The organism is Mycobacterium gallinarum (genome assembly GCF_010726765.1).
In the GTDB taxonomy this organism is placed as follows: domain Bacteria; phylum Actinomycetota; class Actinomycetes; order Mycobacteriales; family Mycobacteriaceae; genus Mycobacterium; species Mycobacterium gallinarum.
In genome coordinates this window covers 686,840-1,134,667 of sequence record NZ_AP022601.1, presented here as the reverse complement: position 1 = coordinate 1,134,667, position 447,828 = coordinate 686,840, and the positions used below count along the sequence as shown (strand labels likewise).

General features: G+C 65.8%; 470 protein-coding genes, 4 tRNA genes and 6 pseudogenes (2 of these 480 only partly in view). 199 read left to right on the top strand and 281 right to left on the bottom strand.

Annotated elements, in window-relative coordinates; all coding sequences use genetic code 11:
* The 5 genes in view from G6N42_RS05715 to pcaH are tightly spaced (each overlapping or abutting the next) and all read right to left on the bottom strand, a layout consistent with a single transcriptional unit that may run on beyond the window.
* A protein-coding gene (locus G6N42_RS05715) for a 3-oxoacid CoA-transferase subunit A (protein WP_163727251.1) crosses the window boundary here: on the bottom strand, positions 1 to 333 show its start. Its footprint begins 363 nt before the window's first position; 333 of the gene's 696 nt are visible here — the first part of the coding sequence; it begins with the start codon at positions 331 to 333; its stop codon lies beyond the left edge, outside the window.
* Positions 330 to 1,514 carry a bifunctional 3-oxoadipate enol-lactonase/4-carboxymuconolactone decarboxylase PcaDC gene (gene pcaDC / locus G6N42_RS05710; protein ID WP_163727248.1) on the bottom strand — a complete coding sequence of 395 codons (1,185 nt, stop codon included), beginning with the start codon at positions 1,512 to 1,514 and terminating at the stop codon, positions 330 to 332. Before pcaDC ends, G6N42_RS05715 begins: the two co-directional genes overlap by 4 nt.
* Positions 1,511 to 2,713 (bottom strand): lyase family protein, encoded by a 1,203-nt coding sequence (locus tag G6N42_RS05705; protein ID WP_163727244.1) that lies wholly within the window; start codon positions 2,711 to 2,713, stop codon positions 1,511 to 1,513. The genes pcaDC and G6N42_RS05705 overlap by 4 nt, the downstream gene beginning before the upstream one ends.
* On the bottom strand, positions 2,710 to 3,273 hold the full coding sequence (gene pcaG, locus G6N42_RS05700; RefSeq protein ID WP_163727240.1) for a protocatechuate 3,4-dioxygenase subunit alpha: 564 nt from the start codon (positions 3,271 to 3,273) through the stop codon (positions 2,710 to 2,712). The genes G6N42_RS05705 and pcaG overlap by 4 nt, the downstream gene beginning before the upstream one ends.
* On the bottom strand, positions 3,273 to 4,061 hold the full coding sequence (pcaH, locus tag G6N42_RS05695; protein ID WP_163727236.1) for a protocatechuate 3,4-dioxygenase subunit beta: 789 nt from the start codon (positions 4,059 to 4,061) through the stop codon (positions 3,273 to 3,275). Before pcaH ends, pcaG begins: the two co-directional genes overlap by 1 nt.
* A 70-nt stretch (positions 4,062 to 4,131) precedes the next feature.
* On the opposite strand from pcaH, the gene G6N42_RS05690 reads away from it, so the two are divergent.
* Entirely contained in the window at positions 4,132 to 4,881 is a 750-nt protein-coding gene (locus G6N42_RS05690; RefSeq protein WP_163727233.1) for an IclR family transcriptional regulator, read from the top strand.
* Positions 4,882 to 4,936: 55 nt separating this feature from the next.
* Here G6N42_RS05690 and G6N42_RS05685 read toward each other — a convergent pair whose 3' ends face one another.
* The 3 genes from G6N42_RS05685 to G6N42_RS05675 all read right to left on the bottom strand — a co-directional run bounded on the left by G6N42_RS05685 (position 4,937) and on the right by G6N42_RS05675 (position 7,938).
* Positions 4,937 to 6,295, bottom strand: coding sequence for an MFS transporter (locus tag G6N42_RS05685; protein ID WP_163727231.1), 1,359 nt, complete (start codon positions 6,293 to 6,295; stop codon positions 4,937 to 4,939).
* 9 nt (positions 6,296 to 6,304) lie between these two features.
* Complete coding sequence (locus tag G6N42_RS05680; protein ID WP_163727228.1) at positions 6,305 to 7,198, bottom strand: shikimate dehydrogenase; 894 nt, start codon at positions 7,196 to 7,198, stop codon at positions 6,305 to 6,307.
* A 98-nt stretch (positions 7,199 to 7,296) separates the two neighbouring features.
* Positions 7,297 to 7,938 (bottom strand): TetR/AcrR family transcriptional regulator, encoded by a 642-nt coding sequence (locus tag G6N42_RS05675; RefSeq protein WP_163727225.1) that lies wholly within the window; start codon positions 7,936 to 7,938, stop codon positions 7,297 to 7,299.
* Positions 7,939 to 8,030: 92 nt separating this feature from the next.
* On the opposite strand from G6N42_RS05675, the gene G6N42_RS05670 reads away from it, so the two are divergent.
* Positions 8,031 to 9,857, top strand: coding sequence for a bifunctional sugar phosphate isomerase/epimerase/4-hydroxyphenylpyruvate dioxygenase family protein (locus G6N42_RS05670; protein ID WP_163727222.1), 1,827 nt, complete (start codon positions 8,031 to 8,033; stop codon positions 9,855 to 9,857).
* 6 nt (positions 9,858 to 9,863) lie between these two features.
* Here G6N42_RS05670 and aroQ read toward each other — a convergent pair whose 3' ends face one another.
* From aroQ to aroC, 4 genes and pseudogenes are all read right to left on the bottom strand, one after another.
* Positions 9,864 to 10,325 (bottom strand): type II 3-dehydroquinate dehydratase, encoded by a 462-nt coding sequence (gene aroQ / locus G6N42_RS05665; RefSeq protein ID WP_163727220.1) that lies wholly within the window; start codon positions 10,323 to 10,325, stop codon positions 9,864 to 9,866.
* Positions 10,322 to 11,410 (bottom strand): 3-dehydroquinate synthase, encoded by a 1,089-nt coding sequence (gene aroB / locus G6N42_RS05660; protein WP_163727217.1) that lies wholly within the window; start codon positions 11,408 to 11,410, stop codon positions 10,322 to 10,324. Before aroB ends, aroQ begins: the two co-directional genes overlap by 4 nt.
* Before the next feature lie 139 nt (positions 11,411 to 11,549).
* A pseudogene (locus G6N42_RS05655) lies at positions 11,550 to 12,050 on the bottom strand (shikimate kinase); the annotation flags it as partial.
* Positions 12,050 to 13,285 (bottom strand): chorismate synthase, encoded by a 1,236-nt coding sequence (aroC, locus tag G6N42_RS05650; RefSeq protein ID WP_163727213.1) that lies wholly within the window; start codon positions 13,283 to 13,285, stop codon positions 12,050 to 12,052. The gene aroC and the pseudogene G6N42_RS05655, both read right to left, overlap by 1 nt.
* 129 nt (positions 13,286 to 13,414) lie before the next feature.
* Between aroC and G6N42_RS05645 the strand changes: the two genes are divergently transcribed.
* From G6N42_RS05645 to G6N42_RS05630, 4 genes are read left to right on the top strand one after another with little or no spacing between them, the layout of a single operon-like run.
* Entirely contained in the window at positions 13,415 to 13,927 is a 513-nt protein-coding gene (locus G6N42_RS05645; protein ID WP_163727210.1) for a DUF1097 domain-containing protein, read from the top strand.
* Positions 13,924 to 14,661: a nitrile hydratase subunit beta gene (gene nthB, locus G6N42_RS05640; RefSeq protein ID WP_163727207.1), complete on the top strand. Its 738-nt coding sequence runs from the start codon at positions 13,924 to 13,926 to the stop codon at positions 14,659 to 14,661. Before G6N42_RS05645 ends, nthB begins: the two co-directional genes overlap by 4 nt.
* Positions 14,658 to 15,278: a nitrile hydratase subunit alpha gene (gene nthA, locus G6N42_RS05635; RefSeq protein ID WP_163727205.1), complete on the top strand. Its 621-nt coding sequence runs from the start codon at positions 14,658 to 14,660 to the stop codon at positions 15,276 to 15,278. Before nthB ends, nthA begins: the two co-directional genes overlap by 4 nt.
* Complete coding sequence (locus tag G6N42_RS05630; RefSeq protein ID WP_163727202.1) at positions 15,275 to 15,562, top strand: nitrile hydratase accessory protein; 288 nt, start codon at positions 15,275 to 15,277, stop codon at positions 15,560 to 15,562. Before nthA ends, G6N42_RS05630 begins: the two co-directional genes overlap by 4 nt.
* Positions 15,563 to 15,575: 13 nt before the next feature.
* On the opposite strand, the gene G6N42_RS05625 is transcribed toward G6N42_RS05630, so the two are convergent.
* The 9 genes from G6N42_RS05625 to G6N42_RS05585 all read right to left on the bottom strand — a co-directional run bounded on the left by G6N42_RS05625 (position 15,576) and on the right by G6N42_RS05585 (position 23,454).
* Positions 15,576 to 16,190 carry a TetR/AcrR family transcriptional regulator gene (locus G6N42_RS05625; protein WP_232076086.1) on the bottom strand — a complete coding sequence of 205 codons (615 nt, stop codon included), beginning with the start codon at positions 16,188 to 16,190 and terminating at the stop codon, positions 15,576 to 15,578.
* A gap of 30 nt (positions 16,191 to 16,220) precedes the next feature.
* Positions 16,221 to 16,712: a DUF3237 domain-containing protein gene (locus G6N42_RS05620; RefSeq protein WP_163727197.1), complete on the bottom strand. Its 492-nt coding sequence runs from the start codon at positions 16,710 to 16,712 to the stop codon at positions 16,221 to 16,223.
* Positions 16,709 to 17,095, bottom strand: coding sequence for a nuclear transport factor 2 family protein (locus G6N42_RS05615; RefSeq protein ID WP_174262023.1), 387 nt, complete (start codon positions 17,093 to 17,095; stop codon positions 16,709 to 16,711). Before G6N42_RS05615 ends, G6N42_RS05620 begins: the two co-directional genes overlap by 4 nt.
* Before the next feature lie 46 nt (positions 17,096 to 17,141).
* Positions 17,142 to 17,573 carry a prepilin peptidase gene (locus G6N42_RS05610; RefSeq protein WP_163727194.1) on the bottom strand — a complete coding sequence of 144 codons (432 nt, stop codon included), beginning with the start codon at positions 17,571 to 17,573 and terminating at the stop codon, positions 17,142 to 17,144.
* Positions 17,574 to 17,589: 16 nt separating this feature from the next.
* Complete coding sequence (locus tag G6N42_RS05605; protein WP_163727191.1) at positions 17,590 to 18,399, bottom strand: shikimate dehydrogenase; 810 nt, start codon at positions 18,397 to 18,399, stop codon at positions 17,590 to 17,592.
* A gap of 6 nt (positions 18,400 to 18,405) precedes the next feature.
* Complete coding sequence (locus tag G6N42_RS05600) at positions 18,406 to 19,677, bottom strand: endolytic transglycosylase MltG (protein WP_163727188.1); 1,272 nt, start codon at positions 19,675 to 19,677, stop codon at positions 18,406 to 18,408.
* Positions 19,670 to 20,209, bottom strand: coding sequence for a Holliday junction resolvase RuvX (ruvX, locus tag G6N42_RS05595; RefSeq protein WP_163727185.1), 540 nt, complete (start codon positions 20,207 to 20,209; stop codon positions 19,670 to 19,672). The genes G6N42_RS05600 and ruvX overlap by 8 nt, the downstream gene beginning before the upstream one ends.
* Before the next feature lie 4 nt (positions 20,210 to 20,213).
* Positions 20,214 to 22,913, bottom strand: coding sequence for an alanine--tRNA ligase (gene alaS / locus G6N42_RS05590; protein ID WP_163727178.1), 2,700 nt, complete (start codon positions 22,911 to 22,913; stop codon positions 20,214 to 20,216).
* 139 nt (positions 22,914 to 23,052) lie between these two features.
* Positions 23,053 to 23,454: a secondary thiamine-phosphate synthase enzyme YjbQ gene (locus G6N42_RS05585; RefSeq protein ID WP_163727175.1), complete on the bottom strand. Its 402-nt coding sequence runs from the start codon at positions 23,452 to 23,454 to the stop codon at positions 23,053 to 23,055.
* Between the two features lie 122 nt (positions 23,455 to 23,576).
* Between G6N42_RS05585 and G6N42_RS05580 the strand changes: the two genes are divergently transcribed.
* A complete protein-coding gene (locus G6N42_RS05580) occupies positions 23,577 to 23,885 on the top strand; it encodes a GlsB/YeaQ/YmgE family stress response membrane protein (RefSeq protein WP_163727172.1) in 309 nt (102 codons plus the stop codon).
* 63 nt (positions 23,886 to 23,948) lie between these two features.
* On the opposite strand, the gene G6N42_RS05575 is transcribed toward G6N42_RS05580, so the two are convergent.
* From G6N42_RS05575 to G6N42_RS05560, 4 genes are all read right to left on the bottom strand, one after another.
* The gene (locus G6N42_RS05575) at positions 23,949 to 24,422 is read right to left on the bottom strand and encodes an SRPBCC family protein (RefSeq protein ID WP_163727169.1); all 474 of its coding nucleotides are present in this window, start codon (positions 24,420 to 24,422) and stop codon (positions 23,949 to 23,951) included.
* Entirely contained in the window at positions 24,419 to 24,781 is a 363-nt protein-coding gene (locus G6N42_RS05570) for an ArsR/SmtB family transcription factor (protein WP_163727166.1), read from the bottom strand. The genes G6N42_RS05575 and G6N42_RS05570 overlap by 4 nt, the downstream gene beginning before the upstream one ends.
* A gap of 165 nt (positions 24,782 to 24,946) precedes the next feature.
* Positions 24,947 to 26,272, bottom strand: coding sequence for a replication-associated recombination protein A (locus G6N42_RS05565; RefSeq protein WP_163727163.1), 1,326 nt, complete (start codon positions 26,270 to 26,272; stop codon positions 24,947 to 24,949).
* Positions 26,273 to 26,308: 36 nt separating this feature from the next.
* Entirely contained in the window at positions 26,309 to 27,148 is an 840-nt protein-coding gene (locus G6N42_RS05560; RefSeq protein ID WP_163727160.1) for a DUF3097 domain-containing protein, read from the bottom strand.
* A 23-nt stretch (positions 27,149 to 27,171) separates the two neighbouring features.
* On the opposite strand from G6N42_RS05560, the gene G6N42_RS05555 reads away from it, so the two are divergent.
* The 4 genes from G6N42_RS05555 to G6N42_RS05540 are packed head-to-tail and all read left to right on the top strand — an operon-like array spanning position 27,172 to position 29,817.
* Positions 27,172 to 27,747 (top strand): hypothetical protein, encoded by a 576-nt coding sequence (locus G6N42_RS05555; RefSeq protein ID WP_163727158.1) that lies wholly within the window; start codon positions 27,172 to 27,174, stop codon positions 27,745 to 27,747.
* Positions 27,748 to 27,760: 13 nt separating this feature from the next.
* Complete coding sequence (locus tag G6N42_RS05550) at positions 27,761 to 28,549, top strand: SDR family NAD(P)-dependent oxidoreductase (RefSeq protein WP_434059566.1); 789 nt, start codon at positions 27,761 to 27,763, stop codon at positions 28,547 to 28,549.
* A gap of 15 nt (positions 28,550 to 28,564) precedes the next feature.
* Positions 28,565 to 29,044 (top strand): nuclear transport factor 2 family protein, encoded by a 480-nt coding sequence (locus tag G6N42_RS05545; protein ID WP_163727150.1) that lies wholly within the window; start codon positions 28,565 to 28,567, stop codon positions 29,042 to 29,044.
* Positions 29,041 to 29,817 carry an SDR family NAD(P)-dependent oxidoreductase gene (locus G6N42_RS05540; RefSeq protein ID WP_163727147.1) on the top strand — a complete coding sequence of 259 codons (777 nt, stop codon included), beginning with the start codon at positions 29,041 to 29,043 and terminating at the stop codon, positions 29,815 to 29,817. Before G6N42_RS05545 ends, G6N42_RS05540 begins: the two co-directional genes overlap by 4 nt.
* Here the strand turns inward: G6N42_RS05540 and G6N42_RS05535 are convergent.
* The 5 genes from G6N42_RS05535 to G6N42_RS05515 are packed head-to-tail and all read right to left on the bottom strand — an operon-like array spanning position 29,814 to position 38,780.
* Positions 29,814 to 30,899, bottom strand: a complete 1,086-nt coding sequence (locus G6N42_RS05535; RefSeq protein ID WP_163727144.1) for a zinc-binding metallopeptidase family protein — start codon at positions 30,897 to 30,899, stop codon at positions 29,814 to 29,816. The two genes, G6N42_RS05540 and G6N42_RS05535, sit on opposite strands and share 4 nt — an antisense overlap.
* Complete coding sequence (locus G6N42_RS05530) at positions 30,892 to 31,830, bottom strand: transglutaminase family protein (RefSeq protein ID WP_163727141.1); 939 nt, start codon at positions 31,828 to 31,830, stop codon at positions 30,892 to 30,894. Before G6N42_RS05530 ends, G6N42_RS05535 begins: the two co-directional genes overlap by 8 nt.
* Positions 31,827 to 34,490, bottom strand: a complete 2,664-nt coding sequence (locus G6N42_RS05525) for a circularly permuted type 2 ATP-grasp protein (RefSeq protein WP_163737027.1) — start codon at positions 34,488 to 34,490, stop codon at positions 31,827 to 31,829. The genes G6N42_RS05530 and G6N42_RS05525 overlap by 4 nt, the downstream gene beginning before the upstream one ends.
* Positions 34,490 to 37,807: a transglutaminase family protein gene (locus G6N42_RS05520; RefSeq protein WP_163727138.1), complete on the bottom strand. Its 3,318-nt coding sequence runs from the start codon at positions 37,805 to 37,807 to the stop codon at positions 34,490 to 34,492. The genes G6N42_RS05525 and G6N42_RS05520 overlap by 1 nt, the downstream gene beginning before the upstream one ends.
* 43 nt (positions 37,808 to 37,850) lie before the next feature.
* Entirely contained in the window at positions 37,851 to 38,780 is a 930-nt protein-coding gene (locus G6N42_RS05515; RefSeq protein WP_163727135.1) for a DUF389 domain-containing protein, read from the bottom strand.
* A 31-nt stretch (positions 38,781 to 38,811) separates the two neighbouring features.
* On the opposite strand from G6N42_RS05515, the pseudogene G6N42_RS05510 reads away from it, so the two are divergent.
* Positions 38,812 to 39,047: pseudogene (locus G6N42_RS05510) on the top strand (hypothetical protein).
* Here G6N42_RS05510 and G6N42_RS05505 read toward each other — a convergent pair.
* Entirely contained in the window at positions 39,044 to 39,514 is a 471-nt protein-coding gene (locus G6N42_RS05505; protein ID WP_163727132.1) for a winged helix-turn-helix transcriptional regulator, read from the bottom strand. The pseudogene G6N42_RS05510 and the gene G6N42_RS05505 sit on opposite strands and share 4 nt — an antisense overlap.
* A gap of 94 nt (positions 39,515 to 39,608) precedes the next feature.
* Here G6N42_RS05505 and G6N42_RS05500 point away from each other — a divergent pair, with 94 nt between their 5' ends.
* A complete protein-coding gene (locus G6N42_RS05500) occupies positions 39,609 to 40,790 on the top strand; it encodes a thiolase family protein (protein WP_163727130.1) in 1,182 nt (393 codons plus the stop codon).
* Between the two features lie 54 nt (positions 40,791 to 40,844).
* Here G6N42_RS05500 and G6N42_RS05495 read toward each other — a convergent pair whose 3' ends face one another.
* Entirely contained in the window at positions 40,845 to 41,267 is a 423-nt protein-coding gene (locus G6N42_RS05495) for a nitroreductase family deazaflavin-dependent oxidoreductase (protein ID WP_163727127.1), read from the bottom strand.
* Positions 41,268 to 41,322: 55 nt separating this feature from the next.
* On the opposite strand from G6N42_RS05495, the gene G6N42_RS05490 reads away from it, so the two are divergent.
* A complete protein-coding gene (locus tag G6N42_RS05490) occupies positions 41,323 to 42,114 on the top strand; it encodes an SDR family NAD(P)-dependent oxidoreductase (protein ID WP_163727124.1) in 792 nt (263 codons plus the stop codon).
* On the opposite strand, the gene aspS is transcribed toward G6N42_RS05490, so the two are convergent.
* Complete coding sequence (gene aspS / locus G6N42_RS05485; RefSeq protein ID WP_163727120.1) at positions 42,111 to 43,889, bottom strand: aspartate--tRNA ligase; 1,779 nt, start codon at positions 43,887 to 43,889, stop codon at positions 42,111 to 42,113. The genes G6N42_RS05490 and aspS overlap by 4 nt on opposite strands.
* A 73-nt stretch (positions 43,890 to 43,962) precedes the next feature.
* On the opposite strand from aspS, the gene G6N42_RS05480 reads away from it, so the two are divergent.
* Genes G6N42_RS05480 through G6N42_RS05470 form a run of 3 tightly spaced genes read left to right on the top strand, consistent with a single transcriptional unit; the run spans position 43,963 to position 45,839 of the window.
* Positions 43,963 to 44,844, top strand: a complete 882-nt coding sequence (locus tag G6N42_RS05480) for an oxidoreductase (RefSeq protein WP_174262022.1) — start codon at positions 43,963 to 43,965, stop codon at positions 44,842 to 44,844.
* On the top strand, positions 44,730 to 45,302 hold the full coding sequence (locus tag G6N42_RS05475; RefSeq protein ID WP_163727118.1) for an SRPBCC family protein: 573 nt from the start codon (positions 44,730 to 44,732) through the stop codon (positions 45,300 to 45,302). Before G6N42_RS05480 ends, G6N42_RS05475 begins: the two co-directional genes overlap by 115 nt.
* A 36-nt stretch (positions 45,303 to 45,338) precedes the next feature.
* Positions 45,339 to 45,839, top strand: a complete 501-nt coding sequence (locus G6N42_RS05470; RefSeq protein ID WP_434059565.1) for an SRPBCC family protein — start codon at positions 45,339 to 45,341, stop codon at positions 45,837 to 45,839.
* A 3-nt stretch (positions 45,840 to 45,842) separates the two neighbouring features.
* On the opposite strand, the gene G6N42_RS05465 is transcribed toward G6N42_RS05470, so the two are convergent.
* Both G6N42_RS05465 and G6N42_RS05460 read right to left on the bottom strand, forming a co-directional pair.
* Positions 45,843 to 46,088 (bottom strand): hypothetical protein, encoded by a 246-nt coding sequence (locus G6N42_RS05465; RefSeq protein ID WP_163727114.1) that lies wholly within the window; start codon positions 46,086 to 46,088, stop codon positions 45,843 to 45,845.
* A gap of 249 nt (positions 46,089 to 46,337) precedes the next feature.
* A complete protein-coding gene (locus tag G6N42_RS05460; protein WP_163727112.1) occupies positions 46,338 to 47,852 on the bottom strand; it encodes a carboxylesterase/lipase family protein in 1,515 nt (504 codons plus the stop codon).
* Positions 47,853 to 47,927: 75 nt separating this feature from the next.
* Here G6N42_RS05460 and ypfJ point away from each other — a divergent pair, with 75 nt between their 5' ends.
* Genes ypfJ through G6N42_RS05440 form a run of 4 tightly spaced genes read left to right on the top strand, consistent with a single transcriptional unit; the run spans position 47,928 to position 50,901 of the window.
* The gene (gene ypfJ, locus G6N42_RS05455; RefSeq protein ID WP_163727110.1) at positions 47,928 to 48,815 is read left to right on the top strand and encodes a KPN_02809 family neutral zinc metallopeptidase; all 888 of its coding nucleotides are present in this window, start codon (positions 47,928 to 47,930) and stop codon (positions 48,813 to 48,815) included.
* A 58-nt stretch (positions 48,816 to 48,873) separates the two neighbouring features.
* Positions 48,874 to 49,551 carry an MBL fold metallo-hydrolase gene (locus G6N42_RS05450; RefSeq protein WP_163727108.1) on the top strand — a complete coding sequence of 226 codons (678 nt, stop codon included), beginning with the start codon at positions 48,874 to 48,876 and terminating at the stop codon, positions 49,549 to 49,551.
* Entirely contained in the window at positions 49,551 to 50,084 is a 534-nt protein-coding gene (locus G6N42_RS05445; RefSeq protein ID WP_174262021.1) for a DinB family protein, read from the top strand. Before G6N42_RS05450 ends, G6N42_RS05445 begins: the two co-directional genes overlap by 1 nt.
* Positions 50,068 to 50,901 (top strand): mycofactocin-coupled SDR family oxidoreductase, encoded by an 834-nt coding sequence (locus tag G6N42_RS05440; RefSeq protein ID WP_163727101.1) that lies wholly within the window; start codon positions 50,068 to 50,070, stop codon positions 50,899 to 50,901. The genes G6N42_RS05445 and G6N42_RS05440 overlap by 17 nt, the downstream gene beginning before the upstream one ends.
* Here the strand turns inward: G6N42_RS05440 and G6N42_RS05435 are convergent.
* Positions 50,898 to 51,782 (bottom strand): acyl-CoA thioesterase, encoded by an 885-nt coding sequence (locus G6N42_RS05435; protein ID WP_163727098.1) that lies wholly within the window; start codon positions 51,780 to 51,782, stop codon positions 50,898 to 50,900. The genes G6N42_RS05440 and G6N42_RS05435 overlap by 4 nt on opposite strands.
* 78 nt (positions 51,783 to 51,860) lie before the next feature.
* Here G6N42_RS05435 and G6N42_RS05430 point away from each other — a divergent pair, with 78 nt between their 5' ends.
* The 4 genes from G6N42_RS05430 to G6N42_RS05415 all read left to right on the top strand — a co-directional run bounded on the left by G6N42_RS05430 (position 51,861) and on the right by G6N42_RS05415 (position 56,327).
* A complete protein-coding gene (locus G6N42_RS05430) occupies positions 51,861 to 52,526 on the top strand; it encodes a TetR/AcrR family transcriptional regulator (RefSeq protein WP_174262020.1) in 666 nt (221 codons plus the stop codon).
* Between the two features lie 111 nt (positions 52,527 to 52,637).
* Positions 52,638 to 53,858 (top strand): amidohydrolase family protein, encoded by a 1,221-nt coding sequence (locus G6N42_RS05425; RefSeq protein WP_163727096.1) that lies wholly within the window; start codon positions 52,638 to 52,640, stop codon positions 53,856 to 53,858.
* A gap of 79 nt (positions 53,859 to 53,937) precedes the next feature.
* Positions 53,938 to 55,074: an acyl-CoA dehydrogenase family protein gene (locus tag G6N42_RS05420; RefSeq protein ID WP_163727093.1), complete on the top strand. Its 1,137-nt coding sequence runs from the start codon at positions 53,938 to 53,940 to the stop codon at positions 55,072 to 55,074.
* On the top strand, positions 55,071 to 56,327 hold the full coding sequence (locus G6N42_RS05415; RefSeq protein ID WP_163727090.1) for an acyl-CoA dehydrogenase family protein: 1,257 nt from the start codon (positions 55,071 to 55,073) through the stop codon (positions 56,325 to 56,327). Before G6N42_RS05420 ends, G6N42_RS05415 begins: the two co-directional genes overlap by 4 nt.
* Positions 56,328 to 56,420: 93 nt before the next feature.
* On the opposite strand, the gene G6N42_RS05410 is transcribed toward G6N42_RS05415, so the two are convergent.
* Both G6N42_RS05410 and G6N42_RS05405 read right to left on the bottom strand, forming a co-directional pair.
* Positions 56,421 to 57,467 (bottom strand): Rv2578c family radical SAM protein, encoded by a 1,047-nt coding sequence (locus tag G6N42_RS05410; protein ID WP_163727089.1) that lies wholly within the window; start codon positions 57,465 to 57,467, stop codon positions 56,421 to 56,423.
* Between the two features lie 51 nt (positions 57,468 to 57,518).
* Entirely contained in the window at positions 57,519 to 57,935 is a 417-nt protein-coding gene (locus G6N42_RS05405) for an Rv2576c family protein (protein WP_163737018.1), read from the bottom strand.
* A 244-nt stretch (positions 57,936 to 58,179) separates the two neighbouring features.
* On the opposite strand from G6N42_RS05405, the gene urtA reads away from it, so the two are divergent.
* The 7 genes from urtA to G6N42_RS05370 all read left to right on the top strand — a co-directional run bounded on the left by urtA (position 58,180) and on the right by G6N42_RS05370 (position 65,480).
* Complete coding sequence (gene urtA, locus G6N42_RS05400; RefSeq protein ID WP_163727086.1) at positions 58,180 to 59,445, top strand: urea ABC transporter substrate-binding protein; 1,266 nt, start codon at positions 58,180 to 58,182, stop codon at positions 59,443 to 59,445.
* 37 nt (positions 59,446 to 59,482) lie between these two features.
* Positions 59,483 to 60,367, top strand: a complete 885-nt coding sequence (gene urtB / locus G6N42_RS05395; RefSeq protein WP_163727084.1) for an urea ABC transporter permease subunit UrtB — start codon at positions 59,483 to 59,485, stop codon at positions 60,365 to 60,367.
* The gene (gene urtC / locus G6N42_RS05390) at positions 60,364 to 61,476 is read left to right on the top strand and encodes an urea ABC transporter permease subunit UrtC (RefSeq protein WP_163727080.1); all 1,113 of its coding nucleotides are present in this window, start codon (positions 60,364 to 60,366) and stop codon (positions 61,474 to 61,476) included. The genes urtB and urtC overlap by 4 nt, the downstream gene beginning before the upstream one ends.
* The gene (gene urtD / locus G6N42_RS05385) at positions 61,473 to 62,306 is read left to right on the top strand and encodes an urea ABC transporter ATP-binding protein UrtD (RefSeq protein WP_163727077.1); all 834 of its coding nucleotides are present in this window, start codon (positions 61,473 to 61,475) and stop codon (positions 62,304 to 62,306) included. Before urtC ends, urtD begins: the two co-directional genes overlap by 4 nt.
* A complete protein-coding gene (urtE, locus tag G6N42_RS05380) occupies positions 62,306 to 62,998 on the top strand; it encodes an urea ABC transporter ATP-binding subunit UrtE (protein WP_163727074.1) in 693 nt (230 codons plus the stop codon). The genes urtD and urtE overlap by 1 nt, the downstream gene beginning before the upstream one ends.
* Positions 62,999 to 63,331: 333 nt before the next feature.
* Entirely contained in the window at positions 63,332 to 64,006 is a 675-nt protein-coding gene (locus G6N42_RS05375; protein ID WP_163737015.1) for a hypothetical protein, read from the top strand.
* A gap of 58 nt (positions 64,007 to 64,064) precedes the next feature.
* A complete protein-coding gene (locus G6N42_RS05370) occupies positions 64,065 to 65,480 on the top strand; it encodes a DUF2254 domain-containing protein (protein WP_163727072.1) in 1,416 nt (471 codons plus the stop codon).
* A 112-nt stretch (positions 65,481 to 65,592) separates the two neighbouring features.
* Here G6N42_RS05370 and G6N42_RS05365 read toward each other — a convergent pair whose 3' ends face one another.
* Positions 65,593 to 66,117: a DUF421 domain-containing protein gene (locus G6N42_RS05365; protein WP_163727068.1), complete on the bottom strand. Its 525-nt coding sequence runs from the start codon at positions 66,115 to 66,117 to the stop codon at positions 65,593 to 65,595.
* A gap of 1 nt (position 66,118) precedes the next feature.
* The gene (locus G6N42_RS05360; RefSeq protein ID WP_163727066.1) at positions 66,119 to 66,991 is read right to left on the bottom strand and encodes a SigB/SigF/SigG family RNA polymerase sigma factor; all 873 of its coding nucleotides are present in this window, start codon (positions 66,989 to 66,991) and stop codon (positions 66,119 to 66,121) included.
* A gap of 361 nt (positions 66,992 to 67,352) precedes the next feature.
* Here G6N42_RS05360 and G6N42_RS05355 point away from each other — a divergent pair, with 361 nt between their 5' ends.
* Positions 67,353 to 67,850 (top strand): copper chaperone PCu(A)C domain-containing protein, encoded by a 498-nt coding sequence (locus G6N42_RS05355; RefSeq protein ID WP_232076084.1) that lies wholly within the window; start codon positions 67,353 to 67,355, stop codon positions 67,848 to 67,850.
* A gap of 56 nt (positions 67,851 to 67,906) precedes the next feature.
* Here G6N42_RS05355 and G6N42_RS31125 read toward each other — a convergent pair whose 3' ends face one another.
* Positions 67,907 to 68,176, bottom strand: coding sequence for a lipoprotein LpqH (locus G6N42_RS31125; protein ID WP_232076083.1), 270 nt, complete (start codon positions 68,174 to 68,176; stop codon positions 67,907 to 67,909).
* Positions 68,177 to 68,495: 319 nt separating this feature from the next.
* Between G6N42_RS31125 and G6N42_RS05345 the strand changes: the two genes are divergently transcribed.
* The 3 genes from G6N42_RS05345 (at position 68,496) to G6N42_RS05335 (ending at position 70,541) form a co-directional block, all read left to right on the top strand.
* Entirely contained in the window at positions 68,496 to 68,834 is a 339-nt protein-coding gene (locus G6N42_RS05345) for a hypothetical protein (RefSeq protein ID WP_232076082.1), read from the top strand.
* A gap of 100 nt (positions 68,835 to 68,934) precedes the next feature.
* Positions 68,935 to 69,462, top strand: coding sequence for a hypothetical protein (locus G6N42_RS30900; RefSeq protein ID WP_174262018.1), 528 nt, complete (start codon positions 68,935 to 68,937; stop codon positions 69,460 to 69,462).
* Positions 69,463 to 69,464: 2 nt separating this feature from the next.
* Positions 69,465 to 70,541 carry an MBL fold metallo-hydrolase gene (locus tag G6N42_RS05335; RefSeq protein ID WP_163727064.1) on the top strand — a complete coding sequence of 359 codons (1,077 nt, stop codon included), beginning with the start codon at positions 69,465 to 69,467 and terminating at the stop codon, positions 70,539 to 70,541.
* A gap of 7 nt (positions 70,542 to 70,548) precedes the next feature.
* On the opposite strand, the gene G6N42_RS05330 is transcribed toward G6N42_RS05335, so the two are convergent.
* Positions 70,549 to 71,538: an amidohydrolase family protein gene (locus G6N42_RS05330; protein ID WP_163727061.1), complete on the bottom strand. Its 990-nt coding sequence runs from the start codon at positions 71,536 to 71,538 to the stop codon at positions 70,549 to 70,551.
* Between the two features lie 59 nt (positions 71,539 to 71,597).
* Here G6N42_RS05330 and G6N42_RS05325 point away from each other — a divergent pair, with 59 nt between their 5' ends.
* Positions 71,598 to 72,140: a hypothetical protein gene (locus G6N42_RS05325; RefSeq protein WP_163727057.1), complete on the top strand. Its 543-nt coding sequence runs from the start codon at positions 71,598 to 71,600 to the stop codon at positions 72,138 to 72,140.
* Between the two features lie 38 nt (positions 72,141 to 72,178).
* Here G6N42_RS05325 and hisS read toward each other — a convergent pair whose 3' ends face one another.
* Both hisS and G6N42_RS05315 read right to left on the bottom strand, forming a co-directional pair.
* Positions 72,179 to 73,444 (bottom strand): histidine--tRNA ligase, encoded by a 1,266-nt coding sequence (gene hisS, locus G6N42_RS05320; protein ID WP_163727056.1) that lies wholly within the window; start codon positions 73,442 to 73,444, stop codon positions 72,179 to 72,181.
* The gene (locus G6N42_RS05315; protein ID WP_163727053.1) at positions 73,444 to 74,106 is read right to left on the bottom strand and encodes an MBL fold metallo-hydrolase; all 663 of its coding nucleotides are present in this window, start codon (positions 74,104 to 74,106) and stop codon (positions 73,444 to 73,446) included. Before G6N42_RS05315 ends, hisS begins: the two co-directional genes overlap by 1 nt.
* Positions 74,107 to 74,208: 102 nt before the next feature.
* Here G6N42_RS05315 and G6N42_RS05310 point away from each other — a divergent pair, with 102 nt between their 5' ends.
* Positions 74,209 to 75,087, top strand: coding sequence for a peptidylprolyl isomerase (locus G6N42_RS05310; RefSeq protein ID WP_174262017.1), 879 nt, complete (start codon positions 74,209 to 74,211; stop codon positions 75,085 to 75,087).
* Positions 75,084 to 76,115 carry a peptidylprolyl isomerase gene (locus tag G6N42_RS05305; protein WP_163727050.1) on the top strand — a complete coding sequence of 344 codons (1,032 nt, stop codon included), beginning with the start codon at positions 75,084 to 75,086 and terminating at the stop codon, positions 76,113 to 76,115. The genes G6N42_RS05310 and G6N42_RS05305 overlap by 4 nt, the downstream gene beginning before the upstream one ends.
* Before the next feature lie 12 nt (positions 76,116 to 76,127).
* Here the strand turns inward: G6N42_RS05305 and G6N42_RS05300 are convergent, their stop codons facing one another.
* The 7 genes from G6N42_RS05300 to yajC form a co-directional block, all read right to left on the bottom strand.
* Positions 76,128 to 76,421, bottom strand: a complete 294-nt coding sequence (locus G6N42_RS05300) for a DUF4333 domain-containing protein (RefSeq protein WP_163727048.1) — start codon at positions 76,419 to 76,421, stop codon at positions 76,128 to 76,130.
* Between the two features lie 51 nt (positions 76,422 to 76,472).
* Entirely contained in the window at positions 76,473 to 78,785 is a 2,313-nt protein-coding gene (locus G6N42_RS05295; RefSeq protein ID WP_232076483.1) for a RelA/SpoT family protein, read from the bottom strand.
* Between the two features lie 135 nt (positions 78,786 to 78,920).
* Complete coding sequence (locus tag G6N42_RS05290; RefSeq protein ID WP_434059564.1) at positions 78,921 to 79,481, bottom strand: adenine phosphoribosyltransferase; 561 nt, start codon at positions 79,479 to 79,481, stop codon at positions 78,921 to 78,923.
* Entirely contained in the window at positions 79,448 to 81,100 is a 1,653-nt protein-coding gene (locus tag G6N42_RS05285; protein WP_163727039.1) for an ABC transporter substrate-binding protein, read from the bottom strand. The genes G6N42_RS05290 and G6N42_RS05285 overlap by 34 nt, the downstream gene beginning before the upstream one ends.
* Before the next feature lie 5 nt (positions 81,101 to 81,105).
* Positions 81,106 to 82,383 carry a protein translocase subunit SecF gene (secF, locus tag G6N42_RS05280; protein WP_163727036.1) on the bottom strand — a complete coding sequence of 426 codons (1,278 nt, stop codon included), beginning with the start codon at positions 82,381 to 82,383 and terminating at the stop codon, positions 81,106 to 81,108.
* A 4-nt stretch (positions 82,384 to 82,387) separates the two neighbouring features.
* Entirely contained in the window at positions 82,388 to 84,208 is a 1,821-nt protein-coding gene (gene secD / locus G6N42_RS05275; protein WP_163727032.1) for a protein translocase subunit SecD, read from the bottom strand.
* 72 nt (positions 84,209 to 84,280) lie between these two features.
* Positions 84,281 to 84,613: a preprotein translocase subunit YajC gene (gene yajC / locus G6N42_RS05270; RefSeq protein WP_163727029.1), complete on the bottom strand. Its 333-nt coding sequence runs from the start codon at positions 84,611 to 84,613 to the stop codon at positions 84,281 to 84,283.
* Positions 84,614 to 84,752: 139 nt separating this feature from the next.
* Here yajC and G6N42_RS05265 point away from each other — a divergent pair, with 139 nt between their 5' ends.
* The 3 genes from G6N42_RS05265 (at position 84,753) to G6N42_RS05255 (ending at position 88,105) form a co-directional block, all read left to right on the top strand.
* The gene (locus G6N42_RS05265) at positions 84,753 to 85,166 is read left to right on the top strand and encodes a VOC family protein (RefSeq protein ID WP_163727026.1); all 414 of its coding nucleotides are present in this window, start codon (positions 84,753 to 84,755) and stop codon (positions 85,164 to 85,166) included.
* Positions 85,167 to 85,311: 145 nt separating this feature from the next.
* Positions 85,312 to 86,652 (top strand): 4-aminobutyrate--2-oxoglutarate transaminase, encoded by a 1,341-nt coding sequence (gene gabT / locus G6N42_RS05260; RefSeq protein WP_163727023.1) that lies wholly within the window; start codon positions 85,312 to 85,314, stop codon positions 86,650 to 86,652.
* A 19-nt stretch (positions 86,653 to 86,671) separates the two neighbouring features.
* Entirely contained in the window at positions 86,672 to 88,105 is a 1,434-nt protein-coding gene (locus tag G6N42_RS05255; RefSeq protein ID WP_163727021.1) for a gamma-aminobutyraldehyde dehydrogenase, read from the top strand.
* A 108-nt stretch (positions 88,106 to 88,213) separates the two neighbouring features.
* Here G6N42_RS05255 and G6N42_RS05250 read toward each other — a convergent pair whose 3' ends face one another.
* Positions 88,214 to 89,041 (bottom strand): alpha/beta fold hydrolase, encoded by an 828-nt coding sequence (locus G6N42_RS05250; RefSeq protein ID WP_163727018.1) that lies wholly within the window; start codon positions 89,039 to 89,041, stop codon positions 88,214 to 88,216.
* Positions 89,042 to 89,101: 60 nt separating this feature from the next.
* On the opposite strand from G6N42_RS05250, the gene G6N42_RS05245 reads away from it, so the two are divergent.
* Complete coding sequence (locus G6N42_RS05245; protein ID WP_163727015.1) at positions 89,102 to 89,566, top strand: MarR family winged helix-turn-helix transcriptional regulator; 465 nt, start codon at positions 89,102 to 89,104, stop codon at positions 89,564 to 89,566.
* Here G6N42_RS05245 and G6N42_RS05240 read toward each other — a convergent pair.
* The gene (locus G6N42_RS05240) at positions 89,563 to 89,847 is read right to left on the bottom strand and encodes a cytochrome P450 family protein (protein WP_163727013.1); all 285 of its coding nucleotides are present in this window, start codon (positions 89,845 to 89,847) and stop codon (positions 89,563 to 89,565) included. The genes G6N42_RS05245 and G6N42_RS05240 overlap by 4 nt on opposite strands.
* Positions 89,848 to 90,078: 231 nt before the next feature.
* On the opposite strand from G6N42_RS05240, the gene G6N42_RS05235 reads away from it, so the two are divergent.
* A complete protein-coding gene (locus G6N42_RS05235) occupies positions 90,079 to 93,357 on the top strand; it encodes a helix-turn-helix transcriptional regulator (protein WP_163727008.1) in 3,279 nt (1,092 codons plus the stop codon).
* Between the two features lie 99 nt (positions 93,358 to 93,456).
* Here the strand turns inward: G6N42_RS05235 and G6N42_RS05230 are convergent, their stop codons facing one another.
* On the bottom strand, positions 93,457 to 94,092 hold the full coding sequence (locus tag G6N42_RS05230; RefSeq protein WP_163727005.1) for a hypothetical protein: 636 nt from the start codon (positions 94,090 to 94,092) through the stop codon (positions 93,457 to 93,459).
* 241 nt (positions 94,093 to 94,333) lie between these two features.
* Between G6N42_RS05230 and car the strand changes: the two genes are divergently transcribed.
* On the top strand, positions 94,334 to 97,828 hold the full coding sequence (gene car / locus G6N42_RS05225; RefSeq protein ID WP_163727002.1) for a carboxylic acid reductase: 3,495 nt from the start codon (positions 94,334 to 94,336) through the stop codon (positions 97,826 to 97,828).
* Here car and G6N42_RS05220 read toward each other — a convergent pair.
* From G6N42_RS05220 to G6N42_RS05200, 5 genes are all read right to left on the bottom strand, one after another.
* The gene (locus tag G6N42_RS05220) at positions 97,823 to 98,209 is read right to left on the bottom strand and encodes a DUF1304 domain-containing protein (protein WP_163726999.1); all 387 of its coding nucleotides are present in this window, start codon (positions 98,207 to 98,209) and stop codon (positions 97,823 to 97,825) included. The two genes, car and G6N42_RS05220, sit on opposite strands and share 6 nt — an antisense overlap.
* A gap of 11 nt (positions 98,210 to 98,220) precedes the next feature.
* A complete protein-coding gene (gene ruvB / locus G6N42_RS05215; protein ID WP_163726996.1) occupies positions 98,221 to 99,291 on the bottom strand; it encodes a Holliday junction branch migration DNA helicase RuvB in 1,071 nt (356 codons plus the stop codon).
* On the bottom strand, positions 99,288 to 99,875 hold the full coding sequence (ruvA, locus tag G6N42_RS05210; RefSeq protein WP_163726993.1) for a Holliday junction branch migration protein RuvA: 588 nt from the start codon (positions 99,873 to 99,875) through the stop codon (positions 99,288 to 99,290). The genes ruvB and ruvA overlap by 4 nt, the downstream gene beginning before the upstream one ends.
* Entirely contained in the window at positions 99,872 to 100,438 is a 567-nt protein-coding gene (gene ruvC, locus G6N42_RS05205; protein ID WP_163726990.1) for a crossover junction endodeoxyribonuclease RuvC, read from the bottom strand. Before ruvC ends, ruvA begins: the two co-directional genes overlap by 4 nt.
* Before the next feature lie 131 nt (positions 100,439 to 100,569).
* Positions 100,570 to 100,878: a hypothetical protein gene (locus G6N42_RS05200; RefSeq protein ID WP_163726988.1), complete on the bottom strand. Its 309-nt coding sequence runs from the start codon at positions 100,876 to 100,878 to the stop codon at positions 100,570 to 100,572.
* Positions 100,879 to 101,018: 140 nt separating this feature from the next.
* Between G6N42_RS05200 and G6N42_RS05195 the strand changes: the two genes are divergently transcribed.
* The gene (locus G6N42_RS05195) at positions 101,019 to 102,242 is read left to right on the top strand and encodes a mechanosensitive ion channel family protein (RefSeq protein ID WP_163726985.1); all 1,224 of its coding nucleotides are present in this window, start codon (positions 101,019 to 101,021) and stop codon (positions 102,240 to 102,242) included.
* Here G6N42_RS05195 and G6N42_RS05190 read toward each other — a convergent pair.
* Positions 102,200 to 102,823 (bottom strand): TetR/AcrR family transcriptional regulator, encoded by a 624-nt coding sequence (locus tag G6N42_RS05190; RefSeq protein WP_163726983.1) that lies wholly within the window; start codon positions 102,821 to 102,823, stop codon positions 102,200 to 102,202. The two genes, G6N42_RS05195 and G6N42_RS05190, sit on opposite strands and share 43 nt — an antisense overlap.
* A gap of 66 nt (positions 102,824 to 102,889) precedes the next feature.
* Between G6N42_RS05190 and G6N42_RS05185 the strand changes: the two genes are divergently transcribed.
* Positions 102,890 to 103,717, top strand: a complete 828-nt coding sequence (locus G6N42_RS05185; RefSeq protein ID WP_163726980.1) for an alpha/beta fold hydrolase — start codon at positions 102,890 to 102,892, stop codon at positions 103,715 to 103,717.
* 5 nt (positions 103,718 to 103,722) lie between these two features.
* Here the strand turns inward: G6N42_RS05185 and G6N42_RS05180 are convergent, their stop codons facing one another.
* The 3 genes from G6N42_RS05180 to G6N42_RS05170 form a co-directional block, all read right to left on the bottom strand.
* Positions 103,723 to 104,481 (bottom strand): YebC/PmpR family DNA-binding transcriptional regulator, encoded by a 759-nt coding sequence (locus tag G6N42_RS05180; RefSeq protein WP_163685809.1) that lies wholly within the window; start codon positions 104,479 to 104,481, stop codon positions 103,723 to 103,725.
* 70 nt (positions 104,482 to 104,551) lie between these two features.
* A complete protein-coding gene (locus G6N42_RS05175; RefSeq protein WP_232076481.1) occupies positions 104,552 to 104,983 on the bottom strand; it encodes a hypothetical protein in 432 nt (143 codons plus the stop codon).
* 2 nt (positions 104,984 to 104,985) lie between these two features.
* Positions 104,986 to 105,582, bottom strand: a complete 597-nt coding sequence (locus G6N42_RS05170; RefSeq protein ID WP_232076081.1) for a TetR/AcrR family transcriptional regulator — start codon at positions 105,580 to 105,582, stop codon at positions 104,986 to 104,988.
* A gap of 62 nt (positions 105,583 to 105,644) precedes the next feature.
* Here G6N42_RS05170 and G6N42_RS05165 point away from each other — a divergent pair, with 62 nt between their 5' ends.
* Together G6N42_RS05165 and G6N42_RS05160 are read left to right on the top strand one after the other, a co-directional pair.
* Complete coding sequence (locus G6N42_RS05165; protein WP_163726975.1) at positions 105,645 to 107,363, top strand: CocE/NonD family hydrolase; 1,719 nt, start codon at positions 105,645 to 105,647, stop codon at positions 107,361 to 107,363.
* A gap of 59 nt (positions 107,364 to 107,422) precedes the next feature.
* Positions 107,423 to 108,634, top strand: coding sequence for an acyl-CoA dehydrogenase family protein (locus tag G6N42_RS05160; RefSeq protein WP_163726972.1), 1,212 nt, complete (start codon positions 107,423 to 107,425; stop codon positions 108,632 to 108,634).
* Positions 108,635 to 108,685: 51 nt separating this feature from the next.
* Here the strand turns inward: G6N42_RS05160 and pdxT are convergent, their stop codons facing one another.
* From pdxT to G6N42_RS05100, 12 genes are all read right to left on the bottom strand, one after another.
* Positions 108,686 to 109,270: a pyridoxal 5'-phosphate synthase glutaminase subunit PdxT gene (pdxT, locus tag G6N42_RS05155; protein ID WP_163726969.1), complete on the bottom strand. Its 585-nt coding sequence runs from the start codon at positions 109,268 to 109,270 to the stop codon at positions 108,686 to 108,688.
* Complete coding sequence (tesB, locus tag G6N42_RS05150) at positions 109,267 to 110,103, bottom strand: acyl-CoA thioesterase II (protein ID WP_163685815.1); 837 nt, start codon at positions 110,101 to 110,103, stop codon at positions 109,267 to 109,269. Before tesB ends, pdxT begins: the two co-directional genes overlap by 4 nt.
* 44 nt (positions 110,104 to 110,147) lie before the next feature.
* The gene (gene pdxS, locus G6N42_RS05145; RefSeq protein ID WP_163726966.1) at positions 110,148 to 111,056 is read right to left on the bottom strand and encodes a pyridoxal 5'-phosphate synthase lyase subunit PdxS; all 909 of its coding nucleotides are present in this window, start codon (positions 111,054 to 111,056) and stop codon (positions 110,148 to 110,150) included.
* 67 nt (positions 111,057 to 111,123) lie between these two features.
* Positions 111,124 to 112,155, bottom strand: coding sequence for an NUDIX hydrolase (locus G6N42_RS05140; protein ID WP_163726962.1), 1,032 nt, complete (start codon positions 112,153 to 112,155; stop codon positions 111,124 to 111,126).
* The gene (locus G6N42_RS05135) at positions 112,152 to 113,345 is read right to left on the bottom strand and encodes a glycosyltransferase family 4 protein (protein WP_163726959.1); all 1,194 of its coding nucleotides are present in this window, start codon (positions 113,343 to 113,345) and stop codon (positions 112,152 to 112,154) included. The genes G6N42_RS05140 and G6N42_RS05135 overlap by 4 nt, the downstream gene beginning before the upstream one ends.
* Entirely contained in the window at positions 113,345 to 114,277 is a 933-nt protein-coding gene (locus G6N42_RS05130; RefSeq protein WP_163726956.1) for a phosphatidylinositol mannoside acyltransferase, read from the bottom strand. The genes G6N42_RS05135 and G6N42_RS05130 overlap by 1 nt, the downstream gene beginning before the upstream one ends.
* Positions 114,274 to 114,975, bottom strand: coding sequence for a phosphatidylinositol phosphate synthase (gene pgsA, locus G6N42_RS05125; RefSeq protein WP_163726954.1), 702 nt, complete (start codon positions 114,973 to 114,975; stop codon positions 114,274 to 114,276). Before pgsA (G6N42_RS05125) ends, G6N42_RS05130 begins: the two co-directional genes overlap by 4 nt.
* Positions 114,975 to 115,553 carry an ATP adenylyltransferase gene (locus G6N42_RS05120; RefSeq protein ID WP_163726951.1) on the bottom strand — a complete coding sequence of 193 codons (579 nt, stop codon included), beginning with the start codon at positions 115,551 to 115,553 and terminating at the stop codon, positions 114,975 to 114,977. The genes pgsA (G6N42_RS05125) and G6N42_RS05120 overlap by 1 nt, the downstream gene beginning before the upstream one ends.
* Positions 115,550 to 117,604 (bottom strand): threonine--tRNA ligase, encoded by a 2,055-nt coding sequence (gene thrS / locus G6N42_RS05115; RefSeq protein ID WP_163726948.1) that lies wholly within the window; start codon positions 117,602 to 117,604, stop codon positions 115,550 to 115,552. The genes G6N42_RS05120 and thrS overlap by 4 nt, the downstream gene beginning before the upstream one ends.
* Positions 117,605 to 117,665: 61 nt before the next feature.
* Entirely contained in the window at positions 117,666 to 118,100 is a 435-nt protein-coding gene (locus G6N42_RS05110) for a TIGR02611 family protein (protein WP_163726945.1), read from the bottom strand.
* Positions 118,097 to 118,726, bottom strand: coding sequence for a PaaI family thioesterase (locus G6N42_RS05105; RefSeq protein ID WP_163726942.1), 630 nt, complete (start codon positions 118,724 to 118,726; stop codon positions 118,097 to 118,099). Before G6N42_RS05105 ends, G6N42_RS05110 begins: the two co-directional genes overlap by 4 nt.
* Before the next feature lie 47 nt (positions 118,727 to 118,773).
* The gene (locus tag G6N42_RS05100; protein WP_163726938.1) at positions 118,774 to 119,622 is read right to left on the bottom strand and encodes an aldo/keto reductase; all 849 of its coding nucleotides are present in this window, start codon (positions 119,620 to 119,622) and stop codon (positions 118,774 to 118,776) included.
* Between the two features lie 76 nt (positions 119,623 to 119,698).
* On the opposite strand from G6N42_RS05100, the gene G6N42_RS05095 reads away from it, so the two are divergent.
* The 3 genes from G6N42_RS05095 (at position 119,699) to G6N42_RS05085 (ending at position 122,064) form a co-directional block, all read left to right on the top strand.
* The gene (locus G6N42_RS05095) at positions 119,699 to 120,196 is read left to right on the top strand and encodes a DUF1990 domain-containing protein (RefSeq protein WP_163726934.1); all 498 of its coding nucleotides are present in this window, start codon (positions 119,699 to 119,701) and stop codon (positions 120,194 to 120,196) included.
* Positions 120,197 to 120,279: 83 nt separating this feature from the next.
* Complete coding sequence (locus G6N42_RS05090) at positions 120,280 to 120,984, top strand: GAF and ANTAR domain-containing protein (protein ID WP_163726933.1); 705 nt, start codon at positions 120,280 to 120,282, stop codon at positions 120,982 to 120,984.
* A 246-nt stretch (positions 120,985 to 121,230) separates the two neighbouring features.
* On the top strand, positions 121,231 to 122,064 hold the full coding sequence (locus tag G6N42_RS05085; protein WP_163726930.1) for a L,D-transpeptidase: 834 nt from the start codon (positions 121,231 to 121,233) through the stop codon (positions 122,062 to 122,064).
* A 316-nt stretch (positions 122,065 to 122,380) separates the two neighbouring features.
* Here the strand turns inward: G6N42_RS05085 and G6N42_RS05080 are convergent, their stop codons facing one another.
* The gene (locus tag G6N42_RS05080) at positions 122,381 to 122,860 is read right to left on the bottom strand and encodes a hypothetical protein (RefSeq protein ID WP_163726928.1); all 480 of its coding nucleotides are present in this window, start codon (positions 122,858 to 122,860) and stop codon (positions 122,381 to 122,383) included.
* A 358-nt stretch (positions 122,861 to 123,218) separates the two neighbouring features.
* Between G6N42_RS05080 and G6N42_RS05075 the strand changes: the two genes are divergently transcribed.
* Positions 123,219 to 123,629 carry a phage holin family protein gene (locus tag G6N42_RS05075; RefSeq protein ID WP_163726925.1) on the top strand — a complete coding sequence of 137 codons (411 nt, stop codon included), beginning with the start codon at positions 123,219 to 123,221 and terminating at the stop codon, positions 123,627 to 123,629.
* Positions 123,616 to 123,918, top strand: coding sequence for a DUF3618 domain-containing protein (locus G6N42_RS05070; protein ID WP_163726923.1), 303 nt, complete (start codon positions 123,616 to 123,618; stop codon positions 123,916 to 123,918). The genes G6N42_RS05075 and G6N42_RS05070 overlap by 14 nt, the downstream gene beginning before the upstream one ends.
* Positions 123,919 to 123,934: 16 nt before the next feature.
* On the opposite strand, the gene G6N42_RS05065 is transcribed toward G6N42_RS05070, so the two are convergent.
* Together G6N42_RS05065 and G6N42_RS05060 are read right to left on the bottom strand one after the other, a co-directional pair.
* On the bottom strand, positions 123,935 to 124,243 hold the full coding sequence (locus G6N42_RS05065; protein WP_163726920.1) for a hypothetical protein: 309 nt from the start codon (positions 124,241 to 124,243) through the stop codon (positions 123,935 to 123,937).
* A gap of 67 nt (positions 124,244 to 124,310) precedes the next feature.
* Positions 124,311 to 124,385: transfer RNA gene (locus tag G6N42_RS05060), tRNA-Val, on the bottom strand.
* A gap of 250 nt (positions 124,386 to 124,635) precedes the next feature.
* Between G6N42_RS05060 and G6N42_RS05055 the strand changes: the two genes are divergently transcribed.
* The 6 genes from G6N42_RS05055 (at position 124,636) to G6N42_RS05030 (ending at position 126,261) form a co-directional block, all read left to right on the top strand.
* Entirely contained in the window at positions 124,636 to 125,052 is a 417-nt protein-coding gene (locus G6N42_RS05055) for a DUF6636 domain-containing protein (protein ID WP_232076080.1), read from the top strand.
* 223 nt (positions 125,053 to 125,275) lie between these two features.
* A tRNA-Gly gene (locus G6N42_RS05050) sits at positions 125,276 to 125,348 on the top strand.
* Between the two features lie 28 nt (positions 125,349 to 125,376).
* Positions 125,377 to 125,447: transfer RNA gene (locus tag G6N42_RS05045), tRNA-Cys, on the top strand.
* Between the two features lie 16 nt (positions 125,448 to 125,463).
* Positions 125,464 to 125,538: transfer RNA gene (locus G6N42_RS05040), tRNA-Val, on the top strand.
* 103 nt (positions 125,539 to 125,641) lie between these two features.
* The gene (locus tag G6N42_RS05035) at positions 125,642 to 125,956 is read left to right on the top strand and encodes a hypothetical protein (RefSeq protein ID WP_163726917.1); all 315 of its coding nucleotides are present in this window, start codon (positions 125,642 to 125,644) and stop codon (positions 125,954 to 125,956) included.
* Positions 125,953 to 126,261: a hypothetical protein gene (locus G6N42_RS05030; RefSeq protein WP_232076079.1), complete on the top strand. Its 309-nt coding sequence runs from the start codon at positions 125,953 to 125,955 to the stop codon at positions 126,259 to 126,261. Before G6N42_RS05035 ends, G6N42_RS05030 begins: the two co-directional genes overlap by 4 nt.
* A 60-nt stretch (positions 126,262 to 126,321) precedes the next feature.
* On the opposite strand, the gene G6N42_RS31685 is transcribed toward G6N42_RS05030, so the two are convergent.
* The 5 genes from G6N42_RS31685 to G6N42_RS31555 form a co-directional block, all read right to left on the bottom strand.
* Positions 126,322 to 126,744 (bottom strand): helix-turn-helix domain-containing protein, encoded by a 423-nt coding sequence (locus tag G6N42_RS31685; protein WP_434059563.1) that lies wholly within the window; start codon positions 126,742 to 126,744, stop codon positions 126,322 to 126,324.
* Positions 126,737 to 127,072, bottom strand: a complete 336-nt coding sequence (locus G6N42_RS05020; protein ID WP_232076078.1) for a type II toxin-antitoxin system RelE/ParE family toxin — start codon at positions 127,070 to 127,072, stop codon at positions 126,737 to 126,739. Before G6N42_RS05020 ends, G6N42_RS31685 begins: the two co-directional genes overlap by 8 nt.
* 170 nt (positions 127,073 to 127,242) lie before the next feature.
* Positions 127,243 to 127,527 carry a hypothetical protein gene (locus G6N42_RS05015; protein ID WP_163726906.1) on the bottom strand — a complete coding sequence of 95 codons (285 nt, stop codon included), beginning with the start codon at positions 127,525 to 127,527 and terminating at the stop codon, positions 127,243 to 127,245.
* Between the two features lie 49 nt (positions 127,528 to 127,576).
* A complete protein-coding gene (locus G6N42_RS05010; RefSeq protein ID WP_232076077.1) occupies positions 127,577 to 127,921 on the bottom strand; it encodes a hypothetical protein in 345 nt (114 codons plus the stop codon).
* A gap of 139 nt (positions 127,922 to 128,060) precedes the next feature.
* The gene (locus G6N42_RS31555) at positions 128,061 to 128,156 is read right to left on the bottom strand and encodes an HNH endonuclease (protein WP_163726903.1); all 96 of its coding nucleotides are present in this window, start codon (positions 128,154 to 128,156) and stop codon (positions 128,061 to 128,063) included.
* 10 nt (positions 128,157 to 128,166) lie between these two features.
* Between G6N42_RS31555 and G6N42_RS05000 the strand changes: the two genes are divergently transcribed.
* Positions 128,167 to 128,367: a hypothetical protein gene (locus G6N42_RS05000; RefSeq protein ID WP_163726899.1), complete on the top strand. Its 201-nt coding sequence runs from the start codon at positions 128,167 to 128,169 to the stop codon at positions 128,365 to 128,367.
* Here the strand turns inward: G6N42_RS05000 and G6N42_RS31770 are convergent.
* The 12 genes and pseudogenes from G6N42_RS31770 to G6N42_RS04950 all read right to left on the bottom strand — a co-directional run.
* Positions 128,367 to 128,417, bottom strand: a pseudogene (locus G6N42_RS31770) (hypothetical protein); the annotation flags it as partial. The gene G6N42_RS05000 and the pseudogene G6N42_RS31770 overlap by 1 nt on opposite strands.
* Positions 128,417 to 129,061, bottom strand: coding sequence for a hypothetical protein (locus G6N42_RS04995; protein WP_163726896.1), 645 nt, complete (start codon positions 129,059 to 129,061; stop codon positions 128,417 to 128,419). The gene G6N42_RS04995 and the pseudogene G6N42_RS31770, both read right to left, overlap by 1 nt.
* A gap of 102 nt (positions 129,062 to 129,163) precedes the next feature.
* On the bottom strand, positions 129,164 to 130,012 hold the full coding sequence (locus G6N42_RS04990; RefSeq protein ID WP_163726893.1) for a phage major capsid protein: 849 nt from the start codon (positions 130,010 to 130,012) through the stop codon (positions 129,164 to 129,166).
* Positions 130,013 to 130,158: 146 nt separating this feature from the next.
* Complete coding sequence (locus tag G6N42_RS04985; protein WP_163726890.1) at positions 130,159 to 130,665, bottom strand: hypothetical protein; 507 nt, start codon at positions 130,663 to 130,665, stop codon at positions 130,159 to 130,161.
* A complete protein-coding gene (locus G6N42_RS04980; protein WP_163726887.1) occupies positions 130,658 to 130,918 on the bottom strand; it encodes a hypothetical protein in 261 nt (86 codons plus the stop codon). The genes G6N42_RS04985 and G6N42_RS04980 overlap by 8 nt, the downstream gene beginning before the upstream one ends.
* Complete coding sequence (locus G6N42_RS04975) at positions 130,908 to 131,192, bottom strand: hypothetical protein (RefSeq protein ID WP_163726883.1); 285 nt, start codon at positions 131,190 to 131,192, stop codon at positions 130,908 to 130,910. The genes G6N42_RS04980 and G6N42_RS04975 overlap by 11 nt, the downstream gene beginning before the upstream one ends.
* 220 nt (positions 131,193 to 131,412) lie before the next feature.
* Complete coding sequence (locus G6N42_RS04970; RefSeq protein WP_163726880.1) at positions 131,413 to 131,703, bottom strand: WhiB family transcriptional regulator; 291 nt, start codon at positions 131,701 to 131,703, stop codon at positions 131,413 to 131,415.
* Positions 131,700 to 133,160: a DUF3631 domain-containing protein gene (locus G6N42_RS04965; protein WP_232076076.1), complete on the bottom strand. Its 1,461-nt coding sequence runs from the start codon at positions 133,158 to 133,160 to the stop codon at positions 131,700 to 131,702. Before G6N42_RS04965 ends, G6N42_RS04970 begins: the two co-directional genes overlap by 4 nt.
* On the bottom strand, positions 133,157 to 133,507 hold the full coding sequence (locus G6N42_RS04960) for a DUF2742 domain-containing protein (protein WP_163726877.1): 351 nt from the start codon (positions 133,505 to 133,507) through the stop codon (positions 133,157 to 133,159). The genes G6N42_RS04965 and G6N42_RS04960 overlap by 4 nt, the downstream gene beginning before the upstream one ends.
* Positions 133,480 to 133,608: a DUF6011 domain-containing protein gene (locus tag G6N42_RS31550; protein WP_350310117.1), complete on the bottom strand. Its 129-nt coding sequence runs from the start codon at positions 133,606 to 133,608 to the stop codon at positions 133,480 to 133,482. Before G6N42_RS31550 ends, G6N42_RS04960 begins: the two co-directional genes overlap by 28 nt.
* Before the next feature lie 137 nt (positions 133,609 to 133,745).
* Positions 133,746 to 133,943: a helix-turn-helix domain-containing protein gene (locus G6N42_RS04955; RefSeq protein ID WP_163726873.1), complete on the bottom strand. Its 198-nt coding sequence runs from the start codon at positions 133,941 to 133,943 to the stop codon at positions 133,746 to 133,748.
* 281 nt (positions 133,944 to 134,224) lie between these two features.
* Positions 134,225 to 135,373 (bottom strand): tyrosine-type recombinase/integrase, encoded by a 1,149-nt coding sequence (locus G6N42_RS04950; RefSeq protein WP_163726869.1) that lies wholly within the window; start codon positions 135,371 to 135,373, stop codon positions 134,225 to 134,227.
* 294 nt (positions 135,374 to 135,667) lie between these two features.
* Here G6N42_RS04950 and G6N42_RS04945 point away from each other — a divergent pair, with 294 nt between their 5' ends.
* The gene (locus tag G6N42_RS04945) at positions 135,668 to 136,396 is read left to right on the top strand and encodes a hypothetical protein (protein WP_163726867.1); all 729 of its coding nucleotides are present in this window, start codon (positions 135,668 to 135,670) and stop codon (positions 136,394 to 136,396) included.
* A 14-nt stretch (positions 136,397 to 136,410) separates the two neighbouring features.
* On the opposite strand, the gene G6N42_RS04940 is transcribed toward G6N42_RS04945, so the two are convergent.
* Entirely contained in the window at positions 136,411 to 136,677 is a 267-nt protein-coding gene (locus G6N42_RS04940; protein ID WP_163726864.1) for a hypothetical protein, read from the bottom strand.
* Between the two features lie 87 nt (positions 136,678 to 136,764).
* Between G6N42_RS04940 and G6N42_RS04935 the strand changes: the two genes are divergently transcribed.
* A complete protein-coding gene (locus G6N42_RS04935; RefSeq protein ID WP_163726861.1) occupies positions 136,765 to 137,424 on the top strand; it encodes a hypothetical protein in 660 nt (219 codons plus the stop codon).
* Here the strand turns inward: G6N42_RS04935 and G6N42_RS04930 are convergent.
* Positions 137,418 to 137,702 (bottom strand): hypothetical protein, encoded by a 285-nt coding sequence (locus G6N42_RS04930; RefSeq protein WP_163726858.1) that lies wholly within the window; start codon positions 137,700 to 137,702, stop codon positions 137,418 to 137,420. The two genes, G6N42_RS04935 and G6N42_RS04930, sit on opposite strands and share 7 nt — an antisense overlap.
* Positions 137,703 to 138,009: 307 nt before the next feature.
* A complete protein-coding gene (locus tag G6N42_RS04925; RefSeq protein WP_163726855.1) occupies positions 138,010 to 138,696 on the bottom strand; it encodes a hypothetical protein in 687 nt (228 codons plus the stop codon).
* An 85-nt stretch (positions 138,697 to 138,781) separates the two neighbouring features.
* Here G6N42_RS04925 and G6N42_RS04920 point away from each other — a divergent pair, with 85 nt between their 5' ends.
* The 3 genes from G6N42_RS04920 (at position 138,782) to G6N42_RS04910 (ending at position 146,246) form a co-directional block, all read left to right on the top strand.
* Positions 138,782 to 140,065, top strand: a complete 1,284-nt coding sequence (locus tag G6N42_RS04920) for a hypothetical protein (RefSeq protein ID WP_163726852.1) — start codon at positions 138,782 to 138,784, stop codon at positions 140,063 to 140,065.
* A 159-nt stretch (positions 140,066 to 140,224) separates the two neighbouring features.
* The gene (locus G6N42_RS04915) at positions 140,225 to 145,132 is read left to right on the top strand and encodes a DEAD/DEAH box helicase (protein ID WP_163726848.1); all 4,908 of its coding nucleotides are present in this window, start codon (positions 140,225 to 140,227) and stop codon (positions 145,130 to 145,132) included.
* A gap of 22 nt (positions 145,133 to 145,154) precedes the next feature.
* On the top strand, positions 145,155 to 146,246 hold the full coding sequence (locus G6N42_RS04910; RefSeq protein WP_163726845.1) for an endonuclease NucS domain-containing protein: 1,092 nt from the start codon (positions 145,155 to 145,157) through the stop codon (positions 146,244 to 146,246).
* Here G6N42_RS04910 and G6N42_RS04905 read toward each other — a convergent pair.
* From G6N42_RS04905 to G6N42_RS04880, 6 genes are all read right to left on the bottom strand, one after another.
* The gene (locus tag G6N42_RS04905; protein WP_197905523.1) at positions 146,243 to 147,358 is read right to left on the bottom strand and encodes a phage major capsid protein; all 1,116 of its coding nucleotides are present in this window, start codon (positions 147,356 to 147,358) and stop codon (positions 146,243 to 146,245) included. The two genes, G6N42_RS04910 and G6N42_RS04905, sit on opposite strands and share 4 nt — an antisense overlap.
* A 263-nt stretch (positions 147,359 to 147,621) precedes the next feature.
* Positions 147,622 to 148,335, bottom strand: a complete 714-nt coding sequence (locus G6N42_RS04900; RefSeq protein ID WP_163726842.1) for a zinc finger domain-containing protein — start codon at positions 148,333 to 148,335, stop codon at positions 147,622 to 147,624.
* Complete coding sequence (locus G6N42_RS04895; protein WP_163726840.1) at positions 148,332 to 148,763, bottom strand: hypothetical protein; 432 nt, start codon at positions 148,761 to 148,763, stop codon at positions 148,332 to 148,334. The genes G6N42_RS04900 and G6N42_RS04895 overlap by 4 nt, the downstream gene beginning before the upstream one ends.
* 565 nt (positions 148,764 to 149,328) lie before the next feature.
* Positions 149,329 to 149,709, bottom strand: coding sequence for a hypothetical protein (locus G6N42_RS04890; RefSeq protein ID WP_197905522.1), 381 nt, complete (start codon positions 149,707 to 149,709; stop codon positions 149,329 to 149,331).
* A 160-nt stretch (positions 149,710 to 149,869) separates the two neighbouring features.
* Positions 149,870 to 150,175, bottom strand: coding sequence for a helix-turn-helix domain-containing protein (locus G6N42_RS04885; protein WP_163726833.1), 306 nt, complete (start codon positions 150,173 to 150,175; stop codon positions 149,870 to 149,872).
* Between the two features lie 231 nt (positions 150,176 to 150,406).
* Positions 150,407 to 151,570 (bottom strand): tyrosine-type recombinase/integrase, encoded by a 1,164-nt coding sequence (locus G6N42_RS04880; protein WP_163726831.1) that lies wholly within the window; start codon positions 151,568 to 151,570, stop codon positions 150,407 to 150,409.
* Between the two features lie 301 nt (positions 151,571 to 151,871).
* Between G6N42_RS04880 and G6N42_RS04875 the strand changes: the two genes are divergently transcribed.
* The gene (locus G6N42_RS04875; RefSeq protein WP_163726828.1) at positions 151,872 to 152,276 is read left to right on the top strand and encodes a hypothetical protein; all 405 of its coding nucleotides are present in this window, start codon (positions 151,872 to 151,874) and stop codon (positions 152,274 to 152,276) included.
* Between the two features lie 29 nt (positions 152,277 to 152,305).
* The gene (locus G6N42_RS04870; RefSeq protein WP_350310116.1) at positions 152,306 to 152,875 is read left to right on the top strand and encodes an SRPBCC family protein; all 570 of its coding nucleotides are present in this window, start codon (positions 152,306 to 152,308) and stop codon (positions 152,873 to 152,875) included.
* 146 nt (positions 152,876 to 153,021) lie between these two features.
* Here the strand turns inward: G6N42_RS04870 and G6N42_RS04865 are convergent, their stop codons facing one another.
* The 10 genes from G6N42_RS04865 to G6N42_RS04820 form a co-directional block, all read right to left on the bottom strand.
* On the bottom strand, positions 153,022 to 153,798 hold the full coding sequence (locus tag G6N42_RS04865; RefSeq protein ID WP_163726822.1) for an aldehyde dehydrogenase: 777 nt from the start codon (positions 153,796 to 153,798) through the stop codon (positions 153,022 to 153,024).
* 33 nt (positions 153,799 to 153,831) lie between these two features.
* The gene (locus G6N42_RS04860) at positions 153,832 to 154,152 is read right to left on the bottom strand and encodes an RNA polymerase subunit sigma (RefSeq protein WP_232076075.1); all 321 of its coding nucleotides are present in this window, start codon (positions 154,150 to 154,152) and stop codon (positions 153,832 to 153,834) included.
* Positions 154,153 to 154,172: 20 nt separating this feature from the next.
* A complete protein-coding gene (locus tag G6N42_RS04855; RefSeq protein WP_163726817.1) occupies positions 154,173 to 154,562 on the bottom strand; it encodes a hypothetical protein in 390 nt (129 codons plus the stop codon).
* On the bottom strand, positions 154,559 to 154,861 hold the full coding sequence (locus G6N42_RS04850; protein WP_163726813.1) for a hypothetical protein: 303 nt from the start codon (positions 154,859 to 154,861) through the stop codon (positions 154,559 to 154,561). The genes G6N42_RS04855 and G6N42_RS04850 overlap by 4 nt, the downstream gene beginning before the upstream one ends.
* 6 nt (positions 154,862 to 154,867) lie before the next feature.
* Positions 154,868 to 155,110 (bottom strand): zinc finger domain-containing protein, encoded by a 243-nt coding sequence (locus tag G6N42_RS04845; protein WP_163726810.1) that lies wholly within the window; start codon positions 155,108 to 155,110, stop codon positions 154,868 to 154,870.
* Positions 155,111 to 155,432: 322 nt separating this feature from the next.
* Complete coding sequence (locus G6N42_RS04840; RefSeq protein WP_163726807.1) at positions 155,433 to 155,858, bottom strand: hypothetical protein; 426 nt, start codon at positions 155,856 to 155,858, stop codon at positions 155,433 to 155,435.
* Positions 155,859 to 155,994: 136 nt separating this feature from the next.
* Positions 155,995 to 156,180, bottom strand: coding sequence for a hypothetical protein (locus G6N42_RS04835; RefSeq protein ID WP_163726804.1), 186 nt, complete (start codon positions 156,178 to 156,180; stop codon positions 155,995 to 155,997).
* A complete protein-coding gene (locus G6N42_RS04830; RefSeq protein ID WP_163726801.1) occupies positions 156,177 to 156,386 on the bottom strand; it encodes a hypothetical protein in 210 nt (69 codons plus the stop codon). The genes G6N42_RS04835 and G6N42_RS04830 overlap by 4 nt, the downstream gene beginning before the upstream one ends.
* Positions 156,386 to 156,583 (bottom strand): helix-turn-helix domain-containing protein, encoded by a 198-nt coding sequence (locus G6N42_RS04825; protein WP_064893541.1) that lies wholly within the window; start codon positions 156,581 to 156,583, stop codon positions 156,386 to 156,388. Before G6N42_RS04825 ends, G6N42_RS04830 begins: the two co-directional genes overlap by 1 nt.
* 314 nt (positions 156,584 to 156,897) lie before the next feature.
* Positions 156,898 to 158,022 (bottom strand): tyrosine-type recombinase/integrase, encoded by a 1,125-nt coding sequence (locus G6N42_RS04820; RefSeq protein ID WP_163726798.1) that lies wholly within the window; start codon positions 158,020 to 158,022, stop codon positions 156,898 to 156,900.
* 324 nt (positions 158,023 to 158,346) lie between these two features.
* On the opposite strand from G6N42_RS04820, the gene G6N42_RS04815 reads away from it, so the two are divergent.
* From G6N42_RS04815 to G6N42_RS04805, 3 genes are all read left to right on the top strand, one after another.
* Positions 158,347 to 158,643 carry a hypothetical protein gene (locus G6N42_RS04815; protein WP_163726795.1) on the top strand — a complete coding sequence of 99 codons (297 nt, stop codon included), beginning with the start codon at positions 158,347 to 158,349 and terminating at the stop codon, positions 158,641 to 158,643.
* Positions 158,644 to 158,775: 132 nt separating this feature from the next.
* A complete protein-coding gene (locus tag G6N42_RS04810; protein WP_163726793.1) occupies positions 158,776 to 158,955 on the top strand; it encodes a hypothetical protein in 180 nt (59 codons plus the stop codon).
* A 557-nt stretch (positions 158,956 to 159,512) separates the two neighbouring features.
* On the top strand, positions 159,513 to 159,932 hold the full coding sequence (locus G6N42_RS04805) for a hypothetical protein (protein ID WP_163726789.1): 420 nt from the start codon (positions 159,513 to 159,515) through the stop codon (positions 159,930 to 159,932).
* A gap of 11 nt (positions 159,933 to 159,943) precedes the next feature.
* Here G6N42_RS04805 and G6N42_RS04800 read toward each other — a convergent pair whose 3' ends face one another.
* Positions 159,944 to 160,300, bottom strand: a complete 357-nt coding sequence (locus G6N42_RS04800; RefSeq protein ID WP_163726786.1) for a helix-turn-helix domain-containing protein — start codon at positions 160,298 to 160,300, stop codon at positions 159,944 to 159,946.
* A 74-nt stretch (positions 160,301 to 160,374) separates the two neighbouring features.
* On the opposite strand from G6N42_RS04800, the gene G6N42_RS04795 reads away from it, so the two are divergent.
* From G6N42_RS04795 to G6N42_RS04765, 7 genes are read left to right on the top strand one after another with little or no spacing between them, the layout of a single operon-like run.
* Positions 160,375 to 160,863: an SRPBCC family protein gene (locus tag G6N42_RS04795; protein WP_163726783.1), complete on the top strand. Its 489-nt coding sequence runs from the start codon at positions 160,375 to 160,377 to the stop codon at positions 160,861 to 160,863.
* Between the two features lie 32 nt (positions 160,864 to 160,895).
* On the top strand, positions 160,896 to 161,621 hold the full coding sequence (locus G6N42_RS04790) for a Clp protease N-terminal domain-containing protein (protein WP_163726780.1): 726 nt from the start codon (positions 160,896 to 160,898) through the stop codon (positions 161,619 to 161,621).
* 35 nt (positions 161,622 to 161,656) lie between these two features.
* On the top strand, positions 161,657 to 162,139 hold the full coding sequence (locus G6N42_RS04785) for an RNA polymerase sigma factor (RefSeq protein WP_174262016.1): 483 nt from the start codon (positions 161,657 to 161,659) through the stop codon (positions 162,137 to 162,139).
* The gene (locus tag G6N42_RS04780; RefSeq protein ID WP_163726776.1) at positions 162,136 to 162,729 is read left to right on the top strand and encodes a methylated-DNA--[protein]-cysteine S-methyltransferase; all 594 of its coding nucleotides are present in this window, start codon (positions 162,136 to 162,138) and stop codon (positions 162,727 to 162,729) included. Before G6N42_RS04785 ends, G6N42_RS04780 begins: the two co-directional genes overlap by 4 nt.
* A 36-nt stretch (positions 162,730 to 162,765) precedes the next feature.
* Positions 162,766 to 163,188 (top strand): PPOX class F420-dependent oxidoreductase, encoded by a 423-nt coding sequence (locus G6N42_RS04775; RefSeq protein WP_163726774.1) that lies wholly within the window; start codon positions 162,766 to 162,768, stop codon positions 163,186 to 163,188.
* Positions 163,189 to 163,228: 40 nt separating this feature from the next.
* On the top strand, positions 163,229 to 163,744 hold the full coding sequence (locus tag G6N42_RS04770) for a hypothetical protein (protein WP_163726772.1): 516 nt from the start codon (positions 163,229 to 163,231) through the stop codon (positions 163,742 to 163,744).
* 3 nt (positions 163,745 to 163,747) lie between these two features.
* Positions 163,748 to 164,239, top strand: a complete 492-nt coding sequence (locus G6N42_RS04765; RefSeq protein WP_232076074.1) for a GNAT family N-acetyltransferase — start codon at positions 163,748 to 163,750, stop codon at positions 164,237 to 164,239.
* Here the strand turns inward: G6N42_RS04765 and zapE are convergent.
* Positions 164,215 to 165,252 (bottom strand): cell division protein ZapE, encoded by a 1,038-nt coding sequence (zapE, locus tag G6N42_RS04760; RefSeq protein WP_163726770.1) that lies wholly within the window; start codon positions 165,250 to 165,252, stop codon positions 164,215 to 164,217. The genes G6N42_RS04765 and zapE overlap by 25 nt on opposite strands.
* Positions 165,253 to 165,277: 25 nt before the next feature.
* On the opposite strand from zapE, the gene G6N42_RS04755 reads away from it, so the two are divergent.
* The 7 genes from G6N42_RS04755 to msrB (G6N42_RS04725) all read left to right on the top strand — a co-directional run bounded on the left by G6N42_RS04755 (position 165,278) and on the right by msrB (G6N42_RS04725) (position 180,862).
* A complete protein-coding gene (locus G6N42_RS04755) occupies positions 165,278 to 166,069 on the top strand; it encodes a pyrimidine reductase family protein (RefSeq protein ID WP_163726768.1) in 792 nt (263 codons plus the stop codon).
* 58 nt (positions 166,070 to 166,127) lie between these two features.
* Positions 166,128 to 167,693: an alpha/beta hydrolase gene (locus G6N42_RS04750; protein WP_163726766.1), complete on the top strand. Its 1,566-nt coding sequence runs from the start codon at positions 166,128 to 166,130 to the stop codon at positions 167,691 to 167,693.
* A 35-nt stretch (positions 167,694 to 167,728) separates the two neighbouring features.
* Positions 167,729 to 169,000, top strand: a complete 1,272-nt coding sequence (aftC, locus tag G6N42_RS04745; RefSeq protein WP_174262014.1) for an arabinofuranan 3-O-arabinosyltransferase — start codon at positions 167,729 to 167,731, stop codon at positions 168,998 to 169,000.
* An 81-nt stretch (positions 169,001 to 169,081) separates the two neighbouring features.
* Positions 169,082 to 170,149 carry a protein kinase family protein gene (locus G6N42_RS04740; protein ID WP_163726763.1) on the top strand — a complete coding sequence of 356 codons (1,068 nt, stop codon included), beginning with the start codon at positions 169,082 to 169,084 and terminating at the stop codon, positions 170,147 to 170,149.
* Positions 170,150 to 170,151: 2 nt separating this feature from the next.
* On the top strand, positions 170,152 to 179,148 hold the full coding sequence (locus tag G6N42_RS04735) for a nuclear transport factor 2 family protein (RefSeq protein WP_163726761.1): 8,997 nt from the start codon (positions 170,152 to 170,154) through the stop codon (positions 179,146 to 179,148).
* Positions 179,149 to 179,366: 218 nt separating this feature from the next.
* Positions 179,367 to 180,434: an IS110 family RNA-guided transposase gene (locus tag G6N42_RS04730; RefSeq protein ID WP_197905521.1), complete on the top strand. Its 1,068-nt coding sequence runs from the start codon at positions 179,367 to 179,369 to the stop codon at positions 180,432 to 180,434.
* 14 nt (positions 180,435 to 180,448) lie between these two features.
* Positions 180,449 to 180,862, top strand: a complete 414-nt coding sequence (msrB, locus tag G6N42_RS04725; protein WP_163726755.1) for a peptide-methionine (R)-S-oxide reductase MsrB — start codon at positions 180,449 to 180,451, stop codon at positions 180,860 to 180,862.
* A gap of 4 nt (positions 180,863 to 180,866) precedes the next feature.
* Here msrB (G6N42_RS04725) and G6N42_RS04720 read toward each other — a convergent pair whose 3' ends face one another.
* From G6N42_RS04720 to hemE, 5 genes are read right to left on the bottom strand one after another with little or no spacing between them, the layout of a single operon-like run.
* Positions 180,867 to 181,178 carry a hypothetical protein gene (locus G6N42_RS04720; RefSeq protein WP_174262013.1) on the bottom strand — a complete coding sequence of 104 codons (312 nt, stop codon included), beginning with the start codon at positions 181,176 to 181,178 and terminating at the stop codon, positions 180,867 to 180,869.
* Positions 181,179 to 181,202: 24 nt separating this feature from the next.
* Positions 181,203 to 182,852 (bottom strand): NAD-dependent malic enzyme, encoded by a 1,650-nt coding sequence (locus G6N42_RS04715; RefSeq protein ID WP_163726751.1) that lies wholly within the window; start codon positions 182,850 to 182,852, stop codon positions 181,203 to 181,205.
* Between the two features lie 23 nt (positions 182,853 to 182,875).
* Complete coding sequence (hemQ, locus tag G6N42_RS04710; RefSeq protein WP_163685864.1) at positions 182,876 to 183,571, bottom strand: hydrogen peroxide-dependent heme synthase; 696 nt, start codon at positions 183,569 to 183,571, stop codon at positions 182,876 to 182,878.
* Positions 183,572 to 183,596: 25 nt separating this feature from the next.
* Positions 183,597 to 184,973, bottom strand: coding sequence for a protoporphyrinogen oxidase (locus G6N42_RS04705; RefSeq protein ID WP_163726748.1), 1,377 nt, complete (start codon positions 184,971 to 184,973; stop codon positions 183,597 to 183,599).
* Positions 184,970 to 186,019 (bottom strand): uroporphyrinogen decarboxylase, encoded by a 1,050-nt coding sequence (hemE, locus tag G6N42_RS04700; protein WP_163726744.1) that lies wholly within the window; start codon positions 186,017 to 186,019, stop codon positions 184,970 to 184,972. Before hemE ends, G6N42_RS04705 begins: the two co-directional genes overlap by 4 nt.
* 189 nt (positions 186,020 to 186,208) lie before the next feature.
* On the opposite strand from hemE, the gene G6N42_RS04695 reads away from it, so the two are divergent.
* Positions 186,209 to 186,793 (top strand): DUF3000 domain-containing protein, encoded by a 585-nt coding sequence (locus G6N42_RS04695; RefSeq protein ID WP_163726742.1) that lies wholly within the window; start codon positions 186,209 to 186,211, stop codon positions 186,791 to 186,793.
* 3 nt (positions 186,794 to 186,796) lie between these two features.
* Positions 186,797 to 188,092, top strand: coding sequence for an HRDC domain-containing protein (locus tag G6N42_RS04690; RefSeq protein WP_163726738.1), 1,296 nt, complete (start codon positions 186,797 to 186,799; stop codon positions 188,090 to 188,092).
* On the opposite strand, the gene G6N42_RS04685 is transcribed toward G6N42_RS04690, so the two are convergent.
* Entirely contained in the window at positions 188,085 to 188,993 is a 909-nt protein-coding gene (locus tag G6N42_RS04685; RefSeq protein WP_163726735.1) for an alpha/beta fold hydrolase, read from the bottom strand. The genes G6N42_RS04690 and G6N42_RS04685 overlap by 8 nt on opposite strands.
* 69 nt (positions 188,994 to 189,062) lie before the next feature.
* Here G6N42_RS04685 and G6N42_RS04680 point away from each other — a divergent pair, with 69 nt between their 5' ends.
* A complete protein-coding gene (locus G6N42_RS04680; RefSeq protein ID WP_163726732.1) occupies positions 189,063 to 190,712 on the top strand; it encodes an alkaline phosphatase D family protein in 1,650 nt (549 codons plus the stop codon).
* On the opposite strand, the gene dxs is transcribed toward G6N42_RS04680, so the two are convergent.
* Together dxs and nhaA are read right to left on the bottom strand one after the other, a co-directional pair.
* Positions 190,693 to 192,606 (bottom strand): 1-deoxy-D-xylulose-5-phosphate synthase, encoded by a 1,914-nt coding sequence (gene dxs / locus G6N42_RS04675; RefSeq protein WP_163726729.1) that lies wholly within the window; start codon positions 192,604 to 192,606, stop codon positions 190,693 to 190,695. The two genes, G6N42_RS04680 and dxs, sit on opposite strands and share 20 nt — an antisense overlap.
* Positions 192,607 to 192,615: 9 nt before the next feature.
* The gene (gene nhaA, locus G6N42_RS04670; RefSeq protein WP_163726725.1) at positions 192,616 to 193,962 is read right to left on the bottom strand and encodes a Na+/H+ antiporter NhaA; all 1,347 of its coding nucleotides are present in this window, start codon (positions 193,960 to 193,962) and stop codon (positions 192,616 to 192,618) included.
* Positions 193,963 to 194,166: 204 nt separating this feature from the next.
* On the opposite strand from nhaA, the gene G6N42_RS04665 reads away from it, so the two are divergent.
* Both G6N42_RS04665 and G6N42_RS04660 read left to right on the top strand, forming a co-directional pair.
* On the top strand, positions 194,167 to 195,087 hold the full coding sequence (locus tag G6N42_RS04665; protein ID WP_163726722.1) for an ABC transporter ATP-binding protein: 921 nt from the start codon (positions 194,167 to 194,169) through the stop codon (positions 195,085 to 195,087).
* Positions 195,087 to 196,715, top strand: coding sequence for an ABC transporter permease (locus G6N42_RS04660; RefSeq protein WP_163726720.1), 1,629 nt, complete (start codon positions 195,087 to 195,089; stop codon positions 196,713 to 196,715). The genes G6N42_RS04665 and G6N42_RS04660 overlap by 1 nt, the downstream gene beginning before the upstream one ends.
* 21 nt (positions 196,716 to 196,736) lie before the next feature.
* On the opposite strand, the gene G6N42_RS04655 is transcribed toward G6N42_RS04660, so the two are convergent.
* From G6N42_RS04655 to G6N42_RS04645, 3 genes are read right to left on the bottom strand one after another with little or no spacing between them, the layout of a single operon-like run.
* On the bottom strand, positions 196,737 to 197,489 hold the full coding sequence (locus G6N42_RS04655; protein ID WP_163726717.1) for an Rv2686c family ABC transporter permease subunit: 753 nt from the start codon (positions 197,487 to 197,489) through the stop codon (positions 196,737 to 196,739).
* Positions 197,489 to 198,202, bottom strand: a complete 714-nt coding sequence (locus G6N42_RS04650; RefSeq protein ID WP_163726713.1) for a fluoroquinolone export ABC transporter permease subunit — start codon at positions 198,200 to 198,202, stop codon at positions 197,489 to 197,491. The genes G6N42_RS04655 and G6N42_RS04650 overlap by 1 nt, the downstream gene beginning before the upstream one ends.
* Positions 198,199 to 199,104 (bottom strand): ABC transporter ATP-binding protein, encoded by a 906-nt coding sequence (locus G6N42_RS04645; RefSeq protein ID WP_163726711.1) that lies wholly within the window; start codon positions 199,102 to 199,104, stop codon positions 198,199 to 198,201. The genes G6N42_RS04650 and G6N42_RS04645 overlap by 4 nt, the downstream gene beginning before the upstream one ends.
* Before the next feature lie 112 nt (positions 199,105 to 199,216).
* On the opposite strand from G6N42_RS04645, the gene G6N42_RS04640 reads away from it, so the two are divergent.
* The gene (locus tag G6N42_RS04640) at positions 199,217 to 199,663 is read left to right on the top strand and encodes a GbsR/MarR family transcriptional regulator (RefSeq protein ID WP_163726708.1); all 447 of its coding nucleotides are present in this window, start codon (positions 199,217 to 199,219) and stop codon (positions 199,661 to 199,663) included.
* Positions 199,664 to 199,702: 39 nt separating this feature from the next.
* The gene (locus G6N42_RS04635) at positions 199,703 to 200,164 is read left to right on the top strand and encodes an Rv1443c family protein (protein ID WP_163726705.1); all 462 of its coding nucleotides are present in this window, start codon (positions 199,703 to 199,705) and stop codon (positions 200,162 to 200,164) included.
* 51 nt (positions 200,165 to 200,215) lie between these two features.
* Here G6N42_RS04635 and G6N42_RS04630 read toward each other — a convergent pair whose 3' ends face one another.
* Both G6N42_RS04630 and G6N42_RS04625 read right to left on the bottom strand, forming a co-directional pair.
* Positions 200,216 to 201,457: a class I SAM-dependent RNA methyltransferase gene (locus tag G6N42_RS04630; protein WP_232076073.1), complete on the bottom strand. Its 1,242-nt coding sequence runs from the start codon at positions 201,455 to 201,457 to the stop codon at positions 200,216 to 200,218.
* A complete protein-coding gene (locus G6N42_RS04625) occupies positions 201,454 to 203,451 on the bottom strand; it encodes an APC family permease (RefSeq protein WP_163726701.1) in 1,998 nt (665 codons plus the stop codon). The genes G6N42_RS04630 and G6N42_RS04625 overlap by 4 nt, the downstream gene beginning before the upstream one ends.
* Before the next feature lie 76 nt (positions 203,452 to 203,527).
* Here G6N42_RS04625 and G6N42_RS04620 point away from each other — a divergent pair, with 76 nt between their 5' ends.
* Positions 203,528 to 204,202: a potassium channel family protein gene (locus tag G6N42_RS04620; protein ID WP_163726698.1), complete on the top strand. Its 675-nt coding sequence runs from the start codon at positions 203,528 to 203,530 to the stop codon at positions 204,200 to 204,202.
* Positions 204,199 to 204,864: a potassium channel family protein gene (locus G6N42_RS04615; RefSeq protein ID WP_163726695.1), complete on the top strand. Its 666-nt coding sequence runs from the start codon at positions 204,199 to 204,201 to the stop codon at positions 204,862 to 204,864. Before G6N42_RS04620 ends, G6N42_RS04615 begins: the two co-directional genes overlap by 4 nt.
* Here G6N42_RS04615 and G6N42_RS04610 read toward each other — a convergent pair.
* From G6N42_RS04610 to G6N42_RS04600, 3 genes are read right to left on the bottom strand one after another with little or no spacing between them, the layout of a single operon-like run.
* The gene (locus G6N42_RS04610) at positions 204,845 to 206,332 is read right to left on the bottom strand and encodes an MFS transporter (RefSeq protein ID WP_163726692.1); all 1,488 of its coding nucleotides are present in this window, start codon (positions 206,330 to 206,332) and stop codon (positions 204,845 to 204,847) included. The two genes, G6N42_RS04615 and G6N42_RS04610, sit on opposite strands and share 20 nt — an antisense overlap.
* Positions 206,316 to 207,029, bottom strand: coding sequence for a DUF3159 domain-containing protein (locus G6N42_RS04605; protein ID WP_174262012.1), 714 nt, complete (start codon positions 207,027 to 207,029; stop codon positions 206,316 to 206,318). Before G6N42_RS04605 ends, G6N42_RS04610 begins: the two co-directional genes overlap by 17 nt.
* The gene (locus G6N42_RS04600; RefSeq protein WP_163726689.1) at positions 207,026 to 207,397 is read right to left on the bottom strand and encodes an OB-fold nucleic acid binding domain-containing protein; all 372 of its coding nucleotides are present in this window, start codon (positions 207,395 to 207,397) and stop codon (positions 207,026 to 207,028) included. The genes G6N42_RS04605 and G6N42_RS04600 overlap by 4 nt, the downstream gene beginning before the upstream one ends.
* Before the next feature lie 136 nt (positions 207,398 to 207,533).
* Here G6N42_RS04600 and G6N42_RS04595 point away from each other — a divergent pair, with 136 nt between their 5' ends.
* Positions 207,534 to 208,232 carry an alpha/beta hydrolase gene (locus G6N42_RS04595; protein WP_163726686.1) on the top strand — a complete coding sequence of 233 codons (699 nt, stop codon included), beginning with the start codon at positions 207,534 to 207,536 and terminating at the stop codon, positions 208,230 to 208,232.
* A gap of 58 nt (positions 208,233 to 208,290) precedes the next feature.
* Here G6N42_RS04595 and G6N42_RS04590 read toward each other — a convergent pair whose 3' ends face one another.
* Together G6N42_RS04590 and dut are read right to left on the bottom strand one after the other, a co-directional pair.
* The gene (locus G6N42_RS04590) at positions 208,291 to 209,037 is read right to left on the bottom strand and encodes a DUF3710 domain-containing protein (RefSeq protein ID WP_163726683.1); all 747 of its coding nucleotides are present in this window, start codon (positions 209,035 to 209,037) and stop codon (positions 208,291 to 208,293) included.
* A 1-nt stretch (position 209,038) separates the two neighbouring features.
* The gene (gene dut / locus G6N42_RS04585) at positions 209,039 to 209,503 is read right to left on the bottom strand and encodes a dUTP diphosphatase (protein WP_163726680.1); all 465 of its coding nucleotides are present in this window, start codon (positions 209,501 to 209,503) and stop codon (positions 209,039 to 209,041) included.
* Positions 209,504 to 209,528: 25 nt separating this feature from the next.
* Between dut and G6N42_RS04580 the strand changes: the two genes are divergently transcribed.
* Complete coding sequence (locus tag G6N42_RS04580) at positions 209,529 to 210,008, top strand: DUF3093 domain-containing protein (protein ID WP_163726677.1); 480 nt, start codon at positions 209,529 to 209,531, stop codon at positions 210,006 to 210,008.
* Positions 210,009 to 210,013: 5 nt separating this feature from the next.
* Here G6N42_RS04580 and G6N42_RS04575 read toward each other — a convergent pair whose 3' ends face one another.
* Complete coding sequence (locus G6N42_RS04575) at positions 210,014 to 210,316, bottom strand: DUF4193 domain-containing protein (protein ID WP_024445904.1); 303 nt, start codon at positions 210,314 to 210,316, stop codon at positions 210,014 to 210,016.
* A gap of 164 nt (positions 210,317 to 210,480) precedes the next feature.
* On the opposite strand from G6N42_RS04575, the gene cei reads away from it, so the two are divergent.
* Positions 210,481 to 211,137: an envelope integrity protein Cei gene (cei, locus tag G6N42_RS04570; RefSeq protein ID WP_163726674.1), complete on the top strand. Its 657-nt coding sequence runs from the start codon at positions 210,481 to 210,483 to the stop codon at positions 211,135 to 211,137.
* A gap of 32 nt (positions 211,138 to 211,169) precedes the next feature.
* On the opposite strand, the gene G6N42_RS04565 is transcribed toward cei, so the two are convergent.
* Positions 211,170 to 212,018: an inositol monophosphatase family protein gene (locus G6N42_RS04565; RefSeq protein WP_163736976.1), complete on the bottom strand. Its 849-nt coding sequence runs from the start codon at positions 212,016 to 212,018 to the stop codon at positions 211,170 to 211,172.
* 158 nt (positions 212,019 to 212,176) lie between these two features.
* Between G6N42_RS04565 and ppgK the strand changes: the two genes are divergently transcribed.
* The gene (ppgK, locus tag G6N42_RS04560; protein ID WP_163726671.1) at positions 212,177 to 212,983 is read left to right on the top strand and encodes a polyphosphate--glucose phosphotransferase; all 807 of its coding nucleotides are present in this window, start codon (positions 212,177 to 212,179) and stop codon (positions 212,981 to 212,983) included.
* A 201-nt stretch (positions 212,984 to 213,184) separates the two neighbouring features.
* Positions 213,185 to 214,723 (top strand): RNA polymerase sigma factor, encoded by a 1,539-nt coding sequence (locus G6N42_RS04555; RefSeq protein ID WP_163726667.1) that lies wholly within the window; start codon positions 213,185 to 213,187, stop codon positions 214,721 to 214,723.
* Positions 214,724 to 214,738: 15 nt separating this feature from the next.
* On the opposite strand, the gene modA is transcribed toward G6N42_RS04555, so the two are convergent.
* Both modA and G6N42_RS04545 read right to left on the bottom strand, forming a co-directional pair.
* Positions 214,739 to 215,497 (bottom strand): molybdate ABC transporter substrate-binding protein, encoded by a 759-nt coding sequence (gene modA, locus G6N42_RS04550; protein WP_163726665.1) that lies wholly within the window; start codon positions 215,495 to 215,497, stop codon positions 214,739 to 214,741.
* Positions 215,497 to 215,901, bottom strand: coding sequence for a TOBE domain-containing protein (locus G6N42_RS04545; RefSeq protein ID WP_163726663.1), 405 nt, complete (start codon positions 215,899 to 215,901; stop codon positions 215,497 to 215,499). The genes modA and G6N42_RS04545 overlap by 1 nt, the downstream gene beginning before the upstream one ends.
* Before the next feature lie 84 nt (positions 215,902 to 215,985).
* Here G6N42_RS04545 and G6N42_RS04540 point away from each other — a divergent pair, with 84 nt between their 5' ends.
* Entirely contained in the window at positions 215,986 to 217,119 is a 1,134-nt protein-coding gene (locus tag G6N42_RS04540) for a methyltransferase (protein WP_163736973.1), read from the top strand.
* Between the two features lie 6 nt (positions 217,120 to 217,125).
* Here the strand turns inward: G6N42_RS04540 and G6N42_RS04535 are convergent, their stop codons facing one another.
* Complete coding sequence (locus G6N42_RS04535) at positions 217,126 to 217,908, bottom strand: hypothetical protein (protein ID WP_163726661.1); 783 nt, start codon at positions 217,906 to 217,908, stop codon at positions 217,126 to 217,128.
* Between the two features lie 81 nt (positions 217,909 to 217,989).
* On the opposite strand from G6N42_RS04535, the gene G6N42_RS04530 reads away from it, so the two are divergent.
* The gene (locus G6N42_RS04530; protein WP_163726659.1) at positions 217,990 to 218,355 is read left to right on the top strand and encodes a RidA family protein; all 366 of its coding nucleotides are present in this window, start codon (positions 217,990 to 217,992) and stop codon (positions 218,353 to 218,355) included.
* 24 nt (positions 218,356 to 218,379) lie between these two features.
* Here the strand turns inward: G6N42_RS04530 and G6N42_RS04525 are convergent, their stop codons facing one another.
* Entirely contained in the window at positions 218,380 to 218,739 is a 360-nt protein-coding gene (locus G6N42_RS04525; RefSeq protein WP_163726657.1) for a DUF952 domain-containing protein, read from the bottom strand.
* Positions 218,740 to 218,869: 130 nt separating this feature from the next.
* On the opposite strand from G6N42_RS04525, the gene G6N42_RS04520 reads away from it, so the two are divergent.
* Together G6N42_RS04520 and G6N42_RS04515 are read left to right on the top strand one after the other, a co-directional pair.
* The gene (locus G6N42_RS04520; protein ID WP_083123673.1) at positions 218,870 to 219,061 is read left to right on the top strand and encodes a DUF7455 domain-containing protein; all 192 of its coding nucleotides are present in this window, start codon (positions 218,870 to 218,872) and stop codon (positions 219,059 to 219,061) included.
* Positions 219,062 to 219,125: 64 nt separating this feature from the next.
* On the top strand, positions 219,126 to 220,127 hold the full coding sequence (locus G6N42_RS04515) for a YihY/virulence factor BrkB family protein (protein WP_232076072.1): 1,002 nt from the start codon (positions 219,126 to 219,128) through the stop codon (positions 220,125 to 220,127).
* Here the strand turns inward: G6N42_RS04515 and G6N42_RS04510 are convergent.
* A complete protein-coding gene (locus tag G6N42_RS04510) occupies positions 220,117 to 220,353 on the bottom strand; it encodes a DUF3039 domain-containing protein (RefSeq protein WP_197905520.1) in 237 nt (78 codons plus the stop codon). The two genes, G6N42_RS04515 and G6N42_RS04510, sit on opposite strands and share 11 nt — an antisense overlap.
* A gap of 66 nt (positions 220,354 to 220,419) precedes the next feature.
* Between G6N42_RS04510 and G6N42_RS04505 the strand changes: the two genes are divergently transcribed.
* The 3 genes from G6N42_RS04505 (at position 220,420) to G6N42_RS04495 (ending at position 222,748) form a co-directional block, all read left to right on the top strand.
* The gene (locus G6N42_RS04505) at positions 220,420 to 220,821 is read left to right on the top strand and encodes a DUF3099 domain-containing protein (RefSeq protein ID WP_174262011.1); all 402 of its coding nucleotides are present in this window, start codon (positions 220,420 to 220,422) and stop codon (positions 220,819 to 220,821) included.
* A 147-nt stretch (positions 220,822 to 220,968) separates the two neighbouring features.
* A complete protein-coding gene (locus tag G6N42_RS04500; RefSeq protein WP_163685927.1) occupies positions 220,969 to 221,928 on the top strand; it encodes a sigma-70 family RNA polymerase sigma factor in 960 nt (319 codons plus the stop codon).
* Between the two features lie 124 nt (positions 221,929 to 222,052).
* Entirely contained in the window at positions 222,053 to 222,748 is a 696-nt protein-coding gene (locus G6N42_RS04495; protein ID WP_163726649.1) for an iron-dependent transcriptional repressor DtxR, read from the top strand.
* Here G6N42_RS04495 and G6N42_RS04490 read toward each other — a convergent pair.
* The gene (locus tag G6N42_RS04490; RefSeq protein ID WP_163726646.1) at positions 222,745 to 223,782 is read right to left on the bottom strand and encodes a DUF4192 domain-containing protein; all 1,038 of its coding nucleotides are present in this window, start codon (positions 223,780 to 223,782) and stop codon (positions 222,745 to 222,747) included. The genes G6N42_RS04495 and G6N42_RS04490 overlap by 4 nt on opposite strands.
* Before the next feature lie 97 nt (positions 223,783 to 223,879).
* Positions 223,880 to 224,560: a DUF5642 family protein gene (locus tag G6N42_RS04485; protein ID WP_232076071.1), complete on the bottom strand. Its 681-nt coding sequence runs from the start codon at positions 224,558 to 224,560 to the stop codon at positions 223,880 to 223,882.
* Between the two features lie 151 nt (positions 224,561 to 224,711).
* Between G6N42_RS04485 and sthA the strand changes: the two genes are divergently transcribed.
* The 4 genes from sthA (at position 224,712) to G6N42_RS04465 (ending at position 228,986) form a co-directional block, all read left to right on the top strand.
* A complete protein-coding gene (gene sthA, locus G6N42_RS04480) occupies positions 224,712 to 226,118 on the top strand; it encodes a Si-specific NAD(P)(+) transhydrogenase (protein ID WP_163736966.1) in 1,407 nt (468 codons plus the stop codon).
* Between the two features lie 126 nt (positions 226,119 to 226,244).
* On the top strand, positions 226,245 to 227,213 hold the full coding sequence (locus G6N42_RS04475) for a proteasome assembly chaperone family protein (RefSeq protein ID WP_163726643.1): 969 nt from the start codon (positions 226,245 to 226,247) through the stop codon (positions 227,211 to 227,213).
* Positions 227,214 to 227,245: 32 nt separating this feature from the next.
* Complete coding sequence (locus G6N42_RS04470; protein WP_163726640.1) at positions 227,246 to 228,268, top strand: alpha/beta fold hydrolase; 1,023 nt, start codon at positions 227,246 to 227,248, stop codon at positions 228,266 to 228,268.
* 31 nt (positions 228,269 to 228,299) lie between these two features.
* Positions 228,300 to 228,986: a PhzF family phenazine biosynthesis protein gene (locus G6N42_RS04465; RefSeq protein ID WP_163726637.1), complete on the top strand. Its 687-nt coding sequence runs from the start codon at positions 228,300 to 228,302 to the stop codon at positions 228,984 to 228,986.
* Positions 228,987 to 228,995: 9 nt separating this feature from the next.
* Here G6N42_RS04465 and nrdR read toward each other — a convergent pair whose 3' ends face one another.
* Both nrdR and G6N42_RS04455 read right to left on the bottom strand, forming a co-directional pair.
* A complete protein-coding gene (gene nrdR, locus G6N42_RS04460) occupies positions 228,996 to 229,466 on the bottom strand; it encodes a transcriptional regulator NrdR (protein ID WP_083123767.1) in 471 nt (156 codons plus the stop codon).
* A 162-nt stretch (positions 229,467 to 229,628) separates the two neighbouring features.
* Positions 229,629 to 230,078, bottom strand: a complete 450-nt coding sequence (locus tag G6N42_RS04455; RefSeq protein WP_163726633.1) for a LysM peptidoglycan-binding domain-containing protein — start codon at positions 230,076 to 230,078, stop codon at positions 229,629 to 229,631.
* 208 nt (positions 230,079 to 230,286) lie between these two features.
* On the opposite strand from G6N42_RS04455, the gene lexA reads away from it, so the two are divergent.
* Positions 230,287 to 230,988: a transcriptional repressor LexA gene (gene lexA, locus G6N42_RS04450; protein ID WP_163726630.1), complete on the top strand. Its 702-nt coding sequence runs from the start codon at positions 230,287 to 230,289 to the stop codon at positions 230,986 to 230,988.
* On the opposite strand, the gene G6N42_RS04445 is transcribed toward lexA, so the two are convergent.
* Complete coding sequence (locus G6N42_RS04445; RefSeq protein ID WP_163726627.1) at positions 230,985 to 233,012, bottom strand: LGFP repeat-containing protein; 2,028 nt, start codon at positions 233,010 to 233,012, stop codon at positions 230,985 to 230,987. The genes lexA and G6N42_RS04445 overlap by 4 nt on opposite strands.
* 420 nt (positions 233,013 to 233,432) lie before the next feature.
* Here G6N42_RS04445 and mbp1 point away from each other — a divergent pair, with 420 nt between their 5' ends.
* Complete coding sequence (gene mbp1, locus G6N42_RS04440; RefSeq protein WP_163726624.1) at positions 233,433 to 233,672, top strand: microaggregate-binding protein 1; 240 nt, start codon at positions 233,433 to 233,435, stop codon at positions 233,670 to 233,672.
* A 145-nt stretch (positions 233,673 to 233,817) separates the two neighbouring features.
* Here mbp1 and G6N42_RS04435 read toward each other — a convergent pair whose 3' ends face one another.
* Genes G6N42_RS04435 through G6N42_RS04410 form a run of 6 tightly spaced genes read right to left on the bottom strand, consistent with a single transcriptional unit; the run spans position 233,818 to position 238,901 of the window.
* Positions 233,818 to 234,066 (bottom strand): hypothetical protein, encoded by a 249-nt coding sequence (locus tag G6N42_RS04435; protein ID WP_163726621.1) that lies wholly within the window; start codon positions 234,064 to 234,066, stop codon positions 233,818 to 233,820.
* Between the two features lie 26 nt (positions 234,067 to 234,092).
* A complete protein-coding gene (gene hflX, locus G6N42_RS04430; RefSeq protein ID WP_163726618.1) occupies positions 234,093 to 235,508 on the bottom strand; it encodes a GTPase HflX in 1,416 nt (471 codons plus the stop codon).
* A gap of 45 nt (positions 235,509 to 235,553) precedes the next feature.
* Positions 235,554 to 236,423, bottom strand: a complete 870-nt coding sequence (dapF, locus tag G6N42_RS04425; protein ID WP_163726615.1) for a diaminopimelate epimerase — start codon at positions 236,421 to 236,423, stop codon at positions 235,554 to 235,556.
* A gap of 4 nt (positions 236,424 to 236,427) precedes the next feature.
* Positions 236,428 to 237,336 carry a tRNA (adenosine(37)-N6)-dimethylallyltransferase MiaA gene (gene miaA / locus G6N42_RS04420; RefSeq protein ID WP_163726613.1) on the bottom strand — a complete coding sequence of 303 codons (909 nt, stop codon included), beginning with the start codon at positions 237,334 to 237,336 and terminating at the stop codon, positions 236,428 to 236,430.
* Positions 237,333 to 238,016 (bottom strand): class III extradiol ring-cleavage dioxygenase family protein, encoded by a 684-nt coding sequence (locus G6N42_RS04415; RefSeq protein ID WP_163726610.1) that lies wholly within the window; start codon positions 238,014 to 238,016, stop codon positions 237,333 to 237,335. Before G6N42_RS04415 ends, miaA begins: the two co-directional genes overlap by 4 nt.
* A 9-nt stretch (positions 238,017 to 238,025) precedes the next feature.
* Positions 238,026 to 238,901 (bottom strand): DMT family transporter, encoded by an 876-nt coding sequence (locus tag G6N42_RS04410; RefSeq protein WP_163726607.1) that lies wholly within the window; start codon positions 238,899 to 238,901, stop codon positions 238,026 to 238,028.
* Positions 238,902 to 239,068: 167 nt separating this feature from the next.
* On the opposite strand from G6N42_RS04410, the gene G6N42_RS04405 reads away from it, so the two are divergent.
* Positions 239,069 to 240,445, top strand: coding sequence for a DUF349 domain-containing protein (locus tag G6N42_RS04405; RefSeq protein ID WP_163726603.1), 1,377 nt, complete (start codon positions 239,069 to 239,071; stop codon positions 240,443 to 240,445).
* Here G6N42_RS04405 and G6N42_RS04400 read toward each other — a convergent pair.
* Entirely contained in the window at positions 240,442 to 241,206 is a 765-nt protein-coding gene (locus G6N42_RS04400; protein ID WP_163726600.1) for a hypothetical protein, read from the bottom strand. The genes G6N42_RS04405 and G6N42_RS04400 overlap by 4 nt on opposite strands.
* A gap of 73 nt (positions 241,207 to 241,279) precedes the next feature.
* Here G6N42_RS04400 and G6N42_RS04395 point away from each other — a divergent pair, with 73 nt between their 5' ends.
* Entirely contained in the window at positions 241,280 to 241,906 is a 627-nt protein-coding gene (locus G6N42_RS04395) for a TetR/AcrR family transcriptional regulator (RefSeq protein ID WP_232076070.1), read from the top strand.
* A gap of 35 nt (positions 241,907 to 241,941) precedes the next feature.
* On the opposite strand, the gene G6N42_RS04390 is transcribed toward G6N42_RS04395, so the two are convergent.
* On the bottom strand, positions 241,942 to 242,529 hold the full coding sequence (locus G6N42_RS04390; protein WP_083127614.1) for an Rv2732c family membrane protein: 588 nt from the start codon (positions 242,527 to 242,529) through the stop codon (positions 241,942 to 241,944).
* Complete coding sequence (miaB, locus tag G6N42_RS04385) at positions 242,517 to 244,079, bottom strand: tRNA (N6-isopentenyl adenosine(37)-C2)-methylthiotransferase MiaB (protein WP_434059562.1); 1,563 nt, start codon at positions 244,077 to 244,079, stop codon at positions 242,517 to 242,519. Before miaB ends, G6N42_RS04390 begins: the two co-directional genes overlap by 13 nt.
* Positions 244,080 to 244,228: 149 nt before the next feature.
* Here miaB and G6N42_RS04380 point away from each other — a divergent pair, with 149 nt between their 5' ends.
* From G6N42_RS04380 to G6N42_RS04365, 4 genes are read left to right on the top strand one after another with little or no spacing between them, the layout of a single operon-like run.
* Positions 244,229 to 244,957, top strand: coding sequence for an amino acid ABC transporter ATP-binding protein (locus G6N42_RS04380; protein WP_163736960.1), 729 nt, complete (start codon positions 244,229 to 244,231; stop codon positions 244,955 to 244,957).
* Positions 244,958 to 244,974: 17 nt separating this feature from the next.
* Complete coding sequence (locus G6N42_RS04375) at positions 244,975 to 245,811, top strand: glutamate ABC transporter substrate-binding protein (protein ID WP_163726594.1); 837 nt, start codon at positions 244,975 to 244,977, stop codon at positions 245,809 to 245,811.
* A gap of 25 nt (positions 245,812 to 245,836) precedes the next feature.
* A complete protein-coding gene (locus tag G6N42_RS04370; protein ID WP_163726591.1) occupies positions 245,837 to 246,511 on the top strand; it encodes an amino acid ABC transporter permease in 675 nt (224 codons plus the stop codon).
* Positions 246,512 to 246,542: 31 nt separating this feature from the next.
* Entirely contained in the window at positions 246,543 to 247,445 is a 903-nt protein-coding gene (locus tag G6N42_RS04365; RefSeq protein WP_163726588.1) for an amino acid ABC transporter permease, read from the top strand.
* Here the strand turns inward: G6N42_RS04365 and G6N42_RS04360 are convergent.
* The 3 genes from G6N42_RS04360 to recA are packed head-to-tail and all read right to left on the bottom strand — an operon-like array spanning position 247,442 to position 249,857.
* Positions 247,442 to 248,266, bottom strand: a complete 825-nt coding sequence (locus G6N42_RS04360) for an LLM class F420-dependent oxidoreductase (protein WP_163726585.1) — start codon at positions 248,264 to 248,266, stop codon at positions 247,442 to 247,444. The two genes, G6N42_RS04365 and G6N42_RS04360, sit on opposite strands and share 4 nt — an antisense overlap.
* Before the next feature lie 39 nt (positions 248,267 to 248,305).
* A complete protein-coding gene (recX, locus tag G6N42_RS04355; RefSeq protein WP_163726583.1) occupies positions 248,306 to 248,827 on the bottom strand; it encodes a recombination regulator RecX in 522 nt (173 codons plus the stop codon).
* The gene (gene recA / locus G6N42_RS04350) at positions 248,796 to 249,857 is read right to left on the bottom strand and encodes a recombinase RecA (protein ID WP_163690533.1); all 1,062 of its coding nucleotides are present in this window, start codon (positions 249,855 to 249,857) and stop codon (positions 248,796 to 248,798) included. The genes recX and recA overlap by 32 nt, the downstream gene beginning before the upstream one ends.
* 245 nt (positions 249,858 to 250,102) lie before the next feature.
* Between recA and G6N42_RS04345 the strand changes: the two genes are divergently transcribed.
* The 16 genes from G6N42_RS04345 to G6N42_RS04275 all read left to right on the top strand — a co-directional run bounded on the left by G6N42_RS04345 (position 250,103) and on the right by G6N42_RS04275 (position 264,335).
* The gene (locus G6N42_RS04345; RefSeq protein ID WP_163726580.1) at positions 250,103 to 250,432 is read left to right on the top strand and encodes a hydrogenase maturation nickel metallochaperone HypA/HybF; all 330 of its coding nucleotides are present in this window, start codon (positions 250,103 to 250,105) and stop codon (positions 250,430 to 250,432) included.
* Between the two features lie 2 nt (positions 250,433 to 250,434).
* The gene (gene hypB, locus G6N42_RS04340) at positions 250,435 to 251,202 is read left to right on the top strand and encodes a hydrogenase nickel incorporation protein HypB (RefSeq protein WP_163726577.1); all 768 of its coding nucleotides are present in this window, start codon (positions 250,435 to 250,437) and stop codon (positions 251,200 to 251,202) included.
* Positions 251,203 to 251,317: 115 nt separating this feature from the next.
* Positions 251,318 to 252,373, top strand: a complete 1,056-nt coding sequence (locus G6N42_RS04335; protein WP_163726574.1) for an NADH-quinone oxidoreductase subunit B family protein — start codon at positions 251,318 to 251,320, stop codon at positions 252,371 to 252,373.
* A 30-nt stretch (positions 252,374 to 252,403) separates the two neighbouring features.
* Positions 252,404 to 254,200, top strand: a complete 1,797-nt coding sequence (locus G6N42_RS04330; protein WP_163726570.1) for a nickel-dependent hydrogenase large subunit — start codon at positions 252,404 to 252,406, stop codon at positions 254,198 to 254,200.
* A gap of 3 nt (positions 254,201 to 254,203) precedes the next feature.
* Complete coding sequence (locus G6N42_RS04325; protein ID WP_163726568.1) at positions 254,204 to 255,199, top strand: NifU family protein; 996 nt, start codon at positions 254,204 to 254,206, stop codon at positions 255,197 to 255,199.
* Positions 255,199 to 255,855 (top strand): DUF5947 family protein, encoded by a 657-nt coding sequence (locus tag G6N42_RS04320; RefSeq protein ID WP_163726566.1) that lies wholly within the window; start codon positions 255,199 to 255,201, stop codon positions 255,853 to 255,855. Before G6N42_RS04325 ends, G6N42_RS04320 begins: the two co-directional genes overlap by 1 nt.
* A complete protein-coding gene (locus G6N42_RS04315) occupies positions 255,852 to 256,532 on the top strand; it encodes a DUF6084 family protein (RefSeq protein WP_163726563.1) in 681 nt (226 codons plus the stop codon). Before G6N42_RS04320 ends, G6N42_RS04315 begins: the two co-directional genes overlap by 4 nt.
* A complete protein-coding gene (locus G6N42_RS04310) occupies positions 256,529 to 257,932 on the top strand; it encodes a hypothetical protein (RefSeq protein WP_163726558.1) in 1,404 nt (467 codons plus the stop codon). The genes G6N42_RS04315 and G6N42_RS04310 overlap by 4 nt, the downstream gene beginning before the upstream one ends.
* Entirely contained in the window at positions 257,929 to 258,051 is a 123-nt protein-coding gene (locus tag G6N42_RS31680) for a DUF6893 family small protein (RefSeq protein WP_410506750.1), read from the top strand. The genes G6N42_RS04310 and G6N42_RS31680 overlap by 4 nt, the downstream gene beginning before the upstream one ends.
* Positions 258,052 to 258,070: 19 nt before the next feature.
* A complete protein-coding gene (locus G6N42_RS04305) occupies positions 258,071 to 258,562 on the top strand; it encodes a hydrogenase maturation protease (protein WP_163726555.1) in 492 nt (163 codons plus the stop codon).
* 4 nt (positions 258,563 to 258,566) lie between these two features.
* Positions 258,567 to 258,845, top strand: coding sequence for a HypC/HybG/HupF family hydrogenase formation chaperone (locus G6N42_RS04300; RefSeq protein ID WP_163726552.1), 279 nt, complete (start codon positions 258,567 to 258,569; stop codon positions 258,843 to 258,845).
* Positions 258,842 to 261,130: a carbamoyltransferase HypF gene (gene hypF, locus G6N42_RS04295; protein WP_163726549.1), complete on the top strand. Its 2,289-nt coding sequence runs from the start codon at positions 258,842 to 258,844 to the stop codon at positions 261,128 to 261,130. Before G6N42_RS04300 ends, hypF begins: the two co-directional genes overlap by 4 nt.
* A 16-nt stretch (positions 261,131 to 261,146) precedes the next feature.
* A complete protein-coding gene (locus tag G6N42_RS04290; protein ID WP_163726546.1) occupies positions 261,147 to 261,470 on the top strand; it encodes a HypC/HybG/HupF family hydrogenase formation chaperone in 324 nt (107 codons plus the stop codon).
* Positions 261,467 to 262,567, top strand: coding sequence for a hydrogenase formation protein HypD (gene hypD / locus G6N42_RS04285; protein ID WP_163726543.1), 1,101 nt, complete (start codon positions 261,467 to 261,469; stop codon positions 262,565 to 262,567). Before G6N42_RS04290 ends, hypD begins: the two co-directional genes overlap by 4 nt.
* Before the next feature lie 31 nt (positions 262,568 to 262,598).
* Positions 262,599 to 263,639: a hydrogenase expression/formation protein HypE gene (gene hypE / locus G6N42_RS04280; RefSeq protein WP_163736957.1), complete on the top strand. Its 1,041-nt coding sequence runs from the start codon at positions 262,599 to 262,601 to the stop codon at positions 263,637 to 263,639.
* Positions 263,640 to 264,335, top strand: coding sequence for a DUF6390 family protein (locus G6N42_RS04275; RefSeq protein ID WP_163726540.1), 696 nt, complete (start codon positions 263,640 to 263,642; stop codon positions 264,333 to 264,335).
* A gap of 3 nt (positions 264,336 to 264,338) precedes the next feature.
* Here the strand turns inward: G6N42_RS04275 and G6N42_RS04270 are convergent, their stop codons facing one another.
* Together G6N42_RS04270 and G6N42_RS04265 are read right to left on the bottom strand one after the other, a co-directional pair.
* Positions 264,339 to 264,533, bottom strand: a complete 195-nt coding sequence (locus G6N42_RS04270; protein WP_083127638.1) for a DUF3046 domain-containing protein — start codon at positions 264,531 to 264,533, stop codon at positions 264,339 to 264,341.
* 10 nt (positions 264,534 to 264,543) lie between these two features.
* Positions 264,544 to 265,716 carry a glycosyltransferase gene (locus tag G6N42_RS04265; protein WP_163726538.1) on the bottom strand — a complete coding sequence of 391 codons (1,173 nt, stop codon included), beginning with the start codon at positions 265,714 to 265,716 and terminating at the stop codon, positions 264,544 to 264,546.
* A 41-nt stretch (positions 265,717 to 265,757) separates the two neighbouring features.
* Between G6N42_RS04265 and G6N42_RS04260 the strand changes: the two genes are divergently transcribed.
* Positions 265,758 to 266,198, top strand: a complete 441-nt coding sequence (locus G6N42_RS04260; protein WP_163726535.1) for a limonene-1,2-epoxide hydrolase family protein — start codon at positions 265,758 to 265,760, stop codon at positions 266,196 to 266,198.
* Positions 266,199 to 266,228: 30 nt separating this feature from the next.
* Positions 266,229 to 266,645, top strand: coding sequence for a DUF5313 domain-containing protein (locus G6N42_RS04255; protein WP_163726532.1), 417 nt, complete (start codon positions 266,229 to 266,231; stop codon positions 266,643 to 266,645).
* Here the strand turns inward: G6N42_RS04255 and pspM are convergent.
* The 4 genes from pspM to pgsA (G6N42_RS04235) form a co-directional block, all read right to left on the bottom strand.
* Positions 266,642 to 267,460: a phage shock envelope stress response protein PspM gene (pspM, locus tag G6N42_RS04250; RefSeq protein WP_163726530.1), complete on the bottom strand. Its 819-nt coding sequence runs from the start codon at positions 267,458 to 267,460 to the stop codon at positions 266,642 to 266,644. The genes G6N42_RS04255 and pspM overlap by 4 nt on opposite strands.
* Positions 267,461 to 267,478: 18 nt before the next feature.
* Positions 267,479 to 268,291 (bottom strand): phage shock protein PspA, encoded by an 813-nt coding sequence (gene pspA / locus G6N42_RS04245; protein ID WP_163726527.1) that lies wholly within the window; start codon positions 268,289 to 268,291, stop codon positions 267,479 to 267,481.
* Between the two features lie 115 nt (positions 268,292 to 268,406).
* Positions 268,407 to 268,739, bottom strand: a complete 333-nt coding sequence (gene clgR, locus G6N42_RS04240; protein WP_163726523.1) for a transcriptional regulator ClgR — start codon at positions 268,737 to 268,739, stop codon at positions 268,407 to 268,409.
* Between the two features lie 160 nt (positions 268,740 to 268,899).
* A complete protein-coding gene (gene pgsA / locus G6N42_RS04235) occupies positions 268,900 to 269,496 on the bottom strand; it encodes a CDP-diacylglycerol--glycerol-3-phosphate 3-phosphatidyltransferase (protein WP_163726521.1) in 597 nt (198 codons plus the stop codon).
* A gap of 41 nt (positions 269,497 to 269,537) precedes the next feature.
* Here pgsA (G6N42_RS04235) and G6N42_RS04230 point away from each other — a divergent pair, with 41 nt between their 5' ends.
* On the top strand, positions 269,538 to 270,047 hold the full coding sequence (locus tag G6N42_RS04230) for an amino-acid N-acetyltransferase (protein ID WP_174262010.1): 510 nt from the start codon (positions 269,538 to 269,540) through the stop codon (positions 270,045 to 270,047).
* A gap of 53 nt (positions 270,048 to 270,100) precedes the next feature.
* Here the strand turns inward: G6N42_RS04230 and G6N42_RS04225 are convergent, their stop codons facing one another.
* Positions 270,101 to 272,593 (bottom strand): FtsK/SpoIIIE family DNA translocase, encoded by a 2,493-nt coding sequence (locus G6N42_RS04225; protein WP_174262009.1) that lies wholly within the window; start codon positions 272,591 to 272,593, stop codon positions 270,101 to 270,103.
* Positions 272,594 to 272,811: 218 nt separating this feature from the next.
* On the opposite strand from G6N42_RS04225, the gene G6N42_RS04220 reads away from it, so the two are divergent.
* The 3 genes from G6N42_RS04220 to G6N42_RS04210 are packed head-to-tail and all read left to right on the top strand — an operon-like array spanning position 272,812 to position 274,810.
* On the top strand, positions 272,812 to 273,126 hold the full coding sequence (locus G6N42_RS04220) for a putative quinol monooxygenase (RefSeq protein ID WP_163726515.1): 315 nt from the start codon (positions 272,812 to 272,814) through the stop codon (positions 273,124 to 273,126).
* Entirely contained in the window at positions 273,126 to 273,938 is an 813-nt protein-coding gene (locus tag G6N42_RS04215; protein ID WP_163726492.1) for a mycofactocin-coupled SDR family oxidoreductase, read from the top strand. The genes G6N42_RS04220 and G6N42_RS04215 overlap by 1 nt, the downstream gene beginning before the upstream one ends.
* A complete protein-coding gene (locus G6N42_RS04210) occupies positions 273,938 to 274,810 on the top strand; it encodes an SAM-dependent methyltransferase (protein WP_163726489.1) in 873 nt (290 codons plus the stop codon). The genes G6N42_RS04215 and G6N42_RS04210 overlap by 1 nt, the downstream gene beginning before the upstream one ends.
* A 6-nt stretch (positions 274,811 to 274,816) precedes the next feature.
* Here the strand turns inward: G6N42_RS04210 and G6N42_RS04205 are convergent, their stop codons facing one another.
* Genes G6N42_RS04205 through thyX form a run of 3 tightly spaced genes read right to left on the bottom strand, consistent with a single transcriptional unit; the run spans position 274,817 to position 278,176 of the window.
* Positions 274,817 to 276,496 carry a ribonuclease J gene (locus G6N42_RS04205; protein WP_163726487.1) on the bottom strand — a complete coding sequence of 560 codons (1,680 nt, stop codon included), beginning with the start codon at positions 276,494 to 276,496 and terminating at the stop codon, positions 274,817 to 274,819.
* Positions 276,496 to 277,398, bottom strand: a complete 903-nt coding sequence (dapA, locus tag G6N42_RS04200; protein ID WP_163726482.1) for a 4-hydroxy-tetrahydrodipicolinate synthase — start codon at positions 277,396 to 277,398, stop codon at positions 276,496 to 276,498. Before dapA ends, G6N42_RS04205 begins: the two co-directional genes overlap by 1 nt.
* A 25-nt stretch (positions 277,399 to 277,423) precedes the next feature.
* Positions 277,424 to 278,176, bottom strand: a complete 753-nt coding sequence (gene thyX, locus G6N42_RS04195; RefSeq protein ID WP_163726479.1) for an FAD-dependent thymidylate synthase — start codon at positions 278,174 to 278,176, stop codon at positions 277,424 to 277,426.
* Positions 278,177 to 278,306: 130 nt separating this feature from the next.
* On the opposite strand from thyX, the gene G6N42_RS04190 reads away from it, so the two are divergent.
* Complete coding sequence (locus G6N42_RS04190; protein WP_083127576.1) at positions 278,307 to 278,606, top strand: DUF4193 domain-containing protein; 300 nt, start codon at positions 278,307 to 278,309, stop codon at positions 278,604 to 278,606.
* Between the two features lie 35 nt (positions 278,607 to 278,641).
* Complete coding sequence (locus tag G6N42_RS04185) at positions 278,642 to 279,229, top strand: nucleoside deaminase (RefSeq protein ID WP_163726477.1); 588 nt, start codon at positions 278,642 to 278,644, stop codon at positions 279,227 to 279,229.
* On the opposite strand, the gene G6N42_RS04180 is transcribed toward G6N42_RS04185, so the two are convergent.
* From G6N42_RS04180 to G6N42_RS04165, 4 genes are read right to left on the bottom strand one after another with little or no spacing between them, the layout of a single operon-like run.
* The gene (locus tag G6N42_RS04180; RefSeq protein WP_163726475.1) at positions 279,222 to 279,971 is read right to left on the bottom strand and encodes an alpha/beta hydrolase; all 750 of its coding nucleotides are present in this window, start codon (positions 279,969 to 279,971) and stop codon (positions 279,222 to 279,224) included. The two genes, G6N42_RS04185 and G6N42_RS04180, sit on opposite strands and share 8 nt — an antisense overlap.
* 54 nt (positions 279,972 to 280,025) lie before the next feature.
* A complete protein-coding gene (locus tag G6N42_RS04175) occupies positions 280,026 to 281,240 on the bottom strand; it encodes a winged helix-turn-helix domain-containing protein (protein WP_163726472.1) in 1,215 nt (404 codons plus the stop codon).
* The gene (locus G6N42_RS04170) at positions 281,237 to 281,722 is read right to left on the bottom strand and encodes a dihydrofolate reductase (RefSeq protein WP_163726470.1); all 486 of its coding nucleotides are present in this window, start codon (positions 281,720 to 281,722) and stop codon (positions 281,237 to 281,239) included. The genes G6N42_RS04175 and G6N42_RS04170 overlap by 4 nt, the downstream gene beginning before the upstream one ends.
* Before the next feature lie 31 nt (positions 281,723 to 281,753).
* Entirely contained in the window at positions 281,754 to 282,548 is a 795-nt protein-coding gene (locus G6N42_RS04165; protein ID WP_174262212.1) for a thymidylate synthase, read from the bottom strand.
* A 60-nt stretch (positions 282,549 to 282,608) separates the two neighbouring features.
* Here G6N42_RS04165 and G6N42_RS04160 point away from each other — a divergent pair, with 60 nt between their 5' ends.
* Genes G6N42_RS04160 through G6N42_RS04150 form a run of 3 tightly spaced genes read left to right on the top strand, consistent with a single transcriptional unit; the run spans position 282,609 to position 285,656 of the window.
* Positions 282,609 to 283,346, top strand: a complete 738-nt coding sequence (locus tag G6N42_RS04160; RefSeq protein ID WP_163726466.1) for a dienelactone hydrolase family protein — start codon at positions 282,609 to 282,611, stop codon at positions 283,344 to 283,346.
* 42 nt (positions 283,347 to 283,388) lie between these two features.
* A complete protein-coding gene (locus G6N42_RS04155; RefSeq protein ID WP_163726464.1) occupies positions 283,389 to 284,306 on the top strand; it encodes an HpcH/HpaI aldolase/citrate lyase family protein in 918 nt (305 codons plus the stop codon).
* Between the two features lie 57 nt (positions 284,307 to 284,363).
* A complete protein-coding gene (locus G6N42_RS04150) occupies positions 284,364 to 285,656 on the top strand; it encodes an HNH endonuclease signature motif containing protein (RefSeq protein WP_163726462.1) in 1,293 nt (430 codons plus the stop codon).
* 64 nt (positions 285,657 to 285,720) lie between these two features.
* Here the strand turns inward: G6N42_RS04150 and G6N42_RS04145 are convergent, their stop codons facing one another.
* From G6N42_RS04145 to aldR, 7 genes are all read right to left on the bottom strand, one after another.
* Positions 285,721 to 286,191, bottom strand: a complete 471-nt coding sequence (locus G6N42_RS04145; protein ID WP_163736954.1) for a hypothetical protein — start codon at positions 286,189 to 286,191, stop codon at positions 285,721 to 285,723.
* Positions 286,192 to 286,296: 105 nt separating this feature from the next.
* The gene (locus tag G6N42_RS04140) at positions 286,297 to 286,779 is read right to left on the bottom strand and encodes a nitroreductase/quinone reductase family protein (protein WP_163726459.1); all 483 of its coding nucleotides are present in this window, start codon (positions 286,777 to 286,779) and stop codon (positions 286,297 to 286,299) included.
* A 108-nt stretch (positions 286,780 to 286,887) separates the two neighbouring features.
* On the bottom strand, positions 286,888 to 287,661 hold the full coding sequence (locus G6N42_RS04135; RefSeq protein ID WP_163726456.1) for an SDR family NAD(P)-dependent oxidoreductase: 774 nt from the start codon (positions 287,659 to 287,661) through the stop codon (positions 286,888 to 286,890).
* A gap of 39 nt (positions 287,662 to 287,700) precedes the next feature.
* Complete coding sequence (locus tag G6N42_RS04130) at positions 287,701 to 288,102, bottom strand: NAD(P)H-dependent oxidoreductase (protein ID WP_163736950.1); 402 nt, start codon at positions 288,100 to 288,102, stop codon at positions 287,701 to 287,703.
* Between the two features lie 62 nt (positions 288,103 to 288,164).
* Positions 288,165 to 288,629, bottom strand: coding sequence for a tetratricopeptide repeat protein (locus tag G6N42_RS04125; protein WP_163726453.1), 465 nt, complete (start codon positions 288,627 to 288,629; stop codon positions 288,165 to 288,167).
* Complete coding sequence (dapB, locus tag G6N42_RS04120) at positions 288,629 to 289,363, bottom strand: 4-hydroxy-tetrahydrodipicolinate reductase (protein WP_163726450.1); 735 nt, start codon at positions 289,361 to 289,363, stop codon at positions 288,629 to 288,631. Before dapB ends, G6N42_RS04125 begins: the two co-directional genes overlap by 1 nt.
* A 21-nt stretch (positions 289,364 to 289,384) precedes the next feature.
* Positions 289,385 to 289,900 carry an HTH-type transcriptional regulator AldR gene (gene aldR, locus G6N42_RS04115; protein WP_163726447.1) on the bottom strand — a complete coding sequence of 172 codons (516 nt, stop codon included), beginning with the start codon at positions 289,898 to 289,900 and terminating at the stop codon, positions 289,385 to 289,387.
* A 92-nt stretch (positions 289,901 to 289,992) separates the two neighbouring features.
* Here aldR and ald point away from each other — a divergent pair, with 92 nt between their 5' ends.
* A complete protein-coding gene (gene ald / locus G6N42_RS04110; protein WP_163726444.1) occupies positions 289,993 to 291,108 on the top strand; it encodes an alanine dehydrogenase in 1,116 nt (371 codons plus the stop codon).
* Here the strand turns inward: ald and G6N42_RS04105 are convergent, their stop codons facing one another.
* From G6N42_RS04105 to G6N42_RS04075, 7 genes are all read right to left on the bottom strand, one after another.
* Entirely contained in the window at positions 291,109 to 291,534 is a 426-nt protein-coding gene (locus tag G6N42_RS04105) for a YchJ family protein (RefSeq protein ID WP_163726441.1), read from the bottom strand.
* Between the two features lie 198 nt (positions 291,535 to 291,732).
* Positions 291,733 to 292,620, bottom strand: coding sequence for a class A beta-lactamase (gene bla / locus G6N42_RS04100; protein WP_163736947.1), 888 nt, complete (start codon positions 292,618 to 292,620; stop codon positions 291,733 to 291,735).
* Positions 292,621 to 292,669: 49 nt separating this feature from the next.
* Entirely contained in the window at positions 292,670 to 294,037 is a 1,368-nt protein-coding gene (locus G6N42_RS04095) for a M16 family metallopeptidase (protein ID WP_434059561.1), read from the bottom strand.
* Entirely contained in the window at positions 294,000 to 296,255 is a 2,256-nt protein-coding gene (locus tag G6N42_RS04090; RefSeq protein ID WP_163726437.1) for a polyribonucleotide nucleotidyltransferase, read from the bottom strand. The genes G6N42_RS04095 and G6N42_RS04090 overlap by 38 nt, the downstream gene beginning before the upstream one ends.
* Positions 296,256 to 296,562: 307 nt before the next feature.
* Entirely contained in the window at positions 296,563 to 297,054 is a 492-nt protein-coding gene (gene lppU, locus G6N42_RS04085; RefSeq protein ID WP_163726434.1) for an LppU family putative lipoprotein, read from the bottom strand.
* A 10-nt stretch (positions 297,055 to 297,064) separates the two neighbouring features.
* Positions 297,065 to 297,334 (bottom strand): 30S ribosomal protein S15, encoded by a 270-nt coding sequence (gene rpsO / locus G6N42_RS04080; protein ID WP_083127559.1) that lies wholly within the window; start codon positions 297,332 to 297,334, stop codon positions 297,065 to 297,067.
* Between the two features lie 162 nt (positions 297,335 to 297,496).
* The gene (locus G6N42_RS04075; protein ID WP_163726431.1) at positions 297,497 to 298,489 is read right to left on the bottom strand and encodes a bifunctional riboflavin kinase/FAD synthetase; all 993 of its coding nucleotides are present in this window, start codon (positions 298,487 to 298,489) and stop codon (positions 297,497 to 297,499) included.
* Positions 298,490 to 298,596: 107 nt separating this feature from the next.
* Between G6N42_RS04075 and mntR the strand changes: the two genes are divergently transcribed.
* Positions 298,597 to 299,268: a manganese-binding transcriptional regulator MntR gene (mntR, locus tag G6N42_RS04070; protein ID WP_163736941.1), complete on the top strand. Its 672-nt coding sequence runs from the start codon at positions 298,597 to 298,599 to the stop codon at positions 299,266 to 299,268.
* Between the two features lie 35 nt (positions 299,269 to 299,303).
* Here the strand turns inward: mntR and truB are convergent, their stop codons facing one another.
* The 3 genes from truB to pptH are packed head-to-tail and all read right to left on the bottom strand — an operon-like array spanning position 299,304 to position 301,839.
* A complete protein-coding gene (truB, locus tag G6N42_RS04065) occupies positions 299,304 to 300,185 on the bottom strand; it encodes a tRNA pseudouridine(55) synthase TruB (protein ID WP_163726429.1) in 882 nt (293 codons plus the stop codon).
* The gene (pptT, locus tag G6N42_RS04060) at positions 300,182 to 300,862 is read right to left on the bottom strand and encodes a 4'-phosphopantetheinyl transferase PptT (RefSeq protein ID WP_163726426.1); all 681 of its coding nucleotides are present in this window, start codon (positions 300,860 to 300,862) and stop codon (positions 300,182 to 300,184) included. Before pptT ends, truB begins: the two co-directional genes overlap by 4 nt.
* Positions 300,859 to 301,839 carry an ACP phosphodiesterase PptH gene (gene pptH, locus G6N42_RS04055; RefSeq protein ID WP_163726423.1) on the bottom strand — a complete coding sequence of 327 codons (981 nt, stop codon included), beginning with the start codon at positions 301,837 to 301,839 and terminating at the stop codon, positions 300,859 to 300,861. Before pptH ends, pptT begins: the two co-directional genes overlap by 4 nt.
* Before the next feature lie 156 nt (positions 301,840 to 301,995).
* On the opposite strand from pptH, the gene G6N42_RS04050 reads away from it, so the two are divergent.
* Entirely contained in the window at positions 301,996 to 302,583 is a 588-nt protein-coding gene (locus tag G6N42_RS04050) for a DUF3558 domain-containing protein (RefSeq protein WP_163726420.1), read from the top strand.
* Here the strand turns inward: G6N42_RS04050 and G6N42_RS04045 are convergent.
* Entirely contained in the window at positions 302,573 to 303,634 is a 1,062-nt protein-coding gene (locus G6N42_RS04045; protein ID WP_163726418.1) for a DUF7064 domain-containing protein, read from the bottom strand. The two genes, G6N42_RS04050 and G6N42_RS04045, sit on opposite strands and share 11 nt — an antisense overlap.
* A complete protein-coding gene (locus G6N42_RS04040; RefSeq protein WP_163726414.1) occupies positions 303,624 to 304,757 on the bottom strand; it encodes a sulfotransferase family protein in 1,134 nt (377 codons plus the stop codon). Before G6N42_RS04040 ends, G6N42_RS04045 begins: the two co-directional genes overlap by 11 nt.
* A 55-nt stretch (positions 304,758 to 304,812) precedes the next feature.
* On the opposite strand from G6N42_RS04040, the gene G6N42_RS04035 reads away from it, so the two are divergent.
* Complete coding sequence (locus tag G6N42_RS04035) at positions 304,813 to 305,427, top strand: TetR/AcrR family transcriptional regulator (protein ID WP_163726410.1); 615 nt, start codon at positions 304,813 to 304,815, stop codon at positions 305,425 to 305,427.
* Between the two features lie 10 nt (positions 305,428 to 305,437).
* Entirely contained in the window at positions 305,438 to 307,129 is a 1,692-nt protein-coding gene (locus G6N42_RS04030; RefSeq protein WP_163726407.1) for a CocE/NonD family hydrolase, read from the top strand.
* Positions 307,130 to 307,624: 495 nt separating this feature from the next.
* On the opposite strand, the gene G6N42_RS04025 is transcribed toward G6N42_RS04030, so the two are convergent.
* Together G6N42_RS04025 and G6N42_RS04020 are read right to left on the bottom strand one after the other, a co-directional pair.
* The gene (locus G6N42_RS04025) at positions 307,625 to 308,188 is read right to left on the bottom strand and encodes a DUF1802 family protein (protein ID WP_163726404.1); all 564 of its coding nucleotides are present in this window, start codon (positions 308,186 to 308,188) and stop codon (positions 307,625 to 307,627) included.
* Positions 308,185 to 308,466, bottom strand: coding sequence for a DUF2277 family protein (locus tag G6N42_RS04020; RefSeq protein WP_163726401.1), 282 nt, complete (start codon positions 308,464 to 308,466; stop codon positions 308,185 to 308,187). Before G6N42_RS04020 ends, G6N42_RS04025 begins: the two co-directional genes overlap by 4 nt.
* Before the next feature lie 22 nt (positions 308,467 to 308,488).
* Between G6N42_RS04020 and G6N42_RS04015 the strand changes: the two genes are divergently transcribed.
* Both G6N42_RS04015 and G6N42_RS04010 read left to right on the top strand, forming a co-directional pair.
* Positions 308,489 to 309,256, top strand: a complete 768-nt coding sequence (locus tag G6N42_RS04015) for an enoyl-CoA hydratase (protein WP_163726398.1) — start codon at positions 308,489 to 308,491, stop codon at positions 309,254 to 309,256.
* Positions 309,253 to 309,819 (top strand): class I SAM-dependent methyltransferase, encoded by a 567-nt coding sequence (locus G6N42_RS04010; RefSeq protein WP_163726395.1) that lies wholly within the window; start codon positions 309,253 to 309,255, stop codon positions 309,817 to 309,819. The genes G6N42_RS04015 and G6N42_RS04010 overlap by 4 nt, the downstream gene beginning before the upstream one ends.
* On the opposite strand, the gene G6N42_RS04005 is transcribed toward G6N42_RS04010, so the two are convergent.
* From G6N42_RS04005 to rimP, 8 genes are all read right to left on the bottom strand, one after another.
* On the bottom strand, positions 309,816 to 310,268 hold the full coding sequence (locus G6N42_RS04005; RefSeq protein WP_163726392.1) for a hypothetical protein: 453 nt from the start codon (positions 310,266 to 310,268) through the stop codon (positions 309,816 to 309,818). The two genes, G6N42_RS04010 and G6N42_RS04005, sit on opposite strands and share 4 nt — an antisense overlap.
* A gap of 10 nt (positions 310,269 to 310,278) precedes the next feature.
* Complete coding sequence (locus G6N42_RS04000) at positions 310,279 to 311,643, bottom strand: MATE family efflux transporter (RefSeq protein WP_232076069.1); 1,365 nt, start codon at positions 311,641 to 311,643, stop codon at positions 310,279 to 310,281.
* 33 nt (positions 311,644 to 311,676) lie between these two features.
* Positions 311,677 to 312,675, bottom strand: coding sequence for a DHH family phosphoesterase (locus G6N42_RS03995; RefSeq protein ID WP_163726388.1), 999 nt, complete (start codon positions 312,673 to 312,675; stop codon positions 311,677 to 311,679).
* Positions 312,650 to 313,156 (bottom strand): 30S ribosome-binding factor RbfA, encoded by a 507-nt coding sequence (gene rbfA / locus G6N42_RS03990; RefSeq protein ID WP_163726385.1) that lies wholly within the window; start codon positions 313,154 to 313,156, stop codon positions 312,650 to 312,652. The genes G6N42_RS03995 and rbfA overlap by 26 nt, the downstream gene beginning before the upstream one ends.
* Before the next feature lie 34 nt (positions 313,157 to 313,190).
* Positions 313,191 to 315,935, bottom strand: a complete 2,745-nt coding sequence (infB, locus tag G6N42_RS03985; RefSeq protein ID WP_163726381.1) for a translation initiation factor IF-2 — start codon at positions 315,933 to 315,935, stop codon at positions 313,191 to 313,193.
* A gap of 67 nt (positions 315,936 to 316,002) precedes the next feature.
* Complete coding sequence (locus G6N42_RS03980) at positions 316,003 to 316,275, bottom strand: YlxR family protein (protein WP_434059560.1); 273 nt, start codon at positions 316,273 to 316,275, stop codon at positions 316,003 to 316,005.
* Positions 316,276 to 316,458: 183 nt separating this feature from the next.
* A complete protein-coding gene (gene nusA / locus G6N42_RS03975; protein WP_163726375.1) occupies positions 316,459 to 317,460 on the bottom strand; it encodes a transcription termination factor NusA in 1,002 nt (333 codons plus the stop codon).
* Positions 317,457 to 317,996, bottom strand: a complete 540-nt coding sequence (gene rimP / locus G6N42_RS03970) for a ribosome maturation factor RimP (protein ID WP_163726372.1) — start codon at positions 317,994 to 317,996, stop codon at positions 317,457 to 317,459. The genes nusA and rimP overlap by 4 nt, the downstream gene beginning before the upstream one ends.
* Positions 317,997 to 318,143: 147 nt before the next feature.
* Between rimP and G6N42_RS03965 the strand changes: the two genes are divergently transcribed.
* Positions 318,144 to 318,653: a hypothetical protein gene (locus G6N42_RS03965; RefSeq protein ID WP_174262008.1), complete on the top strand. Its 510-nt coding sequence runs from the start codon at positions 318,144 to 318,146 to the stop codon at positions 318,651 to 318,653.
* Complete coding sequence (locus tag G6N42_RS03960) at positions 318,650 to 319,159, top strand: ferritin-like domain-containing protein (RefSeq protein WP_163726366.1); 510 nt, start codon at positions 318,650 to 318,652, stop codon at positions 319,157 to 319,159. Before G6N42_RS03965 ends, G6N42_RS03960 begins: the two co-directional genes overlap by 4 nt.
* Before the next feature lie 25 nt (positions 319,160 to 319,184).
* Here G6N42_RS03960 and G6N42_RS03955 read toward each other — a convergent pair whose 3' ends face one another.
* The 3 genes from G6N42_RS03955 to G6N42_RS03945 are packed head-to-tail and all read right to left on the bottom strand — an operon-like array spanning position 319,185 to position 322,672.
* Entirely contained in the window at positions 319,185 to 320,927 is a 1,743-nt protein-coding gene (locus tag G6N42_RS03955) for a proline--tRNA ligase (protein ID WP_163726363.1), read from the bottom strand.
* 48 nt (positions 320,928 to 320,975) lie between these two features.
* Positions 320,976 to 322,094, bottom strand: a complete 1,119-nt coding sequence (locus G6N42_RS03950; protein WP_163726360.1) for a PGRS repeat-containing protein — start codon at positions 322,092 to 322,094, stop codon at positions 320,976 to 320,978.
* On the bottom strand, positions 322,091 to 322,672 hold the full coding sequence (locus tag G6N42_RS03945) for a hypothetical protein (RefSeq protein ID WP_163726356.1): 582 nt from the start codon (positions 322,670 to 322,672) through the stop codon (positions 322,091 to 322,093). The genes G6N42_RS03950 and G6N42_RS03945 overlap by 4 nt, the downstream gene beginning before the upstream one ends.
* Before the next feature lie 138 nt (positions 322,673 to 322,810).
* Here G6N42_RS03945 and G6N42_RS03940 point away from each other — a divergent pair, with 138 nt between their 5' ends.
* On the top strand, positions 322,811 to 325,420 hold the full coding sequence (locus G6N42_RS03940) for a LuxR C-terminal-related transcriptional regulator (RefSeq protein ID WP_163726353.1): 2,610 nt from the start codon (positions 322,811 to 322,813) through the stop codon (positions 325,418 to 325,420).
* A 26-nt stretch (positions 325,421 to 325,446) separates the two neighbouring features.
* Here the strand turns inward: G6N42_RS03940 and G6N42_RS03935 are convergent, their stop codons facing one another.
* The 7 genes from G6N42_RS03935 to G6N42_RS03905 all read right to left on the bottom strand — a co-directional run bounded on the left by G6N42_RS03935 (position 325,447) and on the right by G6N42_RS03905 (position 334,148).
* Positions 325,447 to 326,964 carry an MFS transporter gene (locus tag G6N42_RS03935; RefSeq protein WP_163726350.1) on the bottom strand — a complete coding sequence of 506 codons (1,518 nt, stop codon included), beginning with the start codon at positions 326,962 to 326,964 and terminating at the stop codon, positions 325,447 to 325,449.
* A gap of 70 nt (positions 326,965 to 327,034) precedes the next feature.
* On the bottom strand, positions 327,035 to 328,540 hold the full coding sequence (locus G6N42_RS03930; RefSeq protein WP_232076469.1) for an MFS transporter: 1,506 nt from the start codon (positions 328,538 to 328,540) through the stop codon (positions 327,035 to 327,037).
* 107 nt (positions 328,541 to 328,647) lie between these two features.
* Positions 328,648 to 329,844, bottom strand: a complete 1,197-nt coding sequence (gene cobA / locus G6N42_RS03925; protein ID WP_163726344.1) for a uroporphyrinogen-III C-methyltransferase — start codon at positions 329,842 to 329,844, stop codon at positions 328,648 to 328,650.
* Positions 329,845 to 329,853: 9 nt separating this feature from the next.
* Positions 329,854 to 331,236 carry a cobyrinic acid a,c-diamide synthase CobB gene (locus G6N42_RS03920; protein ID WP_434059559.1) on the bottom strand — a complete coding sequence of 461 codons (1,383 nt, stop codon included), beginning with the start codon at positions 331,234 to 331,236 and terminating at the stop codon, positions 329,854 to 329,856.
* Complete coding sequence (cobO, locus tag G6N42_RS03915; RefSeq protein ID WP_163726341.1) at positions 331,230 to 331,844, bottom strand: cob(I)yrinic acid a,c-diamide adenosyltransferase; 615 nt, start codon at positions 331,842 to 331,844, stop codon at positions 331,230 to 331,232. The genes G6N42_RS03920 and cobO overlap by 7 nt, the downstream gene beginning before the upstream one ends.
* Before the next feature lie 37 nt (positions 331,845 to 331,881).
* Positions 331,882 to 333,705 (bottom strand): magnesium chelatase subunit D family protein, encoded by a 1,824-nt coding sequence (locus tag G6N42_RS03910; RefSeq protein ID WP_163726338.1) that lies wholly within the window; start codon positions 333,703 to 333,705, stop codon positions 331,882 to 331,884.
* Positions 333,702 to 334,148, bottom strand: a complete 447-nt coding sequence (locus G6N42_RS03905) for a GNAT family N-acetyltransferase (RefSeq protein WP_163726336.1) — start codon at positions 334,146 to 334,148, stop codon at positions 333,702 to 333,704. Before G6N42_RS03905 ends, G6N42_RS03910 begins: the two co-directional genes overlap by 4 nt.
* Positions 334,149 to 334,328: 180 nt before the next feature.
* Between G6N42_RS03905 and G6N42_RS03900 the strand changes: the two genes are divergently transcribed.
* From G6N42_RS03900 to G6N42_RS03890, 3 genes are read left to right on the top strand one after another with little or no spacing between them, the layout of a single operon-like run.
* Complete coding sequence (locus G6N42_RS03900) at positions 334,329 to 335,342, top strand: alpha/beta hydrolase (protein WP_163726333.1); 1,014 nt, start codon at positions 334,329 to 334,331, stop codon at positions 335,340 to 335,342.
* Complete coding sequence (gene mtr / locus G6N42_RS03895; RefSeq protein ID WP_163726330.1) at positions 335,339 to 336,754, top strand: mycothione reductase; 1,416 nt, start codon at positions 335,339 to 335,341, stop codon at positions 336,752 to 336,754. The genes G6N42_RS03900 and mtr overlap by 4 nt, the downstream gene beginning before the upstream one ends.
* Positions 336,751 to 337,599 carry a siderophore-interacting protein gene (locus G6N42_RS03890; protein ID WP_232076068.1) on the top strand — a complete coding sequence of 283 codons (849 nt, stop codon included), beginning with the start codon at positions 336,751 to 336,753 and terminating at the stop codon, positions 337,597 to 337,599. The genes mtr and G6N42_RS03890 overlap by 4 nt, the downstream gene beginning before the upstream one ends.
* Before the next feature lie 33 nt (positions 337,600 to 337,632).
* Here G6N42_RS03890 and G6N42_RS03885 read toward each other — a convergent pair whose 3' ends face one another.
* The 15 genes from G6N42_RS03885 to G6N42_RS03815 all read right to left on the bottom strand — a co-directional run bounded on the left by G6N42_RS03885 (position 337,633) and on the right by G6N42_RS03815 (position 353,337).
* Positions 337,633 to 338,367, bottom strand: coding sequence for an energy-coupling factor ABC transporter ATP-binding protein (locus tag G6N42_RS03885; protein WP_174262007.1), 735 nt, complete (start codon positions 338,365 to 338,367; stop codon positions 337,633 to 337,635).
* Positions 338,364 to 339,137, bottom strand: a complete 774-nt coding sequence (gene cbiQ / locus G6N42_RS03880) for a cobalt ECF transporter T component CbiQ (protein WP_163726324.1) — start codon at positions 339,135 to 339,137, stop codon at positions 338,364 to 338,366. The genes G6N42_RS03885 and cbiQ overlap by 4 nt, the downstream gene beginning before the upstream one ends.
* Before the next feature lie 3 nt (positions 339,138 to 339,140).
* Complete coding sequence (locus G6N42_RS03875) at positions 339,141 to 339,518, bottom strand: PDGLE domain-containing protein (protein WP_163726320.1); 378 nt, start codon at positions 339,516 to 339,518, stop codon at positions 339,141 to 339,143.
* The gene (locus G6N42_RS03870; protein ID WP_174262211.1) at positions 339,515 to 340,195 is read right to left on the bottom strand and encodes an energy-coupling factor ABC transporter permease; all 681 of its coding nucleotides are present in this window, start codon (positions 340,193 to 340,195) and stop codon (positions 339,515 to 339,517) included. Before G6N42_RS03870 ends, G6N42_RS03875 begins: the two co-directional genes overlap by 4 nt.
* Positions 340,196 to 340,287: 92 nt before the next feature.
* Positions 340,288 to 341,124: a class I SAM-dependent methyltransferase gene (locus G6N42_RS03865; RefSeq protein WP_163726313.1), complete on the bottom strand. Its 837-nt coding sequence runs from the start codon at positions 341,122 to 341,124 to the stop codon at positions 340,288 to 340,290.
* Between the two features lie 95 nt (positions 341,125 to 341,219).
* Positions 341,220 to 341,489, bottom strand: coding sequence for a hypothetical protein (locus G6N42_RS03860; RefSeq protein ID WP_163726310.1), 270 nt, complete (start codon positions 341,487 to 341,489; stop codon positions 341,220 to 341,222).
* Between the two features lie 120 nt (positions 341,490 to 341,609).
* Complete coding sequence (locus tag G6N42_RS03855) at positions 341,610 to 344,486, bottom strand: AfsR/SARP family transcriptional regulator (RefSeq protein WP_163726307.1); 2,877 nt, start codon at positions 344,484 to 344,486, stop codon at positions 341,610 to 341,612.
* A gap of 29 nt (positions 344,487 to 344,515) precedes the next feature.
* Complete coding sequence (locus G6N42_RS03850; protein WP_163726303.1) at positions 344,516 to 346,969, bottom strand: GcvT family protein; 2,454 nt, start codon at positions 346,967 to 346,969, stop codon at positions 344,516 to 344,518.
* Complete coding sequence (locus G6N42_RS03845; RefSeq protein ID WP_163726300.1) at positions 346,969 to 347,892, bottom strand: phosphotransferase; 924 nt, start codon at positions 347,890 to 347,892, stop codon at positions 346,969 to 346,971. Before G6N42_RS03845 ends, G6N42_RS03850 begins: the two co-directional genes overlap by 1 nt.
* 10 nt (positions 347,893 to 347,902) lie before the next feature.
* On the bottom strand, positions 347,903 to 348,244 hold the full coding sequence (locus tag G6N42_RS03840) for an ArsR/SmtB family transcription factor (RefSeq protein ID WP_083127520.1): 342 nt from the start codon (positions 348,242 to 348,244) through the stop codon (positions 347,903 to 347,905).
* Positions 348,245 to 348,312: 68 nt separating this feature from the next.
* The gene (locus tag G6N42_RS03835; RefSeq protein WP_163726298.1) at positions 348,313 to 349,035 is read right to left on the bottom strand and encodes a FadR/GntR family transcriptional regulator; all 723 of its coding nucleotides are present in this window, start codon (positions 349,033 to 349,035) and stop codon (positions 348,313 to 348,315) included.
* 16 nt (positions 349,036 to 349,051) lie between these two features.
* A complete protein-coding gene (locus tag G6N42_RS03830; RefSeq protein ID WP_174262006.1) occupies positions 349,052 to 349,828 on the bottom strand; it encodes a 3-oxoacyl-ACP reductase in 777 nt (258 codons plus the stop codon).
* Entirely contained in the window at positions 349,825 to 351,189 is a 1,365-nt protein-coding gene (locus G6N42_RS03825) for an aldehyde dehydrogenase family protein (RefSeq protein WP_163726295.1), read from the bottom strand. The genes G6N42_RS03830 and G6N42_RS03825 overlap by 4 nt, the downstream gene beginning before the upstream one ends.
* On the bottom strand, positions 351,186 to 351,983 hold the full coding sequence (locus tag G6N42_RS03820) for a gamma-glutamyl-gamma-aminobutyrate hydrolase family protein (RefSeq protein WP_163726291.1): 798 nt from the start codon (positions 351,981 to 351,983) through the stop codon (positions 351,186 to 351,188). Before G6N42_RS03820 ends, G6N42_RS03825 begins: the two co-directional genes overlap by 4 nt.
* On the bottom strand, positions 351,970 to 353,337 hold the full coding sequence (locus tag G6N42_RS03815) for a glutamine synthetase family protein (protein ID WP_163726286.1): 1,368 nt from the start codon (positions 353,335 to 353,337) through the stop codon (positions 351,970 to 351,972). Before G6N42_RS03815 ends, G6N42_RS03820 begins: the two co-directional genes overlap by 14 nt.
* A gap of 210 nt (positions 353,338 to 353,547) precedes the next feature.
* Between G6N42_RS03815 and G6N42_RS03810 the strand changes: the two genes are divergently transcribed.
* From G6N42_RS03810 to ngg, 3 genes are all read left to right on the top strand, one after another.
* The gene (locus G6N42_RS03810; RefSeq protein ID WP_163726284.1) at positions 353,548 to 355,119 is read left to right on the top strand and encodes an amino acid permease; all 1,572 of its coding nucleotides are present in this window, start codon (positions 353,548 to 353,550) and stop codon (positions 355,117 to 355,119) included.
* A gap of 62 nt (positions 355,120 to 355,181) precedes the next feature.
* Complete coding sequence (locus tag G6N42_RS03805) at positions 355,182 to 356,984, top strand: N-acetylglutaminylglutamine amidotransferase (protein ID WP_163726281.1); 1,803 nt, start codon at positions 355,182 to 355,184, stop codon at positions 356,982 to 356,984.
* 95 nt (positions 356,985 to 357,079) lie between these two features.
* Positions 357,080 to 358,837, top strand: a complete 1,758-nt coding sequence (gene ngg, locus G6N42_RS03800) for an N-acetylglutaminylglutamine synthetase (RefSeq protein WP_163726278.1) — start codon at positions 357,080 to 357,082, stop codon at positions 358,835 to 358,837.
* A 2-nt stretch (positions 358,838 to 358,839) separates the two neighbouring features.
* On the opposite strand, the gene G6N42_RS03795 is transcribed toward ngg, so the two are convergent.
* The 4 genes from G6N42_RS03795 to map all read right to left on the bottom strand — a co-directional run bounded on the left by G6N42_RS03795 (position 358,840) and on the right by map (position 362,543).
* On the bottom strand, positions 358,840 to 359,403 hold the full coding sequence (locus tag G6N42_RS03795) for an alpha/beta fold hydrolase (protein ID WP_163726276.1): 564 nt from the start codon (positions 359,401 to 359,403) through the stop codon (positions 358,840 to 358,842).
* A 62-nt stretch (positions 359,404 to 359,465) separates the two neighbouring features.
* Positions 359,466 to 360,128 (bottom strand): hypothetical protein, encoded by a 663-nt coding sequence (locus tag G6N42_RS03790; RefSeq protein WP_163726273.1) that lies wholly within the window; start codon positions 360,126 to 360,128, stop codon positions 359,466 to 359,468.
* Positions 360,125 to 361,612, bottom strand: coding sequence for a cobyric acid synthase (locus G6N42_RS03785; protein WP_163726270.1), 1,488 nt, complete (start codon positions 361,610 to 361,612; stop codon positions 360,125 to 360,127). Before G6N42_RS03785 ends, G6N42_RS03790 begins: the two co-directional genes overlap by 4 nt.
* A gap of 73 nt (positions 361,613 to 361,685) precedes the next feature.
* Entirely contained in the window at positions 361,686 to 362,543 is an 858-nt protein-coding gene (gene map, locus G6N42_RS03780; protein WP_163726268.1) for a type I methionyl aminopeptidase, read from the bottom strand.
* A 41-nt stretch (positions 362,544 to 362,584) separates the two neighbouring features.
* On the opposite strand from map, the gene G6N42_RS03775 reads away from it, so the two are divergent.
* Positions 362,585 to 363,031 carry a nuclear transport factor 2 family protein gene (locus G6N42_RS03775; RefSeq protein WP_163726265.1) on the top strand — a complete coding sequence of 149 codons (447 nt, stop codon included), beginning with the start codon at positions 362,585 to 362,587 and terminating at the stop codon, positions 363,029 to 363,031.
* Here G6N42_RS03775 and G6N42_RS03770 read toward each other — a convergent pair.
* Both G6N42_RS03770 and G6N42_RS03765 read right to left on the bottom strand, forming a co-directional pair.
* Positions 363,028 to 363,858, bottom strand: a complete 831-nt coding sequence (locus G6N42_RS03770; protein ID WP_163726261.1) for a maleylpyruvate isomerase N-terminal domain-containing protein — start codon at positions 363,856 to 363,858, stop codon at positions 363,028 to 363,030. The genes G6N42_RS03775 and G6N42_RS03770 overlap by 4 nt on opposite strands.
* Before the next feature lie 40 nt (positions 363,859 to 363,898).
* Positions 363,899 to 364,501, bottom strand: coding sequence for a TetR family transcriptional regulator (locus tag G6N42_RS03765; RefSeq protein ID WP_163726257.1), 603 nt, complete (start codon positions 364,499 to 364,501; stop codon positions 363,899 to 363,901).
* An 82-nt stretch (positions 364,502 to 364,583) separates the two neighbouring features.
* Between G6N42_RS03765 and G6N42_RS03760 the strand changes: the two genes are divergently transcribed.
* Positions 364,584 to 365,615, top strand: a complete 1,032-nt coding sequence (locus tag G6N42_RS03760; protein ID WP_232076467.1) for a DUF1214 domain-containing protein — start codon at positions 364,584 to 364,586, stop codon at positions 365,613 to 365,615.
* 47 nt (positions 365,616 to 365,662) lie between these two features.
* Positions 365,663 to 366,793 carry a sulfotransferase family protein gene (locus G6N42_RS03755; protein WP_232076465.1) on the top strand — a complete coding sequence of 377 codons (1,131 nt, stop codon included), beginning with the start codon at positions 365,663 to 365,665 and terminating at the stop codon, positions 366,791 to 366,793.
* Here the strand turns inward: G6N42_RS03755 and G6N42_RS03750 are convergent.
* The 7 genes from G6N42_RS03750 to dxr form a co-directional block, all read right to left on the bottom strand.
* Positions 366,786 to 367,394 (bottom strand): DUF1707 SHOCT-like domain-containing protein, encoded by a 609-nt coding sequence (locus G6N42_RS03750; RefSeq protein WP_163726249.1) that lies wholly within the window; start codon positions 367,392 to 367,394, stop codon positions 366,786 to 366,788. The genes G6N42_RS03755 and G6N42_RS03750 overlap by 8 nt on opposite strands.
* Before the next feature lie 50 nt (positions 367,395 to 367,444).
* Positions 367,445 to 369,253, bottom strand: coding sequence for a penicillin-binding transpeptidase domain-containing protein (locus G6N42_RS03745; protein ID WP_163726246.1), 1,809 nt, complete (start codon positions 369,251 to 369,253; stop codon positions 367,445 to 367,447).
* Positions 369,254 to 369,366: 113 nt separating this feature from the next.
* Positions 369,367 to 370,026 (bottom strand): GNAT family N-acetyltransferase, encoded by a 660-nt coding sequence (locus tag G6N42_RS03740; RefSeq protein ID WP_163726241.1) that lies wholly within the window; start codon positions 370,024 to 370,026, stop codon positions 369,367 to 369,369.
* A gap of 26 nt (positions 370,027 to 370,052) precedes the next feature.
* Positions 370,053 to 370,907, bottom strand: a complete 855-nt coding sequence (locus tag G6N42_RS03735) for a GNAT family N-acetyltransferase (protein WP_163726238.1) — start codon at positions 370,905 to 370,907, stop codon at positions 370,053 to 370,055.
* An 86-nt stretch (positions 370,908 to 370,993) separates the two neighbouring features.
* Positions 370,994 to 372,166: a flavodoxin-dependent (E)-4-hydroxy-3-methylbut-2-enyl-diphosphate synthase gene (ispG, locus tag G6N42_RS03730; protein WP_163686077.1), complete on the bottom strand. Its 1,173-nt coding sequence runs from the start codon at positions 372,164 to 372,166 to the stop codon at positions 370,994 to 370,996.
* Positions 372,167 to 372,176: 10 nt separating this feature from the next.
* Complete coding sequence (locus G6N42_RS03725) at positions 372,177 to 373,391, bottom strand: M50 family metallopeptidase (RefSeq protein ID WP_163726235.1); 1,215 nt, start codon at positions 373,389 to 373,391, stop codon at positions 372,177 to 372,179.
* Positions 373,388 to 374,560 (bottom strand): 1-deoxy-D-xylulose-5-phosphate reductoisomerase, encoded by a 1,173-nt coding sequence (gene dxr, locus G6N42_RS03720; RefSeq protein WP_163726233.1) that lies wholly within the window; start codon positions 374,558 to 374,560, stop codon positions 373,388 to 373,390. The genes G6N42_RS03725 and dxr overlap by 4 nt, the downstream gene beginning before the upstream one ends.
* A gap of 187 nt (positions 374,561 to 374,747) precedes the next feature.
* Between dxr and G6N42_RS03715 the strand changes: the two genes are divergently transcribed.
* The 3 genes from G6N42_RS03715 (at position 374,748) to G6N42_RS03705 (ending at position 377,923) form a co-directional block, all read left to right on the top strand.
* Positions 374,748 to 375,437: a fasciclin domain-containing protein gene (locus G6N42_RS03715; protein ID WP_163726230.1), complete on the top strand. Its 690-nt coding sequence runs from the start codon at positions 374,748 to 374,750 to the stop codon at positions 375,435 to 375,437.
* 79 nt (positions 375,438 to 375,516) lie between these two features.
* Positions 375,517 to 377,256, top strand: a complete 1,740-nt coding sequence (locus G6N42_RS03710) for a cytochrome c biogenesis protein CcdA (protein ID WP_163726228.1) — start codon at positions 375,517 to 375,519, stop codon at positions 377,254 to 377,256.
* 91 nt (positions 377,257 to 377,347) lie between these two features.
* Positions 377,348 to 377,923, top strand: a complete 576-nt coding sequence (locus G6N42_RS03705; RefSeq protein WP_163726226.1) for a fasciclin domain-containing protein — start codon at positions 377,348 to 377,350, stop codon at positions 377,921 to 377,923.
* Positions 377,924 to 377,989: 66 nt separating this feature from the next.
* Here G6N42_RS03705 and G6N42_RS03700 read toward each other — a convergent pair.
* Positions 377,990 to 378,328, bottom strand: a pseudogene (locus G6N42_RS03700) (RNA polymerase sigma factor SigI); the annotation flags it as partial.
* Between G6N42_RS03700 and G6N42_RS31115 the strand changes: the two are divergent.
* Positions 378,328 to 378,420, top strand: a pseudogene (locus G6N42_RS31115) (deazaflavin-dependent nitroreductase); the annotation flags it as partial. The pseudogenes G6N42_RS03700 and G6N42_RS31115 overlap by 1 nt on opposite strands.
* Positions 378,421 to 378,431: 11 nt before the next feature.
* Here G6N42_RS31115 and msrB (G6N42_RS03695) read toward each other — a convergent pair.
* From msrB (G6N42_RS03695) to G6N42_RS03685, 3 genes are all read right to left on the bottom strand, one after another.
* Complete coding sequence (gene msrB, locus G6N42_RS03695) at positions 378,432 to 378,926, bottom strand: peptide-methionine (R)-S-oxide reductase MsrB (protein ID WP_163726224.1); 495 nt, start codon at positions 378,924 to 378,926, stop codon at positions 378,432 to 378,434.
* Between the two features lie 125 nt (positions 378,927 to 379,051).
* Entirely contained in the window at positions 379,052 to 379,462 is a 411-nt protein-coding gene (locus tag G6N42_RS03690) for an ester cyclase (protein ID WP_163726222.1), read from the bottom strand.
* Positions 379,463 to 379,499: 37 nt separating this feature from the next.
* Positions 379,500 to 380,369 carry a TIGR03619 family F420-dependent LLM class oxidoreductase gene (locus tag G6N42_RS03685; protein WP_163726220.1) on the bottom strand — a complete coding sequence of 290 codons (870 nt, stop codon included), beginning with the start codon at positions 380,367 to 380,369 and terminating at the stop codon, positions 379,500 to 379,502.
* A gap of 39 nt (positions 380,370 to 380,408) precedes the next feature.
* Between G6N42_RS03685 and G6N42_RS03680 the strand changes: the two genes are divergently transcribed.
* Entirely contained in the window at positions 380,409 to 381,701 is a 1,293-nt protein-coding gene (locus tag G6N42_RS03680; protein WP_163726217.1) for a cryptochrome/photolyase family protein, read from the top strand.
* On the opposite strand, the gene G6N42_RS03675 is transcribed toward G6N42_RS03680, so the two are convergent.
* A complete protein-coding gene (locus G6N42_RS03675) occupies positions 381,694 to 382,527 on the bottom strand; it encodes a mycofactocin-coupled SDR family oxidoreductase (protein WP_163726214.1) in 834 nt (277 codons plus the stop codon). The genes G6N42_RS03680 and G6N42_RS03675 overlap by 8 nt on opposite strands.
* An 89-nt stretch (positions 382,528 to 382,616) precedes the next feature.
* Here G6N42_RS03675 and G6N42_RS03670 point away from each other — a divergent pair, with 89 nt between their 5' ends.
* Positions 382,617 to 382,877: a DUF2631 domain-containing protein gene (locus G6N42_RS03670; protein WP_163726211.1), complete on the top strand. Its 261-nt coding sequence runs from the start codon at positions 382,617 to 382,619 to the stop codon at positions 382,875 to 382,877.
* Positions 382,878 to 382,882: 5 nt separating this feature from the next.
* Here G6N42_RS03670 and G6N42_RS03665 read toward each other — a convergent pair whose 3' ends face one another.
* Complete coding sequence (locus tag G6N42_RS03665) at positions 382,883 to 383,416, bottom strand: hypothetical protein (RefSeq protein WP_163726208.1); 534 nt, start codon at positions 383,414 to 383,416, stop codon at positions 382,883 to 382,885.
* Positions 383,417 to 383,530: 114 nt separating this feature from the next.
* Positions 383,531 to 384,961 (bottom strand): WS/DGAT/MGAT family O-acyltransferase, encoded by a 1,431-nt coding sequence (locus tag G6N42_RS03660; RefSeq protein WP_163726205.1) that lies wholly within the window; start codon positions 384,959 to 384,961, stop codon positions 383,531 to 383,533.
* A 124-nt stretch (positions 384,962 to 385,085) separates the two neighbouring features.
* Here G6N42_RS03660 and G6N42_RS03655 point away from each other — a divergent pair, with 124 nt between their 5' ends.
* Positions 385,086 to 385,763 (top strand): DUF427 domain-containing protein, encoded by a 678-nt coding sequence (locus G6N42_RS03655; RefSeq protein ID WP_163726202.1) that lies wholly within the window; start codon positions 385,086 to 385,088, stop codon positions 385,761 to 385,763.
* A 143-nt stretch (positions 385,764 to 385,906) separates the two neighbouring features.
* Complete coding sequence (locus G6N42_RS03650) at positions 385,907 to 387,739, top strand: acyl-CoA dehydrogenase (RefSeq protein ID WP_163726199.1); 1,833 nt, start codon at positions 385,907 to 385,909, stop codon at positions 387,737 to 387,739.
* Positions 387,740 to 387,749: 10 nt separating this feature from the next.
* Here the strand turns inward: G6N42_RS03650 and G6N42_RS03645 are convergent, their stop codons facing one another.
* The 3 genes from G6N42_RS03645 to G6N42_RS03635 are packed head-to-tail and all read right to left on the bottom strand — an operon-like array spanning position 387,750 to position 391,172.
* A complete protein-coding gene (locus G6N42_RS03645; protein ID WP_163726196.1) occupies positions 387,750 to 388,760 on the bottom strand; it encodes a VOC family protein in 1,011 nt (336 codons plus the stop codon).
* The gene (locus G6N42_RS03640) at positions 388,753 to 389,619 is read right to left on the bottom strand and encodes an alpha/beta fold hydrolase (RefSeq protein WP_163736928.1); all 867 of its coding nucleotides are present in this window, start codon (positions 389,617 to 389,619) and stop codon (positions 388,753 to 388,755) included. Before G6N42_RS03640 ends, G6N42_RS03645 begins: the two co-directional genes overlap by 8 nt.
* An 8-nt stretch (positions 389,620 to 389,627) precedes the next feature.
* Positions 389,628 to 391,172, bottom strand: coding sequence for a bifunctional 3-(3-hydroxy-phenyl)propionate/3-hydroxycinnamic acid hydroxylase (locus tag G6N42_RS03635; RefSeq protein WP_163726193.1), 1,545 nt, complete (start codon positions 391,170 to 391,172; stop codon positions 389,628 to 389,630).
* 90 nt (positions 391,173 to 391,262) lie between these two features.
* On the opposite strand from G6N42_RS03635, the gene G6N42_RS03630 reads away from it, so the two are divergent.
* Positions 391,263 to 391,898, top strand: a complete 636-nt coding sequence (locus tag G6N42_RS03630) for a TetR/AcrR family transcriptional regulator (RefSeq protein ID WP_163726190.1) — start codon at positions 391,263 to 391,265, stop codon at positions 391,896 to 391,898.
* On the opposite strand, the gene G6N42_RS03625 is transcribed toward G6N42_RS03630, so the two are convergent.
* The gene (locus G6N42_RS03625) at positions 391,895 to 392,557 is read right to left on the bottom strand and encodes a TetR/AcrR family transcriptional regulator (protein WP_163726187.1); all 663 of its coding nucleotides are present in this window, start codon (positions 392,555 to 392,557) and stop codon (positions 391,895 to 391,897) included. The genes G6N42_RS03630 and G6N42_RS03625 overlap by 4 nt on opposite strands.
* 117 nt (positions 392,558 to 392,674) lie before the next feature.
* Between G6N42_RS03625 and G6N42_RS03620 the strand changes: the two genes are divergently transcribed.
* Genes G6N42_RS03620 through G6N42_RS03605 form a run of 4 tightly spaced genes read left to right on the top strand, consistent with a single transcriptional unit; the run spans position 392,675 to position 397,461 of the window.
* Positions 392,675 to 393,805 (top strand): VOC family protein, encoded by a 1,131-nt coding sequence (locus G6N42_RS03620; RefSeq protein ID WP_163726184.1) that lies wholly within the window; start codon positions 392,675 to 392,677, stop codon positions 393,803 to 393,805.
* Positions 393,802 to 394,740, top strand: coding sequence for a fumarylacetoacetate hydrolase family protein (locus G6N42_RS03615; protein ID WP_163726181.1), 939 nt, complete (start codon positions 393,802 to 393,804; stop codon positions 394,738 to 394,740). Before G6N42_RS03620 ends, G6N42_RS03615 begins: the two co-directional genes overlap by 4 nt.
* Entirely contained in the window at positions 394,737 to 396,278 is a 1,542-nt protein-coding gene (gene mhpA, locus G6N42_RS03610) for a bifunctional 3-(3-hydroxy-phenyl)propionate/3-hydroxycinnamic acid hydroxylase MhpA (RefSeq protein ID WP_163726178.1), read from the top strand. The genes G6N42_RS03615 and mhpA overlap by 4 nt, the downstream gene beginning before the upstream one ends.
* Positions 396,271 to 397,461 carry a cytochrome P450 gene (locus G6N42_RS03605; RefSeq protein WP_163726175.1) on the top strand — a complete coding sequence of 397 codons (1,191 nt, stop codon included), beginning with the start codon at positions 396,271 to 396,273 and terminating at the stop codon, positions 397,459 to 397,461. Before mhpA ends, G6N42_RS03605 begins: the two co-directional genes overlap by 8 nt.
* Positions 397,462 to 397,467: 6 nt before the next feature.
* On the opposite strand, the gene G6N42_RS03600 is transcribed toward G6N42_RS03605, so the two are convergent.
* The gene (locus tag G6N42_RS03600; RefSeq protein WP_163726172.1) at positions 397,468 to 398,388 is read right to left on the bottom strand and encodes an LLM class F420-dependent oxidoreductase; all 921 of its coding nucleotides are present in this window, start codon (positions 398,386 to 398,388) and stop codon (positions 397,468 to 397,470) included.
* A 130-nt stretch (positions 398,389 to 398,518) separates the two neighbouring features.
* Between G6N42_RS03600 and G6N42_RS03595 the strand changes: the two genes are divergently transcribed.
* Entirely contained in the window at positions 398,519 to 399,355 is an 837-nt protein-coding gene (locus G6N42_RS03595) for a MaoC/PaaZ C-terminal domain-containing protein (RefSeq protein WP_163726168.1), read from the top strand.
* Positions 399,352 to 400,284: an LLM class flavin-dependent oxidoreductase gene (locus G6N42_RS03590; protein ID WP_163726165.1), complete on the top strand. Its 933-nt coding sequence runs from the start codon at positions 399,352 to 399,354 to the stop codon at positions 400,282 to 400,284. The genes G6N42_RS03595 and G6N42_RS03590 overlap by 4 nt, the downstream gene beginning before the upstream one ends.
* 79 nt (positions 400,285 to 400,363) lie before the next feature.
* Here the strand turns inward: G6N42_RS03590 and G6N42_RS03585 are convergent, their stop codons facing one another.
* Entirely contained in the window at positions 400,364 to 401,521 is a 1,158-nt protein-coding gene (locus tag G6N42_RS03585) for an acyl-CoA dehydrogenase family protein (protein ID WP_163726162.1), read from the bottom strand.
* Positions 401,522 to 401,577: 56 nt separating this feature from the next.
* Here G6N42_RS03585 and G6N42_RS03580 point away from each other — a divergent pair, with 56 nt between their 5' ends.
* Positions 401,578 to 402,231, top strand: coding sequence for a GAP family protein (locus G6N42_RS03580; protein ID WP_197905519.1), 654 nt, complete (start codon positions 401,578 to 401,580; stop codon positions 402,229 to 402,231).
* 17 nt (positions 402,232 to 402,248) lie between these two features.
* Positions 402,249 to 402,728, top strand: coding sequence for an SRPBCC family protein (locus tag G6N42_RS03575; protein WP_163726159.1), 480 nt, complete (start codon positions 402,249 to 402,251; stop codon positions 402,726 to 402,728).
* Positions 402,729 to 402,738: 10 nt separating this feature from the next.
* On the opposite strand, the gene G6N42_RS03570 is transcribed toward G6N42_RS03575, so the two are convergent.
* The 7 genes from G6N42_RS03570 to G6N42_RS03540 are packed head-to-tail and all read right to left on the bottom strand — an operon-like array spanning position 402,739 to position 409,567.
* Positions 402,739 to 403,659 (bottom strand): alpha/beta hydrolase, encoded by a 921-nt coding sequence (locus tag G6N42_RS03570; RefSeq protein WP_163726156.1) that lies wholly within the window; start codon positions 403,657 to 403,659, stop codon positions 402,739 to 402,741.
* 1 nt (position 403,660) lies between these two features.
* Positions 403,661 to 405,184 carry a flavin-containing monooxygenase gene (locus tag G6N42_RS03565; RefSeq protein WP_163726154.1) on the bottom strand — a complete coding sequence of 508 codons (1,524 nt, stop codon included), beginning with the start codon at positions 405,182 to 405,184 and terminating at the stop codon, positions 403,661 to 403,663.
* 5 nt (positions 405,185 to 405,189) lie between these two features.
* Complete coding sequence (locus G6N42_RS03560) at positions 405,190 to 405,912, bottom strand: SDR family NAD(P)-dependent oxidoreductase (protein WP_163726150.1); 723 nt, start codon at positions 405,910 to 405,912, stop codon at positions 405,190 to 405,192.
* Positions 405,909 to 406,652: an HpcH/HpaI aldolase family protein gene (locus G6N42_RS03555; protein ID WP_163726146.1), complete on the bottom strand. Its 744-nt coding sequence runs from the start codon at positions 406,650 to 406,652 to the stop codon at positions 405,909 to 405,911. The genes G6N42_RS03560 and G6N42_RS03555 overlap by 4 nt, the downstream gene beginning before the upstream one ends.
* Positions 406,649 to 407,614 (bottom strand): zinc-binding dehydrogenase, encoded by a 966-nt coding sequence (locus G6N42_RS03550; RefSeq protein WP_163736922.1) that lies wholly within the window; start codon positions 407,612 to 407,614, stop codon positions 406,649 to 406,651. The genes G6N42_RS03555 and G6N42_RS03550 overlap by 4 nt, the downstream gene beginning before the upstream one ends.
* 1 nt (position 407,615) lies before the next feature.
* Complete coding sequence (locus tag G6N42_RS03545) at positions 407,616 to 408,866, bottom strand: cytochrome P450 (RefSeq protein WP_163726144.1); 1,251 nt, start codon at positions 408,864 to 408,866, stop codon at positions 407,616 to 407,618.
* Positions 408,863 to 409,567: an NIPSNAP family protein gene (locus G6N42_RS03540; protein WP_163726141.1), complete on the bottom strand. Its 705-nt coding sequence runs from the start codon at positions 409,565 to 409,567 to the stop codon at positions 408,863 to 408,865. Before G6N42_RS03540 ends, G6N42_RS03545 begins: the two co-directional genes overlap by 4 nt.
* Before the next feature lie 49 nt (positions 409,568 to 409,616).
* On the opposite strand from G6N42_RS03540, the gene G6N42_RS03535 reads away from it, so the two are divergent.
* Both G6N42_RS03535 and G6N42_RS03530 read left to right on the top strand, forming a co-directional pair.
* The gene (locus G6N42_RS03535; RefSeq protein WP_174262005.1) at positions 409,617 to 410,453 is read left to right on the top strand and encodes an SMP-30/gluconolactonase/LRE family protein; all 837 of its coding nucleotides are present in this window, start codon (positions 409,617 to 409,619) and stop codon (positions 410,451 to 410,453) included.
* Positions 410,450 to 411,265, top strand: coding sequence for a thioesterase family protein (locus tag G6N42_RS03530; protein ID WP_163726139.1), 816 nt, complete (start codon positions 410,450 to 410,452; stop codon positions 411,263 to 411,265). The genes G6N42_RS03535 and G6N42_RS03530 overlap by 4 nt, the downstream gene beginning before the upstream one ends.
* 4 nt (positions 411,266 to 411,269) lie before the next feature.
* Here G6N42_RS03530 and G6N42_RS03525 read toward each other — a convergent pair whose 3' ends face one another.
* From G6N42_RS03525 to G6N42_RS03515, 3 genes are read right to left on the bottom strand one after another with little or no spacing between them, the layout of a single operon-like run.
* Positions 411,270 to 412,049: a MarP family serine protease gene (locus tag G6N42_RS03525; RefSeq protein WP_232076067.1), complete on the bottom strand. Its 780-nt coding sequence runs from the start codon at positions 412,047 to 412,049 to the stop codon at positions 411,270 to 411,272.
* Positions 412,050 to 412,084: 35 nt separating this feature from the next.
* On the bottom strand, positions 412,085 to 412,276 hold the full coding sequence (locus G6N42_RS03520; protein ID WP_163726136.1) for a ferredoxin: 192 nt from the start codon (positions 412,274 to 412,276) through the stop codon (positions 412,085 to 412,087).
* Between the two features lie 8 nt (positions 412,277 to 412,284).
* Complete coding sequence (locus G6N42_RS03515; protein WP_163726133.1) at positions 412,285 to 413,538, bottom strand: cytochrome P450; 1,254 nt, start codon at positions 413,536 to 413,538, stop codon at positions 412,285 to 412,287.
* 44 nt (positions 413,539 to 413,582) lie between these two features.
* Here G6N42_RS03515 and G6N42_RS03510 point away from each other — a divergent pair, with 44 nt between their 5' ends.
* Both G6N42_RS03510 and G6N42_RS03505 read left to right on the top strand, forming a co-directional pair.
* Positions 413,583 to 414,131, top strand: coding sequence for a TetR/AcrR family transcriptional regulator (locus tag G6N42_RS03510; RefSeq protein WP_163726130.1), 549 nt, complete (start codon positions 413,583 to 413,585; stop codon positions 414,129 to 414,131).
* Positions 414,128 to 415,192 carry a phosphotransferase family protein gene (locus G6N42_RS03505; RefSeq protein ID WP_163726127.1) on the top strand — a complete coding sequence of 355 codons (1,065 nt, stop codon included), beginning with the start codon at positions 414,128 to 414,130 and terminating at the stop codon, positions 415,190 to 415,192. Before G6N42_RS03510 ends, G6N42_RS03505 begins: the two co-directional genes overlap by 4 nt.
* A 1-nt stretch (position 415,193) precedes the next feature.
* On the opposite strand, the gene G6N42_RS03500 is transcribed toward G6N42_RS03505, so the two are convergent.
* The 3 genes from G6N42_RS03500 to G6N42_RS03490 are packed head-to-tail and all read right to left on the bottom strand — an operon-like array spanning position 415,194 to position 418,601.
* Entirely contained in the window at positions 415,194 to 416,270 is a 1,077-nt protein-coding gene (locus tag G6N42_RS03500) for a phosphotransferase family protein (RefSeq protein ID WP_163726124.1), read from the bottom strand.
* Positions 416,267 to 417,391, bottom strand: a complete 1,125-nt coding sequence (locus G6N42_RS03495; protein ID WP_163726121.1) for an Rv3169 family protein — start codon at positions 417,389 to 417,391, stop codon at positions 416,267 to 416,269. Before G6N42_RS03495 ends, G6N42_RS03500 begins: the two co-directional genes overlap by 4 nt.
* A 43-nt stretch (positions 417,392 to 417,434) precedes the next feature.
* Positions 417,435 to 418,601, bottom strand: coding sequence for a CaiB/BaiF CoA transferase family protein (locus tag G6N42_RS03490; RefSeq protein ID WP_163726118.1), 1,167 nt, complete (start codon positions 418,599 to 418,601; stop codon positions 417,435 to 417,437).
* A 55-nt stretch (positions 418,602 to 418,656) separates the two neighbouring features.
* Between G6N42_RS03490 and G6N42_RS03485 the strand changes: the two genes are divergently transcribed.
* The 4 genes from G6N42_RS03485 to G6N42_RS03470 are packed head-to-tail and all read left to right on the top strand — an operon-like array spanning position 418,657 to position 422,323.
* Entirely contained in the window at positions 418,657 to 419,772 is a 1,116-nt protein-coding gene (locus G6N42_RS03485) for a phosphotransferase (RefSeq protein ID WP_163726115.1), read from the top strand.
* A gap of 33 nt (positions 419,773 to 419,805) precedes the next feature.
* A complete protein-coding gene (locus G6N42_RS03480) occupies positions 419,806 to 420,354 on the top strand; it encodes a TetR/AcrR family transcriptional regulator (protein WP_163726112.1) in 549 nt (182 codons plus the stop codon).
* A gap of 56 nt (positions 420,355 to 420,410) precedes the next feature.
* Complete coding sequence (locus G6N42_RS03475) at positions 420,411 to 421,895, top strand: aldehyde dehydrogenase family protein (protein ID WP_163726109.1); 1,485 nt, start codon at positions 420,411 to 420,413, stop codon at positions 421,893 to 421,895.
* Complete coding sequence (locus tag G6N42_RS03470) at positions 421,892 to 422,323, top strand: nuclear transport factor 2 family protein (protein ID WP_163726106.1); 432 nt, start codon at positions 421,892 to 421,894, stop codon at positions 422,321 to 422,323. Before G6N42_RS03475 ends, G6N42_RS03470 begins: the two co-directional genes overlap by 4 nt.
* On the opposite strand, the gene rlmN is transcribed toward G6N42_RS03470, so the two are convergent.
* Entirely contained in the window at positions 422,302 to 423,426 is a 1,125-nt protein-coding gene (gene rlmN, locus G6N42_RS03465) for a dual-specificity RNA methyltransferase RlmN (RefSeq protein WP_163726103.1), read from the bottom strand. The genes G6N42_RS03470 and rlmN overlap by 22 nt on opposite strands.
* A 69-nt stretch (positions 423,427 to 423,495) precedes the next feature.
* Between rlmN and G6N42_RS03460 the strand changes: the two genes are divergently transcribed.
* Complete coding sequence (locus G6N42_RS03460; protein ID WP_410506611.1) at positions 423,496 to 424,455, top strand: DMT family transporter; 960 nt, start codon at positions 423,496 to 423,498, stop codon at positions 424,453 to 424,455.
* Here G6N42_RS03460 and G6N42_RS03455 read toward each other — a convergent pair.
* The 4 genes from G6N42_RS03455 to G6N42_RS03440 all read right to left on the bottom strand — a co-directional run bounded on the left by G6N42_RS03455 (position 424,363) and on the right by G6N42_RS03440 (position 427,383).
* Positions 424,363 to 425,241 (bottom strand): phosphatidate cytidylyltransferase, encoded by an 879-nt coding sequence (locus G6N42_RS03455; RefSeq protein ID WP_232076066.1) that lies wholly within the window; start codon positions 425,239 to 425,241, stop codon positions 424,363 to 424,365. The genes G6N42_RS03460 and G6N42_RS03455 overlap by 93 nt on opposite strands.
* A complete protein-coding gene (gene frr, locus G6N42_RS03450) occupies positions 425,241 to 425,798 on the bottom strand; it encodes a ribosome recycling factor (RefSeq protein WP_083129212.1) in 558 nt (185 codons plus the stop codon). Before frr ends, G6N42_RS03455 begins: the two co-directional genes overlap by 1 nt.
* 44 nt (positions 425,799 to 425,842) lie before the next feature.
* Positions 425,843 to 426,619, bottom strand: a complete 777-nt coding sequence (pyrH, locus tag G6N42_RS03445; RefSeq protein ID WP_163726100.1) for a UMP kinase — start codon at positions 426,617 to 426,619, stop codon at positions 425,843 to 425,845.
* An 86-nt stretch (positions 426,620 to 426,705) separates the two neighbouring features.
* Positions 426,706 to 427,383: a class I SAM-dependent methyltransferase gene (locus G6N42_RS03440; protein ID WP_163726098.1), complete on the bottom strand. Its 678-nt coding sequence runs from the start codon at positions 427,381 to 427,383 to the stop codon at positions 426,706 to 426,708.
* 36 nt (positions 427,384 to 427,419) lie between these two features.
* On the opposite strand from G6N42_RS03440, the gene G6N42_RS03435 reads away from it, so the two are divergent.
* Entirely contained in the window at positions 427,420 to 427,854 is a 435-nt protein-coding gene (locus G6N42_RS03435; protein ID WP_174262004.1) for a MarR family winged helix-turn-helix transcriptional regulator, read from the top strand.
* Between the two features lie 20 nt (positions 427,855 to 427,874).
* Positions 427,875 to 429,005: a glycerate kinase gene (locus G6N42_RS03430; protein ID WP_163726095.1), complete on the top strand. Its 1,131-nt coding sequence runs from the start codon at positions 427,875 to 427,877 to the stop codon at positions 429,003 to 429,005.
* On the opposite strand, the gene G6N42_RS03425 is transcribed toward G6N42_RS03430, so the two are convergent.
* From G6N42_RS03425 to rpsB, 3 genes are all read right to left on the bottom strand, one after another.
* On the bottom strand, positions 429,000 to 430,442 hold the full coding sequence (locus G6N42_RS03425) for an amidase (RefSeq protein WP_163726092.1): 1,443 nt from the start codon (positions 430,440 to 430,442) through the stop codon (positions 429,000 to 429,002). The two genes, G6N42_RS03430 and G6N42_RS03425, sit on opposite strands and share 6 nt — an antisense overlap.
* An 86-nt stretch (positions 430,443 to 430,528) precedes the next feature.
* Positions 430,529 to 431,368: a translation elongation factor Ts gene (gene tsf / locus G6N42_RS03420; protein ID WP_163726089.1), complete on the bottom strand. Its 840-nt coding sequence runs from the start codon at positions 431,366 to 431,368 to the stop codon at positions 430,529 to 430,531.
* Positions 431,369 to 431,380: 12 nt separating this feature from the next.
* Positions 431,381 to 432,217 carry a 30S ribosomal protein S2 gene (gene rpsB / locus G6N42_RS03415; RefSeq protein WP_163726086.1) on the bottom strand — a complete coding sequence of 279 codons (837 nt, stop codon included), beginning with the start codon at positions 432,215 to 432,217 and terminating at the stop codon, positions 431,381 to 431,383.
* Positions 432,218 to 432,573: 356 nt separating this feature from the next.
* On the opposite strand from rpsB, the pseudogene G6N42_RS03410 reads away from it, so the two are divergent.
* Positions 432,574 to 433,017: pseudogene (locus tag G6N42_RS03410) on the top strand (peptidoglycan DD-metalloendopeptidase family protein); the annotation flags it as partial.
* Positions 433,018 to 433,077: 60 nt separating this feature from the next.
* Here G6N42_RS03410 and G6N42_RS03405 read toward each other — a convergent pair.
* The 6 genes from G6N42_RS03405 to G6N42_RS03380 all read right to left on the bottom strand — a co-directional run bounded on the left by G6N42_RS03405 (position 433,078) and on the right by G6N42_RS03380 (position 439,138).
* A complete protein-coding gene (locus tag G6N42_RS03405) occupies positions 433,078 to 433,980 on the bottom strand; it encodes a tyrosine recombinase XerC (protein ID WP_163736907.1) in 903 nt (300 codons plus the stop codon).
* Between the two features lie 33 nt (positions 433,981 to 434,013).
* Positions 434,014 to 435,174: a lactate 2-monooxygenase gene (locus tag G6N42_RS03400; protein ID WP_163726080.1), complete on the bottom strand. Its 1,161-nt coding sequence runs from the start codon at positions 435,172 to 435,174 to the stop codon at positions 434,014 to 434,016.
* Between the two features lie 24 nt (positions 435,175 to 435,198).
* The gene (locus tag G6N42_RS03395; protein ID WP_163726076.1) at positions 435,199 to 436,050 is read right to left on the bottom strand and encodes a siderophore-interacting protein; all 852 of its coding nucleotides are present in this window, start codon (positions 436,048 to 436,050) and stop codon (positions 435,199 to 435,201) included.
* 66 nt (positions 436,051 to 436,116) lie between these two features.
* Positions 436,117 to 437,250, bottom strand: coding sequence for a DNA-processing protein DprA (dprA, locus tag G6N42_RS03390; RefSeq protein ID WP_163726073.1), 1,134 nt, complete (start codon positions 437,248 to 437,250; stop codon positions 436,117 to 436,119).
* Entirely contained in the window at positions 437,247 to 438,758 is a 1,512-nt protein-coding gene (locus G6N42_RS03385; protein WP_163726070.1) for a YifB family Mg chelatase-like AAA ATPase, read from the bottom strand. Before G6N42_RS03385 ends, dprA begins: the two co-directional genes overlap by 4 nt.
* Positions 438,758 to 439,138, bottom strand: a complete 381-nt coding sequence (locus tag G6N42_RS03380; protein WP_163726067.1) for a YraN family protein — start codon at positions 439,136 to 439,138, stop codon at positions 438,758 to 438,760. The genes G6N42_RS03385 and G6N42_RS03380 overlap by 1 nt, the downstream gene beginning before the upstream one ends.
* Positions 439,139 to 439,260: 122 nt before the next feature.
* On the opposite strand from G6N42_RS03380, the gene G6N42_RS03375 reads away from it, so the two are divergent.
* Positions 439,261 to 440,079, top strand: a complete 819-nt coding sequence (locus G6N42_RS03375) for a DUF1206 domain-containing protein (protein WP_163736904.1) — start codon at positions 439,261 to 439,263, stop codon at positions 440,077 to 440,079.
* A gap of 4 nt (positions 440,080 to 440,083) precedes the next feature.
* On the opposite strand, the gene G6N42_RS03370 is transcribed toward G6N42_RS03375, so the two are convergent.
* Positions 440,084 to 440,785, bottom strand: a complete 702-nt coding sequence (locus G6N42_RS03370) for a DUF899 domain-containing protein (protein WP_163726064.1) — start codon at positions 440,783 to 440,785, stop codon at positions 440,084 to 440,086.
* 71 nt (positions 440,786 to 440,856) lie between these two features.
* Complete coding sequence (locus G6N42_RS03365; RefSeq protein WP_163726061.1) at positions 440,857 to 441,246, bottom strand: heme-binding protein; 390 nt, start codon at positions 441,244 to 441,246, stop codon at positions 440,857 to 440,859.
* Between the two features lie 188 nt (positions 441,247 to 441,434).
* Here G6N42_RS03365 and G6N42_RS03360 point away from each other — a divergent pair, with 188 nt between their 5' ends.
* The 5 genes in view from G6N42_RS03360 to G6N42_RS03340 are tightly spaced (at most 60 nt apart) and all read left to right on the top strand, a layout consistent with a single transcriptional unit that may run on beyond the window.
* The gene (locus tag G6N42_RS03360; RefSeq protein WP_163726057.1) at positions 441,435 to 442,451 is read left to right on the top strand and encodes an iron ABC transporter substrate-binding protein; all 1,017 of its coding nucleotides are present in this window, start codon (positions 441,435 to 441,437) and stop codon (positions 442,449 to 442,451) included.
* Complete coding sequence (locus G6N42_RS03355) at positions 442,452 to 444,029, top strand: ABC transporter permease (protein WP_163726054.1); 1,578 nt, start codon at positions 442,452 to 442,454, stop codon at positions 444,027 to 444,029.
* Between the two features lie 8 nt (positions 444,030 to 444,037).
* Positions 444,038 to 445,069, top strand: a complete 1,032-nt coding sequence (locus tag G6N42_RS03350; RefSeq protein ID WP_174262209.1) for an ABC transporter ATP-binding protein — start codon at positions 444,038 to 444,040, stop codon at positions 445,067 to 445,069.
* The gene (locus tag G6N42_RS03345; RefSeq protein WP_163726049.1) at positions 445,066 to 447,561 is read left to right on the top strand and encodes an AMP-binding protein; all 2,496 of its coding nucleotides are present in this window, start codon (positions 445,066 to 445,068) and stop codon (positions 447,559 to 447,561) included. Before G6N42_RS03350 ends, G6N42_RS03345 begins: the two co-directional genes overlap by 4 nt.
* A 60-nt stretch (positions 447,562 to 447,621) precedes the next feature.
* Positions 447,622 to 447,828: the 5' end (the start) of an HNH endonuclease signature motif containing protein gene (locus G6N42_RS03340; protein ID WP_163726046.1), read on the top strand. The gene runs 1,200 nt beyond the window's last position; only the first 207 of its 1,407 coding nucleotides appear in the window; the start codon lies at positions 447,622 to 447,624; the stop codon falls past the right edge of the window.

Genomic DNA, 447,828 nt, shown 5'->3' with positions numbered 1-447,828 from the left:
GATCCGCTCTGCCAGGTTTCCCTGCGGAACCACCTCGAGCGCAACCTTGCCGGCGCGGTACAGCTCGTCGAAGACATACGAATCCGCCTGTCGGGGAAACGAGCAGATGACCTTGGTGACGCGACCGGCGGCGAGCAGCGCGGCCAGGCCGGTGTCGCCGTTGCCCGCGTTGTTGCTGACGATGGTGAGGTCGGTCGCGCCCTGTTGAATGAGTGCGTCGATCAGTGTGGTCGGCATGCCCGCCATCCCGAATCCGCCGACGAGAACTGTTGATCCATCATTGATGCCGGCGACAGCTTGCTCCGCTACATCGCAGATCTCGGTGCGGCTCACGCCCTCTCCCCCTTGTCAATGTCGAAGCCCGGCAGTACGTCAGCGGCGATCCGGAACGCGGTGTTGGCATCCGGCACGCCGCAGTAGATCGCGGTCTGCATCAGCAGCTCCTTGATCTCGTCGTTGGACAGCCCGTTGCGCCGGGCGGCGAGCAGATGCATCTTGAGTTCCTCGTGGTGTCCACGCGCCACCAACGCTGTCAGTGTGATCAGCGACCTGCTGCGGCGGTCCAGGCCCGGCCGCGTCCAGATTGCGCCCCAGGCATATTCGGTGATGAACCGCTGAAAGTCGGCGGTGAATTCGGTCGTTGCCGCAATGGCCCGGTCGACGTGTGCGTCACCGAGGACCTCACGCCGAACCGCAAGCCCACCGGCGTACACCTCGTCGGTGGTGACCGGAATCGGCGCGGTCGCCGCGCGTGCGTGTTCGGTGATCAGCTGCGCGACTCTTTCCGGCACCTCGGCGGGCGCGAGATGCCCCACCCCTTCCAACACGACCAAACGTCCGTCCTTGACGCCGGAGGCTATGCGCTGCAGGTGATCCGGCGGAGTGGCAATATCCTGACTGCCCGCGACAGCGAGGACCGGTGTGCTGATCTCTGCCAGCCGGTCGGTGACGTCGAATCCACCCAATGCCTCACACACCTGGGCGTAGGAGCCGGAGTCGGCGCTACGCAGAGCATCGAGCAGAGCCGAGCTGGTGGCGGATTCGCGCTCCGCGAAGCCGTTGGGGAACCACCGCTGCATCGCTGTGGCGATCAGGGTCTCGGTTCCCGATGCGCGGACGGTTTCAGCGCGTTCGGCCCACGCATCCGGGGAGCCGATCACCGCGCCTGTGCACAGCAGGGTGGCCGACGCAACACGGTGCGGGGCATCCAACAACAGTTGCAGGCCGACGCAGCCTCCGACCGAATCACCTGCGTAATGGAATGTCTCACGGGTGAACTGGTCGGCAAGCGCCAGGACGCCTGCGGCGAGTTCGGCAAGGGTGAAGGCGTCGGTGATGTCGCCGCGGCCATGTCCTGGAAGGTCCCAGCCGACAACGCGCCATTTGTCAGTCAATTGGGCTGCGGCCCGGCTCCACAAGGTGGTGGCAGAGGTGCCCAGTGATGGCCCGAGAAGAAGCAGCGGGGCGGTGTCCGGTCCGCCGAACTCGGTGGCGACGATGCGCGGGGTACTCATGGCACGTCCTTGAGGTAGTGACTGGCCCGTTGCAGCGCGGAGTCGACGAGCTGTTCGGCAGCGCCGAGGTATTCCGCTGCCGGAGCATGTCCGGTCAAGGCCGCCATGGTCTGCTGCTCGGCTAGCACGCCGTCGCCGGCGGCGGCCAGATTCGCGGTCGCGCGGGTCGCGTCGATCTGCAGTCCGGCGAGGAGTTCGGTCGTGTGGGCGGCGGCGACGACGGTGCGCCGCGCCAACGTCCGCAGGGTGGCCCATTCGGCATGCCACGCGCCGTCGGAGCGTTCGTCGACGGACATCGCCGATGCGGTGTGCAGCGTGGCGGCCAGCGACGGTGCCGTCATCGCGGTACGGCGGATCAGGACCGAGCGCACCGGATTGTTCTTGTGGGGCATGGTCGAAGACTTGCCCCCGCCCGTCTCGGCCAGCTCACCGATCTCGGGCCGGCTGCTCGTCGCGACATCGCTGGCGATGTATCCCCACGCGTCGCAACAGCCGACCAGCCCATCGCCGATCCGGGTGATTGCAGATCGCGAGGTGTGCCATGGTGGCGCCGGAGCCAGTCCCAGCGCGCTTGCCACCGAGTCGCCCAGTCGAATCGCATTTTCCGCTGATCCGCTCAGCTCAACGGCGGCGGCCAAGGTTCCCACGGCACCCCCGACCTGGACCGGCACCCTCAATTCAGCCAGCGGTTCCGCGGCATCCAGCACCGCGCACAACCACCGGGCCACTTTGACGCCCGCGGTGCTCGGCAGCGCGGCCTGTGTGAGTGTCCTCGCGAGCATCGGTGTGGCACGGCGCTTCTCGGCGAGGTGCGATAACGTTCGCAGCTGATCGGCGAGTTCCTCGCGGAGGCGAGCGAGTACATCTCGGATGCAAACCATCAGCGCGGTGTCGACGACGTCCTGGCTCGTCAAACCCCGATGTAGCCACTGCGCGGCTGGCTGGGCCGCGCGGGCCCGCAACAGCGCAACCAACGCGCCGACCGGGTTGCCGTCGACATCGGCGTCGCGCGCGAGTGGCTCGAGGTCGTCCTCGGCGACAAACCCACGGAGATCGGTCCGCGCCGACTGCGGCGCGATGTCGGCATCGACGAGCGCATCCAACCACGCGTGTTCGACCGCGACCATCGCGTCCAGCAACGCGCGATCGCTCATCAGATTTCCGGCGCGATGGTCGCCGGGCCAGAACAGGTCGGTCACGGGCGATGCCCCGGATAACTGAGGAAAACGGTCTCGCCGTCATCGCCTTGGAGGTTGATGTCGAACTTCAGACCCATATCGTCGCGAGTCGCGATCAGGGTCTGACGGCGATGCGCGGGAAGCGAACTCAGCAGTGGATCGTTCGCGAGCCGATCACCGGGCAGGTACGCGCGGGTGAACAGGCGATTCAGCAGTCCGCGGGCAAACACCGTGACGAGAATGAACGGTGCCGAGCCCGGAGCGGACGCACCGGGCAGCACGGTGGAAAAGCTGTAGCGGCCCGCATCGTCGGTGGCGGCGCGGCCCCAGCCGGTGAACGTCCAGCCGTCGCGGCGCAACGACCCGGTGGCGGAGGGAATCTCGCCGTCGGCGTCGGCCTGCCAGATCTCCAGCAGCGCATCGGGAACCGGGTTGCCGGCCCCGTCGGTTACCAGGCCGTGGAACTGGATGGCGCCGGGCGACCCAGGCGGCACAAGCTCGTTGCACCGTTCGAACGGCAGTGCATAGCCGTAGAACGGTCCGACTGTCTGTCCCGGCGTCGCGGTCAGCAGTGTCGACATCAGCGATCGGCTCCTTCGTCGACGGGCGTCCGGCTCGATCCGGTCAGCACGATGTCCCACCGGTAGCCGGTCGCCCACTCATGGGTGGTCACGTCGTGGTCATAGATGGCGACCAACCGATCGCGCGCCTTCTGATCGGTGATGGACTGATAGATGGGGTCGAGGGCGAACAGCGGATCACCGGGGAAGTACATCTGGGTGATCATGCGCTGCGTGAATTCGGTTCCGAATAAGGAGAAGTGGATGTGGGCAGGCCGCCACGCGTTGTGGTGGTTCTTCCACGGATAGGGTCCGGGTTTGATGGTGGTGAATCGGTAGTTGCCGTCGTCGTCGGTGAGGCAACGGCCTACGCCGGTGAAGTTCGGGTCGATCGGCGAAGGATGCTGGTCGCGCTTGTGGATATAGCGCCCGCCCGCGTTGGCCTGCCAGATCTCCACCAGTTGGCCGCGCACTGCCCGCCCGTCGCCGTCGACGATCCGGCCTGTCACCACGATTCGTTCGCCGATGGGCGCGCCAGTGTGCTGGATCGTCAAATCGGATTCGAGCGGATGGACGTCACGCGCACCGAAGCACGGTGTCCACAACTCGACGCCTTCGGGATCGACGTGATGCAGGTCCTTCGTCGGGTGGCGCAGCACGCTGCTCCGGTACGGCGGGTAGTCGAGTCGCGGCTGCGTCTCCTCGACACCCGACCGCTGATAGGCCGACTCGATCGCGGCGATCTCGCTGCTCACCTCGGCCTGACTCGCCGAGGCGCTGTCCGAGTTGGCGGTGGGCGTAGCTGTCATGATGCGCACACTATCCCTCCCTTTCAGTTGTCGTGAAGACTAGAATTCCGCTCAGCGGAAGGATCAGAGAATGGCAGGCAACACCTCGACACCCGGAGTGACCGTTGCTGCACGTTTGCTGTCGATCATCGCCGCGTTCGACGAGCAGCACCGCAGCCTGGCCCTCTCGGAGCTTGCTCAGCGCGCGGGCCTGCCGTTGCCCACCACGCACCGGCTCGCCGCCGAACTGGTGACCGGCGGTGCGCTCGAGCGCCGGACAGACGGTCGCTTCGAGGTCGGCAGGTTGTTGTGGAGCGCAGGTCTGCTGGCGCCCGTCGAGGGCAAGTTGCGCCAGGTTGCCGAGCCTTTTCTGCACGACGTCTACGCGGCGACCATGGCCACGGCGCACCTGGCGATTCGCGAAGGCGCAGAGGTGCTCTACCTCGAGCGGATGATGGGCCGCACGTCCGTGCCGATCGTCAGCAGCGCCGGGAGCAAGCTGCCCATGCACTGCACCGGGGTCGGGAAGGTCCTGCTCGCGCATGCGCCGAAGGAAATTCAGGATCAAGTGTTTGCCAGCCTGACCCGTGTCACTCCGTTCACGATTGTCGCTCAACCCGTCCTCGCGGGGCAGCTCGAGCGCGTCCGCCGAGACGGGGTGGCGACGACGAACGAGGAGATGTCGCTCGGTGCGTGTTCGCTGGCCGTTCCCGTGGTCCGTGCGTCGGACGGCACCGTGGCGGCGGCGATAGGCGTCGTCGTGCCGAACCTCAAACGTGATCGGCAGCGACTGCTCGGCGCCCTGCAGGTCGCCGCGCGCGGCATCGGCCGCTTGCTGTGACATTCCCGCCCAGCTTCGCCCGCCCGCTGACCCACAGGGCGCCATGACAGCACTCTCAGTGATCGACGAGTTGCCGCGCCGAATCGGGAACCTTGGTGCCCAGCAGGGCGGTCGGCACGTCCTTGGTTTCCCGCGCCGTCAGCGCGGCAGCACTGGCGATGAGGCAGACCACCGCGGTGAAGATGCTCGTCGCCACCCAGCCGCCTTCACTCACACCACCGAGTGCGGTGACGATCGCGGGCGCGAAACCCGCCACCAGGAAACCTAATTGGGTGCCGATCGCGAGTCCGGAGAAACGGACCTTCGTGGAGAACATCTCGCCATAGAACGCCGGCCAGACCGCGTTGGCTGCGGCGTAGCCGAACGAGAAGGTGGCTATCGCCAACGCGAACATCAGCACGTCGTTGCCACCGCTCATCGAGAGCAGATAGAGGGGCATCAGCGCCGCGGAGGACAGCGCACCGTAGATGAACACCGGCTTGCGCCCGATGCGGTCGGCGAGCTTTCCGAACATCGGCTGAGTGCCGAGTGCCACGATGTTCGCGACGACCACCAGCCACAGCGTTTCGTCCGCGTTCAGGCCCATCTTCTTGCCGTAGGCGATGGCGAGGTTGGCGAACACCGTCGAGACGGCGGCGATGAAGGCGCAGAAGATCACCCGCAGAACGTCGCGCCAGTGATCTCGCATCAGCGGCTTCAGCGGCATCCGGGCGATGCTGCCTGCGGCTTTGGCCTCGGTGAATTCCGGCGTCTCGTGCAGTCGGCGACGGATGAAGTAGGCGACCACCACCACAACGGCGCTGAGCCAGAACGGGACCCGCCAACCCCACGAGAGCAGGTCATCGTCGGGCAGCGCCACGATGGGGATCACCACGAGCGAGGCCAAAATCAAGCCGCCCTGTGTGCCCGTGAGAGTCCACGAGGTGAAGAAGGCCCGCTGGTTATCGGGTGAATGCTCGAGCGTCAGCGAACTTGCACCGGCCTGTTCGCCTGCGGCCGAGAACCCTTGGAGCAGGCGGCACGTCACCAGGAGTATGGGTGCGAGCACTCCGACCGACGCATACGTGGGCAGACAGCCGATCGCGAAGGTCGACGCGCCCATGAGGAGCAACGTGAACATCAACACGTTCCGGCGTCCGATCCGGTCGCCGAAGTGCCCGATCACGAACGCCCCCACCGGCCGCGCGATGTAGGCGACCCCGAGCGTGGCGAAAGACTGGGCCAGGGCGACCGTCTCGTTTCCCTCGGGGAAAAAGATCTTCGGAAAGACCAGCGCCGCAACGAAACCGAAGACGAAGAAGTCGTAGTACTCGACGGCGCTGCCCATGAAGCTGGCCAGCGCGGCCTTTTTCGGCGTGCGTTCAGGCGTGCCCGCGGGCACCCCATCGGGTGCGTTGCTGTCGATGACGCTCATGGGTTCCTCCTAGTTTCCTTCTGAAGTGGTGCTGACCGTCGGGAATTCACCGACAAGGCTTCGGAAATGACGTGACATACGAGCGGCGTCCGGGGTGATTCCGGTGATCAGCTCGAACGCGGTAGTGGCCTGGTGCACGGCCATGTGGCCACCGTCGAGCGTTTGGCAGCCGACCTCACGCGCGGCCGTCAGCAGCGCGGTGTTCAGCGGCCGATAGACGACATCGGCGACCCACAGCCCGGGGTGCAGCAGTCCCGCATCGAACGGCAGGCCCGGATGGTCGGCCATTCCCGTCGGTGTGCAGTGCACGACGCCGTCGCTCACCGGCAGCAGCACCGACAGCTTGTCGAACTCCGATGCCTCCACGCGTGCACCGGGGTGTCTGTTCGCCAACTCGCGAGCCAGGGCGGTGGCTCGCTCGACGTCGAGATCGACGATGACCAGATGCTCAGTGCCGATATCGAGGAGCGCGTGTCCCACCGCGGCACCTGCCCCGCCCGCGCCGACGAGGGTGACGCTGTCCGTGGCGGCACCGGGCAAACCCTCACCGAAGCCGGTGCCGAAGCCAGGAGCGTCGGTGTTGTAGCCGACCGTGCGGTGCGGCTCGAACACCACGGTGTTGACAGCTCCGAGTGCAGCGGCGCCGTCGTCGAGTGCGTCGAGGTGCTCGATCACCAACCGCTTACAGGGATGGGTGACGTTGAGCGCGTTGTAGCCGAGCGCGCGGGCCCACTCCAGAACCTCGCCGATGCGTTCGGGCGCGATACCGGAGGTCGTCAGATCGACGGTCCGGTACACGTAGTCGAGGCCGTTCGCGCGCGCCTCGGCCATGTGCAGCGCCGGTGTCAGCGACGGGCCGACGCCCTGACCGACGAGGCCGACGAGATATGGGCTGGAACTCACAGTGCACCGTCCTGATTAATGTACTAACTAGTACGTACGTCGAGTAGAACACTGTGGTGCGCGTCTCGTCAAGGCTCAGATGTGAGGCAGCTCGCCGATCAGCGAGCGGTCAGCCAGCCGACGACGACGTCGCCGATCATGCGGCGCAGATGCGCACGCTGCCCGACCTCGGTGAAGTCGACGTCGAAGAGGAACCCGAACGTGTATCGGTTGGCGACCTGAAAAACGCAATACGCGCTGATGACCAGATGGACGTCGAGGGCGTCCACGTCGTCGCGGAAGACGCCCTGCGCGTGGCCCCTGGCCAGGATCTGGTCAAGCAGCGAGGTGGCCGGCTGCGCGAGCGAGCGCAGCGAATCGAGGCGACTGATGAACTGGCCGCGGTGAATGTTCTCGATCGACACCAGCCGGATAAACGCCTGGTGATCGAGGTGATGATCGAAGGTCAGCTCGGCCAGTCTGCGCATCGCCACGACCGGATCCACGTGGTCGACCTGCAGTCGTTGCTCGGCTTCTCGAATGCCGCGGTAAGCATTCTCCAGCACCGCCATGTAGAGCTGTTCTTTACCGCCGAAGTAGTAGTAGATCATCCGCTTGGTCGTACGGGTGCGCTCGGCGATGTCGTCCACGCGGGCGCCCGAGTAGCCGGACTCGGCGAAAACCTCCGTCGCGACCGCGAGCAACTCCGCACGCGTACGTTCGGCATCGCGCTGCAGCTCCGGGCGGGACTCGGCGGTCACCTTCGGCAGCTTACTTGCACGTGCGCCGCATTCAGCGGAACCTCTTCCATACTAATTAACTAATTGGTACATTAGCCTCGAATGGAGGCACCATGAAGACGTCCATCGCCACCGTCTCGATCAGCGGCTCGCTCACCGAGAAATTGCATGCCTGCGCGGAGGCCGGACTCGACGGTGTGGAGATCTTCGAACCCGACCTCATCGCCAGCGATCACAGTCCCGAGGAGATCCGGAGTCTGGCCCGGCGCCTGGGCCTGTCGCTCGATCTCTACCAGCCGCTGCGCGATATCGAGGGCGTCGACGAGGCGACGTTCGCCGAGAACCTCCGTCGCGCCGAAGCCACCTTCGTCACGGCGCGACGGTTGGGCATCGAGACGGTTCTGGTGTGCAGCAATGTCGCCACCGCCACCGTCGACTCCGACGAATGCTCCGCGGACCAACTCCGCCGATTGGGTGACCTGGCGCAGACATTGGACATCAAGGTCGCGTTCGAGGCGCTGGCATGGGGGCGTTTCGTCGACGACTACCGCCGCGCCTGGCGCATCGTTGAGCTGACCGACCACCCGGCGGTCGGACTGTGTCTGGACAGCTTCCACGTCCTGTCCCGCGGTCACGACACCGCGGCGATTGAGAGCATCCCCGGCCACAAGATCTTCTATCTGCAGCTTGCCGACGCGCCGGCGTTGTCCATGGACGTGCTGTCCTGGAGCCGGCACCACCGGCTTTTCCCCTGCGAAGGCGACTTCGATCTCACGACCTTCGTATCGCGTGTGCTGGCGGCCGGATACGACGGACCGCTGTCGTTGGAGGTCTTCAACGACACGTTCCGCCAGACCGACCCCGATCGGACCGCGGTGCACGCACTTCGTTCGCTGGTGTGGCTTCAGGACAAGCTGGCCACGAAGGTGACCGCGGCGGATACCACGCGCTTGCGTTCGGTCACAGATGCCAAGCCTCCCAATGGCTTTGACTTCGTCGAGCTGAAGGCCGAGGATACCACCGAGATCGAAGTCCTGCTGGAACAGCTCGGTTTCACCCCGCGTGGCCGCCACCGGACCAAACCGGTATCCCTCTGGGTCGCAGGCGATGCACGCGTCATCCTCAACGAGCAGCAGGCGCGGGATCTGGACCCGCAGGTCGCCGCCATCGGCCTCCAGGTGCCCGATGCCGATGCGACCACGCGGCGGGCGGAGGACCTGATGGCCGCGCCGGCCTACCGCCGCACGTACGCCTCTGAGCAGCCGATGGGCGGCGCCATCGCGCCAGACGGGTCCGAGATCTTCTGGGTCACCGCGCCACCGACTGGGCTGTCACCGGCGTGGGTCGACGAGTTCGAGGGCGGCATGCCACTCGACACCGACACGACGGTGCGTGCCATCGACCACGTGAACTTCTCACAACCCTGGCAGACCGCCGACGAAGCGGTGCTCTTCTTGACGAGCATCTTCGGGCTCACCGCCGAAGTGCCGACCGAGGTGGCCGCACCCACCGGGTTGGTGCGCAGCCAAGTCATGCGCACCGTCGACGGCGCGGTTCGATTGCCCCTCAACGTCGCCCCGCAAGTGCTGGACGACTCCGGCATGCCCCAGCACATCGCCTTCGCATGCTCTGACGTCTTCGCGGTGGCACGCCGCGCCCGTGCGCGTGGGTTGCCGTTCCTGTCGGTTCCCGACAACTACTACGACTATGTCGCAGGCCGTTTCGGCGTGGCCGCCGATGCGGTCGCAGCGCTGCGCGAACTCGACCTGCTCTACGACCGAAGCCCCGACGGCGAATTCATCCACTTCTACACCCGCACGGTCGGTTCGGTCTTCTTCGAGTTCGTCGAGCGACGCGCCAATTACGACGGCTATGGCAGCGACAATGCCCCCGTCCGGCTCGCCGCGCAGCGGGCAGGACGCTTCAGCTCGCGGCGATGACTCGGCCTACGTGGCGCCGGCGATGAAGCGCAGCGCCGCCAGGTATCCCTGAACACCCAATCCGGCGATCACTCCCGTCGCGACGGCGCTGATGTAGGAATGGTGCCGGAACTCCTCGCGGGTGTGCACATTCGTGATGTGTACCTCGATCAGCGGCGCCCGCAGCTCCGCGCACGCATCACGGAGGGCAATCGATGTGTGCGTCAGCGCACCGGCATTCAGAATGACCGGATCCCCCGCGTCGGCCGCCGCGTGGACGAAATTGAGCAGCTCTGACTCGGAGTCACTCTGTCGCACAACCGCTTTCAGACCGAGGTCCTCGGCTTCGCTTTCGATCTGCGCGACCAATTGTTCGTGGGTGGTGTTTCCGTACTTCTCCGGCTCGCGGCGGCCGAGCCTGCCGAGGTTGGGCCCGTTGAGCACGAGGACGGTCTTCGCCGGCGGCGGCGTGGCCTGTGTTTCGCTCACTGCTGCTCCCCCTTTCCGATCACCGAATAGGCGGCCGCGAGGAGCGACGGATCCGGCCCCTCCAGGCGACCCGGCTTGCCAAGTCCGTCGAGCACGACGAAACGCAACACACCGGCGCGGGTCTTCTTGTCGCCTGCCATGTATTCCAGCAGCTGAGGCAGCGCGTCGGGATCATATTCGACGGGTAGACCCAGCGCCGTCAGCACGGACTTGTGCCGGTCGGCGGTGTCGTCGTCCAGGCGGCCGGCCAGCCGGCCGAGCTCGGCGGCGAACACCAGACCCACCGATACCGCTGCGCCGTGGCGCCATTTGTAGCGCTCCCGTCGCTCGATCGCGTGAGCGAGCGTATGGCCGTAGTTGAGGATCTCGCGCAGCTGCGACTCCTTCTCGTCGGCGGCGACGACCTCGGCTTTGACGGCGACCGCACGCCGGATCAGCTCGGGGAGCACGGTGCCGGTCGGATCGACGGCGGCCCCGGGATCGGCCTCGATCAGATCGAGAATGACCGGGTCCGCAATGAAACCCGCTTTGACGATCTCGGCCATTCCAGCGACGAGTTCGTTGCGCGGCAACGTTTCCAGCGTGGCGATGTCGACGATCACCGCGGCGGGCTGATGGAACGCACCGACGAGGTTTTTTCCGGCATCGGTGTTGATACCGGTCTTGCCGCCGACCGCGGCGTCGACCATGCCGAGCAGAGTGGTGGGCACGTGCACGATGTCGATGCCGCGCAACCACGTCGCCGCGGCGAAGCCGGCGACGTCGGTGGCCGCTCCCCCGCCGAGGCTGACGATCGCGTCCCTACGGCCGACGCCGATGCGACCAAGCACTTCCCAGATGAACCCCAGAACCGGTAGATCCTTTCCCTTCTCGGCGTCGGGGATCTCGATTCGATGTGCGTCGGTTCCGTTGTCCGCCAAAGCTTTCCGGATGACCTCCGCGGTCTGAGCGAGCGTCGGCTGGTGCAGGATGGCGACCTTGTGCCGTCCCGCCAGGGTGCGTTCCAGCTCGCCGAGCAGCCCGGTCCCGATGATCACGGGATACGGCGGATCGACGTGCACGTCGACGGTTATCGGTTCACTCATGGGGACCCGCAGCTCTCTTGGCCGCCAGTTCCGCAGGCGACGGGGGCGCCTCGGTTGTCGGGGCCGGTGTCAGCGTCGTGGGACTGCGACGCCATGGTGGACGACGCCGGCGCCGGTGCTGTCGCGACGTCTCGGAATTCTCCAGCCGCTCCACGATGTAGCGCACGACCGCGCCCGGGTTGCGACGGTTGGTGTTGACCCGAATGGTCGCGACCCGTCGATAGAGCGGGACTCGCTGCTGCATAAGCGCTTTGAACTTCTCACCACGGTCTCCACCGGCCAACAGCGGCCGCACCGTGGGGCCGTTGGTGCGGCGCACTCCCTCCGCGGCGTTGATCTCTAGATAGATGACCGTGTGACCGGCCAGCGCCTCGCGCACCCCGGCGGTGGTGACCGCGCCGCCGCCAAGTGAAAGCACACCGTCGTGGGTTTGGAGCGCCGACCGGATCACGTCCTCTTCGATGCGACGGAACTCAGCCTCGCCGTCGGTGGCGAAGATGTCGGCGATGGTGCGGCCGGTGGTCTCCTCGATGGCGACGTCGGTGTCCAGCAGCGCGAGATCGAGTGCCTTGGCCAGCCGACGGCCGATGGTCGACTTGCCCGACCCGGGCAGCCCGATCAGCACCGCTCTAGGAGCCATCAGCCCGACGCCTGAACCGGCTGCGAGGACGGTTCGCGCTCGGCGTCCTGCAGCATTCCCCGCGTGCGCACCGCACGCAGGTAGCTGTCGACATTGGAACGCGTCTCCGACAGCGAGTCGCCACCGAACTTCTCCAGCGTCGCCCGCGCCAACACCAGCGCCACCATGGTCTCGACGACGACACCGGCCGCGGGCACCGCACACACGTCGGAACGCTGGTGGATGGCGACGGCCTCGTCACCCGTCGCCATGTCGACTGTGGCGAGCGCCCGCGGCACGGTCGAGATCGGCTTCATCGCGGCTCGCACCCGCAGCGGCTGCCCGTTCGTCATCCCGCCTTCGAGGCCGCCGGCCCGATTGGTCGAGCGCATCACACCGTCGGCGCCGGGGTACATCTCGTCGTGGGCCACACTGCCGCGGCGGCGCGCGGTCTCGAAGCCGTCGCCGATCTCCACGCCCTTGATTGCCTGGATGCCCATGACCGCGCCGGCCAGTTGGCTGTCGAGGCGGTTGTCACCGCTGGTGAAGGAGCCCAGGCCGACGGGAAGCCCGTGGACGACCACCTCGACGATTCCCCCGAGTGTGTCACCGTCCTTCTTGGCCGCCTCGATCTCGGCGATCATGGACTCCTCGGCGTCCTTGTCGAACGCGCGCACGGGACTCTCGTCGATCCCGGACAGATCGGAGAACTGCGGCGGCGGCCCGTCATAGGGCTTCGAGGCGCCGATCGAGATCACATGCGATAGCACCTCGACGCCCAGGGTCTCGCGAAGCAATGCCCGGGCGAAGGTGCCGGCGGCCACGCGGGCGGCCGTCTCGCGTGCGCTGGCCCGTTCCAGGACGGGCCGAGCGTCGTCGAAGCCGTACTTCAGCATGCCTGCGTAGTCGGCGTGGCCGGGCCGCGGACGGGTCAGCGGCTCGTTGCGGGCGCTGTTTTCCAGTTCGGCGGGGTCGACCGGATCGGCCGCCATCACGGTTTCCCACTTGGGCCATTCGGTGTTGCCGATCTCGATGGCGATCGGACCGCCGAGCGTGACGCCGTGCCGGACCCCGGCGAGCATCGTGACCTGGTCTTTTTCGAACTTCATCCGCGCGCCGCGGCCGTAGCCCAGCCGGCGCCTGGCCAGCTGGCCCGCGATGTCGTCGGAGGTCACGTGGATGCCGGCGATCATGCCTTCGATCACGGCCACCAGAGCGCGGCCGTGGGATTCACCAGCTGTAGTCCATCGCAACACGCGTCCCATCTTCCCATAGCTCACTGCCCGCGATTTCCACGCCGATACCGGCGCTGAGCGGGTGTTTGCGCGTGTAAATCGCAACGTGGGCGATACGCGTGGGAAACAGCACCGCGCGAACCTACTTTCATGGATTCAAGATCCGCGTTGACGCTGAGCATCGGGGTGTTGGGCGGGCTGGCGGTGGCCCTGACCGCGGAGGTCATCACCGTCCCGATTTGGGTGGTCTTCCTGACGTGGGCGTCGTTCTTCTTCGTCGGCGGCGGCGTCACCGGATGGGTGCGATCACTGTCGAGCAACCTCGTCGGGGTGCTGATCGCATCGGCAAGCTTGTACGCCGCGCACCTGATGGGCGGCAGCCTCTGGATGACCGCACTCGCCGTCGGCGTCGGCAGCGCCGTGATGGTCCAGGCGTCATGGGTGCCGCTGCTGTCGACGACACCCGCGGTCGTCGTCGGATTCGCGAGCACCGTGTCGACGGTCGCCGGAACCGGCAACACGATCACCGTGACGTCCATTTCGCATCCGGGGCTGGTTGCGGCCATGGCCTGCCTACTCGGTGCGTCGTTCGGGCTGCTGTCCGAATACGTCGCGAACGTCCTCACCCGTGAACCCGCGAAGGAAGGCAGCCCGGCGCAATGAAACTGCAGCACTATCTCGGAGGTCTCGAAGGACTCCCCGAACCTTTGAACCTCGAGAAGCGCGTGTTCGTCGAGGACTGGGAGCAACGGATCTTCGGCATTCACGTGGCGATGATGGGGTTGTCCAATCATCTCGGGGCGGCGTTGCCGCAGTATCCGATCGACGACGTGCCGACATCGTTCAAAGACGAGTGGACCTGGGCGAGTCTGCGCACCGGCGCGGAGGCGATGAATCCGTTCGACTATTTCAAGTTCCGCTACTACGAGAAGTGGCTGGGCGGTATCACCCAGTTCTTCATCGATCAGGGCTATGTCACCGAGGACGAGTTGTCCTCGCGGCAAGCCGAATTGGCGGCCGAGAAGGCACCGGCCGCTCCGGAGCCGGAAGCTGCGATCGACGATCAGGTAGTCGAATACCTGCGCAAGGGCGATAGCCCCCGCCGCGACGTCGCCCATCCGAAGTTCGCCGTCGGTGACCGCGTCCGGATCACCAATGTGCCCGCAGCCGCCCACACCCGCCTACCGGGCTATCTACGGAAACGCGAGGGCACCATCGAGCGGATATTCGAAGGCGACTACGGCTATTTCGTCCACACCGGAGACGGCATCGGCGATCCGATGCCGATCTACATCGTCGCGTTCAGTCCCGACGAACTCTTCGGCGAACGCGCCGAACCCGGAGCGCTCACCATCTACGCCGAGCTGTTCGAGGCATACCTGGAAGGAGTCCAATGAGCGACCAGTTCGCCTACCCCCCGGACCGCGAGGCCGCGAGCGCCGCCAAAGTCGCTGCGCTGGAATCACTTCTGATCGAAAAGGGCGTGATCACCGGACAGACCGTCGACAAGGTCCTTTCCTACTTCGAGTCGGAGATGACACCGCTCAACGGGCGCAAGATCGTGGTGAAGGCCTGGACGGATCCCGACTTCGCCGCTCGCGTCGTCGTCGACACCCCGTCCGCGATCGCCGAACTGGACCTGCCCGACGGCATGGCGGGCGCCGAAGGTGAGCACCTGCAGGCCGTTGCGAACACTCCTGGAATCCACAACCTCATCATCTGCACACTCTGCTCGTGCTTCCCCTGGCCGGTGCTCGGTCTGCCGCCTTACTGGTACAAGGATCCGGTGTTCCGGTCCCGGGCCGCACGCGAGCCGCGCAAGGTGCTCGGCGAGATCGGCGTCGACCTGCCCGCTGACACCGAGATCAAGGTGTGGGACAGCAGCGGGCACTCACGGTGGTTCGTCATTCCCGAACGCCCTTCCGGCACCGACGATTTCACCGATGAGATGTTGATGGACCTCGTGACGACGGAATCCATGATGGGCGTGGCGCTGGCGGGACCGGTGTCATGACGCTGCACGAGACGTGCACGACCGACCAGGCGGCCCCACAGTTCGAGCACGAATGGCAGCGGCGCGCCTTCGGGCTGGCGCTGGCGCTCTCGGAGTTCGGTCATTACGAGTGGAGCGATTTCCAGCAGAGCCTGATCGAAACGATCGGCCGGTGGGAGAACACGCCGGAGAATGAGCGTGGCGACTGGGAGTACTACGACCACTGGGTCACCGCGCTGACCAAGGTGGTCGACGACCACCACCTGTTGACCAATCCGATGATCGCCAACGGAGACGACCACTAGCGGCGGGCCTGGTTTACCGCTGCCGTGAGGTGGTGGCGAGGCTGTCCAGGACGCGACCGATTTCAGCGACGGCCTGACGTTGCGCGATCTTCTGATCATCGGCCCGGGCGACGATCATCGCCACCTCGCAGATTGCGCCGAAGAGGAAGTGGGCGAGCGGGGCCGGCGGTCTCCGTCCGATACGGCCGGCATCGACGGCACGAGATATCGCGAGCTCCATCAAGTCCAGCAGGGGGGCCTCCAGCCGGCGGATTCCATCCCAGCCGATCGCCGCGGGCGCATCCACCAGGACGATGCGCTGTACCGCAGGGTCCAGACACTCGTCGAGGAACGCGGCGCTCGCCGCCTTGAACGCATCCCACGGGTCCTTCTTGCGCGAGTACGCCGCCACCAGCGGAGCCGTCATGCGTTCGATTTCGCGGCTGAACACGGCTTCGAACAACTGGCGCTTGCCGGCGAAATGGTGATACACGGCACCTTTCGTCACCCCCGCGCGAGCCGCGACCGCGTCAAGGGATATCGCGTCGTAGCCCTCTCGGGCGAACAGTTCGCGCGCGGCGTCAACGAGCGCGGCGGTGGTCGCCTCGGTGCGCTCCGCCTGCGTGCGTCTGGCCAGCCCTCTTGCCACGGGCCGACCATAGTCGAACATCAAGCCGGGTCACAGCACCCGATAGATGCGGTAGTCGATGTGGTTGCGAGATAGGACGTTGTAGCCGACGGTGACCAGTCCCGACAGCCAGCCATAGCGCTCGTCGGCGGTCTCGAACGTCGGCGTGGTCCGCACATACGTCTCGTCGAACCCCAGCACGTCACCGGCGGCCAGCCGATCGAGTCCATCCGCGGGCACGTTGATGACTCCGCGCGCCTCATAGTGGATCAGCACGCCATCATGCGTCTTGAGCGTGGCGCGGACATCGACGCGTCCGACTCCGTCGCTCCCGACGATCAGCCAATCTCCCCCGCCGGGCAAGATCTCCCCGCGCAGTTTCGGCCCGTCGATGACGCCGCCCGTCGTGATGAACGTCATCCTGGCACCGACGGGTGTCGTAATCGGTTGTGCTGGTTGAAGATCAACGTGCATGTCGAACAGGTGCTCAACCGGTAGGGCGTCGATCAACGGCAACTGATCGATCGGCGTCGCGGCGGTCACGGGGCCACCACCGCGAGGGCGGCGTTCAGTTGCACACCGTCGACGAAGGTGTCCTTGCGCGCGACGAGCCCGTCCGGCGAGACGTTCACGACGTCGAGGCAGTCGAATCGGATGTCACCCGATATCAGTGCCCAGTCGAGGATCCAATGGTCGTCGCCGAACAGCACCCGGTGGGTCTCCCACGTGAGATCTGGGAATTGGGCGAAGATTTCGGCGAAGGTGCTGCGCACCGCGTCGCGGCCGACGACGGGGTCACCACCCATGTGCATCCAGAACTGGGTGTCGGCCGTGTGCAGGGCCACGATCGCTTCCGGATCGTGGGCCGCCCAAGCGGCGAAATATCTCTCCGAGATCGCCTTGAGATCGAGCTTCATCATTTGCATACCCATAGTATGCAATAACATACCGCGAGTATGCAAGGGTTTCGGATCACAACAGGACGAGAGCGGCGGCCGCGGCCGCGGCCACACACATCGAGGGGCCGTGCGGCACAGCCCGTTCCGCGCTCACGATCCGGACGATGACGGCCATACCAGCCGTCAGCAGCGGCGCCGCGACTGCGGCGAGCGACCACACATCGACACCCAAAGCACCCGTCAGTCCCCCGATACCGATCGCGAGCTTGACGTCGCCGGCACCCATGGCCGCCGGGGCGATCAGATGCATGGCGAGGTAGATCGCGAAAAGCGATACCGCGCCGGCCAGCGCAGGTGCCCCACGCCCCGTTGCCGCAGCGCACATCAGGATCGCGAGGGCGCCGGGCACCGTCAGCCAATTGGGCAGCCGTCGCTCGCGAATGTCGAACCAACTGAGCCCGGCAAACCAGGTCAGCACGCAGACGCCGACCGCCGCCACCCCCATTCATTCGAGGCTAGCGTCAGTCCAGGACGGCCCTCATCGCATCTTTGGGCGCAGGCTGACCGGTGAACTGCTCGACCTGGGCGAAGGCCTGATTCAGCAGCATCTGCAAGCCGCTGATCACGCGCCCGCCCGCAGCTTCGACCGCAGTGGCCAGCGGTGTGGGCCACGGATCGTAGATCGCGTCGAGCAGCACGGGCGCAGGCGCCAGCGTGGACACATACGGCGCCACGGCGTCTGCGGGCACGGTGTTGACCATGACGTCCACGCCGGCCACATGTGCCGCCAGCTCCGGGCCATCGATCGCGCACCATTGCGCCCTGACACCGGATTTCGTTGCCAGTTCGACGAACGGGGCTGCCCGTTGCGCATTACGTGCCACCACCGTGATGTGATGGACACCCAGTGCGGCCAGGCCGACCACCACCGCCGGGGCGGTGCCGCCCGCCCCCAAGACCATCGCTCTGCCCGACGCCTCACCCAATGCGCCGGTGACACCGTCGATATCGGTGTTGTCGGCGCGCCATCCGGTAGGTGTCCGCACCAGGGTGTTGGCCGAGCCGACCAACTCGGCGCGTGCCGTGCGTTCGTCGGCGAATTCGAGGGCGGCGAACTTGCCCGGCATCGTCACCGACACTCCCACCCACTCGGGGCCGAAACCGCCCACCAGGGAGGGCAATTGCTCGGCGGTGCATTCGATCCGCTCGTACGTCCAATCGTGCAGACCCAACGCTCGATAAGCGGCGAGGTGCAGCTGCGGCGAGCGGGAATGCGCAATGGGTGACCCGAGCACCGCGGCCTTACGAGGACCGCCGCCAGCCGACCTCATGTGCGGTCACCGATTGGAGTCGAGGACACCATTGCGCATCGCGAGTTCGATGTTCGCCAGGTGCTGCTGATAGTCCCGAGTGAACAGGGTGGTGCCCTGCAGGTCGATGGTCACGAAGTACAGCCAGTCTCCCGGCTCCGGGTTCTCCGCCGCCGCGAGCGCAGGCTGGCCGGGCGAACAGATGGGCGTCGCAGGAAGACCCGGCCGCACGTAGGTGTTCCACGGCGTGAGCTGCCCGCGGTCGCCGTCGGTGGTCGCCACTTCGATCCTGTCGAGCGGATAGTTCACCGTGGAGTCGAACTCCAGCGTGCGGTTCTGGGCCAACCGGTTGTAGATGACCCGGGCAACCTTCGCGAAGTCCTCCGGGGTGGCTTCGCGTTGCACCAGCGAGCCGACGGTCAGGATCTGATACGGCGACATGTTCATCGCTTTCGCGGTGTCGAGGATGCCGCCCGCCTCGTACTGCGCTGCGCTCGTGCTGATCAACGTCGACAGGATCTCCTGCGGCTGCGCGGACGGATCGATGTTCCACGAGCCGGGCGCGATCAATCCTTCCAGGCGGCGGTGGTCGGTGCCCATCGCGTTCACCGGGCCGACGGCCCATTCCGGCACCGAAAGCGCCGACGGTTCCGCCGTGCCGGCCATCTGCTTGAGCGCGTCCACGGCGACACAGTTGCGTTGACCGTCGAGGTCGACACACGTCGCCTTGGAGATCAGGCTGAGGATGCCGTCGGTGACGGCGTTGGTCTTGACGTCCTGAACGTCGTCGAGCTGGCGCCCTTCCGGGATCACCAGCTTGCCAACCCTGTTCGCCGGATCTGCAAGCCGCTCAACGGCGTTGGCGGCCGGGATCTCGGTGCGCACCTTGTAAAAGCCGGGCTGGATCGACGAGATGGCGGCATTTCCCTGGGCCGCCTCGACGAAGGTGGCGGAGTTCGCCACCACTTTCTCATCCTGGAGGGTGTTACCGATCGCGGTCGTGGAGTCCCCGTCGTGGACCTGGATCACCACATCGTTGACGCCGTCGCCGGTGAAATCGCTGCTCGTGCCGAACACGTTGTGCCACAGCTTAGAGCCCAGAAAGACCACACCGATGACGACGACGACCAGGATGCCGAGCGCCAGACCGCCCGCCATGCGGCGCTTGCGCCGCCCGCGTGCTTCCCGCAACCGGTCCGCGCGTGTCCTTTTGCGCCGTGGGGGGCCAACCGCCATCGGCTCCACCCGTTCCCGGTGCCAGCTGGGCTCGACGCGTTCGCGGCCCCAATCGTCAGACATCCCCGACCTCGTCCCTGAAGTCACCATGTGCCGTCAACGCCGCGCGCCGCTGATCCAGCCAATTCTGCAGAATGCCGACCGCGGCGGCCTGGTCGATCATCTTTCGCTGTCCCTTGGCCCGCACCCCGGCCTCCCGCAACGACCGCTGCGCCGCAACGGTGGTCAGCCGCTCGTCGGCCAGTCGCACCGGCACCGGCGCGATGCGTGCCGCCAGTTGATCAGCGAGACCGATCGCATCTTGGGCGGCCGAACCCGACCGGTCGGCGAGGGTGCGCGGCAACCCGACCACCGCTTCGACCGCGTGGAAGTCGTCAACCAACGTCGCCAGCCGTCGCACATGCTTCTCGCTGCCCTTGCGGCGGTCCCGCAGCACGGTCTCGACCGGTGTCGCGAGAACCCCGTCCGGATCGCTGACCGCCACCCCTATACGGACGCTGCCCGCGTCGATGCCCAACCGTCGGCCCGGTCCTGGGTCGGGCGGCTGCAGCGTGGGGCCTGGCCGGTCGGGTTGACGGTCCTCTGCGCTCGCCACGCGGTCAGCTCCGGTCCAGTTCGGCACGCAACGCGGCCAACGCCGCCTCGATCCCCGCCGCACCTTTACCGGAGCCCTGTGCCAGATCGGCCTTGCCACCCCCGCGACCGTTCACCGGCGCGCCCAACTGCTTCACCAGATCGTTGGCGCTCAGTCCCAGATCCTGCGCCGCCGGATTGACCGCCACCACGTACGGCACGGAGTCATCCCCACCGTTTGGGCCTTCGGCGATCAACGCGACAACCGCGGGGTCACCGCCCAGTTTGCCCTTGATGTCGCCGACGAGCGTGCGCAGATCCGCCGCCGACATTCCGCCGGCCATCCGCTGTGCCACGAGGTGGACCTTACCGACCCGTTCGGCACCTGCGGCGGCATTCGCGGCCGCGGCGCGCGCGTTCGCCAGGCGCATCCGGTCGAGTTCCTTCTCGGCGGCCCGTAGCCGTTCGACGAGGTTGGCCACCCGGGCCGGTACCTCGTCCGACGGCACCTTCAGTGATGACGCCAGCCCCGCCATCAGGGCGCGTTCCTTGGCCAGGTGGCGGAACGAGTCCAACCCGACGTACGCCTCGACGCGACGCACGCCTGAGCCGACCGAGGATTCGCCGAGGATCGTGACGGGCCCGATCTGTGCCGAACTGTTGACGTGGGTGCCGCCGCAGAGTTCGAGCGAGAAGGGGCCGCCGATCTCGACGACTCGGACCTCATCGGGGTAGGCCTCGCCGAACAGGGCCATCGCGCCCATCGACTTGGCCTTCTCCAGATCGGTGGTGAAACTGTGCACTTCGAAGTTGGCTTCAACCGCCTCGTTGGTGACTTCTTCGATCTGGGTCCGCTGGTCCTCGGACAGCGCGCCCTGCCAGTTGAAGTCGAACCGCAGATAGCCGGGGCGGTTCAGCGATCCTGCCTGAACGGCGTTGGGCCCCAGCACCTGCCGAAGGGCCGCGTGCACCATGTGGGTTCCGGAATGCCCCTGGGTCGCGCCATGGCGCCACCTCGGGTCGACGGCGGCCACCACAGTGTCGCCCTCCACGAACTCGCCGGACTCGACGTTGATTCGGTGTGCCCACAGGGTTTTGGCGATCTTCTGGACGTCGGTCACCGCGGCCTTGGCCGCTGCGGACGCACCCGCGCCGGTGATCGTGCCCTCGTCGGCGATCTGCCCGCCGGACTCCGCGTAGAAGGGGCTGCGATCGAGAACGAGTTCCACGCGGTCGGCGTCGTGCGTCCCGTGCCCGATGACGGGTACCCGCTTGCCGTCGACGAAGATGCCGAGAATCCTTGCCTCGGTGGTCAACTCGTCGAAACCGGTGAACTCGGTGGGGGCAGTGTCGACGAGTTCGCGGTATGCCGACAGATCGGAGTGCGCCTGCTTGCGTGCCGCCGCGTCTGCCTTGGCGCGCCGGCGCTGCTCGGCCATCAACCCGCGGAAGCCCTCTTCGTCGACGCTCAGGTCGGCTTCGGCGGCCATCTCCAGCGTCAGTTCCAGCGGGAAGCCGTACGTGTCGTGCAGGGTGAATGCATCGGTTCCGGAGATGGTCGACTTGCCCGAGCGCTTGGTCGTGGCGGCCGCCTCGTCGAACAGCCGGGACCCTGACGCCAGCGTCCGGTTGAAGGCGGTCTCCTCTGCGACGGCGATGCGCTGGATGCGATCGAAGTCGGTGACCAGTTCCGGATACGACGGGCCCATCGCGTCGCGAACCGTGGTCATCAACTCGGCGACGATCGGTTGCTCGACGCCCAGCAGCTTCGCCGCGCGGATGATCCTGCGCAGCAACCGGCGCAGGACGTAGCCGCGGCCCTCGTTTCCGGGACTGACGCCGTCGCCGATGATGATCGCGGCGGTACGACTGTGGTCGGCGATGATGCGGTACCGGACGTCGTCTCCGTGGTTGCCTTGGCCGTACCCCCGTGGGGCGACGGCGGCGACCAGGTCGATCACCGGACGCAGCAGATCAGTCTCGTAGACGTTGTCGACATCCTGCAGCAGGCACGCGACCCGCTCGACGCCCATGCCGGTGTCAATGTTCTTGCGCGGCAGCGGGCCGAGGATCTCGAAGTTCTCCTTCGATGTGCCCTCGCCGCGTTCGTTCTGCATGAACACGAGATTCCAGATCTCGATGTAGCGGTCCTCGTTGGCCTCGGGTCCACCCTCGATGCCGTACTCCGGCCCGCGGTCGTAGTAGATCTCCGATGAGGGCCCGCACGGTCCGGGGATACCCATCGACCAGTAGTTGTCGGCCATGCCGCGGCGCTGGATGCGCTCCAGGGGCAGTCCGGCGACTTCCTGCCACAGCCGGATCGCTTCGTCGTCATCGAGATACACGGTCGCCCAGATTCTTTCGGGGTCCATGCCGTACCCGCCCTGCTCGACGGGGTTCGTCAGCAGGCTCCATGCGAACTCGATGGCGCCCTTCTTGAAGTAGTCGCCGAAGCTGAAATTGCCCGCCATCTGGAAGAAGGTGTTGTGACGGGTGGTGATGCCGACCTCGTCGATGTCCGGGGTGCGGATGCACTTCTGAACACTCACCGCGCGATCCCAGGGCGGTCGGCGCTGCCCGAGGAAGTAGGGCACGAACTGCACCATGCCGGCGTTGACGAACAGCAGGTTGGGGTCGTCGAGGATCACCGAGGCGCTGGGGACCTCGGTATGGCCCGCCTTCACGAAGTGATCAAGGAAGCGCTTCCTGATCTCGTGTGTCTGCACGTTCTTTCTGTTCCTTGTTCTATCGGGTGGCCCTATGGGTGGCTTCCGCAATTACCTGCGACTATTCGACCGCACCACAGTACCGGTCGCAGTTGTGGCGCCTGAAAGGCCAACGAACCGGCACCGCGTCAGGTGCCGGTTAGGCGCCGATAAAGCTCAACCGAACCTTGCGCTGCGGATTGTCGCTGTTCAGATCCACCAGCACGACGCTCTGCCACGTGCCGAGCAGCGGCTTTCCGCCCTGCACGGGCACCGTCACCGATGGCGAGACCAGCGCGGGCAGCACATGGTCGGCGCCGTGCCCCGGGGCGCCGTGGGCATGGCGATAGCGGTCATCGCGAGGCAGCAGGCGTTCCAGCGTGTCCAGCAGGTCGTCATCGGACCCGGCACCGGTCTCGATGATCGCGACACCGGCCGTCGCGTGCGGGACAAAGACATTGCACAAGCCGTCTTGGTGCGCACTGCAGAACGCGCGCACCTCATCGGTGAGGTCGACGATGCGGCGCCTGGCGGTGTCGATATCGAGTACATCCGTGTCCACGTCGTCGAGCCTACGAGCAATCGGCGGGATTGACGCGAGCGTTTATTTCGCCGGAGGCAGGGGTATCGCTGCTTGACCAGGGTGATCTACGAACGGCCCTGCCACTAGTCATCGGAGGCATCGTGACCATCACCGGCATCATCACCGCAATACTCATCGGCATCGTGATTGGCGTACTGGCCAGGCTGCTGCTACCGGGTAAGCAGCCCATTGGGATGCTCGTAACGATCCTGGTCGGCATCGTCGCCGCGTTGATCGGTACTTGGCTTGCCCAGGCGCTCGGCATTTCCACCACAACGCCCGGCGTCGACTGGGGGGAGCTGCTCGTTCAGCTCGTCGTGGCCGTGATCGGAGTGGCGCTCGTGTCGGCGCTCATGGGACGTGGTCGCACCGGCATGACGGGCCGCCGGCGCTCGGGCTTGATGCGCTGACGCGTACCACCCGAATAGCGATCCCGGCTGGACCCCTGCAGCCGGGATCGCTCCTTCTCGAGGTCAGAGGCTCTTGAGTAAGGCGTCGAGCTTCTCGTAGCCCTCGGTCATTCCGCCTTCCATGCCGGAAGAAAGCAGTGCGTCTCGCGCCTCGGTGTTGGGGCAGATCGACCGGCCCCGCAGCCGGGAACGGCCGTTGCCGAGGTCCTCGAACCACATGTACTCGATGTTCACCATGTCCGGCGCACCTTCGAATTCGAAGGTCTGCAGGATGAACTCGTTGTCTCGCACGGTGTGGAACGTGCCGTTGAAGCCGAACGTCCCTTCGTCGTTTGAGTGCGTATAGCGGTACCCGCCATGGCTTTTGAAGTCCCACTCGGTGATCTCCATCTCCAGACCATGCGGGCCGAGCCACTGCTTCATCAGCTCGGGCTCGGCATGCGCCCGGAACAGCGCTTCGACCGGAGCGTCGAACTCGCGGGTGAACTCCATGGCCAGGGTGTCGACCGGGGCGTTGAGGTCCAATGCGTTCGTCATGTGGTGCGTCCTTTCTCCTGGGTGTCGGGCATGCCTGCCAGCAGGGCGTCCAGCCGGCGGTAACTGCGCTCGGCGTCGAGCCGATATCGGTCGATCCATGCGGTCAGCCGCTCCAGCGCGGCGGCGTCGAGGTGAACCGGCCGTCGCTGTGCGTCGCGGGTCCGCGTGACGAGACCCGCATGCTCGAGCACCTGAATGTGCTTGGACACCGCCTGTTTGGTGATGTCGAACGGTGCGGCCAGTTCGTTGACCGTGGCCGGCCCCCTGGACAGTCGCGCGACGATCGCACGTCGAATCGGGTCGGCCAGCGCCAGGAAGGCGCGATCGAGCTGCGCATCCGCATCGCCATCACTCTCCATTATCAACCTTGTGTTTGATCAATGCTTCGGTTGAATACCAACGTAGGACGGTGTGTGGTGCGTGTCAAGGGGTGGCGATCTTTCGCCGAGACTGCAAGCAGATCGCCATCTGGGCCGAAATCGCGATCTGTCCGCAGTCTCGGCGGGAATGAGGCGTCGAAACCGTCAGCGCTTCTTGCGGATGATCGCGCGCAGCTTGTCCAGGCGCGTCGCGATCTCACGTTCGGCTCCGTGGGTGGTCGGCTGGTAATAGTCGACGCCGACCAGCTCATCGGGCGGATATTGCTGGCGCACAACACCATCGGGATCGTCGTGCGCGTACTTGTAACCGATCGCGTTGCCCAGTTTCTCGGCGCCGGAGTAGTGGCCGTCGCGCAGATGGGTCGGCACCTGACCGGCCTTGCCCGCCCTGATGTCAGCCATCGCGGATCCCAGGGCGGTGGTGACGGCATTCGACTTGGGTGCGGTCGCCAGGTGAACGGTCGCGTGGGCCAGCGTGAGCTGCCCCTCCGGCATTCCGATGAGCTGCACGGTCTGAGCTGCGGCGACGGCCGTCTGCAGGGCCGTCGGATCGGCCATGCCGATGTCTTCGCTGGCGAGAATCATGAGTCGTCTGGCGATGAACCGTGGGTCCTCCCCCGCGACCAGCATTCGGGACAGGTAGTGCAGGGCTGCGTCGACGTCGGAGCCGCGGACCGACTTGATGAACGCGCTGATGACGTCGTAGTGCTGATCGCCGTCGCGGTCATAGCGGACGGCGGCCTTGTCCAGCGACTGCTCGATCACCTCGACCGTCACGTCGCCGGCCTCGGCCGCGACCTCGAGGGCCGTCAGCGCGCGACGGGCATCGCCTGCCGACAGCTGCACCAGTAACTCGACGGCATCGTCGGCGACCGTGACCTTGCCACCGAGGCCACGTTCGTCGTCGATCGCGCGCCGCACGAGTTCGCGCACCGCGTCGGCGCCGAGGGGGTGCAGTTGCAGGATCAGCGACCGCGAAAGCAGCGGTGCGACGACGGAGAACGACGGGTTCTCGGTGGTGGCCGCGACCAGCAGCACCACGCGATTCTCGACGGCGGACAGCAGCGCGTCCTGTTGTGTCTTGGAGAACCGGTGCACCTCATCGATGAACAGCACGGTCTGCTCACCGTGTGCGGCCGCCCGCCGCGCGGTATCGATGACGGCGCGGACCTCTTTCACGCCGGCCGACAACGCCGAGAGCGCCTCGAAACGGCGGCCGGTCGCCCCCGAGATCAGCGATGCGAGTGTCGTCTTACCGGTGCCGGGCGGACCGTAGAGAATGACCGACGCCGCTCCCGAACCCTCGACCATCCGGCGCAGCGGCGAACCCGGCTGCAGCAGGTGGTCTTGTCCGACGACCTCATCGAGCGTGGCGGGCCGCATCCGCACCGCAAGCGGGGCGGAGGCGCCGACGGTGGCGACTCCCGGCGACCGCTCTTCGCCGGGCACGTCAAACAGACCGTCGGCCACGCTCTCTGCTTACCACGAGGCGATGACGCGACGCGTTCACGACTCCGTTGGTTGTGTCACGAAGTCGATCAGCTCCTCGACGCGGCCGATGAGCGCGGGATCGAGGTCGTTCCAGTCGCGCACGCGGCCCCGGATCCGCTGCCACGCCCTCGCGATGTCGGCCTGTTGGGCGCACGGCCAGCCCAGCTTGTCGCACACGCCCTTCTTCCAGTCCGTGCCCTTGGGGATGACGGGCCACTCCGGCACCCCGATCCGGCCGGGTTTGACCGCCTGCCAGATGTCGATGAACGGATGTCCGACGACGAGTGTGTGCGCGCCGCCGGGACCCCGGCGGACCGCATCGGCGATTCGCGCCTCCTTGGAGCCGGCCACGAGATGGTCGACGAGCACACCAAGCCGTCGTCCGGGTGCCGGCCGGAACTCTTCGACGATCGCGGCGAGATCGTCGACGCCCCCGAGATATTCGACGACGACCCCCTCGACGCGAAGATCGTCACCCCACACCTGCTCGACGAGCTCCGCGTCATGGCGACCCTCGACGTAGATGCGACTCGCCAACGCCACCTTCGCGCGCGCGCCGGCCACGGCCACCGACCCCGACGCGGTCCGCGACGTCTGCGGTGCCGCGCGCTTCGGCGGAGTCAGGATGACGGGCCGGCCGTCGACGAGATAACCGGGACCGACCGGAAACGGTTTCTTGCGACCGTTGCGATCCTCGAGTTCCATCCGGCCGTACTCGACGCGCATCACCGCGCCGACGAAGCCGGTCTGAGCGTCCTCGACGACCATGCCGATCTCAACTGGCAGCTCAACCGAACGCGGTCGTTTCCGGTGCGGGTTCGATGCGAGGACATCAGAGCCATAGCGATCAGCCACCGCGTGATCGTAGGGTCAGCACCGTGCTGCTGAACCGCGACACGGCCGAGGGAATCGCTAACGGCAGCATCACACTTGTGCTCCGCCGCTGGGACGCGCCGAGGGTCAAGGCAGGCGGCACGCAGCGCACCATGGCGGGCACGATTCGCATCGACGACGTCGCCGAATTCCCCGGACACCACCGGGTGACCGCCGCGCAGGCCCGGGCGGCCGGTTACTCGGATGCCGCGACCGCCCAGAAAGACCTGAACCGCAGGCACGCCCGGCACACCTATGCGATCGCGGTCTCCTTCCTGGCACCCGACGAACGGCCCGCGCTTGCCGCCGAGGACCGGCTGTCACCCGCCGATGTGGCTGCGATCACGGCGCGCCTGGACCGCTGGGACGCAGCCACCGAGCCGTGGACGAGGCAGTACCTGCAATTGATCGGCGCCAACGAGGCGGTGCGCGCACCCGATCTCACCGACCGCGTCGGGATGGACGCACCCCGGTTCAAACGCCGCGTCCGCCAACTCAAGGGGCTGGGCCTGACAATCAGCCTGGACGTGGGTTACCGCCTATCGGGACGCGGCAGAGCCTTCCTGCGACTGTCGGGGTAAAGATGAACCCGTGATGGAGCTATCGAAGTATGGGCCGTGGGCCGTCGTCGCTGGCGGCTCCGAGGGCGTCGGCGCGGAATTCGCGCGGCAGTTGGCTGCCGCGGGAATCAACCTCGTCCTGATCGCCCGAAAGCCCGATCCCCTGGCCGAGACCGCGGAAACGTGTCGTGCCCTGGGCGTCGAAGTACGAACACTCGCTGTGGATTTGGTGTCGGCCGACGCGGTGACTCGCATCGCGGACGCCACTTCCGACCTCGAGGTGGGTCTGCTCATCTACAACGCGGGTGCGAACACCTGCAGCGAGCACTTCCTGGATGGTGCGCTGAGCGACTTCGGCAGGGTGATCGACCTCAACATCGGCACCATGCTGGCACTGGTGCAGCACTTCGGCAGGCCGATGCGGGATCGCCGGCGCGGCGGCATCCTGATGGTCGGCTCGATGGCCGGCTACCTCGGATCGATGCGCCACACCGTATACGGGGGTGTGAAGGCCTTTGGGCGCATCTTCGCCGAAGGGTTGTGGCTCGAGCTACGCGATTACGGCGTCGACGTGCTGGAGTTGGTGCTCGGAGTCACCCGCACCCCGGCCATGGAGCGCGTCGGGCTGAACTTCGATGTCCCCGGCATGCGCGTCGCCAACCCCGCGGACGTCGCCCGCGAGGGTCTCGAACAACTCCCCCACGGCCCGATCCATATCGCAGGGGGCAATGGCGATGACATCGCTCGTCGAAACGATCCCGACCGCGTGAAAGTGGTTCTCGGTACGCACAAGTTCATGGAAAAACTCATGGGATCCGGTTAGTTGAAAGGAATTTCGTTGAACGACGAGCGGATTTTCGAACTGGAACGACGGCTCGAACGCATCGAGGAGGAGCGCGCGATCGAGCGGTTGATCGCCTCGTACGGTCCGCTGGTCGACGCCGGTGAAGCCGACGCCGCGGCACAGTTGTGGGCCACCGACGGGAGCTACGACGTGGAAGGCTGGTCGATGCGCAGCCGCGAGGACGTGGCGGCCATGGTGCGCTCCGACGCCCATCAGGGGCTGATCCACCGGGGCTGCAGTCATTTCCTGGGCCCGGCGGTGGTGACCGTCGATGGCATGGACGCGGTGGCGGTGTGCGAGTCGATCCTGTTGGTTCATCGCGGCGAGGGGTTCGTCGTCGCGCGCGCAGGAGTCAACCACTTCCGGCTGCAGCTCATCGACGACCGTTGGCAGATCGTCGAACGCACGACACGGACGCTGGACGGCAAATCGGAGGCACGCGATCTTCTGGCGTCGGGGATCGCAGGCTCATGAGCGGAAACCTCGACGGCAAGGTGGCGCTGGTGACCGGCGCCGGCGCGGGCATCGGCGAGGGCATCGTCCGACGCTTCGCCGATGAGGGTGCCAAGGTGGTGGTCGCCGAGATCGACTCGGCGGCAGGCGAAGCCGTCGCCCAGTCGATAGGCGGAACGTATGTCGGCACGGACGTGTCCGACCGCGAGCAGGTCGAAAACGCGGTGCAGACCGCGCTGTCGGCGTACGGGTCCATCGACATCGTGGTGAACAACGCCTGGGGCGGCGGCGGGATCGGCCGGGTCGAGAAGAAGACCGACGAACAACTGTCGCAGGGCATCGCCGTCGGCTACTACGGTCCGTTCTGGGCGATGCGCGCTGCGTTCCCGCACATGAAGGAGCGCGGCTGGGGTCGGGTCATCAACATGTGCAGCCTCAATGGCGTCAATGCCCATATGGGCTCATTGGAGTACAACGCGGCCAAAGAGGCGCTGCGTGCCCTCACCCGCACCGCGGCACGGGAGTGGGCGCCCACGGGCGTCACCGTCAACGCGATCTGCCCGGCGGCCAAGAGCCAGGCCTTCTTTCGCGCAATCGGCGAGTACCCCGAGCTGGAGGCGGTAGCCGATGCGGCGAACCCGATGGGACGCATGGGCGACCCCTATGACGACATCGCGCCCGTTGCGGTGTTCCTGGCCGGCGAAGGCTCGCGTTACCTGACGGGCAACACGCTGTTCGTCGATGGCGGCGGTCACATCAACGGCACACCGTGGGCCCCTGATCTCGGCGACTAGCCCAACTGCGTCTGCTGATCCTGCGCCGGGGCGCCGATCTCGGCGAGTTTCACCGGATTCGAGGTGATCTCATCGATCACCGTGTGGATGAACCGCATCTTCTCGAGCACCGGGCCCCGTAGTACGAAGGGATAGAGATCGTCCTTGCCCATCGAGCGGTTCACCATGTTCAGTGCCCACGACAGCGGCAGCCAGAGGTCAATGATCGTGTCGAAACCGCTGGGCCCCAACGTGCGTCGTTCGAAGGTGGCACCGGCGGGTGCGAACCCGAAGGCGGCGGCGGTGTCCAGGGTGTCGCGGATGTGCAGGTAATGGGCGAAGGTCTCCGCCCAATCCTCGGCCGGATGCATCGTGGCGTAGGACGACACGTAATCCTTCTGCCAGCCGGCCGGCGCACCCTCGCTGTAGTGGCGATCCAGCGCCGCCTGATAGTCGAGGTCGGGATCGCCGAACAGCTCGTTGAACCGCTCCAGGTAGTCCGACGACGTCCCGATCAGACGGTAGAAGTAGTAGTGGCCGATCTCGTGACGGAAGTGTCCGAGCAGGGTGCGGTACGGCTCGTCCATCGAGATGCGCAGCTGCTCGCGGTGCACGTCGTCACCCTCGGCAAGGTCCAGCGTGATGACCCCGTTGGCATGACCGGTGAAGACCTTCTCGAATTGACTGGACAGCAGGTCGAACGCGAGCCCGTACTCCGGATCAGCGTCGCGGCCCACGATGGGCAGCTTGAGCTCGTACAGCTCGGCGATCATCCGCCGCTTGGCCCGTTCCGCCGTCGCGAACGCGGCCAGCGCGACCGCGTCGGCATCGTTGGGCCTCGTGCGGGTCAGCGCGCACGATGCGCACAGCTTGGCGATCGGCCCTTTCTCCACCAGCCAGTTGCATTCTGCGAGATGCAGATTCGCACATAGCCGGTACTCGCTGGAGTCCACGGCGCCGGCATGCTCTGACTCGGGGCCCGGCGCGATGACCAGCAGCGCCATGTCGTCCAGCGAAAAGCCGATCCTGCTGCGACAGGACAGGCAGACCGAATTCTCGAATGCCAGCCGCTGGCCGCAGTTGGGACAGGTGAAGTCACGCATGAAGCACACCGCCGTCGCAGGGCGCAACGTCGACCGCGACGTCGATCTTGCTGCGTTCGGAGTCGGTGTAGATGATGCCGCGCAGCGGCGGAACGTCCGCGTAGTCGCGCCCGAAACCGACGGTGATGTAGCGCTCGTCGACCATCTGGGCGTTAGTGGGATCGAAACCGAGCCACTGGTTTTGCGGCGTCCACACAGACGCCCATGCGTGCGTGGCGTCGATTCCCACCATGCGTTCCTTTCCCGGAGGTGGGTCGGTGGCCAGATAACCGGATACGTAGCTGGCTGCCAACCCGTTGGCACGCAGGCAGGCGATGGCAAGCCGCGCGAAGTCCTGACATACCCCTTCCCGGGCAGTCAAAACCTCGCTCACCCGAGTCGACACCGTCGTCGAGCCGGAGCGGTAGGTGAAATCTGTGTAGATCCGCGAATTCAGGTCGCGCAGCACCTCGATGAGCGGGCGCCCCGGCTCGAAACTCGGTGCGGCATAGTCACGTAGCCCGTCGGTGATTTCGGCCGAACGCAGGTCGAGGGTGAACTCCATGGCCAGTGCGCCGTCCGTTCCGACGGGCCTGGAGATCTCCCACGGCGCGCGCGCCGATCCGCCGTCATAGAGGTCGGCGGGCGGCGGATCCACCTCGACCACCGAGCGGCTCGTGATCGACAGCGTCTCGTGCCGCTCGGTGACGTGGAAGTACGAACTGATGTTGCCGTAGGCGTCGCGGCTGGTGGAGCTGTCCGCTGCCGTCGGTTCGATCTCGAGCGAGTGCGAAAGGCACCGCTGCCGCGCGGAGTCGCGCGGGGTCAGGAAGCCGCGACCGTAGCTACTGGTCACGACATCCGAGTAGCGGTACACCGTGCGGTGCGACACCTGATAGCACCGGCTCGATCCTGAGGTCGTGGGCCCATCGTTTTCCCGAGGGCCTGTCACGGCATCACCCTGCGCTCATCGGGGCCCCACAGCGGCTGCATTTCGCCTGGCAAAGACAGATGGGTCGCGGTGATGACGGTGGACAGTTCGCGCAGATCGGCGTGGGTGTCGTTGAGCAACGACGCTAGGTCTGCACGGCGACCCTCGGCCGTCACCTCGTCGAGGTCGGCAGGCTCGATGCGGCGCAACCGGGCATTGATCTCCTCGACCAGCCGCTCAGGCCGCGATGAACCCGACGACCCGGGCAACGCCTTCAGTGCGATACGAAGCCGCTCGAGCTGGAAAGCCAGCGAGCGTGGATTCTCGGCGTCCATCAAGACCAGATCGGCCACGGCGGCAACACTAACCATTCCGGGGTTGCGTCTCCGATAAATGACCGCCGATTCACATGCCACCAGCGTGGATTCGGTGATGGTCTGCTCAGCACCTGGATTGCGGACCGTGATGAGAGTGGCCCGCAGGAGTGCCGTGAGACCCAGCCCACGTTCGATCCGCTTGCCGATGTCCATCATGGTCCAGCCCACGTCATGCACCATGGACTCGGCGGCGACGCCCGACAGCGCCAGCATGCCCGACAGCGTCAGACTGGTCGTCGAGGACAAGAACGCCTCGCCCTCGGCCTTGGACTCCGGTGGCTCGTCGGCGGGCCGACCGAACGGCTGAGCCGGGGCGTGCAGCAGCGCGCGCTCGACGGCCGCCAACACCATCCAGGTGTCGTTGGACATCTGGTCGCGAACCGCACGCGCGGCGAGACCAAGACGTTCGACCGACTGCGCGAGGGAGCCGGGACGATGCCGGTCGGCCGTCAGCGACCACAACGTCGTCGGCGCCGTCGCCACTATCTCGGCGTAATCACCGTCACCGATGCTGGTTCCGGTGATCGAACCGAGCGCGGTGAGCAGCACCGGGACGCACTCGCTGCCGGCCAGCTCCCGGCGGTAACGGAATTCGTGATAGCGCTCGCGAGTCACGGTGAGCAGGCGCGCCGTGTTCTCCGCGCGTTCGGCGTAGCGGCCCATCCAGAACAGATCGGACAACACACGCGGCGAGCTGACCGCCCGAGTGGGACTGGGCATGATCGCCGGCAGCTCCACCGGCGGTGCGGTCGGGGTCCGCTCCGCGGTCACCCGCGTCGGTGTGCGAACCCAGATATCCTTGGCTGCAACGGTATTCAGTCGATACGCCGCGTGTCCGGGTGCGACGAGGTAGCCGAGTCCGCCGATCATCGGCGCGTAACCACTTCGCTGCGAGACCGTGAACAAACGCATGCCTACGTTGGCCGCCGACAGTCCACCGGTGTAGTAGTCGGTGGGAGCCGAGGAGAACTGCGGCAGCTGCTGGCCCACCCATTGCCACGGCGTGGTTTCGATGCGCACGCCGAGTTCCCGACGCTGCGCAGACGACAGGGCCGGCCCGACAATCGCCTGGCCCCCGGTGACCGGTCGGATCAGCAGCGACGCCAGGTTACTCAACAAATGTGAGCGTTCGGTGTTGATGCCGCCCCAATACATCTCCGCCGTCCGTAACAGCGGCGTCTCCCCCAGTAGGCGTTCGGCGAGTTCAGGTAGAAAACGAAGCAGTCCAGGGCTTTCCAGGATGCCGCTGCCGAGCGAGTTGACAACGCTGACCGCGCCGCGACGCAACACCTCGACCAACCCGACGACGCCCAGGCGCGAATCCGGCCGTAGGTCAAGCGGATCCGCGTAATCGGCGTCGACGCGGCGCAGCACCACGTCGACGCGCTTCAGCGTGCCCATCGATCGCATCCACAGCTTGCCGTCACGCACCACCAGATCGGCACTCTCCACCAGTGGGAAGCCGAGCACGCTCGCCAGATAGGCCTGATCAAAGGCCGTCTCGGAGTGGATTCCGGGACTGAGCACCACGACAACGGGTTCTTCGGCGGACTCGGGCGCGACGTCGATCAGTGCGAGGCGCAGCGCTTGGGCCCACGGCGAGGCTGGACGCGGCCCGATGCGCTCGTACAGATCGGGAAATGCGTGCGCCACCACCCGACGGTCGGCCAATGCGTATCCCGCGCCCGACGGCGCCTGCGTCCAGTCCGCGTTGACCAGGAAGCTGCCATCATGTCCGCGGCTGATGTCGCAGCCGTGCATGAACAGCTGGTGGCGGCCAGGCACCTCGATCCCGCGTGCTGCGCGAATGTAGCCGGGGTGCGCGAAGAGTAATTGCGGGGGCAACACCCCACTGGTCACCGACTCGCGTGCGCCGTAGAGATCGGTCAGGATTGCGTCGAGCAACCGCGAACGCTGCAGCAGGCCGGCTTCCAGGATGTCCCAGTCAGACGACGAGATCACCAACGGCAACGCGTCGAGCTGCCATGGCCCGGGGTCGGCCGCCCCGTTTCCGTTGGTGACGGCGTCGCCGTTGCGGTCGACCTGGACGTAGGTGATGCCGTCATTGTCGACCAAGCCGCGCACCGTCGACCGAAGCTGGTTGAGGCCGATACGGCCACGCTCGCCGACGCATTCGGCGAGCTCCTGCCAGGCCGGCCGGATATTGCCTGCGGGATCGACGAATTCGTCGTACCCGCCGACCGCACTCCCGCGTACGTCGAACAGCGCCTGCTGGGCTCGCGCATCGCGATAACGCGACAGCAGGTTGTCGATGTCGTGGGGAGTCGTTGCGGGTAGGGCCATCACTGCAGAACGGTACGCACCCGGCGCAGATCCAAGATTCCCGGCGCGCCCACATCGGTGGATTGGCGGGCCTGCTTCTCCCGGATGTCGGCCATGTCGACCTTGCCGGGGGTGAAGCCGGTGGTCTCGAATCGTCGGCCGCGTCGCGACTCGGCTTCCACGGCGTTGACGGGCGGACGGTCATAAGCCCGGCCGCCGGGATGCGACACGTGATACGTGCAGCCGCCGCGTGACATGCCGGTCGCGGTGTCCACGAGTTCGAACCGCAACGGCCCGTCCACAGTGATCGTCGGATGCAGCGCGCTCGGGGGCTGCCACGCGCGGAACCTCAAGCCACCCACCTGGACATCGGGGTTGTCGGTGGCGAGCAGCGGTATCGGGTAGCCGTTGGCGGTCACGATGTAGCGTTGACGGTCCGCGCCGATGAGCCGGACCTGAATGCGCTCGATCGATGAGTCGACGTAGCGTGCCGTGCCACCTCCGGCCGACTCCTCCCCCAGCACATTCCACGGCTCGATCGCCCCGCGCAGCTCGATCTCCACTCCGTCGAACACGGCCGTGCCGATGCGCGGGAACCGGAACTCCGTAAACGGGTCGAGCCAGCTGGTGTCGAAGTTGATGCCGTGCGCACGCAGGTCTGCGGCCACGCCGGCGATGTCGTGAATCAGGAAGTGCGGCAACAGGTATCGGCCGTGCAGGTTGGCGCCGTGTCGGATGAGCGGCGCTCTCAGCGGTTCGTCCCAGAACCATGCGACCAGCGACCGCACCAGCAGGGACTGCACCATCGCCATCTGGTAGTGCGGCGGCATCTCGAACCCGCGCAGCTCCAGCAGGCCGAGTCGACCGCGTGGACCGTCGGGGCTGTACAGCTTGTCGATGCAGAACTCGGCGCGGTGGGTATTGCCGGTGATGTCGCTCAGCAGGTGCCGCAACGCCCGGTCGACGATCCACGGCCGTGGTCCGCCCTCGCCGGCGGATAGTCGCGCGATCTCGGCGAATGCGATCTCGAGTTCGTACAGCGACTCCGCGCGCCCTTCGTCCACCCGGGGCGCCTGCGATGTCGTGCCGATGAACCGTCCCGCGAACAGGTAGGACAGCGAAGGATGCCGCTGCCAATACGTCAGCATCGACACCAGCAGGTCGGGCCGGCGCAACAGCGGTGAGTCCGCGGGGGTGATGCCGCCCAGCGTGATGTGGTTGCCCCCGCCGGTGCCGCCGTGGCTGCCGTCGACCTCGAATGACTCGGTCGACAGCCGGGCCAGCCGGGCCTCGCTGTACAGCGTTTCCAGCTGTTGGCGCTGCTCGGCGAAACTGGCTGTGGGTGCCACGTTGACCTCGATGACGCCGGGGTCGGGGGTGACGGTCATCGAGGTGATCCGCGGGTCCGGCGGCGGCCCGTAACCCTCGAGGACGATCGGACAGCCGGCCTTGGCCGCCGCGGCCTCCACGCGGCGAATGAGGTCGACGAAATGGTCCGCGTCGTCGGTCGGCGGGAGATAGATGTAGAGCAGCCCTTCGCGGATCTCGGCGACGACGGCAGTCGTCGGCGTAGCGTCGACATCCACGACTTCCGCGTCGTCCGAGCGGGATTCGACGGACAACGCCCCGCGGCGCACCAGGGCATCGGCAGCATAGGTTGGCTGAGGCGGACGCCAGCTGATGGACTTCAGCGGCAGCCGCAGCCCCGCGGGTGAGTCGCCGTCGAGCAGGACGATGCGCCCGCGCCGCAGCCGCCAGTCCGCACTGGCCCAGCCGGACCCGTCGTCGGCGCGGTGCAACGGCAGCACGTAGGCCGCCGGTTCGGTGACCGACTCCTCCAGCCGTGCGACCAGCGCCGCCCGCGCCTCGGCGGTGTCCGCTTCCAGATCGTCTGTCGCATCGACGGGTTCGCCCGCCGGCAGGCGCACCGCGGCGCCGAGTCGGTTCAACGCATCCTCGTACGCGGGCCGAATCTGAGAAGGGGGCAGCCCAAGTCCGTCGGCGAGCGCACCGAGCACCCGCAGTCCGGCGTCGGGCGCGACCTCGATCCTCTCCGGCGTCGACGGCCACGGATCGGCGAGCAACGTCTCATCGCGCCACAGCGGTTCGCCGTCGGTGCGCCAGAACAGTCCGATCTGCCAGCGCGGCAACGGTTCTCCCGGATACCACTTACCCTGGTTGCGGTGAACCAGGCCCTGTGGCGCCCACACCTTCTTCAACCGCGCGGCGAGGTCGGAGGCCAGTCGGCGTTTGTGCGGCCCGTCGGCGTCGGTCGTCCACTCGGGATCGACCTGGTTGTCGATGGAGACGAACGTCGGCTCGCCGCCAATCGTCAGACGGACGTCGCCCGCGGCAAGTCGCTCGTCGACGCGGCCGCCGAGCTCACAGATGGCCCCCCAGGCCGCCTCGGTGTAAGGGAGCGTGACCCGCGGGTCCTCGTGCACGCGCGTCACGGCGTTGGTGAAATCCAGCGTCGACTCGCACGGTTCGACGGCTCCTGTGATCGGCGCGGCCGAGTCCGGATGCGGTGTCGCTGACAGCGGGATATGGCCCTCGCCCGCGAATAGCCCCGACGTCGGGTCCAGCCCGATCCAGCCCGCACCGGGGATGTACACCTCGGCCCAGGCGTGCAGATCGGTGAAGTCGGCGGCCGGGCCGGACGGACCATCGAGCGCCTCGACGTCGGAGGTGAGCTGGACGAGGTAACCGGAGACGAACCGGGCGGCCAGCCCGAGCTGACGCAGGATCGACACGAGCAACCAGGCCGAGTCGCGACACGAGCCGATGCCGGTGCGCAGCGTGTGGTCCGGCGTCTGCACACCGGGTTCCATCCGAACGCTGTAACCGACGTCGACGTTGACCGCGCGGTTGAGCGCGACAAGGTAATCGATGGTGCGGGTGTCCGGCGCGACGGAGAAGTTCTTCACCCACGCCTGGACGAGGTCGCCGGGCCCACTGCCCTCATCGCCCTCGTCGACCGGCCGCAGGTAGGGCTTGAGGTCCTCGGCGAGAGCCTTGGGATAGGTGAAGCCGACCTTTTCCGCGTATTCCTCGATGAAGAAGTCGAACGGGTTGATCACCTTCAGGTCGGCGATCAGGCCGACGGTGATCGTGAGGCCGCGAGCGCGGGACGGGAAAACCAGCCGGGCAAGGAAATTGCCGAATGCGTCCTGCTGCCAGTTGACGAAGTGGTCGGCGGGCTCGACGGTCAGCGAGTAGGCCTCGATCGGCGTGCGCGAGTGCGGGGCCGGGCGCAGCCGGACGACGTGGGGATGCACCTGCACGAGTCGGTCGAACGTGTAGCTGGTGCGATGCTCCAGCGCCACCTTGATGCCCATCGCAAGATCCCATCACAAGGTAGGAGGGTGCGCAGTGCGGCGCTCAGGTCTGTGCCACGCGCGGAATGAGTGTGCCCTTCGGGCGCAGCACGAGAACGAGCACCCCGGCAATGACGATGCCGACGAGGTTCACCGCCAGCTGCAGCGCCGATTTCGCGGCGACATCCCAGTCGCCGAGGATCGCTGCCACCACCGAGAATCCCGCCGCAGGCACGGTCGTCACCGATATGAACACTCCCACCAGCGCGGCCGACTTTGCAGAAATCAGCGACAACATTCCTGCCGCACCCGCGAGCAGCGCCACGACGAACGACAGCGGACCGACCTGGAAGATGAAATCCACTTCGCTGAGCTGCTTGACGCTGTCCAGGCTGAGCCACCCGGCAGCTTGAGCGCCCAGCGTTCCGACTGCCGTGATCGCCATGGCCAGCGGAAACCCGATCAACAATGCCAATGACGCGCGCCGCGCCAGGTCGAGTCTGCGGCGCACCAACGCCACCGAAAGCGCAGCCAGCGGCCCGAATTCGGGGCCCACCACCATCGCGCCCACCACGGTGACCGTGGAATCGGTGACCACACCCACGGAGGCCAGTAGGCACGCCAACGTCAAGAACAGCAGGAAAGTGACGCTGAGCGTGGCTTCTTCGCGGGTCCGGCCGATCAGTTCATCCCAGACCACCGCGTCGGCGGGATCGCCCTCGGCCGCGTCTTCTGCCTTGTGCGCCCTCGTTGACAGGACGGTGTCGAGCACCTCGAGGGTGATCGCGCCCCGATGTTGCACGTCGATGTCCTTGAGCTCCTTGATGACGCTGTTGGCGCATTCGCGCGCGATGTCGGCGGTGATCTCGTCGCCGACCGGTTCAAGGGCCGCCCCCGGATACAGCACGATGTTCGCGACGCCGACCTCGCGGCGGAGCACGCCGATGACGTCTTCGCGCATCTCCTCAGGCACAATCACCCGCAAATGCAGCACTGGTGAACCCTAACCGCGCACAATCTTGCGCGTGGCCACCTGGAAGGACGTCGGCCGAATCGCCGGCCAGTTGCCGGAAACCGCCGAAGCCTCGCCACGAAACTGGCGGGTTCGCAAGAAGCTCATGGTCTGGGAGCGGCCGCTGCGGAAGGCCGACTACGCCGCGCTCATCGGCGACGACCCGATCTCACCGAACTGGCCACCGAGGCGTGGCTGACTCAGGCGCCCAAGACATTGGTGAAGGCATATCTCGCGCAGCAGCGCTAGCCTCTGACGGCCTTGACGACCAGTTCGTCGGGTGGCACGAGATGCCCTTTTTCACAACGGATCTCGACAGTGGCTTCAGCGCCGCAGTCGGCGTGCGCCAGCCGCAGCGGGGCCCGGTTGGGCAGGTGGCGCCGCCCCCATTCGAACATCGCCCACACCACAGGCATGAAGTCGATCCCTGCGTCGGTCGGCACGTACTCGTCGCGGCTGCGCTGCCCGGGTTCCTGGTACGGCCTGCGCTCGAGTAGGCCGGCGTCGACGAGTTCCGACAGCCGCGCGGCGGCAGCGGCCTTGGTCACGCCGACGCGGCGCCAGAAGTCGTCGAACCGGGTCGTGCCGTAGTACGCCTCGCGCATGATCAGCATCGCGGTCTTGGTCCCGAGCAGTGCCATCGTCTTCTCGACCGGGCATTCCCCCACCGCCGACCAGGCGTCGCGGTCGGCCAGCCGGCCCTGCAGCACTGTCATGGAAGTCACTCCTCATCTGGGTTGTTCCAAGTATACCCAGGTGTTATAGCTGGGTATAGGAAGCATTACTCAGTGACGAGTCAGGAGGCTGGAAATGGCTGAATTTGCGGGCCGGGATGCGGTGATCGTCGAGGCGGTACGCACCCCGATCGGAAAGGGCAAGGCCAACGGCGCATTACATGATGTACTGCCCGTCGACCTGCTGGCGCACAGCCTCACCGAGCTGGTGAACCGCGCGGGCATCGACCCGGCGCTTGTCGACGACGTCATCACCGGCGCCGTCTCACAGATCGGCGATCAGGCCGTCAACATCGGACGCAACGCGCTGCTGGCCGCGGGCTTCCCCGAGACCGTGCCGGGCACCACCGTCGACCGCCAGTGCGGCAGCAGCCAGCAGGCGATCGCGTTCGCGGCGCAGGGCGTGATCGCGGGGGCGTACGACATCGTCGTCGCCGCCGGTGTGGAGTCGATGTCACGGGTACCGATGGGGTCGAGCGTGCTGCCGGGCAGCGACCCGTTCGGCGCCATGGCGCAGCGCTATCCGGAAGGGTTGGTGCCGCAGGGCATCAGCGCCGAACTGATCGCGGCGAAGTGGGGCTTCTCACGTCAGCAACTCGACGAGTTCTCCGCGGGCAGTCACGAGAAGGCCGCGCAGGCAACGAAAGAGGGCCGCTTCGACAATGAGCTGATCCCGATCGCCGGGCTCACCACCGACGAGATCATTCGCCCCGGCACCACGGTGGAGACGCTGGCGGGTCTGAAACCCGCGTTCTACACCCCGGCCTATGAAGCTCGGTTCCCGCAGATCAAGTGGGAGATCACGCCGGGCAACTCGTCGCCGTTGTCAGACGGCAGCGCGGCGGTGCTGATCACCACGACCGAGACCGCCAAGCGGCTGGGCCTGCGTCCACTGGCGCGGATCCACACCTCGACCGTGGTGGGATCGGATCCGCTCTACATGCTGACCGGCGTCATCCCCGCGACCGAGAAGGTGTTGCAGCGAGCCGGACTGACCCTGTCTGATATCGACCTGTTCGAGGTCAACGAGGCGTTCGCGCCGGTGGTGCTGGCGTGGGCTCATGACGTCGGGGCCGACCTGTCGAAGACGAACGTCAACGGCGGTGCCATCGCGATCGGTCACCCGCTGGGCGCATCCGGTGCTCGCATCATGACGACGCTTGTGAATGCGCTGGAGCAGCGCGGCGGGCGCTATGCGTTGCAGACGATGTGTGAGGGCGGCGGTATGGCCAACGCCACGATCATCGAGCGGCTCTAGTCCCTGCGATTTGTGCACGTTTGGGCGCGCTCACCGCTCCAAAACGTGCACAAATCACGCCTTTTGCAGCTCGATGAGCGGGATGACGCGGCTGGTCTTCTGCTGGTACTCACCGAAGACCGGCGACTGCTCGACCAGCTTCGGGTAGAGGACATCCCGTTCCGCGGAGGGCAGCTCGCGGGCGATCACGTCGTAGGCGGAGGTTCCCACCTCGATGTGTGCCCGCGGGTTCTTCCGCAGGTTGTGCACCCACGCGGGATCGATGTCAGCACCGGCATACGAGCCGACGACGATGATCTTGTCGTCGACGGTGAAGTACGCGAGTGGTGAGAGACGCGGCTCACCGGACTTCGCGCCCGTCGTGGTCAGAAGTAGCAGGTTGCCGCCCTCGAACGGGCCACCGACCTTGCCGCCGTTGGCGCGAAACTCGTCGACGATGCCGGCGTTGAACGCCTTGATGTCAGGGATCTCGGTCATGCCCCATCACAGCCCGTGTCTGGCCGCATCTATTCCGTGCGCATAATTCTCAGTCATGCGGGTGATCGTCACGGGCGGCAACAGCGGTGTGGGCGCGGCGACGGCGACGGCGCTCGCCGCGCAGGGCCACAGCGTCATGATCGCCTGCCGCAGCGTCGACAAAGCCCAGCGCGTCGCCGCGGAGATGCCCGGCGACGTCGAAGTGGGTTCGCTCGATCTCGCTGACCTCGCCAGCGTGCGGGCGTTCGCCGATTCGGTGGAGACCGTAGATGTGCTGGTGAACAACGCCGGGGTGATGGGCATGCCGTTGACTCGCACCGTCGACGGTTTCGAGGCGCATATGGGCACGAACCATCTCGGGCACTTCGCATTGACGTGTCTGCTGGGCGACCGGATCAAAGACCGCGTGGTGTCGGTCGCGAGTGCCACCTACCTGTTCACCCACCTCGACCTGGCCGACCTCAACTGGCACACCCGCAAGTACTCGAAGTTCGCGGCCTACGGGCAGTCCAAGCTGGCCAACCTGCTTTTCGTGCGCGAGCTCGCCGCGCGCGGGGTACGCGCCTACGCGTCCGATCCGGGTGCGACCGACACCGACATCACCAGATCCATGGGCATGGGCGAGCACCGTGGCATGCGCAAGCTGCTGCATACACCGGCCCAAGGTGCGCGGGCCAGCCTGCAGGCGGCGACGACGGATCTGCCCAGCGGCACCTATCTGGCGCCGCGGTTCAACCAGTTCGGTCCGCCGAAGGTGACCAAGCCCCGGCCCAAAGCGGTAGATCCCGTGATGGCCCGGCGGCTATGGGAGCTGTCTGCGGAGCTGACGGGCTGCGACTGGCCTTAGCCGGCCTTGGGATTGGCATCCGGTTTGAAGTCGATGCCCGATTCCTTACGCTGCTGCGCGGTGATCGGCGCGGGCGCATCGGTCAACGGATCGACACCACCGCCGGACTTGGGGAACGCGATGACCTCACGGATCGAATCCAACCCGGCGAGCAGCGCGGTGATGCGGTCCCAGCCGAACGCGATGCCGCCGTGCGGCGGGGCGCCAAACGTGAACGCGTCCAACAGGAATCCGAACTTCTCCTGGGCTTCGTCGTGATCGATGCCCATCATGGCGAACACCCGCTCCTGGACGTCGCGACGGTGGATACGGATCGACCCGCCGCCGATCTCGTTCCCGTTGCACACGATGTCGTAGGCATTGGCCAGCGCGGCGCCCGGATCGGTGTCGAACGTGGCCTCCGATTCCGGCTTCGGCGACGTGAACGCGTGGTGCACTGCCGTCCACGCGCCGGACCCGACCGCGACATCGCCTGCGGCACTGGCCTCGTCGGCGGCCTCGAACAGCGGCCAGTCCACCACCCAGGTGAACGCCCAGGCGTCCGGGTCGATCATGTCGAGACGCTTGGCGATCTCGATACGGGTCGCCCCGAGCAGCGCACGCGCCGCCTTCGTCGGGCCTGCGGAGAAGAAGATGCAGTCCCCCGGCTTCGCCCCGACATGCGCGGCGAGCCCGTCACGTTCGGCATCGGTGAGGTTCTTGGCGACCGGCCCGCCGAGGGTGCCGTCCTCGGCGACGAGAACGTAGGCCAGCCCTTTGTGCCCGCGTTGCTTGGCGAATTCCTGCCAGCCGTCGAGTGTGCGCCGCGGTTGCGAGGCGCCCCCGGGCATGACGACAGCGCCGACGTACGGCGCCTGGAACACCCGAAAAGTGGTGTCGGAGAAGTACTCCGTGCATTCGACGAGTTCGACGGCGAATCGAAGGTCGGGTTTGTCGGACCCGAACCGGCGCATCGCGTCCGCGTAGTTGATCCGCGGGAGCGGGGTCGGCAGGTCATAACCGATCAACGCCCACAGCGCCTTGAGAACCTCCTCGGACACCGCGATGACGTCATCGGCGTCGACGAAGCTCATCTCCATGTCGAGCTGGGTGAACTCGGGCTGGCGGTCGGCGCGGAAGTCCTCGTCGCGGTAGCAGCGCGCGATTTGGTAGTAACGCTCCATGCCCGCCACCATGAGCAGCTGCTTGAACAGCTGCGGGCTCTGCGGCAGGGCATAGAAGCTCCCCGGCTGCAGCCGGGCGGGCACCAGGAAGTCCCGCGCCCCTTCGGGCGTGGACCGCGTCATCGTCGGCGTCTCGATCTCGACGAAGTCGTGGCGCGCCAGCACGTCGCGGGCCGCCGCATTCACCTTGGACCGCAAGCGAATCGCGTTGCCCGGGCCTTCGCGGCGCAGATCGAGGTAGCGGTACTTGAGCCGAGCTTCCTCGCCGGCCTGCTCGTCGAGTTGGAAGGGCAGCGGGGCGCTCTCGCCCAGCACCGTCAGCGACGTCGCGTTGATTTCGATGTCACCCGTGGGGATTTCGGGGTTCGCGTTACCTTCTGGGCGGATTTCGACGACGCCGTCGACGGCGATGCAGTACTCCGCGCGCAGCCGGTGCGCATTGGCGAGCACGTCCGCTTCACGAAACACGACCTGCGATACGCCGGACGAATCACGAAGGTCGATGAAGATGACACCGCCGTGGTCGCGGCGGCGCGCGACCCAGCCGGCCAGCGTCACCTGCTGACCGGCGTCGGTTGACCGCAACGAACCAGCGGCATGACTGCGCAGCACGAAAACTCCTCGCAAATGGGTGTGGATCGACTGCACAGTCTAGAGGTGTGTCTCCGCGGGTAATTTGGCCAGCGTGAGGATCGCAGTGATAGGCCCGGGTGCCATCGGCACGACGGTCGCAGCCCTGGTCTACGCCGCTGGTCACGAGGTGGTCGTCTGCGGGCGCACGGCGCGGTCGTCATTGGAGCTGCGCCCCGACGACGGCGACCCGATCGTGGTGCCACACCCCGTCCACACCGACCCCTCCGAGATCGACGGACCGTTCGACGTCGTGCTGCTCGCCGTCAAGGACACCCAAAACGAGCAGGCCGCAGCCTGGCTGGCTCGAGTGTGCGACCAGAACACGGTGGTCTGTGCGCTGCAGAACGGCGTAGAGCAGGTTGAACGTGTCGGAAGGCTCTGCCCCGAGTCGACCGTCGTTCCGTGCGTGGTGTGGTTCTCTGCCGAGACGCAGCCCGACGGCTGGGTGCGGCTACGCACGCCGGTACGACTGGTGCTCCCCGAAACACCTGCCGCGACCACACTCGCCGACGTGTTGCGCGGTCCCCGGTTGTCGGTCGACACCGATCCCGATTTTGTCACGGCGACCTGGCATAAGTTGCTGGTCAACGCCGTCGCAGGGCTCATGGTCCTGACCGGACGAAAATCGGGGATGTTCCGCCGGGACGACGTTGCTGCCATGGCTCGTGCTTACGTGGCCGAGTGCCTGGCGGTTGCGCGCGCAGAGGGTGCCGGCCTCGGCGACGAGATGGTCGACCAGACGGTGCGGCTCTTCACCGAGGTGCCCGAGGACATGACGACGTCGATCCTGACCGACCGCGAACACGGCAGTCCGCTGGAATGGGACATCCGCAACGGAGTGATCAGCCGCAAGGCCGCCGAGCACGGCCTGGAGACCCCGATCAGCGACGTCCTGGTGCCGCTGCTGGCGGCAGCGAGCGACGGGCCCGGATAATCTCAGCGCGTGTCCGCGCCGCAGACTCCGTAGACCTGCCCATCACTCCCGGCCAGCTCTCGCAGGTGCTCGAGGAAGAAGAGGCCTGGCCGCAGTGGTCCTACGAGACCCGTATGACGTGGACGGGTCCCGGACCCTTAGGAGTCGGCTCCACCCGCGCCGTCGAGATGCGCAGTGGAGGGCGTGTCATCGATGAGGTCATCGCGTGGCATCCGCAGATGCACATGGCTTTTCGCGTGAATGCCGTGTCTGTGCCCACCGAAGGCGCATCGGTTGAGGAGTTTCGCATCGAGCCGACTCCGCGAGGGTGCCGGCTGACGTGGACGCTGGCGCACGATCCGAAGCAGGCTTCGTTGGGGGTGAAGCTCATCGGGAGGCCCGTGATGAATGCCAAATACCGCCAATACATGGCCAAGCTGGGCAAGTACACCGAGCAACGGTTCGGCATTTCGATCTAGAACCCGGCTAGACACTGTCCGTTATCGTGTATGGCCATGCACGCCTGTGAGCTGGTTGAGCTGGACTTCATCGACAGCGCGCCGTTTCGGTTCGTCAGCACAGTGGACCTGAAGATCACGCCCGAGCAACTGTTCGAGGTGCTCGCCGACGCGGAGTCGTGGCCCCAATGGGCGACGGCGATCACCAAGGTCACCTGGACAAGCCCCGAACCGCGCGGTATCGGTACGACGCGCACCGTACACATGCGCGGCGGCATCGTCGGTGACGAGGAGTTCCTGGCCTGGGAACCGTTCACCCACATGGCATTTCGATTCAACGAAGCGTCCAGTAGTTCCATCTCGGCGTTCGCCGAGGACTACCGCGTGGTGCCAACGGCCGAAGGCTGCCACCTGACATGGGTGATGGCGATGAAGCCCAAGGGCCTATCAGGTCGCATCGGCATGACACTGGGCAAACCGCTTATGGCACGCACGTTCCAGAAGTTCCTGTACAACCTGCGCGATTACTCCGACAAGCGGTTCGCTGTCGCGGGTTAGCCGCTACTTCTTGTTGTTTCCGGCGTCGAAGTCCGTCAACTTCACTTCGGTGACGCTGGCGCCGGCGAAAGTCGCCCGACGGCGCTCCAACTGGTAGTCCCCTTCGGGGCCTCCGTGGGACGCGTCGGCAGTCGTACCCATTGTCGGGGTTCCCGGATCCGCCCACGCCACCGCGCTGGCGTTGACGATCGCGGCACCCAGTCCCACGGCCGCCACGAACGCGGCGATCCAATTCGTCGTGGTGTTCATGGCTCAATGGTCGTGCTCAGCGAGGCGCCACGTAATCGCCGCAGAGTCACAGTCTGCTAGTGCAACGGAAGACTTTCCTGTCCCCCAGGAAAGGCCGCGTGCACGAGGCGCCGGCGACGTCGAGATCCATGTGCCTCGCGACGTGACATTCCCGTCCCTGTATGCCCGGCATCAAGCGCGAGATCCGAGTTGTTGCGGGCTTTTTAGTCCACATTCGTACCGGAACCTGATTTCGCCGGTTGAGCGCGCCTAGGACAGCCCGGCCCACGCTTTCCGGCGCTCCGCATCCGGGTCCTCGGTGACGGTGTCGCGCGCAGTCATGATGATGCGCGTGACGCGGCGCTCGGTGTCGTAGACCGGCCATTCGTGCCCGTTCGACCACTCGATCTCACCGGTATCCCACCCCTTGGCCGCGAAGTCCAGCCACGCTCGCTGCATCCGCCTGCCGACGGGCGGCTGCATCCGGCGTCCGAGCGGATGCAGTTTGCGCCCGATGAACGACGCGTAGCTGTGCTGGACGTGCACGATCTCGCTGCCGTGAGTGGCGCCCAGCCCCAGCAGCCGCAGGCTCCAGCCGACGTGGTCGAACCGGTACATGTGCGTCGGCGCGACAGCGCTGTAGGCGTCGGCGAACGCCCATGCCGGTCCACCGAACATCACGTCGGAGCCGAACGCGATCAGGGCCCGCCGCCGCGGATAGTCCGGGTAGGCGGCCAGCACCGCATCCTTGGCGTCCGGTGCGACGCGGTCGAGGTAGGCGTCGATCGACGCCGTCGTGGTCGGCAACATCGGCGGTTTCGTCCACGCGAACATCGACGCCTCGTGACTGTTGGTGCCGATGATCAGCGGCATCCGCTCGAGCGCACCATCGCGGGCGGCGTCCACCGGATGCCTCGGCAGCAGGTCCACTCCGTAGGTCAATCCGTACGCGAGGTTCGGTGTGTTCGACGCGCTCTTGAGCTGAAGCACGCCCGCGGCCCGGCGCAGCTGGCGCTGCGGCAGCATCTTGACCTCGGCCACATCGACGCCCAACCGCTTGACGAACTCGTGCGCCTGTCGGGCCCGGCTCTCGCGTTCGCCGATCAACGGCAGCGCCGGACTCTGGGCGATCGCACGGCTGAACAGACCCTTGGACGCGGGACTCGCCAGCAGTGCCAGCACCGACGTCGCACCCGCCGATTCGCCGAAGACGGTCACCCGATCGGGGTCGCCGCCGAACGCGGCGATGTGATCGCGGATCCAGCCCAGCGCCGCCATCTGATCGCGCAATGCGAGATTGTCATCGAATCCGTCTCCGAGGTCGCTGAGCTCGAACCCGCCGAACACTCCGATGCGGTAGGTGATGTTGACGACCACCACATTGCCGTTGGCGGCCAGCCTCGAACCGTTGTAGAGCTGAAACTGCCCCGCGCCGTAGACAAAAGCGCCACCGGGAATCCACACCATCACCGGAAGCGACGCGCTGGTGTCCGGCGACCATACCGTCAGCGTCAGGCAAGCTTCGTCGCGCACCTTCGGATCGTCGCGGCCACCGCCGACGAACGACTTGCTCTGCGGCGGCAACGGACCGTGTTCGAGTGCGTCGAGCAGCCCGGTCCACGGCTGCGCCGGAGCGGGGGCCAGGAATCGTCTGTCCCCCACCGGCTGCACTGCGTACGGTACGCCGCGCCAGACACCGACGCCGCCTTCGGTCGTTCCGCGAATGTCCCCGAGCTCGGTTTTCGCGACCGGCGAAGGCCCCGAATGTCCGAGAACGACTGCCACGCCTGAATCGTAGTGTGCAAAGGTGAATGCAAACCCGTGCGACGGCGTGGACATGGACGCGAATGAGGTAGGGCAATGACGTTCAACGAGGGCATGCAGATCGACACGAGCACCACGTCCACCAGTGGCGGCGGTCGTGGTCCCGGCCGTGGCATCGCCGTCGGCGGCGGAATCGGCGGCCTCCTCATCCTCGTCGTCGCGGTGTTCCTCGGAGTCGATCCCAGTACGGTCGTGCCGCCGCAGCAGTACGACACCGGAGGCGTCGAGACACCCGGCTTCGATCTCAGCCAATGCAAGACCGGCGAGGACGCGAACAACATCGTGCAGTGCCGCGTGGTCGCGACGGGCAACTCGGTGGACGCCGTGTGGCAGCAGTTGCTGCCCGGCTACGAGCGGCCGCGGATGGAAATTTTCACCAATCAGGTCCAGACCGCCTGTGGACCTGCGACCAGCGACGTCGGCCCCTTCTACTGCCCGGGCGATCGAACGGCGTACTTCGATGTCGGCTTCTTCGACGTGTTGCGCGACCAGTTCGGTTCCAGCGGCGGCCCGCTGGCTCAGGAGTATGTGGTCGCTCATGAGTACGGCCACCACGTCCAGAACCTCGAGGGCTCGCTGGTCCGTGCCCAGCAGGATCCGGAGGGCGCCACCGGCGGCGGCGTGCGTACTGAATTACAGGCCGACTGCTATGCGGGCATCTGGGCGCACTACGCGACCATTACCAAGCAGGAAAGCACCGGGGTGCCGTTCCTGGAGCCATTGAGCGACAAAGACATTGCCGACGCGCTGTCGGCCGCGGCATCGGTTGGTGACGATCGCATCCAGCAGGCCGCCACCGGACGCGTCAACCCCGAGGCGTGGACGCACGGATCCTCCGAACAACGCCAGAAGTGGTTCACCGAGGGATACCGGACCGGCGACATCAACAGCTGTGACACGTATTCCGCCACCGATTTGGGCTAGATTTCGCCGCTAGCTGATCCGGTGCGATCGCCGCGCGCGGAGATCTAGCGTCGATCATATGGACACCGTCACCGTCACACCCGAACTCACCATGCTCGTCGTGCGCGGATGGCAGGTCTACGTGTGGCGCGACGGCGATTCGGTCACCCTCATCGACACCGGCGCTCCCGGTTCGGGTGACGAGATCCTGGCAGCAGTGCCGCGGATAGACCGGATCGTGCTGACCCATGGCCACGTCGACCACTGCGGTTCGGCGGCCGAGCTGCAAGACGCCACGGGTGCAACCGTTTTCGCCGGTGCCGGCGACGCCATGGAGATCCGGAACGGTACCGCCATGCCACCGCCGGTCTTCGAGGACTGGGAAATCCCCATTCACCAACGTGTTTCAGCCGGCCTGCCCAAGGCGGCACCACCGGTACCCGGTCTGCGCGAACTGCACGACGGCGACGTGCTGGACTTCGGTGGCGCCGCGGAGATCCTGGCCATCCCCGGCCACACCGACGGCAGCATCGCGATCCACCTGCCCAGCCGTGGCGTGTTGTTCACCGGCGACACCATCGCCAACGTCGGGACGGTCATGCTCGGTACGTTCAACCAGGACCGGGCGCAGACCGTCACAGCGTTCAAACGACTGGCGGAACTCGATGTCGAAACGGCCTGCTTCGGCCACGGAGAACCGATCGTCTCGGCCGCCCGCACCCGCATCCGCGACACGGCTGTCACACTGACCGGGTGATGCCCGAGCACGATCCCATCGCGCCCGACACCAAGGACTGGACTTGGGTGTTGTCGCAATCCTGCCCCGAATGCGGCTTTGCCCCGCACGCCGTGCACCACACCGAGGTGGCCGACCGCATCCGCGCCGACGCCGCCGACTGGGTGTCGCGACTGGCCCAGGCCGGCGTCAGGGAGCGGCCGGCACCGACCGTGTGGTCAAAGTTGGAGTACGGCTGCCATATCCGCGACGTGCACCGCATCTTCGATCACCGCGTCCGGTTGATGCTCGGCGAAGACGAACCGCTGTTCCCCAATTGGGATCAAGACGAGACGGCGCGGTCCGACAACTACGGCGCACAGGACCCGGCCACGGTCGCCACCGAGTTGTTCGACGCCGCCGACATCGTCGCCGACACTTACACACGCGTACCGGCCGACGCGTGGTCGCGGCGGGGGCTGCGCAGCAATGGCAGTGAGTTCACGGTTGCATCCATTGCGATCTACCACTTGCACGACATCGTCCATCACGCGCACGATGTCGGGCATGGCTGAAGACACACCGCTGGCGGGCAAGGTCGCCTACGTCACGGGAGCGGCGCGCGGACAAGGACGTTCACACTGCATTCGACTGGCTCGAGCCGGTGCTGACATCGTTGCGATCGATGCCTGCGGGCCGGTCGCCGAGCACAACGGCTATCCCCCGGCGCTACCCGAGGATCTGGCCGAGACGGTGAGCCTGGTCGAGGGCGAGGGGCGCAAGATCCGCGCGGAAGAGGTCGACGTGCGCGACCTCGACGGCCAGCAGCGTGTGGTCGCCGACACGATCGAACAGTTCGGCCGGCTCGACATCGTCGTCGCGAACGCCGGTGTGCTGAATTGGGGCCGACTGTGGGAGATTTCGGCACAACAGTTCCAAGAGGTCGTGGACACCAACCTGACGGGGGTGTGGAACACCATCAAGGCGGTGGTTCCCGCGATGATCGAGGCAGGCAACGGCGGGTCGATCATCAACATCAGCTCGGCGGCCGGCATCAAGGCCGTTCCGGGTTGCGGCCACTACTGCGCGAGCAAGTTCGGCGTTGTTGCACTGACCAACTCGCTCGCGGTGGAGCTGGGCGAGTTCGGGATTCGCGTGAACTCCGTCCATCCCTACGGCACCGACACGCCGATGGGAAACGACGCCTCGATGTGGCAGATGTTCGCCAATCACCAGAACTTCATCCACAGCTTCTCCCCCGGCGCGCTGCCTACGGATTCGCTTGCCGCACCCGACTTGGTGTCCGACATCGTGCTGTGGTTGGCCAGCGACGCGTCGTCGCTCGTGACCGCCGCCCAGATCCCCGCGGACAAGGGCTATCTCAAGATCTAGAGCCGCGACTGCTCCTTGATACTCGTATCGGTGGTGCGCAGCGGGCGGATCAAGGCGTCCTGGGCGAACGAGGCGATGAGCTCACCGCTTTCGGTGTGGACGACCCCGCGGACATAGGACATGCCCGCGCCCACCTGGGTGCTCTCGTGCGTGTAGAGCAGCCAGCCGTCCCACGAGAACGGTTCGTGGAAGCTGACCGTGATCGTCATCGGCGCCGTCGATACGGTCAGATGCGCCTGCGCGGTCCCGACGCCTTCGTGTGCGCGCATCGTCGTCGAAATACCAAGGTGTCCGGTGAAATACGCGATCAGCGCCTTGGCGAGGTCGTCGCGGGCTGGAATCGGATCGTAGTGCAGCCAGGCGTACAGCTCGGGTGGTCCGACCTCGTCGGGGCTGTTCACGTCGACGACGTCGACCAGACGCAGCTGGCGTCCGGTCATCGGCATCTCCGACACGTGCGCGTCTTCGGGACCCGTGACGTCGGGCCGCGGCAGGTGGTGGCGGATGACATCGGCGGTGGGTACGTCGGTCAGCACGGTCGCCGTGATGCACCGCTTGCCGTTCTGCTTGGCCGCGACAATCGCGGTCGCCGTCGACCGGCCTTCGTTGACCACGTCCAGCTCCAGCTCGACCGGGCCCGCGCCGACCATGACCGCACGGGCGAACACCGCCGACGCCGATCGCACGGACTTCCCCGGAAAGCGTTTGGCCACAGCGACAATAGCCTGCGCAAGGACCTGCGTACCCTCGACCACCTGGCGGTCGTCCTGGCCTGCCGGACCCGTCTCGGCGATGAATCTGTTCTCTCCGTCCGGCCGCACGTCGAACAATTCGAGCAGGCTCTCAACGGTCCAGGGCGTCTGCGCCGAGTCTGTGGTCATGGGAGGGAACACTAACCGAGCCGGGGTAAAAGCGGTAACGTCGTTACCGACATTCACGCGCACAACCGGGGAGGTGTCATGGCGAAGCGTGGCGTTCGGCCGCCGAGCGGAGGCGCCCGCGCAGCGGCGTCGGACGACGTCGTGGATCTGGACCCGGAATCGCGCCCGAAGCGATTCATGAAGTCGGCGTTGGCAATTCTCGGCGAGACCGGCCGCACGGACTTCACGGTGCTCGAGGTCGTCGAACGGTCCAAGACCTCCCTGCGATCCTTCTACCAGCACTTCTCCACCAAGGACGAGTTGTTGCTGGCACTGGTCGACAAGATCATGTCGGAGTCGACGCGAAAGTGGCGCGAGGACACCGCCGGACTGCCCGCAGCCGACGCTTTGCGAATACTCATTGATCGCATCTGCACGCCCGCGGAGACGACCACGCAGGACAAGGTCAACCGCGGCCTGACGTTCTACAACGACCGGTTGGCCGAGGCGCTGCCAAGCGAGTACGCCCGTGTTCTGTCTCCGGTGCACGAGCTGATCAAGGACATCATCCGGAGCGGCATCGACGAGGGCGCATTCCGTGCCGACATCGACGTCGACGCGACAGCGGCCCTGATCATGCAGTCGGCGCTGGGGGCGATGCGTCTGCGGGTGCTCGGCGCAGAACTCACCGGAGTTCCGGTCGACGCCGACCACATCTACGACTTCTGCCTCAGCAGCCTCGCCGGACGCCGCGACCCCGCCTGACCTGCACCGCAAAGATGTGAAAACGCCTCAACCTGGGGTGGTGTTTTCGCTGGTCCAGACGTGGTAATGTCATTACCATCACAGCCAAGTCAGTCTTAAGGAGGCGCAACTATGACCCGCGAACTCCCCTATCCGGTGTTCGACGCCGACAACCACTTCTACGAGCCCAAAGAAGCCCTGACCCAGTTCCTGCCGGATCACCGCAAGGGCGTCATCGACTACATCGACGTCCGCGGACGCACCAAGATCATGGTGCGCAACGTCGTCAGCGATTACATCCCGAACCCGACGTTCGAGGTGGTCGCGCGTCCCGGCGCCCAGGAGGAGTACTTCCGGCACGGCAGTGGCGGCAAGAGCTTCCGCGAGGTCATGGGTAAGCCGATGAAGTCCATTCCGGCGTTCCGCAACCCCGAAGCCCGCCTCGAGGTGATGGACAGCCTCGGCCTGGACTACTCCCTGATGTTCCCGACGCTGGCCAGCCTGGTCGAGGAGCGACTGAAGGACGATCCGGACCTCATCCTCGACATCGTTCACGCGCTGAACCAGTGGATGTACGAGACCTGGCAGTTCAACTACGAGGACCGCATCTTCTCCACCCCGGTGATCAACCTGGGCAACGTCGATCGCGCACTCGAGGAACTCGACTGGTGCCTGGAGCGCGGTGCAAAGACCGTGTTGGTGCGCCCCGCCCCGGTGCCCGGCTACCGCGGAACCCGCTCGCTGGGTGTCGAGGAGTTCGACCCATTCTGGGACGCCTGCGTCAAGGCCGGCATCCCCGTCTCGATGCACGCCTCGGACAGCGGATACTCCGAGTACCTCAACGACTGGGAGCCCGGCGACGAGTTCAAACCGTTCGCGCCCACCGCGTTCCGGATGGTTGCGATGGGCAAGCGGCCTATCGAGGACACCATGGCGGCGTTGGTGTGCCACGGTGCGCTGACCCGCAACCCGGATCTGCGTGTGCTGTCCATCGAGAACGGCGCCGACTGGGTGCCCTACCTGTTCAAGCAGTTCAAGCAGGTCTACTCGAAGATGCCGCAGGGCTTCCTGGAGGATCCGATCGAGGCGTTCCACCGCTGCGTGTACGTCGCCCCGTTCTGGGAGGACGACTTCGCCCAGATGGCCGACCTGCTGGGCATCGACCGCGTGATCTTCGGTTCCGACTGGCCGCACCCCGAGGGCTTGTCGCAGCCGACGCATCTGGTCGACGATCTCCAGGGACTCGATGCCGAAGGGCAGCGAAAGGTCATGGGTGGCAACATGATCGATCTGTTCAAGGTCCCGAACGAGATCGTCCACAAGCCGGGTGTCCCCGCATTGGAATTCGCCTGATCCCAACGGCATCCATCGTGACGTGCGTGTCGGTGCTCCGGCACGCACGTTCACGCGTCAGCGAAAGTGAGTTCGCGCCGTGACCGACGTCGCAAACCCAGAACGGCTACTCTTCGCCTCGACCACCCAGTCGTTCCTCGAGAAGGGCGCGTCGCTGGGCCGACTGCGTGAACTCCACGACGCCGGAAGGTCCTTCGAGATGGACTGGTGGCAGCGCGCCGCCGAACTCGGCTGGACCAGCTTGCTGGTGCCCGAGGAACTCGGCGGCGGCAACGTGTCAGGCGACGGCGTCGCCGACCTCGCTCTGGTCGCGGAATTGTCCGGCCGCAGCGTGGCACCGGGTCCGCTGCATCCGGTCAGCATCGTCCTGGCGGGTTTGGCCGAGGCCCCCGAGAACCACGAGCAGACAATCGAATCGCTGATCTCAGGCGAGATCGTCGCCTCGTGGGCGGCCTACGAGCCGGGCAAGCAGTGGCAGCCGCTCGATGCTGCGGTGACCGCGACGCGCACCGACACCGGATATCGCATCGACGGCGCGAAGGACCGCGTCGAGGCGGCCGGCGACAGTACGGTGCTGCTGGTGGTGGCCCGCTGCGACGACGCGGTGCGACAGTTCCTGGTTCCGACCGACGCGGCGGGTGTCACCGTGGCAGCGCAACGGTCGCTCGACATGGTGAAGACCTTTGCCCGAGTGCAATTCGACGGTGTCGAGGTGGATGCCACCGCGGCCGTCGGCTCTGCGGAGCAGACGCCGGCGCTCATCGAGCGGCAGAGCCAGATCGCGGCGATCCTTCAGTGCGCCGAGATCGTCGGCATCCTGGAGACGGTGCTGGACTTCACCATCCAATGGGGATTCGACCGGCATTCGTTCGGCAGGCCGATCGGCTCGTATCAGGCGCTGAAACACAAGTACGCCGACCTGAAGATCTGGTTCGAGTCGTGCCGGGCGACGACGAACGCCGCGGTCGCCGAGGTGGCCGCGCGCTCGGCCGGCGCCGAGATGGCGGTCAGCGTCGCGAAATCCTATGTGGGCGAACATGCTCCGGGCATGCTGCAGGACTGCATTCAGCTGCACGGCGGCATCGGTGTCACCTGGGAGCACGACCTGCATATCTTCCTGCGGCGGGCCACGCTGTACCGCTCGCTGTTCGGCACGCCGGAAGACCACAATCTGCGCGTGTATGCGCTCACCAAGAATCTGGAAAACGCCTCATGACCGACACCGCATCGGCAGCGACTGAAACGACCGAGTCTGTCGAAGAGTTCGCCACGCGTGCCCGCACCTGGTTGGCGGAGAACATGCCGCCCATCGACCCGGCCAACCCGCCCGAGCACGACAGGGGCGAAGAGGCACCCTGGCACCGCGCCCGGGAGTTGCAGAAGAAGCTGTACGAGGGCGGGTTCGCCGGCATCTGCTTCCCCCGCGAATACGGCGGCCTCGGGCTACCGATTGCCTACCAGAAGGCGTTCAACAACGAGTCGCGCTGTTACGAGCTTCCGGTCATCCTGAACACCCCGACGTTCACGATATGCGCCGCGACCATCCTGGACACTGGATCAGAAGAGCAGAAGCAGCAACACATCTCGGCCGCGCTGCGGGGCGACGAGGTGCTCGTGCAGCTGCTGTCGGAGCCTAGCGGCGGGTCCGATCTGGCCGGCGTCATCACCCGCGCCGACCGTAAAGGCGACAAATGGGTGATCAACGGCGCCAAGACCTGGAGCACCAGTGCGTTCGCCGCGGACTATGGGCTGATGCTCGCGCGCACCGACTGGGATGTGCCCAAGCACGAAGGCCTGACGATGTTCCTGGTGCCCATCAACAGCCCGGGGATCACACTGCGGCGCATCAAGCAGGTCAACGGGTCGGTCGAGTTCTGTGAGGAGTTCTTCGACAACCTCGAGCTCGGTGACGATGCCGTCGTCGGAGAAGTCAATGGCGGCTGGCACGTGGCGTCCCGGCAGCTGTACCACGAGCGCCGGGCGGTCGGAGGCGGCTCTGAGTTCGCGAGTGGCATTGGCGCCGAAGGCAAGTCGGATGTGCCGATCGATTACGTCGCGCTGCTGGAAGCGACCGGGCAGGCCGACAGTGAGCGAGCGCAGGAAATGGCGGGTCGCGCGCTGGTGCACCGCGCGGTACGCGAGCAGCTGATCGATCACGTGTATCACGGCGTTCTCGACGGCTCGCTGCCGCCGGCCGCGGGTTCGATCATCCGGGTGACCCACGCCGAGGTACATCACCTGGAGTTCGACACTGTGCTGTCGCTGACCGGCAGTTCGGGCGTCGTGGATGTCGGTGACGACATGATCCGCTACGGCGAACGCTATCTGTCGCGGCAGGCGGCGGCGCTCGGCGGCGGTACCACCGAGATCGCCCGTAACATCATCGGTGAACGCGTCCTGGGCTTTCCGCGTGAGCATGCCGCAGACCGGGGCGTGCCGTTCAATCAGGTCAAGCGGAACAAGGGCTAGGCAATATCGCCGAGACTGCTAGGAGATCGCAAATCCCGCTCAAATCGCGATCTGTCAGGGCCCCACGCGAAGCCGGGGACAGTTTCGACGGAGCTAGAACAGCGTCGGCTGCAGGACTTCCGCGCAATCGACGGCGGGTGCCGCCGAGGCTCGGAACGAGCGGCGGTCGGGTGCCAGACCATGTTTGGCGATCAGCGGCGTCACCCTGCCGTGCAGCGTTTTCCTGTAGTCCGACGGCAAATACGCTCCGCGCTTGTACAACTCGCGATACTTCGACACCAGCTCGGGATGCGACCGCGCCAGCCACGCCATGAACCACCCACGCGTTGAACCCCGCAGATGCAGACCGAAGGCCGTCACCCCCGTCGCTCCCGCTTCTGCGATCTGAGCCAAGAGCGCATCCAGATGGTCCGCCGAATCCGTCAGGTGGGGAAGAACCGGCGCCACCATCACATGGCAGTCCAGGCCCGCTTCGCGGACCGCGGAGATGAGCCCGAGACGGGCTTGCGGTGACGGCGTCCCCGGCTCGACATCCTTGTGCAGTTGGGGATCGCCGACGGCCAGTGAGATCGCGACGCTGACATCGACGCGTCGCGCTGCCTCTGCGATCAACGGTAAGTCTCGGCGCAACAGCGTGCCCTTGGTCAGGATCGAAAATGGCGTTCCGGAATCGGTCAGTGCGCCAATGATTCCCGGCATCAATGCATAGCGACCCTCGGCACGCTGATATGGGTCGGTGTTGGTGCCGAGTGCAACTGTCTCTCGTTGCCACGAACGTCGCGACAGCTCACGCCGCAGGACGTCGGCGACGTTGGTCTTCACGACGACCTGCGAGTCGAAATCAGCGCCGGAGTCGAAGTCCAGATACTCGTGCGTGGGCCGGGCGAAACAGTAGCGGCAGGCGTGCGAACAACCGCGATAGCCGTTGACCGTGTAATTGAAAGGGAGCATCGACGGAGCCGGGCGGCCGGAGACATTGGGCCGGGCGTTGGGCACCTTGTTCAACGCGGATTTACAGAGGATTTCGTGAAACGTCATGCCCTCGAACTGAGGCGAACGCACGCTCCGGACAAATCCGATCCGCTGCAGGCCGGGCAATGCACCGTCGTCGACGCTGACGCCCTGACCATCCCACCGCACCGGTCTATTCGAACCTATGTTCGATGCGATGTCAAGGTAACTACGCGCGGACTACCAGCGACTCAGTTGGCAGAAGGCCGTCGTCGGACCTGTGTTCTGGACGGCGAGTTGTCCGTCGACCCAGATCTCGCAGTGCGCGTTCGGCGGGGCCTCCATGGCATGGCCCGCCCGGGCCACGCTGATGTACGCCCACTGCGGGTCGGACAGCGTCGCGGTCGCCTCCCACGGGACAACAAAGCTGCCCCTGGTCGAGTAGGCGGCCGCGTCGGCGTTGAAAGCCTGCAAGTCCGCGGGCGAACCGGTCACGTAGTTGATGTCGAAGCTCAGCGGGGCGTCCGCGGTGACAACGTATTTGACGTTTGGTCCCGCCGGAGCGGGATCCTGCCCGGCTGCGGTTGCCTGACTGACCGCAAGTGAGCCTGCTGCAAGCACGAGCGCCGCCCCGACCATCGATGTCGCTTTTCGCATGTTGGTCACATCGCCGCACCGTACCGGACTGTTACAGGCACGTCAGATCAGCTATGCCGCCATGGGCCAACGGCAAATAAACAGCGGTCCTCCGACAGGTTAATTTGTTCGTCACACACAGTCATTTCGCAGAAACACAGCCGCTCTAACGTCCCGATTCGACACCCCAGCGGTGCCACAAATTCTGCACTCCAGCCGACGCTCATCTCCCGATGTGCGCTGCTGATATAGGGAAAGGCTGTCAATGCGACTACCACAACGGTCTTCATTGAGAAGGTCTGCGCTTGCGACGGGAAGCGTCGTCGCTGTGGCGGGCCTGCTGTTGGCGGGCTGTGGAAGCAAGGCGACCGAGTCGGACTCGGCAAACGCCGAATCGTGTGTCGACACCTCGGGTTCGACCATCAAGGTGGGCTCGCTGAACTCGCTGTCGGGAACGATGGCCATCTCCGAGGTGACGGTGCGCGACGCGATCGCGTTGGCGGTCGAGGAAATCAACGCCGCCGGGGGCGTACTGGGTAAGCAGATCCAGGTCGTGGGTGAGGACGGCGCCTCAGAGCCGACGGTCTTCGCCGAGAAGGCCGAGAAGCTGATCAGCAGCGACTGCGTGGCCGCGGTGTTCGGCGGCTGGACGTCGTCGAGCCGCAAGGCGATGCTGCCGGTATTCGAGAGCGCGAACTCACTGCTGTACTACCCCGTGCAGTACGAGGGTCTGGAGTCCTCGAAGAACATCTTCTACACCGGCGCCACCACCAACCAGCAGATCGTGCCCGCCCTGGACTACCTCAAGGAGAAGGGCGTCAAGTCGCTCTATCTGGTCGGCAGTGACTACGTCTTCCCCCAGACGGCGAACCGGATCATCAAGGCCTACGCCGGGGCCAACGGTATCGAGATCAAGGGCGAGGACTACACGCCTCTGGGCTCGACGGACTTCTCGACCATCGTCAACAAGGTCCGCACCGCCAACGCCGACGCGGTGTTCAACACGCTGAACGGCGACTCGAACGTGGCGTTCTTCCGTGAGTACAAGAACGTGGGGCTCACACCGCAGGACATGCCGGTGGTTTCGGTGTCGATAGCCGAGGAAGAGGTCGGCGGCATCGGTGTGCAGAACATCACCGGACAGCTGACGGCGTGGAATTACTACCAGACGATCGACACCCCGGTGAACAAGGCATTCGTCGAGGCCTACAAGAAGAAGTACGGCGCCAACAAGCCGACGTCGGATCCGATGGAGGCGGCCTACGTCTCGGTCTACCTGTGGAAGAACACCGTCGAGAAGGCAAAGTCGTTCGAGGTCAGCGCCATCCAGGAGAATGCGGGTGGCGTCACCTTCGACGCGCCGGAGGGTCTGGTCACCATCGATGGCGAGAACAACCACATCACCAAGACGGCACGTATCGGTGAGATCCGCCCCGACGGGCTGATCTACACGATCTGGGAGTCGCCCGGCCCGATCGAGCCGGACCCGTACCTCAAGTCGTACCCGTGGGCCGCCGGTCTCTCCGGCTGATTCCGCGGCGAGCGAAGCGACGGAGAGCCACAGCGGTATGGATGTTCTAATCGGGCAGCTGGCAACGGGATTGAGCCTCGGTTCGATCCTGTTGCTGGCTGCGCTCGGACTGTCGCTGACGTTCGGTCAGATGGGCGTCATCAACATGGCGCACGGCGAGTTCATCATGGCCGGCTGCTACACCGCCTACGTGGTTCAGCAGATCATCTCCAGTGCCGGTGCGTCCCTGTTCATCTCGCTGATCGTCGGCTTCGTCGTCGGCGGGGCCATGGGTGCCCTGCTGGAAGTCACCTTGATCCAGCGGATGTACCACCGTCCGCTGGACACGCTGCTGGTGACGTTCGGCGTTGGACTGATCCTGCAGCAGATCGCCCGCGACATCTTCGGCGCGCCGGCGGTCAACGTCATCGCTCCGGCGTGGCTGTCCGGTGGCGTGGAGATCTTCGGCGCGGTCGTGCCCAAGACCCGGATCTTCATCCTGGTACTGGCGATCGCATGTGTGGCCGCGCTGGCGACCGCGCTCAAGGTCAGCCCGATGGGTAGACGCATCCGGGCGGTCGTGCAGAACCGCGACCTCGCCGAAACCAGCGGCATCTCCTCGCGCAAGACCGACATCACCACGTTCTTCATCGGTTCGGGCCTCGCGGCCGTCGCCGGTGTCGCGTTGACGATGATCGGGTCGACCAGTCCGACGATCGGGCAAAGCTATCTGATCGACGCGTTCCTGGTCGTCGTGGTCGGCGGGCTGGGCCAGATCAAGGGCACCGTGATCGCGGCGTTCTCACTGGGCTTCCTGAACTCGTTCATCGAGTACAACACCACCGCGTCGCTGGCCAAGGTGATCGTGTTCGTGATCATCGTGATCTTCCTGCAGGCCCGCCCGCAGGGTCTGTTCACCGTTCGCACAAGGAGTTTGGTGTGAGAACCGCTCTCGGCCGTTGGCAGACCTGGGCTGGTTTCGGTATCGCGGCGGTCGTGCTGTTCGGGGTCGCGCCGGTGGTGCTGTCCGACTTCCGGCTGTCGCTGCTCGGCAAGTTCTTGTGCTTCGCGATTGTCGCGGTCGGCATCGGGCTGGCCTGGGGCCGGGGTGGAATGCTGGTGCTCGGCCAGGGCGTCTTCTTCGGCCTCGGCGGCTACATGATGGGCATGCACCTCAAGATCGCCGACGCGCAGATTCGCGGCGACGACGTGCCCGACTTCATGCAGATCGCCGGCGTGCGCGAACTGCCCGGCTACTGGCAACCGTTCGCCTCCCCCGCCTTCACGGTGCTGGCGATCGTGCTCGTGCCGACGGCCATCGCCGCGGCGTTGGGTTTCGGCGTCTTCAAGCGCCGTGTCAAAGGCGCGTACTTCGCGATCCTGTCGCAGGCGCTGGCCGCCGCTCTGGCGATCCTGCTCGTCGGCCAGACCAGCATCGGTGGCAGCAACGGGCTCAACAGGTTTCGCACATTCTTCGGTTTCACCCTGAACGACCCGGCCAACCGCCGGATGCTCTACTTCATCGCCGCGGGCGTGTTGCTGCTGGTCGTCGCCGTGGTCCGGCAGCTGATGCAGAGCCGCTACGGCGAGTTGCTGGTGGCTGTGCGCGACGGCGAGGAGCGGGTGCGCTTCCTGGGCTACGACCCTGCCAACATCAAGGTCGTCGCCTATACCGTCGCCGCACTCTTCGCCAGCATCGCCGGCGCGCTGTTCGCGCCGATCGTCGGGTTCATCGCACCCTCACAGGTCGGTATCCTTCCGTCGATCGCGTTTCTGATCGGGGTCGCTATCGGCGGGCGCACGACACTGCTGGGTCCGGTCCTGGGTGCGATCGGTGTGGCGTGGGCGCAAACCCTGTTCTCCGAACGTTTTCCGTCGGAGTGGACGTACGCCCAGGGCCTGCTGTTCATTGTGGTCGTCGGCTTCTTCCCGGCGGGTCTGGCCGGACTGGGTGTGTTCCTGAAGCGTCGCCGCAAAGCCAAAGTCGAACCACCTCCGGAAAAGGCCACTGACTCCGACCCCGACACCGAGAAGGTGGGTGCCAGCTCATGACCGAGGTCGACGCGAGCACGGCAAGCAAGGAACCCATCGAGGGCGGCGACGTCGGCATGGGCACCCAGTACCTCGAAGTTCGCGGACTGACAGTCGATTTCGACGGCTTCAAGGCGGTCAGCGACGTCGACCTCACCTTGTTCCAGGGTGACCTCCGATTCCTCATCGGGCCCAACGGTGCGGGAAAGACCACGGTGATCGACGCGATCACCGGGCTGGTGTCGGCGACCGGGTCGGTGAACAAGTCCGGCGTCGAACTGCTCGGTAAGAAGGTGCACCAGATCGCGCGCAGCGGAGTGGGCCGAACCTTCCAGACCGCGAGCGTGTTCGAGCAACTGACCGTGCTGCAGAACCTCGACATCGCCGCCGGCGCGACCCGATCCGCATGGACCTTGTTGCGGCGCCGCAAGGGTGTGCTCCCGACGATCGAGCAGGCGATGCACACCATCGGGCTGACCCACCTGGCCGACAAACCCGCCGGAGTGCTCGCCCACGGACAGAAGCAGTGGCTGGAGATCGGCATGCTGCTGGTCCAGAACTCCGACGTGCTCCTGCTCGACGAACCGGTGGCGGGCATGAGTACCGAAGAGGGTGAAGAAACCGGGAACCTGTTGCGCCGCATCGGTGCCGAGCGCACCGTCGTCGTGGTCGAACACGATATGGACTTCATGCGTGCATTCGCCACGTCGGTGACCGTGCTGGCACGCGGCCAGGTGATCGCCGAGGGTTCGGTTGCCGAAGTTCAGGCCAACCCGAAGGTGCAGGAGGTCTACCTGGGGACCGCCGCGGCAGGCGCCGACGGCATCGAACTCGTCGAGGAGAACTCCTGATGCTGCAACTGGTCGACGTGCACGCCGGGTACGGCCGCTCCGAGGTCATCCACGGCGCCAACATCGAGGTGCCGACCGACGGCGTCGCCGCCGTGATGGGGCACAACGGCGCAGGAAAGACGACGCTGCTGCGCGCGGCGGTCGGCCTACTGAAGTGCAACTCCGGCAAGGTGCTGTTCGACGGCGAAGAACTCACCAAGCTACGGCCCAGCGCCCGCGTCAAGCGTGGCTTGGCGTATGTGCCGCAGGGACAGCAGTCCTTCGGTCAGCTGACGACGGCCGAGAATCTCCAGGTCGTCGCCGACGGCCGAAAGAACGGTAAGCAGCTGATCGACGAGCAGCTCGATTTGTTTCCCGCGTTGAAGGAACTGCTCACGCGACGGGCCGGCCTGTTGTCCGGCGGTCAGCGCCAGCAGCTGGCAATCGCCCGCGCACTGATCACCACCCCCAAGTGCCTGATCCTCGACGAGCCGACCGAGGGCATCCAGCCCTCGGTCGTCGCCGAGATCGAAGCGGCGATCACAGCGTTGACACAGCGCGGCGGCCTCGGGGTGCTGCTGGTCGAACAGCACATCGGCTTCGCATTGGAATCCGCGCAGCGGTACTACATCCTGGAGGCGGGACGCGTCACGTCCAGCGGTACCGGCGGCTCGGCGTCGGAGGCCGACGTGCGTGCCGCCATGGCCATCTAGGGACGGTCACCAAGCGCGAGCACTGTCTCATCTGCTCCCAAGCGGTGCGCCTCGAACGTCAGGTAGAACAACGCCGACACCCCCACCGGTCCGAACCATCCCAAATACAACGCCTCAGCGGTGCACCGGCAACCTGCGCATCTTCGCCGACATCGTCGCCACCACGACCCGTGTAGGCCGACAACAGCCAGCACAGTATCCAGTTCCGCGCGTTGTGAGGTCCCCCGCTCGGACACGACATGCATGGGTCCGTATCAGGACTCGAATCAATACGTATGCCGATGCGCGTCCGGGGTACGTGGTAACTCGATGGCCGGCACGCAAGGAGACCTGATGAGTAATGTAAACATCCGCATACGAAGCCGCGGTGGGAAGATGCACATGCCCCGCAGCCGAGGCGCTGCCACCGGCTTGCTCTTGATTCTCCTGGGTCTCTGGGGTGCGTTGATCCCCTTTCTGGGGCCCTACTTCAACTTCGCCTTCACGCCGGACCAGGAGTGGACATGGACAGCCGCGCGGGGCTGGCTCCAGGTGCTTCCCGGAGTGGTCACGGTCCTCGGTGGCCTGCTGCTCACCCTTTCCGATAACCGTGCAACAGCGATGCTGGGGGCATGGATGAGCGGCCTCGCCGGCGCTTGGTTTGTGGCGGGGCGCGCCGTTGCTGCGCCGTTGGGGCTCGGTGAAGTGGGCACACCGGTCGCCACGACCGAGACGAAGACCGCGTGGCTGGAGTTGACCTACTTCAGCGGCTTGGGCGCATTGATGATCTTTATCGCCGCGCTGTGCATGGGCCGGTTGTCGGTGCGGAGCCTGCGCGACATCAGACGTGCAGACGCACCGGTGACCTTAACCGAACACGATGCCGGTCGCGACGCCGAGCTTATGACATCGAAAACTGTTGAGAGAGTGGATAAGTCAGAAACCGCTGTCGACAGCGACGACCAAACACCGCGACGCCGTCGAGTGAGCGATTTGTTCCATCGCCGGCATTCGACATCGGCTCGTTGATGGTCAACTCGGCCCGCCGAAGGCGAGCATTCTGTCCGACACGCCGCGTAGGTCGTCCATGGCGTTGAAAGACGGGGGTCCGCGCGACACCCCCGGATTTCTCGGAGCGATCAGCCAGCGGCGCACTGCGATTCTCGAGGCACTGCGCAGCAGGCTATGGCCGGTGCCTGCGCTCGGCGTGGTCACCGCCGTCGCCGCCGGCATCGTCCTTCCCGAACTCGACGCCGCCCTCGACGCGCACATTCCCCCGACGCTTTCGGAATACTTGTTCGGAGGCGGGGCCGACGCAGCGAGGGAGGTCCTCGGGGCCGTCGCGACGTCGCTGATCACCGTGACGTCATTGACGTTCTCGCTGACCTTGATCACTCTGCAGCTGGCCAGCAGCCAGTACACGCCCAGGCTCTTAAGAACATTCGCAGCGGATCAGTTCGTTCAACGCACCCTCGCGTTGTTCCTCGCAACGTTCGTCTACGCGTTGACGGTGCTGCGTACAGTCCGCAACGACAGCGACGGCGGCGCGGAGTTTGTCCCCCAGATCGCGGTGACATTCGCTTACATGATGGCCATGGCCAGCGTCCTGGCCCTGGTCCTGTTCCTCGGACATCTGGTCCGACAGATTCGGATCGAGACCATGCTCAACCACGTCCGCGCCGACATCAGTGACACCGCAGCACGCATGCTCGATCGACCCGACGAGACCCCCGACCGCGACTTCGCACCGCGCCCGCCCGCCAATGCGGCGATCATCACGGCGCGATCGTCGGGATTTCTTGTCTCGGTTGACGAGAAGTCCCTGCTGGCGGCGGCAACAGACGCCGAGGTCGCGATATGGATCGACCGTCCGGTGGGGTCCTACGTCGTGGCGGGGATGCCGGTGGCGTTCTGCTGGTCCGCCGACCAGCAGGGTGTTGCCCTTGACGAAGAGCGGCTGGCATCATTGAGCGCGCGGGTGGCCGGCGCCCTGGAAACCGGCATCGAGCGCACCACGACCCAGGACATCGGCTACGGGCTCCGCCAGCTGACCGATGTGGTGATTCGCGCGCTGAGCCCTGGCGTCAACGACCCCACCACCGCGGTGCACGGACTGAATACGTGCAGCGCAGCCCTGTGTGAACTCGCCGGATATCGCTTGGGACAACGGATCCTGCGAGATGGCCGCGACATACAACGGGTGGTGGTGGCGCGGCCAGACATGCCCGAATTGCTCGATTTGGTGTGCAGTCAAGCGCAGCACTACGGCGCAAGCGATTCCGCAGTGCTGGAAAGGTTGCTGACCCTGCTGCGCGAACTTGCGTGGGTGGTGGTCCTGCCCTCACACCGGAAGGCGGTCGCAGATCGTCTCCGAAGGCTGGAAACCGCAGCGGCAGAGCAAGGATTCGACGTAGTCGACCGCACCCGCCTGGAACGGTGCGCCCAGGACGTCCGTGCGGCACTCGAGCGGCACTGGACGCCAACCTCGGACGCCGCCGTTTAATCCCGGAGGTGCTGAGCGGAAGCCGCTGCGGTGGCCTTGGAACGGGCACCGGATAATTCCCCCGGTGCCCGTGAATCCATTGTTCCTGGAGTTCTATTCGTTGCCGACACTCTCAACCGTCCGATGCGCGAACAATCGCCAATCCCGCCAAGGCTGACCAGTCGCCGATCTTGTCTGTAGTGATGACGCTGAGCGACCCATCGGACTCGAGTACCACCGCGGCGACCTGGCTGACGTCGCCCTGTCCGGTCGACCGGATGGCTTGGCGAATCTGGTCAACACTGACGCGCTGGTCCCTCAACGCCTCGTCCAGGTAACGACCCTGCGAGACAAGGAGAGTAGGTCGCGCAGTCACGAAAGCCCGCCCGAGCCTGAACCGCGATGAAATGGTCGCCGCGAGGAACTGCAACACGGCCAGCAACGCGAGCGCCGTCACGCCCTCGGCGAATGACACGTCGGAGTTGAGCAAAATCGTGGCCAGGGTGGAACCGACCGCGACGGTGACCACCAAGTCGAACGCGTTGAGCTTGGCCAAAGTGCGCTTCCCCGATATTCGCAGTACCACGATCAAGGTGATGTAGGCCGCGGACCCAATTAACACCACCCTGGCGATGTCACTCCACACATCAAACCACATGTCATTCAGCTACTTTCGTCGGATCCTCGGACCCTGCCCGAGAAGGGGAGCACACACGTGCGGCCGAGGATGCATCGACACACATCCGTTGACGGAGTCGCGCCAATGTGCCGTTCAAGAGTCGCGATACCTGTACCTGCGAGACGTTGAGACGTACGGCAATTTCCCGTTGCGTCAGGCAGTCGACGAAACGCATACACAAAATTGCGCGCCGCCGCGGATCCAATTCGGCGATGACTTCTCGCAGCACGATGAGATCCTCGACGAAGACGAAGGCTGGATCGTCCGCGCCTACTGACTCGCCGATACTCACTGCTTGTGCTCCCTGAGGTTCGCCGCGGGGAGCATCGAGCGACTGCGGCCGGTACGCCGAGTGCGCGGACTCGGATTGCGATACGTCGTCAACGTCGACGCCGAGTTCTCTTGCCACTTCTTGATTCGTCGGCGGTCTACTCAACCGCTGAGACAGCATGTCCACGGTGCGCCGCATCCTGAGCTGCGTCTCCTGAACCTTACGCGGGACTCGCATCGACCAGGTGCTGTCACGGAAGTGCCGTCGCACCTCTCCCCGGATCGTCGGCACCGCAAACGCCATGAATCGACCCTTGCCCGGCACAAAGCGGTCGACACTCTTGATCAACCCGAGTCGGGCGGCCTGCTTCAAATCATCAGCTGGCTCACCTCGGCCGACAAACCGGTAGGCAATGTTATCCGCGATTGGCAGACACTCGGTGATGATGCGTTGCCGTCGTCGTCGGCGCTCCTCATGGTTGGCGCAGTCGGCCATCTGCACCAACCGCTGCTCGATGTTCGTCCAGCCGAGAACACGCGTGGCGGGTGCGGTTTTCGTTCCAGTGCGCTGTGTGACGGTCATGTCGGCTCCTTCCGCGGCGCAGAAGTGACTTGATGCCCTTCGATTGCTACCTGTAGAGCGCCTACCCCGATGAAAACGAGAAACCGGTCCGCGGCTTGATCGTTGCCTAATCGCAATCACGACGCGGTGATAGCCCCCCTGAAGCGCCGAACGCTAATGCAATCTGCACGCAGACCTCAGGCTGCTCTCAGGTTGGCGAAGTACGTCACCGCATCCGGCACGATCTCTTCTGCAGCCAGGTATCAACAGCGCTCGATGGGGCACCCTGTCGTCGACAGGAGGGCTTCGAATTCGTGCCAGCGGTTCGACGGCGCCCGTGTCATCAACACATCGCATCGCGTCAAGCGGAGGAGATCAGTCAATGCAGTTCAGAGCGCGGGCTTCCGCGTTTGTGGGAACGGCGGCGTTGGCCTGGTGCGCCGTCGGGTGCGGCGAGGATCCGGTGCTGGGCTCATCCAACCGCGGCTCTGGGTCACACACGGAGGACACCAGCGTCGAAAACGCCTACATCGTGCCGGCCTACGTTCCCGGCCGATGCGTGATTCAACTCAACGCCGGCGGCGAGATTCGGTTTACCGTGACGAACAGCCGTCCGGCGGAAGCCGAGCGACTCCTCGGATTGTCGACGACTGCGGCAGAGCAGGCGCGCGTAATCGACAGCGTGACTATCGCGCCCAAGTCAACGGTCAGCTTTGGCCAGCCGAACACCAACGACCCGAGCGGTCCGGCGGTGCGGTTGGATCGATTGGATCCGGATCTGCGTCCCGCGATGACGGCCGATGTCACATTCCAATTCGAGCGTGCAGGCGACCTGACGTTGCCAGTGCCGGTAGAGGCGTGTCCCGTGCAAGGTCCGTGACGAATCTCTTCGCGTCACAATCTCATCGGCGGAATCGGTGCGAACGCTTTGATCACTCAGCAGTCGGTTCGAATCTCGAAGGTAGCGGTGGCGGTTTCAGCGGGATCGTCGTGATAGAACCCCACGGCGGTTCCTGTCACGGTGAAGGTGCCTTTCGTCACCTCGGCGTCGGCCTCGACGGCGGGGACGGTGACAGAGGCGTTCCAGGCACTGCCGGTGAAGCCGCCGAGGTTGTCGATCCGCACCAGCTCTGCCTGAATGGTGTCGCCGGTGCGTACCTGCGCGGTGAAGCCGGGGGTCTGATCCAAACTTTCGATGAACCACACCCACTGAACCTGTTCACAACTGACGGCGGCCGATCATCGATTTCCCCGCCGTTGATCAAGACACGTGCAGTGTGGGTGCCGAGCGCTTCGTACCCACTCGTGCATCCCCCCGCGGCGAGTGTCGTGGTCATCGTTACGACGGTCACCGTGACATGCCTGCGATGTCGCTCCGCCCGGGACAATCGTCTGTTTCTCATGTCGAGTGGTACCCGAGCCCTACCACTACATACTGTGCGCACGGCACAAGTTCGGGGCGCGCGCTCGAGGTGTCGAGACCACGTATGAGTAATCCTCAAGCGGGTACGAATGTCCCATGATAATGCGAATAGTGATTGCGTTCGCTGGCTTCGTGGGTCTGCTGGTGGCGATCGGCGGCCTGGTGGTCCCCGTTTCGGTGTCCCCGGAGCTGGAGATCATCAGCTGCGGCAGCGCGATGGCTCCTGACCTGACGGAAGCCCGGTCCCACGACGACGCTAGCGCCGCCAATTTTCGAGTTCGTGGCGAGCTGGTTTCCGACACGAACTACACCCGGTTATGTGAGATGGAATTGGAGGACCGAAGGCTCGGGAGTATCCCCTTGGCCATTGTCGGAGTACTCATGATGGGCCTGACAGTCGCCATTGGCGCGCTATCTCGTCGAGCGAAGTCACCGAGCTGACGCCCGCCATCCAGCGCGAGAAAGCATGTTTCATTAGACACGCCGACGATTTCTGTTCAAACGCGGTCGGTCCCGGTGGTTAGTAGGCATGCTGTGCAGAATGGACGCATCCACCGAGGTGAAAGTTCTGATCGACACGGGCGGCCTTGTCGTCACTGACGACGGCCGTCGGGTCAACATCTTCGATCGGTGCACGGGCGCGCTCGCGACGACGGCTTTCGTCCTCGGCATACTGACGCTCGTCGTCGGCGGGTTCGGCCTGGTCGCACTCATCACGGCGGTCCCCTCGACGACGCTCGGCGCGATATTCATCGGGGTGGGGCTCGTGCTCGCGGTGGTGCTGTACCGCGTGGTCGTCACGATTCTGCGGCGCCGCAGCCAACCGCTGCACAACTGCCGCTCGGTCGCGGTGATCGACCGCAAGCTCGGCCTGTTCAGTTACGGCGGCGGCGCCATCGTCCCGCTGGACCAGGTGCGGTTCGCGCGCAGGATGCAAATCGGTTCCAGCTCGCCCAAACTCGTCGCGTTGACGCCCGGTGGGGTGAAAGTTCTCAAGCGCGGCAACCCTTTCGACGGTGGTGTCGGCAATGTCGACGAGGTTCTCACCAACATCGTCCGCGGCGGGTGATCGTGCAGGTCTCCAGACGGTCCGCGCTCGCCCTGTTCGCAACGGCTGTCGGCGGAGCGGCGTTCGGCGCGTCGGCCTGCGGATCAGCACCGTCAACGACCCCGAGGGCCCCGGTGGCGTTGCCGGAGAACGCGCTCATCACCCTCGGCGTCCAAGCCGGACCGCCCCCGGTGCCCAACAAGACCGGGATCTCGTCCGCGCTGAAGATCGGCGACGACGTCTACCAGATCGACTGCGGCCTGGGCTCATTGAACGCATTCACGAACGCCGGGCTGAAGTTCGACCAACTGCGCAGCATGTTCATCACCCACCTGCACACCGACCACACCGTCGACTACGGCAGCTTCCTGTTCTCCGGTGGCTATACGGCGTCCAAAGGCAAGGCGCCGGTCACGGTGTACGGCCCGGGTCCCGCTGGCGGGTTGCCGCCCAGCCAGGTCGGCAATGCCGATCCGGCGACGATCGACCCGGAGCGCCCGACGCCGGGCCTGGCCGAGATGACGAAGTCGCTGCAGCAGGCGTTCGCCTACACGAACAACATCTTCATCCGCGACATGGGGACCGACGACCTTCAGAAGCTGTTCACCGTCGCCGAGATCGCGGTGCCACCAGAAGCCAACTACCAGAACAGATCACCGAAGACCACCCCGCTCCCGGTGATGTCGGACGACAACGTGACGGTCACCGCGACGCTGGTGTCCCACTACGACGTCTTCCCCGCGTTCGGCTTGCGCTTCGATCTCAAGAAACCCGGCGTGTCCGTCACGTTCTCCGGTGATACCACCACATCCGAGAACCTCATCACGTTGGCCAAGGACACCGACATCCTGGTGCACGAGGCGCAGTTCAGCCTCGACGACGCCTACTACGGCAACAGGTTCCCGCCGAACTACCTCAAGAGTTCGCATACCTCGGCCGTGCAGGTCGGTGAGGTGGCCGCCGCGGCCAATGCCGGGCACGTCATCCTGAGCCACTACGAGCCGACCGATCTGCCCAACTCCCAATGGACCGATGAGATCGGGAAGAACTTCTCTGGGGAGATCACCGTCGCGCGCGACGGCCAGGTGTTCGCTCTCTGACCGGTCCTCAGGAGCCCAACGCGGCCGGAATCCGCTCGCCGAAGAGCGTTATCGCGTTACCCGAGCTGACTTTCGCCCGTGTCACGGCGTCCATGGGATAGGACGCCAGGAATTCGGCACCGGCCTGATTGTCGTCCATCGGATAGTCCACCGAGAACATCACACGGTCGGCACCCATCACCTCGAGCGTGCACGCGAAGGCCGGCGGACAGAAGTTGCCGCTTGTGGTGACGTGAAAGTTGTTGCGCAGGTACTCCGATGGCAGACGCTGCAGGCGGTCGCCTGAGCCGCTCCCGCCGAGGCCGTAATACCGGTCGACCCGATAGGCGGCGAACGGGAGCATCTCACCTAGGTGTCCGATGATCATCTGCAATTGCGGGAACTTGTCGAAGAGTCCCGAGTAGATCAGCCGCAACACATGCGTTCCCGTCTCGGCGGCAAATCCCCACGATGCCAAATGCAGACCGTCGTCAACATACGGTGCGAACCACGCGTCCATCACGGCCGGATGCGGCGTCGTCGGGTGAAGATAAACAGGCGCCCCCAGTGATTCGGCACAGCCGAACAAGTCTTCGTACGCCGGATCGTCAAGGTAGCGTCCCTGACAATGTCCGTTGATCAATCCGCCTACCAACCCCAATTCAGTTACCGCACGCTCGAATTCGGCCGCAGCAGCGTCCGGATCCTGCGTCGCCAACGTCGCGAAGCCCCCGAATCGGCTCGGGTTCGCACGCACCGACTCGGCCAGGTCATCGTTCGCCCGGCGCGCAAGGTCCACCGCGCGGGCGACATCGGTCTCGTCCTGCACCCCGGGGTCGAACAACGACAGGATCTGGAAATCGATGCCCGCGGCGTCCATCTGCTCGATTCGAAGTGGACCCCGGTCGTACAGCCGGTCGTAGGCGACGGGGTTGTTGGTACGCAGCCACGAACCCACGACGTTGTCAGTGCTGGCCGGATCCCAGGCGAAATGCTCCTCGAGCGCGATCAGCGACATGACACCTCCGTGGTCGGTTCGGGTCAACCCTACGCGGAGAATTGGGCATCCTGGTGGCGATGAGCGCGTCTTCGGAACCGATGATCCTCGCCGAACAGGGCGCTCTGGTGATCGCCGAACAGGGCCGCAATGTGCTGGTCATCGACCGCGGGCAAGCGCCGACGGAGATCACGGTCCTGGTCTTGACGATGGCGGCGCTGATCTTCGGCGGCTTCGGTGTCGTATCGCTGTTCTACGAATTGACCGGATCGCCGTCGCTGCCGTCGACCGTCATCGGTGCGGCGCTTCTCCTCGTGGGGATCGCGGCGTTCCGGACGATGCTCACAGCGGGCGAGGCGCTTCGCCGCGTACGCCTGACCCCGATGAGCGCCTACGTACCGGTCGCCGTGTTCGACCGTGAGAACCGGCTGTACCGGGACGGTGGGGGTGAGATCGTCGCGCGCCTGGACGAAGTGCGCTTCGAGCGCCACACGCAGCGACTGACCGCAAGCATTGTTGCGGTGACGCCGTACGGCACGCGTGTTCTCCTGAGCGGCAACGTGTTCAGGGGTGGCATCGGCGCTCTCGACAGAGTGCTCGACAACGCCGTGCACGGAAGATGAGCCAGAGGCGTTCGGCGCGAGGGGCAGGTCTTCGCGCTCTAGGCCCGGTTGAGCCGCGAAAGGACCTCTGCCAGAACGGCATCGATGACGACATCGACCTGCTCACCGGTCGCGAGGTTCTTCACCCCAACAGTGCCCGCCTCGATATCGCGGTCACCGGCAACCAGAGCTATCGACGCACCGGAGCGGTCCGCCGCGCGCATCGCACCCTTGATTCCGCGGTCACCGTAGGCGAGGTCGACACGCACACCCGCGGCACGCAACCGCGCAGCGAGCACTGCCAGCGTCACCTTGGCCTGCTCGCCGAGTGGCACGGCGAACACGTCGACGCGGGCCGTACCGCCGACGGTCTTGCCCTCGGCCTTCAGCGCCAGCATCGTCCGGTCCACACCCAGACCAAAACCGATGCCGGACAGATCTTTCCCACCGAGCTGCCGCATCAGACCGTCATACCGGCCGCCGCCGCCGATCCCCGACTGCGCGCCGAGCCCGTCGTGCACGAACTCGAAGGTGGTCTTGGTGTAGTAATCCAGCCCCCTGACCATGCGCGGATTCACGACATACGGCACGCCCAGCGCATCGAGATGTACCAGGACGGTGTCGAAGTGCTGCTTGGCGACGTCGGACAGGTGATCCAGCATGACGGGGGCGTCCTTGGTCATCTCCCGCACCTTGGGGCGCTTGTCGTCGAGTACCCGCAACGGGTTGATCTCCGCGCGCCGACGGGTGTCCTCATCGAGGTCGAGCTTGAACAGGAAGTCCTGCAACAGTTCCCGGTACTGCGGACGGCACGTGTCGTCGCCGAGCGACGTGATCTCGAGCCGGAACCCGTCGAGACCCAGTGACCGGAAGCCGGCGTCGGCGATCGCGATGACTTCGGCGTCCAATGCCGGGTCGTCGACGCCGATCGCCTCCACCCCGACCTGCTGCAGCTGGCGGTAGCGGCCGGCCTGCGGCCGCTCGTAGCGGAAGAACGGCCCCGCGTAGCAGAGCTTGACCGGCAGCGGGCCCCGGTCCAACCCGTGCTCGATCACCGCACGCATCACCCCGGCGGTGCCCTCCGGCCGCAGCGTCACCGAGCGGTCGCCGCGATCGGCGAAGGTGTACATCTCCTTCGACACCACGTCGGTGGACTCCCCCACGCCGCGCGCGAACAGCGCGGTGTCCTCGAAGATCGGCAGTTCGACATCGCCGTATCCCGCGCGGCGGGCCGCGTCCAGCAGACCGTCGCGAACACCGACGAACTGCGCCGAGTCGGGCGGCAGATAATCCGGGACGCCCTTGGGCGCCTGAAAATCACTCACTAGTTCAAGCCTTCGAGGAATGGGTTACTACGGCGCTCGAATCCGATCGTGGTCTTCTCGCCGTGTCCAGGTAGTACCACGGTGTCGTCATCGAGCACCAACAGTTTTGTCACGATCGAGCCGAGCAGGTCACGCCCGCTGCCACCGGGCAGGTCGGTGCGGCCGACCGATTGCCGGAACAGCGTATCGCCGGTGAAGACCACTTCATCGGTCCCTTCGGAAACGCGGAACACGACTGAGCCTCGCGTGTGGCCCGGGGTGTGGTCGACCGTCACCGTGACATCCCCGAGTTCCAGCTTGTCTCCGTCCTGGTCCAGTTCGATGACCTGCTTCGGCTCTGAGAACAGCGCCCCGAATGCCAGCTGGGCCAGCTTCGGCCCGAAATCCTTGATCGGGTCGGTCAACATGAAGCGGTCCTCGGGGTGGATATAGGCCGGGCAGCCGTACATATCGGCCACCTTCTGGGCCGACCAGATGTGGTCGATGTGACCGTGGGTGAGCAGCACCGCCGCAGGTGTCAGGTGATTCTCGTCCAGAATCCGTCGTAACGGCATCATCGCCCGCTGGCCCGGATCGACGATGATCGCGTCGGCTCCAGGCCGCTGGGCCAGCACGTAGCAGTTGCACGCCAACATGCCCGCCGGGAATCCGGTGACCAACACGGTCCCCAGTTTCCCATCCCCGATGACGTGGGTCGCAACGCCACACTCAGCAACGCCTGGCACACTCGTTGCCGACCGATCGATACGAGGAGGACACGGGCGGTGCCGACCAACGAACAACGGCGGGCGACAGCGAAGCGCAAACTCGAGCGGCAATTGGAGCGCCGGGCGGCCAAGGAACGCCAGCGTCGCATCCTCACGATCGTCGGATCGGTCGTGGGCGTGCTCGTCATCGCCGGCGGGGTCGCGGCTGCCGTCATCCTCACCAGGGGCGATTCGGACAGCGACAACACCGCCGCGACCGAGACCTCGACCCCATCGAGTGAAGCACCCTCGGGGCCGGGCGCGCTGCCCGCGTTCGCAGCACCCGCCGGTCTTGGCGACGACTGCCAATACCCGGCCTCTGCGGAAAAGGCCAGCAAGGATGTCAAGCCACCGCGGACGGGCAAAGTGCCTACCGACCCCGCCGAGGTCAGCGCCAGCATGGAGACCAACCAGGGCAATATCGGCCTGATGCTGGACAACGGCAAGTCCCCGTGCACCGTCAACAGCTTCGCCAGCCTGGCGAACCAGGGCTTCTTCAACGACACCACATGCCATCGGCTGACCACCTCGGACTCGCTGTCGGTGCTGCAGTGCGGCGATCCCACCGGGCAGGGCACCGGCGGTCCCGGCTATCAGTTCCCCAACGAGTATCCGACGAACCAGTACCAGCCCGACGATCCAACGCTGGCGGAGCCGGTGCTGTACCCGCGCGGCACGCTCGCGATGGCCAATGCCGGCCCAGGAACCAACGGCAGCCAGTTCTTCCTGGTCTACAAGGACTCGCAGCTGCCGCCGAGCTACACGGTGTTCGGCACCATCGACGAGACGGGCCTCGCGACGCTGGACAAGATCGCCGCAGCGGGCACGGCCGACGGCGCTCCCGACGGTTCGCCGAAGTCCGAGGTCAAGATCACCAAGCTGCAGCTGGATCCGTGACCAACCCGCCACCGGCTCCTTACGGCGGATATCCACCGCCGTACGGGGCTTACCCGCCGTCCCCGTATGGCGGCTATCCGCCGGTGTACGCCGGCTATCCGCAGCCCCAACCGACGAACACGCTGGCCGTCGCATCGCTGGTGTGCGCGTTCGTCTTCGCGCCGCTCGGAATCGCGTTCGGACACATCTCGCTGTCACAGATCAAGAAGACCGGCGAAGAGGGCCGCGGCCTGGCCATCGCGGGCCTGGTGATCGGTTACCTGATCACCGCACTCACCATCCTCGTGGTGGTGTTGAGCGTGCTGTTCGTCATCGCGGTCGGCCGTAGCCTCGAGGACTTGGACGGAACGACGTCCGACTACACCGTGACCCCGACGCAGCCGATCGACGCGCAGCCACTGCCGGAGTTCAAGCCGCCCGCGACCCTCGGATCCAACTGTCAGTACCCCGCCACAGCAGAGCCGGCGAGCAAGCCGGCCAAGCCGCCGCGCACCGGACGGGTGCCGACCCAGCCGGCATTGGTCAGTGCCAGCATCACGACCAACCGCGGTGGTATCGGCCTGCAGTTGGACAACGCCAAGTCCCCCTGCACGGTCAACAACTTCGCCAGCCTCGCCCAGCAGGGTTACTTCGACAACACGACCTGCCACCGGCTGACCACGACCCCTGCGCTCGGCGTACTGCAGTGTGGCGATCCCACAGGAACGGGCCAGGGCGGGCCCGGCTACCGATTCCCGAACGAGTACCCGACCAACCAGTTCCGGTTGACCGACCCGGCGATGGAGATCCCGAGGCTGTACCCGCGCGGCACACTCGCGATGGCCAACTCGGGGTTGGGCACCAACGGCAGCCAGTTCTACCTCATCTACCGCGACTCGATGCTGCCGCCGACCTACACCGTCTTCGGCACCATCGACAAGACAGGGCTGGCCGCGCTGGACAAGATCGCCTCGGCAGGCACGGCAGACGGCAGCGACGACGGCAAGCCGGCGCAGACGGTGACGATCGCATCGGTGCGCCTGGACTGAGGCTGCATCTGCCTAGCCGCTCGGCTTGGTCTCGATGTAGAACTCGACATCGTCGCCATCGACCTTCGTGATCCGCATATCGGCGGTGTACTCCGTGCCCTCGGGCCCGGTGAACTTGCACTCAAAAGTGCCGCCGACTTTGGCTTCGACACCTTCTGGACATTTCACGTCTTTGGGCTCGAAGCCTGTTTGCTTCTTTACCAAATCAACAACGGACTGCGCGGCGCCCTCGGGCTTGATGGTTGAGCCGCAACCGGCGATCAGCAGGGCGACGGCGACCATTGTCGCCACAAATGCGGTGCGCATCGCCGAATTATGACAGAAATTGACGCTTGGACGAATCTTTGCCGCAAACCGTCACGCCGCGGACGTCACGCGGTACACGTCGTACACGCCCTCGACGTTGCGGACCACGTTGAGCAGATGACCTAGGTGCTTCGGATCGCCCATCTCGAAGGTGAATCGGCTGATCGCCACGCGATCGTCGGAGGTGGTCACCGACGCGGACAGGATGTTGACCTTCTCATCGGCCAGCACGCGGGTCACATCCGACAGCAACCGGTGCCGGTCCAGCGCTTCCACCTGGATCGCGACCAGGAACACCGACGACGGCGACGGTGCCCACTGCACGTCGATGATCCGCTCCGACTGGTCTTGCAGCGACGACGCGTTGGTGCAGTCGGTGCGGTGCACGCTGACTCCGCCGCCGCGGGTGACGAACCCCATGATGATGTCGCCGGGCACGGGAGTGCAGCATTTGGCGAGCTTGGTCAGCACCCCGGGCGCGCCGGGTACGGCCACCCCGACGTCGTCGGTGTGGCGCTGGCGCACTGGCATGGTGGCCGGCGTCGAGCGCTCAGCGATCTCGTCTGCGGCGTCCTCGTCACCACCGAGTTGCGCGACCAGCCGTTGCACGACGTGCCGTGCCGATACATGACCTTCGCCCACCGCGGTGTACAGCGCTGACACATCCACATAGCGCAACTCACGCGCCAGGGCCGCCACCTGTTCGGCATTCATCAACCGCTGCAACGGAATTCCGGCGCGGCGCACCTCACGGGCTATGGCGTCTTTGCCGGTTTCGAGCGCTTCTTCACGCCGCTCCTTGGCGAACCACTGGCGGATCTTCGCCTTCGCCCGTGGCGAGACCACGAACGTCTGCCAGTCGCGAGACGGGCCGGCGTTGGGCGCCTTGGATGTGAAAACCTCGACCTGGTCACCGTTTTCGAGCTTGCGCTCCAGTGCGACCAAACGGCCGTTGACGCGCGATCCGATGCAGCGGTGACCGACCTCGGTGTGCACGGCGTACGCGAAGTCCACCGGCGTGGACCCAGTCGGCAGCGTGATCAGATCGCCCTTGGGGGTGAACACGAAGATCTCCTGGACAGCCAGGTCGTAGCGCAACGACTCGAGGAACTCGCCGGGGTCGGCGGCCTCCCGCTGCCAGTCGAGCAGCTGACGCATCCAGGCCATGTCGTCGATCTCGGCGGCGGCGTAGGTCGCCGGAAGTCCGTTGCGGCCCTTGGCTTCCTTGTAGCGCCAGTGCGCCGCAATGCCGTACTCCGCGGTCTTGTGCATGTCGACGGTACGGATCTGCACTTCCAGTGGCTTGCCCTCGGGTCCGACGACGGTGGTGTGCAGCGACTGATACACACCGAACCGTGGCTGGGCGATGTAGTCCTTGAACCGGCCGGCGATCGGCTGCCACAGCGAATGGACCACGCCCACAGCGGCATAGCAGTCACGCACATCGTCGCAGAGGATCCGCACACCCACCAGATCGTGGATGTCGTCGAAGTCGCGGCCCTTGACGATCATCTTCTGGTAGATCGACCAATAGTGTTTCGGGCGGCCCTCCACCACCGCGTTGATCTTCGACGCTGTGAGCGTCGCGTTGATCTCGGCCCGCACCTTGGCCAGATAGATGTCGCGCGACGGCGCCCGGTCGGCGACCAGCCGCACGATCTCCTCGTACTTCTTCGGATGCAGGATCGCGAACGACAGATCCTCGAGCTCCCACTTGACGCTCGCCATACCGAGTCGATGTGCCAGCGGCGCAATCACTTCCAGCGTCTCGCGGGACTTGGCCGCCTGCTTCTCGGGCGGCAGGAAGCGCATCGTGCGCATGTTGTGCAGCCGGTCGGCGACCTTGATCACCAGCACCCGCGGATCGCGGGCCATCGCGAGGATCATCTTGCGGATGGTCTCGCCCTCGGCCGCGGTGCCCAGTGCGACCTTGTCCAGTTTGGTCACGCCGTCGACGAGGTGGCCCACCTCGGTGCCGAACTCCTCGATGAGCTGCTCGAGGGTGTAGCCGGTGTCCTCGACGGTGTCGTGCAGCAGGGCCGCGATCAGCGTCGTGGTGTCCATTTCGAGCTCAGCCAGAATGTTCGCGACGGCCAGCGGATGGGTGATGTACGGGTCACCGGAGCGGCGCAACTGATCGGCGTGCCGTTCGTCGGCCACCTCATACGCGCGTTGCAGCAGTGTCAGGTCGGCCTTGGGATAGAACTGCTTGTGGACCGCGACCAGCGGTTCCAGCACCGGGTTTAGGGTGCTGCGCTGTGCCGTCATTCGGCGCGCCAGTCGGGCCCGCACCCGGCGCGAGGCACTCGTTGCCGCCTTCGCGGAATCCGCCTTGGGAATCTCCATCGGCTGCGTCTCGGTCATCTGCGCATTCGGGGGCGACTGCACGGCCTGGCCCGTGCCGGGAGCTTCTCCGTCCGAAGCCATGGTCACCTCCCGCCTGCTCAACACGCGCGGTCATCGCGCGTTTTCGAAACGCTCAGACTTCGAGAATACGACTCAGATCATCAGCAGCGACGTCACAGGCAGCGGTTCGAGCACCTCACGCCCGCTCAGCGCCGAAAGTTCGAGCACAACGGCGGCGGCCGGGACCATCGCACCGCAGCGCCGAAGCAGCTTCTCCGTCGCGGCCATCGTGCCGCCGGTGGCGAGAACGTCGTCGATGATGACGACCCTGCGCCCGTCGAGGTCAATGCCGTCGGCAGGCAACTCCAGCGTCGCCGAGCCGTACTCCAGCTGGTAGGTCTCGCTGTGCACTGGCGGTGGCAGCTTGCCGCCCTTACGCACCGCCAGGACCCCGATCCCGAGCCGCAATGCGACCGCGGCGCCCAGCAAGAAGCCGCGCGCGTCGATACCCGCCACCAGGTCGGCGCCCTCCGCGGTCTCCGCCAGAGCGTCGGTGACCTTGGCCAGGCCGTGCGCGTCGGCCAGCAGGGGGGTCAGATCCTTGAACTGGATACCAGGCTCGGGAAAATCGGGCACCTCCCTCATCAGCGACGCGACGAGCATCGAGATGTCCTGATCCGTCACCCGCCCAGAGCCCAACGATCCATGTTCCATCCCGCGCCCCATCGAGTAGGACTGCTACTTACCGCGTACATGTCTTTCGACGTGAGTACGGTCCGCTGCTGACGATAGAGCGGAATGGTCGGCATGTCAGTCCAGAGGATCGATCCGCCTTCCCCGAGCAGCCGGGACAGCTCCTTGGGGTCCGACGTCACCGCGAGCGCCGCGATGATGCCGTCGACGCGCTCGTTGGAATAGCGGGACAGATTGTTGCCGTTGGCCGAATGCAGATCGTAGGCGTCCATGGCGTTGGACCCCGACGATCCGCTGCCCGCCGCGCCACCCGTGCTGGCGAGCAGGACGTCGATCTCGTTGTTGCGCAAAGTGAGCGGGCCCGTTTCGTTGGTGGCGACATCCTGCACCGTGATGCCCGCAGGCGCGCACGCCTTGGCGATGGTGCCGACCGTTGCGGCGAGCCGGGCGTTGGGGCTCTGGTATCCGATGCGGACGGTCAAGGGCCGTCCGTTGATCGCGGCCCGCGCCGCCTCGGGATTGGCGACGGTGAACCTGCCGCCCTCGACGGCGCTTTCGGCGGCGCTGTACGCGTCCTCGGTGACGGGGTTCAGCCGCGCGTTCGCAATGGGAACCTGGGCGTTGCGGGCAATGATGTCGCGCGGAGTGCAGTGTGCGAGCGCGCGCCGCTCCGGCGGCTGCGACATCGGGCCCTGGGGGGCGAAGATGAGCTGTTCGATGCCCGCGGACGGGGCGTCGGTCCTCACGTAATCGTCGGGCAGGTTCAGCGTGCCCGACGAACCAGCCGCCACGTCGACGACGTCGTAGGCGCCCTGGTTGATGCGGTCCTGGATGTCGGCGCCACGTGGCCACACGGTGATCCTGGACGTGACCGGCGCGGCCCCCCACCACTTGTCGTTGGCGACGAGCGCGACGGCGCCTTCGTCGGTCACCGAATCGAGCTTGTACGGCCCCGAGGACGGGAACTTCTTGATGTCGATATCCGGCGTCAGGTTCCAGGTGGTGTTCCACGCCTTGGCAATTCGGTCGACCGCCGGCGCGTCGTTGTTCGTGATCGCGGTGGTGACGCCGCCGTCGGGCAGCCCCAGCTCATCGGCGAGCACGTGCGACGGCATCATCGACGTCGCGGCGAACAGCTGGCCATAGTCGACGAACGCGCGGTCCTGTGCGAAGGAAACCCGCGCCTTCTTCTGGCCCGGAGCGCAGTCGACGGACGCGATGTCGGTGTACCCGGCACGGCTGGCGGCATCGAACCCGGGAAACCGTCCCGACTGTGACGCCCACGCCAGCACCATGTCGTCGCACGTGATCGGCTTGCCGTCGGAGTACACCGCGGCGGCGTTGATCTCGTAGTCGAGGATCAACGGCGCGCGGCCGACGACCGAGATCTTGCCGAAGTCGTGATCGCCGACGATCTGGCCGTCAGGACCGTGGTAGTTGAAACCCGTCAGGACCCGCGCGAACGCCTGCGGACCACCGGATGCCGCACCGGCCACCGTATTGGTGTTGTAGGTCGTCAGCATGCCGTCCACCGCGAAGTCGATGCTGGCGGCCGGGCCACGCGAACACGCCGACAGGCCCGCAGCGCCGACCGTCAGTGCGGCCACCAGAGCAGCCACGCGCCGGCTCCATGCGATCATCTCGGCTACCGCCGCCGGGCGTCGCGCTTACCCGACGGTCGTCCGGCTCGGCTGCCCGTCGGCCGAACCGGCCGCGCGCCGGGCGCCGGCTTGTCCGGTGGCGGAGTGGTGCTCGTCGCCTGCGACGACACAGCCGACTTCGTCGGCGCCGCACTCTCCTCGACGACGTCCTCGCCGGAGTCCGAAAGTTTCGCGGCACTTCCCTTGCGGCGGTTCAGCACCCGGCGGGTGTGGTTGCGCACCAGCGTGGTGCGCTCCCGCAGCGTCACGAGCAGCGGCGTGGCGAAATAGATCGACGAATACGTACCGACGATCACACCGACCAGCTGGACGAGCGCCAGGTCCATCAGGGTGCCGACGCCCAGCAGCCAGACCGCGATCACCATCAGCGCCAGAATCGGCAGCACCGAGATCACGCTGGTGTTGATCGACCGCATGAAGGTTTGGTTGACCGCCAGGTTGGCGTGCTCCGCGAACGTCCGGCGGGTGGTGTGCTCGAATCCGTGGGTGTTCTCCTCGACCTTGTCGAACACGATCACGGTGTCGTAGAGCGAGAAACCGAGAATGGTCAGCAGCCCGATGACCGTCGCGGGCGTGACCTCGAATCCGACGATGGAATAGATGCCGGCGGTGACGACCAGGTCGAACACCAGCGTTGCCAACGCGGCGACGGCCATGTAGCGCTCGTATCGCACGGTGATGTAGACGGCGGCCAGCGCGAGGAACACGACGAGGGCGATGAGCGCCTTCTCGGTGATCTGACCGCCCCAGGTCTCCGACACCGCGGAGTCGCTGATGGCGTTCTTGTCCGGCTGGCCGTCGGGGCCGCGCGGCTGGAACGCGTCGAACAACGCGGTGCGCAGCTTCTCGATCTCTTCGTTGTCCAGCGTCTCCGAGCGAATCTGCACGGTGGCCGAATCGCCGCTGCCGACGATCACCACGGCGTCGGCTGGCTTGCCCAACGCTTCGTTGAAGACGTCCTCGACCTGCTGGGTGGTGGCGGTGCCGCTGGCGGTCTGCGCCGGCATGGACACCTTCGTGCCACCCTCGAAGTCGATGCCGAAGGTGAAGCCGCGGATCACCATGCTCAGGACGCACACGGCGACGATCAATCCGCTGATCGTGAACCACAGCTTGCGCTTGCCGACGACCTCGAATGCGCCGGTGCCGGTGTAGAGCCGGGTGAAGAACCCGTGTCGCGGCGTCTCGCTCTCGAGGTCGGGCGCCTCGACGGCTTCGGTCAACACGTCGTCGACGTCTTTGTCTTTATGCCTGGCGGCCATGTCGCTACCCCCGTCCCGTCACGTGTGCGGCCGCGCGGCGTTCGCGGGCGATCTGCTGCACCGCGCCGAGACCGTTGAGCTTCGGCTTCGCCATGGTCGGCGACTTCGACGCGATGTAGACGATCGGCCACGTCACCAGGAACACCACCACCACGTCGAGGATGGTCGTCAGGCCCAAGGTAAACGCGAACCCCTTCACTTGGCCGACCGCCAGCACATACAGGACGGCGGCAGCCAGGAACGTGACCGCGTTGCCGGACAGAATCGTCTTACGCGCTCTGTTCCAACCACGGGGCACCGCCGAACGGAACGAGCGACCGTCGCGTATCTCGTCTTTGATGCGTTCGAAGAACACCACGAACGAGTCTGCCGTCATACCTATACCGATGATCAAACCCGCGATACCGGCCAGGTCGAGCGTGTATCCGATGTATCTGCCGAGGAGCACGAGGATCGCGTAGACCATTGCGCCCGAAGCGACCAGCGACAGCGCGATCAGCACGCCCAACACCCGGTAGTAGAGGAGCGAATAGAGCAGCACCAGGGCCAGACCGACCGCTCCCGCGATCAAGCCCGCCCGCAGCGACGTCAAACCCAAGGTCGCGGAAACGGTTTCAGCCTCCGACGACTCGAACGACAGCGGCAGCGAACCGTACTTCAGCACGTTGGCGAGCTCACGCGCCGTCTGCTCGGTGAACTGACCGCTGATCTGGGTACGACCGCCGGGAATCGGCTCGCGAATCTCGGGGGCACTGACCACCTGGGAGTCCAGCACGAACGCGGTCTGGGTGCCGACGTTGGCGGCGGTGAAGTCCGCCCAGATCTTGGTGGCGTCGCCCTTGAACTGGACGTCGACGAGGTAGATGCCTTGCTGCTGGTCGAAGCCCGAGCTCGCGTTCTCGATCTGCTCACCGCTGATGATCGACTTGTCCAGCAGGTAGACCTCGTTGCCGTCCTGCGAGCACGTGACCAGCGGCAGGTTCGGATCGTCGTTACCGGCCAGCACATCGTCCTCGCCGCAGCGGGTGGCCTGGAACTGCAGCGCCAGGATCTGGATCTGCTGATCGCTGCTCTGGCGCAGTTCCTTCTCGTCGGCGATGCGCTGCGAAAGCGGGACGTCGTCAGGTGGCGGCGCGGGCGCCTGCGTCCCGGGAGCCGGTGCCGGCTCCTGTCCCGGCGGTGGCGTCGGTTGCGGCGGCGCTGGCGGCTCGGGTGCGGGCTGGGCCGGCGGCTCCACCGGGTACGGACGCGGTTGCGGCGCGGGCGACTGGGCGGGCGGTGCTGCCGGCTGCTCGCCCGCGCCCGGGGGAAGCACCTGGGCGCCCGGCGCACCTGGCGCCCCTGGAGCGCCAGGTAGTCCGGGGATGGCTCCTGGTGCGCCGGGTGCACCCGGAGGGGTTCCCTGTGGTTCCTCGGTGGGCGGCTGCTGTGGCTGTGCCGCGGCGGACGGCATCGCGTGAATCACCGGCCGGATGTACAGCCGTGCCGTCTGGCCGAGGTTGCGGGCCTCGCTGCTCTCGTTACCCGGAACGGTGATGACGAGGTTGTCGCCGTCGATGATGACTTCGGACCCCGACACACCCAGACCGTTGACGCGATCGTTGATGATCGTCTGTGCCTGGTTGAGGGCGTCACGGGTGGGACGGGAGCCGTCCGGCGTGCGAGCGGTGAGCGTTACACGGGTGCCGCCCTGCAGATCGATGCCGAGCTTCGGCTCGGCCTTCTTGTCCCCCGTCAGGAACACCAGCAGGTATGCGCCGACCAGCAGTACCAGAAAGAGCGCAAGGTAGCGGGCAGGGTGCACCGGCGTCGAAGGCGATGCCACGTTTCTAGGGTCTCCTCGAGATCAGTTCGTCAGCACCGCAAAGGGTACGTGCTCAGGCTGAGTAGTCAGCCCTCAGTCCTTGGTGTTCGGGCTTTCGGTGATTTCGGTCGCCGTCGATTCCTCGTCTTCGACGTCCTCGAAATCGTCATCATCGGTGATCTTGTCGCGCACGGCCAGCTTCATCCATGTCGTGACCACGCCGGGAGCGATCTCCAGGTCGATGGAGTCGTCGTGAATTCCGGTGATCGTGCCTTCCAAGCCGGACGTGGTGTGGATGCGATCCCCGATCTGCAGCGATTCGTGCAGATCGATGGTCGCCTGCATCGCCTTCTTCTGGCGGCGCGACGCGAAGAACATGAACGCACCCATGATGATGATGAGCGGCAGGAAGATGACCAGATCCATGGCAGCAACTGTCTTTCGTATCGGTCTCGGTGTCACAGCGCAGACCGGCAGGTCAGGCGCTTCGTCAGTGACCAGTGTGCCATTGCGGCCGCAGATGACCGAGGCCCCCGTCGCCCCGGCGCAGTGTTAGCGTCCTGTAGTGCTCGGGCACCTCGGCATCAATGTTCCCGATCTCGGCGCCGCCAAGACCTACTACGACGCGGTCATGCCGCTGCTGGGATTCGACGAGTTCCTCACGGCATCCGACGAGTTCGCCTATCGTCCCGCGGGCGGCGAGCCGGGCACATATCTGTTCTTCTATCCGTCGGCCGAGACCTCGCGATACTCGCGGCACCGGACCGGCCTTCAGCATCTGGCTTTCATGATGCGATCCCGATCCCTGGTGCGCGACGTTCACGAACTCGTCGCCGCGACGTTGATCCCACGATTCGGCGGCGAGGTCCTGCACCGGCCGCAGGTGTTTCCGCAGTATCCCCCGCCCTATTTCGCGACGTTCTGGCTCGACCCCTGGGGGCTGATGCTCGAAGCGGTGTGCCATCACGACCGCGACTGAGCGATGGCGACGAAATCCGTTGCCCCGATCAGTGATGACCGACGATTCCGCTAGAAGCTCCCAGAGTTTTCAATCGGATCGGTGCGCTCCCGACTAGGCTCGAACCGCGGCGCGTCGTGCGCCGAATCTACGTCAGGAGGCGGATTTGAGTACCGTCGAGCAGAGCCGATATCTCGCCACCGAGATACCCGGCCCGCTTTCACAAGCGCTGATCGACAGGAAGGCCGCCGCGGTGTCCCGGGCGGTAGGCAACACGATGCCCGTGTACGCGTCGCGCGCATTCGGCGGCATCGTCGAGGATGTCGACGGCAATCGACTCATCGATCTGGGGTCGGGCATCGCGGTGACCACCATTGGAAACTCGTCGCCGGCCGTCGTGGCGGCAGTGCAGGATCAGGCCGCGAGATTCACCCACACATGTTTCATGATCACGCCATACGAGGGATACGTCGCGGTCGCCGAGCAACTCAACCGGCTCACGCCCGGCAGCGGAGACAAGCGGTCGGCACTGTTCAACTCGGGCTCCGAAGCGGTGGAGAACGCGATCAAGGTCGCGCGAACCTACACCCGGAAATCGGCGGTGGTGTCGTTCGACCACGCGTATCACGGGCGGACCAACCTGACCATGGCGTTGACCGCGAAGTCGATGCCCTACAAGCACGGCTTTGGCCCGTTCGCGCCGGAGATCTACCGAGCACCGCTGTCGTATCCGTTCCGCGACGCGGAATTCGGCAAGGAAATGGCCACCGACGGTGAGCTTGCGGCCAAGCGCGCCATCACCGTGATGGACAAGCAAGTCGGTGCCGACAACCTGGCCGCGGTCATCATCGAACCCATCCAGGGTGAGGGCGGGTTCATCGTGCCCGCCGACGGCTTCCTGCCCGCGCTGCTGGATTGGTGTCGGAAGAACAACGTCGTGTTCATCGCCGACGAGGTGCAGACCGGGTTCGCCCGCACCGGGGCCATGTTCGCGTGCGAACACGAAGGCATCGAACCCGATCTCATCGTTACCGCCAAGGGCATCGCCGACGGCATGCCGCTGTCCGCGGTGACCGGACGCGCCGAAATCATGGACGCACCCCACGTCAGTGGGCTCGGCGGCACCTACGGCGGAAATCCGGTCGCGTGCGCGGCGGCGCTGGCGACCATTGAGACCATCGAGGCCGACGGGCTCGTTGAGCGGGCGCAGCAGATCGAGGCGCTGATGAAGGACCGGCTCGGGCGACTGCAGGCCGAGGACGACCGAATCGGCGACGTCCGGGGCCGCGGCGCCATGATCGCGATGGAGCTGGTGAAGTCCGGCACCACCGAGCCCGACGCCGATCTGACCAAAGCGCTGTGCGGCGGCTGCCACGCCGCGGGCGTGATCGTGTTGTCCTGCGGCACATTCGGAAATGTCCTGCGGTTCCTGCCTCCATTGACCATCAGCGACGACCTACTCAACGAAGGTCTCGACGTCCTCGCCCTTGTCCTCAAAGATCTTTAACCGAAAGGAAGTTCACGCTGTGACCAAGGTCCAGAATTTCATCGGCGGCGAACTCGTCGACTCCGTCAGCGGCGCCACGATGCCGCTGGTCGATCCGAGCACCGGCGAGGAGTACGCCACCGCGCCCATCTGCAACGAGGCCGACATCGACAACGCGTATGCCGCTGCGTCGAAGGCATTCAAGGACTGGAAGCGCACGACACCGTCCAACCGCCAGAAAGCGCTGCTCGATTTCGCTGACGACGTCGAGCGCAACGCCCAGGCACTCGTGGAGGCCGAGGGCCGTAACACGGGGAAGCCGAACCATGTCACCACGGCCGAAGAGATTCCGCCGATGGTCGACCAGATTCGCTTCTTCGCCGGTGCGGCACGGATGTTGGAGGGCAAGTCCGCCGGCGAGTACATGGAGAACCACACGTCGTGGATTCGTCGCGAGCCGGTCGGTGTGATCGGCCAGGTATCACCGTGGAACTACCCCATGATGATGGCGATCTGGAAGTTCTGTCCGGCCATCGCCGCGGGCAACACGGTCGTCATCAAACCCAGCGACACCACCCCCGTCACAACCGTCATGCTCGCCGAGATCGCGGCCAAGCACTTCCCGCCGGGTGTGCTGAACGTCGTGTGCGGCGACCGGAACACCGGTGCTGCGGTGGTTGCGCATCCGACGCCCGAGATGGTGTCGATCACGGGCTCGGTGGCCGCGGGCCGCGCGGTCGCCGTGAGTGCGGGCGGGCACTTGAAGCGCACGCACCTGGAGCTGGGCGGCAAGGCGCCGGTGATCGTGTTCGATGACAGCGACATCGCCAGCGCCGCAGAGGGAATCGCGACGGCCGGATACTTCAACGCGGGCCAGGACTGCACGGCGGCAACCCGCGTGCTCGCGACGTCCAAGGTGGCGTCGGACCTGACCGATGCGCTCGCCGAGCAGGCGCGCGGCGCCACGACGACGTTCGGAAAGGCCTCCGACGACGAGGACGCGTGGGTGCCGCCGGTCAACAACGTCAACCAGATGGAGCGGGTGCTGTCGTTCTTCACCGATGTGCCGTCGCACGCGAATGTGGCCGCGGGTGGAGAACGCCAGGGCGACAAGGGATTCTACGTCGCGCCGACGGTCATCGGCGGCCTTCGCCAGGACGACCGACTGGTGCAGCAGGAGATCTTCGGCCCGGTGATCACGGTGCAGTCGTTCTCCGACGAGGACGAGGCGATCGCGTGGGCCAACGGAACCGAATACGGCCTGGCGTCATCGGTGTGGACGAAGGACGTGTCGCGAGCACTGCGGGTATCCGCGGCGCTGGACTTCGGATGCGTGTGGATCAACACGCATATCCCGCTGGTCGCCGAGATGCCGCACGGCGGGTACAAGTCGTCGGGCCACGGCAAGGACCTGTCGATGTACGGCTTCGAGGACTACACGCGCATCAAGCACGTCATGGCCTTCACCGGCTAGCCTCTGCGCCGCCGGCTATCGACACCTCATCGCTTTCGACGTTTTGCAGCGAAAATGCGAGACGCGGTCTGCATTTCGTCGATAGCGATGCAGACGCGAAACAAAGCCCTACTTCGCGGCGACCGAAGCCCAGAGCTCGGTGATGGACTGAAGGACTCGGTCGCGGTCGATCAGCAGCGGTGAGATGTGGCCGGTGCCCGCGACCGCCTCGACACGGCAGTTCGGTATGACGGCACAGGTTTGGCGGGCCTCGTCGGGCCGCCAGCCCGTGATGTCGTCGCGCACGGGCATCACGAGGGTTGGCACCTTGATTCGCGGCAGTAGATCCTCGATACCGTTGCGCTTCAGCATCATCGACCGCATCGCGTGGAACATGGCCTTGCGGTCAGCGTCGCGGAATGACGCCATGACGGTCTCCGCCAGCTCCGGCTGTGCGGCGATCGATTCCGCCCCGAGCAAAGAGTCGAACAGCTGCTTCATGATGAACCCGCTGGGCCCGGTGAACCGGTAGAGATGGACGAGCGGCCACGCCATCGTGAACTTCTCGCGCAGATTGAACCCCTGTACCGGCGTGCCGATGGTGGTCAACGTCCGCAGTCGCGATCCGGTGGCTAGCCGAATGCCGACGTGACCTCCCCACGCGTTGCCCACCCAGTCGACGGGTTCGGTCAGATCTAGACGGTCGAGCGCCTGTTCGGCGGCGACAACGACTTCGGCGAACGTGAAATCGTGCCGCACGGCCCCGCTTTTCCCGTGTGACGGCCCGTCAATGCTGTACACCGTGCGGTCCTGGGCCAAGGCATCTGCCAATGGCCCCCAGGATCGCGAATCGACGAAAAGGCTGTGCCACAACACGACCGGCGGGCCCGTGCCGCTGCGTCGGACGTAAAGCCGGCCGAGGTCGGTGCTGACGAAATTCGCACTCGGGGTGATCATCGCACTGCTCCATTTACTTCGGAATCCGAAACTTCGGTATCCGTAGTATCCTCACAGCCTATGGCCGCGTCAAGAGATCCGGCGCCCGATCGCCTGGCAATCGGGCAGCTGCTGGTCAGGTTGTTACGAGAGTTTCGTGACGACCTCGCCGCGCCACGCGCGGAGGCCGGGTACGGCGACGTCCGCGAGGTCCACTTCCAGATCTTCGGCAATATCCGGATGGGCGGTATTCGGCTCACCGAGCTGGCCGACCGAGCGCAGCTGAGCCTGGCCGCGGCGTCGGAGTTGGTCAACGATCTCGTCGATCTGGGTTATCTGATCCGTCGACCAGACCCCGCCGACGGACGAGCCAAACTCATCGACCTGACGAAACGGGGTCAGGCGTTGATGGCGGACGCCGGAGGCCGCGTCGTCGACATCGAGGGCCGGTGGTCGGAACTCGTCGGACCTAGGAACTTCGCGCAGATGACGCGGACGATGCAGCGACTGCTCGATGAGCTCGATCCGAAGGACTCGCGTAGCTAGCGGGCCCCGGCCACCAGATCGGCCACGAAATTGCGTATGTCGTCGACGGTCAATTCCTCACCGTCGACCTCGAGGTCGATCAGCCTGCTGATGAGATCGTCGGCAGGCCGACGGCACCGTTCGGCGATCATGACGTCGACGTATTGGTGCAGCGTGTCTGCGGCCTTCGGCGTCAACAGCGTCGCGGCCCAGCGGTAGAACAGGGGCCAATCCTTGCGGGGCACGCCGAGCGCTTCGCACACGGCGGCGGTGGTGGCTTGGCGGGTACTGGCGGTGGTCACGTCGGCCTCCTCGTCGGTTGATCGGGACGACTCCACTGTCTGATTTGCCCAACTACAGATCATCCGCCGCGAGGCGTAGATCTGACGGGATCGAGGCGCAAATCACGCGGCCGACAAGCGCCGGATTCGACACGCCCAGGGGCGATGTCACCCTGAAGCCGCAGGTGAATGTCCGACAAATGCGCCCTAAAGCGGATGTTTCGGCCCTAGCCACCGGCCGATGCTGGGACCATGAGCGCGACTGAGTGGAGCGACGTGGACATGGCCGAGCTGCTGCCGACCGGCACGGTGACGCTGCTGCTTGCCGATGTCGAGGGCTCAACTCAGTTGTGGGACAACCAGCCGGAGGCGATGACGGGCGCCATCGCACGAATGAATCAGATGGCGTCAGCGCTCATCGCCGAGCACGGCGGGGTACGCCCCGTCGAACAGGGTGAGGGCGACAGCTTCGTCGCCGCATTCGCCCGGGCCGGTGACGCAGTGGCATGCGCGCTCGAACTGCAACGAGCGGATTTGGCGCCGATCAAGCTGCGCATCGGAGTTCACACCGGGGATGTGCAGCTGCGTGACGAAGGCAACTATGCGGGCACAACGATCAACAAGACTGCCCGGTTACGGGATCTGGCGCACGGGGGCCAAACCGTCATCTCCGGCGCAACCGAGGAAATGGTCGAGGACCAACTCCCCGACGCCGCATGGTTGAACGATCTGGGCCGCCATCCCTTGCGTGACCTGCCCCGCCCTATGCGGGTTGTACAGCTGTGCCATCCCGACCTGCGCAACGACTTCCCGCCGCTGCGGACGGCGGATCTCGTTGCGAGTCATAACCTCCCGGCCCAACTGACCAGCTTCGTCGGCCGTGCCGCTCAGATCAGAGAGATCAGCAGCTCCCTGGTCGCAGAGCGCCTGGTAACTCTGACCGGTGCAGGCGGGGCCGGCAAGACACGTCTAGCGATCGAAGTCGCCCGTCACACAGGCAGCCAGTTTTCCGATGGCATCTGCTACGCCGACCTGGCTCCGATCACCCATCCAGACCTGGTGCCGCTTACTGTTGCTCGCGCGCTCGGGCTGCCAGACCAACCGGGCCGATCGATCACCGAGACGCTACTTCGTGCCATTCGGGACCGTCAGCTGCTGCTGGTATTCGACAACTGCGAGCACCTGTTGCAGGCCAGCGCGGAGCTGGTCAACCATGTGCTCGCCAGCTGCTCTCGGGTGACAATTCTGGCGACAAGCCGCGAGCCTCTGATGGTGGCGGGCGAGGTGAATTGGCAAGTTCCGTCCTTATCGCTGACCGACGAGGCCGTCGAGTTGTTCACCGACCGCGCCCGCCGGGCCCGGCCCGATTTCGCGGTCACCGATGCGAATTCAGATACGGTCACCGATATCTGCCGCCGCCTCGACGGCATGCCGCTAGCCATCGAACTGGCCGCCGCGCGGGTACGGGCACTGTCGCTCGATGAGATCGTCGACAGCTTGCACGACCGGTTCCGCCTCCTCACCGGCGGTGCCAGAACGGCAGTACGGCGACAACAGACGTTACGAGCCTCGGTGGACTGGTCGCACGCGTTGCTCACCGAACATGAACGAATCCTGTTCCGCCGCCTAGCGGTATTCATGGGCGGATTCGATCTCGACGCTGCCCAGGCTGTGGCAGGCGTCACCGAAGTGGAGCGCTTCCAGGTGCTCGACCAGCTCAGCCTGCTCGTCGACAAGTCCCTGGTCGTCGCCGAAAACCTAGATGGCAGAACGCGGTATCGGCTGCTGGAAACCGTACGCCAGTACGCGCTCGAAAAACTTGGCGAGTCTGGGGAGGCCGACGAAGTTCGCGGACGGCACCGTGATCATTTCTCTGAGATGGCTGACCAACTGGACGCATCCACTACCGGTGGCTACGAGCACCGAGTAACACAAGCTGTGAAAGAGGTCGATAACTTGCGGGCTGCCTTCACATGGAGTCTAGAAACCGGTGACTTTGCAAAGGCATTGGGGCTGGCATCGGCCCTCCAGCCCCTATGGCTCATGCGCGGCCGCGTTTCAGAAGGGATCGCTTGGCTGGATGCCGCTGGGGCCGCGGGTGAATCGGTCGAACCGGCGATATGGGCGAGAGCCATAGCGGATAAAGCCGTTTTGAGCTCATGGGTGGACGTCGCTGACATGGTGGCGCCGACAATGCAAGCGTTGGCGGTCGCACGCGACGTCAACGACCCCGCATTGTTGTGTCGGGTGCTCACCGCATGCGCCTGCATAACTGCTCACGACGCCGGGGTTGCGCGCCCGTATTTCGCTGAGGCGGCCTACCTCGCTCGGGAATTGGGAGATTCCTGGCGACTGTGCCAGATATTGGGGCGACAGGCCTACGGAGCGATGATCGAGGGCAACGTCGAGACAGCTCAATCGCTGGCCCAGGAAGGCCACGACCTGGCGACCGCGCTTGGTGACGACTTCAACGCACGACAGTGCCTTATGTATCTTGCGTGGGCGAATATGGGCCGCGGTGAGGTGGTTACCGCGGTGGCTCAATACCGAGACATGGTCCAACAGGCCACGGTTGCGCACGACGTGATGTCCAGGGTCGCGGGACTGATTTGTCTCGGATTCGCACTGGCGTGGCACGGCGACACGGATGGAGCGCGAACGACGGCCGCTGAAACGCTCGAAGCCTGCGCCGAGCTCGGCTTCCTCGTCCAGAACGCCTACCTGGTGGTCATTTGGGCCGAGTTGGCGGCAGGCGACGCCGCTGCAGCACTGCAGGCCGGCGAGGTGGCCCTTCGCAGTGTGACGAACTCCGCCATAGAGAAGGCCAACCTGATGTGGGCGGCGAAAGCAGCTCTCGTATGTGGCGAGAAGGTCCGGGCACGGCAATGGGCTGACGAGGCCGTGTCCGGGACCACGGGAATGTTCTTGTGTCTCGGACTGGCGGAGCGCGCCCGCATCCATATCGCGGAGGGCAACCGGGAGCTGGCCGCGGCCGATGTGTATGACGGCTTGGCAATCGCCGCGCCAATGGGCGCATACGTATGCGTTCCCGACTATCTCGAGTGTTTGGCAGAGCTGGCACACAACGCCGACAGTTCCCGTCACGCAGCACGACTGCTTGGATCCGCACACGCCATGAGGGAGCGCTTGGAGCTCCCGCTCTTCAAGGTGTACGAAGGCCATCACGAGTCGGTGGTCGTGTCACTTCGAAACATGCTGAGTGACGACGACTTCGATGCCGCATGGGCCGAGGGGGCCTCGCTGTCGACCGAGGAAGCGATCGCTTACGCACAGCGTGGTCGCGGTGAGCGCAAGCGCCCGTCCACCGGATGGGCTTCGCTCACGCCCACCGAACTCGACGTTGTACGCCTAGTTGCCGACGGCATCCCCAATAAGGACATCGCCACTCGCCTCTTCGTGTCGCCGCGCACAGTGCAGTCGCACTTGCGTCATGTCTACAACAAGCTCGGCCTGACCTCCCGCGTGCAACTGGCACAGGAGGCGGCGCGGCAACTGTCCGCCACGAAATAGGGCCCCCACGAAGTAGGGGCCCCACGAAGTAGGGGCCCCACGAAGTAGGGGCCCCACGAAAATGGGGCCCCACGAAGTAGGGGCCCCATTTCGACAAAGTTAGTGGACGGCGGTGCGCTTGCCGAATGCACCACGCCAGCCGCGGTGTCGGCCGGTGTCAGTGCCCGTCGGCTGGATCTCGGTGACCTCATCGGAGTCCGAGAACGCGGGCTGCGGCTGCACGGTCTCAGCAACCGGCGTGTCGACGTACTCGACGTCTCGCACACTGCGAACAGAGATGCGACCCACGGCCGCTGCGGCCACGAACACGATCAGCGCGCCGAGGCCGTAGAAGTACGCCAGTTCCAGCGCCACGGACTTGGCCTCCGTCGCCGCCACGGGGGCGCCCGCGTCACCGATGCCCAGCAGTCCCGCCGACGCGCGGCCGACGATGAACCACACGCCTGCGATTGCACCAAGCCACGCGCCGAGCATCGCCGTCGCGCGGTTACGGGAAACCAGCAGCAGCAGACCGCCGACGACGGCGACTGCGCCGGGCAGCACCTGCAGCCATCCGCGCGCATCCGTCCACGCCCACGCCGTGTCCGGGCTGAACGCGAAGTCGAAGTACGGTCCGACGAACGGGATGAGCGCACCGAACGCGCCCAGCAGAATCAGGAGCAATCCGCTCATTGCACCGCGGCTGCGCTGCATCTTCAGGCGTCCGCCACGGGTCCGAACTCGCGTATCAGTCATGGGCGTGGAATACCCGAACGGCGAGCGCCGTAATCCGCTGCACCGGGTCAAAAGCAGCGCCTCGTCGAGGCTGTGATGAAAGCCACCGGGGCGACGCAACCGCCTCACCTGCAATCACCTGCCGCTCACAGGCAACTACCAGCAAGCTGACGGAATAGCTTTAGCTTTGCTAACGATATTTCTACTAGTGGGCTCGACGAAGCGCCCGACCAAATCATTTGTGTTATCGAAGGGTTCCTCGATGTCCACTGATACTCGTGAAGAGCGCCTCGCGCGACGCATCGCAGACCTAACCGCCACCGACCCCCAGTTCGCCGCGGCCAAACCCGATCCGGCCGTCAGCCAGGCAATCGAGAATCCCGAGCTGTCGCTGGATGCCGTCGTGCGAACCGTGTTGGAGGCCTACGCCGACCGTCCCGCCCTCGGGGAGCGCGCCGTCGACTACGTAGAAGACCGTCGGGGTCGCACCTCCGCCAAGCTTCTGCCCCACTACAACACCATCACGTATCACGAACTGGACGACCGCATCAGCTCGTTGACCAGGGCCCTCACCGATGTGCATCCGGGTGACCGCGTGGCGATTCTGGGATTCGGCAGCATCGACTACACGGTCATCGATGTCGCAACCATTCCGTTGGGCGCCATCGCGGTGCCACTTCAGACAAGCGCTCCCTTGACGGCGCTGCGACCCATCGTCGCCGAAACCGAGCCTGCCGTTATCGCGTCGAGCATCGACTACCTCGATGACGCAGCCGAACTCGTCCTGACGGGCTACGCGCCGTCCAGCCTCGTTGTCTTCGACTACGACCCGGAGATCACCGACCACCGCGATGCGTACGATGCCCTGCGCGCACGGCTCGCCGACGCCAATAGCACGGTCGTGGTGGAGACCTTGCAGGATGCGTTGGAGCGCGGAAAGACGTTGCCCGCCAGGCCTGCCGCCCATCGTGAGGCCGACGATATGGCACTCCTGATCTACACGTCCGGCAGCACCGGTGTGCCGAAGGGCGCCATCTACACCCGGAATATGACCGGGAAGTTGTGGCGGCCGGCGAGCTGGGGCTGGGCCGACAGCGCGGAACCGTCGATCGTGCTGAGCTTCATGCCGATGAGCCATGTCATGGGTCGATCGGGCCTCTTCGGTGCGCTATCCCACGGAGGCACCGCGTATTTCGCGGCCAAGAGCGACCTGTCGACCTTCCTCGACGACCTGGCCCTGGTGCGACCCACGCAGCTGTCATTTGTCCCCCGCGTCTGGGACATGCTGTCCGCGGAGGTGCGCAGCCAGCTCGACCGTCATGCATCTGAAGGCACCGACACCAAGTCGGACGCCGAGTTTCTCGCGGATGTGCGCGCGGCGGTGCTCGGCGACCGCTACCTGACCGCGGTCACCGGATCGGCGCCAACGTCTTCGGACCTCAAGGCGTGGGTCGAGTCGTTCCTGGACCTGGATCTGCTCGACGGCTACGGCTCGACCGAGGCCGGCGGAGTCCTGCTCAACGGGCAGATCAAGAGGCCCCCTGTCATCGACTACAAGCTCGCGGATGTCCCCGATCTCGGCTACTTCAGCACCGATCGTCCTCATCCCCGAGGCGAACTGCTGCTCAAGACCGTCAACATGTTTCCCGGGTACTACCGGCGTCCCGAAGTCACCGCCGAGGTGTTCGACGAGGAGGGCTTCTACCGAACCGGCGACGTCGTGGCCGAGCTCGGGCCGGATCGACTGCAGTACGTCGATCGGCGCAACTTCGTGCTCAAACTGTCCCAAGGCGAGTTCGTCACCGCCTCCAAGCTGGAAGCGGTCTTCGAAACCAGCCCGCTGGTGCGGCAGATCTACATCTACGGCAACAGCGCCCGCCCCTACTTGTTGGCCGTTATCGTGCCGACACCCGAGGCGTTGTCCCAGCACGACACGTCCGAATTGCGCGTACTGATCAGCGAGTCGCTGGCTGATGTCGCCAAGGAGGCAGATCTCCAGTCGTTCGAGGTGCCGCGCGACTTCATCTTGGAGACAACGGCGTTCACGCTCGAGAACGGTCTGCTGACCGGCATTCGCAAGCTGGCACGACCCAAGCTGAAGGAGATCTACGGCCCGCAGCTGGAGGAACTGTACGAGGATCTGACTCAGGGTCAGGCGGCCGAGCTGCGCGAGCTGCGGCAAGGCGGCGCGACTCGGCCGGTGATCGAGACCGTCACTCGGGCGGCCGCTGCGCTGTTGGGCAGCGCGGCTTCGGACTTGTCACCCGATGCACACTTCACAGATCTGGGCGGGGATTCGTTGTCGGCGTTGACTTTTGCCAACCTGCTACGCGAGATCTTCTTTGTCGAGGTTCCGGTGGGCGTGATCGTCAGCCCCGCCAACGACCTAGCGGCGCTGGCCGAGTACATCGAAACAGAACGATCCGGTAGCACCCGTCCGACGTTCGCGTCCGTCCACGGGCGCGGAGCCAACGAGATCCACGCCCGCGATCTGACGCTGGGCAAGTTCCTCGATGCCCACACCCTGGCGAACGCGCCGGCACTGCCCTACCCCAGCCAGGAGGTACGCACCGTGCTGCTGACGGGCGCGACCGGTTTCCTCGGCCGCTACCTCGCACTGGACTGGCTGGAACGGATGAGCCTCGTCGGCGGCAAGGTGATCACTCTGGTTCGCGCCAAGGACGACGCGACGGCGCGGCAGCGCCTGGACGAAACCTTCGACAGCGGCGATCCCGCCTTGCTCGATCACTACCGGCGTTTGGCTGCAGGGCATTTGGAGGTGCTTGCGGGCGACAAAGGCGAACTCGGGCTCGGGCTCGACGAAACGACCTGGCAGCGGCTCGCCGACACCGTCGACCTGATCGTGGATCCGGCCGCACTGGTCAACCACGTCCTGCCCTACGACCAGTTGTTCGGTCCCAACGTCGTCGGCACCGCGGAACTCATCCGGCTGGCGCTGACCACGAAGTTGAAGCCGTTTGTGTACCTGTCGACCGTCGGTGTCGGCGATCAGATCGAACCGACGGCATTTGTCGAAGACGCCGACCTGCGCCAGAGCAGCGCGACACGCGTGGTCAACGACAACTACGCCAACGGCTACGGAAACAGCAAGTGGGCGGGCGAGGTGCTGCTGCGCGAAGCGCACGATCTGAGCGGTCTGCCGGTCCAGGTGTTCCGGTGCGACATGATCCTCGCGGAGCCGAAATACGCCGGCCAGCTCAACGTGCCCGATATGTTCACCCGACTGATGCTCAGCCTGGTGGCTACCGGTATCGCACCGGGTTCGTTCTACGAACTGGACGCCGCGGGCCATCGGCAGCGGGCCCACTACGACGGTCTACCAGTCGATTTCATCGCCGACGCGATCTCCACGCTAGGGGCACACCACATCCACGGGTTCGAGACCTTCCACGTGATGAACCCGCACGACGACGGTGTCGGTCTCGACGAGTTCGTGGACTGGCTGGTCGATGCCGGGTATCCGATCGACCGGGTCGCGGACTACGGCCAGTGGCTGCAGCGGTTCGAGATGAGCATGCGGGGCCTACCAGACCGCCAGCGTCAGGCCTCGCTGTTGCCGTTGCTCCACAGTTACGCGCAGCCCGCCAGGCCGCTTCTCGGTTCGTTCGCGACGACCGACCGATTCCGCGCCGCGGTGCAGGACGCGAAAATCGGCCCGGATAAGGACATTCCACACGTCACGGCCGAGATCATCGTCAAGTACATCACCGACCTGCAGCTGTTGGGTCTGCTATAGCGTCAGCCCGATGATGAGCAGGATGATCGCGATCAACGGCAGGATTCCTTGTGTCACAGCGGCGCGCGCCTTATCGGGAGAGGACAGCAGCAGCACCACCGCCGCGGCAAGCATGGAACCGGTGCCGGCGAAGATCAGCGCGAGGCCGATGTAGTTGTGGCCGAGTCCGCCGATGACGATGCCCGTCACGGTGACGATCGCCAGAAACAGGTTGTAGAAACCCTGGTTGAACGCCATCTCCTTGGTGGCCAGCGCCTCCTCCTCGGTGATGCCGAAGGTTGCTCTGGTGCGCTTGGAGGTCCACGTCAGTGACTCCATCACCCAGATGTAGACGTGCAGCAAGGCCGCCAGAGCGGCGAAGAAGAGTCCCGCGAACCCCATGTCACTGCCTCCTATTCGAACAGGCCGGGCTGCCCGAAACCGGTCGCTCCGGCCGGGGGTGTCATTCCGAGATGGGTCCAGGCCTGTGCGGTGGCGACGCGCCCGCGCGGCGTGCGGGCGATCATGCCGGCACGCACCAGGAACGGCTCGCACACCTCCTCGACCGTCGTGGCTTCCTCCCCCACCGCGACCGCCAGCGTCGACACCCCGACGGGGCCACCACCGAAACTACGTGTGAGTGCGGACAATACGGCCCGGTCGAGGCGGTCCAACCCCAGCTCGTCGACGTCGTACACCGCCAGCGCGGACTTCGCGATGTCACGGGTGATGACACCGTCGGCGCGTACTTCGGCGAAGTCGCGTACCCGTCGCAACAACCGGTTGGCGATACGCGGAGTCCCGCGCGAGCGCCGCGCGACTTCGGCACCCGCGTCGCTCTGGAGTTCGATACCGAGGATGCCGGCCGACCGCGTCAGCACCCTCTCGAGTTCCGCCGGTTCGTAGAAGTCCATGTGCGCGGTGAAGCCGAACCTGTCACGCAGCGGACCTGTCAGCGCCCCCGAACGGGTCGTGGCGCCGACGAGGGTGAACGGCGCGACCTCGAGCGGAATGGAGGTGGCACCCGGCCCCTTGCCGACCACGACATCGACGCGAAAGTCCTCCATCGCGAGGTACAGCATTTCCTCGGCGGGCCTGGCGATGCGGTGTATCTCGTCGATGAACAGCACGTCGTGCTCGACGAGATTCGACAGCATGGCCGCCAGGTCGCCCGCCCGTTCCAGCGCGGGTCCGGAGGTGACCCGCAGCGAGGTTCCGAGCTCGGCGGCGATGATCATCGCCAGCGAGGTCTTGCCCAGCCCCGGCGGGCCGGACAGCAGGATGTGATCCGGCGTGCCACCGCGGTTCTTCGCGCCCTCGAGAACCAGCTGCAGCTGCTCGCGGACGCGGGGCTGACCGATGAACTCACCGAGCGATCGCGGCCGCAGACTGGCGTCGATGTCCCCCTCGCCGACAGTCAAGGCGGCCGACACCTCCCTGTCGGCGGTGTCGCCGGGTTCCGCGTCCTCGAAGCGACCGCTCACTTCTTACCCAACATGGACAGCGCCAGGCGCAGCGCACTGGTGGTGCTGGCTTCCGGGTCATTGGCGAGCACCTTGTCGGTGGCCTCTTCGGCCTGCTTGAGCGCAAAGCCAAGGCCGACAAGCGCTTCGACGACGGGGCCGCGCACGGCATGTCCGTTCATCGCGGGGGCGCCGGACGGTGTGTTGGCCCCCATCTTGTCGCGCAGGCTCAGCGCCATCAGCTCGGCGGTCTTCTTGCCGACCTTCGGGATCCGGGTCAGCGCGGTGATGTCGGCGTCGGCGATGGCACGGCGCAGCGTGGGTCCGTCGTACATCGCCAGTGCGCCCAGCGCGATGCTTGGCCCGATACCGGACACCGCGAGCAGCGTCAGAAACAGGTTGCGGGCGTCGGCGTCGGAAAAGCCGTACAGCGTCATCGAATCCTCGCGCACGATCATCGCGGTGATGAGCCGGGCTTCGTCGCCGCGGTGCAGCGTCGCCAGCGTGGTCGGCGTCGCCATCACTTTGTATCCGACACCCGCAGCCTCGATGACAACGTGATCGAGAGCTATGTCGAGGACCTCTCCGCGAACGGATGCAATCATCGTGCCGCCTTTGCCTTCGCCTTGATCGTGGCCTGGTACTTGCGTTGCTGCTCGGCTGCCATGGCCTCGGCCGCGGCCATTCGCGCGATCATCGGAGCCCGCCAGCAATGACAGATCGCCAATGCCAGCGCGTCGGCCGCGTCGGCGGGCGTCGGCTTCGCCTGTAGGGCAAGGATTTTGGTGACCATCGTGGTGACCTGCGCCTTATCGGCCCGCCCGTTTCCGGTGACGGCGGCCTTCACCTCGCTGGGTGTGTGGAAATACACGTCGATGTCGCGCCTGGCGGCGGCAAGCGCAATGACACCGCCGGCCTGCGCGGTGCCCATCGCTGTGTTCGCGTTCTGGTTGGCGAAGACGCGCTCGATCGCGATGACGTCGGGGCGGTGGGTGTCCATCCAGTACTCGACGGTGTCGCTGATGGTGAGCAACCGGCGGTGCAGCGGCTCGTCGGACGGGGTGCGGACGACGTCGACGTCCAGCGCGATGACGCGCCGCCCGGTGCCGCCCTCGATGACGGACAGCCCGCACCGCGTCAACCCAGGGTCGACACCCATCACCCGCACGTGGCAGCTCCTTGCCTGTGAACACCTGTTCGAAGAGCTTAGCGTCGGCAGCGGACACCTCAGGGTCTCGACACGCCCCCATCACCGGGTGGACTGCCCGGCGCAGCGGAGAATCGAGGCGTCGTGCACGGCTAGATCACCATGTGCCCTGAACGGCCGCCGGAAGCGACCTCGCGTGCGATCTCGTCGACGCGGCGCTTGGACCCGTTCCATCCGCGCACGAGCTCCCGGCCCACCTGATGGCCGTTGCGCTCGACGGTGATCACCCACCGCACACCGCAGAACTTGGCCAGCAACCAGAAGGGCCACAGCAGCGCGAACACGATGCCGATGAGCACCTCGAACATGCCGAACGTGAGGTCAAGCGCGTCGCCCGGAAACGGCCACATCCGCCGGTTGATCGACCAGACGGTGCCGTTGGGGTCTGTGAGAACTGCCACGTCGATTATTTTCCTTGCAGGACCGGGTATTCCGCGCGTTCAACGCGGCAAATCGCGACGCGTCGATGTGACGACGCCGGTGCGCGACGCTACCGTCGCGAAGAGACCCGACCTCGACTCAGTGGAGCTGATCTCACCCAATGCCCGACGAGAACGAACTGGAAACCGCAACAAATCTCGCCGTCACCTTCGCGTGGGCCGCAGGCGCCATGGTCGCCGCGTACCTGTTGGGAGTGGTGCTGACCTGGGCGCTGGGCCGCATCGGTCGCCGTAGTGCCATGCTCTGCGACGTCGCCGAACTCACGCGGATGCCGGTGCGGTTCACGCTGATGGTCGCTGCGGCGTCCATCTCGGTGCAGCGGACGTCGGATCCGGCCGACTCCTGGCGCAGGATGGTCGACCATTCGCTGGTGATCCTGCTGATCCTGGGGGTGACCTGGCTGCTCACCGGCCTCGTCCGGGTCGCGGAACGGCGCATGATCGCCAGATTCGGCGGTGGCGGTGAGCAGATCTCCGACGCCGATCGCCGCTGGCGACGGGTTCGCACGCAGGTCACGGTCCTGCGCAGGCTCGCGATCGCCATCGTGGTGGTCTTCGGCGGCGCCGCGGTACTGATGACGTTCCCGGCGTTCTCCGATATCGGGACCACGGTGTTCGCGTCGGCCGGCGTCCTGTCCGTCGTCGCGGGTCTGGCGGCGCAAACCTCTCTCGGCGCGGTGTTCGCAGGTATGCAGATCGCGTTCTCCGGCGCCATCCGCGTCGGCGACGTCGTCCAACTCGAGAACGGCCAATGGTGGGGTCGCGTCGAGGAGATCACCCTGAGTTACGTCGTGGTGCGCCTCTGGGACGAGCGCCGCCTCGTGCTGCCGTCGACGTACTTCACGACGGAACCGTTCGAGAACTGGACCCGCAGCGACACCGAGATCATGGGCAGCGTCGAGTTCGACGTGGACTTCTCCGTGCCGTTCGACGACATGCGTGCCGAACTGGACCGGCTGCTCGCAGAGAGTGAGTTGTGGGACGGCAGGCGTGGCGTCCTGCAGGTGACCGACGCCGTGGGCGGCATGGTGCGGGTACGAATCGTGGTCAGCGCCCCGAACGCCGGCGCGCTGTTCGACCTCCGGTGCAATGTGCGCGAGGGCATGGTGGATTGGGTTCAGCATCGGCAGGTGCTGCCGACCCAGCGCATCGAACCCGCCGCGCCCACTGAACCACGCAAGCGCAGCGACGAAGACGGCGCGACGCCTCGAGTGGCGTCCGGCATGTTCTCGGGCAGCCCCGAAGCCGAGGAACGCGCCAGGGCTTTCGATGAGCACGCCGACTACGACGACGAGTTCGCCCGGTCCTCCAACGGCAGCCGCTGAGCCGGCTCGGCCAAGGCGATGCCCCGGTATTGCGGGCCCAGCGTCGCGCCCGCGGCCAGCAGCGGCGCGGTATCGCGCATCGTCCGCGCCAACACGAACGCGCCCTCCAATGCGCCGATGAGCGCCAAGGTCACCTCGCGCGCCAACTGTGGCGCCAGACCGCGGGCGGCAAAGTAGGCGGCACCGCCGTCGATCCAGCCCCGGAACACCGCGGCTGAGGTCTCGCGCAGTTCTTCGACGGTGTCGGCCACCTCAGCGGCGACGCTGGCGACCGGGCACATATTCGCGAACCCTGTCGCGGCCATGTCCTGCGCGGCCTGGGCAAAGACGCCCTCGAACGCCTGGCCGAGGTCGTTGTATTCGTCGATGAGCGTCGGGATGAGTAGCCCGTACGCCGCTCCCGCGTTGATCAGCGCTTCACGCGCGATCTGCACCTTGCCGCCGCGGAAGTGGTGGTACAGCGAGCCGATCGGCGCACCCGAGGCCTGGGCGATGTCTTTCATGCCCACCGCCGCGTACCCGCGGTGCCGCATCAGCTCCGCGGCGGCGGTGAGGATCGATTCGCGCGTGGATCTTGCCATTGACGCCTCCTGCGGACAGACTAGAGCATACGTTCTAGAATCAAGATTCTAATGAGAGGAATAGAGATGGAAATCCTCCTGCCTTCCGGGACCATCGAATACCGCGAGGAAGGCGACCCGGACGGCCCGCCGGTCGTGCTGTTGCACGGTCTGCTGATGAACGACACACAGTGGGACCTCGCCCTACCGCACCTGCCGGCCGGCTACCGCTACCTGCTGCCGGTGCTGCCGATCGGCGGGCACCGCATCCCGATGCGCGACGATGCCGATCTCACGATGCCCGGCATGGTCGACGTCGCCGCCGATTTCCTCGACGCACTGGATCTCACCGACGTCACGCTCGTGGTGTCCGACTGGGGCGGTCCGCTGTTCCTCACCGACGTCGGGCGCGACAAACGCATCGCCCGACTCGTGATCTGCCCGTCAGAGGCGTATGACAACTTCCCTCCCGGGTTCCCCGGCAAGGTCACCTGGGTCGGCACTCGCACCACCGGGACCGTCAAGATGGCGATGCAGCAGTTGCGCATCGGCTGGCTCCGTCGCCGCTTCTTCCTCTTCGGCATGATGGCCGCCAAGCCCATCCCCCAGCACATCATCGAGGCGTGGACGAATCCGGGAATCGCCGACGTGCGGATTCGCCGCGACCTGCTCAAGTACGCACGGACCAGGTTCGACAAGTCCTCGCTCGTGCGCGCGACCAACCGGCTCGCGGACTTCTCGGGCGACGTGCTGGTGCTGTGGAGCCGCAATCGTGTGATGCCCGTCGCGCACGCTGAGGCCTTGGCCGAATTGACCGGTGGCACTTTGCGTTACGTCGACGATGCCAAGGTACTGATCATGCTCGATCAGCCCGAGGAAACCGCCCGGGCAATCGGCGAGTTCCTCAAGGGCTGACGCGACTATCCCTCGTCGTCGAGTTGAGCCGCGACGTCGTCGGGAATGTCCATGTTGGTGAAGACATCCTGGACGTCGTCGCTGTCTTCGAGCGCGTCGACGAGCTTGAGCACCTTGCGTGCGCCGTCGAGGTCGACCGGCACCGTCACCGACGGCTGGAAGCTGGCCTCCGCGGACTCGTAGTCGATGCCAGCCTCCTGTAGCGCGGTACGGACGGCGACGAGATCGGTTGGTTCGCAGATGATCTCGAAGCTGTCATCGAGGTCGTTGATCTCTTCGGCGCCGGCTTCGAGCACGGCGGTCAGCACGTCATCCTCGGTCTGACCGTTCTTCTCCAGGGTCACGACGCCCTTGCGGGAGAACAGATAGGCCACCGAACCCGGATCGGCCATGTTGCCGCCGTTGCGGGTCATCGCGACGCGCACCTCGCCCGCCGCGCGGTTGCGGTTGTCGGTGAGGCACTCGACCAGCACCGCGACACCGTTGGGCCCGTAGCCCTCGTAGGTGATGTTCTGGTAATCGGCGCCACCGGCTTCTTCCCCGGCGCCGCGCTTGCGGGCGCGCTCGATGTTGTCGTTCGGGACCGACGATTTCTTCGCCTTCTGGATCGCGTCGTAGAGCGTCGGGTTCCCGGCAGGGTCACCGCCGCCGACTCGCGCGGCCACTTCGACGTTCTTGATCAGTTTCGCGAAGTTCTTGCCGCGGCGTGCGTCGATGACGGCCTTCTTGTGCTTTGTGGTCGCCCACTTGGAATGGCCGCTCATGCGTGTACTACCCGCTTCCTAACAGTCGTGCTCAAGCTTCGACCGACGAGTCTACGTGGACGTTTGCGCCCTATCGAACCGCGTCGGGAGGGGTGAGCGCGACGACGCGGTAGCCGATGCCTGCCGGCCAGCCGATGTTCGCCCGCAGCGCCAGCTGAATCCAGGTCGGTGAACCCGAGGGATCGTCGGCGAATGCCGCAGTGGCATCGACGATGGCGCTCGATTCGCCCCCGGAGCCGCGCAATACGACCGAGGCGCTGAGCACCGCGTCGCCGAGCGCGCCGCGGTCATACGGCAGGCTGTCCGGCACGAAGAACGTTGACTCGAACGAGGTGCGGCGGAAGCCCCGCGGGGCGTGCGGAGAGCGTTGCAGGGTCAACCCATTGATGAGCGGCTTGCCGTCGAACCACGCTGTGCCGACGTATTCGGTGCGCCTGGCCTCTCCGCCGTGAGGTAGGCGCACGATCGTGTCGATTCGTGGTTGCGGTTCGAGCTCGACCATCGTCACGTGAGGTCCCCCTGGACGTATTGCTGCAGATTCGGCGCGACCGCGGCGACGAGTTCGTCGTCGGCCATGGACGCGACCGGTTCGATCTTCCAGACGAACCGCATCATCGCCAACCCCATGATCTGCGAGGAGATCAGACCGCTGCGCACCAGGCGATCCCGCTCGTCGACACCGAGCTGCGAGACCCCCATGAGGCTGCTCTCGACGACTCGGCGCAACTTCTCGCGCGTTGCCTCGTCGTGGGCGGCGGTGAGCAGAACGGCGCGCAGCACGGGGCCGATCTCCTCGTCGGCCCACGCACCCAGCATCAGCCGCAGCAGCGCGGCACCCAACTCGTCCACGGGCGTGGCCCACGTGTTGGCGACGCTCTCCAACCAGCGCTGCGGCGGGTTGGTCGAGGCGTCGAGCAGCGCCTCCTTGGAGCCGAAGTAGTGATACACGAGCGCGGGGTCGACGTCGGCCGCCCTCGCCACGGCCCTGATCGTCGTGCCGGCCCACCCGTGCTGGGCGAATTCCTCTCGGGCGGCCGCGAGGATGCGCGCGGACAGCACCCCCCGCTCGTCGCGGGGTCCGGGCGGTGCGTTCTTCGGCACGGTCGACAGCCTAGCAAAGTTTCACGTTGCGTTGAGACTAGTTTCAACGTAGCGTGAAACTCATGACCGAGCGCCACCTCAACGGGCCGCAGACCACCGGGCGTGACTACCGGAACCTCAGCCGGCCGCAGTTCGAGATCCGCAACGACGACAACACCCAGGTGCCGATGCGCGACGGCGTGACCCTGCTGGCCGACGTCCACCGCCCCAAGGCGGACGGCAAGTACCCGGCGCTGATCGCCGCGTCGCCCTATCCGCGTCAGATGCAGGACTTCGGTGCGCCCGCAGGGTTCATCGAGGCCGGCGCCACCGACTTCTGGGTATCGCGCGGATACGTCCACGTGATCGCGAACGTTCGCGGGACTGGCGGGTCCGGGGGCACCTTTGCATTCTTCGACCCGCAGGAACGCCAGGACATGTACGACCTCGTCGAATGGGCCGCCGCCCAACCCTGGTGTGACGGCAACGTCGGGATGATCGGCATCAGCTACTTCGCGATGACCCAACTCGAAGCGGCCGTTGAGAAGCCACCGCATCTCAAGGCGATCTTCCCCGTCGCAGTCACCGCGGATCTGTACGAGGCTGCCGCCCACCACGGCCTGGTCAGCACGTCCTTCATCACGCCATTCCTGTCGATGATGGGTCTGACATCTGATCGCAGCGACGGCTTCTGGCGCCGCAACCCCGCAATCGCCCTGGCGCGCAAGGTGCTCAACGCGCCGCCCCTGCATCGCAAGTTCGCGACCATGAACGGTGAGGCCGCGGTGACGATGATGCGCGCGCTGCTGAAGCTGCCGCACAGCCCCCATCCGTGGGACGACCTGTGGCTGGACACCGTCGTCAAGCATCCGGTGCGCGATGACTGGTGGGAGGCGCGAAACCTGTTACCGCTCTTGAAGAACATCGACATCCCGGTATATCTGGGTTGCGACTGGGAGAACGTGCCGTTACACCTGCCGTCGACCTTCGCCGCATGGGAAGCGTTGGCGGACAACCCGAATGTCCGGATGGCGCTGCTCGGGCCGTTCGGCCTCACCTGGCCATGGGAAAGCCTCCATCACGAGGCACTGGCGTGGTACGACCATTGGCTCAAGGGATACGACACCGGCGTCATGGACGGATCGCCGATCCGATACGTGCTGCCCGGCGCCGAAGGCTGGCACACCGCCGACCAATGGCCGCCCGCCGCGACGTCTCTCACTGAATTCGCGCTGCGCGCCGACGGGACGCTCGATACCGCAGAAGGCACGCCCGGTCGCCGGGAGTACCTCACCCTCGGCGCGGGCCTCAACCGGGCGAAGGCCAGCCCCATCGACCCTCCTTCGCAGCTGAGATGGACCAGCGCGCCGCTGACCGCGACGATCGATGTCGTCGGCGATGCGGAACTGCGCCTCGTCGCGTCGGCCACCGCCTTCGATACGGCGTGGATAGCGACGCTCGAGCACGTCGCCGCCGACGGAACCACCAGCGAGGTGACGGCCGGATGGCTCAGGGCGAGCCTGCGCGACGTGGACGAAGACGCAAGCCGCCCGGGAGCACCGGCGCTGCCGTGCCGGCGGTTCATCCCGGTGCCGATCGGCGAAGAGGTCGAGTATCGGATTCCGTTGGTGCCCAACGCCCGCCGCTTCGCTGCCGGGGATCGCATCCGACTTACCCTCACCAGTGACGATCAGGACCCGAACACCCCCGTGATCATGAATTTTCGGCACGCGAGTGTGGGAACCAGCAGCTTGAATACGGTGTCGTCCGCGTCTCGGCTGGTGCTGTCGGTCCAGGGCTGAGGTGTTAGGTCGAACACACACGTCTTTCGCTGTATCTTACTCCGGAGTAAGATACAGGTATGTCGTTCGACCTCGAACTGTCAGCCGACCTCGTCCACATTCGCGACTGGGTCCACGAATTTGCCACCGACGTGATCCGGCCGGCCGCCGCCGAATGGGATGAGCGCGAAGAGACACCGTGGCCGATCATCCAGGAGGCCGCAAAGGTCGGCGTTTACTCGATGGAGTTCTTCGCCGAGCAGGCGGGCGAACCGTCCGGCCTTGGCATGCTCGTCGCGTTCGAGGAGATGTTCTGGGGCGACGCGGGAATCGCACTGTCGATCCTCGGCACCGGCCTGGCGGCCGCATCGCTGGCCGGCGGCGGGACGCCCGAGCAGATCGCCGAGTTCTTGCCACAGATGTTCGGCACAGTCGACGACCCCAAGGTCGGTTCCTTCTGTTCGTCGGAGCCGGGCGCCGGCTCGGATGTCGGCGCGATCTTGACGCGCGCACGCTACGACGAGGCAACCGACGAATGGGTGCTCAACGGCACGAAGACGTGGGCGACCAACGGCGGCATCGCCGAGGTGCATATCGTCGTCGCGTCGGTGTATCCCGAGCTGGGCAGCCGCGGTCAGGCGTCGTTCATCATCCCGCCCAACACCCCCGGATTCCGGCAGGGCCAGAAATTTCTCAAGCACGGCATCAGGGCATCGCACACCGCCGAGGTGGTGCTGGACGATGTCCGCATCCCCGGCCGCCTGATCATCGGTGGCAGAGAGAAATTCGAGGAGCGGATCGCGAAAGTCCGCGAGGGCAAGCGTTCGAAAGGGCAGGCCGCAATGGCCACCTTCGAGCGCACCCGCCCCACAGTCGGCGCGATGGCGGTCGGCGTGGCCCGTGCGGCATATGAGTACGCGCTGGACTACGCATTGCAGCGTGAGCAGTTCGGCCGCAAGATCGGCGAATTCCAGGCCATCGCATTCAAATTGGCCGACATGAAAGCTCGCATCGACGCTGCGCGCCTGCTCGTGTGGCGGGCGGGCTGGATGGCCCGTAACGGCAAACCGTTCGAGAACGCCGAGGGCTCGATGGCAAAGCTTGTCGCGAGCGAAACCGCCGTCTACGTTACCGACGAGGCGATCCAGATCCTCGGCGGCAATGGCTATACGCGTGAATATCCGGTCGAGCGGATGCATCGCGACGCCAAGATCTTCACCATCTTCGAGGGCACCAGCGAGATTCAGCGGCTGGTCATCGGTCGCGCAGTGACGGGTCTGCCTATCCGCTGATTGCGAATTCGGCGCGCGTATCGACCGCTACGGTTGCTATGCGCGCCCGATTCACAGTAAGCCGACGAAGAGTTTGTGGATGCGACGGTCGCCGGTCACCTCCGGGTGAAACGACGTCGCGAGCATCTTGCCCTGACGCACCGCGACGATATGGCCTGCCGCCTGCCCCAACACCTCGACATCCGGGCCGACGCGCTCGACCCACGGCGCCCGAATGAACACCGCGTGCACGGGCTCGTCGAGACCCGTGAAGTCGATATCACCCTCGAACGAATCCACCTGACGACCAAACGCGTTGCGTCGCACCGTCATATCGATCGCCTTCAACGGCGTTGCGTCACGCCCGGCGGTGCCGGCGTCCAAGATCTCGGTGGCAAGCAAAATCATGCCCGCGCACGACCCGTAGGCAGGCATACCGTCGGCCAACCTCGCGCGCAGTGGTTCGAGCAGCTCGAACTCCCGAAGCAGATGACTCATCGTGGTGGACTCCCCGCCGGGGATCACCAGCGCGTCAACGGATTCCAGTTCGCGCAACCGGCGGACGGTCGAGGCCTCGGCACCCGCGGCACGCAACGCAGCAAGATGTTCGCGTGTGTCGCCCTGGAGCGCCAGCACGCCGACATGCGGGGTGCTCACGGCGTGAAGTCGCGCTTGTAGCGGGTGAGACCCTCCTGCATCACCGCCGCCACCATCTCACCGTCCTGGTTGAAGATCTTGCCCTGACACAGCGAACGGCCGCCCGACGCCGACGGCGACGACTGGTCGTACAGCAGCCATTCGTCAGCGCGGAACTGACGCATGAACCACATCGCATGATCCAGCGATGCGACCATCAGATGTCCGCGCTCGTCGGCGTGATGCACCTGCGCCGACCCGAGCAGCGTGAGGTCGCTCATGTAGGCCAGCGCGCAGATGTGCAAGACGTAGTCGTCGGGCAGCGGATCGCGGTGGCGGAACCACACCTGCTGCTGTGACGCCTTGCCGGGTAGGCGGGTCAGCTTGTCCTGCGGCACGATTCGCACGTCCCACTCCGCGAACTGTTTGAACCCCGCGTCGTCGAATGCCTTGATGTCCGATAGCGCGGGCAGATCGTCAGGCGGCGCCGCCGACGGCACCGCGTCCTGATGCTCGATGCCGCTCTGATCGGTCTGGAACGACGCCGACATCGAGAAGATGTTCTCGCCGTGCTGGATCGCGTTGACGCGACGCGTCACGAAAGAACCGCCATCACGCAACCGCTCGACGATGTACACCGTCGGCGCCGTCGCATCTCCCGGCCGCAGGAAGTAGCCGTGCAACGAATGCACCTGGAACTCGGGGTTGACCGTGCGGACGGCGGACACCAGCGATTGGCCGGCCACATGGCCACCGAACGTGCGCTGCAGGAATCCCGACTCGGGGCTCCACATCGTGCCGCGATAGATGTTGACCTCGAGTTGCTCGAGATCAAGGATCTGTTCGATCGACATGCGGTTATCGTTGCTCTTCGCGGAAACGGCTCATCGGATGGTTTCTACCAGCCGCGTTCGGCGAGCCGGTGCGGGGCCGCGACATCCTCCACGTTGATACCGACCATGGCCTCACCCAAGCCGCGCGACACCTTCGCCAGCACGTCGGGGTCGTCGTAGAAAGTGGTGGCCTTCACGATCGCGGCGGCGCGACCGGCCGGATCCCCGGACTTGAAGATGCCCGAACCGACGAACACTCCCTCGGCGCCGAGCTGCATCATCATCGCCGCGTCGGCCGGGGTCGCGATACCGCCGGCGGTGAACAGCGTGACCGGCAACTTGCCTGCCCGCGCCACCTCGACGACAAGATCGTAGGGCGCCTGCAATTCCTTTGCCGCCACGAACAACTCGTCCTCTGACAGCGACGTGAGGCGACGGATCTCACCGCCGATCGCGCGCATGTGGGTGGTCGCGTTGGACACATCTCCGGTGCCGGCCTCACCCTTGGAGCGGATCATCGCGGCGCCCTCGGTGATGCGGCGCAACGCCTCCCCCAGGTTGGTCGCACCGCACACGAACGGCACGGTGAACTTCCACTTGTCGACATGGTGGGTGTAGTCGGCGGGAGTGAGCACCTCGGATTCGTCGATGTAGTCGACACCCAGGCTCTGCAAGATCTGCGCCTCGACGAAATGCCCGATACGCACCTTGGCCATCACCGGGATGGTCACCGCTTCGATGATCCCCTCGATCAGATCGGGATCGCTCATCCGCGCGACCCCGCCCTGGGCCCGGATGTCAGCGGGCACCCGCTCGAGCGCCATGACGGCGACCGCGCCGGCTCCCTCGGCGATGCGGGCCTGCTCGGGGGTGACCACGTCCATGATGACGCCGCCCTTGAGCATCTCCGCCATCCCGCGCTTGACCCGGGCGGTTCCGGTTTGGGTCACCGACCCGTTAGGTGCGGTATCCACTGCTATCTCCTCCGAATCGCTACTGATCCAGTCTAATGAGGGCCGCAAATACAAAAGAATCCGCAGATCAACGGATCGATTGCAACTGCCTCCGCGCCATTTCAACCGGGTGATCGGCCAAGTTCGTCGCTTCGCCGAGGAGCTCACCCAACTGCAACGGATATACGGTCTCGCCCTTGGCGACCAGCTCGGCAATCATTGTCTCATCGCACCACCGGTGACCATGAATCGTGCGCCGCTCGAGGTCGTTGTGACCGGTTGTCGACGGTTCGAAACGGTCGGTCCGGTAGACGAAGAACTTCTCCTCGCTGCGGATGAGCACGCCGTTGAACTCGAAGACCGCGCCCCGGCGCCACACCGGCCCGATCAGATCGGCGGAGCTGACCCGCAGGCCGGTCTCTTCGGCGATCTCCCGCGCGGCGGCGTCGGCGAGCGCCTCCCCCGGCTCGACGGCGCCGCCGACCGTGAACCACCAGATCGGTGCGTCGGCGACGGCGGGATCGGATCCGCGAAACAGCAATACCGCCCCGTCGCGGTCGAGCAGGACGACGCGCGCTGACACTCGCTGGTCGGGCGCGGGCACCATCTCATCGGATGCCGTCGCACGCTCGGCGATCTCGAAATAGGTTGGTAGCGGCGCGGTTCCACCGAGCCGCAGCAGCCTGACCGCGGGGCGCTCACGCAGAGCGAGGGTATCGCGGACAGCGTCGTTGTGAAATCGACGAGCCAACAGGACCCGCGCCTCGGCGTCGGCCAGCTCGGCGACCAGCGCGTGCGGGAGCGACGACGGCTCGACCATCGCCAACGCCGCGGACAGCTCGTTCTCGGCCGCCTCACGCCGCTGCCGTGGGGCACGCTCGGCCGCGTCGGCCAGCGCTGCCAGTCGCTTGCCCGCCGGCGCGCCCCCGTAGGCGTCGACAGCCACCGCACGAGCCACCACGGCCCGCCGCGCCAGCGCGCCGTCCAGGGCCTGCCAGGAGAGGTCGGAGCGCACGTGCAACCGGTCCAGCCGGTTGGCGGTTTGAAAGGCCCAGGCGCCCACCAACAGCAGCACCACGAGAAGCAGCGCCAGCGCGATCACGAGGATCCAAGTGATCACCTAAAACCCCTGGCCTTTCCCCTGGTACTCGCGAGCCCGGTGCCCGCCGCAGCGCTCGCCGTTCCCGCCACCCGAACCTTCGCTCCCGCCCCGGCGACGGTCTCGTAGACACGCATGATCTGTCGCGCCACAACCGACCAGTCATAGCGGCGTACCACCTCGGCAGCCGTCTGGACGTAACGCGCCCGGACGTCGTCGTCCTCCAGTACCTCGATCAGTCCTGCCGCCAATTCGGCCGGGTCGTCGACCGGCACCAGCCGGCCCGCGGTCCCGTCCACCAACACGCGGCGGAACGCGTCGAGGTCGCTGGCCACCACGGCAGTACCCGCGGCCATCGCCTCGACGAGCACGATGCCGAAGCTCTCTCCCCCCGTGTTGGGCGCGCAGTACACGTCCGCACTGCGAAGCGCCGAGGCCTTCGCGGCGTCGTCGACCTGGCCCAGGAACCGCAGATGCTTCGCGAGTTTGCCTGCCGAGCGACGCAGCTCCTCCTCTTCGCCGCGGCCGACGATCAGGATCTCGATGTCGCCGAACCGCTCGACGAGGCGCGGCAAGGCCCGCAGCAGCACGGCCATGCCCTTACGGGGCTCGTCAAACCGCCCCAGGAACAGGACTGACTTGCCTGCGCGCGGGTAGCCGTCCATCGCCGGCGCCGACGCGAACGAATCGACGTCCAGCCCGTTCGGTATCTCGACGGCATCGCTGCCGAGCGACTCCATCTGCCAGCGTCGCGCCAGGTCCGACACCGCGATGCGGCCGACGATCTTCTCGTGCATCGGCCGCAGAAACGGCTCGAACACACTGAGCGTCAACGACTTCGTGGTCGAGGTGTGAAAGGTGGCGACGATAGGACCTTCGGCGATGTTCAGTGCCAGCATCGAAAGACTCGGCGCATTGGGCTCGTGCAGATGCAACACGTCGAATTCGCCCTGCGCGAGCCACTTCTTGACCATGCGGTGGGTCGCCGGGCCGAAACGCAGCCGCGCCACCGATCCGTTGTACGGGATCGGCACCGCCTTACCGCCCGACACCACGTAGTCGGGCAGCGAACCTTGTGCTCGAGACGACGTCGGTGCCAGCACGCTGACCACGTGGCCGCGGTCGTGCATCACCTCGGCTAGCTGCAACACATGCGACTGCACGCCGCCCGGCACGTCGAACGAGTAGGGGCAGACCATGCCGATGCGCATCAGATCGCCTCGAGTTTGGCGCGCCGCTCGTCGGAGAGGTCGGCCAGCCACTGCGGCTGCATCATGTGCCAGTCGGCCGGATGCGCGGCGATGTTGTGCTCGAACCGATTCGCCAACGCCTGGGTGACGGCGGTGACGTCGTTCGAGCTGGTGTCGAGCGGCTCCTGGAGGTCGATGACGCAGTCGTCGCCGTCGTAATAGACGTGCGCCGGAATCAGGTGGGCGCCGGTGGTGATCGCCAATTTGGCCGGTCCGGCGGGCAGGCGGGTGGCTTCGCCGAAGAAGTCGACCTCGACTCCGGACCGGGTGAGGTCGCGGTCGGACATCAGGCAGACGAGCTTGTTCTCGCGCAGCCGCTCGGCAAGCAACTCGAACGGTGGGCGCTCGCCGCCGGACGCCGGAAACACCTCGAAGCCAAGGCTTTCTCGGTACTCGATGAAGCGACGGTACAACGATTCGGGCTTCAGCCGCTCGGCGACCGTGGAGAAGGTGCCGTGTTTCTGGACGAGCCAGACGCCCGCCATGTCCCAGTTGCCGCTGTGCGGCAGCGCCAGGATCCCGCCGCGGCCCGCGTCCAACGCGGCTTGAGGCCGGTGCGTTCCGAGGCTCACTTCGTCGAGCCGGCGGGCGACCGCCGCCAGGTCCATCGTGGGCAGCCGGAATGCCTCGCGCCAGTACCGGGCATAGGAAGCAAGTGACGCGTGCATGAGCCCGTCGGGCACACGCTCGGGCGCTACACCGATCACGCGGGCGAGGTTTTTGCGTAGTTGTTCAGGTCCACCGCCACGTGCGGCGTAGTACGCGCCGGCACCGAAGGCGTTGCGCGCCAACACTTCCGGCATCGCACGAACGACCCGCCAGCCAGCAGCATATCCCCAGTCGGCGAACCTGCCGCTCAGCGAGTTGCCCAGCTCCCACAGGGGCGCCGTCATGACTCATCCCCGGGTCCACCGGTCGGCTGGTGTCCCGACGTCTCCGGTTCTTCACCGGTAGCGCTGTCGGGCTGCGGCAGCCGGTCCATCGCTCCAGGTGACGTGCGCACGCTGTGCACGCGCTGACCCAGGGTGACGAGGCTCAGCACCGCGAGCACCCACATCGCGACATGCAACAGCCAGGGAATGCCGAACAGGCCTGAGAGCCCGGCACCCAGCAGCACGATGATCAGGCGTTCTGGCCGCTCGATCATGCCGCCTTCGGCGGACAACCCGCTGGCCTCGGCGCGCGCCTTGATGTACGAGATCACCTGCGAGGTAACGAGACAGATCAACGTGGCCACGACGAGGGACGTGCTCTGCATACCGAACGCCACCCACCACAACAGGCCACAGAAGATCGCACCGTCGCCGATCCGGTCACAGGTGGCGTCGAGGACCGCGCCGAAACGCGTCCCGCCGCCCCGCTGACGCGCCATGGCACCGTCGAGCATGTCGGCGAGTACGAAGATCCAGACGGTGAAAGCGCCCCACCACAGCTGGCCGATCGGGAACAGGGTGAGTGCGCCCAACACCGTGCCCGCGGTGCCGAGGATGGTGATGCTGTCGGGGGTGAGCCCGGCGCGCAGCGCGACCTTGGCAAGCGGCCGAGAGAGCTTCTCGTATGCCGCACGCGTCATCAGGTACAGATTGCTCATTACTGCTTCGCCCACTCCGTCGCCAGCAGTTCACGCGTTTCGCTCAGCAGCTGAGGGACCACCTTCGCGCCGCCGATGATGGTGATGAAGTTCGCGTCGCCGATCCAACGCGGCACCACGTGCATGTGCAGATGCTCGGCCAGCGACCCGCCCGAGACCTTGCCGAGGTTCAGTCCGACGTTGAAGCCCATCGGGTTGGACACACTCTTGATGACACGGATCGCCTTCTGGGTGAACGCCATCAGTTCCGCGCTCTCCGCGTCGGTGAGGTCCTCGAGCTCGGATACCCGGCGGTACGGGACGACCATGAGATGTCCCGGGTTGTACGGGTACAGGTTCAGTACCACGTAGACAAGCTCGCCGCGCGCCACCATCAACCCGTCCTCGTCGGCCATCTTCGGGATGTCGGTGAACGGCGCCGACGGATCGGAACTGTTGCGCCGAAACGGGGACTCGGCGATGTAGCTCATCCTGTGCGGGGTCCACAGCCGTTGCAGGTGATCAGGCTCGCCGACGCCGTGGTCGACGATTCTGTGCTCGTCGTCCCGCTCTTCGTGCTGACGCTCGTCACGTGTCACGGCTGAGCGCCCACCTTGACCAGTTCGGCTGTCGGAGCGGCGTTTTCCCGGCTTTCGATCCACTTGGCGATGGCCGCCACCGCCTCGTCGCGTGGCACACCGTTGATCTGCGTACGGTCACCGAAGCGGAAGCTGACCGCGTTGGCTTCGATGTCACGGTCACCGGCCACGAGCATGAACGGCACCTTCTGATTGGTGTGGTTCACGATCTTCTTGGCCATCCGGTCGTCACTGGCGTCGACCTCGGCCCTGATACCGGCCATCTTCAGCTGATTCGCAAGGCCATTGAGGTACGGGATGTGATCGTCGGCGACGGGGATGCCGACCACCTGCACGGGGGCCAGCCACGCCGGGAAAGCGCCGGCGTAATGCTCGGTGAGGACACCGAAGAACCGCTCGATCGAGCCGAACAACGCACGGTGAATGAGCACCGGACGCTTGCGGGTGCCGTCTGCCGCGGTGTATTCCAGCTCGAAGCGGTCGGGCATGGTGAAGTCGAGCTGGATGGTCGACATCTGCCAGCTTCTGCCCAGCGCGTCCTTGACCTGGACGGAGATCTTGGGTCCGTAGAACGCGGCCCCACCGGGGTCGGGCACCAGGTGCAGACCGGAGGCCTCGGCGACCTCACGCAGCGTCTCGGTGGCCTCGTCCCAGTCCTCGTCGGAGCCGACGTACTTCTCCGGGTCCTTCGTCGAGAGCTCCAGATAGAAGTCATTCAGTCCGTAGTCGGCGAGCAGGTCGAGCACGAACCGAAGCAGCGACGCCAGCTCGTCACGCATCTGCTCACGGGTGGTGTAGATGTGCGCGTCGTCCTGAGTCATGCCACGCACCCGGGTCAGGCCGTGCACCACACCGGACTTCTCGTAGCGGTACACCGAGCCGAATTCGAAGAGCCGCAACGGAAGTTCCCGATACGACCGTCCGCGTGACCGGAAGATCAGGTGGTGCATAGGGCAGTTCATCGGCTTGAGGTAGTAGTCCTGCCCCGGCTTGCGCAGCGTGCCGTCCTCGTCGAACTCGGCGTCCATGTGCATTGGGGGATACATGCCGTCGGCGTACCACTCGAGGTGCCCCGAGGTGATGTAGAGCTGTTCCTTGGTGATATGCGGGGTGTTGACGAATTCGTAGCCTGCCTCGATGTGCTTGCGGCGTGAGTATTCCTCGAGCTCTCGGCGGATGATGCCGCCCTTGGGGTGGAAAACCGCCAGCCCCGAACCGATTTCGTCGGGGAAGCTGAACAGGTCCAACTCCACACCGAGCTTGCGGTGGTCGCGGCGCTGCGCCTCCTCGATGAACTCCAGGTGGCGGTCAAGGGCTTCCTGCGACTCCCACGCCGTTCCGTAGATGCGTTGCAGGCTGGCGTTGTTCTGGTTTCCCCGCCAGTAGGCCGCCGAGCTGCGGGTGAGCTTGAACGCCGGAATGTAACGCGTCGTCGGAATGTGCGGGCCGCGGCACAGATCACCCCACTCCCGTTCGCGGGTACGGGGATTGAGATTGTCGTACGCGGTCAGCTCGTCGCCTCCGACCTCCATCACGTCGGGGTCACCGGACTTGTCCTCGATGAGCTCGAGCTTGTACGGCTCGTTCGCAAGTTCCTGGCGCGCTTGCTCTTTGGACTCGTAGACCCGGCGTGAGAAGAGCTGCCCTTCCTTGACGATCTGGCGCATCCGCTTTTCCAGCGATTCGAGATCCTCGGGGGTGAATGCGCGTGGGACGTCGAAGTCGTAGTAGAAGCCGTCGGTGACGGGGGGACCGATGCCGAGCTTGGCCTCGGGGAAGATCTCCTGCACAGCCTGGGCCAGCACGTGGGCGGCGGAGTGGCGGATGACGCTGCGGCCGTCGTCGGTATCGGCGGCGACCGGGATGACGTCGACGTCGACGTCGGGAGCCCACGACAGGTCGCGCAACCGCCCGTCGGGGTCGCGCACCACGACCACGGCGGCTGGATCACCCCGACCCGGCAGGCCCGCGTCTCGCACAGCGGCACCCGCGGTGGTCCCGGCAGCGACCCGGATAGGGGCTGCTAGGGCGGGGCTGACGGCGGCGCTCATCGGGATGTCTCCAATTGGTCGGGGCTGTGGTCGAACGCGACCATGCTATCGGTGCTTGTCCTCAAGACCCCAGGCCAATAGGACTGTTCAGCCAGCGCCAATCGAAGCCGAAGAGTTCGGCGGTCCAGTCCGCCGCGCCCAGCAGCCACAGGGTGCCCGCGACCACCAGCGCCGTGAAGATGCCGCCGAGGACCTGAATGGACCAGTGTCGCGCCTGGAACCAGTCCATGACCTTGTCGTAGCGCTCCTTCGCGTAGGCCAGCAGCCGTCGTGCCCACTCGAATTCAGTGGCCAGAATGCCGAGTCCGACGAACAGAATCGCCCAACCCGGTCCCGGGTAAGGGATGGCGACGATGCCGACGGCGAAGACCGCCAGGCCGACGATTCCAACCCCGATGCGGTAGAAGAACTCGATTCTGGGACGTTCGCGGAGCCGATCGCGGTAACGCGCCCACCGACGGACGCGGCTGGGCTGTTCCTCTTCGTCCTGCTTCACGGCTGGCCCGGCTTCAGCTTCACGAAGAGCGCGTGCGATTCGGCGAGCACGTCGTCGCCGTCCAGCAGCCGGCCGGACACGAAGATCTTGCGATCGACGATGTCGTCGATTCGGGCGTCGACTCCGAACTCCTTCTCGACAAGCGCGATCTTGCGATAGTCGACATGCAGGAACGCGGTGCGCTGGGCTCGGCTGCCGCTGAGCGTGAACGCGGTGTATCCCAGCAGCCCGTCGAAGAGCTGCGCGACCGCGCCACCGTGTGCGGCGCCGTTGCGGCCGAGGTGGAAGCGACGGAACCTCGCCGTGCCCTCGATCCGCCCGTCATCTGTCTTGTGCAGGTCCAGGGGGATCGCGAGCAGGTTGCCGCGGTTGGGCAGGTCCATGCGTCGCCCCGATGGCGAGGCCCACTCGTCGGCGTAATAGGGCGCCAGCAGTTGGGTGACCTTCTCGACGAGGGCGGCGGCCTCGGTGATCACGTCGTCGGGCGCGTCGGCGGCGCGGGCGTGGTCCTGCAGGGTGCGGACGGCGTCGACGAACCGGCCGTAGTCGGGTCCACCCTTGGTGGTCGGGACCGGCGGATTGAATCCGCCGCCGGGGTGTTCACCCGAGGAATGATCGGTCGTCACACAGACCACCGTATTGCCTGGCTCACGCCCAGGCCGGATTGCCTGGGTCAGGCGGAAGCAGACCCGGCTTCGCTGAGCGTCTCGAACTCCTCGTCGGACAGTTCGATACCGGCGGCCGCAACGTTCTCCTCGAGATGGGCGACCTTTGACGTGCCGGGGATGGGCAACATCACTGGCGACCGCTTGAGCAGCCAGGCCAGTGCGAGTTGCGACGCCGTCGCATCGTGATCGGCCGCGATGCGTTGCAGCGGACCGTCGGCCGCGGCCAGCGGCCCGGCAGCCAGCGGGAACCACGGAATGAAGCCGATGTTCTGGGACGCGCACGCGTCGAGGACGGGTTCGGCGGATCGGACCGTGAGGTTGTACATGTTCTGTACCGACGCGATCGTCGCGACCTTCTGGGCGGCTGCGAGCTGGTCGACGTTCACCTCGGACAGCCCGATGTGGCGGATCTTGCCCTCCTGCTGCAGCTTCACCAATTCGCCCACCTGATCCTCGGCGGGGAACTTGTCGTCGATGCGGTGCAGCTGAAAGAGGTCGATGGTGTCTACGCCGAGGCGACGCAGGCTCATCTCGCATTCCTGGCGCAGGTACGCCGGGAAGCCGAGAACAGGCCATTCGTCGGGTCCGGTGCGCAGCAGACCGGCCTTGGTCGCGACGACGAGCCCGTCCGGGTACGGGTGCAGCGCTTCCTTGATCAGCTCCTCGGACACGTACGGACCGTAGGAGTCGGCGGTATCGATGAAGTTCACGCCGAGCTCGACAAGGCGGCGCAGCACGCGGATGCATTCGTCGCGATCGTCGGGCGGACCCCATACGCCCTTGCCCGTCAGACGCATCGCGCCGAATCCCAGACGATTGACGGTGAGGTCACCGCCGACGTTGAAGGTGGTCATGTTTGGCACCGTACGCCGCGATTGTTAATCCCCGGCTGGCGCGTGCGCCCACCCCGAGCGATAGCGTCTGGCCGCAATGAAACTGAGCGATCTTCCCGCCCTGCCGTTGACCTATTCAGAAGTCGGTGCCACCGCAGGACCACTGCCCGCGGGATACCACCACGTGCAGAAGACGGCGGTGATCGGCCGCGGCCGCCAGCGGTTCGACGACGCCGCAGCTCGCGGGATGAGGTGGGGGATGTTGCGCGGCGCCGGCGTCAAGGTCCAGGCGACGACGGACGTCGCCGCTGTGGGCTCGGAGGTGATCGTGGGCCTGGGGCCGGTGCAGGCGCCGTGCCGGGTCGTCTACGTCGTAGACGAACCCGATCGCCGGGGTTTCGCATACGGCACGTTGCCCGGCCACCCTGAGTCCGGCGAGGAGCTGTTCCTCGTCCGCTACGACGCCGCCACCGAGACGGTGTTCGCCGTGGTCACGGCCTTCTCCCGACACGCCACGTGGTGGAGCCGGCTGGCATCGCCTGTCACGTCGCTGGTGCAGGCAGCCGTCACGACGCGCTATTTGCATGCCCTGTGACACCCGGCCTGGCGATCGCTGTCACCCGGCGCGTCCACCACGCGTAATCTGGTAAAACCCATCAAGTGTGCGGACGGTGAACGTTGAACAATCCAACCCAGGTAGAAGCGACCCACCTGCGTATTGCTGAGCTCGTCCAGAGCCTGCACGGCCGCCCGGATGCGGACTCCGACACGGTGGTCGCCGAGCTGGCCGAGCACGCCGCCGTGGAGATTCCTGGCGCGCAGTATGCGGGCATCACCGTCACGCGCAATGGCAAGCACATCGACACCCCGGCGGCGACACACATCTATCCGATGTTGTTGGACAAGATCCAGCAGCGGCATCAAGAGGGCCCGTGCCTCACGGCGGCGTGGGAGGAAAAGACCGTCCACGTCGCCAACCTCGAGACCGACGATCGTTTTCCGCTCTACCGGCAGGACGCGCTCGCCGAGACACCGATCAAGTCGATCATGGCGTTCCAGTTGTTCATCGCCGGCGAGACGATGGGGGCCCTCAACGTCTACAGCGAGGAGCCGAACGTCTTCGACAGCGAATCGCGCAACATCGGAATGGTCTTCGCCGCGCACTCATCGGTCGCCTGGAACTCGGCGCGCCGCGACGAACAGTTCAAGAGGGCGTTGTCCAGCCGCGACGTCATCGGTCAGGCCAAGGGCATGATCATGGAGCGTTACGCCGTCGACGCGGTGCAGGCGTTCGAACTGCTGCGCAAGTTGTCTCAGGATTCCAATGTGCCGCTGATCAGGGTCGCCACCGAACTCGTAGCCGACAAAACCGCCGCCGAGTAACGTCGCAGTACCGTCTCGGTGTCGTCGCGGGAAGGTCTCAGTCGATCGGATCGGCAGCGGCCGATCGAAACCCGTTGTGCGACTTTGCCCATCAATTCCCCTCGTAGTTTGCTCGGTCTGCTCGCCGTTGCGCAAGCGTGACGAACCGGTGACCGAATTGCGAAGGCGGGCCTGAGCTTCGAATTGCCTTGACAGCCCTACGATCACTAATTGACAAGGTTGTAATTTCAACAGGAATCGGAAGCCATGCGTGGGGTTGTTCGGTGTTTTCTTGCCGCAGTCGTGACGACTGCGAGCGTGGTTGCGGGGCCGACCGCGTCGAGCTCGGCGGCCAGCCAGTCGTATCGACCCGCCATCGCGTCGGTGCAGCCCGCAACAGACGCGGTCGTGGGTATCGCCCACCCCGTCGTGGTGACGTTCAAGACGCCGGTTGCCGACCGGCGCGCAACCGAGCGCACCCTCAACATCGAGTCGACGCCTGCCATGACCGGTACGTACGAATGGCTGGAAAGCACTGTGGTGCAGTGGGTTCCGGATGGGTTTTGGCCGGCGCACAGCACCGTGTCGCTGACGATGCGCGGCGGTCTGGCCACCACGACTTTCAGGACCGGGCCCGCCGTCATCGGCGTTGCCAACATTTCGGACCATACCTTCACCGTCACGGTCGACGGCGTAGACGCACCTCAACTTCCGTCGCCCCATCACCGGCCCCGCTGGGGAGAACCGGGCGTGTTCCCCGCCTCGATGGGTAGGGAGAAGTATCCGACGCCTGTCGGCACCTTCGCCGTTCTGGGCAAGGAACGCGACGTGATGATGGATTCGAGCAGCGTCGGCATCCCCGTCGACTCCCCCGACGGCTATCTGCTCGACGTGGAATATGCCGTGCGCTTCACCCAGCGCGGCCTCTTCGTCCATTCAGCCCCGTGGGCTGTCAATTCAATGGGTTACGAGAATGTCAGCCACGGCTGTATCGGACTGAGTACCGAGGACGCCGAGTGGTACTTCAACACTGTCAACGTCGGTGATCCGATCATCGTGCGAGAGAACAGCATCGAAGTCCCCCGGACAATAACCGGCTGACGAGTCTTCGCGTTCGGATTGTTGTAGGCGCACCAACGCCGGGATAACTCCTCGACCATGAGGGCTTATCGGCGCGTGACGCTCTATGCCGTGTCACGCTGGACCCTGAGATGGATTCCGAAGCGTCACATGACAATCGAAGATATAGCAGACCACGCTTCCGGTGACCGACGGCGCTGACCGCCCGAGGATGTGCACAGACCCGCTGGCTAGCAGTGGATTCATGCACAGCAGGCGGTGCACCACGCATTCTGATGAGCATGCAAAACAACGACCCGCCCCCACGCGGGGGGCGGGTCGTCGCTGAATTGCAGAGTCAGTGCCCGGTGGGGCCAGGCGCGATTGGCTGACCGGCCACCGGCGCTCCGGCCGGCGCCGGACCGGTCGACTCACCTTTACCGCCGGCCGCACCGCCCATGGTGGTCAGCGGCGCGAGTGGAGCACCCGCCGCTATCGGCGCTCCGATCGGAGCGATCGGCACCGGTGGAGCCAACGGCGGAACCACCGGTGGTACCAGCGGGGGGACGACCGGCGGAACCAGCGGCGGGGGAACTATCGGCGGCGCCAGTGGAGGCCCGGGGAGGGCCATCGGTACGCCTGCCATCTCGGTGACTGGAGCGCACGCGGGTGCTGCGCCAGCTACGGGAGCTGCGGGAACCGGACCGGCCTCACCTGCCGACGTCTGCAGGCATTCGTAGCCGCCAGCTGCCGCAACGCCGGGGCTCAACGCAATAGCGACGCCACACAACCCCCCGACAGCAATTACTTTGAGGTCGAATCGATCAAAGATCGCCATCGCCCATCGACTCCTTCATTCGCACTCTGACATTCCGCATTCACGTGGAGCAGCACAACCCGTGCCGTACCAGGGCCGTCGTTGGACGACCTCGTCAATTATCTGTACGAAGGACGCCGGCGGGACACGCCGCACCGTGCCGTATCCAAATGGTGACGTAGTACTTCCAAACGGTGATGTTCGGCGACGCTTGGCACCGGAATTACTGCGCCCGTTGAGGTTTGGCCACTGATACCGAGATGCTGTGGTGATCGTTCTGTGCCCGAAGCGTGTCCTGCCGCCAGCAAGCAATAGGTAGGCGTTTCAAAGCCGCACGCGCGGGCATGCCTGTGGGATCGAGCGAGAAAGGAGCCGGACCATGACAGTTGAATCCAAACCCGCTGCGGACGCGTCGACCGGCGAGTTGTTGAGCCAGTTGTCGGCGCAGACTTCGCGGTTGATCCGCGACGAGTTGCGGTTGGCGCAGAAGGAATTCCAAGAGTCAGCAAAGCACGCCGGTATCGGTGCCGGGCTTTTCAGCCTCGCAGGTGTGCTGGCCCTCCTGGGCTTTATGACCCTGATCGGCGCGGCGGTGGCCGCGCTGGCGTTGGTTTTGCCGGTGTGGGCCGCAGCGGTCATCGTCGCAGCACTGCTGTTCGTCGTCGCAGGCGTCGCGGCTCTGGTCGGTAAACGCGAGGCGGGCGAGGTCACCCCGGCAGCGCCGAAGACGGTCGAAACCGTGAAAGCCGACATCGAGGAAGTGAAGGAAGCACGCCATGGCAGCACCTGACCCCAATCGTCCCGAGCCAGGTCCCGACGCGGGTATCGAAGACATCGAGGCTGATGTCGAGCAGACGCGCAAGGAACTCGGCGAAACCGTGGAGGCCCTGGCCGACAAGCTCAACGTCAAAGCGCGCGCCAAAGAGAAGGCGACGGAGACCAAGGAACAGGTCGTCGAGAGGGCCGACGCCGTGCGGCACACCGTCACCGACAATCCGAACCGAACGGTGCCGATCGCCGCGGTCGCGGTGATCGGCGTGCTGGCGGTGGGATTCGTGGTCTGGCGGCGACGCCGCTAGCTGCGCGTGTCGCTTGTTACTCGCGATCTCGGACGCCAGGCGCCGGCACCTCGGCCTGCCACCGTGCGCGGCGGCCTTCGTCATCCTGCTCCCACCATGGCGGAGAGCCGCGCTCACCCAATGCAACCTTCGCGGCCTGCACACCCGCCCGGGCCGCCAATTCCTCGGTGGTTCCCTTGGTTCGGCGCACCTCGCGGCGCCACGCCATCAGAATCTGCACCAGCTCGGCCCGCCGCCCGTCCGGTATCAGCGGGTCGGTTGCTCGCCACCGGCGCCCGTTGATGACGATGTAGCGCCCGTCGTCGGTGATCGTCGGTTCGCCCACCTGGCGATCGTATGGTTTCGGGCCGGGTAGCAGTTCGTCACGGCGGCTGCGAAGCGCAGCGAAGTGGTGGTGGTCCCGACTGGGATCGAACCAGTGACCTTCCGCGTGTGAGGCGGACGCTCTCCCCCTGAGCTACGAGACCGGGGAGCTCGACCGAAGGTCGAACGAGGTCGAAGATTAGCACGGTCGCGGCTTTCGGCCCGAATTCGTTTTTCGCAATGGGTGTCCCCGCATTTCACCGTTCGTCGCCCCCTCCCGCGTCGCCGGGCTATCGTCGCGCCGTGGCTCGACCTGGCAGACGTCCGACCTCCGCAGTTGCCAGTGTGGTCGCCCTGCTCGTCCTTTCCGGATGCGCCAACTCCCCCAGCCCTGGGCCCACAAGATCCTCTTCGGTGGCGACGAAGGCGTCCGTGCCGCGGTCCGCGCCGCCGACGTCGACGGCCAAGCCCGAGCCGGTGGACCGAGAGGTGTTCGCGTTCACCGGCTTCATTTCTCCGACGGGCAACGTCGCCTGCATGATCGACGTAAATCTGGCCCGCTGCGACATCATCGACCGGGACTGGTCGCCGCCGCGCCCCGCGGATTGCGAGTTCGACTACGGACAAGGGATCGAGATCATCGCCGGCCAACCGTCCTCCTTCGTATGCGCCGGTGACACCGCGTTCGGCCCCGACGAGGTGCTGCCGTCCGGCGAGGCGATCACCGCGGGCCCGTTGCGGTGCGAAAGCGCGAACTCCGGCATCACGTGTCGCGACGAAGACACCGGACACGGCTTCACCCTTGCGTTCAAGGCCTACCAGCTGTTTTAACGCATTGGCGTTCGGAGACAAGATCGTTGCGGGTTCGATCGTGTGCTCGAGCGCCCCGTCGGACATCACCTGCTGGATTTTCAGTGCCGCGGAGAGTTCTCGCTCTCCCGCGACACCTACCATCTGGGTTGACACAAACGGTTTCGAAGCAAGGGATTTGTGGTGTCTTGCTCGGGTCGACTATTGTCGTCCTTCGCGACGGGCGGCACGCCGTTCGTGGCGTGCGGATGTAGCGCAGTTGGTAGCGCATCACCTTGCCAAGGTGAGGGTCGCGGGTTCGAATCCCGTCATCCGCTCGAAGGGTGCAGTGGCATCAACCCCCGCGGTGGAGTGGCCGAGTGGTGAGGCAACGGCCTGCAAAGCCGTGCACACGGGTTCGATTCCCGTCTCCACCTCCGACGAGGTTTCCCGGCGCGATTAGCTCAGCGGGAGAGCGCTTCCCTGACACGGAAGAGGTCACTGGTTCAATCCCAGTATCGCGCACCAGTTCGATAGCAGGTCAGAAGCGGTTTTCTGACTTCCAATCGGCGGCCGTGCAATAAACGTGCAATAGCTCCGGTGTCGGTACCGACCCGAGAGGATGCACCGCATGACCACCACAGCCCTATCGCCTGCGATCTCACCGCCCCCCGGCACCGACTTCGCCTGCCCATGGGAAGGCACCCCACCTCATCGGACGGTGTTCGGAGTCGACCGCACAATCACCGACAGCGATGCCCGCGTGTACGCCGCGGCAATTCAGCTCGCGGACGGCACCGTCGACGACGGGACCATCGAGCCGCCGTGTCTGTACGTCTGCGACGGCGAACGGGACGGAATACATCTCAACAGCGACCAGGCGCGCGAGCTGGCCGCCGCGCTTCTGCAGACCGCCAAAGAGGTAGACGGGTGGGCCAACCGATGACCGCGGTCGACTGGCCCGCCGGTGCCACGGAGGTGTCGGATTGGGCCGACGTCGGCAAGACCGACGAGTTCCGAAGCTTCGACGGCCCGATATGGACAATCCCTGAAGTCCAATACACCAACGATGCACCCGCGCGCGTCTTCGTCTCCGGAACGCAACTTCGTGACGGGACCGTCGAGGAACGCTGCATCCGCCTCGAAGGCGTGGCATGGGAAGACATGCTGACCAGCAGCGTGGCCCGCGATATCGCGACGAAACTGCTCGCAGCCGCAACTGAGCTGGACCGATTGAGCAGAACCGGATAGTCCCGCGCAACGCCTACAAAACGTTCGGCCCGCCATCCAACTTTGAGTGGCGGGCCGAACCTATTTCTTGGCTGCCTTTGCGCCCGTACTCTTACGCGCCTTCGCCGCCGCAGGTACGCGCCTCGCGAGTCGGGGGGTCTGAACGTTCTCGGCTGCCACACTTCTTCGTGTGGTCGTCAATCCGCCGGTTAAACCCGCGAGACGGACCGGGCCTTGCTTGCCGGTGGTCGGGCCAACGGTGACCATCAGCCCCACCGCCGGCAGCATGTTGACCAGTGCATCGAGACTGAACTTGTCAATCTTGCCGTTCATAAGGTCAGAGACACGTGGTTGTTGCACGCCCAGCCTCCGCGCGGCCTCCGCTTGCTTCCACCCGTTCTCCTGAATTCTCTGCTCTATCGCAATCATCAAGAGACTGCGCGCAGTGAGGTTGGTCGCCTCACCCGCGTCGTCCGCGATGTCGTAGAACACGCTGTTAGCCATTCCTCGCCTCCTTATAACGCTCTCTTGCTTTCTCGATGTCTGACTGCGGAGTCTTCTGCGCCTTCTTGGTGAAAACATGCAGGACGTGGATCACATCACCGAATTTGGCGACGTACATGACCCGCGCAATTCCGTCCGCATCCCTCACCCTTATCTCGTAGGCGCCGACGCCGACATCGCTCATCGGCTTGAAATCGTTGGGCCACAGACCAAGCTGCACCCGATAGATTTGATGACCAAGCTCGTACCGGATTGCGTCACGCTGCGCTCGCAGATCGGCGAGGGTGGTGCCAAGCCACTTAATTGGCTTCAGCGGCAACTCATCCACGCAATAGTTATATCAGGACCAATATAATCATTGTGGCAGTTTTGTGCTCGTTCGTCCACAGCCCTAGTACCGCGCGGCACCCCCGATAGCTGACGCGCCGCCATAGCGCCCCCCGGCGAGGCCGCGCAGTCTGCCGACGACACAGGCCGCCAGCACGGCGCGCTTGGTCTTCAGTCGTCGTACACGGGCACAACACGGTCATCGCGGTAGACACGAACCCTTCTCACGTCGCGGGCACGCAAAGGATGGTCACGCGGCAACGGGAAGAAATTGCCGCCGACGTACCAGCGCGGCAATTCAAACGGCTCCCCACGCTCAACCGCCTCCGCCCTATAGACGGCTTCCTCAATCTCGGCTTCGGCCTTCAACGCATCGAGCCGCGCAATCTCCTCGGCGTCCTGGCAGCCGAGCCACAACCGAGGGTCGGGCCGTTTGTCGCTCTGCCGACATGGCACTCGGTTCTCGTAGAGGCCAGGGATAACCCACCCGGCCGGCTGATTGACCCTAGGCACTGCCGCGGTCCCAACGTGCCCGCACAGCCCGCCGCGCCGCGACAGTTCGCTGCGACTCCGGCCCGGGAACGTCCGTCTTCACCTGTCGCAGCAGCCGAGCGACCGACTGCTCCAACAACCGCATCTCACCCGACAACTTCACCTTCACCTTCGGGTCCGACGACTCCTCATAAGCGGCGAAAATCTCCACTTTTCGGTCGATCTGGTCGCAAATCAGCCCGATAACGGCCTGTTCCTGAGCACTCCAAACCAGCGTGTGACCGCGTTCGTGGGCCACCGATTCGAGTTCTTTGTCGAGGTCACGGCGTATTTTCCTTGCTTCCGGCGACTTCGCCATCATCTCCTCCTATCAAAAGTGTGCGTTTCTACGTACGGAACTCCCTTTGCGCAGCACCTACCGGCTTCCGTGAGGGCACCCGCACGCCTTCCCCACCCGGGTCGGGAAGGCGTGGCACCAGGCACAGTGGCGCGCGGTGTCATCCGCGTGCCGCTCTTGCCTGTGCTTGGGTGCGGTCGCGGTGGCAGTTGGCGCAAACCGATTGGCAGTTCGATGGTCGATCGTCGCCGCCCATGAAGACCGGGATGACGTGGTCGACTTCGCTTGCGGTCACGGTGCAGTTGGGTCCGCGTACGACGCACATGTGGTTGTCGCGTTGGAGTACTTCGGCTCGGCGGCGGCGCCACGTCCGTGTGCTGGTGCGTGTCGAGCTGGCGGTGCGCGGCGACTTGTTCCAGCCGATGCTGTCGCGGCTGTGGTCGTCGCAGTATCTGCTGGGTGGGTAGGCCAGTGCGAGGCAGTCAGGGTGTCCGCAGTGGCGTGGGGCTCTGGGCATTAGAGGCTCACCTGTTTCTGTGTCCATTCGTGTCGGGTTCCGGTGCGCCACGCTGTGCGTGGTTGTGTGCGTGGCTCACCGTCGGGGTGGGCGATGAGCGTTGGTTGGTCGCGGTGGTCGACGAGGCTGGGCCAGCAGAACCCGATGCGGTGTCCGTGTGCGTTGGCCCAGTCTCTGATGGCGTAGTCGATCGGGCGGCTGCTGTGTTGGGTGGTGTCGAGCATCGAGGGAACGAGGTCGGTGCGGATGGCGAGTCCGACGCCGTGGAGGAGTACGTCCGTGATGAGCCAGTGGGCGCCGGTCTGGTCGGCGTTGGTGACGGCTTGGCGGATGCGGGTCTGCCAGTGCGGTGGTCGTCCTCGTCCTAGGTAGAGGGAGACGACGGGTGTGGGCGAGGCAGTGAGGGCTTGGTGGAGTTGGTTGCGGAATCCGGCGACGGGTTGGGCGTCGTCTTCGAGTGCGACGCAGAACTGTGCGCCCGGTGTGTGGTTGTCGACCAGCCATTGCCAGACTTTCCGGTGGTTGGCGGGGACGCCGAGGGTGCCGTCGTCGACTGACATGTATTCGGCGTCAATGGTTTCGGCGAGCTGCGAAGCGTGGTGTGCCCGGGTGTGGTGTGCGATGACGCCGACAGCGGTGTCCATGTGTGCCTGTCGTTTGTTGGTCCGGGTGTTCGTGGCCGCCAAAGGAGTAAGACGGCCACGAACACGGGCTCAGAGGGTGTGAACCCGCTGAGCCTCCACCTATTAGGTGCCGGGTTCCGGTGCGATCTTGACGACGGCCCGCTCATGCGGGAAGCCGAAGTCGACGCGCATGGTGGCGCGGATGCCGAGGCGATCGCTTTCGAAGTAGCGTGACGCGTCGACAGCCAGCTCGACGTCCTGGCGCAGCACGATAAACACGCGGGACATGTCGACGGCCCACACGGTGTTGGCCGGCACCACCGTGTCTGGCACCGAGTAGAGCGGAACGCCGAGGATCTGGCGGCGTGTGGGCCGCGTCGGATCCGGCTGCAGCAGTGGCTCATTGCTGCCCGATGTCAGCTTCTTCAGCTTCGACAACGCGAGCACGGTGGTGGCGTTGGCGACGAACGCAGTGACGTTGGCGCCGACGTTCTCCGCTTTCGACAGCGCCTCGGAGAACGGATCCACGTTGGTGATGGTGTCCGCATCAACGAATTGGATGTCATTCAGCGACGAGATACCAGCTGGACCGTTGGCGACGGTGTCGCCGAAGAAGGCCGAATCCACTTTCTTCGCGAGGTCGCGAGCGATGGACTGCCCTACAACGGTCTGCGCGGCCGGGGAGGAATCATTCGCGAGTTCGTTGGAGATGATGGACAGTGCGGCAAGCTTTTTCGGAACGAGGTTGATCTCACTCACACCGACATCTGAGGGGGTGATGTCGCTGCCCTCTGCAGTCCACTGTGCCGTGGTATCCGACGTGATGACGGGAATGCGGAAATCGTGCGAGTCGGTTTGGACGACCGTCGCGATCTGAAACGCAACGCTCGCCTGCTGGACAGGTTGAACGATGAGGGCGCCGACTTCCTCGGGACGGAGGATGCCTGCACCACCTGATGTGTACAAAGCCATAATGATTTAGCTCCTGGTGGAGGTGGTCAATTCTTGACCACGTTGGATTGGATTCCCTACAGCCACGGGCTGTTCGGGTTGCCCACCAGGGGCGGCGTGCGGGCGGATGCGGGCACCTGGCCTCGGCATCCGCCGCACACCCCATTCTACCGCTGGTTCACGCGTTGTGGGCGAGCCTCTTTCGTGGACTGCTTCAGAAGGTCCGTCCACGTCACTTGAGGATCTTCGGCGGTGATCTTCCCGTTCGCGGTCACCGTTGATGCGGGTGGCGCCGCGGGGGCGTTTCTCCGCCAGTGCCTATGCGACTCGAGGAGCGTGCGCGCCAGGTCGGTCACTTTGTCGGCGTCGATGTCTCCGTCGTCGTCGAGCACGTCTTCGAGTTGTGCGCCGTCTCGCCAAAGGTCGGCACCATCTGCCAGATGGTCGGCGGCGAGGCGTTCAACTTCTCTGCGCTGCAAGGTGGTCAACCTGTCGGTGAGTCGGTCGCGTTCAGCTTCGGTGTCGCGAAGTCTGCGCCGATATTTCGCCGCCTCCTTGTCTTCGGGCGCCCGCTCCTCCTCGGGCTCAGGTGGAACATTTGTTACACCTGCGTCGGCTTCAGGTGTGGCATTTGCCCCAGGTGCGTCGGCTTCAGGTGTGGTGTTTTCAGTCATCGTTGTTCTCCTTCGGTTGTTGGAAACAGTCGGCCACGTCGTGCCGTAGGACCGCGAGTACGTCGGCGCGGTCAACCTCGAGGTGGAGGGCTAGCTGCGAGGCGAGCATGTGAGCCGCTGTGACAGCCGTCGCGAGCATCGTTTGTGTGTCGTCAAGGTTGTCGGGCATCAGCGCATCAGCCACCGCGTTGTCGTCAGGCTTCTCAATGAGGGATACGGTGGCGAGTGCTAATCCCATGCGGTCAGTCGTCATTCGAGTCTCTTTCGGTTCCGCGGCGGTGCGGCGGCGCGTAGAGATGGTGCGACGGCTCCACCACGCGCGTGACCACTGTGCCGTCGGAATACATGTGCGGAGTCGCGGTCCACGGTTCGAGGATGTCGTTGAATTCGCGGCGCGCTTCGGATAGCTCGGGGCCGAACTGTTGCAGTCGCCCCCAGACCCAGCGCAGGTCGTCGAGCATCATCTGTTCGGCGGCGCTGAGTTCGCGGTGCCCGTCGAGTGGCACCGTCAGGTCGATGTCGTCCATTTTGTTTACTGCTCCTTCATTGTTGGTGTGAGCGCATCGAGGATTCGGTGCGCCAAGACAAGGGCCTTGCTTGTGGGTAGGTCGAAAGCGCCGCCGATGCGGCACATGTCGCCGTGGATCTCCACCGTGGGTGCGGGCCGGCATTGAAAGCACAGGCCCGAGGCCGACCGTGTGGTTTCGGTATGGCATCGCACGCATGGCCGCTGGTTCTGCTTGCTTGTCATGCCGCCTCCCGCTTTTTGTGTTGGTAGCGAACCGTTCCGGCGATGACACCGATAGGCCGCTGCGACGGCTTCAGCGAATCCACCCACGCGCGGCATTGATCGAGCACGGGGCATTCGTTCAGGCAGATGCTGACCGCGAGCTGGTGTCGGTCGTGCGGGTCTTCTGACTGCTGTCCGGGCTCGCGTTCACGCTCCGGGTCGAACAAGTCCCATCGGCCCCAGCAGGCCGCGCCGGCAAGATCAGGGATCCCGAAAAGCGCGTTGACCAGACCGTTCCACTCGCTCATATCTGTGCTTTCGCCGTAGCGACCGCAATGCAGCGGCCACACACCCTGCGTTCGCGGGCCGCGTGCATGTGGTCGGGAATCTCGCGCCCACAGCTAGAACATTCGACCGGCGGACCTTTTGAATCGGTTACAGCGGTTACACCGTGCGACTTGGGTACATCGAGCAGCGGCAGGGTGTCCCTTTCAACCCGGTGGGGTTGGTTGACCCGGTTATCCAGGTTGTCACCGACATAATTGAGTTCGCGGGTATCTCCTGATGCATCTGCTACATCTGCTCCCGTGGCCGAATCTGTAGTGGGTGTAGCGGATGTAGCGGATATGTCCGGTCCCATCGGGCTAGGTAGGTAGCGCTTCCAGGCATCCTCGAACTGCGCTTGGGTGTAGCCGCGAACCCCACGCTCACCGACGTGCTGCTTGGAACCGATGCCGTACTTGTTCAGTCGCTGTGACAAACCGCGGCTGTCGAGGGATTCACCTCTGCGGATTGTCGACCAGGGCGACTCGTCCATGCGGTTCAGGTCCGAGAGAAGCTGCTCGGTTGTGAGCCCTTCTTGACCGGCCGCGGTGAACGCCGTCCTGATGTCGCGCAACAGAAGCAAACCCAGACTGGGAGTCCGCTGCCGAGAAGCCGCTACAAGCGCTACAGCCGCTACTCGGGCGCGCTGCGGCCAGTCCCCGCCCGCTAGGTTGGCGACTGCCAGTAGGGCCTCCCACACGTCGGCGTCACGGTCGGCCACCTCGGTGGGCATGTCCGGCCAGAAGTCGCCTGTAAGCCGCTCGGTTGCAGCAGCCGCCCAACCGGCCAGCCAGTTGCGCAGCTTCTCGGCTTCGCCGCCGTTGACACGCAGCCGCCATGGCTCAATGTGTTCGTCGGGTGAGCGGCGACGCATCCGAACGATCACCGATCGAGTCATGATGGTGTCGGGCAGATCATCGAGACCAGCGAGGGCTACCGCGCAATACGCTGGCAGTTCCTCGGTTTCGACGACCTTGCCCCGCATCACGCATCGGCCCGCGGTCGCGCCTTTTCGGTGGCCGGCGTTCAGCATTCCGCGGATGTCCTCGTTGTCCTTCGCCCTGGGCCCGAACACCGTGTCGATCTCGTCGTAGAGGATCGTCGGCCTGCCTGCCTCGTCGGACACCTTGCGGAACAGGTATGCGGGCGTGGTGTTGACCGCGTGCACAGGCCGGGGCACTAACGGTTCAGTGACCTCGAGTGCGCGCGATTTTCCGCTGCCGGGTTCTGGTGACAGGAACGCGATGCGCGGGGTCGACTCCCACGCATCCATGAACCAGCAGTGGACGATCCACAGCACGTGTGCGACTAGCGCGTGTGCGCTCGGATAGGCGACGAACCGAGCCAGAAACGTTTCGACCGCGTCGAGTACTTCGACTCCCCGATCTGGGTCTTCCTCGGCGTACCACTCGGCGAGCTCGTCGGAACGATCAGTGCTCATCGGTTGGCCCCCCGCTTCATCCACGGACGGGCAGCGAAGTAGTCGGCGCCCCGCCTCACATCACGGGCAACCTTCAACCAATCACCAGCCGAGGAAACATCATGTGAGGCTTCGCAACTGACGATTTGGCCGTGTTCCAAGCGAAGTGCCCAGTGCTGGGCCGCATCGAGTACGCTCGCCCACTTGACGCGGTCCCGATCATCGAGTCCGCACCATGCAGGCGAACCGAGCATGGGCCAATCGCCGACCAATTTCAGCTTCGGCAGAACGAATGCGTGGACATCTGCCCAACTCACTTGCTGTGACGCGAGTTCGTAAGTCACTCGGCCACCACCCTGGCGTGACATTTCGGCCCGCGGTGCCGACGGATCGAACCCAGCGTCGTCAACGGGTGCCCACAGTCGACACACTTCGTCGACAAGCGGAATCCACGCGCAGCAGCCCGCATAAGCAGTTCGATGTCTTCGCGGTCCTCGACTGTCAGCGGTTCGTGGCGCTGAAGGCCTAGGAGGCGGGTAAAATCAGTGTCACTGGTATTTGGAAGGGGCCGGGTTCCTGTGGCGGGGCCCGGTCTTTTCGTTGGATTCATCCGGCCGCACCGCCGCGGATTGGCTGCTTGAGTGCCTCAAGATCCGTACGCGTGATCCGGATCAGGCGTGAGCCTCTAAGCCGGTGCGCCGGCAGGCTGCCGTCAGCGATGCGTTCGCGAATGAATTTCTTGGATACGTTGAGTTCGACCGCTGCTGCGGCGATGTCGAGAGAATTGGTTTGGTGTTCGGGCATGGCTCGCTCCAAAGGAATTACCTTGGACCGAGCCTGATTTGCCGCTGATGGACATTTCGTTCCTCGCCAAGGCATATGTAGTCAGGGACTACGGCCTTTGGCGTCGCGCGGCCCTTGAGATGCGCATCGCGCGCACTAGCCCGTCTCGGGCTAACCGCCGGAACTGGCGGCCTCGCAGGTCCTCCCTTTCGGAGTGTCCATGCCGACTGCCGGGTCTCCTTTTCGGATTCCTAACAGTGCCTTCAAGTTAGCACGACAGGCGCAGAGTTCCCTGCGGTTCGCTACAGCGGCGTGTCGTCCGCAAGCCGCGAGAGGGCGGCGGCGATTTGCTTGTCTCGGCCCGCGGCTGAATGTTGATACCGCAGTGCAGCGGCGGGGGTGCTGTGCCCCAGCCGGTCCATCAGTTCCTTGAGCGTGGCTCCGGTCATCGCAGCGAAAACGGCACCCGAATGCCTCAGATCGTGCCAACGCAAGTCCGGTCGGCCAGCCTTGACCCGGGCCTTGTAGAAGTGCCGGTACAGGGTTGAAGGCTGCAAGTGTCCACCCGACTTCGCCGGGAACAGCAGTGAGTCTTGTTTGGCGTCAACGTATTTCGACAGGTGGTGCTCGACTGCGGGGATGATGTGGGGTGGAATCGTCACGATACGAATCCCCGCATCGCTCTTGGGTTTTCCCACTTCCCATCCCCCATCAACCCGGACCGCTGCGCGACTGATGTTCACGACGGCGTCGTCCAGGTCGATGTCTTTGCGACGCAGTTCAACCAATTCACCGAAACGCATCGCCGCCCACGTTGCCAATAGCACCATGAGCCGGTAACTGTCGGGCATCGACTCCACAAGCGCCCCGAGTTGGATGGCGTTAAGCGGTTTGGGTTTGATCTTCCGCTCAGAGCTTCCGCCCCCGGCGATCATGCACGGGTTCACGTCGATGAGACGCTGACGACTGGTCCGGGCGGACTCGAAAATAGTCCGCAAGAGGCTGTAGGCGTGGGCCTTCGTGGTCGGTGTATCGGGCGCCGCTTTGGCGTACCACTTGTCCACCATCTCCGGAGTGATCGTGCGTAGCGGTTTCTTACCGAACGTCGGGTAGATGTGGCCTTCGAGCAGTTTGGTGTAGTGCTCCTTTGTCCGGGGCCGCAGCGGCCGTCCCTTGACGCGGCGGGTCTCAACCCAGGTTTGGGCGTAGTCCTTGAAAAGGGCGTCGGGTTTGCGTTTAGTCTCCTGGCCGGCGCCGGGGTTCCACAATTCTCGGTCGATTTCCTTGCGCCTGTCTGAGAGCCAGCCTTCGGCATCGACTTTGGCGCTGAAGGTGCGCGGCGCGGTGTGGAGTTGGTCGTCGGGGCCAATGTAGGCGGCTTGGTAGCGGCCGGACGGCAGCTTGCGTAGACGGCCGAACGTGCGGCGGTCGCGCGTCACTGTTTCTCCCATCCGTGCAATAAACGTGCAATAGGAGGGTACACGGCAGGGTACTTGCGGGTACGCCAGTGCACGGGATACTGTTTAGCGTGTCGCCAGTTCAAAGGCCTTCTTTAGCTGGTCAGACACACACCGGAGAAGTTGCACGGATACAAGTTCAATCCCAGTATCGCGCACCAGCATTAACGCAGGTAGCAGCCGGTTTTTACCGGAGAGTGCAGCAGCTTGCACCACATACGCACCACATACCTAGCTATGGCGTGGCGTTATCTAAAAGCGTGGCGGCGTCCCGCAATACTGAGCCGCATGGGTGAGGACGACCAAAGGCGTCGGCTGGCCGAGCTGGAGCAGCGAGTAGCTGCTGACAATGAGGCCCGGCGGGAGGCATGGTGGCCCAGCGCCAGTTCGATCGAGGCATTCGCACTCAAGGTGCTGGGCGCGTGGGAACTCTTGAAGTCCGACGTGAACTGGGCGTTCTTTCACGCGGTGGGCCGCGAAGGCCCGCCTGCCAAGTCCGACAAGCTGCCCGCGACTATCCGGCGAGTGGCTGAGATTTACAACATCCGCTGGCCCCATGAGGAGTGGTCGGCGGCATGCTTGCAGGCGGGCGACGTGCGCCACAGGTTGGCGCATCTGCTATATGTCACCAAGGTGGACAACGACTCTCCCCCGCCCAACCGGGCGATGGCCTTCATGCGCCTCGGCAAGCCGGGCGAGCCGCGCAAGCGCAATAAGCGGCCCGGCGAGCTGAGTTTCCGAGATGACGTCTGGTCCCAACAGTATTCGCGGCTCGACGCCGTCAGCGAGCATGACCTTGTGCAAGCGCTGAAGCAGATCCAATGGCTGGACGAGAGCTGCCGCTACCTGCAGCGCTTTGGTGAGTTCCTCAACGGCGACGACCCTTGGCCTGATGACTACGTGGTGCCTAGCTGGGAGCGAGACTTAGTGCGGTGGTGGTTTGACGACTGGGGCGAACCTGAGACCACAGAGTTGCGTGCAGGCCAACTGCGCGCGGTACCGCTAACTCAGCACTGACAGCCGCCGTGCCGCTACGTGACCGGCCTGCTCCACCCAGTGCAGCCCGGCACCATCACCGTGTAGGTGTAGGGAAAGTCCATGAGGGCGTAGTCCTCGTGCGCCTCACTCCAACGGGCCGTCCCGGTGCCGTCGAGGCGCACGCTCTCGGCGATGAGCTGTTCGTTGTCGGCCAGCTGCGAGGCGGCATCCTTCAGGGCTGCCGCGGTGGCTTCGTGCGCCTTGCGGCGGGGGCCGAGCGTGTTAGGCACCGTGACGACGCCCTTTCGGGTTTCACACATGCCCCCTAATGCTGCCGCATCAGCCGCCCCGCGCGTGACGGCACGCCGCCCATAAGGATTCCATGTATCCGTCGTAGTCTCAGGCGCATGGACTGGTCCACTTTCGGGACCGTTGTGGTGCCCATCGTCTCCGTGCTTGCTACCGCAACTGTCGCAATATGGACCAAGCGCATCGACGCGGCCACGAGGCGGGACGACCGCCAGCATGAGCGAGCCTTGAACTTCGAGGACCGCGTGTGGCAGGCGAAAAGCGATGCGTTGCGCAGGCTCATCTCCGCGTGCCGCAGCGTCAAGCGCAAGGCGCAGATAGCGCAGCGGCCCGGCTGCGAAGAGGACGACTACATCTCCTGGCGCGCGCGCCTGACCCTTGAACTGTACGGATTCAAGCAGGCGCTCGGCGACGAGGAAGGCGTCAGCGACATCGTGGCGTACGCAGCCGAACCGGTGCGAGACGCTGTCGATGACATGCTCGCCCACATAACTGACCTAACTCGTCCGCACGCCGTGCATTTGACCACGATGCAGAACGCCGAACGGACACTCGCACGAACGCGGCGAGCGGAAGAGTTCGAGTCGCGGACCGACGCGTCTCAACGTAAGGCCGAACATGACCGGGCCCTGAGGCAGCTCAGTAACGCCGTCCAAGAGATTGGGACCGGCACGGCTGATGTCGATCTCGACGCCTGGGTTGGGCGGTGCAACCGGATCATCGACGTTGCGCGCCAAGATCTGCAGGGTCGTTACTGATCAGGCAGACCAGCATTCGCCCCTAGGCGGCGCAGCGCCCGTACACCGAGTGCGTCGCCGTCGCAAGCAGCCTGGTACGCCGCAGCGAAGGCAGCCGCCACGGTGTCTTGGTGGAGCCCGGCGGCCAGCTGCCGCTGCACCGCCTTCACCACACCGCGCAGAGAAAGGCTCAGACCGGGCTGCGCCGCGATGGCGCGGTAGCTGTGACCCTCCAGGTAGAGCCGCAGCAGCTGCGCATCGCGCGCCGCCCGCGCAGCACCGTCGTAGACCCTCGGCACCCGACCTCCCTACTGGTACACACCTCCTAGCGAACATGTGCCCGGCGTTCACTCCACAAGTAATCAAACCGCCGCCAATGTCACAACAGAACACATCGTTCACCAGTGCTAATGTCGGAAATTCCGCGTCGCCACCGCCGTTCTCGGTGTTCACTTTTCGCTGGGGAAACGCGCTTTTTTGCGCAGTTCGCGGGGGTAGAAAACAGGATCCAGAAGGCTCGGGGGCCGTGAACGCGTTACAACTTTGGAGGCACCCCGCCCCTTCAAGTACGCACTTGCGCGCTCGAACCGCAGGGGCCGCCTGTGTTCACGAGCGCGCCAAGCCGAGCTCGTCAACTATTTTCCAAGGGCTTCTGACCTCGACCGCAGTAGCGGCGTTGCCCCCGCCGAACCACCAGAGGCATTTGTCGAAGGCGCGGAACGGTGCGCGCGGCTCTAGCGAGCCGACCCATGCCGGGTTCGCGGCGGTGACGTTTCGCGCGGCCCGGACCAGCTCACCCGCTATGTGGGCGTAAGCCTCGGGATGATCCCGGACTTCTGGAATACCGAGGCTCGACCGAACGAAACTGTCGTAAACAGGGATGCGCCATGGCAAAAGCCAGTGGAGCACCTTGGAGGCGAGGGAATACTCGCGCCGCTGCACGCCCATCGCAATGGTTTGTCGGACGACCGTTGCGACCAGGTCGATTGCATACTCTTCGGCGCCGGCTGGCGGCATGTCGACTGGCCCAAACAGCTCGGGTGTCCACTCCAAGGTAACGAGAGCTCTTGCCATCGCGGATTTGGTTTCGCGGCGAACGCCTTGAACGCCCCACCAGCTCTTGATGGTCCATATGAGTGCTTCGACGGCGGGAGCCTCGTTATCGTGGTCGAGCAGCGCAGCACGGGAGTGCGCCGAAAGGCACCATAGGACCCGCTCCATCTCGCCGTACCTGGCGTTGAACTCTCGCACCGCCTCAGCGAGCTCGTGCTCAGACAGTTCGTTCAGTTTCACTCGCAATGATCACTCCGCCGATTCGCAGTTTGTGGCGCCGGTTCGAGCCATTTAACAGCCACTCCGGACACTAGTGTCGGGTTACGTGGAGCATCACCTGAGCATCTTTCGTCCGTATGAGCGCGACGCCAAGCACGAAGACCAGCTAACGCGAGCAGCCCTAATTGTGTTAAAGCTGGTTCCTTTGGCGCATGCAGCGTTCTTGGACCTCGCCAAGTGTTATCCGCTGTCAGCTCTGCCGCGTCCGCGCTTCGCGATGCAAACGGAAAAGCTGGTGCCGCTAGACCCCGACGCTGAAGATCCGGAACTCGCCGAGCTTGTCAGCGTCTTCCTCGGGCCTCACGAGAACCTTGTGGAGACGCAGGAGCCGAATCTGGCCTCTGAACGCAGGGCCCGATACGACGGTGTTATCGAGTACGGCTCACGTCTCTTGGTCGTGATCGAAAGCAAGCTCTACGCCAACGCCAGTGACCAGCAATCGTTAGACATCAACACCAAGGGGATCGCCCCCAAGAAGAAGCGCAGGGTGCCTGTCAGGTGGCAGGAGCTCCTCGACCGCTGGTGGAATTTGGTGGAACTAGGGGTTCTCGGTCCCGCCGAGAAAGAAGTCATGAACGACTTCTTCAATAATGCGGAAGAGAACTTCGGTGACCTGCTGCCCTACACCGACCTCGAGCGTTGCGGCGACAACCGAGGGAGACGTCTGCGCCGCCTCCGAACCATCCTGGAGAAGGCGACCGGGTTCTCCGCTGAGGTCCGCGATGTCTTGGGTCATGCCGGAGTCAAGTTTCCGGCCAGCCAGGTAGTCGCCTTCGACCGAGTGAGCCTCTACATCGAGGGCGACAATCTCATCGTCAGTGTGTGGCCCGCCGAACTCGCTCCCCAGTACAAACGTGTCTACTCCGATCCGGAGAGGGCGGAAGCCCTCATCGCCTTGACCGAGAACCCGGCCTGGCAAGTAAACGCCAATCTTTACCTCGCCTACTGGCGGGCGAGCGGCCCTCAACGATGGTATCCAGCACGGCATGTGCCTGGTCCGGCATACGTGCGCCAATGGGTCAAAGACTTCCATGACCACCGCGCTGGACGCCGACCACGCGAAGACGTCAATGACCCGGAGTTTCGACACTGGCTAGTCGAGCACAAATACGCTATTCAAGCCGAGATGGAGAGCCTCGACGAGTGGGCAAACAAGCTACCAATGGACCACTTCGACATCCGCCCAAGCATCCAAGTTACGCGATCCTGGCAACTCGCCGACGCAGTCGCTCGGGACAGCACGGGCCAATTAACAGCGGAAGTCCACGACGCGATTAACGAGGTCCTGGCCGCCCTGGACGAGCCAAGACTTGAGGACATTCAGTCATAGCCACCAGCCTAAACCGCCACAGGGCGTCTACCACTTCGCCGCACCACTCAGCAAACCGCTCTAGCCCTGCAAACGCCGCCGCGTCACAAGCCCGACCGACTACGCTGAGTTCTCTAACTCTGCCAAGTCGGGGGACGTAATTCTCAGAGGGGATCGACGATGGCTTCCATCAACGATGTGATCGATGTGTTGCGGCAAGCGCCGACCAATGTCGACCGGGGGACGTTGTTCGAGAAGTTGATGGTGCGCTACTTCCAGTTGGATCCAGCACTGACGCAGCAGTACGACATGGTGTGGCGATGGATGGACTGGCCCGACCGCAAAGGCAAGACTGACACCGGCGTCGACCTGGTGGCCCGCGAACGCGACAGTGGTGAGTACACCGCCATTCAGTGCAAGTTCTACGAACCGACCCACACCCTGTCCAAGGGCGACATCGACTCGTTCTTTACTGCGTCGGGCAAGAAGCCGTTCACCAACCGAGTGATCATCTCCACCACTGACAAGTGGGGCAAGAACGCCGAGGACGCGCTCAACGACCAGACCACGCCGGTGCAGCGCATCAACATGGCCGATATTGCCGAGTCGCCAATCGACTGGGATATCGCCTGGCCGCAGGGCCACCTGACCATCGAGCTGGCCACCGCCGAAAAGAAGCAGCCCTGGCCTCACCAGGTGGATGCCATCGAGGCCGTCTTGAAAGGGTTCGCTATCGGCAACGACCGGGGCAAGCTGATCATGGCCTGCGGCACCGGCAAGACCTTCACCGCACTCAAACTGGCTGAACGCATGGCCGCCGATGCCGAAGGCAGCGCGCGAGTGTTATTCCTCGTTCCATCAATCTCGCTGCTGAGTCAGTCGCTGCGGGAGTGGACCGCCCAAAGCGAACTGGATTTGCGGGCCTTCGCGGTGTGCTCGGACACCAAAGTCGGACGGCTGCGTTCCACTGAGGACTTCAACATCCACGACGTGCCCATTCCGGTCACTACCAACCCGACGAAGCTCGCCGACGAGATGAGCCACCGCAAACGCGCCAAAGGATTGACGGTCGTCTTCAGCACCTACCAGTCGCTGCCAACTGTGGCTGAGGCGCAGATCCTCGGCGTGGATGACTTCGACCTGGTGATCTGCGACGAAGCCCACCGCACCACCGGCATCACGCTCGCGGGCGAGGATGAGTCCAACTTCGTGCGTATCCACGACAACGACTACGTGAAGGCCGACCGCCGCCTGTACATGACGGCCACTCCACGTATCTACAGCGACTCCGTCAAGGACAAAGCCGGCCAGCATTCGGCGGAGCTGGTGTCGATGGACGACGAGCTGCGATACGGCCCTGAGTTCCACAACCTGACTTTTGGTGACGCTGTCGAGAACGGCTTGCTTACCGATTACAAGGTTCTGGTGCTGACCATCGATGAGGCAGTGATGAAAGCACCCTTGCAGCAGCAGATGGCCGCATTCGGCGAACTGCCCCTGGATGACGCATCGAGGATCGTTGGCTGCTGGAACGGACTGGCTAAACGCGCTGGCGCCACCGTTGACGGCACCCCTAGCTTCGCTCCGAATGAGCCGCCGATGCAGCGGGCGGTCGCGTTCGCACAAGACATCGCGACTTCCAAACAGGTCGCCAGCCTATTCCCCCGCGTCGTGGAGGCATATCAAGAATCGCTCGATGCGCAGGAGAACGAAGGCCACCGGGTTGAAGAGACCAATCGTGGCTTGGTGTGCGACGTTCACCACGTTGACGGCACCTATAACGCGCTGGAACGCAACGCCGAACTCGCGTGGCTCAAATCTCCTGTCGCCGAGGGCGAATGCCGCATCCTCACCAACGCCCGCTGCCTGTCGGAAGGTGTTGACGTTCCAGCGCTGGATGCGGTGCTGTTCCTACATCCCCGCAAGTCGATCGTTGACGTCGTGCAATCCGTGGGTCGGGTCATGCGGCTGTCTCCCGGCAAGGACTACGGCTACGTCATACTGCCCGTCGCTGTGCCTTCCGGCATCGACCCCGCCGACGCGCTGGCCGACAACGTGCGATTCAAAGTCGTCTGGCAAGTCCTCAACGCGCTTCGTTCCCACGACGAGCGATTCGACGCAATGATCAACAGCATCGCCCTCAATACCGGCGGCAACGCCAAGAGCGGAGAGGGCAGCAACCGGCTCCTCGGCGCGCACATCGGTCCCACGGCAGACGACCCAGACACCGACACCACTCTTGCCGCCGGTCCGGCACAGATGGCCTTGTTCTCACTGTCGCAATGGCAAGAAGCCATCTACACCCGCATCGTCGACAAGGTCGGTACCCGCGTGTACTGGGATCAATGGGCCGCCGATGTCGCTGATATCGCCACCGCCCAGATCACGCGCATCAACGCCATCCTCGACGCGCCCGACACCGACCCTCGGGTTACTGCACAGTTTGATCGGTTCCTGAAAGGCTTGCGCGACAACCTAAATGACTCCGTCGGTCGCGACGACGCGATCAGCATGCTATCTCAGCATCTGATTACCAAGCCAGTTTTCGACGCCTTGTTCGCAGGTCACGACTTCGCCACCCACAACCCGGTGTCGCAAGTCATGCAGGACATGGCTGATGCGGTGGACGGCGCAGGCTTGGCCGCCGAAACCACGCGGCTGGATAAGTTTTATGCCTCGGTTCGCGCCAGAGCCGAACAGGTTGTTAGCGCAGAAGGTAAACAACGGCTTATTGCCGACCTGTATCAAAAGTTTTTCCAGACGGCGTTCAAGAAGCAGTCGGACGCGCTCGGCATCGTCTACACACCCGTCGAGGTGGTGGACTTCATCCTGCGCGCCGCCGATCACATCTGTCGGGATCACTTCGGGCGGGGCCTGACCGATGAAGATGTGCACATCCTCGATGGCTTCACAGGCACCGGCACCTTCGTCACCCGCCTGCTTCAGTCAGGGTTGATCCGGCCTAACGATATTAAGAAGAAATACTCACATGAGTTGCACGCCAACGAGATTATGCTGCTGGCGTATTACATCGCTGCTGTGAACATCGAAACCACCTACCACGCGCTAACGGGAGAATCGGCGGACAGCGACGCGTATACACCCTTCCCGGGCATTGTCCTCGCCGACACTTTCCAGATCCATGAAGCCGACGACACCCTCGACTTCGATGTCTTCGCCACCAACAACAACCGAATCACCGCGCAGCTGAAGACACCGATTAGCGTCATAGTCGGAAACCCGCCCTACTCGGCGGCCCAGGGATCAGCGAACGACCTAAACGCCAACACCAAATATCCGACTTTGGATACTCGGATCGAGCAGACCTACGCCAAGTACTCGACAGGGCAGTTGAAGAACAAGCTTTATGACTCATACCTTCGCGCCTTCCGCTGGGCTACCGACCGCATTGGAGATACCGGGGTCGTCGCGTTTGTCTCGAATGGAGGCTGGATCGACGGAAACACGGCGGACGGTGTGCGACTGACGCTCGCTCATGAGTACAGCGACATCTATGTCTTCAATCTTCGCGGGAACATGCGGAAATCTAACTGGAAGGAGGAAGGAGGACAAATCTTCGGCGCTGGTTCCCAGGCCACGATTGCGGTGTTCATTGGTGTCAAAGATCCCGCGCGAACGGGCCCCTGCAGGATCAGGTATAGAGACATTGGCGACTGCTTATCGCGTGATCAGAAGCTGGACATTATCGCCAAAGACGACATCGAAGCCATGGATTGGCAACCCATTGTTCCCTCACCAGAGGGAGACTGGATACATCAACGGGACGCAACCTTCGCGACTTGGCCACCACTCGGAGCGGACCGTGGCGATACGAGCCGGGTGCTTCGGGTTTTCACACAGCATTCGTTGGGGCTCTTCACAAGTAGGGATGCCTGGTCGTACAACTTCTCGCGTAACCGTCTGCAAGACAACCTCAATCGGATGATGGACAACTACCACACCGAACAAACCCGCTTCAATGGGTTTGTGAATCAAGCCGGTACAAAAAGAAGCGAAGCTTTAGTAAATGACTACCTTACCGGTCGGTCCGACGCTGCCAGCGCTTCCTACATCAAGTGGTCAGCTGGACTTAAGACCCGCCTTTCGCGCGGTAGAAGCATCGAACTCAACCCCGGCGAAATTCGGTCCTGTAGCTACCGACCATTCAACAGAATCTACGGATACTTCGATGAATCGTTGTGCGAGCGCCGGGGTTCTCTGGCATCGTTTTTCCCGACGTCGCAGCACGAAAACATTGGTTTCTACTTGGTGGTAGCAGGATCCGAGAAGCCATTCTCTGCACTCCTCACCGATTCAATCCCCGATCTAGCGTTCTGGGGCTCATCAGGTGGCCGCTACTTCCCCCGCTGGACCTACGAGAGCGCCGACAGTGATGATGGTTTTGACTTCTCTGCTGGCGAAGAGGTAGATCAATGGGGGTACAGGCGAGTCGACAACATCACCGATGACTTCCTCACGCAGTACCGGACTGCGATCGGCGACGATGTAAGCAAAGACGACATCTTCTACTACGTGTACGGCGTCCTGCACGACCCCGACTACCGCATCCGATACGTCGCCGATCTCAAGAAGATGCTACCCCATATCCCTACCCCGGAAAGCGTCGAGCGATTCACGACCGTTGCCGAGGTTGGCCGCCGGCTCGCGAACCTTCATCTGAATTACGAACGAGCCGAACCGTACTCACTCAACGTTGAAGTACGTCGCGGCGCAGGCTTGGATGACCGGGAAACGTGGCGCGTCGACAAGATGCGCTGGCGCGCTAAGGGTGACCGCTCAGCCATTGTGTACAACAGCAGAGTCACGATTAGCGGCATTCCGGACCTGGCGCACGACTACATGCTCGGCTCGCGCAGTGCGCTTGAGTGGATCATCGAGCGTTACCAGGTGAAGGCCGATAAGGCATCCGGCATCGTCAACGACCCCAACGACTGGTGCGACGAACACCAAGACCCCACCTACATCGTCGATCTCATCAAGAAAATCACCACCGTTAGCGTCGAGACCATGAAGCTCGTCGATCAGCTCGGTGCTGCACAGCCGACCGAAGTGTCCGCGTCAGTGTGACGCGATTATTTAGGAAGGTGACATGCCCACTGAGATAGCCCTGTGGCGAGTCGACGACGATCCTGTGCGCGTGCATGCAACATCCATCGAATTGGAGAGCAAGCTCGAAGACATAATTGAGTCGGATCCCGCGATGCTCGGTGAGTCACTGTTGATCATCGGTCGCCAGGTTAAGACGGACTCCGGCAAGATTATCGACTTACTAGGTATCGATGGTGATGGTGCAGTTCACGTCCTGGAACTCAAGCGTGACCGCACGCCGCGTGACGTAGTTGCACAGGTCCTTGACTACGGGTCTTGGGTCGAGCAACTTACGAATGATCAAGTCCGCGACACCTACGAACATCATTCGCCGGGGAAGGACGGCCTGAACTTCGATCAGGCCTTCGAGGCCAGGTTTGGCGCCAATCCCCCTGAGACGCTAAATGATTCCCACATACTCACTGTTATTGCTAGCGACATGGATGCCTCGACAGAACGGATTGTCACATATCTGGCGCAGTACGGGGTTCCTATCAACGTGTTGTTCTTTACCTACTACGAAGATTCTGGGCACAAGTACATCGCTCGGACCTGGATGATTGATGATGCGCAGACGAAGGTCAGGAAGCCCGGCTCGGGTTCGGCGAAGAAGGAAACATGGAACGGCATCGACTGGTACGTGAACTACGGAGAGTATGCCGGTGGACGCCAGTGGGCGGATGCCCAGCAGTACGGGTTCGTGGCTGCTGGCGGAGCACCCTGGTACTCCCGCACTATTCGGCAACTGCCGCTCGATGCGCGAATCTTCGTCTACATTCCCAAAGTCGGCTACGTCGGGGTCGGAACCGTCACTGGACCGGCTGTATCTTTCAAAGACGCACAGCTTGATGTCGACGGAGTGTTAACGCCGATGAAGGGCCTGAGTTTGCAGGGCAACTACGTCCACGACCAGGAGTTCAAGGGCGAGTTATATGAGGAGTGGATTGTTCCGGTTTCGTGGTCGAACGCAGTCGATCAGTCGAAGGCGTTCTCTGTGCCAGGCCTGTTCGCAAATCAGAACTCCGCCTGCAAGTTGCGCAATCAATTCACGATCAATGAGGTGAGCCAGTACTTCGGCTTGGCCAGCGACTAGAAGGTCGGCGCAGTCAGCCCGGTGATCTCGGCGACGCTGCCCGGATAGCGAGCAGCCGAAAAGGCTAGGTAGCCGTAGACCTGCAGACGGACCGTCAGCTGTCCGGAGAGCGTCTCCGGCAGCGCGCGGGTCCGGATGCCGGACTCCCAAAGGATCAGATCGGATGCGCGGAGCACATAGATTAGATCCTCGTTGGCGCCGGGGCCATTCGCCGTACCGATGTTCGGGTCGGTGACGACCGGCAGGCCGTGCATGTTGCCGACCACCTGCTCGGCGGCCACCGCCGTTAGGATGCCCGCCGCGTTCTGCGGATGGTTCGAGGCCGGGAGGAACAGCGGTCGGTTCGTGGTGTCCAACAGCGCGAGGAACCAGGCCCACCGACGCGGATGCATCACGATCACGGTCGGTGGCATAAACCGCTTGGTGTGAATGCGTTGTACCGCATCCGCGATGGCGCCATACACGCCCTGCGTGTTGAGCGCACCCACCGCAACCGTCTCGATATCCGCGGTGCCGCGCACACCGAGCACTTGGCCGCTGGCCCCGGTACCCGCGAGCACCTGCATGTCAATCTGCGCTGCGTAGTCGGCCACCAGGTCACGGAAGACGACCTCGTCGAATGCGATGGGGCTCTGTTCGATGAGCTGGATTGCGAGGTCCTGTTGGCCAGCAACCGTGCGTACGGGGGCGTTCACGAACGAGTCCGTCAAGTCCTGTTCCACCACGTTGGTGTTGTCGCCGTTCTGAACGCCAGTCGCGGTCCCCGTCAGAACGCGCGGAATGTTAATGCTGTCCGTGCCAGCGGGAAGCGGCTGGTTCGTAACCACGTTGGCGAAGGCCCTACCGGCGCGGACCAGCTCGATGTACTGGGTCATCAGCCAGGCGGGCGGTACGGCGTAGCCACCCTGGCCGTCCGTGCGGGACAGGTCGCGGTACTCGGCGTACTCGGGCAGGGTCTGGACGTCCTTCGCATGGCGCATCAGGCGATCACGTGCGCCGCCGTCGAAATCGATGTTCAGCGACGCACGAACCAAATCCTGCATGTAGGACCGACCGTGCGCGACCGCTGCACTCTTGGTGTAGGTAGCCGACTCGAAGACACTCGTAGGCATCGTGATCCCTTCCTGGATCCCCGTGAGCGCAGCTGCACCCGTTCGACGGACACGTTGCCGCGCAACGCAACTGAACACTTACTGACTGAGAGCCGTTGAGTCGAAGCCTTACTGACACTAATGGTACGTTGGTACCAGATCATAGTTGGTCACCCCCGCGCCACGCGGCGTGGCGGCTGCGGTGCAACTGCCACGGGGGCGATCGTTTCGGCCTTGGCGCCAATGCAAACCGGTCAGCCGATTCCTGTTTCAGCAGCTACCCCTCAACCATGTGAACCCTGGGCAGCACCGCCTTTCGCGGCATTCTCCGCCGCGTCAGCGTGACGCCTGGCCGCCGCCGTGTTCGACTCGACGACCGCCGACCCTCGAATGATGTACGCCACCAGCGCGCGCCAGTCGGTGTCGGCCACCCACCGGCGAGTGGTGAGCGCCGCGCTCATGCGCAACAGCCGCCGGGTGGTACGCAAGTCCTGCGCACGAATGCGAGCGTCACCGCGCGCCTGACGTCGCACCTTGTCGCAGTCCGAGTGAACGAGACGCCAGCGCAGCGGCGGCATGTGCGGGCCAGCCACGCCGTGCTCTGCCCGCCACAGCGCCAGCGCGGCGGTGCGGCGCATAGCGGCATGGCGGTCCACCGCCGCGTAGCCGGGCCGCTGCGCCGTGATCAGTTGGCCACACCGCATGCACACCAGCTCGAAGGTGTCGCGGCCCGGCCAGGGTGGTGGCAGGTTGGCTGGGTCTGCTGCGGCGGCCTCGAAAGCCTCGATGCGCGCGCGGTGGCGCGCGTCAGGACCGCGATACCGGCGAATGGTGCACGGCTGGCCCGGCTGCGCACCGCACTGTGGGCACTCGATCTGCAGCGCCGCATCGCCTGTGGCGGGACGACCGCCGGCCAGACCGGTGTTGCCACCCTCGGGCGCCTGATCGGGCACTCCAGCGGTGACGCCAGCTGGTCGCGGTGCAGGCTGCGCGCTCATCGGCCACCACGCTGGGCCGCCCGCAGCTGGCGCCGCACGAATGCCCGGCCTTCCTGCAGCGCAGCCGCTTCCGTGTCGTGCGAGAACAACCCAACAACCTCGGCTACCTTGTCGCCGGTCCACAATAAGCGCCACTTGCCGGTGCCAGGGTGCTGCTCTGCGTCCGGCCCCAGTTGGTCGTCACGTGCGGTCATCGGTGATCTTCCTCTGTCGGAGTAGATTTCGGCATCGAGTTCTGCGGTGCGGCGCGCTATGGCGGCGGTCCGTAGTAGTGCGTCACGGCGCTCGGCCATATCCGGTGTGGTCAGCCGCTCGTTGCGGCGCATCAGGCGGCACTCGGCGCACCTGGTGGTGGTGTTGGTGCGCAGCAGCCGCGTGCTGCAGTCTCGGCAGCGCCTCACCGTAGGGACCGCCGCGTGTGGCGGCATGCCGCCAAGCATCGTTGTGGCGCAACAGGTATGGCGCCATGGCGCAACGGCTCAGAGGCCCACAGCCTCGCCGTAGCTACCCGCCGGGCACAGCCACGCCAGGCGGCCCCCGTTAAGCCGCCAGCGTTGACGCTGGGCCGCAGAACGCGCTGCGGTGGCGCGTGGCCAACCGCCAGGTGTGGGCCAGCTGGCTGATGAGCCGCCACCACACCCCACCACCGCTGAGATTTTACGCGCGGTCTTGGTACCCGGCTTAGGTACCCGACTTCCGTAACCACTTGAGCAGATTCGGTAGGGGTAACCGGGTGCGTCTTGCACGAATGTGCACGACGCGTGGGTTGTCCTCTGTGGGTTGTCCTCTGTGGGTTGTCCTTTGTTCCACGGCAGCCGTGTAAGCAACTACCACGGCTGCCGTGCAAGCAACTATCACGGCAGCCGTGATGGGCTGGCACGCACATGTTGCACGGAAACCGTGCCACTTGAGCACAACCGTCTTGCACGAAAACCGTGGAACACAATGGCGTTGGTCTTGCACGGAAACCGTGCAAGGTGTGCGCGGGCCTGATCACGTCGGCACCGTGCGCTTCCGTGGCGGCAGCGGCAGCGGCCTCGACCACTCCAACAACTCCGCATCGGTGAACCGGCGGCCACCGGCGCAGACCACGTACTCGCACCGCTTGGCAACGATCCTCCCGTCGCGCACGCATTGCCGCTTTACCAGCCGCCGGTCCTTGATGGCCCGGTCAATGGCATTGCGCGCACGGTCGCCGTTGCGGCCCCAGCCGAACTGGTCGCCTATCTGGTTAGCCGAAGTCTCCCAACGCTTCTGCGTGCTGTACCTCGACAGCAAGTAGGTGATCACCACGTAGCCGTCAGACCCCAGCGCCCGGTCGTGCGCACCTTCCCGGACAAGCTCGTCCGACAACCAGAACACGCCCTCACGCATGGGGTGACCAATGACCCGTATCGGGTTTCGCAGGCCCATCAGCGCACCGCCTTGGCTGCCGTCTGCTGTCGGGCCGGTGTGTCATGCTGGGCGCGTCTCGCCAGACGCTTAGCAGGCCGCCTCGCTCCCAGCGGGCGGCTTGCTTTCGTTGGCGGGCCACTCACCGGGCATCACCGCCTGTGCGCAGGAGGGCGGCCAGACGGTCCACCTGGTCGTTGGTGAGTGGGCTGTTCTCGACCAGCTTGGCGATGCGCTCGACAGGATCGGGCGCGCAAGCCGGGCCGCAGGGTTGGGCCAGGCGCTCTAGGTCGGCCACGTCGATGCGGATGCAGCGCGGGCCTGGCCGGACGGCGGGCAGACGGCCTTCGGCGATCCACTCGCGAATGGTCTTGGGCGCGACGGCAAAGTGGGCGGCAGCTTCTGCAACGGTAATGAGCTTGCGCGGCGGCGGCTTACGGCGGGACATGCGGTTTTCCTTCAACAAGGTTGGTGGGCCAACAGAATTCGTTGGCCTGCCCTTGCGGCTGGCCGTCCGCAGCTATGTGCCGCCTACCCCGACATCTCCTGGCCTAGACCCAGGGACCCGCGCCGGGTGGAGTGGTGCGCGGTTGCACTTACGGCACACAAGGTACACCGCCGCACTGACAGCCCGTTGTAGCTCGCTCTTGTGGGAGTGTTACCTGCGCCCCGCCGGGGCTTACTCGCCTTGGCCCTCGACCAATTTGGACAGTGCGGCGGCGATGGCTTGGTCGCGACCCTGCGCAGCGTGCTGGTACCGCATGGCGGCACCCACGGTCGAGTGCCCCAGCCGGGCCATCAGTTCGGCCAGGGTCGCGCCCGTCTGCGCGGCCAGCACCGCGCCGCTGTGCCGCAGGTCGTGCCACCGCAGGTCGTCGCGCTTGGCGGCGGCGCGGGCCTTGTAGAAATGCCGGTACAGCGTGCTGGGCTGTAGGTGGTTGCCGTTGTCTGCCGGAAACAGCAGCGAATCCTGCTGTACGTCAGTGTGTTTCGTCAGATGATGCTCGAGTACGGGCACGATGTGCGGCGGGATGGCGACCTCGCGCCGCCCAGCATCAGACTTCGGGTCACCCACCTGCCAGCCGCCATCAACGCGCACGGCGGCGCGGCGCACCCGCACCACCCGGTGCCCGAGGTCAACATCGCGGCGCCGCAACTCCACCAACTCCCCGAAGCGCAACGCGCACCACGAGGCCAGCAGCACCATGGCGTGGAACCGCTCGGGCATCGCAGCCACGATGGTGTCGAGTTCAGCCAGGCTGGCGGGCCGCGTCTGCGACTTGCGCTGTGCGGTGGCGGCGCCTCGAATCATGCACGGGTTGACCTCGATCAGCCGGTCGCGGTCGGTGCGTGCCGATTCCAAGATGGTGCGCAGCAGGCTGTACATGTGGGCGCGCAGCGTGGGCGCATCGTTCGAGGTCTTGGCGTACCAGCGGTCCACCGCTTCGGGTGTGATGGCGCGCAGCGGCGTGGTGCCGAAAGCGGGCACCAGGTGCTCGTCCAGCAGCTTGCGGTAGTGCTCGCGGGTGCGGGGCCGCAGCGGGCGGCCCTTCACCGTGCGAGTCTCCAGCCACCGCTCGGCGTATTCGGCGAAGGTGACGGCACGCTGGCGGCGCGGCTGCTGCTCCTTGCCCGGTGGGCTCCACAGTTCGCGGTCGATTTCGCGGCGGCGGTCCGTCAACCATGCCTCAGCGTCGAGCTTGAGGGCGAAGGTGGCGGGGGCCTCGTAGAGCACGCCATCGGGGCCGGTGTAGCTGGCCTTCCAGCGGCCCGAGCGGAATTGCCGTAGGCGCCCGAAGCTGCGCTTGGTGGACCGGGGTGGGGCTTTCTTCTTGGGCGGCATCAGGGGGCCTGTCGCGCGCTACTGTTGCACCACATATGCACCACATAAGGCTACCGTTGCGGGTGCTTAGGTACGTTAGAGGTACACGCAGTTTGAAGGCGTTTACGCAGGTTAACGAGCCGAACTCCCAGGTGGCACACCTATCTGGCAAACCGGGTGGGCACCTATTCAATCCCAGTATCGCGCACCACAGTTTTTGCAGGTCAGGACCGGTAACTCAGGGCCTTTCTTGCGTCTGTGCCCAATACGTGCCCAACACAGTCGCGTCGGGGCGTCTGCCCTCGCCAGATAGCGTTGCGCCATGTCACTCGACTTCTTCCCACGATTCGCGACAGGGCCGGTCTACTTTGCTCCGCCTGGCGGGACATGGGAGTTCAGTGGCACAGGCGCCATGTACCTGCGCTCGTACGTGATATTGACAGCGGCGCACTGTGTGCCCGATGTCGCTGACGCCATGTTCTCGTTCCGGTCGCCGATGGAGTCTTTCGCCCGAGTGGTCGAACAGGTGATACGCCACTCGGCGATCGATCTTGCAGCGCTCGTCATATCCAAAGAAACCGCCGCGCACCCGAATGGGGTCTACTCGGAAATCGGTCATCAGCTGGTCGATGGCGGCGACTTCATCGCGTTCGGCTACCCAGCCGAAGAGGACAGGCGCTGCGGTGCCGGGGTGGGGTCACCCGCCCTGGGTGCGGGTTGTTCGTAGCTCGACTCGACAGCGGACGCGATGATCGCATGCAGAGCAGAGCCCGCGTTCTGGACGTAATCGAACGCTGCGGCCTCGTTACCAACGTCGAACATTGGCATGAGTCGGTGACAGGACTTCGACAAGCGGCTGTAGTAGGTTTCGGCACCATGGCTGCGACTATGTCGTTCCGCGTAGAGCAATCGTCGAGTGCGCAGCCGAGCGTGCTTTTTGACACGTTCCTCGATGTGGAAAGTTGGCCGGGGTGGATGCCAACGGTGTCGACTGCGTCTTGGGAGCGGCGGGGCGCGCCTGTCACCGGCGTTGGCGGGATCCGGCGGGTTCGTATGAACGGCTCCACTGTGCGCGACGAGATCACCGACGGAAGCCGACCAAGCCATCACGCCTACATCACCACACTTCCAGGCTTTTGGCCCGTCAAGGACTACCGCGGTGACATCCGTATTCACGAACTCCCCAATGGAAGCCTCGTCATCTGGACCGCAACTTTCGTATCGCCCGTCCCCGGCCTAGGGAAGCCGCTGCGGTTCATGCTGCGGACATTGATCACGCGATTAGCGGCGGCGCTGGCGAAACGAGCAGAAGGCGGACGACAGTGAAGTGGGCCGCACTTCTCTGTCCTGCAAAATGTTCTTTTGTCCGGGTTGGCGGTCAACGTCCAGGTCCTCGTCGTCGTTGAGGCCTCGCGGCGGCGCTGCGCCCTACGTCCGAAAACGCGCGCCAACCGCGAGGCTGTCTGTGGGTGTCAGCGGTTGAACCCCGCGGCGTTCGTGCGTGCGGCGCGGTCGCGCGCCTCAGCTTCGGTGTCTGCTCGGAGTTGCGCGGCCCTCCGCGTGAATTCGTCGAGCGTCGCGAGTCGCAGCACGATCCCGCAACGGCTCAGGATCCACGCGTTGACCTCGGTCCTCTCGTCGCGGGCCAGCTCGTAGGCGGGTGCCAGTTCGGCCAGACGTGCCGGTGTCAGGGCGACGGTGCCGGTCGCGTTGATCCTGACGCCAGCGACAGCAGCGAGCGTGTGGAAGCCGTGTTCTGCTGCTGCCCATGCCTTGACGGCGATCTGCGCGGCGTGCAGTTGGCGCATGGTGTCGACGCCGCGCGCGACCGCGCCCGAAGCGTCCTTGAGGTTCAGGCCTGCTTCCGCGGCGGCGACAAGGTGCGCCGAGTGCTCGTCGAGCGCGTCGGACCAGCCGTCGAGAATGTCGTCGGCGTGGTCGTTGAGTGCGGCCGTGACCAGCTCCTCGCCGCGGCTGCGAGCGGCGGCAAGGATGTTCTGTGACGTGAGCTGGCAGTCGAGCGCCAGCCGTTGAATCCCCTTGTCCGCGTGGTAGTCGCGGCCTTCCTCGATGGCGCTGAGGACGGCGGCGTGCAGCTTCTCCTTCGTGCAGACGGTTTCTTTGGCAGCTTCGGTGAATCTTTCTGCCTGGTCGACCTTTTCGAGGAACGCGGGGGGCAGTGGGACGCCGAGAGTGGCGGCGGCGTTCGTGACGGTTTGGGCGCGGGTGTGCGCCGAGATTGCGAGCATGTTGGGGGTGTCCTTTCGGGGAGTATGCGACAGTCAGCTAAATCGGAATTCGTTGTGCGGAATCGGTTCTCGCGTCGGTGGAGTGGTGCGCCCGATAGTGCGCCCGCTCTTGAGGCCAGCCAGTACGTCGTCGTTGTCGTCGTCGAGAGTGGCGAAAAGGTCTTTTGCCCATTGCCGCTGCTCCTCGGTGTACTCGCTCGCGTCCTGGTCGGCGCCGTCGTCCTGGTCCTCGTCGTCGTCGGATCCGCCGAACAGGTTGCGGGCGAATCGGCGATCGGCAGCGTCGTGTGCGTCCGAATCCGATATGCGTTCGCGGAGTTGGTTTAGCTCGTCGTCGGTCAGGCTCGCGATCACGCGGGCTCGTTCTCGTCGGTTCATGACTTCCCTTCGATGTGTTGGCGTAGTGCCGTCTCGTCGACGAACCAGGAACCGGCGACCTTCCGGCCTCCGAGTTGCGGAGCCAGTCGACGCGCCTGCCTCAGCGACATGTCCAGGTGGGTGGCTGCTTCGGCGAGCGGCACAGTCGGTTGTTCGTCCACCGGCACAGGCTCGCTGATCGTGCAATCGCGGACGTCCGCGTGTCCGTTTGCGGCCATCGCGGCGGCAAGTTCGCAGGCCAACGCTTCGTAGGGTGTCGTGGAGAAGGGCAGGCCGGACAACTTTCGCTGCCTGATCGCCACAAGTGCGGCGTCGAGCGCGCAGCGCAGCGCTGGCCCGCTCAGGATTACGACCCCGTCGACCCGCAACAGACCGGACTTGCTCACGTCCTGGTCCCCAACGTCCGCCCGCTCGTCGTGATCACCTGTCCAGCGATGACGCCTGGCGGACGATGCGAGATCGGCAGGCCTTGCAGGTACTCGCGGCAGGGTTGCAGAACCGGGCACGTCTCACAGAGGCGCAGCGCGGTCGTGCGGGCGGTCTCTAGCTCCTGCCTGGTGAGTCGGCCGTCGACGCGGTACTCGCGGACGGTCCGTTCGTAGAGGTCCCAGCGGCCCGCGCAGCGGGCTCCCGGCAGGTCTGGCACGCCAGCGAGCAGCGCGCCGATGGTGTTCCAATCGCTCACGGCGGGTCACTCCTCGGTGTTGTCGGGTTGGTGAATTGGCTCGCTGAACGAGCGGGTCAGGTGAGCCAGCACGGCCTGGTGCTCGACGTCGGGCGGGCTCGGTGCGATGCGCATACGGGCGATGCACGGAATCGGGCGCGTCTCACCGTTGGGGCGCTTGCACCACCTGTGCGGCGGCGCTTGGCAGTTCGGGCATTCCCGGTCCATCGCCGCGTCGGTATAGACCTCTACGAACACTTGCGACGTCACGGCGCGGCCACCTCACTCCACGCGCACGCAGTCAGTGGGTCACCTGGAAGTCCCCGATTTGCGTAACCCCGTACGCAGACTCGGTAGGGGATTTCGATCGGTCGTGCACGCCAGTGCATGACCGGATGGAGTATTCCTAAGTACGTGGGTATTCCTATGTTGCACCCACGGGGGTGCACCTTAGGTGCACGGAAGCCGTGCAGCTTGCAGACCGAATTAGGTGCACAAAAAACCGTGCACCTCAGCAGCTTTCGACCTGCACGGAAACCGTGCACCTCGGCGGACTCTGTAGTGCACGGAAACCGTGCACCACGACCGGCCGTCACGGCTGCGCCTTCCGCTTGGATGGAAGCGCAATCGGTTCCTTGGCAATGACCAGTTCTTCATCGGTGAAACGGCGCCCACCGGCACAGATCACATAGGCGCACCGTTGCTTGACGGCTTGCCCGTCGCGGGTGAACCCGCGCCGCACAAGGCGCCCGTCGTCTTCGGCTCGCTGTATGGCGGCGCTGGCGCGCTCTCGGTTGCGCCCCCATCCAAGTTCGACCGAGATCTGAGTCGCCGACGTCTCCCAGGCCGGTTGACCCGCTCTAGTGGACGCCCGAGACAGCATCAACAGAATCACGGCCAGGCCGTCCGAGCCGAGCGCGCGGTCGTGGGCGCCGACGCGAATCAACTCGTCGGAGACCACGGTGTAGCCCCTGCGGATGGAGTCGCCGAAAACCTGAATTGGGTTGCGGTGTCCCATCGCATTCACACCACCTCGCCACGACGCGGCGTGGACCGTCGTGGCGCCGCGCGGGCGTTAAGCTGGTCGAAGTCCGTCGCACTGAACTTCGATGGAGCCGTCTCGTTCCCCGCGGGGCGGCTTTTTCGTTGGCCTGTCATCGCAGGACTTCTGCGGCTGCGCGTGCCGCGTCGGCGGCGCCGGTCAGTTGGTCGGCCAGGTCGTCGGCCCGCTCAGGCGTGACGCTGTACGGGTTGGTTCCGCTGCCGATCGCGATCACTACCAGGCCGGGACGCGATGCGTTCGGCGCGATGTGGACCTGTGGTTCGTCGGGGGGCTTCATGCCGCACCGGTCCGCAGGATCGCGACGATACGGTCGCGCTGCTCATCAGTCTGCGGATTCGTCGAGCGTTCCATCTCGTACATGGCAGAGGCGGCGCTAACCCTTGCGACCAGGCGTTCGCTCGAAGTGCCGTCCGGAGGATCTACGTAGAGCGCCCGCGCCCGTTGCCATACCGGATCGTCGACATGGGACGCGCGAGTCGCCATTAGGCGCCACCGCCGAAGGGCTGCATCACAACGTCGTCGATCTCGTTGAGGTCGACGCGGATAAGGCGAGGACCGTTGCGGTAGCCGGTAATTCGCCCGTCTGCGATCATCTGGCGAATCGTTCTTGGCGTCACGCCGATGTACTCGGCAGCGTCCGCGATTGATCCGTACCGGCGCCGATTCGGAGTGTTCTGCACGAGGGGTTCCCTTCTGAACAGGAACAGCCGAGCGACAGATAGACCATCTGGGTCTGTTCTGTGCTCGGCTGCCGGTTCAGCAAGTCCCAGTTTGGGACTCAGCGGGTGAACCCCGGTTCGGGGTGTGCGCCGTTCGTCTCAGCTTCTACGATCTCGGCGGTCCGGGGTTCCCGGTTGGTGGTGCGCCGCCAAATCCCGCCTGTGTAGCGGGCGTGTCGCCTGTAAGCCTCAATTAGCGTCGGTGTTCGGTTGTGGTTCCGAAGGTTAACAGATTGCCGCGACACGTCGCGTAAGGCCGCGTCTCCGCGTGCCCCTCATCCGTTCGCCGCCAGCTTCGACAGCAGTGCGGCGATCTCGCGATCGCGCCCCTGCGCGGCGTGCTGATACCGCATCGCGGCTTGCGGTGTCGAGTGTCCAAGACGCGCCATCAGTTCTGCCAGGCTGGCGCCGGTCGCCGCGGCAAGGACGGCGCCAGAATGCCGTAGGTCGTGCCATCGAAGGTCGTCGCGGCCGGCCTCGGCGCGGGCTTTGTACCAGTGCCGGTAGAGCGTTGACGGCTGTAGATGCTCGCCAACTTCGTTCGGGAATATCAGCGAATCGGCTTTTCGCTCAACGTACTTCGCCAGGTGGTCTTGGATTTGCGGGATGATGTGGGGCGGGATCGCGACGTCGCGGATACCTGCGTCCGACTTTGGCGTCGTGACTGCGAACGTGCCGCCCTGCGTGCGGACCGCCGCGCGGCGAATGCGGATCACTTCGTCGCCCAGGTCGACGTCTCCGCGGCGCAGTTCGACGGTCTCGCCGAAGCGCATCGCGCACCACGACGCGAGGATGACCATAAGTCGCAGCCGTTCGGGCATAGCGGCCGTGACGGTCGCAAGTTCGTCGATGGACGCCGGTCGGATCTTGTGGACGCGTTTGGCGCGGCCCGCGCCGGTGATCCGGCAAGGATTGGAGTCGAGCAATTCGTCGTTGACGGCGCTCGTCATGATCGTGCGGAGCAGACTGTAGGCGTGGCTGCGCATGGTTGGCCGGTCGACGAGCGCGGCGGCGTGCCACTCGCGAACGTCCTTCGGCGTGATGGCGGCGATCTGGCGGGCGCCGAACTCCGGGACCAGATGGTCGTCGAGGATCGCGCAGTAGTGCTCGCGGGTGCGGTCCTTGATTGGACGTCCGGCAACCTGTCGGCCTTCCACCCACGCGGCGGCGTAGGCGCCAAACGTGATCGTCTCCCGCTTCCGCTCGGCCGTCGCGTCCCACACCCCCCGGTCGATTTCGCGACGTTTCGCGACGACGAACGCCTCAGCGTCGATCCGGGCGCCGAATGTGGACGGCGCGGCGCGGCGCGCCCCGTCCGGGCCGGTGTAGCGGACCTGGAAACGTCCCGAAGGCAGCTTGCGGATGGTGGCGAAGGACCGCTTTTCGCGGGTACGTGGCATGGCTCTCCGTGGTGGTCAGTATCGCGGCGGCGTGCCCAATACGTGCCCAATGAACCTACATCAGGTTCCATCTGGCTCCACTTGGCTCACGCGATACTGTCCATCGTGTCGCCTGTTCAGACGCCCTCTTAGCAGGTCACGGCACTGCCCCGAAAACTACGACTGGCCTACTTCAATCCCAGTATCGCGCACCACATAGCCGCTGTTCAGCGGCTATTTCTTTGCCCTGGTGCCGGGCTTTTAGAAAGTTCCAAGGTCTGCCGAGAAGACTCGGCCTGCTACGGGTGTCAGGCGATACCGAGCTGCAACGAGAGGCACAGCACCATGAAGGCAACAAAGAGAATCGCGGTCGCAGGCGCCATATCAGGCGTAATGGGTTTGGCCGCAGTTGGATTCGGGTCGGGCGCGGCGAATGCGGACCCCGGCCTGGATGACATCGCACCCCTCATTCCCGGAGGGCTCAGCGAGGACTGGCAGTCCTATCTGCCGTTGCTCGACGACGTCGCCGACGTCGGCAGCATCGCGGGACTTGGAGAGCTCGGCAACATCCCGGTCCTTGGCGACATCGGCAACATCATTCCCGCGCAGGATCTTCTGGGACTCGCAGCGGGGCTGGGTTAGACAGCCGCGCGCAACAGACACCGGCCCGCTACTACCCCCCGAGTGGCGGGCCGGCCCATGTTTCCAAGAAAGATCCAAGGCCGACGACCGATGCTGATGGCAGTCAGTCAGCCAACTCGTCGGGAGCAAGTCATGAGCATCAAGCACGCCGCCGCCGCCACCGCAGCCGTCGCATTCGTCGGGTTCGGCGCATTCGCGTCGGCTCTGACCTCGAGCGAGTCGGCCGCCACCAGCACGACACCCGAGATGGCCAGCGTCCACTCCTGGGGCGAACTTTTCGCGTCTGCCCCACAGGATGAAATCAACCGCTGAGCGCAGCACCCTCGCCCGGCCATCCGAGCAGCGTTCCCTTACGGAACGAAAGTTGCGCCGTACCGGGATCTTGGCCGGTCGTTGACTGTACAACTAGGCAAATTGGTTTGCCCTGATGATTAGGCTCCCTGCGTTCGGGCTACCTAAGTTAACGGGCCTTTCGCCTTGCATCCAATTCGCACACCCGGCGCAGGCGGCTGGCCCAGCGAAGCCCCCGCGCTGGGGTCGGGGGCTTCGCACCCAAAGCTCTGCTTCGGAAATGGTTGCCCACCTTGGTGTCGCAACGCTGTGGTTTGGGTACCTACCAGGCATGGCGAATGAAGCGCTGTTCGCGACTGCGGGCCTTTTCGGACTGTTCGTCGCCATGTTATCGGGGGCGTTGTGGGACTCACGGTTGACCGCGGTACCGATCCGCCGTACTCGGTCACACGGTCGGCATTCGTTGCCGCGCTGACACCCGCCTGACGCGTCCGTCATCGAGGCGAAAGCACTCGAGCATCTCGGGGCACCGATTACGCTCGGAAGGCCAACCCGTCAAGACGACCAAGGTGTGGGACATGATCCGCGAACTCATCGCCGCCGCTGCGATCGCCGGCGCTGCCATCGGCGCCGCTCCACTCGCTGCCGCCGACAACCTGGCGTATCCCGACACCCCCGGGCGCTACCCGTCCGACGTACCCGGCATGAACTACGACGCGCATCTCACCGCGCCGTGCACCAACCTGGAGCGGTTCACATTCGGCCGCGGCCCCGGCGGCGAAGTCCTGCAGTGCCGCTGGATCGAGAACCAGTGGCCGCCCATCTACACCGGCTTCTGGGTCGCCACCTATGAGCTGTTCGGCGTGCAGGAAATCGGCGCGCCGTGCCCTAAACCCCAAGCGGCAGCACAACATCCCGACGGACGTCCGATGCTGTGTCTGGGCAATCGAGGGTGGCAGCCCGGAATCTTCACACGCGAGGGCTTTTTCCCGAGGTAAACGCGAGGGCGTTAGCGGCGCAGCGTCTCGCTCGGCGAGTTGCCGAACTTGCGTTTGTACATACTGCTGAACCGTCCCGCGTGCCCGAAACCCCACCTGCCCGCGATGGCCATGACGGTGTCGACCGAGGGGTCGGCGGCCTGCAATTCGCGGTGCGCCCTGCTGAGTCTCAGCCCACGCAGATACTCCAGCGGCGTCGCACCGACATAGCGCCGGAACGTGTACTGAACGGATCGCGGTGTGACGTTCACGTATGCCGCGATGTCGCTCAGCGTGATATCGCGATGCGCGTTCTCGTGGATGAACGCGATCGCCTGCCGCAGCAGGACGGGTTTGGTGGTCGTCGGGTCGACTTGTTCAGAGGACATTTCGCTCGATTTATTACCCGCATACCTCGCTGTAAAACGGGCTCGACACAGATCACACCTGAGACGATCGAGCGATGACCGAACGTATCGAGGTGCCACGCACCATCCCCGCCCCCGCTGCCGACATCTTCGCTGTGTTGTGCGACCCGCAGGGGCACGTCGCGATCGACGCCACCGGGATGCTGCAGGACGCTGACGGCGATCCTGCCCACGCGGTCGGCGACAGCTTCGTCGTACACATGGATCGCGAGGCGCTCAACGACTATCCGCTCGGTAAATACGACGTCACCGTCTCCATCACCGAGTTCGAACAGGACCGGTTGATCGCGTGGACCATCTTCGGTCAACTCAAGCCGGACATCGGGCACGTCTACGGCTACCGCTTGGAACCCGTCGACGGTGGAACGCTGGTCACATCGTTCTACGACTGGTCGAACATCGACCAGCATTGGCGCGATGCCAACATCTTCCCGATTGTTTCGGAGCTCGCGTTGCGCGGCACCCTGGGCATCCTCGATCGCACGGTCAGGCGCGGCTACCCAAAGGCGTCAACCAAAGGTTGACGAATTCGGAGCGTCAACCTAGCGTTGACGCAATGACCGAGCCTTCGAAAATCACCAACCCCGTCCGCCTCGACGACCTCATCGACGTCATCAAAAAGGTGCACGACGAACCGCTCGAGCAGCTCACCGACGCGGTACTGGCCGCGGAGTCCCTCGGCGAGATCGCCGACCACCTGATCGGCCACTTCGTCGACCAGGCGCGCCGGTCGGGGGCGTCCTGGACCGAGATCGGTAAGTGCATGGGTGTGACCAAGCAGGCCGCCCAGAAACGGTTCGTCCCCAAAACTCCCAACGACGCCGACGCGCTCGATCCCAATGCCGGCTTCAGCCGATTCACCCCGCGCGCACGCAACGTCATCGTCGAAGCCCAGAACAAGGCCCACGACGCGCGGAACACCGAGATCAACCCCGACCACCTGCTCTTGGCGATGTTCGTCGACCCCGACGCACTCGCGGTGAAGCTGCTCGCCGGCCAGGCCGTCGATGCCACCAAGGTCAGCGCGGCGGTGTCGCTGCCGCCGGCAGCCGACGGCGAGTTGCCCGCGCTGACGCCGTTCGACGGCGCGGCGAAAAAAGTGCTCGAATTGACGTTCAGGCAGGCACTTCGCCTGGGCCACAACTACGTCGGCACCGAGCACATCGTGCTCGCCCTGCTCGAGGCCGAGGACGCTGACGGCCCGCTGCACCGATTGGGCGTTGACCGGGAGCGCTTCGAAAACGACCTGACGACCGCCCTGGAGCCGTTCACCAAAAGCTGACCTCACATCGCACACCGTCGCGACGTCTACAGAATGTGAAAGTGCGTCCGTTCGAAGAGGTAGTCGCCGAACACGGTGCGACGGTGCTGCGGGTGTGTCGTGCCGTGGTCGGACCATCCGACGCCGAGGACGCCTGGTCGGAAACCTTCCTTTCGGCGCTGCGGGCCTACCCGAAGCTCCCCGACGACGCGAACGTCGAGGCGTGGCTGGTGACCATCGCGCACCGCCGCGCGCTCGACGTTGGACGCGCGCGCAGCCGACGGCCCGTGCCCACCGACACCCTGCCCGACCACCCCACACCGCACGCCGATCCGGAGGCCGGAGACCCCGACCTGTGGGCGGCATTACGACAACTGCCGACCAAGCAACGCCAGGCCGTGGCCTACCACCACATCGCCGGCCTACCGTACGCCGAGATCGCCCCACTACTCGACAACTCTCCCGAAGCCGCCCGGCGCGCCGCGGCCGACGGCATCAAGGCTCTGCGAAAAATCTATTCGAAGGACGAAACACCATGAGCACCAACCTCTTCGACGAACTGCATGTCGATGACGACACGATGTCGCGGTTGCACACACGGCTCGAGCAGGCGGCAGAAGCCGACGGGGCGCTCGACGTCGCCTACCGCACGATCGACACCCCCGTCGGCACGCTACTGCTGGCCGCGACGACGGTCGGCCTGGTCCGCGTGGCCTATGACATCGAGGGCCACGACGCGGTCCTGAACAGGCTCGCCGACACCGTGAGCCCTCGGATTCTGCGCTCTCCGTCGCGACTCGAGGACGTGGCACGGCAGATCGACGAGTATTTCGCCAAGCGCCGCACCGCTTTCGAGGTCCGAGTCGATCTCCGGCTGGCCGACGGCTTCCGGCGCGCCGTCGTCGAGCACTTGCGCGACATCGACTACGGCCGGCGGGAAAGCTATGCGACCGTCGCCGCGGCGATCGGCCGTCCGCGCGCGGTCCGCGCCGTCGGCACAGCTTGCGCCCATAACCCGCTCCCGGTGGTCATCCCCTGTCACCGCGTGGTGCGCTCCGACGGGTCGGCGGGTCAGTACGTCGGCGGGCCTCTGGCCAAGTCGACACTGCTCGAACTCGAAGCCGGCTGAGGGAATGAACCGGCAGCCCCAGCCGTAGAACATCGCATGAAGCTCAACGACGCCGCCCGCCAGCTCATCGGGGCGGGCACCGACGCCATCTTGGTAACGCTCAACCCCGACGGCAGCCCGCAGGTCTCCACGATCTGGATGGCGCTGGAATCGACGCCCGAGGGCGACGAGCTCGTCTCGGCTCACCTCAACGAGTACCGGAAGACCCGCAACGTACGCCGCGATCCGCGCGTGGCGGTGACAATCCTAGGCCCCGAGCGGCCCGGCCAACTCAGGGACTATCTGACGGTCACCGGCGTCGCGCGGATCGTCGAAGGCGGTGCTCCGGAACTACTCAAGCAGCTGGCCAAGGTGATGCTGGGCAGCGACGAGCACTTCCCGCCGCCCAACGCGCCGGCCGGACTTCTCACGCGGGTGCGCATCGAGAAGATCGGCGGCTCGGGACCATGGGTGTCCTGAAGCGGCTGTAACACGTTTCAGTCTGTGCCATCATGCGTGCATGCGTCGCTGGTTCGTCCTCCTTGCCGCCATGATGGTGACCCTCGCCGGTCTCACGGCCGCGCCCGCCCAGGCTGCGCCCGACGAGGCCGAGTCCGCGCCTTCGCCCATCGGCCGGCTCGGCGAGACGCTGCAGATCAACTTCGAGGGCCTGGTCGCCAACATCACCGTCAACAGCCTGGCCCCCTCACCGATCCCGCCCGGCTTCGGCTATCCCCCGCGGGCGCCCCGGTATGAGGTGTGGCGCGCTCAGATCACCGTCAACCCCGTCAAGGTGCCGACGCCCTACGCCCAGGCGATCACGTATCAGTTCCGCGGCGTCACCGCGACGGGAGATTCCTACGAGCCGCGCAACACCGACGCACCCGACTCGCTGACACTGGCGCTGATGAACGCTCCTGCCGGTTCTACCGTCAGCGGTGGGGTCTGGTGGGACTGCTATCGCGACCTCATCTCCAATGTCATCCTGCTCGACAAGGTCACCGGTCAACACCTCGCGCAATGGAACGTGGCCTAGGTATTGCACTTTGACGTGACCCCGGCCGTCGTCGCCGATCTTCCCGAACTCGCCGACGTCGCCGCGCGCACGTTTCCGCTGGCGTGCCCGCCGTCGGCGAGCGTCGACAACATCGCCGCATTCATCGACGAGAACCTGTCCGCGGACCGGTTTCGCGGTTACCTCACCGATCCCGATCGGGCAGTGCTCGTCGTCCGTGAGGAGGCGCGAATGGTGGGCTACGCCATGCTGGTTCGCGCCGACGACGGCATCGAACTCTCGAAGATCTACGTGCTGCCCGGCAGCCACGGCGCGGGTGCTTCTGCGGCGCTGATGGCGGCGGCACTGAATACCGCCAAGGAACTGGGCGCCGAGTCAGTGTGGCTGGGCGTCAACCAACAAAACGAACGCGCGCAACGCTTTTACGCCAAACAGGGGTTCACGATCAGCGGGACCCGCACGTTCCAGCTCGGCGAAGGCGTCGAAAACGACTACGTGATGGTTCGCCCCGTCTGACCCGCTGCCGTCAGCGCAAGCAGCCGCGATGTCGCGCGGAGATACTTCTTGCGGAAACCGCCCGCGAGCATCTCCTCGCTGAAGATGGCGTCCATCTTCGCCCCGGACGCGACGACGGGGATGCCCGCGTCGTAGAGCCGGTCGGTCAGCGACACCAGCCGCAACGCGACGTTCTGGTCGTCGATCCCGTGCACGCCCGTGATGAATACCTCGGAAACACCTTCGATCAGCGTCAGGTACCGCGACGGGTGCATGGTGGCCAGGTGAGCGCACAGCGCGTCGAAGTCGTCGAGCGTCGCACCCGGTGTGCGCGCCGCACGAATCGCAACCTCGTTGTCGCGCAACGGTTCCGGAGCGGCAGGCAGATCGCGGTGTCGGTAGTCGGGTCCGTCGATCCGCACTGTCGTGAAAATCGCTGCGAGGGTGTTGATCTCGCGCAGAAAGTCTTGAGCGGCGAATCGCCCCTCCCCCAGTTGCTCGGGAAGCGTGTTCGACGTGGCCGCCACCGATACCCCGCGCTCGACGAGTTGCGACAGCAGTCGCGAGATCAGCGTCGTGTTTCCCGGATCGTCCAGTTCGAATTCGTCGATGCACACGACGACGTACTCGGCCAGCAGCTCGATGCATTCGACGAAGCCGAAGACGCTCGCCAATTGCGTCAACTCGCCGAACGTCGCGAACGCCTTGGGTTCAGGCAGCTCGTAGTACGACGACGCCAACAGGTGGGTTTTCCCGACGCCGAAGCCGCCGTCGAGATAAATGCCGACGCCGGGCAGCACCTCACGCCTGCCGAACAGCTTCTTCTTGCCCGCCCGCCGCTCGACCGCCTGCGCGCAGAACTGTTGGCAGACCTGGACCGCCGCGGCCTGCGTGGGCTCGGCAGGGTCGGGGAGATAGGTGTCGAAGCTGACGTCGGCGAACGTCGGCGGCGGGGTCAGCTGAGCGACCAGACGTTCCGGCGTGACCTTCGGATGCCGGTCGACCAAATGACCGACATCGCTGGACCCCTGCATGCACGCACCCTATCGACGTGTTGCAATGCTGTTCATGGCCGATACCACCGCTGGCGTGCAATTCACCGCGTTGGGGCCTGACGGTCCCGCGATCGACAGCGCCGACGGCCGGCTGTCCGACTTCTACGCATACCCCGACGACCTGCAGGCGTGTTGGGTCCGCGGCAACATGATCGCCAGCCTCGACGGTGCCGCCACCGCCGACGGCAAGGCCGGTGGTCTGGCCGGGGGCGGTGACCGCAGCATGTTCGCCCTCATGCGCCACAGCGCCGACGTCATCCTGGTCGGCGCCGCCACCGTCAGGGTCGAGAACTACTCCGGCGCCCAGGTGCCGCTCGCTGCGCGCCACGCCCGGCAACGCCGCGGACAGGCCGAAGTGCCGCCCATCGCGGTCGTCACGCGCACCGGCGCCCTCGACCCCGACGCCCTGTTCTTCACCCGCACCGAGGTGCCGCCGCTGATCCTGACGTGCGCCGACTCCCTCGACGACACCAGACAGCGGCTGGGCGCGGTGTCCGAGGTGCTGAACGCATCTGGGCCGCGGTCCGATTCGGTCGACAACGCGACCGCGCTGAAGCTGCTCGCCGAACGCAAGCTGTTTCGCGTGCTCTCCGAGGGCGGCCCGCTGCTGCTCAGCCAGTTGATCGAGGATGACCTGCTCGACGAACTCTGTCTGACGGTGGCGCCCATCCTGGTCGGCGGTTCCGGACGGCGCATCGCGGCAGGCGCCGGCGAGGTGCACACCAAGATGCGGCCCGCGCACCTGCTGTCCGACGACGAGGGCTACCTCTACACCCGCTATGTCCGGGCGCGTTAACGCACCGGGAGGCGTTGGGCAACGAAGATCCACCACGGCAATCAGTACTGTGGTCGGCATGCAGCGGCGTCGTCCGATACGGGTGTTGAGCACTTCAGCGCTCGTGGTATCGGTTTTTCTTGCCGGTTGCGCCCCTGGTCTGGCTGCCAATCCGCGCTTCGCCACCGATTCCGGCGCCCAACCCCAGGGTCAGCCGGAGACCACCAAGGCACCCGAGGGCCCACCACCGATCGAGCCACCCAAGAACGACCTGTCGTGGCGTGACTGCACCTCGCGGATCTCGTCCGACGCGTCGGTCCCCCCGATCGCCGGGGTGAAGTTCGATTGCGCGACCTATGACGCCGAACTCGACCCCATCAAGGGCGCTACGGGCACGATCAGCATCGGCGTAGTCCGCGCGACGACCGATGAAACCCCCGCCGACGCCGGACCGCTCGTGATGACGACGGGTTCGGATCTGCCTACCTCGATGCAGCTGCCGGTCTGGCTGACGCAGTCGGGTGCCGACGTGCTCAAGACGCGGCCCGTCGTGGCGGTCGACCGTCGCGGCATCGGGATGTCAGGTGCGCTGGACTGCCGCGATCTGTACGACCGCAACGCGATGCTCGATCAGGCCCAGTTCCAGCCGGGCGACGACCCCGTCGCCAATCTCGGCGAGATCACCCAGGCCGCGACGACGAGCTGCACCGACACCATCGCCCCTGGAGACTCGGCCTACGACAACTCGCACGCCGCCGAGGACATCGAGCGCCTCCGAAGCACCTGGGACGTACCGACGTTGGCGCTCTACGGCATCGGCAACGGCGCCCAGGTGGCGTTGGCCTACGCGGGTAGCCACCCCAACAAGGTGGCCCGGCTGGTGCTCGATTCCCCACTTCCGCTCGGCATCGCCGCCGAAGCCGCAATGGAACAGCGTGTGAAGGGCGAACAATCCGCACTCGATGCGTGGGCCGCCCAATGCGTGGCGATCAACTGCTCGTTGGGTGCCGACCCCAAGGGTGCCGTGACGGCAGTACTGAACCAGGTGCGCGGATACAACGCCAACGACGGGTCGGTAGCCACCGTCGCCGACGCGATCGCCACGGCGCTGGCGTACCCACGTGGCGATCGCATAGCCGTCACCAACAGGCTCGCCTCAGCGGTCGCCGGCGCCCGCTCTGGGGACTGGAACGCGATGAACACCCTGGTCACCGAAGCCGAGGCGTTGCGCGGCACCGACGGCCAGTTCGTCAACAGCTGCAGCGACTCACTGAACCGGCCCACCCCCGACCGGGTCCGTGAACTCGTGGTGGCGTGGGAGAAGGTCTACCCGCAGTTCGGCCAGGTCGGCGCGCTCGAGTTGGTGCAATGCCTGAACTGGCCCAGCGGCGCGGCCCCGCAGGAGCCGATGAATCTCAAGACCCCCGTGCTGCTGTTGGGTGGCCAGCACGATCCGATCGTCGGCAACGAAGGCGTGGCCGCCGTCGCGGCGACAGTGATCAACGCCGGCGCGGCCAACAGACGGGTGATATGGCAGGGCATCGGCCACGGGGCGGCCATCTACTCGTCCTGCGCACTGCCGCCGGTGACCGGCTATCTGGACAGCGGCAAGCTGCCCGAGACCGACACGTTCTGCCCCGCCTGATACCTCGGCCTGACGGGGTCGGGTACGGTTCGCTGGTGCGTGATCTTGTCTTGGCCGCCTTCCGGCCCCGCACCTCCCCGCCGGGTGTGGCCACGGTGTTGCGGTCGATCCTGTGGCCCTTGGCGATCCTGTTCATCATTCATCGCAGCTATGTCCTAGCCACCAACGGCTACATCACCGACGACTACGGACCGGTGTACCGCGCCGTCGTGAACTTCAAAATGGGCTGGGACATCTACAATGAGCACTTCAACCACGTCGACCCGCACTATCTCTACCCTCCCGGCGGCACGCTGATCATGGCGCCGTTCGGCTACCTCCCTGTCGACGCGTCGCGGTACTGGTTCATCACGTTCAACACGATCGCGATCATCCTCGCCGCGTACCTCTTGATTCGCCTTTTCGGATTCAAATTCGACTCGGTCGCACTGCCCGCTCTGCTCGCGGCGATGTTCATCAGCGAAAGCGTCGTCAACACACTGGTTTTCGGCAATATCAACGGCTGCATCCTGCTGCTCGAGGTGCTGTTCTTCCGCTGGCTACTGGACGGACAACGCAACCACGAGTGGCTGGCCGGAATCTCCATAGGTCTGACGCTGGTCGTCAAACCACTGCTGGCGCCGCTGCTGTTGATTCCGCTGCTGAACCGGCAGTGGCGGGCGTTGATCCCCGCCTTCTTGGTGCCGGCCGTGTTCAACGCGGTCGCCTGGCCGCTGGTCAAAGACCCGATGAGCTTCGTCACCCGCACCGCCAAATACATCTTCACGACGCGCGACTACTTCAACAGCTCGATCGCAGGCAACGGGCTCTACTACGGACTGCCTTTCTGGCTGATCATTCTGCTGCGTCTGGCCTTCGTCGTGCTGGCGGTGCTGTCGCTGTGGCTGCTCTACAAGTACTACCGCACCCGCGATCCGCTGTTCTGGATGTTGACCTCGTCCGGCGTACTGCTGATCACGTCGTTCCTGGTGTTGTCGCTGGGCCAGGGCTACTACTCGATGATGCTGTTCCCGTTCCTGATGACGGTCGTGCTGCGCAACTCGGTGTTGCGCAACTGGCCAGCGTGGCTGGCGATCTACGGCTTCATGAGCTCAGACCGATGGCTGCTCGGGCATTGGCCCACCACGGGTCGCTTCCTGGAGTACATGAAGTTCACCTACGGCTGGTGCCTGATGCTGATCGTGGTGTTCTGCGTGCTGTATTTCCGCTACCTGGACGCCAAGTCCGAGAACCGGCTGGATGACGGCATCGACCCGGTGTGGATGAAGGATGCGGCGAAAGAGCCGACTCCCGTGCAGAGCGGCTGACGTCGGCTTAAATTCGCTGTGACAGCAGGCTGATCGCATACGATTAGCTCGCGCGCAGGCGGGTCACGGGAGGCGATGCGAATGCCGTTGATCCCCGACGATCCGTCAGCGATTACCGCCGGCTGGCTCAGCGAAGTGCTCGAAGCCGACGTGTCTGCATGCAAAGTCGAGCAGATCGCCATCGGCGTCGGCCTGCTGGGCCGACTGTTCCGGGTGCACCTCGAGGGCGGGACCGATGTTCCGGAAACGGTCGTCGTCAAGCTGCCGACGCTGGACGTGACGGCGCGGGTGAACCTCTGCGAAGAGCTCGAGTGCTACCTGCGTGAGGTCCGGTTCTACCTAGAAATCGGCACCGCCAACCCGCTGCCTCCGGCGCGGCCCTACTTCGCCGCCTTCAACGAGAACACGCACGATTTCGTTCTCGTGCTCGAGGATCTGGCCCGACTGCGAAACGCCGATCAGCTCATCGGATGCAACGCCGGGGATGCGGAAACAGTCATCGATGCACTGGCCCGGCACCATGGTCACTGGTGGGACAACGATCGGCTGTCCTCGCTGCACTGGCTGAAGCCCTTCACCGCGCCACCCTTCACCGACGTCATCGTCGACAACTACCGGGCTGCATGGCCGAAATTCCTCGAGATCACGGGGTCCGACCTGTCCCCTCCGATGCGCCGCTTCGGCGAGCGGTTCGCATCGTTGATGCCATGGCTGATCGGGGAGTTCAGCCGTGGACCCCTCACTTTCCTGCATGGCGACCCGCGGCTCGACCAGCTGTTCTTCGCCGTAGAGGACGACGACCCACCGGTGACCGCCTTGGACTGGCAAATCACGGCAAGGGGCCGGGGCGCTTGGGATGTCAGCTACTTTTTGACTCAAAGCCTCACTCCCGAGACGCGGCGCGACGTCGAGGACGAGCTCATCACGCGCTATTCCAGACGTCTCGCAGAACACGGAATCGATTACCCCAGTGCTGAATTGCGACGTGACTACCGGCTGACGACGGCTTGGTGCTTCATCTACCCGGTGATGGCAAGTGGCCGAATCGAAATTGTCAACGAACGCAATATGGAGCTGGCGCGCACCATGCTCAGTCGTTCCGTGGCGGCCATCGAAGACCATGACTGCCTGTCGCTGAGACCAGACTGACGATGGCCGAGAGCCGCCGCAACTGCGCCTCGTGTGGCGCACATAACGAAGAGGACGCCCGCTTCTGCGAGGCTTGTGGCGCCTCGCTGGCCCGGATCTGTGCGACGTGCGGCGTGGAAGCCAGTGCGACAGCGCGTTTCTGCCGTGGCTGCGGTGCGCCGCTCGGTCAGTCGACGGGGGTACCCGACACACCGGACGCAGCCCCGGTGCGCAAGACCGTCACGGTCATGTTCGCCGATCTTGCGGGTTCGACGAGTTTCGAGGAACGCGTCGACGCTGAGACGGCACGTGAGGTCATCGGCGACTACCACGATCTCCTGAGGAGGGTCGCGCAGCGTCATCGGGCAGGCGTGACGAAGTACATCGGCGATGGATTCATGGCGGTGTGGGGTGTCCCCGAGATCGGGCCCGAGGACGCCGTACGTGCGGTCGACGCCGCCGTAGAGTTACAGGAACGCTTCGTCGGGCTTGCTACCCGGGTCACCGAAAACCACGGGGTCGAACTCGCATTGCGGGTCGCGGTGAACACCGGTGAGGTCGTGGTCGGGGTCGGCGATGCCGACCTCGTCGGAGACGCGCTGAACGTCGGGGCCCGCCTCGAGTCCGAATGTCCGCGTGGAGGTGTCGTGGTGGGCGAGGAGACCTGGCGCGCGACCCGTGGACATTACGATTACGAATCGCTTGGCGAGGTGCAGGTCAAGGGCCGCAGCGCTCCGGTTGCCGTCTACCAGTGGCTCGGGCGCCGGTCCGATTCGACTGACGCGGCTCCCTTCGTCGGCCGACGTTCTGAACTCCAGCGCCTTCAGACCGCGATGAATGGTGCGTTATCGGCACGAAGCGCCCGGTTGGTCACCGTCGTCGGTGACCCTGGTGTCGGAAAGAGCCGGCTTGCCGCGAAATTCACCGTCGCACAGACCGGCGCGCGGGTGATCGAGGCCCGATGTGATCTCGAAGGCACCGTCGCGATGGCGCCGCTGATCGAGATACTCAGAGCAGTTGACCTCGAAACCGAAATCCCCGCAGGGGTTCCCGAGCGAGACCGGCTGCTGCGGGACCTCGGCGGATTGGCCACCGGCGAAGCAGGATCAGTCGAGGAGAACTTCTGGGCGCTGCGACGGTTCGTCGAAGTGCTAGCAACAGAAGGGCCCACCGTGCTGGTCCTCGACGACATCCAGTGGGCCGACACCCTGTTGCTCGACTTCATCGAGCACCTCATGGAGTGGACGGCGGACGTGCCGGTGTTCGTGCTGGCGCTTGCCAGACCCGAACTGCGTGAACTGCGGCCCGAACTCGTCAGCGTGGGCAGGTTCGTCTCCGAGGCTGTCCATCTCAGCGGGCTTGATCCCGATGCGACAGCCGAACTGGCCGCCAACGTACTCGGAGCCGCACAGCTGCCCGACGAGTTGCTGCGACGACTCCCCTCGTCCACCGGTGGCAATCCGCTCTTCGTGCGGGAGCTGGTCGGGATGCTCGCCCATGACGGGGTGCTCATCGAAGAGCAGGCCGGCTGGCGCCTCACGATCGACGTCGACGCCATCGCGGTACCCCCGACAATCCATGCGCTGCTCGCCTCACGGTTGGAACGCCTCGCAGCCGCAGACAGACGTATCCTCGAAATCGCCTCGGTGGTCGGCAGCGAGTTCTCTATCGGCGCGGTCCGCGCACTCGCCGGCGGCAGCGGAGCGGGAGTCACGTTGTCCCTCAACCGTCTTCGCCGACTCGAGCTGGCGCAGCCGAGCGGAGCCTACATCGGCGACGAAGCTGTCTGGCGATTTCACCACGTGCTGATCCGCGACGTCGCCTACCGCCGCCTGCTGAAATCGGACCGCGCCGATCTGCACGAGCGACTTGCCCAGTGGGTCGAAACCGGCGGACAGAGTGTGGCTTTCGACTCTGACGAGATGATCGCCAGGCATCTCGAAGCCGCCCATTCATATCGGAGCCAGCTCGGCCCGCTCGACAGCCGTTCGCACGAGCTGGCCGTTCGGTCCGCACAGCACTACGCTGCGTCGGCACGGCGAGCCCTTGACCGCGACGAACTGGTTTCTGCGGGAACGCAGGCCGCTCGCGGCGCAGCGCTGGCGGCGTCCGACGAGACACTGCATGCTGATCTGCTGCTGATCGGATGCGAGGCGTTCCTGTCCGCAGGCGACGTTACGGCGGGTGCGCCCCTGGTCGACGAACTCGAACGCATCGCCGACGACGCACTCGCCCCGTGGGCGACGTGCTACCGCTGCCAGTTCGTCATATACACCGATCCGGAACGGCTACTTGAAGTCGAAGCACGACTACACGAGGCCATCGACGAGTTCGGCCGTCGCACAGATCACGCCGGACTTGCCAAGGCGCACCGGGTTCGGGCAGGCGCGCGCGGACGCCTCGGGCGGATCGGCGCCAGCGAAATCGACCTTTTCGAGGCACTCATCGCTGCCCGCGAAAGCGGTGACCACCGGCAGATCACCGCGGCGTTGGGGGCGGCTCCGGGCGCCGCACTGTGGGGTCCGAGTCCGGTACCGAAAGCGGGGGGCCGATGCCTGGATGTGGTGCGCATGCAGCGGATGACGACGGCCGCACCCTCGCTGGAGGCTACGTCGTTGCGTCACCTCGCCGTCCTGGAACTGCTCAGAGGACGGCCGGACAAAGCCAGGACGATGCTTGCGAATGCCCGCCAGGTGGTCGCTGACCTCGGCCTGCGCCACGGGGTCATGGAAACCGAACTGTTCGCGGGCATCATCGAATCGATGGAGGGCGACCCCGTCGCTGCCGAACCCCACTTCCGGACCGCGCTGGAAGGCCTGGACGCTCTCGGCGTCGGCGCCGACGCGGGTCAGGCTGCGGCCCTTCTCGCCCGTTCCGTTCTGGCCCAGGGGCGGCTGGAGGAAGCCGACCGGCACGCCGCCGAGAGTGAGCGCCTCGCCGGTCGCAATTTGAAGACGGCTATCGCGTGGCGCGCGGTGCGAGCCGAAATTTTCGCCGCGCAGGGCCGCCACGCTGACGCGGTCGCGATGGCGCGCGAGGCGGTGGCGGTCGCCGCGGGAACAGACCTGGTGCTCGACCACGCCGAGGCCTGCCTGGCGTTGAGTAGGGTGCTCGCCACCGCAGGAGATACCAAGGGCGCCAACAGTGCTCGTGATGACGCCGAAGCGCTGTACGCGGCGAAGGAGGTGACGGCGCGCGTCGGACGAGCGGATGAGCTCGCGGTGTCACGACCAGCGACCGATGTCGATACGGGATCACGTCGCCTGGCGGTGTCGAATCAGTCCAGCGAGGTCATGCCTGATTACATCCGAGCCCTTCAGACCCATGACATCGACGGCGCCCTCAGACATTTCTCGCAAGAGTTCGTCTATGAGGATCATCGACGACTGAGCGGCGGGCCCATTGTAGGACTCGGCGCCATTCGGCCGACGCTCGAGCGCATCTCCGAGCAATACACACGATTTGATTTCCACGTTGTGGCGGTTCGTGGCCAGCATTCGCATCTGATGTGGGAGCGCCGATCTGACGATGATGGGAACGAAACAACCAATCTTTACGTGACTGAGACCGGTGATGACGGCCTCGTGCAGTTCCACGCTCGTTTCGACGAGGACGATTTCGAAGGCGCATATCGCGAACTGGACCGCCGCTATTACGCCGGCGAAGGCGCGGAGTTCGCCGAAGGCGGTGCCACTGCCGCCGAATGGACAGTGGCGTTTAACCATCTCGACTACGACACGTTGTTCAACGAGCTCACTGCGTCCGACTTCCGCGTCGAGAATCGTTCACGCTCGGCATTTCCCGACAGATCGGCGAGTGAGTATCGCACCACGCTGGAAGAACTCGACGCCATGGTGGATTCGGTGCGCGGCTGGATATCGGTAATGCGATGGTTCTCGCCGAATTACTGCGTCGCACGCTGTGTGCGGGATGCCGTCGGACACGACGGCGAGCAGTTCACGTGGAACTTTCTCATCGCATTCGAGTTCCGTGATGGCCGTGTTGCGTCGATGTGCGAGTTCGAGATCGACGACGAGGAAGCGGCATTCGCCTATGTCGCGAACAAGGTGCGGGCGAGCACCGACAGACTGCGGATCAGCAACCGCGCCAGCGAGCTCGCCGAAGTCGCGTCACAGGCGCTGCAGGCGCATGATGTCGATGCACTCCGCGTCGATCCGTCGGAAAACTTCGTGTACGACGACAGGCGGCGGATCAGCGGTGACCCGATCGAGGGGGCAGCTGACCTCCATGCCGCGACTGAGCGCATTCTCCGCAGTTATCCGCACACCGAGTGGCGGACGATGGCGGTACGCGGCGATCGATTGGAGATGCACTCGAGTCGCCTGTGGGACGACGCCGGCAACGAAGCAATAACCCTCAACGTCATGGAGTTCGACGACGCCGGGCGCCTCGAATACTTCGGGCGGTTCGACGAGGACGACTTCGAAGGCGCTTACCGCGAGCTCGACCGCCGCTACTACACCGGCGAGGGCGCACCGTACGCCGAAGCCGGCGTAGTCGGGACAGAATGGGTGATCGCCGTCAGCCGCGGGGACTATACGAAGGCGTTCGGCGAACTCATCGAACCCAACGCGGGCTTCGAGAACCGTTCACGCTCAGCGTTTCCCGATCCATTGGTCAGCGACCGCAAGGAGAGTTACGAAGACCTGAGCAACATGGTCGCCGCGACACGCTCGTGGCCGTCGGTAATTCACTGGCTGTCGCCAACCCTAGCCATCGGCCGGTTCGAACGCGAAGCCATTGGGCGCGACGGCGAGCGGTATTCATGGGTTTGGATACTCGTCACCCAGTCCCGGGGCGGACGCCTCGGTTCCAGTTGCCTGTTCGAACTCGACGATGAGGACGCGGCCTTCGCGTACGCCGAGGAACGGATGCAGTCGGGTCGCACCCGGCTCGCGGTGAGGAACCAGTCATCCGAGACCATCGACGGGTTCTTAGACAGGATCCGGGCGCATGACGTCGCGGGCGCCACCGCCTTCTACCAGGAACACTTTGTATACGACGATCGTCGACGCCTCAGCGGCGATCCGGTCAAGGGCCGTGACGCAATGCGCGAAGGTATTACGCGCGTGTTCGAGCACTACTCAGAATTTGCCTTTCGTGTGCTCGCGGTTCGCGGTCGGTGTTTGCATCTCGTCTGGAATCGCCTGTCCGACCGTGATGGGAACGAGTCCACGACCTTCCATGTCGTGGAGGTCGGTGACGACGGCAAGATCACGTACCACGGGCGTTTCGACGACGATGATTTCGATGGCGCATCCCGCGAGCTCGACAGACGTTACTACGCCGGTGAAGGTGCACCTTTCGCAAAGAACGGGCTGCCAGCCAGCGAGGCGCCGAGGGCGATGAGCCGCGACGACTTCGACATGCTCTTCAGTGAACTCGCCTCCCAAGACCTGCGCGTCGAGACCCGCTCCCGCCGAGCATTTCCCGACCGCACGGCCAACGATCTTCGCGCTGGATTCGAAGAACTCAACACGATGGTCACGTCGACGCGAACATGGAATTCCGTAGTGGCATGGTTGTCCCCGAACTGCAGCGTCACCCGGCTTGAACGGGAGGCGACCGGTGCCGATGGCGAGACGTACCAATGGTCGATGATTCTGGTCACCGAGCATCGCGACGGACTCGTCACCTCGATATGCGAGTTCGACCCCGACGACGAGGACGGTGCGTTCGCCTGTGCCGAGGAACTGGTGCGGGCGCAGTCCGGCCGGCTTGCGGTGCGCAACCAGTCGTCCGGAACCATCGACGGGTTCTTGGGCGCGATGCGGGCGCATGACGTCGAGCGCGCGATCGCCCACTACTCGGACGAGTTTGTGTACGACGATCACCGGCGACTCAGCGGTGACCCCATCGAGAGCCGCGATGCGATGCGCGCGGGTATTGCACGCCACCTCGCACAGTTCACCGAATACCAGTTTGATGTCGTGGCGGTTCGGGGTGAGCGCCTGCATCTTGTCTCAAGTGTTGCGTCCGACATGGACGGCAACAGCACCAGCGGTCTCACCGTGTTCGAGGTCGACGACGGCCTCATCGTCTATCACGGACGCTTCGACGAAGACGACTTCGATCGCGCCTACCGCGAATTCGAGCGGCGCTACTACGCCGGTGCAGGCGCCTCCTTCGCGCGATCCGCTGCCACCGCGACCCAGGCGATAATCGCACTGAACGCCAACGATTTCCATCTGCTGCTCGGTGAGCTCTGCACGCCCGACATGCGCGTCGAGAACCGAACCAGGTCAGCTTTCCCGGAGGGCTCCGTCACCGACTTGCGTACCAGTTTCGGGCAACTGGGCTCAATGGTGACGTCGATGCGGACCTGGCTGTCGGCGGTGACGTGGCTGTCACCGGACTGGGCTGTCGTCCGTTTCGAACGCGACGCCGTCGGCAGCAACGGCGAGCGGTATTCGTCGACGCGCGTGCTGATGATCGGTTTCCGCGACGGCCGGATGGCGTCGATGTGCCAGTTCGAGCTCGAAGACGAGGATGCCGCATTTGCCTACGCGGAAGAAAGGGCACAGGCGACCAGCAGCCGGCTCGCGCCCACGAACCGCGCCCGTGAGACGGTGTTCGGGATCCTCGACGCCGGCCGCGCCAAGGACGTCGACTCCATGTCCGCGGCATACGACGACGCGTTCGTCTACGACGATCGACGCCACATAAGCGGCGACCCGATCCGCGATCCCGCTACTCTGCGTCGAGTCCAGGAGCAAATCGTCGAGCAGTACAGCAATTTCGACGGGCGCACTATTGCGGTGAGAGGCGAACGCCTCCATCTTGGCTGGGGCCGTTGGTCGAGCGACTCCGGGTTCGAGACCACCCATCTGTATTTGCACGAGGTTGACGGTGGCGGACGGATTGTCTACGAAGGACGCTTCGACGAAGACGACTTCGACGGTGCCTACCGCGAATTGGAACAGCGTTACTACCGCGGTGAGGGGGCGGAGTTCGCCGCAGGAGGCCTCACGACAACCGACTACTCGATCACCGCGAATCAGGGGGACCTCGACCGGTTGTTCGGGGAACTCACCGCTGCCGGCTTCCGCGTCGAGAACCATACTCGCTCAGGCTTCCCCAATCGGTCGGCCGCCGATTTTCGCGCTAGTCTCGACGATTTGAGCAACATGATGGAATCGGTTCGGACGTGGTCCTCCGCCATCTGCTGGCTGTCCCCCACCTGGAGTGTGGCTCGACAGGAGCGCGAGGCTGTCGGTCAAGGTGGTGAACTTTTCTCATGGACGCGTCTCATGGCGAGCGAGGTCGTCGACGGCCAGGTCAAGTCGATCGCTGAATTCGAGCCTGACGACGAGGATGCGGCGTTTGCCTACGCCGAGGAAAAGGTGCGAGCGAACCCGAGCAGGCTCGCCGTTGTCAACCGAGCAAAGCGGACGTGGGATTCAATCGATCGAGCGGGTCAGGCTCGCGATCTCGATGGATTGGCAGCGTTCTACTCGAAATCACTTGTCTACGAGGATCGGCGGCGATTGAGCGGCGGCAAGATCGAGGACATGCGCACGGCCTTCGAACGAGTTGCCCAGGACTACACACAGCTCGACATGCGCTCACTAGCAGTACGGGGTGAACGCCTGCACCTCGGATATGGCCTCTATCGAAACGACTCGGGCTTCGAATCAAGCTCCTTATGGGTGCATGAAGTCGACGACGAAGGGATCATCGTCTATCTGTGCCGTTTCGACGAAGACGACTTCGAGAGCGCCTATCGGGAACTGGAGGAACGCTATTACGCGGGAGAGGGCGTGGCCTTCGCCGCGGTCGGAACGACACCGACCGAGGTCGTGATCGCACTCAACCGTGGCGACTTCGACAAAGTTTTCGATGAGCTCGCCGTCTCGGACGCCCCCGTGGTGAATCGGTCGCGGCTGCCGTTCCCCGATCGCTCGGCCGACTTCCTTCGCACTAGCTTTGCCGACCTGGAAGCGATGGTCACCTCGACGCGGACGTGGTTCTCCGCGCTGTGCTGGGTCTCCGAGGTGTGGACTGTCGTCCGCTTTGAGCGAGAAGCGGTCGGGGCAGACGGCGAGCAGTACGCGTGGACGCATCTCGTCGTGCTCGAAATCCGCTGCGACCGCATCGCGTCGATGTGCGAGTTCGAATTGGACGACGAAGACGCTGCTTTCGCGTACGTCCAAGATCGGATACTCGAAACCCCCAGCCGACTGGCCGTCGATAACCGCGCCAGCCGAGTTTGGCAATCCGTCGGAGACGCGATGAACGCTCACGACGCCGATGCCGTTGCCGCTCGTTTCTTCGACTCATACGTGTACGACGACCACTGGGCTCTGGGCGGGGATACGCCCGGTGACATCAGGGCGGGGCTCGAGCGGGTCTTCGAGCAGTACTCGCATTTCGAGGGACGTTGCCTGGCCGTGCGGGGTGACACCGTGCAGCTGGCGTCGGCTCACTGGTCGAATGACGACGGCTACGAGACCGATTACCTGCACGTCACCGAAATCAACGACGACGGCTTGATCGTCTACTACGGCCGCTTCGGTGAGGACGATTTCGAGAACGCCTACCGCGAGCTCGAGCGGCGATATTGCAGTGGAGAAGGCGCAGAATTCGCTGAGGTGGCGGCAGTGGGGGCCGAATACCTGATCGGATTGAACAAAGGCGACTTCGACCGAGTCTTCACCGAACTCACCGCTCCCGGCATGATCGTCGAAAACAGGACACGGTCTGGATTCCCGGACCGCTCGGTGACCGAGTTCCGCGCGTCATATGAAGAACTGTCCGAGGTCGCCGGTCCCTCTCGGTCGTGGAACGCCGCCGAGTGCTGGCTCTCGACCACATGTGGGGTCGTCCGCAGCGAGCGGGAGGCTCGCGGCCACGACGGCGGGCACTATGCGTGGACCAGATTGATTGTCTTCGAGTTTGGGGACGGTCGGTGCACGCACATATGTGAATTCGAGCCCGACGACGAGGCAGCAGCGTTCGCCTACGCCGAGGAACGAGTACGTCAGGCGCAACAGCGCTAGCGTGGAGTCAGTGTCAGGGTGGGGTCACCGCTTCTTGCGGTGGTTGGATCCTTTACACCTGGTGTCTGGCTCATAGCGTGGGTGCCGCCTTCGGGTTGGCGAGCATGCGTTTTGCCGGCATCAGGTGTGAAGGACCGGCCGGCGTGACTTGATAGGAGCGTGGCACCGCCCCCACTGAGGTATGTCCGCCGACCGGCCCAACCGTCACCTCTCAGTGAATGGAGGCAACCACCATGGTTGTTGTTGGAGCCGATGTACACAAGCGCACCCATACCTTCGTCGCGGTCGATGAGGCGGGTCGCAAGCTCGCCGAGAAGACCGTCAAAGCGATCACCGCCGGGCATGCCGAGGCGGTGATGTGGGCCCGTGAACAGTTCGGGGCCGAGGTCGTCTGGGCGATCGAGGACTGCCGCCATCTGTCGGCGCGCCTAGAACGAGACCTGTTGGGTTTGGGGCAGAAGGTGGTGCGGGTGCCGCCGAAGTTGATGGCCCAGACTCGGGCCTCAGCGCGCACCCGCGGCAAGTCTGATCCGATCGACGCACTGGCGGTGGCGCGGGGGTTTCTGCGTGAACCAGACCTTCCGGTCGCTTCTCATGACGAGGTGTCGCGGGAGGTGAAGCTGTTGGTGGATCGCCGCGAAGTCCTTGTGGCACAACGCACGGCGACCATCAATCGACTGTTGTGGCGGATCCATGAACTCGATCCCGAGCGTGCACCCAAACCGCGCTCGTTAGATCTGGCCAAGCACCGAAGGCTCCTGAGCGACTGGCTGAACTTCCAAACCGGGATCGTGGCCGAGCTGGCCCGCGACGAGTTGGCCGACATCACCCGACTCACCCAGATGATCAACGCGCTGGCCAAACGAATCGGCGAACGTGTCCGCGTGGTGGCCCCGGTCTTGCTGGACATGCCCGGCTGCGGGGAACTGACCGCGGCCAAACTGGTCGGTGAGACCGCCGGGGTGGCGCGATTCAAGAGCGAGGCGGCCTTCGCCCGTCATGCCGGAGTAGCGCCGGTTCCAGTGTGGTCGGGTAACACCCGCGGACGGGTCCGGCTGACCCGCTCGGGCAACCGTCAACTCAACGCGGCACTGCACCGAATCGCGGTCACCCAGATCCGCCTCGATGGACTCGGACAGACCTATTACCGGCACCGCCTCGCCGAGGGTGACTCCACGCCCGAAGCCCTGCGCTGCCTCAAACGCCGCCTGGCCCGCGTCGTTTTCAACCATCTCCACACCGACCACAACAACCGGCAAAAGCCTTGCCAACCGGCAGCGGCTTGACATAGGAGAAACATATGACGACACCGGCCCCCAAACTGCAGCTGACCGACGACGAGTGGCGCAAGAAGCTCAACCCCGAGGAGTTTCACGTCCTACGCGAGGCCGGCACCGAGCGACCCTTCGTCGGCGAATACACCGACACCAAGACCGAAGGCGTCTACGCGTGCCGGGCGTGCGGCGCGGAACTGTTCCGCAGCAGCGAAAAGTTCGAATCCCACTGCGGCTGGCCGTCGTTCTTCGACCCGGCCGATTCCGACGCGGTGATCCTGCGCTCGGACGACAGCCTGGGCATGCACCGCGTCGAGGTGATCTGCGCCAACTGCCACAGCCACCTCGGCCACGTCTTCGAAGGTGAGGGTTACCCGACGCCGACCGACCAGCGCTACTGCATCAACTCGATCTCCCTGCGGCTGGTGCCCGCCGAATAGCGCGCTACGCGGGGTAGACGCCGAACTCGGCCGCGTCGGCGGTGTCGGCCACACATTGGAACAGCAGCGGCGCCGTCATCGCGTTCCCGGAATAGCAGGTGAACGGCCCAATCGTCTGAAACTTGTCACCGCTGAGGTCATATTGAGCGGCAAAGTCCGCCGCGGTGACGCAGTCGATGTCACCGGCGGTGATGACGATGCTCTGGCCGCCACTGGGCGCGCAGTGTTCCCCGCCCGGCGGTTGAGCGACCGCGCTAGGTGCCACCACGAGCGCGGCGATCGGCAATGTCGCGGCAACCAGGGCTTTGATGCTCATACACCCATGATGACGGGCGTTCGGCTATGTCGACGGGTATTCGGGAATCCAGCGCACCTCGTCGATACGTGCCGCCAGTTCCTCGTCGCTGCGCTTCGGTGCCACGCCGTCCGCGACGGCCTGTCGCCCGACCGCGAGCGCAATGCGCACTGCGATGTCGGGAACTTCCGACCACGCGGGCAACAGCGGCCGGCTGGGATCCACAAGGGCGGGCGAGGCGTCACCGAGGCTCGCGGCCGCCGCCCTCATCATCTCGTCGGTCACCCTCGTCGCCTGCGCCGCCGTCACCGCCAATCCCATCGCGGGGAAGATGTATGCGTTGTTGCACTGCGCCACCGGGCGCTCGACGCCATCACGAACCAACGGCGCGAACGGCGAACCGGTCGCGATCAACGCCCGACCGCCCGTCCACTCGTCCAACTCGGCCGGGTGTGCCTCAGCCCGGCTGGTCGGATTGGACAGGGGGAAGATGATCGGCCGCTCGGTCTTGGCGGCGAGCTCGCGCACGATCTCTTCGGTGAACGCACCGGCGGCGGTCGAAAGGCCCAGCAGCACACCGACATCGACGTGGTGCACGACGTCGGCCAGCTGGGCCGGCCCCGAGAGACCCCAGCCCCCCACGATGTCCGCCGGTTTCGCGAACGCCCGCTGCCCCTCGGAAAGATCGGTTCGATCGTCGGTGAGCAGACCCACGACGTCGACCACCCAGATCCGCGATGTCGCTTCCTGCTCGGACAGGCCCTGCGCGACCATCTCCCGCTTGACCATGTTGAGCACACCGATACCCGCCGAACCCGCCCCCAGCATCACGATCTGCTGCTGAGACAAGGGTTTGCCCGCGACGTTCGCCGCGCCGTGCAACGCACCAAGGGCGACCGCGGCGGTGCCCTGTATGTCGTCGTTGAAGGTGAGCAGCTGGTCGCGGTAGCGCTCCAGGATCGGCTGCGCGTGCGCGGTCGCGAAGTCTTCCCACTGGAGCAACACATCCGGAAGTTCGTCGCGTACGGCGGCCACGAACTCGTCGATGAAGGCGTAGTACTCGTCGTCGTCGATGCGGCGGTGGCGCCAGCCGAGGTACTGGGGGTCTTCCAGCAGTTCGACGTTGTCGGTTCCGACGTCGAGCACGATCGGCAAGGTGCGCGCCGGGGCGATGCCCCCGATGAGGATGTAGAGCGACAGCTTGCCGATCGGGATACCCATGCCGCCGATGCCCTGATCGCCCAGTCCGAGAATTCGCTGACCGTCCGTCACGACGATCACGTCGGGGTCGCGATGCGGCCGATTGCGCAAGACCTCGCGCAAGTGTTCGCGATCGGGATAGCTCACGAAGAGTCCACGCGGGCGGCGGTAGATCTCACTGAACCGCTGGCACGCCTCGCCGACAGTCGGCGTGTAGACGATCGGCATCGTCTCGGCGATGTGGTCGTGGAGCAACCGGTAGAACAATGTCTCGTTGCGGTCTTGCAACGCGCGCAGATAGATGTGCTGATCGAGTCCCGGCCGACGCGTGGAGAACTCGCGCCAACTGTGCTCAACCTGTTGATCGAGGGTCTTCTCCGCGGTAGGCAACAAGCCCAGCAGTCCGTACTTGCGTCTCTCGGCGTGGGTGAAGGCCGTGCCCTTGGTGGTCAACGGGTCAAACAGCTTGGCCTGTCCGGTTATTGCCTCAGACAACGGGGTCCTTCCGCCGGAGCCGGTTACGGGAGTCTGGTGACCAACTCTTCCACGCTCACCCGCGGGCCGGTGAAGAACGGGGTCTCTTCGCGAGTGTGCCGGCGGGCGTCGGTCGCGCGCAATTCACGCATCAGGTCGACGATGCGATACAGCTCGGGCGCCTCGAACGCCAGGATCCATTCGTAGTCCCCCAGCGCGAAAGCGGGCACCGTGTTCGCGCGGACGTCCTTGTACTCCCGCGCGGCCATGCCGTGTTCGGCCAGCATCTTGCGACGCTCGTCGTCGGGCAGTAGGTACCACTCCAGCGACCGCACGAACGGATAGACACACACGTACGCGCCGGGATCCTCGCCGGCCAGGAATGCCGGAATGTGGCTCTTGTTGAATTCGGCGGGCCGATGCAACGCGACGCTGCTCCACACGGGATCGCTCGCTCGACCCAACGTGGTCGTGCGGCGAAAATCCGAGTAGGTGGCCTGCAACGCCTCGACGGTCTCGGCGTGAGTCCAGAACATGAAATCGGCGTCGGCCCGCATGCCCGCGATGTCATAGATTCCACGCACCACGACACCCTTGTCTTCCTGCTGTTTGAGGAAGGTCGCCGTCTCGTCGACGATGCCCGCGCGCTCGTCGCCCAATTCGCCCGGCTCCACAGAGAACACCGAGAACATCAGGTAGCGGACAGTCGAGTTGAGCGCGTCGTAGTCGAGCTTGGCCATGAGACCTATCGTGCCACGCCCGGGCTCAGGCTTTATTCGTCGCTCTTGCGACGGTGACCAGCGACGCAGCCGCCTTGGTTGCCGCGCCCACACACGCAGGCACGCCGATGCCGTCCAGATAAGCGCCCGCGACGGCCAAGGTCGGCGGGAGGCCGGCCCGCAGCTCGGCGATCAGTGCGCCGTGCCCGGGCCCGTACTGCGGCATCGCGTCGATCCACCGCTGGACGTGACAGTCCTCGGGATCCGTAGTCACCCCGAACACCGTGGCCAGATCCTGCCCCGCCCACGCCAGCAGCTCTTCGTCACCCGCGCTTCGGGCCAGATCGTCGCCGAACCTGCCGTACGACAAACGCACCAGCTCGACGTTGCCGCGCCGGCCCCACTTCTGCGTCGACAGGGTTATCGCCTTGGCGCGCAACCGTTCTCCCCCGGCCACCAACACCCCGGACTGTTGCGGCACCGGCGTGCCACCAGGCAGTGCCAACGCCACCAGCGCACTCGACGCCACCCCGATACGTCGTGCCGCCGCGGCGGTGCGCGGAGCGACGCCCTCGGCAAGGCGGGCGAGCCGCGGTGCGGGTACGGCCAACACCGCCGCGTCGGCGTGGTGGCGCACGCCCTCGTCGTCGACGATTTCCCAGCCGCGCGGCGATCGGTCGACCCGCTCGATGGTGACCTGAAGCCAGTGGACACCCGCGCGCCGGACGAGCTCGTCGACCAGCACCGCGTAGCCGCCCTCGATCGCCCCGAACACCGAGCCCGTCGCCACCGACGGACCCGACGCCGCCAGCGCGTCACGCACCGCGTCCGTCAGACTGCGCGCTCCGCGGTCCAGCGCCGCCGTCAGCGCCGGCAGGGCCGAACGGACGCCGATGGTGGCCGACGACCCCGCGTACACACCTGCCAGCAGGGGATCTACCGAGCGGGCCACCACCTGGTCCCCGAAGCGGTCCCCGACCAACTCGGCGACCGAGGGGTCGGCGCCGGGACGCCAGCGCAGCGGCCGTGCTCGTTCGTCGCGAATTTGGGCCAGCGTCGCGTCGTCCACGAGCCCGGCCAGCGCGCCCGGATGCGCCGGAATGCCCTGCAGCGTGCCGGTCGGCAAGGGATGCAGACGTCCCTGGCTGTAGATCAGCGGCCGCGCCCCCGTGGTGCCGATCTGTCTTGCGCTCAGACCCAGCTCGGCCAGCAGTGCCGGCACCTCGGGACGGCGGGCGACGAACGCCTCCGCGCCGACGTCCATCAGCTGGCCGCCGATCCGCTCGGTACGTAGCACGCCGCCGAGTCGGTCGGCCGGGTCGAACAGCGTTATCGACGCGTCAGGGCCCGCCGCCACTCGCAGCCGGTAAGCGGCGACAAGACCTGAGATACCGCCGCCGACAACGCAATACGACATGCTCACAGCGAATGCACCAACGAGACCAGTTCTGTGATCACACCGGGGTCGGTGGGCGGCAGCACGCCGTGGCCGAGATTGAAGATGTGGCCGGTGGCTCCGGCGTCGATCGCGCGACGGGCGTCCTCGACGACGGCTCGCGCCGCCCGTTCGACGACGGGCCAGCCCGCCAGCAGCACGACCGGATCAAGGTTTCCCTGCAGCGCCGTATTGGGCGGAACGCGTGTCGCGGCGTCGGCCAGCGAGGTACGCCAGTCGACGCCGACGACGGTGGCTCCGGCCTCTCCCATCGCGCCGAGCAGTTCGGCGGTGCCCACCCCGAAGTGGGTCATCGGCACACCGGCGTCCGCGAGGGTCGAGAACACCCGTGAGCTGTGCGGCAGCACGTAGGTGCGGTAGTCGGCCAGCGAGAGCGTCCCGGCCCACGAATCGAACAGCTGGATGGCATCCACACCGGCGCTGACCTGCGTCTGCAGGAAGGCGATGGTCACGTCGGTCAGCGCCGTCATCAGCGCGTGCCAGGTATCGGATTCGCCGAGCATCATCGCCTTGGTGTGCTCGTGGTTACGGCTCGGGCCACCCTCGACGAGATAGGACGCCAGCGTGAACGGCGCTCCCGCGAAGCCGATGAGCGGGACGTCACCGAGCTCGGCGGTCAGCTGCGTGATGGCGTCGGCCACGGGTGCAACCTGCTCCGGTTCAAGCGGTTTGATCGCGTTGACGTCGCCGATGGAGCGCACCGGGTGCTCGATCACCGGTCCGACGTCGGGCACGATGTCGAGCTCGATGCCCGCGGCCCGCAGCGGCACGACGATGTCGGAGAACAGGATCGCCGCGTCCACGCCGTGCCTGCGAATCGGCTGCAGGGTGATCTCGGTGATCAGGTCTGCGTCGAAGCAGGCCTGCATCATCGTGTTCTTCGCCCGCAGCGCCCGGTACTCGGGCAGCGAACGTCCGGCCTGCCGCATGAACCACACCGGCACGCGGCTCGGCTTGCGGCCTGAAGCGGCGGCGAGATAGGGCGAGTCGGGCAGGTCGCGGCGGGTAGTCATCGTGTCCAATGCTGCCATGTGCGCCCCGCAACACCCCAATTCGCGCTCCGGCGACCCCCACTTCGCTCTGTGGACAGGTAGGGCCCTGGGTGGGCGCAGCAAACAACGCCTGACCACGGGAGATCCCCTCACCGGGCGAAATCGGCGCGCCTGCGCACACACCTGGCCAAATGGGGCTAGCTTCGAACGGTGACCACCGCCGCCGAACCGGCTCAATTTCGCGAAGCGGTGGCGGCGATGAATGCCACCACCGTCCGCGCGGAGATCGAGCTCGGCCCGATTCGCCCGCCTCAGCGGCTGGCGCCGTACAGCTATGCGCTGGGCGCGGAGGTCCGCCATCCCGAGACGGCCATCGTTCCGGAGCGCTCCGAGGGCGACGCGTTCGGACGGTTGATCCTGCTGCACGACCCTGAGGGCGCCGAAGCGTGGGATGGCACGATGCGTCTCGTGGCGTATATCCAGGCGGACCTGGACTCCAGTGAAGCCGTCGACCCGCTGCTGCCCGAAGTGGCGTGGAGCTGGCTCGTCGACGCCCTGGAATCGCGGGCCGAACACGTCACCGCACTGGGCGGCACCGTCACCGCGACGACGTCGGTGCGCTACGGCGACATCTCCGGTCCCCCGCGCGCCCACCAGCTGGAACTGCGGGCGTCGTGGACGGCGACCACCCTGGAGTTGGGACCACATGTCGAAGCGTTCTGCGAGGTGCTCGAGCACGCCGCCGGCCTGCCGCCGTCAGGTGTCACCGACTTGAGCTCCCGCACGCGCGCCTGACGCATGGCCGACCCCCAAGAGGCCGGCCCCGAGACGGGCTCGGAGGATGAGCCGGAAGCCACACCGCTGCTGGCGCCGCGCGACGGCGTCCCCGCCCTGTCCGTCAGCGCACGCGATATCGAAAAAGCCGCTGAGCTCTTGGCATCCGGCGAAGGGCCTTTCGCTGTCGACGCCGAACGCGCCTCAGGCTTTCGCTACTCGAATCGCGCCTACCTGATCCAGATTCGTCGGGCCGGTGCGGGCACGGTGCTGATCGACCCCGTCAACCACGGCGGTGATCCCGTCGCCACGCTGGCTCCGGTCGCGAAGGTGCTGGCCACCGATGAGTGGGTGCTGCACGCGGCTGATCAGGACCTGCCCTGTCTTGCCGAGATCGGTATGCGGCCGACGAAGCTCTACGACACCGAACTCGGAGGCCGCCTCGCCGGCTACGACAAGGTGAACCTCGCCACGATGGTGCAGAAGCTCCTCGGCCTGCAGTTGACGAAGGGCCACGGCGCTGCGGACTGGTCGCAGCGGCCGCTGCCGGACGAATGGTTGAACTACGCGGCGCTCGACGTCGAAGTGCTGCTCGACCTGCGCCACGCGATCGCCGCTGTTCTCCAGGAGCAGCACAAATCCGACTGGGCCGCAGAGGAGTTCGAATATCTGCGGACGATCGAGGCCATGCCGACGCGCCGGGACCGCTGGCGGCGCACGTCGGGCATCCACAAGATCCGTGACGCACGCGCGCTGGCGGCGGTCCGCGAGCTGTGGACGACGCGCGATCACATCGCGCAGCGCCGTGACATTGCGCCGGGACGCATCCTGCCCGACGCGGCGATCGTCAATGCCGCCACCGCCGACCCGGATACGGTCGAAAAGCTCACCGCACTTCCGGTTTTCGGGGGCTCACGGCAACGACGAATGGCTCATGTTTGGCTGGAGGCGCTCGCGCGTGCACGAACCACCGACGACCCACCGACGTCGCAGGAACCGTCCACCGGTCCCCCACCTGCATCACGATGGGCGCGCCGCAAGCCCGAAGCCGCAGTCCGGTTGGAGGCGGCACGGTCTGGCATCACCGAACTGTCCCAGCGCATTTCGGTGCCCACCGAAAACGTCATCACCCCGGAGATCGTGCGGCGGTTGTGCTGGGATTGGCAGCCGTTGCCGTCACGGGAGGCGACCGAGGCGGCGATCGACGGTTTCCTGCGCGAGGCTGGGGCACGGCGGTGGCAGCGCGAGCTCGTCGACCCCGTGCTCGCGGACGCGCTGTACCCCGACCCCGCCACATCTGACGGCGAGGCGACTAGCTGACGCGGTCGACGTGGGCCAGGAAGTGCTTCAGCACCGCGTCGGGGGCTTCGATCTGCGGCCAGTGACCTATGTCGTCGGCGAGCATCACCACGTCGGCGTCGGGGATGACCTCGGCATACCGGCGAGCCATGTGGGCACCGGAATTAGGGTCGATGGGCCCGTCGATGAGCCGCATCGGCACCGCGGTCTCACGCATGGCGCGCACCCAACGATTGCGGTGGGTGTACCGGTCGGCCAGGAATCGTCCGACCTTGTGCATCACCCGCTTGCCGTCGTTGTATTCGAGAATCTCGTGGAATCGGTTCATCAACTCGCGTGAGGGCTTGGTGTTGGGGCCGAACATCTCGTTGATCGTCGGCTCCACGATGCGTCGCGACAGCGGGCTGCCCTGCAACGGACTCATCAGATCGCCGAGCGGTGTCCCGGACATCAGCTTCTGCATGGTGCGCGGTGTGTAGGTCTCGTTGAACATTCCGCCGTTGAGCCAGGTGATCGACTGGTAGCGCAGCGATCCATACGCATGCTGACCGAACTCGCTGCGGGCCAACAACTCCTGGCCGACAGAGTCGCCGAGGTCGTGCGCGAGCATGTGGCAGACCTCGACGTTCAAATGGTCGAGCAATGCCTCATGCATGTCTGCGTGATCATGCACCGAGTAGCCGTAGGCGACGGGTTTGGCCGAGAAGCCCATACCGATCATGTCGGGTGCGATGACGGTGAACCGCTCGACCAATGCGGGCCAGATCAGCGACCAATCCGATGAGTTGAACGGGTAGCCGTGAATCGCCAGCAGGACGGGTGCCTGGCCGATCGGCGGCCCGTCGACCCGGTAGAAGATATCGAAGCCCAGATAGTCGAAGTGCCGGCCGGCAGCCTTCCAGCGTTCGAGTTCAGCATCCATGACCAGACTCTGTCACGAGCCGGTCGTGACTTCAGGACGCGGCCCGCGAGGTGCCCTAATGTCGACTTGGTGAGCTTGCTCCTCGGACCGACGCTGCGGCACGTCGCTGATACGACCGCACTGGTGTGGGTGCAGACCGAAAGCGCGGGCACCGTCGACATTCTGGGCTGTTCGGCGCGGACGTTCGAGGTGCAGGGCCATCACTTCGCACTCGTCACGGTCACCGGGCTGACGCCGGACAGCGTGACCGAGTACCAGGTGACGTTCAACGGGGAGACGGTATGGCCGCTCACCGACCCGGCCTTCGCGAAATTTCCACCCAGCGTCATCCGGACCCGGGGCCCCGACACGGCGCACCGGTTGCGCGCGATCTTCGGGTCGTGCCGCTACCCGAAGACTGAGGTCAAGAAGGTCGAGAAAAAACTCAAGCACGACGCGCTGGACTCCTACGCAAAACGGATGCGCGATCTGCCCATCGACAAGTGGCCCGATGCGCTGATCCTGCTCGGCGACCAGCTCTACGCCGACGAGCTTCCGCCCGACGAGGTGCGCCGGGTGGCAGGCCGCAGGCGCAACCGGCACGGCAACCGGCCGCCCGATGAGGTCGTCACCTTCGCCGAGTACGAGCGGCTGTACCGGCATTCGTGGGGCGACCCGGAGATCCGGTGGCTGATGTCGACCGTGCCGACGGCGATGATCTTCGACGACCACGACATCCGCGACGACTGGAACACCTCGAAGGCATGGCGCGCGCAGATGGCAGGCCTGGAATGGTGGCACGACCGAATCCGCGCGGGTCTGGCGTCTTATTGGGTGTACCAGCACCTCGGCAATTTGAGCCCGCACGAGCTGGCGGACAACGACGACTACCAGCAGTTGCTGGCCATCAAGGGCGATACCTGGCCGCACCTGGCCGAAGTGGCCGACAAAGCCGACCGCGAGGTCGATAGCAACAAGGGCGTCCGGTTCAGCTATCGGTGGGACCTCGGGCGCACCCGGCTGATCATGATCGACTCCCGCAACGGCCGAATTCTGGATTCCGGCGAGCGCATGATGATCGGCGAGAAGGAGTTCCGCTGGGTCGAGTCGAAAGCCGAGGAGAATCCAGAGACACTCGACCACCTGTTGCTCGCGTCGTCGGTGCCGTGGTTGATGCCCCCGGCGATCGGCGATCTTGAGACGCTCAACGAGCAGGCGACCGAACGTGACGGCTGGCGCGGAAGGCTCGGCGAAAAGCTCAGGCAGGCAGGCGATTTCGAGCATTGGCCAGCGTTCTACAAGTCACTGGTGCGCCTCGGCGAGATGATCGCGCGGATCGCCAATCATCCCGATGGGCCGTCCACGATCAGCATCCTGTCCGGCGACGTGCATCACAGCTATGCCGCCCGCGCCGAGGTCGACGGCGTATCACCCGACGGGTCCACCGTGCATCAGCTGGTGTGTTCGCCCGTGCATAACTACGTACCGCTGTTCGTCAAGCCTGCCTTCCTCCTTGGCTGGACGAAGCCCGCGGCCGCCCTGACCCGCTGGTGGGTGCGGCGTTCCGGCGTGCCATCGCCGCCAGTGGCCTGGACTAACGTCTGCGGCCCGCTGTTCGGGAATACCATCGCAACCGTCGAGGTCGACGGCCGGAGCGCCCAGGTCTTTTTCGAGCAGCCAAGCGAGACCGACGCGTTGCAGGAAGTGGGCCGGGTACCGCTCAATCGAGCTGGCGGCTGACTTCGGCCTCGGAGACCGCGGACCCCTGAGCCGCCACCCAGCCGGTGATCTGGCGGGCGATGTTGCGGTCCGTCAGTCCGACGTCGGCGAGCACCTCACCGCGCGATGCGTGTGCGAAGAACTCCTGAGGCAACCCGGCGTCGCGGCAGGGCACGTCGATCTCTGCCCGGCGCAGCGCCGCCGACACCGCCGAACCGATACCCCCCTGCACGCCGTTGTCCTCGATGGTGACCACCAGCTTGTGCGCGGCCGCCAGCTCACCAAGGGCAGCGGGCACCGGAAGGACCCACCGCGGGTCCACGACAGTGACCCCGATGCCCTGGTTGCGCAGCCGCTCGGCGACCGTCAACGCCATCGCCGCAAATGGGCCGACGGCCACGATCAGCACGTCGTCGGACAGGCCGTCGGCCGGGACCGCGAGCACGTCGATGCCGCCACGGCGCTCGACGGCCGTAATGTCTTCGCCGACATCACCTTTCGGGAACCGAATGGCGGTCGGCCCGTCCTTGATGTTGAGTGCTTCGCCGAGTTCCTCACGCAGACGCGCGCCGTCGCGCGGGGCGGCCACCCGCATGCCCGGGACGATGCCCAGCATGGACAGGTCCCAGATGCCGTTGTGGCTGGCGCCGTCCGGACCGGTGACGCCGGAGCGATCCAGAACCATCGTGACGGGCAGCTTGTGCAGCGCGACATCCATCATGACCTGGTCGAACGCCCGGTTGAGGAACGTCGAGTAGATCGCCACGACCGGGTGCATGCCGCCCATCGCCAGACCGGCGGCCGACGTCATCGCATGCTGTTCGGCGATGCCGACGTCGAAGAATCGGTCGGGGAACCGTTTCCGGAAATCGGTCAGACCGGTCGGGCCGGGCATCGCGGCGGTGATGGCCACGATGTCGCGCCGCCGGGCGGCATAGCCGATGAGTGCTTCAGAGAACGCCGACGTCCACCCGGGACCGGGCACGGATGTCGCCAGCCCTGTCTCGGGGTCGATGACACCGCAGGAGTGCATCTGGTCGGCTTCGTCGTTCTCGGCCGGGGCGTATCCCATGCCCTTGCGGGTGACCACGTGCACGATCACCGGCGCGTTGAAGCCGCGCGCATGCCGCAGCGCGGACTCGACCGCGTGCTCGTCGTGGCCGTCGATCGGGCCGACGTACTTGAGGCCGAGATCGGTGAACATCACCTGCGGCGAGAGCGCGTCCTTGATGCCGGCCTTGATGCTGTGCATGCACTGGTAGCAGATCTCGCCGATGATCGGCACCTTCTGGACGGCCTTGCGGCCCTCCTCGAGCACGCGCTCGTACCCGGGCTGCAGGCGAAGTCCGGCCATGTGCTCGGCGAAGCCGCCGATCGTGGGCGCGTAGCTGCGGCCGTTGTCGTTGACGATGATCACGACAGGGCGCCGGGACGCGGCGATGTTGTTCAGCGCCTCCCAGCACATGCCGCCGGTGAGTGCGCCGTCGCCGACGACGGCGACCACGTGACGGTTGCGATGCCCCGACAGCTCGAAGGCCTTGGCCAGGCCGTCGGCATACGACAATGCGGCGCTGGCGTGGCTGGATTCGACCCAGTCATGCTCGCTCTCGCTGCGCGATGGGTAGCCCGACAGGCCGCCCTTCTTGCGCAGTGAGTCGAAATCACGGATGCGGCCCGTCAACATCTTGTGCACGTAGGACTGGTGTCCGGTGTCGAAGATGATCGGATCGTGCGGCGAGTCGAACACCCGATGCAGCGCAAGCGTAAGCTCGACGACGCCGAGGTTCGGGCCGAGGTGTCCGCCGGTTGCAGCGACCTTGTGAATCAGGAATTCGCGGATTTCCTGCGCCAGTTCACTCATCTGTGACTGGGTCAAGTGCTGCAGATCAGCGGGGCCGCGGATCTGTTCAAGCATCCCGTCAGTCTACGCACCAGGTTCGGTGCGGTCCTGCCGAGACTCGTAGACATCGGGCACACCGTCAAGATCGGCGTCGGCGGTTTCGATCTCGTGGATGCGCCGATATTGCCTGTTCCGCAGCCGCAACAGCACCGCTGCCACCACGGCGGCGCACACCGACCCGGTCAGCACGCCCATCTTGACGACTTCGTCACGATGCGATCCCAAGCCGTACGCGAGGTCACCTATCAGCAGCGAAACCGTGAACCCGATGCCCGCCAGCATCGAGATGCCGAGCACGTCGATCCACCGCAGCGCAGAGTCGAGGGTGGCGCGGGTCACTGCGGCCAGCACCCTGGTCGTCAGGAAGATGCCGACGGGCTTGCCCACGACGAGTCCGAGCACGATGCCCAAGGCGATCGGGTCGCTCAACGCAGTGATCAGTCCGTTGAATCCACCGACTGACACCCCGGCGGCGAAGAACGCGAAAACGGGCACTGCGACACCTGCCGACAACGGGCGCAGTTTGTGCTCGAAATGCTCGGCCAATCCCGGGCCCGCGTCAGGACCACCGGCCGCAGCTGAGCGCACCACCGGCACCGTGAAGCCGAGCAGCACGCCGGCCACTGTGGCATGCACACCGGACTCGTGCATCAGCACCCAGGTGGCCGCAGCGAGCGGCACCAGCAGCCACCATGAATCGACCCGCCGCTGCACACACAGCGCGAAAAGCGCCAGCGGTACAGCTGACAGGCCCAGCGCCCAGATCTTGATGTCTTCGGTGTAGAAAACGGCGATCACCGTGACTGCCAAGAGATCGTCGACCACCGCGAGTGTCAACAAGAAGGTACGAAGCGCAGACGGCAGGTGTGTCGAGATGACGGCGAGTACAGCAACTGCGAACGCGATGTCGGTCGCGGTCGGGATCGCCCAACCCCGTGTCGCGCCATCGCCGACATGGGCGGTCACCGCGATGAAGATCAGCGCCGGCGCCACCATTCCCCCGACGGCGGCGGCGATCGGCAGGGCGGCACGGCTCGGGTCGCGCAGATCACCCGCGACGAACTCGCGCTTGAGTTCCAGTCCGACGATGAAGAAGAAGATCGCGAGCAGCCCGTCGGCGGCCCACTCGCCCAGCGTCAGGTTCAAATGGAGACCCAGTGGTTCACCGCCGATCTCCAGATCTCGAAGCCCGAAGTAACTCGCCGACCACGGCGAATTGGCCCATATCAACGCGATGGCCGAGGCCACCAGCAGGATCGCCCCGCCGACGGTTTCCTTGCGAAGAATGGACGTGACGCGGCTGGTTTCCGCCCACGAGCCCCGTGAGAACAGCGCTCCGCGTGGGAAGCGACGAAGTGGATCGGTGCTCAAGTATTCGCCTAATCGGTAGTCGCCGGTCGCTGAAGGAATCGCCGACCAGACTTCCCGGCACACCTGAAACCACCCTATGCCATTCGCCCGAAAGCGTCGTCGCCAGACAACCTGGTGCGTGAGCCTGCGCGCGAGTAGATTCCTCACCAGGAGTGCCGGGAAGTCTGGTCGGCTGCCAGCTGACCGACCGTGAAAGGGCCTCCGATGTATCCCACGTCATCCGCGCCTGCGCGCGCCGAGTGCGACGACGCCATTCGAACCGAGGGACTGACCAAACGATTCGGGTCACTCGTTGCTGTCGACGACCTGAGACTGACCGTCGCACGAGGGGAAGTGTTCGGCTTCCTCGGCCCGAACGGCGCGGGCAAGTCCACCACAATCCGCATGCTGCTCGGACTGATCCGGCCCACCGCCGGCACCGCCATGATCTTCGACTACCGCGCCGACGACGTCCGCCGCGCCCACCGCCACCTCGCGTACGTCCCTGCCGATGTCGCCTTGTGGCCGACGATGACCGGCGCGGAGATCCTCGAGGTGACCGGCAACGTGGGCCCCGGGGTCGACCTCGAGTACCGAGCTGAACTGGTGGCACGCTTCGCCTTGGACTTGGACCTGCGGGCCAAGAACTATTCCAGCGGGAACCGGCAGAAGGTCGCGATCGTGTCCGCCTTCGCCACCCAGGCTCCTTTGTTGGTGCTCGACGAACCGACCAGCGGCCTCGATCCCTTGATGGAGCGTGAGTTTCGGCGCTGTGTCCTCGAGGCGCGTGAACGTGGCCAAACGGTGTTCCTGAGTTCGCACCAACTGGCCGAAGTCGAAGCGCTCTGCGACAGGGTCGCCATCTTGCGAGCCGGCCGGCTCGTCGAGATCGACACGATCGGCGAGTTGCGTCGGCTGCGCCGAACCCGCATCGAAGTGACCTACCGCGACGCCGAGCCGAGCCTCATGGACGTGCCCGGCATCACCGATCTTGAGCGACTCGGAGAAAAACACCTGCGCTTCAACGTGTCTGGCTCACCAACGCCGGCGTTGCGAGCCCTCGCCGCGGTCGACGTCACGACGGTCGCGATGCACGAGCCCACGCTGGAAGAGATTTTCCTCGACTACTACGGCGAGGCGTCGTGATGGCCGCAACCCTCGCCGCGCGCCACGCGCTCGCCCGGCGGGTGCCGGCCGGGCGAGCCGTCACCCGGCTCGCGGCCCGACAAGTGCGACGTGGCACGCTGCTCGTCGCCGCAGTGTGCGCAGGGATGTCGACGTTGGTCGCCGCCCAGTACCAGTCCACCTTCCGCGGTGAGTTGAGTCAAAGCGCACTGCGAGCGCTGGCCGAAAACCCAGCCATACGAGTTCTTTTCGGCGCGCCGGTGGCGCTGGACGATCCGGGCGGGTTCACGGTGTGGCGGACAGGTACACCGGTGCTCGTGCTCGCCGGTGTGTGGATCATGCTGACGGCCGTCCGAATCACCCGCGGCGAGGAAGACGCCGGGCGCTGGGATCTTCTGCTTTCCGGACCGATCCGGACCGTAGAGGTCGTGCGTCGCTACCTGATAGCGCTGACCGGTTCGGCCACGGTCATCAGTGCAGGGGTCGGCCTCGGGTTGATGGCCGCCGGTACCGACGCTTTCGGCGCCATTTTGTACGCGGCGTGCGTTCTCGGTGTGACGCTGACATTTGCTTCCGTCGGGTTGGTGGCCGCTCAGGTGATGCCGAACCGGCAGTCCGCAGTCGGACTCTCAGTGGGGTTCCTCGGTGCCGCATTGTTGGTTCGGATGCTCTCCGACGGAGTCGCGGCATTCGCATGGTCCGCCTGGCTCAGCCCATTCGGTCTCGTCGCACGCGTGGCGCCCTACGCCGAGAACCGGATTGCCCCCTTGCTGGTGTTGGCGTGCTATCCCGTCGCGTTCGCGGTTGGCGCCACCCACGCAGCGAGCCGCCGCGACGTTGGTACCGGACTGTTGACTCTCTCGACACGACGCCCGCCGCGCACCAGCCTGTTGGGTTCGATCAACGGTTTCGCCGCGCGGCGCGCCCTGCGTCCCACGGTCGGGTGGGCTGCGGGAATCGGCGCCTACTTCCTGATCATCGGCGCGGTGATCGCTTCCATACTGGACTTCTTCGAGCAAAACCCTCGCTTCGCGGAATTGGCCGCCGCTGCGGGTTTCGCGGGTCTGAACTCGGCGGAGGGTTTCGCTGCGGCTTTGTTCAGCCTGATGACCATCGCGACCGGGTTGTACTGCGTAACGCGGCTCGCAGCATTCGTAGGTGACGAGCGGGCGCGCCGGTGGACCGTGTTGTTCGCCTCGCCGTTGTCTCGCGAGCGCCTGCTGGGCACGGAGATAGCGGTTACCGCAGTGGGATTGGTCTCGTTGCACCTCGTCGCAGCAGCCGCCATGTGGAGCGGCGCGGCGCTGACCGGCGCCCCACTGCGTATCGGCGATGCACTCGCGGGAGCTCTCAACACCGCCCCGGTTGGGTGGCTGGCGCTCGGCGCGGCAGCCCTGGCCGTCGGCTGGCTCCCGTCGACGGTGGGTGCTATCGGCGCGCTACCTGTGGTCGGGGGGTTTCTGCTCAACGTCATCGCCGACAGCATGCAGGCCCCCGCGTGGGTGCTGGACATCTCTCCATACGTGCATATCGCGGCGGTGCCGTCGGTCTCACCCGACATTCCGGCGACAATTGCGTTCCTGGTTGTGGGTGGAGCGCTTACCGGATTGGGGATCGCGGGCTACCGCCTCCGCGATTTGACCTCCTGAGTTGGCATTCACATCTCGTCGTCATGTGTTCTTGGCGACGAATCGCCGGAACAGTAACCAGGCAACCGCGAGGTTGTAGACCGTACCGGCGACCAGGTATGGCCACCACGTGCCGTGCTCGCTGGCGACCCAGAACGTCTTCGCCGCCCAATACGGCGGCAGCACACCGAAAGCCAGATTCCAGGCCGAGTCGATGAACCACGGAAGGCACGGCAACCCGGCGATCAACATGCCAAGGCCGCGCAGCATGGCGATGCCTTGAATCTTGTTGGCCGCGACGGCAACGATCAGCAACAGGGTGACGACCGCCGACAATCCGGCCAGCAGCCCGATCGGAACAAGGGTGGGAACGAGACCTGGTTCGAGTATTCCGCTGAACGACAACGTCGCGACCACATATACGGTCGTCAACGCCATGACGGTGCCCGCACGGTAGGCGAAGAATGTCGACAACCGCACCGGGGTCACCCGCAGCACGGTCATCGTGCCTGCGTCGACCTCGTCGAGCACAAGGAAGGCGCCGAGTCCGCCCGTGATGATGATGCTCGTCAGCAGCAGGAAGCCGGTGAGAACGAGTGAATAGTAGGGAACCAGATCGAAGTCGTATCGTGCCGCTAACATGTCGGTGAACAACGGGACCAGGATGACGACTCCGACAGTCCAGATGACGGGCGCCAGAACGATCATGACCAACAGCGGATCACGGTAGGTTCCACGAATGTCGTTGCGGCCGAACGCCGCAAGCGCCTTCACCGACGTTGTCATCGAAGTCATCACATACCTCCCGATCTTGCCACGACGTAGTGGCCGAACAGCGCCCTGGCTACCAAGAACAGCACCACCAAACCTGCGAGTGGATACAGCACGGCATAGGCCACCTGCCACGGGGCCAGTGTCACTTGATCGAACGCCTCGCCCAGCAGCAGCAGCGGCCCCAACGTAGGGATCAGGTAAAGCACCGGACTCACCCACACCCCGGAGAAATACAGCACCGGGAGGCCCGTCATCACTGCCAGAGGGCCGGTCGCCGACATGAACCAATCGCTGACCGAAGAGAACGGGAGCGACGTGATGAATCCGACGAGCAGCATCAACAAGGTGCCGAGCACCAGACCGGTCAGCAGAGGGAGTGGCCGATAGGCGAATCCGTGGGCGGCCGACACTACGATGAGCGCTACGAGAACTGAAACACCCAACAGCACAGCGAGTTTCACGCACAGGTACTCCCAGAACCGCAACGGTGTCGAGATGACGGCACCGAGGGTGCGCTCCTGCTTCTCGAAAAACACCGAACCTCCGATGAAGAAGAACCCGATGATCGCGATGTCGCCCAACAAAATGTATGGCTCAGCGATCGGACGCAGGGCGTGCGACATGGGCAGCAAGACTGCCAGCCAGATGAGCCCGGAGAAGACCGCCGCATGCAGAAACTTCTGCCTGACTTGAAGCGTAACCTCGAGCCGCAACGCACTCGTGAGCCGTTTCATGCCAGTTGCCTTCCGGTGGTCTCGACGAAGACGTCGTCCAGGGTGGCCTCGCGGCTGTGAATGGTTTCGACGTGGTGATCTCGCAGCACAGCGTGAAACGCGGGGTCGTCGGCCAGGCCGTCCATGGCGAACTCGGCGGCCTCCAGACTGCCGTTCTCCCCGCGGAACTGGACTCGGACCCGTCGTTGACTGCGGGCGATCTTCAGTTCGGCCGGCGTGTCCATGGCGACAATTCGGCCATCGACCACGAAGGCGACTCTGTCGCAAAGCTCGTCGGCGGTGGCCATGTCATGCGTCGTGAGGAAGACAGTGCGGCCCCGCGCCTTTAGACCAAGAATCATGTCCTTGACTTTGCGCACGTTCACCGGATCAAGACCGGAAGTGGGCTCGTCGAGGAAAAGTAGGTCCGGGTCGTTGATCAGCGATCTGACGAACGTCAGACGCATCTGCATTCCCTTGGAGTACTTGCCAACTCGGGTGTCAGCGTCGTCGGCGAGACCCACTGCGCCGAGAAGTTCCATCGGATCCAGCGTGTCGCCGTCGTAGAGCGAGGCGAAGAATCTCAGGTTCTCCAGGCCGGTGAGCTTCTGATAGTGATTCGGCAACTCGAACGAGACCCCGATGCGCTGGTAATAGTCCGGACCCCATGTCAGCGGGTCCTGACCCCACACCGCTGCCTCGTCGCCGTGCCCGCGAAGCAACCCGATGAGTAGCTTTTGCGTGGTCGACTTGCCGGCACCACTGGGACCGAGAAATCCGAAGATCTCGCCTCGTCCCACCGAGAAGTCCATGCCGCGCACTGCCGGCTGTGTCGATTTCGGATAGGCGAAGGTCAAACCGCGGACGCGGATCACCTCAGCAGTGGTGGACGGCGGCGTGGCCGCCGGGGCGACACTCTCCATGGACGGTCTCCTCTGGGTACGCGAATACCAGTTCCGACCAGACTTCCCGGAGCGCCGTCGCTGACTATACTGACTCTTCAGAAATCTTTGAAGACTCTGACCGGAGATTGTTATGGCCTCGGATCCCCAGGAGACCGCCGAGCAGCTCGCGCTCGTTCTCAGCTCACACGGTCTGCAGCGGATGACCGCGCGAGTTCTAGCATCGTTGCTGTTCACCGAGGATCCGGCCATGACCATGGGTGACCTCGCCGAACAGCTGCAGGCCAGCACAGGCTCGATCTCGGGAGCTCTCAAGATGCTCAGCTCCGTAGGACTTGTGGAGCGCGTGCCGGCGCCGGGAAGCCGGCGGGACCACTACCGGCTGCGCGATGACGCGTGGGCCGTCCAATATACGAATCAGAACGAAGTGACGACCGCCGTCCTGAAGGCGGCCGAGGCAGGGATCGCGGCCACACCCGAGGACGGCCTCGCCCATCAACGTCTCACTCAGATGCGCGACTTCTATGCATTCCTATTGGATGAGATTCCGGCGCTGCTCGACCGCTGGCGGCAGCGGTAGGCGTCTGCCGGGCGATGACGTCGGATACCTTTGAGCGTCATGATCATCGAACGACAGAGCCTTGTCGATGCGCCCGTCGACCGGGTGTGGGCCCGCGTGGTCACACCCGAGGGCATCAATGACGAACTACGGCCGTGGATGACGATGTCGATGCCGCGCGGCGCCAAAGACCTCACCGTGGACACCGTGCCCATCGGAACCCCGGTCGGCCGCTGCTGGATGCGACTGTTCGGCGTGTTGCCGTTCGACTACGACGACCTGATGATCGCCGAATTATGGCCGGGCCGCGGTTTCGACGAGCAGTCGACGATGCTGTCCATGCGCAGCTGGCGCCACGAACGCATGCTGGAGCCCGATGGCGACGCGAAAACCGTTGTGCGCGACCGCCTCACGTTCGAGCTACGCACTCCCCTGCGTGTGCTGACGCCGGTGATCGGCGCCGGGATTCGCGCGCTGTTCGGGCATCGACAGCGACGGCTGCAGCGGCACTTCGACAGCTGACCGGCTCGCGCCGATCGCCCTGAGCACTGGGCCCACGCGCAGCCGGGGAAGTCAACGCGTCAGCACGGCGACGCACTCGATGTGATGAGTCAACGGAAACGAATCGAACACCCGCAGATCTTCGACGGCATATCCGTGGCCTCGGTACAGCCTGATGTCGCGGGCGAACGAGGCGGCCTCACAACCGATGTGGATCACTCTCGGCACCTCGGCGTCGGCCAGCAGGTCGATCACCTCGCGACCGGCTCCCGTTCTCGGCGGGTCCAGCACCGCGACGTCGGGCCTCCCCCGCTGACCGGTCAGCGCCCTTCTCACGGAGTCGGTGACGACGGAAACCCACCCCAGGTCGGCAAGCGCCGCGCGCGCCGAGCGTGACGCCCCGCGCGACGTGTCGACGGTGAGGACCTTCCCGGTGTCACCGACGGCGCGCGCCAGCGTCGCCGCGAAAATCCCTGCCCCACCGTATAGATCCCATGCCGTCATGCCCGGGCGCAGTTGCGCCCATTCGGTCACCAGCTCGCTGTAGACCCGCGGAGCATCGCGGTGCGCCTGCCAGAACGCGGTCACCGGTACCCGCCACACGCGGTCCCCGACGCGCTGCACCGCCTCGTATTCGCCTTCGATGACGTGCGTGGTGGACTTGCGGCCCTCCCGCGGACCCGACTGCACGACGTGGCGGTCACCGTCGTCGTCGACCGCCACGTGCACGTGGGCACCGTGCGGCCAGACCCAGTCGTTGACGCCGTCGAGCATGCCCGCCGGCAGCTGCGCACAATCGAGATCGGTGACCAGCTCGGCGCTGTGGTAGCGGTGAAATCCCGCCTTGCCCCGCGCGGAGGTGTCCAATCGCACTCGGGTTCGCCAGCCGGTGGCCCCGCCCTCGCCCACCTGCTCGGCCACCGCGTCGCCCTCGTCACGCCATGCGTATCCGCCCAACCGCTCCAGCTGATTGGCGACCACCGCACCCTTCAGCCGCCGCGCCGCCGCCGGATCGGCGAATGCCAGATCGCAACAACCGGCACCGTCCACCCCGGCGATCGGGCAGATCGGGTCGACCCGGTCGGCGGACGGTTCGATGACCTCGACAACGTCGGCGTGCCAATATGATCCGCGATCCGAGGCGCCGTCTCTGATCCGGACGCGGACCGTCTCACCGGGCAACGCATAGCGCACGAACACCACCCGCCCGTCGTGGCGCGCGACACAACTGCCGCCGTTGGCAGGTGGCCCCACGGTCAAGGTGAGTTCGGACGACGAGCCGGGCGACCCGTCGACCTTTCCGTCGCCGCTCAATCCAAAAAGCCCCTGCGTGCGTCGCCAGGAGCGGACTGTGGCGCGAGCGTTTTCAGGCGCTCCGACGAACTCAATTGCCATGGAACCGATGTCACCATCACGTTCGGCTCGAACAACAGCCTGCCCTTGAGTCGCAGCGCGCTCTGGTTGTGCAGCACCTGCTCCCACCAGTGGCCCACCACGTACTCGGGAATGAACACCGTCACGACGGTGCGCGGCGACTCCTTGCTGACCCGCTTGACGTAGTCGAGCACCGGGCGGGTGATCTCTCGGTATGGCGAGGCGATCACCTTCAACGGCGTGCTGATGTCGCTGTCCTCCCATTTGTGCACCAGCGCACGGGTCTCAGCGTCATCGACGCTGACCGTGATCGCCTCGAGCACGTCGGGACGGGTGGCCCTGGCGTAGGCCAGCGCCCGCATGGTCGGCAGGTGCAGCTTGGACACCAGCACGATCGCATGGTTGCGGCTCGGCAACACCATGCCGTCGGCCTCTTCGGCCTCCTGCGCCTCCAGTTCGCGCGCCACGGTGTTGTAGTGCTTGTGAATGGCTTTCATGATCACGAACAATCCGCCCATCGCAAGAATGGCAATCCAGGCACCGACGAGGAACTTCGTCACCACGACGATGATCAGAACCGTTCCCGTGCAGAGCAACCCGATGGAGTTGATGATTCGGGAACGCTTCATCTTGGCACGGACGGCGGGCTCGGTCTCGGTGCGCAACAGCCGCGTCCAGTGGCGGACCATCCCAATCTGGCTGAGGGTGAAGGATACGAAGACCCCGACGATATACAGCTGAATGAGCGCTGTGACCTCGGCGCGGAACGCGACGATGAATGCGATTGCGGCGAGTGCGAGAAACAGGATGCCGTTGGAGAAGGCCAACCTATCGCCGCGGGTATGCAACTGGCGGGGCAGGAAACGGTCTTGCGCCAGTATCGATCCCAGCACCGGGAAGCCGTTGAATGCGGTGTTGGCCGCCAGGACCAGGATCAGCGCCGTGACGCCGGCAATCAGGTAGAGCCCAACGGGAAAATTGTGGAAGACCGCGTCGGCGAGCTGAGCGATGAGGGTCTTCTGGTCATAGTCGGGCGGTGCGCCGACGAGCTGTTCATGGGGGCGCTCAGCGATCTGCGCACCCGTCGCTTTGGCCAGCATGATGATGCCCATGAACAACGTGATGGCGATCGCGCCAAGCAGCGCCAGCGTCGTTGCCGCGTTGCGCGACTTCGGTTTCCGGAACGCCGGCACGCCGTTACTGATCGCCTCCACGCCGGTCAACGCGGCACTACCGGAGGAGAACGCCCGCGCGACAAGGAACACCAAGGCGAAACCGAGAATCTCGCCGTGCTCCGAATGCATTTCGAAGCCCGCCGACTCCGCTTGCAGCGGCCTGTCGAGAACATAGATTTGATAAAACCCCCAGCCCAACATGACGTACATGCCGAACATGAAGGCATAGGTGGGAATTGCGAACGCGGTGCCGGACTCCCGGATGCCACGCAGGTTGATCGACGCCAGCAGCAGGATCGCGATGACGGCGAACAACACCTTGTGCTGGCCGACGAACGGCACCGCCGACCCGATGTTCGACATCGCCGAGGCCATCGACACCGCCACCGTCAGTATGTAGTCCACCAGCAGCGCGCTCGCCACCGTCAGGCCCGCGGTCGGGCCGAGGTTCGTGGTGACCACCTCGTAGTCGCCGCCGCCCGACGGGTACGCGTGCACGTTCTGCCGGTAGCTGGCGATCACGATCATCATCACCACCGCGACGGCCAGTCCGATCCAGGGCGCCATCGAGTAGGCCGCCAGGCCCGCGACCGAGAGCACCAGAAAGATCTCCTCCGGTGCATAGGCGACGGAGGACATGGCGTCGGAGGCGAACACCGGCAGGGCGATCCGCTTGGGCAGCAGGGTGTGCGACAGCTTGTCGCTGCGGAACGGACGGCCCAGAACCAGCCGCCGCGTGACGGTCGAAAGCTTTGACACGAGTGCCAAGGGTAAGCGCAGAGGTGAATGGTTGTAGCGTTCCGAGTGCGCAGGTTCGACCGGAAGGGACCAACAGGTGCGAGTAGTGGTGATGGGATGCGGCCGCGTCGGCGCTTCGCTGTCCGACAGTCTGGCCCGCATCGGCCATGACGTCGCGGTCATCGATCGGGACAGCACCGCGTTTCACCGACTGTCCCCGGACTTTCCGGGCGAGCGGGTGCTGGGCATGGGATTCGACCGTGACGTGCTGCTGCGGGCCGGTATCGAGGACGCGGGTGCGTTCGCCGCCGTGTCCTCCGGCGACAACTCCAACATCATCTCCGCGCGCGTGGCCCGCGAGACGTTCAGCGTCGAGCGCGTGGTCGCCCGCATCTACGACGCCAAACGCGCCGCCGTCTACGAGCGGCTGGGCATTCCCACGGTCGCCACCGTGCCGTGGACGACCGATCGGCTGCTCAACGTGCTGACCCGCGAAACCGAGACCACCAAGTGGCGCGATCCGTCGGGCAACGTCGGCGTGACCGAGCTGGCGCTGCATGAGGAATGGATGGGCCGACGCCTGACCGACCTCGAGAACGCCACCGGCGGCCGAGTCGCGTTCCTGATCCGCTTCGGCGAGGGCTACCTGCCCGACGCCAAGACCGTCGTCCAGGCGGGCGATCAGGTGTTCATGGCCGCCATCGCCGGACACATCGCCGAGGCGCTGGCCATCGCGGCGCTGCCGCCCAGCGAGGACGTCGAGGCGCAATGAGGGTCGCCATAGCAGGAGCAGGCGCGGTAGGGCGTTCGATCGCCAGGGAACTCGTCGACAGCCACGAGGTCACGCTGCTCGAACGCAACCCCGACCACATCGACGTCGACGCGATTCCCGCGGCCCAATGGCGTCTTGGCGACGCCTGCGAGCTGACCGTGCTGGAGTCGGTGACCCTGCAGGAATTCGACGTCGTGATCGCCGCCACCGGCGACGACAAGGTCAACGTGGTGGTCAGCCTGCTGGCCAAGACCGAGTTCGCCGTGCCGCGGGTGGTTGCCCGCGTCAACGACCCGCGCAACGAGTGGCTGTTCGACGAGAGTTGGGGCGTCGACGTAGCGGTGTCCACACCCCGGATGCTGGCCTCCCTGGTGGAGGAAGCCGTCGCGGTCGGCGATCTGGTGCGGCTGATGGAATTCCGCAAGGGTCAGGCGAACCTGGTGGAGATCACCCTGCCCGACGACACGCCGTGGGGCGGGAAACCCGTCAAGCGTCTCGAGCTGCCGCGCGACGCGACTCTGGTGACGATCCTGCGTGGTCCGCGCGTGATCGTGCCCGAGGGCGACGAGCCGCTGGAAGGCGGCGACGAGCTGCTGTTCGTCGCGGTCACCGAGGTCGAGGATCGACTGCAGGAGCTCCTGCTCAATCCCGAGGCGCGCTGACCGAACGCGGCGGGTATGCCGGCGGCGGGGTCGCCCGGTCGTAGCACGGAGCCGTCGACTCCGGTGAGACGCGGCCGAGATCGCACTGGTCGTTGCGGATACCCACCGCCGAGATCACCGCGGCGAGCATGAAGAGTCCCGCCGTCACCAGCATGCCGTGCCGAAATCCTTCGAAATCGACTGTGCCGCCGATGATCACACCGGTGAATGCGATCGCGATCAGCCCCGAGATCCGCGACACCGCATTGTTGACCGCCGAGCCGATGCCGCTCTGCGCAGGATCGACGGCGGCCAGAATCGCCGCGGTGAGGGGCGACACAGTGATCGTCAGCCCAAGGCCGAACACCACCAGTCCGGGCAGCATCTGTGTCCAGAAGTCGAACGGCTCGGCCGCCCGGGACATCAACAGATAGCCGATCGCCGCGATCAGCGGCCCGATCGCCATGAACAGTCGCGGACCGTGGAGCCCTGCCAGCATGCCGAACCGGCGCGCGAGCAGAAACGACAGCACCGGGACCGGCAGAGTGGCCAGTCCTGCCTCCGTCGCCGACAGGCCTGCGGTCTCCTGAAGGAACAGCCCGATGACGAGCATGCCGAGTGAGACGCCGGCGTACAGGAACACCGTCGTAAGGTTTCCGACCGCGAAATTGCGGGCGGCGAAGATATGCAGCGGCATCATCGGATCGGGTGTTCGCCACTCCCACAACGGGAATGCGATCAAGCAGGCGGTTCCGACCACCAAGGCCACGACGACCGCTGGATGCGAGAAGCCCAAGCGCTGCCCCTCGATCAGGGCGTACACCACGCCCGTGAGTCCGACCGCGTTCAGCCCAGCTCCGACGACGTCGACGCGCGCCGACCGACTAAGTGCGGTGAACTCCCCGGGGTGCAACCTGGTCGTGAGGTACAGCGTGATCGCCAACGGGACGAGGTTGACTCCGAAGATCCACCGCCAGTTCAGCGCGTCGACCAACACGCCACCGAGCAGTGGGCCGACCACAAAAGCCGTTCCGGTCCAAGCGGTCCAGGTTCCGATCGCGCGAGCCTGCGCCGACCCAGAGAAGCGAGCGTTGATCATCGCGAGCGAACTGGGCACCAGGAACGCTGCGCCGATGCCCTGCATGCAGCGAGCGGCGACGAGCACCCAGCCGGTGGGCGCCCACGCACACACCACCGAGGACACCGCGAAAATCATGAGGCCCGTCCGCAACACGGCCAGGCGGCCGTACTGGTCGGAGATGGCTCCCGCGACGAGGATCAGCGCGCCGAGGGTGAGCAGATACCCGTCCACCACCCACTGCTGCAGCGCCAGGCCGCCGCCGAAATCACGCTCGATGGCGGGCAGCGCCAGGTTGACCACCGACCCGTCGAGAAACGCGACGAACGACGCCAGCACCGCGACCGCGACGAGCGACCTATCGCTGTCGTCGGCGCGACTCGGGCTTGGATCGTCAGGCTGAGTGGGCATCCGGCTGCGTCACGCCCGGATTCTCGCGCTGCGTGCTATCCGGAACGACTTCGGCCTCTGAGGCTTCGGCGTGGATCGCGCGTTGTGCCGCCCGAATCGCCAGATAGGTCACCAGCGCCGCCACCGCCGTCAGCGGCCAGCCCATCGAGATGCGGGCGACGCCCAGCAGGCCTGTCTGATCGGCGTCGTAGAGGTGGTGCTGCACGACGAAGCGGGATGCGAAGACGAAGACCCACACCACCGTCGCGACGTCGAACGCGCGCACCGCCTTGCGCACGCTGCGCCAGTCGCGGTCGTGGTCGTTGACCCAGCCCCAGACGTAGCCGACGACGGGACGGCGGATCAGCACCGACAGGGCGAAGACGGACGCCCAGATCAACGATGACCAAATACCAAGCAGGAAATAGCCTTTGGACTCACCCATGAAGTAGGCGATTCCGGCGCAGACGCCAACGCCGATGAAGCCGGAGATCGCCGGCTGGGTCGACTCGCGCCGCACCAGCCGCCACACCAGGATGACGGCGGCGATGCCAAGGGCCGAGTAGACAGCCGCGGTGAGCCCGAAGAACTGCGATACCGGAACGAATGCCAAGACCGGCAGGGAGGAGTAGATCAGTCCGCTGACGCCGCCCATTTGCTCGAGGACGGCGTGTGCCTTGCTGGAACGCTTCCCCGGTTCGGTTCCGGGGTCACTCACTTTTGGATCTCGTAGTGCGGGTTGTAGATCGCCTTGGTGCCGTTGTCCAATTTGCCGACCCGGCCGTGGACCTTGAGAGTGCGACCCGATTCGATGCCGGGGATCCGGCGCTGGCCGAGCCAGACCAGCATCACGGTGTCGGTGCCGTCGAACATCTCGGCTTTGACACCTCCCGCGCAGCCCTTGCCGTTGCATTCGACGCTGCGCAGGGTGCCGATCATCGTGACTTCCTGGCCGCGTTGACAGTCGATGGCTTTGGAGGCGCCGGTGTTGGCCGCTTCGTCAGTCAGCTCGTCGACGTCGAGCTGTTCCGGGGCTTCAGTCAGCCGCCGGGTCAGTCGGCGTAGATACCCTTCGGCCGTAGCCATGGCGTCTCCTGAACGTTCTGCAGATCTACCGTTGATCTATACCCCGAACAACGCCACGGTAGACCTCTTGGTTCCGATCTGCCACGCAAGGTGGGGCGACGCGCCGATCAGGCAGTTCGCAGGGCACGATCGTGTGATGAGCGTCATTCTCCGCGGCGTCACGACGATTCTGCTGCCCGGCACCGGATCCGATGACGACTTCGTCTACCGGGCGTTCTCGGATGCCCTGCACGGCGAGGGCGCAGTCGTGGTCACCCCCAAGCCGCAACCGCAGCGATTGATCGACGGGTACCGCGAGGCGTTCGACAACGCGGCGCGCACGGCCCCGATCGCCGTCGGCGGAGTGTCCATCGGCGCCGCGGTCGCCGCAGCCTGGGCACTTGCTCATCCCGGCCGCGCGGTAGCGGTCCTCGCCGCCCTGCCGGCCTGGACGGGCGCCCCCGACACAGCGCCGGCAGCGATAGCTGCACGCCATTCCGCGAGTGTGCTGCGACGCGACGGGTTGGCCTCGGCCACCGCTCAGATGCGCGCGGGCAGCCCGCAGTGGCTGGCCGACGAGTTGACCCGCTCGTGGGTCGGCCAGTGGCCCGGACTGCCCGATGCGATGGACGCCGCGGCGGCCTACGTCGCGCCGACGTGCAGCGAGTTGGAGAAGCTGGCGGTCCCCATGGGGATTGCCGCGGCGACGGACGATCCAGTGCACCCCGTCGAGGTGGGCGTCGAGTGGATGACGGCGGCTCCGCGCGCTTCGTTGCACACGATCACGCTCGACGAGTTGGGCGCCGACCCCGCGGTGCTGGGCGCGGCCTGCGTGTCCGCGCTGCTGGAGGCGTGACTCTTTGCGAATCGGGTGCGCCAATGCACCCCCACGGTCGTTTGGCGCGCCGAATTCGTTAGCCGCCGGTGATGGTCCGCAACTGCTGCATGGCCGAACCCTGCTCGCTGCGGCGCGCGGTCGGCGTCGGCCCCTCGGGCGGTTGCCCGCCGGCCTGCTGCGCCTGCTGAGCCGCGGCCTGTTCGGCGGCTGCGCGCAGCTGGTTCGCCATCGGTTCGGGCAGCTCGACGGGCAGCGGGGTGCGCACCGGCAGCGGGGTGTCGCCGCGGCGAACCACCGTGTCGGCCAGGGCGTCTCGCGCCTGCTTCGCCAGCGCCTCGGCGTTCTCCTCCGGCCCGTTGACAACGCACCGGATCATCCAGCGATAGCCGTCGATGCCGATGAACCGCACGACGCCGGCCCCCTGAGCACCCGCTGCGGCACCGACGACCTCGCGGCCCCACCGGCCGTCCTTGATCGACACCTGGGTGGCATCCTTGCGCAGCGATTCCGCCAATTCACCGGCGACCTCACGCCACAGACCGGCGGACTTCGGGGCAGCGTAGGCAGCGACGGTGAACCGGCCGTTGGGCGTGACGACCCACACCGCACTGGGCACACCCTGCGGGGTGAGCTCCACCTGCACCTGTCCGGCCTCGGGCAGCGGAATCAGCACCGAGCCCAGGTCCAGACGTCCTTCCGCCGCGACCGCCGGGTCGTCGAAGTCGTCGATGTCGAACGGTCCGTCCGGCTCGACGTCGGCGTCGCCCGTCGAGGTGACCTCATCGCCACTGTCCTTCACGTCTTTTTGCCTACCGAATGCCATTTCACAAACTCGCATGTCCGCCGGAGGAACCGTGGCCACCGCCGCCACGGGAAGTATCTGCCAAACCAGCCTCGTCGAACGACGTCACCTCGACCAGGTCGGGCAGTTCGACTCGCTGAACCAAAAGCTGCGCGATCCGGTCTGCGCGGTGTACGACGATGGGCTCGGCAGGGTCGAGATTGATCAGTGACACCTTGATCTCGCCGCGGTATCCGGCGTCGACGGTGCCTGGGCTGTTCACGATCGAAAGTCCAACGCGGGCAGCCAAACCCGAGCGCGGATGGATCAGTCCGACCATTCCGTGGGGGATGGCGACGGCGATGCCGGTCGGCACGAGCGCACGCTGACCGGGACCCAGTTCGACGTCGATGGCGCTGTACAGATCCACACCCGCGTCGCCCTCATGGGCACGACTCGGCATGGGCAGATCGGGGTCCAGGCGCACGACCGCGAGAGTGGTGGACACGACGTCAGAGATTACTCTTGGCCGCGTGTCCGACACGCGCGCCACGTCCCAAACCGTCCGCTACCGCGAACGGCTGATGGTGCCGTGGTGGTGGTGGCTGCCCGGCCTGGGATTGGCCGCGCTGATCGGACTCGAGGTCAACCAGGGTGTGCCGGCGATTCCCGTGTGGCTGCCCTACGCCGTATTGCTGCCGGTCGCGGCCGTGGCGCTGTTGATGTTGGGCAGCACGCAACTGCGCGTGGTCGCCGGTGAAGGCGAAACCGAGCTGTGGGTCGGTGACGCACATCTGCCCGTCGGCGTCATCTCCAGGTCCACCGAAGTTCCGCGCAGCGCGAAATCCGCGGCTCTGGGCCGTCAGCTGGACCCGGCCGCCTACGTCGTGCATAAGGCGTGGGTAGGCCCCATGGTTTTGTTGGTTCTCGACGACCCGGATGATCCGACGCCGTATTGGCTGGTGAGCTCCCGCCGCCCCGACCGAGTGCTGGCGGCATTGCGTAGTTCCTGAAGCCGTCAGGCGGCGCAATCGGTGCAGATCATCACGCCGTTCTTCTCGCTGGCGAGCCGACTGCGGTGATGGACCAAGAAGCAGCTCGAGCAGGTGAACTCGTCGGCTTGCTTCGGGATGACGCGAACCGACAACTCCTCGCCGGACAGGTCGGCACCAGGCAGTTCGAATGATTCGGCGGATTCGGATTCGTCGACGTCGACAACCGCGGACTGGGCCTCGTTACGCCGCGCCTTCAGCTCCTCCAGCGAATCTTCCGAAACGTCATCGGTTTCGGTACGCCGGGGGGCGTCGTAATCGGTAGCCATTTCCTGTCCCCTCCATCAAATCTTGCAGCAGTGCTTTGTACCAGCGTCGAACGCATCCACCAAATGATTCGTGCCCGGAATGAAACACGTTGCACTGTGATTTACATCACAGTCTCTGGGATGCCACCTTAAGGTCGCAGCGACGGGACCTCTAGAGTGCTCTCGTGGTCGCGCAAATCACCGAGGGTACGGCATTCGACAAGCATGGCCGCCCATTCCGGCGGCGCAATTACCTGCCGGGCATTCTGGCGCTCGTCGCCCTGTCCGTCGTGACGCTGACGATCTGGGTCATCGCCCTGAACCAGCCGGTCGCGGTGGAGGAGACCGCCGCGTGCAATCCCCCGCCGCCGCCGGCCGACGCGAACAACCCACCGCCGGCGCTCGGCCAGCAGTTGACCCGTAGCGAGATGGTCGACGTCACCCCGGCCAAGCTCGCCGACACCAAGATCAGGGTGCTCAACGCGAGCGGGCAGGGCGGCCAGGCCGCCGAGGTGGCCGGCGCACTTCGCGATCAGGGCTTCGCCGAGCCGACGGCGGCCAACGACGCCGTGTATGCGAGCGCCCGACTGACATGCCAGGGCCAGATTCGGTTCGGACCCTCGGGCCGGGCGGCCGCGGCCGCCGTGTGGCTCGTCGCGCCGTGCACCGAACTGTTCGAAGACGAGCGCACCGATGACACCGTCGACCTGGCGATCGGCACGGAGTTCACCGAACTGAGCCACAGCGACGACATCGACGCCGTACTGGCCAGCCTGCGCCCCGACGCGACGCAGACTGCCGATGCGGCACTGCTGGAAAAGATTCATTCCAGCACCTGCTAGATACGTAACTCACTGGCGCCCAACGGGTTTGGCTAAACCGCACCCGCCCGGTTCAGCACAGCCGCAAGCGCGTCGGAGATGCCGGGTGCGCACGCGATGATCAGGCCGGGCGTGCCGTCACTGGCCGGCAGTCGCAGTGTCGCCCCGGCCTCTGCGGCGATCAATGCGGCCGCGGCCCAGTCCCACACATGCACGCCGTCTTCGTAATAGGCGTCCAGACCGCCGGCCGCCACCATGCAGAGATCGAGCGCGCACGACCCGAAACGGCGGATATCGCGGACGGCGGGCAGCACCGTGGTGAGGATTTCGGCCTGCCGGCTCCGCTTCTCAGCGGCATACGAAAAGCCGGTGCCTACCAACGACATCGACAGTTCGGTGGCGGCACTGGCCCGAAGCCGCGTCGTGACTCCCCCGTGTTGCAGGCCGGCGCCGTGACCCACGGCAGCGGAGTACAGCGCGCCGGTGGCGACGTTCGCGACCGCGCCGGCCACCGATGCTCCGTCTTGCTGGACGCCAACCGAGACCGCGTATGCCTCGAGGCCGTACACGAAGTTCACGGTGCCGTCGATCGGATCGAGCACCCACGTCAACCGTCCGTCGTTCGTTCCGCCCTGCTCCTCACCCATCACGGGTTCCCCCGGACGTAGGACCGCCAGCCTGTCGCGCAGGAGCGCCTCGGTTTCGGTGTCGACAACGGTGACCGGGTCGGTCGGGGTGCTCTTCGCCCGGACCGGCGAGACGGTGTTCCGATCGCCGAAAACCTCGGCGCGGCGCGCACGCACGAATGCGGCCGCCTCGGTGGCCAGCTGCTCGGCCACCGAGCGCAGTAGCACGGGATCGGTCAGGGATTCCCGGCCCGCCGGGGTGTCGTTTTCGACCACCCGCACATCGCAGCACAGTGCAGCGGCGCGCGGGGAGCCTGTTCGCTAACCGGTTGCGCGACTGGGCCCGCGCGTTACCGAGGGATCGCCCATGAGTTTTGCCTAGCCACTAAGGTGTGTGGCGCATCGCAGTGCCGGGCCGATCCAGAGGAGCGCCGATGACAGCCAACGATTCAGCCGCAGAAGCGGCGGCCACCGGCGCGGGCCAACGCCGCGGCTTCGGCATCGATGTCGGCGGAAGCGGCGTCAAGGGCGGCATCGTCGATCTCGATACCGGTCTGCTGATCGGAGACCGCTTCAAGCTCGAGACCCCGCAGCCGGCAACCCCCGAAGCGGTCAGCAAGACCGTCGCCGCGGTGGTCCGCGAGTTCGGTTGGACCGAGAAAGTCGGGGTCACCTATCCGGGCGTCGTGACCGACGGCATCGTGCGCACCGCCGCCAATGTGGACAAGGGCTGGATCGGCAGCAATGCCAGCGAGTTCTACAGCAAGGCACTCGACGGCCAGCAGGTGACCGTGCTCAACGATGCCGACGCAGCCGGGCTGGCCGAAGAAAGGTTTGGCGCGGGCCGGGACAACACGGGCGTCATCGTGCTGCTCACCTTCGGCACCGGCATCGGTTCGGCGGTCATCCACAACGGCGTGCTGCTGCCCAATACCGAGTTCGGTCACCTCGAGGTCGGCGGCAAGGAGGCCGAGCATCGCGCAGCGTCCTCGATCAAGGAAAAGAAGGACTGGAGCTACGAGCGCTGGACCCAAGAGGTGACAAAGGTCCTGGTAGCGATCGAAAACGCGATCTGGCCGGACCTGTTCATCGCCGGCGGCGGCATCAGCCGAAAAGCCGATAAGTGGATTCCGCTGCTGAAGAACCGCACACCGGTGGTGGCCGCTGCTTTGCAGAACACGGCCGGCATCGTCGGCGCGGCGATGGCCGCTGCGGTCGATGTCACAGCTACCGGCAAGTAGCCGCGCCGAAACCATCGAATTTGCCGCTCAAGGCGGCAGTGGCACACACTGTCGTTACAATGGACGACGGCGGCCGTAGCCCGGATAGCGGCGAGATCAAACCGCCGATATTCGACAGCCGACATTTTTCGATGGCGCATGACCCCAGCCTGCGTTGGGATCCGCACTGCCCACCGGAACGAAGTACGACGAAAGGGTGACGTGGCAGCGACAAAGGCAAGCCCGGCAATCGATCAGCCGGTGAAGCGCACCGCTACCAAGACCCCGGCCAAGAAGGCCCCGGCGGCGAAGACCGCCAACGGTTCGGCACCAGCCAAGCGGGCCGCCACGACTCCTGCCGCGAAGGCGACCAAGGCCACGACCGCCGCCAAGGCGACCACCGCGACCAAGCCCACCAAGGCGGCGACCAAGGCCGCGCCCGCCAAACGGGCCGCCAAGGCCACCAAGAGCGACGGCGCGCCGGCGACTCGCGGCCGGGCCAAGAAGGCCACATCGCCTGAGGCGGATGCGACGAAGGTCGACGGCGAGGTCGAAGAGGTCGAGACAGACGACGACGTCGAGGTGGAGCCCGACGGTGACCTCGAAGTAGAGGACGTCGATCTGGAAGACCTCGAAGTCGACGACGAGGAGCCCGTCGCGGCCGAGGCCGAGGAAGGCGCGGCCGGCAAGCCTGCCCCCAAGGTCGCGGTGGCGGCGCCTGCGACCGACGACGAGGAGATCGCCGAGCCAAGCGAAAAGGACAAGGCGTCGGGCGACTTCGTCTGGGACGAAGAGGAATCCGAGGCTCTGCGGCAGGCCCGCAAGGACGCCGAACTGACGGCGTCTGCCGACTCGGTGCGCGCCTACCTGAAGCAGATCGGCAAGGTGGCACTGCTCAACGCCGAAGAAGAGGTTGAGCTCGCCAAGCGCATCGAGGCCGGTCTGTACGCCACCCAGCTGATGGCTGAACTCGCCGACAAGGGCGAGAAGCTGCCCGCTGCGCAGCGCCGCGACATGGCGTGGATCTGCCGTGACGGCGACCGCGCCAAAAACCATCTGCTGGAAGCGAACCTGCGTCTGGTGGTGTCGCTGGCCAAGCGTTACACAGGCCGCGGTATGGCGTTCCTGGACCTCATCCAGGAGGGCAACCTCGGTCTGATCCGCGCAGTCGAGAAGTTCGACTACACCAAGGGCTACAAGTTCTCGACGTACGCGACGTGGTGGATCCGGCAGGCGATCACCCGCGCGATGGCCGACCAGGCCCGCACCATCCGCATCCCGGTGCACATGGTCGAGGTGATCAACAAGCTCGGCCGCATTCAGCGTGAGCTGCTTCAGGACCTGGGCCGCGAGCCCACTCCCGAAGAGCTGGCCAAGGAAATGGACATCACGCCGGAGAAGGTGCTGGAGATCCAGCAGTACGCGCGTGAGCCGATCTCGCTGGACCAGACCATCGGTGACGAGGGCGATTCGCAGCTCGGCGACTTCATCGAGGACTCCGAGGCAGTCGTCGCGGTCGACGCGGTGAGCTTCACGCTGCTGCAGGATCAGCTGCAGTCGGTGCTGGAGACCCTGTCGGAACGCGAAGCGGGTGTGGTTCGGCTGCGGTTCGGCCTGACCGACGGCCAGCCGCGCACCCTCGACGAGATCGGTCAGGTCTACGGCGTCACGCGTGAGCGCATCCGCCAGATCGAGTCCAAGACGATGTCGAAGTTGCGCCACCCCAGCCGCTCTCAGGTGCTGCGCGACTACCTGGATTAGTACCCGCACGGTAGGTCAGGGTTGGGCGAAGCCGGCCGCGCTCAGCGTCTTCTGGCCGGCTTGGCCCGTGACGGCATCGATGAACTTGCGCGCCAGTCCCTGGTGTTCGGAGGATTTGAGCGCGGCGATCGGATAAATGTTCACCGCGTCAGCCGACTCGGGAAACTGGACCGCGGAGACCTTGCCCGCAGCCCCGGCCGCATCGGTGACATATACCAACCCCGCATCGGCCTGGCCCGTCGTCACCTTGTTCAGCACATCGCTGACCGACGCTTCCTCGCTCACTGGTTTGATATCCACGCCGGCGGCCTTCTCGACCCGCTGGGCCGCCGAACCGCACGGCACCTGCGGCGCGCACACCACCACGGCGAGCCCGGGCTTCGTCAGATCCTGAAATGACCTGATCCGCTTCGGGTTTCTCGGTGCGACGGCGATCGTCAGTGTGTTGGATGCGAAGTTGACCGGTTCGCCGTCCAGCAGTCCCGCCTGGGCCGCCTTGTCCATGTTCAGGGTGTCGGCGGACGCGAAGACGTCAGCCTGTGCGCCCTGTGTCAGCTGGGTGACCAGATCCGAGGAGCCCGCGAACGAGAACTCCACCGTCGTCCCCGGATTGTCGGTGTTGAACTGCTCACCGATCTCGGTGAACGCCGACTTCAGTGAGGCCGCCGCGAACACCATGATTGTCTGACCGTCCACCGGCTCGTCGCCAGATCCGCACGCCGACAACACCAACGCCAACGTCGCCGCCGATGCAAAAACCTTGGAGTGCTTCATCATTGGCCCCCGGGCGTCTCCACGATCACGGTGGTCGCCTTCACAACCGCAACGGCCACGCTGCCCGGCTCGAGCTGCAGTTCCCGTACGGCGTCCGTGCTCATCAACGAGACGACGGTGAACGGCCCGCACTGCATCTCGACCTGGGCCATGACGGTGTCCGTGACGACCTTTGTCACCAGTCCGGCGAAGCGGTTGCGCGCCGAACTCGCGACGCTGAGCGGGTCCTTGGGCGCCACACTCGCGTTGGCCCTGGCGAACGCGGCCAGCGCGGCCCCGTCGATCGCCTTGCGGCCCGACGCATCGAGGTGAGCGGTTAGGGCGCCGTCATCGATCCAGCGGCGCACGGTGTCGTCGCTGACCCCCAAGAGTTCGGCTGCTTCACGGACGCGAATTTCCGGCACGGCCGAAGCGTACCTAACCTATTCGACCAGATAACCGTACCCACGGAGCAAATCGAGAATATCCATCCGCGTATGCGGCAAAGAATGAAGCGCCGCTATCGACCGGTAGTCTTTCCCTCCGTGTCTGAGAAGCCCGCAAAAGTCCCGCCCGCCCGCGTCGTCCGCATCATCGAGTCCGCCCGTACCGCGCTGCAGAAGGTCAACCGCGCGATGGTGCCCGGCTACATCGCGTTGCTCGAGACGGCGCAGGGCGCCTGGGTGTCCCAGGCCCTCTACGTGGCCGCCAAGCTCGGCATCGCCGACGAACTCGCCAACGGCCCCAAGACGGCCGACGAGGTAGCCGCCAAAGTGGGCGGACACCCGGACTCGGTGTTCCGGTTGATGCGCATGCTCGCCGGCCGGGATGTGTTCCGCCAACTCTCCGATGGCCGGTTCGAGTTGGCCGCGATGGGCGAAGCGTTGCGCGCCGATGCACCCAATTCCCTGCGGTCGATGGTTCTGTTCATCGGATCCCCGGAGCACTGGGCTGAATGGGGCGAGCTGCTGCATTCGGTACAGACGGGTCGCCCCTCACCCGAAAAGCTCTACGGCAAGTCATATTTCGAGCATCTCGACGAGGCGCCCGAGCAGGCCGCGATCTTCAACGACGCGATGTCGGCGATGGCGAGGTTGGCCAACGAAACCGTGATCCCGGTGTATGACTTCTCCGGCTTCAAGCTCATCGTCGATATCGGCGGTGGTCACGGCAACCTGCTCAGCGCCATTCTGCGCTCGGCCCCGACCGCCCGCGGCGTACTGTTCGACCTCCCGTCGGTCGTCGCCGGCGCGGGGCCGGTGCTCGAGGCCGCCGGCGTCGCGAATCGTTGCGCCGTCGAGGGGGGTTCATTCATGGACTCGGTTCCCGACGGCGCCGATGCCTACGTCATGAAGTCGATCATCCATGACTGGGACGACGACATCTCCGAGAAGATCCTGCGCAACGTCCGCACCGCGATCGCGCCGAACGGCCGACTGCTGCTGCTCGAACTCGTGCTGCCGGAGCGTGCGACCTCGAACTGGGGGGCCGTGCTCGACTTGGAGATGCTCGTCTCCCCCGGCGGCCGGGAGCGCACCCGCGCAGAGTTCGCCAATCTGTTGGCGCGATGCGGGTTTCGACTCACCCGCGTCGTCGACACCGCGACGCCGATGATGTCGATCGTGGAGGCCGCTCCGGCCTGATCGCCGTTAGCGCTTCTTCTCCCGCACCTTGTACGTCGAGGGCCACGACTCCCGCGTCTCGTCGCCGACGAGCGGCACGCCCTTGCTGCCGATCCTGATGTCGAACGCTTCCTTGCCCGCACCTACCTCACGGTTGGCGTGCTCGGTGGCAAGGTAGATCAACTGGTCGATCTCCGCCTCGGCGAACGCGACGAACGTGGTGTTGCGCACGATCTCCTCGTCGGGCGGAGCCATCCGCTCGGGAAGCAGCCGTGACGCCAGCGCCGCCAGGCCCAGGAGCGAGAACGGAACGACCCAGTAGCAGACGAAGGACAGCGGCGTCTTGGTGTCCAGGATGGTCGCCTCGCCGTACACGATCGGCGGGATGGCCGACGACACTGTCATCCCCGCGAACGCGGCCACCCAGATCCACGTCAGCACCGCCGTGATGCGTTTGAAGACGTCGGTCTCGATGATCTCTTTCGGCTGGCCGACCTCTGCGAATTCACGGACGAACGGCCTGCGCGCGAGGATGCTGCCGAGCGCCACCAGGAAGATGCCCGCGTTGCTCAGCGGCTGCATCCACTGCTGCATGAATTGCTCGCTCACCGTGAAGGTCAGCACCGTCAGCACTAAAAACGTTGCAATGGCGCCTATCTCGAGCGTGCGGCCCGCCGTTCCCTTCACCCGGCCGATCACGAACGACAACACGGCAATCGCGAACGCGACCAATACCGCGGTATGGAAGGGGACGTTGCCGACCAGGACCCAATAGACGATCCACGGCGCGAAGCCGAGAAGAATACCCACGGTGGGTCAGTTTAGGTTGTCAGTCAATGGCCCAACTGTAAACCCGTTGCCTGAGCCACAGGGCCGACTACTTTGTGTCTGATGACGCGCCGCAATGTCTCCTCCGGCTCCGAGTACGAGGCCACGGTCGGATACTCGCGGGCGGTGCGGACGGGCCCATACGTCGCCGTCGCGGGCACCACAGGCGTCGGTGACGGTGTCGGGGCGCAGGCGCGGGACGCGTTGCGGCGCATAGAGATCGCTTTGCAGGACGCCGGCGCCTCCTTGGCGGACGTGGTGCGCACCCGGATGTACGTGACGGACATCTCGCGCTGGCGCGCCGTCGGCGCAGTCCATGCCGAGGTGTTCGGCGACATCATGCCGGTGGCGACCATGGTCGAGGTGTCGGCACTGATCGCGCCCGAGCACCTCGTGGAGATCGAGGTCGACGCGTACGTGGCCGGCTAGGGCCCATTTCCGCCGTGCTCGGCCCTAGTGCTCGAGCGGCGCAAAAGCGCCGTCGGACCCCGGTTTGTACGGCGTGACACTGATCACAGCTTTGGTAGGTAGTGGACCGTACAAATGTGGGAACACCATCGCATCGGGATCGCTCGGCACACCGGGCTCCCAGCGGATCGGAGAGGACAGGCGTGCAGGGTCGACGCGGAGCAGCACGAGGTCTGAGCGGCCGGCGTAGAGCCGGTTCGCCGGCAGGTGCACCTGCTCGGGCGTGGACAGATGTACGAAACCGTGCAAGGCCAACGAGTCGGGCCGTAGCTCACCGGCGTCCTGAGCCGACCGCCACTCCTCGGCGCCGCAAATATGGACCAGCACAGCCGGCAAGCGTGGCATACCGCGGGTCTGACGCGCCGGCAACTTGGCATAACGGTGAGACACGACACACCGGTAAACCCCTAGGGAACAAGGCCGAAACCGAAAGCGTCTGAGACAGTAGAGATACGCGAGAACCGATGGAGGTGCCATGACCGCAACGCTCATTAGCCCGGAATTGACCAAGGCTGACCGCTGCGATCGCTGCGGCGCCGCGGCTCGCGTACGGGCGAAGCTCCCGTCGGGCGGCGAACTGCTGTTCTGCCAGCATCATGCGAACGAGCATGAGGCCAAGCTGGTGGAGCTTGCCGCCGTTCTCGAATCCAGCCCGCTGGAGGCATAACCGCCGACACGGCGGCCCGCCTGGTTAGGCGAGACGGGCCGTCGTCAGGAATGCTGGTCTGGACATGAACGACCAGTCCCAGCCGTTACCCCTTCCGCCATCGCGCCACCACATCAGGCACATCGTCAGGCGCACACTCTCGAAGAGTTGGGACGACTCGATTTTCTCCGAGTCGGCGCAGGCGGCGTTCTGGTGTGCGCTGTCGCTGCCGCCGCTGCTGCTGGGGATGCTGGGAAGTCTGGCGTACATCGCGCCGCTGTTCGGCCCGGAGACGCTGCCTGCCATCCAGGAGCAGCTGATCGGCACGGCGGAACGCTTCTTCTCGTCCAGCGTCGTGGACGAAATCATCGAGCCGACCGTGCGCGACATCGTCAAGGGCGCTCGCGGCGAAGTGGTGTCGATCGGCTTCGTGATCTCGCTGTGGGCGGGCTCGTCGGCCATCTCGTCGTTCGTCGACTCCGTCGTCGAGGCCCACGATCAGACACCACTGCGCCATCCGGTGCGGCAACGGTTCTTCGCGCTGGGCCTGTACGTGGTGATGCTGGTGGCGGCGATTGCGGCAGCACCGTTCGTCGCACTCGGGCCGCGCAAGATCGCTGCACAGCTGCCCCAGAGCTGGGACAACGCACTGGCCTTCGGCTACTACCCCCTGCTGTTCGTCACGCTGGTGGTGGCGGTGAACATCCTGTATCGGGTGGCTCTGCCCGAACCGCTACCGACACATCGCCTTGTCCTGGGCTCGATCCTGGCGACTGTCGTCTTCCTGGGGGCGACATTGGGGCTGCGGGTCTACCTGACGTGGATCACCAGCACCGGCTACACCTACGGCGCGCTCGCGACACCGATCGCGTTCCTGCTGTTCGCCTTCTTCCTCGGCTTCGCGATCATGCTGGGCGCCGAACTGAACGCCGCAATTCAGGAGGAATGGCCCGCGTCCCCAACGCATGCCAAACGGGTCCGGCTGTGGCTCAAGCAGAAGGCCGAGGCGCGCAACGGTCGCGGCGTGCTCGCGGGGGACGACGACGCGCCGGCGGCCGACCGGGCCCCCGACGCCGCTACTTCTTGAGCTTCTCGTAGATCTTCTTGCACTCGGGGCAGACGGGCGACCCCGGCTTGGCGGCTTTGGTCACCGGGAACACTTCGCCGCACAGCGCCACGACGTGCGTACCCATCACAGCGCTCTCTGCGATCTTGTCTTTCTTGACGTAATGAAAGAACTTGGGGGCGTCGCCGTCGGTGCCGTCGTCGACGCGTTCGTCGGTGTCGGTGCGCTCGATCGTCTGGGTCTGCATGCCAACCATTTTGCCTGTAAGAATTCCGACACGTATACGAGACGCCGAGTGTGGAACAGTGGAGGTATGAAACACGGCCCAGAGCTGAGTTTCGATGACGACGGCCGACCGATCCTGATCACCCAGGCCGCACCCTCATACGAAGTCCAGCACCGCGAGCGGGTACGCAAGTATCTGGCGCTGATGTTCTGGCGCATTCCCGCACTCATCGCCGCCGCGGTGGCGTACGGCATTTGGGAGAACGGGCTCATCTCCCTGGCGATCCTGGTGGCGTCGATCCCCCTGCCGTGGATCGCGGTACTCATCGCCAACGATCGGCCGCCGCGTCGCGCCGAAGAACCGCGTCGCTACGAGTCCGCACGCCGAATTCCGTTGTTCCCCACAGCGGAGCGACCGTCGCTGGAATATCGCGCGCACTCGACGCGGCAATCGGGTGAGGGCGATTCGCAACGCGATTTCGCGGACTGAGGATTTTCTATCGCATTTCTCAGCACATTCTCAGGTCAAGATCGAATAACCGCAGATCAGAAGGTGTGAAGCAACCGATCCTTGGGAACTCCTACGGGCAGATGGGCGTTATAGCTCATGACAGTTCGACCCGATCAGGAGGCCGTGATGGCAAATGCCACCCTTACCCGCATCGAGGGCGATCTGGACGCCCAAAGTCCAGCCGCCGACCTCGTACGCGTCTACTTGAACGGCATTGGCAAAACGGCCTTGCTCAATGCCGCCGATGAGGTTGAGCTCGCAAAGCGCATTGAGGCAGGTCTTTACGCGCAGCATTTGCTCGCGACGCGTAAGCGCCTGGGCGAGAGCCGCAAACGTGATCTTGGCGCCGTCGTCCGGGACGGCGAAGCCGCCCGTCGCCACCTTCTGGAAGCCAACCTGCGTCTGGTGGTGTCGCTGGCCAAGCGCTACACCGGTCGCGGGATGCCGCTGCTCGACCTGATCCAGGAGGGCAACCTCGGCCTGATCCGCGCGATGGAAAAGTTCGACTACGCCAAGGGGTTCAAGTTCTCGACCTATGCGACGTGGTGGATCCGTCAGGCGATCACCCGCGGCATGGCCGACCAGAGCCGCACGATCCGGCTTCCGGTCCACCTCGTCGAGCAGGTCAACAAGCTCGCCCGGATCAAGCGCGAAATGCACCAGAATCTGGGGCGCGAGGCGACCGATGAGGAACTCGCCGAAGAGTCGGGCATCCCGGTCGAGAAGATCACCGATCTGCTCGAGCACAGCCGCGATCCGGTGAGCCTGGACATGCCGGTCGGTAGCGACGAGGAAGCGCCGCTGGGCGACTTCATCGAGGACGCCGAGGCGATGTCGGCCGAGAACGCAGTGATCTCCGAATTGCTGCACACCGATATCCGCCATGTGCTGGCCACGCTCGACGAACGTGAGCAACAGGTCATCCGTTTGCGTTTCGGCCTGGACGACGGACAGCCGCGCACCCTGGACCAGATCGGCAAGCTATTCGGTCTGTCCCGCGAGCGCGTCCGCCAGATCGAGCGCGAGGTGATGGCCAAGCTCCGCAACGGCGAACGTGCCGATCGGTTGCGGTCTTACGCCAGCTGAGAGCGTTTTCGCTGAATGCCCGCCGGTCCGCCGGCGGGCATTCTTAGTTGTACGTGTCGGGGTGCGTAGCGGCGCAGTTCATGCCCCTTGGCCGGTAGACTCGCCCGTGACGGAGGGTTGTGAAATGAACGATCTGGTCGATACCACCGAGATGTACCTGCGGACCATCTACGACCTCGAGGAAGAGGGCGTGGTGCCGCTGCGTGCGCGTATCGCCGAGCGACTCGACCAGAGCGGTCCAACCGTCAGCCAGACCGTATCCAGGATGGAACGCGACGGGCTGCTTCACGTCGCGGGCGACCGACATCTCCAGCTCACCGACAAGGGCCGCGGACTGGCCGTGGCGGTGATGCGCAAGCACCGGCTCGCCGAGCGACTCCTGGTCGACGTGATCGGGCTGCCCTGGGAGGAAGTGCACGCCGAGGCCTGTCGGTGGGAGCACGTGATGAGCGAGGACGTCGAGCGCCGCCTGGTGCGGGTGCTCGACAACCCCACCACCTCCCCGTTCGGCAATCCGATTCCCGGCCTTGCCGAGCTAGGACTGGCCTCGAGCGAGTCGGGCGCCGACCAGATCAACCTGGTTCGGCTCACCGAGCTGCCCGCCGGAATGCCCGTAGCTGTCGTCGTGCGACAGCTGACCGAGCACGTGCAGGGCGACGTCGAGCTGATCGGACGGCTCAAGGACGCCGGCGTGGTGCCCAATGCGCGCGTCACGGTCGAGGTCAACGACCACGGTGGCGTCATGATCGTGATCCCCGGCCACGAGCAGGTCGAACTGCCTCACCACATGGCGCACGCCGTGAAGGTCGAGAAGGTCTAACCCGCGCGGCGCCCGAACGCGCGCTTGGCCGGCAATCGAACTCCCAGCCGATCTGCCAACCGGTATCCGGTCGTGGCCAGGTCACGAATCTGCTCCGGTCGCATCCCCGATTGCAGGGCGGTGTCGAGCATGCCCGCCATCCGATGGGTCTCGTCGCACCGTAGCGCCGCATCCAGCGACACTCCGGCCAGCGGCCCGTCGCCGCGGGCGTATGCCGAGAATGCCAGCAGCACAAGCGCTTCCACCCGCCATGGCTCGGGAAGCGTGCGGGACAGCTGCGCCCACAGCGCTTCGGCCTCTCCGGCGGCCTCGCCGACCGCCAGCGCGTAGAGCGTGTCGCGCACCAGCGGGTCGGTCAGCGCACAAGCCAGCCGTGCGGCCGCGTCATCGGACAGCGGCTGACCGTCGGCGACGTCGACCGCTGCGGCGATGGCCATTTCGACGTCGCGCCGCACATCGGCGTCCGACCGGTCGGCATCGCAGCTACCGATCGAAGCCTCGAGCGCGGCGCTGCGGGCCGGATCCGTCACCGCGATGACCCCCTGAAGTTCCGCGCGCCGCGAATAGAGCCTGCGGCCATCCAGTACCGCGGCCACGGCCAACGGCGATGCGGACGGGTCTTCGACGGTTCCGGCATTCCCGCAGCCGTCGGCGCAGTGCCAGTGTCCGCCGGCGGCGACGCGGTCAACGATGTGAGCCGCGAGCAATTCGATGCCGTGCTCGGCAAGTGTCGCCGACAGAGCGGCGGCCAGGTGGCGGTAGTCGTCGTTGCACATCCGGCAGCTCGCGCCGTCGTCATCGACGATGACCGCGATCGCCGCGTCGGGTCGCGCACTCGCGGCCACCTCGGCGATGTGGTCCACGGATGCAGCCACCTCATCGGAAAGATCAACGCGCATGACGCATCCCATCTCCCCGTGATCGACAGTCACCAAGACGAGAGACTTCTCGGGCACGAAGCCCAGGACTGCGGGCAGGGCGGCGATCAGTACGCCGGGGCGGTTGAGGCTGAAGTCGGGCGAATGCGGTGTCATGCTCCCACCGTGGTTCCCGGCGCCGACTCCCCCAGCCGTCACAACGTCGCACGGCCCGTCCATGTGGATAAAAATGCGATTGGGGATGACACGGGCGCTATCCGTCGCGGCGCAGCTTCACCACCGCATCCCGGAACAGGGCGTCCAGCGACGAGGTGTCTGCCTGGTCCACCGCTGGGTCCTGTAGCCAGCTGGCGCTGACCCGAGCGTCGCCGACTTGGGCCGTGAAAGTCATCACCGTCCGCTCTGATTCCGCAGTCGTCACGGTCTGCTCGACGGCGTATACGTCGTCCGCGTCGACCGGCGGGGCGGGCAGCACCGTCACGACCACTGTCGATGCCTGCTCGCCCGCGCCCACGTCGAACGACGGGCATGCACGCAGTTGCTCCAGCCGACTGCTCAAGGGCGGGACCGGTCGCATCACGACGACGATCAGCCTGCTCGCGGTCGCGCTGTCGACCCCTTCGACACCAACGGCCTCGCTGTGCCACATCACCGGCGGCGTGCAGGTGGGCGGGGTGACGACCTCGCCCCTCGGAACACCGTCGATGTCCTGCAACGCGCGGTCCAGCGCGCCGTCGTCGAGTTTCGCCGCCGTGTACTGCGGGGGGAAACGGTTGGGTTCGATGAGCAGCTGCGCAACCGGGACCGAGGCCTTTTCTTCTACGGCGGCTACCGGCTGCGAGGCCCCGACGACGACACGGCTGCATGCAGCGAGCGCCGACGCGGCCATCAGCAGCGCGCAGCCGCGCAGGCACCGCGACAGCCTGTCACCCATCGGCGCCATCGTCTCACCGCTGCGCCCGCCGACCGGTCAGGCGCGCGTATAGATCCGGGTTGGGTAGCGGCCGATTAATTTCACGTGGTGTTGACGCCCGTCGGCGTGCAAGATCCGTGCAACCGGCGTAGACCTTGTTGCCATGGGTTCCATGCTCGAATACGACCTCGTCGTCATCGGTTCTGGCCCGGGTGGCCAGAAGGCCGCGATAGCCGCGGCAAAGCTCGGCAAGACGGTCGCCATCATCGAACGCGGACGGATGCTTGGCGGGGTGTGCGTGACCACCGGGACGATCCCGTCGAAAACGCTACGGGAAGCCGTGCTCTACCTCACCGGCATGAACCAGCGCGAGCTCTACGGAGCCAGCTACCGGGTCAAGGAGAAGATCACCCCCGCCGACCTACTCGCCCGCACGTCTCACGTGATCGGTAAGGAGCAGGACGTCGTCCGTTCGCAGTTGATGCGCAACCGCATCGATCTCGTCCAGGGGCATGGCCGGTTCGTCGACGCGCACACCGTGCTGGTCGAGGAGCCCACCCGGGGCGAGCGCACAACCGTCAGCGGGGATCACGTCGTGATCGCCACCGGTACCAAGCCGGCGCGCCCGGCCGGCGTCGAGTTCGACGAAGACCGCGTCCTGGACTCCGACGGCATCCTCGACCTGAAGTCACTTCCCGCCACGATGGTGGTGGTGGGCGCCGGCGTGATCGGCATCGAGTACGCCTCCATGTTCGCCGCGCTCGGCACCAAGGTCACCGTGGTGGAGAAGCGCGACAACATGCTCGACTTCTGCGACCCGGAGATCATCGAGGCACTGAAGTTCCACCTGCGCGACCTCGCGGTGACGTTCCGGTTCGGAGAGGAGGTGACCGCCGTCGACGTCGGCGCCGCGGGCACGGTCACCACCCTGGCCAGCGGCAAGCAGATTCCGGCCGAGACGGTGATGTATTCCGCGGGCAGGCAGGGCCAGACCGAACACCTCGATCTGGCCAACGCCGGCCTGCAGACCGATGGGCGAGGGCGCATCACCGTCGATAGCAACTTCCAGACCCGCGTCGACCACATCTATGCCGTCGGGGACGTGATCGGATTTCCCGCATTGGCGGCCACTTCGATGGAGCAGGGCCGACTGGCCGCCTATCACGCATTCGGTGAACCGGCCAAGGGCATGACCGACCTTCAGCCGATCGGCATCTACTCCATCCCGGAGGTGTCGTATGTGGGTGCCACCGAGGTGGAACTGACCAAGAAGTGCCTGCCGTATGAGGTCGGCGTCTCGCGCTATCGGGAGCTGGCGCGTGGACAGATCGCCGGCGATTCCTACGGAATGCTGAAACTGCTGGTTTCGACGGACGACCTGAAGCTGCTCGGCGTCCACATCTTCGGCACCAGCGCGACCGAGATGGTCCACATCGGCCAAGCCGTGATGGGCTGCGGCGGAACCATCGAATACCTCGTCGACGCGGTCTTCAACTACCCCACGTTCTCGGAGGCCTACAAGGTCGCGGCACTGGACGTGATGAACAAACTGCGTGCTCTGAATCAATTTCGCCATTAGCGATTCTCGCGTCGACCACCGCCATTTGGCCGGGGTCGTACGTTTGGGGAACGCAACATGGGCCACACTGGTTGTCACGTTGGGAAAGGCGATCATCGCTTTTCACACCGTCGAGGAGGCGTGGAGATGGCGGACGAAGCTGATCAACCCGAGCAGCGTTACCAACCGGACCAGACCGGCATGTACGAGCTGGAGTTTCCAGCCCCGCAGCTGACGTCGCCCGATGGCCGCGGTCCGGTGTTGATCCATGCGCTCGAGGGCTTTTCCGACGCCGGCCATGCCATCAAGCTGGCCGCCCAGCACCTCAGGAATACCCTCGACACCGAGTTGGTGGCCTCCTTCGCGATCGACGAACTGCTGGATTACCGATCGCGCCGCCCTCTGATGACCTTCAAGACCGACCACTTCACCCACTACGAGGAACCCGAGCTCAGCCTCTACGCGATGCATGACAGTGTCGGCACGCCGTTTCTGCTGCTCGCCGGCCTGGAGCCGGACCTGCGGTGGGAGCGGTTTCTGACGGCCGTGCGGCTGCTGGCCGAGCGGCTCGGGGTGCGCCGGGTGATCGGCCTGGGGGCCATCCCGATGGCCGTCCCCCACACCCGTCCCATCACGCTGACGGCACACTCCAACGACAAGGAGCTGATCGCCGAACACCAGCCGTGGGTCGGTGAGGTGCAGGTGCCGGGCAGTGTGTCGAACCTCTTGGAGTTCCGGATGTCCCAGCACGGGTACGAGGTCGTCGGCTTCACCGTGCACGTGCCGCACTACCTCGCCCAGACCGACTACCCCGCCGCCGCGGAGGTGCTGCTGGCCGAGGTGGCCAAGACCGGCGGGCTCCAGATCCCCTTACAGGCGCTGGACGCCGCTGGCGCCGAGGTACTGCAGAAGATCAACGAGCAGGTCGAGGGCAGCACCGAGGTGGCCCAGGTGGTGACCGCACTGGAGCGTCAGTACGACGCTTTCGCCGCGGCCCAGGAGAACCGCTCGCTGCTCGCCCACGACGAGGATCTGCCCAGCGGCGAGGAACTCGGCGCGGAGTTCGAGCGATTCCTCCGGCAGCAGGACAGAGGTAAAGACGGCGACGCCAAATAGCGCCCGTCCGGAAGGGCAGCTAAGTTGTCGAAATGGCCGCGCGACCGACCAACCTGCGCCCGGTTCGGGAACTCACACCCGAGTTGGAGTTCCGCACCATCCACGGGTACCGGCGCGCGTATCGAGTGGCGGGCTCCGGACCAGCGATCCTGCTGATTCACGGCATCGGCGACAACTCCACCACCTGGAGCACGGTGCAGTCGAAGTTGGCCCAGCGATTCACCGTGATCGCGCCAGATCTGCTGGGCCACGGCAAGTCCGATAAGCCCCGCGCCGACTACTCGGTGGCCGCGTACGCCAACGGGATGCGGGACCTGCTGAGCGTGCTGGACATCGATCGGGTCACCGTCGTCGGTCACTCCCTGGGTGGCGGTGTGGCGATGCAGTTCGCCTACCAGTTCCCCCAGCTCGTCGAGCGGCTGATCCTCGTGGGAGCCGGCGGCGTGACCAAGGACGTCAATATCGCGCTGCGGGTCGCCTCACTGCCCATGGGCAGCGAGGCGTTGGCGTTTCTGCGTCTACCGCTGGTGTTGCCGGCGGTGCACGTCGTCGGGCGCGTGGCCGGAGCGATGTTCGGATCGACCGGGCTCGGCCGTGACATTCCCGACGTGCTTCGGATCCTCGCAGATCTGCCGGAGCCGACGGCCTCGTCGGCCTTCGCGCGCACGCTGCGCGCAGTTGTGGACTGGCGCGGCCAAGTGGTCACCATGCTCGACCGATGTTACTTGACTAAATCCGTTCCGGTGCAATTGATTTGGGGAAGTGCCGACTCGGTGATACCGGTCAGCCATGCCCGTCTGGCACATGCGGCGATGCCCGGCTCACGGCTGGAGATATTCGACGGTTCCGGGCACTTCCCGTTCCACGACGATCCCGACCGGTTCGTCGAGGTTCTCGAGCAGTTCATTCTTTCCACCGAACCCGCGGTCTACGACCAGGATTATCTGCGCGGATTGCTGCGCACCGGCATCGAAGAGGGTGCGATCTCCGGCTCGGTCGACACCCGGGTCGCCGTGCTCGACGCAATGGACCACGACGAGCGCAGCGCCACCTGAAGCCTCGACGCCACCTCGGTAGCATCGGTCCATGGCCATCGACGTAACGGTGCTGCGGGTCTTCACCGACCCCGACGGCAATTTCGGAAATCCGCTGGGCGTTGTCGACAACAGCACCGTCGAGCCCACCGACCGTCAACGGATCGCCACCCAATTGGGTTACAGCGAAACCATTTTCATCGATCTACCGCAAGGCGGCTCCAGTACGGCGCACGCGCGGATCTTCACCCCTGCCGTCGAATTGCCCTTCGCGGGTCACCCGACCGTGGGTGCCTCGTGGTGGCTGCGCGATCAGGGTTTCGCGATCAAGACGTTGCAGGTGCCCGCGGGCATCGTGCAGGTCAGCTACGACGGCGATCTCACGGCCGTGAGTGCGCGTGCGGAGTGGGCTCCGGACTTCGCGATCTATGACCTGGCGTCCGTCGACGAACTGATGGCGGCGGATCCGTCCGACTACACCGATGCGGCCGAGCACTATCTGTGGACCTGGCTCGACAAATCCGCCGGAATGATCCGGTCCCGGATGTTCGCGGCCGATCTCGGCGTCCCGGAGGACGAGGCCACCGGCGCCGCCGCGGTCCGTATCACCGACTACCTCAGCCAGGACCTGGAGATCGTGCAGGGCAAGGGGTCGAGAATCTCCACCGAGTGGAGCCCCGAGGGCTGGGTGCGGGTCGCGGGACGCGTCGTCAACGACGGCACGAAACAGATCGACTGAGGCGCCAGGTCAGCTCTGGGCCGGCTGCGGAGACTCGCGATGCTCACGCAGCTCCTTGATCTCGCGCTCGAAGTCCTCCGCCGACGTGAATCCGCGGTAAACCGAGGCGAATCGTAGGTAGGCGACCTCGTCGAGGTCACGGAGCGGACCGAGGATGGCCAGGCCCACCTCATTGCTGGGGACCTCGGCCGAGCCGGTGGCGCGCACCGCGTCCTCGACCTGCTGAGCAAGCAGGTTCAGCGCGTCGTCGTCTACCGCCCGGCCCTGACAGGCGCGGCGCACGCCCTTGACGACCTTCTCCCGGCTGAACGGCTCGGTGACACCGCTGCGCTTGACCACGGCGAGCACCGCCGTCTCGACAGTCGTGAAGCGACGACCGCATTCCGGGCATGATCTGCGGCGGCGAATGGCCTGGCCTTCGTCGGTTTCCCGGGAATCGACCACTCTGGAGTCGGGATGGCGACAGAACGGACAGTGCATCACCGCTCCTTCGCTACACCACCAAACGACCAACTCGAACTCCTCTGAGCGTACCTGCGCGGGAGTTCGCGAGCTCAGGTTCGTGTTGATTGGAACATATCCCGTCGTGGTGCTACCGAATGCCGTTGTGCGGCTGATGTTTTCACCGCCCATGGCACACCGTCAGCTGATCGGTGCGATCAGAGTCTGGCCGGCATGAATCGCCACAGTGTCGAGATGGTTGAGTTCGCGGATCCGGTCGACAACGCTTCCCACCGGCGCGTCGGGCGCCACTCGGCCCGCCACCTGCTGCAGCGTTTCGCCCGTCTGCACCTGAACCACCGCGAGCCGGTCGGGCACCGGGGCCGATTCGCCGACGACACCGCCGAACTGTGCCACCAGCCCGAGCCACACCGTGATGCCTGCGGCGACCATCGCCAACAGGACCGTCGTGACCGGGGTGATGGGCCGGCGCCGGCGCGGAGCGCGCGATACGAGGACACCGGAGCTGCGGTATCGCATCGGGGCGCCGCCGGGCCGCCGTGACGGTGGCCGCCGCCGTGCACCCGCGGGCCGGATACCCGGCCTGACCACAGGTGTTGCCTGGATTTCCCGCGTCTCGAGAATCGTCATCTTCCTGCCTTCCGGTCCAAGGTCGTTCGCTCTTGTGTTCGAACATACTCGCTCAGGTGTTCGATTAATAGAACATGTGATCGAACTGTTGCCAAACGATAGCGGCGCCCACTGACACGTTCGGCCGGCCGGATCTGGCACTCGCAGCCATCCGACACGCCTCGAACACATGTTTGATTAATCGGCTGTCACGGGCTACATTCGCGCCATGGACTCCAGCAGCGATACCCCGGGTGGCACAGACGGCACCGGCGGGCGAGGTGGGCTCGACACGGGTCTGACCGAGCGTCAACGCACCATTCTCGACGTGATCCGCGCCTCGGTGACCAGTCGCGGCTATCCCCCGAGCATCAGGGAGATCGGCGACGCGGTCGGACTGACGTCGACGTCGTCGGTGGCGCATCAACTCCGCACGTTGGAGCGCAAGGGCTATCTACGCCGCGACCCCAACCGTCCGCGCGCCGTGGACGTCCGAGGCGCCGACAATGCGCCACCGGTCGTCGCCACGGACGTCGCGGGCTCCGACGCCCTGCCGGAACCGACCTTCGTACCGGTGCTGGGCCGCATCGCCGCAGGCGGCCCGATCCTGGCCGAAGAGGCCGTCGAGGATGTCTTCCCGCTTCCGAAGGAATTGGTCGGCGAGGGCTCGCTGTTCCTGCTGAAGGTGGTCGGCGACTCCATGGTCGACGCGGCGATCTGTGACGGCGACTGGGTGGTCGTGCGTCAACAGAACGTTGCGGACAACGGCGATATCGTCGCCGCGATGATCGACGGTGAGGCGACGGTGAAGACGTTCAAGCGCACGCGCGGTCAGGTGTGGCTGATGCCGCACAACCCGGCGTTCGATCCGATTCCCGGCAACGACGCCGTCGTGCTGGGCAAGGTCGTGACGGTGATCCGCAAGATCTAGCGGGCCTCGCCGTCGGTGACGAAGCCGTTCACGCGCGCGAGTTCCTCACTGGCAAACCAGATTTCGGCACTGGCATCGTCGTACGCAGGACTGCCGGGCGCCCAATACACACCAGTCTTGGTATTCGCCTTGACGGGGTAGCCCTCCGGCGCCTCGTTCGGGTCGTCGAGTGGCACCAGGAAGGCGACGCGCTGCGTTGGCGGCTCGTCGTCGACATCGATGCGAGCATGGCGTCCGGTATCGATGAGGGGGTCGCGCTTGACCGCGGCGGCCGCCGCCGCGGCGGCAAGCGCCGCTTCGGCGGTCTGAATACGAGTCGGTGCCGTATCGACGGTGTCCGGGTCGTCGTCGTCATCGTCGGGCTCGTCATCGCGGGCCGGCGGCTCGTCGTTGTCGTTGGCGTCCGCGACGTCGTGCGAGGTCTCCTCAACGCTCGATGCCGACGAGGGCGCACCCCAAAGGTCTTCCTCCTCGTGCACGACCTCCGGTGGCATGTCCTCGCCCCGGCGCGGCAGTGTGCCCAATCCCCCGCCTGCGTAGCGATCGCCGAACATCGCCGCGGCGTACTCGTCGTCGGTAGTCACCCGATCCGAAGCGGCCGCGGTGCTGTACGCGGCATCGGCGTCGCCGCTGAATCGGACGTCTTGCATCGCAAGAGATTCGTCGGACGCAAAGGGATCGGCCTTGTTGCGGCGTCGCAGCGCGATCGCGAGCACGACGGCTCCGATCACTGCCACCAACGGTACGAGCGCCAGCAGCCACCACACGTTCGGTTTCAACCACTTGTTGGTGTCGTTGGAATCTGACGCCTGGGGGCTGCCCGGCGCCTCGGCCGCCGGCTGCTGGCCCGGCACCTCGAGGCCGGCCAATTCGGCGGCCAGATTGGCCGGTTCGGTGCTGAAGGTGTTTTTCGCTCGGTCCCACGAGATGACGCCACCGGTGAAGCGCTGCGTGACGACGTCGCCGGCCTCCGTCTGGTCGGCCATCGGCGCACCCAGCTCGCCCTTGGCCCCGCCGAGCCGGTCCCAGGCTGCCGCCATCGCACCCCGCACGATCACCGCACCGTGATCAGGCGTCCAGAAGATGACCGGCTTGTCCTCGGCCGCGAAGCTGGACATGCGGCTGGCAGTGGGCAGGCCGCCGTCGACCTCGCTGGTGAGCGGGAACCCGAGATCGCCTTCGGGCCCGCCGACGCTCTCGTACTTGGCCAGCACCTGTCCGGTCACGACATTCGCACCGGTGGCAGGTGTGTAGAAGATCGCGCCACCGGCGAAGTTCTGCCTCAGTCCGTCCTTGCCGACCGGGAAGGGCGCTCCGTCGGCGGCGCCCAGCGGCCCGAGCGGTCCTCCGGCGGCGCGCCGGGCAGCATTGATTGCCGCAGTCGGATCCTCGGGAAACTGCAGATCGCCCAACTGAGCGGCAAGTTCCGGCGGCACGGTGGTGAAGGTCTTCTTGCGAACGTCATACGACAACTCGCCACCGGTGAACTTCTGCGAGACGACGGCACCCCTGTAGACCTCGTCCTCCGCTGGTACGCCGAGTGTGCCCGACGAACCCCCGAGCTTGTCCCACGCGCTGTTGAGCGGCCCACGGACCACGCGTGCCCCGGTTGCAGGTGTGAAGAAGATGACCGGCTTGTCCGTCGCGCTGAACGTGACGTTTCGGCTGTCCGGCGCCCGTCCGGGCCCCTCATCGATGGTGGGGAAACCGAGATCGCTGTCAGCTGGCCCGCCGAGCGACTCGTACTTCTCCAGGATGGCACCCTGGACGAAGTGTGCGCCGGTCGCAGGCGTGAAGAACATCTTGCCGCCAGCGAAGTTTTGACCGAAACCGGGGCCGGCCGGGTAGACGTCGCCGTTTCTGGGTCCCAGCGTGCCCCCGTCACCGCCGCTGGCCTCCCACGCCGCAGTGATCGCTGCGTTCGCGTCGGCGTCCGGTTGCGCCGCCGTGATCGGTGCCAACAAGACAGCCATCGACGCGAGCCGAGTGCGCACCATGCGGCGCCGACTCTTCTGCCCGCTCATTGACCCTCCCACAGTCGGCGCAAATTCCATGAAACGTATCGCGCCCGTCAACTGTCCGTCAGAAGACGTTAATAACCAAGGAACACACGCAAACTCTGAAAGAGAAAATACCCCGGCGATGTGCAAAATCCTCGGATCTTGCGCAGCGAAGCGCCGAATCGAATTGCCCGGCGACCCGATACACGAAACTTCACATCGGAATGAAATCGGGGATTATGCACACCCGACGTCGACGGTCACCATGCGCAGCCATTGCTCTTGACTCCCCGGCTCGTGAGTTCTGTTGCCGCGGCAGCTATACCGCGATCAATCAACGTCAGACGCAATGTGACCTCAGCCACCGTGGCGCGGAATGGGTTTAGCGAATAGCCCAACCGGGGAATTTATGGGCCACCTGACCCTCAGCAAGGAGGACAACGAATGTCGGACAAGAACAGCGGACCCGAAGAAGCCATCAAGGGCGTCGTCGAGGGCGTGAAGGGCAAGGTCAAGGAGGTCGCAGGCGCGGTCGCCGGACGTGACGACCTGTACCGCGAAGGCCAGGCTCAGCAGGACAAGGCCGAGGCCCAGCGCAACGCCGCACAAAAGGAAGCCGAAGCCGAGAGTGCACGGGCGGCAGCCAAGACCGCCGAGAAGAAGCAAGAAGCCGAGCAGAACTAGCGCTCAATCGAAAGGGTCCCCGAATCCCATTGGTTCGGGGGCCCTTTCGGCTATCACGCGATCATCTCGGCAACAACGACCGCGGGCGCGTCGAGCGTCAAAATGTGGCCGGCACTGGGGACAAGAAGCGCGTACGCATTCGGAATCAGCGTCTCGGCACGCGCGAGCGCGGCATGCGGTCCGTCGCGTGGATGACTTCCCGGTCGCCGAGTAGAACGGTCGTCGGTGCGCCGATTCCGCGCAACTCGTCATCGGTCAGCGCGGTCGGCGCCACGAAATCCAATGGACATCGCCATGCGCGGACCGGGACTGGCCAATTACGCATGACGGCGTCGTACTCATCGAACAGCTGCGCCCGTGCCTGCTGGCTGCGAAACGGATCAAGCTTCGCCATGTGCGAAAGCGTAGCGATGCCGCGGCCTAGAACGTTGAGTACTCGGTCAAGCTGGCAGCCAACGGAACCGGCACGCGCGCCTTGATCCTCGTGCCCTCGGCGGTGTGCTCGGTCGCATCGACCCGGCCGTCGGCATGCACCTTGTTGACCAGATCGCCGCGGTCATAGGGAATCGTCACATCCACCACGGCGTCCGTCGGAGCGATGAGTTCGGCCATCCGCTGCTGAAGTCGCCCCAAACCGTCACCCGTGTGCGCGGAGACGAACACCGCATCCGGGAGAGCCCGCCGAAGCTGCGCCAGCGCGAGGTCGTCGGCTGCGTCGATCTTGTTGACCACCACCAACTCTGGTATCGGTTTGCTGTCATGGTCGGCGATCACCTCGTTGACCACCTGGCGCACCGCGTTGATCTGTGCCAGCGGGTTGACGTCGGAACCGTCGACGACATGCACGAGCAGGTCGGCGTCGACGACCTCCTCCAGAGTGGACCGAAACGCCTCGACCAACTGGGTCGGCAGGTGCCGGACGAACCCCACCGTGTCGGTCATGACGAAAGGCCTGCCGTCGGCGAATTCCCCACGGCGCGTTGTCGGTTCGAGGGTGGCGAACAACGCGTTCTCCACGAGGACACCGGCGCCGGTCAGTGCGTTGAGAAGACTCGACTTGCCCGCGTTGGTGTAGCCGACGATCGCGATCGACGCCACGTCGCTGGCCAACCGGCGGCTGCGCTGGGTGTCGCGGATCTTCTTCATGTCCTTGATTTCTCGGCGCAGCTTGGACATTCGCTCACGGATGCGCCTGCGGTCCGTCTCGATCTTCGTCTCGCCGGGTCCGCGGGTACCCACACCGCCACCGGCGCCCCCGGCCCGGCCACCGGCCTGCCGAGACATCGACTCACCCCAGCCGCGCAGCCTGGGCAGCATGTACTCCATCTGCGCGTACGCCACCTGCGCTTTGCCTTCGCGGCTCGTGGCGTGCTGGGCGAAGATGTCGAGGATCAGCGCGGTCCGGTCGATCACCTTGACCTTGACGGCCTTCTCCAGCGCGTTGAGCTGAGCGGGGCTCAGCTCTCCGTCGCAGATCACCGTGTCGGCCCCGGTCGCAAGCACCACGTCACGCAGTTCTGCCGCCTTGCCCGAGCCGATGTACGTCGACGGGTCCGGCTTGTCGCGACGCTGCACGAGACCTTCGAGCACCTGCGAGCCGGCGGTCTCGGCGAGCGCGGCCAGTTCGGCCATGCTGGCTTCGACGTCCGCGGCACTGCCCTCGGTCCACACGCCGACCAGCACGACGCGTTCCAGCCGAAGCTGGCGATACTCGACCTCGGATACGTCGGAGAGTTCGGTCGACAAACCCGCCACGCGGCGCAGCGCCGCGCGGTCTTCGAGGGCGAGCTCACCCGCGCTGGGTGTCTCGTTGACTGGGAATTTGGGATACGTCATAAGCGATTACAGACTGACACGTCCAAAGGTGCCGATGCACATGAATTAACGCTGGGCGCCACGCCACCATTCCTCGGATAGTTCGCCGTTGGCCACCAGGACGGACGGGCCACGGAGGTAGCTGGACGCATCGGTGATCGTGACGGCGACGGCGCCGCCGGGGATGTGCACCCGCAGTGAGCCGGTGCCCGCACCTCCGTATGCCAGCGCCGCGACGGCAGCAGCGACGGTTCCAGTGCCACAGGACCGCGTCTCGCCGACACCACGTTCGTGCACCCGCATCGACACGGCCCCGTCCACCGGAGCCGTCAGCACCTCGATGTTGACTCCTTCGGGAAATTGCCCACGGTCGAACGACACCGGCGCCGCGACGTCCAGCGCCGCCAGTTCGCCGAACGTCATGACGGGGTCGACGCACGCCAGATGCGGATTGCCGACATCGATGGCCAGGCCCGCGAACGGTCTGCCGCCCACGATCGCCTCGCCGACACCCAGTTGGTTGGTCTTGCCCATTTCGACGGTGACGTCCGCGGCCGTGGCGTCCCAGTCGTGCAGCACGACCGGCCGCGGTCCCGCCAGGGATCCGACGACGAACTCGTCGCGGCTCTCCAACCCAGACGCGCGCAGGTAGTGCGCGAACACCCGGACCCCGTTGCCGCACATCTGCGCGATCGACCCGTCGGCGTTGCGGTAGTCCATGTACCAGTCGTCTGGGGCCACACCCTCGGGAATCCGGTCGAAGACGCCCGCTGAATGCGCCGCGGCCTTGGTGACCCGCAAGACGCCATCGGCGCCGAGACCCTGGCGGCGGTCGCACAGCGCGGCCACCGCGGCCGGCGACAGCCGCAATTCGCCCTCGGGGTCGGGCAACACGACAAAGTCGTTCTGGGTGCCGTGCCCTTTGGCGAACTTCACCTGCTCAGGATACGTCCCGCCAGATGCGCAGCGTTTCCTCGACGGTGCCACCCGCTGCACCGTCGAGCCAGCTGATGCGGTGGTCGCGACGAAACCACGACCGCTGCCTGCGCACATAACGGCGGGTTCCGAAGAACGTCGGTTCGCGTGCCGCCGTCCCGTCGCCGCCGTCATCGAGGTCGGCGATCACCTGGGCGTACCCGAGTGCCCTCGCGGCTGTCACACCGTCGCGCAGGCCGCGGTCCAGAAGTGCGCGGACCTCCTCCACCAGTCCATCGCGGAACATCTTGTCGGTGCGCTGCATCAGACGTTCATCGAGAACCGTTGTCTCCCAGTCGAGTCCGACAATCGCGGTGTCCCACCGAGGAGCACCGATCGCCGGGAAGGATGCGGCGAACGGCTGGCCCGTCAACTCGACCACCTCCAGCGCGCGCACGATGCGGCGTCCGTCCGTGGGCAGGATCGACGCGGCGGCGTCGGCGTCCGCCGCGGCCAGCTCAGCGTGCAGGGCGCTGACACCGACCTCGGCGAGGCGTTGCTCGTACTTGGCGCGCACCGCCGGGTCTGTCGCGGGGAAGGTCCATTCGTCGAGCAGCGATTGGACGTACATCATCGACCCGCCGACGACGACCGGCACCGCGCCACGGTTGGCGATGGCCTCGATGTCGGCGGCGGCGGCCTGCTGGTAGCGCGCCACACTCGCGGTTTCGGTCACCTCGAGGACGTCGAGCTGATGATGCGGGATGCCGCGCCGCTCGGCGACCGTCAGTTTCGCGGTCCCGATGTCCATGCCGCGGTAGAGCTGCATGGCGTCGGCATTCACGATCTCGCCCCCGACGCGTTCGGCCACCGCCAGCGCAAGCTCGGATTTTCCGGTGCCGGTCGGGCCGACGATCGCGATCGGTCGCGTCATGGAAGCCAGACGCCGGCGAAGTATCCGACTCCATAGGGCGCGCCACGGTACAGCTCCTTGACCGACCGCGGCTCCGGCTCGAGGCCGGCCAGCACCTGATAGGCCACCCGGCCGACGATCGTGGCCGGCAGCCGAGTGAGCGCCGCCGCATCGCCCGTGGCCAGCGCGTCATCGAGGGCGGCCTGTACGGGGATCGAATCCGGGTCGTAACCGCCGGGCGCGGGCTGGGTCAGGGTGTTCGCGCCGTCGGCGACGACGAGAACCCCGGCGGGGTCGGCGGCTTCGTCGATCTCGGCGCGCAGCCGCCGACCGAGATCCAGCGCCGCGTCGACGCCGTGATCGTCGGCGAAGATCCGCACCTCGGTGGTCGCGTCGGGGTTGACCTGCCCGCGCAGCCAGCCGGCCGCCAACGCGCACAGCGGCAGTTCCGTCGGCGCGCCGGAGTCATCGGCCGACAACGCGACCCGCACGTCGACGCCGTACCCGGCGAACGTCCCCGTCTGCGGGGGTGTCACGACGCCGTCGGCGCGTCCGACTCCGACGGCGATCCACCGTGCGGGCAGTGCAGCCGCGGATGTGAACAGCGCCGCACGAAGCTCGGCCAGCTCGGCAGCGCCGCCCGAGGCCAGTTCGGGCACCATGACGGGCGCCGACGGGACGATCGCGATTGCGCTCAGCACGTTGCCACGCTAATGCCGCGTCGCGCGCTGCCCTGCGTCGGCCGCTTCGCCGCGGGCGAGCGCACCGGTCGCGAAGACCATCACCGCAAAGGCGGCGATCAGGGTGAACCAGCCCGCATCTCCCGGGCGCAGCGACTCGCCGAGGATCACCACTCCGAGGGCCGACGCCACCACCGGCTCGGTGACGGTCATGGTCGGCAGCGACGCGGTCAGCGAGCCCGCCCGGAAAGAGAACTGCTGCCACGCGGTGCCCGCAACCGCGACGATCGCCCACGCATAAAGCTCCGGTGTGCTGAGCAGGGCGAGAAGCCCGTCATCGAGCCGATCCACCACGCCCTTGGTCAGTACCGCGAACACCCCCCACAACGCGCCCGACACCACCGCCAACAGCACGGCACTGATCGGCCCCTCGAGCATGCTGCCGGCGATCACGCACACCACCAGCACCGGCCCGAGCACCGCGACCACCGCTCCCCAGGTTTCGAACGAGGCGCGGGAATGGCCTGCGGTCGGATTGCCGACGGTGACGATGACCGCGACCGAGGCGGCCAGCAGCGCCGCCCACGTCCACTCCCACCTCGTCACCCGGCGGTGTGACAGCCGCGCGTTGATCGGCAGGGCGAACAGCAGCGAGGTCACCAGCAGTGCCTGCACCAGCAGCACGGAACCGAGGCCCAGCGCCGCGGCCTGCAACGTGAAGCCGACCGCCGCGACCAGGCTGCCCAGCCACCACCGGCGATCGCGCAACAACTGCAGAAACAGTGCCGCGTGACTGACCTGCTCCTCGGTCACCTCGTGCGCCTGACGTTGGTGCATGACGTCACCGATCGCGATGAACAGAGCAGCGCCGAGGGCGAGCAGGACGGCGAAATCCGCCTTGACCATCGGGCTCCTTCCGTCGTCGTCGATCAGAGCGTAGGCAGATGCATCGTGAAAGCCGTGCGCACACGGCGGGGCGACCTGTTTGAATAGCGTGCGGAAGAGACAGCTATTGGGCGCCGCGTCGCGCGGCAGGTGCGCGGAACACCGCGCGGAGGGTACGAGAAACGAACATGACGATCAGCGAGCCAGGAGGCCAGGCCTCCTCCCCCGAATCCGCGTCCGGGCCTCTCCCGCCCAAACCCGCGCCCGGGGCTCTCCCGCCCAAACCCGCCCCGAGGCCGGGACCGCCGCGCCCGACCCCTCGCCCCGGCAAGCCGGCAGCGACGATCGCGGTGCCCGCCTCCAGCGACCCGCACCGGTTCGGCAGGGTCGACCCCGACGGAACGGTTTGGCTGATCACCGGTTCGGGTGAACGCGTCATCGGCTCGTGGCAGGCGGGCGACACCGAAGCGGCATTCGCGCATTTCGGCAGGCGCTTCGACGATCTGCACACCGAAGTCGCTCTCATGGAGAGCCGGCTCGAGTCCGGTACCGGCGACGCCCGCAAGATCAAGGCGGCGGCCGCCGCGCTGGCCGAGACGCTGGCCGACGCCCACGTGCTGGGCGATGTCGACGCCGTCGCAGCGAGGCTGGCCGCCATTGTCGAACATGCCGACGAAACCGCACAGGCCGACAAGGCCAAGCGCGAGGAGCATCGTGCCGCCCAGATCGCACGCAAGGAGGCGTTGGCGGCGGAGGCCGAGGAGCTCGCGGCCAATTCCACCCAATGGAAGGTCGCCGGCGACCGCTTGCGCGAGATTCTCGACGAGTGGCGCACCATCACCGGTCTCGACCGCAAAACCGACGACGCGCTGTGGAAGCGCTATTCAGCGGCCCGTGAGGCGTTCAACCGCAGGCGGGGCTCGCATTTCGCCGACCTCGACCGCGAACGTGCCGGCGCCCGGCAGGCCAAGGAAGCGCTCTGCGAACGCGCCGAGGCGTTGGCCGACTCCACGGACTGGGGTCCGACGGCTGCGGCGTTCCGCGACCTGCTGACCGAGTGGAAAGCCGCAGGGCGGGCGGCCAAGGACGTCGACGACGCGTTGTGGCAGCGGCTCAAAGCGGCCCAGGACACCTTCTTCTCGGCGCGCAACGCCGCCAACGCCGAGCGCGACACCGAGTTCCGCGCCAACGCCGAGGCGAAGGAAAAGCTGCTCGCCGAGGCCGAGAAGATCGACACCAGCGACCTCGACGCGGCCAGGGCTGCGCTGCGGGTTATCGGCGACAAGTGGGACGCGATCGGCAAGGTGCCGCGCGAGCGGGGCGCGGACCTGGAACGCCGACTGCGCGCGATCGAGAAGAAGGTGCGCGACGCTCCCACCAGCGGTGTGGATCCCGAAGCGAAGGCGCGCGCCGATCAATTCCGTGCTCGCGCAGAACAATACGAGCGTCAGGCTGAGAAGGCTGCGGCTGCCGGGCGGGAGAAGGATGCCGCCGAGGCGCGGGCCAACGCCGAGCAGTGGCGGCAGTGGGCCGACGCCGCGGCCGAAGCCCTGGGCAAGCGCTAGGGCACTCTAGCCCGCGTCACCGCCTGTTGCGTTATCACCCGACGGAACAGAATTGGTTGTGCTGCAACACCGTTCGACTCGAAGGTGGCCAGTACGAACCGTCGGAACGACGGCCGCAGGATCAGGTGCGGCAGGAATGTCCGGAAGTTCGGCCAGCTCGCGTGATTGATGATGCCGTAGTCGTCGCATTCGCCGGGTAGCGGCTCGAAAACGGTCGAGTCGGGCAACGCGGTCTTGGCAACGAACCATCCCGCCGTGTCCTCCCACACGCGCAAGAGCCGGCGCGGATCGTCCGCGTAGAAGAAGTTGAACAGGAACACCGACGACTTGTCGTGGTCGACATCGGCGATTCGCCGGACGTTGTGAGCGGCTAGCTCGTAGGTCCTGGCCGCCGCCGAATCGAGCCGATCCTTCAACCGACGGTAAGAGTCACCGCCCTTTAGTGTCACCGCGGTTTCAGGGTCGAGAGTCTCTATGAGAACCACCACGTCGAATCGCGCAGGCGTGATCGCACGTGCGCGAAGAAGGTCATGGCCCATCCCGGGCGCGACCAATCGTGCGTCGAACAGGAGCGCCTGCGTCACGCCGTGTATCTGCTCGAGCTGGGCGATGTCCTCGGAGACCGCGGACAACAGCGCGGCCTTGCGTCGGCTGTTCGGCAAGAGCGGCAGCCGACGGTCCACGGTCGCCGCCAGCATCAGGTATCCGTGGTCGGTCGGTGGCACCAGCCGGGCCGGCATCGTTTCCGAGCGAACAGGCATTTCGAGTCCCTTCATCAGGTATTCAACGGTGATGAATTGAGATTAGATCGGCTGCGGCTATAATTCAACTGTGATGAATAAAGGGCCTGGGCGGCGCGGTCCCGGGCGTCGCGCAGGCGGCCCCGACACCAGAGCGCAGATCCTCAACGCCGCCCGGGCACGTTTCGTCGAGATCGGATTCCGCGCGGCGACGATGCGCATGATCGCCGCCGACGCGGGTGTGGATCCCGCCCTGATCAGCTACTTCTTCGGGTCCAAGCAAGAGCTTTTCGGGGAGGCGTTCGCGCTTCGGGCCAACCCGGTGACTGTCATCGAAGAGCAGATCGCCGGTCCGGTCACCGATCTGGCGCGTCGGCTGCTGACCGCTTTGGTACGGACGTGGGACGACGCTGAGAACCGCGCGACTCTGGTGGCCATCGCGCACGCCGGCGGTGGCGGGGAAAGCCCGGCACTCACAAGGGGTTTCGTCGAAGCGGCACTCGATGCGCCGGTCGTGGCGCGGTTGACCGAGGAAGGCATGCCCACCGCTCAGGCGCAACGGTGCTCTGCCGTCCTCGTCACGCAATTGGTCGGCGTGATCTATGCGCGCTACGTGCTGGAGGTGGCGTCAGTCGCCGCACTGTCGACGGAGGAGTTCATCGACGCATACTCGCCCGCGGTGTCCGCCGCGCTGGAGGGAGACCTGCCTCGGCGCGACTGACGCTCGTCCAGGCCAGATGTGCGCCACTCGGCGGGTCAGTCCTTGGGGTCGTCGTCGAGTCCGTCGAGCAGACCTTTGCGCTGCTGTTCGGCGACATAGCGGCGGCGCTCTTCCTCGGCGGCGAGGTGAACGGCCGTGCGCACCCACACCGCGCGCGCCCAGTGGTACGTCACCACGATGACCGCCAGCCAGGCGACGATCAGCCCGATGCCGGGACCGGGATAGCCGCCGGGGGCGGTCTGGCGGGACCACACCGCCAACAGGCCGACTAGCGACGCCACCGTCGACCCCGCCAGGGCGATCCATGCCAGCGCCCACCGGCGCGTCAGCAGCGCCAGCATGGAGAATCCGACGCCGAACACCAGTGCCAGCCAGATGAACACCCGTGACGGAAGGGTGATCCCTTCGCGGACCGCCACATCGCTGCTGATGAGCACGTCGAGTCCCTTGGCGCCGCCGGTGTGCGGCAGGACGAACGACAGCAGCAGCACGAACACGCCGATGGCGATGACCAACGCCCTTGCGCCGGGGTCGATTTCACGCGCCACCCGGCGCTCGGCCGCCTCGATGTCGCCCTTGAAACTGTCGAACTCGCCGTTGTCTGGCTTGCTCACCGGCTGCACCCGGTCGACATCTGCGGCTCGACCGGGGCGCCGATACCGGGCATCCCCAGCCCGACTCCCGTGCGCGGCCGTACCCCCGCAGCGTGGGCGTCACCCGCGCGGGTACGCCGGTGGCTGCCGATAGCGGAATCGGCGATGAGGTGATGCGGCGCGGCGCCGGTAATCGTCGTCGTGACGACGTCTCCGGGCCGAATCGGCAGACCGCCGGGGTGGAAGTGCACCAGCCGGCCGTCGCGGGCCCGCCCCGACATTCGCGCGGTGGCGGCGTCCTTGCGTCCCTCTCCCGTGGCGACCAGCAGCTCGACGGTGCTCCCGATCAACGCGGTGTTCTCCTCGAGTGAGATCCGCTCCTGAAGTTCGATCAACCGCCGATACCGCTCGGCCACAACATGTTTGGGTATCTGTTCGTCGAGTTTGGCTGCCGGTGTGCCGGGCCTCTTCGAGTATTGGAAGGTGAACGCGCTGGCGAACCGTGCCCGCTCGACGACGTCGAGCGTGGCCTGGAAGTCCTCCTCGGTCTCGCCGGGGAAGCCGACGATGAGGTCGGTGGTGATCGCGGCGTGCGGGATGGCGGCGCGCACCCGGTCGATGATGCCGAGGTAGCGCTCGGCGCGATACGAGCGGCGCATCGCCTTCAATATCCGGTCGGAACCCGACTGCAGCGGCATGTGCAGTGTGGGGCAGACATTCGGTGTCTCGGCCATCGCCTCGATCACGTCGTCGGTGAACTCGGCGGGGTGCGGCGACGTGAACCGCACCCGTTCCAGTCCGTCGATGCGGCCGCAGGCGCGCAGCAGTTTGGCGAACGCTCCCCGATCGCGCGGTTCGTCAGTGTCAGCGAAGGAGACGCCGTACGCGTTGACGTTCTGGCCGAGCAGGGTGATTTCCAGGACTCCCTGGTCGACGAGCGAGGTCACTTCGGCGAGCACGTCACCGGGCCTGCGATCGACCTCCTTGCCGCGCAACGCGGGGACGATGCAGAACGTGCAGGTGTTGTTGCAGCCGACGGACACCGACACCCATGCGGCATAGGCGGACTCGCGCGCTGCGGGCAACGCGGACGGGAACTCCTTCAGCGCATCGACGATTTCGACCTGGGCCACCCTGTTATGGCGCGCGCGGTCCAGCAACGCGGGCAGCGATCCGATGTTGTGGGTGCCGAACACGACGTCGACCCACGGCGCCCTCTTCAGCACCGCATCGCGGTCCTTCTGAGCCAGGCAGCCGCCCACGGCGATCTGCATCTCGGGGTCGGCGTTCTTGCGCGGCGCGAGATGGCTGAGGTTGCCGTACAACTTGTTGTCGGCGTTTTCGCGGACCGCACAGGTGTTGAACACGACGACGTCGGCGTCCGAACCGTCGGCCGCCTTGCGATACCCGGCCGCCTCCAGCAACCCCGCCAGCCGCTCGGAGTCGTGGACGTTCATCTGGCACCCGTAGGTGCGGACCTGATACGTGCGCGCTGACGAGCGTTCACGTGTGGCGGTGAGCGCGGCCGTCTGGCGAACGGCACTGTCGGCCACCGCCTGTTGCGTCACCGTCGAAGTCACGCGCCCCATGGTACGGACTGGTCAGCATGGCGATCTGAGCGGATTGACGAGTTCTGAGCACGCACGGGTTTACCTGGGTAAGGTCTGCACCCATGGAAGCCAGCGGGCCGGAGGTGAAAGAGGTCGATCCGGGTCCGAGCGGCGTGCCGATGGTCTCGATGGAGGCCGTCAACAAGCACTTCGGCAGCCTCCATGTGCTCAAGGACATCAACCTCACCGTGGACCGCGGACAGGTGATCGTCGTGCTGGGACCGTCGGGCTCTGGAAAGTCGACGTTGTGTCGCACGATCAACCGGCTCGAGACCATCGACTCCGGAACCATCGCGATCGACGGCGAGGTGCTGCCCGCCGAGGGCAAGAAGCTGGCGCAGCTCCGTTCCGACGTAGGCATGGTATTCCAGTCCTTCAACCTGTTCGCGCACAAGACAATCCTCGATAACGTCACGCTGGCGCCGATGAAGGTGCGCAGGGCGTCCAAGGCGAAGGCCCGCGAGGCCGCAATGGCGCTCCTGGAGCGCGTGGGAGTGGCCAATCAGGCCGACAAGTACCCGGCGCAGCTGTCGGGCGGTCAACAGCAGCGGGTCGCGATCGCGCGGTCGCTGGCGATGAACCCGAAGGTCATGCTGTTCGACGAGCCGACCAGCGCACTGGATCCCGAAATGATCAACGAAGTCCTCAACGTCATGACCACCCTGGCCAAAGACGGGATGACGATGATCGTCGTGACCCACGAGATGGGTTTCGCACGGGGCGCGGCCAACCGCGTCGTGTTCATGGCCGACGGGGCGATCGTCGAAGCCGCCGAGCCGATGGAGTTCTTCACCAACCCGAAGTCCGACCGCGCCAAAGACTTTCTCGGCAAGATCCTCAAGCACTGACTCGAAAGGAACGACGAATGCCATCCATTTCGAAGCGAATCCTGGGGGCGATCGCGCTCGCCGTCACCATCCCCCTATCTCTGAGCGCCTGCGGCGGTGGCGATTCCGGCGGCAGCGCCGCATCGGGTGACAAGGAGAAGATCGCCATCGGGATCAAGTTCGATCAGCCGGGTCTGGGTCTGAAGAACCCGGACGGCACCTACAGCGGATTCGACGTCGACGTAGCGACGTTCGTCGCCGAGCAGCTGGGATTCACACCCGACAAGATCGAGTGGAAGGAAGCAGTCTCCGCCCAGCGCGAGAACCTCATCGACAACAACCAGGTCGACTACATCGTCGCCACCTACTCGATCACCGACGAGCGTAAGAAGCGCGTCGACTTCGCGGGTCCCTACCTCGTCACCGGGCAGAGCCTGCTGGTGCAGGCGAACAACACCGACATCACCAGCAAGGATTCGCTGGCCGGCAAGATCCTCTGCTCCGTGAAGGGCTCGACCCCGGCGCAGAAGATCAAGGACGAGTTCCCCACGGTGCAGCTGCAGGAATACCCGAACTACTCGGCGTGCGTTGAGGCGCTCAAGACGGGCAAGGTTGCGGCAGTGACCACCGACGAGGTCATCCTCGCCGGTTACGCCGCGCAATCCCCCGGTGCGTTCAAGCTGGTAGGCGGCACGTTCTCCGAGGAGAACTACGGCATCGGCCTCAAGAAGGGCGACACCGAACTGCTGAACAAGATCAACGACGCGCTGAAGAAGATGGAGGCCGACGGCGCCTGGGCGGCCGCGTTCGAAAAGAACCTCGGCCCAGCCGGTGTCGCGACGCCGGCGCCGCCCGCTATCGCCGCCACCAACTGACCGGCGGTCTGCCAGCGGAGCGAGTATGGAGGTCTTCAGAGCCGACGCGTTCTTGAACGCGTTCTGGGTCACCATCCAGTTGACGATGTTCTCGGCGCTGTGGGCGCTGGTCATCGGCACGGCGCTGGCGGCGATGCGGTTGTCGCCGGTGCCGGTGCTGCGCTGGCTCGGCACCACTTATGTCAACATCGTGCGCAACACGCCGTTGACGCTGATCATCCTGTTCACCTCGCTGGGGCTCTACACATCGCTCGGTCTGGATTTGGCCGATCCAAATTCGCCAACATTCCTGGTGGACAACAACTTCCGGCTGGCGGTGCTCGGCTTGTCCGTGTACACGGCATCGTTCGTGTGCGAGACGCTGCGGTCGGGGATCAACACGATCCCGTTGGGACAGGCCGAGGCTGCCCGGTCACTGGGCTTCACGTTCAGTCAGAACCTGAGGGTGGTCCTGCTGCCCCAGGCCTTTCGGGCGACGATCATTCCGTTGGGTTCAGTGCTCATCGCGCTGACCAAGAACACGACGATCGCCTCGGTGATCGGCGTCGCGGAAGCGTCGCTGCTGATGTCGGAGTGGGTGGAGAATTCGTCGGCACTGCTACTCATCGGCAGCCTGTTCGCCGCCGGCTTCGTGGTGCTGACCCTGCCGATGGGTCTGTTGTTCGGATGGCTGGGTAAGCGATTGGCGGTTGCGCGATGATGAGCGCTCGCGCGGAGAAAAGAGGGCATCGGTGACGGGATCGTCCGTCCTCTTCGACGCGCCCGGTCCGCGCGCGAGAGTCCGCAATCACATCGCGACCGCCTTCACCGTGCTCGTCGTCATCCTCGTGCTCGTCTTCGTCGGTCTTGAACTGTGGGCCAAAGACCAACTGGAGTGGGCGAAGTGGGAACCTTTCATCACGCCCAACGTCTGGGAGAACTACATCCTTCCGGGTATCGAGGGCACCTTGAAGGCCGCCGGGCTGTCGATCGTTCTGGCGGGAATCCTCGGCGTCGCACTCGGGGTCGGACGTCTGTCCCCGCACAGGTGGATCAGTTCGCCATGCGCGGTGTTTGTCGAGTTCTTCCGGGCAGTGCCCGTGCTGATCATGATGATCTTCGCGTACTTCTTCTACTCGAGGTACGACGTTTTCGCCTCTGAATACTCGACCTTGGCCGGTGTCGTGACCGGCTTGACGCTGTACAACGGTGCCGTCATCGCGGAGATCGTCAGAGCGGGTGTCAACGCACTGCCCCGCGGACAGTCGGAGGCCGCGTCGTCACTCGGTATGCGGTGGGGTCAAACCATGCGGTCGATCCTGCTGCCACAAGCGATTACGTCGATGCTGCCGGTGCTGATATCGCAGTTGGTCGTTGTCCTCAAGGACACCGCGTTGGGTGTGGCCATCACGTATCCCGAACTGGTGTCGCAGGGCACGAACATCGGCGCGGCATTCACGAATCTCTTGCCGGCCCTCGTCGTCATCGCAGTACTGATGATCGTCGTCAACTTCGCGCTGTCATCGTTCGCGACATGGCTCGAGGCAAGGCTGCGCCGGTCACGCCGCGGCACGACGCCGCTGGACCCGGAAACGATCGAGCAGGAGGGTGCGCCCGGCGCGACGGTGAAGGTGGCAGAACCCGGCGCCGGCTAGATCAATTCCGCGCAACGCTCCAGCTGTGCCGACGACGGCGGTTGGTAAAACGAAAGCACCGCGTGGTCGCAGCCGCGGCCGGCCAGCTCGGGGAGACGGGCCAGCTGCTCCTCGAGGTGGCCGCCCTTGGCGGGTAGGACGAACAGTTGAATCGAGCGACGGATCTCGGCGGGATCGCGGCCGACCTCGGCGCACGCCTCGTCGAGCAGGGTACTGGTCTTCGCCCACATCTCGACGTCACCGTGGCTGGGGACGTTCCACTCGTCTGCGTGACGGGCGATGACGCGCAACATCTTCGGCTTCTCCCCGCCGATGACGATCGGCGGGTGCGGCCGCTGCAGCGGTTTCGGATTGGCCAGCGCGTCGGTCAGCTGATAATGGCGGCCCTCGAAGGTGACCGAGTCCTCGGTCCACAGTCGTCGAACGATGGTCAATGCCTCGTCGAGCTTCTCCACACGCACGCCCGCACTCGGAAACTCGATCCCGTATCCGCGGTGTTCTTCTTCATGCCAGCCCGCGCCGAGGCCGAAATCCAGTCTGCCGCCGCTGATGTGGTCAACCGTCACCGCCATCTTCGCCAGGATGGCCGGGTTGCGATAGGTCACACCGGAGACCATGCAGCCGATGCGGGCCCGCGACACCACGCCGGCCATAGCGGCCAGCGACGTCCACCCCTCGTACGTGGGATCCGATAGATCCGACAGCCCGTAGAAGTGGTCGTAGTTGGCGACCGAGTGGAAACCCAGCTCGTCGGCCTGCGACCAAAACTCCCGGAGCACGGGATAGTCGAACGTCGGGGCGATCTTCGCCGATAACAGCATGAGCGCAACGTACCCGGCGGGGCACGCCGCCTTCGACGTCTACACCCGCCGTCGCTCCCGCTCGCTGGCCAACTCGACACTGACCACGTCGAACGCCATCGTCTGGGGGTAACCACGGCGGGCCAGCATCCCGACCAGCCGGCGTGTCAGCTTGGTGTCGTCATCGTCGCCGAACCTTTCGCGACGCAGCTTGTCACGGACCAACTGCTCGGCGCGCTGACGTTCCGCACCCGCGTCGATGTCGGCCAGCGCAGCGGTGATCACCTCGTTGTCCACACCCTTGTTGCGTAACTCGGCAGCCAAGGCGCGCTTGCCTTTTCCGGCGTTCACGCGTCGCGAGCGGACCCACTGCTCGGCGAAGTCCACGTCATCGACCAATCCGACTTGGGACAGCCGGTCAAGCACCGTGGCGCTGACGTCGTCGGGGTAGCCCCGCTTGGTCAGTTGCGCCTCTAACTCGGCGCGCGTGCGTGCCCTCGCGGTGAGCAGGCGCAGACACAGTGCGCGCGCCTGCTCCTCGCGAGAAGCCTCAGAAGTCGACTGGGGCGGGCAGGACGTCATCGATCGAGCCGTCGGACAAGTCAGCGGTCACGTCGGCGCCGATACCGAGCTTCTCCTTGATCTTCTTCTCGATCTCGTTGGCGACATCGGGGTTCTCCAGCAGGAAGTTGCGCGCGTTTTCCTTGCCCTGGCCGAGTTGCTCACCCTCGTAGGTGAACCAGGAACCGGACTTGCGGACAAAGCCATGCTCGACACCCATGTCGATGAGCGAGCCCTCCTTGGAGATGCCCTTGCCGTAGAGGATGTCGAACTCGGCCTGCTTGAACGGCGGCGACACCTTGTTCTTGACGACCTTCACCCGGGTGCGGTTGCCGACCGCGTCGGTGCCGTCCTTGAGGGTCTCGATCCGCCTGACGTCCAACCGGACCGAAGCGTAGAACTTCAACGCCTTTCCGCCCGTTGTCGTTTCGGGCGAACCGAACATCACGCCGATCTTTTCTCGGAGCTGGTTGATGAAGATCGCGGTGGTGCCCGAGTTGCTCAGGGCGCCGGTGATCTTGCGCAGTGCCTGGCTCATCAGCCGGGCCTGTAGGCCGACGTGGCTGTCCCCCATCTCGCCTTCGATTTCGGCCCGCGGCACCAGCGCCGCCACCGAGTCGATGACCAGGATGTCCAGCGCGCCGGAGCGGATCAGCATGTCGGCGATCTCCAGCGCCTGCTCGCCGGTGTCCGGCTGAGAGACCAGCAGTGAATCGGTGTCCACGCCCAGCTTCTTGGCGTAGTCGGGATCCAGCGCGTGCTCGGCGTCGATGAACGCCGCGATGCCGCCTGCAGCCTGCGCGTTGGCGACCGCGTGCAACGCGACGGTGGTCTTACCCGAGGATTCCGGGCCGTAGATCTCGATGACCCGCCCGCGCGGCAGCCCGCCGATGCCGAGCGCCACATCCAGGGCGATCGAGCCGGTGGGGATGACGGAAATCGGCTGGCGGACCTCCTCGCCGAGCCGCATCACCGAGCCTTTGCCGTGGTTCTTCTCAATCTGTGCGAGCGCCAGTTCGAGGGCTTTCTCGCGGTCAGGGGCCTGCGCCATGGGGTTGATCTCCATCCTCGTCCGTGATCGGTTTTCGATCGGTTGGCCGTGACGCTAGGGGTCGGTACCGACAAGTCGGCGTGACCAGCATCCCGCGCTGTCACCACAGTAGACGAACACCTGTTCGATTCAAGCTGACACGCCGAGTGCTGATCAGTTGTGCCGAATCGAGGATTCTGCATCTTCCTCGCCGGAAGACGCACGCGCGCCTATGGTGGGGTCATCCCGGCCGAAACGGGGCAATCTTGCACGAAATGGCGATAACCCAGAGCGTCGTCGAGGCAGTGTGTGAGCACGCTGCGGGCCGTCGAGTGCACAGCGTCAAACTCGAAGTCGGTGCGCTGTGCGCCGTCGTCCCCGACGCGATGATGTTCTGTTTCGAACTCGCCACGGAGGGCACCGCCGCCGAAGGCGCCAGCCTCGAGGTCGAATTGCGTTCAGGCGAGGCACGATGCCGTACCTGCGACACCGATTTCGCACTGAACGACTTGATCTTGTTGTGTCCCTGCGGAAGTGCCGATGTCGACGTCGTCGCCGGCCGCGAACTGAAGATCCTGTCGATGGAAGTGAGTTGAGCATGTGTGCAACCTGCGGGTGCGGCGAGGACGGAGCAACAGTCACGCTGTCCGGCCACGATCACAGCCACTCCCATGACCACCCCCACGATCACCCGCACACTGAGACCATCTCGCTGGAGCAGAAGGTGCTCGCGAAGAACGACATGCTGGCCGAACACAACCGACAGTGGCTGGCCGACCGCGAAATCCTGGCGTTCAACATGACCAGTTCACCGGGAGCCGGGAAGACCACCCTGCTCGAGCGCACCATCCGCCACCTGGGCTCGCAGCATCAGGTTTCGGTGATCGAAGGTGATCAGGAGACGCTGCTCGACGCCGATCGGATCACCGCCGCCGGGGCACGCGCGGTGCAGGTCAACACAGGTGCGGGTTGCCACCTGGACGCCGAGATGATCGACCGTGCGCTTCATGTCCTCGAACCCGAGAGCGGTTCGTTGCTGTTCATCGAGAACGTCGGAAACCTGGTCTGCCCGGCGCTCTTCGACCTCGGCGAGCACAGCAAGGTCGTCGTCATCTCGGTGACCGAGGGAACAGACAAGCCGCTGAAGTATCCCCACATGTTCGCCGCGGCGGGACTTGTCCTCATCAACAAGATCGACCTGCTGCCGTACGTCGAATTCGATCTCGATCTTTGTGCGCAGCATGCGCGTTCGGTCAATCCGAACGTCGAGATCCTACCCGTCTCGGCTACCAAAGGAGACGGAATGGACGCCTGGTTCGAGTGGATTGACGCGCGCGCAAATGAACTGCATATGACCGTCGCTTGATGTGATTGACAACACACTTTCGCGGGAGTAGACCGAGAACTAGCGACGCGCAAGTGGGCCGAAGGGCGACTCCTGCGCCGCAGGGACCCCAGCCCGGTCCCGGAAAGCCGTAAGCATGCTAAGTGAAGCTGCCAAAAAAGCGGAAGACACATTGATCCATGTTCTGTGGATCAACGCCGGCCTCAGTTGTGACGGCGATTCCGTGGCATTGACAGGCGCCACCCAACCCAGCATCGAGGAGATCGCGCTCGGAGCACTTCCCGGTTTACCCCAAATCGCAGTGCACTGGCCGTTGATCGACTTCGAGTGCGGCCCGACGGGTGGCGCGGACGACTTCCTCGAATGGTTCTTCAAGGCCGACCGCGGCGAGTTGGAACCGTTCGTCCTGGTCGTCGAGGGGTCCATTCCCAACGAGGACCTCCATCAGGAGGGATATTGGTGTGGGTTCGGCAATGACCCGGCGACCAATCAGCCGATCACCACCAGCGAGTGGCTCGACCGGTTGGCGCCCAAGGCGACCGCGATCGTGGCCGTCGGCACGTGCGCGACGTACGGCGGCATCCACGCGATGGCAGGCAATCCGACCGGCGCGATGGGCGTACCGGACTACCTCGGCTGGGACTGGAAGAGCAAGGCGGGCATTCCCATCGTGTGCGTGCCGGGCTGCCCGATCCAAGGCGACAACCTCTCCGAGACGTTGACCTACCTGCTGTACATGGCCACCGGACAGGCGCCGATGATCCCGCTCGACGACGCGTTGCGGCCCCAATGGCTGTTCGGCAACACGGTGCACGAGGGGTGCGACCGCGCTGGGTACTATGAACAGGGCGATTTCGCCACCGAGTACGGCTCGCCGAAATGCATTGTGAAACTTGGCTGTTGGGGGCCGGTCGTCAAATGCAATGTCCCCAAGCGCGGCTGGATCAACGGCGTCGGCGGCTGCCCGAACGTCGGCGGCATATGCATCGGATGCACGATGCCGGGCTTCCCTGACAAGTTCATGCCCTTCATGGACGAGCCTCCTGGCGGAAAGCTCTCGACCGCCGCGTCCGGCCTGTACGGCTCGGTCATTCGCAATCTGCGCCACGTCACCGGAAAGACCGTCGACAAAGAACCGAAGTGGCGGCACCGGGGCAAGGAACTGACCACAGGAGCGAAGCGCACCTGGTAGGTGCGCAACGCAGGCGAAAGGCAAAACTCAATGACAACCACAGTTCCGGGCCCCCAGCACACCAAGAAGGACCCGAGCACGCTTGTCGACATGTCGTGGGATCCGATCACCCGCATCGTCGGCAGCCTCGGCATCTACACCAAGATCGACTTCGAGAATCGCGAGGTCGCCGAGTGTCACAGCACGTCCTCGATCTTCCGCGGCTACTCGATCTTCATGAAAGGCAAGGATCCCCGCGACGCGCACTTCATCACGAGCCGCATCTGCGGCATCTGCGGCGACAACCACGCCACCTGTTCGTGTTACACGCAGAACATGGCGTACGGCGTCAAACCGCCCAACCTCGGCGAGTGGATCGTCAACCTCGGCGAAGCCGCGGAATACATGTTCGACCACAACATCTTCCAAGAGAACCTCGTAGGCGTCGACTACTGCGAGAAGATGGTCTCCGAAACCAACCCCGGCGTGTTGGCCAAGGCCGAGAACACGTTGGCGCCGAACTCCGACGCGCACGGCTACCGCACGATCGCCGACATCATGCGGGCGCTGAACCCGTTCACGGGCGAGTTCTACAGGGAGGCCCTCGTCGTCAGCCGCTGGACGCGAGAGATGTTCTGCCTCATGGAGGGCAAGCACGTCCATCCCTCCACGCTGTATCCCGGTGGAGTGGGCACTGTGGCCACCATTCAGCTGATGACCGACTACATGACCCGGCTGATGCGCTACGTCGAGTTCATGAAGAAGGTCGTGCCGATGCACGACGATCTGTTCGACTTCTTCTACGAGGCGCTTCCCGGCTACGAGCAGGTCGGCTTGCGTCGCACCCTGCTCGGATGCTGGGGTTCGTTCCAGGATCCGGAGGTCTGCAACTTCGCCTACAAGGACATGGAGCGCTGGGGTAACGCGATGTTCGTCACTCCGGGTGTCGTGGTCGACGGAAAGCTGGTCACCCACTCGCTGGTGGACATCAATCTCGGCATCCGAATCCTCTTGGGCAGTTCGTATTACGACGACTGGACCGATCAGGAGATGTTCGTCCGCAACGACCCGCTGGGAAATCCCGTCGATCGCCGGCACCCGTGGAACCAGCACACCAACCCACGGCCCCAGAAGCGCGACATGGACGACAAGTACAGCTGGGTGATGTCGCCGCGCTGGTTCGACGGCAAGGATCATCTCGCGCTCGACACCGGTGGCGGTCCGCTCGCCCGGTTGTGGAGTACAGCGCTGGCCGGGCTCGTCGACATCGGTTACGTGAAGGCGACCGGCGGCAGCGTGCAGATCAATCTGCCCAAAACGGCGCTCAAGGGCCCGGTTTCGCTGGAGTGGAAAATCCCGCAACACGGGAGCAACACCCTGGAACGCAACCGGGCGCGGACGTACTTCCAGGCCTACGCGGCGGCGTGCGCGCTGCACTTCGCCGAGCAGGCGCTGATCGAGATCAGGGCGGGCCGGACGAAGACGTGGGAGAAGTTCACGGTGCCGGACGAGGCCATCGGCTGCGGCTTCACCGAGGCGGTGCGTGGTGTCCTCAGCCACCACATGGTGATTCGGGACGGCAAGATCGCGAACTACCATCCCTATCCCCCGACGCCGTGGAACGCCAACCCTCGCGACAGCTACGGCACCCCTGGACCGTATGAAGACGCCGTTCAGGGGCAGCCGATCTTCGAAGAGAACGATCGGGAGAACTTCAAGGGCATCGACATCATGCGTACGGTGCGCAGCTTCGATCCGTGTCTGCCGTGCGGGGTGCACATGTATCTCGGTGAGGGCAAGACGCTCGAAAAGCTGCATTCACCGACCCAGTCCGTTACTGGGGAGTGATATATGGCCTCGACTGGACAACAGAGCCCGGAGGCACTCGACGACGAAACGCGATGGCGTTCAGCAGGTGATCGGATTCAGACCCTGCTGGACGCCAGTGCGGGCAGCGGAACGGTCGTGCGGGAGCGGACCGAACAACTCGCCGCCGAACTGACGGACCTCTACGGGGCCGCGCTCGAGCGGATCGTCGCCATGACTTCCGAATCGACACCGGAGCTGGTCGAACGGTTCGCCGCCGACGAACTCGTCGCCAGCCTCATGCTCGTGCACGGGCTGCACCCCCACGGCGTCGAGCGCAGGATCGAGGATGCCCTGGACAGTGTTCGACCGTATCTGGGCTCGCACGGTGGCGACGTCACGCTGCTCGGTGTGGTCGACGGCCAAGACGGGCCCGTAGTTCGCCTGCAGTTCGCGGGCAGCTGCAAGAGCTGCCCGTCATCGGCGGTCACCCTCGAGTTCGCCGTCGAGGACGCCGTGCGTGCCGCCGCGCCCGAGATCGCCTCGATCGAAGTCGTGGCTGCGGCGGAGAGCACGTCGGGCGTGATCTCGGTGGATTCGTTGATGAGCCGCGTCCACACCAAGGACACGGTGGACAGCGCAGGCGCCGCCTGGCACCCACTTCCCGAGATCGCGGATCTCGAGCCCGGCGAGGTCGGCGGCTTTCTGGTCGCCGGCGTGCCGATCCTGGCCTGCCGAATCGGTGACGACCTGTTCGCGTACCACGACCGGTGCGGTCGGTGTGAGGACTCGATGGCCGGGGCTGTGCTGCACCGTCCGATGGGCGCACCCATCGGCCAGGCGGTCCTCCGCTGTCCGCGCTGTCACGCACATTTCGATGTGGTGCACGCAGGTGCGGGATTGGATGACACCGCGCGCGGTGCGCGCAATCGGGCCAACGCCGAAGCGTCCGCTCGAACGCACCTCGATCCGATTCCCCTGCTCCGTCGCGATGGCGTCCTGTCGATCGCGGTGCTCGCCGAGGCGACCGGAGTGACGTGATGGCAGATGCGAGCGCTTTCGACGTACTGACGCGCATCCGGGCCAACAAGCCTTCGGTGCAGCCGGCCGGTGAACGATGCGAGATGTGCGCCGAACCGATCGCCGACGAGCACCAGCACGTCGTCAATGTCTCAGCGCGCCAACTGATGTGCACGTGCCGCGGCTGCTATCTGTTGTTCACCGACCCACACGCCAAACTCCGGTACCGGGCGGTGCCCGATCGATATCTCAGCTTCGCCGATTTCTCGCTGGACCGTCGCGCGTGGGAAGCGCTCCAGATACCCGTCGGCTTGGCGTTCTTCTTCCACAACTCCGACTTGGACAAGACCGTGGCGTTCTACCCGGGCCCGGCCGGTGCCACCGAGTCGGAACTGGACCTCGACGCCTGGAGCGAGATCAGCGGCGCCGACGGTCGACTGGACATGCTTGCCGACGATGTCGAAGCGCTACTGGTGCGGGTGCCCGATCGAGACCACGTGGATCCGGAACTCAACGCCCCCGCCGAGTGCTACCTGGTCCCCATCGACGCATGCTATGAGTTCGTCGGCAGACTGCGAATGTTGTGGCGGGGCTTCGACGGCGGCCACGAGGTCCGAGAGTTCGTCGACGAGTTCTTCGAACGGGTCAAGGCCCGGAGCAAGGTGGCGTCCCCGTGAGCAGTTTGACGTTCACCGTCGTGGACGTGGTCGCAGAACAGTTCTCGGTCACGCCACGACTGACCGCGCGCGTCGGTATCACGGCCGGCGGGCCCGACTCAGATACCGAGCCGATTCAGGCGATCGCCTTGCGATGCCAGATCCGCATCGAACCGCTGCGCAGGCCCTACTCCGACGAAGAGGCCGCTGGCCTGCTCGACCTGTTCGGGCCGCGCGAGCGATGGGTCAACACTCAACGCACGTTCCTCTGGCAACACAGCACCGCGATGGTTCAAGGCTTCACCGGTGTCACCGAGGTGTCCCTGCCACTGGAGTGCACCTACGATTTCGAGGTCGCGGCGTCGAAATACCTGCATGCATTGCGCGACGGTGCCATTCCCCTGCTCTTCCTGTTCAGCGGAACGGTGTTCGTCCCAGGCGAACGTGGCTTCTCGGTTCGTCAGGTGTCCTGGGAATGCGAAGCCCAATACGAGATGCCGGTCGCGGTGTGGAACGACCTCGTTCGGATCCACTACCCCAACGCGGGGTGGGTGCGACTCGGGCACGACACCGTATCCGCACTGGCCGCGTACAAGTCAGCCCGCGGGATGCTCGACTTCGAGGACGCCGTCACCACCCTGCTTGCCGAAGCCCCGCAGCTGACCCCACCGACCCCTGCGCCCGAGGAGGTCCGGTGAAACCCACCTGGGATCGCGCGCGTGCCATCGCCGATGCGGTGCTCTATGAGGGGTATCTGCTCTACCCCTACCGGGCGACGTCGTCCAAGAACCAATCCCGCTGGCAGTTCGGGGTGGTCGGACCACCGGGCGCGTCGGAGGCGGGCATCGGCGAGGACGACAGCATGTCGGCGCAGTTCCTTATCGACGGTGTCAGCGAATTGACGCTTGTCGTGCGTTTCCTGCAGCTGCAGCACCGCCGCGCCGAACGCGATATCGGCGGCGGAACATTCGAACCGGTCGACGAACTGACCAGTGGCTCGCAGACCTGGGTCACGTGGGACGAGGCGGTGGAGCGCGAACTGTCGTTCGGGCCGTTCGACCTCACCGGCCTCGTGCGGCCGCGCACCCTGGCCATCGAGGTCGGCGAGGGCAGTGAGGCCGAGAATGTGGACGGCGGTCGACTGGTCCGCACCAGATCCGCCATCCGGGCCGATCTGACCGTCGCCGTCGAGAGCGAGGCCACCGACCTCTACCGGGTCAGCGTGACGGTGCACAATACCGGCGCGGCCGTCGGAGACAAGGCCTTGGACAAGGAACAAGCCATCGCCACATCAATGATCGGTACTCACATCATCGCCGAAGTGGTTGGCGGAGAGTTCATCTCACTGCTCGAACCGCCGGACTCCGCGGCGGACGCGGTTTCGCGCCTGGTCCAGCACCGCTGCTTTCCGGTGCTCGCCGGACGGCCCGGGGAACGTGACCTGCTGCTGATTTCGCCGATCATTCTCTACGACCACCCGGAGATCGCCGAACAGAGCGAGGGCGCGCTGTACGACTCGACCGAGATCGACGAAATCCTCACCCTTCGCGTGATGACGATGACCGATGAGGAGAAGGCGCAAGCACGTGCCACCGATCCACTGGCCGCGGCGATCATCGACAGGTGCGATTCGATGTCGCCGGAGGCACTGCAGCAGTTGCACGGCATCCTGCGCAACCCGCACGCGCAGGAGCCCGGGCTCCCTCCGGGACTCGATGCACTGGATGAGCAGATGAGGTCGGCCGGGCTGATCCCCGAGATTCCAGAAGGTGTCGATTGGTGGGATCCGGTAGCCGACAACGCTGTCCGCCCCGACGTCGATGCGGTACTGGTGAACGGCGTGCGCGTGTCCGCGGGCAGCAGAGTCCGCCTGCGGCCGTGTCGCCGCGCCGATGCGCAGGACATCTTCTTCGCGGGCAAGAGCGCCCGCGTCACTTCCGTCCATGAGGACGTCGACGGCCAGCAGTACGTCGGTGTCATCGTGGAGGACGATCCAGACGTCGAGATGCCCGACTCGTATGGCCGATACCTGTACTTCACGCCGGACGAGGTCGAACCGATCGACGCAAGAGTAGTCAGTCCAGATAGGAGTTCATGATGGATGTAATTGGTTGGTTGGCAACCGGTGTCGTGGCCGTCGTCATTGTCGGCGGGGTGGTGGTCGGACTCCGCTCCATCCCAGACGTGCGACGGTATATGAAGATACGCAACATGTAGTTGGGAGTTCGTCAACCAGATGACAGCCCGCATCCTGGTCGCCGGAATCGGCAACATCTTCCTCGGAGACGACGGCTTCGGTCCCGAGGTGATGCGTCATGTCGTCGGTCGGGGCCTAGGCGCCGATGTACACCCGGTGGACTATGGGATCAGGGGTATGCACCTCGCCTATGATCTCCTCGAGGAGTGGCACGCGCTCGTCCTCGTCGATGCACTGCCCAATCGCGGAACACCCGGAACACTCCACATATTCGAGGCTGATCACGAAACCCTCTCTGCCACAGCCGGTCTCGAAGCGCACAGCATGGACCCGGCGGCCGTCTTCGCCACACTCAGTGCGCTGGGCGGGACTGCACCCAAGACGATCGTCATCGGCTGCGAAGTCGAGAACATCGATGAGGGCATGGGTTTGTCGGAGGCAGTCGCCGCGGCGGTGCCGATTGCGGTCGCGGCCATCAACGAAGTGCTGGCCGACCTTGGCGTCCGCTCACCGGCACGTGCGGAGGGCTGAAGCGATGTGTCTCGGGATCCCAGGACAGGTAGTCCGAATGCTGGAGGGCTACGGTGGTCAGCTGGCCTTGGTCAATGTCGCGGGCGAGAACCGCAAAGTGAACATCGGAATGCTGCCCGAGGAGACATTCGACGCGGGCGACTGGGTGATCATCCACATGGGATTCGTCGTCGAGAAAACCGACAAGGCAGGTGCCGATGCCGCGATGGCCGGCCTGGAGATGATGGGCAGGGGTGCTGAACCAGGAGAATTCCCCAGCCAGATAGACAGGGCGTCCCCATGACCGGCCGACGCAGGCTCCGTGTCTGCGTACACGGCGTCGTTCAAGGAGTCGGGTTCCGGCCGTTCGTCTACGCGTGCGCGGCCGCGTTCGGCCTGTCCGGATCCGTACGCAATGACAGTTCCGGTGCCATGATCGAGGTAGAGGGTGGCGCCGACCAGATCGACGACTTCCTCACCCGACTACGTGACCGACCGCCGCCACTGGCCGTGATCGAGTCGATCGAGACCGCCGATATCGCGGTTGTCGGCGGCACCGGCTTCACGATCGCGGATACGACCCGGTCCGCCGCGGGCCGCACGCTGGCCTCCCCCGACGTCGCGATGTGCGCCGAGTGCGCCGCCGAGCAGACTGATCCGACCAACAGGCGTTACCGGCACGCATTCGTCAACTGCACCAACTGCGGCCCCCGCTTCACCATCATCGCGTCGCTACCCTACGACCGCGCGTCCACGACCATGGCGCCCTTCATGATGTGCGCCGACTGTGCGGCCGAATACCACGATCCAGCTGATCGGCGATTCCACGCCCAACCCGTGTGCTGTCCGAAATGCGGGCCCGCGCTGCGCTACCGGGCCCGCGACGGCCGGTCTGCCGAATCCGAAGGCGCGCTGCGGCAGGCGCGGCGCCTGTTGAACGACGGCGGCATCCTTGCCGTCAAGGGACTCGGCGGATACCACCTCGCCTGCGATGCCGCCAACGAGCGTGCGGTGGCAGAGCTGCGCACGCGAAAGCGGCGGGGGGACAAACCGTTCGCCGTGATGGTCGCCGACATGGCGACCGCACGTACCATCGTCGAGATCGACGACGGATCGGCGCGGCTGCTGTCCGGTGCGCACCGGCCGATCGTGCTGATGCCGCGCCGGGAGGATGCCGCGGTCGCCGACGCCGTGGCCCCGCACAATCCGGACCTTGGCGTCATGCTCGCCTACACACCACTGCATGCGCTGCTGTTCGGCCTCCCCGGTGACGAACCGAGCCCCGCCACACTCGTGATGACATCGGGCAACCTTGGCGGAGAGCCGATCTGCTACACAGACGGCGATGCGCTGGAACGACTTTCGCAGTTGGCCGATGCATGGCTGATGCACGACCGGGAGATCCTGGTTCCGTGCGACGACTCCGTCGTACGGGTCGTCGACCAAGTCGAATTGCCGATCAGACGCTCCCGCGGATACGCACCGCTGCCCGTCGCGCTGCCGGTTGCGCTGCCGCCCACCCTCGCGGTCGGCGCCGACCTCAAGAACACACTGGCAGTGGCAGACGGGAAGTACGCGTGGCTCAGCCAGCACATCGGCGACATGGACGACCTGTCGACGTTGGCGGCCTTCGACTCGGCACGAGGCCACCTGCAGGCACTCACCGGTATCGAACCGGAAGTGCTTGTCGCCGACGCCCATCCGCTGTACCGGTCAACCGCATGGGCGCACCGAAACGCTGCGGGACGGCCCGTCCGGACGGTTCAGCACCACCACGCTCATATCGCCTCGGTCATGGCCGAACACGGCCTGGACGGGTCGCAGCCGGTACTCGGATTCGCCTTCGACGGAACCGGCTACGGGCCCGACAATGCCGTGTGGGGCGGCGAACTGCTGCTCGCCGATTACAAGGGATACCGGCGGCTTTCACACCTGCGGTATGCGCCGTTGCCCGGCGGAGACGTGAGCGTCCTGCGGCCGTATCGGATGGCGCTGGCGCACCTGTGGGCGGCGGGAATGGCCTGGGATGAGGACCTCGCGCCCGTGCGGGCATGCCCCACAGACGAGCTGCGCGTACTGGCACACCAGCTCGAGACCGGCCTGGGTTGCGCACCGACGTCCAGCATGGGGCGGCTCTTCGACACCGTCGCGTCGTTGGTCGACGTGCGCCAGGTGGTCGCCTACGAGGCACAGGCGGCCATCGAGCTGGAGGGGATGTCGCGCGACGCAGCCCGCGGCACAGCCACGTATGAGTTCGCCATCGACCTCGCTCAAGCGCCGACGGTGATCGATCCGACACCGGTGATTACCGCCGTCGTCGCCGACATCCGCTCCGGAGTGGCCGCAGGGGTGGTCGGCGCGCAGTTCCACCGCGCAGTGGCGGATCTGATCGTTCACCTGGCCACCGTTGCGGTGCCAGACACGCCGACCGTCGCGCTGTCGGGTGGAGTCTTTCAGAACGCACTGCTGCTACGCCTGGCCGTGTGCGGTCTGCAGACCAAAGGATTCAACGTGATCACTCACCGTTCGGTGCCACCGAACGACGGCGGGATCGCATTGGGCCAACTGATGGTGGGGAATGCCTCATGAGGAAGGGAGGCCGCTGATGTGCTTGGCGGTACCGGGAAGAATTGTCAGCATCGACGACCATGACGGCACCTTGATGTCGGTCGTCGACTTCGGCGGAATCAAGAAGGACGTCTGCCTGGAATACATCCCCGATGCGGAAGTCGGCCAATACGTGGTCGTCCATGTCGGTTTCGCGCTGCAGCGCCTCGACGAGGAATCAGCGATGCGAACACTCGCCGAATTCGAGCACCTCGGGGTGCTCAGGGAGGAGTTCAGTGATGGTTTCGAACTGGCTGCCCAACAGGCCGGCGTCGACAATCCCAACTCACCACCCAACGGAAACTCTGGAGTGAAACCATGAAGTACCTGGATGAGTTCAGCGACCCCCAGCTCGCCCGCCGCCTCGTCGACGAGATCAAGGCTGCCACCAGTCAGCGGTGGTCGATCATGGAAGTATGTGGCGGACAGACACATTCGATCATCCGGCACGGCATCGACCAACTGCTGCCGGACACCATCGAGATGATCCACGGCCCCGGGTGCCCGGTCTGCGTGACTCCGTTGGAGATCATCGACAAGGCGCTGGAGATCGCGTCACGTCCCGATGTGATCTTCTGTTCGTTCGGCGACATGCTGCGCGTGCCCGGCAGCGAAAAGGACCTGTTCCAGGTCAAAAGCCGCGGAGGAGACGTGCGGGTGGTCTACTCACCGCTGGACGCGCTGAAGATCGCGAAGGATAACCCCGCGAAACAGGTGGTGTTCTTCGGAATCGGCTTCGAGACCACGGCGCCGGCCAACGCGATGACGGTCTACCAAGCCAAGCGGCTTGGCATCGAGAACTTCTCACTGCTGGTATCCCACGTTCTCGTGCCCCCGGCGATCTCGGCGATCATGGAATCCCCGACCTGCCGGGTGCAGGCGTTCCTGGCGGCCGGTCATGTCTGCACAGTGATGGGGACAGAGGAGTATCCGCCGCTGTGCGACAAGTACAACATTCCGATCGTTGTCACAGGATTCGAGCCGCTGGACATCCTCGAGGGAATTCGCCGCACAGTGCTACAGCTGGAATCGGGTCGCCACGAGCTGGAGAACGCCTACCCGCGTGCCGTTCAATCCGACGGGAATTCCGCGGCCAAAGCCATGCTCCTCGACGTCTTCGAAGTGACCGACAGGGCATGGCGCGGCATCGGCACGATCCCCAGCAGCGGTTGGCGGCTCTCGTATGCGTACCGCGACTACGATGCGGAGCACCGTTTCTCTGTGACCGACATCCGCACCGAGGAATCGCCGGTATGCCGGTCAGGCGAAGTGCTCCAGGGCCTGATCAAGCCGCACGAGTGCGAGGCATTCGGCACACTGTGTACCCCGCGTAATCCCCTCGGGGCCACGATGGTCTCGTCGGAGGGGGCGTGCGCCGCCTACTACCTGTACCGGCGGCTGGAGGTGGCGAGTGCCTGATACGCCTGCGGATACCGGCGCCAAGATCGACATGGAATCGTGGGTTTGTCCCGCCCCCCTGCGGAACTCGCCCAACATCGTGATGGGACACGGCGGCGGCGGGGCGATGTCGGCCGAACTCATCGAGCACCTGTTCCTGCCGGCGTTCGGCCCCGCGGCCGATGCGGCAATGGGCGATTCCGCGGTGCTGGAGGTCGGCAATGTGCGGCTGGCGTTCTCGACGGACTCCTTCGTCGTCAAACCGCTGGCCTTCCCGGGCGGCACGATCGGTGATCTGGCGGTGAACGGCACTGTCAACGATCTGGCGATGGCCGGGGCACGGCCGATGGTGCTCTCCACGGCGTTCATTCTGGAAGAGGGCACTTCCCTGGATGAGCTTGCACAGGTCGCCCAGGCGGTGGGAACTGCGGCGATGGCGGCAGGCGTCAAGTTGGTCACCGGTGATACCAAGGTGGTCGATGCCGGCCACGGGGACGGCGTCTACATCAACACGGCGGGCATCGGTCTGATCGACGAGCGCGCGGACATCCGGCCGCAGCGCGCCGCGGAGGGTGACGTCGTGATAGTCAGCGGCGACATCGGAGTACACGGTGTCGCGGTGATGAGCTGTCGAGAAGGGTTGGAGTTCGGCACCACCGTCGCGAGCGACACCGCCCCACTGCACGGGTTGGTCGCGGCGATGATCGACACCGGAGCCGACATCCACGTGCTGCGCGACCCGACCAGAGGTGGCGTCGCGGCGACGCTGAATGAGATCGCCAAGACGGCCCACGTGGGAATCTCCCTGGACGAGCGGGCATTCCCGATTCCGGCCGAGGTGCGCGACGCCTGCGGTCTGCTGGGTCTCGACCCGCTCTACGTGGCCAACGAAGGCAAGCTGCTCGCGTTCGTTCCACCGGCGGACGCCGATCGAGTACTCGCCGCCATGCAAACACATCCGCTCGGCGTCCATGCCACGGTGATCGGACGCTGTGTCGCCGAGCACCCCGGGATGGTGTCCGCCAAGACAGCACTGGGCGGCACCCGCGTCGTCGACCTGCCCATCGGCGAACAACTACCGCGGATCTGCTGAATGAGCGGGCACGAGACCTTCGCCTGCTACGCCTTCCCGCCGAACGAACTGGGCTACTGCGGACCCGCCGATGTTGCTCATACCGAGTTGGCCTCACATGCGCGCGAATTCGACGGCGCGTGGCCGTATCTGCAGGCCATTGCCGATGCAGCGGGGATCGCCGATCCGCTCGATGACGACGTCGTGCGCAGCTATTGGATCGGCGGACCCTTACTGGACAAGGTCGACCCCGCCGAGTTGTTGTCACGCCTGCGTAGCGCCTTCGCCGGCCAAGTCACCGGACTGCTGAACGATCTACCTGAGCACTCAGAAATATTGGCGCACCACAGTTTTCACGTATTGGTGGTCTACCCCTGGATCCGTTTCCTTGATCGCGATCCCACGACGCCGGTGCGGGTCATGCAGGATTGCCGAATTCGCTGGGGCATCGTCGACTCCGTCGCCGGCGAGGCGGCCGAGATAGTCTGTCGGCCCTTGTCGTTCGATACCGGCGAGCTGGCGCTGGCAGATCCGCGCGTCGAATCGGTGCGCTGGAGCAAGAACGGCGAATCCTTGGGCCCGGCGCCGGCTCCCGGAGACACGGTGTCGGCGCACTGGGACTGGGTGTGCGGGTCGCTGAGCGACGCTGACGCCGACGCACTGGCCGTCGCGACACAGGTGACACTCGACCTGGTCAACGCCGCCAGACGGGCCTGAGGGTCACCACTGGTCGCGCGGGACGTCGAAATCCGCGCACAGCGCGCGCCAGACATCGCGCGGGTCGACGCCATCCTCGATGGCCTGCGCGGGGGTGCGCCCGCCGAGACCAGTCAAAACGTGGTCAACGAGCAACGACGCGCCGCGTACCGAACCGAATTGTCCCTCGACGAGTTCGTTGAATTCCGTCAACCGCACGTCGCCCAACCTACGCGGTCGGCCCGACCGCTTCGTGGCACACCCGTACCGGATCGTCGACGTCGGCCAGGGTCGCGCCGGCGTCTCGCGCGGCCGCCCGATACGCCGGCGACGACAGCACCTCACGCACCGCGGCCGCCAATCCCTCGGCTGTCAATGGGCGAACCAGCACCCCACTACCTTGGCGCACAACGCGATTGGCGATCTCCCATTGATCGCCACCGCCGGGCACCGCCACGAGCGGTACGCCCGCGAGCAGTGACTTGGACACGATGCCGTGCCCGCCACCGCAGATCACCACGTCGGCGCTCGACAGCAGTACGTCCTGGCGGCCCAGCCCGACCGCGGCCCACGGCGGCACCGGCGCATCGGGGCCGCCCAGCCGCGACACCACGACCCGGGACCCCTCCGGCAGCGCCTCGCCGGGGATCAGGGTGTCCAGGGCAAGTTCGGCCAGGCCGCGGGCACCGGTCGTCGCCGTCGACGGTGCGACGACCACCACCGGGCCGGAGCCGGGCGGAATCGGCAGTTCCGACGACGTGGGCTCGAAGTGCAGGGGCCCGACGATCACCGCCTCGGACGGCCAGTCGGGGCGCGGCACCTCCAGGGCGGGCAGCGTGGCAATCAGCCGTCGCCGTGGACCCGGGTCGACTGCAGGCAAACCGATTTCGGCCCGCGCCGCCTGCCGCTGCCGCAGTCCCTCGCGCCATGAACGGGCGGACATCGCCCGTAACACCGTGTCACGGACCTTGCCGCGGATGCCGACGCCGGGCGCCAGCCCGCTGCCGATCGGCGGAAGACCCTTCGAGGGTCGATACAGCGGCTGGGGGTTCAGTTCGACCCAGGGCAGGCCCAGGAGGTCGGCGGCGAACGCGCCGGCGACGGTGATGACATCGGACACCACCAGGTCCGGTGCCAACTTTGTCAGCTGCGGTCCGTTGAGCACCGCCATCCGAGCCGCCCGCTGGTTGATCTTGGCGCCCGCGTCGGCGTCATCGTCGGTTTCGGTCGCGTCCAGACCCACGAGTTCCACCGCGTCGACGCCTGCCGCTGCAGCCACGGCCAGCCGCTGCGTGCCGCTCAACAGTGTCGGCGAATCCCCGTTGGCCAGGAAGCGAAGGCACAGCGCAATGGCCGGAAAGGCGTGCCCGGGATCGGGTCCGGCAACGACCGCGACGCGCATTGGGCCTACCATGCCACAGCGCTGCCCCATAGTCTGAGGACATGACCGACCAGGCATCCGGAGTAAGACCCGACCTCGACAACGTCCGTATCGTCGAGACGTTCCTCTACGCACTTCAGGACGAGGACTTCGACACCGTCGACCGCTCGCTGGCGGACACCATCGAATGGCAGAACGTCGGATTTCCGACGATCAGGGGCCGCGAACGCATCGTCGGCATGATGAGACGAGGCGAGGGCCGCATGGGCTTCGAGGTGAAGATCCACCGGATCGCCGCCGAGGGCAATGCGGTGCTGACCGAGCGCACCGACGCGTTGGTGTTCGGACCGCTGCGCATCCAGTTCTGGGTGTGCGGGGTCTTCGAGGTGCATGCGGGGCGGATCACCCTGTGGCGAGACTATTTCGACACGCTGGACTTCCTGAAGGGAACCGTCCGGGGAGTCGCCGCAACGGTGTTCCCGTCTCTGCGTGCGACCATGTAGCCTGCCGCATTGCTATCATTCGGGCTCGATATGAGCACCGAATCCGCGCGTACACGGCCGAACTTCGTCGAATACATTGGCTACTGCTACGGCAGAGCGCTGCCGGCGTCCATGCACGACTGGGTGCGCAACGACCTGGCGGGCAAGGGCGCCACGGTCCGCATGATGGTTCGCGTATTCATTCCCGCGTTCGTCATCCTGATCCCGTTCTGGTTCATCCCGACGACATTGGACGTGCATCTGTCGATGACGCTGCCGATCCTGATCCCATTCGTGTTCTTCTCACACGCGCTCAACAAGGTCTGGCGACGACACATGCTGCGAAAGCACGGTCTGGACCCGAACCTCGTCGACGCACTCTCCCGCCAGAAGAACGCCCACGTCCACGAGGCGTATATCGAGCGCTACGGGCCGCGCTCAGGACCGGCGAGCTCGCACGACGTCTAAGCCCGGCGCAGGTGGCCGAGTTCGTCGAAGGCCTGTGCCCATCCGAGCAGCCGATCGGTCGCATTCGACAGCTCGTTGCGGTAGCGCTGTTGGGTCATCGGTGAGCTCGACATCGACCCGGTGTTGGCCGCTGACACCAATTGCGCTGCCGCGGTTACCATTTCGTCGTACTGACGGCTACCCTGCTGCAGCTGAGCGGTGAAGGCCTGAATCGTCGGCGCCAAATGCGCGCGCGACTGCGGCGCGGAACTCATTGTGCGCTCCATCGACACCACCTCGTTCGCGGTCGCGGTCATCGTGGCGGCGGTCTGGTTGGCCGCGACCGTCAGCTCACGAAGCTCGTCGGCGGGCAGCAGTCGACCGCGCTCCATCACCCCGAGAAGCGAGAACAGACCGCGCTCTGAGGCCGCCAGCGCGGCCATCGGCTGACGGGCGGCCGAACCCCACGCCGGCAGCCGTCGAGCGGTACGGGAACGCTGCGGCGGCAACGGTTCACCGCGCAGCCAGCGGTAGCGGAGGAAGGACAGCGTCGCCAGGAATGCGGCGCCGACAGCGATGGGAGCCGGGATGAACAGTGCCCAGAACGGGGTCTCCCACGCCGACAGCAGTCCGGTGACACCGATCCAGAACAGCGACGACACCGTGAAGAACACGCCGAGCCGCAGGGCCCAGCGTCGCTTGCGCAACAGTTTGGCGCGCGGATCCGCTGCGGCGTTGAGCTTTTCGGCCAGCACATCGGACCACTCCGCGGCGGTGTCCACACCGCGTTGCACCACCGAGCGCCAAGCCTCCGGTCTACTGGCTCGCGAATTCACACCTGTTCCTCACGGACGTTACTGCGACAGTGGGTTTTCCGGTGCCGCCTGCGGGTTGGCGGCAGGCGCGGCAGGCGCGGCTGCGGCGTTACCGCCCGCCGGCAACTGCTCACCCCGCATGGACGCGCGGATCTGCTCGAGCCGCGAGTGGCCGGCCATCTGCACGCTGGCCGACTGCACCTCCATCATCCGGCCCTGCACGGAGTTCTGGGCCAGCTCCGCGGACCCGATCGCGTTGGCGTAGCGCCGTTCGATCTTGTCGCGGACCTCGTCGAGGCTCGGCGTGCTGCCGGGCGCGGCCAGCTCGCTCATCGACCGCAGCGATGCACTGACCTGTTCCTGCATCTTGGCCTGCTCGAGTTGGCTGAGCAGCTTGGTGCGCTCGGCGATCTTCTGCTGCAGCATCATCGCGTTCTGCTCGACCGCCTTCTTGGCCTGCCCGGCGGCCTGCAGCGCCTGATCGTGCAGAGACTTGAGGTCCTCGACGCTCTGCTCCGAGGTCACCAGCTGCGCGGCGAACGCCTCGGCGGCATTGGTGTACTCGGTGGCTTTCGCGGCATCCCCGGCCGCGGTCGCCTGGTCGGCCAGCGTCAGGGCCTGGCGGACGTTGACTTGAAGCTTCTCGATATCAGCGAGCTGGCGGTTGAGCCGCATCTCCAGCTGACGCTGATTACCGATGACCTGGGCGGCCTGCTGGGTCAGCGCCTGGTGCTGGCGCTGGGCCTCCTCGATGGCCTGCTGGATCTGCACCTTCGGATCGGCGTACTCATCGACCTTGGAGCTGAAGAGCGCCATCAGGTACTTCCACGCCTTGGTGAACGGATTGGCCATCGGTTCATTCCGCCTTCGTGTCTGTCGTTGTCTCGGCCCTGGGCCGCCGGCTTACCGTGCTGCCCAATCTATCGGGTCGGTGACTGTTGTCGCACCTACACCGGCTTGAGCCTTTTCAGGCGACCGCCATTGACACGACCTGCGGAATGACGACCTTGGTCGCGGCGTCGATGTTGGCCGAACCGATCGATTCGCGCTCGAACGCCGCGAGTTCCTGGCGACCCATCTCGTCGCCCGCGTCGGACAGCACCCGCGACAGCGGCACGTCCAGCGCACTGCAGATGGCGCTGAGCAACTCGCTCGACGCCTCCTTGCGGCCACGCTCGACCTCGGAGAGGTAACCCAGGCTGACCCGGGCGGAGTCGGACACCTCGCGCAGGGTGCGGCCCTGCTCGGTGCGGGCGCGGCGCAGCACGTCGCCGATCACCTCGCGCAGCAATGCCGTCATACGTGCTCCCCTTTCGAGAGGTCCGTCTCTGGGTCGCCGGAGCCGCCCCGGCGGCGACATTGGATCTTTGTATTAGGGCAACGCCGCGGGCATGCGGGTGGTTCCCGGATGGCGCAAATAGCCGCCGTTCGAGGCGAAACCGCTGTACAACGGACTGAACTCAGTGCGCGGCGGGGCGTGCGCGCGAATCGCGAATGGCCGAGACGACGTAGTCGATGCCGGTGATCACCGTCAGGATGACGGCCGCCCCCATCACCACCCAGGCCCCGGTGAGCCAGGGACCCGACAGGGGCAGCACGAACAGACCGATCGCCACGCCCTGGACGAGGGTTTTCAGCTTTCCGCCGCGACTGGCCGGAATGACACCATGCCGCAGCACCGCGAAGCGCAGAACTGTGATGCCGATCTCGCGCGTCATGATCACGATGGTCACCCACCACGGCATCTCGCCGAGGATCGAAAGGCCGATCAAAGCCGCACCGATGAGAGCTTTGTCGGCGATCGGGTCGATCAAAGTGCCGAATTCGGTGACCATCCCATAGCTGCGGGCCAGTGCACCGTCGAACCGATCCGTGATCACCGCAACCGTGAACACAATGAATGCGGCTATCCGCCAGAACGTTTCGTGGCCGTCAGCGACGAACAGGACAACCAGGAACACCGGGACCAACGCCAGCCGGATACCGGTGAGCACATTGGCGATGTTCGCGACGCGGGCACGTGGCACCACGGGATCAGTCGTGGGTTCGCCTGGCACCGCAACAGAATATCCGTTGCTGTGACGGATACCCTCCACGTGTGAGCGCAGATCCCGCACAGGTCGCCATCCGGCGGGCCAGAACATCGGATGTGCCTGCGATCAAGGCTCTGGTCGACATCTACTCCGGCAAGATCCTGCTGGAGAAGAATCTGGTGACGCTTTACGAGGCTGTCCAGGAGTTCTGGGTCGCCGAGCTCGACGGCGAACTGATCGGGTGTGGCGCCCTGCACGTGCTGTGGTCGGACCTCGGCGAAGTGCGCACGGTCGCAGTGCACCCGAAGGTCAGGGGTCAAGGGGTCGGGCACGCGATCGTCGACCGGCTGCTGGACGTGGCCAGAGATCTGCATCTGGAGCGCATCTTCGTCCTGACCTTCGAAGTCGCATTCTTCAGCCGACACGGCTTCCAGGAGATCGACGGCACCCCGGTCACGGCTGAGGTCTTCGAGGAGATGTGCCGCTCGTATGACACCGGCGTGGCCGAGTTCCTCGACCTGTCCTACGTCAAGCCGAACATCCTCGGCAACACCCGAATGCTGCTCACCCTGTAGCGAATTGGGCGCGCTGACGATCGCTTCAGCGACGGTTTGCGCGCCGAAATCGCTCACCCCTCGTCGTCGTCGCCCGCCGAGTCGCCCGAGCCGCCGCGGATCAACATGAGCGTGCCCGCCAACTCGTCGGGCTTGACCAACACCTCGCGCGCCTTGGATCCCTCGCTGGGGCCGACGATGTTGCGGGTCTCCATCAGGTCCATCAGCCGGCCCGCCTTGGCGAAGCCCACGCGCAGCTTGCGCTGCAGCATCGACGTCGAACCGAACTGACTGGACACGACCAGCTCGACCGCCTGCAGGAACACGTCCATGTCATCGCCGATGTCGGGGTCGACGTCGGTGCGCTCGCTGGTGGTCTTGGCGGCGGTGACGCCCTCGGTGTATTCCGGCTCGGCCTGGGACTTTGTGGCTTCGACGACGGCGTGGATCTCCTCGTCGGTGATGAACGCGCCCTGCAGACGGATCGGCTTGTTCGCGCCCATCGGCAGGAACAGCCCGTCACCCATACCGATGAGCTTCTCGGCGCCCTGCTGGTCGAGGATCACGCGGCTGTCGGTCAGCGACGACGTCGCGAACGCCAGTCGCGACGGAACGTTGGTCTTGATGAGCCCGGTGACGACGTCCACCGACGGCCGCTGAGTGGCGAGCACCAAGTGGATGCCCGCGGCGCGGGCCTTCTGCGTGATGCGCACGATGGCGTCCTCGACGTCACGTGGTGCGGTCATCATCAGGTCGGCGAGCTCGTCGACGATCGCGAGAATGTAGGGGTACGGCTTGTACTCACGCTGGCTGCCCAGCGGCGCGGTGATCTCCCCCGACCGAACCTTCTTGTTGAAGTCGTCGATGTGGCGCACACGCGACGCCTGCATGTCCTGGTAGCGCTGCTCCATCTCCTCGACCAGCCATGCCAGCGCCGCGGCCGCCTTCTTCGGCTGCGTGATGATGGGGGTGATCAGATGCGGAATACCTTCGTAGGGCGTCAGTTCCACCATCTTCGGGTCGATCAGGATCATCCTGACTTCCTCGGGAGTCGCGCGCGCCAGCAGCGACACGAGCATCGAGTTGACGAAGCTCGACTTGCCCGAGCCGGTCGATCCGGCCACCAGCAGGTGCGGCATCTTGGCGAGGTTGGCCGAGATGTACTCGCCCTCGATGTCCTTTCCGAGGCCGATCACCAAGGGGTGGTGGTCGGCACGGGTACCCGGGTCGGTCAAAACGTCTGCCAGCCGGACCATCTCTCGGTCGGTGTTGGGCACCTCGATGCCCACGGCGGACTTGCCCGGGATCGGCGCGAGCATGCGGACGCTCTCGGTCGCGACGGCGTAGGCGATATTGCGTTGTAGCGCGGTGATCTTCTCGACCTTGACGCCGGGGCCCAGCTCGACCTCGTAGCGGGTGACGGTCGGCCCGCGTGTGCAGCCGGTCACCGTGGCGTTCACCTTGAATTGCTCGAGCACCTCGGTGATCGCCTCGATCATCCGGTCGTTGCCCGCGCTGCGCCGTTTCGGGGGATCGCCCGCGATCAGCAGGTCGAGCGACGGCAGCGTGTACGGCCCCTCGACGACCCGGTCGACGATCTTGGGCTTGGCCGTCTTCTTCTTGCGCGCCCTGGCGGCGGGCTCGGGAATGGTCGGTGTCTCGTCCTCGATCGGGTAGTTCTCCATCGGCGTGCCGCCGTTGAAAGTCGCCGGCCCCCCGGCTCCGGAAGGCCAGGCCGTCGCCTCGTCGTCGCCGTAACCGGCGGGGTCGTCGTAGTACCCGTCCGAGAAATCGTCGGAGCCGGCGGCGACAGCAGGGTTTTCTTCGTCGTAGTACTCGTCATCGTCGTAGTACTCACCGCGGAACGAACGCGTCGACAGCATGCTCCGAACCGCTTCGGGCACTTCGCGAATCGTTGTGCCGGTCACCAACAGCAGACCGAAGAGTGCACCGATCACCAGCAGCGGCATGGCGATCCACACGGTCAGCCCGTCGGACAACGGGCCGCCGATGGCGAACCCGATGAAGCCGGCGGCGTGCTGTCGCGCGACGGGTTCGGCAGGGGATCCCGCCCACAGATGCCACAGCCCCAGGACGGGCAGCACGATCATCGCCGTGCCGAGTATCAGGCGCGGCCGGGAGTCGGGGTTGGGCTCGGTGCGCATCAGCACGACGGCGGCCGCGGCGAGTGCGATCGGCACCAATGCGACCGAGGAGCCGATGAGCACCCGCAGGAAGGTGTCGATCCACGCGCCGACGGGACGGGCCGCGTCGAACCATGAGCTCGCGGCGATCACCACGGCGATGCCGAGCAGGGCCAGCGCGATGCCGTCGCGACGGTGACCGGGCTCGAGCTCGCGGGCCCGGCCGACGGACCGCGCCGTCGACCCGGCGCCCTTGGCCAGCATCAGCCAGCCCGCACGCACCCCACGTCCCACGGTGGCGCCGGCCGACGACACCGGTGACGGGCCCCGCCGCGGCGCCGGCTTGCGCTTCTGGGTGGTCCGCGCGCCGGACTTTGACCTGCTAGAGCGGCTGCCGGAACGCGCGGCGGTCTTACTGGGCATGCCTGTAAGACTAGTCGCAATAGCCCCACAATCACCATCTGCCACACGGGTCACAGAACGGTATCAATCGCTGACCTGGATCAACATCGCATATCACCTGCTCAGGCACCCGCACGTGGGTCGACCTGGCCTGAGCACCGGGTAGGCGCGATTTAGTTAGGTTCGCTGAGTAGGGTGATCTCACATCTGGCCAGCACTCACCGAGGAGTTCACCGCCCATGCCCATCGTCGTCGTCGCAACCATGAAGGCAAAACCCGAGTCGGTGGACGCCGTCCGGGAAGCATGCAAGCAGGCCATCGAGGCGGTGCATTCCGAACCCGGCTGTGACCTCTACGCACTGCACGAGGCTGACGGCACCTTCGTCTTCGTCGAGCAGTGGGCCGACGCCGATGCGTTGACGGCCCACAGCCAGGCGCCGGCCGTCGCGACGCTGTTCGGCACCGTCGGCGAGCTCCTCGACGGCGCACCTGACATCAAGATGCTGCAGCCGGTCGTCGGCGGCGATCCCTCGAAGGGTGCACTGCGTCCGTAATGCGCGCCCTCGACGGCAAGGTCGCGTTCATCACCGGTGCCGCCCGGGGTCAGGGCCGCGCCGAGGCGGTCAGGCTGGCCGCCGACGGCGCGAGCATCATCGCCGTCGACATCTGCGCCCAGATCGCGTCGGTGCCCTATCCCCTGGCCACTCCCGACGATCTGGCGCTCACGGTCAAGCTCGTCGAGGACACCGGCGCGCGAATCGTGGCGCAGCGGGCCGATGTTCGCGACCAAAACGCGCTGAAGAGCGCGCTGCAGACCGGCGTCGACGAATTCGGCCGGCTGGACATCGTCATCGCCAACGCCGGTATCGCACCGATGCAATCAGCCGAGGACGCCTGGCGTGACGTGATCGACGTCAATCTCACGGGCGTCCATCACACCGTGGAGGTGGCGATACCCACGCTGAAAGAGCAGGGCGACGGCGGGTCGATCGTGCTGACCAGTTCGGTCGTGGGTCTCGTCGGGATGGGCAGCGACGACCCCGGCGCCATCGGATACGTCGCGGCCAAACACGGCATCGTCGGGTTGATGCGGCTCTACGCCAATCTGCTTGCCCCGCACAGCATTCGGGTCAATTCGGTACATCCGGCCGGTGTCGACACCCCGATGATCAACAACGAGGCCACCCGGCAGTGGCTGGGGAGCATAGCGGAGAAGAGCCCACAGGATATGGGTAACGCGCTGCCCGTTCAGGTTCTGCAGCCGGAGGACATCGCCAACGCCGTCGCGTGGCTGGTTTCCGACGAAGCTCGCTACATCACCGGCGTGGCGCTGCCCGTGGATGCCGGATCGGTCAACAAGCGCTGATGGCCGACAACGGGCCCGCGCAAACGGCTTTCGGCCCCATGGTGCTGGCCGCCGTCGAACAGTACGAGGCACCAGAACGCCGGCTCGTCGACGACGACTTGGCTCTTGCGTTCCTGCCCGCCGGTCTGCGCGGTCTCGTGAAAGCGACCCGGCTCGCTACGCTGCGGCGGCTGATGATCGGCGCCACGGAGCGAGCGGGCCAGGGGTTGTGGGCCAATCTGGCGTGTCGCAAGCGATTCATCGACGAGACGCTCGACGACGCGCTGCCCGATATCGATGCGGTGGTCATCCTGGGCGCCGGCATGGACACCAGGCCGTATCGCCTCGCCCGGCGATCCGATGTCCCGGTGTACGAAGTCGACCTGCCGGTGAACATCGAACGCAAGAAGGCTGCTGTCCGCCGGGTGTTGGGTGAGGCGCCTGCGTCGGTTCGGTTGGTGCCGGTGGATTTTGAGCGTGACGATCTGGCCGCCGAACTGACCAGGGCGGGACACCGCAGCGGCGATCGAGCCTTCTTCGTGTGGGAGGGCGTGACGCAGTACCTGACCGCAGATGCGGTGCATGCCACGTTCGAGTACCTGCGGAGCGCCGCGCCGTCGAGCCGGCTGGTGTTCACCTACGTGCGACAGGATTTCATCGACGGCAGGAACCTGTACGGCGCCCGGTCGGCGTATCGCCGGTTCCGCGAGAAGCAGCAGCTGTGGAAGTTCGGATTGGAAACAGACGACATCGCGGCGTTCGTCGCGCAGTACGGATGGCGGCTGATCGAACAGGCGGGGCCGGACTACTTTTTACGTCACTACGTCGAACCGTCGGGCCGCAAGCTCACGGCGTCGCAACTGGAGTGGACGGCGTACGCCGAGAAGACCTGACCGCCGCTAGATCTCGATGACCGTCGGTACGATCATCGGCTGGCGGCGATAGGACTCGCCGACCCACTTGCCGACCGCCCGCCGTGCCGCCTGGGCGATGCGGTTGATATCGGTCACCCGTTCGGCGGCAAGGGCTTCCAGCGCTTCCTCGACCTTCCGCGTCGCGGGTTCCAGCGACTTCGGGTCCTCCGAGAAACCGCGCGAGTGCAGTTGCGGCGCCGACGCCAGCTTACCGGTGCCGCTTCGCAGCACGACGGTGATTCCGATGAAACCCGAAGACAGCGTGAGCCGTTCACCGATAACCGTCTCGCCGACATCCCCGAGGACGAGTCCGTCGACGAACATCTTGCCCGTCGACACCGCACCGGAGACCGATGCCCGGCCCGCCACCAGATCGACGCTGACACCGTTCTCGGCCAGCACGATGTTTTCCTCGGGCACCCCGGTGCGTGTCGCCAGCGCCGCGTTGGCCCGAAGCATCCGCCAGGTTCCGTGCACTGGCATCACATTGCGCGGCCGGACGCCGTTGTAGAGGAAGAGCAGTTCCCCGGCGTAGGCGTGGCCGGTGACATGCACGCGCACATGGGCATTCGTCACCACGCGGGCACCGATCTTGGCCAGGGCATCCAGGACGCCGAAGATCGCTTCCTCATTGCCCGGTATCTGCGATGACGACATGATGATGAGATCGCCGGCCGTCAGCGTGATGCTGCGATGCTCACCGCGCGACATCCGCGACAGCGCGGCCATCGTTTCGCCCTGCGTGCCCGTGGTCACGAGCACCACGCGTTCGGGAGCCATCGTCTCCGCGGCGCCGATGTCGATGATGTCGTCATCGTTGGCGAGCGTGAGGTAGCCCAGCTCCTTGGCGATCCCCATGTTGCGGACCATCGACCGGCCCACGAACGACACCTTGCGGCCCAGCGCCACTGCCGCATCGATGATCTGTTGCACGCGACCGACATTCGATGCGAAGCAGGCCACGATGACGCGCCCCTGTGCCCCACGCATCAGCCGGTGAATGTTCGGGCCGATCTCGCTCTCCGAGGGCCCCACTCCGGGGATCTCGGCGTTCGTCGAGTCGCACAGGAACAGGTCCACTCCGGAATCACCGAGTCGTGACATGCCCGGCAGATCGGTCGGCTTGCCGTCGGGCGGCGACTGGTCGAGCTTGATGTCGCCGGTATGCAGCACGGTGCCCGCACCGGTGTGGATCGCGATGGCCAGACAGCCCGGGATGGAGTGGTTGACGGCGAAGTACTCGCATTCGAACACGCCGTGCCTCGAGCTCTGACCCTCGTCCACCTCCTCGAACACCGGCTTGATGCGGTGTTCGCGGCATTTCTCGTTCACCAGCGCCAGCGTGAACTTCGATCCGACCACCGGAATGTCGGGACGCAGCTTGAGCAGGAACGGGATGGCACCGATGTGGTCCTCGTGCGCGTGGGTGAGCACCAGTGCCTCGACGTCGTCCAGACGATCCTGGATCAGGCGAAGGTCGGGCAGGATCAGATCGACCCCGGGCTCATCGTGCGTCGGGAACAGGACACCGCAGTCGACGATCAGGAGCCGGCCCAGATGCTCGAAAACCGTCATGTTGCGGCCGATTTCGCTGATGCCGCCCAGCGCGGTGACCCGAAGTCCCCCGGGGGCCAGTGGCCCCGGCGGTGCGAGTTCTCCGTTCACTAGCGCAGCACCGTGGCGGCCCGCATATCTGCGGCTAGTTCGTCGATCTGGTTCGGTGTCGCCGGTATCTGCGGCAGCCGCGGGTTACCCGCCTCGAAACCCTGCAGCCTCAGCCCCTCCTTGGCCAGCGTCACACCGCCCAGACGTGCCTGTGCGGCGGCCAGCGGTCCCAGCGTGACGTTGATCTTGCGTGCCGTCGCGACATCGCCGGAGTTGAACGCCGACAACATGTCCCGCAGCTGACTCGCGGCGACGTGGCCCCACACACTGATGAACCCGACAGCGCCCATCACCAGCCACGGCAGGTTCAGCGCGTCGTCGCCGGAGTAGTAGGCCAGCCCCGTCTCGGCGATGATCTGCCCGCCGCCGTGCAGATCTCCCTTGGCATCCTTGATCGCCACGATGTTGGGATGGGTGGCCAGCGTCCGGATGGTGTCCCATTCGATCGGGATGGCCGAGCGCGGCGGAATGTCGTACAGCACCATCGGCAGAGGCGTGGCGTCGGCGACCGCGGTGAAATGCGCGACCAGCCCGGCCTGTGGCGGACGCGAGTAATACGGCGTCACCACCAGCAGGCCGTGTGCACCCTCGCCGTGGCAGGCCCTGGCGAGCTCAATGCTGTGCTCGGTGTCGTACGTTCCGGCGCCGGCGATGATACGGGCACGGTCCCCGACCGCCTCGAGTACCGCCCGCAGCAACGTCAGTTTCTCGCCGTCGGTCGTCGTCGGCGACTCACCGGTGGTGCCGGACAGCACCAGGCCATCGCAGCCCGCGTCGACCAGGCGGGTCGCCAGCCGGACCGCGGTGTCGGTGTCCAGGGTGCCGTCAGGCTTGAACGGGGTAGCCATCGCGGTCAGCACGGTGCCCAACTGGGCTGTCACGTCGAATCCGCCGGTACTCACGAACAGTGAGATTACTCGCTCGGGATCACGCCTCTGTGGCTAGCGGGCTGGTTGCCACCTCCGTGCCGTCAGCCAGCGCATAGATCTCGAAGTCCGAGAACGCCTGCGGTGCGACCTCGATAAGTTGGCGCAGACACTCGATGGCCAGCCGGCGAATCTCGATATCGGCGTGCTCGCTGGCGCGCATCGCGATGAAATGCCGCCACGCGCGATAATTGCCGGTGACGACGATGCGGGTCTCGGTGGCGTTGGGCAGCACCGCCCGGGCAGCCTGTCGGGCCTGCTTACGTCGAAGGACGGCGTTGGGCTCGTCCGCGAACCGAGCCTCCAGCCTGCCCAGCAGTTCGGTGTACGTCGCGCGACTGGCGTCGGCGGCGGCGGTGAGGATCTCTTCGAGTTCGGGATCGTTCTCGATACCGGGTGGCAGGACGACCTGGGCCTCGTGCTCGGGGACATAGCGCTGCGACAGTTGCGAATAGGAGAAATGGCGGTGCCGAATCAACTCGTGGGTGCACGACCGCGAGACCCCGGTGATGTAGAAGGACACCGACGCGTGTTCGAGCACCGAGAAGTGGCCGACATCGATGATGTGCCGCAGATAGGCGGCATTGGTCGCGGTCCGCGGATTGGGCTTTGACCAGCTCTGATAGCACGCACGTCCGGCGAACTCCACCAGCGCGGGCCCGCCCTCGGCGTCGGTACTCCACGGCACATCAGGCGGCGCCGCGAACTCCGTCCTGGCGATCAGCTGTACACGCAACGGCGCGATCTCGGCCACGGCTCACCCTAGCGCGAGCGCCTCGTCACGGTTGGGACTGACGTGCGGGTTTGGGCTGCGGATCGGAAGGGAATTATGCGGTCCTCGGTCGGCGTTTAACGCAGCACCGGACTTGGAGGGAGAGTGGCCGATGCCCACTGATTACGACGCGCCCCGTACCCAGAACACGGACGAAGGCGACCAGTCTCTGGAGGAGATCGCCGCGCGCCGGCGAGACAAGGTCGACGTGGCGGTACTCGATGTCGACGACGGCGATGCCGTCGACGCGATCGACCTGCCCGACATCGACCTGTCGGGTGAAGAGCTCACCGTTCGGGTGATCCCGAAGCAGGCCAACGAATTCACCTGCTCCAGTTGCTTCCTGGTGCAGCACCGCAACCGGCTCGCGCTGCAGTCTGGCGACAGACTGGTGTGCGCGGACTGCGTCTGACCTTCTGGCGCCGCCATCGGCGCTAGGGTGACGCCGTGGGAGGACCGACCGTGGCATCGCGTCTGCTCGATGTGATGGAGCGCGACATCCTGCCGATGACCGAGCGTGGCGTCGCGGCGGGCAACAAGGTGTTCGGCGCCGCGCTGCTCCGCAAATCCGATATGTCGCTGGTGCTGTGCGGCACGAACAGCGAGACCGACAACCCGCTGCTGCACGGCGAGATCAGCACCCTCAACCGGTTCTACGAACTGCCAGACCGGCCGGCCACGCGCGACCTGGTGTTCTTATCCACCCACGAACCCTGCCCCCTGTGCCTGTCGGCCATCACATGGGCCGGGTTCGACAATTTCTACTACTTCTTCACGTATCAGGATTCGCGCGACGCATTCGGCATCCCCCACGACCTGAGAATCCTCCAAGAGGTGTTCGGCGTCGAGGACGGCAACTACCGGCACACCAACGCGTTCTGGACCGGCCGTTCGATCCGCGACCTCGTCGACGCCGAACCCGAACCGCTGCGCAGCCGACTGCTCGAGCAGGACCGGTGCATCCGCGATGTCTACGCCGGACTGTCGCAGCGGTATCAAGACTCCAAGGCCGACAACGACATTCCGTTCAACTGACGGATTCGGTGACTCGCGCGTCGAGCCATGCCAGCACCGGGGGCGCGACCTGAGGTAGCGCCGAGTCCGCGACGATCCAGTGAGGCAGGTCCGGGTGGTGGTGATCCTGGGCCGAATACCTGCGCGCGATGCGACGTGAGATCCACGTAGCGACGTTGCGATCGGCACCGCCGCTGACGCACAACACCGGGCAGTGCACAGCGCGCGGATCGACGCGGGTGTCGCGGCTGCCCAGGCTCATCGAGCGGAACACATGTGCGGAATCGGGAACAAACCCGGCGATGACCTCCTGCTGCTCCGCCCCGGGCAGCCCGAATAGCGGGACCGCGCGAAACGTTTCCACCGACGGCTTCACCGGTCGGCCCTTGAGGAGACTCGGCATGATCGGAAACAGGTGGGGCAACGAGCGCAACTGCGGCCACAACACACCGGGCGGCACCGGCGCCAGCAGCACCACCGCTCTTGGCTCACGGGCCGCCGCCACATGCTGGGCGACCAGACCCCCGATGCTGTGCCCGATCACGATCGGCGCTTCGTCCAACTCGTCGTAGGCCGCGAGCGCGGCAGCGATGTAGTCGGACAACGTAACCCGCGACAGGACCGCCATGTCGACCGGATCGTGGCCGGGATACGCAGGTGCGTGGACTCGGTAGCCGGCCGACTCGAGCAGGCTCACCCAGCCCGACAGCAGCTTCGGGGTGCTGAACATGCCGTGTAGGAGCAGAATCGGTGGTCTGGACATGCCCTCATACTGGCGATGATTGGGCGTCGAATCGATTACTCGCGAGGTAATGGTTCAGCGGGTGAGGGCTCGCTTCAGGGGCGTCACCAGGTCACCCCGCTTGCCCACCGTGACGTCGGTCAACCCCAGCCACGCCGCCATGGTCTGCAATTCCGCCGCCAACGGCGCCGCCAATCGTGCAGGCTGCTCCCCCACTTCGGCGAATGCACCGACCACGTTGAGCGTCCCCTGCGCACGATCGGCCTTGAGGTCGACGCGGCCGACAAGCCTGCCGTCGAGCAGAAACGGCCACACGTAGTACCCGAACTGGCGCTTGGGGGCGGGCGTGTAAATCTCGATGCGGTAATGGAATTGCCACAGCCGCTCCACGCGCGGGCGGAAGAAGATCAACGGGTCGAACGGGCACAGCAGCGCCGTGCCACGGTCGCGCCGGGGCACGATCTGACCAGCACGCAGGTACGCCGGCGCCGCCCAACCGTCGACCTCGACCTGCTCCAGTTCCCCGTCGGCGACGAGCTTGGCGAGCGCCGGCTTGGACAGTTTCGGCGACAGCCGGAAGTAGTCGCGGATGTCGGTCTCCGTGCCGATGCCGAGCGCACCGGCGGCCCGCAGCGTCAGCTCTCGCAGCGCCTCCTCGTCATCGACCTCCCTGACCACGACCTCCGGCGGCAACACCCGCTCGGTGAGGTCGTAGTGGCGGGCGAACCCGATGCGAGTGGCGGTGGTCAGGACGCCGGCCGACCACAACGCCTCCGTCACCCACTTCGTGTCGCTGCGGTCCCACCACGGGCCCTTTCGGCCGCGCTGGTCGGCGCCGAGGTGGGCTTCGATTTGTCCGGCGGTCGACGGTCCGAGTTCGGCGATGGCGGTGACGATGTCGTCGGCCAGCCGTCCGTTCTTCTTGACGATCTCCTTGCCCCAGCGGCCATGCGTGTACTCGCGCATGCGCCACCGCATCAGCGGCCAGTCGTCCACCGCCATCAGAGCGGCCTCGTGCGCCCAGTATTCGACGAGCAGGCGTGGCGAGCGGGCGCTGTGGCTCCACGCCGCACGATCCAGCACGTCGCGGTCGTACGGGCCCAGCCTGCTGAACACCGGCGCGTAGTGCGCGCGGACCGCCACCGACACCGAATCCAGCTGCAGCACTTGGATCCGCGCGATCAGCCGACGCAGGTGTGCGCGCGTCACTGCCCCACTCGGTCGCGGTTCGGCGAAGCCCTGGGCCGCGACGGCGATTCTGCGCGCCTGCGCCGAGGTCAGCACGCTCACGGGCGAACGTAGCTGAAGAACCGATAGCGCAGACCGGAGGAACTGGTGAGCCACTCCCCTTCGGTGCCTATCCACTGTTCGTCCAGCGTGGGCGCCACCGCATCGCCGTCGTCGCGGGGCAGGTCGATCTCCACCTCGGTGACCTCGCACCGCGTCGCGAGCGGGAGCGCCAGCGTATAGATTTGTTCGCCGCCGATCACCCAGGTGATGTCGTCGGTCAGAGCGTCCTGAAGTAGGGGAACCACGTGCGCACCGTCGGCCATGTAGTCAGCTTGCCGGGTCAGTACGACATTTCTGCGGCCCGGCAGCGGCCGGACCTTGGCGGGCAGGGACTCCCAGGTCAGTCTCCCCATCACGACGGTGCGTCCCATCGTGAGCTCTTTGAAGCGGGCCTGATCCTCGGGCAGCCGCCACGGAATACCTCCCCGGCGACCGATGACACCGGAAGTCGACTGGGCCCAGATCAGCCCCACCGTCGTCACGGCTGTCCGTTCCGGCCCTGCAAGCAGGCCGTCATACAGCCACGGGCGCCTTGATCGCCGGGTGCGGGTCGTAATTCTTGATCACAACGTCGCCGTAGGTGTAGTCGAAGATCGAATCACGCGGTGCGAGAACAAGTTCCGGATAGGGCCGCGCCTCGCGGCTCAGCTGTTCGGTGACCTGCTCGACGTGATTGTCGTAGATATGGCAGTCACCACCGGTCCAGATGAACTCCCCCACCTCGAGCCCGGCCTGGGCCGCCATCATGTGGGTGAGCAGCGCGTAGCTGGCGATGTTGAAGGGAACGCCGAGGAACAGGTCGGCGCTGCGCTGGTAGAGCTGACAGCTCAGCCGGCCGTCGGCCACGTAGAACTGGAAGAACGCGTGACATGGAGGCAGGGCCATCTGCGGGATCTCGCCGACGTTCCAGGCCGAGACGATGTTGCGGCGCGAATCCGGATTCGACCTGAGCAGCTCGAGCGCCGCGCTGATCTGGTCGATGTGCTCACCCGACGGAGTGGGCCACGACCGCCACTGCACGCCGTATACGGGCCCCAGATCGCCTGTCGGAGAAGCCCATTCGTCCCAGATCGTGACGCCGTGCTCCTGCAGCCAGCGCACGTTCGAGTCGCCGCGCAGGAACCACAACAGCTCGTAGATGATCGACTTCGTGTGCACTTTCTTGGTGGTGAGCAGCGGGAAGCCGGCCGTCAGGTCGTAGCGCATCTGGTGACCGAACAGGCTGCGGGTGCCGGTGCCGGTGCGGTCCGATTTCGCTGTCCCACGCTCGAAAACCAGGCGAAGGAGGTCCTCATACGGCGTGCTTATAGACCCAGTGACCGGCACTCGGTCAGCTTACGTCCAGAGGGCAGGAGTAGAACCGAAGGCATGCCGACAATCACCGACTCCATCACGACCGCCGACGGGACCTGCCCGGTGACGCTGCACACTCCCGAGGGCGACGGACCGTGGCCGGGAATCGTCATGTATCCCGACGCCGGCGGGACGCGCCAAACCTTTCGCGAGATGGGCGACCAGCTGGCCGCCTACGGCTATGCCGTCCTGGTGCCCGATGTGTACTACCGCGACGGCGACTGGGCCCCGTTCGAGATGGCGTCGGTATTCAGCGACGAGAACGAGCGCAAGCGCCTGTTCTCGATGATCTCGAAGGTGACGCCGGACATCATGGCCGCCGACGCGGCGGCCTTCTTCGACTACCTGTCCGCACGGCCGGAGGTCGCCGGCGAGGCGTATGGCACCACCGGATACTGCATGGGCGGGCGGACGTCGCTGATGGTCGCGGGTCGTGTGCCGGAGCGTGTCGCGGCGGCGATGTCATTCCACGGCGGCGGTCTGGCGGCCGACGACCCCGGCAGCCCGCACCTGCTCGCCGATCAGATGACAGCGGCCGTCTACGTCGGCGGCGCGGAGAACGACGCGTCCTTCACCCCGGAAGCAGCTGAAACCCTGGACAAGGCGCTCACCGCCGCCGACGTCGAGCACACGATCGAGTGGTACGCAGCCGCGCACGGCTTCGCCGTACCGGACAACGGGCCCTATGACCAGGCGGCGGCCAAACGGCACTGGGACGCCATGCAGTCGTTCTTCGGCGCGCACCTGGGCTGACCCCCGTAGCGCCGGTGGTGACGGGTGCGCCACGATGAACGCATGGACCATGCGACGGCAGAACACTCGGATTCCGGCGACGGATCGCGCATCGATCCGGTACTGGCCCGCAGTTGGCTGTTGGTCAACGGCGCGCAGTACGACCGCTTCGCACCCGCGGCGGCGTCGCGCGCCGACATCGTCGTCCTCGACATCGAGGATGCGGTCGCCCCGAAGGACAAGCTGAGCGCGCGGGAAAACGTGATCCGGTGGCTCAGCGAGGGCAACAGTGACTGGGTCCGCGTCAACGGGTTCGGTACGCCGTGGTGGGCCGACGATCTCGACGCGTTGAGCAAGTTGTCGCCCGGCGGGGTGATGCTCGCGATGGTGGAGTCCGTCGACCACGTGACCGAAACCGCCAAGCGGCTGCCGAACGTGCCGATCGTGGCGCTGGTGGAGACGGCGCGCGGTCTGGAGCGCATCACCGAGATCGCGGCCACCAAGGGCACATTCCGCCTGGCGTTCGGCATCGGCGACTTCCGAAGGGATACCGGCTTCGGGGACAACCCGACGACGCTGGCTTATGCGCGTTCACGGTTCACGATCGCGGCCAAGGCCGCGCATCTCCCGAGCGCGATCGACGGGCCGACGGTCGGTTCGAGTGCGCTCAAACTCAGTGAGGCGACGGCGGTGTCCGCCGAGTTCGGGATGACGGGCAAGATCTGCCTGACACCCGATCAATGCCCGACTGTGAACGAGGGACTGTCACCGTCGGCAGAGGAGATCAGTTGGGCCAAGGAGTTTTTCACCGAGTTCGAACGTGACGGCGGCGAGATCCGCAACGGCTCCGATCTGCCGCGTATCGCGCGGGCCAACAAGATCCTCGACCTCGCTCGGTCCTACGGCATTCACGAATCGGAGTTCGACGACGTCGACGACCCGGCACACATCCCCGCGCCGTCGGACACCTACCACTACTGAGCTTTTCCTCGTCTCTGGACGGCCGTACTTGTCGGACCCTGTTGTTTTGATGGGGTCATGTCTTCGATCGCCGCCGCCGACGCGGCGGTCGTGCGTCCGAAAGACCGGCTGGAGGTGTTGTTCGGCGAGCTGGGTGAGTTGATGGGTCAGCGCAACGCCATCGACGCGCGCATCGTGGACATCGTGGCCGAGATGGACCACGACAACCTGGTCGGCATGACCGGGTGTCGCTCGCTCTCGGCGCTGGTGGCGTGGAAGACCGGCTCCTCGACCAGAAACGCCGGGAAGATCGCCGCGATTGCGCACCGGGCCCGACAGTTTCCGCTGTGCATGGCGGGCCTGCGCGAAGGCCGGTTGTCACTGGATCAGGTCGCCATCATCGCCGAGAAAGCCGGTGAGGGTTCTGATGGGCACTACGTGACGTTGGCCGAGGTCGCCACCGTCAGCCAGCTCAACACCGCCCTCAAGGCCGAACCCCCCCTGCCATCTGAACCCGACCCCTGGCGCGACACCCCACCCGAGGCCGAGCCCGCACCCGAGCCGGCGCCGCGGCCCACGATCACCACCATCCACAGCGACGAGCAGACCACCACCTGGAAAATCACCCTGTCGCACCTGGACGCCGCAACCTTCGACGCGGCCGTGCAGTCCCATCTGGATGCCGCGGTCGCCGCGTGGAAACGCGACCACGACACCGACACCCTGCCCGCCGCGGTAGCGTCGCCGTTTCCCACCAAGGGTGAGGCGTTCATGAGCCTGGTCGAAGCCGGCTGGGACGCCGACGCCACCCGCCGCCCCCACGGCCAGCACACCACCGTCGTAGTGCACCTCGACGTCAAAGACCGCATCGCCAACCTGCACCTGGGGCCGCTGCTCACCGACGCCGACCGCCGATACCTCACCTGCGACGCCACCTGTGAGGTGTGGTTCCACCGCGACGGACAACCCCTCGGTGCCGGGCGCGCCACGCGCACCATCGGCCGCCGGCTACGCCGCGCCCTAGAACACCGCCACCGCACCTGCGCGGTGCCCGGCTGCGGAGCCACCCGCGGACTGCACGCCCACCACATCCAGCACTGGGAAGACGGCGGCCCCACCGACCTGGACAACCTGGTCCTGCTGTGCCCCTACCACCACCGCGCCCACCACCGCGGCGTCATCACCATCACCGGACCCGCCCCCAACATCACCGTCACCGACAGCCATGGCCGAACCCTCACCCCGGGATCACTCGCCCGACCACCCACCCGACCCCCACCCGACGCCGCGCCCTACCGCGGACCCACCGGCGAACGCGCCCAATGGAAGTGGTACACCCCCTTCCAACCAACACCACAGAGCGACAACTAACGTGGCTCAAACAGGTTGGCGCGTCGAGCAATTGATGTACTACCTGCTGGACCGCACGCACTGATCACGGCGATTGTTGAGCTTTTTCGTCGTTCCGGTGTAGGTAGCTGCCGATGGCGCGCGCAATCCCCCGGCCCGCGTATATGGCCGCGACCACGGACAAGATGATCATCGCGATGAACATCACGAGCCAGTTGGAACGGCTGTGGCTGACGTTCCACCAGACGATCGTGAACAGGACGGCGCAGATGAACACCACGATGTCGCGCCAATTTCCGCTGTAGGACATCGCGGCTTCGCGTATCGCCCGCGAACGCTCCGTTCCTTCGACCAGATCGTTGATGCGCTCGTTGATGCTCGCCTTCAGACGTTCTTTGAGTTCTGGCTGGTCGTCGGGAATACGTTCCAGCAAGTCCATGTCTTTGGCGATCATGCCGCGGACGTCAGGACCCTTGAAGCTGCCCGCCGCGGCACCCAGCAGGGCACCGCCGGCGATCGGCGCTGCACCCAAAGCAAGGTCGGCTATCCCTGGCATCGCTCGTCCTCCTCCGATTCGTGCGAAAAGTGTTGCGGCGAGCGCTTCGCCAACGGTCCGTGTCGAGGGGCAATAGTAGTTCGCCCCGGCGGCCACCGGACTGTTTCAAGGCCCGACCGGGTTCAGGACGATGACCGGTATCTGCCGCGTTGTCCGCCTTTCGTAGTCTGCGAAATACGGGTACATCTGAACCAGCCGACGCCAGAGTTCCGGCCTGTCGTCCGAACTCGCCTCGGTAGCTTCGACTTGCATGGTTGAGCCCATGACCTGCACCTCGGCCCGTGGATCGGCCCGTAGGTTTAGCCACCATGCTGGGTCGGTGTCACTGCCCGAATAGGCCGCGGCGATCACCAATCGATCGCCGTCCTTGATGTAGACCACCGGCACGGTTCGTGGTTTGCCGGACTTTCGCCCGGTGACGGTCAACAGCATGGTCGGATATTTCGCGTTCTGGGCCCTGCCGTCGGTGGCCTGATACGCCAGGGCGTGCATCGCGCTGATTGTTCGGGTGACGGGCCGCATCGACGGTCTGCGCAGAATGTTGCTGACGGCGTTGAAGAACCGCGATGTCGCAGGAGTCGTCCCCACGGATTTGCCTCCGGTTCGTGCTGACCTAGGGTTGTGCTCGGGTTGCCGTATACGACAAGGTATTCGGCGCCGTTCGTCCAGCCCAGGCCCGCCGCGATGACGTTGGCGCTATTGCGCCAAAAATCCCCCGTCGACGGGCAACACAGCACCGGTGACAAACGATGCTTCGTCGGAGGCCAGAAAGGCGATGGCGCGAGCGACCTCCGCCGGTTCACCGAGTCGGCCCATCGGGTGCATGCGCTCGATGTCAGCGAGGTATTCCGAGCCGCCCGGCTCCTCCGGAAGTCGGTTGACCCGCTCTGTTCGAATCGTCCCCGGCGCAACGGCGTTCACCCTGATGCCGCGGTCGGCCCACTCGACCGCCAGGTGCTTCGTCAGGCCGGTAGCGACGAACTTGGCCGGTCCGTAGGCCGCCTGACGTTTTTGGCCGGCCAGGCCCGAGATCGAGGAGAGGCACACGATGGCACCTCCACCGTTCGACACCATCGCTTCGATCGCGAATTTGCAGGTGAGGAACATGCCGCGCCCGTCGATCGCCATGACTTCGTCCCAGCCGGCGGCCGTCACCTCCGTCGCGTCGCCGAGCGGGATGATGCCGGCATTGGCAACGAGCACGTCGAGCCTCCCGAAGCGATCGATTGCGGCCGCGATCATCCGCCGCGCGTCCTCCTCGACGGAGACGTCGCCGACGACCGTCTCGACTTCGACACCGCTACGCCGCAATTCGTCGGCTAGCCCAAGCAGCGGTTCGCGTTGAATGTCAGTCACGATCAGACGTGCGCCCTCGCGGGCAAAGACCTCGGCGGTCGCCCGCCCGATCCCCATCGCCGCGCCGGTGATCACCGCCGACTTGCCGAGCAGACGTCCAGGTCCTTGGGTCACAGCTCTTCTCCCATTCGCCGCAGTGACGGGTTAGCCACGCTATCCCATCAGCCCAGCGGCGACGGTTGCGCCAAGGTTCCAGCACGATTCGAGATCGGTCTTGCTCGGCTTGCCCGAGACGACAACGTATTCGGCGGCCTTCGTCCACCCCAGGCCGGTCGTGATCGCGGTCACCCCGTTTCGGGCGCCCTCGGTGCCCTCGTTGCCGTGCAGGTACAGACCGAAGGGTCGGCCACGCGTCGCGTCTAGGCACGGGTAGTAAATGACGTCGAACGCGTGCTTGAGAGCGCCGCTCATGTAACCGAGGTTTGCGGGGCTGCCGAGCAGATAGCCGTCCGCTTCGAGTACATCGGTCGCCGAGACGGTCAGGGCCGGCCGTCGCACGACCTCCACGCCCTCGATCTCAGGGTCGTTGGCGCCGGATACGACGGCGTCGAACATCTCCTGGCAGTGAGGCGACGGTGTGTGATGGACGATCAGCAATGTCTTGTTCGATGGACTGCTCAACCCTGCTCCTCCATCTCGACAGCCTTCTTCATGGCTTCGCGCGCGCGGCCGCGATCGCCTGCGTAGTCGTAGGCACGGGCCAGCCGATACCATCGCCGCCAGTTGTTCGGGTCCTGCTCCAACTCGTCGCGCACGGCGGCGAAGAGCTCGTCGGCGGCCTCGCGCTCGATCCGTCCTGAGGCCATTCGCGGCAGTGCGCTCACGTCGAGTTCCATGCCCTCGTCCTTCACGATCCGGCCCAGCCGCTGGTGTGCAAGCCCGGCCCGCAGCGTGCTGACCAGAACCCAGATGCCGATCAGCGGCATGATCATCAGCGCGGCACCGAGCCCGACTGCGGCGGGTTCACCGGAACTGAGGAACGCCAACGCGATCCGGCCGAGCAGAAAGAAATAGACGACGAGCGCTACGCACATGAAGCCGATCAGCAGCTGGATACGCAGCGCTCGCGATTTCTCACTCATCAGAGGTCGAGCAGCGGCTCAATACCCACGGTGAGGCCGGGACGTTCGGCGACCTTGCGCACCGCGAGGAGCACGCCGGGTACGAAAGACGTGCGGTCGATGCTGTCGTGTCGGATTGTCAAAGTCTCACCCTGCGTGCCGAACAGCACTTCCTGGTGCGCGACGAGGCCAGCCAACCGCACCGAGTGCACGGGAATACCGTCGACGTCGGCGCCGCGGGCACCCTCGAGGCCCGTGCTCGTCGCGTCGGGGTTGGGCGGCAGGTCTTTGCGTGCCTCGGCGATCAGCCGGGCGGTGCGTACGGCCGTGCCCGACGGCGCGTCCGCCTTGTGCGGATGGTGCAGTTCGATGACTTCGACAGACTCGAAAAACTTGGCGGCCTGCTGCGCGAAGTGCATTGACAGCACCGCGCCGATCGCGAAGTTCGGCGCGATGAGCACTGCTACATCCGGCTTGCCGGACAGCCACTGCTGGACCTGGCTGATGCGCTCGTCGGTGAAGCCGGTCGTACCGACAACCGCGTGGATTCCGTTGTCGATCACGAATTTCAGGTTGTCCATCACGACGTCGGGATGCGTGAAGTCGATGACGACATCGGTGCGCGAGTCGACCAGTTCACTCAGCGGATCACCGGCGTCGACCCCCGCAGTGAACGTCAGGTCCGCAGCCTCTTCGACTGCCTGCACCATCGTCGCGCCGACTTTGCCCTTGGCCCCCAGCACCGCCACTCGCATGGGCCAACCCTAGTTGGTCGCTTAGAGCGGGGAGGCGCCACGCAGGTGCTCGAAGATCAACGACGTCTGCGTCCCCGCCACGTCGGTGTCGGCGTTGAGGTTTTCCACCACGAACGACCGCAGGTCGTCGGTGTCGCGCGCGGCGACGTGCAGGATGAAGTCCTCGGCACCTGCCAGGAAGTAGACGTCCATCACCTGAGGTTTGCGTCTGATCTGGTCGATGAAGCTGTGGATCTTGCCGCGAGCGTTGGATTGCAGGCTCACCGAGATCATCGCCTGCAGCGTCAGACCGATGGCCGCCGGATCGATGTCGGTGTAGAAACCCCGAATCACCCCGAGGTCCTGCAGTCGCTTCAGCCTCGCATGACAGGTCGACGGGGCGATCCCGACGGCGTCGGCCAGAGCGCTGTTGGAGATCCGCGCATCCCCATGAAGCGTGAGCAGCATCCGCCGGTCGACGGCGTCGAGATCGACGGCCTGAACATCCTTCGGCGAACGCGGTGGACCCGCCGATCTGATCGATGTTTCTTCGGACATATCGGCACTCTAACGAAGAATAGCCAGAGTTATTGCCATTCGATCGAATATTCCTCACACTTTAGGGAGCAAATTCGACTATAGGAGCGATCATGCGTGTCGGCATCCCGACCGAGATCAAGAACAACGAATTCCGTGTGGCCATCACCCCGGCCGGTGTCGCCGAGCTGGTCCACCGTGGCCACGAGGTCCTGATCCAGGCCGGTGCCGGCGAGGGCTCCGCGATCTCCGATGCAGACTTCAAGCGGGCCGGCGCGCAGATGATCCCCAGCGTCGACGAGGTATGGGCCGAGGCCGAGCTGCTGCTCAAGGTCAAGGAGCCGATCGAGGCCGAGTACTCGCGCCTGCGCGAGGGCCAGACCCTGTTCACCTACCTGCACCTCGCCGCCTCCAAGCCGTGCACCGACGCGCTGCTCGCCTCGGGCACCACGTCCATCGCCTATGAAACCGTCCAGCTGGCCGATGGATCCCTGCCGCTGCTGGCCCCCATGAGCGAGGTCGCGGGACGACTGGCCGCACAGGTCGGTGCGTACCACCTGATGCGAACCCGCGGTGGTCGTGGCGTGCTGATGGGCGGCGTCCCCGGCGTCGCGCCGGCCAAGGTCGTGGTGATCGGCGGTGGCATGGCCGGCGACAACGCCGCCGCCGTCGCCTGGGGCATGGGCGCGCACGTCACCGTGTTCGACCTCAACATCAACATCCTGCGCAAGATCGACGCCGAGTACGGCGGCGCCATCGAGACCCGTTACTCGTCCACACTTGATCTGGAGGACGCGGTCAAGGAGGCTGATCTGGTCATCGGCGCCGTGCTCGTCCCCGGTGCCAAGGCGCCCAAGCTGGTGACGAATTCGACTGTGGCACACATGAAATCCGGTGCGGTACTCGTCGACATCGCCATCGATCAGGGTGGCTGCTTCGAGGATTCGCGGCCCACCACGCACGACGATCCGACCTTCGCGGTCCACGACACCGTGTTCTACTGCGTGGCGAACATGCCGGGCGCGGTTCCGCGCACGTCGACCTACGCGCTGACCAATGCCACTATGCCCTACGTGCTGAAACTGGCCGACAAGGGCTGGCAGGCCGCGTGCGAGGCCGATCCGGCGCTGGCCAAGGGTCTGTCGACGCACCAGGGCTCGCTGCTCTCCGAGCAGGTCGCCACCGATCTGGATCTGCCCTTCACCGATCCGGGCACCGTGCTGGCCTGATCACCCGAACAACTCCCCGTCGATGTAGAACCACCGACGGGCTCGAACGGCGAAGCGGGACCGCTCATGCAGCGTTCCCCCCGCGACGCCAGGAGCAGATCGGCCTGAGCGTCGGTTTTGTTGGCTTTGCCGGTAGTGCGCACGGAATTCGACCTCGCCCGAATCATCGCCGCTCAACCCGTCAACGGTGTCGACGATCTCCAGTCCGGTCCACGTCAAGCCGGTCGCCGGCGTCAGCTCCGGGGGCCGTGTCGTCGGATGCCACGTCTGCCAGACGTAGTTGAGATCGTTTACGGCGTAGGCGCTGTAGCGCGACCGCATCAATTGTTCGGCCGTTTCGGCCTGACGTTCGCCCAGGTGCAGCGGTAGGCAACAGCGCCCGAACGGCAGTTCCGAACCACAGGGACACAATGCGGCCGGATCCATGCTCACAGTGTGCCAAGCCGACCTTGCTGCGCTATAGGGGTCTTTGAGGTCCGCATCGTAGGGTTTCACCCGATTCCTTCCGCGGGCTGCTCCGATACCGTTGGTCCAGCTGCAGGTGCTCCACACACCCCGTAGCAGTCGTCTGACCAGGCACACCCGGACTACCCGGGGGGGACCGGGTGTCCTGGTCAACGGCGTCTACGCGAGCAGCGTCGGCAGCACCAGCGCCGTGATCTCCCCGATGAGCGGGCGCATGTTCGCCGCTTGCGGATCATTGGCTTGCGACCGCGTCATGATCGCGAGCAGCACGCGTTGGCCCTCCGGCCCATACGCGATTCCGACATCGTTGGTCGTGCCGTAGCTCCCACTGCCCGTCTTGTCGGCGCTGGTCCAGGCCGGCGGCAGCCCCGCCCGCATGCTCGACGTCTGGTTGGCGCGCATCCAGTCCTCGAGCAGCCCCCGCTGCGGTGGCGCGAGGACATCTCCGTCCAGCAGCGCGCGATAACCCCCACCCAGCGCCTCGGGTGTGCTGGTGTCCCGCGGATCACCCGGGATCGCCGAGTTCAGCTCGGTCTCCCAGCGGTCCAGACGCGTTTGTCCGTCCCCGATGCTGCGCGCGAACGCGGTGATCGCCTGCGGCCCGCCGATCCTGCTGAGCAGTAGGTTCGCCGCGGCGTTGTCACTCTGCTGCAGCGTGGCCTGGCACAGCTCGGCCAGCGTCATCTCGGAGCCAGCGCGCGGTCCGGTGACGGGTGAGTTCGGCAGGATCTGAGCCGGGTCTACGAACATCCCCTCGTCGAGCGAGAGTTCGCCGTGCTGAGCCATCTGCAGGACGCGCGCCGAGGCATACCCCTTGAACACCGAACACAGGGCAAGAGGGTCCTGTGCGCGGTGCGCAACAGTCTTGTCTGACACCAGGTTTGAAGCGAACAGCCCGATAACGGCGTTGTGGCGTTGCTCGAGCCCCTGCAGGGACGCCTCGATGGACGACGGCGGCTGTGCCGACGCGGTACGTGGCGCGGACGCGGCCACCGCGGCGAGCGTCAACCCGCCGAGCAGAACATTTCGTCTGGACAGTCGCTGGATGTCGGCGCCGGAGCGCCTCAGTCGAGTCATAGACTCCCAGCGTAGGCGATCAGCGCGTGATGGCCCGAAGCGGCTGCGGCAGCATCCTTTTCGAAGTTTGCGGACCGAGAACTGCGCCACCGTATTGCCGGGTCAGCAGTTTGCGCGCGACGCTGTTCACTTCGTCCAGCGTTACCGATTCGATCCTGGACAGGGTGTCGGCGATCGTGCGATGCGCGCCATAGTTCAGCTCGCTTCGGCCGATCCGGTTCATCCGGGAACCCGAATCCTCCAGTCCGAGCACCAGTCCGCCGCGCAGTGAGCCCTTCGCGATGCGGTATTCGGTTTCGGTGATGCCGTCACGGGCCACGTCCTCGAGCACATCGACGGTCACCCGGACGACCTCTGCGAAGCGTTCGGGTAGGCACGCCGCGTAGATGGAGAGCGCACCGCTGTCGGAGAAGGTGTCCACGGTCGAGTACACCGAGTACGCCAGCCCGCGGGTTTCCCGAATCTGTTGAAACAGACGGGAACTCAGCCCACCACCCAGAGCGGTGTTGAGCACCGACAATGCCCACCGATGCTCCCAGTGCCTGCCCGGTGTCCGGACGCCCAGCGACAGATGGGTCTGCTCGGCGTCCTTGTTGACGATCTCAAGGGTCGGCCGGCCCGTGACGCGACCGGTGCCCTTACGCGGGGCCACCGGCTTGCGGCCGCGCACCAGGCGAGGACCGAAGTGCTCGCGCACCAGCGAAACGACCTCGTTGTGGTCCACATTTCCCGCGACCGCCACCACCATCCGCTCCGGTGTATAGCGCCGCATGTGGAACGAATGCAGTTGCGTCCTGGTCATGGAGGCGATCGACTCCGCGCTGCCGATCACCGGTCGCCCGACAGGATGCGTACCGAACATCGCCGACAGGAAGACGTCGCCGAGGGTGTCCTCGGGATCGTCGTCGCGCATCGCGATCTCCTCGAGCACGACGGCCCGCTCGATCTCGACATCGTCTGCGGCACAACGCCCCCGCAGCACCACGTCGGCCACCAGGTCGACCGCCAGTTCGAGGTCGGTGTCGAGCACATGCGCGTAGTAGCACGTGTGCTCACGGGCGGTGAACGCGTTCAGCTCGCCACCGACGGCGTCCACCGCCTGTGCGATCTCGACCGCGGATCGCGTCGGCGTCGACTTGAACAGCAGGTGTTCCAGGAAGTGCGCCGCACCGGCCACGCTGGATCCCTCGTCACGGGACCCGACGTCGACCCACACCCCGACCGATGCCGAATGCACCGACGGGACGTACTCGGTGACCACGCGCAGGCCACCGGGTAGTACGGTGCGCCGCACCTTGGAGAGGTCTCGAGTCGATGATTCCTTGTTGTCTGCGCCGCGACGCAACGCCCTAGCTCGTGGCTGCTGCGGCATCTGCTGGCGCTGCATCAGGGGATGCTTCAGCTGCTTCGTCTTCGGCGACGAGGACCAGCGAGATCTTTCCACGGTTGTCGATGTCGGCGATCTCGACGCGCAGCTTGTCGCCCACCTTCACCACGTCCTCGACCTTGGCGATCCGCTTGCCGCGGCCGAGCTTGGAGATGTGCACCAAGCCGTCCCGACCTGGAAGCAGCGACACGAACGCACCGAAATCGGTTGTCTTCACCACCGTTCCGAGGAACCGCTCACCGATCTTGGGCAGCTGCGGGTTGGCGATCGCGTTGATCTTGTCGATCGCAGCCTGTGCCGCTTCGCCATTGGAGGCCCCGACGAACACGGTGCCGTCGTCCTCGATCGAGATCGACGCACCGGTCTCCTCCGTGATCGAGTTGATCATCTTGCCCTTGGGCCCGATGACCTCGCCGATCTTGTCGACCGGCACCTTGATCGTGGTGATCCGCGGTGCATACGGGCTCATCTCGTCGGGCTCGTCGATGGCCTCGGCCATCACCTCGAGAATCGTCAGGCGCGCATCCTTGGCCTGCGACAGTGCGCCGGCCAGCACCTGTGACGGGATGCCGTCCAGCTTGGTGTCCAGCTGCAGCGCGGTGACGAACTCCTTGGTGCCTGCGCACTTGAAGTCCATGTCGCCGAACGCATCCTCGGCGCCGAGAATGTCGGTGAGGGTGACGAAGCGTCGCTCGGTGCCGCCACCATCAACCTCGACGTCGTCGGACACGAGCCCCATCGCGATACCGGCGACCGGGGCCTTCAGCGGCACACCGGCATTCAGCAGCGACAGGGTCGACGCACACACCGAACCCATCGACGTCGAGCCGTTGGAGCCCAATGCCTCCGACACCTGGCGGATCGCGTACGGGAACTCCTCGACGCTCGGCAGCACGGGCATCAGTGCCCGCTCGGCGAGGGCGCCGTGGCCGATCTCGCGACGCTTGGGCGATCCGACGCGACCGGTCTCACCGGTCGAATACGGCGGGAAGTTGTAGTGATGCATGTACCGCTTACTGGTCTCGGGGCCCAGCGAGTCGATCTGCTGGGCCATCTTGACCATGTCCAGCGTGGTGACACCCATGATCTGGGTTTCGCCGCGCTCGAACAGCGCGCTGCCATGCGCGCGCGGCACGACGGCCACCTCGGCGCTCAGAGCACGGATATCGGTGATGCCGCGGCCGTCGATGCGGAAGTGGTCTGTCAAAATACGCTGGCGCACAAGCTTTTTCGTGAGCGATCGGAACGCTGCACCGATCTCCTTCTCGCGGCCGGCGTACTGCTCGGCCAACCGGTCGAGCACCTCGACCTTGATCTCGTTGGTGCGATCGTCGCGCTCTTCCTTACCCGCGATGGTCAGCGCCTTCGACAGCTCGTCGGTGGCCACCGCCGAGACGCTTTCGAACACGTCGTCCTGGTAGTCGGGGAACACCGGGTAGTCGGCCGTCGGCTTGGCGGCTTTCTCGGCGAGCGCCTCCTGCGCGGTGCACAGCGCCGCGATGAACGGCTTCGCGGCCTCGAGACCCTCGGCCACGACCGCCTCGGTCGGGGCACCCGCGCCACCGGCGACGAGCTCGATGACCTTGTCGGTCGCCTCGGCCTCGACCATCATGATCGCGACGTCATCGGCGGTCTTGCGGCCGGCGACGACCATGTCGAACACGGCTCCCTCGAGCTGCTCGATGGTCGGGAACGCGACCCACTGGCCGTCGATCAGCGCGACGCGCACGCCACCGACCGGGCCGGCGAAGGGCAGGCCGGAGATCTGGGTCGACGCCGATGCGGCGTTGATCGCCAGCACGTCATACAGATCCTTTGGATCCAGGCTCATCACGGTGACAACGACCTGGATCTCGTTGCGCAGACCCGAAACGAAGGTCGGGCGCAGCGGCCGGTCGATGAGTCGGCAGGTCAGGATCGCGTCCGTCGACGGCCGGCCCTCACGGCGGAAGAACGAACCCGGGATGCGACCCGCGGCATACATCCGCTCCTCGACGTCGATGGTCAAGGGGAAGAAGTCGAAATGGTCTTTGGGCTGCTTGCTGGCCGTGGTGGCCGACAGCAACATGGTCTCGTCGTCGAGGTAGGCGACGACAGAGCCGGCGGCCTGCTTGGCAAGCCGGCCGGTCTCGAAACGGATGGTGCGGGAGCCGAAGCTCCCGTTGTCGATCACGGCGGTGGATTCGTACACGCCGTCTTCAAGTTCAACTACAGACATGGGTGTCCGTATGGCCTCTCTGGTTCACAGTCTTCACTGTTCAACTGTTTTCGCGTTGCCACAGAGGGTGAATCACCGGCCTCGACTGGGCCACGGCCATCGATCGAAGCTGTCGGGTATCGGACCCGGCAGCCACTACCGAAGACCGTGCGATCGGGCATGTCGTTGATCCAGCACATCCGATGTGACACGCGGGAACGGCGCTCGCGGAACTGCGATCACCGCACCCAGACATTCGAGCCGAAACCGGCTGTCGAACTCAGCCATCCTACATTGCAGCAGGTACGGCCCGAAATCCGCCGGACCCTCAGGCCACATCCTCCACGCATACGGTGAAGTTGCGCTCGTCGTAGGGATAGCCGACGCCGCTTGCGCACTGGTCGACGTTGGCGACGTTCTCCAGCACCTCGGTGGCGCGTTGCCGATTGGGCACCGAGGAATCGTCGCAGTCGACCCGTAGCGGATCCTTGTCGTTGTTCGGATCGATGCTCATGCAGTCGCCGACGACCCAGTCGATATCCATGCAGATCGTGGTGCTGGTATCGGAGAACGTGCTCTTCATCGAGTAGTAAGAGTCGACGTCAGCCGGGCATTGGTCGCTGTTCTCGGCCGTGGCCGCCACCTTGAAATTGGACTCCGGGCTGCCGCACTCGACCCTGGTCACTTCCGGCCGCTCCGGGGTGCCACCCGTCTTAAGGCAGTCCCCTACCGCGAGATCCGTCGCGGACGAGGACGAACACCCCGTCAACCCCCCCAAAACGACGATCGCCGCTACGACGATCGCGGGCAGGTTCCGCACCCGCGTCGCGTCAGCGACGCAGCCCGAGGCGCTCGATCAACGAGCGGTAGCGCGCCACGTCGACCTGCGCGACGTACTTGAGCAGGCGGCGCCGACGGCCGACCAGCAGCAGCAGACCACGTCGCGAGTGGTGGTCGTGCTTGTGCATCTTCAGATGCTCGGTCAGGTCGGCGATGCGCTTGGTCAGCAGCGCGACCTGAGCCTCCGGTGAGCCGGTATCGGTGTCGTGCAGGCCGTACTCGCCCAGAATGGTCTTCTTCTGTTCGACAGTGAGCGCCACGAAACAACTCCATCTATTTCAGTCCGCGAACATGAGGCCCCTAGGCCCCCAAATAAGCGCAGCCGCCGCGAACTGCAGCACACGCTCGGTCGGCCCGGAGTCTACAGCGCACCGCGGCGAGCCGCGAAATCCAGCACCGCGGCGAGCCGCGAAATCGCCGGTCTACTGTGCCGCCAGGATGGTGCGCGCCCGTTCCGTGTCGGCGCCCATGGCGGTGACCAGTTCCTCGACTTTGGCGAATTTCTCTTGCCCGCGGATGCGCGCGACGAAATCGACCGCCACGTGCTGGCCGTAGAGATCGGCTGACGTATCCAGGACGAACGCCTCCACTGTGCGAGTACGCCCGGAGAACGTGGGGTTGGTGCCGACCGAGACGGCTGCCTGGTAGCGCTCACCTGGGACGACGGCGCCCACGATGGGCCCGTGGCCGAGCACCGTGAACCATGCCGCATAGACGCCGTCGGCGGGAATGGCCGAGTACATCGGCGGCGCCACGTTGGCCGTCGGAAAGCCCAGGACCTTGCCGCGCCCGTCGCCGCGGACCACGACACCCTCGACGCGGTGCGGACGTCCCAGAGCCTCGGTAGCGGCAACCATGTCACCGGCGTCGACGCAGGACCGGATGTAGGTCGACGAGAACGTGACGGTTTCCTCGCTGTTGGTGGCATTAGCCCCAAAGGCCTCAGATACCAGGGACATGCCCTCGACCGCGAAGCCGAACCGGTCACCCGCTTTGCGCAGCAGGTCGACGTTGCCGGCCGCCTTCTTGCCGAACGTGAAGTTCTCCCCGACCACGACCTCGACGACGTGCAGCCGTTCGACCAGCAGTTCGTGGACGTAGCGCTCGGGTGTGAGCTTCATGAAATCCGAGGTGAACGGCATGACCAGGAACACGTCGATGCCCATGTCCTCGACCAACTCGGCGCGCCTGGTCAGCGTCGTGAGCTGGGCGGGATGGCTGCCGGGGAAGACGACCTCCATGGGATGTGGGTCGAAGGTCATCAACACCGTCGGCACGCCGCGGGACCGGCCCGCCTTCACCGCGTGGTTGATCAGCTCCTGATGGCCTCGATGAACACCGTCGAACACGCCGATGGTGACGACACATCGGCCCCAGTCCGTCGGGATCTCGTCCTGTCCCCGCCAGCGCTGCACAGCGCAAGCCTACGGCGCACGCGTCGCCACGGCCGCGCTAGATCGCCAGATCAGGTGACAACTGCCTAAACTTCGTAAGCGTGAACGGTGATCCGCGCGACTTGACGATGGTCGCCCAGGATTACCTGAAGGTGATCTGGACTGCCCAGGAGTGGTCGCACGAGAAGGTCAGCACCAAGATGTTGGCCGAGCGACTCGGCGTGTCCGCCAGCACGGCCTCGGAGTCGGTGCGCAAGCTGGCCGACCAGGGCCTGGTCGATCACGAGAAGTACGGCGCCGTGACACTGACCGATGCCGGCCGCGCGGCCGCTCTCGCGATGGTCCGCAGGCACCGGCTCATGGAGACCTTCCTCGTCCGCGAACTCGGATACAGCTGGGACGAGGTGCACGACGAGGCCGAGGTGCTCGAGCACGCGGTGTCCGAGCGGATGCTCGAGCGCATCGACGCCAAGCTCGGCCATCCGACGCGCGACCCGCACGGCGACCCGATTCCCGCCTCCGACGGCCGGGTCCCCACCCCGGACGCCCGCCAGCTGTCGGTCTGCCGCGACGGTGACACCGGAACCGTCGCCCGGATCTCGGACTCCGACCCGGAGATGCTGCGGTATTTCGACAGTGTCGGCATCAGCCTGGATTCGCGGCTGCTGGTGCTGGCCCGGCGCGATTTCGCGGGCATGATCTCGGTGGCGGTCAAGTCCGCCGATGCGGGCGAACACGAGAAGGGCACCACCGTGGAGTTGGGAAACCCTGCGGCAGAAGCTATTTGGGTGGTCGGCTGAGGGTCGCGGACCGTCAGTCGGCCTGCCCGCGACCGCTAGAGGGTGGCCGGCCGCAGCACGACCACCGACTTGGTGCGGATCGCGTCGTCTCTCAGCAGCGCGATGACCCGCCCGTCGACTGCGGTTGCCGCGTAAACACCTTCGATGCCAGCCACTTTCAGCGGCCGCCCATGACGGGTGTCCTCGGTTTCCTCAGCAGTCAGGTCGCGACGCCGGAACGCCAGCAGGCACGCCTCGTCGAGCGTGTACGACAGGCGCGGCCGTTCGGCGAGGTCCTCCAAACGGGCGGCCTGATCCAGCTCGAACGTGCCGACCCTCGTCCGGCGCAGTGCGGTGAGATGTCCACCGACGCCGAGCGCGGCGCCTACGTCGCGAGCCAGCGCGCGGATGTAGGTTCCGCTGGAGCAGTCCACGTCGACGTCGACGTCGACGAGATCGCCCTCATGCCGGACGGATAGCACGTCGAACCGCTCGATGCGCACCCTGCGCGGCGCGAGCTCGACGGTTTGTCCCTCGCGGGCCAGCTTGTAGGCCCGCTGCCCGTCGACCTTGATGGCGCTCACTGCCGACGGAATCTGATCGATCTCACCGCGCAACGCAGCCACCGCCGTCTCGATCTGCGCCTGACCAACCCCAGATGCCGAAACCGTCTGCAGCACTTCACCTTCGGCATCCTCGGTCGACGTGGTCTGACCCAGCCGGATCGTCGCGGCGTACGACTTGTCGGTCACCGTCAACATGCCGAGGATCTTGGTGGCCCGTTCGATACCGACCACCAGCACGCCCGTAGCCATCGGGTCGAGAGTGCCCGCGTGACCAACCTTTCGGGTGCCGAAGATCCGCCTGCAGCGGCCCACCACGTCGTGGCTGGTCATACCCGCCGGCTTGTCCACGACGACAAGACCAGCTTCGGTCATAGCACAATCGCCGTGAGTGCGAGACCGTCGCGCACCGACCACCGGCCCGCCAGCGTCTGCAGCGGTGGCCCCGACGGTGCAGACGGGTCGACGAGGATGCGTGATTCGAATCCGCCCGCCGTGCCGGTGCCGTCGATGTCGAACGTGATGTGCGCGTCCTCGAATCCCAGCCAGCGGTTCGTGACAGGAAACCACGCTTTGTAGGTGGCTTCCTTGGCGCAGAACAGGATTCGGTCCCAATGCAGCCCGCCTGGAAGCGCCTGTAGCTCAGTGCGCTCCCCTGGCAGGCTGATGGCGTCGAGCACGCCGTTGGGGAGCACGTCGTGCGGCTCGGCGTCGATACCGACAGAGCGGATCGCGTCGTGCCGGGCCACGGCCGCGCCGCGGAAGCCCTCACAGTGGGTGAGGCTGCCGACGACGCCGTCGGGCCAGCACGGTTCGCCCTTCTCCCCCTTGAGGATCGGTACGGGTTCAATACCGAGCTCGCCGAGCGCCTCCCGCGCGCAGTGACGCACGGTGATGAACTCGTTGCGGCGCTTGGCGACTGACTTCGCGATAAGCGGCTCTTCTTCGGGCAGCGGTGCGAGTTCCGGTGGGTCGGTATACATCTCCGCCGCAGCCAGCGCCTGGCCGTGCTCGGGCAGCACGCCGGAGAGCAGGGTCGCCATGCCCGTCATGAGTACCTGGCCTGGATGCGTTGCTGCATCTTCTGGGCGTGCTCGCGCATCTCCTGCGTGATCTCGAAGTGCCCGCCGAATTCGTTGAGATAACCGGGCGAGTACTTAGGATCGGGAAGTATCTGCCGCAGCCAGCGATATGGCTTGCGGCGCCGCCACTCCCGCGGATATCCGACCGACACTTCCTCGTGGCGAACCCCGTCGTACCACGTGGTGCGAGGGATGTGCAGGTGGCCGTACACCGAGCACAGCGCGTTGTAGCGGGTGTGCCAGTCGGCGGTCGCCGTGGTGCCGCACCACAGCGCGAACTCCGGATAGAACATCGCATCGCACGGTTCGCGGACCAACGGGAAGTGGTTCACCAGGATGTTGGGAGTCATCCAGTCGAGGTCCTCGAGCCGCTTTCGGGTCGAGGCGACCCGGTCGCGACACCATGCGTCGCGGGTGGCGTACGGCTCGGCCGACAACAGGTACTCGTCGGTGCCCACGATGTTGCGCTCGCGGGCAATGGCCAGCCCCTCGGCCTTGGTCGCTGCCCCCTCCGGCAGAAACGTGTAGTCGTAGAGCAGGAACATCGGCACGATCGTCGCCGGGCCGCCCTCTTCCGTCCACACCGGAAACGGGTGCTCGGGGGTGATGACGCCCATCTGGTCGCAGATGTCGACCAGGTAGTCGTAGCGGGCCTTGCCGAAGATCTGCATCGGGTCGCGGTTGGTGGTCCACAGCTCGTGATTGCCCGGGACCCAGATCACCTTGGCGAAGCGCTTTCGCAGCAAGTCCAGAGCCCAGTAGATCTCGTCGGTGCGTTCACCGACATCGCCGGCCACGATCAGCCAGTCGTCGGGGGTGGACGGGTGCAGCGACTCCGTGACGGGCTTGTTGCCCGTGTGACCGGTGTGAAGGTCGCTGATCGCCCACAGTGTCGGACGTCGGCGGCCAGCCGGCTCCCGTGGGGCTGCCTGATCGTCGCGTGTCACAGCCCTCCAGCCTACGTGCGGGCGATGATCGCGCCCGCAACCCAACTAGAACATGTTCTCTTTTCCGCTTCGGACCCTGACTGCGGGCCGCTACACTCCCCGGGCAGGATCGGTCCAGAGGCCGGCGGCCCCGCCGCCACGACAGCAGGGGGTGTAATGATCGCCAAGCTGCGCATTCTCGCAGCGCTGTGTGCGCTCGTCGCAGCGGTGATCGCGGTCGGCCAGTCCCACCCCGGCGGACCCATGCAGGTGCGCGCGTCGGATATTCCGATGACCAACGTCACAACCACCATCAAGTATCCGGTCATCGACATCACCGATCCGGACCCGTTCAACCCGTGCCGTGACCTCCCACTCGACGTGATGGGGTCCCTCGGCCTGACCTTCACACCGCCGATCCCCGAGGAAGGGATGCGGTGCAAGTACGACGCGGGCAACTATCAGATGACCGTCGAGGCCTTCGTGTGGAAGACGTTCGAAGAGGCGCTACCGGCGGATGCCATCCAACTCGACATCGACGGCCACCGTGCCGCGCAGTGGTGGGTCATGAAGCCGACCGACTGGAACAACCGCTGGTGGATCACCTGCGCCATCGGATTCGACACCGACTACGGCCTGATCCAACAGACGATCTTCTTCTCGACGATCTACTCCAACCCGCAACCGGACTGCATGCAGACCAACCTGCAGCGCGCCCACGAGCTGGTGCCGCACTACATCTTCCAGGGCCCTTCTAACGAGTGATCTTGTCCATCGGGCTCGAGCGTTCGAGCATTCCGATGGTTTCTTCACCGTCCCAGCGGTAGCGCACACCGGCCTGCTGTAGCGCCGGAAAGGTCCAATTCGCCATCTTCTCGAGCATTTCGGCGGGCACCTCGCTGGGATCGGTGATGTCGTGCGTCGACACCACGGTCTCACCCTCGATGTGCACGTTGCCGCGCGCGGTTTGAAGCACGACGGAGACGTCCTCCCCCTTTGGCTCCAGCCGGGTCAGCCACGGCGCCTGCACGGCACGCGCCGGGATCAGCTCACCGTCACCGTCAAACAGATAGCCCTCGTTGAACGCGGGCTCACCGTCGGGCCGCTGCGGGTAGGCGATGTAGCCGAACGCCCGTCCGCCCGGAAAGAGCGCCGACTGCCAGCAGTGGCCCCAGAACCCCTCGAGACGGCGTACGCCCTGGCGACGGATCCGGAGGCCGCTCCCCGCGAACGCGTGCTGTTCGCCTGCCACGTGCACTGAGCCCGTCGCCCGAAACAGCTGCTCGTAGCGGGGTCCTCCCATGAGATCGCCGACGATCGACGTCTTCAGCTGCGCCTCCGCATCGGCCTGCAGTGCGCCTTGCACCCACGGCGGCACCGCCATGATCGCCTCGACCTCAAATCGCAGGTCGACCGACGGCCCGTCCTTGCGACCCTCGATCAGGTCGGCCGACGACGTCGCGTTGGCCTTTCCGTCGAACGCCATGGTCCACACGTCGAACGGTCTGACGCACGTGAACGCGAGCGGGCCGGCGCCCAGGACCGACGGCTTACCGTCGGCGCCGATGGGCGACAGGCTCTTGCCCTCGTCACGCAGTCGGTACACGCGCCCGTCGGCGAACGCGACGTTCACCTGGACGCCGTGCGCCTCCCAGTTCGCGGCGACCGCTTCGACACCGATGCGTGGCAACCCCACACTGCCGCGGTCGTCGACGACCCAGAAACTCACCGAATCCCGCATCTCCGGGTTGTCCGGTCGCTGCGCGAACATGTATTCGCGCTCCGCGTCGATGCCGCCGGTCAGGTCAATTGCCATGCGAGCCTCCCAGGTGGGCGTCGACGTAGGTGGCGAACAGCGGCCGAATCGCGTTGGGATCCATACCGAATGCCTGCGCGTCGGTTTTCGGGTGTGGTTCGCGGTTCTCGGCGTTCTCGGCCCACCACGCGCGCATGCCGTCCTCGAACTCAGTGGTAACGGGTGCTCCGAGCCAGGCGTACAGTCGGCGCACCTGGCCGATCGGGTCGTCCTGCATAGCTCGGAAGTCGATGTCGAAGAAGCGATCATCGGTGCCGCCGGAGCGGAACTTCAGCACGCGGTCGATGCCCGTCGACCACTGTTTGACGTTGAGCTCACCCAGATACCGGCGGTCGACGTCATCGCTGAAGCCGGAGACGATGTCGGCGTATACATCGGCGACCGAGAGCATCACGTCGGTCGGGTCGCGGTGGGTCATCACGAATCGGGCATCCGGGAACACCCGGTCGAGGAAGCCGAGGGAGATCACGTGAGCGGGTGACTTCAACCGCCACGGTCGTGTGGGCTCACCCCACTGCAGCAGCTTGAGCACGCGAAGCTCGTAGTGGTAGGTGGACGTGAAGTCGGCCCGGTCCAGCAGCCAGTCGGAGTACGACGGTATCTGCGCGAACGCCTGGAACATCTGGGATTTGAAGTCGAGCGCCATCAGATCGAGGCATTCCATCGGTCCCGCAACGTCGTTGGGCACGTGGTGCCTGCTGCCGACGACGACGGGGCGCGCCTCGAGCGGGATTCTCGGATCGTCACCCTGCACCGTCGAAGGGGGCGGGCATGGCCGGGTGGACTCCCAACTGCGTAGGTAGCGGATGTGTGGATCGCGGGCCAGCAGGAACGACAGCGCCGTCGACCCGGTGCGGGGCAGACCGAGTCCGAACAGCGGTGCCTCGATCTGCTCGTCGTCGATCTCGGGATGACGGCGATACCAGTCCTCGACCTGTAGCCGCTGGCACAGGTGTAGTCCGATCCGGTCGTAGACGAACGCTTCGCCTCGGGCGTTCAGTCGCGCTTCCTCATCCAGGGCGCGCACGAGGATCCCGAGGCCCTCGCGGAAGGAGTCGTCGCCGAAGTCGTCGAGTCCGGTGCGTTGCACTGCGGCCCCGGTCAGGTCGTCCAGCGATGGCACGGTGCACCTCCCCTTCGGCGCAGAGTCAATTTGGTGACAGTACACTGTCACTATTATGAGCGAGTCGTCAATAGCGCGGCGCACCTACGACAACCGGGCGCGTCAGCAGAAAGCGGCCCAGACGCGGGAGCGCATCGTCGCGGCCGGCAGCGAATTGGTGCACGCGTTCGACTCCTGGAACTGGCGAGATCTGACGTTCAAGGCGGTGGCCGAACGGGCGGGCGTCGGCGAGCGCACCGTCTACCGGCACTTCCCCACCGAACGACATCTGCACGACGCGGTCATGCAACGACTGGAGTCCGAGGCGGGCATCTCCTACGAGGATGTCGACCTGGCCAACATCGACGAGGTGACGGCCAGAGTGTTCGCGTCCCTACAACGCTTCTCGGTACGGAAATCCGTTGACACGCCGCAGGATCCGACATTCGTCGGCGTCGACGCCCGTCGGCGCGAAGCGCTCGTACGTGCGGTGTCGGCGGCCGCCCCCGCGTGGTCGGCCGCCCAGCAGCAGATGGCTGCGGCCCTGCTCGACGTGCTGTGGAACGTGCCGAGTTATGAGCGGTTGGTGGGGGTATGGGGCATCGACGGGCCCGATGCGACGCGCGCGATCGGGTGGGTCATGGCCAAGGTGATCGGTGCTATCGAGGACGACGATGCGCCACCCGCGTAGCGTGCGTGAGATGACCGCGGTCTCCGACAACGCCACCTCCACACCATCCCGAGGCAGATTAGGGACATTCCGCGACCGGACCCTGACCCGACTGCTTCGCCTGCCCCCGCCGACGACCGAATATTCGGTGCACACCGTGCGGGTGCCGATGCGCGACGGTGTCGAATTGCTCGCCGACCACTACGAACCGGCGACTGCCCATCCGGCGGGCACGCTGCTGGTGCGCTGCCCATACGGCCGAGGCTTCCCGTTCTCCTCGATGTACGCCGGCGTGTACGCCGCGCGTGGGTACCACGTGGTGTTCCAAAGTGTGCGTGGCACATTCGGCTCCGGTGGGGACTTCGTCCCGATGGTCCACGAGAAGGCCGACGGCGCGGACACCGTCGAGTGGCTGAGGCGCCAGCCATGGTTCACCGGTTCGTTCGCCACCATGGGCCTGTCGTATCTCGGCTTCACCCAGTGGGCACTGCTCGCCGACCCACCACCAGAGATGAAGGCCGCCGTCATTACGGTGGGCCTGCACGATCCCAGCGGCCCGCGGTGGGGCACCGGCTCGTTCGGGCTGAACGACTTCCTCGGCTGGAGCGACCTGGTTGCGCGCCAGGAGGATCCGAAACTGCGTTCCACGATCCGGCAGTTGCGCGCCCGGCGTGCGTTGAGTCGGGCGACGAGCGGGCTCCCGGCAGGAGACGCCGGCCGAGCGCTACTGGGCAAGGGCGCGACGTGGTGGGAGGATTGGCTCTGCCATCCCGAGGCCGACGATCCGTTCTGGGCTGACAGGAGCGCGTGGGACGCGTTGCAGCGCACCGATGTTCCGGTGTTGCTGATCGGCGGCTGGCAAGACCTGTTTCTCGAGCAGACACTCACGCAATACGACACGCTGAAGCGACGCGGGGTCGACGTCGCCGCGACCATCGGATCGTGGACGCACACACAGGTCATGTACAAGGCGGCGGGGACGGTGACGCGCGAATCGCTGGACTGGTTCGACGCACACCTCGGCGGCAAAGGAACGACGCGCAGTCCGGTCCGCATCGAAGTGAACGGCAAAGGCTGGACCGACCTGCCGGAGTGGCCGCCAGCGATGCCCGAGCGAGTGCTCTACCTGCAACCCACCGGCCGTCTCGGCGACGCAGTGCCGCCCGACACCGCATCCCCGACCCGATTCACGTACAACCCGGTGGATCCGACCCCCACGATCGGCGGCCGGATGCTCGCACCCGAGGGTGGCTACCGCAAGGACGCGAAACTCGCCGAGCGGCCCGACGTGCTGTGCTTCACCGGCGACCGGCTGCCTGCCGATCTGTATGTCGTGGGGACACCGGTGGTCGAGTTGACGCATTCCTGCGACAACCCGTACCACGACGTGTTCGTCCGGATCAGCGAAGTCGACGCCAAGGGCGTCTCCCGCAATGTGAGCGACGGATACCGCCGCAGCGCGACGGCTTCAGGTGATCCCGGCACCGTTCGCATCGAAATGGACGCGACCGCCCACCGATTCCGCGCCGGTTCGCGGATCCGGGTGCTGGTCGCCGGCGGCTCGCATCCGCGGTTCGTCCGCAATCTCGGTACCAACGAGCCCCTGGTCAGCGCGCGAGAGCTCATGGTGTCGACACACACCGTGCACCTCGGCGAGGGTGGCGTGTCGCGGCTCGTGCTGCCCGCGGGCCCTGATGCGCCTTCGGCGGCTGAGCAAACATAATTGCCGACCGTTGATTGCAGAATTCATGAAATGCAAGTGATTCATAGGAAACGCATATCCTAACGACAAAAGATGGCAGGCGAATGGCTATATGCCCTTTCGCCTGCCATCTCGTATACGGTCAGTCACCCAAAACAAAAAGCGGCGACGAGTGGGAGCCCCACACCTTTGGCGGCGAGACCAACGGCGGCGTCGTATGGATCGACACGTGGCCGGGGTCGCTGAGTTGTGGTGCTGCCACCCGAATCGTGCGTGCTCGTCACGCTTGCGGCAGCGGCGCCCGGTGCCGACGCGATGGCGGCGGCGACGGCCCCGGCGCCCAACAGCATTGCGAAATTACGCGGCTTGATGTTCATTATCTTTCTCCCTCATCCATTTTCTGTTGCGGTGCATTTTCCGCACAACATTCAATTTAGGGAGAGATCGCACGCATGTCGCGTGCCTCATATCCAATTCAAAAAGTAGGGCCCGCCCCGCTTTCGCGGCAAACTTTTCTCAGCCGACGGCGCGGCGGACCTGGGCGGCCAGATTCTCGAGTTCCTCAGCCGAGTGGACCGGCGGTCCCCAGTCCGGATCGACGGGCAGCGGCACCCAGCTCTTACAGCCGGCGTACTCGGGCGTGCGGGGTAGACGCACGGGCTCCCGCAACGGGCTGGCCTGCACCACCAACACGGTGAGACGGTGCTTGGGCCGGAAGTCCAGCCGATCAGCCCGTACCGATGCGGCGGTCCAGATGTGCAGCGCCTCGATCTCATCGAGACTGTCTGGCCGGCCGACCTCGATGGCGGCGACAACCTTGGCGCCGGCCCGCAGGACGACCTCGGCCTCGCTACTGTCGGCGGCCGCGGCGTCGAGCAGATCGTGGTGTTCAGGCCGTACCCGCTCGGTATGGCTGTGGGCGACCGTGGGAAAGAACAAGAAGCGCGATGCGCTGAGCGCGAACCGCTTCTCGTGGATGCCGCCCTTGCGCAGTAGCACCGTCTGCCTGCCGTCGAGCAGGCCGTGCACCGCCGCGCCCCACTCCTTGAGCGCGGGCTGGGTCGGCGTCCGCGCGGTCACCCGGTGCCGGCGGCTCTGGCCTCGATGCGCGCCTGCACCTCGGGGCGCCTCAGCGGTGGAACCGTCTTGGGTGGTTGGCGTCGTGGCGCCAGCCCGGCCAACAGCCGGGTGGTGATCGCGGTGACCTCGGCGACGGCCTCCTCGAACGCTTCGGCGTTCGCTCCGGACGGCCGCGTGATTCCGCTGACCTTACGGACGTACTGACGTGAGGCCGCTTCGATTTCCTCCGCGGTGGCTGCCGGTTCGAGTCCGCGTAGCTCGGTGATGTTTCGGCACATGGCTCCACGATAGGTTCGAGCCATGACAGACCCCAACAACACCGACATCCTGCTGATCGACACCCAGGATCGGGTGCGGACGCTGACGCTGAACCGCCCGCGGGCCCGCAACGCCCTGTCCTCGGCGCTTCGCACCCAGTTCTTCCAGGCGCTGCGGGATGCGGAGAGCGCCGATGACGTCGACGTCGTCATCTTCACCGGCACCGACCCGGTGTTCTGCGCGGGACTGGACCTCAAGGAACTCGGCGACACCACCGAGCTGCCCGACATCTCGCCGAAGTGGCCCGCGATGACCAAGCCGGTGATCGGCGCGATCAACGGCGCGGCGGTGACGGGTGGCCTGGAGCTCGCGCTCTACTGCGACATCCTCATCGCCTCCGAGAACGCCCGGTTCGCCGACACCCACGCCCGGGTCGGGCTGCTGCCGACCTGGGGTTTGTCCGTGCGGCTACCGCAGAAGGTCGGTGTCGGAATGGCGCGCCGGATGAGCATGACCGGTGACTACCTCTCGGCCACCGAGGCACTGCGGGCCGGTCTGGTCACCGAGGTCGTGCCGCACGACGAGCTGATGCCCACTGCGCGCAGGGTGGCGGCGGCGATCGTCGGCAACAACCAGAAGGCGGTGCGGGCGCTGCTGGCGTCCTATCATCGCATCGACGAGGCCGGCACCGCCGAGGGTCTGGCCCTGGAGGCTGACTCGGCGGTCGCGTGGATGCGCTCGGCCAGCGGAGACGACATCGCCGCCAACCGCGCCGCGGTGTTCGAACGCGGAAGGGCACAGGTTCGGTGAACGAGGCCCACGAGCGCTGCGGCAGCGACGAGTGGCGTCAGATGATTCGCGAGGTCATCCTGCCGTGGGCGTTGGGCGAAACCGATTTGGGTGACGACGTTTTGGAGGTCGGTCCCGGCTATGGCGCGACCACCGACGTGCTCAGCGAGTCGGTGCCGAAGCTGACGTCGGTGGAGATCGACGAGCAGCTTGCAGCGATGCTGACCGACCGATTCGCCGACAAGCCCGGCGTGAGGATCGTGCGCGGCGATGCGACGGCACTGACGTACGAGGACGACCGGTTCACCGGTGCAGCGTGTTTCACGATGCTGCATCACGTTCCTACCATCGAGTTGCAGGACCGGCTGTTCGCCGAAGTCGCCCGTGTCCTTCGGCCCGGTGCCGCGCTGGTCGCCAGCGACAGCCTGGCCAGCGCCGAGCTCGAGGCGCATCACGAAGGCGACACGTACAACCCCGTCGACCCCGTGACACTGCAATCACGTTTGGAGGCAGCGGGTTTCGAACGCATCGAGGTGCGAACCAATCCGTACGGCTGGTCGGCGATCGCACACGTCGCTAGTTAGGGGGTGGGCGGCAGGTCGATGTCGACCTTGACCACCTGCTCGATTCCCGGCTGATACGTGACGGGCTCGGACGCGGTTGGGCCGAACACCGGACTCAACTCACCGCCGGGGCCGGCGAACTGGACGTTGAAGGCCGGCCTCGTCGGCGCGCTCGTGATGTACAGCGCCTCGCAGACGCCGTCCCTGAGGCGAGAGCGGAAGAATTGACCGACGGCCACTTTGGGGCCATCGGTCGCAACGCCGCCCTCGGAGAGGACCACCGAAGATCCTCGGCGAACGGGCCCGAGCGCTGACGTGCCGACGCATTGGTCGTCGCCGTCCACCGGTGCGAACGACTGGCGGATCTGCACGTAGACCGCGGTGCCGACCGTCGGCTCCGCCGCCGCCGACGGCGCCGCGACCAAACTTGCCGCTGCGCCGGCGGCAAGCGCGATCGCGAACCGTTTCATGGCCGTCAGCCTAACCAGTGCCCGCCACCAGCCAGCGTCCGGAGAACGCCCGCCAGCCGACGAACACGAGCCGCAGCACCATGAACGTCGACAGCCCGGCCCAGATACCGAGCAGGCCCCATCCGTAACCCAGCGACAGCCAGATCAGCGGCAGGAACCCGACCAGTGCGCTGATCAGTGTGGCGTTGCGCATGAACTTGGCGTCACCGGCACCCAGCAGCACCCCGTCGAGCGCGAAAACGATTCCGGCGACCGGCAATTGAGCGACCATGAACCACCACGGGACGCGAATAGCGTCGAGCACCGAACGGTCGTCGGTGAAGATGCTCGGGATGACCGAGGCGCCGACGGCAAACACACCTGCCAGCAGCGCGGAGGCGAGGGTGGAGAAGATCGTGACCCGCCACGCCACCGATCGTGCGTGCGCCAGCTGACCCGCGCCCAGCGCGGCACCCACCAGCGACTGTGCGGCGATCGCCAGCGAGTCCAGCACCAGGGCAAGAAAATTCCACAGCTGAAGCACCACCTGGTGCGCCGCGACCGCCGCGGCGCCGAACCTGGCGGCGACAGCGCCCGCAGAGACGAAGCACGCCTGAAAGGCCAAGGTGCGCAACAGCAGATCACGCCCCAGCACGACCTGTGCCCGCAGGATCGCCGGGTCGATCCGCAGGGACACCCGCTCCACGTATAGAGCGCGCAGGAAGAGGAGCGCAGCGAGCCACTGCCCGACGACGTTGGCCAACGCCGAGCCCTCCAGTTCGAGCCTGGGCATCCCCAGCCAGCCGTACACCAGCAGTGGGCACAGCAGGGCCGACAACACGAACCCCGTCACGACGTAGCGCAGCGGGCGCACGGTGTCCTGCACGCCGCGCATCCACCCGTTGCCCGCCGCCGAGATGAGGATCGCCGGAACGCCGAAAATCGCGATGCGTACCCACGGCAGGGCCTCGTCCGCGATCTCGCCGCCCTCCGAAGCCCCAGCCAATGCGGACACCAGCGGTACGGCGCCGGCCTGCACCACGATGACGATCACCATGCCCAGACCCAGTGCCAGCCAGGTAGCCTGCAGGCCTTCGCCGACCGCGGCCCGACGGTCGCCCGCACCGAAGAACCGCGCCGAGCGCGCGGTGGTGCCGTAGGACAGGAACGTCATCTGGGAGCTGAGAGTCGCCAGGATCAGTCCGCCGATGGCCAGGCCGGCCAGCGGCAGGGCGCCAAGGCGGCCGACGATGGCGATGTCGAACAGCAGATAAATCGGCTCTGCGGCCAGCACCCCGAGAGCCGGTAGCGCCAGGGCGGCGATGCGGCGGCCGGTCGTCCCCGGCTGACGCGTGGGCCCAGTCGGGACCGCCGCGCCGTCGGCCGGTTCAGTCAATGCGCCGGCTGATGGACGCGCGCGCAGACATGGTCAGCGGAGGGCCTCGCGGAGCGCCCGGACGACGTCGTCGGCGGACCCGTTCGCCGAATAGCCGGCCGCCTGTCGATGCCCACCGCCGCCGAAGGTGCTGGCGAGCGCCGCCAGGTCGTAGGACTTCGAGCGCATCGACACCGACCAGTGCCCGGGCTCGATCTCCTTGAAGACCGCGGCCACCTCGGCCTGTTGGGTCGTGCGCACGATGTCGACGATGCTCTCGACCTCCTCCGGCCGCGCCTTCTCCCATTCCTGGTGTCCCACAACGGTATACACCAGGCCGCGACCGTCGGCGGCGTCAGGCAGCAGTTGCGCCGAGGCCAGCACACGCGACAGCATCGGCAGCCACGCGAACGGGTGCGTGTCGAGCAGGGTACGGCTGATCGAGGCGTTGTCGACACCCAACTCGACGAGCCGGGCGGCCAGTCGGTGCGCGCGGGCGCTGGCCCAGCGGAATGAACCGGTGTCGGTGGTCAGCCCGGCGTACAGACAGTGCGCGACGCCGAGATCGATCGGCTTGCCCCAGGCGTCGAGGAGTTCGGCCACCAGCATGGTGGTGGAGTCCGCGGAGGGGTCGACGAAGTTGGCGGTGCCGAACATCAGGTTGGAGGCGTGGTGGTCGATGACCAAGACCTCGCGGTCGGAGTCGGCCAGCTCACTCAGTGCACCGAGGCGATTGACGCTGGGGATGTCGACGGTCACCACCAGATCGGCGTCCCGGAGCATCGCGTCGGGCTCGACGAGAAGGTGTGCGCCGGGCAGTGTCTGAAGCGATTCGGGCAGATCGGCCGGTGCCGCGAAGCTGACCTGAACGGTCTTGCCCGAATTGTCGAGTACCAGCGCCAAAGCCAGGCCGGCGCCCAGCGTGTCCGCGTCGGGATACACGTGGCACACCACACTGACACTGTGTGCCGCGGCCAGCAGGTCGGCCGCGCCGCGGGCGTCTACCCGGTCGCCTGTGGCGGGTGCGTCAGTCGCTTTGTCGATCGCGGTCACCGGTGTCCTCAGCGTCGAACTCGTCGTCTCGGTCCCCACCGCTTCCCAGCGCCCCTTCTACACGGTACGGGTCAGCCTCCCCGGCGTGCTGGGCACCTTCACGAACTCTCGCCAAATCCTCATCCGCGGCGCGCGCGCGAGCCAGCAGCTCCTCCATCCGGTTCGCCGCATCGGGCACGGTGTCCCGCGCGAACGCCAAGGTGGGGGTGAAGCGCACGCCGAGCGCCGCTCCCACCCTGGAGCGCAGCACACCCGTCGCCTTCGACAGCCCGGCCTCCGCGCCGGCGTAATCCGGCTCCTCGTCGAGCGAACTGCCCAGGACGGTGTAATACAGCGTGGCGTCGTGCAGGTCGTTCGTCACCTTGGCGTCGGTGATCGTCACGCCGGCCAGTCGCGGATCCTTGATCTCGTACTCGATCGCCGTGGCGACGATCTCGGATATGCGCTTGGCCAGCCGGCGTGCCCGTGCCGGATCGGGCATGCTCAGGCCCTCTGTTCTTCGCCTGAGCGGCTCATCACGTGCGTTCCTTCTCGACGAGCTCGTACGCCTCGATGACGTCGCCTTCCTTGATGTCGGAGTACGTCAGCGTGAGACCACACTCGTATCCGTCGCGCACCTCGGTGACGTCGTCCTTCTCCCGTCGCAACGAGGAGATCGTGACGGTCTCGGCCACCACGACGTTGTCGCGAAGCAGTCGCGCCTTGGCGTTGCGGCGGATGAGACCGGAGGTGACGAGGCAACCGGCGATGTTGCCGACCTTCGACGAACGGAAGATCGCGCGGATCTCGGCGCGCCCGAGTTCCTTCTCCTCGTAGACCGGTTTGAGCATGCCCTTGAGCGCGCTCTGGATCTCGTCGATGGCCTGGTAGATCACCGAGTAGTACCGGATGTCGACGCCCTCGCGGTTGGCCAGCTCGGTGGCCTTGCCCTCGGCACGGACATTGAAGCCGATGATGATCGCATCCGAAGCCGACGCCAGGTTGACGTTGGTCTCGGTGACACCACCGACGCCGCGGTCGATGACACGCAACTCGACCTCGTCGTCGATCTCGATACCCAGCAGGGCCTCTTCCAGCGCCTCGACGGTGCCGGAGTTGTCACCCTTGAGGATCAAGTTCAGCTGCGACGTCTCCTTCAACGCTGCATCGAGATCGTCCAGGCTGATCCGCTTACGCGTGCGCGCGGCCAGTGCGTTGCGCTTGCGCGCGCTGCGCCGGTCGGCGATCTGCCGGGCGATGCGGTCCTCGTCGACGACGAGCAGGTTGTCACCGGCACCGGGCACCGACGTGAACCCGACAACCTGCACCGGGCGTGACGGCAGCGCCTCTTCGACATCCTCGCCGTGTTCGTCGACCATGCGCCGGACGCGACCGTACGCGTCGCCGGCCACGATCGAGTCACCGACGCGCAGCGTGCCGCGCTGGATGAGCACCGTGGCAACCGGTCCGCGACCGCGGTCCAGGTGCGCCTCGATGGCCACACCCTGGGCTTCCATATCCGGGTTCGCCCGCAGGTCGAGTGCGGCATCTGCGGTCAGCAGCACCGCCTCGAGCAGCGCCTGGATGTTGGTGCCCTGCTTCGCCGAGATGTCGACGAACATCGTGTCGCCACCGAAGTCCTCAGCCACCAGGTTGTACTCGGTGAGCTGGGCCCGGATCTTCGACGGGTCGGCGCCCTCTTTGTCGATCTTGTTGACCGCCACCACGATCGGCACGTCGGCCGCCTGTGCGTGGTTGATGGCCTCCACCGTCTGCGGCATGACGCCGTCATCGGCCGCGACCACCAGGATCGCGATGTCGGTGGCCTTCGCACCGCGCGCACGCATGGCGGTGAACGCCTCGTGGCCCGGGGTGTCGATGAAGGTGATCGGCCGTTCGCTGCCGTCGTGTTCGACGGCAACCTGGTAGGCGCCGATGTGCTGGGTGATGCCGCCGGCCTCGCCCTCACGCACGCTGGCGTTACGGATGGTGTCGAGCAGTCGGGTCTTGCCGTGGTCGACGTGACCCATGACGGTGACGACCGGCGGGCGGACCTCGAGATCGTCCTCGCCGCCCTCGTCTTCGCCGTAGGTGAGATCGAACGACTCCAGCAGTTCGCGGTCCTCGTCCTCCGGGGACACCACCTGCACGACGTAGTTCATCTCGCCGCCGAGCAGTTCGAGCGTCTCGTCGCCCACGGACTGCGTCGCGGTCACCATCTCGCCGAGATTGAACAGTGCCTGCACCAGGGCTGCCGGGTTGGCATCGATCTTCTCGGCGAAGTCCACCAGCGATGCGCCGCGGGCGAGCCGGATGACCTCACCATTGCCGTGCGGCAACCGCACGCCACCGACGACGGGTGCCTGCATGTTCTCGTATTCGGCGCGTTTCGCCCGCTTTGACTTACGTCCACGCTTGGGCGCACCGCCGGGACGGCCGAACGCACCCGCCGCGCCACCGCGCTGGCCGGGACGACCGCCACCACCGGGACGACCTCGGAAGCCTCCAGCAGCCGCTCCGCCTGCGCCGCCACCACCGCCGGCGCCGCCGCCGCGGTAGTTACCGCCGCCGCCACCGCCGCCGGGACCGCCTGGACGACCACCTCCGCTGCCGCCGCCGGGACCACGGCCACCTGGACCGGGACGCGGGCCGCCGGGGCGACCGCCGCCGGCGCCGACACCCGGCCGGGGTCCGGCCGGACGTGGAGGCATATTGCCAGGCGACATGCCCGGGCGAGGGGCTCCCGGTCGCGGGGCACCTGGACGGGGTGCCTGCGGACGCGGAGCCGGCCGCTCGACCGGCGTCTGGGACGAGAAAGGATTGTTGCCGACGCGCGGTGCCCGCGCGGCGGGCTTGGGCGCCGGGCCGGGCCGGGGACCAGGCGTCGCACCCGGGGTCGGCGCAGGCTGAGCCGGGGGGGCGGCCGGCGGTGCCGCGGGTTGCGGCGTCGCTGCGGCTGCCGGGGGTGCCGCGGGCTCAGGGGGTGCTGCGGGTGCGGGCGGAGGCGCGGGCGCCGCCGGCTTGGGAGCGCCGGGCTTTGCGGCCGTCGCGGCAGCCTTGGCCGGCGCGCTGGCCGGCGAGCCATTGCCGCTTGCCGGGGCCTTGTCCGCGGCGGGTTTGCCGCCGCCGAAGGATTCGCGCAACCGGCGCGCAACGGGGGCCTCCACAGTGGAGGACGCGGATTTGACGAATTCGCCCTGATCGCTCAGTCGGGCGAGAACTTCCTTACTGGTGACACCGAGCTCTTTTGCCAACTCGTGTACACGGGCCTTACCTGCCACTACAACTCCTGTCTAGGAGGCGGCAGCGGTGGTCGGCGCCGCGCCTCGGGTTAGCTATGACGCATGGTCATCGAGACTTCACGGTGTGCTCATGTTCTTCGCTACCTGTCCTGTCGCCTTGGTGCGCGGCCACTTCAGCGCCTCGAACTGCGCTCAAATGCTCGTGCACCGCGGTGGTGTCCGGTGAACCGGTGATCCGTAACGCTCGGACGAATGCTCGCCGCCGGATCGCTGCGTCTAGACACTGCGGATCGAGGTGCAACCAAGCACCCCGCCCCGGCAGCTTTCTCGCGGTGTCAACGGTCACGGCATAGTCGCCATTCCCGCCGTCCGCAGCCACTACACGAAGCAGTTCGACGGCCAGCTCTCGCTTCCGGCAGCCGACGCACGTACGAACCGGTCCCTCTGGTCGTCTGTGCGGCGAAGCTGGAGTCTCGCGCTGGATCACGGTTCAGTCTAGCCATACCTGGTCGATGCACCTAAATGGCCGTCCGTGCCGATCAGTCGCGGCACCAACTGCGCGTCATCCAGCCGGTACAGCCTCGGCATCGCTGCGGATGTCGATGCGCCAGCCCGTCAGCCGGGCCGCGAGCCGGGCGTTCTGCCCTTCCTTGCCGATCGCGAGCGACAGCTGGAAATCCGGCACGACGACGCGGGCGGCGCGGGCGGCCTCGTCGATGACGCTCACCGACACCACCTTGGCCGGCGACAGCGCGTTGGCCACGAACTTCGCCGGGTCGGGGTCGAAGTCGATGATGTCGATCTTCTCGCCGGACAGCTCGCTCATCACGTTGCGCACCCGCTGGCCCATCGGGCCGATGCACGCCCCCTTGGCGTTGAGCCCCGAGACCCGCGACGTCACCGCGATCTTCGACCGGTGGCCGGCCTCGCGGGCGACTGCCACGATCTCCACCGAACCTTCGGCGATCTCGGGGACCTCCAGCGAGAACAGCTTGCGCACCAGGTTGGGGTGGGTGCGCGACAGCGTGATCAACGGTTCGCGGGCGCCGCGGCTGACGCCGACGACGTAGCAGCGCAGGCGGTCGCCGTGTTCGTAACGCTCCCCCGGCACCTGCTCGGCCGACGGGATGACGCCTTCGGAACCCTTGGTCTCGCTGCCCATGCGGACGACGACGAGGCCCCGCGCATTGGCTCGGGCATCGCGCTGGATGACACCGGCGACGATGTCACCCTCGCGGGCAGAGAACTCGCCGTAGTTCTTCTCGTTCTCGGCATCGCGCAACCGCTGCAGGATCACCTGACGCGCAGTGGTCGCGGCGATGCGGCCGAAACCCTCTGGTGTGTCGTCCCATTCGGAGATGACGTTGCCGTCTTCGTCGGTTTCCCGCGCCATCACCTGGACGACGCCCGTCTTGCGGTCGATCTCGATGCGCGCGTCCGCCTCGTGCCCCTCGGTGTGGCGGTACGCCGTCAGCAACGCTGACTTGATGGTCTCGACGACGACGTCGACCGAAATTCCTTTGTCAGCCTCAATGGCGTGCAACGCCGCCATGTCGATGTTCACCGCGGGCCCCCCTTCCCAGCTTGACCGGTCAGCTCCAACTCACGCTTGTTCGGAGGTGAAAACTCAACCTGTACAACCGCTTTGGCGATGTCTTCCATCGGTAGCTCACGGACCGACAGATCGGCACCACGCCCTTTACGTACCACCAATCGCACGGTGCCATCGCTGGTTTCACCCAATCTGCCAGTCAATTCGGCACCATCGGACAGCGTCAGCTCGACCTTGCGCCCGCGCGCGCGGCGGAAGTGCTTCTCGGTGGTCAGCGGGCGGTCCACTCCCGGCGAGGTGACCTCGAGGACGTATGGCGTCGCATCGCCGTCGAGGCGATCCAACAGTTCGGATGCGGATCGTGAGAGTGCGGCGGCCGAATCCAGATTCAGACCGTCGTCGCTATCGGCCACCACCGTGATGCGGGGCGGACGTGCGGCGGCGTCAATAGTGACGTCTTCGATGTCGTAGCCTGCGCGCGCGAATTCACCACCAAGCAGCTCGATGACCTGCTGCTGCGAAGGTAATCCCGCAGACCGCTCCGTCACGGCGAGCTCCTCATCTTGAATTGTTCGGACACAGGTTCGGCGTGTCCTGGCACGTGGACACTGAAACCGTCTTCCAACGATACGCCAGCGCCGCCGCGGCAACCGGCAAAAAGCGCGGTGGGCGTCGGCGGTCGCTGCAATGGCAAGATGTTGCACGTGCCGAGCCCGAACCCGACCGTCAGCAGGCGACGAGTGCTGATCGGCACGGCGGCCTTGGCATTGCTCGGCGCGTCGGTGGCCGCATGCGGTTCGTCGGAACCGCCCCCCGAGGTCGACGAGCTGGCCGCCCAACTCGAACGGGCCCGCACCGACAGCCAATTGGCAACCGAGGCGGCGGCCGCCGCGCGCGGCGACATCGTCGAAGCCTTGAACGCCGTCGCGTCCGAGCGAGCGGCGCACGCCCAGGCGCTGACCGACGAACTGGTCAGGATGCGCGGGACGGATGCGCCCACCGCCACCCCGACCAGCACGACGGCAGCGCCGGCCGCGGCCCCGACTGTGAAGGACGTGATCTCGGCGCTGAGGCAGTCCGCGGCCAGCGCGACCGAACTGGCGACCAAGATGTCGGGTTACCGAGCCGGCCTGCTGGGCTCGATCGCCGCGGCATGCACCGCGGCCTACACCGTGGCATTGGTTCCGCCGGGGCGCGCGCAATGACGTCCCCGGAACCGACACCCTCGACGACGACGTCGTCGCGGGCCGCCGAACCGACCAGCCCATCGCGGCCGCAGAACTCCGCCGACGCCGCGTTGTTCGACGCGATCGCGACGGCGCAGGCGTCGATCTACGGCTATGGGATCGTGTCGGCTCATTCCGCCCCCGACCTGAACTACCTCGTCTCGTCGTCGATGGCCGCGCACCGCAAAGAGCGCGAGGAGGCATTGGCGATGCTGCAGGCACGTTCCGTGGACGCCCCGCTGCCCGCGGCAGGGTACGAGTTGCCGATGGAGGTGGACAACCCCACCGACGCGGCCAATCTCGCGGTGCGAATGGAAGAAGACTCCGCGGTTGCGTGGCGGGCCGTCGTCGAACAGGCCACCGACGAGAAGGAGCGCGCGTTCGCGGTGGGCGCGCTGACGGATTGCGCGGTCAGGGCGGCACGATGGACCCGCGCTCTGGGCACGACACCGATCACGGTCGCCTTCCCCGGCGGCTCTGAATAAACCCCGCCTGGCGCGAGGGCGGCGCTCAGGTTCTCAGTGCCGTCGCAATGTCGTTGGCCGCGTTTTCGATTGAGATTTCCCGGTTTTCGCCGGTGAACCGGTTGCGTAACTCCACGACGCCGTCGGCCCAGCCGCGGCCGACCACCACGATCCACGGCACACCGAGTAGCTCGGCGTCCTTGAATTTGATTCCTGGCGAGGCTTTCCGGTCATCGAGCAGCAGCTCAAGACCTTGGGCGTCCAACGCGGTGGCCAGTTCCTCGGCGCCGGCGCGGGCGGCGTCGTCCTTGTTGGCGATGACGACGTGGAGATCGAACGGGGACACCGACGACGGCCAGCGCAGGCCCAGCTCGTCGTGGTGCTGTTCGGCGATCACCGCGACCAGCCGCGACACCCCGATGCCGTAGGACCCCATGGTCAGGCGCACCGGCTTACCGTTCTCGCCGAGCACGTCGGCCTCGAACGCGTCGGTGTACTTGCGGCCCAACTGGAATATGTGGCCGATCTCGATGCCGCGGGCCGACACCAGGGGTCCTGCGCCGTCGGGTGACGGATCACCGTCGCGTACCTCGGCCGCCTCGATCGTGCCGTCGGCGACGAAGTCCCGTCCGGCGACCAGGCCCACCACGTGCTTACCCGGTTCGTCGGCGCCGGTGATCCACGACGTGCCGTCGACCACCCTGGGGTCGACCAGGAACCGAACTTTGTTGGCCAGCAACGCTTTCGGGCCGATATAGCCTTTGGCCAGGAACGGGTGCTTGGCGAAGTCGGCGTCGTCGAGCAGCGCGTACTCGGCCGGTTCCAGCGCGGCGCCCAATCGCTTGTCGTCGACCTCGCGATCGCCGGGCACGCCGACGGCCAACAGCTCCCAGTCACCACCGGGCACCCGGGTCTTCAGCATCACGTTCTTGAGCGTGTCCGCGGCGGTGACCTCGCGGTCCAGCACCGAGTTGGCCCAAGCGACGAGCGTCGCGATCGTCGGCGTGTCCGGGGTGTCGTACACCGTGGCGTCGGGCTGACCCTCGATCGGCAGCGCATCCGGGACCGCCGTCGTGACGGCCTCCACGTTGGCGGCGTAGCCGGATTCATCGCAGCGCACGAACGTGTCCTCACCGATGTCGCTTTCGGCCAGGAACTCCTCGGACGCACTGCCGCCCATGGCGCCGGACACCGCCGAGACGATCACGTACTCCACGCCCAGCGTGTCGAAGATGCGTTGGTACGCAGCGCGATGCGCCTGATACTGCGTCCGCAGTCCGTCGTCGTCGACGTCGAACGAATACGAATCCTTCATGACGAACTCACGGCCCCGCAGGATGCCTGCTCGCGGGCGCGCCTCGTCGCGGTACTTCGTCTGGATTTGGAACAGCAGCAGCGGGAAATCCTTGTAGCTGCTGTACTCCCCCTTGACCGTCGTGGTGAAGAACTCTTCGTGCGTCGGCCCCAGCATGTAGTCGTTGCGTCTGCGGTCTTGCAGCCGGAAGACGCCGTCGCCGTATTCGGTCCAGCGGTTGGTGACCTCGTAGGGCGCCTTGGGCAGCAGCGCGGGGAACAGAATCTCCTGCCCGCCGATACGGTTCATCTCGGCGCGGACGACCGCCTCGATCTTGCGCAGCACCCGCAGACCCAGCGGCAGCCAGCTGTACAGCCCCGGGCCGATCGGGCGGACGTAGCCGGCCCTGATCAACAACTTGTGGCTGGCAACCTCGGCGTCGGCGGGGTCGTCACGCAGGGTGCGCAGGAACAGCTGCGACATGCGGGTGATCACAGCCGACAACCTTAGTGAGCGCTGTCGGGTGAGGTTGCCGCGGCCGCGTTACCCGTCGGCGCCGTCGTTGCCGTCAGAGCTGCCCGCGGTGCCGGTGGCGGTGCCGCCGGTTCCGCCGTCGCCACTCGGTGTGCCGCCGTCGCCACCGTCGCCGCCGAACGCGTGGCCGATGGGATTGGTGGCGTCACCGCCGTTGCCGCCGTCCCCGCCCCCGACCCCAGGACCACCATCGCCGCCGCGGCCGCCGTCCCCGCCGGTGGCTACTGGATTGGTGACGCCACTGCCGCCGCCGAAGCCACCGGCCCCGGCCCGGCCGCCGTCGCCACCATCGCCCGACGAAACGAAGCCGCCGTTGCCGGTGCCGCCGTCTCCGCCATCACCGCCGGAGGCGTTGCCGTCCGCGAAGACTCCTTCTGCGAAATCACCGTGCGAGGAGGCGTTTCCACCATCGCCGCCGCTGCCGCGCACCGCGTCGCCGCCGTCGCCACCGTCACCACCGACCGCGTCGCCCCTCGAGCTGACGACGCTGTTGCTACCGTTCCCGCCGTTTCCACCGCGGGTACCCATGCCGTCGCGGATGCCGCCGTCGCCACCGTCACCACCGCTGCCGCCGGTGGCAGTGGCGCCCAGGCCGGTGGTGGCTGCGATCAGGCCGGCGTTGCCGCCGTCGCCGCCCCAGCCAGAAGTGCTATCGCCGCCATTGCCGCCGCTGCCGGCGGTGGCGTCACCGTCGGTGGTTGCGGCGCTGCCGCCGTTGCCACCTTCGCCGCCGTCGAGCCCGCCGTCGCCGCCGTTGCCGCCATTGCCGCCGGTCGCGGGCCCGCGAAGGGTATTCTCGACCCGTTCGCCGTTGATGATTCTGATCGTGCCGGCGTTGCCGCCGTGGCCGCCGTCGCCGCCCACCCCGTTTGGTGCGGAACCACCGTTGCCGCCATCGCCGGCCGTCCCACCGGTGATCCCTGTGGCGTCGCCACCGATACCGCCGTAGCCCCCGTTACCCCGCAGCAGGCCTGCCGATCCGCCGTCGCCACCGTCCTGGCCGGGCCCACCGTTCGCGCCGTTGCCGCCGTTGCCGACAAGGATGCCGCCGTGTCCGCCGTTCTGGCCCGGCGCCACGCCATCGGCGCCGTTGCCGATGAGGAAGCCACCGGCGGCGCCAGCCGTCACGGCGTCGCCGATGAGCCAGCTCCGGGTCCGATCATGTTCAGCGGGTTGGCCTGAATCTGCGCCGGCAGGCCGAGGATGCGCGCGAGCACGAGGTCGGTATTGCCGATGAGCGCGAGCTGTTGGGTCCGCGCGAACGCCGGAGGGATGCGGTCCCTCGCGTCGGACACAGCGCTGGGTAAGCGCTCGCCGGTGGGCGTCGCGCCGGCGAGGGCGAGGGGCACCGACGCATTCGATGACGTACGCGCGGTGGACGCAGCGGCCGACGTGAGCCCGCTCGCCGAGGGCACGAACCCGGTCAGCGCGCCGAACAGACCTGCCCCCGACGAGTTCACCCCGCCACCTGACGCTCCGGTGGTCCATGTTCCAGTGACGGCGGTCAGCAGGGTGTTCGGCGTCGGGATCTGCAACCCGACCAGGGCCGGGGCCGTGCGCGCCAGCGCGGCCGGCTTGGCAGGCGCGACTGGCTCGGGCTGGGTTCCGGCCAGTGCGGCGCCGGCGGCAACCACGCTGCCGGTAGCCAACGCCGCGGTGAGCATCCGGAACTGGGTCGGTGACGACTTCCGTGCACGCTTCGACATGCCAGGGAGCGTAAATTCGCTGCGCCGGGCCGGCTGGAGTAGTCGGTTACCTCACCTTTGCCACGTCACCATCTCCGCAATGAGGTACGCGTCGTGCCGCCGCCGCAGCTGGACGGCGGTCCCAGTTAAAATTCGCCGGTGATCCGCCAGTGGCCCATGGTCGGGCGCGCCGAGGAACTCGCGGTGATCGCCGAGGCCACCGAACCGGCGGCAGATCGCTCCCGCGGAATCGTGCTCTCCGGCCCGGCGGGTGTCGGCAAGACGCGGGTCGCGCGCGAAGCCGTGGACAGGTGCAGTCGCCGTGGTACGCGCTCGCACTGGATCGTCGGCACCACATCGGCACGCAGCGTTCCGCTTGGCGCATTTGCCGACATCGCCAGCGACTTCGGCCCCGACCCGCTGCGGCGGGTCCGCGAAGTGATCGACGGCGTCGTCGGCGACGCCCAGCACAGCGACGTGGTCATCGGCGTCGACGACGCGCATCTGTTGGACGACCTTTCGGCGTTCACCGTCCACCAACTCATCACACGCCGTCTTGCCACGGTCATCTTGACGATCCGCTCGAAAGAACAGACTCCCGATGCCATCACCGCCATCTGGAAAGACCATCATCTCGAACGCCTTGAACTACAACCTTTATCGCCGTCAGAGATCGGCAGCCTGGTGGGCCAGGTGCTCGGCGGTCCGGTCGATTCCTTCAGCGCACAACGCCTTTGGCAGTACACCCAAGGCAATGCGCTGTACCTTCGGCATCTGCTTGACAACGAGGTGCGTGCCAACCGGATGACGCTGCGCTCGGGGGTGTGGCTGTGGGACGGGCATCCTCGGCTGTCCTCCACGCTGGCCGAGTTGCTCGAGGCCCGGATCGCGCAGGCGCCGGATGCGGTCCGCGATGTACTCGGCGCACTCGCCGTGGCCGAGCCCTTGGAGAGCGACATCCTGGAGACCATCGCCGACTCCGATGCGCTGGCCCAAGCCGAATCACTCGGGCTGATAAGCGTCGACACCAGCGTGCGTCCCACCTCTGTGCGGCTGGCTCACCCCATGCTGTGCGACGTCACGCACACCGGCACCGTGCAGATGCGGCGACTCCGCGGACGGATCGCCACCGAGCTCGCCCGAAAAGACTCCGTCGACCCCAGACAGTTGGTGCGGCGCGCAGCGCTGATGATCGACTCGAACCTCGCGCCCGACATCGCAGTTCTTCTCGCCGCGGCGTCGGCCGCCATGCAACTCGGCGACCTGCGGCTCGCAGAGACCTTGGCCGAGCGGGCCGTGTCAGTCGGCGGCGGACTGGAAGCCAAGCTCATCGAAGCGATGGCAATCACGTGGCAGGAGCGTGGGACTGACTCGGAGGCCATCCTGGCCGAACTCGCCGGCGAAACGGAGGCCCCGATCCGAGCGCAGATCGCCATTCTGCGCGCGATGAACTTCGCCGCCAGCCTCGGTGACGTCGCGAGCGCCGAACGAGAACTCGCTGAGGCGGTGCCCGGTGACGATGAAGGGGCGCAAGCGATTTCCAGCGCAGTACGGGCGTTCATCGACCTCGTGCGCGGGCACTCCGCCGCCGCTGCCGAGCGAGCCGCTGAAATACTCGCCGATCCACCCGCCAGCGGTATGGCTCGGATGTTTCTGATCTGGACGGTGGTTTCCGGACTGGGCGATCTCGGCCGCATCGACGAGTTCGAACCAACGGCGGAGTCGGGATACCGGCTGGCAGAGACGTCCGCGGAGGCCTCGCATCTGCGCCTTCCGCTAGCGACATTCCAAGTCACCGCGTACTGGCTCGCAGGCGCACTTACCAAGTCCGACAACATGATCGAGGAAATCCGAGGCGACACGATCGACGTTCCGTTCCAGCAGTCCTGGCGCAGTTTTTTCACCGCCATGTCGGCGATTGGTCACGGCGATCTCCCGGTGGCCCAACTCTCGCTGCAAGAGACGGTCGCGCACCTGGAAAGCGGTGGCCTTGGCCAGATGTTGAAGGCCTTCGCCCGATCATGGCTAGCCACCGTGACGGGTATGGCCGGCAACGCAATCGACGCGCGACGTGAGTTCACCGCGCTTGAGTGGTGGGATCGGGACACTGACGCACGCAAGTGGGACTCGGCGAAATCGATTGCCGAGGCCTGGGTATGTGCCGCCGAAGGCGCCACCACGACGGCGATTTCGATCATCCGGGACGCCGCCGAGCGCGAGCGCAGCCTGCGCCGACCCGCCTGGGAGGTGATGCTGTTGCAGACAGCGACCCAATTCGGCGACCGCACCACGGCCGCACGGCTGGCCGAACTGGCCAACGACGTCGCCGGACCTCGTGCGGCCGCCGCTGCAACCCACGCTGCCGCTCTGGCCGCCGAGGATGGCGACGGCTTGCTCGGCGCGTCCCGCCACTACGAAGAATTCGGTGACCGACTCGCTGCGGTCGACGCCGCGGCCCAAGCCGTCGTCATCTATCAGCGGAGCGGATTACGCGGTTCGGCAATGAACGCGTCCGCCACCGTCGAGCGCCTCGCCGCACAGTGCCAAGGCGTCCGAACCCCGGCTCCGCGCGCCGCAGCCACGCCTAAACTATTCACCGACCGACAGCACGAGATCATATCGCTTGCCGCACAAGGGCTTTCGAATAAGGAAATCGCTGATCGCCTCACGATGTCGCGACGGTCTGTCGAAGGTCACCTGTTCCGCGCCTCGCAACGTGTCGGGGCCAACAGCCGTGAACAGCTGATCGCCATTCTGCACGGGCGCTGAAGAAAGCTGCCACGACCGGCGCGCGCTTAGAGCTCGCCCGCCTCCACCGCCTCGCGGGTGTGCTGGGCGGCCGCGATCTGGCGTGCCGAGAATCCGATCCAGAACGCCGTGACGCCGACGATCACCGCAACGCCCGCCACCCAGAGCAACGAGTAGGTGTAGCCGTAGCCCAGCGCATCAAGCTGCGCGGGGGTCATGTCCTTGACCGGTCCCGTCGTGCCGCCGAGATAGAGCGTGCGGGAGGTCTGCACCGCCTGGATCACGACCAGCACCACCGGACCACCGAGGTTCTGCACCATCAGCGTGATCGACGACACCGGGCCGATCTCCTTCGGTCCCACCCCGGCGATCGCACACAACGGGAGGATCACCGCGATCGCACCGATGCCGAAGCCACCGACGATGACGAGTCCGAACAGGTCCGGAAAGTACGGGACGTCGCGGTCCAGCGTCGAGCCGTAGAGCATGGCGGCGAGCACGAACAACCCGCCGCCGAGGATCAGCCAGCGCGGCGCGACATGTGGCGCGAGCTTGGCCGCGACGATGCTGCCGATGCCGAACGCGACCGCAAACGGGATGAAACTCACGCCCGCGCGCAGCGGTGAATAGCCGAGCACATCCTGCACGAGCAGGCCGACCATCACGCTGAGCGTCAACATGACGCCGCCCGCGAGGAACAGCGAGATGAAGGTCATCACGCGGTTGCGGTTGTCGAACACCGAGAACGGCACGATCGGGTGGTCGGCGGTGCGTTCGACGATCAGGAACGCGAGGAAAAAGATCGCCGAGGCGACGCCTGCGCCGATGACCCACGGGTCGACCCAGCCGCGCGGTGGGCCCTGCGTGAACACCAGCACCGCCGAGGTGCAGCCCAGGGTGGCCAGGATGGCGCCGGTGACATCGAGTTTCAGCCGTTCGTGATGGGTCTCGTTGATCTTCAGGACGGCGACGATGATGATCACGATCCCGATGGGGATGTTGATCAGGAACGCCAAGCGCCACGAGATGACGGTCAAGCCGCCGCCGAGCACCAGCCCGAGCACCGAACCGATCCCCTGCATCGCGGCAGACACCGCCATCGCGCGATTACGGGCCTGCCCGACCGCGTACGTCGTCGCAATCAGGGCCAGGCCCGTCGGAGCGGCGATCGCCGCACCGGTGCCCTGCACTGCACGCGCGACGATCAGCGTGACGCCGTCGGTGGACAGCCCGCAGACCAACGACGCGATCGTGAACACGCCGACACCGGACAGGAACGCGCGTTTGTGGCCGATGGCGTCGCCGATGCGCCCGCCGAGCAGCAGCAGTCCACCGAAGGCGAGGACGTAAGCGGTGATGACCCAGCTCTTGCCAGGGTCGGAGAGGCCGAGATCGGCCTGCATCCGCGGCAGCGCGACGATGACGATGGTGCCGTCGAGGGTCGACATGAGCTGCATGCCGGTGATCGCGATGATCGCCGGGCCCAACACCGATGACGACAGCGGTGTGGTGGCCCGGTCCGACATGCCCTCGTTGAACGCCGAGGAACCGCCCACCGCAGACATGGCTTGCCAGCCTACCCACCGGAGAATCGGGTGTAGTCAGTTGCGGTGTGCGCGACCAACTACACCGAAGTCACAGCTCTCCCTGGTCGATCGCGTCCTTGACTTCCTGCGCGTGCGCCACCTGCGCCGCGGTGTAGCCGATGAACAGGGCGACGGCGCCGACGATGATCGCGACCGCGGCGACCCACAGCAGGCCGTAGGTATAACCCTGATCCAGGGCGTGCAACTGCGCGGCGTCCATGTCCTTGACCGGGCCGTTGGTACCGCCCAGGTAGAGCGTGCGCGACGTGATGACGGCCTGGATGATGGCCAGCACGACCGGACCGCCGAGGTTCTGCAGCATCAGCGCGATCGCCGACACCGGGCCGATCTGGTCGAAGCCGACGCCGGCGATCGCCGACAGCATCAGCGGGACCACGATCATCCCGATGCCCAGGCCGCCGATCGTGATCGGGATGACCAGGTTCGGGAAGTACGGGATGTTGGCATCCAGCGTGGAGCCGTAGATCATCGCACCGAGCACCAGCACGCCACCGGCGATCACCAGCCACCGCGGCGGGAACTTCTGCACCAGCTGCGACGACACGCCGAGGCCGATCCCGAGCGCGACCACGAACGGAATGAACCCGACGCCTGCCCGCAGCGGGCTGTAGCCCATGACGTCCTGGACGTACAGGCCGATCAGCACGGTCAGCGTGAACATCACACCGCCGGCGAGGAACACCGCGGCGAACGTCGCAACGCGGTTGCGGTCCTTGAACAGTTCCAGCGGCATCACCGGGTTCTCGGCGGTGCGCTCGACGTAGACGAACGCCAGCAGGAACGCGCAGGCGGCCAGACCGGAGCCGATGGTCATCGGCGACACCCAGCCCTGCTCGGGCCCCATCGAGAACGCGAACACCGCGGCGGTGCAGCCGAGTGTGGCCAGGATCGCGCCGGTGGCGTCGAGCTTCAGCCGCTCACGGTGGGTTTCGCGCAGCGTCTTGCGGGCCAGGTGGATCATCAGCAGCCCGATGGGGATGTTGATCAGGAATGCCCAGCGCCAGGACACCTCGGTCAGCGCGCCGCCGACGATGAGGCCCATGACGGATCCGATGCCCGTCATGGCGGCGAAGATCGCAGTCGCGGCGTTGCGCGCGGGTCCCTTCGGGAAGGTGGTCGCGATCAGCGCAAGGGCGGTCGGCGATGCGATCGCCGCGCCCACACCCTGCAGCAACCGAGCGGTGACCAGGGTCGCCTCGTTCCAGGCGAGACCGCACAGCACCGAGGCGATGGTGAACAGCGTGACGCCGACGATGAAGGTGCGTTTGCGCCCGATGACGTCGCCGAGGCGGCCACCGAGCAGCATCAGCCCGCCGAACGTCAGGACGTATGCGGTGATGACCCAGCTGCGCCCGGCATCGGAGAGGCTCAGCTCGTCTTGGATCTTAGGAAGCGCGACGATCGCGACGGTGCTGTCCATGGTGGCAAGCAGCTGCATGCCACCGATCGCGATGACCGCGGCGATGAACCGCCGCGAGGGCAGCCAAGCCGGGTACCTGCCGGTTCGCTCCTGGCCGGGGTAGCCCACATTCATAGGTAACGACCGGTTTGCCCCGCCTTCGGCGTCGCGAAACATGGCTGCCCGCTCGGCGTCATTGAGAGCCGTCATGCGGGTTACCTTACAGTAATCTTAAGAATCCTTTAACCGCCGAAGGCCGCGACGGGGCCGATCACGATGATCGCCGGGGGGCGCACGCCGTCTTCGCGGATGCGTTCGGCGGCGTCGCCGAGGGTTGCTCGCATGGTCCGCTGCGCCGCCGTGGTGCCGTGTTGTACGACCAGGACCGGCGTTTCTGCAGGTCGCCCACCGTCCAGCAGTACCTTGGCGAACTGCTCGATGCGCTCGACCGCCATCAGCAACACGATCGTGCCCGACATCTGGGCCAGCGCATTCCAATTCACTAACGATTCGGGGTGGTCAGGCGCAACATGCCCGCTGACCACGACGAACTCGTGTGTGACGCCTCGATGTGTGACGGGAACGCCCGCCAGCGCGGGCACTGCTATGGCACTTGTCACACCCGGCACAACGGTGACGGGAATCCCGGCGTCGGCGCACGCGATCACCTCTTCGTAGCCCCGCGCGAACACGAACGGATCGCCGCCCTTGAGTCGCACCACGAACTTGCCGGCCCTGGCCCGGTCGACGAGCACCTCATTGATGGCGTCCTGAGCCATGGCGCGCCCATACGGGATCTTGGCGGCGTCGATGACCTCGACGTGCGGCGAGAGCTCGGCGAGCAGTTCCGGCGGCGCCAGGCGATCGGCGACGACGACGTCGGCCTGGGCCAGCATGCGCCTGCCGCGCACGGTGATCAGTTCGGGATCGCCGGGCCCGCCGCCGACCAACGCCACCCCACCGGGCAGCACACCCGGCGTCTCGCCGGCGATGAGCCCCTGCTGCAAGGCCTCGTGGACAGCCGACCGGATCGCGGCGGACCGGCGGTGGTCTCCACCTGCGAGCACCCCGACGGCCAGGCCCTCGTACTCGAACGAGGCGGGGGTCACCGCGGTGCCCTCGCGCGCGACGTCGGCCCGCACACAGAAGATCCGGTTCCGTTCGGCCTCGGCGACGACGGCGGCATTGACGGCCGGATCGTCGGTCGCCGCGATCGCGTACCAAGCGCCGCTCAGATCGCCGTCACGAAACTCTCTGATTTCCAACGTGATTCCATCCATCGCCTCGACCGCCGGAGTGGCGCTGCGGGAGATGACGTGCACGTCGGCGCCGTTGGCCACCAGCAGCGGGAGTCGCCGTTGCGCCACGGTGCCGCCCCCGACGACGACGACCTTCCTGCCGCCAAGGCGCAGGCCGACGAGGTAGGCGTTCTCGGTCACCCGCCGAGTTTAGAGGTTGCGGTGGCTGGAGTAGAAACTCGACTCCGCCGCGGCGACGAAGCGCGATACCGCTTGCGGGTGTGCGGCCGGATGGGTATGTAGGTAGCTTGCGTGCACACCGCCGTCTACCGCACCGTCCTCGGTCCGTGTGGCGGGGCGGTCGCCGAACACCCAGGCTGGTGCATAGTCTTTGGTGAATTCCACTGCAGTGCGGTGGAATTCGTGACCGACAGTACGGTCCCCGATTTCGTACAGCGGCGATTCGGCCACCGCGACGGCGTTGCGGTAACCCAGCGTCAGGCGGTCGGTGAAGCGTGCCGAGCCGGACAGCACACCGCACATCGGCTGACCGTCGAGATCGTTGACCAGATAAGCCAGCCCGGCACATTCGGCGTGCACCGGTGCACCGGATGCGGCGAGGCTCCTGATCTGTTGCCGCACAACCTCATTGCCCGACAGTTCGGTACCGAATTGTTCCGGGAAGCCGCCGGGTAGGACGAGTGCGGCGGTCCGCGGCGGCAGCGATTCGGTCAGCGGGTCGAATGCCACGACGTCGGCGCCGGTTCCCAGCAGCAGTTCGCGGTGCTCGGCGTAACCGAAGCTGAACGCCTTGCCCGCGGCGAGCGCCACCGTCACGTCTTCCGTGACGGAACCGCCTGCCGCGGGATCCCAGGGCTCGTCGGCGACTCGGCTGGCCGCGATCTCGGTGATCGCCGTCAAGTCGACGTGACGTTCGACACGGCCGATCATCGCCTCCACCGCGGTACGGGCCCGGATGCCGTGCTCGACGGCGGTCACGAGGCCGAGATGTCTTGACGGAACGGATAACTCGTCGACCCTGGGGATGGCGCCCAAGACCGTCAGTCCGGCGTGCTCGCACGCCTGCCGCAGCACCTCCTCGTGGCGCGTTGACCCGACACGGTTGAGGATGACGCCGGCGACCCGGATCGTCGAGTCGAACGTCGAGAAGCCGTGCAGCAGTGCCGCGGCGCTGTGGCTCTGGCCACGCGCGTCGACCACCAGGATCACCGGCGCACCGAGCAGGGCCGCCACGTGCGCGGTGGACCCTTCGGCGATACCCGTGAAGCCGTCGGCGATCCGCCCGTCGAACAGGCCCATCACGCCCTCGACGACCGCGATGTCGGCCGCGGCGCTGCCATGCCGATACAGCGGGCCGATGCGATGTTCGCCGACAAGCACCGGGTCGAGGTTGCGGCCAGGGCGCTGTGCTGCCAGTGCGTGGTATCCGGGGTCGATGAAGTCCGGCCCGACCTTGAACGGGGCGACGGAGTGGCCCGCTTTCCGGAGGGCGCCCATCAAACCCGTTGCCACAGTAGTCTTTCCACCGCCGGATGCCGGGGCGGCGATCACCACGGCGGGGGTACTCACCATTCGATGCCCTTTTGGCCCTTGCGGCCGGCGTCCATCGGATGTTTGACCTTGGTCATCTCGGTGACGAGGTCGGCGGCGTCCAGCAGTTTCTGCGGGGCGTCGCGGCCGGTGATGACCACATGCTGGGTGCCGGGTCTTCGCGTCAGCACCTCGATCACCTCGTCGACGTCGATCCAGCCCCACTTCAGCGGATAGGTGAACTCGTCGAGGACGTAGAAGTCGTGGCGTTCCCCGGCGAGGCGGCGGGTGATCTCTGCCCAGCCGTCGGCCGCGGCGGCCGCGTGATCGTCCTCGTTGCCGTGCTTACGCGACCACGACCAGCCCGCACCCATCTTGTGCCATTCGACGGCGCCGCCGACCCCGTGCTCGTCGTGCAGCCGGCCCAGCTGGCCGAAGGCCGCCTCTTCGCCGACCTTCCACTTGGCGCTCTTGACGAACTGGAACACCGCCACGGAAAAGCCCTGATTCCATGCCCGCAATGCCATCCCGAACGCGGCGGTCGACTTGCCCTTGCCGGTACCGGTGTGCACCGCGAGCAGTGGAGCGTTGCGCCGGGCGCGGGTGGTCAGCCCGTCCTCGGGAACGGTGGCCGGTTGACCCTGAGGCATGGGTACTCCCTCCCCTGACTTCGTTGTGGGCCCGTAACTAGGCGGCGGTGCGAACAAGGTCGGTGAGGTTGTCCGCGCGCAGGTGCGCCAGCCGCACCGCGGGAGCACCCAGGTAACCGGCCAGTTGCTCGGCCAGACCCAATCGCACATAGGAAGTCTCGCAGTCGACCACCACGGCGGTCGCACCTTCGGCCACCAGCCGAGCGGCCGCCTCCCGTGCGCGCCCAAGCGGATCAGGACCGCCGGTGGCTCGGCCGTCGGTCAGCACCACCACCAAACTGCGGCGTGCCCGGTCGCGTGCCTTCTCCCGGACCACCACGTCACGCGCGGCCAGTAGGCCTTGCGCCAATGGAGTTTTGCCGCCGGTGTCGAAACGGGCCAGCCGGCGGCTCGCGATGTGCACCGACGACGTCGGCGGCAGCAGCAGCCGGGCATCGGTCTGGCGGAACGTGATGACGGCGACCTTGTCGCGCCGCTGATACGCGTCGCGCAACAGCGACAGAGCGGCGCCGCTGACCGCCGACATCCGGTCGCGGGCGGCCATCGATCCCGACGCGTCCACGACGAAGATCACCAGATTGCCTTCTCGCCCTTCCCGAACGGCGTGCCGCACATCGTCCACCGTCGGCCGCGCACGCCCGGGCACCCGCTGGTGTTCGGCCGCGGCGAGCAGCGTCCCGAACACGTGCAGTCCGTGTCCCTCGTTTGCGCGGGTGGTCGACGAGATGACGGTTCCGGCCCGGTTGCGTGCCCGGGATCTGCGTCCAGGCGCCCCGTCCCCCACGCCGGGAACGACGAGCGTCCGCGTGCGGAACACCGCGGACGGCGGTGCGCTGGGTCGCGTGGATGAGCTCGAATTTCCCTGTGGCGCAGCCTGATCTGATGACTCATTGGGCGAGGTTTCGCCGCCACCGGGCGGGTCGGGCTCCGGCTCAGGGTCGGCAGACTCCCCCGCCTGTTGCATCGCTTCATCGAGCTGTCCGGGATCCAGACCGGGATCGTCGAACGGGTCGCGACGCCGCCGGTGCGGCAAGGCGAGTTCAGCCGCTACCCGGATGTCCTCCTCGGCAACCGTGTCGGCACCGCGCCACGCGGCGTGCGCAACCGCCGTCCTGGCCACCACCAGATCGGCGCGCATACCGTCGACGTCGAACGCCGCGCAGAGGGCCGCGATACGTCGTAACTCGCTGTCCGGCAAGCTCACCGAGCTCAACCTGGCGCGCGCCGCGGCAATGCGGCCGACTAGTTCGGCGTCGGCCTCGGCGTAGCGTTCGGCGAACCCGGCCGGGTCGGCCTCGAAAGCCATCCGTTGCCGGACGACTTCGACCCGTACATCGACATCACGGGAGGCGTGCACGTCGACGGTCAGGCCGAACCGGTCGAGCAACTGGGGACGTAGTTCGCCCTCTTCGGGATTCATGGTCCCGACAAGGACGAACCGCGCGTCGTGGCTGTGCGAGACGCCGTCGCGCTCGACGTGCACCCGCCCCATCGCGGCGGCGTCGAGAAGCACGTCGACGAGGTGGTCGTGCAGCAGATTGACCTCGTCGACGTAGAGAACTCCGCCGTGCGCACGGGCCAGCAGCCCGGGCGAGAACGCATGCTCACCGTCGCGCAGCACCTTCTGCAGATCGATCGAGCCGACGACGCGGTCCTCGGTCGCCCCGATGGGCAATTCGACCAGCGCGGCGCCGTCCACCGCAGCCAGCACCGCGGCCAAGCCGCGCACGGCTGTCGACTTCGCCGTGCCTTTCTCGCCGCGGATCAGCACGCCACCGATCTCCGGGCGCACCGCACACAGCAGCAGCGCCAGGCGCAGGCGGTCGTGGCCGACGATCGCGCTGAAGGGGTAGACCGTCATGACTTGACCATGGGGACGTGCGGGATGCCGTCGTCGAGGAATTCGGCCCCGTCGCGGACGAATCCGTGGTGGGCGTACATCTCTTCGAGGTAGGTCTGCGCGTTGATGCGGCACGGGTAATCGCCGACCTCGGCGAGGGCCGCCTGCAGCAGCCGGGTGGTGTGCCCCTGGCCGCGCGCCTCTCGCTTGGTGCAGACGCGGCCGATGCGAAAGCCCTTCTGGCCGCCGGGATGTTCTTCCATCAGCCGCAGTGTGCAGATGACCTCTCCGTCGGCCCCTTCGAGCCAGAAGTGGCGGGTCTCGGTGAGCAGGTCGCGCCCGTCCAGTTCCGGGTACGGGGTGGCCTGTTCGACGACGAAGACCTCGACGCGCAACTTCAACAGTTCGTAGAGCGTCGCGGCGTCCAGATCCTTGGCCCAGCTTCGGCGTAGCGCGACCGTCATCGGGCGCTCACCGCCCCGACATGGTCCTCGACCACCGAGTCCACGGCTACCTGCGGGTCAGCCACCCGATCGATCATCCTCCGTGCTCGGTTTGGTCCTGCTTGGCGGATTTCAGGTTAGCCGCGGCCATCTCTGGCCGTCGCCCCAGGTGGGCCGCGAGCCGCGACTAAGCTCATCTGGGTGACCGAGTGGACGGCGGATGTGCTGGCTGGCTACCGGCAACAGACGTTCGAGTTGGGGCCCGACCCCGACGGAGAAGGGCTGCTGGCCGCCACGCTGGTGCGCCGCGGCGACGTCAACCCGTCGGCCACCCGTGCCGTGCTGGTGGTACACGGTTTCACCGACTATTTCTTCCACACCGAACTGGCGGATCACCTGGCCGATCGCGGGTTTGCGTTCTACGCGCTGGATCTGCACAAATGCGGGCGATCGTGGCGGGAGGGCCAGACACCTCACTTCACCACCGACCTGGCCCGCTACGACAAGGAACTGATCCGCGCGTTGGGCGTGATCAACGCCGAGACGTCGGCCGATGTGCTCGTTTACGGGCACTCCGCGGGCGGGCTCATCGTGTCGTTGTTCCTGGACCGCCTGCGCAGTAACGGAATGACGCAGCGCAACCGCGTCGCCGGGTTGGTGCTGAACAGCCCCTGGCTGGATCTGCAGGGTCCGGCATTCCTGCGCGCGGCTCCCACCGGCGCGGCAATCGCGGCGCTGTCCCGAGTTCGAAAGAAGACCGTGGTGCGCGCGCCGGTCCCCGAGGGCGGGTACGGCTCGACGCTGCACCGCGACTACTCGGGCGAATTCGACTACGACCTCAGATGGAAGCCCATCGGCGGATTTCCGGTGACGTTCGGCTGGATTCACGCGATCCGGCGCGGCCACGCCAAACTGCACCGCGGGCTCGACGTCGGTGTGCCCAACCTGATCCTGCGCTCCGATCGCAGCGTGCGCGAGGTGTCCGACCCGGACGTCATCCAGCGCGGTGACGCCGTGCTCGACGTACATCAGATCGCCCGCTGGGCCGGCTGCATCGGCAACCGGAGCACCGTCGTGCCGATCACCGACGCCAAGCACGACGTGTTCCTGTCCGTTCCCGAGGCGCGCCAGGCCGCCTACGACGAATTGGACCGCTGGCTCGACGCTCACGTTGCGGGTTCGACGACGCAACCCGACCGAGGGGTGACCCGATGACTCACTTCGACATCGCAATCATCGGAACCGGTTCGGGCAACTCGATCCTCGATGAGCGCTACCACGACCGACGGGTGGCGATCTGCGAACAGGGTGTGTTCGGCGGGACGTGCCTCAACGTTGGCTGCATCCCGACCAAGATGTTCGTCTACGCCGCCGGGGTCGCCCAAGAGGTAAGGGAGTCATCACGTTACGGCATCGACGCCCATCTCGACGGGGTGCGCTGGCCGGACATCGTGTCCCGAGTGTTCGGCCGCATCGATCCGATCGCAGACGGCGGCGAGAACTATCGGCGGTCCTCACCGAACGTCGAGGTCTTCGGTAGCCACGCGCGTTTCGCGAAAACGAAGCCCGACGGCCGCTACGCCTTGCGCACCGACGACGGCGACGAATTCACCGCCGACCAGGTGGTGATCGCGGCGGGCTCCAGAGCCATCGCGCCCGACGCCGTCACGGCGTGCGGGGTGAGCTATCACACCAGCGACACCATCATGCGCATCGCGGACGTGCCCGAGCACTTGATCATCATCGGCGGTGGTTTCATCGCCTGCGAGTTCGCCCATATCTTCTCGGCGCTCGGCAGCCACGTGACGCTGATGATCCGCGGCAGCACCCTACTGCGCGGCCACGACGACGACATCGCCATGCGGTTCACCGACATCGCGTCGAGGAAATGGGAGATCCGCAATCACCACGAGCTGGCCGACGCGCACAACGTCGGCGGCGGTGTCGAGGTCACCTGCACAGACGGCTCGAAGGTGCGGGGCGACGCGCTGCTCGTCGCCACTGGCCGCGTTCCCAACGGCGATCGGCTCGACGCCGAACTGGCCGGTGTCAAGGTCAATGCCAATGGACAGGTCGTCGTCGACGAGTTCCAGCGCACCACTGCGCGCAATGTGTTCGCACTCGGCGACGTGTCGTCGGACTATCAGCTCAAGCATGTGGCCAATCATGAGGCGCGCCGCGTGAAACACAATCTCCTGCAGGACTGGGACGACACCGATGCGCTCATGCCGTCCGACCATCGCAATGTGCCCTCGGCTGTCTTCACCGACCCGCAGATCGCGAGCGTAGGGCTGACTGAAAACCAAGCGCGGGCAAAAGGTTTGAATATCAGGGTCAAGATCCAGGACTACGCCGACGTCGCGTACGGCTGGGCCATGGAGGATACGACGGGGATCGCCAAGATCATCGTCGATGACGACAGCGGCCTGATACTCGGCGCGCACATCATGGGACACCAGGCGTCGTCGCTGATTCAGCCGTTGATCCAGGCGATGAACTTCGACCTGGCGGCACAGGACATGGCGCGCGGCCAGTACTGGATCCATCCCGCGCTGCCCGAAGTGATCGAGAATGCGCTGCTGGCGCTCTGCGGCGAACCGCCCTGGCCGCCGTCCAAGCGCCATTGACCGCCCCCGTGGTGGCGGGCTCGGTGGTGCAGTCGGCACCGTTGGGCCGGAATATGCAGCGAGTGGTCATTCATGCCCCCGAGCTGAGCCTCCTGCAGCTGCCGCGGTTCGGGGACACCGCGCTCGGAATCTACTTCGGCACCAACGATGATGACGGTCAGGCGGCCCGGACCTACTCCGTCCGGGAGCACGACCCGTCGGCCTGCCGCGTCACCGTTGACGTCGTCCTGCACGTCGGTGATCGCACCGCCCGCGGTGGTGCGGCGGCGGGAATGCGGTGGGCGACCGGCGCCGCGCCCGGAGACCGTGTCGAACTCGCCCACGCCAAATCCCGGTTCCGGCCCCCACGTGATGCCGATCGCCACGTCCTCGTCGCCGACCTTGCGGGATTGCCCGCGCTCGCGCGGCTGATCGAACAGCCCGCGCACAGCAACACGGTCGCGATCGTGGAGGTGCCCGACGAGGACGACCTCGACTACCTGCCCAAGCACGCCACGGTGCGGCTCGTCAGCTCCGTCGGCACCGGAAACGGTGTGGCGGACAGCGCTTTGGCGCGCCTGGTTGCGCGCAACTGCCCGGCGATCGGCCCAGGATACTGCTGGTTCGCAGGTGAGGCGTCCGAGGCGCGCAAAATCCGCAAACTGCTGCGCCACGAGTACGGTTGGACCGCTGATCAATTGGACGTCGTCGGCTACTGGCGACGTGATGCGCAGGCGTGGTCGGCGCGCTTCGCAGCCCACGGCCCCCGGATGTACTCGATCTACGAGCAGGCGATCGCCGAAGGCAAGAGCGAGAAGGTCGCGCTCGAGGAGTTCGACGATGCGTTGGAGCGGCTCGGGCTTTGAGCCGCGTCCTGCGTGAGTCCATGCTCGGTGGTCTCAACGACCTTTGACCGAGAAGCCCCACGGCAGCTCGAGGCGATGCGCGGCAAGCAATTCCGAATCGGACAGAATGTCGGTGATCGCGCCGTCCGCGACGATGGAGCCGCCGTCCATCACCACGGCCCGGTCGCACAGCTGAGCCGCATAGGGCAGGTCATGGGTGACGATCAACATGGTGGCGTTCAGCCCCGAGAGCGTCTCGGCCAGTTCGCGCCGCGCGACCGGATCCAGGTTCGCCGAGGGCTCGTCGAGCACGAGAATGTCCGGCTGGCAGGCCAGCACGGTGGCCAATGCGGCCCTGCGCCGCTGCCCCGCCGACAGATGGGTAGGACTGCGGCCAGCGTCTTCGGTCATCGACACGACCTCCAGCGCGCTTGCCACCCGCGCGGCGAGCTCCTCACCGCGCAGCCCGAAATTCGCCGGACCGAATGCGACGTCCTGCGCGACCGTCGGCATGAACAACTGGTCGTCGGGATCCTGGAAGACCAGGCCAACGCGCCTGCGGATGTCGTGAAGGCTCTTGCGGTTCAGCGGGATTCCGCTGATCTGCACCGACCCGGTGGTCGCGGTCAGGACACCGTTGAGATGCAACATCAACGTCGTCTTGCCCGCCCCGTTGGGGCCGAGCACCGCGACCCGCTCGCCATCGGCCACCTCGAGGTCGACGCCGTCGAGGGCCACATGTCCGTCCGGATAGACATGGCGCAGCGCCTCGACGCGGATCGCGCTCACTGCGTCACCCACGCCGCTACCGATACGACGACCGCGGCGGCAGCCGGCAGCATCGCCACCATCCACTGGGACGCCATAGCCCTCGGCGGGGCACCGATCACCGCGAGATCCGGTGCCCTACCATCGAATCCACGTGACAGCATCGCGGCGTACACCCGCTCGCCGCGTTCGTAGGAGCGCAGGAACAACGCTCCGATGCCAGTCGCGATCGCACGCGCCTGATGCAGTGCCCGCGGCGAGTCACCGCGCGCGATCCTGGCCATCCGCATACGGCTCACCTCGGCCGCGAGCAGGTCGATGTAACGGATCATCAGCACCAGCACCGATGTCACCACCGCGGGAACAGCCAGCCGGCTCAGCGCGGCGGGTAGCTCGGTTGCGGATGTGGTGGCAGCGAGGGTCAACGCGGCCGCGACACCGAGTGTGCCCTTGACGACGATGCCCCACGCCGCCCACAGTCCGGCTACCGAAAGCTGCAGTCCCGCAACATCGATGCGCTGCCCACCCTCGGCGAACGGCAAAAGGACGGCGAGCACCAGAAACGGTGCCTCGATCAGCATGCGCGGCAACACCCACCGCAGCGGTATCCGCGCGAGACGCCACGTCGCGACGATGATCGCGGCATAGATCGCAAACGGCCAGAACATTTCCCGGGGCGTGGCGACGACGGCGAGCACGAACACCAGCAGGCAGACGATCTTCACCTCGGCCGGTGTCCGGTGTACGGCCGACTCGTCGTGGCGATACAGCGGATGCGCGCCTGCACCCATGCGTTAGGACTGCTCGTCGCCGGCAGACCGTCGGCTCGGGCCGGTTTCGACAGCCCGCCGGGTCCGTGCAATGAGCCAGAACGCCGACCCCGCCACGACGACTGTGACCATGACGCCGATGATGCCCGCGATCCCGCCGGTGCCGTCCTGTCCGCCGATCGAGTAGTCGGCCAGGGGCGAGGTGGCCAGCGCGTGCTCGTCGGCGTGTTGTGCGATGCAATCACCGGTGAACTCGTCGCCGGCCGCGGTTTCGACGACCTGGCAGCCACGCAGCGTCGCTGAGTCCAACCCGTCGGGGCTGGAACTCGCGAAGTACGAGACGACCCCGGCGATCAGCAGGGTGGCGGCCGCAAACGCAAGCCAGAACGACCATCGCTTCACGCCGGCACCGCCGTCCGGGCGCGGCGCATCAGATAGACGAGGTCGGGGCGCGAACGTGCCACGGCCATCACCGTGACGGCAGTGATCAATCCTTCCCCGACGCCGATCAGCACGTGCGTGCCGAACATGTAGGCGGCCACTGTGCCGAGCGACGTGGCGCCGGCGCCCCCGATGGCGTATTCGACGACAAACGCCATTGCCGCGCATGCCGTTCCGATCACCGCGGCGATGAACGCGATGACGCCGAGCGCAGGCACCGGCAGATCGGCTTTGCCCCGCCGCGCGATCGCATACAGCGCGACGGCTGTCCCGTACCCCACGGCGACGCCGACGACGGCCATGTTGGTGATGTTGGTGCCCAATGCGGTGATTCCGCCGTCGGCGAACAGCAGCGACTGCACGATCAACACGATCGCGATGCACAGCGCACCGGTGAAGGGGCCGACCAGGATCGCGGCCAGCGCACCGCCCAGCAGGTGCCCGCTGACGCCGGGCAGGATCGGGAAATTGACCATCTGCACGGCGAAGACGAACGCCGCGACGAGACCGGCCAGCGGCACCGTGCGTTCATCGAGTTCGGTGCGTGCTTTCACCGCGCACAACCCGATGGCGGCCACCGCGATGACCCCGAAGATCACCGATGTCGGCGCATTGACGATGCCGTCGCTCATATGCATGGCGACCGTATTCACAACCACCAGGCGAGCCTAGAACCCACACCGAACACCTGTCTAGCTGAACAGATGTTCATGTGTGGGTTCCAGCCGTCCTAACGCTTGGTGGCGGTGACCAACAGATATTCGGCCTCCCAAACGGCGCGCTGGTCGTCGCCCCGGTTCCAGCTGGTGAGGAACTCGAGGAAGTCGCGGTCGAGGGCCTCGATCCGGTCGGGGGCGTCCGCGTTGAATTTGTACGCGGCGATCGTCGGCCCGTAGTTGCTTTTCCAGTACTCCCGAAATTGCGTGGGCTCGGTGCAGTGGTCGAGCACCACGGTCTGCCGCCACATCGTCAGATCGCTGACGCGATCTCCGAACAACTCGCGGACGTGGCCCTCCGAACCCCACAACGGGGCGGGGCTGGCTCCCGGCGGAGGCGGCGGGGCATACGGCTTCATCGTCTTGAACAGGTTGCCGATGAACCCTTCGGGCGTCCAGCTGAGCAAGGCGATCGTGCCGCCGCGACGGGTGACCCGCACCAACTCGTCGGCGGCCGCCTGGTGGTGCGGCGCGAACATCACACCGACACACGAGATAACGGCGTCAAAGCTGTTGTCGGCGAAAGGAAGAGCCTCCGCATCCGCTTCCACCCATTCCACCTCGACACCCCGGCGCGCGGCGATGTTACGGCCGGCGTCGAACAGCTCCGGCGTCAGATCGCTTGCCGTGACGATCGCGCCTGCCTCGGCGGCGGGTATGGCGGCGTTACCCGAGCCCGCGGCCACGTCCAGGACATGGTCACCCTGCTTCACGCCGCTCGCGCGGACGAGTTCGAGACCAAGCGCGGGAATGAGTTCCGCGGCGACGGCCGCGTAATCTCCCGACGCCCACAGCGCCCGGTGCTTGGCCTTGAGCTCACGGTCGATTTCTGATTTCACGATACTGGTCATAATTCCTTCTCCTTCGATTATTTGTGCGCGAACCGTCGGGTACGACGGGTGTGCTGAGCCAGGCGGGAAGATCGCGACCCGCCTGGCTCAGCGGCTTACGACGTGCAGTGCCTTTGGTAGTTCGCACTGGCGCGGGCGGCATCCCTCATGTACTCGCGCGCAGCCTTTGTGTCGCCTTGGTCTCGTGCCACGTTTGCCATGTACATGCTGCTGTCGATCGCCTTGGCGATGCCACGGCAATTGGGGCTCTCGATCGGCCTGGCGTTGGCCGTGCCCGTGGCGAGTAGGGCGGTCACCGGCGTCGCGAGGGTCGCCGACAGCAGCGCCGCCGCCATCGCTCGTTTGAACATTCTGCGGTTCTCCATGTTGTGTCTCCTTTGCTTTCCGCTCAACGGCTGTTTCCGGTGAGCTCGTGACGACATCACCGTCGCGTGCGGAGTTTCGGCAGACGTTGGACGATCGTGAAATGTCCTGGTCAAAAGCGGCTAGGCCGGATGCGAGGCGTAGCGAACCAGACTCGCGCGGGCCAGCACCACGGCCTCGGATGGGCTCAGGGCGCCCTGCTGTTGCTCGCCGATCGCCCTGGTGTGGCCCTCCTCGAGTGGCGAGAGCCTTTTCGCGCCGAGGAGCGCGTGATGCAGCGCGACGGCATCGTCGTGCGCGCCCATTCGGGCCAGGAAGCGCGTGACGTAGCGGACGTTGAGCCATTGCTGACTCCAGTCGCCCACCCGGTCCCAGTGGTCGAGCACCTCGATGAGAGACTGCGCCGCGCTCGACGGCTCGCCATGCACCGCGCGGGTAGCCGCCGCCTCCATCAGCGCGATCCCGTGCCACCAGAAGTTCTGCACCGACGCGGCGAGTTCGGCGGCGCTGTCGAACAACACCAGCGCCCGGTCCGGATCGGATTTCTTGAGCACCAGGCCAAGGGCGTAACGCCCCATGGACCGCGCCGTCGGATTCGCCGTTTCCTCGGCCACTCGCAGCGATTCCTCCGCGGCGTCGATGCCGTGATGCGGGTTGCGCATCGCGGCATGGCAGATCGACACGTAGAACAGCGTCCACACCAATCGAATCGGGTCGTCATCGTGGCGGGCGCGCGACACCTCACTGTCGTAGTGCGCCAGGGCCGTGGCCGCATCGCCCTGATAGAGCGCGACGTCGGCCAGCACGTCACCCGGATACGCGACGCGTCCGGTACCTCGCCCCGGCACTCGTCCGTCCGCGAGCGAGGCCAGCGACACCGCTGAGGTGAAGTCACCGCGGTTCCACGCCCCCCGCGCGGCGAAACCGACGGCTGCGACATACAAGGGGTGGTCGCTGTCGGCCAACTCGACGACTCGTTCTGCCCAGCCGGACGACTCGTAACCTATTCGCAGATGGACGAATTCGGGCAGAGACGTGACCAGCCGTAGCGCGGTGTCCAGGTCGGATGCCGTCATCAGATGCTCGAACGACGCACGCAGATTGTCATAGTCTGGCAACATCCGTTCGACCCACGCCCGCTCGTCGATCCCCTGAGTACCCGCCGCGGCGCGCTCGGCGAGTGTGGTGAAGTACGCGGCATGGCGCATCGCGTAGGCATCGTCAAGATTGTTGTCCCGCAATCGGTCCCGGCCGTAGGCACGCAGAGTTTCCAGAACCGCGTAACGCGAGGTGTGCGTACCACCACGAGTGGTGACCATCGACTTGTCAATGAGCCCGGCCAGCAGTTCGAGCGTATCGTCCTCGTCGGCATCGGCGTTGCCGCAGATGCCGTGCACGGCGTCGATGTCGAAACCGCCCGCGAAGACCGACAACCGGGCGAACAGGGCTTGTTCCGGTTCCGAGAGCAGGTGATAGGACCAGTCGATGGTCGCCGACAGGCTCTGTTGGCGCGGATGCGCACCGCGCGCCCCACCTGTCAGCAGTCGTAGTCGATCGAGCCGGCGGGCGATATCGAGACTGCCCATCAACCGCACGCGCGCCGCCGCGAGCTCGATGGCAAGCGGCAGCCCGTCGAGCCGACGGCAGATTTCGGCCACCGCTCCGACCGGCTCGTGGTCGACGTCGAAGTCCGACCGGCTCGCCCTCGCGCGGTCCGCGAACAGCAGTGTGGCGTCGTCAATCGGCAACGGATTGACGGGCAGGACCCGCTCCCCTGCGATTCCCAGCGCTTCCCTGCTGGTGGCCAGCACCGCCACCCGGGGGCAGTATCCGGCGATCCGCTCGAGCAGCCGCGCCGAGTCCTCCAGCACGTGTTCGCAGTTGTCGACCACCAACAGCAGTTCACGGGTGCGGAGGTACTCGATGACGGTCTCCTCGATACCCAGGCCCTGCTGTTGCTGGAGTCGCAATGCCGCTGCGACCGCGTGGGTCACGGCCGGCCCGTCCTCGATCGGCGCCAGTTCACAAACGACAGCACCGTCGCCGAAGCGATGCCGTTCGCGCTCGGCGGTCTCCAGTGCGAGCCGGGTCTTTCCGACACCGCCGACCCCGGTCAGCGTCACCAGGGGGCCGTCGCGCAGGGCGGCGATGACTTTGGCCACATCGTTCTCGCGTCCGACGAAGGTCGTCACCCGCCGCGGAAGCCCGGCCAGCGCACGGGTTTCCACACGTTGCGGCGCAGCGGTTTCGAAAGCCGGCGGCGGCGGGGCCCCGCCGCCGAGAATCTGTTGGTGCACCGCCTGCAGGGGCGGGCTGGGGTCGACGCCGAGTTCGTCGACGAGGCGGTCGCGCATCTGACGGTAGGTCTCCAGCGCGGCGGCCTGTCTGCCGCTGCGGTACTGGGCCAGCATCAGCTGGCCGGCCAGCCGCTCATCGAGCGGGTGCGCCTGCAGCGCCAGCGTGAGTTCTCCGAGCAGCTCGGCATGTCGCCCTGCCTGCAGCGCGACATCATTGCGATCCAGCACGACCGAGAGTCGCTCCACCTCAAGCGAATCACGAACGTCGTTGAACCATGGGGTGTCAAGCGCCGCGAACGGGGATCCGCGCCACAGTTCGAGAGCGGCGTCGAACAACCCGGCGGCTTCGGCCGAGTCGGACACCGCACGTGCTCGCGCCGCAAGGTGACGAAAGCGGTGCACGTCCACCGACAGCTGGTCGGCCGACAGCAGGTAGCCACCGGGCTCGCGCACGACCGCAACCTCGTCGGTGTCCGCGAACAGGTGTCGCAACCGCGACAGGTACGCGGCGAGCGCGTTGCGCTCCCGGTGCGGCGGGTCGTCGGCCCAGACCCGCAGGATCAGTTGGTCGGTAGGGACGGGCCGGTTGACGTCGATCAGCAACGCAGCGAGCACACAGCGCTGGCGGGCATGGCCGACGTCGAGCCTCTGCCCGTCGAGTCGGACCTCGACATCGCCGAGCAGCCGGAAGTCCACCGTCACGGGGTACAGCTTTCCGCAGACCGCCGCGGCTAGGGGCGAATCCGCTCGTTGGACGGGTCGTACAGCGGCCGAAGCGACACCGAGATCGGGTACAGCCGGCCGCCGACGTTGACCTGATAGGCCCCGCTGTTCACCCACTTCGCGTCGACCACGCCGTGATCGGGCTGCCGTACGTACGCCAGTCCGACGCAGGCGCCGGTGGTCTCACCCCATGCCGCCGACGTGACCTGGCCCGCCACGACCCCGTCGCGCCGGATCAGCTCGCCGCCCCACAGCATCGCTTCGGAGTCGTCGACCCGGAATCCGACGAGTCGCTTGCGCGGCCCCTCGGCCTTGGCTTTCTCGACGGCTTCCCGTCCGAGGAACGGGATGTCGGACTTGAGCTTGCATGCGAACAGCAGACCCGCCTCAACCGGGTTCTCACTGGGTGTCAGTTCGCGGCCGAACGCGCGATAGCCCTTCTCCAATCGCAGTGATTCGATCGCGTAATAGCCGCCGCGCCCCACACCCCACGGTGCTCCCTCAGACATCAGATCTTCGTAGACACCGACCGCGAACTCGGCGGGAACATAGAGCTCCCAACCCAATTCGCCGACGTAGGTGATGCGCGTCGCCCGCACCGTCGCGTATCCGAGCGGGATCTGCCGGCTGGTGCCGAACGGAAAAGCCTCGTCGGAGAGATCAGCCGGGGTGAGATTCGCCAGCAGATCGCGGGATTTGGGACCCATGACGCCGAATACCGCATACGCCGATGTCACGTCGACCAGCGATGCATTGGCTCCACGCAGGTTCGACCGGATGTGGTCCTTGTCGCGTTCGGTGGTGGCCGCACTGCTGACGATCAGGAATTCCGCGGCGCCGGTCCTGGTGACTGTCACATCTGACTCGTAGGTGCCCCGCTCGTTGAGCATGCCGGTGTACACCGATCGGCCGACCGGCACCGCGACGTCTGCGGTGCACAGCCACTGCAAGGCCGTCTCGGCGTCCGTCCCGGCCAGGATGTATTTCGAGAACGAGGTCTGGTCGAACACCGTGACGTTGGTCCTGGTGTTGGCCTGCTCCGCAGCCGACCACGGCAGCCAATTCGGCTTGCCCCACGTGTATTCGATGGTCGGCGCTACACCGGGGGGCGCGAAGAAGTTGGCTCGCTCCCACCCCATCCGGCTGCCGAAGTTGGCGTTCGCGGCGTCGATCAGGTGATGCACGGGTGATCTCCGGAACGGCCGGGCGGTCGTCATCTCCCTGTTGGGCCATGGCACCTCGTAATGCAATCCGAGCACTTCGGCGACGCGGTCGTGCAGCCACCTGCTGTTGCCGTTGAACGGTGCGAACCGGCGGATGTCGACACCCGTCAGGTCACCGGTCGGCGCACCGTTGGCGATCCACTCTGCGAGCGCACGGCCGGCTCCACCGGCGGTGGCGATACCGACGGAGTTGAATCCCGCACCCACGAAGAAGTTTTCGAGCTCGGGCGCTGCTCCGAGGATGAACTGGTTGTCGGGCGTGAAGCTCTCCGGCCCGTTGTAGAACTTCTTGATACCTGTCTCCTCGAGCACAGGGATGCGTAGCAGCGCACTGTTCATCAGGATCTCGAAGTGTTCCCAGTCCTCGTCCAGAAGCTGGAACTCGAACGGGTACGGAATCTGATCCGGTGACACCCACGGCTTCGCCTCGGGTTCGAAACCCCCGATGACCAGTCCGCCGACCTCCTCCTTGAAGTAGGTGTAGCCGTCGGGATCACGCAGGATCGGTAGGTCGGGGTGGACACCGTCGATGCGTTCGGACACGACGTAGAAATGCTCGGCCGAGTGCAGCGGAACGTTGACGCCCGCCATCGCACCGATCTGCTTCGCCCACTGCCCCGCACAGTTGACGACGATCTCGGCCTCGATGTCGCCGGCGTCCGTGCGAACCCCAGACACCCGCCCCGCAGCGGTGAGCACGTCGAGCACCCTGGTCTTTTCGTGGATTCGGGCACCGCGCATCCGCGCACCCTTGGCCAGCGCGAACGTCAGGTCGGTCGGGTTGGCTTTACCATCGCCGGGCAACCAGATCGCGCCGACGAGGTCGTCGACGCGCATCACCGGATAGTGCTCGAGCGCCTGTTCGGGGCTGAGCAGTTCGCACTCCATGTTGAATGCCTCGGCGCTGGCGGCCGTGCGGCGCAACTGGGTCATCCGGTCCTCGGTACGCGCGACCGTGACTCCCCCGCACCGCTTGTAGCCTGCCGACAGACCCGTCTCGTTCTCCAGTTCCGCGTACAGCTGTGTCGAATACTGCACCAGACGTGTCGCGCTCTCCGAGGCACGCAACTGGCCTACCAGTCCCGCGGCGTGCCATGTCGTGCCGCTCGACAGCTGCCCCTGTTCGATCAGTACGACATCGGTGAGCCCCAGTTTCGTCAGATGGTAGGCGACGCTGGTGCCGATGACGCCGCCGCCGATGATGACGACCTGGGCACGGCCGGGCAGCTCAGTCGCCATCAGTCGGCAGCCTGCGCATCGTCGAGCAGCCGAGTCAGGTTCGGTCCCTTGAACTCGGCCACCGCACCCTCATAACGTTCCATCGCCCATCCCCAGAAGTCGAAATCGATTGCACTCGAACCGTTCTGTATGCAGCCCCACAACGTCCAACCGTATTTTCCGACGATGCCCTGCAGGTGCGCTCGCGCGACTTTATTGCGCAGCCGCTGCCCGTAGTACGCCGTGACGAACTCGTCGAGTTGGTCGGTGGACAATCCGCACTCGGCCCAGGTGTTCCCCAGCTCGAAGCACGGATCGTTGTTGCCGGAGTATTCGTAGTCGATCAGCCACATCCGGTCGCCGTCCTCGATGAAGTTGCCGGCCAGCAGATCGTTGTTGCATGGCACCGTCTGTTCATCGGTGACCGCCAGCACCCTGGCGATGTCGTTGAAGGTGTCCGCATGGTCGAGGTAATCGTCGGGGATACGGAATCCTTTGTCCAGCACGGTTTTCAAATATTGCGGCTGGAGTTCGAACATGTCGAATCGACCGCGGAAACGCGGCCCGGAGTGCAGGGTACGCACCGCCGCGGCCGCCTTTGCGATCACCCCCGGCCGTTGAAAATCGTCGTTGGACAGTGTTTTTCCCTCGAGATAACCGAGCAGCAGGATGCCGAGGTCGGGGCGGTAGTCGATGACCGGCGCGCCGACCCCCGCCTGTTCGGCGGCGCGGGTGTTGTGGCACTCGCGGTCGCGGTCAATTCCCAGCATTCCCGACGATGCGTCGGTGCAGCGCGCGACGTAGACGGCATCGGGCGTCGTGATTTTGATGTTGCGGTTGGTCAGTCCGCCCGGAAGCTCATCGAGGCGGCGCGGCCGCCCGGCCAACGCCGAGATCTGGTCGAACCTCTCGTTGAGTTGTTCGTCGGTGAGCGTCAGCGGCATGCGCTGTCCTTCAGCCGTGCCGCGCGCCGATCCAGTGCAGGAGGTCGTGCACGATCTCGTCCTCGAGGCGGTAGCTCACGGCACGGCCGACCCGGGTGGAGCTCACCCAGCCCTGCTGACGCAGTACTCGCAGCGCCTGCGACACGGCGTTCTCGGACCGTCCGAGCACCGAGGCGAGGTCGCCGACGTTGATGCCGGGTGCGCGGTGCAGGACGAGCAGGATCTCCAGCCGGTGCGGGTCGGAGAGCAGGTCGAACCGCTGCGCCCAGCCGCCGGTGTCGACGTCGGCGAGCGCCGACGACGCCCGTCGCACCACCGCATCGACGCCCGCGTGGCCACCTGCTTCCGCCATCCGTCAAATCTAACCCCCCTGGCACCCCGAATGACCGCGACGACGTTCGTGTTTGTGCTGGCATCGGGCTAGTCCAGGAATCCGTGCAGCAGGGTGGCCGAGCCTTCGACGTGGGCGAGCATGGCCGACGCCGCACCCTCACTGTCGCCGGCCAGGATCGCGATCACGATCGCCTCGTGTTGCTCGTCGGAGTGGGCGATGTTGCGCGGCAGCAACGGGATCTGGTCCAGCAAGACGTTGAGGCGCATCCTGTTCTCGGCCACCAACGGCACCAGCGACGGCGACCCGGCCGCCTCGGCGATGGCGAGATGCAGCCTCGAATCCAGTCGGCGGTAGTCGCCGGGCGCGGCGCCGCGGACATCACGCAGACGCGCCCACAGCTCCTCGCGTTCCGATGCCGTCAGGGTTCGGTTGGCGGCCAGCCGCGCCGCTCCGACCTCGAGGATCTCCCTCAGCCGTAACGCGTCGTCGATCTGGGCGCGTGTCACCGCGTCGGTGTCCTGGGTGTGCCTGGGCAACTCGTCGGCGAGGAAGGTGCCGCCGTAGCGGCCTCGCCGCGACACCAGATACCCGGCGTCGGCCAGCGACTTGATGGCCTCGCGCACGGTGTCGCGGCTGACGCCCAGCCGCGATGCCAGCTCGCGCTCCGGCGGCAGCGATTCGCCGGGGGCGAGCACGCCGAGCCGGATGGTCTGCAGGAGCCTTCCGACCGTGTCCTCGAACGCGTTCCCGGGCCGGACCGGGCGCAGCAGAGCTTCGCTCGCCAGCGGTACGTCCGGATCGGCAGTCATGATTCCTACAGGGCCTCTAGAGGGGGGTCACGTACGCCGAGCTGATGCCGCCGTCGACCAGGAAGGTCGACCCGGTGATGAACGACGAGTCGTCGCTGGCCAGGAATGCGACGGCCGCGGCCAGCTCCTCCGGCTCGGCGAACCGGCCGACCGGAATGTGGACCAGTCGGCGGGCCGCGCGTTCGGGATCCTTCGCGAACAGTTCCTGCAGCAGCGGTGTGTTCACCGGTCCGGGGCACAGTGCGTTCACTCGAATCCCCTGACGCGCGAACTGCACTCCCAGTTCACGGGACATTGCGAGGACGCCGCCTTTGGATGCGGTATAGGAGATTTGCGATGTCGCCGACCCCATCACCGCGACGAACGACGCGGTGTTGATGATCGAACCTTTCTGCTGCGGAACCATGTGGCGCAGTGCGGCTTTGGAACAGAAGAACACCGACTTCAGGTTGATGTCCTGCACCCGTTGCCATGCGTCGATGCCCGTGGTCTCGATGAGGTCGTCTTCTGGCGGGCTGATACCCGCGTTGTTGAAGGCGATGTCGACAGAACCGTGCGTCTCGGCGGCCGTATCGAACAGGGCATCCACCGCGGCCTGATCTGAGACATCCACCTGGACGAAGGTTCCGTTGAGGTCGTCTGCCACGGACTTCCCGGTCGTCGGGTCGATGTCACCGATGACGATGGTGGCGCCTTCGGCGCGCATGCGTTTGGCGCTCGCCAGCCCGATCCCGCTGGCGCCGCCGGTGATCACGGCGACCTTGCCCGCCAGGCGCTGGGTCAGATCCATCACGCATCTCCGATCGCGTAGAAGACGTTCTTGGTTTCAGTGAATGACAGCGGCGCATCGGGCCCGAGTTCGCGGCCAAGACCTGATTGCTTGAACCCGCCGAAGGGCGTGTTGTACCGCACCGACGAGTGTGAATTGACCGACAGGTTGCCAGACTCCACCGCGCGGGACACCCGCACGGCCCGCGACAGGTTGTCCGTCCAGATCGACCCGGAAAGGCCGTAGGGGGTGTCGTTGGCGAGTTCAATCGCGTCGGCCTCGTCCTCGAACGGCAGCACCGCGACGACCGGGCCGAAGATCTCCTCACGCACCGTGCGGTCGGAGCGCTCCGGGGTCAGCACGGTCGGGGGGAACCAGTAGCCGGGCCCCGACGGCGCGTCGCCGCGGAACGCGACCGGTGCGTCGTCGGGCACATAGGAGACCACGGACTCCCAATGCGACTTCGACACCAGCGGGCCCATCTCGGTGCCTTTGGCAGCCGGATCACCGACTGCGATGCCCTTGACCGCAGGTTCGAGCAGCTCCATGAAACGGTCGTAAACATTGCGCTGCACCAGGATCCGGCTACGTGCACAGCAGTCCTGCCCGGCGTTGTCGAAAACCCCGTAGGGCGCGGTGGCCGCAGCCTTGTCCAGATCGCAATCGTCGAACACGATGTTTGCGCTCTTGCCGCCCAGCTCGAGGGTGACCCTCTTGACCTGAGCCGCGGCACCCGCCATCACGCGGGTGCCGACCTCGGTGGAACCGGTGAAGACGATCTTGCGGACGTCGGGATGGGTGACAAACCGCTCACCGACCACCGACCCCTTTCCGGGCAACACCTGGAACAGATCGGGAGGCAGGCCGGCCTCGACGGCGAGTTCGCCTATCCGGATCGTGGTCAGCGGTGTCCATTCGGCGGGTTTGATCAGTACCGCGTTCCCGGCTGCCAGGGCCGGTGCGAAACCCCACACCGCGATGGGCATCGGGAAATTCCAGGGCGTGATCACCCCGATGACGCCAAGCGGCTCGTTGAAGGTGATGTCCAGGCCGCCGGCCACCGGAATCTGTTTGCCCGACAATCGTTCCGGTGTCGCGGAGTAAAACTGCAGGACGTCGCGGACGTGGCCCGCCTCCCACGTCGCATTGCCGATCGGATGCCCGGAGTTGGCGACCTCCAGCGCGGCCAGCTCGTCGACGTGCGCGTCGACCGCGGCGGCGAACGACCGCAGGGCGGCGGCCCGGTCGCCGGGTGCCAGACGTGCCCAATCGCGTTGCGCGGCCTTGGCTCGCGCCACCGCGTCGTCGACACCCGCGAGGCTGGTCTGCTCTACGGTGCGCAGCAGTTCCTCCGTCGCGGGGTTGATCAGCTCACTAGCCGTCACACGGTCACCTTTTCTCTCGAATACGCCTCAGCGGCTTCGACCAACGCGGCGAACAGCCGCAGATCGTCCAGCGTCTCCTCGGGATGCCACTGGACCGCGAGAAGGAAGCGGTCGCCGGGGAACTCGACTGCCTCGATCACGCCGTCAGCGTCGCGAGCACTGACGATCAGACCGTCACCGAGGCGATCGATGGCCTGGTGGTGATAGCACTGCGCGTCGGACGACTCGCCGATCAGCGATGCCAGCCGCGTTTCGGGCACAGTGCGTATCGACGACGTCGAGAACACTGCGTTGCCCTTCTGGTGCTCAGAATGGCCGACGACGTCGGGCAGATGCTGATGCAGAGTGCCGCCGAGGGCGACGTTGAGCACCTGCGCGCCGCGGCAGATTCCCAGGACGGGAAGGCCGCGCCGGATAGCCCCTTTGAGTAGTTCGAATTCCCATGCATCCCGAAGGCGGTTGTACTCGTTGGCCTCATCGGTGGCAGGGTGGCGATCCTGTCCGTAGGCGCCGGGATCGACGTCGCGCCCGCCGGTGATGATCAGCCCGTCGAGTCCGTCGAGCACGCGGTCGACGATTTCGTCGTCGACGTGCTGCGGCGGCAGCAGTACCGAGATTCCGCCCGCCAGCCCGACGCCCTCGAAATAGATGGCGGGCAGGAAGCTGGCGCGCACGTCCCACACACCCGTCTGCGCCTGCTGCAGATACGTGGTCAATCCGACGACCGGGCGGGATCTGCGCGCCGCTGCGCTGGCCCCAGCTCCGCCTTCGCTTCTCGCGTCAAAGCCGCTCAAAGCCCCGCACCCTTTCCCAGTCCGTCACGGCCGCGTTGTACGCGGTCAGTTCGACGTGGGCGTTGTTGAGATAGTGCTCCACGACCTCGTCGCCGAACGCCGCACGGGCCACGTCGGACTTCTCGAACAGCGCCGCCGCCTCGGTCAGCGTGGTCGGAAGGCTTTCGGCGCCACTCGTATAGGCGTTGCCCTCGAACGGTTCCGGCAGCTCCAACTCGTGCTCGATACCGTGCAGGCCGCCGGCGATCAGCGCCGACACCGCCAGGTACTGGTTGACGTCGCCGCCGGGCGCGCGGCATTCCACCCGCATGCCCGGACCGTGCCCCACCACGCGCAGCGCGCAAGTGCGGTTGTCCATCCCCCACGCGATGGCCGTAGGCGCGAAGCTGCCCTCGGCGAATCGCTTGTAGGAGTTGATGTTCGGTGCATAGAACAGCGTCAGCTCACGCAGCGTAGCCAGCTGGCCGGCGATGAAGCTGCGGAACATCGACGACATTCCGTCCGACGCGTCGGAATCGGCGAACACCGGGCTTCCGTCCTCGCCCCGCAACGAAATGTGGATATGACAACTGTTGCCTTCGCGCTCATCGAATTTCGCCATGAACGTCAGGCTCTTGCCGTGTTGATCGGCAATCTCCTTGGCACCGTTCTTGTAGATCGTGTGGTTGTCACACGTCACCCTCGCGTGGTCGTAGCGGAAGGCGATCTCCTGCTGCCCGAGGTTGCATTCGCCCTTCACGCCCTCGCAGTACATTCCCGCGCCGGTCATGCCGAGCCTGATGTCGCGAAGCAGCGGCTCCATTCGGGTCGACGCGTGCATCGCGTAGTCGACGTTGTAGTCCGAGGCCGCCGTCATGTTGCGGTAGCCCTTCGTCCAGGCGTCGCGGTAGGAATCCTCGAACACCATGAACTCGAGCTCGGTGCCCACGTAGGGCACCAGACCGAGCTCGGACAGCCGGTCGATCTGGCGGTTGAGGATGCTGCGTGGCGCAGGGGTCACCGGGTCGCCGTCGACGCGCTCCAGGTCTGCCATCACCAGTGCGGTGCCCGGCAGCCAGGGCACGCGTCGCAGCGTCGAGAAGTCGGGCTTCATGACCATGTCGCCGTAGCCGGTCTGCCAACTCGACATCGCGTACCCGTCGACGGTGTTCATGTCGACGTCGACGGCCAACAGGTAGTTGCAGCACTCCGCGCCATGCTCGGCGACGTCTTCGACGAACAATCGCGCCGACACGCGCTTGCCGGTGAGCCGCCCCTGCATATCGCAGAACGCCAGGATGACGGTGTCGATGTCCCCGTCGGCCACCAGCTTTTCGAGGTCGGCTTGCGACAACATGCCGGGGTTCTGGCTCATTGCGGAACCTTCCTCTCGAGTACCGACGATGACCGGCAGCCAACCATTGGAGTTTGCTCGGCGGGGCCTTCTCGGTGATTCCTTAACAGAAATGTCACTCCAAAGGTAGGACAGCCGACCAATGGCACTCTATTGTCCCTACTCAGTGAGCGCGAGTCCCGCCCCACTGCAAGCCGCGAAGCGCTCGAAGATCGCGAAGGAGAACCCGCCGTGCCAGAAGGTCACGAATATCTCAATGAGGACGAACGACATCTCGCCAGCCTCGGCTATACACAGGAGCTGAACCGATCGTGGTCCGGTTTTTCCAACTTCGCGATCTCGTTCTCGATCATCTCAATCCTGGCGGGCTGCTTCACCTCCTTCGGCCTCGGCTGGAACAACGGCGGCCCGGCCGCGATCGCATGGGGCTGGCCGATCGTCTCGGTGTTCATCCTCATCATCGGGTTGTGCATGTCCGAACTCGTGTCGGCGTATCCGACATCGGGCGGAATCTATTGGTGGGCAGCCAAACTCGGCGGTCCCAAGGCCGGTTTCTACACCGGCTGGCTCAATCTGATCGGGTTGATCGCCATCTTGGCTTCGGTGGCGTACGGCTGCGCGACGTTCCTCGACCTCACGCTCGGCACTTTCAGTGAGACCTGGCTCGCGGGATACAGCCTGACTCGGACGTTCATGCTGTTCGTGATCATCCTGGCCATCTCGGCGACCATCAACATCTTCTCCTCGCACCTGCTCGCCGTCATCAACAACATCTCAGTCTGGTGGCACGTCGCGGGCGCGGCGGCGGTGATCCTGATCCTCTGGCTGCTGCCCGACCAGCACGCCAGCTTCTCGGACGTCTTCGCCAAGACCATCAACAACAGCGGGATGTTCGGCGGCGAGATGTCGGGCATCGGTGTATTGCTGTTCGTGCTGCCGATCTCGGCGATCCTGACGCAGTACACGATCACCGGCTACGACGCGTCGGCGCATCTCTCCGAGGAGACCAAGAGTGCGGCAGACGGTGCAGCCAAAGGCATTTGGCGGTCGATCTTCTACTCGGCGATCGGCGGCTGGATCCTGCTGTTGACGTTCCTGTTCGCCGTCAACGACTCCGACGCGGTGTCCGCAGGCGGTGGTGCGGTCGTCGGCATCTTCAACCAGGCGCTGGACTCACAGTGGGTCGCGATCATCCTGCTGATCTCAACGGCCGGGCAGTTCTTCTGCACCACGGCGTGCCAGACGAGCGCGTCGCGGATGTTGTTCGCGTTCAGCCGCGACCGTGCGGTTCCCGGACACCAGCTGTGGTCCAAGGTGAGCAAGAACAAGATCCCCGCCAACGGCGTCATCATCACCGCAGTCCTCGCGGCTACCATCACGCTCCCCGCGCTCGTCGAGGTCGACATCAACGGCGCCCCGGTCCCAGTGGCCTTCTTCGCGGTGGTCTCGATCGGCGTCGTCGGCCTCTATCTGTGCTTCGCGGTGCCGATCTACTTGCGCTGGCGGATGGGCGACGATTTCAAGGTGGGTCGGTGGAACCTGCGGGGCCACCACAAGTGGATGGCTCCCGTCGCTGTCGTCGAGATCATCATCACCTCGATCATCGCGATGTTCCCGACATCCTCGGGCGGTGTGCCGTGGGGGGACGCCTTCGAATGGAAGTACGTCAACTACACCCCACTTCTGGTCGGCGGCGTGCTGATCCTTCTCTACATCTACTGGCACGTGTCGGTGAAGAAGTGGTTCACCGGCCCGGTCAGGCAAGTGGACGAAACCGGCGAGCAGTTGGAAGGTGTTTCCTAGCTCACACGTCGCTGAGCTGGCGACCAGGTTTCCCATCCGTCAACTCGGGTAAAGTCCCATGCGTGTGCGGAGCCACCGGCGAGGTGCGACTCGACGGCCATTCACCTGATATCACTGCGGTCTCGGCTATGGCCGAGGCCATGGAACCGCGCGGTCCCGACGCCGCAGGCGTGTGGTCGCAGGGTCGGGTCGCGCTTGGTCATCGTCGCCTGAAAATCATCGATCTGTCCGAAGCCGGCGCACAGCCGATGGTCGACTCCGAGCTCGGGCTGGCCATTGCGTGGAACGGCTGCATCTACAACTACAAGCAGTTGCGCCGCGAGCTGAGCGAGCAGCACGGGTACCGGTTCTTCTCGCACAGTGACACCGAGGTGTTGCTCAAGGCATATCACCACTGGGGCGACCGTTTCGTCGACCGCCTCTACGGCATGTTCGCGTTCGCGATCGTCGAACGCGACAGCGGACGGGTGCTGCTCGGCCGCGATCGGCTGGGCATCAAGCCGCTGTATCTCACCGAGGACGCGTCGCGGATCCGGTTCGCGTCGTCACTGCCCGCACTGCTCGCCGGCGGCGGGGTCGACACCCGCATCGATCCGTTGGCGCTGCATCACTACCTGTCGTTCCACTCGGTCGTCCCGCCGCCGCGCACGATCTTGCGCGGCGTGAGCAAGGTGCCGCCCGCGACCCTGGTCGCGATCGAGCCCGATGGCCGGCGCACGACCACCACGTACTGGGAACCCGATTTCACTCCGCATGCCGATCGCGCCGACTGGTCCGAACGTGACTGGGAGGACGCGGTTTTGGAGTCGCTGCGCGTCGCGGTCGACCGCCGGCTGGTCGCCGATGTGCCGGTCGGCTGCCTGCTCTCCGGTGGGGTCGACTCCAGCCTGATCGTCGGACTGCTCGCCGAAGCGGGCCAGCATGGTCTGGCGACATTCTCCATCGGCTTCGAGTCAGTGGGCGGCGTGGCGGGCGACGAGTTCACGTACTCCGACATCATCGCCGAGCGCTTCGGCACCGACCACCATCAGATCCGCATCGGTACCGACCGGATGCTGCCCGCGCTCGACGGCGCGATCGGCGCCATGAGCGAGCCGATGGTCAGCCACGACTGCGTTGCGTTCTATCTGCTCAGCCAAGAAGTGGCCAAGTACGTCAAGGTGGTCCAGTCCGGGCAGGGCGCCGACGAGGTGTTCGCCGGCTACCACTGGTATCCGCCGATGGCCGACGCCACATCGCTGGACAGCGCGGTGGCCAGCTACCGCGCCGCGTTCTTCGACCGTGACCCCGCCGGCGTCGCCGCACTCGTCACGTCGGACTATCTCGTGGAAAGCGACCCCAGCGGAGAGTTCGTCACCGAGCACTTCGCGCACCGCGGCGCGGCCACCGGCATCGACCGCGCCCTTCGGCTCGACACCACGGTGATGCTGGTGGACGACCCTGTCAAGCGCGTCGACAACATGACGATGGCCTGGGGCCTGGAGGGCCGGGTGCCATTCCTGGATCACGAGCTCGTCGAGCTGGCCGCCACATGCCCACCCGCGCTGAAGATCGCACACGACGGCAAGGGCGTGCTCAAGCAGGCTGCCCGACGGGTGATCCCCGCCGAGGTCATCGACCGTCCCAAGGGTTACTTCCCGGTGCCGGCGCTGACCCACCTGGAGGGTCCGTACCTCGAGCTGGTGCGCGATGCGCTCTACGCTCCGGTCGCCAAGGAGCGCGGGCTATTCCGCCCCGACGCGGTCGACCACCTGCTGGCCGACCCGAACGGTCGCCTGACCCCGCTCCGGGGCAACGAACTCTGGCAGCTCGGGTTGCTGGAATTGTGGCTGCAGCGCCACGGGATCAACGGGACGGCGGCGTGACCGCCGGAGCCGGAAGGCCGGCGACATCCAGCCCCGGAGCCGGAAGGCCGGCGACATCCAGCCCCGGAGCCGGAAGGCCGGCGACATCCAGCCCCGTGAACCCCGAAAGCACCGAAGCGATCACTCTCGGACTGCACGACGCATCGCCCCAGCACTTGGTCGACGCAATGGCCGACGACGTGGCCGTCGAAATGGGCTGGGGCCGATTGATATTCGGGCAGACGTTCGCGGACCCGGCGAAGCTCGCCGAGGTGTTGCGGCAAGAGGGGCATGGTCGTCGCGACATCTGTATGTACGCCCGGGAGCCACACGTGCTCGTCGCGATGGCGCCGGCCGAGTTGTTCATCGACCCCAGTCACACCTATCGGCTGCGGTTCTCCGATCACGACGCTCAGCGCACGGCACCCACCGGGTTCACCGTGCGATCGCTGGAGCGTAGAGAAGATGCCGAGGACATCAATCGGGTCTACATGCGCTGCGGAATGGTGCCCGCACCCGTTGAGGTGCTGTGGGACAACAGCGAAGACCTCGATGCGCTCGACTACCTGGTGGCGGTTCGCGACGACGACGGATCGTTGGTGGGCACGGTCACCGGGGTCGACCACAAGCGGCTCTTCGACGACCCGGAGAACGGTTCGAGCCTGTGGACGCTGGCCGTCGATCCGGCCACCAGCCTGCCGGGTGTCGGCGCGGCACTCACCCGTGCGCTGGCCGCGCTGTACCGCGAGCGGGGCCGGGCCTACATGGACCTGTCGGTGGCTCACGACAACGAGGCCGCCATCGGCCTGTACGAGAAGCTGGGTTTTGAGCGCGTTCCGGTCATGGCCGTCAAACGGAAGAACGCGATCAACGAACCGCTGTTCACCCATCCCCCGGAGACCGTCGACGATCTGAACCCGTATGCGCGGATCATCGCCGACGAGGCGATGCGTCGCGGAATCTGGGTCGAGGTCCTCGACGCGGGAGCCGGCGAGATGCGCCTGTCACACGGTGGCCGCAGCGTCATCACGCGGGAGTCGTTGTCGGAGTACACCTCCGCGGTGGCGATGGCACGATGCGACGACAAGAGGCTGACCCGACGCCTGGTGTCGGAAGCCGGAATCCAGGTACCCAAGGGACGTCTGGCCACATTCGACGAACAGGACCACGCCTTCCTCGAAGAGGTCGGCGACGTCGTCGTCAAACCGACCCGCGGGGAGCAGGGCAAGGGCATCACCGTCGGGGTCAACAGCACCGAGGAGTTGGACGCGGCGCTGGCACGGGCGCGGGAAGAGCACCCCAACGTGCTGATCGAGCAGCGCGCACCCGGAGACGATCTGCGGTTGGTGGTGATCGACGGCAAGGTGGTGGCCGCTGCATTACGCAAGCCCGCCGAAATCGTCGGCACCGGCCACCACACGATTCGCGAACTCATCGAGGCGCAGAGCCGACGCCGCGCGGCCGCCACCGGCGGCGAATCGCGCATTCCGATGGACGACGTCACCGAGGCGACGGTCGCCGAGGCGGGCTTCTCGTTCGACGACGTGCTGCCCGAAGGGCGCACCCTGCGCGTACGCCGAACGGCGAACCTGCATCAGGGCGGCACGATCCACGATGTGACGGCGGTGGTGAACCCGCATCTGAGCGAGGTCGCCGTGAAGGCCGCCGGCGCGATCGGCATTCCCGTGACCGGCATCGACCTGTTGGTTCCCGATGTCACCGCGCCCGACTACGTGTTCATCGAAGCCAACGAGCGACCCGGGCTGGCCAACCACGAGCCCCAGCCCACCGCAAAGGCTTTCGTCGACTTCCTCTTCCCGGGCAGTCCCGCGTTGCCGCAGGCCTGGACGCCCGACGAGGTGCCCACCAGCTAGACCTACCAGGTGCTCGTGCGCATCACGATCTCGGCGGCGAGCTGCGCCGTGGACTCCTGGGCATTGCGCCTGCCGAGTAGGTCGACCATCCGGTAGTCGCCGTACACGTAGCGCTGGCTGGCTTTGGCGACCGCGCGTGCGGCGGGCGTACTGACCAGCGCGGTGGTGTTCATTTCCACCGGCGGGCACGAGTCGTCGCGGACCACACCGGAGGGATCGGCGACACGCGGGTGGCCGCGGTCGATGACCACCAGCCCGATGAACCGGTCCAACCGCGTCGCCGCGAGCTCCCATGCCAATTCCCCGCCGACGCGGTCACCGACCAACAACGCCCACTTCACGTCGAGTGCGTCGAGGACCTCGATCACCGTTTTGGCGGTCAGCCGCGGGTCCGGTGCGATGACCACAGTTCGCAGGGACGCGGTGTGCAGCCGTTGACATACCGGTTCGTACGCCGCAGGTGCATGGTGGGCGGCACCGAGGACCACGACGACGGACCCTTTTTCGGGGCCGGCCACGTCGACGGACACGCCGAACCCGTCGACGGTGACTGTGGTGGGCGGCATTTCGCCACGCTACAGGCGGTCACCTGGGAGCGGGTCGTTTTCGCCTTGAGCAAACAGGGTGTTCACGCAGATTGCGCGCGCTCGGCCTGCTTTGCCGTTGTCTCCAGAAACGTTTGCGGCAGCGAACCTTTGACGGGGATCGACGGGTTGGGTGTCGGAAACGCGACTCCGAACACCGCGGTGTTCCCGATGTTCTCGAACGAGAAGTAGACACTGTCCGTTTGGCCGCTCAACCGCATGGTCTGCTCGTAAACGAGCGCGTCGGCGCGCGACGTCTGCAGTCTCGTCGTCGTCATCGGAATGCCGGGCGTCGACATATCGAAGAACGTCTCGTACTTTGCGCACCGATCGGCGACCGCCGCCAACTTCTCGAGGTCCAGTCGCCACGTCAACACGGTGATGGCCATCCGAGCGCCGTCATAGGCGACGACGTATTCCGCCGCGCTGCCTGGTCCGCGCTCGGCCGATTCGGCGATCGCCCGCGTCAGCCCCTCCGAGCAGCCCTCCGGGCGCGAGAGCATGGCCGGCGGCGCGCCCGCGCCGTCCGCCTGGCCGGGCTCGCGGTCGATGCGTTCGAATTGCACGCCCGGTGGAAAGTCCGCGGGGGTGAGCAGCACGTTCTCGAGCCGGGCGCCGGGCCAGGTCGCCGTGCCCGCGATCGGTTGGGCGCAGCCACCCACCAGCAGTGCCGTGGCGAAAAGGACCAGCATATTGCGCCAGGTCATGGGGCCAGCCTAGTGGCGATCGACGGCAGTTTCGGCGGACCGTTTTGCAGCAGGGCGATCACGGCGTCGACGTCGACGTGGCTGGTGATCAGGTCGGCCATCACGTCGAGTTGGGCGTCGCGTCGCGCGCGGACGTCGACGTCCCGCGCGACGACGAATTCGCTGCGCCCCGCGGCAGCCGCGACCTCGTTGAGCCATTGCCGTCGCACATCGTCGTTGTCGAGCAGGCCGTGCCAATGGGTGCCGTATACGGCGCCGTTGCGAATCCCCACGCCCAGCCAGTCGTCTTCGGTTGAGCGGCTGAGGCGACCGTGGTGAATTTCGTAGCCGTGCAACGGGGCTTCGTGGTGGCGCAACGTCTTCACAGGCGCGAACGCGATGTCCGCGTCGAGCAGCGCGAGCCCGTCGACGGTACCCGCCCCCGACTCCACCGTGTCGTCGATGCGACGGCAGAGCATCTGGAATCCCCCGCACACGCCGAGCACGGGCTTTCCCCGTCGGGTGTGCGCCTCGATGGCGTCTGCCAGACCGCGCTCCCGTAACCAGGTCAGGTCCGCGACGGTGGCCTTGCTACCGGGGATGACGACGACGTCGGCGTCTGCCAGGTCGGCGGGGTCCCCGGCCCAGCGCACCAGCACGCCGGGCTCGCAGGCTAGGGCCTCGACGTCGGTCGAGTTGGAGATGCGCGGCAGCCGGACGGCGGCGACTCGCAGCCAGTCCTGTCCGCGAGGGGGCTGCGGATCGCCGACCACGCGATGGGTGAGCACGGAGACGGAGTCCTCGGCGTCCAGCCACAGCCCCTCGCTGTACGGGATCACGCCGTATGTCGGTCGGCCGGTCAGCTCCTGCAGCTGTGTGAGGCCCGGCGCCAGCAGTGCGGGGTCGCCACGGAACTTGTTGACGAGGAACCCGCAGATGAGTCGCTGATCCTCAGGTTCGAGAACGGCGACAGTGCCGTACAGATGGGCCAGCAGTCCGCCGCGGTCGATGTCGCCGACGACCACGACCGGCAGCTGCGCCGCACGGGCCAGCCCCATGTTCGCGATGTCGGTCGCGCGCAGGTTGATCTCGGCGGGCGAGCCGGCACCTTCGACTATCACGACGTCGAATTCTGTTCTCAGATATCGTAATTCGTCGGCAACCACGGCCGCTAGCTGCTCGCGGTGGGTGAAGTAATCCCGGGCGCCCACAGTGTCCACCGCTTTTCCGCGGACCACCAGTTGCGAGGTGCGGTCGCTGCCCGGTTTGAGCAGCACCGGGTTGAAGCGCACGCTCGGAGCCAAGCCCGCCGCGCGGGCCTGCATGGCCTGGGCTCGGCCGATCTCCCCGCCCTCGACCGTGACCGCGGAATTGTTCGACATGTTTTGCGCCTTGAAGGGCGCAACGCGAATGCCCTTGCGGGCCAACAGTCGACACAGCCCCGCGACGACCATGGACTTGCCGGCATCAGACGTGGTGCCGGCGACGAGCATCGCTCCGCTCATGACGCCGGGTGTGAACTCACTGCGAAAAATCGGCCGAAAAGTCGCAGTGGTTTCACACTCGCGAAGTGTCCAGTCACAACTGGGTCAGGATCTCGGCGCCGTCCTCGGTGACCACCAGCGTGTGTTCGAACTGCGCGGTCCACTTCTTGTCCTTGGTCGCGACGGTCCAGTCGTCATCCCAGATCTCGTAGTCCAACGCACCGAGGTTGATCATCGGCTCGATCGTGAACGTCATTCCCGGTTCGAGCACCGTCTGCACGGCAGGCTGGTCGTAGTGCAGCACCACGAGCCCGTTGTGGAATGTGGTGCCGATGCCGTGGCCGGTGAAGTCACGAACCACGTTGTAGCCGAACCGGTTTGCGTACGACTCGATGACGCGGCCGACGACCGACAGGGCGCGTCCCGGCTTGACGGCCTTGATCGCCCGCATGGTGGCCTCGTGGGTGCGCTCGACGAGCAGCCGGTGCTCCTCGGACACGTCGCCCGCCAGGAAGGTGGCGTTGGTGTCACCGTGCACTCCATCGATGAAGGCGGTGACGTCGATGTTGACGATGTCGCCGTCCTCGATCACGGTCGAGTCGGGGATGCCGTGGCAGATGATCTCGTTCAGTGAGGTGCAGCAGGACTTCGGGTAGCCCTTGTAGCCCAGAGTCGACGGGTACGCGCCGTGGTCGATCATGTACTCGTGCGCGATGCGGTCTAGCTCGTCGGTGGTGACGCCCGGTGCGACGGCCTTACCCGCCTCGGCCAGCGCCCCGGCGGCGATGCGTCCGGCGACGCGCATCTTCTCGATCACCTCGGGGGTTTGCACCCACGGCTCGCTTCCCTCCTGCGCGGTCGCCTTGCCCACGTATTCGGGGCGCACGATCGAGCGGGGCACCGGCAGCGTCGGTGACACCACGCCGGGACGAAGGGCGGTACGAACAGGCATGACGCCAGGATAGTCGGCGGCGGCCACTACATTCGACGGTCATGACCATCGACGACGTAGACGGCCAGTTCGCCGCCCGATTCGCCGAACAGTTCGCCGCGACGTGGCGCACGCCCGATCTAGCCAAGCACGAGGCGCTGTGGAGCGAGGACATCGTGCTGACCCAGCCGATGATGGGCACCCTTCGCGGCAAGCAGGCCTGTCGCGAGGCGTTTCAGCGGCTGTTCGCACTGATTCCCGACCTGCATGCCGACGTGCATCGCGTCGGGCATGGCGGTCGCGAGGTGTTCATCGAGTTCACGCTCAGCGGCACGTATGGCGGCAAGCCCATCGCCTGGGACGCCGTCGACCGGTTCACCTTCACCGACGGCCTTGTCGCCGAACGGGTTTCCTATTTCGACTCGACTCCGCTCATCGGCAAGCTCGTCGGACGTCCCGGCGGCTGGGAAAGGCTGGTGCGCACCGGCACTCAGCTGTTCAAGCGCTAGAGGCTCTGCAGCGGCATCCTGGCCGCCAACCACGGCCGGCGACCCCACGCCATCAACTTCCCGCGCAGCACGGCACCGACTTGGCTGCGCCGTCCTGTCGAGACCAGCAGGAACGTCACCGGGTCCGCGGAGACATGGCAGTCGACGCGTTCGACCGGGTCGGGTACGACATCGAGGCGGCCGTCATGAACCCACAGCGCGAAAGCCGGACCGCCGCGGAGCCGCAGGAAGACGGTGGCGCGCATGTCGCCCGCCGCGTCAGCGTCGAATTGACCAGGCATCAGTGAACTGATTCCGGTCAGCACCAGACGGGCCTCCTCGGGCGAAATGATCCATCGCTTGCCGAGACCGCGAGCGAGATCGTCGCCGTGGATGAGGAGTTCGAACATGACCACGCAGGTGACCGTCGGCAACGCGATGTCACCTTCGATGCCGCGAAACAGCCGATCCGGTGGCCAGTCGTTGGTGGTGGCCAGAAAATCGCCGACCGCCTCCTCGACGAGTTCGCCTGCCGTGCTCAGCTGGCTGCGGTCAAATGCAGCGATCTCGTTGCTGTTGAGGACCGACATGCGCTGACCCGACGCCATGCCCTCGGTTCCTGGTGCGAACCTCTCCCACATGTCCTCGGGCGTGACTTCGCCGCTCGCCAATCGGGCGAACGATCTCGTCTCCGAGGCCACGTGCGCGGCGGCGTCACCGACAGTCCATTCCATTCCGGGTATCCGACGAGAAGCGTCGAAATCTTCGACGAGCAAGAGCGCGATGCGACTGGCGACTGACGCCAAAGCCGCTCGCGCAGCGCCGAGATCGACGACCAGCTCCCCCATGCACCGGATCGTACGAGGCCGAGAATGTCAACGACGCCGATCACGAAATATCCAGCGCCGACAGCGCCGACCGCACGCGGACAGGCAGCGATCCGCCGTGCAGCAGCCAGTCGTCCAGCGCGATCCGCACTGAGGCCATGGCCAACGCTCCGATGAGCCTCGGCCGCGGGTCGTCGTCGGTCAGATCACCGATCCGCGGGGCCACCAAGTCCGCGATGACGGCCTCGTAGCGCAGATAGATCTGCAGCGTCCACGCGCTGAGCGCGGGCGATGACCGGGTCAATGTGGCCAGGTCACGTACTTGGGCGGTGATCGCCTCGAAGCCGTCGCCGAGGTCGCCGAACCCCGCGATCACCGCGTCGCTCGCCGACAACCCCGCCGGCTGTTTGGCGATGACCGCCGTGATCGCATCGAGCCAGCGCGTCGTCATCCCCTCGGCGACAGCGTCCTCCTTCGAGCTGAAGTACCGGAAGAACGTGGCGCGCCCGACCTCGGCCGCCGCCGCGATCTGCTCGACCGTCACGCCGGCCAGGCCGTTTTCGGCGACTCGCTGCGCCGCCGCCGTCGCGATGCGGGCCCGTGTGGCCCGCTGTCTGCGGACCGTCAGACTTTCCCGCGAATTCTGCGATGAGACGACGTCCATGATGAGACTATGTCTCACTGTGGACATTGATGGCAACACGGCCGCGCCGAGAACCCTGGAATCGTGGCAGTTGGTTCAGCAGATGCTGGCCGACCTCACCAAGTCGGTGACCGCGGACGCAATCGACGAGCGGGAGCTCATCGAGGGCCTCCAGGTCGTCGCGAAGATCATCGGACTGTGCTCGGAACTGTCCGTCCAGGCCGACCCCGAACGACCGGCATTCTTCGACATGTGCCCCGACACTCGGATGATCGGGGGCCCCAACCCCGACGGCCGCTACCTGTTGGCGATGATCCGCGGCGACCGCGCCTACCGCGTCACCGGCACCCGCGGCACTACCGCCTACCTCGGCTACCAGGTGCTCGCCGGCACCGGCCTGACGCCGCGACGGATGTCGGGATACGTCAGCGACACCGACCTCGTAATCGACTCCGGCAAGTTCGAATTGCTGTTCTCCCCCACCGAGCCGTCGAGCGAAGTGCTCGGTTCGGCGCAGTGGGTGTCCATCCCGGAGGACGCCTCGTCGATCGTCGTCCGCGAGTACGTCGGCGACGTCGCGACCGAAGAACCCGCCACCATGCATATCGAATCCCTCGACCCCGATCCGCTGCGTCCGATCACCGATGACGTTGCCGCACAACAGTTCACCGCGATGGCATGGACGATCGTCAAGCTGGCGACGATGCACCGCACGATCAAGCCTGAACTGCTCGATCAGCCGAACACGCTGATGACCGCCGGGGCCGCCGAACTCGGCGCCGCCGACACCACACCCGACAACCTCTACATGATCGGCACCTTTGGGCTCGAACCCGACGAGTCGCTCGTGCTCGAGATCCAGCCACCCGACACGCGGTACTGGAACGTGACGCTGGAGAGCATCTGGCACGAGTGCCTGGAACCCCGGCATCGCCATAGCTCCGTCACCAACAAGGGGGTCGCGCCGGTCGACGACGGTACCGTGCGAATTGCCATCGGCGCCAAAGACTTCGGTCATGGCCACTGGCTGGACACCGGCGGTCGGCGCAGGGGCTTCGTCGTGCTCCGATGGCTCGACAACCCCGCCCCACCGGAGGTCAAGACCAGCGTCCGGCGCGGCGGGGCCGTGTCGTGACCGGCGAGCGTTTCCAACCCGACCTGCTCGTCGAGCAGGCGTGCGAGATGGCGGGCAGTGACGACTTCGGCGGCGACGACAGTTGGCGCGAAGGGCTCAATCTGTTGTGCGACGGACTGGTCGCCGAGGCACGCCTGAACGATCTCGGCGTCGAGATCGCGGTGCTCGACATCATCCGGCCCATGGTCAGCCGACTGCAGATCACCAAGTGGCGCAAGGAGAATCCCGCCGTTGCCGCCCAGCAGATCAGCAGGCCCATATTCATCGTCGGGCAGCCACGCACCGGCACCACGATCCTGTTCGACCTCCTCGCGCAGGACCCCGAGCTTCGGCCCCCGCTGACCTGGGAGGTGGACAACCCACACCCCCTACCCCGGCCGGAGACGTATGCCACTGACCCCCGCATCGCCGAAACCCAGGCGAGCATCGAGATGTCCGAGCAGATCGTTCCCGGACTACTGGCGTTCCATCCGATGGGCGCACTTCATGGCCAGGAGTGTGTACGGATCACCGCGGGCCAGTTCTGCAGCATGATCTTCTCCGTGCAGTACCGCCTGCCGACGTACTACCGGTGGCTCCTGTACGACGCCGACTACCGCCCTGCCTATCGCTATCACCGAACGTTCCTGCAGCACCTGCAATCCGGGGTGCCCGGCGGATCCTGTTCATGGCTGCTGAAGTCGCCCGCGCATCTGTGGCAGCTCGATACGCTGGTCGCCGAATATCCCGACGCGGTCATCGTGCAGAACCACCGCGACCCGCTCAACGTGATCTCGTCGATCAGCGCACTGACCCACCACCTGCGCCGTCTCGCGTCCGACGACAGTTCGATCACCGACTGCGCGGGGCAGTCATGCGAAGAGATCGTGGTCGGCCTCGAACGGGGGATGAAACTGCGGGATTCAGAGGCGCTGGCCGGACATCGGATCGTCGACGTACAGTTCGCCGATTTCATCCGCGACCCGTTCACCACCATTCGCGCGCTGTATGCCGAACTCGGACGCGAACTTTCGCCCGTCGCCGAGCAGAACATGCGCGCGTTCCTGGCCGCCCACCCCGGCGACGGCGGCGGTGGCCGCTACACGTGGGACGACACGGGGCTTGATGCCGGTGCGGTGCGTGAGCAGGTGCGCGAATATCAGCAGCGGTTCGGGGTCCCCTACGAACCGCTCAAGTGATGCGCCCGAAGCGCAGCCCTTTACGCGGCCCACGAATGTCGACGGATCCGCAGACCACCTTGCCGGTGAGGATGACGTGCGGATTGCCTTCGGCGGGTGCGTCCTTGCGGTGATCGTGAGCGCTACCGACGACCACCTCGACGTCGTCGATCGATGCGCTGGCGCCGTCGGGCAGCCGAAGGTCGAGCCCACCGAACTTCAGGTCGAGTTCCACCACGACGATGGACCCTGCGAAGCGCGCTTTGGTCAGGTCGAGGTCAACCGAGCCCACCCGCCGATGTAACGCCAACCGCGTCGGCACGGTCCACTCCCCCTGGCGCTTGAGCGAACCGAGCACGCCCCGTAACTCCACGCGGTCGGTGGCCGTCGTGACGATAGCGCCAGGTCCGGGTAGATCACCGACGAGGTTGTCGAGGTCGGTGTGCAGCCGCGCACTCGACACCAACGCCGAGCGCTCCTCGAATTCGTCGATGTCGATCAGCCCGAGGGCGACGGCGTTGTGCAGCCGGCGCAACGTCCCGTTGCGATCCGCATCGGAGATGCGCATCGCTGCCTGCGCGTCGGAGATGCGCGTCCCAGAGTGGTCGTCGAGCCCTGTCATAACGGTTCAACGGTACCGCCGCGGCCGTTTGGGATCGAACCCATGCGGGCTCAGGCCAGGTAGCTCGGCGGCAGCGAGTCGAACATGAGCTTGAGCATCCGCACCGCGTACTCCGAGGATCCGCCGCCGACGATCAGCGCCGCGAACGCCATGTCGCCGCGGTAGCCGGCGAACCACGAATGCGAGCCACCCGCGAACTCCGCCTCACCGGTCTTACCCCGCACGTCACCCGCGCCCTGGAGATCCTTGGCAGTGCCGTTGGTGACAACCAACCGCATCATCGGCCGCAGGCCGTCGAGAATCTTCGGACTTATCGGGGTCTGATCGCCGGTGACCTGGGTTTGGCGGCCTTCGATCAGTTGTGGCACAGGCGTTTTCCCGGCTGCGACGGTCGCCGCCGCCAGTGCCATGCCGAAGGGGCTGACGACGACCTTGCCCTGGCCGAAGCCGTCCTCGGTACGTTCGGCGAGGTCCACCGTCGGCGGTACCGAGCCGGTGACGGTGGTCATACCCTCGATCGTGTAATCCGTGCCGATGCCGTACTTGGCGGCTGCCTGCGTCAACCCGCGCGGCGGCATGCGGCTGGCCAGTTCTGCGAAGGTCGTGTTGCACGAACTGGCGAACGCCCGCGACATCGGCACGGTGCCGAGATCGAACCCACCGTAATTGGGCACGGTGCGATGGCCGATGTCCATGGTGCCCGGGCAGGGCAGCAGCGTGTTGGGCGTGGCCATGTCACGCTCCATCGCCGCCCCCGCGGTGACCATCTTGAACGTCGACCCCGGCGGGTACAGGCCCGTGGTGGCCAGCGGCCCCTGCGCGTTGGCCGAGGCGTTCTGCGCGACGCCCAGGATCTCGCCGGTGGACGGCTTGATCGCCACGATCATCGCGGGCTTACCGGTGAAGTTGACGGCGTTCTGCGCGGCGTTCTGCACGGCCCGGTCGAGGCTGATCGTGATCGACGGCGCCGGCTCGCCCGCCACCTCGTTGAGCACGTCGACATCGACGTTGTTCTGATTGACGCTCACCACGCGCCATCCGGCTTGCCCGTCGAGCTCGTCGACCACCGCCTTCTTGACCTCGTTGACGATCGCAGGCGCGAATGTCTCATCGGTCGGCAGCAATTCGGCCTGCGCCGTGATCACCACGCCGGGCAGCTGCCCGATCGCGCCCGCCACCCGGTCGTGGTCGGACTGCCGAAGCGTGATCAGGTACATCGGCTTCTTCGACGAACTTGCCTGCTCGGCGAGGCGCTGCGGATCCAGCGTGTTGTCGAACGGCCGCAGCGCATCGACGACCGCGCGTGACGTCGTCATCAGCGAACCGGCCGCCGCCTGCGCGTCGAGCGAGAAGCTGTAGAGGTAGCCGGGCACCAGGACGTCGGTGCCGCCGCGTTCGTTGACCGAGGCCCGCCGGGGCGGGTCGGCGCGCAGCGCCAGCGTCTGGTTCTCGCCGAGCTTCGGGTGCAGGCCGGTGGCACTCCAGCGCACTTCCCAGCGGCCCTCGTTGCGGACCAAGTTGAGCTGCCCGTCGTAGGTCCACATGCGGTCCTTGGGCAGATGCCAGGTGTAGCGGTAGGCGACACTGCCGGTGTCCTCGGCGTACTTCGAGCTGAGGATCTGGGCGTCGAGGTGGGTGGCCTGCAGGCCGGCCCACGCGTTGTTGAGCGCTTGGCGCGCATCGGCGGGCCGGTCACTCAATTCGGCGGCGGCACCGGTGTCCCCGGCGATCAACGCGGCGAAGAACTGCTCAGCCGTCGGCTCGGGCCCGTCGGGCTTGGGTGTACAGGCCGGCCCGAAGGTGATGACCACCGCCGCGACCATCAGGAGGGCGGTAACACGTGATACTGAAGTTGCCATTGAGGCAGATGTTACGAATCCGAGACCTCAAGATCGTGGAGGCGCGCAACGAATTCCACGAATTGCAGAGAAAGTCCGAGAGCAGGCCTGCAAATCGTTGATTTCGATGTGGGCTACGCGCCCGCGGCCGGCGCCCGGACCACCAACGGCACGGCAGGGAAATAGGCGGCCATCTCCGAGCGCGACTTGCGAAGCACCGAGGTGCCGTAGCCCTGCTTGCGGTAGTCCGGGTGGATCCAGATCCGGACGTTGACCTCACCGGCGACGAGATCGCCGAAGACCATGCCGATCTTCTGCGGACCGTGGATCGCGACCAGCCATGCCGCGTCCTCGGCGTCGACGCGCTGCAGCCCGGCCTGGATCTCGTCCTCGAGCTCGCCGGCGGGCGCACGCGAACCGTCGCCCGCCTCCTGTACGTCGGCGGTGCGCGCGGCGAAGATGTCGCGATCGGCGTCGGCGGCGAAGGGCCGCAGCACTATGGCATCGACCGAACTCGCGGGCTCACCCCTGGTGAAGCTCAGCTGATTGTTCAGGTCCTCGAGTTCGGCCGCGATTTTCCGGCGCGAAACCTTGGTGAGCCGATCGAACGACAACCGCAGCACGGCCTCGGCAGCGGAGGTCGAGGTGCCGAGATGGCTTGCGATTGCCCCGATCGCGGCGTCGTAGTCCTCGGCTTTCACGACGACATCGAGTAGCTCATGACGCTGCTCGAGCGCGCGCACCAGCGCGTCGGCGATTTCGCGGCGCGCAACTCTGGGATCGTCGTCAGTCATGCCCCGAGCGTAGAGGCACGCGAGAATCAGTCGAGCAGAACGGTCGCGAACGTGCCGACCTGGGTGAAGCCAATCCGGTCATAGGTGGCGCGGGCCACGGTGTTGAAGCTGTTGACGTACAAGCTCGCGGTGCGGCCACTACGGACGACCGCCGACGCCAGGGTCGCCGTGCCCGCGGTGCCGATCCCGTGACCGCGCCAATCGGGATGCACCCATACGCCCTGGATCTGGCCGACGGACGGCGACTGGGAGCCGACCTCCGCCTTGAAGACCACCTGGCCGCGTTCGAAGCGGGCCCACGCGCGGCCGGCGGCGATCAACCCCGCGACGCGGCGCCGGTAGCCGCGGCCGCCGTCACCGATCCGCGGGTCGATGCCGACCTCGCCGATGAACATGTCGATGGCCGCGACCAGGTATGCATCGAGCTCGTCGGCACGTACCTGGCGGACATGCGGGTCGATCGCGCAGATGGGTGGAGTGCTCAGCGCCATCAGCGGTTGATGCTCGCGCACGTCGCGGGCAGCGCCCCAGGCGTGCTCGAGCCGCTGCCACATCGGGAGCACCATCTCGGCGCGGCCGACCAGAGACGAACAACGCCGAGCGGCGCTCATCGCCTTGTCGGCGAACGCATACATGTCGTCGACGCCGCCGCGCAGCGGGATCAGGTTCGCCCCTGCGTAACAGAGGGATTCGGTGGGACGCCGACGGGTCCACAGCTCGCCGCCGATCGCTGCGGGTTCGATGCCGTGCTCGACCACTCGCGATGCCACCATGCAGCTGCCGACCGGATCTTCGTCCAGGACGCGGTACACCTCACCCGCTTCGCGTACCAAAGAAACCCGTCGTTCATCGACGCGGCGAAACAGCGGAGGAGCCGACATGGAGACTCTTTCTAACCGATCCGTGACGGTGCGGTGACCCCGCTCAATGTCGCCGCCGGAGCGGCTCCGTGCTCACAGGGTCCCCCTCAGCTTACGGTCACGACCGGCGAACCGCTGGCGTCTGATCCGGACGCCGGGCCCATTTCTTCGGCGATGCGCATCGCCTCTTCGATCAGCGTCTCGACGATCTGGTGCTCGGGAACGGTCTTGATGACCTCACCCTTGACGAAGATCTGGCCCTTACCGTTGCCGGACGCCACGCCGAGGTCGGCCTCGCGCGCCTCACCCGGGCCGTTCACGACGCAGCCCATGACCGCGACGCGCAGCGGAACCTCCATGCCTTCCAGACCGGCGGTCACCTCGTTGGCCAGGGTGTAGACGTCGACCTGCGCGCGGCCACACGACGGGCACGACACGATCTCCAGACCACGCGGCCGCAGATTCAGCGATTCGAGGATCTGGTTGCCGACCTTGACCTCTTCGGCGGGCGGCGCGGACAGCGAGACACGGATGGTGTCGCCGATGCCCTTGGACAGCAGCGCTCCGAACGCGACAGCGGACTTGATGGTGCCCTGGAACGCCGGCCCGGCCTCGGTCACGCCGAGATGCAGCGGGTAGTCGCTCTTCGATGCCAGCAGTTCGTAGGCCGCGACCATGACGACGGGATCGTTGTGCTTGACGCTGATCTTGATATCGCCGAAGCCGTGCTCCTCGAACAGCGAGGCCTCCCAGAGCGCGGACTCGACCAGCGCCTCCGGCGTGGCCTTGCCGTATTTCTCCATGAATCGCTTGTCCAGCGAGCCGGCGTTGACGCCGATACGGATCGGAATGCCCGCTGCCCCTGCCGCTTTGGCGACTTCCCCGACCCGGCCGTCGAATTCCTTGATGTTGCCGGGATTCACGCGCACCGCCGCACAGCCCGCGTCGATCGCGGCGAAGATGTACTTGGGCTGGAAGTGGATGTCGGCGATGACGGGGATCTTCGACTTCTTCGCGATCGCGGGCAGCGCGTCGGCGTCTTCCTGTCGCGGGCACGCGACGCGCACGATGTCGCAGCCCGAGGCCGTCAGCTCGGCGATCTGCTGCAGGGTCGCGTTGATGTCGTGTGTCTTCGTGGTGCACATCGACTGCACGGCGATCGGATAGTCACTACCCACGCCGACGTCGCCCACCATGAGCTGGCGCGTCTTGCGGCGCGGGGACAGGGTCGGCGCCGGTGGCGCCGGTATCCCCAGACCGATGCTTTGCGTGGAGGTCACGAGTCTTCTCCTACTGGAACAACCTGATCGGGTTGACCAAGTCAGCGGTGACGGTCAGCAGCATGTATCCGACCACCACGAACAGAATGACGTAGGTGGCCGGCATCAGCTTGAGGTAGTTGACGGGTGCCGCGGCCACCTTGCCGCGCGCCGACCGGATCATATTGCGGATCTTCTCGTACCACGCAACGGCGATGTGCCCGCCATCGAAGGGCAGAAGCGGCACCAGGTTGATCGCGCCGAGCACGAAGTTGAGCTGGGCCAGGAAGAACCAGAACGCGACCCACAGCCCGGCGTCCACGGTGTCGCCGCCGATGATGCTGGCGCCGACGACGCTGATGGGCGTTTCCGGGTCACGCTCCCCGCCGCCGATCGAGTGCACCAGCGCACCGATCTTGGTCGGGATCTTGGCCAGTGACTTGGCCAGTTCGACGGCCAGGTCCCCGGTGAACGCGAAGGTGGCCGGGACCGCAGACAACGGGTTGTACTGCGTCGGCCCGAAGTACGCGGCGGCGATACCGATGGCGCCGACGGTCGTGGGCTGGTCGCCCTCGCCGGTGAACCGCTGCGTGCGGGTGACGTCGACGACCGCGCTGGAGGGCTGTCCGTCCCGCTCGTAGACGACGGTGGTCGGTCCGGAGGCCTGCTGCAGTGCGGTCCTGGCTTCGTCGAAGGTGCTGACGGGCGTGTCGCCCACCTTGACGATCACGTCGCCGGCACGAATACCGGCCTCGGCGGCCGGTCCGGGACCGGTGCAGTCAGCCACCTCGTCCTTGCTGATTTGCGCTGCGACACAACCGGTTTCACCGACGATGGCCTGGGTGGGCGGATGCAGGTTGGGCAGCCCCCAGATCACCGCGATGGCATAGATGAGCACGAGGCCGACGACGAAGTTCATGGCGGGGCCGGCGGCCAGCACAGCGGTGCGTTTCCACGTCTTCTGCCGGTACATCGCGTACTGCCGGTCCTCGGGCGCGATTTCGTCGACCGAGGTCATCCCGGCGATGTCGCAGAAGCCGCCCAACGGGATGGCCTTGACTCCGTACTCGGTTTCACCCAGCTTGTTGGGCCGCCGCGTCGACCACAGCGTGGGTCCGAAGCCGACGAAGTAGCGACGCACCTTCATCCCGGTGGCGCGCGCCACCCACATGTGGCCGCATTCGTGCAGTGCAACCGACAAGAGGATGCACAACGCGAACGCGATGATGCCGAGCACGAACATCATGTGGTGAGTAGTCCTTTTCTTGAAATCTCCCGCTCGACTTCGCGCTTTGCCCGGTCGCGGGCCCAGCGCTGAGCATCGAGTACCTCATCCACGGTAGCGGGTTCGGTGGCCCACTGGTCCGCAGCGCGCAGGACCTCGGCGATTGTTCCCACGATGGCCGGAAATCGGATGCTCCCGTCGAGGAAGGCGGCCGCGGCCTCCTCATTCGCTGCGTTGTAGACCGCGGTGAGGCAGCCACCGCGCTGGCCGGCCTGCCTGGCGAGGTCGACGGCCGGGAACACCTCGTCGTCCAGCGGTAGGAACTCCCAGGTCGAGGCGGTGCGGAAGTCGCAAGCCGACGCTGCGGCCGGCACCCGGGCCGGCCAGCCCAGTGCCAGCGCGATCGGCAGCTTCATATCGGGCGGACTGGCCTGGGCCAGCGTCGACCCGTCGGTGAAGGTGACCATCGAGTGCACGATCGACTGCGGATGGACGACCACCTCGATGCGGGCGTAGTCGATGCCGAACAGCAGATGCGTCTCGATCAGTTCGAGGCCTTTGTTGACAAGGGTGGCCGAGTTGAGCGTGTTCATCGGACCCATCGACCAGGTGGGGTGCTTGCCCGCCTGCTCTGGGGTGACGGAGTCGAGATCGCCCGCCGACCAGCCCAGGAAGGGACCGCCCGATGCCGTGAGCACGATCGTCGCGACTTCGTCTTCGGTGCCGCCGCGCAGGCACTGCGCCATCGCGGAGTGTTCCGAGTCCACGGGCACGATCTGGCCGGGTTTGGCCGCCTTGAGCACCAGCGGCCCGCCCGCTACCAGTGACTCCTTGTTGGCGAGCGCTAGCCTGGCGCCGCTGTTCAGGGCCGCCAGCGTGGGTTTGAGGCCGAGTGCGCCGACGAGCGCGTTGAGCACGACGTCCGCTTCGGTGTTCTCGACGAGGTGGGTGGCCGCATCGGGTCCCGCATAGGTCACATCACCGACCTGCGCGGCCGATGCCTCGTCGGCGATGGCGACGTTCGTCACCCCCGTCTCGGCGAGCTGCTGGGCCAGCAGGCGCGGGTTGCCGCCACGCGCCGCGAGTCCCACGACCTCGAAGCGGTCCGGGTTGGCGGCGATGACCTCCAGCGCCTGGGTGCCGATCGACCCGGTACTTCCGAGGATCAGCACGCGCTGCCTGTTGGTCACCGAACCATTGTGACGCCCCGGGTGCGCCACAGTCCCGTCCGCTGGGGCCGTCGCCGCTCGACGGCGCCAAATGTGACGCAATTGTGACCACCCGACAAACCGGCGATCCGTGCGTCACGTCACATCGAATCCCCTTCGTCACACACAGGACGGCAACACGGTCGTCCGACACAAGGGATGGGAACCCATGAGAACACTTCACCGTAAGACGGTCGCCGCTGCCGGCCTGGGCGCACTCGCAATCTTCGGCGCAGTCTCGTGCTCCAGCGACAGTTCGTCCGAGGCATCATCAGAGGCCGAGTCCACCACGTCGGCCGCTACCGCGACCATGACATCGTCGGCACCCGCCTCGCCCACCAGCGCGATGGCCGATCCCGCCGCGAACCTCGTGGGCAACGGCTGCGCGGCCTACGCCGAGCAGGTGCCGGAGGGCCCGGGATCGGTGACGGGCATGGCGCAGGATCCAGTCGCGGTCGCGGCGTCCAACAACCCGATGCTCAAGACGCTGACACAGGCGCTGTCGGGTCAGCTCAATCCCAACGTCAACCTCGTCGAAACGCTGAACAGCAATCCCGCGCTGACGGTGTTCGCGCCGACCGACGACGCGTTCGCCAAGATCGATGCGGCCACTCTCGAGACGTTGAAGACCGATTCGGATCTGCTGACCAGCATCCTGACCTATCACGTGGTCGAGGGCCAGGCCAGCCCCTCGGCAGTCGCCGGTGAGCACAAGACCCTCGAAGGCGGATCGGTGAACGTCACCGGGGCCGGTCCCGAACTGAAGGTCAATGACGCCGGATTGGTGTGCGGTGGTGTGCAGACCGCCAATGCGACGGTCTACATGATCGACACCGTGCTGATGCCCCCGGCCAGCTAGGCCACATTCCCCCTTCATCACCGCGAGCTGGGCCCCCGACTCGACGTGGGGCCCAGCTCGTCGTATCTAGGAAACGTCCATGTTCACGCTTGCACTGATCGGCTTTCTGGGCGGATTGATCACCGGCATCTCGCCGTGCATCCTTCCCGTCCTGCCGGTGATCTTCTTCTCCGGCACGCAGAGCAGCGGTGCTGCCGCGTCCGGCAGTGCAGGCGGTGTGGCCGTCGCCACCAAGCCCGCACTATCGGACCGGTTGCGGCCCTACCGTGTGATCGCGGGTCTGGTCTTGAGTTTCAGCGTGGTCACGCTGGCGGGCTCCGCACTGCTGTCGCTGCTGCACCTACCGCAGGATGCCATCCGCTGGGTCGCGCTAGTCGCCTTGGTGATGATCGGCGCCGGGCTGATCTTCCCGAAATTCGAGGCGCTGCTGGAGAAGCCGTTCTCCAAACTGCCGCAGAAGCAGTTCGGCTCCGGCAGTAGCGGTTTCGGTCTCGGCCTCGCGCTGGGCGTGCTGTACGTACCGTGCGCCGGACCGGTGCTGGCGGCCATCGTCATCGCCGGGGCGACAGGAACGATCGGCCTTCCCACCATCGTGCTGACCCTGGCGTTCGCCGTCGGCGCGGCGTTGCCGCTGTTGTTCTTCGCCCTGGCAGGCCGCCGTGTCGCCGAGCGGGTGGCGGCGTTCCGGCGCCGCCAGCGCGAGATCCGTATCACCGCTGGCATTGTGACCATCCTGCTGGCCGTGGCCCTCGCGTTCAACGTCCCGGCCGCGCTGCAACGTGCGATCCCGGACTACACCGGCACGCTGCAGGAGCGCGTCGGCGGCGACGAGCAGATCCGCGAGAAGCTCAACCTTGCAGGCCTGGTCAACGATCAGAACAGAGAGCTGGCGAACTGCAGTGACGGCGCCCCTGAGCTGGAAAGCTGCGGTACCGCACCGGACATCAAGAACATCACCGCTTGGCTGAACACCCCGAACGGCTCGGCGGTCGACCTGAAGTCGTTGCGCGGCAAGGTGGTACTCGTCGACTTCTGGGCGTACTCGTGCATCAACTGCCAGCGCGCCGCACCGCACCTCGTCGACTGGTACGACAGCTACCGCGACGTCGGTTTCGAGGTGATCGGCGTGCACACGCCGGAGTACGCATTCGAACGCGTCGAAGGCAACGTCGCCTCGGGCGCAGAAGATCTGGGCATCACCTATCCCGTCGCGTTGGACAACGGCTATTCGACGTGGACGAACTACCGCAACCGCTACTGGCCGGCCAAGTACCTCATCGACGCGTCGGGCACGGTGCGCCATATCAAGTTCGGAGAGGGCGACTACGACGTCACCGAGCGCCTGATACGCCAGCTGATCTCGGAGGCCAACCCATCGGCGCAGCTGCCGCCACCGGTCGACGCCCAAGACACGACTCCATCGGAGGAGACGACACCCGAGACTTATCTCAGTGTCGGCAAGGTGGTCAACTACGGCGGCACCGGCACGTATGACGAGGGATCATTCAATTTCAGCTATCCACAACAACTTCCCGATGACAGTTTTGCGCTGACCGGCGACTGGGCGCTCGACTACCAGGGTGCGACGTCACGGAGCGACAACTCCGGTATCGCGCTGAACTATCACGCCAAAGACGTCTACATCGTGGCCGGCGGCAACGGTACGTTGACCGTCACCCGCAACGGCGCGGAATCCACCGTGCCGATCAGCGGCCCGCCGACACTGCATCAGATCGCCGCTGATCCCGATGTGACACGCGGACGACTCGACGTCGAGGTGCCAGCCGGATTGCAGATCTTTTCGTTTACCTACGGCTGATGACCAATCCGCACCGCGCACGGCTCCGAATAACCCATGACGTCAAAAACGAGGCGGCATAAGCCGTCCCCAACGAAAGGAAGCGAATTTCATGTACGCAAAGAAAACTTTGGGGGTCGGCTTCGCCGCGATTGCCGCTCTCGGATTGTCCCTCGGCACGGCGACGAGCGCGCAGGCCGAGATGGTCGGTACCGGCTGTTCGGCCTACGCGCAGCAGGTTCCGACGGGTCCCGGCTCCGTTCAGGGCATGGCAATGGACCCGGTAGCCGTGGCCGCGTCGAATAACCCGATGCTGACCACGCTCACCAAAGCGATTTCCGGACAATTGAATCCGCAGGTGAACCTCGTCGACACCCTCAACGGCGGCCAGTTCACGGTATTCGCTCCCACCGACGCTGCGTTCGCGAAGATCGATCCGGCGACCATCGAGAAGCTCAAGACCGACGCTCCCCTGCTCACCAGCATCCTGACCTACCACGTGGTACCCGGTCAGGCCGGTCCCGCGCAGGTCGCCGGGACCCACAAGACGGTGCAGGGCGCCGACGTGACCGTCACCGGCATGGGTAACGACCTGCGGGTCAACGACGCATCCGTGGTCTGCGGTGGGGTGCAGACAGCCAACGCCACCGTCTACCTGATCGACACCGTGCTGATGCCGCCGATGTAACTTGCGGCGCAACCTGAACCAGGAAGACAACCCGTGCACCCCCGGCACGGGTTGTCTTCCGTTCAGTTATCGGGGTAGCGCGGCCGAGGGGTCCACGGCTGCCTCGATCTTGAGAATCATGTTGTCCCGCAACGTGAATACCAGCACCGCGAAGAATCGACGGTCCATGAATGCCAACACCGTCGGCTGGCCTGCCGGCCCACTGACAAGCGTGGCGCCCTGGCCGAGGTAGCGCAGCAGATTGACTGCGACATCCTTCGAGCCGTGGCTGATCTGTGGCGGCAGGGCTCCGTCGCCGACGATGGTGCCGACCCCCCAGACCGCCGAATCCAGGATCGCGGTCAGCGCTCGCAGGTCGCCGTTGGCGCACGCGGTGATGAACGTCTCGGTGACCAGTTGATGTTCGACGATCGGGACTGCTGCGCGAGGGCACACCAGACGAATTCGAGGCGCTTGCAGGCGAACTGGCGGTCTTCCGCTTCGATCCGCGGGACTAGGCTTCGGCGGCTCAGGTGGAACGGAAGGCCATGGCGTCGCCGTTCATACAGTAGCGAAGCCCCGTGGGTTGCGGACCGTCGTCGAACACATGGCCGAGGTGTCCGCCACAGCTGCGGCACAGAACCTCGGTGCGGGACATGCCGATGCTGTCGTCGGGGCGCTCGAGTACGGCGCTGCCCAGAGGTTGCCAGAAGCTGGGCCACCCGGTGCCACTGTCGAACTTGGTCTCGGATGAGAACAGATCTGATCCACAGCCGGCGCAACTGAAGACACCGTGTCCGTGTTCGTCGTTGAGCGGACTGCTGTATGGCATCTCGGTGCCCGCGCTTCTGAGCACGTAGTACTGGTCAGCCGACAACAGGTCTCGCCACTCGGCGTCGGTGTGGGTGACGTCGAATTCGTCGGGCGGACTGGCCATCGCCGACCGCGCAGCGGCGGTCGTCACGACGAGGGTGGCACCCACGGCTGCTGCACCGGCCAAAAAGTTGCGTCTCGACAGGTCCATCGCATCCACCCATTTCAGCCGGCTCCACACCGAGATTACGCCGCTCGCGATCGCGTGAACGGTGCGATGGACAGCCGTGTCACAGAACGATAAGAACTATTTGCAGAACCGGGCGAAGCCCGCCCCTATGCGCCACGCAGCTGTTGATACAGCCCATGCATGTCGAGTTGTCCACGATGGGTCACGAGCATGTCGCCCTGAAACCGGTCGATGTGGATGCCGGCCACCGACACCGCTTTTCCGGTCGGCGCGATGCCACGGAACAGGCCGGTATGAGTGCCAACGAACCGGCAGCGGGATACGCCGTGGGAACCGTCCACGAGTACCTCGTCGAGTTCGTGGCGCCCGTCGGGAAAGGCCGTGAAGAATTCGTCCAGGCGGCCGATCCATTCGTGCCATCCGACCGGTCCCTCCCCGCCGACCTCCACGACCACCCGCTGCGACACCACGGCCTCGAGCGTCGCCCGGTCGTTTCGGTCGATGGCCGCATAGAGGCAGTGCACGAGATCGCGGATCTCGTTGCCTTCAAAACTCATGCGCGATCCGCCTCCGTCTTCTCGCTGGCCCTCATGCTCACCGCACCTTTCCGATGATCTCCTGCGCGAACCGCTCGATGGGCTCGCGGTAGCGTTCGACGTCGTCACCAGGCAGGTCCGCGCCCATCCACGGGGCGCACATCACGGCGGTGATGCCCGCGTCCTGCGCCCGTTTATAGAGATCCGGCGACGGTGGTTCCATCAACGCCAACATGACGTCGAAAGGCTCGCTGGCCCTGCCATATTCGTGGCGCAGCTTGGTGATCTTGTCCGCATAGGACACCGCTTCGTCCCATCCGTAGGCGTAGCCCACCCAGCCGTCGCAGAGCTTCGCCGCGCGCCGAAGCGCCGCTTCCGATTCACCGCCGCAGTGGATGGGGACGGGCACCTCCGGATGAGGCTCGATCATCATCTCGGGCACCTGGTAGTACTCCCCGCTCCAGGACACCCAGCCGCCACCCCACAGTGCGCGCAATGCCGGGATCATCTCGTTGAGCCGCCTACCGCGGGTCGTGAAATCCTGGCCCAGCATCTCGTACTCCTCGCGCATCCACCCGACACCCACGGCCAGCGACACCCGCCCCTGTGACAGCACAGCGGCCGTGGCGACCTGTTTGGCCACTTCCAGCAGCGGTCGCGCAGGCGCGACGTAGACCGCGTTGGAGAAGCGCAACCGGCTTGTCACCGCCGCCATCGCGCCGATCTGCACCCAGCAGTCCGGCCATGCCGTCTCGGGTTCCCACGGGGGCTTACCGCTGGGATGGTCCGGGTAGGGCGAGGAAAGGTCACGGGGGTAGATGAGGTGGTCGGCAGTCACCATGCCGTCGTAGCCGGCATCGTCGAGCATGCGTGCCAGCGGCAGGATTTCTGACGTTTTCATGAACGGAGTGCCCGACCAAAACTGCATCCTGTTTCTCTACCGGGAAATTCGGGCAGCATCAATGCCATGCCCACACTGTTGTGGTTCAGGCGCGATCTGAGGCTGCACGACCACCCGGCCCTGCTGGACGCCGCCAGTGGCGACGGCGAGGTGCTCGCCTGTTACGTCCTGGACCCGCGCCTGAAGGCCTCGTCGGGGCAGCGGCGGCTGCAGTACCTGTATGACGCGCTTCGCGATCTGCACGAAAACCTCGACGGGCGCCTGCACGTAAGCCGCGGCCGCCCGGAGAAGCGCATTCCGGCATTGGCGAAAGCGATCGGTGCCTCCTCGGTCCACGTGTCCGGCGACTACACCCCGTTCGGCCGGCGACGCGACGACGCGGTGCGCGACGCCCTTGGCGATGTTTCCCTCGAAGAGTCGGGGTCGCCCTACCTGGTGTCGCCGGGACGGGTCACCAAGGACGACGGCACGCCCTACAAGGTGTTCACCCCGTTCTACGCAGCCTGGCGCAAGCACGGGTGGCGGTCCCCCGCGTCGTCCGGCCCCAAATCCGCTCAGTGGATTGATCCCGGCGATGTGCCTGGCGGGGTCCAGATCCCCGACGGCGGTGTGGAATTGGAGCTGCCCGCCGGAGAGGGCGCGGCCCGGCGTCAGTGGAAGTCGTTCGTGCGCAAGCAACTCGAGGCATACGACAAGGATCGCAACCGGCCGGACCTACCCGCCACCAGCCGGATGTCGGCGCACCTGAAATTCGGCGCCATCCACCCGCGCACCATGGCCGCCGACCTCGGCGATGGCACAGGCGCGCAGGCGTATCTACGTGAGCTCGCGTTCCGCGACTTCTACGCCGCGGTGCTCAACGAATGGCCGGACAGCGCATGGTGGAACTGGAACAAGGCGTTCGACAAGATTCAGGTCGACGACGACGAGAACGCGCGCAAGCTGTTCGACGCATGGAAGGCCGGCCGCACCGGGTTCCCGATTGTCGACGCCGGAATGCGGCAGCTCGCTGAAACCGGCTTCATGCACAACCGTGTGCGGATGATCGCGGCGTCGTTTCTCGTGAAGGACTTGCACCTGCCGTGGCAGTGGGGAGCCCGCTGGTTCCTCGACCAACTGGTCGACGGAGACATGGCGAACAACCAGCACGGCTGGCAGTGGGCCGCGGGCTGCGGTACCGATGCGGCACCCTACTTCCGGGTGTTCAACCCGACGACGCAGGGTGAGAAGTTCGATCCCGACGGCGAATACGTGCGACGGTGGGTTCCCGAAATCGACGACGACGACTACCCCGATCCGATCGTCGATCACAAGGAGGAACGGGCCGAAGCGCTGCGCCGCTACGGCGAGGTCACTTGATGATCTGTCCGCCGTCGACGGGCAGCGCCACCCCGGTGAGGTATCGACCGGACTCCCCGCACAGGTAGACCATGGTGTCGCTGATGACCTCGGGCTCTACGGGCGGGTTGTCCAGCAGCGGTTGCTGCGAAGGGCTGAAATTCGGGTGCTCCAGGGACCACTCCGCCATCGCTTCGTTGTAGATCATCGGCGTCGCCACCCCACCGGGATGGACCGTATTGACGCGAATGTTCTTCTCGGCCAGCGCTATCGCGAAATGTCGCATCAATCCGATCACGCCGTGCTTGGCGGCGGTGTATCCCGCCGCGCCGTGGCTGGCGGTGCCGAAGTCGACGGTGACCGGCCGGAATCCCGCCGCTGAGCTGGTGATCACGATGGCGCCGCCGTCCCCGTGCTCGAGCATCGCGGGCAGCGCGGCAACGATCGTGAAGTAGACGCCGTTGAGCATGACATTCACCGCGTCGACGAACGCCCCGATCTGGCTACCCGGTTCACCGGCGGCCGGCAGGATCCCCGCATTGGCGAGCACGAAGTCGATGCGACCGAACTCGGCCACCCCGTTGGCCACAACGGCCTTCAGCGCTTCGAGGTCACGGACGTCCGCGCGCTCGGCCACGATCCGGCGTCCGGTCTTCTCGACCAGCCTGACCGTCTCGTCGAGATCCTCGGGTGTCGCCATCGGATAGGCGACGCTGTCGATCTGATCGCACAGATCCAGCGCGATGATGTCGGCACCCTCCTCGGCGAACCGCACAGCATGCGCGCGACCCTGGCCCCGCGCCGCGCCGGTGATGAAAGCGACTCGTCCGTCGAACTGGTCTGCCATGACGCATGACCCTACGGGCGCGCGGAATACCCCGGACAACCGCGTATGCCAGAATGTCGGCAGTTGTCCGCCCACCGCGAGGAGCCGCCGTGACCACCACCGAGGTCGAGCGACACACCGGCCGCAATATCGATGTCGAGGAAGTGCCGTCCGCCGAATGGGGCTGGTCGAAGGAGAACCACAAGGCCATCCACCTCGGCGGCATCGTGGCAGCGCTCTTCCTGCTGGCGATGCTGCGCGGCAACCACGTCGGTCGCGTCGAGGACGCATTCCTCGTCGGCTTCGCGCTGCTGATCCTCGGCCTGGTCGGCCGCGACTGGTGGCTGCGCCGCCGCGGCTGGATCCGCTAGTACAGCTAGACCGAGTGCAGCGGGCGCAATGCGTTCGCGCTGAGGCTGTACAGCGTCTCGGTTCCTGCGATCTGACCTGTCGATACCGTTGCCGCGCCCAGCGCGTGAGCCTTGAACGCCCGGGCGGCCGAACTGAGCCGGTGCTCGACCGGGTCTGCCGTACGGCTGAGCTCCGCGGGCCAGTCCTGACCCCACACCGTCACCTGCGTCAACCCGCGCTTCAAAATTCCGAGCACGCCGGCACGAATCCGCTCGTCGGCGAGCACACCCGCGCTCAGCGCCAAGGCTCCGCCGAGCGAGGCCATCTTCATCACGTCGGTCAGCGCAGCGTCGGCGCTCAGCGGTGAGGCACCCAGGATCGCGAGCGGCCGCGTGTCGCTGTCGTCGGTGAGCACCACCCGCACGTCCCACCCGGCTCTGGCCTTGTCACACATCCATCCGCCGGCCGATCCGACCAGGTCGACAGTGCTCACGGCCACCACGGTCAGCTGATAGCGACGGCTCCCGATGGCGTTCGATTCGTCGAGGGGCAAAGGCACCTACGAAGCGTGACACTTTCCTGAGGATCTGTAAAGGATCATTTTTCAGGTCTGCATAACGATTTCAGCAGATCTGTAAACCCAGGATGACGGGTAGTCACACGTAGTCCCTGCTCAAACCGCTGCGGCGGCCATCGGCATCGCGGCGCCAACCTCCGTCAGCCCGCCGGTCAGGCCCGCCGCCTCGCGGATCTCGACGAACGCGTCGATCATCGCGTCGGTGGCCTCGTGCGGGTCGGCGAGGGTGACGTCGTCGGTGAGCACGGAGATCGCAAGCTGGTCGACGTAACTCCACACCGTGATGTTCATGCCGCTTCCGGCGGCCACCGGCCCGACGGAGTAGATCTCGGTGACCGTGGCGCCTTCGATGATGCCGCGTTCGCGCGGACCGGGCACGTTCGAGACCGTCAGATTGAACACGCTCGCCGACTCGACGCGCCGGGCCTGGCGGCGGAATATCGCAGGCGCCATGGCCGGTGGAAGGTAGGACATCCACGCGGGCAGCAGCGCCGGCCCGAGCAGTTGGTGATTCTCCTTGGCGATGCCCGTGGACAGCGCGGTGAGCCGCACCCGCTCGAGCGGATCGTCGATGTGGACCGGCAACGAGGGGGTGATGTAGGTGAATTCGTTGCCCGCTAATCGCTCTCGCGACGGGTTGGTGCTCACCGGAACCCCCGCGATAAGAGGCAATTCGGCCTGCCCGTCGTAGCGCAGCTGCAGACGTCGCAGGGCCCCCGCGACCGTCGCCAGCACGACGTCGTTGAGGGTGACACCCAGGTGCTTACCGGTTTCCTTCACGTCCGACAGCGCGAGCGGCGCCGTGGCGAACCGTCGCGTCGGGGTCACGACGTGGTTGATAAAGCTCGGCGGTGGCGCGAAGTTGCGGGCCAGGTCCGGATGATCGCCGCGTTCCTTGGCGCTCCGCCGAACCTTCGAAACCCCGGTGGCGGTCTCGCTCACCAGTCGGGGGAGCTTTCGGATCAGGCTGACGTGGTCGCGGCCTGCCTCGGCCAACAGGCGCCCCCTGGTGCGAGGCATGTTGTCCAGGGGCGGTACCGCCGGGGTTGCGGAAAGCAGCGGCTCCATCGCCTTGGCCATCTGGTTGGCCGATGCGACACCGTCGGCGAGGACGTGGTGCACCTTGTGAATGATCGCGATCCGGTTCCCCGCCAGTCCCTCGGCGAGGTACATCTCCCACAGCGGACGGCTGCGATCCAATGGCGTGCTGGCGATCTCACCGATCAACGCATCGAGTTCTCGGCGGCCGCCGGGTGCGGACACGCGTACCTGATGCAGGTGATAGTCGAGGTCGATGTCGTCGTTCTCCACCCACATCGGGTGATGCAACTTCATCGGGATGTCGACGAGCTGATAGCGCAGCGGGCTCAGGGCCATCAAACGCGGATACGCCACCTGGCGAAACAGATCGAAGCTGAAACCGTCGACACCCGACACGTCGAGCACACCGATCTTCAGCGTGTGCATGTGGATCTCGGGTGTCTCGCTGTACAGCATCAAGGCGTCGACGCCGTTCAGTCGCTTCACATTCCCCCTCCATCGCCGTCACCGTCATGTTCCCCGCGTGCACCGATCACACTCCTCCATCGGCGAAGTCACAGGACTTCGCCAAAGAAATGACACTTCGTCGCAGCTTTGTAAGGCTGGGTCCATGAGTCTGGTCACCGGGCATGGACCGTTGAGCACGGATCCCGCCGGATGGTTCTCACCGCCACTGGCGGCTGGCACCGTCTTCGTCGAACCGCACCCACGCCGAATCCGGGCATTGCGCGACGGTCGTGCGGTGATCGACACCGAGCGGGCGCTCTTGGTGCACCGGGCCGACCGGCCCTTGAGCTACGCGTTCCCGGCCAACGAGATCGGGGATCTTCCGAGCGAAGCGGTGCCCGAGGCGCCGGGCTACGTGCAGGTGCCGTGGGATGCGGTCGACGCGTGGATGGAGGAAGGCCGCCGCCTCGTCCACTACCCGCCGAATCCGTATCACCGCGTCGACTGCCGGCCCACCGACCGCAGGCTGCGGGTCGCACTCGATGACGACATCCTGGTGGACACCTCCGACACGGTCATCGTCTTCGAAACCGCACTGGAGCCCCGCCTCTATGTCGCCCCTTCCCTCGTGCGCACCACTCTGTTGCGGCGCTCGGAGACGAGCAGCTACTGCAACTACAAGGGCTACGCGACCTACTGGTCGGCGGTTCGCGGCGGTGAAATGCTCGACGACGTCGCGTGGAGTTACGAGGATCCGCTACCCGAATCTCTTTCCATCAGAGGGTTTTTCAGCTTCGACCCCGGCAAGCTGGACGTGGAAGCCGACCTGCCCCGACCCTGATCAGACAGCCGGTCGACCGGCTGCTACCCACGTCAACGCCGTGTCCGGTCTTCGTTCCCCTACGGTTGCGTAGGTTACGGTTGCGTACGTTTTCCCTGCTCAGCCACACTTCTATGAGTTTCGCGACGGGAAGGGAAACAGCGGTGGGGCACTACATAGCAAACGTGCGCGATTTCGAATTCAACCTCTTCGAGGTGCTCGGACTGGGCGCCGTTCTGGACTCCGGCGCCTACGGCGACCTCGACGAAGACACCGCACGCACCATGCTCGACGAAGTGGCCCGGCTCGCCGAAGGGCCCGTCGCGGAATCGTTCGTCGCCGCCGACCGCCACCCGCCGGTATTCGACCCTGCGACACACTCAATCAGCGTGCCAACGGAATTAGCCAAGTCGGTGCAGGCGATCAAGGATTCGGACTGGTGGCGCATCGGCATCGCCGAAGAGATCGGCGGCGTACCGGCACCCTCCCCGCTGGTGTGGGCGGTCAACGAGATGCTGGTGGCCGCCAACCCGTCCGCCGGCTTTTGGTGGGCGCTGGGTCCCACGATGGCCAACGCGCTGTTCATCGAAGGCAACGACGAGCAGAAGCGATGGGCCGCAGAGGGTGTGGCGCGCGGCTGGGCGTCGACCATGGTACTCACCGAGCCCGATGCCGGTTCCGATGTCGGAGCCGGCCGCACCAAGGCCATCGCGCAGCCCGACGGCACCTGGCACATCGAAGGGGTCAAGCGCTTCATCTCCGGCGGGGACGTCGGTGACACCGCGGAGAACATCGTCCACCTCGTGCTGGCCAGACCCGAGGGCGCCGGACCGGGAACCAAGGGGTTGAGCCTGTTCTACGTGCCCAAGTTCCTCTTCGATCCCGAGACGTTCGAACTCGGTGCTCGCAACGGGGTTTTCGCGACTGGCCTCGAGCACAAGATGGGGCTCAAGTCCTCGCCGACATGTGAACTGACATTCGGCGCGGACGGAATACCGGCGGTCGGCTATCTGGTCGGCGACGTCCACAACGGCATCGCGCAGATGTTCACCGTGATCGAGAACGCGCGCATGACCATCGGCGTCAAGTCCGCGGGCGCACTGTCGGCGGGATACTTGAACGCGCTGGCCTACGCCAAGGAGCGCCTGCAGGGCGCTGATATGACACAGATGACCGACAAGACGGCACCGCGCGTGGCGATCATCGCCCATCCCGATGTCCGGCGCAGTCTGATGACCCAGAAGGCATATGCCGAGGGCCTGCGCGCGCTCTATCTGTACGCCGCGGCGCATCAGAACAGTGATGTGGCCCAACATGTCTCGGGTGCCGATCCCGATATGGCGCACCGGGTCGACGACCTGTTGCTACCGGTCGTCAAAGGCGTCGGCTCCGAACGGGCCTACGAGAATTTGACCGAATCGCTGCAGACGCTCGGCGGGTCGGGGTTCTTGCAGGACTATCCGATCGAGCAGTACATCCGCGACGCGAAAATCGACTCTCTGTACGAGGGCACGACTGCGATCCAGGCCCTGGATTTCATCTTCCGCAAGATCTTCCGCGACAACGGCTCAGCATTGGCCCATGTGGCCACGCAGATCAGTACGACAATCGACGGCTGTGACGAAGCGCTGAAGTCACAGGCCGACCAGTTGCGGGTCGCGCTGGAGGATGTGCAGGCGATGACAGCCAGCCTGACCGGATATCTGATGGCGGCATCCGAAGAGCCTTCGGAGATCTACAAGATCGGCCTGTCCTCGGTGCCCTACCTGATGGCGGTCGGCGATCTGCTCATCGGGTGGCGGCTGCTGGTTGCCGCTGACGTCGCACAAGCGGCGCTGACGGCCGGGCCCGCGCGCGGCGATGAGGCCTTCTATCAGGGCAAGGTCGCGACCGCGACGTTCTTCGCCGCGCACCGGCTGCCGGCCGTCAGCTCGGTGCGCGGAATCGTCGCAACCATGGACGATGAGATCATGCGACTGCCCGAAGCGGCGTTCTAGGCCGCCGAGCTCAGGTGTCGGGGATGCCCGCGCCGGCCAGTGCGAGGACACTGTCTTCGCGGCGGACCAATGACTGGGCGCCGGTCCTGAACTGGCTGAGCTTGTCGGCGATGGACTGCCCCTCGGGGGTGTGACCCCAGATGCTGATGCCCTGGTAAGTGGTCGGCTCCCAGGTCTTTTCGGCCTCCGCATCCACCACGATCGGGTTCCATCCGACTTCCCATTCGAAACCCGATGGAGTCTGCGCGTAGTACGACAGCTCCCTGTCGTTGGTGTGCTGTCCGATACCGAGTGCCATCGAGAAGCCGAGTTCCTTGACCCGCAGATAGGAGGCGACCATGTCGTCCAGGTCGGCGACCTGGACGTTGAGGTGCTGAATCCGGGTGCGAATCGGGTTGAGGGGCAATCGATGTGTCGCCGCGATGGCGACCGAATGGTGGCGTTTGTTGACGCGCAGAAACCGGATCTTGAACTTCACGCCGCCGATCGTCTCGTCGATGTAGTCGCTCAGCCGGGCGTCGAAGACGTTGTGGTAGTAGCCCCGCATCTGATGGGGCTTCTTGGTGGTGAGCGCGATGTGACCCAGTCCTGCCTCTCCGGTGACGAAGCCGCCGCCGGTCCGCGTGTCCAGTGGTTCGTCGCTGAGCGTCGCACGCGTGAAGATCTCCTGCGTCAAGCCCTTCGGTCCGGGGAATCGCACCAGGCGTTCGACTCCGCGCAGTGCGGCGTCTTCTGCACTGCCCTCGGCGACCGGTACGTCGTGACTGACGACGCGGGCGAGGACCTCGTCGAAGGTGTCGTGGCCGTCGAGTTGCCATCCGATGGCGGCCACGTCCTCAGCGGGTCCGCGTTGCAACAGGAAGCGGCACTCGTTGTCGTCCAGGCGGAATCGCATCACGTCGGGCAGGGCTTCGTCGATGTGCATCCCAATGGCGTCTCGACCGAAGCGGCGCCATTCGGCGAATTTGTCCGTCTCGAGGACGACGTAACCGAGGTGCACGCGGCCGAACAGGTCAGCCATGAGCGAACGTCGAATCAGCGCTCAGGAAGTCGGTGACGAGCCGATTGAACAGATCGGCGCGTTCCCATTGCATCCAATGACCGGTGTGCGAGGTCATCACCAATTCGGCGTTGGGCATCAGGTTGAGCAGCATCGGACCGCCGGAGGGGCGGTTCACCTTGTCGTCGCGGCCCCACAGCACCAGCGTCGGTGTGGTCAACGTCTGCAGCCTGCTGTCCCGGGTCAGATCCATCCGCCACAGGGCGCGCAGGCCCGACGGGCGCCGCAACGGCGGGTTCGCCACCACCTCTGGGTCGATCGACGCCGCGTAGCGCAGGTCGATCAGGTCGTCGGGCACCGACGCACCGTCGTACACAAGGTAATCGCGGATGAATGACGCCAGCTTCTCGCGTCGCGGGCCGTCGCCGCCGTAGTAGGAGAGCAGGCTCTTCAACCCCGCTGTGGGGAGTCCGCGCGTCGTCCCGATTCCGCCGGGACCCATCAAGACCAGTTTGTCGACCCGTTGCGGGGTGTCCAGCGCGAGGCGCAGCGCCGCTGCGCCGCCGTACGAGTTGCCGACCAGATGTGCCGAGCCGACGCCGAGTTCGTTGAGCAGACCGCGGATCATGAGCGCGAGATACCCGAACGGATCGGAGTGGTCAACGCCCTTGTCTGAGCGGCCGTAGCCGGGCATGTCGGGCACGATCACCCGGAACCGTTGTGCGAGCGCGTCAATGTTGCGCGAGTAGTTGGCCACCCCGGACGCTCCCGGTCCCCCGCCATGCAACATGACAACGGCCGGTCCGGCGCCGATTTCGGCGACAAAGATCGACTTTCCCGCGACCGGGACGATGTGTTCGGTCAGTTGCGACTCAGTCATACGGGAAGTCATGCGGGAACTCCTACCCTGCTTGTGGCGGACTGGATCATGCCGGTTGGTTGCGGTAGCGACTGGCCGAAGTCGGCAGCGGCGTAGACGAATCCGTCGGGGCGTACGACAACCGATGTGGCTCCTCGGCGGCGCAGCCATCCGACAAGTGTCGGCTCGGTGATGCCGATCGCTTTGGCGCCCAGCGCTATCCATGCCTGGGCACCCGTGGGGCGAGGGCCTACGTGCAGCACCGCCCAGCTTCCTGCGATGACGTCGTCGAGGCGAGCGCGGGTGCCGTCGTGGTTCACCCATGGTTGTGGAATCTGCCAGCCGACCACGCTGTCGTTTCCGGCGCCGAGGAACCCCGCCTGGTATCGGGCTTCGGGAATCCACATCTGTTTCTCCAGACGCGCCGCGAGACCGGGTACACGGTTGACGGCGCGTCCGATGCGGTTGCGGACTGCGGCAACGACATTGTTGCGCTCGGTGATGATCCGTCCCACCAGACACGCGCGACGGGTGACCTCGGTGACGTGCGGCTGTCGTTCGACCTGATAGGAGTCGAGCAGCGACTGGGGCGCCTGTCCCTTGAGTACGGCGGCGAGCTTCCAGCACAGGTTGGCTGCATCGCGCACACCCGATGACATGCCCTGACCGATCCACGGCGGCATTGCGTGGGCGGCGTCACCGGCGAGGAAGACGCGGCCGACCCGCCACCGGTCGGCGACGCGAACATGATGGCTGTACATGACGGCGCGCAAGATCTCGACGTGTTCGGGAGTAATGCCCTGATCGCCGAGGACTTTCCAGATCTCGTTGTCGCAGAGGAGATCCCGTTCTTCCTCGTCTGTGCGGGCCGGATACTCCCATCGGTGATGCCCCAGCGGCGTCGGGCAGTCGACAGTAGGCCGGGACGGGTTGCAATGAAACCGCAACCGGTCGTGGGCTTCCCACTCCTTGAGGACCTTTGTGTCGATCACGACCCATCGTTCGGTGTACGTACGGCCGGCGTAGCCGATGCCCAGCTGACCGCGCGTCGGAGATGAACCACCGTCGGCGGCGATGACATAAGACGCGCGGACCCGCTTCAAGGTGTCGGTACGCAGATCGGCCAGCAGCGCCTCGACATGGTCGCCTTCGGGGTCATTCACGGGGAAGATGCGAAGGCACTCGTGTTCCAGGAGCACATCGACGTTCGTGAACCTCGCAACGCCGTCGCGCAGTACGCGATCTACCGCGGGCTGATAGAGGAACTGCTGAGGCGGATGCCCGCACCCGCGTGGCGTGATCTTCAGGTCGATGAACGGAACGCCGTCGGCGCCAACGAAGTGCAGTGGGCGGTCGGGCAGCATGTCCTGCTGCAGCGCATCCGCGAGGCCCACGGACTGCCATATCCGCATGACCTCTTCGTCGGTCGAGATCGCCCTCGCGCGGCCGTAGACGTCCGGATCGCGCTCGATCACGAGCACCCTGAGGCCCTGTTTCCCCGGTAGGTTCGCCGCCGTCGCACCTACCGGCCCGTACCCGACCACAGCCACGTCATAAATATCTGAGCTGGTCATCGTCGGCTCCCGTCATCGCGGAGTCTTGTCCTGTAGTGATCGCTACGGTAATGTAGCGATCACTACGGAGTCAATACCCAAGGAGTCTCAGTGCCGGAGAAGAAGCGCCCGACGGATCGTCGAAAGCGCGCCGACGGCGAACTCTCACGCGTACGCATCCTTGATGCCGCGACCGAGATCGCCGCCGTACGCGGCTACGAGGGGACGAGCATCGGAGCCGTCAGTACCAAATGCGGATTGCCCGCCAGTTCGATCTACTGGCACTTCAAGGACAAAGACGACTTGATCGCGGCGGTCATCGAGCGCAGCTTCACCGGTTGGCTGTCGGCGTGGGAGATCCCGACCGAGGGCAACGGCGAACAGCGCATCATCGGCGTGGCCACGCAGACGGCCAAGGCATTGCTCGACTCCCCCGACTTCATCCGATTGGGACTGATGCTGGCCCTGGAGCGCCGCCCCGAGGAACCGCGTGCCCGGACGATGTTCTTGCAAGTACGTTCAAGAGCGCTGGCGCAACTGACCGACAATTTCCATGACGCGCTGCCCGGCTTGACCGACGGCGACATCGATCAGTTGGCGGCCTACGCGATGGCAGGGGCCGATGGGCTGTTCATCGCGAAGGAAATCGGCGGCGACGCAGTCGATTTGATCGCGCTGTTCGAACTTCACGGTCGCGCCATCTATGACAGCGCGGTTCGGATGGCCCGAAAGGCCGGGCGCGGCTAGGCCGCCGAGTCAGGTTGGGTGAGCGCATCCAGTTCCGACAGCGGACGGCTGCAGATTTCGCGTGCCTCATCGGCGGGCAGACCGAACAGTCTCAGAATGTCCTCTGTTACCGCGTCGGTGGCCGCGGCGTCGTCACGATCGGGTTGATTGCGCAACAGATTCCCCAACCCCAGCAGTGCGCCGCCGGCCATGGCCAGGGCGAGTTCGGGATCACTCACGGTGAATCGCCCGACCCGGTTGGCCTCCCGGATGTCACGCAGGGCGCGCGGCGCCAACCCCTTCTCCGACGCGAGCAGCTGCATACCGTGCGCCAGCAGGATCTGACTTTCCTGCGGGCGACGCCGGAACAACCGGCCCGTCAGTCGGTAGCTGCGAGCGAATGTTTCGGCGGGGTCCTCGATTGACGAGGTGAGTTCGTCGAGCAGGGCGCCATGGGTGTCGAGCACATCGGTGATCGCCGCCTCGAACAGCTGCTCCTTGCTCTCGAAGTGGTTGTAGAAGGAGCCCATTCCCACATCGGCCGCCTGGGTGATCTCCAGGACTGGGACGTTGACCTTCCCCGCGGCGATGAACCGCTGCGCCGCCTTGATCAACGCGGCGCGCGTGCGCTGTTTGCGCCGCTCAAGCCGATTGACCGACGCGTCCGGTTGAGCACTCACCCCCTCATGGTAGCAGATTCCATCACTTTTGACGATTTCGTCAGGAGCCCTTGACTGAGTGTCGCGTCGTATGTGACGATTTCGTCAGTCAGTACCGATAGATGAGGGAGGTGCAGCATGGGCGAGGCCGTCGGCACCCACAGTGACCTGCACAGCGAGAAGGGGGCCCGGGCCGGTGAGCATCCGGGGAGGTCGCGAAATCCGGTCATCAAAGTCGCCGATATCGCGTGGCTGGAGTTCGAGAAACCGGATCTCTCGCGCGCCGAAGCGTTCGCGCAGGCCTTCGGCTTCACCACCGCAATGCGCACCCACGACGAGGTGCAACTGCGCGGCACCGACCCCGGCGCCCCGTGCGTGATTGTGCGCAGAGGCGCTCGCTCGCGGTTCGTCGGCACCGCGTTCGCGGCTCAGGACGAGGTCGACGTGTTACGCCTGGCCGACGCGAAGGGCATCGGCGTCCATGCACTCCCCGAATCCATCGGAGGCGTGTCGGTCGGTCTCGTCGATCCGAGCGGCGTTCCGGTCAAGGTGGTCGCGGGCATGCACCCGCTGCCTGCCCTGCCGCCCCAGCAGGCGCATGTCTTCAACTTCGGCGACCGGATCGCGCGCGCCAACGCCACTCAACGCCCGACCCGTGCGCCGGCCAGGGTTCAGCGACTCGGGCATGTCGTCATATCCTCCACCCGGTACACCGAGGCGTTGAACTGGTACCTCGACAACCTCGGGATGATCGTCAGCGACTTCCTCTACTACCCGGGCCAACGGGATCGCGGCCCGGTGATGAGTTTCATGCGCTGCGACCGGGGCACGGCCCCCGCCGACCATCACACCCTGGCGATGACCCTGGGACCGGTCAACCGGTACGTGCACTCGGCCTACCAGGTGTGCGACCTCGACGCCCTCGCCGCCGGCGGCGAATATCTGCGCGAGCGCGGCTATTTCCGCTCATGGGGCATCGGGCGCCACATCCAGGGCAGCCAATTGTTCGACTACTGGCGCGACCCCGACGGATTCCTCGTGGAGCACTTCGCCGACGGCGACATGTTCGACAACACGCTGGAGCCGGGCTGGGCTGAGTTCACGGCGTCAGGGCTGTCTCAGTGGGGTCCCGCCGTCACCAAGGACTTCCTCGGCATCAACCCCAAAGCGCTTCCTCACGAAGCACGTTCGATCCTCAACGCCCTACGCGACCACAATGAATTCACCCTCACCCGCCTTCGCGGCCTGATGAAAGTAGCCACCTCATGACCACGTCCATATTGCGTACGGCCGACGCCTGGTGGGTCCGCACCCCAACCGGTGCCGCGAGAATCTCCACCTCCGCGACCACAACCGGTGACCTGCTGCAGGACCGCGAGGCCATCGAATGGGCGAGCCACAGCACCGAGACCGTGCCGGTCGATTCATTGAGGCTGATCTCCCCCGTGACTCGGCCCTGCCGCGTCGTGGCGCAGATGACGAACTTCGCATCGCACGTCAAAGACGCCGGCATGGACCCCGCCTCGATCCCGCTCACCTTCTTCCGGAAGTCCTCGGCGTCGATCAGCGGTCCATTCGACGACATCGTCAAGCCCGAACACGTGAAGCTCCTGGACTACGAGGTCGAAATCGGTCTGGTGATCGGACAGGACATCCCCGTCGGCACCGAGATCGCCGAGTCTCAGCTGTCCGACTACATCGCCGGACTCGTTGTCACCAATGATGTTTCGGCCCGCGACATCCAACTCCCGCAAACCCAGTTCTATGAGGGCAAGTCCTATCCGACCTTCACACCGGTCGGGCCCGCGCTGGTGCTGCTCGACGCCGACGAACTCAAGCGCTTCACCGATCTGCGTCTGCAGTTGCGGGTCAACGGCGAGATCCGCCAGGACACCGTCGTCGGGGGCGACATGATCTACCCGCCGGTGCAGGCGTTGCAGTCGCTGGCCCGCTTCCAGGATCTGGCCGCGGGTGACCTGGTGATGACCGGTACGCCCGTCGGGACCGCGTTGAGCGCCCCGCCGAAGCCGATCGAGGTGATCGGGTCGCTGCTTCCGCCCGCGGTCAAGTGGAAGGCGTTCTTCAAACGGCAGGCCAAGAACACGAAATACCTCAAGCACGGCGACTCGGTGGAACTCAGCGTCGCGACCGACGACGGCGCCATCGACCTCGGAGTGCAGCGCACCAAAGTGAGGTATGCGTGACGACGGAGGATTCGCCGCACGTTGTCGTCGTGGGAGCGGGACCCACCGGCGCCACGGTCGCTACGCTGTTGGCGCAGTATGGCATTGGCTGCCTGATCCTCGAACGATGGGGCGCGGTCTATCCGCAGCCGCGCGCGGTGCATCTCGACGACGAGATCTGCCGCATCGTCGCGCGACTCGGAATCGCCGATGAGTTCTCCGCGATCTCACGGCCGGCCCAAGGTCTTCGTCTGCTCGACCCCTCGATGCGGGTGCTCGCCGAGTTCCGCCGCGACACCGCACTGTCGGTCAACGGTTTTCCGCAGGCCAACATGTTCGACCAGCCCGACCTCGAGGCGCTGCTGCGCGCCAACCTGAAGCGCTACCCCGGCGTCGAACTGCGAGGCGACGTCGAGGTCGTCGACGTCGCCGAACAACCCGAGGGCCGCGTCCGGGTCACCTACGTCGACCGAACCGACGACTCCACCCATGTCGTCGACACCGACTACCTGCTGGGTTGCGACGGCGCAAACAGCGTCGTGCGCAACCAGATCGGCAGCTGCATGCACGATATGAAGTTCGACCAGCGCTGGCTCGTCGTCGACGCGGCCACCGACGCCGATCTCGGCCAGTGGGACGGCGTGCATCAGGTGTGCGATCCGGTGCGGGCCGGCACGTACATGCGGATCGGACCCTCGCGGTACCGCTGGGAATTCCGGCTCCTGCCCGGCGAATCGGCCGACGACTTCCGGAGCATCCATGCACTGCGTCCGCTGATCGCCCCGTGGACGTCGAGTATCACCGACGACGACATCGAGTTGATCCGCGTCGCCGAATACACCTTTCGCGCCCGGATCGCCGACCGGTGGCGACGGGGCAACATCTTCCTGTTGGGCGACGCCGCACATCTCACCCCGCCGTTCGTCGGCCAGGGCCTCGGTGCGGGTCTGCGCGACGCGATGAACCTGGCGTGGAAACTCGCCGGCGTCATCACCGGCGAGCTTCCGCCTGCCACGCTCGACAGTTACGAGCAGGAACGCAAACCACACGCGCGGCACATGATTCGGCTCGCGTTGACCGTCGGCTGGGCCATGACGGCAGGCGGAGAGTGCGGCAACGTCGCCCGGCGACTGCTGGTGACCCGCCTGCGGTTCATTCCCGGCATGCGCGGCAAGATCCTCGGTAGCCGCACCCCAGCACTGCATCGCTCGGCCTACGTGCGATCGACGCGCGCGCCGGGACGCCTCGCGGGCACACTGTGCCCGAATCCGGTGTGCGGCGACGGCCACCGGCTCGACGAGGTGCTCGGCAACGGCTTCTCGGTCATCACGGTGGTGACACCGACCGCCGCGCAGCGTTCAGCGCTCGACGCCCGGGGCGTCGCCGTCCACATCGCTTCGCCCGGCTCGGAACTCGCCGAGTGGCTGCGCCGCGGGCACGCCGCAGCGGCGATCGTGCGGCCGGACCGCACGGTGATGTATGCCGCACGCGACGCGCGCAAGGTCTATGGCTTGCTCCCGACCTTCACAGCCGACAGAAGGGTCCGATCCCATGCCTAGAACACGCAGCGGCGTCCCCACCTACGGCTCGAACATCTACACCACCGACGCGATCGTCGATCCGTACCCGCACTACGCTGCGCTGCGCGCGCTCGGACCCGTCGTTTGGCTGTCCCGACATCGCGTGTACGCATTGCCGACGTTCGCCGAATGCAAGGCGGTGCTGCGCGACGACACGACCTTCGCCTCCGCAAAGGGCGTGGCGCTCAACGCGCTGACCAATCGTCTGTCCCGCGGCACAACGCTGGTGAGTGACGGGGCCGAACACGACCGGCGACGCAAGTTGGTCGCGCACCGCCTATTGCCCCGTGCCCTGCGCGGCATCGACGACGACATTCAGACGCAGGCCGCCGGGGTGGTCGAGGCCGCGCAGACGCGCGGCGAGGTGGACGGTGTCGAGGACCTCGCCTATGCATTGCCGATGGCGGTGGTGCCCGACCTCATCGGCTGGCCACGCGAACATCGCGCCCACCTGCTGACCTGGGGCGCAGCCTCTTTCGACGTCCTCGGGCCGATAAACAGGCGAGCGCTGAGGTCGATACCGGCAAGCCTTCGCATGCTCGCCTATGCCCGACGCGTGGTGCGTGACCGCAGCCTGATCGAGGGCAGCGTCGGCCATGAGGTGCTGCTTGCCGCCGACGCCGGCAACGTGTCCCTCGCCGAGTGCGCGCCGCTGATGATCGACTACATCGCCCCATCGCTCGACACCACGATAAGCGCGATCTCCAATGCGCTGCACCTGTTCGCCTCGCACCCCGACCAGTGGCAGCTGCTCAGGCAGGATCCTGGGATCATCCCCAACGCGGTCAACGAGATCGTCCGTTTCGAGTCGCCGCTGCGGGCGTTCGGCCGCCGCGCCGCGGTCGACACCGATATCGCCGGACACCGGATACCGGCAGGTGCCCAGGTGTTGGTCCTCTACTCCTCAGCCAATCGCGACGAACTCGAATGGGATGCTCCCGACACCTTCGACATCCGGCGCGACGCCACTCGTCACCTCGGATTCGGGCACGGTGCCCACGCCTGCGCGGGACAGGGCTTGGCGCGGTTGGAAACTCAGGCGATGCTGCGGGCGCTGGCCGAGCGCGTCGAGCGGATCGAGTTGTCCGGACAGCCGACGTGGGCGCTCAACAACATCATCCGGCGACACGAACGGCTACCCCTCAAGCTGATCGCCGCCTGACCCCACTCAATTCGCGGCCTTGATCACCGAGCTGCCGAAGCTTTCGATGGTCTCCAATACGTGCGCCAGGTTGTCGCCCGGCAGGCCGACCTGCACCCATGTGACACCCACGGCCGCAAGCTTTTCCAGACCAGTGAGGTAGGCGTCGGCGTTGAAGTCGTCGCCGCCGGGGCTGCCACCGTCAGCGTTGGTGAAGGTGATGTCGATGCCGGTGAAGTCCCGGCCGGCGGCATCGAACCTGCGGCGCAAATCCTCGACACCCTCGGCCAGAACCTCGGCATCCATCACGGCGGTGCGTGCGGTCTGCGCCAACATCGCCGGAGCCGGGAACGGGCACCAGCCGTCACCGTGCAGCACGACACGCTTGCGCGCGGCCGAGGTGTTGCCGCCAATCCAGATCGGCGGGTGCGGTGCGCTCACCGGCCTCGGATGGGCGGTGATGCCCTTGGCGCTGAAGTGTCTTCCCTCATAGGAGAAGTCGTCGGTGGTCCAGATGCCCCGGATCACCTCCAGGGCCTCCTCGAACAAGGCCGCGCGTTCGTCGAAGTCCACGCCCAGCGCGGTGAACTCCCGCTTGAGGTAGCCGACGCCGACGCCGAGGGTGAACCGGCCGTCGGACAGCAGATCGAGCGTCGCGCCCGCCTTGGCCACCACGAACGGATTTCGGTACGGCAGCACGACGATGTTCGGGATCAGTCGCAGCGTAGTGGTGTGCGCCGCGGCGTAGCCCATCGCCACGAACGGGTCCACCGCGTCATGTCCGCCCGACTCCAGCCATCGCTGTGACGGCGCCGGGTGATCGGTGAACCCGAAACCGTGGAACCCGGCCGCCTCGGCCGCCGCCGCGACGGTGGCGATGCCCGAACCGGTCACCAGTTCCGGGTTGTACGGATGGCTGTGCATCGGATGGGTGAACGTGAACCGCATGTGTCTGCTCCGCTTCCGCGCGGCGAGCCGCGCATTCAACGCTAGAACAATCTTCTCGATTTCTGAGAATGTCGTTACCATGCGAATCACGGAAAGTACAGGGTTCACGCCGCAGAAGGGGTCACCGGGAATGAGCGAGACGACCATGGTCGCCGCGCGGCACGGCCCATTCCCCGGCCTTCTCGACCCCGAGACGATCGCGCGCTACGCCTCCGCCACCGGCGACGCGACAGCCTCAGTGCTGGCCGGACTCGCGGTGCCGGCGGTGTTTCCGGTGATCCTGGTGTTCACCCCGAACGAGGCGGCCAGAGGCGATCTGCCCGAGTCGGTCTGGCAGCGCGTCCGCGGCGGGGTGCACGGCGCACACGACGTCGTGCTGCACCGGCCACTGGTCCCCGGCGAACCGCTGCAGACGTGGTCGCAGATATCGGCGGTGCGGACAACGCGGGCAGGCACACGGGTCGTGATGCGGTTTGACCAGTTCGACGCCGACGGGTCGATCGCCGTCGAACAGTGCTGGACGATGGTGCTGCTCGGACTTCAGGGTGTCGCCGATCTCGGCAGCACCCCGGCGGATCACCGTTTCCCCGACGACGCACGGACCCGCCCCGTCGGGTCCGTGACCCACCAGATCGGCGCCGACGTGACGCACCGCTACGCCGAGGTGTCCGGCGACTGGTCGGCGCACCACTTCGACATCGAGGTGGCCCGCGCTGCGGGTTTCGATTTCGTGTTCGCGCACGGACTGTGCACGATGGCGATCTGCACCCACCGCGTTCTCGGCCTATTGGGGGTCGACGATCCGGGCTTGGTTCGGCGCGTCGCGGGGCGGTTCGCGTCACCTACTCCCCTCGGTTGCGATCTGAACGTGAATGCTTTCGGCATCTCGGGCACATCGTTCGCGTTCGAAGCAGAGGCGAACGGCACGACGACCATCAGCCATGGACGATTGGAGCTGCGGGCATGAACAAGCCGGAGATCGGGGTGTACCTGCCTCAGATGGGCTTCACGTACGAACAGGTCCTGCATCGGACGCTGCGGTGCGAACAACTCGGAATCGACTCGATCTGGCTCTACGACCACCTCTATGCGCCCGGCATGCCGGAGTACCCGTCGATGGAGGCGTGGACACTGGCCACCGCGCTGCTCAGCCGCACCGAACGCATCCGGGTCGGACATATGGTGTTGTGCAACCAGTTTCGCCATCCCGCGGTGCTGGCCAAGATGGCGACCACGCTTGATCAGATCTCGGCGGGCAGGCTCACGCTCGGCATCGGCAGCGGTTCCATCGAGGATGAGCATTCCCGCCTTGAATTGCCGTGGGGCACGTTCGCCGAACGGTCCGAACGCCTCGGCGAGACGTTGCAGATACTGCATCAGGCCTTCGCCGACGAGGTGATCGATTTCAACGGAGAGCATTTCGTCGTCAGGGACATGCCGATCAAGCCAGGCGCGGTCCAGCAACCCAGACCACCGATCGTCGTGGGCGGGGTCGGCGAGAAGTACACGCTGCCGTTGGTCGCACGCTACGCCGACGTCTGGAATGTCCCGACGTACGCGTTGGGCGAACTCGAGCACAAGATCTCCGTGTTGCGGGCGTTGTGCGAGGCGATCGGCCGCGACCCGTCGACGATCGTGATGTCGATCGAGGCGGTGATGGCTTTGGCCGCCGACGACACATCTCTGCCCGGTGTGCGTGAGCTCGCCGAGAAGCGTTTCGGCGTACCGGCGTTCGGACTCAAGGAAGGCGGTCTCGTCGGCACGCCGCAGACGATCGTCGACCGTCTGCACCAGCTGCAGGGATTGGGGTTCGGCCAGATCGTCCTGTTCACCCACGACCGCGGATCCGACGAGACGCTCGACCTGCTCGCCGCCGAAGTGATCGCGAACCTCTAACCTCTTCGCGCGAACGTGGGTTACCCGCACTCTTTTGCGGCCTTTCATGTGCATCAAGCCCACACTCGGCGCAGGGTGCCTAACGTTTGACGGGCGGCGCGTAGGCGGGACGCCCGAGGCCCAATGCGTGCTGGGCGATCATGTTGCGGAACACCTCGAGGGTGCCGCCATAGATACCGGTCGGTCCCGCCAACCGGAAGACGTACTCGGCGGCCCCGTCGGCCTGGGCGCCATGCGCGTCGACAGGCAGGGTCGAAACCGCACCCTGGATATCCATCAGATCCAGCGACACGTCGCGCATGGTCTGCGCATTGGCGACCCGGCCGAACATGTCGGGTGTGCTCATCGCCGCCTCCATCCGCGCAATGCCGCGTCCCAGCCGGTATTTCACCGCCTCGTCATCAGCGACCAACGGCGCGACCTCGTCGATGGCCTCGGCGAGCAACACCAAGTGCTCGGCCATGGCCGCGATCTTCTGCAGACCGTCGGCGCCACGTTCGACGGTGCCGTGCTCGTCGTGTAGCGCATCTCGCAGCACGGTCCACCCGCCGTTGACATCACCGACGCGATACCGGTCGTCGACGCGCACATCGCTGTAGTACGTGATGTTCGTGCGATCGCCGTCCACGGTGCGCAGCGGCTGGATCTCTACACCTGCGGCGTCCAGCGGCACCAGGAACATGGTGAGGCTCTGATGTTTCGGCGCGGACGGATCGGTGTTCGTGATCAGGAAGACGTATGCGGCGTTCTGTGCATTGGAGGTGAACATTTTCGAACCGTTGATGATCCAGCCGTCGCCGTCGCGGACCGCGCGCGTCTTGCAGGTGGCCACATCGGACCCGCCTTCGGGTTCGGTGTAGCCCAGGCACAGGCGGATCCGACCCGACAAGGCACGCTCCAGCACCTCCGCCTTGAGCTCGTCCGAGCCGAAGTCCCGCACCGCACGCGCGACCATCGCCGTCGTGCCCCAGTGGAACCACGGCGTGCGCGCGCGGCCGATCTCGAGGTTCCACAGCCGGCGTCGCACGCGGCTGAACCCACCGTCGGCTTCATCGTTGAACTCGGCGGCCAGGTAGCCGGCCTCACCGAGCGCGAGATGAACGCCTTCGTCGAAGTTCTCCCCCGTCTCGCGGTCCCGCCGAATCACCTCATCAGTCACCAGGGTCTTCAGCAGCGCCCGGAGCTCGGCCTGGAAGGCCTGGTCGTCGGCAGACAATTCGACGCGGGAGAAGTCCACCTTCCGAGCGTGACAGTTTCTGATCGATCTGTAAAGCCGCTGTAGAGTCGCGTCTGATGTCGACAGTCCTGAGCCAACTCCTGGCACCGGCGATGGTGGTTGCGATATCGCCGTTCTCGATCATCATCGCCATCTTCGTCGTGCTTCACACCGACCGCCCCCTGGCCAACGGTGTCGCGCTGCTGGTTGGCCGAGTGCTCGCCCTCGCCGCGGTGACCGCCCTGTTCCTCCAGGTACCTCGGCTGATCGGCGGCCTGAACCGGCCCGTCTCGCCGCGGGTTCTGCTCGTCCTCGGCGGCATCCTCGTCGCGATCGGCATATGGGTCTGGTTCAGGCGCGACCAGATGACCGAGGAACCGCCATGCCTGGCCAAGTTCAGCCGGCTCACGCCTGTCGGCGCCGCGGGGGTCGGGATGTTCCTCGTGTTCGGCAACCCGAAGATGCTGGCCGCCACCGCCGCGGCCGGATTGCTGATCGGCACCGCCGGGATCGGCGTCGCCGCCGCGAGCGGGGCAACCGTGTACTACTCCGTGGTCGCCAGCTCGACGGTCGCCGTTCCGGTGCTCGTCTATATGGCGGTGGGCGCGCGGGCCGACGACCAACTCAACCGATTCAAGGAGTGGCTGCACCGACGCAGCGGACTCGTCACGGCCGTCATTCTCTTGGCGGTCGGAATCACCTTGCTGGTCATGGGAATCAGCGAGCTGTAGACCGAAGGAGCAGACCCGTGGGCATCGTCACCACCAGCTCGGAGACGACATTCAGCCAGTCACCCGAGACGATCTATGACTTCGTGACCAACCCCGCCAACTGGACCAAGACGTATCCGGGTGGTCCGAATATCCGCAACCTTCCGGACCGGCTACCGCTGCAGGTCGGTGATACGTGGGATGAGGCGCACCCCGATCCGGCGAAGGACCGGGTGTTCACATGGCAGTTGGCGATGGCCGCGCGCCCAGCGCTCTTCGTGTTCAGCTCCGTGGGGAAACTGGGCCACGACAGTCAGGGCAACGGCGGCCTCGAGGGACGCATGACGATCGAGTACCACTTCTCCCAGCCCGGCGACGGCATCACACTTTTCAGCAGAACCATGACCATCGAGGCGTACCGCCACGCTCCGTTGACCGACGGCTTCTTCCGGATGGTCAACCCATCGCACATCGACGCGTATCACGCCGCGGTCGCGCGGGAATTGGCCGCAACCTAGCCACGGCAGGTCACCACAGCGCTCTGCGCAGCGCGGCGCCTTGCAAATCGAACAGGCGCTGGCTGGTCTCCCATTCCGGGAGCAGCGAGTCGAACCCGTGACAGGTGCCGGGAAAGACGTGCAGTTCGGTGGCGACACCCGCCCACATGAGCCGCAGCGCGTAGTCGAGCGCTTCGTCGCGCAACGGGTCGAGTTCCGAGCAGGTGATCAATGCAGCTGCGACACCGGACAACTCGCGGATGCGACCGGGAGCGGCGTCGACGGGGACCGCACCGTCACCGGCGTAATGGCGCCACATCTGTTCGACGGCGGGTCCGTCGAATCCGGGCGTGGCGGTGAACTCGTCCTTGGACGGCGTCGGCCGGTCGTCGAGCACAGGTTGGTGCAGAAGCTGATACGCGACCGGCGGCGCTGCCCCGTCGGCGGCGCACTGCGCCAGCCGAGCGGCAAGTGCCGCGCCTGCACTGCTGCCCGCGACCGCGAGCCGGTCGGCGTTCACACCTAGCTCGGAAGCGTTCTCCGCCACCCAGGTCAGCACGGCCATCGCGTCGTCCAGCGCGGCGGGGTGCGGATGCTCGGGAGCCAGCCGGTAGTCGACGGAGAACACGGTGCAGCTGCCCTGTCTCGCGAACTGGACACACTGCCGGTGATCGGTGTCCAAGTTGCCGAGCACGAAAGCCCCTGAGTGGCAGTAGATCACCGCGGGCGACGGGTTGCCCGCACCGCGATATATGCGTACTGGAATCGAGCCGACCTCGCGCTGCTCGATCTCCACCCCAGCGGTGTTGACCGCTTTCGCGGTCTCGGCGCGGCGCTGGTTCAACGAGTCGCGGACGACGCCGAGCACGCTCGGTGACAGATCGGTGCGGGCCGCCGCCAGATGGCTCAATGCGGGGTCCAGCCGGTGTGCGAAGTCCGCGTCGGCGTTCATGTCAGGTCGCCGCCGGCGATCCGGCCACCGTCGTGTGTGATCCCACCTCGACTGCGGGCCGGCATGTCGGCGGTTCGAAGGTGTACTCGGCCGGGCGGAACCGCCGCGTCATCTCCCAGAAGACGCGTGCGCTGCGCGGCCACTGAGTGACGACACGACCATTGGGGGCGCGAAAGTAGTTGCTGCACCGGGTGAGCCACACGGTGCCCCGCATCCAGTCGTCGATCTTGGCAATGAAGTCCGACATCGTCGTGCTGCGCACCGCGACGTAGGTCTTCCGTTTGCGCCGCATGTACTTCAGTGCGCGCACGATGTAGTGGGCCTGCGCCTCCAGCATGAAGATGACGCTGTTGGAGCCGACGTTGGTGTTCGGGCCGTAGAGCATGAAGAAGTTCGGAAATCCGGGGACCGACATGCCGAGGTACGCGAACGCCCCGTCGCGCCATGTTTCCCGCAGCGTGATCTGATCCTCGCCGACGACGTCGATCTGGCCCAGGTAGTCCGCGGCTGCATAGCCCGTCGCGCACAACACCACGTCCACGTCGAGCCGACGGCCGTCGGCGGTCATCAACGAACGAGCCCGCAAAGCCCGAGCGGGACTCGACACCACCTCGACGTGGGGTTGGGTCAAGGTCTGCAGATAGTCCGTCGCGAAGACCAGCCGTTTGCATCCGAACGGGTGTTCCGGAGTCAGCCTGCGGCGCAGCTCTTCGTCGTGCACCACGGCATCGAGGGTGCGGAGCGCGATCTCCTTGAACTCCTGCGTCTTGTCACTGCCGTTTTCGATCACGCTGATGTTCGACTCGCTGCGCAGCCACAACCGCGTCCGGTAGATCTTCTTGGCGAACGGAACGTGGGCGAACAGCCACTTTTCGCGATCGGTGTAGGCACGGTCGGGCTTCGGGAGAATCCACGTCGGCGACCGCTGCACCGAATAGACCTTCTTGGCGACCTTCGCCACCTCGGGAATCAGTTGCGCCGCCGTCGATCCGGTACCGAGAACCGCGACACTCTTGTCCGTCAGGTCGACGGAGTGGTCCCAGCGCGCGGTATGCATCAACGTTCCGGCGAACGGCTCTTCCTCGGCGAGGTCGGGCAGGACCGGCTGGGTGAACAGTCCGATCGCCGATATCACCACGTCGAACGTGTGCTCCTCGCCGTTTGCGGTGATCAACTGCCAGGTCTGGGTGTCGGAATGCCACCGGGCCGAGGTGATCTCGGTGTGCAGTTTCAAGTGCGGCGCGAGTTGGTAGCGCTGCGCGCAGCGTTCGAAATAGTCGAGGATCTCGGGCTGCCCCGACCACAGCCGTGACCAGCGGGCGTTGAGGTCGAACGAATACGAGTAAAGGTGTGACTTCACGTCGCAGGCGAGTCCCGGGTAGGTGTTGATCCGCCAGGTACCGCCTACGCCGTCCTCCCGATCGAAGATCGTGAAGTCGCGAAAACCGTTCTTTTTCAGGAAGATCGCGAGCGCCAGCCCGCCCGGGCCGGCCCCGATGATGCCCACCGAGGTGGCTTTTGTCATGGGGTTCATCCGATCTGCAGGGTTTGTCCGCCGTCGACGACGAGTTCGGAACCGGTGATGAACGACGCATGCTCGGATACCAGGAACGCCACGGCGTCGGCGATCTCCATCGGCGTGCCGAGCCGCCCCCTCTCCGCGAGCCGCGCCTGCGTCGCGGGGTCGAGCATCGGCGTCTCGACCGGTCCGGGTAGGACCGCGTTGACACGAATGCCCGAGTCGGCGAGTTCAGCGGCAGCGATCTGGGTGAGGCCGCGCAGCGCCCACTTCGACGAGCCGTAGGCCGCGTGGTTGGGAAACGCACGGATCGCGCCGGTGCTGCACGTGTTGACGATCGCGGCGCCGTCGGCGTGGCGCAGGTGTTCGAGCGCGGCCCGGATGCCCAGAAAGGGCCCGAGGCAGTTGACGCGCCAGCTCTCTTCGAAGCCTGCGGGTGTCTCCTCGGCGAACGAGGCGCGGTGCAGCACACCGGCGTTGTTGACCAGCGTGGTCAGTGCGCCGAACTCCTCGACGGTCCGCCGCACCGCGCTGTCCCACTGCTGCTCGGACGTCACGTCGAGTTCAATGGCGACCACGCCGCCGCCCAACGCTTCTGTGCCGGCCTTGAGCTCATCGGTCCGCAGATCGCACGCGGCCACCCGAAAACCGTCCGCGTGCAGTCTCGTGACGATCGCCGCCCCCTGCCCGCGCGCCGCGCCGGTGACCAGCGCGACCCGCTCGGTCGACGTCACTGCGCCTCCTCGAGGTGCGCCGCCGCGCCGCGCCGCAGCGCCTGGGACTCCGATGCCAGGGTGATCATCCGAAACCCCAACTCGGCCATGGCCTTCCCAGGCTTACCCGCGTTGGCGTGGATGCCGGGGACCAGCCCCGCACCGGAGGCGACGGAATGGATCCGAGTGACAGCGTCGAGCACTGTCGGAGTGTCGAGCGCGGTGATCGGGTTCTCCCCCAGCGAGATCGCCAGATCGGCCGGGCCGACGTATACGCCGGATAGACCTGGTACGGAACATATCTCGTCGAGTGCCGCCAATCCTCGGGCGGTCTCGATCATCGCGAAGACACTCGCGCGGTCTTCGTGTGCAGCAGTATCGATCCCGATGTCGGCTCGCAGCGGGCCGAAGCTGCGTACCCCCGCAGGCGGGTACCGGGTGGCGGCCACTGCGGTGGCGGCTGTTTCGGGCGATTCGACCATCGCGACGATCACCGCATCGGCCCCGGCGTCGAGAACACGACCGATCGGTGCGGGATCTGCCGACGGCAACCGCACTGCGGTCGCAATCGGCACCTGCTCGAGCCGCCGCAGCAGCAATGCGACATCGGCGTCGTCGAGATAACCGTGCTGGACGTCGAATCCGACGTAGTCATATCCCGCCCTGGCGAACTCCTCTGGCCCGATGACGGTCGGCCCCACCACCCAGCCGCCCCACACGCGGGGCTTTGCGGAGAGGGCCTCCTGCAACCGGCTGCTCATACGGCGATCGCGATCTTCACCCGATCCGGCACCGGCCGGCAGGCCAGGTCGAACGCCGATTGCACGTCGTCGATACCGAACGTGTGCGTGACGTAGGCGGCCAGCAGTTCCGGATGGTCGTCGGCAAACCCGTTGGCCGCGTCGAGGACTCGCCGCCGGTCGAGCGTCACACCGGACTTGAGCGTGAGGTTCTTACGCAGCATCGCGCGCATGCTGATCGGGTAGCTGTCGTCGTCGGGCACGCCGAAGTACAGCACCGTGCCGCCCGGCGCCGCGGCGTCTATCGCATGGCCGAGCGTGGCGACCTGATGGCCGACCGCCTCGATCACGACGTCGGGCCGATCGCTGGGCTCCAGGTGACTCACCCATCTGTCGCTGGTGGCGCGGACAATGGTGTCGACACCGAACTCTTTGCCGACACCGTCGCGGTCGACGGGATCGATACCGGTCACATGACGCGCACCCAGAGCCTTTGCCGCATAGGAGAACAGCAGCCCGATCGACCCCTGCCCGATGACTGCGACATGTCGGCCCGCGAGCTCGAGCTGTTCAAGCGCGTACAAGACACATGCCAAAGGCTGCAACGCGACGGCGTGTGAGGCGCTCAAGGTGGGATCGTAGGGCGCCAGGCCGTCGCCGTCGGCGACCACGAACCCCATCAGCCCATCGAATCCGGACGCCCAGCCCACCACCCGGTCACCCACCCGGTGGTCCTCGTGTCTGCTCGCCACCACTTCCCCGACGACCTCGTGGACCGGAAAGCCCACCATCTCGGCCGCGTTCACACCCACGTCACCTGCGATCTTGCCGCGCACACCGCGGAACGGCGGCAGGTCGCTGCCGCAGACCCCCGCCGCCATGAAACGGAGCAGCACGTGACCGTCGCTCAGGTCATCGGCGGTCTTTGGCGGAACATCAAGTCGCTCAAAGGTATACGGCGCAACGAGTCGGTATGCCCACACCTCACCCAACCTCCACATGGACCTCGACAGGAACACTGTTCCAGCCCCACTGGAAGCTGGACGGCGGGCGCGTAGCGTCCGCACTGATGATGCGCCAGTCCGGCACTCGTTTCAGCCATTCGGTCACCATGATCGCGATTTCGAGGCGGGCGAGGTGCACACCGAGGCAGAAGTGCTGTCCGCGGCCGAACGCCAGCAGGCGCTCGATCCGGCGATCCCAGATGAACTCGTCCGGCTCGGGATACTCACGCTCGTCGCGACCGGCCGATGCGAGCAGCGTGATGACCCGCTGGCCCGGAATCATCGTCGTCCCGTGCATGGTGAACGGCTTGCGCAGGGTGCGCGCAAACCACTGCGCGGGTGCGCAGTACCGGATCATCTCCTCACGCGCGACGGGCACGTTGGCGTCGAGATCTGCTCGCACGGCCGCCAACTGGTCTGGGCGCCGCCCCAGTTCCCAGAGGCCGTGCGCGACGATCTTCGGCACGGTTTCCGTTCCGCCGATGAAGACGCCGAGCATCTGCACGGCGGCCTCCATGTCGGACAGCGCCGAACCGTCCGGCAGGCGATAGCCGATGAGGTTGTCGGCGATCGGCGACTCAGGCCCGTCGCCGGCGCGCCTGCGCTCGATGATCGGCACCAGGTACTCCAGGTAGCCGGGGCGCGCGTTGGCCACCTCCACCCCGCTGCCCGGCTGGGCCAGGCTTCCCGCGTTCACGGTGGCCAACACATCGGATGCCAGATCGGTCGGAAGTCCGACCAATTCGCAGACCACCGATGCCGCGACGATGCCGCCGTAGTCCTGGGTCAGGTCGAAGGTGCCACGCGGCAGCAGTTCGTCGAGCCGCTCGTTGGCCAGGTCGCGGATTCGGTCTGCCAGCACTGCAACGGATTTGGGCCGGAACGGACCCGATGTGCAGCGGCGGACGGAATCGTAGATCGGCGCGTCGAAGTTCGCGTGGAACGGCAGCGGATGTAGCGGCGGGTCGGGCACCGGGCCGTCGTTGCGCGTCGCCAGAACCGTTGCCGCGGGTAGAGTTCCCTCAGAGGCGACGAACGTCCCGTCGTTGATCGACAGCACCTGCCAGATGTCGTCGAAGCGCGACAGCGCGTAGGTGTCCCACTTGTCGACGTAATACACCGGATAGTCGTCGCGCAGGACGCGGTAGTGCGGCAGAGGGTCGGCCATCACCGCGGGGTCGAACGGATCGTAGAAGAAGTTCTTCATCAGCTGCGTCACTTGGAAATTCATTGCAGCGGCGACGGGGGCAGCGCCTGCAGAATCGAGTCCTCCCAACCGTCGCGCAGCGCGGGCGCGACGCTCATCCACGTGACGATCTCGGCGGGCGGGCTGTCCTTCCACGACGGGTAGTGGTTCTCGAAGCAGTCCCAGTCGCCGTCCAGCGCCCAATAGTGAATGACCTCGTTGAATCTGAACGTCGTGATGAACGACCCGAGCCATCGCTTTCCGGTGGATTCCGACCACGGCACGTAGAGGCGTTCGAGTTCGCGGATGTAGTCGTCCTGCCGACCCGGCTTGGTCTGCATGATCTCCTGGATCACCAGACCCGCCGAGAACTTCGAATCCGCCAGCTGAGCGAGTGTCCTGTTGAACTTCCCGGCGTACATGATCCGGCCCTCACCGGATGCTCGGATCTCGGACAGGAACGTCCGCCAGGTCGCCGCGGCATCGGCATGGCTGCCGCCGGACGCCTGCGCTTTACCGATGCGGGCGTAGTCGGCGAACGCGTCGATCTCCCAGATGATCGTCGCCTGGGGCCAGTGACCGTTGTACGGCGTGGTCTCCCACATCGCGAAAAGGCGCGCGCCGAGCGCCTCCATCATGGGGTGGTAGACCTCGCTGAAGACCTCGGTGAATTGCTCGCTTCGGCCTTCACCCAGCGCAATCGTCTCGTGGAGATACAGAAGCGTGTGGCCGTAGAACTTCTTCACACCCGCCACCTAGTTGACAGTCGCACCATGCGAGCGTGACACTTGTGACGTGATTTGTAAAGGTGCCGAGACCCTGACGACACTGACCAAAGGTTTCTGTTTCGGCGAGGGCCCCCGGTGGTTCGAGGGATTGCTGTGGTTCTCCGACATGCTGGGTGAGGCGGTGCACACCGTCAACCTGCGTGGGGACCTGACCACCCTCCCGCTGCCCGGCCATCACCCATCGGGGTTGGGATTCCGGCCCGACGGCACCCTGCTGATCGTGTCGGGTGAGCAGCGCCGGCTGCTGCGCTATGACGGGTACACCGTCGACCCGATCGCCGAACTGGCCGACCTCGTTCCCGCGGCGCTCGGCGACATGGTGATCGACGATGCGGGCCGCGCTTACGTCGGATCCCAGGCGCGGGAAGGCGGGGTGATCGTGCGGGTCGATCCCGACGGCTCGATCGCCGTTGTCGCCGAGAATCTCGACTTCCCCAACGGAATGGCGATCACAGCGGACCGCACGACGCTGATCGTGGCCGAGTCGACCGGGCGGCGGCTGACCGCGTTCACCGTCGCGGCCGACGGATCACTGGGCGGCCGAAGGATATTCGCCGACGTGCTCGACGGCCCGCCGGACGGCATCTGTCTCGATGCCGAGGGAGGGGTGTGGGTGGCGATGACACTGGCCCACGCCTTCGAGCGGATCGAGGAGGGCGGCGCCGTCACCGATCGGATCGAGATGGACGAGCGCATCGCGATCGCCTGCACACTCGGAGGGCCGGAACGGCGCACGCTGTTCCTGCTGTCCAGTACGGACGCCTATCCGCAGCGGCTGGTCGGGACCAAGGACTCACGCGTCGACGCGGTGACCCTGGACATCCCGGGAGCCGGGCTGCCGTGAGCGATTGCTACTACGAGCTGGTCGATGCCACCGACCCGCTCGGCGAGAAGTTCGCCGCGACCGACCTCGTCCGCAGCACGTGGACGGCCGAGATACAGCACGGCGCACCGGTTTCAGCGCTGTTGGCGCGCGCCTTGGAGAAATGCGAGGCGCGCGACGACACCCGTCTGAGCCGAGTGATGATCGACCTGCTGGGCGCTGTGCCTGCCGAAGGGGATCTGTGGGTGCGATCCCGAATCGAGCGCTCCGGCAAGCAGATCGAGTTGGTCAGTGCCGAGATGCTGGCCCCCGGACGTGACGGTGAGCCCCGCGCGGTCGCACGCGCGAGCGGGTGGCGGCTGAAGACGATCGACACCGCGGACGTCGTTCGCACGTCTGCGCCACCGTTGCGGCCGCTCTCGGAGGCACACAGCCCCGACATGAAGAAGGACTGGGACCGCAACTATGTGCACAGCCTCGATTGGCGGTGGCTGACCCAGCCGATGAGCGACGGGCCCGGCGAGTCCTGGATCCGGCCGGAAGTCGACCTCGTCAAGGGCGAGTCCATGACCGCGCTGGAGCGCCTCTTCGCGGTCGCCGACGACGCCAACGGCATCGGCACCAAGCTCGACATCCGGAAGTGGACGTTCATGAACACCGACCTGGTCGTGCATGTACACCGGATTCCGGAGGGCGAGTGGATCGGAATCCGCGCCGAGACCAACTACGGCCCCGACGGCATCGGTACGACGATCGGCACACTGTTCGACGTATCAGGTCCCGTCGGCGCGATTCAGGAGTCGGTGCTGGTCCGGCCGATGCCGGGCCGTTGACCAGTCAGTTGATACAGGGGCCGGTCGAAACCGGCTCCATCGCCGTGGAATCGACGGCGTGTGGGTAGATCAGCTTCGCGGTGAGTACGAAGCCGATCTCCGGATCGTGAACCGCCGCACCGAAAGTCATGCCGAGTACCCGTCCATCACGGTCGATCAGCGGTCCGCCGGAATCGCCGTGCCCGACTCTGCCTCTAATTGCATAGACCTCGCGGCTCAAAGCCAGCACCCGATAGAGGTCTGAAACCTTGATCTCGACGACTTCCCGAACCCTCGCCGGATATGCGACGAACGGTCCGCCACCGGGATACCCCAACACCACGGCGTCGGTGCCAGTTGGCGCGGTGTCTTGAGAGAAGTCCAGCGGCGGCGCCTGTAGACCGGGAACGTCGAGGATGGAGATATCGGTGAGCGGGTCGAACATCACCACCATGGCGGTGAGTTCCTGACCGTCCAGCGAGACGCTGACGCGATCCCCACCCGCTACCACATGCGCGCTGGTAATCACCCGACCCGGCGCGGTTACGAAACCGCTACCCGACATGACCTTGTTGCAGGAGTGGGCCAGGCTGATGACCCTGACAACGCTGTGCCCCGCCTGCTCGACGACCGCACCACTCGCCAGTGCGGCGTCCGGTCGTGCGACATTGACCACCGAGAAAGCGGGAGCGGCCTCGGCCACGTAGTTGATCTCGTCGATCGACTGCTTGAACGCGCCGCATCCGGCCAGGCCGATTGTCAGGCCGACGGCGATCAGCACGGCCGCGAGGCGACTCGGCTTCATTGGCCAAACATAGACCTACAGCGGGCGAAATGGGCTCAGTCGGTCAGGCGCAGCGCCGCGACGGGGCATTGGGTCACGGCCTGCTGCATCCGATCGCGGTCGGATTCGGGCCGATCGTTGTCGTGGATCACGACGATGCCGTCATCGGCCACCTCGAACACGTCCTCGGCGATCGATTCGCAGATGCCGTGGCCGGTGCACTTGTCCAGATCGACTTCCACCCGCATGGTGACTCCTAACGAACGAACGCAGGCAGGCGTTTGACGCCATGTACGAAATTGCTGTAGAGCAAGTCGGGCTCACCGAACTCGACGGTGGTCAACCGGGTCAGCAACTCCCGGAACAGGTTTCGCAGCTCGGCCTTTGCCAGCTGGCTGCCGAGGCAGAAGTGTGGTCCGCCGCCGCCGAAACCGAGATGCGGGTTGGGCGACCGCGATAGATCGAAAACTCCAGGATCGGAGAAGGCCGCTTCGTCCCGGTTGGCCGAACAGTAGAACAGACCGACCTTGTCGCCCGCCTGTACCGGCGCTCCGTTGATCTCGGTGTCCTCGATCGCGAAACGAGCGAACTGCAGCACCGGTGAGGACCACCGGACGAATTCTTCGACGGCCGAACCGATCCGGCTGTCGAAGTCCGCCATCAGCCAGTCCCGCTGGGCGGGGTTCTCGGTCAGGGCCAGCATCGCGTGCGTCGTGGCCTGTTTGGTGGTGTCGTTCCCGGCCGACGCCAACAGGATCAGGAATGCGCCGATCTCCTCGTCGGTCAGCCGGTGGCCGTCGACCTCGGCGTTGACGATTCCCGTCATCAGGTCGTCGCCGGGATTCTTGCGCCGGAACTGCGCCAGCTCGACACCCGTGTTCGCCAGCAGGGTGATTTGCGCAATCGGGTCTTCCGCCCGCTCCTCGGCCGTCGCGTACTCGTCGTCGCTCATGCCGAACAGCTTCTCGGCGGCGTAGGCCACCTCCGGCTGGTCGGCGGTCGGCACACCGAGCATGTCCATGATCGTCAGCATCGGCAGCCGCGCAGAGCAGGCGGCAACGAAGTCGACATTCCCGGCACCGACGAGTTCGTCGACGATCGCGACGGCGTTGCGGTGGATCTGCTCTTCGATCTGGCGGACGTTGCGCGGCGTGAACGCCGAGCTGATGAGCCTGCGGTACACGGTGTGCTGCGGCGGATCCATGCTCAGGAAGAACGATGCGAAGCGCTGGATCTCGGCAGGCATCGGATTCAGCGCCACCCCCTGCGCCGACGTGAACAGCTCGGGGTGCTGACTGACGAAAGCGATATCGGCGCGACGTGTCAACGCCCAGAAACCGGGTTCCTCCATCGGAAACAACGAATCGAAGGGTCGGTGCCAGGTGAGGCCGTCACCAGCACGAAGCTCGGCGAAAACTTCGTCACGCGCGTCGAAGGGCCGACTCCAGAAGTCTTGCGAGGTGATGTCGAACCGGCTGTACTCACGCGCCTGCACAGGTGGGGCTGTCACAGATTTAGCGTGACACTTCGCCAAAAATTTGTAAAGCTATGCCGATGGAGAAGTCGTGGGTCGAGGTCGACAGCTCGACGCGCCAACGAATTCTCGCCGCCACCGCGGAGGTGCTGGGCCGTAACGGGATGACCAAGCTCAGCCTGTCAGAGGTCGCCTCGCAGGCCGGGGTGTCGCGACCCACGCTTTACCGATGGTTCGCATCCAAGAAGGAACTACTCGAGGCGTTTGTGGTGTGGGAACGCCAGTTCTACGAGACCGCGGTGTCCGAGGCCACCGCTGATCTGCCCGCGTGCGAAAAGCTCGATGCGGCATTGCGGGTCATCGTCGACTACCAGCAGTCCTACCCCGGGCTGCGCATGATCGACATCGAACCGGCACAGGTCATCAAACGGCTGTCGCGGGTGATACCGCTGATGCGGCAGCGGCTCGAACGGCTCGCGTCGGGCCCCGATCCCGGCCTGGCCGTGTCGACGGCTGTGCGCGTGGCGATTTCGCACTACGTCGTGCACAGCGACGACGACGCCGACTTCCTCAATCAGCTCCGGCACGCCGCCCGCGTCAAACACCATGCCCCCGAGACCGGGCAGTGAACATCCCGTCGAGCGTCGATGAGCTGACGCCGGACTGGTTCACCGACGCCCTCGGCGCACCCGTCGATGCGGTAGACATCCTCGATGCGCATTCCGGAACCACCGGCCGCGCCCGCGTCGGGTTGACCGTGTCATCATCGGAGTCGCCGGACGTGCCCGACACCGTGTTCGTCAAGCTGCAGCCCTTCGCAGCAGAGCAGCGAAGATTTCTGCGTCAGATCGGTCTCGGGGTAGCCGAAGCGCGGCTCTACTCCGAAGTCGGCGGCGAACTCCCCGTACGGTCACCGAAGGTCTGGCATGCCGGCTACGACGAATCCGACGGCTCGTTCGTGATGGTGCTCGAGGATCTCACCGCCTCGGGGTGCCGCTTTCCCGCACCTGAAGATGACGACATCATCGCGGTCGCCGCATCGGCAATGGACGAGCTCGCCACTCTGCACGCGGCCTTTCAGGGTCGCGACCTCAACTGGCTGCGCACCCCGTCGGGCATGAAGCGCAAGCCGGCCGATGCCCAAACAGCATCCCGCCGGGCGCAATTCATCGTGTCCGCGCTTGACCAGTTCGCCGACGACATGCCCGCGGTGTTCCGCCGTCTCGGCGACCTCTACGCCTCCCGATCGCTCGACATCGTCGCCTTGTTCGGCGAGGGTGAGCGCACCCTCATCCACGGTGACACCCACAGCGGGAATCTATTCGTCGACGGGGATCGGACCGGCTTCTACGATTGGGCTGTCGTCGGCCGCGGGCCAGGTGTGCGCGATGTCGCCTACTTCCTGTGCAATTCGCTGCCGATCGAGACGCGGCGCGCCGAGGAGCAGGCGCTGCTCATCCGATATCGATCCGCGTTGTCCCGCAGGGGCGTCGAACTCGACGCCTCAACCGCGCACGAGCAATATCGACTGTTCGCGGTTTACTCGTGGATAGCCGCCGCTTCCACCGCCGCGATGGGGTCGCAGTGGCAGCCGATCGACGTGTCGCTTACCGCGATGGCCAGTACCACGCAGGCGATCGAGGACCTCGACTCCGTCGGCTTGCTGGAACAACGTTTGGGTATCACGTAGCTCAGTGCGTCGCGCGCGCCTGCTTCATCCGTTCCTCGCTGGGTAGCACCGGGCCGTCGTCGAGGGGTTCGGTGACGCCCAGTTCGGCGAGCCCCATCTGCGTGAACATCGGTATGCCGTAGGCGTTCAGCATGAAGCGCTGGTCATCGGTGGCTCCGTCGTCGAACAGTCGGGAGCCGATCAGGTTGATCACGGCGAGCTTGAAGGCGTTGAGGGCGCGATACCACTCCCGGTTGGCGATCGTCAGCCCGCTTGCGGTCGCGTAGTGGGCGACGACGTCGTCGATGGTCGGTGCGGCCTGGTGGCTTGGGATCCCTACCGGCATGCACCACAACAACTCCAGGTAACCGATATCGGTCATCGGGTCGCCGATCGTGGTCAGTTCCCAATCGAACACCGCACTGACCTCGCCGCCGACGAAAGCGAAGTTTCCGGGCTTGGCGTCGCCGTGCACGAGGGTCACGGCGGTCGATGGCGCGGGTTGACTTGCCTTGAGTTCGTGCAGCAGTCGCTCGAGCGCTGGCAGCGTGCCGCGTTTGACCCGTTGCATCTCCTCGGACCAGTGTCCGATCTCGCGGTCGAGGTGACTGAGGCCGTCGGCCAGGGAATCCAGCCTGGCGTCGGCGACGTTCACCGTGTGGATCGCCGCCAGTTGCTCTGCCATGCTCAAGCACATCCGCGTGACGCCGGCGGGGTCCACCTCGGGTTCGGATGGCGCCTCCAACTCGTACACCGTCCCCGGCATCCGTTCCATGACGAAGAACGGCCGGCCCAGGACGGCACCGGTATCTTCCAGCCACAGCGCGCGGGGTACCCGGACAGCCGAGCCCTCCAGCGCGCGCAGCACCGTGAATTGCTTTGCCAGGTCATAGGGTTCGAGCAGCGCCGGGGCCGGCGGCCGTAACCGGATCACGACGTCGCGCCGTCCTGCGGTCGAGACGATCGTCAACACCATCATTTCGGCCGAATGCCCGAACTCCACGCGATCAAGGCCCTCGAGCCGCAGACCGTCGGTGCCGGGCAGCTGGGTATGCAGCCATTCGGTGAGCCGGTCGACAACCTCTGCCCCGTAGCTCATTTCTCCTCGTCTGCCTTGCGGTCGACCGCACGACGGTCCTGCTTGAACTTCTTCATGTCCATCGGGCGCCAGTTCGGGTAGCGGGGGTACGCGTCTCCGCCCATGAGGACCTCGAAGATGCCCCATCCGGTGCGCCCCTCGAAGTCGAACCGCATCAACTGGTCGACGGCCATCGCCTTGTCCTCGTTCTCGACGAGTTCTCCGTGTTCTTTGCTGTCCCAGAGGAAGTGAATGAAGTACTCACCCCCGCCGAGGTCTTCGTAGGTGCACTTCGACATCGGCAGTCCGTAATAGGCGTTCACGTGTTGATGGGCCGACTCGGCGGTGACCCGGTATTGCGTGCCGCCTTCGTCGGTGAACACCAGCACGGCCTTGGCCGGCCGTTTGTGCTCGCCGTCGAACTCGACGTCGTGCTCGATCTTGACGAACCGCTTCGACAGCGTGCCGTCGCTGTGGGTGATACCGCCGTCTACGTACGTCACTGTGCCGTCGGCGGTTTCGAAAATCCAGGCCTCGATGGCGCGATCCTCGAATCCTGCGTCGAGCCAGAGCCAGAAGTCGATCTCGTCGGCCACCCGGACGCCGAAGGTCCGGTCGCGACCACCGTGAAAGCCGTCGACGGAAATGCGCTCACCGTTGACCTCCACCCAGCCGGTCCATTTGCCGGGCTCCTTCATGTGATACATGTCCGCGATGACCCGTCCGCTCTTGCCGGTCACCTTGAGCGGCAGGAGCTCCCACATCGGTGCGGTGGGTTCGTAGTACAGCTCCCACGCGATGCCCGAGTTGTTCGGTTCGACCTCTAGCTTCCACTTCTTCAGCGGCTCGACGCAGGTCCACCGCATCGGTCCTGCACCCACATCGGCGCGGCCACCACCGTCAACCGGTCGGCCCGCCAGCAGGTCGTAGTGGCGCCCGTCGGCGAACGTCACCTTGACATAGCCGAGTCCCGACTTCGTGTTGGGGTTGTTGCCGTAGCCGGACGCCAACAGCAGGTCGCCGTCGGGCGAGGCGGCGAAGAAGTAGCACCGGTCCGACCACGTGGAGTCCGGATGGTGCACCTCGTCGAACGGCCGGGGCAGCTGATGGGTGAATGACTCGTCTGCGGCGGAATAGCCCATCCACAGAGCGTGACATTTCGATCACAATCTGTAAAGCCGGCGGTCAGGGGCGCCGATCCGCTAGTTCGGCGAGGATCTCGTCGGTGTGCTGCCCCAGTTGCGGTGCGGGCGAGCGCGGTTCCCATGGTGTGCCGTGGAAGTCGGCGGGCGAGGCCACCATCGATATGCCACCCTCGCCGTCTGGCACGTTCACAATGCCGCCCGATGCGTAGAACTGCTCGTCGGCCATGACGTCCTCGAGCGAGTTGATCGGCGACCAGAAGAAATCCGGTTCGCCCGCAAAGATTTTCGCCCAATCCTCGAGCGGCTTGGTTGCGAAGATCTCGTCGAGCTCGGCGATCAGTTCCCGCGAGTTGACGGCGCGGTTCAACGGCGTGTCATAGCGAGGGTCGGTCAGCCAGTCGGCCCGGCCGACGGCCCGGCACAGCGGCGGCCAGTGCCGACCCGCCTGCAGGCCCACGATCCAGAAGCGTCGTCCGTCACCGGCGGCGTAGTTGTTCATGCATGGATTGCCCATCGACTCACGCTGGCCGATCGCGATGGGATTGCCCGTCATCAAGAACGTGTTGAGGTCGAAGCTGACGGTGTAAGCGCCCTGCCGGTACAACGACGTGCTGACCAGCTGCCCCCTGCCGGTGCGGCCGCGGGCCACAAGCGCCGCGCACACCGCTGCCGCCAAGGTCATCCCCGCGGTGTGGTCCCCCATGCCGCCGCGCTGAAACGGCGGCGTGTCACCGGGCCGCGTAAGCAGGTGCGCCAGGCCCGATCGTGCCCAGAACGCGGCGACGTCGAAAGCGGCACGGTCGGCGTCGGGGCCGCGTTCGCCGTAGCCGGTGATCAGGCCGTACACCAGCGCGGGGTTGTCCGCGGCCACCGCCTCGAAGTCCAGCCCCACCCGCGCCAGCGCGGCCGGTCGAACGTTGGTCAGGAAAACGTCCGCGCCGCTTAACAACTCACGCGCGGTCGCACATCCGTCCTCGGTCGTGACATCGAGCACGATGCTGCGCTTACCGCGGTTGTCCATTTCGAAGGGCGGACTCGAGCCGTCCTCGACGCCCAGCATTCGGCCGAACATCCGTGCGGGGTCACCGTCGGGCGGCTCGATCTTGACGACGTCGGCGCCCCAGTCCGCCAGGATCCCACCGGCCGCGGGTCCCGCGACCCACACACCGAGTTCGACGACTCTGACACCCGCCAACGGTCCGGCCATCGGATTCCTTTCCGGCACAGCTTTACAAATCATGGCAAATTTGTAAACTAGCGAGGTGAAGTCAGTTGCGCCGGTCGTCGGCCTCGCGTCGCATCTCGGGCGCGGTGTACAACGTATCGTCACCGACGCCGCCATCGGCCGTGTTCGGTCGCTCCCCCGCACGGTAGACGATCTCGACGCGGCATACCTGTCATTCGTGATGGGGCGCAAGGTGACGTCGATGTCGGTGATCGGGGGCGACGCGGGGACGTCGTCGCGAGTCCGCATCGCACTCACCGGTGACGACGTCCCGGCTTCGGTGTTCGTCAAGATGGCCGCCGAAACGGCCGCGACCCGCCTCATGGGGGAGGTGGGCCGACTCGGCGAGACCGAGACCCGGTTCTACCGGGAGCTGTCACCGGAACTGAGCGGGCTACCCAGGTCATACGGATCCGCGTTCGACGCCCTCACCGGACGTTACGTGCTTGTGCTGGAAGACCTCCCCGCGGACGAATGCGAGTTCCCGACCACGCTCGAGCCGATCAGCACCGATCGTGCGGTCAAAATCGTCGACCTGCTGGCCCGGCTGCACGCGACGTTCTGGGGCCGGATCCCCGCCTGGGTGTACTCGGCGTCGAACGACTACTCGTCGCTGATGGTCGGCGCGCTGCTGAAGCGGTCCGCTCGCCGGATCGCCGAGCGCACCGATATCGACGTCGCTCGGGGCCGGTTCATCGACGAGAATTACCGCGCCGTCGCGACCCTCCTGGACGCCACCCCGAACACGGTGATGCACGGCGACGCCCACCCGGGCAACGTCTACTTCCGCAACGGCGAGGCCGGCCTGCTCGACTGGCAGGCCGTGCGCCGCGGGCACCCCGGCCGTGAACTGTCCTACACCCTGATCACGAGCATGACGGCCACCGACCGGCAGGCCAGCCAGCGCGACATCCTCGACGGGTACCGCCATGCGCTGGCCGCCGCGGGCGGGCCGGAACTCGACCGCGACGACCTGTGGCAGCGCTACCGGGAAGGTGCGCTGTACGCGTACACCGCCGCCCTCATCACCGCCGGGATGGGTGGCATGCAGGACGAAGACATCGCGTTGGAGGGTTTGCGGCGTGCGGTCACGGCGCTCGACGATCTCGACACGGTCGCGGTCCTCGAGAAGTCGCTGCGTGTGACGAACTAAACTCATGGAACCCAAACGATTGAGGCACAGAAGGTGAACGATCCACTGCGCGATACATCCGTAGCAGCCGAGGACTCCTCGACCCGACACCGAATCCTCGTCGCGACCGCCGAAGTACTCGCCCGCAGTGGACAGACCAAGCTCAGCCTCTCCGAAGTCGCCCTTCAGGCCGGCGTCTCCCGGCCGACGCTGTATCGCTGGTTCGCCTCCAAGCAGGAACTGCTCGATGCGTTCGGCATCCACGAACGCGAGATGTTCGACAACGGGATCAGCAAGGCGACAGCGGGCCTGCGCGGCACCGAGAAACTCGACGCGGCGCTGCGATTCATCGTCGAGTACCAGCACTCCTACTCGGGTGTGCGACTGGTCGACATCGAACCCGAAGTCGTGATCGGGCAGCTGGGCCGGATTCTTCCGATGATGCGGGCGCGCCTCGAAAAGCTGCTGAGCGGCCCGAACGGAGCGGTCAAGGCGGCCACCGCAATTCGCGTCGCGATCTCGCACTACATCGTGCGCAGCGACGACGACGACCAGTTTTTGGCACAGCTGCGGCACGCGGCTGGGATCAAGCAGCCCGGCTGATTCCTCGGCGTCAATCCGGGGGTGACACTTCCGCCGAAGTTTGTAATGCTGAGCGTATGACCAGCGTGCAGGACGAAACGGGAGTACTGGCCGGCGACGAGCGGATGCTCATCGACGGCGAACTGCAACACACCAGCAGCGGCGCGACATTCGACGTCATCCATCCGGCGAGCGAAGAGGTGGCCGGGCAGGCAACCGACGGAACCGACGCCGACATGGAACGCGCGGTCGGGGCGGCGCGGCGGGCGTTCGACCAGACCGACTGGTCGCGAGATCTTGACTTCCGCTATCACTGCCTCACCCAGCTGCACGCGGCGTTCGAGCGAAACAAGGAACACCTGCGGCGGGTCCTGATCACCGAGGTCGGCTGTCCGGTGAAGGTGACCGGGTCTCAGATCGAGAGTCCGATCGAGGAGGTCAAGCACTGGGCCGAGCACGGCAAGAACTTCGAGTACCTGGCCGATAACGGCGTGCACGAAACCCCGATGGGTCCTGCGCGCCGCAAGATCCATTACGAACCCGTCGGGGTGGTCGGGGCGATCACCCCGTGGAACGTTCCGTTCTACCTCAACGTCGCCGAAACGATCCCCGCACTGATGGCAGGCAACACAGTCGTCCTCAAACCCGCGCAGCTGACGCCGTGGTCGGGTAGCGAGTACGGCCGCATCGTGGCCGAGGAAACCGACATCCCCGCCGGTGTGTTCAACGTCGTCGTCTCCAACGCCAACGAGGTGGGCGCGGCGCTGTCAGCCGATCCGAGGGTGGACATGATCACGTTCACCGGCTCCACCGCGACGGGGCGGGCCATCCTGGCCGCGGGTGCGCCGACTGTCAAGAAGACGCTGCTGGAACTCGGCGGCAAGTCTGCCCACATCGTGCTCGACGACGCCGACTTCAACATGGCGCTGCCGATGGCCGCGTTGATGGCGTGCGTGATGTCCGGGCAGAGCTGCATTCTGCCCAGTCGGATCCTGTTGCCGCGCAGTCGTTATGACGAAGGCATCGAGATCATGAAGAACATGATGGAGAATTTTCCGGTCGGCGACCCGTGGGATCCGAACAACATGCAGGGCCCACAGATCAGCGAGGGGCAGCGTCAGAAGGTACTCGGGTTGATCAAGTCCGGAATCGACTCGGGCGCCCGGCTGGTCACCGGCGGCGGCATCCCAGAGAATCTGCCGACCGGCTACTACGTCCAGCCGACACTGCTGGCCGATGTCGACCCGGATTCGCAAGTGGCACAGGAGGAGATCTTCGGGCCGGTGTTGTCGATCATTCCCTACGAGGGTGATGCGGAGGCCATCGCGATCGCCAACAACTCTATCTACGGACTCTCCGGTGAAGTCAGCGGCGGCGATCTGGACCGCGCGCTCGAGGTGGCCAAGCGGATGCGGACCGGCAACGTCACCATCAACGGCAAGAGCCACTTCGGCATCAACAGTCCGTTCGGCGGGACCAAACAGAGTGGGCTTGGTTATCGCAATGGTGAAGAGGGCTATAAGGAGTATCTGGAGGCGAAGACGATCGGCATGCCCGAATGAGTGACGAGGCCGAAATCGCCAGGCTGCTCCACCGATACGCCCGCGCTGTCGACACCAAGGACTGGGAGCTGTATCGGTCAGTGTTCACCGACGACGCGCACATCGATTACTCATCGGCGGGCGCGATCGTGGGCAGCCGCGACGACGTGGTGGACTGGTTCGCGGCGAACTTGAGCGCGATCCCGTGGAGCATGCACTACATCACGAACATCGAAAGCGAAATCGACGGCGATACCGCGACGGTTCGCGCGATGTTCTACAACCCCATGCAATTGCCTGGGATGGCGGAGATGAGTTCGTGCGGCGGGTACTACCACCATGAACTGGTGCGGACACCCGACGGCTGGCGCAGTCGTCGACTCCACGAGGAGAACGTGTGGTTCGTCGGCCAGCCGGGCGCGGCGGATCAGCCTTCGGCGGCCAATTGACCACAGGCGGCCGCGATTTCGCGTCCGCGGGTGTCGCGCACGGTGCATGACACTCCGCGCTCCCGCACGCGCTTGACGAACTCGCGTTCGGCGGGTTTGGGACTGGCGTCCCACTCGCTACCCGGCGTCGGATTCAGCGGAATGAGGTTGACGTGCGCCAACGGTCCCAGCGCACCGTGCAGCAGCTTGCCCAAGAGATCCGCCCGCCAAGGCTGGTCGTTGATGTCGCGAATGAGCGCGTACTCGATCGACACCCGCCGCCCCGTTGTGTTCGCGTAATACCGTGCCGCATCGAGCACTTCGGAGACCTTCCAGCGATTGTTCACCGGAACCAGCGTGTCGCGCAGCTCGTCGTCGGGCGCGTGCAGTGACAGCGCCAGCGTCACGCCGAGGTGTTCGTCGGCCAGTTTGCGGATCGCCGGCGCGAGCCCGACCGTCGACACCGTGACCGAGCGAGCCGAGATGCCGAAACCATTGGGCGGCGGCGCGGTGATGCGATGCACGGCGGCAAGCACGCGGTTGTAGTTGGCCAGCGGCTCGCCCATCCCCATGAACACGATGTTGGACAGCCGGCCGCCGCGCGCGGCAGGCGCAATCCCCTCGCCGTCGCGGTCACGTAGTTCGACCGCCGCCGCCCGCACCTGCTCCAGGATCTCCGCGGTCGACAGGTTGCGCTGCAGGCCGCCCTGGCCGGTCGCGCAGAACGGGCACGCCATCCCGCAACCGGCCTGCGACGAGATGCACACGGTATTGCGCTGCGGATAGCGCATCAGCACCGATTCGAAGGTCGAGCCGTCGACCGCACGCCACAGCATCTTGCGGGTCTCGCCCTTGTCGCATTCGATCTCGCGCACGGCGTCGAGCAGCTTCGGGAACAGCGCGTCCCCGATCTGATCGCGCAGCGACGCCGGCAGGTCGGTCATCTGCGCAGGGTCGGCGGTCAGCCGTCCGTAGTAGTGGTTGGCCAGCTGTTTACCCCGGAATGCGGGCAGCCCCAGCTCGGCGACGGCGGCGTTGCGCGCGTCGTCGTCGAGGTCGGCGAGGTGACGCGGCGGCATTGCACGTCGCGGAGCGTCGAAAACGAGAGGCAGGGAGATGGCCATGAGCTCCTACCAGTATCTCATTGGTGACGGCCCGAAATTAATTCGCGAACTTCCGCGTTGGCCGCAACTATGGGTCATATGCCCACCAGGACCATGCCGCTCGGCTCGGCGTCGGCTCTGACGTTCTTCTATGCGTTGGGCTATCCCGTTGGTGCGCTTGCTGTTTCAGTGATGTCACCGATGGCTGTGCTGGTTTTCCGGTTTGGTTTGGCCGCGGCGATCCTCGCTACGTGGGCCAAATTCGCGAGGGTGAACTGGCCCACAGGGCGGACGCTGGTGCACGTGTTGATCAGCGGCCTGCTTGCCCAGGGCCTGCTGTTCACCTGCCTCTATGTGGCGCTGATGCATGGTGCACCCGCTGTGCTCGGCGCGGTGATCATTTCGATGAATCCGGTGGTGACGGCGGTGCTGGCCGCGATGTTCCTCGGCGAGGGGCTCACCAGAACGCGGGTCGTGGCGCTGGCGCTGGGTGTGGTGGCGGTGCTCGCGTCCTGTGCGGGACGCCTGATCGCGGTCGGCGGGGTCGATCCCGCGGTCCTGCTGATCCTCGTCTCGTTGTTCAGCGTGGCCGCGGGTGGCGTATACCAGCAGAAATTCTGCTCCGGCGTGGACTTCCGGGCGACTGCGGCCCTGCAGAACGCCGCCTGCATCCTGCCCGTCGTGGCCCTGGCCGCGGTGATGCCGTGGACGGTGACCGATCCGTGGAAGGCGGTGGCGGCCGTCGCGGCGGTCGTGCTGCTGAACGCGGTGCTGTCCATGACGCTCTACGTCCGCGGTATCACCGAGTACGGCGCCGCCGCGGTGGCGATGCTGTTCGCCGTGATCCCGGCGGTGGCGGGCGTTATGTCCTGGGTGATGCTCGGCCAGCGCCCCGACATCGGGATCGCTGTGGGCCTGGTCGTCGGTGCCGTCGCCTGTTGGCTCAACGCCAGGGGTTCACGCCAGCAGCGTGAGGACGATCCATCCCGCGACCGCCGAGGGCAGCATCGCGTCGATCCTGTCCATGATTCCCCCGTGGCCGGGCAATAGCTTGCCCATGTCCTTGATGCCGAGATCGCGCTTGACCTGCGACTCGACCAGGTCGCCGAGCACGCCGGTGATGACCAGCAGCAGACCCAGCGGAATCCCGACCCACCACGCTTTGTCGAGCAGGAAGACCACCGCCAGGACCGATGCGGTGATGCCGAACACCAGCGAGCCGCCCAGGCCCTCCCAGGATTTCTTCGGGCTGATCGCGGGCGCCATCAGATGCTTGCCGAACAGCACACCCGCCACATAGCCGCCGATGTCGGCGAACACGACAGTCAGGATCACCACGAACGTCCTGATTCCGCCGTCTTCCTGGAATATCAGCAGCGCACTGAAGCTGGCGAACAGCGGCACCCACGTCGCCAGCAGGATCGTCGCCGAGATGTCGCGCAGGTAGTTCTCGGGCTGCTGATTGAGCCCACGCCCGACCAGGCGCCACACCATGCACACGACGATCGTTCCGGCGTACGCACCCAGCAGCCCAGCAGGCCCGAACGGCCACGTCAGCCAGATCATCGCCAGGCCACCGACGAGCAGCGGGATCGCGGGCAGCGAATAGCCGGCCTCCCCTAGCCGGCGGATGACCTCGTGCATGCCGATCGGGATCGCCACCGACAGCATCACCAGCCATCCGATGGGCGCGAACAGCAGCACGCCGATCGCAAGTCCGCCGAGAAGCACACCGACCGCGATGGCAGCAGGCAGGTCACGGCCGGCCCGGGATTTCTTCTTGGGTGGCCCTTCGACCGGCGTTTCTGCCACGGGAGTCATGTGCTGGTCGGTCACTAGACCTCCAGCAACTCGCCTTCTTTGTGTTTGACCAGTTCGTCGATCTGGTTGGTGTAGGTGTGGGTGACCTTGTCGAGGTCCTTCTCGGCCCGGCTCACCTCGTCCTCGCCCGCCTCGCCGTCCTTCTTGATGCGGTGCAGCTCCTCCATGGCCTTGCGACGGATGTTGCGCACCGAGACCCTGGCGTCCTCCCCTTTGGCCTTGGCCTGCTTGACGAGGTCACGACGACGCTCCTCGGTGAGCTGCGGAATGGACACCCTAATGACATTGCCGTCGTTGGTCGGGTTCACACCCAGATCCGAGTTGCGAATCGCGTCCTCGATGTTGCGCAGCTGGTTGGACTCGTACGGCTTGATCACGACGAGCCGCGGCTCGGGGACGTTGATGCTGGACAGCTGTGTGATCGGCGTCTGTGAGCCGTAGTAGTCCATGTTGACGCGGGAGAACATGCCGGGATTGGCGCGCCCGGTCCGGATCGACGACAGGTCGTCGCGCGCCACCGCCACCGCCTTCTCCATCTTCTCTTCGGCATCGAAGAGGGTTTCCTCGATCACGTTGCTCTCCTCATGACGCGCTCCTGGCGGTGCGCGTCCATTGTTTAGGTGGTGACCAGTGTTCCGATCTTCTCACCTGCGACGGCACGCGCGATATTGCCGTCGGTGAGCAGGTTGAACACCAGGATCGGCATGCCATTGTCCATGCACAGGCTGAACGCGGTCGCATCGGCGACCGCCAGACCACGGTCGATAACCTCGCGGTGGCTGATCGCGGTCAGCAACTCGGCGTCGGGGTGCACTCTCGGGTCTGCTGTGAAGACTCCGTCGACCGCCTTGGCCATCAGCACCACCTCGGCGCCGATCTCCAACGCTCGCTGCGCGGCGGTCGTGTCCGTGGAGAAGTACGGCAGCCCCATACCGGCCCCGAAGATGACCACACGGCCCTTCTCCAGGTGCCTGCGTGCGCGCAGCGGGATGTACGGCTCGGCGACCTGGCCCATGGTGATCGCGGTCTGTACGCGGGTCTGGATGCCCTGCTTCTCCAGGAAGTCTTGCAGCGCAAGGCTGTTCATGACGGTGCCGAGCATGCCCATGTAATCGCTGCGGGTTCGCTCCATTCCACGCTGCTGTAGCTGCGCACCTCGGAAGAAGTTGCCGCCACCGATGACGACGGCGACCTGCACACCGCTGCGAACGACTTCGGCTATCTGTTGTGCCACCTGCTGGACGACGTCGGGGTCCAGGCCCACCTGGCCGCCACCGAACATTTCACCGCCAAGCTTGAGCAGCACGCGGGAGTACCCCGGCCGCAGCGGCGTATCGGAGGAAACAGGGTCGGCACCGTTGGGGCTGGTTGGCTGGCTGGCTGGCTCTGCCATCCGACTCCTTCGGGGTCCTTGCTGAGATTCCCCTAATCCTGCCTCATGGCGGCCCCCAGACCCAGAAGCGGGGTCGCGCGTCGCGGTCAGTCCGGCAAATGCGCAGTGAGGAGGAAGGCAGGCACCGAGTGGCGGCCATTAGGCTCTTTCCGCACGTCGGTTACGGGAAAGAACGCCTCGAAGCCCTCGGGGAAGACGCCGTGGATCCGCGCCGGCTTGACCTCGTCAATGGTCCAGTACTTCGACACGACCTCGCGCAGTTCGTCCTCGGTGACGGGGTTGGCCGGCCCGTCGGGCATGCCGGCCCTGTCGAACACCAGCACGAAGTACGACGCGCCGGGCGCTGCGGCCCGCACGATCGACTGCTGATATCCGTCGCGCAGTTCGACCGGCATCGAGTGGAAGAGCGTCGAGTCGACGATCGTGTCGAAGCGACCGTCGTATCCGCCGAAATCGCTGATGTCGGCGACCTCGAAGCTGGCGTTGGTCAGCCCGCGCTGGGCGGCCTCCGCTTTCGCCAGCTCGATGGCGGTCGGCGATTGGTCCAGCCCGACGGTGGTGAACCCGCGTTCGGCCAGATACAGCGAGATGGCGGCCTCACCGCAGCCGGCATCGAGTACCTCGCCGCGGATTTTGCCCTGCTCGATCAACGTCACAAGCTCGGGCTGCGGCTCACCGATGCTCCACGGCGGCTTCGCTCCGGCCATCTCGGGCGCCTCGCCCCGGTATGCGGATTCGAACATCTCATTCGTGGGTTGCGTCATGAAACCGGTATATCAACCTGGTTGATATGTGTCAAGATGCTTGATATGGAGGACATGCTCGAGGATCAGCCGCTGGGATATCTGCTGTCCCGGGTGGCCAATGCGCTGCGGGCGGAAGTCACCGCGGCGGTGCTGGATCCGATGGGACTGGCCTTCCCGCAATACATCTGCCTGCGGATCCTGTCGAAGTACCCGGACCGGACCAATGCCGATCTCGCCCGCTACACGAACGTCACCCCGCAGGCGATGAACATGGTGTTGCGCCGCCTCGAGGAGCGCGGACTGGTCACCCGGCCGGCGAGCGTGACATCGGGACGGTCGCTGCCCGCCCGGTTGACGCGCGAGGGCGAGGGACTACTCAAGCGCACCGACGCCGGAGTTCGTGCCGCGGAGCGCAAGCTGATGTCCGGTCTGACCGCCGAACAGCGTCAGGAGTTCAAACGGGTCCTCGTGGCACTCGGTTCCGACTAGGTTCTGCGAGACTGGGACCGATGAAGATCGTCCTCGCCCCGGACTCGTTCAAGGAGTCGATGACCGCGACCGAAGCGGTTGCCGCGATGCGGGCCGGCGTACAGCAGGTGCTACCCGATGCCGAATGCGTCGGGGTTCCCATGGCCGACGGCGGCGAGGGCACCGTCAACGCTGTCGTCGACGCACTGCACGGTCAGCACATCGAGGCGCAGGTGTCCGGTCCGCTCGGCGCGACGATCACGGCGCGCTACGGCTACATCCCGCTGCGTCAGTTGGCGGTCATCGAGATGGCGGCCGCCGCGGGCCTGGAGCTCGTCCCGCCCGATCAGCGAGACGTGCTGCGCGCCAGCACCTTCGGTGTCGGACAGCTCATCTCCGCGGCACTGGACCGCGGTGCCGAGGAAATCCTCATCGGCTTGGGCGGATCGGCCACCAACGACGGCGGCGCGGGCATGCTCACCGCACTCGGCGCGTCGTTCGTCGACGCCGACGGTGCCGCGCTCGAACCCGGCGGCGCCGCGCTGCGCCACCTCGATCGCATCGACGTGTCCGGTCTGGACCCGCGGGTGCGCGACGTCCGCATCAGCGTCGCGACCGACGTCACCGCTCCGCTCCTGGGCCCCACTGGCGCGTCCGCCGTGTTCGGACCTCAGAAGGGGGCGACGCCGGCCGATGTCCAGACTCTGGAATCGGCTTTGACGCAACTGGCGACCGTCACGTCCGCGACGCTGGGAAAAGCGAACCCGCAGCGGCCGGGCAACGGCGCGGCGGGTGGCCTGGGTTTCGCGCTCGTCGAGTTCCTCGGTGCGGAAAGCAAGCCGGGCGTCGACGAGGTCGCCGCTACCGTCGGCCTCGAACAGGCCGTGCGCGGGGCCGACTGGGTCTTCACCGGCGAGGGCAGCGTGGACGCCCAAACCGTCATGGGAAAAACACCTTTCGGCGTCGCACAGGCCGCGGCACGGAACGGTGCGAGGGTGGTGATCTTCGCCGGACGGGTGGCGCCGGATGCCTCCGTGCTGCTGGAGCACGGAGTGGAGCGGCTCGTCGCGATCACCGCGGAGGGCACGCCCATCGAGCAGGCACTGCGCGAAGGTGCCGAATCACTTACGCGCGCAACGGCAGAGGTCTGCCGTCAGATCACTGGCTCATGAATGGATTTTCGCCCACGGGTGGGCCTCTTCGAGCTCGTACGCCAACTCCAGCAGTCGGGCTTCGCGGCCACGCGGGCTCGACAGCATCATGCCGACCGGCAGACCCGTGGCGGATTCGGCGAGCGGCAACGAGATTGCGGGATCGCCGGTCGCATTCTGTAGCGGGGTGAAGGCCGCCCAATCAACGAGCCGGTTCATCACAGTCTCGAAATCCTGCGTCGGGTCCAGGTGACCGATCGGCGGCGTGACCTCGGCCAGCGTTGGCATGAGCACGGCGTCGTACTGCTCCCCCAGCTTCGCGGTGATTCGGTGTGACGCGGACAGCCGTCGGATGGCCATCGGCACCTTGTACAAGTTGCGGGCGGCCTTGCGGTCGAGTCCGAGCGTGATGTTGTCCAGACGCGAGCGGTCGAAGCTGGGCCCGAACATCCGACGTCCGCCGCGGACCACGGCCATCGCCAAAAACGCCCAGTAGACCAGGAAGTCGTCCTTGAAGCGGGCGGGGACGGGGTTGTCGATCTCGGTGACGCGATGGCCCAGCTCCTCCAGCATCGCCGCTGTCTTCAGTGTCAGCTCGCGGATCTCGGGACTGGCGTCGCGCGAAATGGATTGTGTGCACACGGCGATGCGCAGTCGCTGCTTACTGGGTTGCGTCACGTCCCCGATGGGTGCCAGCTTCGGGTTGCGGTGGACGCGCTCGGCTTCGCGCAGGAACGCGGCGGTGTCGCGCACCGAACGCGACACCACGCCGTTGGCGACCAGATGCAGCGGCATCTGCGCGGTCTCCTTATCGAGCGGGATGCGGCCACGTGTCGGCTTCAACCCGACCAAACCGTTGCAGGAAGCCGGAATTCGGATCGAACCGCCGCCGTCGTTGGCGTGCGCGATCGGGACGACGCCGGCAGCGACGAACGCGGCGGAGCCCGACGACGACGCGCCCGCGGTGTGCTCGGGATTCCACGGGTTGCGCACCGGGCCGATGCGCGGATGCTCGGCCGCGCCGCTGAAGCCGAACTCCGACATCTGCGTCTTGCCCAACGGCACCAGTCCAGTGGCGAGAAATACCCGAGCGAACGCGCCGTCAGCGGGCATCGGTTCCGGATCCCATGCGTCGGTGCCCTGCATCGTGGGCCAGCCCCCGACGGCGACGTTGTCCTTGATGAACGACGGCACACCGTCGAAGTAGCCACCGAACGGACGTGATGCCGCCGCACGCGCCCGGGCACGGTCGTACGCCTCGAAAGCGAGGCCGTTGAGCGCCGGGTTGACGGCTTCGGCTCGGGCGATCGCCGCGTCGACGAGTTCAACCGCGGACACGGTGCCCGCCCGCAGGGCCTCGACAAGGCCGACGGCGTCGAGGTCGCCGAGGGCGTCGTCGCCGAAGGCGTGGCATCGGCCGTCTGTTCTCCGGCCGAGGGCCTCATCAGGACGTTTCATACAGCGACGGTACCAAGTCGTACCGCGTGACCGTCCGCCAATGCAAAAGGCCCCCAGAAACCTGGGGGCCTTCGCGGTAGAGCTCGTTACGTCTGGCCGACCTCGAAGCGCACGAACCGGGTGACGGTCACGCCCGCCTCCTCGAGCAGCGCCTTCACGGTCTTCTTGTTGTCGGACACCGACGGCTGATCCAGCAGCACGACGTCCTTGTAGAAGCCGGTCACGCGGCCTTCGACGATCTTGGGCAGCGCCTGCTCGGGCTTGCCCTCCTCCTTGGCCGTCTCCTCGGCGATCCGGCGCTCGTGGGCGACGATGTCCTCCGGCACGTCCTCACGGGTGAGGTACTTCGCCTTCAGCGCAGCGATCTGCAACGCCACGGCGTGCGCCGCAGCCTTGCCTTTCTCGTCGTCACCGGATTCGTACTCGACCAGCACGCCCACACCGGGCGGCAGGTCGGCGGCCCGCTTGTGCAGATACGTCTCGACGTTGCCGTCGAAGTAGGCCACACGGCGCAGTTCAAGCTTCTCGCCGATCTTCGCGGACAGGTCCGCGACAAGCTGCTCGACCGTTGTGTCGCCGGCCCCGCCACCAACCCGAGCGGCCTTGAGCGCGTCGACATCGGCGGCCTTGGCCGCCGCGGCGGCCGCGACGATCTGTTCGGCCGCGGCCTGGAACTCGGCGTTCTTGGCGACGAAGTCGGTCTCGGAGTTCAGCTCGATCAGCGCGCCGTCCTTCGCGGCGACCAGACCTTCGGCGGTCGCGCGCTCAGCGCGCTTGCCGACGTCCTTGGCGCCCTTGATGCGAAGCAGTTCGACGGCCTTGTCGAAGTCGCCCTCGGACTCGACCAGCGCGTTCTTGGAGTCGAGCATGCCGGCGCCGGTGAGCTCGCGAAGTCGCTTCACATCGGCAGCGGTGTAGTTCGCCATATCAGCCTTTCCCTATGACTCTTGAGGGGTTTCAGTGGTGGGGGCGGCGTCGGCCCCACCGGCATCGGTGGACGCCGTAGCGCCGGCGAGCAGTTCCTGCTCCCACTCGGCGAGCGGCTCGGCACCCTCGGCCTGGGCCTCTCCGTCACCCTTGCCTGCGCCGGCACGGGCCTGCAGACCCTCGGCGACCGCAGACGCCACGACCTTGGTCAGCAGCGCGGCCGAGCGGATCGCGTCGTCGTTGCCCGGGATCGGGTAGTCGACGAGGTCCGGATCGCAGTTGGTGTCGAGGATCGCGATGATCGGGATGTTCAGCTTGCGGGCCTCCGCAACGGCGAGGTGCTCCTTGTTGGTGTCGACGACCCAGATCGCCGACGGCACCTTCTGCATGTCCCGGATACCGCCGAGGCTGCGCTCGAGCTTGTTCTTCTCGCGGGTCAGCATCAAGATTTCCTTCTTGGTGCGGCCCTCGAAGCCACCGGTCTGCTCCATGGCCTCGAGTTCCTTGAGGCGCTGCAGACGCTTGTGCACGGTCGAGAAGTTGGTGAGCATGCCGCCCAGCCAGCGCTGGTTCACGTAAGGCATGCCGACGCGGGTCGCCTCTTCGGCGATCGACTCCTGCGCCTGCTTCTTGGTACCGACGAACATGATGCTGCCGCCATGGGCGACAGTCTCCTTGACGAACTCGTACGCCTTGTCGATGTATGTCAGCGTCTGCTGCAGATCGATGATGTAGATGCCGTTGCGGTCGGTGAAGATGAACCGCTTCATCTTGGGATTCCAGCGACGGGTCTGATGCCCGAAGTGGGTGCCGCTGTCCAGCAGCTGTTTCATGGTCACGACGGCCATGGGTGTGCCTCACTCAATATGTCGGTTGTCGCGCAGCGTCGGGTGACGCCGTGCCCTGGTGCCCGCTGGAGTGCCGAACCCGTCCGAGAGCGGGACCGACGGCATCCTGACTGACCTTGCTGGAACCGGGTCATGTGCAGACACGCGAAGTCAGCCCGCGCAAGCGAGCTGCGGATAGGAGTTTACACGCTGCCCAGGGGTGCTTTTTCCATCCGGAGGGCAGGAGCGAAGCGACCGGGGATTATGCACAGAGACGCGCTGCTCCACAGATTACGGGCGGCGGCTGGCGTGACCGCGGTCCATCGCGCTGAGCTGGGTATATGCGATGGATCGTGCTGTTCGCGGCTGCGATTGCCCTGGCCGCGCCGGCGTCAGCCGATGGGGAGCGGCTGACTTGGCCGCTGCGGCCGCGGCCGGCTGTGGTGCGGATGTTCGACGCACCGTCGCCCAACTGGAAGCCGGGCCATCGCGGTGTCGATCTCGCCGGAGCCCCTGGTCAGCCCGTATTCGCCACAGCCGGCGGAACGGTGGTGTTCGCCGGTGAGCTCGCGGGCAGGCCGGTCGTGTCGATCGCTCATCCCGGCGGTTTACGCACCAGCTACGAACCCGTCGCGGCGTCGGTGCGGGCCGGCCGGCGGGTCGACGCAGGCGCGATGCTCGGCCATCTGGAGGCCGGCCATGCCGGCTGTGGCGCAGCGGCCTGCCTGCACTGGGGTGCGATGTGGGGTCCGGCGTCGCGCGCGGACTACGTCGATCCGCTCGGCCTCGTCGTGGACACCCCGATCCGCCTCAAGCCCGTGCGCTAGCGATTTCGGTGTCCGCAGTCGCGCTCACCGCGACCAGCTACACCGAAATCGCAACTACGCGCGGGGGTGGGCCTGGTCGTGGACGGCACGCAGGCGCGCGACCGTGACGTGGGTGTAGAGCTGCGTGGTGGCCAGCGTCGAATGGCCGAGCAGTTCCTGTACGACGCGCAGATCCGCGCCACCTTCGAGCAGATGGGTGGCGGCGCTGTGCCGCAGCCCGTGCGGCCCGATGTCGGGGGCGCCGTCGACCGCAGCCATCGTCTGGTGCACGACCGTGCGGGCCTGCCGCGGGTCGAGTCGTCGCCCACGCGCACCCAGAAGCAGCGCGGGACCGGAGTCTTTGGTGGCCAACGCGGGGCGACCGTCGGACAGCCATTCGGTTAGCGCCGCGACCGCGGGCGCCCCGAACGGCACCGTTCGCTGCTTGTTGCCCTTGCCGAGCACGCGCAGCAGGCGTCGGGAGGTGTCGACGTCGTCGATGTCCAGTCCGCACAACTCGCTGACCCGAATACCGCTCGCGTAGAGCAGCTCGACGATCAAACGGTCGCGTAACGCTAGCGGATCTCCCTGTTGTGCACCGGATTTCGCTGCGGCCATGGCGTCCAGCGCCTGGTCCTGACGCAGCACGGCCGGCAGTGTGCGGCGGGCCTTGGGCACCTGCAGGCGCGCGGCGGGGTCGCTTGCCATCAGACCGCGTCGCACCGCCCAAGCCGTGAAGGTCTTGACGGCGGACGTGCGACGGGCCAGCGTCGTCCTGGCTGCGCCTGTGGCGGCCAGCGCCGCGAGCCACGAACGCAGAATCGGCAGTGTCAACCCGGAAATCCCCGCGTCGGGTACGCGTTGGGCGACGAAGTCGAATAGCGACCGCAGATCACCGAGATAGGCGCGACGCGTGTGTTCAGAGCGACCGCGCTCCAGCGCGAGGTACTCGTCGAACTCCTCGAGGATCGCCTCCACGCCGTCAACCGTCGCAGACAACGACTCCCCGACTCAGCTGACGCGCCGCAACGCGTCGGGAGTCAGTTCCTTCAGCGAGCGATAGCCGTCGACGGCCATCGTCAGGTCGGCCTCGGCGAGCAGCGACCGCAGCACGTGCACGATGCCGTCCTCTCCGCCAAGCGCGAGGCCGTAGGTGTAAGGCCTGCCGATCGCGACCGTCGAGGCGCCGAGCGCGATCGCCTTGACGATGTCGGCCCCGCTGCGGATGCCCGAATCGAATAGCACCGGCATCCCCTCGGCGGCCTCCACCACACCGGGCAGGCAGTCGATGGCCGGAATTCCGCCGTTGGCCTGGCGGCCGCCGTGGTTGGAGCAGTAGATGGCGTCGACGCCACCGTCTTTCGCGCGCCGTACGTCGTCGGGATGGCAAATGCCCTTGAGGAGCAGCGGCAGCGAGGTGAGCGAGCGCAGCCACGGCAGGTCGTCCCACGTCAGCGGATTCCCGAAGATCGAGATCCACTGCATGATCGCAGCCTGCATGTTCTCTTCCGGCGGCTGCGCCAGGCTGTCGAGGAACACCGGATCGGTGGTGTAGTTCGCCAGACAGTGACCACGCAGGAACGGGAAGTTCGAAGTCGACAGGTCGCGTGGTCGCCAGCCGGGAATCCAAGTGTCCAGTGTCACGACGATGCCCTTGAAACCGGCGGCCTCGGCGCGTTGCACGAAGCTCGCGGCAACGTCTCGGTCCTTGGGGGTGTAGAGCTGGAAAAAGCCTGGCGTGTCGCCTAATTCGGCGGCGACGGCCTCCATCGGATCGGCAGTCATGGTTGAGGCGATCATCGGCACGCCGGTGCGCGCTGCCGCACGTGCTGTGGCGAGGTCGCCATGTCCGTCCTGCGCACACAAACCGATGACACCGACGGGAGCCATCATCACCGGCGACGGCAGCGAGAGCCCGAGGAAATCGACAGTCAGGTCGCGTTCGGCGGCGCCGACGAACATCCGCGGCATAAGTCCCCAGTTCTCGAAGGCGGTGGCGTTGACGCGCTGAGTACGTTCGTCGCCTGCGCCGCCCGCGACGTAGGACCACATCGACGGTGACATCGCGGCCTGCGCCTTGGCCTCCAACTCCGCGAAAGACATCGGGAGCTTAGGCAGGACGCCGGACAGACCCTGGAAGTAGATCTCGAGCTGGTAATCGCCGTAAGCCATGCGGCTAGCGTGCCAGGCTCGCGGTCACGCGTTGGCCTGTTCTGCCTTCGCGAGTTCCGCCTTCCACTGCCTGAACGTCTCCTCGGTGCGGCCGCGGCGCCAGTATCCCGAGATCGACGACGCCCACTTGGCGTCCACGCCACGCTCCTTGCGGATGTAAGGACGCAGGTTGTGCATGACGGTCTGCGCCTCGCCGTGGATGAACACCTGCACTTGACCGGGCAACCACGCCGCGCCCTTCACGGCGTCGATGAGCGGCGCGTGGTCACCGGCCTGGTCCTCGGCCACCAGGTCGGCGCGGCCGCCCCGGTAGATCCACGTGATGTCCACACCCGGCGGCGCCTGCAGTTCGACCTCGTCGTCGGGCCCGCCCACCTCGATGAAAACCTGACCGATTGCGTTGTCCGGCAATGCTTCCAACGCCGCGCCGATCGCCGGCACAGCGGCCTCGTCGCCAGCGAGCAGGTGCCAGTCGGCCGCGGGATCGGGCGCGTACCCGCCACTGGGCCCCATCAGGTAGGCCGGCTGACCGGGTTGCGCCGCGACGGCCCACGGACCGGCGACACCGTGCTCACCGTGCACCACGAAGTCGATGACGATCTCGCGTCGCTCGGCATCCACCTTTCGGACCGTGTACGTGCGCACGGTCGGTTGTTGCGCGGCGGGCAGAGCCTTGAAACTGTCCAGTGTCAGCGGCTGCTCCAACGCGGCGACGTCGACACCGGGGCGAACGAACACGATCTTGACGTAGGCGTCGGTGGAGTCGTTGGGCGTGAAGGTGTCGAAGCCCGCGCCGCCGAGCACGACCCGCTTAAGATGCGGGGTCAGCTGCTCGGTGCGCACCACTTCGAACGTGTGCACCGGACGTCCTGCCACTGTTCCTCCTGTTGATCGCTCGCCACGTCGAGGATACGAGCGCCCGCAGCGTGCCGGTCGGCTACCTCATGTCGTACGAGATGTCGTCCGTGCCAGCTTCCACCTCCCCTCGCGGCGCACCACCAAACCGGACAGCTCCAGCACCGCCAGCGGACCGAGCACCTGCGTCGGCGGCAGGCCGGCGGCCACCGCGATCTCGTCGGCGGTGCGGGCGGCCCGGGCCGGCAGCGCGTCGTAAACCCTTCTGTCGGCGTCGCTCAGCCCGTCCAACGCAGATGCCGGTCGGTGCTCATCCGGTGCGAGTTCGCCGACGCGGCCGATCAATTCGATGACGTCCTCGGCGCGAGTCACCACGTTGGCGCCCGCCTTCAGCAGCGCGTGACTGCCGACCGACGCAGACGACGTCACCGGGCCGGGCACCGCGCAGACCGGACGCCCCAGCGCGCGGGCCCACGCCGCGGTGTTCGCCGCGCCGCTGCGCGCTCCCGCCTCGACGACGACGGTCGCACCCGCGAGACCCGCGACCAATCTGTTGCGCGTCAGAAATCGGTGCCGCGCGGGCCGTTCGCCAGGTGGATACTCACTGATCACGAGACCGTGGTCGCGGATCTGCCGCAGCATCGCGGCGTGCGCCGACGGGTAGGGCACGTCGATGCCGCCTGCGAGCACCGCCACCGTCGTCCCGTCCGCCGCCAGCGCGGCGCGGTGTGCGGCGCCGTCGATTCCGAAGGCCCCGCCCGAGATCACCGTCGCGTCACGGGCCGCCAAACCCGCCGCCAGGTCCCCGGCGACGAACTCGCCGTACGCCGTGGCCGCCCGCGTGCCGACAATTGCGGCCGCACGATCGGAAACCTCGTCGAGGCACATCGGACCGACGGCCCACAGCACCATCGGCTCATGTGCCTGCGGCCGATCGTTGACACCGCGAAACGCGTTGAATGCCAACAGCGGCCACTCGGCGTCATCAGCGGTGATCAGCCGTCCGCCCATACGGTTAAGGACTTCTAGATCTTCTGCTGCACAGTCGATCTCGCGTCTGGCCTCGACGACGCGGCCGACGGTGCCGTCGGCTGCCCCGCTACGCACACGGTCGGCGGCCTCCACCGGACCGACTCGTCGGGCCAACGCGCGCAGTTCCGGACACGGCGGTTCCGCGACTCGCGACAGATAGGCCCATGCACGCGCGATCTGATCGCTCATCGCGCTCCCCCGTCCTGTCGAAAGCTCAACGCGGTGGTCACGTCCTCCAACGCCGGCGACGTTCGTCCCGCCAGGTCGGCGAGTGTCCAGGCGACTCGCTGAACGCGGTCTGCTCCGCGCTGGCTGAGCAGACCGCGGTCGAGCGCGAAACGAAGAGGCTCGGTGACAGTCTTGGCAAGCCGGAACTTCTTGCGCAGCAGGGACCCACTCACCTCGGCATTGGTGCGGATGCCGTGGGGCCGCCACCGCTCCACCGCAGCCTCGCGTGCTTTCGCGACCCGCTCGCGCACGTCGACGGTCGACTCGCCCTCCTGCTGGGCAAACGCGCCGGCGCGCTCGGAATGCATCTCGACGACCAGGTCCACACGGTCGAGCAGTGGGCCGGACAGCTTGCCCAGATAGCGTCGCTTGATCTGCCCCGGACAGATGCAGTCACGCGGATCCGCAGGTGCGCACGGACACGGGTTGGCGGCCAGCACCAACTGGAACCGGGCCGGATACCGCGCCACGCCGTCGCGGCGGGCCAACCGAATCTCACCGTCTTCCAGCGGAGTTCGCAACGCTTCCATCACACTGACGCCGATCTCCGCGCATTCGTCGAGAAACAACACCCCGCGGTGGGCGCGACTAACTGCACCCGGTCGGGCCAATCCGCTGCCGCCGCCGACCATCGCCGCCACGCTCGAGGTGTGATGCGGCGCGACGAATGGCGGCCGCGTGATCAACGGCGTACTGCCCGACAACAGGCCGGCCACCGAGTGAATCGCCGTCACCTCAAGTGCCTCACTTTCGCTGAGTTCGGGCAACAAGCCTGGAAGCCGCTGTGCCAGCATCGTTTTTCCGACGCCCGGCGGGCCGGTCAACATCAGGTGATGCGCACCGGCGGCGGCAACCTCGACCGCGTAACGGGCCTGTGTCTGACCGACCACGTCGGACAGGTCGGCCACGGGCGCCGGCGCCGGGCACGACATGCCACCGTTCTCCTCGAGGTGCGCCTTGCCCTCGAGCCAGCACTTCAGTTGGCCGAGTGTCCGCACCCCCTTGACGTCGATGCCGTGCACCAGCGCCGCTTCCGGCAAATTCTCAACCGGGACCACCACGAGCGGCCATCCCTCCTTCTTCGCGGCGAGTACCGCGGGCAGCACTCCCTTGACGGGCCGCACCCGGCCGTCGAGCGCCAGTTCGCCGAGCAGCACCGTCTTCTCCAACCGCGCCCACTCCGCCTTGCTGTGCGCGGACATCACCGCCAACGCGAGCGCGATGTCATAGACGGAGCCCATCTTCGGCAGCGTCGCGGGTGAGAGCGCCAGCGTCAGCCGGGCCTGCGGCCACTCGTTGCCGCAGTTGGTGATCGCCGCGCGAACCCGGTCCCGCGACTCCTGCAACGCGGCGTCCGGCAGCCCGACGAGGTGCACACCGGGCAGCCCCGACGCGATGTCGGCCTCGATCTCCACGATGTGCCCGTCAAGGCCGCGCACGGCGACCGAGAATGCTCGTCCCAGCGCCATCAGCCCACTCCCCGCAGATGGGTGATCTCCGGAATCGGTCGGCGACCGATGCGCACGCCGACGACGTCGATGCGCACCCCGCACCAGCGGGCATCCTGTCGTGCCAGCCACAGCCCTGCGAGGCGCCTCAGCCGACGTACCTTCTGCGGTGTGACCGCCTGTTCGATTCCCCCGAACCGGTCGCTGGTGCGGGTCTTCACCTCGACGAACACCACGACGCGCGAGGCGTCGTCGGCCGCGATCACGTCGAGTTCGCCATAACGGCAGCGCCAGTTACGTGCGAGGACTCGTAATCCCACCGATTGCAGATGTTCGACGGCCAAACGTTCGCCCAGTGCGCCGATCTCGGCGCGGGTCCACGACGTCTTCGGATGAGTCATGGCCACACGGTGCGACGCGACGCCGACAAGCTGCGGCCGCCGAACCGCACTTATCCCCAACCACCAACTCATCCACAGCCCGAATGAGTTTCGCCACCGTCAAAAAGCGGGTACAGGACCACATGGCCAACAAGTCCCTCCATGGCGCAGCTGATCGCGCGACCGACAGCGATGCGTTCGAATACACCGCTCGCGCTGGCTTCGTCGTCAGCGGTGTGCTGCACCTGCTGGTCGGATACATCATCCTTCAGATCGCCTTCGGGTCCGGCGGTAATGCGGATCAGTCCGGCGCCCTTGCGACCCTGGCCGCCCAGACCGGTGGCAAGTTGATCCTGTGGGCGGCCGCGATCGGCCTTGTCGCACTTGGTCTATGGCGTGTCGCCGAGGCAATCGTCGGCTCCAAACCAGGTGAAGGGTCCGGAACCAACCGGGATGACACACCCGCCTGGAAACGCGCGAAGGCCGCAGGACTGGCGATCGTGAACTTCGCCATCGCGCTGTCGGCCGCCCGCTTCGCCATGGGCAGCGGTCAGCAGAGTAGTCAGCAGAACAGCGGGATGAGCGCGCAGTTGATGCAATCCGGCTGGGGCAAGACACTCCTCATCGCCGTCGGGCTCGGGCTCGTCGGGGTGGGCGGCTATCACGTCTACAAGGGCGTGGTCCAAAAGTTCTTCAAAGACCTGCGCGTCTCGGACGGCACCTGGATCAAAGCCGTCGGGATCAGCGGCTACGTCGCCAAAGGGCTGGTGTTGGCAGGCGCGGGCCTTCTGGTGATCGTCGCGACGCTGCAGGCCGACCCCTCGAAGGCGGCCGGTCTCGACGCCGCGGTGAAGGCTCTCGGCCAGGCCCCGTTCGGCAAGTTCCTGCTCATCCTCGCCGCGCTCGGCATCGCCGCGTTCGGCGTTTACAACTTCGTACGCGGTCGTTACGGCCGGATGTGACGGGTCAGCCGCCGCTGCCGTAAGCCCGCGCGATGTCCGGGCTGTCCAGCCAACCCGAGTACGTCGGCCGTGACGGCCAGCCCTCCGGCGAGTCCTGCCATTCCTCCTGCCGCCCGTATGGCAGCAGATCGATCAGCGCGAAGGAGTGACTGAGCTGCTCGGTGCCGCGCCCGTTGGTGTGCCAGGTCCGGTAGACGGTGTCGCCGTCCCGCAGAAACACGTTGACTCCGAACCCTTCGCCCGGCGCGGCGTCGACGTCGGCACCGAACGACGTACCCGCCGCCGAGTACCACTCCATCCGGTTGCCGACCTTCTCGCGGTAGGCCAACGCCTCTTCGATCGGCCCGTTCGTGACGATCACGAACCGGGCGTCGTAGTTGTCGAGGAAATCCAGCCGGGTGAATTGCGAGGTGAAACCGGTGCAGCCGCCGCACTGCCATTCGGCGCCGTCTTCCCACATGTGGTGATAGGTGATGAGCTGCGTCCGCCCGTCGAAGATGTCGACGAGCCGGACGGGTCCGTCGGCACCGGCCAGCGTGTAGTCGTCCATCTTCACCATCGGCAGCCGTCTGCGCGCCGCGGCGATCGCATCGAGCTCGCGCGTCGCTGCTTTCTCGCGCCGCCGCAGATCGTCCAGCGCGGCGCGCCACGTCTGAACGTCGACCACCGGGGGCTTGCCCGCTGTCGTCGTCGCCTCAGTACTCATCGGCTCTCCCTTCGATGTTCCGGAAACGGTCTATAGAACGACTTCCCGCGACACCGAAACTCATCGGCCGATCAGACCTCCATCGCCTCGAACAGTGTCGCGAACTGCGCGGGCGTGATGGCGACGCCGCACTGGTTGCGCAGGTCCTTCAACGGGCTCGCGATGCGCGACAGGTCCAGGAATTCTCCGGGGTTGCCCATGAAGTAACCCCGCACGTTGTTGCGCGCCACGTCAGGTGGCTGCGTGGCGGCCGCGGTGAGAACGTCGTTGGCGCCGGGATGGCCGGCGAGGTAGCCGCCCGCCTCGGCGAGCACACCACCGGCGGTCACGGCGAGCCCGCTGGCGGTGCAGTCTGCGGCGCTGGCCATCGGCGCGCTGACGACGGCCACCGAGACCCCGAGAGCACATGCGGCGGCGACTCCGACGACTCGCGAGCGTGTGGGTTTGGCTGACTTGTTCATGCGGTGTCCTCAAGGTCGGGGCCGACGGATCAACTTCAGGGCTAACCTACCCGGCATCCCCGTCGAGAAACTCGCTCTGAGCATGAACAACGGTGGACACACGGCCCCACGGCCAAGCGGGGCAGAGTATGTTCATTTAGGTAAACCTCAGCTAAAAGCGCCGGGTTGGCGCGGGAAGGACCGCCTGAATGCGCCACCGTTGGAGCCGGATCGCCGCACTCGTGTCGGCCGTTGCTGTCGTGCTCGGAGCGACGTCGTGCTCGAGTTCGGACGAGAGCGACGAGTTACTGATCTACAACGCTCAGCACGAGTCGCTGACCAAAGAGTGGATCGACGCGTTCACGAAAGAGACCGGCATCAAGGTCACGTATCGCCAGGGCGGCGACACCGAGCTGGGAAACCAGCTGGTGGCCGAGGGCAACGGATCTCCCGCCGACATATTCCTGACGGAGAACTCGCCGGCGATGGCTGCGGTCGAGAAGGCGGGACTGTTCGCCGCTCTCGATCAAGCGACCCTCGATCAGGTTCCCGAGCAATACCGCCCGGCCACCGGCAAGTGGACGGGTGTCGCGGCGCGCAGCACCGTGTTCGTCTACAACCCCTCCAAGCTGACCCCGGATCAGCTGCCGAAGTCGCTGGTGGACCTGCAGAACCCCGAATGGAAGGGCCGCTGGGGCGCTCCCCCGACAAAGGCCGACTTCCAGGCCATCGTCGCCGCGCTGCTGCAGCTCAAGGGTGAGGCCGAAACCGCAAAATGGCTCGCGGCGATGAAGTCCGGCGCGACGTTGTACAGCGACAACATCGCCACGCTGAAGGCGGTCAACGCGGGCGAGGTCGACGGTGGCGTGATCTATCACTACTACTGGTTCCGCGATCAGTCGAAAACCAAAGAGATGAGCGCAAATACGGCGCTGCACTACTTCAAGAACGAGGATCCCGGCGCGTTCGTGAGCCTGTCGGGCGGCGGCGTGCTCGAGTCGAGCAAGAAGAAGGACGAGGCCCAGCAGTTCATCCGGTTCATCACCGGCAAGGCGGGCCAGGAGGTGTTGGAGAAGGGCACCTCGTTCGAGTATCCGGTCGCCAGCGGCGTGCCCGCCAACTCCGCGCTGCCGCCGCTGGACACGCTGCAGGCACCCGCGGTGGACCCGTCGACGCTGAACTCAGCGCAGGTGACGGATCTGATGACGAAGGCGGGCTTGCTGTAGGTGACTGCTGCTCCCCCCATTCCGGCGCCCGCTGCGGGGTCCCCGCGGTCCGAGGCCACCGCGAGGCCGGGTCCGCTGGTTTCGATAACCGTCGCGGTTCTGGTTGCCGCCACCTGCATTCCGCTGGGCTATGTGGTGTGGGGAACGGTGTCGGTCGGGTGGACGCGCGCCTACGAGTTGGTGGTCCGGCCTCGGGTCGGCGAACTGCTGTTCAACACCGTCGCGCTGGTGATCGTCACGGTGCCGCTCTGCGTGCTGATCGGCGTCGGCCTCGCGTGGCTGACGGAGCGGACCGACCTCCCCGGCCGGGGGTTTTGGCGCCCGTTGTTCGTTGCGCCACTGGCTGTTCCGGCCTTCGTCAACAGCTACGCCTGGGTCGGTGTCGTCCCATCGATCCACGGGTTGTGGGCCGGAGTCCTCATCACCACGCTGTCGTACTTCCCGTTCATGTACCTGCCGGTCGCGGCGACCCTGCGCCGGCTCGACCCTGCCGTCGAGGAGTCCGCACGCGCACTGGGATCGGGGTCGATAGGTGTGTTCTTCCGCGTCGTGTTTCCACAATTGCGATTGGCGATCCTGGGCGGCGGACTGCTCGTCGGCCTGCATCTGCTCTCGGAATTCGGCGCGTTCGCAATGATCCGGTTCGATACGTTCACCGTCGCGATCTTCCAGCAGTTCCAGGCCACCTTCGACGGTGCGGCGGGCAGCATGCTTGCCGGAGTTCTGGTCATCCTGTGCCTGGTACTCCTCACCGTGGAAGCGGTTGCGCGCGGCAAAGTCCGATTCGCCAGAATCGGATCCGGCGCGCCGCGTGCCGCAACCCCGAACCATCTGGGCCACAGCACAATCCCCGCATTGCTCGCAGTGACCGTTGTCGCAGTGCTGTCGCTGGGTGTTCCGATCTGGACGCTGCTGCGCTGGCTGTGGATCGGCGGCGCCGACGTGTGGGACTTCGCCGCACTCGGCAATTCGCTCGGCCAGACCATCGGGCTGGCAGGTACCGCGGCGATCGTCACCACAGTGCTGGCCTTCCCCGTGGCATGGGTCGCGGTGCGGTCGAGCGGACTGCTCGCCCGCACAGTCGAGGGCGCCAACTACATCACCAGCGCCCTGCCGGGTATTGTCACCGCGCTCGCACTTGTCACCGTGGCGATCCATTACGTGCGACCGCTCTATCAGAGCGTCCCGCTGATCGTGTGCGCCTACGTCCTGCTGTTCATGCCGCGGGCACTGGTCAATGTCCGGGCCGGTCTCGCCCAGGTTCCGCCGAGCCTTGAGGAAGCGTCCCGGTCGCTTGGCGCGTCGCCGTCGGAAACGTTCGTCCGGGTGACGCTGCGGCTCACCGCGCCCGCCGCCGCCGCCGGGGCGTGCATGGTATTCGTCGCCGTGGCAACCGAACTGACCGCGACATTGCTGCTGGCGCCGACTGGCACCAGGACGTTGTCGATGATGTTCTGGTCGTGGAGTAGCGAACTCGACTACGCAGCCGCCGCCCCGTACGCAATGGTGTTGGTGCTGTTGGCCATACCCGTGACCGTCCTGCTCTTCCGTCAGTCGATGAAAGTGGCCGCACTGTGAGCGAAGTGATGGTCGATATTCGGGGACTCGCGAAGTCCTTCAACGACCATGTCGTGCTCGACCACATCGACCTGCAGCTCGAGAAGGGCAGCACCACTGCGGTTGTCGGCGCTTCGGGCTGCGGAAAGACGACGCTGCTACGGCTCATCGCCGGCTTCGAGACACCCGGCGAGGGAACGATAACGATCGACGGCCGCCAGGTCGCGAGCGCCAACCGCGCGGTGGCACCGCACCGGCGCCGTATCGGATATGTCGCACAGGACGGGGCGCTTTTCCCCCACCTGACCGTCGGCCAGAACATCGCCTACGGGATCCGCGGCGAGGGTCGCGCCAAGGTGCGTAGCCGTATCAGCGAGCTTCTCGAAACCGTTTCGCTCAACCCGTCATTCGCCGACCGCCGCCCGGACCAGCTCTCGGGCGGACAGCAGCAGCGCGTCGCGTTGGCCCGGGCACTGGCCCGACAGCCGGTATTGATGCTGCTCGACGAGCCCTTCAGCGCCCTGGACACCGGACTGCGCGCGTCCACCAGGAAGGTGGTCGCGAGCCTGCTCGCCGATGCGGGCATCACGTCGCTGCTGGTGACCCACGACCAGGAGGAGGCGCTGTCGATCGCCGACCAGGTCGCGGTGATGCGCGACGGGCGGTTCACCCAGGTCGGCTCGCCGCAGTCGGTGTACCGGCAACCCGGTGATCGCTTCACAGCCGAATTCCTCGGCGACAGCATCACGCTGCCATGCGTCGTCGCGGCCGGGTTCGCCGACTGCGCCATCGGACGGGTCGCCGTGCGCGCGGACGACGGGCCGGGCACGTTGTTGCTGCGACCCGAACAGCTTGTGGCGAAGGTCGTTTCGGACAGCGGTGAGCTGGACGGCGTCGGCAGGGTGCTGGCCGTCGAGTTCCTCGGCCACGACGTCCTGCTGACCATCGATCCCGCGGGCGACGTCGAGCCGATCATCGTGCGCCAGAACAGCCTCGAGCCCCCATCGATCGACGCGAAGGTGCGCATCGAGGTGGTGGGCAACGGAGTCGTGTTCACGTGAGGTCGCTCATCGAGCATCTGCGAGGGCACGGCGAGCGTGTCGCGGTTCTCACCGATGCCGCGCAACTGACCTACGTCGAGCTCGCGGACCGGGTCTCCGAGGCCGCCCAGGCTTTGGACGGCCCGCGCCGCCTCGTGCTTCTCGAAACGCGCAACGACATCTCGACGCTGGTCCACTATCTCGGCGCCCTGGCGGCCAACCACGTCGTACTACCCGTCGCTGAGCGACGCGACCACACCGCGATCAAAGAGACCTACCGGCCCGACATCGTCATCGACGACAGCGGAGTCCACGTCCACCATCACGACGAACGCCAGATGCACGACGACCTCGCGCTGCTGATGTCGACGTCGGGCAGCACCGGCTCCCCGAAACTCGTGCGACTCTCGCACACGAATCTCGTCGCCAACGCCTCGGTCGTCGCCGAGTATCTGGGTATCCGCGAAACCGACCGGGCCGCAACCACACTGCCGATGTCATATTGCTATGGACTGTCCGTGATCCACAGCCATCTGCTCGCGGGCGCCGGCCTGATACTGACCGACCGCTCCGTGGTCGACGAGGAGTTCTGGCGGCTGTTTCGCCGGCACCGCGGAACGTCGTTCGCGGGCGTGCCGTACACGTTCGAACTGCTCGAAAGCGTGGGCTTCGACGCCAGGGACCTACCCGAGCTGCGGTACGTCACCCAGGCCGGCGGAAGAATGCCACCCGAGCGGGTCCGCAGATTCGCCGAACTCGCTCAGGATGCAGGTTTCGAGCTGTTCGTGATGTACGGAGCCACCGAGGCGACGGCCCGGATGTCCTATCTACCACCGGAACTCGCGTTGTCCCGGCCGAATACGATCGGCCGCCCGATCCGCGGCGGATCGTTCTCCATCGAACCACTGGACGGCTGGGCCGACGACGCCGTCGGCGAGCTGGTCTACCGCGGCCCCAATGTGATGATGGGTTACGCGCACGGACCCACCGACCTGGAGCTCGGCAAGACGGTCGAGACGCTACGCACCGGCGACATCGCCCGACTCTGCCCCGACGGGCTGTACGAGGTCGTCGGCCGCAATAGCCGATTCGTGAAAATGTATGGCCTGCGTATCGATCTGGGACAGATCGAGACCGCGCTCCGCGCACGGGGAATTCAGTCGTTCTGCGCCAGCGATGACGACGCCCTTGTGGTCGCCGTCACCGGCAAGCACGACGATCGCGAGGTCCAGCGAGCGGCGGCCGAGGCGGCCGGTGTGCCCGCGGGTGCCGTGCGTGCCGTCACCGTCGAGGAACTGCCCCTGTTGCCCTCGGGCAAGCCCGATTACGAGACCGTGCGCCGGTTGAGTCGCACGACCGACCAGCGGCAAGCCACGGATTTGCACGGGTTGTTCGCAGATGTATTGCAGGTGGACGCCGCGACGCTCGACCCGGACGCCAGCTTTGTCGACCTGGGCGGCAACTCGCTGTCCTACGTCACGATGACGGTGCGGCTCGAGCGGGCGATCGGCCAGCTGCCGTCGAATTGGCAGAACATGTCGCTCCGGCAGCTCGAAAGTATCTCGAAACCGGCGCGACGCAGATGGCTGGCGACTCTGGAAACCAGCGTCGCGCTCCGCGCCGCCGCGATCGTGCTCATCGTGGGATCTCACGCGGAATTGTTCGAGCTGTGGGGTGGGGCGCACATTCTGCTGGGTGTCGCCGGATACAACTTCGGCCGCTTCTGTCTGACCCCGGTACCACGCAACGATCGGGTGCGACATCTCGGCAACACGATCGCGTGGATCGCGGTGCCTTCGATGTTGTGGGTCGTGGTCGCGCTGCTGCTGACCGACCACTACACGTGGACAAATCTATTGCTGGCCAACAAGTTCCTCGGTCCGCACGACAGTATGACCGCAGGCCGATTGTGGTTCGTCGAAGTGCTGGTGTGGACGCTCGTCGTGCTGACCTTGGTGTTTTGGTTGCCACTCATTGATCGCCTGGAACGCCGCCTACCGTTCACGATCGCCGCCGTGTTCCTCGTCATCGGATTGGCGCTGCGGTACGACATCCTCGGGATGAACCTCGGACGCGACGCGTGGTTCACCATGCTGGCGTTCTGGTTCTTCGCGATCGGCTGGGCGGCGGCGAAGGCGACGACGACGTGGCACCGCGTCGCGGTGTCGGTCGCACTTGTCGTCAGCCTGCATGGCTATTTCGACACCACCCTGCGCGATGTGATGGTGATGACCGGTCTGCTCCTGCTCATCTGGGTGCCGACGATCCGCTGTCCATCCGCGCTCACGGTGGCAGTCGGGGTGCTGGCCGAGGCGTCGCTGTACACCTACCTGGTCCACTACCAGGTCTACGCGTTGTTCGACGGCCACCCCGCACTCGGCGTGCTCGCCTCGCTGGCCGTCGGCGTCTTGCTCACCTACGTCGTGACGGTGTTGCGTCGCTGGCTGCGTGGCCGGTTCAGTTCGCTGCGCTCGGATACGTCGACCCGAACCAACGCTTTCACACAAATCTGAAATCTCTTCTGTCACTTTAGTTTCTGTTGTCACAGCCTGGGTTGGGCTGTCGGTGGTCGAATGTATGTTCGAGTCATGTTGGCGACCCCGGTTCAGGTGGCGATGGCCGCGCTGCGGTCCGCCCACGAATCGCTGGCCTGCTGCGACCTGGACATGCTCACCCACCGCGAACTGCTCGACCTGCTCGATGGCCTGGAGACGCTGACCTGCCAACTACCTACGCAGTGGCACCGCGCGCTGGCCCGACTACAGACCGAAACGACGCCC

Excerpts from the sequence above, each read along its gene's own strand:
- pcaDC (WP_163727248.1), bottom strand. The coding sequence starts at position 1,514 with ATGAGTACCCCGCGCATCGTCGCCACCGAGTTCGGCGGACCGGACACC.
- pcaG (WP_163727240.1), bottom strand. The coding sequence starts at position 3,273 with ATGTCGACACTGCTGACCGCGACGCCGGGACAGACAGTCGGACCGTTC.
- pcaH (WP_163727236.1), bottom strand. The coding sequence starts at position 4,061 with ATGACAGCTACGCCCACCGCCAACTCGGACAGCGCCTCGGCGAGTCAG.
- G6N42_RS05690 (WP_163727233.1), top strand. The coding sequence starts at position 4,132 with ATGGCAGGCAACACCTCGACACCCGGAGTGACCGTTGCTGCACGTTTG.
- G6N42_RS05685 (WP_163727231.1), bottom strand. The coding sequence starts at position 6,295 with ATGAGCGTCATCGACAGCAACGCACCCGATGGGGTGCCCGCGGGCACG.
- G6N42_RS05670 (WP_163727222.1), top strand. The coding sequence starts at position 8,031 with ATGAAGACGTCCATCGCCACCGTCTCGATCAGCGGCTCGCTCACCGAG.
- aroB (WP_163727217.1), bottom strand. The coding sequence starts at position 11,410 with ATGAGTGAACCGATAACCGTCGACGTGCACGTCGATCCGCCGTATCCC.
- G6N42_RS05645 (WP_163727210.1), top strand. The coding sequence starts at position 13,415 with ATGGATTCAAGATCCGCGTTGACGCTGAGCATCGGGGTGTTGGGCGGG.
- nthB (WP_163727207.1), top strand. The coding sequence starts at position 13,924 with ATGAAACTGCAGCACTATCTCGGAGGTCTCGAAGGACTCCCCGAACCT.
- nthA (WP_163727205.1), top strand. The coding sequence starts at position 14,658 with ATGAGCGACCAGTTCGCCTACCCCCCGGACCGCGAGGCCGCGAGCGCC.
- G6N42_RS05630 (WP_163727202.1), top strand. The coding sequence starts at position 15,275 with ATGACGCTGCACGAGACGTGCACGACCGACCAGGCGGCCCCACAGTTC.
- G6N42_RS05615 (WP_174262023.1), bottom strand. The coding sequence starts at position 17,095 with ATGCAAATGATGAAGCTCGATCTCAAGGCGATCTCGGAGAGATATTTC.
- G6N42_RS05610 (WP_163727194.1), bottom strand. The coding sequence starts at position 17,573 with ATGGGGGTGGCGGCGGTCGGCGTCTGCGTGCTGACCTGGTTTGCCGGG.
- G6N42_RS05605 (WP_163727191.1), bottom strand. The coding sequence starts at position 18,399 with ATGAGGTCGGCTGGCGGCGGTCCTCGTAAGGCCGCGGTGCTCGGGTCA.
- G6N42_RS05600 (WP_163727188.1), bottom strand. The coding sequence starts at position 19,677 with ATGTCTGACGATTGGGGCCGCGAACGCGTCGAGCCCAGCTGGCACCGG.
- G6N42_RS05575 (WP_163727169.1), bottom strand. The coding sequence starts at position 24,422 with ATGACGAACGCATTGGACCTCAACGCCCCGGTCGACACCCTGGCCATG.
- G6N42_RS05570 (WP_163727166.1), bottom strand. The coding sequence starts at position 24,781 with ATGGAGAGTGATGGCGATGCGGATGCGCAGCTCGATCGCGCCTTCCTG.
- G6N42_RS05550 (WP_434059566.1), top strand. The coding sequence starts at position 27,761 with ATGGAGCTATCGAAGTATGGGCCGTGGGCCGTCGTCGCTGGCGGCTCC.
- G6N42_RS05540 (WP_163727147.1), top strand. The coding sequence starts at position 29,041 with ATGAGCGGAAACCTCGACGGCAAGGTGGCGCTGGTGACCGGCGCCGGC.
- G6N42_RS05535 (WP_163727144.1), bottom strand. The coding sequence starts at position 30,899 with ATGCGTGACTTCACCTGTCCCAACTGCGGCCAGCGGCTGGCATTCGAG.
- G6N42_RS05525 (WP_163737027.1), bottom strand. The coding sequence starts at position 34,490 with ATGGCCCTACCCGCAACGACTCCCCACGACATCGACAACCTGCTGTCG.
- G6N42_RS05520 (WP_163727138.1), bottom strand. The coding sequence starts at position 37,807 with ATGGGCATCAAGGTGGCGCTGGAGCATCGCACCAGCTACACGTTCGAC.
- G6N42_RS05505 (WP_163727132.1), bottom strand. The coding sequence starts at position 39,514 with ATGACAGTGCTGCAGGGCCGGCTGGCCGACCGCGACGCCTGGTCGGCG.
- G6N42_RS05500 (WP_163727130.1), top strand. The coding sequence starts at position 39,609 with ATGGCTGAATTTGCGGGCCGGGATGCGGTGATCGTCGAGGCGGTACGC.
- G6N42_RS05495 (WP_163727127.1), bottom strand. The coding sequence starts at position 41,267 with ATGACCGAGATCCCTGACATCAAGGCGTTCAACGCCGGCATCGTCGAC.
- G6N42_RS05490 (WP_163727124.1), top strand. The coding sequence starts at position 41,323 with ATGCGGGTGATCGTCACGGGCGGCAACAGCGGTGTGGGCGCGGCGACG.
- G6N42_RS05475 (WP_163727118.1), top strand. The coding sequence starts at position 44,730 with ATGGGACATCCGCAACGGAGTGATCAGCCGCAAGGCCGCCGAGCACGG.
- G6N42_RS05470 (WP_434059565.1), top strand. The coding sequence starts at position 45,339 with ATGCACGCCTGTGAGCTGGTTGAGCTGGACTTCATCGACAGCGCGCCG.
- G6N42_RS05465 (WP_163727114.1), bottom strand. The coding sequence starts at position 46,088 with ATGAACACCACGACGAATTGGATCGCCGCGTTCGTGGCGGCCGTGGGA.
- ypfJ (WP_163727110.1), top strand. The coding sequence starts at position 47,928 with ATGACGTTCAACGAGGGCATGCAGATCGACACGAGCACCACGTCCACC.
- G6N42_RS05450 (WP_163727108.1), top strand. The coding sequence starts at position 48,874 with ATGGACACCGTCACCGTCACACCCGAACTCACCATGCTCGTCGTGCGC.
- G6N42_RS05445 (WP_174262021.1), top strand. The coding sequence starts at position 49,551 with ATGCCCGAGCACGATCCCATCGCGCCCGACACCAAGGACTGGACTTGG.
- G6N42_RS05440 (WP_163727101.1), top strand. The coding sequence starts at position 50,068 with ATGTCGGGCATGGCTGAAGACACACCGCTGGCGGGCAAGGTCGCCTAC.
- G6N42_RS05435 (WP_163727098.1), bottom strand. The coding sequence starts at position 51,782 with ATGACCACAGACTCGGCGCAGACGCCCTGGACCGTTGAGAGCCTGCTC.
- G6N42_RS05430 (WP_174262020.1), top strand. The coding sequence starts at position 51,861 with ATGGCGAAGCGTGGCGTTCGGCCGCCGAGCGGAGGCGCCCGCGCAGCG.
- G6N42_RS05425 (WP_163727096.1), top strand. The coding sequence starts at position 52,638 with ATGACCCGCGAACTCCCCTATCCGGTGTTCGACGCCGACAACCACTTC.
- G6N42_RS05415 (WP_163727090.1), top strand. The coding sequence starts at position 55,071 with ATGACCGACACCGCATCGGCAGCGACTGAAACGACCGAGTCTGTCGAA.
- G6N42_RS05405 (WP_163737018.1), bottom strand. The coding sequence starts at position 57,935 with ATGCGAAAAGCGACATCGATGGTCGGGGCGGCGCTCGTGCTTGCAGCA.
- urtA (WP_163727086.1), top strand. The coding sequence starts at position 58,180 with ATGCGACTACCACAACGGTCTTCATTGAGAAGGTCTGCGCTTGCGACG.
- urtB (WP_163727084.1), top strand. The coding sequence starts at position 59,483 with ATGGATGTTCTAATCGGGCAGCTGGCAACGGGATTGAGCCTCGGTTCG.
- urtD (WP_163727077.1), top strand. The coding sequence starts at position 61,473 with ATGACCGAGGTCGACGCGAGCACGGCAAGCAAGGAACCCATCGAGGGC.
- urtE (WP_163727074.1), top strand. The coding sequence starts at position 62,306 with ATGCTGCAACTGGTCGACGTGCACGCCGGGTACGGCCGCTCCGAGGTC.
- G6N42_RS05375 (WP_163737015.1), top strand. The coding sequence starts at position 63,332 with ATGAGTAATGTAAACATCCGCATACGAAGCCGCGGTGGGAAGATGCAC.
- G6N42_RS05370 (WP_163727072.1), top strand. The coding sequence starts at position 64,065 with ATGGCGTTGAAAGACGGGGGTCCGCGCGACACCCCCGGATTTCTCGGA.
- G6N42_RS05365 (WP_163727068.1), bottom strand. The coding sequence starts at position 66,117 with ATGTGGTTTGATGTGTGGAGTGACATCGCCAGGGTGGTGTTAATTGGG.
- G6N42_RS05360 (WP_163727066.1), bottom strand. The coding sequence starts at position 66,991 with ATGACCGTCACACAGCGCACTGGAACGAAAACCGCACCCGCCACGCGT.
- G6N42_RS05355 (WP_232076084.1), top strand. The coding sequence starts at position 67,353 with ATGCAGTTCAGAGCGCGGGCTTCCGCGTTTGTGGGAACGGCGGCGTTG.
- G6N42_RS05345 (WP_232076082.1), top strand. The coding sequence starts at position 68,496 with ATGCGAATAGTGATTGCGTTCGCTGGCTTCGTGGGTCTGCTGGTGGCG.
- G6N42_RS30900 (WP_174262018.1), top strand. The coding sequence starts at position 68,935 with ATGGACGCATCCACCGAGGTGAAAGTTCTGATCGACACGGGCGGCCTT.
- G6N42_RS05330 (WP_163727061.1), bottom strand. The coding sequence starts at position 71,538 with ATGTCGCTGATCGCGCTCGAGGAGCATTTCGCCTGGGATCCGGCCAGC.
- G6N42_RS05325 (WP_163727057.1), top strand. The coding sequence starts at position 71,598 with ATGAGCGCGTCTTCGGAACCGATGATCCTCGCCGAACAGGGCGCTCTG.
- G6N42_RS05300 (WP_163727048.1), bottom strand. The coding sequence starts at position 76,421 with ATGCGCACCGCATTTGTGGCGACAATGGTCGCCGTCGCCCTGCTGATC.
- G6N42_RS05295 (WP_232076483.1), bottom strand. The coding sequence starts at position 78,785 with ATGACCGAGACGCAGCCGATGGAGATTCCCAAGGCGGATTCCGCGAAG.
- G6N42_RS05290 (WP_434059564.1), bottom strand. The coding sequence starts at position 79,481 with ATGGAACATGGATCGTTGGGCTCTGGGCGGGTGACGGATCAGGACATC.
- G6N42_RS05285 (WP_163727039.1), bottom strand. The coding sequence starts at position 81,100 with ATGATCGCATGGAGCCGGCGCGTGGCTGCTCTGGTGGCCGCACTGACG.
- secF (WP_163727036.1), bottom strand. The coding sequence starts at position 82,383 with ATGGCCGCCAGGCATAAAGACAAAGACGTCGACGACGTGTTGACCGAA.
- yajC (WP_163727029.1), bottom strand. The coding sequence starts at position 84,613 with ATGGATCTGGTCATCTTCCTGCCGCTCATCATCATCATGGGTGCGTTC.
- G6N42_RS05250 (WP_163727018.1), bottom strand. The coding sequence starts at position 89,041 with ATGATCACCCCGAGTGCGAATTTCGTCAGCACCGACCTCGGCCGGCTT.
- G6N42_RS05245 (WP_163727015.1), top strand. The coding sequence starts at position 89,102 with ATGGCCGCGTCAAGAGATCCGGCGCCCGATCGCCTGGCAATCGGGCAG.
- G6N42_RS05235 (WP_163727008.1), top strand. The coding sequence starts at position 90,079 with ATGAGCGCGACTGAGTGGAGCGACGTGGACATGGCCGAGCTGCTGCCG.
- G6N42_RS05230 (WP_163727005.1), bottom strand. The coding sequence starts at position 94,092 with ATGACTGATACGCGAGTTCGGACCCGTGGCGGACGCCTGAAGATGCAG.
- car (WP_163727002.1), top strand. The coding sequence starts at position 94,334 with ATGTCCACTGATACTCGTGAAGAGCGCCTCGCGCGACGCATCGCAGAC.
- G6N42_RS05220 (WP_163726999.1), bottom strand. The coding sequence starts at position 98,209 with ATGGGGTTCGCGGGACTCTTCTTCGCCGCTCTGGCGGCCTTGCTGCAC.
- ruvA (WP_163726993.1), bottom strand. The coding sequence starts at position 99,875 with ATGATTGCATCCGTTCGCGGAGAGGTCCTCGACATAGCTCTCGATCAC.
- G6N42_RS05195 (WP_163726985.1), top strand. The coding sequence starts at position 101,019 with ATGCCCGACGAGAACGAACTGGAAACCGCAACAAATCTCGCCGTCACC.
- G6N42_RS05190 (WP_163726983.1), bottom strand. The coding sequence starts at position 102,823 with ATGGCAAGATCCACGCGCGAATCGATCCTCACCGCCGCCGCGGAGCTG.
- G6N42_RS05185 (WP_163726980.1), top strand. The coding sequence starts at position 102,890 with ATGGAAATCCTCCTGCCTTCCGGGACCATCGAATACCGCGAGGAAGGC.
- G6N42_RS05180 (WP_163685809.1), bottom strand. The coding sequence starts at position 104,481 with ATGAGCGGCCATTCCAAGTGGGCGACCACAAAGCACAAGAAGGCCGTC.
- G6N42_RS05175 (WP_232076481.1), bottom strand. The coding sequence starts at position 104,983 with ATGGTCGAGCTCGAACCGCAACCACGAATCGACACGATCGTGCGCCTA.
- G6N42_RS05165 (WP_163726975.1), top strand. The coding sequence starts at position 105,645 with ATGACCGAGCGCCACCTCAACGGGCCGCAGACCACCGGGCGTGACTAC.
- G6N42_RS05160 (WP_163726972.1), top strand. The coding sequence starts at position 107,423 with ATGTCGTTCGACCTCGAACTGTCAGCCGACCTCGTCCACATTCGCGAC.
- tesB (WP_163685815.1), bottom strand. The coding sequence starts at position 110,103 with ATGTCGATCGAACAGATCCTTGATCTCGAGCAACTCGAGGTCAACATC.
- G6N42_RS05135 (WP_163726959.1), bottom strand. The coding sequence starts at position 113,345 with ATGCGCATCGGCATGGTCTGCCCCTACTCGTTCGACGTGCCGGGCGGC.
- G6N42_RS05130 (WP_163726956.1), bottom strand. The coding sequence starts at position 114,277 with ATGACGGCGCCCCTGTGGGAGCTGGGCAACTCGCTGAGCGGCAGGTTC.
- pgsA (WP_163726954.1), bottom strand. The coding sequence starts at position 114,975 with ATGAGCAATCTGTACCTGATGACGCGTGCGGCATACGAGAAGCTCTCT.
- thrS (WP_163726948.1), bottom strand. The coding sequence starts at position 117,604 with ATGAGCGCCGCCGTCAGCCCCGCCCTAGCAGCCCCTATCCGGGTCGCT.
- G6N42_RS05100 (WP_163726938.1), bottom strand. The coding sequence starts at position 119,622 with ATGACCACCTTCAACGTCGGCGGTGACCTCACCGTCAATCGTCTGGGA.
- G6N42_RS05095 (WP_163726934.1), top strand. The coding sequence starts at position 119,699 with ATGAAACTGAGCGATCTTCCCGCCCTGCCGTTGACCTATTCAGAAGTC.
- G6N42_RS05085 (WP_163726930.1), top strand. The coding sequence starts at position 121,231 with ATGCGTGGGGTTGTTCGGTGTTTTCTTGCCGCAGTCGTGACGACTGCG.
- G6N42_RS05080 (WP_163726928.1), bottom strand. The coding sequence starts at position 122,860 with ATGGCGATCTTTGATCGATTCGACCTCAAAGTAATTGCTGTCGGGGGG.
- G6N42_RS05075 (WP_163726925.1), top strand. The coding sequence starts at position 123,219 with ATGACAGTTGAATCCAAACCCGCTGCGGACGCGTCGACCGGCGAGTTG.
- G6N42_RS05070 (WP_163726923.1), top strand. The coding sequence starts at position 123,616 with ATGGCAGCACCTGACCCCAATCGTCCCGAGCCAGGTCCCGACGCGGGT.
- G6N42_RS05035 (WP_163726917.1), top strand. The coding sequence starts at position 125,642 with ATGACCACCACAGCCCTATCGCCTGCGATCTCACCGCCCCCCGGCACC.
- G6N42_RS05030 (WP_232076079.1), top strand. The coding sequence starts at position 125,953 with ATGACCGCGGTCGACTGGCCCGCCGGTGCCACGGAGGTGTCGGATTGG.
- G6N42_RS31685 (WP_434059563.1), bottom strand. The coding sequence starts at position 126,744 with ATGGCTAACAGCGTGTTCTACGACATCGCGGACGACGCGGGTGAGGCG.
- G6N42_RS05010 (WP_232076077.1), bottom strand. The coding sequence starts at position 127,921 with ATGGCGAAGTCGCCGGAAGCAAGGAAAATACGCCGTGACCTCGACAAA.
- G6N42_RS31555 (WP_163726903.1), bottom strand. The coding sequence starts at position 128,156 with ATGGGCGGCGACGATCGACCATCGAACTGCCAATCGGTTTGCGCCAAC.
- G6N42_RS05000 (WP_163726899.1), top strand. The coding sequence starts at position 128,167 with ATGACGTGGTCGACTTCGCTTGCGGTCACGGTGCAGTTGGGTCCGCGT.
- G6N42_RS04995 (WP_163726896.1), bottom strand. The coding sequence starts at position 129,061 with ATGGACACCGCTGTCGGCGTCATCGCACACCACACCCGGGCACACCAC.
- G6N42_RS04990 (WP_163726893.1), bottom strand. The coding sequence starts at position 130,012 with ATGGCTTTGTACACATCAGGTGGTGCAGGCATCCTCCGTCCCGAGGAA.
- G6N42_RS04985 (WP_163726890.1), bottom strand. The coding sequence starts at position 130,665 with ATGACTGAAAACACCACACCTGAAGCCGACGCACCTGGGGCAAATGCC.
- G6N42_RS04980 (WP_163726887.1), bottom strand. The coding sequence starts at position 130,918 with ATGACGACTGACCGCATGGGATTAGCACTCGCCACCGTATCCCTCATT.
- G6N42_RS04975 (WP_163726883.1), bottom strand. The coding sequence starts at position 131,192 with ATGGACGACATCGACCTGACGGTGCCACTCGACGGGCACCGCGAACTC.
- G6N42_RS04970 (WP_163726880.1), bottom strand. The coding sequence starts at position 131,703 with ATGAGCGAGTGGAACGGTCTGGTCAACGCGCTTTTCGGGATCCCTGAT.
- G6N42_RS04965 (WP_232076076.1), bottom strand. The coding sequence starts at position 133,160 with ATGAGCACTGATCGTTCCGACGAGCTCGCCGAGTGGTACGCCGAGGAA.
- G6N42_RS04960 (WP_163726877.1), bottom strand. The coding sequence starts at position 133,507 with ATGTCACGCCAGGGTGGTGGCCGAGTGACTTACGAACTCGCGTCACAG.
- G6N42_RS31550 (WP_350310117.1), bottom strand. The coding sequence starts at position 133,608 with ATGCGGGCTGCTGCGCGTGGATTCCGCTTGTCGACGAAGTGTGTCGAC.
- G6N42_RS04955 (WP_163726873.1), bottom strand. The coding sequence starts at position 133,943 with ATGCCCGAACACCAAACCAATTCTCTCGACATCGCCGCAGCAGCGGTC.
- G6N42_RS04950 (WP_163726869.1), bottom strand. The coding sequence starts at position 135,373 with ATGGGAGAAACAGTGACGCGCGACCGCCGCACGTTCGGCCGTCTACGC.
- G6N42_RS04945 (WP_163726867.1), top strand. The coding sequence starts at position 135,668 with ATGGGTGAGGACGACCAAAGGCGTCGGCTGGCCGAGCTGGAGCAGCGA.
- G6N42_RS04940 (WP_163726864.1), bottom strand. The coding sequence starts at position 136,677 with ATGTGTGAAACCCGAAAGGGCGTCGTCACGGTGCCTAACACGCTCGGC.
- G6N42_RS04935 (WP_163726861.1), top strand. The coding sequence starts at position 136,765 with ATGGACTGGTCCACTTTCGGGACCGTTGTGGTGCCCATCGTCTCCGTG.
- G6N42_RS04915 (WP_163726848.1), top strand. The coding sequence starts at position 140,225 with ATGGCTTCCATCAACGATGTGATCGATGTGTTGCGGCAAGCGCCGACC.
- G6N42_RS04910 (WP_163726845.1), top strand. The coding sequence starts at position 145,155 with ATGCCCACTGAGATAGCCCTGTGGCGAGTCGACGACGATCCTGTGCGC.
- G6N42_RS04905 (WP_197905523.1), bottom strand. The coding sequence starts at position 147,358 with ATGCCTACGAGTGTCTTCGAGTCGGCTACCTACACCAAGAGTGCAGCG.
- G6N42_RS04900 (WP_163726842.1), bottom strand. The coding sequence starts at position 148,335 with ATGAGCGCGCAGCCTGCACCGCGACCAGCTGGCGTCACCGCTGGAGTG.
- G6N42_RS04895 (WP_163726840.1), bottom strand. The coding sequence starts at position 148,763 with ATGCCGCCACACGCGGCGGTCCCTACGGTGAGGCGCTGCCGAGACTGC.
- G6N42_RS04890 (WP_197905522.1), bottom strand. The coding sequence starts at position 149,709 with ATGCGTGAGGGCGTGTTCTGGTTGTCGGACGAGCTTGTCCGGGAAGGT.
- G6N42_RS04885 (WP_163726833.1), bottom strand. The coding sequence starts at position 150,175 with ATGTCCCGCCGTAAGCCGCCGCCGCGCAAGCTCATTACCGTTGCAGAA.
- G6N42_RS04880 (WP_163726831.1), bottom strand. The coding sequence starts at position 151,570 with ATGCCGCCCAAGAAGAAAGCCCCACCCCGGTCCACCAAGCGCAGCTTC.
- G6N42_RS04875 (WP_163726828.1), top strand. The coding sequence starts at position 151,872 with ATGTCACTCGACTTCTTCCCACGATTCGCGACAGGGCCGGTCTACTTT.
- G6N42_RS04870 (WP_350310116.1), top strand. The coding sequence starts at position 152,306 with ATGCAGAGCAGAGCCCGCGTTCTGGACGTAATCGAACGCTGCGGCCTC.
- G6N42_RS04865 (WP_163726822.1), bottom strand. The coding sequence starts at position 153,798 with ATGCTCGCAATCTCGGCGCACACCCGCGCCCAAACCGTCACGAACGCC.
- G6N42_RS04840 (WP_163726807.1), bottom strand. The coding sequence starts at position 155,858 with ATGGGACACCGCAACCCAATTCAGGTTTTCGGCGACTCCATCCGCAGG.
- G6N42_RS04835 (WP_163726804.1), bottom strand. The coding sequence starts at position 156,180 with ATGAAGCCCCCCGACGAACCACAGGTCCACATCGCGCCGAACGCATCG.
- G6N42_RS04830 (WP_163726801.1), bottom strand. The coding sequence starts at position 156,386 with ATGGCGACTCGCGCGTCCCATGTCGACGATCCGGTATGGCAACGGGCG.
- G6N42_RS04820 (WP_163726798.1), bottom strand. The coding sequence starts at position 158,022 with ATGCCACGTACCCGCGAAAAGCGGTCCTTCGCCACCATCCGCAAGCTG.
- G6N42_RS04815 (WP_163726795.1), top strand. The coding sequence starts at position 158,347 with ATGAAGGCAACAAAGAGAATCGCGGTCGCAGGCGCCATATCAGGCGTA.
- G6N42_RS04810 (WP_163726793.1), top strand. The coding sequence starts at position 158,776 with ATGAGCATCAAGCACGCCGCCGCCGCCACCGCAGCCGTCGCATTCGTC.
- G6N42_RS04805 (WP_163726789.1), top strand. The coding sequence starts at position 159,513 with ATGATCCGCGAACTCATCGCCGCCGCTGCGATCGCCGGCGCTGCCATC.
- G6N42_RS04800 (WP_163726786.1), bottom strand. The coding sequence starts at position 160,300 with ATGTCCTCTGAACAAGTCGACCCGACGACCACCAAACCCGTCCTGCTG.
- G6N42_RS04795 (WP_163726783.1), top strand. The coding sequence starts at position 160,375 with ATGACCGAACGTATCGAGGTGCCACGCACCATCCCCGCCCCCGCTGCC.
- G6N42_RS04790 (WP_163726780.1), top strand. The coding sequence starts at position 160,896 with ATGACCGAGCCTTCGAAAATCACCAACCCCGTCCGCCTCGACGACCTC.
- G6N42_RS04780 (WP_163726776.1), top strand. The coding sequence starts at position 162,136 with ATGAGCACCAACCTCTTCGACGAACTGCATGTCGATGACGACACGATG.
- G6N42_RS04775 (WP_163726774.1), top strand. The coding sequence starts at position 162,766 with ATGAAGCTCAACGACGCCGCCCGCCAGCTCATCGGGGCGGGCACCGAC.
- G6N42_RS04770 (WP_163726772.1), top strand. The coding sequence starts at position 163,229 with ATGCGTCGCTGGTTCGTCCTCCTTGCCGCCATGATGGTGACCCTCGCC.
- zapE (WP_163726770.1), bottom strand. The coding sequence starts at position 165,252 with ATGCAGGGGTCCAGCGATGTCGGTCATTTGGTCGACCGGCATCCGAAG.
- G6N42_RS04755 (WP_163726768.1), top strand. The coding sequence starts at position 165,278 with ATGCTGTTCATGGCCGATACCACCGCTGGCGTGCAATTCACCGCGTTG.
- G6N42_RS04750 (WP_163726766.1), top strand. The coding sequence starts at position 166,128 with ATGCAGCGGCGTCGTCCGATACGGGTGTTGAGCACTTCAGCGCTCGTG.
- G6N42_RS04740 (WP_163726763.1), top strand. The coding sequence starts at position 169,082 with ATGCCGTTGATCCCCGACGATCCGTCAGCGATTACCGCCGGCTGGCTC.
- G6N42_RS04735 (WP_163726761.1), top strand. The coding sequence starts at position 170,152 with ATGGCCGAGAGCCGCCGCAACTGCGCCTCGTGTGGCGCACATAACGAA.
- G6N42_RS04730 (WP_197905521.1), top strand. The coding sequence starts at position 179,367 with ATGGAGGCAACCACCATGGTTGTTGTTGGAGCCGATGTACACAAGCGC.
- msrB (WP_163726755.1), top strand. The coding sequence starts at position 180,449 with ATGACGACACCGGCCCCCAAACTGCAGCTGACCGACGACGAGTGGCGC.
- G6N42_RS04720 (WP_174262013.1), bottom strand. The coding sequence starts at position 181,178 with ATGAGCATCAAAGCCCTGGTTGCCGCGACATTGCCGATCGCCGCGCTC.
- hemQ (WP_163685864.1), bottom strand. The coding sequence starts at position 183,571 with ATGGCCAAGCTCGACTACGACGCGCTCAACTCGACTGTCCGCTACCTG.
- hemE (WP_163726744.1), bottom strand. The coding sequence starts at position 186,019 with ATGACTACCCGCCGCGACCTGCCCGACTCGCCCTATCTCGCCGCCGCT.
- G6N42_RS04690 (WP_163726738.1), top strand. The coding sequence starts at position 186,797 with ATGGCCGACCCCCAAGAGGCCGGCCCCGAGACGGGCTCGGAGGATGAG.
- G6N42_RS04685 (WP_163726735.1), bottom strand. The coding sequence starts at position 188,993 with ATGGATGCTGAACTCGAACGCTGGAAGGCTGCCGGCCGGCACTTCGAC.
- dxs (WP_163726729.1), bottom strand. The coding sequence starts at position 192,606 with ATGCTTGAACAGATCCGCGGCCCCGCTGATCTGCAGCACTTGACCCAG.
- G6N42_RS04665 (WP_163726722.1), top strand. The coding sequence starts at position 194,167 with ATGTATCCCACGTCATCCGCGCCTGCGCGCGCCGAGTGCGACGACGCC.
- G6N42_RS04660 (WP_163726720.1), top strand. The coding sequence starts at position 195,087 with ATGGCCGCAACCCTCGCCGCGCGCCACGCGCTCGCCCGGCGGGTGCCG.
- G6N42_RS04655 (WP_163726717.1), bottom strand. The coding sequence starts at position 197,489 with ATGACTTCGATGACAACGTCGGTGAAGGCGCTTGCGGCGTTCGGCCGC.
- G6N42_RS04650 (WP_163726713.1), bottom strand. The coding sequence starts at position 198,202 with ATGAAACGGCTCACGAGTGCGTTGCGGCTCGAGGTTACGCTTCAAGTC.
- G6N42_RS04645 (WP_163726711.1), bottom strand. The coding sequence starts at position 199,104 with ATGGAGAGTGTCGCCCCGGCGGCCACGCCGCCGTCCACCACTGCTGAG.
- G6N42_RS04640 (WP_163726708.1), top strand. The coding sequence starts at position 199,217 with ATGGCCTCGGATCCCCAGGAGACCGCCGAGCAGCTCGCGCTCGTTCTC.
- G6N42_RS04635 (WP_163726705.1), top strand. The coding sequence starts at position 199,703 with ATGATCATCGAACGACAGAGCCTTGTCGATGCGCCCGTCGACCGGGTG.
- G6N42_RS04615 (WP_163726695.1), top strand. The coding sequence starts at position 204,199 with ATGAGGGTCGCCATAGCAGGAGCAGGCGCGGTAGGGCGTTCGATCGCC.
- G6N42_RS04610 (WP_163726692.1), bottom strand. The coding sequence starts at position 206,332 with ATGCCCACTCAGCCTGACGATCCAAGCCCGAGTCGCGCCGACGACAGC.
- G6N42_RS04600 (WP_163726689.1), bottom strand. The coding sequence starts at position 207,397 with ATGGCTACGGCCGAAGGGTATCTACGCCGACTGACCCGGCGGCTGACT.
- G6N42_RS04595 (WP_163726686.1), top strand. The coding sequence starts at position 207,534 with ATGAGCGTCATTCTCCGCGGCGTCACGACGATTCTGCTGCCCGGCACC.
- G6N42_RS04590 (WP_163726683.1), bottom strand. The coding sequence starts at position 209,037 with ATGGCATTCGGTAGGCAAAAAGACGTGAAGGACAGTGGCGATGAGGTC.
- G6N42_RS04575 (WP_024445904.1), bottom strand. The coding sequence starts at position 210,316 with ATGGCTACCGATTACGACGCCCCCCGGCGTACCGAAACCGATGACGTT.
- ppgK (WP_163726671.1), top strand. The coding sequence starts at position 212,177 with ATGACAGCCAACGATTCAGCCGCAGAAGCGGCGGCCACCGGCGCGGGC.
- modA (WP_163726665.1), bottom strand. The coding sequence starts at position 215,497 with ATGAAGCACTCCAAGGTTTTTGCATCGGCGGCGACGTTGGCGTTGGTG.
- G6N42_RS04540 (WP_163736973.1), top strand. The coding sequence starts at position 215,986 with ATGAAGCGCCGCTATCGACCGGTAGTCTTTCCCTCCGTGTCTGAGAAG.
- G6N42_RS04530 (WP_163726659.1), top strand. The coding sequence starts at position 217,990 with ATGACGCGCCGCAATGTCTCCTCCGGCTCCGAGTACGAGGCCACGGTC.
- G6N42_RS04525 (WP_163726657.1), bottom strand. The coding sequence starts at position 218,739 with ATGCCACGCTTGCCGGCTGTGCTGGTCCATATTTGCGGCGCCGAGGAG.
- G6N42_RS04520 (WP_083123673.1), top strand. The coding sequence starts at position 218,870 with ATGACCGCAACGCTCATTAGCCCGGAATTGACCAAGGCTGACCGCTGC.
- G6N42_RS04515 (WP_232076072.1), top strand. The coding sequence starts at position 219,126 with ATGAACGACCAGTCCCAGCCGTTACCCCTTCCGCCATCGCGCCACCAC.
- G6N42_RS04510 (WP_197905520.1), bottom strand. The coding sequence starts at position 220,353 with ATGCAGACCCAGACGATCGAGCGCACCGACACCGACGAACGCGTCGAC.
- G6N42_RS04505 (WP_174262011.1), top strand. The coding sequence starts at position 220,420 with ATGAAACACGGCCCAGAGCTGAGTTTCGATGACGACGGCCGACCGATC.
- G6N42_RS04500 (WP_163685927.1), top strand. The coding sequence starts at position 220,969 with ATGGCAAATGCCACCCTTACCCGCATCGAGGGCGATCTGGACGCCCAA.
- G6N42_RS04495 (WP_163726649.1), top strand. The coding sequence starts at position 222,053 with ATGAACGATCTGGTCGATACCACCGAGATGTACCTGCGGACCATCTAC.
- G6N42_RS04490 (WP_163726646.1), bottom strand. The coding sequence starts at position 223,782 with ATGACACCGCATTCGCCCGACTTCAGCCTCAACCGCCCCGGCGTACTG.
- G6N42_RS04485 (WP_232076071.1), bottom strand. The coding sequence starts at position 224,560 with ATGGGTGACAGGCTGTCGCGGTGCCTGCGCGGCTGCGCGCTGCTGATG.
- sthA (WP_163736966.1), top strand. The coding sequence starts at position 224,712 with ATGCTCGAATACGACCTCGTCGTCATCGGTTCTGGCCCGGGTGGCCAG.
- G6N42_RS04475 (WP_163726643.1), top strand. The coding sequence starts at position 226,245 with ATGGCGGACGAAGCTGATCAACCCGAGCAGCGTTACCAACCGGACCAG.
- G6N42_RS04470 (WP_163726640.1), top strand. The coding sequence starts at position 227,246 with ATGGCCGCGCGACCGACCAACCTGCGCCCGGTTCGGGAACTCACACCC.
- G6N42_RS04465 (WP_163726637.1), top strand. The coding sequence starts at position 228,300 with ATGGCCATCGACGTAACGGTGCTGCGGGTCTTCACCGACCCCGACGGC.
- nrdR (WP_083123767.1), bottom strand. The coding sequence starts at position 229,466 with ATGCACTGTCCGTTCTGTCGCCATCCCGACTCCAGAGTGGTCGATTCC.
- G6N42_RS04455 (WP_163726633.1), bottom strand. The coding sequence starts at position 230,078 with ATGACGATTCTCGAGACGCGGGAAATCCAGGCAACACCTGTGGTCAGG.
- lexA (WP_163726630.1), top strand. The coding sequence starts at position 230,287 with ATGGACTCCAGCAGCGATACCCCGGGTGGCACAGACGGCACCGGCGGG.
- G6N42_RS04445 (WP_163726627.1), bottom strand. The coding sequence starts at position 233,012 with ATGAGCGGGCAGAAGAGTCGGCGCCGCATGGTGCGCACTCGGCTCGCG.
- mbp1 (WP_163726624.1), top strand. The coding sequence starts at position 233,433 with ATGTCGGACAAGAACAGCGGACCCGAAGAAGCCATCAAGGGCGTCGTC.
- G6N42_RS04435 (WP_163726621.1), bottom strand. The coding sequence starts at position 234,066 with ATGGCGAAGCTTGATCCGTTTCGCAGCCAGCAGGCACGGGCGCAGCTG.
- hflX (WP_163726618.1), bottom strand. The coding sequence starts at position 235,508 with ATGACGTATCCCAAATTCCCAGTCAACGAGACACCCAGCGCGGGTGAG.
- miaA (WP_163726613.1), bottom strand. The coding sequence starts at position 237,336 with ATGACGCGACCGATCGCGATCGTCGGCCCGACCGGCACCGGAAAATCC.
- G6N42_RS04410 (WP_163726607.1), bottom strand. The coding sequence starts at position 238,901 with ATGGTCAAGGCGGATTTCGCCGTCCTGCTCGCCCTCGGCGCTGCTCTG.
- G6N42_RS04405 (WP_163726603.1), top strand. The coding sequence starts at position 239,069 with ATGACGATCAGCGAGCCAGGAGGCCAGGCCTCCTCCCCCGAATCCGCG.
- G6N42_RS04400 (WP_163726600.1), bottom strand. The coding sequence starts at position 241,206 with ATGCCTGTTCGCTCGGAAACGATGCCGGCCCGGCTGGTGCCACCGACC.
- G6N42_RS04395 (WP_232076070.1), top strand. The coding sequence starts at position 241,280 with ATGAATAAAGGGCCTGGGCGGCGCGGTCCCGGGCGTCGCGCAGGCGGC.
- G6N42_RS04380 (WP_163736960.1), top strand. The coding sequence starts at position 244,229 with ATGGTCTCGATGGAGGCCGTCAACAAGCACTTCGGCAGCCTCCATGTG.
- G6N42_RS04375 (WP_163726594.1), top strand. The coding sequence starts at position 244,975 with ATGCCATCCATTTCGAAGCGAATCCTGGGGGCGATCGCGCTCGCCGTC.
- G6N42_RS04370 (WP_163726591.1), top strand. The coding sequence starts at position 245,837 with ATGGAGGTCTTCAGAGCCGACGCGTTCTTGAACGCGTTCTGGGTCACC.
- G6N42_RS04360 (WP_163726585.1), bottom strand. The coding sequence starts at position 248,266 with ATGCTGTTATCGGCGAAGATCGCCCCGACGTTCGACTATCCCGTGCTC.
- recX (WP_163726583.1), bottom strand. The coding sequence starts at position 248,827 with ATGACGTCCTGCCCGCCCCAGTCGACTTCTGAGGCTTCTCGCGAGGAG.
- recA (WP_163690533.1), bottom strand. The coding sequence starts at position 249,857 with ATGGCGCAGGCCCCTGACCGCGAGAAAGCCCTCGAACTGGCGCTCGCA.
- hypB (WP_163726577.1), top strand. The coding sequence starts at position 250,435 with ATGTGTGCAACCTGCGGGTGCGGCGAGGACGGAGCAACAGTCACGCTG.
- G6N42_RS04335 (WP_163726574.1), top strand. The coding sequence starts at position 251,318 with ATGCTAAGTGAAGCTGCCAAAAAAGCGGAAGACACATTGATCCATGTT.
- G6N42_RS04330 (WP_163726570.1), top strand. The coding sequence starts at position 252,404 with ATGACAACCACAGTTCCGGGCCCCCAGCACACCAAGAAGGACCCGAGC.
- G6N42_RS04325 (WP_163726568.1), top strand. The coding sequence starts at position 254,204 with ATGGCCTCGACTGGACAACAGAGCCCGGAGGCACTCGACGACGAAACG.
- G6N42_RS04320 (WP_163726566.1), top strand. The coding sequence starts at position 255,199 with ATGGCAGATGCGAGCGCTTTCGACGTACTGACGCGCATCCGGGCCAAC.
- G6N42_RS31680 (WP_410506750.1), top strand. The coding sequence starts at position 257,929 with ATGATGGATGTAATTGGTTGGTTGGCAACCGGTGTCGTGGCCGTCGTC.
- G6N42_RS04305 (WP_163726555.1), top strand. The coding sequence starts at position 258,071 with ATGACAGCCCGCATCCTGGTCGCCGGAATCGGCAACATCTTCCTCGGA.
- G6N42_RS04300 (WP_163726552.1), top strand. The coding sequence starts at position 258,567 with ATGTGTCTCGGGATCCCAGGACAGGTAGTCCGAATGCTGGAGGGCTAC.
- hypF (WP_163726549.1), top strand. The coding sequence starts at position 258,842 with ATGACCGGCCGACGCAGGCTCCGTGTCTGCGTACACGGCGTCGTTCAA.
- G6N42_RS04290 (WP_163726546.1), top strand. The coding sequence starts at position 261,147 with ATGTGCTTGGCGGTACCGGGAAGAATTGTCAGCATCGACGACCATGAC.
- hypD (WP_163726543.1), top strand. The coding sequence starts at position 261,467 with ATGAAGTACCTGGATGAGTTCAGCGACCCCCAGCTCGCCCGCCGCCTC.
- hypE (WP_163736957.1), top strand. The coding sequence starts at position 262,599 with ATGGAATCGTGGGTTTGTCCCGCCCCCCTGCGGAACTCGCCCAACATC.
- G6N42_RS04275 (WP_163726540.1), top strand. The coding sequence starts at position 263,640 with ATGAGCGGGCACGAGACCTTCGCCTGCTACGCCTTCCCGCCGAACGAA.
- G6N42_RS04265 (WP_163726538.1), bottom strand. The coding sequence starts at position 265,716 with ATGCGCGTCGCGGTCGTTGCCGGACCCGATCCCGGGCACGCCTTTCCG.
- G6N42_RS04260 (WP_163726535.1), top strand. The coding sequence starts at position 265,758 with ATGACCGACCAGGCATCCGGAGTAAGACCCGACCTCGACAACGTCCGT.
- G6N42_RS04255 (WP_163726532.1), top strand. The coding sequence starts at position 266,229 with ATGAGCACCGAATCCGCGCGTACACGGCCGAACTTCGTCGAATACATT.
- pspA (WP_163726527.1), bottom strand. The coding sequence starts at position 268,291 with ATGGCCAATCCGTTCACCAAGGCGTGGAAGTACCTGATGGCGCTCTTC.
- clgR (WP_163726523.1), bottom strand. The coding sequence starts at position 268,739 with ATGACGGCATTGCTGCGCGAGGTGATCGGCGACGTGCTGCGCCGCGCC.
- G6N42_RS04225 (WP_174262009.1), bottom strand. The coding sequence starts at position 272,593 with ATGCCCAGTAAGACCGCCGCGCGTTCCGGCAGCCGCTCTAGCAGGTCA.
- G6N42_RS04220 (WP_163726515.1), top strand. The coding sequence starts at position 272,812 with ATGCCCATCGTCGTCGTCGCAACCATGAAGGCAAAACCCGAGTCGGTG.
- G6N42_RS04215 (WP_163726492.1), top strand. The coding sequence starts at position 273,126 with ATGCGCGCCCTCGACGGCAAGGTCGCGTTCATCACCGGTGCCGCCCGG.
- G6N42_RS04210 (WP_163726489.1), top strand. The coding sequence starts at position 273,938 with ATGGCCGACAACGGGCCCGCGCAAACGGCTTTCGGCCCCATGGTGCTG.
- G6N42_RS04190 (WP_083127576.1), top strand. The coding sequence starts at position 278,307 with ATGCCCACTGATTACGACGCGCCCCGTACCCAGAACACGGACGAAGGC.
- G6N42_RS04180 (WP_163726475.1), bottom strand. The coding sequence starts at position 279,971 with ATGTCCAGACCACCGATTCTGCTCCTACACGGCATGTTCAGCACCCCG.
- G6N42_RS04160 (WP_163726466.1), top strand. The coding sequence starts at position 282,609 with ATGCCGACAATCACCGACTCCATCACGACCGCCGACGGGACCTGCCCG.
- G6N42_RS04155 (WP_163726464.1), top strand. The coding sequence starts at position 283,389 with ATGGACCATGCGACGGCAGAACACTCGGATTCCGGCGACGGATCGCGC.
- G6N42_RS04150 (WP_163726462.1), top strand. The coding sequence starts at position 284,364 with ATGTCTTCGATCGCCGCCGCCGACGCGGCGGTCGTGCGTCCGAAAGAC.
- G6N42_RS04145 (WP_163736954.1), bottom strand. The coding sequence starts at position 286,191 with ATGCCAGGGATAGCCGACCTTGCTTTGGGTGCAGCGCCGATCGCCGGC.
- G6N42_RS04130 (WP_163736950.1), bottom strand. The coding sequence starts at position 288,102 with ATGTTCGACGCCGTCGTATCCGGCGCCAACGACCCTGAGATCGAGGGC.
- G6N42_RS04125 (WP_163726453.1), bottom strand. The coding sequence starts at position 288,629 with ATGAGTGAGAAATCGCGAGCGCTGCGTATCCAGCTGCTGATCGGCTTC.
- dapB (WP_163726450.1), bottom strand. The coding sequence starts at position 289,363 with ATGCGAGTGGCGGTGCTGGGGGCCAAGGGCAAAGTCGGCGCGACGATG.
- aldR (WP_163726447.1), bottom strand. The coding sequence starts at position 289,900 with ATGTCCGAAGAAACATCGATCAGATCGGCGGGTCCACCGCGTTCGCCG.
- ald (WP_163726444.1), top strand. The coding sequence starts at position 289,993 with ATGCGTGTCGGCATCCCGACCGAGATCAAGAACAACGAATTCCGTGTG.
- G6N42_RS04105 (WP_163726441.1), bottom strand. The coding sequence starts at position 291,534 with ATGGATCCGGCCGCATTGTGTCCCTGTGGTTCGGAACTGCCGTTCGGG.
- G6N42_RS04095 (WP_434059561.1), bottom strand. The coding sequence starts at position 294,037 with ATGCAGCGCCAGCAGATGCCGCAGCAGCCACGAGCTAGGGCGTTGCGT.
- G6N42_RS04090 (WP_163726437.1), bottom strand. The coding sequence starts at position 296,255 with ATGTCTGTAGTTGAACTTGAAGACGGCGTGTACGAATCCACCGCCGTG.
- mntR (WP_163736941.1), top strand. The coding sequence starts at position 298,597 with ATGGTCGCCCAGGATTACCTGAAGGTGATCTGGACTGCCCAGGAGTGG.
- truB (WP_163726429.1), bottom strand. The coding sequence starts at position 300,185 with ATGACCGAAGCTGGTCTTGTCGTCGTGGACAAGCCGGCGGGTATGACC.
- pptT (WP_163726426.1), bottom strand. The coding sequence starts at position 300,862 with ATGACGGGCATGGCGACCCTGCTCTCCGGCGTGCTGCCCGAGCACGGC.
- G6N42_RS04050 (WP_163726420.1), top strand. The coding sequence starts at position 301,996 with ATGATCGCCAAGCTGCGCATTCTCGCAGCGCTGTGTGCGCTCGTCGCA.
- G6N42_RS04045 (WP_163726418.1), bottom strand. The coding sequence starts at position 303,634 with ATGGCAATTGACCTGACCGGCGGCATCGACGCGGAGCGCGAATACATG.
- G6N42_RS04035 (WP_163726410.1), top strand. The coding sequence starts at position 304,813 with ATGAGCGAGTCGTCAATAGCGCGGCGCACCTACGACAACCGGGCGCGT.
- G6N42_RS04030 (WP_163726407.1), top strand. The coding sequence starts at position 305,438 with ATGACCGCGGTCTCCGACAACGCCACCTCCACACCATCCCGAGGCAGA.
- G6N42_RS04020 (WP_163726401.1), bottom strand. The coding sequence starts at position 308,466 with ATGTGCCGAAACATCACCGAGCTACGCGGACTCGAACCGGCAGCCACC.
- G6N42_RS04015 (WP_163726398.1), top strand. The coding sequence starts at position 308,489 with ATGACAGACCCCAACAACACCGACATCCTGCTGATCGACACCCAGGAT.
- G6N42_RS04005 (WP_163726392.1), bottom strand. The coding sequence starts at position 310,268 with ATGAAACGGTTCGCGATCGCGCTTGCCGCCGGCGCAGCGGCAAGTTTG.
- rbfA (WP_163726385.1), bottom strand. The coding sequence starts at position 313,156 with ATGCCCGATCCGGCACGGGCACGCCGGCTGGCCAAGCGCATATCCGAG.
- G6N42_RS03965 (WP_174262008.1), top strand. The coding sequence starts at position 318,144 with ATGTTGCACGTGCCGAGCCCGAACCCGACCGTCAGCAGGCGACGAGTG.
- G6N42_RS03960 (WP_163726366.1), top strand. The coding sequence starts at position 318,650 with ATGACGTCCCCGGAACCGACACCCTCGACGACGACGTCGTCGCGGGCC.
- G6N42_RS03945 (WP_163726356.1), bottom strand. The coding sequence starts at position 322,672 with ATGTCGAAGCGTGCACGGAAGTCGTCACCGACCCAGTTCCGGATGCTC.
- G6N42_RS03935 (WP_163726350.1), bottom strand. The coding sequence starts at position 326,964 with ATGTCTGCGGTGGGCGGTTCCTCGGCGTTCAACGAGGGCATGTCGGAC.
- G6N42_RS03930 (WP_232076469.1), bottom strand. The coding sequence starts at position 328,540 with ATGAATGTGGGCTACCCCGGCCAGGAGCGAACCGGCAGGTACCCGGCT.
- G6N42_RS03920 (WP_434059559.1), bottom strand. The coding sequence starts at position 331,236 with ATGGTGAGTACCCCCGCCGTGGTGATCGCCGCCCCGGCATCCGGCGGT.
- cobO (WP_163726341.1), bottom strand. The coding sequence starts at position 331,844 with ATGCCTCAGGGTCAACCGGCCACCGTTCCCGAGGACGGGCTGACCACC.
- G6N42_RS03910 (WP_163726338.1), bottom strand. The coding sequence starts at position 333,705 with ATGACGGTCTACCCCTTCAGCGCGATCGTCGGCCACGACCGCCTGCGC.
- G6N42_RS03905 (WP_163726336.1), bottom strand. The coding sequence starts at position 334,148 with ATGACGGTCGCGCTACGCCGAAGCTGGGCCAAGGATCTGGACGCCGCG.
- mtr (WP_163726330.1), top strand. The coding sequence starts at position 335,339 with ATGACTCACTTCGACATCGCAATCATCGGAACCGGTTCGGGCAACTCG.
- cbiQ (WP_163726324.1), bottom strand. The coding sequence starts at position 339,137 with ATGGGTGCAGGCGCGCATCCGCTGTATCGCCACGACGAGTCGGCCGTA.
- G6N42_RS03870 (WP_174262211.1), bottom strand. The coding sequence starts at position 340,195 with ATGCATATGAGCGACGGCATCGTCAATGCGCCGACATCGGTGATCTTC.
- G6N42_RS03865 (WP_163726313.1), bottom strand. The coding sequence starts at position 341,124 with ATGACCAGTATCGTGAAATCAGAAATCGACCGTGAGCTCAAGGCCAAG.
- G6N42_RS03860 (WP_163726310.1), bottom strand. The coding sequence starts at position 341,489 with ATGGAGAACCGCAGAATGTTCAAACGAGCGATGGCGGCGGCGCTGCTG.
- G6N42_RS03850 (WP_163726303.1), bottom strand. The coding sequence starts at position 346,969 with ATGGCGACTGAGCTGCCCGGCCGTGCCCAGGTCGTCATCATCGGCGGC.
- G6N42_RS03845 (WP_163726300.1), bottom strand. The coding sequence starts at position 347,892 with ATGCCGCTGACGCTCACCGACGAACAACTCAACGAGAGGTTCGACCAG.
- G6N42_RS03840 (WP_083127520.1), bottom strand. The coding sequence starts at position 348,244 with ATGGCGGAAGCAGGTGGCCACGCGGGCGTCGATGCGGTGGTGCGACGG.
- G6N42_RS03835 (WP_163726298.1), bottom strand. The coding sequence starts at position 349,035 with ATGACTGCCGATCCGGACGTACCGCTGGCGAGCGAAGCTCTGCTGCGC.
- G6N42_RS03815 (WP_163726286.1), bottom strand. The coding sequence starts at position 353,337 with ATGAGCCAGAACCCCGGCATGTTGTCGCAAGCCGACCTCGAAAAGCTG.
- G6N42_RS03795 (WP_163726276.1), bottom strand. The coding sequence starts at position 359,403 with ATGCCGCCCACCACAGTCACCGTCGACGGGTTCGGCGTGTCCGTCGAC.
- G6N42_RS03790 (WP_163726273.1), bottom strand. The coding sequence starts at position 360,128 with ATGACCTGGCGCAATATGCTGGTCCTTTTCGCCACGGCACTGCTGGTG.
- G6N42_RS03785 (WP_163726270.1), bottom strand. The coding sequence starts at position 361,612 with ATGAGCGGAGCGATGCTCGTCGCCGGCACCACGTCTGATGCCGGCAAG.
- map (WP_163726268.1), bottom strand. The coding sequence starts at position 362,543 with ATGCCTGTTCGTACCGCCCTTCGTCCCGGCGTGGTGTCACCGACGCTG.
- G6N42_RS03775 (WP_163726265.1), top strand. The coding sequence starts at position 362,585 with ATGACCATCGACGACGTAGACGGCCAGTTCGCCGCCCGATTCGCCGAA.
- G6N42_RS03770 (WP_163726261.1), bottom strand. The coding sequence starts at position 363,858 with ATGGGGGAGCTGGTCGTCGATCTCGGCGCTGCGCGAGCGGCTTTGGCG.
- G6N42_RS03765 (WP_163726257.1), bottom strand. The coding sequence starts at position 364,501 with ATGGACGTCGTCTCATCGCAGAATTCGCGGGAAAGTCTGACGGTCCGC.
- G6N42_RS03760 (WP_232076467.1), top strand. The coding sequence starts at position 364,584 with ATGCTGGCCGACCTCACCAAGTCGGTGACCGCGGACGCAATCGACGAG.
- G6N42_RS03755 (WP_232076465.1), top strand. The coding sequence starts at position 365,663 with ATGGCGGGCAGTGACGACTTCGGCGGCGACGACAGTTGGCGCGAAGGG.
- G6N42_RS03750 (WP_163726249.1), bottom strand. The coding sequence starts at position 367,394 with ATGACAGGGCTCGACGACCACTCTGGGACGCGCATCTCCGACGCGCAG.
- G6N42_RS03745 (WP_163726246.1), bottom strand. The coding sequence starts at position 369,253 with ATGGCAACTTCAGTATCACGTGTTACCGCCCTCCTGATGGTCGCGGCG.
- G6N42_RS03740 (WP_163726241.1), bottom strand. The coding sequence starts at position 370,026 with ATGACTGACGACGATCCCAGAGTTGCGCGCCGCGAAATCGCCGACGCG.
- G6N42_RS03735 (WP_163726238.1), bottom strand. The coding sequence starts at position 370,907 with ATGTCGGCTCCTCCGCTGTTTCGCCGCGTCGATGAACGACGGGTTTCT.
- G6N42_RS03725 (WP_163726235.1), bottom strand. The coding sequence starts at position 373,391 with ATGATGTTCGTGCTCGGCATCATCGCGTTCGCGTTGTGCATCCTCTTG.
- G6N42_RS03715 (WP_163726230.1), top strand. The coding sequence starts at position 374,748 with ATGAGAACACTTCACCGTAAGACGGTCGCCGCTGCCGGCCTGGGCGCA.
- G6N42_RS03710 (WP_163726228.1), top strand. The coding sequence starts at position 375,517 with ATGTTCACGCTTGCACTGATCGGCTTTCTGGGCGGATTGATCACCGGC.
- G6N42_RS03705 (WP_163726226.1), top strand. The coding sequence starts at position 377,348 with ATGTACGCAAAGAAAACTTTGGGGGTCGGCTTCGCCGCGATTGCCGCT.
- msrB (WP_163726224.1), bottom strand. The coding sequence starts at position 378,926 with ATGGACCTGTCGAGACGCAACTTTTTGGCCGGTGCAGCAGCCGTGGGT.
- G6N42_RS03690 (WP_163726222.1), bottom strand. The coding sequence starts at position 379,462 with ATGAGTTTTGAAGGCAACGAGATCCGCGATCTCGTGCACTGCCTCTAT.
- G6N42_RS03685 (WP_163726220.1), bottom strand. The coding sequence starts at position 380,369 with ATGCAGTTTTGGTCGGGCACTCCGTTCATGAAAACGTCAGAAATCCTG.
- G6N42_RS03680 (WP_163726217.1), top strand. The coding sequence starts at position 380,409 with ATGCCCACACTGTTGTGGTTCAGGCGCGATCTGAGGCTGCACGACCAC.
- G6N42_RS03675 (WP_163726214.1), bottom strand. The coding sequence starts at position 382,527 with ATGGCAGACCAGTTCGACGGACGAGTCGCTTTCATCACCGGCGCGGCG.
- G6N42_RS03655 (WP_163726202.1), top strand. The coding sequence starts at position 385,086 with ATGAGTCTGGTCACCGGGCATGGACCGTTGAGCACGGATCCCGCCGGA.
- G6N42_RS03645 (WP_163726196.1), bottom strand. The coding sequence starts at position 388,760 with ATGGCTGACCTGTTCGGCCGCGTGCACCTCGGTTACGTCGTCCTCGAG.
- G6N42_RS03640 (WP_163736928.1), bottom strand. The coding sequence starts at position 389,619 with ATGACTGAGTCGCAACTGACCGAACACATCGTCCCGGTCGCGGGAAAG.
- G6N42_RS03635 (WP_163726193.1), bottom strand. The coding sequence starts at position 391,172 with ATGACCAGCTCAGATATTTATGACGTGGCTGTGGTCGGGTACGGGCCG.
- G6N42_RS03620 (WP_163726184.1), top strand. The coding sequence starts at position 392,675 with ATGGGCGAGGCCGTCGGCACCCACAGTGACCTGCACAGCGAGAAGGGG.
- G6N42_RS03615 (WP_163726181.1), top strand. The coding sequence starts at position 393,802 with ATGACCACGTCCATATTGCGTACGGCCGACGCCTGGTGGGTCCGCACC.
- G6N42_RS03605 (WP_163726175.1), top strand. The coding sequence starts at position 396,271 with ATGCCTAGAACACGCAGCGGCGTCCCCACCTACGGCTCGAACATCTAC.
- G6N42_RS03600 (WP_163726172.1), bottom strand. The coding sequence starts at position 398,388 with ATGCGGTTCACGTTCACCCATCCGATGCACAGCCATCCGTACAACCCG.
- G6N42_RS03595 (WP_163726168.1), top strand. The coding sequence starts at position 398,519 with ATGAGCGAGACGACCATGGTCGCCGCGCGGCACGGCCCATTCCCCGGC.
- G6N42_RS03590 (WP_163726165.1), top strand. The coding sequence starts at position 399,352 with ATGAACAAGCCGGAGATCGGGGTGTACCTGCCTCAGATGGGCTTCACG.
- G6N42_RS03580 (WP_197905519.1), top strand. The coding sequence starts at position 401,578 with ATGTCGACAGTCCTGAGCCAACTCCTGGCACCGGCGATGGTGGTTGCG.
- G6N42_RS03570 (WP_163726156.1), bottom strand. The coding sequence starts at position 403,659 with ATGAACGCCGACGCGGACTTCGCACACCGGCTGGACCCCGCATTGAGC.
- G6N42_RS03565 (WP_163726154.1), bottom strand. The coding sequence starts at position 405,184 with ATGACAAAAGCCACCTCGGTGGGCATCATCGGGGCCGGCCCGGGCGGG.
- G6N42_RS03555 (WP_163726146.1), bottom strand. The coding sequence starts at position 406,652 with ATGAGCAGCCGGTTGCAGGAGGCCCTCTCCGCAAAGCCCCGCGTGTGG.
- G6N42_RS03545 (WP_163726144.1), bottom strand. The coding sequence starts at position 408,866 with ATGAATTTCCAAGTGACGCAGCTGATGAAGAACTTCTTCTACGATCCG.
- G6N42_RS03525 (WP_232076067.1), bottom strand. The coding sequence starts at position 412,049 with ATGAAGCCGAGTCGCCTCGCGGCCGTGCTGATCGCCGTCGGCCTGACA.
- G6N42_RS03520 (WP_163726136.1), bottom strand. The coding sequence starts at position 412,276 with ATGCGGGTGGAAGTCGATCTGGACAAGTGCACCGGCCACGGCATCTGC.
- G6N42_RS03510 (WP_163726130.1), top strand. The coding sequence starts at position 413,583 with ATGGAGAAGTCGTGGGTCGAGGTCGACAGCTCGACGCGCCAACGAATT.
- G6N42_RS03500 (WP_163726124.1), bottom strand. The coding sequence starts at position 416,270 with ATGAGCTACGGGGCAGAGGTTGTCGACCGGCTCACCGAATGGCTGCAT.
- G6N42_RS03495 (WP_163726121.1), bottom strand. The coding sequence starts at position 417,391 with ATGGGCTATTCCGCCGCAGACGAGTCATTCACCCATCAGCTGCCCCGG.
- G6N42_RS03490 (WP_163726118.1), bottom strand. The coding sequence starts at position 418,601 with ATGGCCGGACCGTTGGCGGGTGTCAGAGTCGTCGAACTCGGTGTGTGG.
- G6N42_RS03475 (WP_163726109.1), top strand. The coding sequence starts at position 420,411 with ATGACCAGCGTGCAGGACGAAACGGGAGTACTGGCCGGCGACGAGCGG.
- G6N42_RS03470 (WP_163726106.1), top strand. The coding sequence starts at position 421,892 with ATGAGTGACGAGGCCGAAATCGCCAGGCTGCTCCACCGATACGCCCGC.
- rlmN (WP_163726103.1), bottom strand. The coding sequence starts at position 423,426 with ATGGCCATCTCCCTGCCTCTCGTTTTCGACGCTCCGCGACGTGCAATG.
- G6N42_RS03460 (WP_410506611.1), top strand. The coding sequence starts at position 423,496 with ATGGGTCATATGCCCACCAGGACCATGCCGCTCGGCTCGGCGTCGGCT.
- pyrH (WP_163726100.1), bottom strand. The coding sequence starts at position 426,619 with ATGGCAGAGCCAGCCAGCCAGCCAACCAGCCCCAACGGTGCCGACCCT.
- G6N42_RS03440 (WP_163726098.1), bottom strand. The coding sequence starts at position 427,383 with ATGACGCAACCCACGAATGAGATGTTCGAATCCGCATACCGGGGCGAG.
- G6N42_RS03435 (WP_174262004.1), top strand. The coding sequence starts at position 427,420 with ATGCTTGATATGGAGGACATGCTCGAGGATCAGCCGCTGGGATATCTG.
- G6N42_RS03430 (WP_163726095.1), top strand. The coding sequence starts at position 427,875 with ATGAAGATCGTCCTCGCCCCGGACTCGTTCAAGGAGTCGATGACCGCG.
- G6N42_RS03425 (WP_163726092.1), bottom strand. The coding sequence starts at position 430,442 with ATGAAACGTCCTGATGAGGCCCTCGGCCGGAGAACAGACGGCCGATGC.
- tsf (WP_163726089.1), bottom strand. The coding sequence starts at position 431,368 with ATGGCGAACTACACCGCTGCCGATGTGAAGCGACTTCGCGAGCTCACC.
- rpsB (WP_163726086.1), bottom strand. The coding sequence starts at position 432,217 with ATGGCCGTCGTGACCATGAAACAGCTGCTGGACAGCGGCACCCACTTC.
- G6N42_RS03400 (WP_163726080.1), bottom strand. The coding sequence starts at position 435,174 with ATGGCTTACGGCGATTACCAGCTCGAGATCTACTTCCAGGGTCTGTCC.
- dprA (WP_163726073.1), bottom strand. The coding sequence starts at position 437,250 with ATGAGCGATCAGATCGCGCGTGCATGGGCCTATCTGTCGCGAGTCGCG.
- G6N42_RS03385 (WP_163726070.1), bottom strand. The coding sequence starts at position 438,758 with ATGGCGCTGGGACGAGCATTCTCGGTCGCCGTGCGCGGCCTTGACGGG.
- G6N42_RS03380 (WP_163726067.1), bottom strand. The coding sequence starts at position 439,138 with ATGACTCATCCGAAGACGTCGTGGACCCGCGCCGAGATCGGCGCACTG.
- G6N42_RS03375 (WP_163736904.1), top strand. The coding sequence starts at position 439,261 with ATGGCCAACAAGTCCCTCCATGGCGCAGCTGATCGCGCGACCGACAGC.
- G6N42_RS03370 (WP_163726064.1), bottom strand. The coding sequence starts at position 440,785 with ATGAGTACTGAGGCGACGACGACAGCGGGCAAGCCCCCGGTGGTCGAC.
- G6N42_RS03365 (WP_163726061.1), bottom strand. The coding sequence starts at position 441,246 with ATGAACAAGTCAGCCAAACCCACACGCTCGCGAGTCGTCGGAGTCGCC.
- G6N42_RS03360 (WP_163726057.1), top strand. The coding sequence starts at position 441,435 with ATGCGCCACCGTTGGAGCCGGATCGCCGCACTCGTGTCGGCCGTTGCT.
- G6N42_RS03350 (WP_174262209.1), top strand. The coding sequence starts at position 444,038 with ATGGTCGATATTCGGGGACTCGCGAAGTCCTTCAACGACCATGTCGTG.